At 63.6% G+C, this 451,882-nt stretch carries 420 protein-coding genes, 2 tRNA genes, 5 pseudogenes and 1 riboswitch (2 of these 428 cut by a window edge); of the genes and pseudogenes, 217 read left to right on the top strand and 210 right to left on the bottom strand.

Annotation, left to right across the window (positions count from 1 at the left end; all coding sequences use genetic code 11):
- From ACO07C_RS16660 to ACO07C_RS16640, 5 genes are all read right to left on the bottom strand, one after another.
- Positions 1–1,567, bottom strand: partial view of an ABC transporter substrate-binding protein gene (locus ACO07C_RS16660; RefSeq protein ID WP_421917550.1) — the 5' portion only. It extends 29 nt beyond the left edge of the window; only the first 1,567 of its 1,596 coding nucleotides appear in the window; its start codon is at positions 1,565–1,567; its stop codon lies off the left edge, out of view.
- 98 nt (positions 1,568–1,665) lie between these two features.
- A complete protein-coding gene (locus ACO07C_RS16655; protein WP_421915248.1) occupies positions 1,666–2,586 on the bottom strand; it encodes an ABC transporter permease in 921 nt (306 codons plus the stop codon).
- On the bottom strand, positions 2,583–3,491 hold the full coding sequence (locus ACO07C_RS16650) for an ABC transporter permease (protein WP_421915247.1): 909 nt from the start codon (positions 3,489–3,491) through the stop codon (positions 2,583–2,585). Before ACO07C_RS16650 ends, ACO07C_RS16655 begins: the two co-directional genes overlap by 4 nt.
- Positions 3,469–4,068, bottom strand: a complete 600-nt coding sequence (locus ACO07C_RS16645) for an ANTAR domain-containing response regulator (protein ID WP_421915246.1) — start codon at positions 4,066–4,068, stop codon at positions 3,469–3,471. Before ACO07C_RS16645 ends, ACO07C_RS16650 begins: the two co-directional genes overlap by 23 nt.
- Positions 4,065–5,159, bottom strand: coding sequence for a transporter substrate-binding protein (locus tag ACO07C_RS16640; RefSeq protein WP_421915245.1), 1,095 nt, complete (start codon positions 5,157–5,159; stop codon positions 4,065–4,067). The genes ACO07C_RS16645 and ACO07C_RS16640 overlap by 4 nt, the downstream gene beginning before the upstream one ends.
- A gap of 361 nt (positions 5,160–5,520) precedes the next feature.
- Between ACO07C_RS16640 and ACO07C_RS16635 the strand changes: the two genes are divergently transcribed.
- The 3 genes from ACO07C_RS16635 (at position 5,521) to ACO07C_RS16625 (ending at position 8,202) form a co-directional block, all read left to right on the top strand.
- On the top strand, positions 5,521–6,375 hold the full coding sequence (locus ACO07C_RS16635) for a MetQ/NlpA family lipoprotein (RefSeq protein WP_421915244.1): 855 nt from the start codon (positions 5,521–5,523) through the stop codon (positions 6,373–6,375).
- Between the two features lie 92 nt (positions 6,376–6,467).
- A complete protein-coding gene (locus tag ACO07C_RS16630; RefSeq protein WP_421915243.1) occupies positions 6,468–7,565 on the top strand; it encodes a methionine ABC transporter ATP-binding protein in 1,098 nt (365 codons plus the stop codon).
- Positions 7,546–8,202, top strand: coding sequence for a methionine ABC transporter permease (locus ACO07C_RS16625; RefSeq protein WP_421915242.1), 657 nt, complete (start codon positions 7,546–7,548; stop codon positions 8,200–8,202). The genes ACO07C_RS16630 and ACO07C_RS16625 overlap by 20 nt, the downstream gene beginning before the upstream one ends.
- A gap of 277 nt (positions 8,203–8,479) precedes the next feature.
- Here the strand turns inward: ACO07C_RS16625 and ACO07C_RS16620 are convergent, their stop codons facing one another.
- From ACO07C_RS16620 to ACO07C_RS16610, 3 genes are all read right to left on the bottom strand, one after another.
- A complete protein-coding gene (locus tag ACO07C_RS16620) occupies positions 8,480–9,595 on the bottom strand; it encodes an aminomethyltransferase family protein (RefSeq protein ID WP_421915241.1) in 1,116 nt (371 codons plus the stop codon).
- 103 nt (positions 9,596–9,698) lie between these two features.
- Positions 9,699–11,399: a hydantoinase B/oxoprolinase family protein gene (locus tag ACO07C_RS16615; protein WP_421915240.1), complete on the bottom strand. Its 1,701-nt coding sequence runs from the start codon at positions 11,397–11,399 to the stop codon at positions 9,699–9,701.
- A gap of 2 nt (positions 11,400–11,401) precedes the next feature.
- Positions 11,402–13,486 (bottom strand): hydantoinase/oxoprolinase family protein, encoded by a 2,085-nt coding sequence (locus ACO07C_RS16610; protein WP_421915239.1) that lies wholly within the window; start codon positions 13,484–13,486, stop codon positions 11,402–11,404.
- Positions 13,487–13,707: 221 nt separating this feature from the next.
- On the opposite strand from ACO07C_RS16610, the gene ACO07C_RS16605 reads away from it, so the two are divergent.
- The 7 genes from ACO07C_RS16605 to ACO07C_RS16575 all read left to right on the top strand — a co-directional run bounded on the left by ACO07C_RS16605 (position 13,708) and on the right by ACO07C_RS16575 (position 21,471).
- The gene (locus ACO07C_RS16605; protein WP_421915237.1) at positions 13,708–14,535 is read left to right on the top strand and encodes a ferredoxin--NADP reductase; all 828 of its coding nucleotides are present in this window, start codon (positions 13,708–13,710) and stop codon (positions 14,533–14,535) included.
- Between the two features lie 213 nt (positions 14,536–14,748).
- Positions 14,749–15,804: a deoxyribose-phosphate aldolase gene (gene deoC, locus ACO07C_RS16600; RefSeq protein ID WP_421915236.1), complete on the top strand. Its 1,056-nt coding sequence runs from the start codon at positions 14,749–14,751 to the stop codon at positions 15,802–15,804.
- A 68-nt stretch (positions 15,805–15,872) separates the two neighbouring features.
- Positions 15,873–18,245, top strand: coding sequence for an aldehyde dehydrogenase family protein (locus ACO07C_RS16595; RefSeq protein WP_421915235.1), 2,373 nt, complete (start codon positions 15,873–15,875; stop codon positions 18,243–18,245).
- Between the two features lie 184 nt (positions 18,246–18,429).
- Positions 18,430–19,164 carry an SDR family oxidoreductase gene (locus ACO07C_RS16590; RefSeq protein ID WP_421915234.1) on the top strand — a complete coding sequence of 245 codons (735 nt, stop codon included), beginning with the start codon at positions 18,430–18,432 and terminating at the stop codon, positions 19,162–19,164.
- 128 nt (positions 19,165–19,292) lie between these two features.
- Positions 19,293–20,138, top strand: a complete 846-nt coding sequence (locus ACO07C_RS16585) for a fumarylacetoacetate hydrolase family protein (protein ID WP_421915233.1) — start codon at positions 19,293–19,295, stop codon at positions 20,136–20,138.
- Between the two features lie 170 nt (positions 20,139–20,308).
- Positions 20,309–20,794 carry a MarR family winged helix-turn-helix transcriptional regulator gene (locus ACO07C_RS16580; protein ID WP_421917549.1) on the top strand — a complete coding sequence of 162 codons (486 nt, stop codon included), beginning with the start codon at positions 20,309–20,311 and terminating at the stop codon, positions 20,792–20,794.
- Positions 20,791–21,471, top strand: a complete 681-nt coding sequence (locus ACO07C_RS16575; RefSeq protein ID WP_421915232.1) for a GNAT family N-acetyltransferase — start codon at positions 20,791–20,793, stop codon at positions 21,469–21,471. Before ACO07C_RS16580 ends, ACO07C_RS16575 begins: the two co-directional genes overlap by 4 nt.
- 20 nt (positions 21,472–21,491) lie before the next feature.
- On the opposite strand, the gene ACO07C_RS16570 is transcribed toward ACO07C_RS16575, so the two are convergent.
- Positions 21,492–21,716: a hypothetical protein gene (locus ACO07C_RS16570; protein WP_354461636.1), complete on the bottom strand. Its 225-nt coding sequence runs from the start codon at positions 21,714–21,716 to the stop codon at positions 21,492–21,494.
- A gap of 131 nt (positions 21,717–21,847) precedes the next feature.
- Positions 21,848–23,839, bottom strand: a complete 1,992-nt coding sequence (locus tag ACO07C_RS16565) for a PhoX family protein (RefSeq protein WP_421915231.1) — start codon at positions 23,837–23,839, stop codon at positions 21,848–21,850.
- A 239-nt stretch (positions 23,840–24,078) separates the two neighbouring features.
- On the opposite strand from ACO07C_RS16565, the gene ACO07C_RS16560 reads away from it, so the two are divergent.
- Together ACO07C_RS16560 and ACO07C_RS16555 are read left to right on the top strand one after the other, a co-directional pair.
- A complete protein-coding gene (locus ACO07C_RS16560; RefSeq protein ID WP_421915230.1) occupies positions 24,079–24,420 on the top strand; it encodes a hypothetical protein in 342 nt (113 codons plus the stop codon).
- 13 nt (positions 24,421–24,433) lie between these two features.
- Complete coding sequence (locus ACO07C_RS16555) at positions 24,434–25,135, top strand: phosphatase PAP2 family protein (protein ID WP_421915229.1); 702 nt, start codon at positions 24,434–24,436, stop codon at positions 25,133–25,135.
- Positions 25,136–25,174: 39 nt separating this feature from the next.
- Here the strand turns inward: ACO07C_RS16555 and ACO07C_RS16550 are convergent, their stop codons facing one another.
- From ACO07C_RS16550 to ACO07C_RS16540, 3 genes are all read right to left on the bottom strand, one after another.
- The gene (locus ACO07C_RS16550) at positions 25,175–25,543 is read right to left on the bottom strand and encodes a hypothetical protein (RefSeq protein WP_421915228.1); all 369 of its coding nucleotides are present in this window, start codon (positions 25,541–25,543) and stop codon (positions 25,175–25,177) included.
- Between the two features lie 70 nt (positions 25,544–25,613).
- On the bottom strand, positions 25,614–26,132 hold the full coding sequence (locus ACO07C_RS16545; protein WP_421915227.1) for a hypothetical protein: 519 nt from the start codon (positions 26,130–26,132) through the stop codon (positions 25,614–25,616).
- Complete coding sequence (locus tag ACO07C_RS16540) at positions 26,125–26,472, bottom strand: hypothetical protein (RefSeq protein ID WP_421915226.1); 348 nt, start codon at positions 26,470–26,472, stop codon at positions 26,125–26,127. The genes ACO07C_RS16545 and ACO07C_RS16540 overlap by 8 nt, the downstream gene beginning before the upstream one ends.
- 219 nt (positions 26,473–26,691) lie before the next feature.
- Between ACO07C_RS16540 and ACO07C_RS16535 the strand changes: the two genes are divergently transcribed.
- Entirely contained in the window at positions 26,692–27,693 is a 1,002-nt protein-coding gene (locus tag ACO07C_RS16535) for an AraC family transcriptional regulator (protein WP_421915225.1), read from the top strand.
- On the opposite strand, the gene ACO07C_RS16530 is transcribed toward ACO07C_RS16535, so the two are convergent.
- Entirely contained in the window at positions 27,615–28,367 is a 753-nt protein-coding gene (locus ACO07C_RS16530) for a DUF6622 family protein (protein WP_421915224.1), read from the bottom strand. The two genes, ACO07C_RS16535 and ACO07C_RS16530, sit on opposite strands and share 79 nt — an antisense overlap.
- A gap of 126 nt (positions 28,368–28,493) precedes the next feature.
- On the opposite strand from ACO07C_RS16530, the gene ACO07C_RS16525 reads away from it, so the two are divergent.
- Positions 28,494–29,354: a LytTR family DNA-binding domain-containing protein gene (locus tag ACO07C_RS16525; RefSeq protein WP_421915223.1), complete on the top strand. Its 861-nt coding sequence runs from the start codon at positions 28,494–28,496 to the stop codon at positions 29,352–29,354.
- Between the two features lie 63 nt (positions 29,355–29,417).
- Here the strand turns inward: ACO07C_RS16525 and ACO07C_RS16520 are convergent, their stop codons facing one another.
- Together ACO07C_RS16520 and ACO07C_RS16515 are read right to left on the bottom strand one after the other, a co-directional pair.
- Entirely contained in the window at positions 29,418–30,362 is a 945-nt protein-coding gene (locus ACO07C_RS16520; protein WP_421915222.1) for a CHAD domain-containing protein, read from the bottom strand.
- Positions 30,359–30,832: a CYTH domain-containing protein gene (locus tag ACO07C_RS16515; protein ID WP_421915221.1), complete on the bottom strand. Its 474-nt coding sequence runs from the start codon at positions 30,830–30,832 to the stop codon at positions 30,359–30,361. The genes ACO07C_RS16520 and ACO07C_RS16515 overlap by 4 nt, the downstream gene beginning before the upstream one ends.
- A 93-nt stretch (positions 30,833–30,925) precedes the next feature.
- On the opposite strand from ACO07C_RS16515, the gene ACO07C_RS16510 reads away from it, so the two are divergent.
- From ACO07C_RS16510 to ACO07C_RS16495, 4 genes are read left to right on the top strand one after another with little or no spacing between them, the layout of a single operon-like run.
- A complete protein-coding gene (locus ACO07C_RS16510; protein ID WP_421915220.1) occupies positions 30,926–31,615 on the top strand; it encodes a CerR family C-terminal domain-containing protein in 690 nt (229 codons plus the stop codon).
- Positions 31,616–31,618: 3 nt separating this feature from the next.
- On the top strand, positions 31,619–32,569 hold the full coding sequence (locus ACO07C_RS16505; RefSeq protein WP_421915218.1) for an HlyD family secretion protein: 951 nt from the start codon (positions 31,619–31,621) through the stop codon (positions 32,567–32,569).
- On the top strand, positions 32,566–33,501 hold the full coding sequence (locus tag ACO07C_RS16500) for an ABC transporter ATP-binding protein (protein ID WP_421915217.1): 936 nt from the start codon (positions 32,566–32,568) through the stop codon (positions 33,499–33,501). Before ACO07C_RS16505 ends, ACO07C_RS16500 begins: the two co-directional genes overlap by 4 nt.
- Positions 33,498–34,634 (top strand): ABC transporter permease, encoded by a 1,137-nt coding sequence (locus ACO07C_RS16495; RefSeq protein ID WP_421915216.1) that lies wholly within the window; start codon positions 33,498–33,500, stop codon positions 34,632–34,634. The genes ACO07C_RS16500 and ACO07C_RS16495 overlap by 4 nt, the downstream gene beginning before the upstream one ends.
- Positions 34,635–34,642: 8 nt before the next feature.
- Here ACO07C_RS16495 and ACO07C_RS16490 read toward each other — a convergent pair whose 3' ends face one another.
- Complete coding sequence (locus ACO07C_RS16490; protein WP_421915215.1) at positions 34,643–35,620, bottom strand: threonine/serine dehydratase; 978 nt, start codon at positions 35,618–35,620, stop codon at positions 34,643–34,645.
- Between the two features lie 256 nt (positions 35,621–35,876).
- Entirely contained in the window at positions 35,877–36,200 is a 324-nt protein-coding gene (locus ACO07C_RS16485) for a hypothetical protein (RefSeq protein WP_421915214.1), read from the bottom strand.
- Between the two features lie 175 nt (positions 36,201–36,375).
- On the opposite strand from ACO07C_RS16485, the gene mbfA reads away from it, so the two are divergent.
- Entirely contained in the window at positions 36,376–37,359 is a 984-nt protein-coding gene (mbfA, locus tag ACO07C_RS16480; protein WP_421915213.1) for an iron exporter MbfA, read from the top strand.
- A 73-nt stretch (positions 37,360–37,432) separates the two neighbouring features.
- Here mbfA and ACO07C_RS16475 read toward each other — a convergent pair whose 3' ends face one another.
- From ACO07C_RS16475 to ACO07C_RS16465, 3 genes are all read right to left on the bottom strand, one after another.
- Positions 37,433–37,777 carry an antibiotic biosynthesis monooxygenase family protein gene (locus ACO07C_RS16475; RefSeq protein WP_421915212.1) on the bottom strand — a complete coding sequence of 115 codons (345 nt, stop codon included), beginning with the start codon at positions 37,775–37,777 and terminating at the stop codon, positions 37,433–37,435.
- Complete coding sequence (locus tag ACO07C_RS16470) at positions 37,774–38,106, bottom strand: NIPSNAP family protein (protein WP_421915211.1); 333 nt, start codon at positions 38,104–38,106, stop codon at positions 37,774–37,776. The genes ACO07C_RS16475 and ACO07C_RS16470 overlap by 4 nt, the downstream gene beginning before the upstream one ends.
- 88 nt (positions 38,107–38,194) lie before the next feature.
- Positions 38,195–38,404 carry a DUF1127 domain-containing protein gene (locus ACO07C_RS16465; RefSeq protein WP_421915210.1) on the bottom strand — a complete coding sequence of 70 codons (210 nt, stop codon included), beginning with the start codon at positions 38,402–38,404 and terminating at the stop codon, positions 38,195–38,197.
- Positions 38,405–38,472: 68 nt separating this feature from the next.
- Here ACO07C_RS16465 and ACO07C_RS16460 point away from each other — a divergent pair, with 68 nt between their 5' ends.
- Positions 38,473–39,147 (top strand): ArsR/SmtB family transcription factor, encoded by a 675-nt coding sequence (locus tag ACO07C_RS16460; protein ID WP_421915209.1) that lies wholly within the window; start codon positions 38,473–38,475, stop codon positions 39,145–39,147.
- Between the two features lie 69 nt (positions 39,148–39,216).
- Here the strand turns inward: ACO07C_RS16460 and ligD are convergent, their stop codons facing one another.
- Both ligD and ACO07C_RS16450 read right to left on the bottom strand, forming a co-directional pair.
- A complete protein-coding gene (gene ligD, locus ACO07C_RS16455) occupies positions 39,217–41,739 on the bottom strand; it encodes a DNA ligase D (protein WP_421915208.1) in 2,523 nt (840 codons plus the stop codon).
- A 12-nt stretch (positions 41,740–41,751) separates the two neighbouring features.
- Positions 41,752–42,624 carry a Ku protein gene (locus tag ACO07C_RS16450; protein ID WP_421915207.1) on the bottom strand — a complete coding sequence of 291 codons (873 nt, stop codon included), beginning with the start codon at positions 42,622–42,624 and terminating at the stop codon, positions 41,752–41,754.
- 107 nt (positions 42,625–42,731) lie between these two features.
- Here ACO07C_RS16450 and ACO07C_RS16445 point away from each other — a divergent pair, with 107 nt between their 5' ends.
- The 4 genes from ACO07C_RS16445 (at position 42,732) to ACO07C_RS16430 (ending at position 45,572) form a co-directional block, all read left to right on the top strand.
- Positions 42,732–43,127 carry a hypothetical protein gene (locus ACO07C_RS16445; RefSeq protein WP_421917625.1) on the top strand — a complete coding sequence of 132 codons (396 nt, stop codon included), beginning with the start codon at positions 42,732–42,734 and terminating at the stop codon, positions 43,125–43,127.
- A gap of 179 nt (positions 43,128–43,306) precedes the next feature.
- Entirely contained in the window at positions 43,307–43,756 is a 450-nt protein-coding gene (locus ACO07C_RS16440) for a thiol-disulfide oxidoreductase DCC family protein (protein ID WP_421915206.1), read from the top strand.
- 197 nt (positions 43,757–43,953) lie between these two features.
- Complete coding sequence (locus ACO07C_RS16435; protein WP_421915205.1) at positions 43,954–44,328, top strand: YciI family protein; 375 nt, start codon at positions 43,954–43,956, stop codon at positions 44,326–44,328.
- Positions 44,325–45,572 carry an RNA polymerase sigma factor gene (locus tag ACO07C_RS16430; RefSeq protein ID WP_421915204.1) on the top strand — a complete coding sequence of 416 codons (1,248 nt, stop codon included), beginning with the start codon at positions 44,325–44,327 and terminating at the stop codon, positions 45,570–45,572. The genes ACO07C_RS16435 and ACO07C_RS16430 overlap by 4 nt, the downstream gene beginning before the upstream one ends.
- A 20-nt stretch (positions 45,573–45,592) precedes the next feature.
- Here the strand turns inward: ACO07C_RS16430 and ACO07C_RS16425 are convergent, their stop codons facing one another.
- From ACO07C_RS16425 to hrcA, 6 genes and pseudogenes are all read right to left on the bottom strand, one after another.
- Complete coding sequence (locus ACO07C_RS16425; protein WP_421915203.1) at positions 45,593–46,219, bottom strand: glutathione S-transferase family protein; 627 nt, start codon at positions 46,217–46,219, stop codon at positions 45,593–45,595.
- A gap of 138 nt (positions 46,220–46,357) precedes the next feature.
- Positions 46,358–47,338, bottom strand: a complete 981-nt coding sequence (gene cysK, locus ACO07C_RS16420; RefSeq protein WP_421915202.1) for a cysteine synthase A — start codon at positions 47,336–47,338, stop codon at positions 46,358–46,360.
- Between the two features lie 179 nt (positions 47,339–47,517).
- A pseudogene (locus ACO07C_RS16415) lies at positions 47,518–47,820 on the bottom strand (LysE family translocator); the annotation flags it as partial.
- Positions 47,821–47,854: 34 nt separating this feature from the next.
- A complete protein-coding gene (locus tag ACO07C_RS16410) occupies positions 47,855–49,204 on the bottom strand; it encodes a PQQ-dependent sugar dehydrogenase (protein ID WP_421915201.1) in 1,350 nt (449 codons plus the stop codon).
- Between the two features lie 88 nt (positions 49,205–49,292).
- On the bottom strand, positions 49,293–49,490 hold the full coding sequence (locus ACO07C_RS16405) for a hypothetical protein (protein WP_421915200.1): 198 nt from the start codon (positions 49,488–49,490) through the stop codon (positions 49,293–49,295).
- A gap of 36 nt (positions 49,491–49,526) precedes the next feature.
- Positions 49,527–50,612: a heat-inducible transcriptional repressor HrcA gene (gene hrcA, locus ACO07C_RS16400; RefSeq protein ID WP_421915199.1), complete on the bottom strand. Its 1,086-nt coding sequence runs from the start codon at positions 50,610–50,612 to the stop codon at positions 49,527–49,529.
- A gap of 178 nt (positions 50,613–50,790) precedes the next feature.
- Here hrcA and rph point away from each other — a divergent pair, with 178 nt between their 5' ends.
- Genes rph through ACO07C_RS16375 form a run of 5 tightly spaced genes read left to right on the top strand, consistent with a single transcriptional unit; the run spans position 50,791 to position 54,082 of the window.
- Entirely contained in the window at positions 50,791–51,507 is a 717-nt protein-coding gene (gene rph, locus ACO07C_RS16395) for a ribonuclease PH (RefSeq protein ID WP_421915198.1), read from the top strand.
- Between the two features lie 15 nt (positions 51,508–51,522).
- Positions 51,523–51,933 carry a VOC family protein gene (locus ACO07C_RS16390; RefSeq protein ID WP_421915197.1) on the top strand — a complete coding sequence of 137 codons (411 nt, stop codon included), beginning with the start codon at positions 51,523–51,525 and terminating at the stop codon, positions 51,931–51,933.
- Positions 51,933–52,595, top strand: coding sequence for an RdgB/HAM1 family non-canonical purine NTP pyrophosphatase (gene rdgB / locus ACO07C_RS16385; protein WP_421915196.1), 663 nt, complete (start codon positions 51,933–51,935; stop codon positions 52,593–52,595). Before ACO07C_RS16390 ends, rdgB begins: the two co-directional genes overlap by 1 nt.
- Entirely contained in the window at positions 52,592–53,755 is a 1,164-nt protein-coding gene (gene hemW / locus ACO07C_RS16380) for a radical SAM family heme chaperone HemW (protein ID WP_421915195.1), read from the top strand. Before rdgB ends, hemW begins: the two co-directional genes overlap by 4 nt.
- A gap of 3 nt (positions 53,756–53,758) precedes the next feature.
- Entirely contained in the window at positions 53,759–54,082 is a 324-nt protein-coding gene (locus ACO07C_RS16375) for a low molecular weight protein tyrosine phosphatase family protein (protein WP_421915193.1), read from the top strand.
- A 59-nt stretch (positions 54,083–54,141) separates the two neighbouring features.
- Here the strand turns inward: ACO07C_RS16375 and ACO07C_RS16370 are convergent, their stop codons facing one another.
- On the bottom strand, positions 54,142–54,330 hold the full coding sequence (locus ACO07C_RS16370; protein WP_421915192.1) for a hypothetical protein: 189 nt from the start codon (positions 54,328–54,330) through the stop codon (positions 54,142–54,144).
- A 7-nt stretch (positions 54,331–54,337) separates the two neighbouring features.
- Complete coding sequence (locus ACO07C_RS16365) at positions 54,338–54,517, bottom strand: hypothetical protein (protein ID WP_421915191.1); 180 nt, start codon at positions 54,515–54,517, stop codon at positions 54,338–54,340.
- 147 nt (positions 54,518–54,664) lie between these two features.
- Between ACO07C_RS16365 and rsmI the strand changes: the two genes are divergently transcribed.
- Both rsmI and ACO07C_RS16355 read left to right on the top strand, forming a co-directional pair.
- The gene (gene rsmI, locus ACO07C_RS16360) at positions 54,665–55,588 is read left to right on the top strand and encodes a 16S rRNA (cytidine(1402)-2'-O)-methyltransferase (RefSeq protein ID WP_421915190.1); all 924 of its coding nucleotides are present in this window, start codon (positions 54,665–54,667) and stop codon (positions 55,586–55,588) included.
- On the top strand, positions 55,566–55,943 hold the full coding sequence (locus ACO07C_RS16355; RefSeq protein ID WP_421915189.1) for a YraN family protein: 378 nt from the start codon (positions 55,566–55,568) through the stop codon (positions 55,941–55,943). The genes rsmI and ACO07C_RS16355 overlap by 23 nt, the downstream gene beginning before the upstream one ends.
- Positions 55,944–55,966: 23 nt before the next feature.
- Here ACO07C_RS16355 and ACO07C_RS16350 read toward each other — a convergent pair whose 3' ends face one another.
- Positions 55,967–57,262, bottom strand: coding sequence for a nucleotide sugar dehydrogenase (locus tag ACO07C_RS16350; protein ID WP_421915188.1), 1,296 nt, complete (start codon positions 57,260–57,262; stop codon positions 55,967–55,969).
- A gap of 486 nt (positions 57,263–57,748) precedes the next feature.
- Between ACO07C_RS16350 and ACO07C_RS16345 the strand changes: the two genes are divergently transcribed.
- The 4 genes from ACO07C_RS16345 to ACO07C_RS16330 all read left to right on the top strand — a co-directional run bounded on the left by ACO07C_RS16345 (position 57,749) and on the right by ACO07C_RS16330 (position 64,538).
- Entirely contained in the window at positions 57,749–58,840 is a 1,092-nt protein-coding gene (locus tag ACO07C_RS16345) for an NAD-dependent epimerase/dehydratase family protein (RefSeq protein ID WP_421917548.1), read from the top strand.
- The gene (locus ACO07C_RS16340; protein ID WP_421915187.1) at positions 58,837–60,117 is read left to right on the top strand and encodes a glycosyltransferase; all 1,281 of its coding nucleotides are present in this window, start codon (positions 58,837–58,839) and stop codon (positions 60,115–60,117) included. The genes ACO07C_RS16345 and ACO07C_RS16340 overlap by 4 nt, the downstream gene beginning before the upstream one ends.
- Positions 60,114–62,918 (top strand): DUF3131 domain-containing protein, encoded by a 2,805-nt coding sequence (locus tag ACO07C_RS16335; protein WP_421915186.1) that lies wholly within the window; start codon positions 60,114–60,116, stop codon positions 62,916–62,918. The genes ACO07C_RS16340 and ACO07C_RS16335 overlap by 4 nt, the downstream gene beginning before the upstream one ends.
- Before the next feature lie 216 nt (positions 62,919–63,134).
- Positions 63,135–64,538, top strand: a complete 1,404-nt coding sequence (locus tag ACO07C_RS16330) for an MATE family efflux transporter (protein WP_421915185.1) — start codon at positions 63,135–63,137, stop codon at positions 64,536–64,538.
- A gap of 17 nt (positions 64,539–64,555) precedes the next feature.
- Here the strand turns inward: ACO07C_RS16330 and ACO07C_RS16325 are convergent, their stop codons facing one another.
- The 5 genes from ACO07C_RS16325 to speB form a co-directional block, all read right to left on the bottom strand.
- Entirely contained in the window at positions 64,556–65,416 is an 861-nt protein-coding gene (locus tag ACO07C_RS16325; RefSeq protein WP_421915184.1) for a dienelactone hydrolase family protein, read from the bottom strand.
- A 163-nt stretch (positions 65,417–65,579) separates the two neighbouring features.
- Positions 65,580–66,227, bottom strand: a complete 648-nt coding sequence (locus ACO07C_RS16320) for an amino acid ABC transporter permease (RefSeq protein ID WP_421915183.1) — start codon at positions 66,225–66,227, stop codon at positions 65,580–65,582.
- Entirely contained in the window at positions 66,224–66,853 is a 630-nt protein-coding gene (locus ACO07C_RS16315) for an amino acid ABC transporter permease (RefSeq protein WP_421917547.1), read from the bottom strand. The genes ACO07C_RS16320 and ACO07C_RS16315 overlap by 4 nt, the downstream gene beginning before the upstream one ends.
- A gap of 33 nt (positions 66,854–66,886) precedes the next feature.
- Positions 66,887–67,693 carry a transporter substrate-binding domain-containing protein gene (locus ACO07C_RS16310; protein ID WP_421915182.1) on the bottom strand — a complete coding sequence of 269 codons (807 nt, stop codon included), beginning with the start codon at positions 67,691–67,693 and terminating at the stop codon, positions 66,887–66,889.
- 81 nt (positions 67,694–67,774) lie between these two features.
- Positions 67,775–68,836, bottom strand: a complete 1,062-nt coding sequence (gene speB / locus ACO07C_RS16305) for an agmatinase (RefSeq protein WP_421915181.1) — start codon at positions 68,834–68,836, stop codon at positions 67,775–67,777.
- 202 nt (positions 68,837–69,038) lie between these two features.
- Between speB and gcvA the strand changes: the two genes are divergently transcribed.
- The 8 genes from gcvA to ACO07C_RS16265 all read left to right on the top strand — a co-directional run bounded on the left by gcvA (position 69,039) and on the right by ACO07C_RS16265 (position 77,718).
- Positions 69,039–70,013: a transcriptional regulator GcvA gene (gene gcvA / locus ACO07C_RS16300; RefSeq protein WP_421915180.1), complete on the top strand. Its 975-nt coding sequence runs from the start codon at positions 69,039–69,041 to the stop codon at positions 70,011–70,013.
- 169 nt (positions 70,014–70,182) lie between these two features.
- Positions 70,183–71,487 (top strand): nicotinate phosphoribosyltransferase, encoded by a 1,305-nt coding sequence (gene pncB, locus ACO07C_RS16295; RefSeq protein WP_421915179.1) that lies wholly within the window; start codon positions 70,183–70,185, stop codon positions 71,485–71,487.
- 43 nt (positions 71,488–71,530) lie between these two features.
- A complete protein-coding gene (locus ACO07C_RS16290) occupies positions 71,531–72,946 on the top strand; it encodes a hypothetical protein (protein WP_421917546.1) in 1,416 nt (471 codons plus the stop codon).
- Positions 72,947–73,097: 151 nt separating this feature from the next.
- The gene (locus ACO07C_RS16285) at positions 73,098–74,402 is read left to right on the top strand and encodes an ABC transporter substrate-binding protein (RefSeq protein ID WP_421915178.1); all 1,305 of its coding nucleotides are present in this window, start codon (positions 73,098–73,100) and stop codon (positions 74,400–74,402) included.
- 19 nt (positions 74,403–74,421) lie between these two features.
- On the top strand, positions 74,422–75,303 hold the full coding sequence (locus ACO07C_RS16280; protein ID WP_421915177.1) for a branched-chain amino acid ABC transporter permease: 882 nt from the start codon (positions 74,422–74,424) through the stop codon (positions 75,301–75,303).
- A complete protein-coding gene (locus tag ACO07C_RS16275) occupies positions 75,300–76,262 on the top strand; it encodes a branched-chain amino acid ABC transporter permease (protein WP_421915176.1) in 963 nt (320 codons plus the stop codon). Before ACO07C_RS16280 ends, ACO07C_RS16275 begins: the two co-directional genes overlap by 4 nt.
- Positions 76,259–76,984 carry an ABC transporter ATP-binding protein gene (locus ACO07C_RS16270; RefSeq protein WP_421915175.1) on the top strand — a complete coding sequence of 242 codons (726 nt, stop codon included), beginning with the start codon at positions 76,259–76,261 and terminating at the stop codon, positions 76,982–76,984. Before ACO07C_RS16275 ends, ACO07C_RS16270 begins: the two co-directional genes overlap by 4 nt.
- Positions 76,981–77,718: an ABC transporter ATP-binding protein gene (locus tag ACO07C_RS16265; RefSeq protein ID WP_421915174.1), complete on the top strand. Its 738-nt coding sequence runs from the start codon at positions 76,981–76,983 to the stop codon at positions 77,716–77,718. The genes ACO07C_RS16270 and ACO07C_RS16265 overlap by 4 nt, the downstream gene beginning before the upstream one ends.
- On the opposite strand, the gene ACO07C_RS16260 is transcribed toward ACO07C_RS16265, so the two are convergent.
- Together ACO07C_RS16260 and pncA are read right to left on the bottom strand one after the other, a co-directional pair.
- Positions 77,719–79,128 (bottom strand): sodium:proton antiporter, encoded by a 1,410-nt coding sequence (locus ACO07C_RS16260; protein ID WP_421915173.1) that lies wholly within the window; start codon positions 79,126–79,128, stop codon positions 77,719–77,721.
- A gap of 49 nt (positions 79,129–79,177) precedes the next feature.
- Positions 79,178–79,792, bottom strand: a complete 615-nt coding sequence (gene pncA, locus ACO07C_RS16255; RefSeq protein ID WP_421915171.1) for a bifunctional nicotinamidase/pyrazinamidase — start codon at positions 79,790–79,792, stop codon at positions 79,178–79,180.
- A 268-nt stretch (positions 79,793–80,060) separates the two neighbouring features.
- Here pncA and ACO07C_RS16250 point away from each other — a divergent pair, with 268 nt between their 5' ends.
- Genes ACO07C_RS16250 through ACO07C_RS16225 form a run of 6 tightly spaced genes read left to right on the top strand, consistent with a single transcriptional unit; the run spans position 80,061 to position 87,224 of the window.
- The gene (locus ACO07C_RS16250) at positions 80,061–80,924 is read left to right on the top strand and encodes an FAD binding domain-containing protein (RefSeq protein ID WP_421915170.1); all 864 of its coding nucleotides are present in this window, start codon (positions 80,061–80,063) and stop codon (positions 80,922–80,924) included.
- A 38-nt stretch (positions 80,925–80,962) separates the two neighbouring features.
- On the top strand, positions 80,963–83,767 hold the full coding sequence (locus tag ACO07C_RS16245) for a molybdopterin-dependent oxidoreductase (RefSeq protein ID WP_421917545.1): 2,805 nt from the start codon (positions 80,963–80,965) through the stop codon (positions 83,765–83,767).
- On the top strand, positions 83,764–85,305 hold the full coding sequence (locus ACO07C_RS16240) for a 6-hydroxynicotinate reductase (RefSeq protein ID WP_421915169.1): 1,542 nt from the start codon (positions 83,764–83,766) through the stop codon (positions 85,303–85,305). The genes ACO07C_RS16245 and ACO07C_RS16240 overlap by 4 nt, the downstream gene beginning before the upstream one ends.
- Positions 85,305–86,189: a UPF0280 family protein gene (locus tag ACO07C_RS16235; RefSeq protein WP_421915168.1), complete on the top strand. Its 885-nt coding sequence runs from the start codon at positions 85,305–85,307 to the stop codon at positions 86,187–86,189. Before ACO07C_RS16240 ends, ACO07C_RS16235 begins: the two co-directional genes overlap by 1 nt.
- The gene (locus tag ACO07C_RS16230) at positions 86,182–86,766 is read left to right on the top strand and encodes an amino acid synthesis family protein (protein ID WP_421915167.1); all 585 of its coding nucleotides are present in this window, start codon (positions 86,182–86,184) and stop codon (positions 86,764–86,766) included. The genes ACO07C_RS16235 and ACO07C_RS16230 overlap by 8 nt, the downstream gene beginning before the upstream one ends.
- Entirely contained in the window at positions 86,763–87,224 is a 462-nt protein-coding gene (locus ACO07C_RS16225) for a MarR family winged helix-turn-helix transcriptional regulator (protein WP_421915166.1), read from the top strand. Before ACO07C_RS16230 ends, ACO07C_RS16225 begins: the two co-directional genes overlap by 4 nt.
- 236 nt (positions 87,225–87,460) lie before the next feature.
- Here ACO07C_RS16225 and ACO07C_RS16220 read toward each other — a convergent pair whose 3' ends face one another.
- From ACO07C_RS16220 to ACO07C_RS16210, 3 genes are read right to left on the bottom strand one after another with little or no spacing between them, the layout of a single operon-like run.
- Positions 87,461–88,429, bottom strand: a complete 969-nt coding sequence (locus ACO07C_RS16220; protein ID WP_421915165.1) for a substrate-binding domain-containing protein — start codon at positions 88,427–88,429, stop codon at positions 87,461–87,463.
- The gene (locus tag ACO07C_RS16215; protein WP_421915164.1) at positions 88,416–89,753 is read right to left on the bottom strand and encodes an ABC transporter permease; all 1,338 of its coding nucleotides are present in this window, start codon (positions 89,751–89,753) and stop codon (positions 88,416–88,418) included. The genes ACO07C_RS16220 and ACO07C_RS16215 overlap by 14 nt, the downstream gene beginning before the upstream one ends.
- Complete coding sequence (locus ACO07C_RS16210; protein WP_421915163.1) at positions 89,750–91,339, bottom strand: sugar ABC transporter ATP-binding protein; 1,590 nt, start codon at positions 91,337–91,339, stop codon at positions 89,750–89,752. The genes ACO07C_RS16215 and ACO07C_RS16210 overlap by 4 nt, the downstream gene beginning before the upstream one ends.
- A gap of 220 nt (positions 91,340–91,559) precedes the next feature.
- Between ACO07C_RS16210 and ACO07C_RS16205 the strand changes: the two genes are divergently transcribed.
- Positions 91,560–92,579, top strand: a complete 1,020-nt coding sequence (locus ACO07C_RS16205; RefSeq protein ID WP_421915162.1) for a LacI family DNA-binding transcriptional regulator — start codon at positions 91,560–91,562, stop codon at positions 92,577–92,579.
- Positions 92,580–92,638: 59 nt separating this feature from the next.
- Here ACO07C_RS16205 and ACO07C_RS16200 read toward each other — a convergent pair whose 3' ends face one another.
- The 4 genes from ACO07C_RS16200 to ACO07C_RS16185 form a co-directional block, all read right to left on the bottom strand.
- Entirely contained in the window at positions 92,639–93,418 is a 780-nt protein-coding gene (locus ACO07C_RS16200; protein WP_421915161.1) for an inositol monophosphatase family protein, read from the bottom strand.
- 154 nt (positions 93,419–93,572) lie between these two features.
- Positions 93,573–94,574 carry an LLM class flavin-dependent oxidoreductase gene (locus ACO07C_RS16195; protein WP_421915160.1) on the bottom strand — a complete coding sequence of 334 codons (1,002 nt, stop codon included), beginning with the start codon at positions 94,572–94,574 and terminating at the stop codon, positions 93,573–93,575.
- Positions 94,575–94,702: 128 nt separating this feature from the next.
- Entirely contained in the window at positions 94,703–95,872 is a 1,170-nt protein-coding gene (locus ACO07C_RS16190) for an AI-2E family transporter (RefSeq protein ID WP_421915159.1), read from the bottom strand.
- A 150-nt stretch (positions 95,873–96,022) separates the two neighbouring features.
- Positions 96,023–97,084, bottom strand: coding sequence for an LLM class flavin-dependent oxidoreductase (locus tag ACO07C_RS16185; RefSeq protein ID WP_421915158.1), 1,062 nt, complete (start codon positions 97,082–97,084; stop codon positions 96,023–96,025).
- Positions 97,085–97,372: 288 nt separating this feature from the next.
- On the opposite strand from ACO07C_RS16185, the gene ACO07C_RS16180 reads away from it, so the two are divergent.
- Entirely contained in the window at positions 97,373–97,801 is a 429-nt protein-coding gene (locus ACO07C_RS16180) for a DUF6481 family protein (protein WP_421915157.1), read from the top strand.
- A gap of 297 nt (positions 97,802–98,098) precedes the next feature.
- Here the strand turns inward: ACO07C_RS16180 and sugE are convergent, their stop codons facing one another.
- Together sugE and ACO07C_RS16170 are read right to left on the bottom strand one after the other, a co-directional pair.
- Positions 98,099–98,413, bottom strand: a complete 315-nt coding sequence (gene sugE / locus ACO07C_RS16175; RefSeq protein WP_421915156.1) for a quaternary ammonium compound efflux SMR transporter SugE — start codon at positions 98,411–98,413, stop codon at positions 98,099–98,101.
- A gap of 226 nt (positions 98,414–98,639) precedes the next feature.
- Positions 98,640–98,765 (bottom strand): hypothetical protein, encoded by a 126-nt coding sequence (locus ACO07C_RS16170; protein WP_013528464.1) that lies wholly within the window; start codon positions 98,763–98,765, stop codon positions 98,640–98,642.
- 213 nt (positions 98,766–98,978) lie between these two features.
- Between ACO07C_RS16170 and ACO07C_RS16165 the strand changes: the two genes are divergently transcribed.
- The 3 genes from ACO07C_RS16165 (at position 98,979) to ACO07C_RS16155 (ending at position 101,369) form a co-directional block, all read left to right on the top strand.
- A complete protein-coding gene (locus ACO07C_RS16165) occupies positions 98,979–99,788 on the top strand; it encodes a transglutaminase-like domain-containing protein (RefSeq protein ID WP_421915155.1) in 810 nt (269 codons plus the stop codon).
- Between the two features lie 140 nt (positions 99,789–99,928).
- Complete coding sequence (locus ACO07C_RS16160; protein ID WP_421915154.1) at positions 99,929–100,894, top strand: cation diffusion facilitator family transporter; 966 nt, start codon at positions 99,929–99,931, stop codon at positions 100,892–100,894.
- Positions 100,895–100,964: 70 nt separating this feature from the next.
- Positions 100,965–101,369 carry a GFA family protein gene (locus ACO07C_RS16155; protein ID WP_421915153.1) on the top strand — a complete coding sequence of 135 codons (405 nt, stop codon included), beginning with the start codon at positions 100,965–100,967 and terminating at the stop codon, positions 101,367–101,369.
- Positions 101,370–101,394: 25 nt separating this feature from the next.
- On the opposite strand, the gene ACO07C_RS16150 is transcribed toward ACO07C_RS16155, so the two are convergent.
- Positions 101,395–102,669: a DNA recombination protein RmuC gene (locus tag ACO07C_RS16150; RefSeq protein ID WP_421915152.1), complete on the bottom strand. Its 1,275-nt coding sequence runs from the start codon at positions 102,667–102,669 to the stop codon at positions 101,395–101,397.
- A gap of 103 nt (positions 102,670–102,772) precedes the next feature.
- On the opposite strand from ACO07C_RS16150, the gene def reads away from it, so the two are divergent.
- The 4 genes from def to truA all read left to right on the top strand — a co-directional run bounded on the left by def (position 102,773) and on the right by truA (position 105,646).
- Positions 102,773–103,303 carry a peptide deformylase gene (gene def, locus ACO07C_RS16145; RefSeq protein WP_421915151.1) on the top strand — a complete coding sequence of 177 codons (531 nt, stop codon included), beginning with the start codon at positions 102,773–102,775 and terminating at the stop codon, positions 103,301–103,303.
- Between the two features lie 4 nt (positions 103,304–103,307).
- Positions 103,308–104,261, top strand: a complete 954-nt coding sequence (fmt, locus tag ACO07C_RS16140; RefSeq protein WP_421915150.1) for a methionyl-tRNA formyltransferase — start codon at positions 103,308–103,310, stop codon at positions 104,259–104,261.
- Positions 104,258–104,764, top strand: coding sequence for a GNAT family N-acetyltransferase (locus ACO07C_RS16135; protein ID WP_421915149.1), 507 nt, complete (start codon positions 104,258–104,260; stop codon positions 104,762–104,764). Before fmt ends, ACO07C_RS16135 begins: the two co-directional genes overlap by 4 nt.
- Before the next feature lie 99 nt (positions 104,765–104,863).
- Complete coding sequence (gene truA, locus ACO07C_RS16130; RefSeq protein ID WP_421915148.1) at positions 104,864–105,646, top strand: tRNA pseudouridine(38-40) synthase TruA; 783 nt, start codon at positions 104,864–104,866, stop codon at positions 105,644–105,646.
- Here the strand turns inward: truA and ACO07C_RS16125 are convergent.
- The gene (locus ACO07C_RS16125) at positions 105,631–106,236 is read right to left on the bottom strand and encodes a transporter (protein WP_421915147.1); all 606 of its coding nucleotides are present in this window, start codon (positions 106,234–106,236) and stop codon (positions 105,631–105,633) included. The two genes, truA and ACO07C_RS16125, sit on opposite strands and share 16 nt — an antisense overlap.
- Positions 106,237–106,243: 7 nt before the next feature.
- Positions 106,244–107,431 carry a succinyl-diaminopimelate desuccinylase gene (gene dapE, locus ACO07C_RS16120; RefSeq protein WP_421915146.1) on the bottom strand — a complete coding sequence of 396 codons (1,188 nt, stop codon included), beginning with the start codon at positions 107,429–107,431 and terminating at the stop codon, positions 106,244–106,246.
- A gap of 116 nt (positions 107,432–107,547) precedes the next feature.
- Between dapE and ACO07C_RS16115 the strand changes: the two genes are divergently transcribed.
- The gene (locus ACO07C_RS16115) at positions 107,548–108,585 is read left to right on the top strand and encodes a 2-dehydropantoate 2-reductase (protein WP_421915144.1); all 1,038 of its coding nucleotides are present in this window, start codon (positions 107,548–107,550) and stop codon (positions 108,583–108,585) included.
- Here ACO07C_RS16115 and ACO07C_RS16110 read toward each other — a convergent pair.
- The 3 genes from ACO07C_RS16110 to dapD all read right to left on the bottom strand — a co-directional run bounded on the left by ACO07C_RS16110 (position 108,557) and on the right by dapD (position 110,665).
- A complete protein-coding gene (locus ACO07C_RS16110; protein ID WP_421915143.1) occupies positions 108,557–109,261 on the bottom strand; it encodes a hypothetical protein in 705 nt (234 codons plus the stop codon). The two genes, ACO07C_RS16115 and ACO07C_RS16110, sit on opposite strands and share 29 nt — an antisense overlap.
- A 20-nt stretch (positions 109,262–109,281) precedes the next feature.
- Positions 109,282–109,659, bottom strand: a complete 378-nt coding sequence (locus ACO07C_RS16105) for a DUF805 domain-containing protein (protein ID WP_421915142.1) — start codon at positions 109,657–109,659, stop codon at positions 109,282–109,284.
- A gap of 151 nt (positions 109,660–109,810) precedes the next feature.
- The gene (gene dapD, locus ACO07C_RS16100) at positions 109,811–110,665 is read right to left on the bottom strand and encodes a 2,3,4,5-tetrahydropyridine-2,6-dicarboxylate N-succinyltransferase (protein WP_421915141.1); all 855 of its coding nucleotides are present in this window, start codon (positions 110,663–110,665) and stop codon (positions 109,811–109,813) included.
- 235 nt (positions 110,666–110,900) lie between these two features.
- Between dapD and ACO07C_RS16095 the strand changes: the two genes are divergently transcribed.
- Positions 110,901–111,746 carry an LOG family protein gene (locus ACO07C_RS16095; protein WP_421915140.1) on the top strand — a complete coding sequence of 282 codons (846 nt, stop codon included), beginning with the start codon at positions 110,901–110,903 and terminating at the stop codon, positions 111,744–111,746.
- A 57-nt stretch (positions 111,747–111,803) separates the two neighbouring features.
- Here the strand turns inward: ACO07C_RS16095 and ACO07C_RS16090 are convergent, their stop codons facing one another.
- A complete protein-coding gene (locus tag ACO07C_RS16090; RefSeq protein ID WP_421915139.1) occupies positions 111,804–112,508 on the bottom strand; it encodes a pyrimidine 5'-nucleotidase in 705 nt (234 codons plus the stop codon).
- A 161-nt stretch (positions 112,509–112,669) separates the two neighbouring features.
- Between ACO07C_RS16090 and ACO07C_RS16085 the strand changes: the two genes are divergently transcribed.
- The 3 genes from ACO07C_RS16085 (at position 112,670) to ACO07C_RS16075 (ending at position 115,243) form a co-directional block, all read left to right on the top strand.
- Positions 112,670–113,431 carry a GGDEF domain-containing protein gene (locus tag ACO07C_RS16085; protein ID WP_421915138.1) on the top strand — a complete coding sequence of 254 codons (762 nt, stop codon included), beginning with the start codon at positions 112,670–112,672 and terminating at the stop codon, positions 113,429–113,431.
- A 223-nt stretch (positions 113,432–113,654) separates the two neighbouring features.
- Positions 113,655–113,807, top strand: a complete 153-nt coding sequence (locus tag ACO07C_RS16080) for a hypothetical protein (RefSeq protein ID WP_421915137.1) — start codon at positions 113,655–113,657, stop codon at positions 113,805–113,807.
- Positions 113,804–115,243 (top strand): GMC oxidoreductase, encoded by a 1,440-nt coding sequence (locus tag ACO07C_RS16075; protein WP_421915136.1) that lies wholly within the window; start codon positions 113,804–113,806, stop codon positions 115,241–115,243. The genes ACO07C_RS16080 and ACO07C_RS16075 overlap by 4 nt, the downstream gene beginning before the upstream one ends.
- Positions 115,244–115,307: 64 nt before the next feature.
- Here the strand turns inward: ACO07C_RS16075 and ACO07C_RS16070 are convergent, their stop codons facing one another.
- Both ACO07C_RS16070 and ACO07C_RS16065 read right to left on the bottom strand, forming a co-directional pair.
- Positions 115,308–116,525: an FAD-dependent oxidoreductase gene (locus ACO07C_RS16070; RefSeq protein WP_421915135.1), complete on the bottom strand. Its 1,218-nt coding sequence runs from the start codon at positions 116,523–116,525 to the stop codon at positions 115,308–115,310.
- Between the two features lie 2 nt (positions 116,526–116,527).
- Positions 116,528–116,695 (bottom strand): hypothetical protein, encoded by a 168-nt coding sequence (locus ACO07C_RS16065; RefSeq protein WP_421915134.1) that lies wholly within the window; start codon positions 116,693–116,695, stop codon positions 116,528–116,530.
- Positions 116,696–116,789: 94 nt separating this feature from the next.
- Here ACO07C_RS16065 and ACO07C_RS16060 point away from each other — a divergent pair, with 94 nt between their 5' ends.
- Both ACO07C_RS16060 and ACO07C_RS16055 read left to right on the top strand, forming a co-directional pair.
- Positions 116,790–117,281: a MarR family winged helix-turn-helix transcriptional regulator gene (locus tag ACO07C_RS16060; protein ID WP_421915133.1), complete on the top strand. Its 492-nt coding sequence runs from the start codon at positions 116,790–116,792 to the stop codon at positions 117,279–117,281.
- A 146-nt stretch (positions 117,282–117,427) separates the two neighbouring features.
- A pseudogene (locus ACO07C_RS16055) lies at positions 117,428–117,985 on the top strand (B12-binding domain-containing radical SAM protein); the annotation flags it as partial.
- 83 nt (positions 117,986–118,068) lie between these two features.
- On the opposite strand, the gene argB reads toward ACO07C_RS16055, so the two are convergent.
- Together argB and ACO07C_RS16045 are read right to left on the bottom strand one after the other, a co-directional pair.
- Positions 118,069–118,962 (bottom strand): acetylglutamate kinase, encoded by an 894-nt coding sequence (gene argB, locus ACO07C_RS16050; RefSeq protein WP_421915132.1) that lies wholly within the window; start codon positions 118,960–118,962, stop codon positions 118,069–118,071.
- Positions 118,963–119,104: 142 nt separating this feature from the next.
- On the bottom strand, positions 119,105–120,601 hold the full coding sequence (locus tag ACO07C_RS16045) for an amidase (protein ID WP_421915131.1): 1,497 nt from the start codon (positions 120,599–120,601) through the stop codon (positions 119,105–119,107).
- A gap of 146 nt (positions 120,602–120,747) precedes the next feature.
- Here ACO07C_RS16045 and ACO07C_RS16040 point away from each other — a divergent pair, with 146 nt between their 5' ends.
- From ACO07C_RS16040 to msrB, 4 genes are all read left to right on the top strand, one after another.
- Complete coding sequence (locus ACO07C_RS16040) at positions 120,748–121,287, top strand: sigma-70 family RNA polymerase sigma factor (protein WP_421914302.1); 540 nt, start codon at positions 120,748–120,750, stop codon at positions 121,285–121,287.
- Complete coding sequence (locus ACO07C_RS16035; protein ID WP_421917544.1) at positions 121,284–122,006, top strand: anti-sigma factor; 723 nt, start codon at positions 121,284–121,286, stop codon at positions 122,004–122,006. Before ACO07C_RS16040 ends, ACO07C_RS16035 begins: the two co-directional genes overlap by 4 nt.
- A gap of 222 nt (positions 122,007–122,228) precedes the next feature.
- Positions 122,229–122,786, top strand: coding sequence for a fasciclin domain-containing protein (locus tag ACO07C_RS16030; RefSeq protein WP_227343984.1), 558 nt, complete (start codon positions 122,229–122,231; stop codon positions 122,784–122,786).
- 209 nt (positions 122,787–122,995) lie between these two features.
- The gene (gene msrB, locus ACO07C_RS16025) at positions 122,996–123,499 is read left to right on the top strand and encodes a peptide-methionine (R)-S-oxide reductase MsrB (protein ID WP_421915130.1); all 504 of its coding nucleotides are present in this window, start codon (positions 122,996–122,998) and stop codon (positions 123,497–123,499) included.
- Positions 123,500–123,672: 173 nt separating this feature from the next.
- Here the strand turns inward: msrB and ACO07C_RS16020 are convergent, their stop codons facing one another.
- Together ACO07C_RS16020 and ACO07C_RS16015 are read right to left on the bottom strand one after the other, a co-directional pair.
- Positions 123,673–125,226 carry a DHA2 family efflux MFS transporter permease subunit gene (locus tag ACO07C_RS16020; RefSeq protein ID WP_421917543.1) on the bottom strand — a complete coding sequence of 518 codons (1,554 nt, stop codon included), beginning with the start codon at positions 125,224–125,226 and terminating at the stop codon, positions 123,673–123,675.
- A 66-nt stretch (positions 125,227–125,292) separates the two neighbouring features.
- Positions 125,293–126,474, bottom strand: coding sequence for an HlyD family secretion protein (locus tag ACO07C_RS16015; RefSeq protein ID WP_421915128.1), 1,182 nt, complete (start codon positions 126,472–126,474; stop codon positions 125,293–125,295).
- 124 nt (positions 126,475–126,598) lie between these two features.
- Between ACO07C_RS16015 and ACO07C_RS16010 the strand changes: the two genes are divergently transcribed.
- Positions 126,599–127,315, top strand: a complete 717-nt coding sequence (locus ACO07C_RS16010) for a TetR/AcrR family transcriptional regulator (RefSeq protein WP_421915127.1) — start codon at positions 126,599–126,601, stop codon at positions 127,313–127,315.
- 19 nt (positions 127,316–127,334) lie between these two features.
- On the opposite strand, the gene yihA is transcribed toward ACO07C_RS16010, so the two are convergent.
- Together yihA and ACO07C_RS16000 are read right to left on the bottom strand one after the other, a co-directional pair.
- Positions 127,335–127,994: a ribosome biogenesis GTP-binding protein YihA/YsxC gene (gene yihA, locus ACO07C_RS16005; RefSeq protein WP_421915126.1), complete on the bottom strand. Its 660-nt coding sequence runs from the start codon at positions 127,992–127,994 to the stop codon at positions 127,335–127,337.
- Positions 127,995–128,174: 180 nt separating this feature from the next.
- A complete protein-coding gene (locus tag ACO07C_RS16000; RefSeq protein ID WP_421915125.1) occupies positions 128,175–128,489 on the bottom strand; it encodes a hypothetical protein in 315 nt (104 codons plus the stop codon).
- 175 nt (positions 128,490–128,664) lie between these two features.
- Here ACO07C_RS16000 and ACO07C_RS15995 point away from each other — a divergent pair, with 175 nt between their 5' ends.
- Genes ACO07C_RS15995 through ACO07C_RS15985 form a run of 3 tightly spaced genes read left to right on the top strand, consistent with a single transcriptional unit; the run spans position 128,665 to position 131,988 of the window.
- The gene (locus ACO07C_RS15995) at positions 128,665–129,129 is read left to right on the top strand and encodes a MarR family winged helix-turn-helix transcriptional regulator (RefSeq protein WP_421915124.1); all 465 of its coding nucleotides are present in this window, start codon (positions 128,665–128,667) and stop codon (positions 129,127–129,129) included.
- Entirely contained in the window at positions 129,122–130,447 is a 1,326-nt protein-coding gene (locus tag ACO07C_RS15990) for an HlyD family secretion protein (protein WP_421915123.1), read from the top strand. The genes ACO07C_RS15995 and ACO07C_RS15990 overlap by 8 nt, the downstream gene beginning before the upstream one ends.
- Positions 130,444–131,988, top strand: a complete 1,545-nt coding sequence (locus ACO07C_RS15985) for a DHA2 family efflux MFS transporter permease subunit (RefSeq protein WP_421915122.1) — start codon at positions 130,444–130,446, stop codon at positions 131,986–131,988. The genes ACO07C_RS15990 and ACO07C_RS15985 overlap by 4 nt, the downstream gene beginning before the upstream one ends.
- 135 nt (positions 131,989–132,123) lie before the next feature.
- Here ACO07C_RS15985 and ACO07C_RS15980 read toward each other — a convergent pair whose 3' ends face one another.
- The 4 genes from ACO07C_RS15980 to rpmH all read right to left on the bottom strand — a co-directional run bounded on the left by ACO07C_RS15980 (position 132,124) and on the right by rpmH (position 135,194).
- Positions 132,124–132,684 carry a fasciclin domain-containing protein gene (locus tag ACO07C_RS15980; RefSeq protein WP_421915121.1) on the bottom strand — a complete coding sequence of 187 codons (561 nt, stop codon included), beginning with the start codon at positions 132,682–132,684 and terminating at the stop codon, positions 132,124–132,126.
- Positions 132,685–132,862: 178 nt separating this feature from the next.
- Positions 132,863–134,674 (bottom strand): membrane protein insertase YidC, encoded by a 1,812-nt coding sequence (gene yidC / locus ACO07C_RS15975; protein WP_421915120.1) that lies wholly within the window; start codon positions 134,672–134,674, stop codon positions 132,863–132,865.
- A gap of 14 nt (positions 134,675–134,688) precedes the next feature.
- On the bottom strand, positions 134,689–135,042 hold the full coding sequence (gene rnpA / locus ACO07C_RS15970; protein WP_421915119.1) for a ribonuclease P protein component: 354 nt from the start codon (positions 135,040–135,042) through the stop codon (positions 134,689–134,691).
- Positions 135,043–135,059: 17 nt separating this feature from the next.
- Entirely contained in the window at positions 135,060–135,194 is a 135-nt protein-coding gene (gene rpmH / locus ACO07C_RS15965; RefSeq protein WP_008833937.1) for a 50S ribosomal protein L34, read from the bottom strand.
- Between the two features lie 323 nt (positions 135,195–135,517).
- Here rpmH and ACO07C_RS15960 point away from each other — a divergent pair, with 323 nt between their 5' ends.
- Both ACO07C_RS15960 and ACO07C_RS15955 read left to right on the top strand, forming a co-directional pair.
- On the top strand, positions 135,518–137,005 hold the full coding sequence (locus tag ACO07C_RS15960) for an ATP-binding protein (protein ID WP_421915118.1): 1,488 nt from the start codon (positions 135,518–135,520) through the stop codon (positions 137,003–137,005).
- A gap of 193 nt (positions 137,006–137,198) precedes the next feature.
- A tRNA-Arg gene (locus ACO07C_RS15955) sits at positions 137,199–137,275 on the top strand.
- A gap of 137 nt (positions 137,276–137,412) precedes the next feature.
- Here the strand turns inward: ACO07C_RS15955 and ACO07C_RS15950 are convergent.
- The 3 genes from ACO07C_RS15950 to ACO07C_RS15940 all read right to left on the bottom strand — a co-directional run bounded on the left by ACO07C_RS15950 (position 137,413) and on the right by ACO07C_RS15940 (position 140,399).
- Positions 137,413–138,204: a hypothetical protein gene (locus ACO07C_RS15950; RefSeq protein WP_421915117.1), complete on the bottom strand. Its 792-nt coding sequence runs from the start codon at positions 138,202–138,204 to the stop codon at positions 137,413–137,415.
- A 222-nt stretch (positions 138,205–138,426) separates the two neighbouring features.
- Entirely contained in the window at positions 138,427–139,674 is a 1,248-nt protein-coding gene (locus ACO07C_RS15945; RefSeq protein WP_421915116.1) for an ATP-binding protein, read from the bottom strand.
- The gene (locus ACO07C_RS15940; RefSeq protein WP_421915115.1) at positions 139,671–140,399 is read right to left on the bottom strand and encodes a response regulator; all 729 of its coding nucleotides are present in this window, start codon (positions 140,397–140,399) and stop codon (positions 139,671–139,673) included. Before ACO07C_RS15940 ends, ACO07C_RS15945 begins: the two co-directional genes overlap by 4 nt.
- A 214-nt stretch (positions 140,400–140,613) precedes the next feature.
- Between ACO07C_RS15940 and ACO07C_RS15935 the strand changes: the two genes are divergently transcribed.
- The 5 genes from ACO07C_RS15935 to ACO07C_RS15915 all read left to right on the top strand — a co-directional run bounded on the left by ACO07C_RS15935 (position 140,614) and on the right by ACO07C_RS15915 (position 147,921).
- On the top strand, positions 140,614–141,339 hold the full coding sequence (locus tag ACO07C_RS15935) for a hypothetical protein (protein WP_421915114.1): 726 nt from the start codon (positions 140,614–140,616) through the stop codon (positions 141,337–141,339).
- Between the two features lie 122 nt (positions 141,340–141,461).
- Entirely contained in the window at positions 141,462–141,662 is a 201-nt protein-coding gene (locus ACO07C_RS15930; protein WP_421915113.1) for a hypothetical protein, read from the top strand.
- 299 nt (positions 141,663–141,961) lie between these two features.
- On the top strand, positions 141,962–143,233 hold the full coding sequence (locus tag ACO07C_RS15925; protein ID WP_421915112.1) for an efflux RND transporter periplasmic adaptor subunit: 1,272 nt from the start codon (positions 141,962–141,964) through the stop codon (positions 143,231–143,233).
- 4 nt (positions 143,234–143,237) lie between these two features.
- On the top strand, positions 143,238–146,414 hold the full coding sequence (locus ACO07C_RS15920; RefSeq protein WP_421915111.1) for an efflux RND transporter permease subunit: 3,177 nt from the start codon (positions 143,238–143,240) through the stop codon (positions 146,412–146,414).
- A gap of 13 nt (positions 146,415–146,427) precedes the next feature.
- A complete protein-coding gene (locus ACO07C_RS15915; protein WP_421915110.1) occupies positions 146,428–147,921 on the top strand; it encodes an efflux transporter outer membrane subunit in 1,494 nt (497 codons plus the stop codon).
- A 37-nt stretch (positions 147,922–147,958) separates the two neighbouring features.
- Here ACO07C_RS15915 and ACO07C_RS15910 read toward each other — a convergent pair whose 3' ends face one another.
- The 5 genes from ACO07C_RS15910 to ACO07C_RS15890 all read right to left on the bottom strand — a co-directional run bounded on the left by ACO07C_RS15910 (position 147,959) and on the right by ACO07C_RS15890 (position 155,294).
- Positions 147,959–148,582: a 4'-phosphopantetheinyl transferase family protein gene (locus ACO07C_RS15910; protein ID WP_421915109.1), complete on the bottom strand. Its 624-nt coding sequence runs from the start codon at positions 148,580–148,582 to the stop codon at positions 147,959–147,961.
- A gap of 32 nt (positions 148,583–148,614) precedes the next feature.
- Positions 148,615–149,064 carry a GNAT family N-acetyltransferase gene (locus ACO07C_RS15905; protein WP_421915108.1) on the bottom strand — a complete coding sequence of 150 codons (450 nt, stop codon included), beginning with the start codon at positions 149,062–149,064 and terminating at the stop codon, positions 148,615–148,617.
- Positions 149,061–153,179 carry a Pls/PosA family non-ribosomal peptide synthetase gene (locus ACO07C_RS15900; RefSeq protein ID WP_421915107.1) on the bottom strand — a complete coding sequence of 1,373 codons (4,119 nt, stop codon included), beginning with the start codon at positions 153,177–153,179 and terminating at the stop codon, positions 149,061–149,063. Before ACO07C_RS15900 ends, ACO07C_RS15905 begins: the two co-directional genes overlap by 4 nt.
- 478 nt (positions 153,180–153,657) lie before the next feature.
- Positions 153,658–154,461 carry an inositol monophosphatase family protein gene (locus ACO07C_RS15895; protein WP_421915106.1) on the bottom strand — a complete coding sequence of 268 codons (804 nt, stop codon included), beginning with the start codon at positions 154,459–154,461 and terminating at the stop codon, positions 153,658–153,660.
- 26 nt (positions 154,462–154,487) lie between these two features.
- Complete coding sequence (locus tag ACO07C_RS15890) at positions 154,488–155,294, bottom strand: IclR family transcriptional regulator (protein WP_421915105.1); 807 nt, start codon at positions 155,292–155,294, stop codon at positions 154,488–154,490.
- Between the two features lie 244 nt (positions 155,295–155,538).
- Here ACO07C_RS15890 and ACO07C_RS15885 point away from each other — a divergent pair, with 244 nt between their 5' ends.
- The 3 genes from ACO07C_RS15885 to ACO07C_RS15875 all read left to right on the top strand — a co-directional run bounded on the left by ACO07C_RS15885 (position 155,539) and on the right by ACO07C_RS15875 (position 158,321).
- Complete coding sequence (locus tag ACO07C_RS15885; RefSeq protein ID WP_421915104.1) at positions 155,539–156,384, top strand: ABC transporter permease; 846 nt, start codon at positions 155,539–155,541, stop codon at positions 156,382–156,384.
- Complete coding sequence (locus ACO07C_RS15880) at positions 156,381–157,202, top strand: ABC transporter permease (RefSeq protein WP_421915103.1); 822 nt, start codon at positions 156,381–156,383, stop codon at positions 157,200–157,202. Before ACO07C_RS15885 ends, ACO07C_RS15880 begins: the two co-directional genes overlap by 4 nt.
- Before the next feature lie 81 nt (positions 157,203–157,283).
- Positions 157,284–158,321, top strand: a complete 1,038-nt coding sequence (locus ACO07C_RS15875) for an extracellular solute-binding protein (RefSeq protein WP_421915102.1) — start codon at positions 157,284–157,286, stop codon at positions 158,319–158,321.
- Positions 158,322–158,404: 83 nt separating this feature from the next.
- Here ACO07C_RS15875 and ACO07C_RS15870 read toward each other — a convergent pair whose 3' ends face one another.
- On the bottom strand, positions 158,405–159,322 hold the full coding sequence (locus ACO07C_RS15870) for a LysR family transcriptional regulator (protein WP_421915101.1): 918 nt from the start codon (positions 159,320–159,322) through the stop codon (positions 158,405–158,407).
- A gap of 98 nt (positions 159,323–159,420) precedes the next feature.
- On the opposite strand from ACO07C_RS15870, the gene hglS reads away from it, so the two are divergent.
- The 4 genes from hglS (at position 159,421) to fghA (ending at position 164,812) form a co-directional block, all read left to right on the top strand.
- A complete protein-coding gene (hglS, locus tag ACO07C_RS15865) occupies positions 159,421–160,821 on the top strand; it encodes a 2-oxoadipate dioxygenase/decarboxylase HglS (RefSeq protein WP_421915100.1) in 1,401 nt (466 codons plus the stop codon).
- A 2-nt stretch (positions 160,822–160,823) separates the two neighbouring features.
- Positions 160,824–162,269, top strand: coding sequence for an FAD-binding oxidoreductase (locus ACO07C_RS15860; protein ID WP_421915099.1), 1,446 nt, complete (start codon positions 160,824–160,826; stop codon positions 162,267–162,269).
- Complete coding sequence (locus ACO07C_RS15855) at positions 162,266–163,780, top strand: aldehyde dehydrogenase family protein (protein WP_421915098.1); 1,515 nt, start codon at positions 162,266–162,268, stop codon at positions 163,778–163,780. Before ACO07C_RS15860 ends, ACO07C_RS15855 begins: the two co-directional genes overlap by 4 nt.
- Before the next feature lie 195 nt (positions 163,781–163,975).
- Complete coding sequence (gene fghA, locus ACO07C_RS15850; RefSeq protein ID WP_421915097.1) at positions 163,976–164,812, top strand: S-formylglutathione hydrolase; 837 nt, start codon at positions 163,976–163,978, stop codon at positions 164,810–164,812.
- A 36-nt stretch (positions 164,813–164,848) separates the two neighbouring features.
- On the opposite strand, the gene ACO07C_RS15845 is transcribed toward fghA, so the two are convergent.
- Complete coding sequence (locus tag ACO07C_RS15845; protein ID WP_421915096.1) at positions 164,849–166,675, bottom strand: dipeptide ABC transporter ATP-binding protein; 1,827 nt, start codon at positions 166,673–166,675, stop codon at positions 164,849–164,851.
- A 192-nt stretch (positions 166,676–166,867) separates the two neighbouring features.
- On the opposite strand from ACO07C_RS15845, the gene ACO07C_RS15840 reads away from it, so the two are divergent.
- The 5 genes from ACO07C_RS15840 to ACO07C_RS15820 are packed head-to-tail and all read left to right on the top strand — an operon-like array spanning position 166,868 to position 172,555.
- Positions 166,868–168,226, top strand: coding sequence for an LLM class flavin-dependent oxidoreductase (locus tag ACO07C_RS15840; protein WP_421915095.1), 1,359 nt, complete (start codon positions 166,868–166,870; stop codon positions 168,224–168,226).
- Between the two features lie 11 nt (positions 168,227–168,237).
- Complete coding sequence (locus ACO07C_RS15835) at positions 168,238–169,011, top strand: DUF427 domain-containing protein (protein WP_421915094.1); 774 nt, start codon at positions 168,238–168,240, stop codon at positions 169,009–169,011.
- Positions 169,012–169,053: 42 nt separating this feature from the next.
- The gene (locus tag ACO07C_RS15830) at positions 169,054–170,703 is read left to right on the top strand and encodes an ABC transporter substrate-binding protein (protein ID WP_421915093.1); all 1,650 of its coding nucleotides are present in this window, start codon (positions 169,054–169,056) and stop codon (positions 170,701–170,703) included.
- A gap of 8 nt (positions 170,704–170,711) precedes the next feature.
- Positions 170,712–171,671 (top strand): ABC transporter permease, encoded by a 960-nt coding sequence (locus ACO07C_RS15825; RefSeq protein ID WP_421917542.1) that lies wholly within the window; start codon positions 170,712–170,714, stop codon positions 171,669–171,671.
- Positions 171,668–172,555 (top strand): ABC transporter permease, encoded by an 888-nt coding sequence (locus tag ACO07C_RS15820; RefSeq protein WP_421915092.1) that lies wholly within the window; start codon positions 171,668–171,670, stop codon positions 172,553–172,555. The genes ACO07C_RS15825 and ACO07C_RS15820 overlap by 4 nt, the downstream gene beginning before the upstream one ends.
- A gap of 43 nt (positions 172,556–172,598) precedes the next feature.
- On the opposite strand, the gene ACO07C_RS15815 is transcribed toward ACO07C_RS15820, so the two are convergent.
- The gene (locus ACO07C_RS15815; RefSeq protein ID WP_421917541.1) at positions 172,599–173,657 is read right to left on the bottom strand and encodes a LacI family DNA-binding transcriptional regulator; all 1,059 of its coding nucleotides are present in this window, start codon (positions 173,655–173,657) and stop codon (positions 172,599–172,601) included.
- 668 nt (positions 173,658–174,325) lie between these two features.
- Between ACO07C_RS15815 and ACO07C_RS15810 the strand changes: the two genes are divergently transcribed.
- The 6 genes from ACO07C_RS15810 (at position 174,326) to ACO07C_RS15785 (ending at position 180,328) form a co-directional block, all read left to right on the top strand.
- Positions 174,326–175,288 carry a sugar-binding protein gene (locus ACO07C_RS15810; RefSeq protein WP_421915091.1) on the top strand — a complete coding sequence of 321 codons (963 nt, stop codon included), beginning with the start codon at positions 174,326–174,328 and terminating at the stop codon, positions 175,286–175,288.
- 115 nt (positions 175,289–175,403) lie between these two features.
- A complete protein-coding gene (locus tag ACO07C_RS15805) occupies positions 175,404–176,942 on the top strand; it encodes a sugar ABC transporter ATP-binding protein (protein WP_421917540.1) in 1,539 nt (512 codons plus the stop codon).
- 50 nt (positions 176,943–176,992) lie between these two features.
- On the top strand, positions 176,993–177,988 hold the full coding sequence (locus ACO07C_RS15800) for an ABC transporter permease (protein ID WP_421915090.1): 996 nt from the start codon (positions 176,993–176,995) through the stop codon (positions 177,986–177,988).
- Between the two features lie 84 nt (positions 177,989–178,072).
- Entirely contained in the window at positions 178,073–178,852 is a 780-nt protein-coding gene (locus ACO07C_RS15795) for an SDR family NAD(P)-dependent oxidoreductase (RefSeq protein ID WP_421915089.1), read from the top strand.
- Positions 178,849–179,445, top strand: coding sequence for an SDR family NAD(P)-dependent oxidoreductase (locus tag ACO07C_RS15790; protein WP_421915088.1), 597 nt, complete (start codon positions 178,849–178,851; stop codon positions 179,443–179,445). The genes ACO07C_RS15795 and ACO07C_RS15790 overlap by 4 nt, the downstream gene beginning before the upstream one ends.
- Positions 179,429–180,328 carry an aldose 1-epimerase gene (locus tag ACO07C_RS15785; protein WP_421915087.1) on the top strand — a complete coding sequence of 300 codons (900 nt, stop codon included), beginning with the start codon at positions 179,429–179,431 and terminating at the stop codon, positions 180,326–180,328. The genes ACO07C_RS15790 and ACO07C_RS15785 overlap by 17 nt, the downstream gene beginning before the upstream one ends.
- Here ACO07C_RS15785 and ACO07C_RS15780 read toward each other — a convergent pair.
- From ACO07C_RS15780 to ACO07C_RS15765, 4 genes are all read right to left on the bottom strand, one after another.
- Positions 180,325–181,083: an SDR family NAD(P)-dependent oxidoreductase gene (locus ACO07C_RS15780; RefSeq protein WP_421915086.1), complete on the bottom strand. Its 759-nt coding sequence runs from the start codon at positions 181,081–181,083 to the stop codon at positions 180,325–180,327. The genes ACO07C_RS15785 and ACO07C_RS15780 overlap by 4 nt on opposite strands.
- Positions 181,083–182,645 (bottom strand): sugar ABC transporter ATP-binding protein, encoded by a 1,563-nt coding sequence (locus ACO07C_RS15775; protein WP_421915085.1) that lies wholly within the window; start codon positions 182,643–182,645, stop codon positions 181,083–181,085. The genes ACO07C_RS15780 and ACO07C_RS15775 overlap by 1 nt, the downstream gene beginning before the upstream one ends.
- Before the next feature lie 54 nt (positions 182,646–182,699).
- On the bottom strand, positions 182,700–183,674 hold the full coding sequence (locus ACO07C_RS15770; RefSeq protein ID WP_421915084.1) for a sugar ABC transporter substrate-binding protein: 975 nt from the start codon (positions 183,672–183,674) through the stop codon (positions 182,700–182,702).
- Between the two features lie 86 nt (positions 183,675–183,760).
- Positions 183,761–184,771 (bottom strand): ABC transporter permease, encoded by a 1,011-nt coding sequence (locus tag ACO07C_RS15765; protein ID WP_421915083.1) that lies wholly within the window; start codon positions 184,769–184,771, stop codon positions 183,761–183,763.
- Between the two features lie 246 nt (positions 184,772–185,017).
- Between ACO07C_RS15765 and ACO07C_RS15760 the strand changes: the two genes are divergently transcribed.
- The gene (locus ACO07C_RS15760; protein WP_421915082.1) at positions 185,018–186,058 is read left to right on the top strand and encodes a LacI family DNA-binding transcriptional regulator; all 1,041 of its coding nucleotides are present in this window, start codon (positions 185,018–185,020) and stop codon (positions 186,056–186,058) included.
- Here the strand turns inward: ACO07C_RS15760 and ACO07C_RS15755 are convergent, their stop codons facing one another.
- Genes ACO07C_RS15755 through ACO07C_RS15740 form a run of 4 tightly spaced genes read right to left on the bottom strand, consistent with a single transcriptional unit; the run spans position 186,059 to position 189,873 of the window.
- Entirely contained in the window at positions 186,059–187,231 is a 1,173-nt protein-coding gene (locus ACO07C_RS15755) for a mandelate racemase/muconate lactonizing enzyme family protein (protein WP_421915081.1), read from the bottom strand.
- A gap of 8 nt (positions 187,232–187,239) precedes the next feature.
- Positions 187,240–188,229 carry a transketolase family protein gene (locus tag ACO07C_RS15750; RefSeq protein WP_421915080.1) on the bottom strand — a complete coding sequence of 330 codons (990 nt, stop codon included), beginning with the start codon at positions 188,227–188,229 and terminating at the stop codon, positions 187,240–187,242.
- On the bottom strand, positions 188,226–189,074 hold the full coding sequence (locus ACO07C_RS15745; protein ID WP_421915079.1) for a transketolase: 849 nt from the start codon (positions 189,072–189,074) through the stop codon (positions 188,226–188,228). Before ACO07C_RS15745 ends, ACO07C_RS15750 begins: the two co-directional genes overlap by 4 nt.
- Before the next feature lie 4 nt (positions 189,075–189,078).
- On the bottom strand, positions 189,079–189,873 hold the full coding sequence (locus ACO07C_RS15740) for an SDR family NAD(P)-dependent oxidoreductase (RefSeq protein WP_421915078.1): 795 nt from the start codon (positions 189,871–189,873) through the stop codon (positions 189,079–189,081).
- A 117-nt stretch (positions 189,874–189,990) separates the two neighbouring features.
- Between ACO07C_RS15740 and ACO07C_RS15735 the strand changes: the two genes are divergently transcribed.
- The 8 genes and pseudogenes from ACO07C_RS15735 to ACO07C_RS15700 all read left to right on the top strand — a co-directional run.
- The gene (locus tag ACO07C_RS15735) at positions 189,991–191,211 is read left to right on the top strand and encodes a mandelate racemase/muconate lactonizing enzyme family protein (protein WP_421915077.1); all 1,221 of its coding nucleotides are present in this window, start codon (positions 189,991–189,993) and stop codon (positions 191,209–191,211) included.
- 130 nt (positions 191,212–191,341) lie between these two features.
- Positions 191,342–193,738 (top strand): thiamine pyrophosphate-dependent enzyme, encoded by a 2,397-nt coding sequence (locus tag ACO07C_RS15730; RefSeq protein WP_421915076.1) that lies wholly within the window; start codon positions 191,342–191,344, stop codon positions 193,736–193,738.
- A gap of 32 nt (positions 193,739–193,770) precedes the next feature.
- Positions 193,771–194,781, top strand: a complete 1,011-nt coding sequence (locus tag ACO07C_RS15725) for a C-terminal binding protein (RefSeq protein WP_421915075.1) — start codon at positions 193,771–193,773, stop codon at positions 194,779–194,781.
- Complete coding sequence (locus tag ACO07C_RS15720) at positions 194,778–195,497, top strand: E3 binding domain-containing protein (RefSeq protein WP_421915074.1); 720 nt, start codon at positions 194,778–194,780, stop codon at positions 195,495–195,497. The genes ACO07C_RS15725 and ACO07C_RS15720 overlap by 4 nt, the downstream gene beginning before the upstream one ends.
- Before the next feature lie 82 nt (positions 195,498–195,579).
- Entirely contained in the window at positions 195,580–196,350 is a 771-nt protein-coding gene (locus tag ACO07C_RS15715; RefSeq protein WP_421915073.1) for a GntR family transcriptional regulator, read from the top strand.
- Positions 196,351–196,616: 266 nt separating this feature from the next.
- Entirely contained in the window at positions 196,617–197,681 is a 1,065-nt protein-coding gene (locus tag ACO07C_RS15710; protein WP_421915072.1) for a substrate-binding domain-containing protein, read from the top strand.
- A 64-nt stretch (positions 197,682–197,745) separates the two neighbouring features.
- On the top strand, positions 197,746–198,810 hold the full coding sequence (locus ACO07C_RS15705; protein WP_421915071.1) for a substrate-binding domain-containing protein: 1,065 nt from the start codon (positions 197,746–197,748) through the stop codon (positions 198,808–198,810).
- 37 nt (positions 198,811–198,847) lie between these two features.
- Positions 198,848–200,140: pseudogene (locus ACO07C_RS15700) on the top strand (sugar ABC transporter ATP-binding protein); the annotation flags it as partial.
- Here ACO07C_RS15700 and ACO07C_RS15695 read toward each other — a convergent pair.
- Positions 200,066–200,236: pseudogene (locus ACO07C_RS15695) on the bottom strand (hypothetical protein); the annotation flags it as partial. The pseudogenes ACO07C_RS15700 and ACO07C_RS15695 overlap by 75 nt on opposite strands.
- Positions 200,237–200,437: 201 nt before the next feature.
- Here ACO07C_RS15695 and ACO07C_RS15690 point away from each other — a divergent pair.
- The 3 genes from ACO07C_RS15690 to ACO07C_RS15680 are packed head-to-tail and all read left to right on the top strand — an operon-like array spanning position 200,438 to position 203,264.
- Positions 200,438–201,415 (top strand): ABC transporter permease, encoded by a 978-nt coding sequence (locus tag ACO07C_RS15690; RefSeq protein ID WP_421915070.1) that lies wholly within the window; start codon positions 200,438–200,440, stop codon positions 201,413–201,415.
- Positions 201,412–202,380: an ABC transporter permease gene (locus ACO07C_RS15685; RefSeq protein ID WP_421915069.1), complete on the top strand. Its 969-nt coding sequence runs from the start codon at positions 201,412–201,414 to the stop codon at positions 202,378–202,380. Before ACO07C_RS15690 ends, ACO07C_RS15685 begins: the two co-directional genes overlap by 4 nt.
- A gap of 2 nt (positions 202,381–202,382) precedes the next feature.
- Entirely contained in the window at positions 202,383–203,264 is an 882-nt protein-coding gene (locus ACO07C_RS15680) for an SMP-30/gluconolactonase/LRE family protein (RefSeq protein WP_421915068.1), read from the top strand.
- A 19-nt stretch (positions 203,265–203,283) separates the two neighbouring features.
- Here the strand turns inward: ACO07C_RS15680 and phnN are convergent, their stop codons facing one another.
- From phnN to ACO07C_RS15635, 9 genes are all read right to left on the bottom strand, one after another.
- Positions 203,284–203,913, bottom strand: coding sequence for a phosphonate metabolism protein/1,5-bisphosphokinase (PRPP-forming) PhnN (gene phnN, locus ACO07C_RS15675; protein ID WP_421915067.1), 630 nt, complete (start codon positions 203,911–203,913; stop codon positions 203,284–203,286).
- A complete protein-coding gene (locus tag ACO07C_RS15670; RefSeq protein ID WP_421915066.1) occupies positions 203,910–205,049 on the bottom strand; it encodes an alpha-D-ribose 1-methylphosphonate 5-triphosphate diphosphatase in 1,140 nt (379 codons plus the stop codon). The genes phnN and ACO07C_RS15670 overlap by 4 nt, the downstream gene beginning before the upstream one ends.
- Positions 205,050–205,084: 35 nt before the next feature.
- On the bottom strand, positions 205,085–205,792 hold the full coding sequence (locus ACO07C_RS15665; protein ID WP_421915065.1) for a DUF1045 domain-containing protein: 708 nt from the start codon (positions 205,790–205,792) through the stop codon (positions 205,085–205,087).
- Positions 205,793–205,944: 152 nt separating this feature from the next.
- On the bottom strand, positions 205,945–206,757 hold the full coding sequence (iolB, locus tag ACO07C_RS15660) for a 5-deoxy-glucuronate isomerase (RefSeq protein WP_421915064.1): 813 nt from the start codon (positions 206,755–206,757) through the stop codon (positions 205,945–205,947).
- A 5-nt stretch (positions 206,758–206,762) separates the two neighbouring features.
- Positions 206,763–206,981: a DUF3329 domain-containing protein gene (locus ACO07C_RS15655; protein WP_421915063.1), complete on the bottom strand. Its 219-nt coding sequence runs from the start codon at positions 206,979–206,981 to the stop codon at positions 206,763–206,765.
- Between the two features lie 44 nt (positions 206,982–207,025).
- Positions 207,026–207,943: a myo-inosose-2 dehydratase gene (gene iolE / locus ACO07C_RS15650; RefSeq protein WP_421915062.1), complete on the bottom strand. Its 918-nt coding sequence runs from the start codon at positions 207,941–207,943 to the stop codon at positions 207,026–207,028.
- A gap of 165 nt (positions 207,944–208,108) precedes the next feature.
- Positions 208,109–209,959: a 3D-(3,5/4)-trihydroxycyclohexane-1,2-dione acylhydrolase (decyclizing) gene (iolD, locus tag ACO07C_RS15645; protein WP_421915061.1), complete on the bottom strand. Its 1,851-nt coding sequence runs from the start codon at positions 209,957–209,959 to the stop codon at positions 208,109–208,111.
- 34 nt (positions 209,960–209,993) lie between these two features.
- Positions 209,994–211,928 carry a bifunctional 5-dehydro-2-deoxygluconokinase/5-dehydro-2-deoxyphosphogluconate aldolase gene (locus ACO07C_RS15640; protein ID WP_421915060.1) on the bottom strand — a complete coding sequence of 645 codons (1,935 nt, stop codon included), beginning with the start codon at positions 211,926–211,928 and terminating at the stop codon, positions 209,994–209,996.
- Positions 211,929–212,070: 142 nt separating this feature from the next.
- A complete protein-coding gene (locus ACO07C_RS15635; RefSeq protein ID WP_227349614.1) occupies positions 212,071–212,916 on the bottom strand; it encodes a MurR/RpiR family transcriptional regulator in 846 nt (281 codons plus the stop codon).
- Positions 212,917–213,070: 154 nt separating this feature from the next.
- On the opposite strand from ACO07C_RS15635, the gene ACO07C_RS15630 reads away from it, so the two are divergent.
- On the top strand, positions 213,071–214,180 hold the full coding sequence (locus tag ACO07C_RS15630) for a Gfo/Idh/MocA family protein (RefSeq protein ID WP_421915059.1): 1,110 nt from the start codon (positions 213,071–213,073) through the stop codon (positions 214,178–214,180).
- Between the two features lie 177 nt (positions 214,181–214,357).
- Here the strand turns inward: ACO07C_RS15630 and ACO07C_RS15625 are convergent, their stop codons facing one another.
- Positions 214,358–215,449 (bottom strand): 3-deoxy-7-phosphoheptulonate synthase, encoded by a 1,092-nt coding sequence (locus ACO07C_RS15625; RefSeq protein WP_421915058.1) that lies wholly within the window; start codon positions 215,447–215,449, stop codon positions 214,358–214,360.
- Positions 215,450–215,701: 252 nt separating this feature from the next.
- Between ACO07C_RS15625 and ACO07C_RS15620 the strand changes: the two genes are divergently transcribed.
- Together ACO07C_RS15620 and ACO07C_RS15615 are read left to right on the top strand one after the other, a co-directional pair.
- Entirely contained in the window at positions 215,702–215,947 is a 246-nt protein-coding gene (locus ACO07C_RS15620; RefSeq protein ID WP_421915057.1) for a type II toxin-antitoxin system VapB family antitoxin, read from the top strand.
- Positions 215,948–215,949: 2 nt separating this feature from the next.
- The gene (locus tag ACO07C_RS15615) at positions 215,950–216,369 is read left to right on the top strand and encodes a type II toxin-antitoxin system VapC family toxin (protein WP_421915056.1); all 420 of its coding nucleotides are present in this window, start codon (positions 215,950–215,952) and stop codon (positions 216,367–216,369) included.
- Positions 216,370–216,403: 34 nt separating this feature from the next.
- Here the strand turns inward: ACO07C_RS15615 and ACO07C_RS15610 are convergent, their stop codons facing one another.
- The 6 genes from ACO07C_RS15610 to ACO07C_RS15585 form a co-directional block, all read right to left on the bottom strand.
- Complete coding sequence (locus ACO07C_RS15610; protein WP_421915055.1) at positions 216,404–217,198, bottom strand: SDR family oxidoreductase; 795 nt, start codon at positions 217,196–217,198, stop codon at positions 216,404–216,406.
- Between the two features lie 23 nt (positions 217,199–217,221).
- Positions 217,222–218,217 (bottom strand): inositol 2-dehydrogenase, encoded by a 996-nt coding sequence (iolG, locus tag ACO07C_RS15605; RefSeq protein ID WP_421915054.1) that lies wholly within the window; start codon positions 218,215–218,217, stop codon positions 217,222–217,224.
- A gap of 122 nt (positions 218,218–218,339) precedes the next feature.
- A complete protein-coding gene (locus ACO07C_RS15600) occupies positions 218,340–219,107 on the bottom strand; it encodes an ATP-binding cassette domain-containing protein (protein ID WP_421915053.1) in 768 nt (255 codons plus the stop codon).
- Positions 219,108–219,109: 2 nt separating this feature from the next.
- The gene (locus tag ACO07C_RS15595) at positions 219,110–220,186 is read right to left on the bottom strand and encodes an ABC transporter permease (RefSeq protein WP_421915052.1); all 1,077 of its coding nucleotides are present in this window, start codon (positions 220,184–220,186) and stop codon (positions 219,110–219,112) included.
- Between the two features lie 112 nt (positions 220,187–220,298).
- Positions 220,299–221,240 (bottom strand): sugar ABC transporter substrate-binding protein, encoded by a 942-nt coding sequence (locus tag ACO07C_RS15590; protein WP_421915051.1) that lies wholly within the window; start codon positions 221,238–221,240, stop codon positions 220,299–220,301.
- 296 nt (positions 221,241–221,536) lie between these two features.
- Complete coding sequence (locus ACO07C_RS15585) at positions 221,537–222,568, bottom strand: LacI family DNA-binding transcriptional regulator (RefSeq protein ID WP_421915050.1); 1,032 nt, start codon at positions 222,566–222,568, stop codon at positions 221,537–221,539.
- 184 nt (positions 222,569–222,752) lie between these two features.
- Here ACO07C_RS15585 and ACO07C_RS15580 point away from each other — a divergent pair, with 184 nt between their 5' ends.
- The 4 genes from ACO07C_RS15580 (at position 222,753) to ACO07C_RS15565 (ending at position 226,327) form a co-directional block, all read left to right on the top strand.
- Complete coding sequence (locus ACO07C_RS15580) at positions 222,753–223,856, top strand: fatty acid desaturase family protein (protein ID WP_421915049.1); 1,104 nt, start codon at positions 222,753–222,755, stop codon at positions 223,854–223,856.
- Positions 223,857–223,896: 40 nt separating this feature from the next.
- Positions 223,897–224,211, top strand: a complete 315-nt coding sequence (locus ACO07C_RS15575) for a MocE family 2Fe-2S type ferredoxin (protein WP_421915048.1) — start codon at positions 223,897–223,899, stop codon at positions 224,209–224,211.
- A gap of 16 nt (positions 224,212–224,227) precedes the next feature.
- Positions 224,228–225,445 carry an NAD(P)/FAD-dependent oxidoreductase gene (locus ACO07C_RS15570; RefSeq protein ID WP_421917539.1) on the top strand — a complete coding sequence of 406 codons (1,218 nt, stop codon included), beginning with the start codon at positions 224,228–224,230 and terminating at the stop codon, positions 225,443–225,445.
- Between the two features lie 75 nt (positions 225,446–225,520).
- Positions 225,521–226,327, top strand: a complete 807-nt coding sequence (locus ACO07C_RS15565; RefSeq protein WP_421915047.1) for a 3-methyl-2-oxobutanoate hydroxymethyltransferase — start codon at positions 225,521–225,523, stop codon at positions 226,325–226,327.
- A 15-nt stretch (positions 226,328–226,342) separates the two neighbouring features.
- On the opposite strand, the gene ACO07C_RS15560 is transcribed toward ACO07C_RS15565, so the two are convergent.
- From ACO07C_RS15560 to hslV, 5 genes are all read right to left on the bottom strand, one after another.
- Entirely contained in the window at positions 226,343–227,302 is a 960-nt protein-coding gene (locus tag ACO07C_RS15560) for a DUF1402 family protein (protein ID WP_421915046.1), read from the bottom strand.
- A gap of 159 nt (positions 227,303–227,461) precedes the next feature.
- Positions 227,462–228,772, bottom strand: coding sequence for an ATP-dependent protease ATPase subunit HslU (gene hslU, locus ACO07C_RS15555; protein WP_421915045.1), 1,311 nt, complete (start codon positions 228,770–228,772; stop codon positions 227,462–227,464).
- A 4-nt stretch (positions 228,773–228,776) separates the two neighbouring features.
- Entirely contained in the window at positions 228,777–229,376 is a 600-nt protein-coding gene (locus ACO07C_RS15550; protein ID WP_421915044.1) for a DUF2585 domain-containing protein, read from the bottom strand.
- A gap of 5 nt (positions 229,377–229,381) precedes the next feature.
- On the bottom strand, positions 229,382–229,900 hold the full coding sequence (locus ACO07C_RS15545) for a GNAT family N-acetyltransferase (RefSeq protein ID WP_421915043.1): 519 nt from the start codon (positions 229,898–229,900) through the stop codon (positions 229,382–229,384).
- A gap of 50 nt (positions 229,901–229,950) precedes the next feature.
- Positions 229,951–230,502 (bottom strand): ATP-dependent protease subunit HslV, encoded by a 552-nt coding sequence (gene hslV, locus ACO07C_RS15540; RefSeq protein ID WP_421915042.1) that lies wholly within the window; start codon positions 230,500–230,502, stop codon positions 229,951–229,953.
- A 223-nt stretch (positions 230,503–230,725) separates the two neighbouring features.
- Between hslV and hisB the strand changes: the two genes are divergently transcribed.
- From hisB to ACO07C_RS15470, 14 genes are all read left to right on the top strand, one after another.
- The gene (gene hisB, locus ACO07C_RS15535; protein WP_421915040.1) at positions 230,726–231,325 is read left to right on the top strand and encodes an imidazoleglycerol-phosphate dehydratase HisB; all 600 of its coding nucleotides are present in this window, start codon (positions 230,726–230,728) and stop codon (positions 231,323–231,325) included.
- Between the two features lie 4 nt (positions 231,326–231,329).
- On the top strand, positions 231,330–231,806 hold the full coding sequence (locus tag ACO07C_RS15530) for a DUF2628 domain-containing protein (RefSeq protein ID WP_421915039.1): 477 nt from the start codon (positions 231,330–231,332) through the stop codon (positions 231,804–231,806).
- A gap of 1 nt (position 231,807) precedes the next feature.
- Entirely contained in the window at positions 231,808–232,458 is a 651-nt protein-coding gene (hisH, locus tag ACO07C_RS15525; RefSeq protein WP_421915038.1) for an imidazole glycerol phosphate synthase subunit HisH, read from the top strand.
- Positions 232,459–232,648: 190 nt separating this feature from the next.
- On the top strand, positions 232,649–232,939 hold the full coding sequence (locus ACO07C_RS15520) for a DUF1330 domain-containing protein (protein ID WP_421915037.1): 291 nt from the start codon (positions 232,649–232,651) through the stop codon (positions 232,937–232,939).
- 4 nt (positions 232,940–232,943) lie between these two features.
- Positions 232,944–233,693, top strand: coding sequence for a 1-(5-phosphoribosyl)-5-[(5-phosphoribosylamino)methylideneamino]imidazole-4-carboxamide isomerase (hisA, locus tag ACO07C_RS15515; protein WP_421915036.1), 750 nt, complete (start codon positions 232,944–232,946; stop codon positions 233,691–233,693).
- Positions 233,690–234,526: an arginase family protein gene (locus tag ACO07C_RS15510; protein ID WP_421915035.1), complete on the top strand. Its 837-nt coding sequence runs from the start codon at positions 233,690–233,692 to the stop codon at positions 234,524–234,526. Before hisA ends, ACO07C_RS15510 begins: the two co-directional genes overlap by 4 nt.
- The gene (gene hisF, locus ACO07C_RS15505; RefSeq protein ID WP_421915034.1) at positions 234,523–235,317 is read left to right on the top strand and encodes an imidazole glycerol phosphate synthase subunit HisF; all 795 of its coding nucleotides are present in this window, start codon (positions 234,523–234,525) and stop codon (positions 235,315–235,317) included. The genes ACO07C_RS15510 and hisF overlap by 4 nt, the downstream gene beginning before the upstream one ends.
- 69 nt (positions 235,318–235,386) lie before the next feature.
- Complete coding sequence (locus tag ACO07C_RS15500) at positions 235,387–235,710, top strand: phosphoribosyl-ATP diphosphatase (RefSeq protein WP_421915033.1); 324 nt, start codon at positions 235,387–235,389, stop codon at positions 235,708–235,710.
- A 21-nt stretch (positions 235,711–235,731) separates the two neighbouring features.
- Complete coding sequence (coaA, locus tag ACO07C_RS15495) at positions 235,732–236,691, top strand: type I pantothenate kinase (protein ID WP_421915032.1); 960 nt, start codon at positions 235,732–235,734, stop codon at positions 236,689–236,691.
- 74 nt (positions 236,692–236,765) lie between these two features.
- Complete coding sequence (locus tag ACO07C_RS15490) at positions 236,766–237,803, top strand: glycosyltransferase family 2 protein (RefSeq protein WP_421915031.1); 1,038 nt, start codon at positions 236,766–236,768, stop codon at positions 237,801–237,803.
- The gene (locus ACO07C_RS15485; RefSeq protein ID WP_421915030.1) at positions 237,803–238,492 is read left to right on the top strand and encodes a class I SAM-dependent methyltransferase; all 690 of its coding nucleotides are present in this window, start codon (positions 237,803–237,805) and stop codon (positions 238,490–238,492) included. Before ACO07C_RS15490 ends, ACO07C_RS15485 begins: the two co-directional genes overlap by 1 nt.
- Before the next feature lie 150 nt (positions 238,493–238,642).
- Positions 238,643–240,253, top strand: coding sequence for a hypothetical protein (locus ACO07C_RS15480; protein WP_421915029.1), 1,611 nt, complete (start codon positions 238,643–238,645; stop codon positions 240,251–240,253).
- On the top strand, positions 240,253–241,803 hold the full coding sequence (locus ACO07C_RS15475; RefSeq protein WP_421915028.1) for a hypothetical protein: 1,551 nt from the start codon (positions 240,253–240,255) through the stop codon (positions 241,801–241,803). Before ACO07C_RS15480 ends, ACO07C_RS15475 begins: the two co-directional genes overlap by 1 nt.
- Before the next feature lie 332 nt (positions 241,804–242,135).
- On the top strand, positions 242,136–243,710 hold the full coding sequence (locus ACO07C_RS15470) for a hypothetical protein (protein WP_421915027.1): 1,575 nt from the start codon (positions 242,136–242,138) through the stop codon (positions 243,708–243,710).
- Here the strand turns inward: ACO07C_RS15470 and ACO07C_RS15465 are convergent.
- The 3 genes from ACO07C_RS15465 to ACO07C_RS15455 all read right to left on the bottom strand — a co-directional run bounded on the left by ACO07C_RS15465 (position 243,707) and on the right by ACO07C_RS15455 (position 246,550).
- On the bottom strand, positions 243,707–244,330 hold the full coding sequence (locus ACO07C_RS15465) for an alpha-ketoglutarate-dependent dioxygenase AlkB family protein (RefSeq protein WP_421915026.1): 624 nt from the start codon (positions 244,328–244,330) through the stop codon (positions 243,707–243,709). The genes ACO07C_RS15470 and ACO07C_RS15465 overlap by 4 nt on opposite strands.
- Before the next feature lie 86 nt (positions 244,331–244,416).
- Positions 244,417–244,854, bottom strand: coding sequence for an alternative ribosome rescue aminoacyl-tRNA hydrolase ArfB (gene arfB / locus ACO07C_RS15460; RefSeq protein WP_421915025.1), 438 nt, complete (start codon positions 244,852–244,854; stop codon positions 244,417–244,419).
- A gap of 85 nt (positions 244,855–244,939) precedes the next feature.
- Positions 244,940–246,550 (bottom strand): phosphoenolpyruvate carboxykinase, encoded by a 1,611-nt coding sequence (locus tag ACO07C_RS15455; protein ID WP_421915024.1) that lies wholly within the window; start codon positions 246,548–246,550, stop codon positions 244,940–244,942.
- Positions 246,551–246,891: 341 nt separating this feature from the next.
- Between ACO07C_RS15455 and ACO07C_RS15450 the strand changes: the two genes are divergently transcribed.
- The 13 genes from ACO07C_RS15450 (at position 246,892) to ACO07C_RS15390 (ending at position 264,916) form a co-directional block, all read left to right on the top strand.
- Positions 246,892–247,593: a response regulator transcription factor gene (locus ACO07C_RS15450; protein ID WP_010912942.1), complete on the top strand. Its 702-nt coding sequence runs from the start codon at positions 246,892–246,894 to the stop codon at positions 247,591–247,593.
- Between the two features lie 59 nt (positions 247,594–247,652).
- Positions 247,653–249,437 (top strand): stimulus-sensing domain-containing protein, encoded by a 1,785-nt coding sequence (locus tag ACO07C_RS15445; RefSeq protein WP_421915023.1) that lies wholly within the window; start codon positions 247,653–247,655, stop codon positions 249,435–249,437.
- Positions 249,438–249,524: 87 nt separating this feature from the next.
- Positions 249,525–249,986 (top strand): HPr kinase/phosphorylase, encoded by a 462-nt coding sequence (locus tag ACO07C_RS15440; protein WP_421915022.1) that lies wholly within the window; start codon positions 249,525–249,527, stop codon positions 249,984–249,986.
- A gap of 164 nt (positions 249,987–250,150) precedes the next feature.
- The gene (locus ACO07C_RS15435) at positions 250,151–250,552 is read left to right on the top strand and encodes a PTS sugar transporter subunit IIA (RefSeq protein WP_421915021.1); all 402 of its coding nucleotides are present in this window, start codon (positions 250,151–250,153) and stop codon (positions 250,550–250,552) included.
- Positions 250,549–250,845 carry an HPr family phosphocarrier protein gene (locus tag ACO07C_RS15430; protein ID WP_227343832.1) on the top strand — a complete coding sequence of 99 codons (297 nt, stop codon included), beginning with the start codon at positions 250,549–250,551 and terminating at the stop codon, positions 250,843–250,845. Before ACO07C_RS15435 ends, ACO07C_RS15430 begins: the two co-directional genes overlap by 4 nt.
- 167 nt (positions 250,846–251,012) lie before the next feature.
- Positions 251,013–252,413 (top strand): adenosylhomocysteinase, encoded by a 1,401-nt coding sequence (gene ahcY, locus ACO07C_RS15425; RefSeq protein WP_421915020.1) that lies wholly within the window; start codon positions 251,013–251,015, stop codon positions 252,411–252,413.
- Positions 252,414–252,612: 199 nt separating this feature from the next.
- A complete protein-coding gene (locus ACO07C_RS15420; protein ID WP_421915019.1) occupies positions 252,613–255,168 on the top strand; it encodes an ATP-binding protein in 2,556 nt (851 codons plus the stop codon).
- An 8-nt stretch (positions 255,169–255,176) separates the two neighbouring features.
- Positions 255,177–256,676 carry a tRNA (adenosine(37)-N6)-threonylcarbamoyltransferase complex ATPase subunit type 1 TsaE gene (gene tsaE, locus ACO07C_RS15415; RefSeq protein ID WP_421915018.1) on the top strand — a complete coding sequence of 500 codons (1,500 nt, stop codon included), beginning with the start codon at positions 255,177–255,179 and terminating at the stop codon, positions 256,674–256,676.
- Complete coding sequence (locus tag ACO07C_RS15410) at positions 256,673–257,401, top strand: nucleotidyltransferase family protein (RefSeq protein WP_421915017.1); 729 nt, start codon at positions 256,673–256,675, stop codon at positions 257,399–257,401. The genes tsaE and ACO07C_RS15410 overlap by 4 nt, the downstream gene beginning before the upstream one ends.
- The gene (addB, locus tag ACO07C_RS15405; RefSeq protein ID WP_421915016.1) at positions 257,398–260,520 is read left to right on the top strand and encodes a double-strand break repair protein AddB; all 3,123 of its coding nucleotides are present in this window, start codon (positions 257,398–257,400) and stop codon (positions 260,518–260,520) included. Before ACO07C_RS15410 ends, addB begins: the two co-directional genes overlap by 4 nt.
- Complete coding sequence (addA, locus tag ACO07C_RS15400; RefSeq protein WP_421915015.1) at positions 260,517–264,035, top strand: double-strand break repair helicase AddA; 3,519 nt, start codon at positions 260,517–260,519, stop codon at positions 264,033–264,035. The genes addB and addA overlap by 4 nt, the downstream gene beginning before the upstream one ends.
- Positions 264,036–264,109: 74 nt before the next feature.
- Positions 264,110–264,430 (top strand): thioredoxin, encoded by a 321-nt coding sequence (trxA, locus tag ACO07C_RS15395; protein WP_421915014.1) that lies wholly within the window; start codon positions 264,110–264,112, stop codon positions 264,428–264,430.
- Between the two features lie 204 nt (positions 264,431–264,634).
- Positions 264,635–264,916 (top strand): cupin domain-containing protein, encoded by a 282-nt coding sequence (locus ACO07C_RS15390; protein ID WP_227343825.1) that lies wholly within the window; start codon positions 264,635–264,637, stop codon positions 264,914–264,916.
- Positions 264,917–264,932: 16 nt separating this feature from the next.
- On the opposite strand, the gene ACO07C_RS15385 is transcribed toward ACO07C_RS15390, so the two are convergent.
- The 5 genes from ACO07C_RS15385 to ACO07C_RS15365 all read right to left on the bottom strand — a co-directional run bounded on the left by ACO07C_RS15385 (position 264,933) and on the right by ACO07C_RS15365 (position 270,202).
- Positions 264,933–266,258 carry a bifunctional folylpolyglutamate synthase/dihydrofolate synthase gene (locus ACO07C_RS15385; RefSeq protein WP_421915013.1) on the bottom strand — a complete coding sequence of 442 codons (1,326 nt, stop codon included), beginning with the start codon at positions 266,256–266,258 and terminating at the stop codon, positions 264,933–264,935.
- Positions 266,259–266,374: 116 nt separating this feature from the next.
- The gene (accD, locus tag ACO07C_RS15380; RefSeq protein ID WP_421915012.1) at positions 266,375–267,301 is read right to left on the bottom strand and encodes an acetyl-CoA carboxylase, carboxyltransferase subunit beta; all 927 of its coding nucleotides are present in this window, start codon (positions 267,299–267,301) and stop codon (positions 266,375–266,377) included.
- 93 nt (positions 267,302–267,394) lie between these two features.
- On the bottom strand, positions 267,395–268,234 hold the full coding sequence (gene trpA, locus ACO07C_RS15375; RefSeq protein WP_421915011.1) for a tryptophan synthase subunit alpha: 840 nt from the start codon (positions 268,232–268,234) through the stop codon (positions 267,395–267,397).
- Position 268,235: 1 nt separating this feature from the next.
- On the bottom strand, positions 268,236–269,456 hold the full coding sequence (trpB, locus tag ACO07C_RS15370) for a tryptophan synthase subunit beta (protein WP_421915010.1): 1,221 nt from the start codon (positions 269,454–269,456) through the stop codon (positions 268,236–268,238).
- Between the two features lie 86 nt (positions 269,457–269,542).
- Complete coding sequence (locus tag ACO07C_RS15365; protein ID WP_421917538.1) at positions 269,543–270,202, bottom strand: phosphoribosylanthranilate isomerase; 660 nt, start codon at positions 270,200–270,202, stop codon at positions 269,543–269,545.
- A gap of 114 nt (positions 270,203–270,316) precedes the next feature.
- Between ACO07C_RS15365 and ACO07C_RS15360 the strand changes: the two genes are divergently transcribed.
- Positions 270,317–270,535, top strand: a complete 219-nt coding sequence (locus tag ACO07C_RS15360; RefSeq protein ID WP_421915009.1) for a hypothetical protein — start codon at positions 270,317–270,319, stop codon at positions 270,533–270,535.
- Between the two features lie 30 nt (positions 270,536–270,565).
- Here the strand turns inward: ACO07C_RS15360 and ACO07C_RS15355 are convergent, their stop codons facing one another.
- The 4 genes from ACO07C_RS15355 to ACO07C_RS15340 form a co-directional block, all read right to left on the bottom strand.
- Positions 270,566–271,324, bottom strand: a complete 759-nt coding sequence (locus ACO07C_RS15355; RefSeq protein WP_421915008.1) for a M48 family metallopeptidase — start codon at positions 271,322–271,324, stop codon at positions 270,566–270,568.
- Between the two features lie 98 nt (positions 271,325–271,422).
- Positions 271,423–271,896, bottom strand: coding sequence for a DUF2852 domain-containing protein (locus tag ACO07C_RS15350; RefSeq protein ID WP_421915007.1), 474 nt, complete (start codon positions 271,894–271,896; stop codon positions 271,423–271,425).
- A 115-nt stretch (positions 271,897–272,011) separates the two neighbouring features.
- On the bottom strand, positions 272,012–273,154 hold the full coding sequence (locus ACO07C_RS15345) for a benzoate/H(+) symporter BenE family transporter (protein ID WP_421915006.1): 1,143 nt from the start codon (positions 273,152–273,154) through the stop codon (positions 272,012–272,014).
- Between the two features lie 4 nt (positions 273,155–273,158).
- Positions 273,159–273,938: an alpha/beta hydrolase gene (locus tag ACO07C_RS15340; protein WP_421915004.1), complete on the bottom strand. Its 780-nt coding sequence runs from the start codon at positions 273,936–273,938 to the stop codon at positions 273,159–273,161.
- Positions 273,939–274,142: 204 nt separating this feature from the next.
- Between ACO07C_RS15340 and infC the strand changes: the two genes are divergently transcribed.
- From infC to ACO07C_RS15300, 8 genes are all read left to right on the top strand, one after another.
- On the top strand, positions 274,143–274,679 hold the full coding sequence (gene infC / locus ACO07C_RS15335; protein ID WP_140491142.1) for a translation initiation factor IF-3: 537 nt from the start codon (positions 274,143–274,145) through the stop codon (positions 274,677–274,679).
- A 106-nt stretch (positions 274,680–274,785) separates the two neighbouring features.
- Complete coding sequence (locus ACO07C_RS15330; RefSeq protein WP_421915003.1) at positions 274,786–275,415, top strand: methyltransferase family protein; 630 nt, start codon at positions 274,786–274,788, stop codon at positions 275,413–275,415.
- A gap of 288 nt (positions 275,416–275,703) precedes the next feature.
- Positions 275,704–275,907: a 50S ribosomal protein L35 gene (rpmI, locus tag ACO07C_RS15325; protein WP_006201248.1), complete on the top strand. Its 204-nt coding sequence runs from the start codon at positions 275,704–275,706 to the stop codon at positions 275,905–275,907.
- Positions 275,908–275,945: 38 nt separating this feature from the next.
- Entirely contained in the window at positions 275,946–276,347 is a 402-nt protein-coding gene (rplT, locus tag ACO07C_RS15320) for a 50S ribosomal protein L20 (protein ID WP_006201247.1), read from the top strand.
- Positions 276,348–276,542: 195 nt separating this feature from the next.
- A complete protein-coding gene (pheS, locus tag ACO07C_RS15315; protein ID WP_421917537.1) occupies positions 276,543–277,595 on the top strand; it encodes a phenylalanine--tRNA ligase subunit alpha in 1,053 nt (350 codons plus the stop codon).
- Positions 277,592–278,014: a GFA family protein gene (locus ACO07C_RS15310; protein ID WP_421915002.1), complete on the top strand. Its 423-nt coding sequence runs from the start codon at positions 277,592–277,594 to the stop codon at positions 278,012–278,014. Before pheS ends, ACO07C_RS15310 begins: the two co-directional genes overlap by 4 nt.
- On the top strand, positions 278,011–280,419 hold the full coding sequence (pheT, locus tag ACO07C_RS15305; protein ID WP_421915001.1) for a phenylalanine--tRNA ligase subunit beta: 2,409 nt from the start codon (positions 278,011–278,013) through the stop codon (positions 280,417–280,419). Before ACO07C_RS15310 ends, pheT begins: the two co-directional genes overlap by 4 nt.
- A 93-nt stretch (positions 280,420–280,512) precedes the next feature.
- Entirely contained in the window at positions 280,513–281,115 is a 603-nt protein-coding gene (locus ACO07C_RS15300; RefSeq protein WP_421915000.1) for a nucleotidyltransferase family protein, read from the top strand.
- Between the two features lie 63 nt (positions 281,116–281,178).
- Here the strand turns inward: ACO07C_RS15300 and ACO07C_RS15295 are convergent, their stop codons facing one another.
- Positions 281,179–282,174 carry an aldo/keto reductase gene (locus ACO07C_RS15295; RefSeq protein ID WP_421914999.1) on the bottom strand — a complete coding sequence of 332 codons (996 nt, stop codon included), beginning with the start codon at positions 282,172–282,174 and terminating at the stop codon, positions 281,179–281,181.
- Positions 282,175–282,270: 96 nt separating this feature from the next.
- On the opposite strand from ACO07C_RS15295, the gene ACO07C_RS15290 reads away from it, so the two are divergent.
- From ACO07C_RS15290 to dapA, 9 genes are all read left to right on the top strand, one after another.
- Positions 282,271–283,161, top strand: a complete 891-nt coding sequence (locus ACO07C_RS15290) for a LysR family transcriptional regulator (protein ID WP_421914998.1) — start codon at positions 282,271–282,273, stop codon at positions 283,159–283,161.
- A 36-nt stretch (positions 283,162–283,197) separates the two neighbouring features.
- Positions 283,198–283,785 carry a cytochrome b gene (locus tag ACO07C_RS15285; RefSeq protein WP_421914997.1) on the top strand — a complete coding sequence of 196 codons (588 nt, stop codon included), beginning with the start codon at positions 283,198–283,200 and terminating at the stop codon, positions 283,783–283,785.
- A 69-nt stretch (positions 283,786–283,854) separates the two neighbouring features.
- A complete protein-coding gene (locus ACO07C_RS15280; RefSeq protein ID WP_421914996.1) occupies positions 283,855–284,430 on the top strand; it encodes a YceI family protein in 576 nt (191 codons plus the stop codon).
- A 116-nt stretch (positions 284,431–284,546) separates the two neighbouring features.
- Entirely contained in the window at positions 284,547–285,533 is a 987-nt protein-coding gene (locus tag ACO07C_RS15275; RefSeq protein WP_421914995.1) for a Gfo/Idh/MocA family protein, read from the top strand.
- Positions 285,534–285,563: 30 nt separating this feature from the next.
- Entirely contained in the window at positions 285,564–287,222 is a 1,659-nt protein-coding gene (locus ACO07C_RS15270) for an FAD-binding dehydrogenase (RefSeq protein ID WP_421914994.1), read from the top strand.
- Between the two features lie 198 nt (positions 287,223–287,420).
- Positions 287,421–287,615 carry a hypothetical protein gene (locus tag ACO07C_RS15265; protein WP_421914993.1) on the top strand — a complete coding sequence of 65 codons (195 nt, stop codon included), beginning with the start codon at positions 287,421–287,423 and terminating at the stop codon, positions 287,613–287,615.
- 20 nt (positions 287,616–287,635) lie between these two features.
- The gene (locus tag ACO07C_RS15260) at positions 287,636–287,857 is read left to right on the top strand and encodes a hypothetical protein (RefSeq protein ID WP_421914992.1); all 222 of its coding nucleotides are present in this window, start codon (positions 287,636–287,638) and stop codon (positions 287,855–287,857) included.
- Between the two features lie 42 nt (positions 287,858–287,899).
- A complete protein-coding gene (locus tag ACO07C_RS15255; RefSeq protein ID WP_421914991.1) occupies positions 287,900–288,355 on the top strand; it encodes a hypothetical protein in 456 nt (151 codons plus the stop codon).
- A 5-nt stretch (positions 288,356–288,360) separates the two neighbouring features.
- A complete protein-coding gene (gene dapA / locus ACO07C_RS15250) occupies positions 288,361–289,311 on the top strand; it encodes a 4-hydroxy-tetrahydrodipicolinate synthase (RefSeq protein ID WP_421914990.1) in 951 nt (316 codons plus the stop codon).
- On the opposite strand, the gene ACO07C_RS15245 is transcribed toward dapA, so the two are convergent.
- From ACO07C_RS15245 to ACO07C_RS15210, 8 genes are all read right to left on the bottom strand, one after another.
- The gene (locus ACO07C_RS15245) at positions 289,285–289,599 is read right to left on the bottom strand and encodes a hypothetical protein (RefSeq protein ID WP_421914989.1); all 315 of its coding nucleotides are present in this window, start codon (positions 289,597–289,599) and stop codon (positions 289,285–289,287) included. The two genes, dapA and ACO07C_RS15245, sit on opposite strands and share 27 nt — an antisense overlap.
- A 1,003-nt stretch (positions 289,600–290,602) precedes the next feature.
- A complete protein-coding gene (locus ACO07C_RS15240) occupies positions 290,603–291,547 on the bottom strand; it encodes an alpha/beta hydrolase (RefSeq protein ID WP_421914988.1) in 945 nt (314 codons plus the stop codon).
- 16 nt (positions 291,548–291,563) lie between these two features.
- Positions 291,564–292,346: a carnitinyl-CoA dehydratase gene (locus ACO07C_RS15235; protein WP_421914987.1), complete on the bottom strand. Its 783-nt coding sequence runs from the start codon at positions 292,344–292,346 to the stop codon at positions 291,564–291,566.
- Positions 292,339–294,417 carry an acetate--CoA ligase family protein gene (locus ACO07C_RS15230; protein WP_421914986.1) on the bottom strand — a complete coding sequence of 693 codons (2,079 nt, stop codon included), beginning with the start codon at positions 294,415–294,417 and terminating at the stop codon, positions 292,339–292,341. The genes ACO07C_RS15235 and ACO07C_RS15230 overlap by 8 nt, the downstream gene beginning before the upstream one ends.
- A 64-nt stretch (positions 294,418–294,481) precedes the next feature.
- Positions 294,482–295,645, bottom strand: coding sequence for an acyl-CoA dehydrogenase family protein (locus tag ACO07C_RS15225; RefSeq protein ID WP_421914985.1), 1,164 nt, complete (start codon positions 295,643–295,645; stop codon positions 294,482–294,484).
- Positions 295,646–295,649: 4 nt separating this feature from the next.
- Positions 295,650–296,750, bottom strand: a complete 1,101-nt coding sequence (locus tag ACO07C_RS15220; protein WP_421914983.1) for a carnitine 3-dehydrogenase — start codon at positions 296,748–296,750, stop codon at positions 295,650–295,652.
- Positions 296,747–297,376, bottom strand: a complete 630-nt coding sequence (locus ACO07C_RS15215) for an HD domain-containing protein (protein ID WP_421914982.1) — start codon at positions 297,374–297,376, stop codon at positions 296,747–296,749. Before ACO07C_RS15215 ends, ACO07C_RS15220 begins: the two co-directional genes overlap by 4 nt.
- A 24-nt stretch (positions 297,377–297,400) precedes the next feature.
- Positions 297,401–298,318, bottom strand: a complete 918-nt coding sequence (locus ACO07C_RS15210) for a 3-keto-5-aminohexanoate cleavage protein (RefSeq protein ID WP_421914981.1) — start codon at positions 298,316–298,318, stop codon at positions 297,401–297,403.
- 134 nt (positions 298,319–298,452) lie between these two features.
- Between ACO07C_RS15210 and ACO07C_RS15205 the strand changes: the two genes are divergently transcribed.
- Positions 298,453–299,433 (top strand): GlxA family transcriptional regulator, encoded by a 981-nt coding sequence (locus tag ACO07C_RS15205; protein WP_421914980.1) that lies wholly within the window; start codon positions 298,453–298,455, stop codon positions 299,431–299,433.
- A 61-nt stretch (positions 299,434–299,494) separates the two neighbouring features.
- Here ACO07C_RS15205 and ACO07C_RS15200 read toward each other — a convergent pair whose 3' ends face one another.
- The 3 genes from ACO07C_RS15200 to xylA all read right to left on the bottom strand — a co-directional run bounded on the left by ACO07C_RS15200 (position 299,495) and on the right by xylA (position 301,784).
- Positions 299,495–299,704 carry a hypothetical protein gene (locus ACO07C_RS15200; protein ID WP_421914979.1) on the bottom strand — a complete coding sequence of 70 codons (210 nt, stop codon included), beginning with the start codon at positions 299,702–299,704 and terminating at the stop codon, positions 299,495–299,497.
- A 159-nt stretch (positions 299,705–299,863) separates the two neighbouring features.
- Positions 299,864–300,355, bottom strand: coding sequence for a GNAT family N-acetyltransferase (locus ACO07C_RS15195; protein WP_421914978.1), 492 nt, complete (start codon positions 300,353–300,355; stop codon positions 299,864–299,866).
- Positions 300,356–300,458: 103 nt separating this feature from the next.
- The gene (gene xylA / locus ACO07C_RS15190; RefSeq protein WP_421914977.1) at positions 300,459–301,784 is read right to left on the bottom strand and encodes a xylose isomerase; all 1,326 of its coding nucleotides are present in this window, start codon (positions 301,782–301,784) and stop codon (positions 300,459–300,461) included.
- Positions 301,785–301,895: 111 nt separating this feature from the next.
- Here xylA and ACO07C_RS15185 point away from each other — a divergent pair, with 111 nt between their 5' ends.
- Complete coding sequence (locus tag ACO07C_RS15185) at positions 301,896–302,258, top strand: nuclear transport factor 2 family protein (RefSeq protein WP_421914976.1); 363 nt, start codon at positions 301,896–301,898, stop codon at positions 302,256–302,258.
- A 257-nt stretch (positions 302,259–302,515) separates the two neighbouring features.
- On the opposite strand, the gene xylB is transcribed toward ACO07C_RS15185, so the two are convergent.
- Complete coding sequence (gene xylB, locus ACO07C_RS15180; RefSeq protein ID WP_421914975.1) at positions 302,516–303,970, bottom strand: xylulokinase; 1,455 nt, start codon at positions 303,968–303,970, stop codon at positions 302,516–302,518.
- An 81-nt stretch (positions 303,971–304,051) separates the two neighbouring features.
- A complete protein-coding gene (locus tag ACO07C_RS15175; RefSeq protein WP_421914974.1) occupies positions 304,052–305,377 on the bottom strand; it encodes a tetratricopeptide repeat protein in 1,326 nt (441 codons plus the stop codon).
- 226 nt (positions 305,378–305,603) lie between these two features.
- On the opposite strand from ACO07C_RS15175, the gene ACO07C_RS15170 reads away from it, so the two are divergent.
- Positions 305,604–308,447, top strand: a complete 2,844-nt coding sequence (locus ACO07C_RS15170; protein WP_421914973.1) for an autotransporter outer membrane beta-barrel domain-containing protein — start codon at positions 305,604–305,606, stop codon at positions 308,445–308,447.
- 266 nt (positions 308,448–308,713) lie between these two features.
- On the opposite strand, the gene ACO07C_RS15165 is transcribed toward ACO07C_RS15170, so the two are convergent.
- A complete protein-coding gene (locus ACO07C_RS15165) occupies positions 308,714–309,337 on the bottom strand; it encodes a LysE family translocator (RefSeq protein WP_421914972.1) in 624 nt (207 codons plus the stop codon).
- A 456-nt stretch (positions 309,338–309,793) separates the two neighbouring features.
- Here ACO07C_RS15165 and ACO07C_RS15160 point away from each other — a divergent pair, with 456 nt between their 5' ends.
- The 6 genes from ACO07C_RS15160 to ACO07C_RS15135 all read left to right on the top strand — a co-directional run bounded on the left by ACO07C_RS15160 (position 309,794) and on the right by ACO07C_RS15135 (position 316,081).
- Entirely contained in the window at positions 309,794–310,567 is a 774-nt protein-coding gene (locus ACO07C_RS15160; protein WP_421914971.1) for a L,D-transpeptidase, read from the top strand.
- A gap of 165 nt (positions 310,568–310,732) precedes the next feature.
- The gene (locus ACO07C_RS15155) at positions 310,733–311,899 is read left to right on the top strand and encodes a diphosphate--fructose-6-phosphate 1-phosphotransferase (RefSeq protein ID WP_421914970.1); all 1,167 of its coding nucleotides are present in this window, start codon (positions 310,733–310,735) and stop codon (positions 311,897–311,899) included.
- Positions 311,899–312,621: an MBL fold metallo-hydrolase gene (locus ACO07C_RS15150; RefSeq protein ID WP_421914969.1), complete on the top strand. Its 723-nt coding sequence runs from the start codon at positions 311,899–311,901 to the stop codon at positions 312,619–312,621. The genes ACO07C_RS15155 and ACO07C_RS15150 overlap by 1 nt, the downstream gene beginning before the upstream one ends.
- Positions 312,622–313,043: 422 nt before the next feature.
- Positions 313,044–314,576 (top strand): DegQ family serine endoprotease, encoded by a 1,533-nt coding sequence (locus tag ACO07C_RS15145; RefSeq protein WP_421914968.1) that lies wholly within the window; start codon positions 313,044–313,046, stop codon positions 314,574–314,576.
- A gap of 153 nt (positions 314,577–314,729) precedes the next feature.
- On the top strand, positions 314,730–315,338 hold the full coding sequence (locus ACO07C_RS15140; RefSeq protein WP_421914967.1) for a molybdopterin-dependent oxidoreductase: 609 nt from the start codon (positions 314,730–314,732) through the stop codon (positions 315,336–315,338).
- Positions 315,335–316,081, top strand: coding sequence for an FAD-binding oxidoreductase (locus ACO07C_RS15135; RefSeq protein ID WP_421914966.1), 747 nt, complete (start codon positions 315,335–315,337; stop codon positions 316,079–316,081). Before ACO07C_RS15140 ends, ACO07C_RS15135 begins: the two co-directional genes overlap by 4 nt.
- A gap of 52 nt (positions 316,082–316,133) precedes the next feature.
- On the opposite strand, the gene ACO07C_RS15130 is transcribed toward ACO07C_RS15135, so the two are convergent.
- From ACO07C_RS15130 to ACO07C_RS15095, 8 genes are all read right to left on the bottom strand, one after another.
- Positions 316,134–317,609 carry a nucleotidyltransferase family protein gene (locus ACO07C_RS15130; RefSeq protein WP_421914965.1) on the bottom strand — a complete coding sequence of 492 codons (1,476 nt, stop codon included), beginning with the start codon at positions 317,607–317,609 and terminating at the stop codon, positions 316,134–316,136.
- Positions 317,606–318,283: a glycosyltransferase family 2 protein gene (locus ACO07C_RS15125; protein WP_421914964.1), complete on the bottom strand. Its 678-nt coding sequence runs from the start codon at positions 318,281–318,283 to the stop codon at positions 317,606–317,608. The genes ACO07C_RS15130 and ACO07C_RS15125 overlap by 4 nt, the downstream gene beginning before the upstream one ends.
- 1 nt (position 318,284) lies before the next feature.
- Positions 318,285–319,037 (bottom strand): glycosyltransferase family 2 protein, encoded by a 753-nt coding sequence (locus ACO07C_RS15120; RefSeq protein ID WP_421914963.1) that lies wholly within the window; start codon positions 319,035–319,037, stop codon positions 318,285–318,287.
- Between the two features lie 86 nt (positions 319,038–319,123).
- Positions 319,124–319,876 (bottom strand): glycosyltransferase family 2 protein, encoded by a 753-nt coding sequence (locus ACO07C_RS15115; RefSeq protein ID WP_421914962.1) that lies wholly within the window; start codon positions 319,874–319,876, stop codon positions 319,124–319,126.
- Positions 319,861–320,766 carry a serine kinase gene (locus tag ACO07C_RS15110; RefSeq protein ID WP_421914960.1) on the bottom strand — a complete coding sequence of 302 codons (906 nt, stop codon included), beginning with the start codon at positions 320,764–320,766 and terminating at the stop codon, positions 319,861–319,863. Before ACO07C_RS15110 ends, ACO07C_RS15115 begins: the two co-directional genes overlap by 16 nt.
- Before the next feature lie 210 nt (positions 320,767–320,976).
- The gene (locus ACO07C_RS15105) at positions 320,977–321,408 is read right to left on the bottom strand and encodes a PqqD family protein (protein WP_421914959.1); all 432 of its coding nucleotides are present in this window, start codon (positions 321,406–321,408) and stop codon (positions 320,977–320,979) included.
- Between the two features lie 161 nt (positions 321,409–321,569).
- Entirely contained in the window at positions 321,570–322,670 is a 1,101-nt protein-coding gene (locus ACO07C_RS15100; RefSeq protein WP_421917536.1) for a 2Fe-2S iron-sulfur cluster-binding protein, read from the bottom strand.
- Between the two features lie 78 nt (positions 322,671–322,748).
- Positions 322,749–323,996: an aromatic ring-hydroxylating oxygenase subunit alpha gene (locus tag ACO07C_RS15095; RefSeq protein WP_421914958.1), complete on the bottom strand. Its 1,248-nt coding sequence runs from the start codon at positions 323,994–323,996 to the stop codon at positions 322,749–322,751.
- A gap of 195 nt (positions 323,997–324,191) precedes the next feature.
- A riboswitch (cobalamin riboswitch) is annotated at positions 324,192–324,393 on the bottom strand.
- A gap of 515 nt (positions 324,394–324,908) precedes the next feature.
- Here ACO07C_RS15095 and ACO07C_RS15090 point away from each other — a divergent pair.
- Both ACO07C_RS15090 and ACO07C_RS15085 read left to right on the top strand, forming a co-directional pair.
- Positions 324,909–325,118, top strand: a complete 210-nt coding sequence (locus ACO07C_RS15090) for a DUF680 domain-containing protein (RefSeq protein ID WP_421914957.1) — start codon at positions 324,909–324,911, stop codon at positions 325,116–325,118.
- Positions 325,119–325,185: 67 nt separating this feature from the next.
- Positions 325,186–325,422, top strand: a complete 237-nt coding sequence (locus tag ACO07C_RS15085) for a DUF680 domain-containing protein (RefSeq protein WP_421914956.1) — start codon at positions 325,186–325,188, stop codon at positions 325,420–325,422.
- 85 nt (positions 325,423–325,507) lie between these two features.
- Here the strand turns inward: ACO07C_RS15085 and ACO07C_RS15080 are convergent, their stop codons facing one another.
- The 5 genes from ACO07C_RS15080 to ACO07C_RS15060 form a co-directional block, all read right to left on the bottom strand.
- Complete coding sequence (locus ACO07C_RS15080; RefSeq protein WP_421914955.1) at positions 325,508–326,620, bottom strand: ABC transporter ATP-binding protein; 1,113 nt, start codon at positions 326,618–326,620, stop codon at positions 325,508–325,510.
- A 30-nt stretch (positions 326,621–326,650) separates the two neighbouring features.
- Positions 326,651–328,315, bottom strand: a complete 1,665-nt coding sequence (locus ACO07C_RS15075; protein ID WP_421914954.1) for an alpha-glucosidase family protein — start codon at positions 328,313–328,315, stop codon at positions 326,651–326,653.
- Between the two features lie 4 nt (positions 328,316–328,319).
- Complete coding sequence (locus ACO07C_RS15070) at positions 328,320–329,474, bottom strand: carbohydrate ABC transporter permease (RefSeq protein WP_421914953.1); 1,155 nt, start codon at positions 329,472–329,474, stop codon at positions 328,320–328,322.
- Between the two features lies 1 nt (position 329,475).
- Positions 329,476–330,489 carry a carbohydrate ABC transporter permease gene (locus ACO07C_RS15065; protein ID WP_421914952.1) on the bottom strand — a complete coding sequence of 338 codons (1,014 nt, stop codon included), beginning with the start codon at positions 330,487–330,489 and terminating at the stop codon, positions 329,476–329,478.
- A gap of 227 nt (positions 330,490–330,716) precedes the next feature.
- The gene (locus ACO07C_RS15060) at positions 330,717–332,072 is read right to left on the bottom strand and encodes an ABC transporter substrate-binding protein (RefSeq protein ID WP_421914951.1); all 1,356 of its coding nucleotides are present in this window, start codon (positions 332,070–332,072) and stop codon (positions 330,717–330,719) included.
- A gap of 363 nt (positions 332,073–332,435) precedes the next feature.
- On the opposite strand from ACO07C_RS15060, the gene ACO07C_RS15055 reads away from it, so the two are divergent.
- A complete protein-coding gene (locus ACO07C_RS15055; protein ID WP_421914950.1) occupies positions 332,436–333,458 on the top strand; it encodes a substrate-binding domain-containing protein in 1,023 nt (340 codons plus the stop codon).
- A gap of 27 nt (positions 333,459–333,485) precedes the next feature.
- Here ACO07C_RS15055 and ACO07C_RS15050 read toward each other — a convergent pair whose 3' ends face one another.
- The 14 genes from ACO07C_RS15050 to puuE all read right to left on the bottom strand — a co-directional run bounded on the left by ACO07C_RS15050 (position 333,486) and on the right by puuE (position 350,004).
- Entirely contained in the window at positions 333,486–334,955 is a 1,470-nt protein-coding gene (locus ACO07C_RS15050; protein WP_421914949.1) for a S8 family serine peptidase, read from the bottom strand.
- On the bottom strand, positions 334,945–335,613 hold the full coding sequence (locus tag ACO07C_RS15045) for an anti-sigma factor (RefSeq protein WP_421914948.1): 669 nt from the start codon (positions 335,611–335,613) through the stop codon (positions 334,945–334,947). The genes ACO07C_RS15050 and ACO07C_RS15045 overlap by 11 nt, the downstream gene beginning before the upstream one ends.
- Complete coding sequence (locus ACO07C_RS15040) at positions 335,610–336,176, bottom strand: sigma-70 family RNA polymerase sigma factor (protein ID WP_421914947.1); 567 nt, start codon at positions 336,174–336,176, stop codon at positions 335,610–335,612. Before ACO07C_RS15040 ends, ACO07C_RS15045 begins: the two co-directional genes overlap by 4 nt.
- Positions 336,177–336,512: 336 nt before the next feature.
- Positions 336,513–337,352 carry an alkaline phosphatase family protein gene (locus ACO07C_RS15035; RefSeq protein ID WP_421914946.1) on the bottom strand — a complete coding sequence of 280 codons (840 nt, stop codon included), beginning with the start codon at positions 337,350–337,352 and terminating at the stop codon, positions 336,513–336,515.
- 123 nt (positions 337,353–337,475) lie between these two features.
- Positions 337,476–339,062 carry an ABC transporter substrate-binding protein gene (locus ACO07C_RS15030; protein WP_421914945.1) on the bottom strand — a complete coding sequence of 529 codons (1,587 nt, stop codon included), beginning with the start codon at positions 339,060–339,062 and terminating at the stop codon, positions 337,476–337,478.
- A gap of 139 nt (positions 339,063–339,201) precedes the next feature.
- On the bottom strand, positions 339,202–340,872 hold the full coding sequence (locus ACO07C_RS15025; RefSeq protein WP_421914944.1) for an ABC transporter ATP-binding protein: 1,671 nt from the start codon (positions 340,870–340,872) through the stop codon (positions 339,202–339,204).
- Positions 340,872–341,696, bottom strand: coding sequence for an ABC transporter permease (locus ACO07C_RS15020; protein WP_421914943.1), 825 nt, complete (start codon positions 341,694–341,696; stop codon positions 340,872–340,874). The genes ACO07C_RS15025 and ACO07C_RS15020 overlap by 1 nt, the downstream gene beginning before the upstream one ends.
- Before the next feature lie 9 nt (positions 341,697–341,705).
- On the bottom strand, positions 341,706–342,665 hold the full coding sequence (locus ACO07C_RS15015; protein WP_421914942.1) for an ABC transporter permease: 960 nt from the start codon (positions 342,663–342,665) through the stop codon (positions 341,706–341,708).
- Positions 342,666–342,681: 16 nt separating this feature from the next.
- The gene (locus tag ACO07C_RS15010; RefSeq protein ID WP_421914941.1) at positions 342,682–344,268 is read right to left on the bottom strand and encodes an ABC transporter substrate-binding protein; all 1,587 of its coding nucleotides are present in this window, start codon (positions 344,266–344,268) and stop codon (positions 342,682–342,684) included.
- Positions 344,269–344,422: 154 nt separating this feature from the next.
- Entirely contained in the window at positions 344,423–346,408 is a 1,986-nt protein-coding gene (locus tag ACO07C_RS15005) for a CocE/NonD family hydrolase (RefSeq protein WP_421914940.1), read from the bottom strand.
- Between the two features lie 95 nt (positions 346,409–346,503).
- A complete protein-coding gene (locus tag ACO07C_RS15000; protein WP_421914939.1) occupies positions 346,504–347,097 on the bottom strand; it encodes a nucleoside deaminase in 594 nt (197 codons plus the stop codon).
- Between the two features lie 67 nt (positions 347,098–347,164).
- On the bottom strand, positions 347,165–347,656 hold the full coding sequence (locus ACO07C_RS14995) for an ureidoglycolate lyase (protein WP_421914938.1): 492 nt from the start codon (positions 347,654–347,656) through the stop codon (positions 347,165–347,167).
- Positions 347,653–348,516 carry a bifunctional allantoicase/(S)-ureidoglycine aminohydrolase gene (locus tag ACO07C_RS14990; RefSeq protein ID WP_421914937.1) on the bottom strand — a complete coding sequence of 288 codons (864 nt, stop codon included), beginning with the start codon at positions 348,514–348,516 and terminating at the stop codon, positions 347,653–347,655. The genes ACO07C_RS14995 and ACO07C_RS14990 overlap by 4 nt, the downstream gene beginning before the upstream one ends.
- A gap of 69 nt (positions 348,517–348,585) precedes the next feature.
- Entirely contained in the window at positions 348,586–350,004 is a 1,419-nt protein-coding gene (gene puuE / locus ACO07C_RS14985) for an allantoinase PuuE (protein WP_421914936.1), read from the bottom strand.
- Positions 350,005–350,207: 203 nt separating this feature from the next.
- Between puuE and uraH the strand changes: the two genes are divergently transcribed.
- The 5 genes from uraH to ACO07C_RS14960 all read left to right on the top strand — a co-directional run bounded on the left by uraH (position 350,208) and on the right by ACO07C_RS14960 (position 356,439).
- On the top strand, positions 350,208–350,582 hold the full coding sequence (uraH, locus tag ACO07C_RS14980; RefSeq protein ID WP_421914935.1) for a hydroxyisourate hydrolase: 375 nt from the start codon (positions 350,208–350,210) through the stop codon (positions 350,580–350,582).
- A gap of 3 nt (positions 350,583–350,585) precedes the next feature.
- Positions 350,586–352,067 carry a xanthine dehydrogenase small subunit gene (gene xdhA / locus ACO07C_RS14975; RefSeq protein ID WP_421914934.1) on the top strand — a complete coding sequence of 494 codons (1,482 nt, stop codon included), beginning with the start codon at positions 350,586–350,588 and terminating at the stop codon, positions 352,065–352,067.
- Entirely contained in the window at positions 352,067–354,430 is a 2,364-nt protein-coding gene (xdhB, locus tag ACO07C_RS14970) for a xanthine dehydrogenase molybdopterin binding subunit (RefSeq protein WP_421914933.1), read from the top strand. The genes xdhA and xdhB overlap by 1 nt, the downstream gene beginning before the upstream one ends.
- A 61-nt stretch (positions 354,431–354,491) precedes the next feature.
- Positions 354,492–355,502: a xanthine dehydrogenase accessory protein XdhC gene (xdhC, locus tag ACO07C_RS14965; RefSeq protein WP_421914932.1), complete on the top strand. Its 1,011-nt coding sequence runs from the start codon at positions 354,492–354,494 to the stop codon at positions 355,500–355,502.
- Between the two features lie 100 nt (positions 355,503–355,602).
- The gene (locus ACO07C_RS14960) at positions 355,603–356,439 is read left to right on the top strand and encodes a PhzF family phenazine biosynthesis protein (protein WP_421914931.1); all 837 of its coding nucleotides are present in this window, start codon (positions 355,603–355,605) and stop codon (positions 356,437–356,439) included.
- Between the two features lie 13 nt (positions 356,440–356,452).
- Here the strand turns inward: ACO07C_RS14960 and ACO07C_RS14955 are convergent, their stop codons facing one another.
- The 3 genes from ACO07C_RS14955 to ACO07C_RS14945 form a co-directional block, all read right to left on the bottom strand.
- Positions 356,453–357,712 (bottom strand): LLM class flavin-dependent oxidoreductase, encoded by a 1,260-nt coding sequence (locus ACO07C_RS14955; RefSeq protein ID WP_421914930.1) that lies wholly within the window; start codon positions 357,710–357,712, stop codon positions 356,453–356,455.
- On the bottom strand, positions 357,709–358,713 hold the full coding sequence (locus ACO07C_RS14950; RefSeq protein WP_421914929.1) for an LLM class flavin-dependent oxidoreductase: 1,005 nt from the start codon (positions 358,711–358,713) through the stop codon (positions 357,709–357,711). The genes ACO07C_RS14955 and ACO07C_RS14950 overlap by 4 nt, the downstream gene beginning before the upstream one ends.
- Before the next feature lie 104 nt (positions 358,714–358,817).
- Positions 358,818–359,738: a LysR family transcriptional regulator gene (locus tag ACO07C_RS14945; protein WP_421914928.1), complete on the bottom strand. Its 921-nt coding sequence runs from the start codon at positions 359,736–359,738 to the stop codon at positions 358,818–358,820.
- Between the two features lie 240 nt (positions 359,739–359,978).
- On the opposite strand from ACO07C_RS14945, the gene ACO07C_RS14940 reads away from it, so the two are divergent.
- From ACO07C_RS14940 to ACO07C_RS14915, 6 genes are all read left to right on the top strand, one after another.
- On the top strand, positions 359,979–361,196 hold the full coding sequence (locus tag ACO07C_RS14940; RefSeq protein ID WP_421914927.1) for a urate hydroxylase PuuD: 1,218 nt from the start codon (positions 359,979–359,981) through the stop codon (positions 361,194–361,196).
- A gap of 58 nt (positions 361,197–361,254) precedes the next feature.
- Entirely contained in the window at positions 361,255–362,568 is a 1,314-nt protein-coding gene (gene guaD, locus ACO07C_RS14935; protein WP_421914926.1) for a guanine deaminase, read from the top strand.
- An 83-nt stretch (positions 362,569–362,651) separates the two neighbouring features.
- The gene (locus tag ACO07C_RS14930) at positions 362,652–363,155 is read left to right on the top strand and encodes a heme-degrading domain-containing protein (RefSeq protein ID WP_421914925.1); all 504 of its coding nucleotides are present in this window, start codon (positions 362,652–362,654) and stop codon (positions 363,153–363,155) included.
- Complete coding sequence (locus ACO07C_RS14925) at positions 363,152–364,432, top strand: glycerate kinase type-2 family protein (RefSeq protein WP_421914924.1); 1,281 nt, start codon at positions 363,152–363,154, stop codon at positions 364,430–364,432. Before ACO07C_RS14930 ends, ACO07C_RS14925 begins: the two co-directional genes overlap by 4 nt.
- A 168-nt stretch (positions 364,433–364,600) precedes the next feature.
- A complete protein-coding gene (locus ACO07C_RS14920) occupies positions 364,601–365,215 on the top strand; it encodes a hypothetical protein (protein ID WP_421914923.1) in 615 nt (204 codons plus the stop codon).
- Positions 365,212–365,838 (top strand): hypothetical protein, encoded by a 627-nt coding sequence (locus ACO07C_RS14915; RefSeq protein WP_421914922.1) that lies wholly within the window; start codon positions 365,212–365,214, stop codon positions 365,836–365,838. The genes ACO07C_RS14920 and ACO07C_RS14915 overlap by 4 nt, the downstream gene beginning before the upstream one ends.
- A 21-nt stretch (positions 365,839–365,859) precedes the next feature.
- Here ACO07C_RS14915 and ACO07C_RS14910 read toward each other — a convergent pair whose 3' ends face one another.
- From ACO07C_RS14910 to ACO07C_RS14885, 6 genes are all read right to left on the bottom strand, one after another.
- Entirely contained in the window at positions 365,860–367,323 is a 1,464-nt protein-coding gene (locus ACO07C_RS14910) for a UdgX family uracil-DNA binding protein (protein ID WP_421914921.1), read from the bottom strand.
- Positions 367,324–367,325: 2 nt separating this feature from the next.
- Positions 367,326–368,561, bottom strand: coding sequence for a putative DNA modification/repair radical SAM protein (locus ACO07C_RS14905; RefSeq protein ID WP_421914920.1), 1,236 nt, complete (start codon positions 368,559–368,561; stop codon positions 367,326–367,328).
- Between the two features lie 89 nt (positions 368,562–368,650).
- On the bottom strand, positions 368,651–370,036 hold the full coding sequence (locus tag ACO07C_RS14900) for a glutamine synthetase family protein (RefSeq protein WP_421914919.1): 1,386 nt from the start codon (positions 370,034–370,036) through the stop codon (positions 368,651–368,653).
- 32 nt (positions 370,037–370,068) lie between these two features.
- Positions 370,069–371,451, bottom strand: coding sequence for an aspartate aminotransferase family protein (locus ACO07C_RS14895; protein ID WP_421914918.1), 1,383 nt, complete (start codon positions 371,449–371,451; stop codon positions 370,069–370,071).
- A 195-nt stretch (positions 371,452–371,646) separates the two neighbouring features.
- Positions 371,647–372,621 carry a WD40 repeat domain-containing protein gene (locus tag ACO07C_RS14890; protein WP_421914917.1) on the bottom strand — a complete coding sequence of 325 codons (975 nt, stop codon included), beginning with the start codon at positions 372,619–372,621 and terminating at the stop codon, positions 371,647–371,649.
- A 121-nt stretch (positions 372,622–372,742) separates the two neighbouring features.
- Positions 372,743–373,810, bottom strand: a complete 1,068-nt coding sequence (locus ACO07C_RS14885; protein WP_421914916.1) for a CobW family GTP-binding protein — start codon at positions 373,808–373,810, stop codon at positions 372,743–372,745.
- A gap of 410 nt (positions 373,811–374,220) precedes the next feature.
- Here ACO07C_RS14885 and ACO07C_RS14880 point away from each other — a divergent pair, with 410 nt between their 5' ends.
- Positions 374,221–374,691, top strand: a complete 471-nt coding sequence (locus ACO07C_RS14880; RefSeq protein ID WP_227349607.1) for a MarR family winged helix-turn-helix transcriptional regulator — start codon at positions 374,221–374,223, stop codon at positions 374,689–374,691.
- Between the two features lie 23 nt (positions 374,692–374,714).
- On the opposite strand, the gene ACO07C_RS14875 is transcribed toward ACO07C_RS14880, so the two are convergent.
- Positions 374,715–375,587 carry an AraC family transcriptional regulator gene (locus ACO07C_RS14875; RefSeq protein WP_421914915.1) on the bottom strand — a complete coding sequence of 291 codons (873 nt, stop codon included), beginning with the start codon at positions 375,585–375,587 and terminating at the stop codon, positions 374,715–374,717.
- Between the two features lie 49 nt (positions 375,588–375,636).
- Here ACO07C_RS14875 and ACO07C_RS14870 point away from each other — a divergent pair, with 49 nt between their 5' ends.
- The 6 genes from ACO07C_RS14870 to ACO07C_RS14845 all read left to right on the top strand — a co-directional run bounded on the left by ACO07C_RS14870 (position 375,637) and on the right by ACO07C_RS14845 (position 380,562).
- Positions 375,637–376,044: a DUF2000 family protein gene (locus tag ACO07C_RS14870; protein WP_421914914.1), complete on the top strand. Its 408-nt coding sequence runs from the start codon at positions 375,637–375,639 to the stop codon at positions 376,042–376,044.
- A 193-nt stretch (positions 376,045–376,237) separates the two neighbouring features.
- Positions 376,238–377,122 (top strand): DMT family transporter, encoded by an 885-nt coding sequence (locus tag ACO07C_RS14865; protein ID WP_421914913.1) that lies wholly within the window; start codon positions 376,238–376,240, stop codon positions 377,120–377,122.
- A gap of 65 nt (positions 377,123–377,187) precedes the next feature.
- A complete protein-coding gene (locus ACO07C_RS14860) occupies positions 377,188–378,210 on the top strand; it encodes a LacI family DNA-binding transcriptional regulator (RefSeq protein WP_421917535.1) in 1,023 nt (340 codons plus the stop codon).
- A complete protein-coding gene (locus ACO07C_RS14855) occupies positions 378,207–379,190 on the top strand; it encodes a 2-hydroxyacid dehydrogenase (RefSeq protein WP_421914912.1) in 984 nt (327 codons plus the stop codon). Before ACO07C_RS14860 ends, ACO07C_RS14855 begins: the two co-directional genes overlap by 4 nt.
- 119 nt (positions 379,191–379,309) lie before the next feature.
- Positions 379,310–379,981 carry an outer membrane protein gene (locus ACO07C_RS14850; RefSeq protein WP_421914911.1) on the top strand — a complete coding sequence of 224 codons (672 nt, stop codon included), beginning with the start codon at positions 379,310–379,312 and terminating at the stop codon, positions 379,979–379,981.
- A 182-nt stretch (positions 379,982–380,163) separates the two neighbouring features.
- Positions 380,164–380,562 (top strand): hypothetical protein, encoded by a 399-nt coding sequence (locus tag ACO07C_RS14845; RefSeq protein ID WP_421914910.1) that lies wholly within the window; start codon positions 380,164–380,166, stop codon positions 380,560–380,562.
- Positions 380,563–380,571: 9 nt separating this feature from the next.
- Here the strand turns inward: ACO07C_RS14845 and ACO07C_RS14840 are convergent, their stop codons facing one another.
- Positions 380,572–381,345 (bottom strand): gamma-glutamyl-gamma-aminobutyrate hydrolase family protein, encoded by a 774-nt coding sequence (locus ACO07C_RS14840; RefSeq protein WP_421914909.1) that lies wholly within the window; start codon positions 381,343–381,345, stop codon positions 380,572–380,574.
- Between the two features lie 344 nt (positions 381,346–381,689).
- Between ACO07C_RS14840 and ACO07C_RS14835 the strand changes: the two genes are divergently transcribed.
- Entirely contained in the window at positions 381,690–382,799 is a 1,110-nt protein-coding gene (locus tag ACO07C_RS14835; protein WP_421914908.1) for a TRAP transporter substrate-binding protein, read from the top strand.
- A 348-nt stretch (positions 382,800–383,147) separates the two neighbouring features.
- On the opposite strand, the gene ACO07C_RS14830 is transcribed toward ACO07C_RS14835, so the two are convergent.
- The 4 genes from ACO07C_RS14830 to ACO07C_RS14815 form a co-directional block, all read right to left on the bottom strand.
- On the bottom strand, positions 383,148–384,176 hold the full coding sequence (locus tag ACO07C_RS14830) for a zinc-dependent alcohol dehydrogenase family protein (RefSeq protein ID WP_421914907.1): 1,029 nt from the start codon (positions 384,174–384,176) through the stop codon (positions 383,148–383,150).
- Positions 384,177–384,260: 84 nt separating this feature from the next.
- Entirely contained in the window at positions 384,261–386,054 is a 1,794-nt protein-coding gene (locus ACO07C_RS14825) for a TRAP transporter large permease subunit (protein ID WP_421914906.1), read from the bottom strand.
- On the bottom strand, positions 386,051–386,635 hold the full coding sequence (locus ACO07C_RS14820; RefSeq protein ID WP_421914905.1) for a TRAP transporter small permease subunit: 585 nt from the start codon (positions 386,633–386,635) through the stop codon (positions 386,051–386,053). Before ACO07C_RS14820 ends, ACO07C_RS14825 begins: the two co-directional genes overlap by 4 nt.
- Positions 386,636–386,813: 178 nt before the next feature.
- Entirely contained in the window at positions 386,814–387,719 is a 906-nt protein-coding gene (locus ACO07C_RS14815) for a branched-chain amino acid ABC transporter permease (RefSeq protein WP_421914904.1), read from the bottom strand.
- 146 nt (positions 387,720–387,865) lie between these two features.
- Between ACO07C_RS14815 and ACO07C_RS14810 the strand changes: the two genes are divergently transcribed.
- The 6 genes from ACO07C_RS14810 to ACO07C_RS14785 all read left to right on the top strand — a co-directional run bounded on the left by ACO07C_RS14810 (position 387,866) and on the right by ACO07C_RS14785 (position 396,427).
- Positions 387,866–388,477 carry a CGNR zinc finger domain-containing protein gene (locus tag ACO07C_RS14810; protein ID WP_421914903.1) on the top strand — a complete coding sequence of 204 codons (612 nt, stop codon included), beginning with the start codon at positions 387,866–387,868 and terminating at the stop codon, positions 388,475–388,477.
- Complete coding sequence (locus ACO07C_RS14805) at positions 388,470–389,009, top strand: hypothetical protein (protein WP_421914902.1); 540 nt, start codon at positions 388,470–388,472, stop codon at positions 389,007–389,009. The genes ACO07C_RS14810 and ACO07C_RS14805 overlap by 8 nt, the downstream gene beginning before the upstream one ends.
- 274 nt (positions 389,010–389,283) lie before the next feature.
- On the top strand, positions 389,284–392,760 hold the full coding sequence (locus ACO07C_RS14800) for an indolepyruvate ferredoxin oxidoreductase family protein (protein ID WP_421914901.1): 3,477 nt from the start codon (positions 389,284–389,286) through the stop codon (positions 392,758–392,760).
- Positions 392,761–392,871: 111 nt separating this feature from the next.
- On the top strand, positions 392,872–395,214 hold the full coding sequence (locus tag ACO07C_RS14795; RefSeq protein ID WP_421914900.1) for a putative bifunctional diguanylate cyclase/phosphodiesterase: 2,343 nt from the start codon (positions 392,872–392,874) through the stop codon (positions 395,212–395,214).
- Positions 395,215–395,364: 150 nt separating this feature from the next.
- Positions 395,365–396,135 (top strand): N-acyl amino acid synthase FeeM domain-containing protein, encoded by a 771-nt coding sequence (locus ACO07C_RS14790; protein ID WP_421914899.1) that lies wholly within the window; start codon positions 395,365–395,367, stop codon positions 396,133–396,135.
- A 142-nt stretch (positions 396,136–396,277) separates the two neighbouring features.
- The gene (locus ACO07C_RS14785; RefSeq protein ID WP_421914898.1) at positions 396,278–396,427 is read left to right on the top strand and encodes a DUF3096 domain-containing protein; all 150 of its coding nucleotides are present in this window, start codon (positions 396,278–396,280) and stop codon (positions 396,425–396,427) included.
- Positions 396,428–396,526: 99 nt separating this feature from the next.
- Here the strand turns inward: ACO07C_RS14785 and ACO07C_RS14780 are convergent, their stop codons facing one another.
- The 3 genes from ACO07C_RS14780 to ACO07C_RS14770 are packed head-to-tail and all read right to left on the bottom strand — an operon-like array spanning position 396,527 to position 398,001.
- Positions 396,527–397,153 (bottom strand): dihydrofolate reductase family protein, encoded by a 627-nt coding sequence (locus tag ACO07C_RS14780; RefSeq protein ID WP_421914897.1) that lies wholly within the window; start codon positions 397,151–397,153, stop codon positions 396,527–396,529.
- On the bottom strand, positions 397,153–397,659 hold the full coding sequence (locus ACO07C_RS14775; protein ID WP_421914896.1) for an SRPBCC family protein: 507 nt from the start codon (positions 397,657–397,659) through the stop codon (positions 397,153–397,155). Before ACO07C_RS14775 ends, ACO07C_RS14780 begins: the two co-directional genes overlap by 1 nt.
- Before the next feature lie 3 nt (positions 397,660–397,662).
- Positions 397,663–398,001, bottom strand: a complete 339-nt coding sequence (locus tag ACO07C_RS14770; RefSeq protein ID WP_421914895.1) for an ArsR/SmtB family transcription factor — start codon at positions 397,999–398,001, stop codon at positions 397,663–397,665.
- 329 nt (positions 398,002–398,330) lie between these two features.
- Between ACO07C_RS14770 and ACO07C_RS14765 the strand changes: the two genes are divergently transcribed.
- The 4 genes from ACO07C_RS14765 (at position 398,331) to ACO07C_RS14750 (ending at position 401,757) form a co-directional block, all read left to right on the top strand.
- On the top strand, positions 398,331–398,555 hold the full coding sequence (locus tag ACO07C_RS14765; protein ID WP_421914894.1) for an aa3-type cytochrome c oxidase subunit IV: 225 nt from the start codon (positions 398,331–398,333) through the stop codon (positions 398,553–398,555).
- An 85-nt stretch (positions 398,556–398,640) separates the two neighbouring features.
- On the top strand, positions 398,641–399,936 hold the full coding sequence (locus tag ACO07C_RS14760) for a Re/Si-specific NAD(P)(+) transhydrogenase subunit alpha (RefSeq protein WP_421914893.1): 1,296 nt from the start codon (positions 398,641–398,643) through the stop codon (positions 399,934–399,936).
- Positions 399,936–400,358 (top strand): proton-translocating transhydrogenase family protein, encoded by a 423-nt coding sequence (locus ACO07C_RS14755; protein WP_421914892.1) that lies wholly within the window; start codon positions 399,936–399,938, stop codon positions 400,356–400,358. The genes ACO07C_RS14760 and ACO07C_RS14755 overlap by 1 nt, the downstream gene beginning before the upstream one ends.
- A gap of 1 nt (position 400,359) precedes the next feature.
- Complete coding sequence (locus ACO07C_RS14750; protein WP_421914891.1) at positions 400,360–401,757, top strand: NAD(P)(+) transhydrogenase (Re/Si-specific) subunit beta; 1,398 nt, start codon at positions 400,360–400,362, stop codon at positions 401,755–401,757.
- A gap of 81 nt (positions 401,758–401,838) precedes the next feature.
- Here the strand turns inward: ACO07C_RS14750 and ACO07C_RS14745 are convergent, their stop codons facing one another.
- Positions 401,839–402,756 (bottom strand): hypothetical protein, encoded by a 918-nt coding sequence (locus tag ACO07C_RS14745; protein WP_421914890.1) that lies wholly within the window; start codon positions 402,754–402,756, stop codon positions 401,839–401,841.
- 342 nt (positions 402,757–403,098) lie between these two features.
- Between ACO07C_RS14745 and ACO07C_RS14740 the strand changes: the two genes are divergently transcribed.
- Positions 403,099–404,244 carry an alpha/beta hydrolase family protein gene (locus ACO07C_RS14740; protein ID WP_421914889.1) on the top strand — a complete coding sequence of 382 codons (1,146 nt, stop codon included), beginning with the start codon at positions 403,099–403,101 and terminating at the stop codon, positions 404,242–404,244.
- Here ACO07C_RS14740 and gyrB read toward each other — a convergent pair.
- Entirely contained in the window at positions 404,228–406,699 is a 2,472-nt protein-coding gene (gyrB, locus tag ACO07C_RS14735) for a DNA topoisomerase (ATP-hydrolyzing) subunit B (protein WP_421914888.1), read from the bottom strand. The genes ACO07C_RS14740 and gyrB overlap by 17 nt on opposite strands.
- Positions 406,700–406,947: 248 nt before the next feature.
- Entirely contained in the window at positions 406,948–407,517 is a 570-nt protein-coding gene (locus ACO07C_RS14730) for an NADPH-dependent FMN reductase (protein ID WP_421914887.1), read from the bottom strand.
- Positions 407,518–407,767: 250 nt separating this feature from the next.
- On the opposite strand from ACO07C_RS14730, the gene ACO07C_RS14725 reads away from it, so the two are divergent.
- On the top strand, positions 407,768–409,135 hold the full coding sequence (locus ACO07C_RS14725) for a cytochrome P450 (RefSeq protein WP_421914886.1): 1,368 nt from the start codon (positions 407,768–407,770) through the stop codon (positions 409,133–409,135).
- A gap of 148 nt (positions 409,136–409,283) precedes the next feature.
- Here ACO07C_RS14725 and ACO07C_RS14720 read toward each other — a convergent pair whose 3' ends face one another.
- The 7 genes from ACO07C_RS14720 to ACO07C_RS14690 form a co-directional block, all read right to left on the bottom strand.
- Positions 409,284–410,261, bottom strand: a complete 978-nt coding sequence (locus tag ACO07C_RS14720; RefSeq protein WP_421914885.1) for a complex I NDUFA9 subunit family protein — start codon at positions 410,259–410,261, stop codon at positions 409,284–409,286.
- A 225-nt stretch (positions 410,262–410,486) separates the two neighbouring features.
- A complete protein-coding gene (locus tag ACO07C_RS14715; protein WP_421914884.1) occupies positions 410,487–410,939 on the bottom strand; it encodes a DoxX family protein in 453 nt (150 codons plus the stop codon).
- Between the two features lie 346 nt (positions 410,940–411,285).
- Entirely contained in the window at positions 411,286–412,287 is a 1,002-nt protein-coding gene (locus ACO07C_RS14710) for an Ldh family oxidoreductase (RefSeq protein ID WP_421914883.1), read from the bottom strand.
- A gap of 132 nt (positions 412,288–412,419) precedes the next feature.
- The gene (locus tag ACO07C_RS14705; protein ID WP_421914882.1) at positions 412,420–413,229 is read right to left on the bottom strand and encodes an ABC transporter permease; all 810 of its coding nucleotides are present in this window, start codon (positions 413,227–413,229) and stop codon (positions 412,420–412,422) included.
- The gene (locus ACO07C_RS14700) at positions 413,229–413,942 is read right to left on the bottom strand and encodes an ABC transporter permease (protein ID WP_421917534.1); all 714 of its coding nucleotides are present in this window, start codon (positions 413,940–413,942) and stop codon (positions 413,229–413,231) included. Before ACO07C_RS14700 ends, ACO07C_RS14705 begins: the two co-directional genes overlap by 1 nt.
- 160 nt (positions 413,943–414,102) lie before the next feature.
- Positions 414,103–414,897 (bottom strand): transporter substrate-binding domain-containing protein, encoded by a 795-nt coding sequence (locus ACO07C_RS14695; protein ID WP_421914881.1) that lies wholly within the window; start codon positions 414,895–414,897, stop codon positions 414,103–414,105.
- 65 nt (positions 414,898–414,962) lie between these two features.
- Positions 414,963–415,775, bottom strand: coding sequence for an ABC transporter ATP-binding protein (locus tag ACO07C_RS14690; protein ID WP_421914880.1), 813 nt, complete (start codon positions 415,773–415,775; stop codon positions 414,963–414,965).
- 220 nt (positions 415,776–415,995) lie between these two features.
- On the opposite strand from ACO07C_RS14690, the gene ACO07C_RS14685 reads away from it, so the two are divergent.
- From ACO07C_RS14685 to ACO07C_RS14670, 4 genes are all read left to right on the top strand, one after another.
- Complete coding sequence (locus tag ACO07C_RS14685; protein ID WP_421917533.1) at positions 415,996–416,844, top strand: dimethylarginine dimethylaminohydrolase family protein; 849 nt, start codon at positions 415,996–415,998, stop codon at positions 416,842–416,844.
- On the top strand, positions 416,841–418,418 hold the full coding sequence (locus ACO07C_RS14680; RefSeq protein WP_421914879.1) for a 5-guanidino-2-oxopentanoate decarboxylase: 1,578 nt from the start codon (positions 416,841–416,843) through the stop codon (positions 418,416–418,418). The genes ACO07C_RS14685 and ACO07C_RS14680 overlap by 4 nt, the downstream gene beginning before the upstream one ends.
- Positions 418,419–418,492: 74 nt before the next feature.
- The gene (locus ACO07C_RS14675) at positions 418,493–419,374 is read left to right on the top strand and encodes a capsular polysaccharide synthesis protein (RefSeq protein ID WP_421914878.1); all 882 of its coding nucleotides are present in this window, start codon (positions 418,493–418,495) and stop codon (positions 419,372–419,374) included.
- Positions 419,375–419,501: 127 nt separating this feature from the next.
- Complete coding sequence (locus tag ACO07C_RS14670) at positions 419,502–420,209, top strand: SDR family NAD(P)-dependent oxidoreductase (protein ID WP_421914877.1); 708 nt, start codon at positions 419,502–419,504, stop codon at positions 420,207–420,209.
- A gap of 113 nt (positions 420,210–420,322) precedes the next feature.
- Here ACO07C_RS14670 and rpsA read toward each other — a convergent pair whose 3' ends face one another.
- Positions 420,323–422,020, bottom strand: a complete 1,698-nt coding sequence (rpsA, locus tag ACO07C_RS14665) for a 30S ribosomal protein S1 (RefSeq protein WP_421914876.1) — start codon at positions 422,018–422,020, stop codon at positions 420,323–420,325.
- 437 nt (positions 422,021–422,457) lie between these two features.
- On the opposite strand from rpsA, the gene ACO07C_RS14660 reads away from it, so the two are divergent.
- A complete protein-coding gene (locus ACO07C_RS14660; RefSeq protein ID WP_421914875.1) occupies positions 422,458–423,348 on the top strand; it encodes a bile acid:sodium symporter family protein in 891 nt (296 codons plus the stop codon).
- Between the two features lie 15 nt (positions 423,349–423,363).
- Here the strand turns inward: ACO07C_RS14660 and cmk are convergent, their stop codons facing one another.
- The 3 genes and pseudogenes from cmk to aroA form a co-directional block, all read right to left on the bottom strand.
- Positions 423,364–424,014, bottom strand: a complete 651-nt coding sequence (gene cmk / locus ACO07C_RS14655) for a (d)CMP kinase (RefSeq protein ID WP_421917532.1) — start codon at positions 424,012–424,014, stop codon at positions 423,364–423,366.
- 30 nt (positions 424,015–424,044) lie between these two features.
- Positions 424,045–424,323 (bottom strand): annotated as a pseudogene (locus ACO07C_RS14650) (DUF6881 domain-containing protein); the annotation flags it as partial.
- Positions 424,320–425,678 (bottom strand): 3-phosphoshikimate 1-carboxyvinyltransferase, encoded by a 1,359-nt coding sequence (aroA, locus tag ACO07C_RS14645; RefSeq protein ID WP_421914874.1) that lies wholly within the window; start codon positions 425,676–425,678, stop codon positions 424,320–424,322. The gene aroA and the pseudogene ACO07C_RS14650, both read right to left, overlap by 4 nt.
- Positions 425,679–425,872: 194 nt before the next feature.
- Between aroA and ACO07C_RS14640 the strand changes: the two genes are divergently transcribed.
- Positions 425,873–426,259 (top strand): TIGR02300 family protein, encoded by a 387-nt coding sequence (locus ACO07C_RS14640; protein WP_202356579.1) that lies wholly within the window; start codon positions 425,873–425,875, stop codon positions 426,257–426,259.
- A gap of 182 nt (positions 426,260–426,441) precedes the next feature.
- Positions 426,442–426,517, top strand: a tRNA-Ala gene (locus tag ACO07C_RS14635).
- Between the two features lie 286 nt (positions 426,518–426,803).
- Here ACO07C_RS14635 and ACO07C_RS14630 read toward each other — a convergent pair.
- The 6 genes from ACO07C_RS14630 to ACO07C_RS14605 form a co-directional block, all read right to left on the bottom strand.
- Positions 426,804–427,292: a hypothetical protein gene (locus ACO07C_RS14630; RefSeq protein ID WP_421914873.1), complete on the bottom strand. Its 489-nt coding sequence runs from the start codon at positions 427,290–427,292 to the stop codon at positions 426,804–426,806.
- A gap of 113 nt (positions 427,293–427,405) precedes the next feature.
- On the bottom strand, positions 427,406–428,260 hold the full coding sequence (locus ACO07C_RS14625) for a sugar phosphate isomerase/epimerase family protein (protein ID WP_421914872.1): 855 nt from the start codon (positions 428,258–428,260) through the stop codon (positions 427,406–427,408).
- A gap of 1 nt (position 428,261) precedes the next feature.
- Positions 428,262–429,038, bottom strand: a complete 777-nt coding sequence (locus ACO07C_RS14620; RefSeq protein WP_421914871.1) for an ATP-binding cassette domain-containing protein — start codon at positions 429,036–429,038, stop codon at positions 428,262–428,264.
- Positions 429,035–430,006, bottom strand: coding sequence for an ABC transporter permease (locus tag ACO07C_RS14615; protein ID WP_421914870.1), 972 nt, complete (start codon positions 430,004–430,006; stop codon positions 429,035–429,037). The genes ACO07C_RS14620 and ACO07C_RS14615 overlap by 4 nt, the downstream gene beginning before the upstream one ends.
- Before the next feature lie 113 nt (positions 430,007–430,119).
- Positions 430,120–431,109, bottom strand: coding sequence for a substrate-binding domain-containing protein (locus ACO07C_RS14610; RefSeq protein WP_421914869.1), 990 nt, complete (start codon positions 431,107–431,109; stop codon positions 430,120–430,122).
- Between the two features lie 80 nt (positions 431,110–431,189).
- Complete coding sequence (locus tag ACO07C_RS14605; RefSeq protein ID WP_421914868.1) at positions 431,190–432,263, bottom strand: LacI family DNA-binding transcriptional regulator; 1,074 nt, start codon at positions 432,261–432,263, stop codon at positions 431,190–431,192.
- 146 nt (positions 432,264–432,409) lie between these two features.
- On the opposite strand from ACO07C_RS14605, the gene ACO07C_RS14600 reads away from it, so the two are divergent.
- Entirely contained in the window at positions 432,410–433,441 is a 1,032-nt protein-coding gene (locus ACO07C_RS14600; RefSeq protein ID WP_421914867.1) for a hydroxyacid dehydrogenase, read from the top strand.
- A 10-nt stretch (positions 433,442–433,451) separates the two neighbouring features.
- On the opposite strand, the gene ACO07C_RS14595 is transcribed toward ACO07C_RS14600, so the two are convergent.
- The 8 genes from ACO07C_RS14595 to ACO07C_RS14560 all read right to left on the bottom strand — a co-directional run bounded on the left by ACO07C_RS14595 (position 433,452) and on the right by ACO07C_RS14560 (position 441,564).
- Complete coding sequence (locus tag ACO07C_RS14595) at positions 433,452–434,147, bottom strand: YoaK family protein (protein WP_421914866.1); 696 nt, start codon at positions 434,145–434,147, stop codon at positions 433,452–433,454.
- Positions 434,148–434,542: 395 nt separating this feature from the next.
- A complete protein-coding gene (locus ACO07C_RS14590) occupies positions 434,543–435,478 on the bottom strand; it encodes a sugar ABC transporter substrate-binding protein (protein ID WP_421914865.1) in 936 nt (311 codons plus the stop codon).
- A 25-nt stretch (positions 435,479–435,503) separates the two neighbouring features.
- Positions 435,504–436,466: an ABC transporter permease gene (locus ACO07C_RS14585; protein WP_421914864.1), complete on the bottom strand. Its 963-nt coding sequence runs from the start codon at positions 436,464–436,466 to the stop codon at positions 435,504–435,506.
- A complete protein-coding gene (locus tag ACO07C_RS14580; RefSeq protein ID WP_421914863.1) occupies positions 436,466–437,464 on the bottom strand; it encodes an ABC transporter permease in 999 nt (332 codons plus the stop codon). The genes ACO07C_RS14585 and ACO07C_RS14580 overlap by 1 nt, the downstream gene beginning before the upstream one ends.
- On the bottom strand, positions 437,461–438,933 hold the full coding sequence (locus tag ACO07C_RS14575) for a sugar ABC transporter ATP-binding protein (RefSeq protein ID WP_421914862.1): 1,473 nt from the start codon (positions 438,931–438,933) through the stop codon (positions 437,461–437,463). The genes ACO07C_RS14580 and ACO07C_RS14575 overlap by 4 nt, the downstream gene beginning before the upstream one ends.
- Before the next feature lie 150 nt (positions 438,934–439,083).
- On the bottom strand, positions 439,084–439,932 hold the full coding sequence (locus ACO07C_RS14570; protein ID WP_421914861.1) for an amidohydrolase family protein: 849 nt from the start codon (positions 439,930–439,932) through the stop codon (positions 439,084–439,086).
- 20 nt (positions 439,933–439,952) lie between these two features.
- Complete coding sequence (locus ACO07C_RS14565; RefSeq protein WP_421914859.1) at positions 439,953–440,798, bottom strand: fumarylacetoacetate hydrolase family protein; 846 nt, start codon at positions 440,796–440,798, stop codon at positions 439,953–439,955.
- Positions 440,799–440,814: 16 nt separating this feature from the next.
- Complete coding sequence (locus ACO07C_RS14560) at positions 440,815–441,564, bottom strand: SDR family NAD(P)-dependent oxidoreductase (RefSeq protein WP_421914858.1); 750 nt, start codon at positions 441,562–441,564, stop codon at positions 440,815–440,817.
- Positions 441,565–441,821: 257 nt separating this feature from the next.
- On the opposite strand from ACO07C_RS14560, the gene ACO07C_RS14555 reads away from it, so the two are divergent.
- Positions 441,822–442,580 (top strand): GntR family transcriptional regulator, encoded by a 759-nt coding sequence (locus ACO07C_RS14555; protein WP_421914857.1) that lies wholly within the window; start codon positions 441,822–441,824, stop codon positions 442,578–442,580.
- A gap of 16 nt (positions 442,581–442,596) precedes the next feature.
- Here the strand turns inward: ACO07C_RS14555 and ACO07C_RS14550 are convergent, their stop codons facing one another.
- The gene (locus tag ACO07C_RS14550; RefSeq protein WP_421914856.1) at positions 442,597–444,108 is read right to left on the bottom strand and encodes a UxaA family hydrolase; all 1,512 of its coding nucleotides are present in this window, start codon (positions 444,106–444,108) and stop codon (positions 442,597–442,599) included.
- A gap of 154 nt (positions 444,109–444,262) precedes the next feature.
- On the opposite strand from ACO07C_RS14550, the gene ACO07C_RS14545 reads away from it, so the two are divergent.
- The 3 genes from ACO07C_RS14545 to ACO07C_RS14535 all read left to right on the top strand — a co-directional run bounded on the left by ACO07C_RS14545 (position 444,263) and on the right by ACO07C_RS14535 (position 451,513).
- Positions 444,263–444,592, top strand: coding sequence for an L-rhamnose mutarotase (locus tag ACO07C_RS14545; RefSeq protein WP_421914855.1), 330 nt, complete (start codon positions 444,263–444,265; stop codon positions 444,590–444,592).
- Positions 444,593–445,392: 800 nt separating this feature from the next.
- Positions 445,393–447,165 carry an adenylate/guanylate cyclase domain-containing protein gene (locus tag ACO07C_RS14540; RefSeq protein ID WP_421917531.1) on the top strand — a complete coding sequence of 591 codons (1,773 nt, stop codon included), beginning with the start codon at positions 445,393–445,395 and terminating at the stop codon, positions 447,163–447,165.
- Between the two features lie 118 nt (positions 447,166–447,283).
- Entirely contained in the window at positions 447,284–451,513 is a 4,230-nt protein-coding gene (locus ACO07C_RS14535; RefSeq protein WP_421914854.1) for a cytochrome P450, read from the top strand.
- 30 nt (positions 451,514–451,543) lie between these two features.
- Here the strand turns inward: ACO07C_RS14535 and ACO07C_RS14530 are convergent, their stop codons facing one another.
- On the bottom strand, positions 451,544–451,882 hold the final stretch of the coding sequence (locus ACO07C_RS14530) for a Crp/Fnr family transcriptional regulator (RefSeq protein ID WP_421914853.1). The gene runs 342 nt beyond the window's last position; 339 of the gene's 681 nt are visible here — the last part of the coding sequence; its start codon lies off the right edge, out of view; the stop codon is at positions 451,544–451,546.

Here is a 451,882-nt window from a genome sequence, read left to right as displayed (position 1 = left end):
CATAGTTGATCGGGATATGGACCGGGTCGACATAGAGGTTGTCGGCACCGCCCATGCGCGCCGATTTCATGGTGAAGCGCTGTTCGTTGAACACCGGCGCCCACGGCGCGTCTTCCATCACCTTGCCGTAGATGGCGCTCCACATCTCGTCGCGCTCGCCGGCCTTGGCGGGGTCGACCATGGCGTCGGCTTCGGCCGCCTTGGCGTCGAGATCCTTGTTGCAATACCAGGACCAGTTCCAGCCGCCTGCAACAGCACCCGCGCAGCCGAGGATCGGGCCGTAGAAGTTGGACGGATCCGGGAAGTCGGCGATCCAGGCCATGCCGCCCGACCAGATCATCGGCGCGCCGGCCTTGTCGCCACCGGCGGCGATGACATTGGCCTGCGCCAGCGACTGGATGCTGGCCTTGATGCCGATCGCCGCCAGATCCTGCTGGATCGCCTGGGCAATGCGCGGATTGGGATCGGTGTTCATGACGAACAATTGCGTCTCGAAGCCATCGGCGTGGCCGGCCTCGGCCAGCAGCGCCTTGGCCTTGGCGACATCATAGGGGTAGCCCTTGAACGCCTTGTCGTAGCCCGGCATCGACGGCGGTAGTGGCTGGTTGGCCGGCACGGCCCGATTGTTGATGATCTGGACAATGCGCGCCTTGTTGATCGCCATGTTGACGGCCTGGCGCACCTTCACATTGTCGAAGGGGGCCATGGTGGTGTTCATGGTGACGTAGCCGGTGTGCAACTGGCCGCCTTCGACGACGCGCGCCTTCTGCTCGGGATCGGCCATGACTTCCTGGAACTTGGCCGGCGGAATGCCGTCGCCGGGCACGTCGATCTCGCCCTTCTGCAGGCGCAGCAGCGCCACGATCGGCTCCTGGCCGATCTCGAAGGTGATCTTGTCGAGATGCGGCAGGCCCTTGTGCCAATAATCAGCGTTGCGCTCGAACACGATGCGCTGTCCCAGCGTCCATTCGGCGAGTTTGAACGCGCCGGTGCCGACCGGATGCTTGCCGAAATCGGCGCCGTATTTCTCGACCTCTTCCTTTGGCACGACATGCGAGAAGTTGATGGCCATGACATGCAGGAAGGTGGCGTCGGGACGGGTCAGTTCGAACTTGACCGTGTAGGGGTCGACGACGGTGACGCCCGAGAGGCTTGTCGCCTTGCCGGCGGCGACATCGTCATACCCCTTGATCGAGCCGAAGAAGCCGGCGCCGGGGCTCTGCGTCTTCGGATTGGTGACGCGGTCGAGCGAATACTTCACGTCGTCGGCCGTCATCTCGCGGCCATTGTGGAATTTCACGCCGTGCCGCAGCTTGAAGGTGAAGGTCTTGCCGTCCGGCGAGATGTCGTAGCTTTCTGCAAGGTCGGGCTTTAGGTTCGTCGTGCCCGGCTCGTAGTCCATCAGCCCGTCGAACAGGCTCTTGATCATCGACCAGTTCTGCCAGTCGTAGCCAATCGCCGGATCGAGGGTCGCGACATCGTCCTTGTAAGTGATGGTGATGGCGCCGCCCTGCTTGGCGTTGGGATCGATCGTGTCCTCGGCGCGAACGCTGGTCATGCCGAGCATCAGCGCCAGCGCCGATGCCGCCACGGTGGAGGCCAGAAACTTCTTCATTTTATGTTCCCTTTCATTGGCTGTTTCTTGGTTTCATCCGAGCTTGATGCTCATCTCAGTTTGATACGGGGGTCGATGAAGGGCGCGATGATGTCGGCAAGCAGGTTGCCGAGCACGATGGCGCAAGCGGAGACCAGCGTGACGCCCATGATGATTGGAATGTCGACGCGCTGGATGGCCTGCCAGGCGAGCTGGCCGATGCCGGGCCAGCCAAACACGCTTTCGACCACCACGATGCCGCCCATGAAGATGCCGATGTCGATGCCGATCATGGCGATGACCGGCAGGATGGCGTTGGGCAGAGCGTGGCGGAAGAGGATGGCGCGGCGCGCCAGGCCCTTGGCGCGCGCGGTACGCACATAATCCTGCCGCAGCACGTCGATCATCGACGAGCGCATCATGCGCGCGTACCAGCCGGCGCCGAGGATGCCCATGGTCAGCGACGGCAGCACCAGGTGGCGCCAAGTGCCGTAACCGCCGATCGGAAACCAGCCGAGCCGCACGGCGAACACGTAGAGCAGCAGCAGGCCGACGACGAATTGCGGCGCCGAGACGCCGACGAAGGAGGCGACCATCAGCGACTGGTCGGTGGCGGTGCCGCGCTTGACGGCGGCGATCAGGCCCATGGTCAGGCCGATCGCCAGTTCGCACAGGATGGCGCCGACCATCAAAAGCAGGCTCGCCGGCAGCCGCGAGACGATCAGCTCGGTGACCTGCGAGCGCTGGATGTAGGATCGGCCGAGGTCGCCGCTGAGCAGGCTGGTCAGGTAGTGCCAGTACTGGACGATGAAAGGCTGGTCGAGGCCGAGCTGGCGCCGGATGTTTTCGACCGTCTCGGGCGTGGCGCTGCGTCCGGCGATCTGCCGCACGGGATCGGCCGGCAGCAGATAGAGCAGCGCGAAGGTGATCAGCGAGACGCCGAGCAGGATCAGCGCCGACTGGATGATGCGGCGGCCAAGATAGGCGATCATGCCCGGCCTCGTTGCGTTGGGTCGAGGATGTCGCGCAGCGCATCGCCGATCAGATTGAAGGCCAGTGCCAGCGCCAGGATCGCCGCGCCCGGGAAGAACACCAGCCATGGCGCTGCCTGGAAATAGGTCTGGTTCTCGAAGATGATGTTGCCCCAGGACGCGGTCGGCGGCTGCACGCCGATGCCGAGGAAGGAGAGCGTTGCTTCCAGAAGCACCGTGGTCGAGATGCCCAGCGTTCCCCAGACGATGATGGTCGGCAGCAGGTGTGGCAGGATGTGACGGAACAGGATGCGCGGCGCGCCGGCGCCGATGGTGCGTTCGGCATCGATGAATTCGCGCTCGGACAATGAGCTGGTCTCGGTGTAGATGACGCGGGCCGTCTGCACCCAGTTCACCAGTGCGATGACCATGGCGACGATCCACAGGCTGGGCTGGAACACCGCCGCCAGGCAGATCGCCAGCAGCAGCGCCGGGAAGGCCATCATCAGGTCGGTGAAGCGCATCAGCACGCTGCCGATCCAGCCGCGGAAATAGCCGGCGGTGACGCCGACAAGCGTGCCGATCAGCAGCGCAACGCCATTGGCGACGACGCCGATGATCAGCGACGTGCGCGCGCCGTAGAGGATGCGGGTCAGGAGGTCGCGGCCGAGCAGATCCGTGCCCAGCCAGAAATGGGCGCTCGGCGGCAGCGGCGAACCCTCGATGGTCAGGCCGTCGAACATCTGCTCGTTGGGATCATAGCCGGTCAGCCATGGCGCCAGGATCGCGCCGGCGACCACGATGGCGACGATCACCAGGCCGATCAGCGCCAGCGGACGCTTGAAGAGCCGGCGCCAGACGCCGGCACGCGGCTTGGCCGGCAAGCGCGCGGTTGCCGCAAGATCAGGCGCGATGGGATTGGTCATCGTTGCCCTCCTCTTCCGTCATGGCCACAATGCGGCGCGCGGCCTCCTCGATGCTGATCTGCCAGCTCATCGCCAGCGATCGCAGTTGCGCGTAGGCGCGGCCGTCTTCGGCGCCCTTCGACAGGGCCTCGACCGCGCGCACGATGGTCTGCCGCTCGGCGACACGTTGGCGAAGCGAGGCAATCTCGCTGGCCAGGTGCTTTCGTGCTTCGAAGCTTTGGCGCGCGATCAAAAGCGCGCTGTAGACCCCGGCATTGCCCACGGGCTTCAGCAACTGGGCATCCGCCTTGTGCGACAGCGCCCATTCGATGCGGCCCGGCGCTTCCGAGCCGATCAGCGCCACCAGCGGCATCGGCGCCTCGCCCGGCTTCCAGGGAAACTGTTCGTCGAAGCCGAGATCGGCGTCAAGGAAGACGAAGTCGGCGGCCAGCGACTCGGCAGGCAGTTCCGGCCAACAATCCACTGTAACCAAGCCAATCGCCGACAATTGCCGGGTGATCGCCTGCACCGTCGGATGCGGGCGATGCAGGACGAACGCTTTGGCGCCGCCCAGATTGGGAATGCGTGTCCTGGTCACGACACCACCCTCAGGCGCGGGCGGCCGAACGTCCTGGCGGGGTCGTAGCGCGACAGATAGGGGTCCGGCGCGACCTCGTCTTCGCGGCTGACGACCTCGAAGAAGCCGTCGGCGATCCGGCCGATGATCACCGGCAGCGTCGCGTGCTGGGTGTGGGCGTCGATGGCGATCGGCCCGAGCCGGGTGGTAAAGCGTCGTTCCGCGAAAGCTTTTGAAAACTCCGCCGGACCCGCTGCCGGATCACGCGCGAGCACATCGGCCATCACCTGCACGGAGGCATAGGCGGACGCCTCGAAGGACGAGGCGAAGGCGGCCGGCCTTGGCGCGAAATAGGGTCCGACCGACAGATGCCCCTTGCCGGATTCGCCGATCGCCGGCAGTTCACCCTCGGTGAGGTTGCAGGAGACGACCGGGCAGCTTTCCGGTCTGAAAGCCGCATCCTCACGGCCCAGTTCCTGATAGGCGGCCAGGAAGGCGTAGGACGAGGTGCCGATCAGGTTGTTGAGGATGAAGTTCGGCCGCGAGGCCCGGATTTCCTCGATCAGGCGCGACACGTCGGTCTCGCCGATGCGCAAATAGCGCTCGCCGAGAACCCTGCCGCCGGCATCCGCGATCAGGTCGCGCGCCACGCGGTTCATCTCCCAGCCCCAGATATAATTGGAGCCGAGCAGGAAGCCGTTGGCGCCGAAGCGCGGCGCGACATGCGCCATCAGCGGCACCAGGTGCTGGTTGGGGCAGGCGTGCATGTAGACGACGTGCTCGTTGGCCTCGAACCCTTCATAGGGGCAGGCGTACCAGAGCATGCCGCCCGCCTTCTCCAGCACGGGGATCGTTTCCTTGCGGCTCCAGGAGGTGACACAGCCGACGACGTGACGCGCGCTGCTGGTCTTGAAGATGTCCTCGCACAGCGTCGCGTAGCGGTCGGCGTTGCTTTGCGGGTCACGCTCGACCGGCACCAACTCGACGCCCGATCTCCGGTCGGCATTGATGTCGGCGATGGCGCGCATGGCGCCCATACGGCACGCGTCCGACACGAGCTGATAGCTGCCCGATCGGGAATAGAGGATGCCGATCTCGATACGCCGTTTCAAGCGAAACCCCAAAAAATGAAAATGCCCCGCAGCCGTCGCCGGTTGGCGAGGCATACGAGGCATTCTTGCCGCCCGGCGATCAGAGCCGGTATTTTCGAACAAAGCGCGAGGCGCTTCGAAAACTTTATTCCATTAGCCTATTCGGAACAGCCGCTCAGTCAAGCGGTAAAGTGCCGCGCCTGGGCGCCGGCCCAGGAATGCCGCTGTGCTCTCAGCCCGGGAATCTTTGAGAGAATATTCCCGGCCGTGTGATCGTTTGGGGAACCGTATTCTTTGATAAAGTCGATAGAGTTTGTGATTTTGTTATCAAGCTTGGGCAATCCGCCTGGCTGCCACGACTTGACAACCACAGAGATCAATCATGTCCGACTTCAGAAACACTGTACCTGCTCTCCTTGCGTCAACCTTCAACCGGCGCGTAGGTCTCGCGGTTCTTTTCGCATCGGCCGTTGCCATCACCGGCCTGGTGGCGCCCAAGGAATCGTTCGCGGAGGACAAGAAGAGCATCAAGGTCGGCATCATCAGCGGCGAGGATGAAGATGTGTGGCGCGTCGTCACCGCCCAGGCTGCTGAAAAAGGCCTGAAGATCGAGACCGTGGTGTTCAACGACTACACCCAGCCGAACGAAGCGCTGGAGCGTGGCGAGATCGACGCCAACGCCTTCCAGCACCAGCCCTATCTCGACAACCAGATCAAGACGCAAGGTTATCACATCGTGCGTGTCGGCTATACCGGCGTCTGGCCGATCGGTCTCTATTCCAAGAAATACACCAAGGTCGCGGACCTGCCCGAGGGCGCCGTCATCGGCGTGCCCAACGATCCTTCCAATGAAGGCCGGGCGCTGCGCGTGCTGCAGAACGAAGGCGTGATCAAGCTGAAGGACGGCACCGGCATTCTCGCCACCACCGCCGACATCGCCGAGAACGCGAAGAAGGTCGTGATCAAGGAGCTCGACGCCGGCATCGTCGGCCGCTCGGTCGAGGATCTCGACGCCGCCGTGGTCAACACCGACTGGGCGCTGAAAAGCGGCCTGACGCCGGAAAACCGCATCGCCCAGGAGCCGATCGCCGACAATCCGTACCGCAACTTCATCGCGGTGAAGGCCGGCAGCGAAAACGAGCCCTGGGTAAAGACGCTCGTGGCTTCGTACCAGAACGACAAGGTCAAGGCCGAGTTCGACAAGGTCTACAAGGGCACCGGCCTCAGCGCCTATTGAGACCCGGACGCCCCGGCTCGGAAGCAATAGCGGTCCGCGCTCAGGCGCGGGCCGCGTTTGTGTTTTCGGAGGGCGAAGGACAGGGAACACGCATGAACCAGCACATCACGGCATCCGTGGATACCACCGATGCGGCCGAAGCCGGGTCCGACAAGCCTCGTGACGTCGTGCGCCTTGTCGACCTGAAGCGGCGCTTCGGCGTCACGGCGGCGCTCGACGGCGTCTCGCTGACGGTACGCAAGGGCGAAATCCTCGGCATTATCGGCCGCAGCGGCGCCGGCAAATCGACGCTGATCCGCTGCCTGAACGGTCTGGAACGACCCGTTTCCGGTGAGGTGTTCATCGAGGGCCGCGAGATCAGCCGGCTCGGCGAACGCGACCTGCAGCCGTTGCGGCGGCGCATCGGCATGATCTTCCAGCACTTCAACCTGCTGTCGGCCAAGACCGTCGAGGACAATGTGGCGCTACCTCTGAAGATCGAGGGCCGTCCGAAGGCGGAGCGGCTGGCACGTGCGGCCGAACTGCTCGATCTCGTCGGCCTGTCGGAGAAGGCAAAAGCCTATCCGTCCTCGCTGTCAGGCGGCCAGAAGCAACGTGTCGGCATTGCTCGTGCGCTGGCGGCGCGGCCGGCCCTGCTGCTGTCGGACGAAGCCACATCGGCGCTCGACCCGGAAACGACGCGCTCCATTCTCGCCTTGCTCAAGGACATCAACCGGCAGCTTGGCCTGACCATCCTGCTGATCACCCACGAGATGGAGGTGATCCGCTCGATCGCCGACCGGGTGGCGGTGATCGATGCCGGGCGCATCGTCGAGGAAGGACCCGTTTGGTCGGTGTTCGCCGATCCTCGCTCTGGCATCACAAAAAGCCTGCTCGGCGCCATCCGGCCGCAACTGCCGCCCGAACTGGCGGCCCGTCTGGTGCCGTCGGCCGGTGCGGAAACCATCCTGCGTGTCGACGTGGCTGGCGAGCCCGCGCGAGGTCCATTGCTCTCGGATCTGGCAGCCATCGTCCCTGGTCAGTTCCGCCTCGTCCATGGCGGCATCGACCATATCCAGCAGCAGCCCGTCGGCACGCTGTTTCTCTCTGTCCCTGGCCATGATGCAAGGCATCTCGCCGAAGTGATCACATTCCTGAAGTCCCGCCAGGCGCGGGTGGAGGTGCTTGGCCATGTCGCCGGTTCTGTTTGAACTCCTGCTGCGGTCGATCTGGGAGACCGTTCTGATGACGGCCGCGTCCGGCCTCATCTCGCTGGTGTTCGGCCTGCCGCTGGGGCTGGCATTGATCGCCACCGAACGCGGCGGCATCGCCGAAAACCTGTGGGTGAACCGCGCACTGGGCGCCGTCATCAACGGCTTCCGATCGGTGCCCTTCATCATCCTTCTCGTGGCGCTCATCCCGGTGACGCGGCTGATCGTCGGCACCTCGATCGGCACGTGGGCGGCCATCGTGCCGCTGTCGATCGCCGCCACGCCCTATTATGCGCGCATCGCCGAAGTCTCGCTGCGCGAGGTCGACCACGGCTTGATCGAGGCGGCGCGCGCCATGGGCGGCAACCGCTGGACGATCATCCGCGAGGTGCTGGTGCCCGAAGCCCTGCCCGGCATCGTCGCCGGCTTCACGGTGACCCTGGTGACGCTGATCGGCGCCTCGGCCATGGCAGGTGCCATCGGTGCCGGTGGTCTCGGCGACCTCGCCATCCGCTATGGCTACCAGCGTTTCGAGACCTCGGTGATGATCGCCGTGGTCATCGTCCTGATCATCCTGGTCTGCGGCATCCAGTGGGTGGGGGATAGGCTGGTGGCGAGGCTGGATCGGCGGGTGTGAGCCGGTAGGCTCGCGAGGAATGGGCCGAGGCTCTCGACTTCGTCATCCTAGGGCGTAGCAGTCGCGAAGCGACGTCGCGGAGACCCTAGGATCCATGCCGCGACCGGAGCCGAAGCACGCGACGGAACAGAGTTCTGCACCGTGGTAACGCGTTGGAGTCCCGGCATGGATCCCCGGGTCTGCGCCGCGTCGCTTCGCTCCTTGCTCCGCCCGTGGATGACGAAGCGATCGGCGGTCCAGCTAATCGCCGACGCAACGATCCTCGATACAAGCCGGACTAAGCCCGCAACCTCGACCCTTCCGGATCGAAGAACGGCATCGGCGCCACCACCGCGCGCGTCGGCACGCCGTCGATGACGATGCTGAGCTCGGTGCCGACAGCCGTAAAGGGCAGCCGCAGATGCGCGGTCGCCAGCACCTTGCCCAGCGAATAACCGTGGTCGCTGTAGGTGACGACACCGACGTCCTCGCCATCGGCCAGCACCCTGGCATCCGTCGCGGCCGGCTTGTTGCCGTCGAGGATCAGTCCGGTCCAACGCTCATCGAGGCCCTTGTCGCGGACCTTGAGCAGCGCTTCGCGGCCGATGAAATCGCCCTTGTCGAACTTGATCCAGCGATCGAGGCCGACATGGAAGGGCGTGCGGGTCTCGTCCATGTCGATGCCGTGCGCCGGATAGGCCTTTTCCAGCCCAAGCGTGAACATCGCCAGCACGCCATAGGGCTTCAATCCGAAATCCTGCCCGGCATGCATCAGACTTTTCCAGACGGACGCCGCTTCATCGGCCGGCACGAACAATTCGAACCCGAGTTCGCCGGTGACACCAGTGCGCGAGATCAGCAGCTTCGTGTCGCCGATGCGCCCCGATGTGAATGCCCAGCGCTTCAGCCCGTCCAGATCGGCATCCGACACCAGCGCCTTGAGCAGCTCGCGTGAGCGCGGCCCCTGGATCGTCGGAAAGGCGACGGCCGCGGTGATGTCCGTGACATAGGCCTTGCGGCCTTGTGCGTGATGCAAAAGCCAGGGCAGCATCTTCAGGCGGTTGACCGATCCGGTCACCAGCATGAAATGCTCCGGCGCCAGACGGAACACGGTAAGGTCGTCCATGATGCCGCCATCCTCGCGGCAGATCGTGGAGTAGCGCACCTGGCCAGGCTTCATCGCTGCGGCATCGTTGACGATGACGTGGTTCACCAAAGCCTCGGCATCCGGCCCCTTGATGTCCATCTTGCCCATGGTGCTGAGATCCTGCACACCGACATTCCTGCGCGTGTTCAGATGCTCGTCTTCAATGCCGGAATAGTACTTGGCTGAGATGAAATCGCCGCCGACCCGACCCATGGTCGCGCCCAGCCCGACAATGCTGCTGTAGAAAGGGGAACGCCGCTCGGCCAAGAAAGTCTCCATCGCTCAACGGATGGAAAAATACGAGCTTTCGCATCGCCGGCAGAGACGGAAACGACATCCCCTGCATCGATCACGGCGCATCGCCGTGGGTTCATTCGACGCCGAACATGTCTCGTGCCTGCTCGGCCGTATAGTAGCCAAGCCTGACGTCCCGGGCGACCAGTTCCGGGTCGCGCTCGCGTGGATCGCCATAGCCGCCGCCGCCCGGCGTGCCGACGCGCACGCGGTCGCCTGCCTTCAGCGCGATATCCTGCTCCTTGGAAAGGTGCGGCGGGACATGTTCCTCGCCATTGCGGAAGACTGTCACCGTGTTGACCGCGCCATCCCCGCCGCCGAGCGCGCCTTGCGGACCGAAACGGCCGTGGTCCATGACGAAGGAGGCGCGGGCGTCGCCGCGCAGGATTTCGACCTCATAGGCGAGGCCGAAACCCCCGCGATGCTTGCCGGCGCCGCCCGAGCCCTCGCGCAAGGCGTAGTGTCGATAGAGCACCGGAAAGGCCTGCTCCATGATCTCGACCGGCGGCGATTTTGAGATGCCGATGGTCGAACAACCATTGGTCAGGCCGTCATGGCCGGAATTGCCGCCATAGCCGCCGCCGGAAATCTGGTACATGACGTAGTCGCGGCCGCGTGCCGGATCGTTGCCGCCGAGCGCGAAATTGCCGCTGGAGCCCGCAGGAGCCGCCGTTACCTTGTCCGGCAGCGCCTGCACCATGGCCGCGAACACAGCCTCGGCGATGCGCTGCGAGACCTCGGCGGCGCAGCCGGAAACAGGACGTGGGTATTTGGCATCGAGGAACGTGCCTTCCGGCCGCTTGACGATCAGCGGCTCGAACGCGCCGGCGCTGATAGGCACATCCGGGAAAATGTGGCGCATCGCGAGATAGACCGAGGAGAGCGTCGTCGCCAGCACGCTGTTCATCGGCCCGGCGCAGGGCTTTGACGAGCCGGCGAAATCGAATGTCAGCGTGTCGCCCCGCTTCTCGACGGCGAGCGCGATGGTCAGCGGTTCGTTGACCACGCCATCGGAATCGACAAACGCCTTGGAATGGTAGGTGCCGTCGGGAATGGCCGAGATGTTGGCACGCATCTGCTCGGCGGCGCGGCGGCGCAGTTCGGCGATGGCTTCGACGACGGTTTCGTCACCGTAACGATCCAGGATTCCATTGAGCCGGTCCTGGCCGATCAGCAACGCCGCGGCCTGGGCACGGATGTCGCCTATGCGCTGGTCGGCGACACGAATGTTGGAGCAGATGATGGCGTAGATCTCGCGGTCGAGCACGCCCTTCTTGAACAGTTTCACCGGCGGCAGCCGCAGCCCTTCCTGCTCGACCGCCGTCGCCGAGGCCGAGAAGCCGCCGGGCACCGAGCCGCCAATGTCGGGCCAGTGGCCGGTGTTCGACAGCCAGCAGAAGATCTTGCCGTCCCGATAGACCGGCATGGCGAAGCGCACATCCATCAGATGCGTGCCGCCAAGATAGGGATCGTTGACGATGTAGATGTCGCCGGGCTCCGGGGCCAGGCAGCGTCCATCGGCGATCATCTCGATCACCGTCCTGGTCGAATACTGCATCACGCCGACGAACACCGGCAGGCCCTGGCTGCCTTGCGCGATCAGCGAGCCGTCGATAGCCGAATAGATGCCGTCGGAACGGTCATTGGCCTCGGCGATCACCGGCGAGAAGGCGGCGCGCGAAAACGTCAGGTCCATCTCGTCGCAGACCTGCTGCAAGGCCGCCTGGAGAACCGAAAGCGTGATGGCGTCGAGTTTTGCCCCTTTGGAAGCTGGCATTGTCAGGCCTCGCCAATGTCGATGATGATGTTGCCGTCGGCGTCGCAGCGTGCGCGGTCGCCGGGTTCGAGAACCGTCGTCGCATCCATCTGTTCGAGGATCGCCGGGCCCTCGATGACGGCGTCGAGCGGCAGCTTTTCGCGTGCGTAGACCGGCGTGTCATGCCAGTGGCCGGCATACCAGACCGGCCGTACCTCGCGCCGCGCCTCGTCCAGCGTTTGGGCGCGCCCCGCCGGGTCGATCAATCGCGACAGGTCGATCGCCGGACGCACGCCGGTAACCGAGGTGTTGAGGTTGACCAGATTGGCGCGGATCTCCGGCAGTTCGACCTTGAAGCGGGCGAAATAGGCTTTTTCGAACAGCGCCTGCAGCGTCGCACGCGTCACTGAAGACGACGGCAGCGGCACGTTGATGATGTGGGTCTGGCCGACGAACTGCATGTCGGCGGAGTGGGTGACACGGATCGTCTCCGGTTTCACCGCTTCCTTGCCGATCAGCTCCTCGCCTTCGTTACGGTGCCGTTCCAACACAGTGTGAAGCTGGGTTTCATCGAGCATCGCCACCGGCTGGTTGACCGTGTTGACGAAATCGTGGCGCAGGTCGGCGACGACGCAGCCGAGCGCGTTGGTGATGCCGGGCCGCGCCGGCACCAGCACCCTGGGCAGTCCGAGCTCGCGGGCCAGCGCGGTCGCATGCAGCGGCCCGGCGCCGCCAAAGGCGAAGAGGGCGAAGTCGCGAGGGTCATGGCCGCGCGACACCGAGACCATGCGGATGGCGCCGGCCATCTTCATGTTGCCGAGACGCAGCACAGCACCCGCGGCCTCGACGCCAGACAGGCCGGTCGCCTTGCCGATCCTGTCCTCGAAAATGCCGGTGACACGTTCCACCGTGACCGGGTTTTCGACCGCCAGCAGCTTCTTCGGCGCCAGCCGTCCCAGCACCAGATTGGCGTCGGTGATGGTCGGCTCCAGGCCGCCGCGCCCGTAGCAGATCGGGCCGGGATTGGCGCCCGCACTTTCCGGGCCGATCTGGATCAGGCCGGCGGCATCGACTCGCGCGATCGAGCCGCCGCCGGCGCCGACCGTGTGCACCGCCACCATCGGCACGTGGATTGGCATCGCGTATTCGATCTCGATCTCGTTGGAGACCGCGGGCTCGGCGTTGCGGATCAGCGCCACATCGGTCGAGGTGCCGCCCATGTCGTAGGTGACGAGGTTTTCGAAACCGGCGCGCTTGCCGGTATAGGCGGCGGCGATGACGCCCGAGGCCGGGCCGGACATCACGGTCTTGGCCGATTCACGCGTGACGAAGCGGGCCGAGATCATGCCGCCATTGCCATTCATGATCAGGAAGTCGCGGGCATAGCCCTTCGCAGCCAATTCCTTGCGCAGCCGCTCGACATAGCGCTCGAGGATCGGCTGCACCGAGGCGTTGACCGAAGCCGTCACCCCGCGTTCGAACTCGCGGGCTTCCGACAGCAGCGCGTGGCCTGCCGTGATGTAGCCGTTAGGCCAAAGCTCGGCGGCGATCTCGGCCGCGCGCCGCTCATGCGCCGGGTTGGCATAGGAATGCAGGAAGTGGATGACGAGGGATTCGCAGCCGGCCGCGATCAGCGTCTTCAGGGCTTCGCGCATTTCAGCCTCGTCGAGCGGCGTGCGTATCGTTCCGGACGCCTCGACGCGCTCCGACACTTCGAGCCGCAGGTTGCGCGGGATGATCGGCACGAAGCTGCCGGTCATGCCATAGGCCTGCGGCCGTGTACGCCGGCCGAGCTCGATCACATCGCGAAAACCGCGCGTGGTGATCATGCCGGTTTTCGCCAGCCGGCGCTCCAGGACCGCGTTGGTGGTGGTGGTCGTGCCATGCACGATGAGGTCGATGCCGTCGATCGGAAATCCGGTGGCGCCGAGCGCCGAAACGACGCCGAACGCCTGGTTATCGACGGTGGTAGGCGTCTTGGCGATATGCACCCGGCCACCGTCTCGGCCGTCGATCAAAAGCAGGTCGGTGAAGGTTCCGCCGACATCGATACCAGCGACGACATTGCCCAGGGAATCCTGCGGCTGCACCGAAAAATTCTCTTTCATTGTCGAAACCCGAAATTTACGGACTACGGATATGCGGCAGTTTGGAAAGGCGTTTCGCGGCGGTATCTTGACGCAAATATCGTTTGTATACTAATAAATTCCGGGCACAAGAGCTTACCGCTTCGGAGTGTGCGAGCAGCACGCCGGGACCTGAACGGTCCGGGCGTGCATGAAAAGGTTTGGCGCCAACGCCCGAAGGTGGCGCCGGAAGGTTGGATTTGATGAACACCACACCCGCGTTCAGCACCCCCGACGCCCGGCCGCCGCGGTTCCCGATTCCGGCCAATGTCCATGCGCAGACCGTCGTGTCGGTGAAGCACTACACCGACCGGCTTTTTTCGTTCCGAATCACCCGTCCGCAGTCGCTGCGCTTCCGTTCCGGCGAGTTCGTCATGATCGGCCTGCCCAATGCGGAGAAGCCGGTGTTCCGCGCCTATTCGGTGGCGAGCCCCGCCTGGGACGAAGAGCTCGAATTCTTCTCGATCAAGGTGCCGGATGGCCCGCTGACTTCGGAATTGCAGAAGATCCAGGTCGGCGACACCGTCATCATGCGCCAGAAGTCCACGGGCACCCTGGTGGTCGATGCGCTCACGCCCGCGAAGCGGCTGTTCATGATCTCGACCGGCACCGGCATCGCGCCCTTCGCCAGCCTGCTGCGCGACCCCGACACCTATGAGAAGTTCGATCAGCTCATCCTCACCCACACCTGCCGCGACATCGCGGAACTGACCTATGGCCAGGAGTTGGTGGCGGCGCTCGAAAACGATCCTCTGATCGGCGAGCTGACCGGCGGCCGCGTCACCCTCTACAATTCGACGACGCGCGAAGAATCGCCGCGCATGGGCCGCATCACCGCGCTGATCGGCTCCGGCAAGTTCTACGCGGATCTGGGCATCGAGAAGCTCAATCCTGAAACCGACCGCATCATGATCTGCGGTTCGATGCACATGCTGAAGGACGTCAAGGAACTGGCCGAAAGCCTCGGTTTCCATGAAGGCTCGCTCAGCCATCCGGCAAGCTTCGTCGTCGAGCGCGCCTTCGTCGGCTGAGGCCTTCGAGACGCCGCTCGCAACCAGGTTTTGACCTTCCGGTCAAAAATCTGCTGCCGTCGCGGTCTTTTTCAGCTATCACTCACCCGAGGACTCGTGAAGCGTGGCTTCGCGGGCTATCTTCGTGCGTGTCGCCCAAGAGCCGTCGAGCGGTTTTGGGAGATGACACGCGCCGGGATATCAAGCGCAAGCCGCTGAACGAAAGGGCAGGAGATGAGCACCACGATCCGCGAAGCCGATCTCGGCGCCAGTGCCTCCAAGGTGACCTCGCTGCCGGCGCGCGCCGCGGCCAATATTCCCGTCCAGCTCGGCCACGGCATTGCCCGCAATCCCGGCATGAAACTCGATCTCGGCTTCATGGAATCGATGCGCAGCGTCAACCGCTCGGCGCTGGAACGCCGCGTCGCCAGCCTGACCAAGCGGCGCTCTATCAAGGCCGACAACCAGGCGGCCTGGCTGCTGCGCGCCATAGCCTGCATGGATCTGACCACGCTGAATTCCAACGACACGGAAGAGCGCGTGCGCCGGCTCTGTGCCAAGGCCACCAATCCCCTGCGCCGCGATATCGTGGAGGGTCTCGGCATAGAAGGTGAGGTCATTCGTCCGGCCGCCGTCTGCGTCTATCACCCGTTCGTCGCCACCGCTGTCGATGCCGTGCGCGGCACCGGCATCCATGTCGCGGCAGTTTCCACCGCGTTTCCGCATGGCCTTACGCCGCTATCGACCCGCCTGCAGGAGATCGAGGCCTCGGTGAAGGACGGCGCCGACGAGATCGACGTCGTCATTCCGCGCGGCCTGGTGTTTGGCGCGAAATGGCGCGAGCTTTACAACGAGATCGTCTCGATGCGCGCCGCTTGCGGTGACGCGCATCTGAAGGTCATCCTGGGCACCGGCGACCTCGCCACGCTGCGCAATGTCATGCTGGCGTCCATGGTGGCGATGATGGCGGGCGCGGACTTCATCAAGACCTCCACCGGCAAGGAGAGCGTCAACGCCACGCTGCCCGTCGGCCTCGCCATGGTGCGCGCCATCCGCGCCTATTTCGAGGAGACCGGCTATCTCATAGGCTTCAAGCCTGCCGGCGGCATTTCCACGGCAAAAGCCTCGCTCGACTGGCTGGTCCTGATGAAGGAAGAGCTTGGCCGTCCATGGCTGGAGCCGACGCTGTTCCGCTTCGGTGCATCGAGCCTTCTGACCGATATCGAGCGGCAGCTCGAGCACCATTTGACAGGTCATTATTCAGCCAATCATCGCCACGCGATGGCGTGAGGATCGGATCAGGAATTTTGACCTGAGTTCCAAGGAATGCCGTCCGAGACAATTATCTGGAGCGCCCCATGAACATTCTCGAACGCTATCACGCCATGGAATACGGCCCGGCGCCGGAAGCCCGCAATGAGGCCGATGCCTGGCTTGCCGCGCGCGATTTTGGCAAGGCGCTGTTCATCGGCGGCGACTGGAAAGCCGCTGCCGGCGCAAAGACCTTCGAAACCAGCGATCCGTCTTCCGGCAAGCTTTTGGCAAAAGTGTCGGACGCGGGCGCCGCTGATATCGATGCCGCGGTCGCGGCCGCCACCAGGGCGCTGCCGAAGTGGAGCGCCAGCACCGGCTACCAGCGCGCCAAGGTGCTCTACGCCATCGGCCGCGCCATGCAGCGCCACCAGCGCCTGTTCGCGGTGCTGGAAACGATCGACAATGGCAAGCCGATCCGCGAAAGCCGTGACATCGATGTGCCGCTGGCCATCCGCCATTTCATCCATCATGCCGGCTGGGCGCAGGCGCTGGACCAGGATTTTCCGGGACACAAGGGTGTCGGCGTCGTCGGCCAGATCATCCCGTGGAATTTTCCGCTGCTGATGCTGGCCTGGAAGATCGCGCCGGCGCTCGCCGCAGGCTGCACGGTCGTGCTGAAGCCGGCTGAATTCACGCCGCTCACCGCCATTCTGTTCGCCGAGATCTGCGAGCGCGCCGGCGTGCCCAAGGGCGTCGTCAACATCGTCCAGGGCGGCCCGGAGGCGGGCGTGGCGATCGTCAATCATCCCGCCATCCAGAAGATCGCCTTCACCGGCTCTTCGGAGGTCGGCAAGATCATCCGCAAGGCGACCGCGGGCTCGGGGAAAAAACTGTCTCTGGAGCTTGGCGGCAAGTCGGCCTTCATCGTCTTCGAGGATGCCGATCTCGACAGCGCCGTCGAAGGCCTGGTCGACGGCATCTGGTTCAATCAGGGCCAGGTCTGCTGCGCCGGCTCCCGCCTTCTGGTGCAGGAAGGCATAGCTGACGCCTTCCTTGCCAAGGTCAAGGCGCGGATGAGCCGGCTGCGCGTTGGCGCTCCGCTGGACAAGAACACCGATATCGGCCCGTTGGTCGACCTGACCCAGCTCGACCGCGTCAAGGGCCTTGTCGCCGAAGGCGCCAGGCAGGGCGCCGTCTGCTGGCAGCCGGACGTCGCTTTGCCGTCCTCCGGCTATTACCATCTGCCGACTCTCGCCACAGGCGTTTCGCCGGCTAATATTCTCGCCCAGGAAGAGGTGTTCGGCCCGGTGCTGGCCACCATGACCTTCCGCAATACCGAGGAAGCGATCGAGCTCGCCAACAACACGCGCTATGGGCTGGCGGCCTCGGTGTGGAGCGAGAACGTCAATCTTGCCCTGCATGTGGCGCCGCGGCTGAAAGCCGGCGTCGTCTGGGTCAACGGCACCAACATGTTCGATGCCGCCTGCGGTTTCGGCGGCTACCGCGAAAGCGGCTTTGGCCGCGAGGGTGGGCGCGAGGGCATGTTCGAATATCTCACGGCGAAGCTGCCGCTCGGTCCGGTCATCAAGCCGGCGACAGCCTCGGCGCAACCGGTCGAGCAAGCCGAAGGCGGTGGCATCGACCGCACGGCAAAACTGTTCATCGGCGGCAAGCAGGTGCGCCCCGACGGCAATTATTCGCTGGCGGTTGTCACCGCCAAGGGCAAGCTGGCCGGCGAAGTCGGGCTGGGCAGCCGCAAGGATATCCGCGACGCCGTCTCGGCAGCGCGAGCCTGTAAGGGTTGGCCTGAGGCGACTGCCTATAACCGTGCCCAGGTGCTCTACTATGTGGCCGAGAACCTTTCCGGCCGTGCCGATGAATTCGCCGCCCGCCTTGTCCAGCTCACCGGCGTTGCCGCCAGGGCGGCGGGCGAAGAGGTCGACCAGTCGATCGAACGCCTGTTCCTCTATGCCGGCCTTGCCGACAAGTTCGAGGGCAGGGTGCATCAGCCGCCAGCCCGCGCCGTGACGCTGGCTCTGCACGAGCCGGTCGGTGTCGTCGGCATTGTCGCGCCCGACAATGCGCCGTTGCTTGGGCTGATCTCGTTGGTCGCACCGGCGCTCGCCATGGGCAACACGGTCGTTGCCGTGCCTTCGGAAAAATATCCGTTGCTGGCCACCGATCTCTATCAGGTCATCGAATATTCCGACGTACCCGCCGGCGCCATCAACATCGTCACCGGCCGCACGGCCGAACTTACCGGCGTGCTGGCCAAGCACGACGATGTCGACGGGCTATGGCTATTCGCCGATGCCGACACATGCGCCAAGGCGGAAGCTGACTCGATCGGCAACCTCAAGCGCGTCTGGAGCGGCAATGGCCGGACCCTCGACTGGGCTTCCGACGAGGCCGCCGGCGACACCTTCCTGCGCCGCGCCGTCGAGGTCAAGAACGTCTGGGTGCCCTACGGCGATTGAGCTCCGGCCGCCACGCAAGTGATCGTGTTCGGGCTTGACGCCCGGATGCGTGTTCTTTAACGAGAAAAAACATCTTTATCTGTGAGTACAGTGGCGCAGGCCGCACAACGGTGTCTGACTGGTACATGACGCCTTGGCCGGCTGCCGATAAACCCGGACGATCACACGCGGCGAGGAGAAGAACATGGCGGATCTGGCAGGCAAGGTCGTTGTCATCACGGCAGCGGCGCAAGGCATCGGCAAGGCGAGCGCGCTGGCCTTCGCCAAGGCCGGAGCCACCGTCCACGCCACCGACATCAACGAGGCGCTATTGGCGGAACTCGCCAAGACGGTGCCTGGTATCAAGACCCGAAAGCTCGATGTGCTCGACGACAGCGCCGTCAACGCCGCCTTTGCCGACATCGGCCGCGTCGATGTGCTGTTCAACTGCGCCGGTTTTGTCCATTCGGGCTCGATCCTGGAAATGAAGGACGGCGATCTCGATTTCGCGCTGAACCTCAATGTCCGCGCCATGGTTCGCACCATCCGCGCCGTGCTGCCCGGCATGCTGGAGCGCGGTGACGGATCGATCATCAACATGGCCTCGCTGGCGAGCTCGGCCAAGGGCGTGCCGAACCGCTTCGTCTATGGCCTGAGCAAGGCTGCGGTAATCGGCCTGACCAAGGCCGTCGCCGCCGACTATGTCGGCAAGGGCATACGCTGCAACGCCATCTGCCCGGGCACGGTCGAGAGCCCGTCGCTGCAGGATCGCATGCATGCGCAGGGCGATTATGAAGCGGCGCGCGCGGCGTTCATCGCGCGCCAGCCCATGGGCCGTCTTGGCACGCCGGAGGAAATCGCCGATCTCGCCGTCTATCTGGCGGGCGCCACCTATACGTCCGGGCAGGCCTACAATATCGATGGCGGCTGGTCGATCTAGAGCAATTGCGGGAAAACCGCGTATCGGTTTTCCGTCCGGAACTGCGTTAAAACACAGAGATGGAGCGGTTCTGTGTTTCCGTGAAACGGTGAACAGCTCTGAACCGATCTGACTGAGGAGAGGCTACCATGAAACTGCTGCGCTATGGCGAAGTCGGGAGTGAACGTCCCGGCCTTCTCGATGCCGATGGGACGATCCGCGATCTCTCGGCCCATGTCGCCGACATTGCAGGCACCGTACTTCATCCGGCGTCGCTGGAGATGCTGTCGAAGCTCGATCCTAAGTCGCTGCCGGTGGTTTCCGGCAAGCCTCGGCTCGGCGCCTGCGTTGCCGGAACCGGCAAGTTCATCTGCATCGGCCTGAATTATTCCGACCACGCCGCCGAAACCGGCGCCACCGTGCCGCCGGAGCCGATCATCTTCATGAAGGCCAGCTCGGCCATTGTCGGTCCGGACGATGACGTGCTGATCCCGCGCGGATCCGTGAAGACCGACTGGGAAGTCGAACTTGCGGTGGTCATCGGCAAGACGGCCAAATATGTCAGCGAGGCCGATGCTCTTGATTATGTAGCCGGCTACTGTGTTGCGCATGACGTCTCCGAACGCGCCTTCCAGGCGGAGCGCCAAGGCCAGTGGACCAAGGGCAAGAGCTGCGACACATTCGGCCCGACCGGCCCGTGGCTGGTGACCAAGAACGAGGTGGCGGATCCGCAGAACCTCAAGATGTGGCTGACGGTCAACGGCAAGACCATGCAGAACGGCTCGACCAAGACGATGGTCTATGGCGTCGCCTATCTCGTGTCCTATCTCAGCCAGTTCATGTCGCTGCACCCCGGCGATATCATCTCCACCGGCACGCCGCCCGGCGTCGGCCTCGGCATGAAGCCGCCGGTGTTCCTCAAGGCCGGCGACGTCGTCGAACTTGGCATCGAAGGTCTCGGCCAGCAGAAGCAGACCTTCAAGGCGGACGTGTAGCGCCTGAAGGTGACCTTGGTCAGGCCGCCGGAAAACGGCGGCCTCTATCATCTCAATCTATCCTGCCGTGCCGGCTTCGTCGGAGCAAAGCGGTCCGGCGTGCCTGCTTTTGACTAATTTATTACCGTGTTATATAACATGTTATGATTACGGTCCGAAACGGTGTGATGATGGAAGATGTCCTTCGAGCCCTTGGCTTCCTGTGTCTTGGCAGCAGGCTGAAGCGTCTGGGCGAGCAATTGCAGGCGGATACGCAGCGCCTGCTCGATGGCCTGGACGTTCGGGTTCAGTCGAGCCAGTACCCTTTGCTGGCCGCGCTCGACAGATTGGGCCCGCTGCCAGTCGGTGAACTGGCGCAATCGCTCGGGGTCACGCAGCCCGGTGTGACGCGAAGCGTTTCGCTTCTGGCCGATCTCGCGCTGGTCGATGTCACCCAGTCCCAGGATGACCAGCGACGCAGAATGGTCTCGCTGACAACGAGCGGCCAGCGCCTCGTCGATGTTGCAAAGCGGGATGTGTGGCCGCAAGTCGAGAACGCCGTCGCCGATTTGTGCCGGGACCTCTCAGGGCCGCTTCTCGATCAACTCGCCGCTATCGAAGATGGCCTGGCCGCGACTCCTCTCTACCGGCGTGTGGAAAAAGGCGCAGCGCAATGAAGCACGTTCTCGACCGGCCCGTCTGGAGCGCGTTGGAAACGCGGCATCGGTACTTCGCGCAAGGGGGCAGGCTCGCCAGGCGCTATTCACCGTCAATCGCCCTCTTCGCCGCGACCGCAGCCGACGATGCCGAAAGTCTGCGGGCGTTGGGTGAGCTTGTTGGCCCGGGCGAAAGCATGATCATGGCGCAGGCCGACGCTATTGCCCTTCCGGCCGGTCTCTCCGCAACCTCTTCCGCCTCCGCCATGCAGATGGTCGGCGAGCAGCCCTTGCAGGCCGTCAGGGATGAGCGCGTGCAGCGGCTGACGCAGCACGATATCCCCGAGATGCTGGCCCTGGCCTCGCTCACCAAGCCCGGCCCGTTCACGTCAGGGGCGCTCAGCCTCGGCGATTTCTGGGGCGTGAAGGTCGAGGGCAGGCTCGTCGCGATGGCGGGCGAACGCATGAAGCAGCCCGGCTATACCGAACTCAGCGGCGTCTGCTCGCATCCCGAGTTTCGCGGCGCTGGCCTGGGCAGGCTGATGTCCCTGTTCGTGGCAAACCAGATTTTCGCACGCGGCGAAGTACCGTACCTCCACGCTTATGCCACCAACGCCGCCGCGATAAGACTGTACGAGTCCATCGGCTTCCGCTTGAGAAGCGCGATCAATGTGGCTGTCGTTCAACGCGCTGGATGAGAGCTGCTTGCCTCTGGAATTCAGGCTGATTTTGGCTCGAGCCGCCGGAAGCCGACGGCCTCCATCAGCATGTCCTCGTCGACCATGCCGGCATTGTGCAGCGCAAGCAGTGTCAGCGCGATTTCGCGGGCCTCGGGCGATTCCGGCTGTGCCTCGCGGCGCCGGCACGCTTCGTCGAACACGCGTTGCAGCCTGGCGATGTCGGCAGGCTTGAGCAGGCCACGGTCATAAACGGACTTCGGCATGGCGGTCTCCCTGACAGAGGAGCTAGGGCACCATTCCTATATTTCCAGCCTTTCCCGAGGCTTGAGTATAACGGAGCGGCTTCGGCCTGGCCGAAGCCGCTCCACAGTCCCGAAATATGGGTGGATCGTGCCTAGACCGCGATTTTGCCGCCACCCTGCCTTGTGATGGCAACGACCGCCGGACGCACCGGCATGTCCTGCTTGAAGTCAGGCCAGCGGGTCGATGGGTCTTCGTAGTAGGACGGGCGCCCGAACGCTTCCCAGTCCTCGCCGCCATCGCCGGGGTGTTGGACTGCGACGAAGGCGGTCTGGTCGTCCGGCGCGAACAGCGGGCCGCACATTTCGGCGCCGATCGGCACGCGGAAGAACAGCTTTGACGTCGCCCGTGCCGCGCCCTCGGTGTCCACCGCCCACAGGCCGTCCGTGCGGCCGGTGGCCTTCGGGCCCTGGCCGTCGGTGGCGACCCAAAGGCGTCCCGCCGAATCGACGGCGCAATTGTCGGGCATGCCGAACCAGCCATTGACCGTGGTTGCCGTCGAGAATGTGGCGCCGACATCGGCCACCGCCGGATCGCCGCATTTCAGCAGCACTTCCCACTTGCCCTTGGCGGCAGCGAAATCACCACCGTCCTCGGCGATCTCGATGATATGGCCGAAGGCGTTCCCCGCGCGCGGGTTGGCGGCATCGACCTGGTCGGCCTTGCGCTTCGAATTGTTGGTCAGCATGACATAGACCTTGCCGTTGACGGCATTCGGCTGGATGTCCTCGGGGCGGTCCATCTTGGTGGCGCCGAGCAGGTCGGCGGCGCGGCGCGTCTCGATCAACACGTCGGCCTGGCTGGCGAAACCATTCTCGGCGGTCAGCGGTCCATGGCCGAAGACGATCGGCAGCCATTCCACCGTGCCATCCTCGGCGAATTTGGCGACATGCAGCGTGCCGTCGTCGAGCAGGTCCTTGTTGGCCGCGCGATCGTTGGCGTTGAAAGTGCCCTTGGTGACGAATTTGTAGACATAGTCGAAGCGCTCGTCATCGCCGAGATAGAAGACGACGCGGCCATCCCTGGCGACGATCGACTCCGCGCCCTCATGCTTGAAGCGGCCCATGGCGGTGCGCTTCTTCGGCGTCGAGGTCGGATCGTCGACATCGACCTCGACGATCCAGCCAAAGCGATTGGGCTCGTTGGGTTCCTTGGCGAGGTTGAAGCGGTCGTAATGTGCCGCCCATTCATAGGCGCCTTCGGGAATGCCCAGGCGCTTGTAGTTGGCGGCTTCCCCGTGGCCCTCGGGAAGGTCACCGGAGAAGTAGCCGTGGATGTTCTCCTCGGCCATCACATAGGTGCCCCACGGCGTCACGCCGCCAGCGCAGTTGTTGACGGTGCCGAATACCTTGGTGCCGGACGGGTCGGCGTTGGTCTTGACGCGGTCATGGCCGGCGACCGGGCCCGACAGCGCCATTTCGGTGTTGGAGGTGATGCGGCGGTTGAGCTTGCCGTCGCGCACCACCTGCCATTTGCCAGACACCTTGCGGATCTCGACGATGGTGCCGCCATGCGCGGCCATCTCGACATCGACCTGCTCCTTGCTGAGTGGTGCTTGCTTCACCTTGCCGTCGGCGATTGTGACAAGGCCGGGGAACATCAGATGCGGGTTGGTGTATTCGTGGTTGACCACCAGCAGGCCATGTTCGGCCGAGCCGTCGATCGGGATGTAGCCGACATAATCGTTGTTGTAGCCGAACTGTTTCGCCTGGGCCTCGGCCGACTGCCTCGTCGGCTCGAATTCCGGCGAATCGGCAAACAGCGGATCGCCCCAGCGCAACAGCACGTCGGCGTCATAGCCCGGCGCGACATGGTGCCTGTCGTCGATGCCGGCTTCGAGCTCGTCGAAGTTGAAGGCCGAGCCTTCCGCCGCGCGCGCATCGTCGGCTGCGACAAGCGCCAGTGGGCTGACGGTGGCGGCAATGGCCGCGACGGCAAGCGAACCCCTCAGGAAACCCCGTCGCGAGAACCTGGCGGCGATGATCTCGCCCATGGTGCGGTTGTCGGTGGGGTTGGTGCCAGCGCCGTCGTTTTCCTCGAGCAGGCTGGTGCGGAATCTTGTGTCGGCGGAGCGATCGTCGGTCATAGGCGTGCCTCTGGCTTTGGAGTGGCTGGAGCGGGGGGTGCCTGTTCAACCCCTTATAATCGCCCGATCACATTTTCGTGACAAAGCCGCGGTCATTTGACCTTAACCGGCGTCGGCGCGACGTGCGGCACCGGGCGGCATTCTCTCCGTCGCCGCGATCCTGGCCCGATGGACCTTGCTTGACGTGCCCGCGCGGTTCGGAAACAAGGGCTGCCAAAAGGATCATCGAGGGGCAAAAGGTGAGTTTTTCCGGATTACTTCAGCTCGGTGTTTCAACCGTCATCTTCCTGCTGGCCGCGACGGCGGCAAAGCAATGGGGGCTGGCGCCAAGCCTGGGCAAGATCGTGCTGACACTGGCGCTCTATTCGCTGGGCAATCTGATCATGCTGAGGCTGATCCGCGAATTCGGCATGTCCGTTTCGTTCAGCCTGTCGGCGGTCATTCAGCTTGTTTCGGTGAACGTCGTGGCGCTGGTCTTCTTCGGCGAGCGTGTCAACGCGCTTCAGGCGACCGGCATCGTGCTGGCGATCGCGGCGGTGGCGCTGATCACGCTCGGGCCCTATCTTCAGGGTCGATTGTAGGACCACCAGCCCTGTGAAAACCACTGCACGCACGCTGATCAACTGGATCGAGTTCCCGGTTCTGCTGGCCGGATCGATCATCGCTGGCGCTTTGTGGGGCTTCGAGGAACTGATGGAAGTGGCGCGCGCCACCACGCCGCACGCCTTTGACACGGAAATCCTGCTTGCCTTCCGCGAGCCGGGCCAGCCGAACAACCCTATCGGTCCACCCTGGCTGGAAGGCGCCGTGCGCGACATCACCAGCCTCGGCAGCGCCAGCGTCCTGGTGCTGATCACGGCGGCGGTGATCATTTATCTCTTGCTGGTGCGCCGGTGGGGAACGGCGCTCTTCATGTTCGTGGCGGTGGCGGGCGGACAGGTGCTGTCGAGCCTGTTGAAGTTCGGGATCGACCGGCCCCGACCCGAGCTCGTCTCGCATCTTGTCAACGAGACGTCGCTGTCCTTCCCGAGCGGGCATGCCATGCTGTCGGCGGTGACCTATCTGACGCTGGGTTCGCTCGCGGCCCGCTTCCTGCATGGGCGAACGACGAAGATCTATGTGCTGGCTCTCGCCGTGTTGACCACTTTGCTGGTCGGCGTCAGCCGCATCTATCTCGGTGTCCACTGGCCATCCGACGTGCTGGCCGGCTGGTGCGCCGGCTTCGCCTGGGCGATGCTGTGCTGGCTGGTTGCGAGAGCCTTGCAGCGGCGAAAGGTGGTCGACGACGGCGAGTGAGCCGGATGGTGATGATGCCTGCCTATGACGGCCGCATGATCATCCGCCGGGGCTGCCTGCGATTCCGCACGGTTCTATCTCGCTGACCTTGCCGCGCACCACCCCGGCCGTGCCGACTGCCACCGCCTTCGCCGCAGCCTTGCCGCCGGAACCTGCCAGGCCGCCGGCAATGCCAACGGCTCCACGGACGGCCCCCGTCGCTTTGATTTGCCGGACAACATACTCATTCCCTGCCTGACAGTCGTGCATCTGCCTGACTGCCTGGGCGGCGACCAAAGCTTCCTTCAGACCTTCCGGCGCATTCGGCCCCGCCGCCAGCGTGGCAAGCTTGGCATGCTGGCCGGTTGAAATCGGCGGATCGGCGGTTGTCGCCTGGCTGCAACCGGAGGCCATCAGGCTTGCCAGCACTGCCCGCGAGTGCCTTGGCCTCAATCGCCCGTGCGCCCTTCCTGTCTCCCATTTTCCGTGGAACGACACGTTACTTCTGTCCGATCGTTTGGTCGAGGATCAGGCTGCGGATCTTGGGCGTCAGGGGTCTCACTATATCCACGAAGGGACGGCCCTCGGCACGCAACACCATCAGGCTGTCGATCTGCTCGTCGATGGCGGAGATCGTTTCACCCTTCTGCGTGCCGCTTAGCTCCTCCATGTCGGAAACCGCCTTCTTCATCCTGCCGAAGATCGGATCGAGTTCCGCGATGGGGATGGTGGCCAGGAATCCGCGCACGGTTTCGCCCAGCGCGACCTCCCAGCTTTCGGCGGTAAAGCCGGCGGCGGCGATCAGCCCCTTGTCGGCCGCGTCGCGTTCGTACCAGTCGGCGGCGATCTCCTCGTCATAGGCGAACTGACCGTATTCAGGCTGGAGAGCCGCGATCAGGCCAACGACGGCGGAAGCGTCGCGCGAGGTCAGCGCCATGGCCCGGGAGGTTGGAAATATGATGCAGAGAACCAGTATGAGCGCGCCGACCCGGCATAGTGTCGCCAGGGAATCAGCCATAGCAATCCTCCACCAAGCCGGCCCGGGCATTGCTCGCCGCCTGCGACTGCAGCACCGAGCCACCGATCGAGGCGGCCTGACCGGCAATGACCCCACCATTGCCAGCCAGACCGCCAAGGCCCCCTGCCGCCGACAGGACGCCGCCAAGCAGAGCCGCATTGGTCTGCGCCCGCGCCGCCTTCTGGGCGGCCTCGGCGCAAGCCGCTTCCTTCTTCGTCGCCTTGTGCTGGATCTTCTTGCTGTTGCCCGCGCTTGAGACCGGCGCTGTGTCAGCCTCGATCTGGCCGGTCTGGCATCCGGCCAAGGCGATGGTCAGCGCCAGCAAAATTCTCTTCGTCATGTCGGCCCCTCATTCAGACAGTGCGCGGCGGCTTCAGATCGTGATGCGCGCCGCTGTCTTGCCCCCGCGCGGTTCCGGTTTCGGAAGCGCGCCGCAAACTAGGTTCGACAAAACAGGGTGGCTTGGACAAAACGGCCCTAAACACGGCCAAAACGGCATTGGATTGACGTTTCAGGCACCTCGGCGCATATCAGCGCCCTCCTGGGCATGGGGGTGCCGATGACTGCGACGATGGGGCCGTCCGCTTCGTTCCGACTGACCACGGACATGTTTCCGGAGCGGGATCGTGTCGAGCTGACGCGTGAGGTCTATGGCCGTACGGTCCTCAAGGTCGACCTCGATCCACTCGCGCCGACCCATGTCGACATGCGCGTGCGGATGTTGCCCGGGCTTGGCCTCGCCACCGGCAAATCCTCCGAGTTCCGGGTACATCGGCCGGCGTCGATGATCGACAGCGACGACCTCGTTCTCCTGGCGGCTCTCGACGGTTCCAGCATGATGAAGCATCGAGGCCGCGAGGAAGCGGTCGGTGCCGGCAATGCGCTGATGATGAGCAGCGAGGAGGTTGGCCTCAACGTGATCGCTCCTGGCGGTTTTCGCTTCGTCAATCTGAGTTTCTCGCTGAAGCGGATTTCGCCGCTTGTCGGCGATCCGGCCGCGGTGCTGATGCGGCCTTTGCCGACCCAAGGCGGAGCGATGCGGTTGCTGATAGACTACGTCCAGTCGATCCAGGAACTCGGCGACGGATTGCCTGCGGAGGCCCTGAATCTCGCCTCGACGCATATCTACGATCTCGCCGCACTTGCCCTGGGCGCGACGAGGGATGCGGCCGAGATCGCGCGAGGCCGGGGCGTTCGCGTCGCCCGGTTGCGGGCAATCAAGGCCGACATCGTCGCCCATGGCGGGCATGTCGCGCTGTCGGCCGAGGACGTCGCCGCCCGCCATCGCCTGTCGCCGCGTTATGTGCGCAAGCTGTTCGAAAGCGATGGCACCTCGCTGTCGGATTTCATGCTGCGCCAGCGGTTGGTCCGCGCCCACCGCATGCTCGGCGATATCAGCCATGCCGGCCGCAGCATCACGGACATTGCATACGAGGCCGGCTTCAACGACCTCTCCTACTTCAACCGGGCGTTCCGAAGGTGCTATGGCGCGACGCCTTCGGATGTGCGCGCCGGGCTGGCCAGATCGCTGCGCGCGGCGACGGACGAGGAAAAGCCGTAACCTGTGTCCGGCCGGACAATCCACAGGGAGTTGGCGGCTTGATCCGACCTCGCTCCATTGTGAAAGAATCCCGGCGGAAGGACGCCGATCGTGCGGGCGATCATCATTGCGGCGAACAAGCCCGACAGGAAGGAACTTGCCAGCACGAAACCGGGCACCTGCGCCAGCGCGGGGTCCACACCCAGGGCGACACCTTTGGCAAAGCGGATGACGATGATGGCAGCGATGAGGGCCAGCGGCACCCAATCCCCTTGCAGCACCAGCCGCCCGTCGGCGAGCATCGTGGCGGGACGGCGGCGCGCCACGGCAAGACCCGCCAGCGCGCCGGCCACGGCGCCGCAGGCGAAACCGAGCAGCCCGCTCGCCGAAATGCCCGACGAAGCCAGATTGTAGAGTGCAAGGCCGGTGATGAGAGCCGGCATCACGAAAAGCCGCCGCGGCGCCACGACGCGAGCCTGGGTGCGCTTCCAGCCGATGAGCAGGCCGTAGAGGATCAGCGGCCACACCCACACCGGCGTGTGGGACAGTATGCTGGCCGCGCTGGGGACATCCGTGCCGGCGGCAAGGGTCCCGCCGCTGGAGGCCAGGACGAAGCCCGTGGCAAGAACGGGAAGGCCAGGCTTGCCTGCCGGGATCGAGATCTTCCGGTAGTGGCGGGCGAGATGAAGGGACATTGTGGGTCTCCGTCTGATGTTGAAGGCTGGCCGCCGGCGCGGTATCAGCTTGGCCGGTTCGCCCGGCACCATGGCGGCGCGAAGCCGGTGCATCAAACGCGTCTTCGGCAAGGGACGAACGGCTACGTGAAAGACACGCTGGTGCATTCCACGCTTCGCGAAATGCAGGCCTTGCTGCTCTCGCCGCGCTTCTGGGGAGCGCTTGTGGCCGTATCGGCCATCCTTGGCCTCACCGGGCCTTTCGGCACCTATCAGGAGCTTCAGCTCCTGCCGCGCTGCGCCTACTGGCTGGCGCTGGCCTTGGTGACTTTCGTCGCCGGCTATCTGGCCATGCGGCTGACGCTCGGTATTCTATTCGGCAATGCCGGCGCGCAGCCGGTCCGCACCGTGGTGGCCGGCATCGCGGCCGGGGTCCCGGTGACGCTGGTTGTGCTGCTGTTCAACCATGCGCTGTTCGGCGGCCCTGTGCCGTCGGCGGCCGAGGTCTTGAAACTCTTCGTCAACTGCAGCCTGATCGCGGCGGCGATTTCCTTTCTTTCCACCCTGGCCGGCAGAGGCGCGCGGGGCGTTGTGGTCAATGGCGCCGTGCCGACCGCGGAACGCGCCGGCAGTGATGCCAAGGACGGCCTGCAGGAACGTTCCCCGCCGTCAGTCTCGCCTGCGCCGCAATCCACGCGTCCGTCGCTGAACGACCGGCTGCCGCATGCCATACGCGGAAAGATCACCTATCTGTCGATGCAGGATCACTACGTCGAGGTGCACACCGACAAGGGCACGGCGCTTGTCCTGATGCGGCTTGCCGATGCCATCCGCGAGGCCGGGGATACTCCCGGCCTGCGGATCCACCGCTCGCATTGGGTGGCGCTGGATGCCGTCACCGGCAGCCGGCGCAAGGAAGGCAAGCTGTTCCTGAAGCTGGGAGAGAGCGTGATGCTGCCAGTCAGCCGGTCCTATGCCGATGCCGTGCGCAAGGCCGGGCTGGTCTGAACCCCTGCGCGGCTGCGTCTTGCCGGGTACGAGAGTTCGTGCCGCTCCGGTCTTCGACAGCGATCAGGCCGCGGCAGGCGCATCCTCTTCATGCGTTGCCGCTCCAGCCAGATCGTCCCGCGCCTTGCGGGCAAGTTTCCTTGTCGACCGCTTGGGACTATCCCCGAACAGCTCGGCCGCTTCCTTGAGGCATGCCTTCTTCAAGTGCTTTTCCGAGCGCTTCAAGAGCTTGGCCAGAAGCCGCGTCTCCCTTGGCGGCCCGAGCGGCCGATCATCGGCATCGAGAAGGGCGCGCATGACCAGCACATCGTGCAGTTCGCCCAGTCTCTCGCCGAGCTCGTCCACCGCCTTGCGCCTGGCCTTGATCGGCGTCGGCCAAAGCCGTCCCAGCAGCGACAGATGCATGCCGTGGGTCTTGGCGGCTTTGCGCAGGTCGTGGAAATCATCGGCGTCGCCACGCGACCCCGCCGTGTCCAGCGCCTTTCTGGCGCGACGCAGGGTGAGGCGCGCGCCCTCCGCCAGCACATCGGCGGCCTGTTCGGGCATATCGGGCAGGGAGAGCGTGCCGATGCGGCTCCTTCCGGCCTCGCAAGCGGCGATCGCGGCCTCGATCGTCGCGGCAAGATCGGCGCCGGCATGCAGCGCCTCCTGGTTCTTGACCAGCCTCTCGCGCACCGTGTTCAGCCCGCCACCGGCGCATTCTTGCGGGAATTCGGCCGCCAGCCGATCGATGGTCTCGATCAGCGCCGTCGCTTCGCGCGCCCCGGCAAGAAGTCCCGCGACCTCGCGGTAGCACTGGTTCTCGGCCGCGCAGAATGTTTCGTTGCCGGAATGAACGAGGCGCAGCAAGGCGCGCACGCTCTTCAGCCGTTTGCGGCATTTGTGCAGCGCCTGCTCCGGCTGACTGGGCGCGGCGTCCAGATGGACAAGCGCCTTGTCGATTTCCTCGGCGAGGATGCGCCTGACCTCGCCGGTCAGCGGCAGGCGCGGATCAATGCGGAAACTCATGCGGCGATCTCCGGAATCCCCCCAAGGGCGAGCGACGCGTTGTAATATCCCGGCTCGCCGGTGACTTCGCGGCCGAGCCATTCTGGCAGCATTTCGTCCGGAACGTCGTCCGGCGTCTCAAGTTCGGCGACCACAAGCCCTGCAAGTGCGCCGCCGAAAACATCGACTTCGTAGAGGTAGCCGCCATGCCTAACATGGTGCCGTGTCTTCTCGATGACACGTCCGATGGCGAAGGCGAGCATTTCCTCGGCTTCGGCCAGGGGTATCACATATTCGTATTCGTCGCGCTCGCGGCCCCTGCTGCCGAATTTCAGCGTCAGCTTGGCCGAGGTGCCATCGCTGATGCGCACGCGTACCGAACGGCCGGTCGCCGCGGCGAGGTAGAACTGGCGGATGCGTATATCCGACTCGACCAAGTCTCGCCACGCGGTGCCGGAGACCAGGAACTTGCGCTCGATTTCCTTGACCATGGGGCGGCAATAAAGCGCGCACTGCCGCGGAAGGCAAGCCGGAGATGGTCGCATCGACTTGACTTTAATCATTCGATTGATTAAAAATTCTATATGAGCAAGACTGAAAGTGCAGCGGTTCCGGCGCGGGGAACGACGCAATCTCCCGCCGAAACAACGCGCGCGGCCCTTGTGCAAGCGGCGCTGAAGCTGTTCGGACGGCAAGGGTTTGACGGCACGTCGACACGTCAGATCGCTGCCGAGGCCAAGGCCAATATCGGGTCGATCGCCTATCATTTCGGTGGCAAGGAAGGGCTTCGCATCGCCGCCGCCGATTACATCGTCGAGACCATCCAGGCGATTGCCGGGCAAACGATCGGCGGCCTGCCGCCAGTTGCCGGAGCATCTGCTCCAGAGGCGGCGCGGGCGCAGCTATTCATGGCCCTGGAGCGCATGGTCGGCTTCATTGTCGCAAGCCCGCGGGCGGGTGAGATCGTGCAGTTCGTGTTGCGCGAACTCTCTCACCCGACGGCGGCGCTCGACCGCATCTACGAGGGCGTGTTCGAACCGACGCACCGTCGCATCTGCCTCATCTGGGAACAGGCGACGGGCGAGCCGGCAGAGAGCGAGTCCACCCGGCTCACCGTCTTCACGCTGATCGGCCAGGTCATCTATTTCCGCATTGGCCGCGAAGCGGTGATGCGCCGCATGGGCTGGCAGTCAATCGGCGATGCCGAGGCAGGCAGGATCGCAGCGGTGATATCTGACAATCTCGGCGCCATCCTGGCCGCCAGGAAGGGATGAACCATGAGTTTCCTCTGTTCTCTCCCGCTCGCCGCCCAGCTTTTCAGCAGCTGTGCGCAGGTGCCGCTCGCCGTCGGCTATGTCGAGGGCGACTACGTGCTGCTCGCGCCGATCGAGGTGGCGCAGGTCGAGACCGTGTCGGTGAAGCGCGGCGACCGCGTCATGCCGGGCACGCCCGTGGTGACGCTGGAAAGCGATGACGCCAAGATTGCCGTGGCCCAGGCCGATGCCGCCCTTGCGCAGGCCCAGGCGCAACTCGCCGACCTGCAGGTGGGCAAGCGGCCGGAAGAGATCGCCGCACTCAAGGCGGCGGTCGACATGGCCAAGGCGCAAGCGGCCGACGCCAAGCGCAAATACGACCGTGCCAGCGATCTGTTCAAGCGCGGCGCCGGAACGCAGGCCGATTTCGACACGGCCGCCGCCACACAGGAGACGGCCGACGCGCAGGTCGGCCAGGCCGAAGCCAATCTAGCCGTAGGCGGCCTGCCGGCGCGTCCGGAGACGATCAAGGCCGCGGACAACCAGGTCAAGCAGGCCCAGTCGGCACTGGAGCAGGCGCGGTGGCGGCTGTCGAAGCGCTCGCTCGCCGCACCGTCGCCGGGACGTGTCAACGATGTCATCCGCAACCCCGGCGACACCGCGGGGCCGACCGCGCCGGTGATCTCCATGCTGCCGGACGGCGCGGTGAAGCTCAGCGTCTACATACCGGAAAGCGCGTTCTCGTCGGTGAAGATCGGCACGATGCTCAGCGTCCGGTGCGACGGCTGCGGAGACGATCTTTTGGCTCGCGTCAGCTATGTCTCGCCGGATCCGGAGTTCACTCCGCCCGTCATCTACTCGCTCGAGAACCGGCAGAAGCTGGTCTATCTGGTCGAGGCGCGGCCGGAGGGCGACAAAGGTGCCCTGCAACCCGGGCAGATTGTCGATGTCGATCTCGCGGACCTTGGAAAATGAACGCCATCGACGTGCACGGCCTGGTCAAGCGCTTCGGCGACAAGACCGTCGTCGATCATGTGACGATGTCGGTGGCTGAAGGCGAGATCGTCGGCTTCCTCGGCCCGAACGGCTCGGGAAAGACCACCACCATCCGCATCATGTGCGGTCTGCTGACGCCCGACGAGGGCGAAGGCACGGTGCTCGGTTTCAACATCCGCACCGACAGCCTGAAGATCAAGCTGCAGGTCGGCTACATGACGCAGAAGTTCTCGTTCTACGAGGACCTGACGATCGGCGAGAATCTCGAATTCGTGGCGCGGCTCTATCAGTTGAAGCCCGTTGCCGAGTATGTCGACAAGACCTTGGAAGAGCTTGGCCTGACCTCACGCCGCAACCAGTTGGCCGGCACGCTCTCCGGCGGCTGGAAACAGCGGCTGGCGCTCGCCGCCTGCATCATGCACAAGCCGAAGCTGCTGCTGCTCGACGAGCCGACGGCGGGCGTCGACCCCAAGGCCCGGCGTGAATTCTGGGATGAGATCCATCGGCTGGCCAGGGGCGGGCTGACGGTTCTGGTCTCCACCCACTACATGGACGAGGCCGAACGCTGCCACCGCATCAGCTACATTTCCTATGGCAAGATGCTGGCCAGCGGCACGGTGGACGAGGTGGTGAGGAATGCCGGCCTGACGACCTATGTCGTGCAGGGGCCGCGCCTCGACCTTGTCTCGGCGGCATTGGAAGGCCGCGCCGGCGTCGACCAGGTGGCGCCGTTCGGCGCGACACTGCATGTCGTCGGCTCCGACAAGGCGGCGCTTGAAGCAGCGCTCGCCGATGTCGAGAAAGAGCACAAGGGCGTGACCGTGACGCCTGGCGAAACCAGCCTGGAGGATGTCTTCATCCAGTTCATGGCCGGCTCCAAGGACAACATGGCCAAGGATAGTTCGGGATGAACGCCATCTTCTCCTTCGCCAGGCTGGGCGCGCTGCTGATCAAGGAATTCATCCAGATGCGGCGCGACCGCATCACCTTCGCCATGATGCTGGGCGTGCCGCTGATGCAACTGGTGCTGTTCGGCTTTGCCATCAACAGCGATCCCAAGAGCCTGCCGGCGGCGCTCGTGGCCATGAGCAACGACCAGTATACACGCGCCATGGTCTCCGCCCTGCAGGTCACCGGCTATTACCGGTTCGACTATGTCGCCCACAGCGCCGAAGAGGCCGAAGCCCTGATGGCCAAGGGCGCCGTCTCCTTTGTCGTCACGATCCCCGCCGATTTCGCCAGGCGGGTGGAGCGCGGCGACAGCCCGCAGATCCTGATCGAGGCCGACGCCACCGATCCTTCGGCGGCGAGCGGCGCCGTCTCGACGCTGAGCACCGTCGCCAGCCAGGCGCTGCTGCGCGCGCAAGGCATGCAGGAAACGGCCGCCGAAAACGCCAGGGGGCAGCTGCAGGTGGTGGTCCACCAGCGCTACAATCCCGAAGGCATCTCGCAATACAACATCGTGCCTGGCCTGCTCGGCGTCATCCTGCAGATGACCATGGTGATGATGACGGCCATGGCGCTCACGCGCGAGACCGAGCGCGGCACGATGGAAAACCTGCTGGCGATGCCGGCGAGCCCCGCCGAGATCATGCTGGGCAAGGTGCTGCCCTTCCTGGTGGTCGGCGCGGTGCAGGTGGCGGTGGTGCTGGTGGCGGCCAAGCTGCTGTTCGCCATCCCCTTCGTCGGCTCGCTGACGCTTCTTCTGTCGGCGGTGCTCGTCTTCGTGCTCTCGCTGGTGCTGCTCGGCTACACGATCTCGACCATGGCGCGCACGCAGATGCAGGCGATGCAGCTGACCTTCTTCTTCTTCCTGCCGTCGCTGCTCCTGTCCGGCTTCATGTTTCCCTATCGCGGCATGCCGGGCTGGGCGCAGGTTCTGGGCGAGATCTTCCCGCTGACGCACTTCCTGCGCATCACCCGCGCGGTCATGCTGAAGGGCGCCGACTTCAGTGCGATCGGCGGCGAGATCGCCTGGCTGGTGCTGTTCGTGGCGGTCTTCGCCGGTACCGCGCTGCTGCGGTTCAGGCGGACGCTGGATTAGCCTGTCGGCTACGCCGCCGCCATGATCTGTGCGTAGGTGCTGTAGTCGACATTGCCGCCCGACAGCACCACCACGACGCATTTGCCGGATAGCTCGATCTCGCCCGACGAAAGCGCGGCCAGCCCCACGCACCCGCCGGGCTCGACCACCAGCTTCAGATAGGCCATGGCGTCGCGCACCGCCTGTTCGGTCGCCTTGTCGGAGACGGCAATGGCGCCGGCGAGGTTCCTGCGGTTGATCTCGAAGGTGATCACGCCCGGCTCGGCGGTCAGGATCGCGTCACAGATCGAATTGTGGCCCGGTTCGTTCGAAACCCGGGCACCCTTGGCCAGCGACCGGCGGGTGTCGTCGAAATGCTCGGGCTCCACCGCCCAGACCGCGGTGTCGGGCGAGGCGTCCTTCACCGCCACGGAGATGCCACTGGTCAGGCCGCCGCCTCCACATGGGACGATGACCGCGTCGACGTCCACTCCAAATGTCTTTGCCTGGCGCATCAGCTCGAGGCCGATCGTGCCCTGGCCGGCGATGATCGCGGGATCGTCAAAGGGCGGCACCAGGATCATGCCCTTCTCCATGTAAGGGCGAACCACCGTCATGCGGTCATCGCGAAAGCGGTCGAACGGCACCACTTCCGCGCCCATCTTCCGCACGTTGCCGATCTTCATCGCCGGCGCGTCGGCGGGCATGGCGATGACGGCCTTGACGCCGAACATCGCCGCCGAGGCGGCCACGCCTTGCGCGTGATTGCCGGACGAAAAGGCGACGACGCCATGGCTGCGTTCCTCTTCGCTCAGTGACGATAGCTTGTTGTAGGCGCCGCGAAACTTGAACGAGCCGGTGCGCTGCAGCGTCTCCGGCTTGAACAGGATGCGGGCGCCGAAACGCTTGTTCAGTTCCGGCGATTCGATGAGCGGTGTTTCGACGATCAGACCGGAAAGCCGGGCTTCTGCGTGGCGGATATCGGCAATGCCGGGAAGCGTGGTCATGGCGGGTCCTGCGGAAATGTGGTCCGCTCATGGTGCACGGAAAGGGCCGCGCGACGCCAATGAAAAAATGTGACGGTTACAAAGTCTGGGAGACACCGTGACTTGCGAGATCACGACGGCCTCGGCTGTCCGCCGACATCTCGTGCCGCCACGCCAGGCGTCCCAGCCGGGCGCCAGCTGCCTGCGGCAGCTCCCCGGTTCGTGCCCTTTGAAAGGTCCGCCGGACCTTTCAATTCGCCTTCGGCGAACCGGGCCCTCACCCCAATAGCGCCCGCTGCCTTTTGGTCCCGCCCAGCTTGCGCCAGTTGTTGAAGCGGTGCGTGGCGGCGGCAAACGAGATCTTCATCTGCTGGGCGACCGTGTAGCGGGTCTTGCCTTCGTCGAACAGTCGGTAGCAGCACTCGACGCCCTCTTCCGTCAGCTTGCCGTCGGGAGCCTTGTTGTGTGGATTGGCGGGATCGAATTTCTCGACCTGCTGTTCGACCAGGCCTTTCAGGCGCTGAAGGTCCGCCTCGATGCTGGCGATGAGATCGATAACGGGCTTCGGGTCAAAAGCTTGTACATGCGGTTTTGCCGGCATCCGCGAACTCCTTCTTGTTGGGTTGTGCATCTAATATAGGTGAACATTCACCGATAATGAAGGGTGCCCGCCGCACTCCGTCTTCAACTATTCTTGACGCTGGTCCCGCCACGCGGTTGACCGGGGGCGTGTCAAACTCTAGTTTAGAACTATTCTAAACTAGGGTGAACTCCTCATGCTTTCTCGTGTTTTCGGCTTTGGCCGCCGTCCCTTCGAATCGCTCTCGGAACAGGAGATCCTGGCACTGGCCATTTCTTCCGAGGAAGATGACGGGCGCATCTACCGTGCGTATGCCGACGGGCTGGCGGAAAGCTTTCCGCAATCGGCAAAAGTGTTCGAGGAGATGGCCGAGGAGGAAGATGGCCACCGCGATGTGCTGATCGAGCTCTTCCGCAAGCGTTTCGGCGAGCGCATCCCGCTGATCCGGCGCGAGCATGTGAAGGGTTATTTCGAACGCAAGCCAGACTGGCTGGTCAAGCCGCTCGGCATCGAGCATGTGCGCAGACAGGCCGAGGCGATGGAGCGGCGCGCCTATCTGTTCTATGTCGAGGCGGCAAAGCGCACCACCGATGCCTCGACGCGAAAACTGCTCGATGATCTGGCCATCGCCGAGCAGGGACATGAGACGCTGGCGCAGCGGTTGGAACAGAAGCACGTCACTGGCGAAGTCAAGGACGAAGAGGCCGCCGCCGAGCAGCGCCAGTTCATCCTCACCTATGTGCAGCCGGGGCTGGCCGGGCTGATGGATGGTTCCGTATCGACGCTGGCGCCGATCTTTGCCGCCGCCTTTGCCACGCATGACACCTGGCAGACGCTGCTGGTCGGCCTCGCTGCTTCCATCGGCGCCGGCATCTCGATGGGCTTCACGGAAGTCGCTTCCGACGACGGCAAGCTGTCGGGCCGTGGCTCGCCGATCAAGCGCGGCCTGACAGTCGGCATCATGACCACGCTCGGCGGCCTTGGCCACGCGCTGCCCTACCTCATCCCGCACTTCTGGACGGCAACCGCCGTGGCGGCTGTCGTGGTGTTCTTCGAACTCTGGGCCATCGCCTTCGTCCAGAACCGCTACATGCAGACACCTTTCCTGCGAGCCGCCTTCCAGGTGGTGCTGGGTGGCGCACTGGTGTTCGCGGCGGGTGTGCTGATCGGGAATGCTTAGGCAAAACGGTACATGTCGGCGCCGCCCCTCACCCTACCGGCGATGGGCGGCGCCGACCCCCAGCCGCTAATCTTCACCCATTCACCGCCCGACTGTCGTCTGGCGCCTCGGCTCTTTCAGTCAGCCCATAGTCGCGCACGACATCGGCGATGCGCAGCCGATAGCCGGCAAAGATGCCGCCTCGGCCGGCCAGTTGCGCCTGCCTGTGTTCCTCGGTGTTGCGCCACGCCTTGACCGCCTCCTCGTCGCGCCAGAACGACAGCGACAGGATGCGGTTGGGGTCGACCAGGCTCTGGAAGCGCTCGATGGAGAGAAAACCGTCGATGCCATCGAGCAGCGGTCGAAGACTGGCGGCAATGCCCAGATAGGCGTCACGCTTGCCTTCAGCCGGCTCGACCTCGAAGATGACGGCAATCACGGTAGCACCAGTTTTGCGTGAGGACCCGAGGCCAGTTTCAGGAACATGCGGTCCTCCTTGAGGATGAATCTCTCACGCTTGGCGAACTCGTAGTTGGCCTTGCCGGCGGGATCGGCCGCTAGCCGCGCACGATAGGCTTCGTAGGCGGCCAGGCTTTCGATGTTGTAGGCGGCGTAGGCTGTGGTGGCCGATCCCTCATGCGGCGCGAAATAGCCGATCAGGTCGGCGCCGCAGCGCGGAATGGCCTGGCCCCAGTTGCGGGCGTACTCCTCGAACGCCGCCTTGCCGAACGGGTCGATCTCGTAGCGGATGAAGCAGGTGATGGTCATGGTCGTCTCCTTGAGGTGTCTTGCGTCGACATTTCGAGCGGCGTCGAAGCATCCCGTCGATGGATCTGCTAGGCAATTCCCTGGCTGGTCATGTCCGCCAGAAGGACTTCGCGCATTCACGGCGCACGTCCTGCGGCGTCAGGCCAAGGTCGCGCAGCAGATGGTCGTCGACCTCCGAGAGGTCGCGACGCTGCAGGTGGCGGTCATACCAGCGGGCCGGCAGCCGTGATCGCAACCAGATGACGAACGAGGACGACTGGCGGCTTCCGAGTGGCAGCGAGGTGGAAGCGTTTGTCATCGTCGTCTCCTTGATCTGGTTGGAGAATAGTGATTGTCTGACAAGAATGCTTCGATGAGGACCGAACTATGCGTGAAGGACCTGACATTGCCCGCATCGCCAGCCTGGTCGGCGACCCCGCGCGGGCAAACATGCTGACCGCGCTGATGGGCGGCACGGCGCTGACCGCCAGCGAACTGGCGCTTGAGGCCGGCGTGTCGCTGCCGACGGCCAGTTCGCATCTGTCCAAGCTGATGGAGGGCGGCCTGCTGACGCTAGCCAGCCAGGGGCGGCACCGCTATTACGGTCTCGCCGGTCCGCAAGTGGCTGGCATGATCGAGTCCATCATCGGCGTCGCGGAAGCCGTCGGCCCAAAGCGCGTACGGCCGGGCCCGCGCGACACCGCCATGCGCGTGGCCCGTGTCTGCTATGATCACCTCGCCGGCGAGCAGGCCGTGGCCATGCTCGACCGCCTTGTCGCCAAAAACATTCTGGTCCGCGACGACAACGAGATCAGCCTGGCGCCGTCGGCCGCCTCGCATTTCGCCGCCATCGGCATCGATGTCGATGCGAGGCCCCGCCGGCCGGTCTGTCGTGCCTGCCTGGACTGGAGCGTCCGGCGCTCCCACCTCGCCGGCACGCTGGGCGCCGCCATCCTCGACAAGATCCTCGCCGAGAAATGGGCGCGCCGCGAAAAGGACAGCCGCGCTGTCGTTTTCTCCCCGCCGGGCAAGCAGGCATTTGAGAGGGTGTTTCTGGCTTGAGGTGCCGGGGCTTACCCACACCTTCGTCATCCTAGGGTCTGCGCCGCGTCGCTTCGCTTCTTGCTTCGCCTAGGATGGCGAAATCCGCTTCAGCACCTTCCCCTGCTTGAAAAAGTCCACCCACGGATCGGCTTGCGCCAACCGCTTCAACGTCGTCTTGTCTCCGATCGGGAAAGCGTTCGGCGCCAGCCCATCCTCGATCTCGGCCCAGGTCACCGGCATCGACACGGTGGCGCCCTTCTTGGCCCGCGACGAATAGGGCGCGACCGTGGTCGAGCCCCTTCCATTGCGCAGATAGTCGACGAAGATCTTTCCCGTGCGCGCCTTTTTCGACAGCGTCGCCGTGTAACGGTCGGGGGCTCCCTGCTCCAATGCCTTGGCGAAATCATGGGCGAAGGTCTTTACCTCCTCCCAATCCGCCGACGGTTTCAGCGGCACCAGGACATGATAGCCCTTGCCGCCCGATGTCTTGACGAAATTCGGCAGCGAGAGCTCGTCGAGCTTGCCCCTGATGTCGAGCGCCGCCTCGCGCACGGCTTTCACATCGACGCCTTCATCGGGGTCCAGATCGAAGATGATCTGGTCGGGCTTTTCCAGTTCGTCCGTCGTGCAACCCCATATGTGGATTTCGACCACGCCATACTGGACCAGAGCGGCGATACCGTCGAAATCCCTGATGAACAGGATCTCCTCGCCATCCGTCGGGTCCTTCATCCGGGCGATCTTGTCGCTCATTCCGGCCGAGGCGTGCTTCTGGAAGAAACGCGGGCCGCCGACGCCGTCAGGCGCCCGGACCAGGCTGAGCGGGCGGTTCACGACGAACTGCTCCATGCGCGGCCACACTTGCGCATAGTGGTCGAGCAGGCCCTGCTTGGAAATCTTTTCCTCGGGCCACAGCAACTTGTCGGGATGGGAAAGTTTGACCGTCGTCGTCATCGCGCCGACAGGTTTGGCTTTGCCCGATACCGGCTTGGCCTTGGCCGGGCTTTTGGCCGCCGTCGCTGCCTTGGGCTTTTCCTGCACGACTTCCTCCGCCGGCTTGTCCTCGCGCAACCCCTGGAACGAGGCATGGCGTATTATACGGTCCGAGGTCCAGCTGCGAAACTCCACCTCGCCGACAAGCTCCGGCTTCACCCAGACCAGGCCCTTGCCCTTCGGCACGGCGGCATCGAAGGGCGACGACTCTGCCTTCAGCTTGTCGAGTTTTGTCTTCAGGTCGGCGGCGCCCTTGGCCGAGAAGCCGGTGCCGACACGGCCGGCATAATGCAGCTTGCCGTTCTCATGATAGCCGACCAGCAGCGAGCGTAGCCCGCGTCCGGTCTTCTCCGACGGCAGGTAGCCGCCGATGACGAACTCCTGCCGCGCCGTGCATTTCGACTTCACCCATGACGGGCCGCGCCCGCTGCGATAGGGCGCGTCGGCGCGCTTGGAGACGACGCCTTCGAGCCCCATGCGGCAGGCATGCTCCAGCATGACCTTGCCGGGTTCGGAAAAATGGTCGGAGAAACGGACCGCCGAATTCTCCGGCTGCTTGCCGAGCAATTCCAGCAAGGCCTGCTTGCGTTCGACCAGCGGCTCGCCGCGCAGATCCTTTCCGTCGAGCCGCATCAGGTCGAAGACATAGTAGATGAAGCGGCTGGTTCGATTGGCCGAAAGATCCTGTTGCAGCAGCGAGAACGAGGACACACCGCTGTCAGCCAGCACGACGATCTCGCCATCGATGATGGCATCGCTGCATTTCAACGCCGCGAGTTCCGTGACAATCTCGCCGCCGAATTTCTCCGTCCAGTCGAGGCCGGTGCGCGTCAGCAGCCGCACATCCGTGCCGGCGATCTGCGCCTGCATGCGATAGCCGTCGAACTTCACCTCGTGCAGCCAGTCCTTGCCGGGCGGTGCCTCCCGCTCCAGCGAGGCCAGCTGCGGCTCGATGAATTCGAGTTTCCCGCCGCCGGTCTTCGTCTTGCCTGCCGCGGGCTTGTTGGAGTGCCAGACCTTTGGCTTCTGGCCCTTGGCGCTCTTGCCCTCGCCGACCTCCTCGACCGTCAGGCCGGACTTCACCGATTCCGGCGCCTCCTTGAGGATATCCTCGCCCGGCCGCGCCGCCGCATCGTCCGACTTGATCAGCAGCCAGTTTTCGCGCTTTTCGCCGGCGCGGGGTGTCAGCCGTACCAGGTGCCACAGACCATGAAGCTTGTAGCCGTGCAGCTCGAAGCTGATATGCCCCTTCTTCATCGCCTTGGCCGGATCGATCTCGGGAACCCATGTTCCCTCGTCCCATACGATGACCGACCCGCCGCCATATTCGCCCTTGGGAATGGTGCCCTCGAATGGCGCATAGTCGATCGGATGGTCCTCGACATGCACGGCCAACCGCTTCTCATGGGGGTCGAGGCTCGGGCCGCGCGTGACAGCCCAGCTCCACAGCACGCCGCCATGCTCGAGGCGAAGGTCGTAATGAAGCCTTGTCGCCGCGTGCTTGTGGATGACGAAGATGCCACCGGCCTTGGCGTTCTTGCCGCGCGCGACCTTGCCGGCAGGCTCGGCTGTCTTCTTGAAATCGCGCTTGGCGTGGTACTGTTCGAGACTGGCCATCGCTTTGTGTCCTCAGGCCGATTTGCGCTTCGGTGCGCCGGCTTTCGTCTTGGGGCGCTTGGCAGCAGGTTTGGCTTTCGACGACGATGAAGCCTTTGCCGTGCCGGCATCCGCCGACAGGCTCTTCTTCAGCGCATCGAACAGATTGACGACATTGGACGGCTTGGGCGTCGCCTTGGCCTTGGGCGCCTTGCGTCCCGCCTTCTTGGCGCGGATCAGCTCCAGCAGGGCGTCCTCGTATTTGTCGTCGAACTTCGAGGGGTCGAACTTCGCTTTCTTCTTGTCGATGATGAGTTCGGCGAGCTCGGTCATTTCCTGGTCGGTCTTCACCGCCTTGATGTCGCCGAAGACGGTGTCGGGCTGACGCACCGTGTTGTCGTAGCGCAAGGTCGTCAGCACCATGCCCTTGCCCAGCGGTTCGATCACCACCGGGCGTTCGCGGCTGTACAGCACGATGCGAGCCAGTCCGGCCATCTTCTTGCCCGCCATGGCATCGCGGATCACCGCGAATGCCTCCTCCGACACCTTGTCGGCCGGCGCGACATAGTAGGGTGTATCGAGATAGATCTGCTGGATCGAGGCTTTGTCGACAAAACCGTCGAGTGCCATCGTGTGCGACGACTCGATCTGCACAGCCTCGATTTCGTCTTCGTCGATATGGACGAAATCTCCGTCGTCGAGCTCATAGCCCTTGATCTCGTCGCCATCGCCGAGCGGCTTGCCGGTTTCCGAATCGACATAGATGCGCTTCACCGTATTGCCGGTCTTGCGGTTCAGCACCCGGAACGAGACCTTCTCGGTGTGGGTGACAACATTGGTCAGTTCGACCGCGCATGTAACCAGCGACAGCTTCAGATAGCCTTTCCAGGCAGGACGCGGCGCCATGACAGATTCCCTCCATGAGTTGCGAGAACGGGCAAATTCCCATCCAGTTCCAGCCAGCAGCGGCGGCAAGGCCCGCGGAGTGAAGCGCGGGGTGCGAAATTTTCGCGATGGCCGGAAAAATGGAAACAAAACCGCGCGCAGGCGACATTAAAACGAAACAGATGTGGTGCAAAAGTCACATCGGCTGGAATGCAGCCGAACTGCATGGAAAGACCCCGAAACAGCCGCATTCCGGCCACGATGCAAGGCATTTTTGGGCAAAGATTAACATCGCGTTCACCGACTATTCACGCCTAGAGGCTATGATGTCCGCAATTCGGAAAGAGATCCGAAAATCGGGACAGGGACTTGGTACTATGAACTTCCTCACGCACCTCATCGGCTATGCCGCCGCCATCCGCGAGTTCGTCGCGCCGACCTATCGGCCCGAGCGCTACTACATGCGCGGCCCCGGCCCGGCCTGCGCCCGTCGCGGCAATTCGCTCGGCGTCAGTGCGCACTGACCATGACGTTCGAGAGCCGCCATAACAGCCGGATCTGCAGGCCGGCCGCCGATTCCCGCGCAACCACTTATCGCGCCGAGCGCCTGGCCTTCGTCGCCCGGCAGCGTGCGACATCGCCACGGCTTTAATGCCGCTGTCGGCTGGCTTAGTGTCTGAGGGCACAAGCAGCCGAGGCCCACGTGGTCGACCTCACCAAGCCCAACCCCTCTCCTGAACCACCATCCCTGGATGCACGCCATCCGCTGATCGTCTTCGACGGCGCCTGCGTGCTGTGTTCAGGCTTTGCGCGCATGGTGGTCAGCCTCGACCGGCAAGACCGCTTCCGTTTCGCCACCGCCCAGTCGTCGTTCGGCGAGGCGCTGTTTCGTCAGCATGGGCTGCGGACGGACAGCTACGAGACCAATCTCGTCATCATCGACGGCGTCGCCTTCATGCGCCTGGAAAGTCTCGTCGCGGTCATGTCCGAACTTGGCTGGCCATGGCGGACGGCAAGGCTGTTGCTTCTCCTGCCGCGCCCGCTTCGCAACTGGCTGTACGGGCGCGTGGCCCGCAATCGCTACGCCCTGTTCGGCAGGAAGGAGAGTTGCGAGATACCCACCGCCGAACTGAAGGGGCGTCTGGTCGGCTAGAGCACGATCCCGGAGGACGGGAAGAGGCCTTCGGCAAGGCTGAAGCCGATAGAGCGAGCCCGACCTCGATACGGGTGCGTCTTGCGCAACGCGTGGCCAGCGGCGAAGATTTTCCGGTGCTTGTCGAAATCGGGCACGCCCGCGCGACATACGTTCGGCCCGCAACGACGCGGTCCCTGAAAACACGGGAGATGACCATGCAGTACCTGCTTCTTATCTACAACAGCGAGGCCGGGATGGCAGCCGCGCCCAGGGAGGCGGCGATCCAGATGAGCGCCGCCTATGGCGCCTATACCGAGGCGATGAAGAAGGCCGGCGTGTTCGTCGGCGGCGAACGGTTGAGGTTCACGTCCACGGCAACGTCGGTGCGGGTGGCCGGCGGCAAGACCAATGTGATCGACGGCCCCTATGCCGACACCAAGGAACAGCTCGGCGGCTATTACATGATCGACGTGCCGGATATGGACGAGGCGATTTCCTGGGCGGCGCGCTGCCCCGGCGCCAGCACGGGCACGATGGAGGTGCGACCGGTCTGGCCGATGGCGGAATACATGACAGAATATACTTCGTGACAGCGATAGGGTCGGACATCGCGCGGGCGGCGGCGGAGGCGGCCGCCCGGCAGAGCTACGGCAAGCTGATCGCCTATCTCGCCGCACGGTCCCGCGATGTGGCCGGCGCCGAGGACGCGCTGGCCGATGCCTTTGCCGCGGCGCTCGAACAATGGCCGCGATCCGGTGTGCCCGACAGACCGGACGCCTGGCTGTTGGCGGTGGCGCGCCGGCGCGGCGTCGATGCCGTTCGGCGGCGGCTGACCAGGGAGGCCAGCCGCGACCATCTGAAATTGATCGCCGAGGAGATGGAGGCGCGTATGGTAGACGAAGACCTGCCGGACGAACGTCTGCGGCTGATGTTTGCCTGCGCCCACCCTGCGATCGAGCCGAGCATACGCGCGCCTTTGATCCTGCAGACCATCCTGGGCTTCGACGCGGCGACGATCGCCTCCGCCTTCCTGGTTTCGCCGGCGGCGATGAGCCAGCGCCTGGTGCGCGCCAAGGCCCGCATCCACGAGATCGGCATTCCATTCCGCGTGCCCGATCGGGCCGAACTCGGCGAGCGGCTGGACACGGTGCTGGAGGCGATCTACGCGGCTTTCGCCGAAGGCTGGTCCGATCCGGCGGGCACCGAAACACAGCGCCGCAGTCTCGCCACCGAAGGCATCTGGCTCGGCCGTCTCGTGGCCTCGCTGATGCCCGATGAACCGGAAGCGCTCGGCCTGCTGGCCTTGATGCTGTTGGCCGAGGCGCGGCGGCCGGCGCGGCGCAATGCGGCGGGAGACTACGTGCCGCTGGCCGACCAGGATCTTGCACTGTGGGACGGCGCCCTGATCGACGAGGCGGAGGCCTTGCTCAGGCACGCGGCGACGATGGAGCTTATCGGCCGTTATCAACTCGAGGCGGCGGTTCAGTCCGCCCATGCGGCACGGCGGCTTACCGGTCGCACGGACTGGGCGGCGATCCGCGCGCTCTATGACGCGCTGCTTTTGATCGCGGGATCGCCAGTGGTGGCGATCAACCGCGCGGTGGCGATCGCAGAGGCCGAGGGCGCTGTGGCGGGACTGGCGGCGCTTTACGTGCTGGGCGACGACAAGCGGCTCAATGAGTATCAGCCCTACTGGGCGGCGCGGGCCGGCCTGCTGGCCAGGCTTGGCAATGTGGCCGAGGCGATCGACGCTTATGACCGCGCGATCGGCCTTGAACGCGACCCGGCGGTGCGCCGGTTCCTGCAAGGAAAACGGGGGGCTCTCGGAAATTGAGATGTCGCGGCTCCGCCCGATCAGGCCGGCCACATTTCGTGCGACGTGTTGAGCTTCCTCAGCAGCGGATGTCGGCGCAGCTCAGACCACAAGCGCTCGATATTCGGCAATGCGGATCGCGCCTTGTCGACATCGGGATGCCAGGCCACCAGCATGACGAGATAGATGTCGGCCAGCGACAGCTGGTCGCCGGCCAGCCAGTCGCGGCCGCGCAAGGCGGCATCGACGACGGCGAAGCCGCGATCCATCTCGGCGACGGCGGCCTGCTTGACCGCTTTCGCGCCGTCGGCGTCGGCCGTGTAGCGCGGGGCATAGTAGAAACGCAGGATTGCCGGGTAGAGCACCGACGACATGAACGCCATCCAGCGCAGGAAGTCTGCGCGGGCAGGGATGTCGGCGGCCGGAGCCAGGTTCGCTTGCGGATGGCGCTCGGCGAGCAGGATGCAGATCGCCGCGGATTCGGTCATCGAGCGGCCGTCCGGCAAGGTCAGCACCGGGACCTGGTTCAGCGGGCTGATGGCCAGGAAGGCCTCGTCGGGCTTGTCCGTCTTGGGAACATCGATCTGGTCGAACGATGCACCCGCCAAAGCGAGCGCCGCCTCGACGACGAAGCCACCGCTGCCGGGACGTGTATAGAGCTTGTACATGAAATCCTCCACCAGACCGCGCAAGGCAGGCTGGCGGAGGATATGGACTGGAAGTGGCGGTCGACTCAAGCTGGCGGCGGCTGCCACAAGCGGTATTTTCGGCGGTCCAGCCCGCCCGAGGCGGGCTGGTAGCGCAGGCTAGGCGCCGAGCCCTTCGAACAGGATCGTCGACAGATAGCGCTCGGCGAAGGACGGGATGATCACGACAAGGTTCTTGCCCTTATTCTCCGGCCGCGAGCCGACAACGATTGCCGCCTGCAGGGCCGCGCCAGAGGAGATGCCGACCGGCACGCCCTCGAGGCGGGCGACGAGCCGCGCATTGGCGATCGAATCCTCGTTCGAGACCTTGACGATCTCGTCATAGATCGTCGTGTCGAGGATCTTCGGCGCGAAGCCGGCGCCGATGCCCTGGATCTTGTGCGGGCCGGGCTGGCCGCCCGACAGGACCGGCGAGGCCTCGGGCTCGACGGCGACGACATGCACCGAAGGCTTGCGCTTCTTCAGCACCTGGCCGACGCCGGTGATGGTGCCGCCGGTGCCGATGCCGGCAACGAAGATGTCGACATCGCCGTGCGTATCGTTCCAGATCTCCTCGGCAGTCGTGGTGCGGTGGATCTCGGGATTGGCCGGGTTCTCGAACTGCTGCGGGATGATGGCATTGGGGATCGTGGCGGCCAGTTCGTCGGCCTTGGCGATGGCGCCCTTCATGCCCTTGGGGCCTTCGGTCAGCACCAGCTCGGCGCCGAGCAGCGCCAGCATCTTGCGGCGCTCGATCGACATCGTCTCCGGCATGGTCAGGATGAGCTTGTAGCCCTTGGCGGCGGCGGCGAAGGCGAGCGCGATGCCGGTGTTTCCCGACGTCGGCTCGACGAGCGTCGTCTTGCCGGGAGAAATCTTGCCGGCCGCCTCCAGCGCCTCGATCATCGCCACGCCGATACGATCCTTGACCGAAGCGATCGGGTTGAAGAATTCGAGCTTCGCCATCAGATTGGCGACGATGCCCTTTTCCTTGGCGAATTTATCGAGCCGCACCAGCGGGGTGTCGCCGATCGTCTCGGTGATCGAATTGTAGACGCGGCCGCGGCCGGGCACGCGTGCGGAGGTGACGGGCTTGTTCATCGGTTTCGCTCCCAGGATTTCAGGCGTAAAATTCAAGCCTCGCAAGATAGGGCTTTCAGCCGCGCAAGATAAGCTGTCGGCCGAAAATATCCGAGTGTGGCATGTGCTTAAAACACGCCTTCCTCGGAAAAGCATTTCCTGAGGCGGGCCCTATCCGGAATGATTTGGCAGAAAGCCCGCTATTGGCGCGAGGCGATCGCCGCCGCCGCGCCAACCATGAAAACCGCGGCGGTGCGGTTGAGCGCCCGCAAGGCGCGCGGCGATTTCAGGAACCAGCGCGCCTTGGCCGCCAGCGCCAGGTAAGGAAGAAGCACGACCAGCAGCACGACGATTGTGATCGCGACGAGAATTCCGTAGTCGGCCAGCGTGATCGTCTTCAGGTCGACGATGGTCGGCGTGATGGCAAGGTAGAAGATCATCGTCTTGGGATTGCCGAGGGTGACGGTCAGCCCCGCGATGAAGCTCGACACCAGCCCGCCCCGTTCGGCAGCGCGCCAAGACAAATGGCCAGGTCGATCAGGACGGGCCGTTGCCGTGCGTAACGCGCCAGATGGTACCGTTGCCGTCCTCGGTGACAATAAGCGCTCCATCCTTGGCGACGGCGACGCCAACAGGCCGGCCCCAGACGTCGCCGCCGGAGGTGACGAGGCCGGTCATGAAGTCCTCATACTCACCGGTCGGCTTGCCGTCCTTGAACAGCAGCCTGACGACCTTGTAGCCGGTTCTGTTGCCACGGTTCCAGGACCCGTGCAGGGTGACGAACGCGTCACCCTGATATTCGGCTGGAAAATTCTTGCCCGTGTAGAAGGCGATGTTGAGGGGCGCGGAATGCGCCTGCATCAGCACGTCCGGAATGGTTGCCTTGCCGGCAAGGTCAGGGCGCTCGCCCTTGTGGCGGGGGTCCTCGTTATCGCCGATATAGTACCAGGGCCAGCCATAGAACGCGCCTTGCCGGACTGTCGTTGCATATTCGAACGGCACATTGTCGCCCAGTGCGTCGCGCTCATTGACGACGCACCAGAGCGTGCCCGTGGCCGGCTGGACAGCCATGCCCGAACAATTGCGAAGGCCCGTGGCGACGATCCGTCCATTCTTGCCGTCAGGGTCGAAAGCCATCACATCGGCCCTGCCATATTCGGAACCCCAGGTGGCGCCGAGAGGCTTCGACTTGATCCACGCGTCGAGCCCGCCCTCCGGTTTCCTGGCCATGCCTTCGGCGACGTTCGATCCCGAACCGACCGACAGATAGAGTGTCTTGCCGTCGGGCGAGAAGGCGATGTCGCGCGTCCAGTGATGGTTCGACGGGATGTTGTCGACAAGCACTTCCGGCGCGCCAGAGGCCGTCATGTCACCGTCGTGGTATGGAAAACGCACGATGCTGTCGCTGTTGGCGACATAGACCCACTGCGGGTTGTCCGCGGGGTAGAAGGCAATGCCGTATGGCTGCGTCAGACCGTCCGCGAAGACCGTGTCGACCGGCTTCGCGCCGCCCTCCGCGAGACGGTAGACCCGTATCTGGTTGGCCTCGCTGTCGGCCACGAACAGGTCGCCATTCGGCGCGACGCGGACGACGCGCGGATTGTCGATGCCCGACGCGATCAGCTGGGCCGAGAATCCAGGCGGCAGTTGCGGCATGGCGCCCTTCGGCATGTCGACCAGACCGGCGCCGTTCGAGGCGGATTTCGTGGCATAAGGCTTGGGCAGATCCTCAGGATTGATCAGCCGGCGCACACCCGGCCTGTCGGCGCGCCAGTCGCCAAAAGCCGTAGCACCCTTCAGCACCGGATGATCCGCCTGTTGGGCCAGTGCCGTCGTTGCGAGAAACAAGGCCGCCGAGATTGCTGCCGGGCCGACAAACCGGGTCATCCTGTCCTCCGGGATTGGTCACGGAACAGGAAACGGACCTGGCCTAAAGTCGTTCCGTCTCGCAGCGGGAGTTGAACGTGCGTCCGGATCAGGTCCCGGCTGCGTAGAAATCGTCGTCGAGGCGCTTCTCCAGTTCCACCAGGTCGGCCGGCAGCGGCATGCCCATCGCGCGCATTTCCCTCAGCCTCTCGCGCAGCTGCTCCTGCACTTCGTGCTGATCCTCGGGCTGGTTGACCATTTCCTCCAGCAACAGGCTGATTTGGGCCTTGATCTCTTCGAGAGCCATGCTTTTCTCCTGTCGTCTCGCTGGGTGTACCCCGGCTCAACGCAGCATACGCGAAATAAGTTGCGCCGTATAATCGACCATCGGAACGATGCGCGCGTAGTTCAGCCGGGTCGGGCCGATGACGCCGAGCGCACCGACGACGCGGGCGTCCTTGTCGCGATACGGGGCAACGACCAGCGACGAGCCCGACAGCGAAAACAGCTTGTTCTCCGAGCCGATGAAGATGCGCACGCCCGATCCCTCCTCGGCCAGATCGAGCAGCTGGATCAGTCCGTCCTGCGTCTCCATGTCCTCGAACAGATGCCGCAGCAATTCGATGTCGGCCTGGGCCGTGACGTTTTCCAGAAGATTGGCGCGGCCACGCACGATGAGACGCGCCGGCAGGCCGCTTTCGGCGCCCGCCCACACAGCCAGTCCCTTCTCGACGAGATCCTGCGAGAGCGTATCGAGGGCGGCCTTGGTCTCTTCCTTGATACGGGCGATCTCGACCCGTGCCTCGGCCAGCGTGCGTCCACGGATATGCGCATTGAGGAAATTCGAGGCCTCGTGCAACTGCGAAATGGTGATGCCGGCGGGCAGGTCGACAACCCGGTTCTCGACATCGCCATTTTGCGACACCAGCACCGCCAGCGCCTTGGTCGGCTCGAGCTGGATGAACTCGATATGCTTCAGCGCCACCTCGTTCTTGGCCGCGAGCACAAGGCCGGCGCCGCGCGACATGCCCGACAGCATCTGGCTGGCTTCGGTCAGCATGTGCTCCAGCGTGGCGCCTGAACCGGACGCGCGCACCTGCGCCTCGATGGCGCGGCGTTCCTCATCCGACAGGTCGCCGAGTTCCATGAAGGCATCGACGAAGAAGCGCAGGCCAGCCTGGGTCGGCAGCCGGCCGGCCGAGATGTGCGGCGCATAGATGAGGCCGAGATGCTCCAGGTCGCTCATCACATTGCGGATGGTGGCCGGCGACAGCGAGGACGGCAGGATGCGCGACAGGCTGCGCGAACCCACGGGCTCGCCGTCCTTGAGATAGGAATCGACGATGCGCCGGAAGATGTCGCGCGAACGCATATCCAGCGATTGAAGAGCGGGCGATTGCAAAATGGGATCGGCGACTGCTTTGGTCATGCGTGCCAGGAACCTCCTTGCCAAGGATATAGACTTCGGCCATGCCCGCGCAACCCGGCGTCTGCATGAGATCGCCCGCTCTATGAGTCAGCTCGCCCGGCCATTTTCCTTTGCGCCGTGGGCCTGCTGCGGCTACAAGCCGGCCACGATTCCGAAAAGTGACAAGAAAGAAGCCTGAATGCGCCCCTCCAAACGCCAATTCGACGAAATGCGCGCCATCTCCTTCGAGCGCGGCGTCTCCAAGCACGCCGAGGGCTCATGCCTGGTGAAGTTCGGTGACACGCATGTTCTGTGCACGGCGAGCCTCGAGGAGAAGGTGCCGGGCTGGATGCGCAATTCGGGCAAGGGCTGGGTGACGGCCGAATACGGCATGCTGCCGCGTTCGACAGGCGAGCGCATGCGCCGCGAGGCTTCCGCCGGCAAGCAGGGCGGCCGCACGCTGGAAATCCAGCGGCTGATCGGCCGTTCGCTGCGTGCGGTCGTCGACCTGCAGGCGCTGGGCGAACAGCAGATCACCGTCGACTGCGACGTCATCCAGGCCGATGGCGGCACCCGCACGGCATCGATCACCGGCGGCTGGGTGGCGCTGTATGACTGCCTGCGCTGGATGGAAGCGCGGCAGATGGCCAGCGTCTCTAAGGTGCTGAAGGATCATGTGGCGGCGATTTCCTGCGGCATCCATGACGGCCAGCCGGTCATCGATCTCGATTACGTGGAGGATTCCTCGGCCGGCACCGACGCCAATTTCGTCATGACCGGCAAAGGCGGCATCGTCGAGATCCAGGGCACGGCCGAAGGCGAGCCCTTCTCCGAAGAGCAGTTCGCGGCCCTGATGGGCTTGGCCAAGAAAGGCATCCAGCGCCTGGTCAGCCTGCAGCAGATGGCGGTGGCTTAAGCCATTGGTTTGCCGGTGAACCCTTCCGCGATCCTTGAATCGGCCCTTTACGTCACCGATCTGGCGGCGGCGGAAGAATTCTACGCCGGTGTTCTCGGGCTGAAGCTGCTTGGGAAAGTCGATGGCCGGCATCTGTTCTTCCGCTGCGGCCCCGGCGTGCTGCTCATCTTCAATGCCGAAGCGACGAAAGTGCCGCCGGCGCCAGACGCGAGACTGAAAGTGCCCGCGCATGGCGCGGTCGGCGATGGCCATCTCTGCTTTGCCGCCAGCGCCGTGGAAATCGCGGACTGGAAGGCGCATCTTGAGGCGAAGAAGATTGCCATTGAAAGTGAATTCGAGTGGCCGCGGGGCGGTCGTTCGATCTATATACGCGACCCCTCGGGCAATTCGATCGAATTCGCCGAGCCACGAATCTGGGGCCTTTGATGCATACGCTTGACGGAAAAAAGATTGTCGTCGCCAGCCATAATGCCGGCAAGCTGCGCGAATTCGCCGACCTGATGGGACCGTTCGGTTTCGAGGCCAAGTCGGCGAAGGATTATGGCTTGCCCGAGCCCGACGAGACCGGCACCACCTTCGAGGAGAATGCCTATATCAAAGCGCTGGCCGCGGCCAAGGCGACTGGCCTGCCGGCATTGTCGGACGATTCCGGCCTGTGCGTCGACGCGCTCGATGGCGCGCCCGGCGTCTACACCGCCAACTGGGCCGAGACCCCGGATGGGTCGCGTGACTTCGCCATGGCCATGCAGCGCACCGAAGTGGCGCTTCACGAGGTCGGCGCTGACTTGCCGGCACAGCGCAAGGGGCGCTTTGTCGCCGTTATCTGTCTGGCATTCCCCGACGGAGAGGCCGAATATTATCGCGGCGAGGCCGAAGGCACGCTGGTCTGGCCGCCACGCGGAGAACTCGGCTTCGGCTATGACCCGATGTTCCAGCCGGATGGATTCGACAAGACCTTTGGCGAGATGTCGGCGCAGGAGAAACATGGCTGGAAGCCCGGCCAACCGACAGCCCTGTCGCATCGCGCCCGCGCCTTCCAGAAATTCGCGCAGGCACGCTTGGATCTGGCGCGATTGGGCTCGACATGAGCATGCTGCTCGACCGTAGCCCCGGCTTCGGCGTCTACATCCACTGGCCGTTCTGCGCGGCCAAGTGCCCCTATTGCGACTTCAACAGCCATGTCCGTCACCAGCCGGTCGATCAGGAGCGCTTTGCCGCGGCCTTCGAGGCCGAGCTGGCAACAATGCGACAGCGCACCGGATCGCGTGAGGTCACCAGCATATTTCTCGGCGGTGGCACGCCGTCGCTGATGAAGCCGGAAACGGTAGCCAGGGTTTTGGACGCCGTGGCGAAGAACTGGACGGTGCCTGATGGCATCGAGGTGACGCTGGAAGCCAATCCGTCATCGGTGGAGGCCGAGCGCTTTCGCGGCTACCGGGCAGCCGGCGTCAACCGCGTCTCGCTGGGCGTGCAGGCGCTGAACGACAAGGATTTGCGTTTCCTTGGTCGGCTACACAATGTGTCGGAAGCACTCCATGCGATCGGTCTGGCGCGCGAAATCTTTCCGCGGCTGTCCTTCGATCTCATTTACGCGCGGCCCAGCCAGACGCCGGAAGACTGGCAGGCCGAACTCGAACAGGCGATCGGACATGCCGCCGACCATCTGTCGCTCTACCAGCTGACCATCGAGGAAGGCACGCCCTTCCATGCGCTGCATGCCGCGAAGAAATTCATCATTCCCGACAATGACCATGCCGCCGACCTCTATGCGCTGACGCAGGAGATCACATCGGCGCACGGCCTGCCGGCCTATGAGATTTCCAACCACGCCAGGCCGGGCGCCGAGAGCCGGCACAATCTGACCTATTGGCGCTATGGCGAATATGTCGGCGTCGGTCCCGGCGCGCACGGCCGCTTCGTCGAGAGCGGGCGCCGCACGGTCACGATCGCGGAGCGGATGCCGGAAACCTGGGCCAATCTGGTCGAGGCCAAAGGCCATGGCGTCACCGGCGGAGAGATCCTGACTCGCTCGGAAGAGGCCGACGAGTTCCTTTTGATGGGGCTGCGGCTGGCGGAGGGCATCGACCTTTCCCGCTACGAGGCGTTTGCCGGGCGGGAACTTTCGACGACACGGCTGTCGACACTTCAGGATGAAGGGTTGGTGGCGCCGATCGGCAACGCGCGCCTGCGCGCCACACCCGCCGGCATGATCGTGCTCGATGCCGTCGTGGCGGATCTGGCGCGCTGAACTTTGAAGAACGTTCTTTTCGTCTGCAGCCAGAACCGCTTGCGCAGCCCGACCGCCGAGCAGGTGTTTTCCAAACGCGGGGATATCGAGGTCGCATCGGCGGGGACCAACCACGATGCCGATACGCCGCTGACGAGCGAACTGGTCGCGTGGGCCGATATCATCTTCGTCATGGAGAAGGCGCACAGCGCCAAGCTGCGGAAGAAATTCAAGGCGAGCCTGAAGAAGGCCAGGATCATCTGCCTCGATATTCCGGATGATTACGAATTCATGGACCCGGTTCTTGTTCGACTGCTGGAAGCGCGTGTTCCAAGATATCTGGGCTGAACACGAGCGTGGCCCTTATCTTCATCCGAGACGCTGACGACAGGAGAGCCCGCCGAACGTCACGCGTCGTGCTTGTGGCGGTGCTTGGCGCGGTCTTTGTCTGAAAGGACCTCGCCGGCGCGAACCGGCTTGGCGTCGCCCTTGTCGCGGCGGGCACGGTTCTGGCCGCTTATCGGATGTGGCGGAGCGCCATTGCGGGCGTTCTGCGTTTCAAGGCGGGTGATGAAAATATCGAATCTATTGGGCATCGTCCGGTCAGTGCTCCGTCGTGCTGTCGGTTTCGGTGGAAAGCCTGATTTCGGATGGCAAACGGCTCGTTGGCGATTTGCTGGCTTGGCTTTCATGGGCGGGACGGGCTTTGTCCGCTGATGCCGCAAAGCGCCGACGGCCCACATAGTAAGGCTCGAAAGCGTCCTGTATCTTCAGGCTGTCCATCCTGTCCTCCTTGGAAATCAGGGGCTAAATCTGCCAATCCCGGTTTCGTTCCCTACTGTGGCAAAGGAATGGCGAGCGCTTCAATCGACATCGGCTTTTGCAAGAGGCGACAAGCCATGCCAAACAGGGCCGAACGGAGAATGCCTGGTGACCAGCGAGATCGTAAAACGCAGCTACGTGGTCGGCCAGGCCGAGATACCAGCCCGCCCGCTCGATCCCGCGCTCTATCTGGTGGCGACGCCGATCGGCAATCTCGGCGACATCACGCTTCGTGCGCTGGAGACGCTGGCCGCCGCCGACATCGTGGCGTGCGAGGACACGCGTGTTTCGCGCGTACTGCTTGATCGCTACGGCATTCGCCGCCGCACCACGGCCTATCACGAGCACAATGCCGGCGAGGCCGGGCCGAAGCTGATCGCGGCGCTTCAGGCCGGGCAGAGCGTGGCGCTGATTTCGGATGCCGGCACGCCGCTGGTTTCCGATCCCGGCTACCGGCTGGTCGGCGAGGCCCTGGACAGCGGCATTCGCGTCGTGCCGATCCCCGGGCCTTCGGCCCCGCTCGCGGCGCTCACGGCGTCTGGCCTGCCATCCGACGCTTTCATGTTCGCCGGCTTCCTGCCGGTGAAGACCGGGCAGCGGCAGACAAGGCTGGAAGCCCTGAAAGCCGTGCCGGCGACGTTGATCTTCTTCGAATCGCCACGCCGACTTGCCGAGACCCTCGTCGGCATGGTCGAAGCGCTGGGCGGCGACCGCAAGGCAGCGATCGGCCGCGAACTGACCAAGACCTTCGAGGAAATGCGCACGGGTACGCTGCAAACGCTGGCCGATCACTATGCAGCGGTCGATACGCCGAAGGGCGAGATCGTCATCTGCGTCGCGCCGGCGGAGGCCAGGGCCGACCAGCCGGCGGATATCGACCGGCTTCTGCTTTCGCTCGCAGCCGAGATGCCCGCCTCTAAGGCCGCGGCCGAAGCCGCGAAGATGACCGGCGGACAGAAACAGGCGCTTTATCGGCGGCTGCTCGAGCTCAAGGATGCGGAAGACGGTGGTGACGCAACGTCCGAACGCTAGCCGCCAGAAGGCCTACCGGCGTGGCCATCGCGGCGAATGGCTGGCGGCTGTGGCGTTGATGCTGAAGGGCTACCGGATCCTGGCTCGCCGCCACCGCACCAGGCTCGGCGAGATCGATCTTATCGCCCGGCGCGGCGACCTGGTTGTCTTTGTCGAGGTCAAGGCGCGCCGCACGCTGATGGAAGCCATGGAAGCGATCGGCCATCAGGCCGAGCGTCGTATCGAGGGCGCCGCCGACCTCTGGCTGTCGCGCCAGTCCGACTATGGAAAACTGTCGATGCGCTTCGACATGGTGGCGGTGTTGCCATGGCGCTGGCCTGTCCATGTCGAGAACGCATTCCACGGGCGAAACTGACCTTCCGGCTCGATACTGTCGATCTATGCCTTGACGACGCGGTCACAGACAATGCCGTTGCGTTGCATGGCGTTGCGCGTGTCGATGATCAGTCGCGAATGATTGGCCAGCAGTCCGTAGTCGATCCCGTCATGGTCGGTGACGATGACGACCGCGTCATAGGCGCCGATCGAATCCCGGCTGAGACGGATGCAGTCCTTGCCGGCAAGCGTCGGGTGCTTGCGCGTCTTCGGTATGCGCGCCACATGGGGGTCGTGGTAGGCGATGTCGGCCGCGCGTGTCTCCAGCAGCTCGATCAACTTCAGCGCCGGGCTTTCGCGCACGTCGGAGACATTCTTTTTGTAGGCGACGCCCACGATCAGGACGGACGCCTGGCTGAGGGGAATGCCAAGACGCGTGTCCAGCGCTTCCGACAGCTTCGACATCACATAGTGCGGCATGGAAACGTTGATTTCGCCGGCAAGCTCGATGAATTTCGTCGAAACCTCGAACTCACGCGACTTCCACGTCAGGTAGAATGGATCGATCGGGATGCAGTGGCCGCCAAGTCCGGGCCCCGGGTAAAACGGCATATAGCCGAAAGGCTTGGTCTTGGCCGCCTCGATCACCTCCCAGATATCGATGCCCATGGCGCCGTAGATGACCTTGAGTTCGTTCACCAGCGCGATGTTCACGGCGCGGAATATGTTCTCGGTCAGCTTCACGACTTCCGCCACCTTGATGCTGGATACGGGCACGACCGTGTCGACGATCGCTCCGTAGAAAAGCGCGACCAGCCTGGCGGCGACCGGACCATCACCGGCGACGACCTTTGGAATGGTGGCGGTTTCGAAGCCGGCGCTTCCAGGGTCCTCCCGCTCGGGCGAATAGCCGAGGAAAAAGTCCCGCCCGGACCTGTATCCACGCGCTTCGAGAATGGGCTTCATCACTTCGTCGGTCGTGCCCGGATAGGTGGTGGACTCCAGGATGATCAGCTGGTCCTTTCTCAGATAGGTGGCGATGGCGCGCGTCGTGTTCTCGACGAAGGAGAGATCGGGCTCGCGCTGTTTGGTCAGTGGCGTCGGCACGCAGATCGAGATGACATCGCATTCGGCAAAGACCGAAAAGTCCGACGTTGCCCGCAACGATCCGTCAGCCATGACCGACTGAAGGGCTTCGTCGCTGACGGCACCTATGTAGGATCGGCCGCCGCGCAACTTTTCAACCTTGCTGTTGTCGACATCGAAGCCGATCACCTTGAAGCCGGCACGTGCCGCCGCTGCCGCCAGCGGCAGTCCGACATAACCAAGCCCAACCACGCCGACCGTGGCCGTACGCATATCCAGTTTCGAAAGAAGTATCGCCCCTCGTGCCTGATCCGCCAGAATGTTCAATTGGGCCTCCACTGATGCAGCAGGCCGTTTGCGGCTGCTGTCACGCGATGTCCGCGAGCCGCGGTGGCGGGATTTGAACAGCCTCCCGGCAATACGGCTCGCGGTTTTCGATGAGAACAGCGCAACCTTCGTGCCACTCGTCCCGGACGCGAGGGCGCGGGTTCAGGAAAGGCTCGGCAGGTAGGGTTGTGGCGTTTTCGGCTGCGTCGGACGGCGGGCGGTGTCAAGTGCGATGCCTGTGCCATTTTAGAACGTACTTGTTGCAAGATAGCTCATATAACGGTGACTGGCCAAAAAAGACTAGCAATTACAATATGGTAATTAACCACTGTTGTTTAGCATGTTGTTAACTATCAGTTGCGCTGCCTGTGGAAATACCCTTTCCATGCACAAAAGCGCACGCTGAGGGGGTGCGGCTTTCCTTCTAATTCAATGCAGGATTGTCGCCATATGAGTACGTGTAAGACCGAAGAAATCAGGTGCCTTGTCGCTGGTGGCGCGGGGTGCCTTGGAACCAACCTGACGCTCCGTCTGCTCGATCAGGGCGCCATTGTGGATGTCGTCGATAATCTCTCGACCGGGCGCAAAGCCAATGTCGAGGAGTTGTCGCGGTATCCAAATTTCAGGTTCATCGAGATGGACATCACGGATGCGGCGCTCTGCAAACGATTCCAGCGGCGGCGCTACAGTCACGTTTACAACCTGGCGTGCCCGACCGGCGTCCCCAACATCGCCCTGCTGGGTGAGGAAATGCTCATGGCCTCGTCCGTGGGAACACTCAACCTTCTGAAGGTCGCCTGTCGGTCGAAGGCAAAATACCTGTTTGCCAGCACGGCGGAGGCCTACGGCGACCCGGAAGTCTTTCCCCAGCCGGAAACCTATGTCGGAAGGGTCGATCCGGTAGGTCCCCGCAGCCCCTACGAAGAGGGCAAGCGATTCGGCGAAGCGCTGACCCGCTTCTGGGGCCGCAAGCACAAGGTCGATGTCCGCATCGTCCGCATTTTCAACACCTACGGCCCGGGAATGTCGCCAGCCGACCAGCGCGTCATTCCGCAGATACTCTCGCATCTCATCGCGGGGCAACCCGTCCCACTCTTCGGCGACGGCTCGCAGACCCGCACATTCCTGCATGTCGACGACCTCGTCGATGGCCTGCTGATGGTCATGGAGAAAGGCGAATGCGCCGAGGTCTATAACATTGGAGGCGGCACCCAGCTCTCCATCCGCGCGTTGTTCGACCTGATCAAGGAAGCAACCGGCCTTTCCGGCAGCGCCGTTTTCAAAAAGCACTTCATCGCCGATCATCGTGGCCGTTGGCCCGATACCAGCAAGATCGAGGCGTTGGGCTGGCGCCAGAAAGTCTCGCTCACCAAGGGCATTCGCCAGAGCTACCAGGACCTGCTGGGTTCGATCCAGCAGGCAAAGCGCGCCAAGGCAGGGACCGCATCGTCCCGACGCGGATTCGCCGGCTATCAGGAACGCCCTGGCGGTGGTCTGGGGCAGGCGGAAACGATGATCCCATGACCGGGATCGCCGCCACCAACGTCACGATGATGGTTCTCAGCGCATCGCTGGGCATCAACATCGCGTTCTGGTGCGTCGTCGGCATCATCCGCTTCGTCAGCGAGATCGGTTCGAATGCCAAGGCGGGGCACGGTCCGGACGCGATCGGAATATCCGATGTTGCCGTGGTCATTCCCGCCCACAATGAAGCCATCGCGCTGCCGAAATGCATCGGCGCGCTGAAGGCCATCATCCCGGCAAGGCAGATCTATGTCGCCAGTGACGGATCGCGCGACGCCACCGTGGCCATCGCGCGCGCCGCCGGATGCAGGGCGCTCGACATCCAGCCCAACCGGGGAAAGGCCCGGGCGATCGACAAGGCGATCCGCAAATATCGCCTGTGCGACCGCTACAAGGCAGTGCTGATCCAGGATGCGGATTCGGAGATCGACCCCGGCTATTTCAAGCACGCACTGCCGCTGTTCAACGACCCCAAGGTGGCGGCCGTCGCGGGTCATGTGTTGTCGCGCTGGCGCGACCAGCGCTGGCCCACCCTCGACATGCTCTTCGCCGCGTACAGGACACGCCTCTACCGGATCCTGCAGACCGCCTTCCAGTACGGCCAATCCTGGAAATGGACGAGTGTGAGCTACATCGCGCCTGGCTTCGCCAGCATCTATCGCACAAGCGCGCTACGCCAGATCGACATCACCGCGCCCGGCCTCGTCATCGAGGATTTCAACATGACATTCGAGGTCCAGCACAAACATCTGGGTCGTGTGGCCTATTCGCCCAGGGCCCGGTGCTCGTCGGAAGATCCCTTCACGCTTGGCGACTACCGCAAGCAGGTTCAACGCTGGTATCTCGGCTTCTGGCAGACCGTGCGGCGCCATGGCTTCTGGCCCAGCCGGTTCTGGTTTTCCCTTGGCGGGCTGCTGGCCGAACTTCTGGTAATATCCGTCTTCGCCTTGAGCCTGCCCCTTGCCGTGGTCGTCTATCTCGTCGCCGGCATAGCGGTCCCGGCGATGTCGCTGGGGGATTTAGCGGTGAGGTCGGTCTCGCCACTTGAGCTTTTGGCTCTGTTCCTGGCGGTGGACTACGCGCTCACCGTCATTGTCGTGGTCATAGAACGCAGGCCCATCCTGCTCGTCTATGGCCTCGCGTTCCCCGCGATCAGGCTCCTCGATTCCGCGCTTTTCCTGCGCGCTTTGGTCAAATCGTTTTCAGCGAAGTCGGACGGCCGCTGGATCAGTCCGCAACGTTATGCCGTTTCCGTTCCCAATGGGAGGCAAGCATGAACATAACCCGACGCTCCGTTCTTCTCGGTGGCCTGACTGTACCCCTGCTGGCATCGGCCGGCAAAGGTGTCTCATGGGCAGCCGTCAATCAGAAATTACCCAACCCGCTGATCGTGACGATCAGCGGCGCCGACATACGCACGACACCGGCCAGGCTTTCCGCTGTCACCGACGCGTTCCTGACGCGCAAGGTGCCGATCACCGTAACCGTCGCGCCCATCGATGCCGACGGCAAAATGCTGGATTACAATTCCGATCTGGCTCTCTGGCTTCGGCGGGTGGTCCGGCTCAATCCGGACGGTATCGAATTCGGCGCCCATGCCGACTTGATCCAGTCGGACGTTCCCTATCTGCAGGCGCGCCAGGCAAGCGAAATCCAGGCGGCGTTTTCTTTCCTCATCAACGAGTACCAGAGGTACCAGTCGAAAGCCGTGCTCACGGCCTTGACCTTGACCACCAATTCGCCGTTGCGTGCGTCCCAGGATGCCGCGTCGATGCGTATGGCGGGATTTCGGTCGGTCATTCGTCTTCGGGCAGGGGTAGAGGATCCGGTGGCCCTGCAGCCCGACAGCGGCGGCTATTGGTCGACCGATACAGGACTCGTGAACATTTTCGCGTCCCCTCTCAGTTCAACGGGGTTGCAGACCTCAGGTGGTCGGGCTCTCGGTGCGTCTGCGCTGGCCGCCAACATCGCCAAACTGAGCGCCGGCGGCGATCCGATCATTGTCGACCTTCCGTTCGCGGCGCTGGCGGGAATGAGCGACGGCGATGCGGCCAGCTATGCGGCCGAGATCGCCCAGACCGTGCTTGCCGCATCCGCCGGTGGCGGAGTCCGAGGCATTCTTCCCCAACCGCTCTACAAGCAAAGCCAGGATGTAAGCCGGCTCATTGTCGTTCGCGTCGACGATCTCAGGGTGGATCCCGATACAGATCCAAGCCACATGGCGTTTGTGCGCCACCTTATCGCGGCCGGCTACCCTGTTACGGATGCGATCATCCCCGCGCCACTGTCTTTCCTGCTTTCGACGGACAAGCCAGCCAAGGCCTACCTGCAAGCCATGTCGGCCGACAAGCGCTTCGATATCGCCGCCCATGGCTGGAACCACACGCCCTCCGAACTCCTCGGCAATTCGCCCCGCAAGGACCTGGACCTCATCCGGGGCGGCATCAGCGAAATCTATCGCTCGAGCGGCAGGATCCCCTCTTCCTACATCCCGCCCAATGACGCATTCGACGGCAATACACTCGATGCCTTGGCGGCCACCGGGACGCCTGTCTTCAGCGCCGAGAAAGGCGATCTGCGCTGGTTCAATGGTTTGGACGGCCGCGGCATACTCCACGTCTCCAACACGATGAAGTTCGAGAAGGCCTGGACCGAAGACATCCCCTACTTCTCCAAGGATGAGGTCCTCGGCTATTTCGGGACCGACAACGATGCTGTTTTCTGCATCCATCCCGATACCGCAAACTCGCCCGGGAAGAAGGCGGTCATACTCGAGACGCTCGCCGAACTGTCCGCCCAGCGTGGCACCAGGCTCGTCAACTTCGACGAGTATTACCGCGCGGTCACGCCTGCCATGCCGGACGTCGAACGTATTCAGGGCGCGCGCGCCGACGTGGCGGTGCGCGATTGGAGGAAGCCCGATCAGCTGGACGACGGCATGCTCAAGGCCGACGCCGAACTGGCATGGAGCTATTTCGATTGGGGTGCCAGGAACTTCAACGGCATCGTGCCGGCGACCTCGTGGATGGAATTCGGCAAGCAGGCGGGCTATCCGTTCACGACGATGTGGGACGTGGGAACTCACGTTCTTGCCACCCTGTCCGCCCAGCAGCTGGGCATCATCGATCAACGCGAGTTCGAGACGACCATCAGTCGCATCCTTGAATTCCTGGGCCAGACAAGCTTCCAGTACGCTGGTGGAAACCTGCCGCATACCGAGCGCGCACTGACCGACAAGGGCGGTGAGCGCGAGGGTTTCGACAGCGCCGACACCGGACGTCTTTTGATCGCGCTCAAGATCCTCGATCAGCATACGGCCGGCGCCTTCCCCGTCTTCAAGCTCGTTTCCAGCTGGTCGTTCGGGCCTGTCCTCAAGGACGGCGAAATGCATGTCGTAAGCGAGAACGGCAAGATCTCGTCGGTGCATGCAAACAGCTACGCCGGCTATGCCGGTCGCGGCTACAGCCTGTGGGGCCAGTGGATCAAGCCGGTCTTTGACGCCGGCGATCCCGATCGCAGCATGGATGCCGCGATCGCCGCCCTGGCGGAAATTCAGCGCAGAGGGCGCATTGCCACCGAACCGCATGTGACCGAGGAAATCGAACTGGGAGGGTCACCGCACGGCCGCCTCATGGCGGACATTCTCTATGCGGCCCAGATGAAGCGGTATCGTGAAACGGGCATTCTCACCTGCGTTTCGGAGTCCGCGATGGCTGGTCCTCCCTACTTCACCTATCAGGGCTACCAGCTGACGGACGACGGTGGCGACTTCGCGGTCGACACGATGAAGACCTCCGCCGCGGACGAGACGGGAAAGCAGGCGGATTCGCTTCGGCTGGTCAGCGCCAAGGGTGCCTATCTCTGGTACGCCGCGCGGCCGGGCGACTATTCGCAAAAGCTTGTCGCCTTTGTCAGGGATCGGGCCAAGATGCCTGGAATGGGCTTTTCGTCCGGCGTCTCCGAACGGACCGGCAAGCTCATACAGGTGACCGACGTGAACACGAATGGCATCATCCTCGAGTCCATCGCGTACATATTGGGCGGCCGTAAACCGCTTCTGCCGACGGAAGAGGCCTAGCCTCTGCTCTTCTGGTCTCGGTGCGCTCGGCAGGACGGAACCAATGCCTGTCCTGCCGCCCCGCCTGTGGCTCAATCGCTCGTTGCAGCTCCTCTCTTGCCTTCATGTCGCGTTTCGTCCAAAAGCTGGCGCAAACGCCGCGAAACCGAAGGTTTTGCCGTTTGAAATGCGGCTTCCGGCTCGATGCCGACGTGCCGCACTCGGAAAGAGCGGAAAATGTCTGCGATCGAAGCCGGCGCGCGCGCGCCGGAAAACCTTTGGCGTCAGGAAATCAAGGCGACGCTGGCGCTCGCCTGGCCGATGGTGCTGACCAATCTCGGCCAGACAGCGATGACCGCGACCGATGTCATGATGATGGGGCGTCTCGGAGCCGATACGCTGGCCAGCGGCGCGCTCGGCGCCAACCTCTATTTCATGCCGCTGATCTTCGGGCTCGGCCTGATGCTGGCGACCTCGCCGATGATCGCCACTGAACTCGGCCGCAACCGGCATTCGGTGCGCGACCTGCGCCGCACCGTGCGCCAGGGCCTGTGGCTGGCGATCCTCATCAGCATCCCGATCTGGATCGTGCTCTGGCACGGCGAGGAAATCCTGCTGGCGATGGGCCAGGAGCCGGCGCTCGCGCATAGCGCCGGCATCTATCTGCGCTGGCTGGAATGGGCGGTGCTGCCATTCTACGGCTACATCATCCTGCGCTCCTTCATATCGGCCCTGGAGCGCCCAGGCTGGGCGCTGATCATCGTTTTCGTCGCCGTTGCCTGCAACGTCCTGTTCAACTGGGTGTTCATGTTCGGCAATCTCGGTGTCCCGGCAATGGGCATTGCCGGCTCCGGTCTCGCCACCTCGTTGTCCAGTGCGCTGATGTTTTTCGGCATGATCGCCGTGGTGATGCTGGAACCGAAGTTCCGCCGCTATCATCTCTTCGGCCGCTTCTGGCGCTCCGACTGGCCACGCTTCAAGGGCCTGCTGCGCCTTGGCTTGCCGATCGCCGGCATTCTCGCCTTCGAAGTGACGATCTTCAACGCGGCGGCGCTCCTGATGGGGCTGATCGACGCCGACTCGCTTGCCGCCCACGCGATCGCCATCCAGATCGCCTCGGTCACCTTCATGGTGCCGCTCGGCCTCAACCAGGCGGTGACGGTGCGCGTCGGGCTTGCCCATGGCGCCGGCAATCCTGCAGGCGTCTCGCGCGCCGGCTGGACCGCCTATGTCATCGGCGTTTCTTTCATGGCGTTGATGGGGCTGGGGATGATCCTGTGGCCGCATCCATTGATCGGTGCCTTCATCGACCTCGGCGATCCGGCCAATGCAAGGGTGGTGGGGCTTGCTGTCTCGTTCCTTGCCTTTGCCGCGCTGTTCCAGATCTTCGATGGCGCGCAGGCGGTCGCCGCCGGCATGCTCAGGGGCCTGCACGACACCAAGGTGCCGATGATCTACGCGGCCATCGGCTATTGGGGCGTCGGCCTGCCGCTTGGCGTCGTGCTGGCCTTCCATTTCGGCCTGCACGGAGTCGGCATCTGGATGGGCCTGTCGCTGGGGCTGGCGGTGGTGGCCGCGTTGCTCCTGGCGCGTTGGCTGCGGCGCGACAGGATCGCGCCGCCGCTCGCTTTTGGTCGCTGAACCCTGGCGATCGCCGCCTATTGCTTCAGCACGGCCAGGAAATCGGGCACGTCCTTGAGCGCCGCTGCGCGGGCGGCTGGATTCAATCCCGCATGGGCGACACCGTCCTTGTTGGCCGTGAAGGCCAGCCCATACAGTTCGTGAAGCTTCTGTGCCTCGTTATCGAAATCATGATAGGCGCCGGGATAGAGGATAAGCTTCACGCTGTCGGGGTTGGCGACCGCCAGCGTTTTGCATGGCGTGGCCGGGGTCCAGTCGTCGGCGTCTCCCATCACGATCAGCAGCGGCACCCGTGTCGCCCAATCACCCTTTTGCGCCGGAGCCGTGCAACCAGGGTAGAAGGCGACCGCCGCGCGGAAGTCCGGTGTTTCCGCCTGCGGTCTGTCCTTCGGCCGGACCGTGTAGAGGACGCTCGAACCTCCGTTCGACCAGCCGAGCAAGGCGATAGCCCCTGAATTCACATAGGGCAGTGTCTGCAGATAGCGGCGGGCGGCGTTCGCATCCTCCACCCGCTCGCGATAGGGTTCGACCTGCCGGTCGCCATTCTTGCACTGGGGGCCAAGTCCGCGCGAGCCATAGCTGTCCGGAAAGATCACGACGTAACCGAGCGCGGCCAGGCGCTGGCCCCAATCGGCATGGCGCGGGCTGAGCTCCGTCGCTTTCTTGCTGCTCCACAGGCCGCTGCAGCCGTGCATGGCCACGATTGCCGGAAATGGCCCTTGCCCTTGTGGCTTGAACAACATCGCGTCCAGCGTCGCGGGCTCGTTCTTGCCACCGGCGGGAATGCTGAAGCTATCGGGCGTCTGGTCGGCCGCGACCGGCCGTGCCATCCAGAAGGCGAAGACGCCCGCAAGGACGACAAGATGTTTCGCCTGCATCGTCAAACCGCTCTATTCCCCTAAAGGCCGTGCCGCTGACAGTGAGACCCACACCAGCCGACCACAAATCACAGTGGCGTGGCGAATGATCCGCGCCTCGAAAGCAATTCCAGGAAAAGTTTTAGACGGTTTTCCGTACGGAATTGCGTGAAAATAAAGTGCTCTATCGGACTGCAGCGCGTTGTTCCAGCTTGCGTGCGTATTGCGTCAGTGGAAAGCATATGACGAAGAAAATCAGCGCCACCAGCCCGTAGACCTTGAACGGCTCGAACGTCGCGTTGTTGATGGCGTTGGAGGTCCGCACCAGTTCCTCGAAGCCGATGATCGAGGTCAGCGCCGTCGACTTGATCAGCTGAACCAGGAAACCGACGGTCGGCGCCCTTGTGATCGAAAATGCCTGCGGCAGGATGATCAGCCTGAGTTCCTGCAGATAGTGCAGGCCGAGGCTGGCGCCGGCGTCCCATTGGCCGAGCGGCAGCGCGTCCACGCCCGAGCGCCAGATCTCGGCCAGATAGGCGCTGGCGAAGAAGGTGAGGCCGAGCACCGCCGCCGTCCACGGCTCGATGCGCAGGCCCAGCATCGGCAGGCCGAAGAACATCAGGAAAAGCTGCATCAGCAGCGGCGTTCCCTGGAAGAGCGCGATATAGCCGGAGGCAAGGCGCCGGCTCCATTTATTCTTGGCGATCCTGAAGAACAGCACGGCCATGCCAACCGCCGCGCCGCCGATGAAGGCGGCGAGCGACAGCAGCACCGTCCAGCGGGCGGCGAGCAGGAGGTTGCGCACGATGTCCCAGAAGGTGAACTCGATCATGACACGCCAGCCCCCAGTACGCGCCGTCCGCCGGTGACCAGCAGCCGCCGCAATGCCATCGACAGGATGAGATAGACAATCGTCACGACCAGATAGGTCTCGAAGGAGCGGAAGGTGCGGGCCTGCAGCATGTCAGCCTCGTAGGTCAGTTCACGCACCGCGATCTGCGAAACGACGGCGGACTCCAGCATCATGATGACGATCTGGCTGGTCAGTGCCGGATAGATCACCTTGAGCGCCTGCGGCAGCACGATCTTGATGAAGACCTGACGGGGCCTGAGACCCAAGGCCAGGGCGGCTTCCGTCTGTCCGAGCGGTACGGCGTCAAGCCCGGCGCCGACGATCTCGATCGTGTAGGCCGCCATGTTGAGCGTCATCGCCAGCATGGCGGCCAGGATCGGGTCGAGCCGGATGCCGAGGCTGGGCAGCCCGAAGAAGATGAAGAACAGCTGCACCAGGAACGGCGTGTTGCGCATCACCTCGACATAGACGGCGATCGCCCGTTTCAACAACACCGGGCCGTTGCGACGTCCCGCTGCACCCAGGATGCTGAGAAGCGTTCCCGCGAGCGTGGTCACGGCGATCAACAGGACCGTCGTGGCCGCGCCGCGCGCGATGTCGCCCATGGCACCCGGAAGCCAGGCGAAGGCCACGGGAACTCAATCCTTCAGATTGTCGGGGTTGAGCGGCGTCTTTAGCCAGGCTTTCGAGCTCTCGTCCAGCTTGCCATCGGCCAGCATCTTGGCGATCGCATCGTTGACCGCCTTCTTGAGGCTGTCTTCATTCTTGTTGAGGCCGATATGCGACGGCGAAGTCAGGAGCTGGAATTTCTGCTCCGGCTTCAGAGCATCCTGCTTGGCAAGCACCTGGGCGCCGACATCGTTGCCGACCACCATCAGTTGGGTCTGCCCGGAGATGAAGGCCTGGATCACGGCATTGTAATTGTCGAAGCGCTTGATGTCGGCCGATGCGGGTGCGGCCTCGGTGAGCGAGGTATCCTCCAGCGTGCCGCGATTGACGGCGATCGACTTGTCGGCGAGGTCTTCCTTGCCTTTGACCGTCATCGCCGCGGGGCCGATCACCGCGATGTAATAGGGCGCGTAGGCGGCGGCGAAGTCGATCACCTGCTCACGCTCCTTGGAGTAGCCGACGCTCATCAGGATGTCGACGCGGTGGTCGTTCAGATAGGGAATCCGGTTCTGGCCGGTCACGGCGACCGGGTTGAGCTTCACCTTAAGCGTGTCGGCGATGTATTGCGCCACGTCCATGTCATAGCCCTTGAGGCTCATGTCGGCGCTGGCCGAGGAGAAGGGTGGGAAGTCGGCGAAGACGCCGACATTGATGGTGCCGGCCTTGGTGATGTCAGCCAGAGCGTCGGCGTTGGCCGCCTGGGTGGCGAGGCCGAGACCGGCGGCGCTCATCAGGACGGCGGCGATGGATGATTTGAGTGTCGTGTGTATCGTCATTTTTATTCCCCTGTCTGGAAGCTTTGTTCGTTTGGGGCGGACGCCGGCTCCAGTGCGGCGCCCGCCTTTCTGTTCTGGACCTCAGGCTCCCTTGCCGGTGATGGCCGGGCTGAAAACCATGAGGCTCAGGATTTCGAACAGCACCTGGGCGCCGGCATGCGCGGTGTTGGTGGTCGAGTCATATTGCGGCGCGACCTCGACGACGTCGCCGCCGACAATGTTGAGGCCCTTCAGGCCGCGCAGCAACTCAAGAACTTCCCGCGTCGTCAGCCCGCCGACTTCCGGCGTGCCCGTCCCCGGCGCGAAGGCCGGATCGACGCTGTCGATATCGAAGGACACATAGGTCGGGCCGTCGCCGACGATCTTGCGCGCCTTCTCGATGATGGCGGGAATGCCGAGCCCCGTCACCTCCTCGGCATGGACCACGGTCATGCCGGACTCATAGGTGAACTCCCACAGATATTCGGCCGAACCGCGGATGCCGATCTGGATGGTGCGCGACGGGTCGAGCACGCCGTCCAGCACCGCGTTGCGGAACGGTCCGCCGTGGTGGAACTTGGTCATGTCGAAGAGGCCGCTGGTGTCGCAGTGGGCGTCGATGTGGATCAGGCCGACCGGAGCCTTCTTGCCGACGCCCTTCAGGATCGGATGGCTGATCGAATGGTCGCCGCCGACGGACAATGGGATGACGCCGGCGTCGACGATCTGGTTGGCGCGGCGCTCGATGTCCTCATGGCTCGTCTCCAGCCTGTAGCGGCTGCGGAACGGCACGTCGCCGATGTCGGCAACGCGAAGCTCATGCGTCGGCGCGCATTCCAGCACGTGGTTGTAGGGCCCGATGCGCTCGATGGCGCGCAGCGCACGCGGCCCGAAGCGCGAGCCCGGCCGGTTGGTCACTCCGAGATCCATCGGTACGCCGATGATGGCCACCTGCAGGTCGCCGAAATCCGGATTGTCGGCGGCAATCTCGCGATAGGGCGCGGCCAGGAAGGTCGGAATGCCCGAATAGGGCGCCAGCCGTGTGCCGCTCTTGGAAAAGATCTTGTCCGCCACGCGCTGGAACTTCGGGTCGAACATTTCGCCGCCATGGCTTTCGCCATATTTGCGACGCAACGCTTCGAGTTTGCCGCGATCGTAACCCATGTCTGTCCTCCTGCATGGCTTGATGCAGTAGCCCGTGGCGACGCTTGGGATGTCGGCCGTCGTTCGGCCTGGTCGTTTTTCCGCCGGCTGCCTGCAGATTTCATACTATTCCCGGGCAAAGTGTCGGGTAGGCGCATTGAAAAATCAATTGATATTGTTAGGCTGCCGCTTGTGAGAAAAACTCACAAACTTCTGAAAGCCGATGGCCAAGCGTCTGCCTCCCCTCAATCCGCTGCGCGCCTTCGAGGCGACGGCGCGGCATGCCTCGCTGACCAAGGCGGCAAGTGAGCTGAGCGTCACCCATGGCGCGATCAGCCATCAGATCAAGGCGCTGGAACAATCGCTCGGCGTCAAGCTGTTCGAGCGCGCCGGCCAGCGGCTAAAACTCACGCCGCACGGCGCCGAACTGCTGCCGGCCGTGTCGACGGCCTTCGATGGCATCGCCGCCGCCACCCAGCGCATGACGAGGCCGGCCAGCACAGGCGCGCTGTCGGTGTCCTGTGTCCCGGCGCTGCTGTCGCTGTGGATGATCCCGCGACTGGGCAGTTTCACGGCTCAATATCCCGATGTCCGGCTGACGCTCATTCCGTCCAACGATGCCAGGGACATCCGCGCTGCGCACATCGATGTCTGCCTGCATTACGGCGACGGGGGCTGGCCTGACTGCTGGATGCGCAAATGGTCGGGCCTCGACCTGTTTCCCGTGGTGAGCCCGACATTGATCAACAACCGCCCGATCCGGACCGTCCGCGATCTTGCCGATCATGTCTTCCTGCATGGCGACGATGGCCGCGAATGGCGCACCTGGCTGGCGGCCGCCGACGGCCTGAATCTGGAACGTGGCCGACGCCACTATCTCGGCGACGCACGCATGGCGACGGAGGCTGCGGTCCATGGCCACGGCGTGGCGCTTGGCGATACGGTGACGGCGAGCGCCCTGCTTGCCAGGGGATTGCTGATCGCGCCGTTCAGCCTGTCGGTGCCGGCTGTCGACGATTTCTATGTCGTCTGCCGCAATGAGATGAAATCGACACCGATCGTACAGGTCTTCATCGACTGGCTGTTTGCCGAGAAAGCCTTGGATGACGGCCGCGTCGGCGCGCCGGCTGCGGGCCGGATCGGCATCCGCAGGAAGCGGCCGGCGCTCAGGGTTGTCGGCGCCAAATCCTCCTCCTGAAACCAAGTTCTGTTTCTGAAAGAAGCCCTCGTCCTGAACGAGAGGCAAGCTCGCGAATGCCGCAGGGTTCCCTTTTTGTCGGGCCAGCCCGCAAAGCGGGCAGCGCTTTCAAAAATTCAATGCTAAGAGGCATTTACAGGGAGCGAGCAGCGAAGGCGGTGTATCTGAGATGGCAAGGACCGATATAGCGCGGCGCGTCTACAATCATACCTGGAAGCTCGACCCGATCGTCCGCAGCCTTCTCGACACCGATTTCTACAAGCTTCTGATGCTGCAGATGATCTGGGGCATGTATCCCAAGGTCGACGCCACCTTCTCGCTGATCAATCGAACCACTTCGGTACGCCTAGCCGACGAGATCGACGAAGGCGAACTGCGCGAACAACTGGATCACGCCCGTACCCTGCGCCTGAGCAAGAAGGAAATGATCTGGCTCGGCGGCAACAATTTCTACGGCCGCAAGCAGATCTTCGAACCAGAATTCCTCGCCTGGCTGGAGAATTTTCAGCTGCCCGAATACGAGCTTTCCAGACGCGATGGCCAGTATGAACTGACTTTCGGCGGACCGTGGATGTACTCCACGCTGTGGGAAATTCCCGCGCTCGCCATCATCAACGAACTCCGGTCCCGCGCGGCCATGCGTGCTTTCGGCCCCTTCGCGCTCGACGTGCTCTATGCCCGCGCCAAGGCCAAGATGTGGGCCAAGACCGAGCGGTTGAAGGCGCTGCCCGGCATCCGCATTTCAGACTTCGGCACCCGCCGTCGACATTCCTTCCTGTGGCAGCGCTGGTGCGTCGAGGCGCTGAAGGAGGGCATCGGCGAGGCCTTTACCGGAACCTCCAACGTGCTCTTGGCCATGGACAACGACCTGGAAGCCCTTGGCACCAATGCGCATGAACTGCCGATGGTGTTCGCCGCACTCGCCAATTCGGAAAAGGAATTGAAGCAGTCGCCCTACAAGGTGCTGCAGGACTGGCAGCGCTACTATGGCGGCAATCTGCTGATCGTGCTGCCCGACGCCTTCGGCACCGCTTCCTTCCTGCGCGACGCGCCGGACTGGGTCGCCGACTGGACAGGCTTTCGCCCCGACAGCGCCCCGCCGATCGAGGGGGGCGAAAAGATCATCGCCTGGTGGCGCGAAAAGGGCAGGGATCCCCAGCAGAAGCTGCTGATTTTTTCCGACGGGCTCGAGGTGGAAACCATCGAGGAAACCTATCGACACTTCAAGGGCAAGGTGCGAATGTCCTTTGGCTGGGGCACCAACCTCACCAATGATTTCGAGGGCTGCGCGCCGATCGAAACCAACAGGCTGGATGCCATATCGCTGGTCTGCAAGGTCACCGAGGCCAATGGAAGGCCGGCGGTCAAGCTCTCCGACAATCCGGCGAAAGCCACCGGCGACGAAAAGGAGATCGAGCGTTATCTGCGGATCTTCGGGGAAAAGGATCGCGTGGAGCAATTGGTCAAGGTGTAAAAATGAGGGGACCTTGGGCAGTACAGAGGGAAATGCCGTAAAAATCAGTCGTTCGTCAGTTCAGTTTTTTTACCGTCTCATTCTGGTCGCACTGATTGCCTGGCCGGCTCCGGCCTTGGCTCACGCTTCCGACCGTGGCCACGTCCTGCTTCTGCCCACCGGCTACTATGTGGCAGCCGGAGCCTTTGCCGTCGCCGTCAGCTTCCTTATGCTTTCGGCGCTGTCCCCGGCCGCTCTCGACCGTTTCGGGCGGCGGCGCCTGTTGCTCTTCGCATTCGGTGACGGAGCCCGGGCCGCCGTCAGCACCATATCCTTTGCCGGCTTCGCAATGCTTGTCGCCGCCGGGATCGTCGGCAGCCGGGATCCGCTTTCCAATCCACTGCCGCTGACCATCTGGACGCTGCTGTGGGTCGGACTGGCGTTGGTGCAGGGCCTTCTCGGCGACCTCTGGTCATGGCTCAATCCCTGGTATGGGCCATGCCGCATCGTCTCACGCCTGATCGGCAAGGCAGGCGGAAAGCAACGGCGTCTGCCCGAGTGGGTCGGCTGCTGGCCGGCCTTCGTGCTCTTCTTCGCCTTCGCCTGGTTCGAGCTCATCGACCCGGCCCCCGACGATCCCTGGCGGCTGGCGGTTGTCGCCGGGCTGTATTGGCTCTTCAGCTTCCTTTGCATGCTGGTGTTCGGCCATGATGACTGGAGCCGGCGCGGCGAATTCCTGAGCGTATTCTTCTCCATGGTGGCACGCTTCGCCGTCGTGGAGCGAAACGAGAGCGGCCGTATCAGGCTGTGCTTGCCGGGCGCGAAACTTCTCGACGCCGGGCCGCTGCCGCCCAGCGGTGTTGCCTTCCTGCTGCTCGCCCTGTCGTCTGTATCCTTCGACGGCTTGTCGAAGACCTTCTTCTGGCTGGGCCTGTTCGACATCAATCCGCTTGAGTTTCCGGGTCGCACGGCGGTAATGGGCATAGGCAGCCTGGGCCTGGTCTTGACCTTCATTCTGCTGGCATCCGTGTTCATGCTCGCCGTCTTGGCCGGGCAGCGGCTTGCCGCAAGCCCCGATGCTCTTGGCGAGGCCGCCGGGCTGCTGGTCTGGTCGATCGTGCCGATCGCGCTCGCCTATCATTTCGCGCACTATCTGACGGCACTGCTGGTCGACGGGCAATATGCGCTTGCGGCACTGTCCGACCCGTTCGCGCTGGGCTGGAACCTGTTTGGAACCGCCGACATGCAGATCGAGGCCGGCGTCGTCGCCGGCGCCGCCTCCGCCTGGTGGCTGTGGAATTTCCAGGCCGGCGCCATCATTCTTGGCCACATGCTCGCCGTGCTGCTCGCCCACGGCTTCGCCTGGCGGTTGCATCCGGGGCCGGCGAGTGCCGCGATCAGCCAGTTTCCGCTCACCCTGCTGATGATCGCCTACACGGTTTTTGGCCTCTGGTTGCTTGCCACGCCAACGGCCGGGTGAGACAAGCTCTGGCCTGCATTGCCTTTGGGTAAGCTCGCTTGCCAGGCTTCGGCTTTGGTGATTTAGTTTGTACACATGCGATCTTGCCATCATGTCGAGGGTGGCGCGGCCTGCCGCCGCCATTGGTCAAAACTCAACGAGGGGAACTGCCGTGACTGACAAGAATGGGTTCTTCGATCTCTCGAAAACCGGCGTCACCCGCCGCACGGCGCTGAAGGGACTGGCCGCTGGCGCCGGCCTCGCCGTCGCCCCCGGCTTCGTCCGCTATTCCCAGGCGCAGAGCTCCGCGCCGGTCAAGATCGGCTTCCAGTCGCACCGCACCGGCATCGGCGCTGCCTATGGCCGCTGGTACGAAAAGACAACCGCGGCGGCCATCAAGTCGATCAATGCCGCCGGCGGCATCAATGGCCGCCCGGTCGAAGTGATCATCGAGGATGACGGCACCGATCCCGGCCGTGGTGCCGAAGTGGTCGCCAAGTTCGCCACCCAGCACAAGACCGACATCGTCTTCGGCACGCTGTTCTCGCATGTCGTGATCGGCTCCGCGCCGGCGGCCGGCGAGGCCAAGATCCCCTATTTCGTCGTCAGCGAAGGCCATCATGTCGCGTCGACCAAGCTGAACCGCTATGTCTTCCAGCCGGGCATCACCGACGTGAAGAGCCAGATCCAGTCGATGGCGCCTTGGATCTCCGCCAATGTCGGCAAGAAGGTGACCATGATCTACCCGGATTTCGCTTTCGGCTACGATCACCGCAATTACCTGCCGCCGGCGCTGAAGGCACAGGGCGCCGATGTCATCGCCCAGATCGCCATCCCGCCGACGGAATCCTCCTTCACCAAATACTTTCCACAGATCCCCGCCGAGACCGAGGTGATCTACCACGTCATGGTTGGGCCGGCGGTGCTCACCTTCGTCAAGGAACTCGGCGAGTTCTACGGTTCCAACCGGCCGCAACTGTTCGGCTTCATCGATTCGCTCGAAGCCACCGACATCAACAGCCCCGGCCTTGAATTCCTCGACGGCAGCCATTTCTGGGAAGGCTCGCCGCGCTACGCCCAGCCCGACGATACCGCCGCGCAGAAGGCCTATCGAGCCGCCGTCGGCATCGACGACAATGGCGCCGCCGTCGGCGACCCCAAGGACGTCTCCACGGCGGCGCACATGTTCGGCTGCTGGGAAACGCTCTACGTCGTCAAGAAGGCGATGGAAGATGCCGGCTACAAGGGACCGGAGGATCGCGCCAAGCTGGTCGAGGCGACCGAAGCCCTGACCGCTTTCGCCGAAGGTCCGGAGCATCCGCAGGGCGCAAAGACCTTCAACGGCAAGATCCACCAGTGCTTTGGCATCCAGAACATCTCCAAGGTCGAGGATGGTAAAATGAAGGTCGTCCACAAGACCAAGATCGAGGACGGGCTTTACGAGGCTGAAGGGGATTATACGACGCAGGCGCTGTGAGCTTGGCTCGTTAAGCGCAGTGCACTTCGGACCTCACCTCCTCCTTGCCGCGCTCGAAGGTCTCGTCACGTCCGCCGTGCTGGCGCTGACGGCGCTCGGCCTGTCGCTGGTGTTCGGCGTCATGCGCGTGGTCAATGTCGCCCATGGCGAGTTCTTCATGCTCGGCGCCGTGCTCGCCTGGGCGATCAGCACGGCGATCGGTGGCCACCCGGCGCTCGGCTTCCTGGCCGCGCTGGTGATTGCGCCGCTGATCGTCGGCGCCATTGCGGTGGTCGCCGAGCGGCTGGTGCTGCGCCGGCTCAATTACAATCCGGAAGCCACGATCGTCGCGACCATCGGCATGCTGTACATCATCCAGCAACTGACGCTGACCTTCTACGGGCCGGAAGCCAGACCCGTGCAGCCGCCTTTCACGTATCGCATCCTGCTGCCGTGGTTCGGTTACTCCGGCTACAAGCTGTCTGTTATCGCCGCTTCGGCGTTGCTGCTGATCGCGACATGGCTTGTGCTGACCTGCACGAAGATCGGCCTCATCATGCGCGCCACCCAATATGACAGCGAAACGGCACAGGCATTTGGCATTCCTGTACGCCGCGTCTATGGCGGCGTTTTCGCGCTCGGCGCCATGCTGGCGGCCATCGCGGGCGTGCTGATCGTGCCGATCAGCCAGGCGCATTATCTGATGGGACAGGATCCGCTGCTTCTGTCCTTCATCGTCGTCATCATCGGCGGCCTCGGCTCGCTGCGCGGCACGGTCGTCGCCGCCGTGCTGATCGGCATGTCCGACGGCATCATCTCGATGTTCTTCTCGCCGACATTGGCCAAGATCATCGCCACGCTGCTGGTCGCCATGGTGTTGGTGTTTCGGCCGCAAGGCCTGTTCGGGACGGCATCGCGATGAGTGAAGCTTCGCCGGCAAAGGCCTACGGTCTGCATCTCGGCGTCATCGCGCTGCTCTTCCTGCTGAGCTTCCTTTTGCCGGGATATTATCACGGCCTGCTCGCCCGCATCATGGTGCTGGCGGTCTTCGCCATGGGCTACAACATGTTGTTCGGCTATGTCGGCCTGCTCAGCCTCGGCCACGCCATGTTCTTCGCCGCCGGGCTCTATGGTGCCGGCCTTGCCGTCATTCAACTCGGCTGGAACGTGCCATTTGCCTTTATCGGCGGGATTGCCTGTGGCGCCGTCCTGGCTGTTGTCATCGGCCTGCTGGCACTGCGCACCACGGGTGTCGCCTTCATGATCGTCACCATGATGTTCGCCCAGGTCTTTTACCTGGTCATCCTCTATTTTTCCGCCTGGACCGGTGGCGACCAGGGCATGGTCGTGCCGCAGCCGGCGCGTGTCCTCACTTTCGGTACGACCTCACTCGATCTCACCAATCCGACGGTGCGCTACATGAGTGCGCTGTCGCTGTTCTCGCTCGTGCTGCTCGTCACCCTCGCCATCGTTCGTTCCAGATATGGGCGCGTGCTGGTTGCCATCCGCGAGAACGAGGAGCGCACTAGGATGCTGGGCTACGACACCTTCTCCAACAAGCTCGCCGCCGTCATTGTCTCCGGCACCTTCTGCGCGGCGTCCGGCGCCGCCTATGCGCTGCTGTTTGGCTATGTCGGCTCGAACTTCGCTTCGGTGCAGTATTCGATCCTGCCGCTGCTGTGGGTGCTGCTCGGCGGCGCCGCCACGACGCTTGGGCCGCTGCTGGGCACGCTGTTCATGTACTATGTCATCGACATCACCAGCGGCTACACCTCCGCCTATCTGCTGATCGTCGGCGTGGCGCTGATCCTGCTGGTGCTGTTCTTTCCCAAGGGCATTCTGGGCACCATCCGCCAGCGCTGGCTCGGATGGCTGCCATGATGCCGCTTTTGACCACCAAGGGCCTGTCGCGCAATTTCGGCGGGCTGCGCGCCGTCGACAATGTCGACTTCACCTTGATGCCCGGAGAGATCCGCGCCGTTATCGGACCCAACGGGGCGGGGAAGACCACTTTCGTCAGCATGGTCAGCGGCCGCATCCAGCCCTCTTCGGGAGCGATCGTCTTCGATGGCGCCGACATCACCAATCTGCCGGCCTATGTCAGGGTGCGCCAGGGCATCGCCTACACGTTCCAGATCACCAGCATCTATGCCAACCTGTCCGTTTACGCCAACGTCGCGCTGCCGGTGCAACTGACGCTTCGCCATGGCCCTTCCAAGAGCGCGATACAGGCCGCCGTCATGGCGGCGCTCGAACGCACCGGGCTGGCCGATCGCGCCCACATGCCGGCCGGGCAATTGTCCTATGGCCACCAACGCCTGCTCGAGGTGGCGATGGGCCTGGCGCTGAAGCCACGCCTTCTGATCCTCGACGAGCCGACGCAAGGGCTGGCCGACAGCGAGATCGACAATTTCATCGTTCTGGTGCGCGAGATCGCCAGGGACGCCACTGTGCTGCTGATCGAACACAACATGCCTGTCGTCATGCAACTGGCCGACCGCATCACCGTCTTCAACGCCGGCAGGATCCTGGCGGAAGGCACGCCGGAAGCTATCCGCGAGAATGCGGCGGTGCAGGAAGCCTATCTGGGGACCGCCCCATGATTGAAGCGAACAAGGCGGACAAGAGCAAGACGGAAGCCCTGGTGATCGCGGGACTGGACTGCTTCCATGGCAAGGTCCAGGTGCTCTATCGCCTCGATCTCGTGCTGAACCAGGGCGAGGTCCTGTGCCTGTTCGGCCGCAACGGCGCCGGCAAGACGACGACGCTGAAAGCCATCATGGGTCTTGTCCCGGCGCTTGCCGGCTCGATCAAACTTGCCGGCCAGGAATTGACCGGACTGCCCGCGCATGAGGTGCCGAAGGCCGGCGTTGCCTATGTGCCGCAAGGCAGGCGGCTGTTCGCCGAAATGACGGTGGCCGAAAATATCGAGATCGGGCTGATGGCGCGCGGCAAGGGCAAGGCCGTGCGGGAAAACGTCCTCAACCTTTTTCCATTGCTGCGGCAGCGGCTGAGGCAACGCTCCGGCACCTTGTCCGGCGGCGAACAGCAGATGCTGGCGATGGCGCGCGCGCTTTGCCTGGAGCCACAGGTGTTGCTGCTCGACGAGCCGACCGAAGGGCTGATGCCGTCGATGATCGCCAAGATACGCGAGACGGTGACGAAGTTGCGCGAGATGGGTGTCTCGACCATCCTCGTAGAACAGCGTGTCGATGCCGTGCTGTCGGTTGCCGACCGGGTGTGCTTCATCGAGAATGGCCGCAACCGCGAGACGGTCGATGTCGAGGAACTGCGTGCCGATCCTTCGGCGGTCAGGCGCTATGTGGGCGTGGGCTGATCAGCGGAAGAACAGAAGGCCCGCGACCAGGAATGTCGGGATCAACACCAGCCCCGACCAAACCATGTAGCCGAAGAAGCCGGGCATGCTGACGCCGCGTTGGCGGGCGATGGCGTAGACCATGAAGTTGGGTGCGTTGCCGATATAGGTGTTGGCGCCCATGAACACGGCGCCCGCGGAGATCGCGGCAAGCGTCGAAGCAAGCTCGGTCATCAGGTGCCGCGCATCGCCGCCGGCGAGTTCGAAGAACACCAGATAGGTCGGCGCGTTGTCGAGGAAGGACGACAGCGCGCCGGTCAGCCAGAAATAGGCGAGGTCGTTGGGCGTGCCCTGCGTGGAAGTGACGAGCGCGACCAGCGGCGCCAGCGCGCCCTCATGACCAGCCCTCAGGATGGCGACGACCGGCACGATGCAGATGAAGATGCCGGCAAACAGTTTCGCCACCTCCGCGATCGGTCCCCAGTTGAAGCCGTTCGCCTCGCGATACTCCTTGCGCGAGACGGCCAGCGAGATGAAGGCCAGCGCCAGGATGATGACGTCGCGCGCCAGGTTCTGCGGTTCGAGACTCACACCCGCGATGGAAACGCTCACGCCAGGTTTCCACGTGGCCGAAAGCAATATGGCGGCGATGACGCCGGCAAGCAGCGGGATGTTGGGCAGGCCACGGATACGCACCTTCGAATCCGGCGTCGGGTCCTTGATCTTCGGCGCCCCACCCTCGCGTCGATGCAGGGTGATGTCGAGTGCCAGGAACACCGCCAGCACGACGCCGCCGACGAACAGCGTCTCCCGAAACAGGTTGGTGGTGGTCCAGAAGAAGTCGACTCCGCGCAGGAAGCCGACGAACAGCGGCGGGTCGCCGAGCGGCGTCAGCGAGCCGCCGATGTTGGAGACCAGGAAGATGAAGAAGACGACGACATGGGCATTGAACGGCCGGTTGTCGTTGGCGCGGATGAGCGGTCGGATCAGGATCATAGAGGCGCCTGTCGTGCCGATCACCGAGGCGAGCAGCGCCCCGACCAGCAGCAGCCCGGCATTGACCAGCGGCGTGCCGTGGATGTTGCCGGCGACAAGAATGCCGCCCGAAATGGTAAACAGCGCGAACAGCAGGATGATGAACGACAGGTACTCGGTGAGCAGCGCATGCAGCACAGCCTCGCTCGCCGCGGGGACGCCGAAAGCCAGCGCCATGGGCAGGACCACCAGCGCCGCCCACAACGCCGCGATCTTGCCGTAATGCTGCTCCCAGACCTGATGGAACAGCAGGGGGCCGGTGGCGATCGACAGCAGCAGGCCGGCAAAGGGCAGTGCCCACCACAGCGACATCGATCCGCCGGGCAGGCTGTGTTCCTCTGCCGCGAAAGCCAGCGTTGGAAACAGGGCCGAGACTGCGATTGCAGCGACCGCCATCATCCGTGCCGCGACTGGCGAAAATGGCCTCGAATGCCCCACGGTCCGTTCAGTCCGACAGATGATCTTCGAGCGTCACACCGGCGTCGCGCATGCGGTGCAGCATCGTCTCGAGCGAACCGTTGAGATCGATGGCGCGGCAGGCATCGAGCCGTACGGTGGTCTTGAAACCCTGGCTGACTGCGTCGAGCGCCGAAAAGGCGACGCAGAAATCGGTCGCCAGGCCGACCAGGGTGAGCGTGTCGATGCCGCGCTCGCGCAGATAGCCGGCAAGGCCGGTCGGCGTCGTCCGGTCGTTCTCGAAGAAAGCCGAATAGCTGTCGATGGCCGGCCGAAAGCCCTTGCGGATGACGAGCTCCGCCTTTGTCCAGGCAAGGCCTGAATGGAAATCCGAACCCAGGCTGCCCTGGATACAGTGGTCCGGCCACAGCGTCTGCTGGCCGTAGGGCATGTCGATCATCGTGAAGGGCTGCGAACCCGGATGGCTGGAGGCAAAGCTCGAATGGCCGGCGGGGTGCCAGTCCTGCGTGAGCACGACATGCCCGGTGCGCCGGATCAGATCGTTGACCAGCGGTACGATCTCATCGCCCCCGGCAACCGCCAGCGCGCCGCCCGGGCAGAAGTCGTTTTGCAAGTCGATGACAACAAGCGCTTCGTCGGCCATGGGCTTCCCTCTTCTGTACGTCGTGTCCCAGTGGAAAATGCCGCGAAAGCGACCGGAGGCAGAAACTTGACCAGATGGCCGGCTGCGTCAACCTCCGATGGCCAACAAATGCTTGCCAGCGCCACTGGCGGCGGCAGCGTGCAAAACTCCGGCTTTGACAATTCCTGCCGTCTTGATATCATTTGCATACGAATGACTTTGACCGGCTCGTAAACCGGAAAGTTCGCTCGGCGCATTTTGCGAAGGCCTCATTTCTGGAAGGCAAAGCGTGATCCGTTACGCGAAACCCACCATGGTCGACGAAGCACTCGCTTTGCTTGGCGATGGGGCGTGGCGCATCCTTGCCGGCGGCACTGATTTCTACCCCGCTCAGGGCACCAGGCCCTTCCGCGATGATATTCTAGACATCAACGGTCTCGCCGAACTGCGCGGTGTCGCGGAGACCGACAGCCACTTTGTCATCGGCGCGCGCACGACCTGGACCGACATCATCCGCCATCCCTTGCCGGCATCTTTCGATGCGCTGAAGCAGGCGGCGCGGGAAGTCGGTTCGGTGCAGATTCAGAACGTCGCTTCGATCGCCGGCAATCTGTGCAACGCCTCTCCGGCAGCCGACGGCGTGCCGGGCCTGCTCGTGCTCGATGCGGATATCGAGCTGCGGTCAGCGAAGACGACGCGGCATATACCGCTTCAGGAGTTCATTCTGGGCAATCGCCGCACCGCCCGGCAGCCCGGTGAAATGGTCACGGCCATACGCGTGCCGAAGCCCGCCGCAACCGGCACATCGGCTTTCGTCAAGCTCGGGGCTCGGCGCTACCTGGTCATTTCCATCGCCATGGTGGCGGCGCGTCTCGTGATCGACCACGGCACGGTTACGGCGGCGGCCGTCGCCGTTGGCTCCTGTTCAGCGGTCGCCAGGCGCCTTGTCGCCGTGGAGGCCGCCTTGCGAGGGTTGCCGGCCGACCACCGGCTCGCAAATGCGGTCCACTCCGCGCCGATGCAGGAGCTGTCGCCGATCGCCGACGTGCGCGGAAGCGCCGAATACAGGCTCGATGCGGTGCGCGAGATTGTTGCCCGCGCCGTCCTGCAAGCATCCGGACAGATGAGCGACCACGGGATGGTGGCGGCATGAGCCAGGTTCGACCGGAACTGAATGAAGCGCTGACCGATATGGGTGGAGTTCAGCTTGGCCTTGAACGGGCCGACATCGCCTTCGAGGTCAATGGATCTGCCGTCTCGGTCAACGTGCCGCCGCTGCGCCGGCTGTCCCTGGTCTTGCGTGACGAACTCAGGCTGACAGGCACCAAGGTCGGCTGCGATGCCGGCGACTGCGGCGCCTGCACGGTGCTGGTTGATGGCGCTCCCGTCTGCGCCTGCCTGATGTCCGCGGCGTCCGCTGCCGGCACGGCGGTGACCACGATCGAGGGGCTCGCCAATGGCAGGCTGTCGGCGCTCCAGTCCTCCTTCCTCGCCCATGGCGCGGCGCAGTGCGGCATCTGCACGCCGGCGTTGCTGGTCGCGGCGACAGCATTGCTCGACAAGAGTCCGAGCCCGACCGAAAGCGAAGTGCAGGACGCGCTGGGCGGCATTCTCTGCCGCTGCACCGGCTACCGGAAGATCATCGCCGCAGTCATGGATGCCGGGCGGTTCGAACCATCGACCGCCAGCGCCGCCCCTCATCCGTCGGATCGCAACCTCGACCGTAGAATGCCAAGTTCAGGCCACGCCGTAGGCTCATCCCCCGTCCGGCTCGATGGCATCCCCAAAGTCACCGGCGACGAGAAGTTCGGCGGCGATTCCTTCCCCGCCGATGCGCTTTCCGTGCTGGTTGTCCGCTCGCCGCACTACCACGCCAGTTTTGTCTTCGGCGACCTCGAAGGCTGGGCAAAAGCCCATCCCGGCATCGCCGGCGTCTTCACCGCCGCCGATATTCCGGGAAAAAACTGTTTCGGCGTCATCGGTCCATTCGCCGACCAGCCGGGGCTGGCTGAAGGGTTTGCGAGGCTGCGCGGCGAGGCGGTGGCGCTGGTGGCCGGCGAGCGCGAGGCGATCCTCGATCTCGACCTGTCGGATTTTCCGGTCCGTTGGACCGAACTGCCGCATCTCCTGCAGCCCGGTGAAGCGCAGGCCAACGGCGCGGCGCTGATCCATCAGAACCGCCCCGCCAACCTGTTGACCAAGGGCTTTGTCGAGCGCGGCGACCCGGAGGCCGCTCTTGCCAGTGCCGCCGTCACCGTGACGGGCGCGATCGACACATCCTATGTCGAACATGCCTATATCGAACCCGAAGCTGGCTATGCATATCTGGACGGCGACACGCTGGTCGTCGTTGCCTGCACGCAGGCGCCTTATATGGACCGGGAAGAGACGGCGAAAGTGCTAGGCCTTGCCGTCGACAAGGTGCGCATCGTGCCGACCGCGACCGGCGGCGGCTTCGGCTCGAAACTCGACGTGTCGCTGCAGCCGCTGATCGGCCTTGTGGCGCTGAAGACCGGACGTCCGGCGGCGCTCGCCTACACGCGCAACGAATCGATGATGTCGACCACCAAGCGCCATCCCGCCGAGATGAAGGCGACGATCGGCGCCGATGCCGATGGTCACATCACCGGCATGATCTTTACCGGCGACTTCAACACGGGCGCCTATGCAAGCTGGGGGCCGACGGTGGCCAATCGCGTGCCGGTCCACGCCTCCGGCCCCTATTGGACGCCCAACTACCGCGCCGAGGGCCGCGCCATCCACACGCACGGCCCGATCTCCGGCGCGTTCCGTGGCTTCGGCGTGCCGCAGGCCACGATCATGCAGGAGACGCTGTATGACGAGCTGGCCGGCAAGCTGGGCATGGACCGTCTCGACTTCCGCCTCAAGAATTGCCTCCGCAACGGCTCCGAAACGGTGACCGGCCAGAGGCTCGACTCCGGTGTTGGCATTGCCGAATGCCTGGAGTCGCTGCGGTCGCACTGGGCGCGTGCGCTCGCCGATGCGTACGCATTTAATTCTGCCAATGCGAACAAGAAGCGCGGCGTCGGCGTGGCGTCCTGCTGGTATGGCTGCGGCAACACCTCTCTGCCAAACCCGTCGACCATCCGGGTAGGCATTTCTGCTTCGGGCGATATCATTCTGCACCAGGGCGCCGTCGACATCGGCCAGGGCTCGAACACCGTCATCACCCAGATCTGCGCCGACGCGCTTGGCCTGCCGCTGGAAAGATTCCGGCTGAAGAGCGCCGATACGGCGATCACCCCGGATGCCGGCAAGACCTCGGCCTCGCGCCAGACCTTCGTCACCGGCAAGGCGGCCGAGAAGGCCGGGCGCGCCTTGCGCGAAAGGATCCTGCGCTTTGCCAATGTCTCCGAAAACGCGTCCCTGCAACTGGACGGCTCGGCGATCGTCATCCGCGAGGGGGAAGCCGCTCGCCGCATCGATCTCGCTTCTCTTGAGGTGGATGCCGACGGTTTCGTCTTCCGTGCCGAGGAGACCTACGATCCGCCCACGCTGCCGCTCGATGCCAAGGGCCAGGGCAAGCCTTATGCCGTCTATGGATACGGCGCGCAGCTCGCCGAGCTCGAGGTCGATCTCAAGCTGGGCACGGTGAAGCTGATCAAGATCACCGCCGCCCACGATGTCGGCAAGGCCATCAACCCGTTGCTGGTCGAGGGCCAGATCGAAGGCGGCATCGCCCAGGGCATCGGCATGGCGCTGATGGAGGAATACATCCCCGGCCGTACCGAGAATTTGCACGACTACCTCATCCCGACCATTGGTGACGTGCCGCCGATCGAGACTATATTGATCGAGGTTCCCGATCCGGAAGGGCCATTCGGCGCCAAGGGGCTGGGCGAGCATGTGCTGATCCCGACAGCGCCGGCGATACTCAATGCCATCCGCCACGCCACCGGCGTGCTGGTCACCAAGGTTCCGGCGACGCCGACGCGTATCCGCGCCGCCATCCGCGAAAAGGAGGCGCGCACATGAGCGAGCTTGCCGAGCGCTTCGAAACCCACGACCCCGGCGAGAAGCTGGTGGCGGAAAAGATCCGCTGCGATGCCTGCCCGGTCATGTGCTACATCGCCGATGGCCGCACCGGCGCCTGCGACCGCTACGGCAATGTCGGCGGCCGGATCGTGCGGATGGACCCGCTGACCATCCTCGACCATGCGGCCGAGACCGGCGCCGCCATGGTTCCCTTCGTCGCCGAGGGCGAGGCCTGGGGCGGCGAACTCATCAACACCGGCCGCCGCTTCGTTACCGCGATTGGGGCGGGCACGACCTATCCCGATTACAAGCCGGCCCCTTTCATTGTCAGCCAGGAAGTCGAGGGCGTCGATCTCGTCACCGTGGTCACGGAAGGAATCTTCTCCTACTGCGGCGTCAAGGTGAAGATCGACACCGACCGTCACATCGGCGATGAGACAGCCATCGTACGGTCGCAGGGCGAGGCGATCGGTCATGTCACGACGGGCGAGTATGGTTCGCAGATGTTGTCGCTGGGCGGCGTGCATCACCTGACCGGCGGCTCCAAGGCCGAGGGACGGGCGACCTGTGAGGCGCTGCTCAACCTGTGCAACCGCAAACCGGTGGAACTGGCCATCGACGGCGGCGCCACAATCATCGTCGAAGCCGGCAAACCACCGGTCATCGACGGCAAGGTCGAGCACCGCATGCGTGTGGGCTGCGGCTCGGCGACCATCGGCATGTTCGCCACCCAATGGCGCGGGCTTGTGGATGAAGTGGTGGTGGTCGACGACCACATCACCGGCGTCGTGTCCGAGCACCAGGCAGGCAAGGTGCTGGGCTGGCAGGACACTGGCATAAAGATCATTGGCCGCCGTTCGACGCCGGGCCGCTATTTCAAGGTCTCCGAGCCCGGCCTCGGCTGGGGCGGCACCAGCATTTCCGATCCGCTGTCTATCCTTGGCGAATGGAACGCGAAAAAAGGCGCACGCCCTGGCCTGTCGCTGCTGATGGTGTCGACCACTGGCGAGCAGTTCGCCTACTACGAGCTCGATGACGAGTTGAAGCCGGTGCAGAAACCGTTTCCCGAGCGGCTGCAAAAATCCGTGGGCCTGATCGAGGACAATTGCGAGCCGGCTTTGTGCACGGTGCTGTTCATTGGCGGTGCCGGCGGCTCGCTGCGCGCCGGCGTCACCGAAAACCCGGTCAATCTCACCCGCTCCGTGCAAGGCCTGAAAACCTATGTCACGGTCGGCGGCGCGCCGGTCTATGTCTGGCCGGGCGGCGGTATCACGCTGATGGTAGATGTGACCCGTGTGCCGGAGGGCGCCTTCGGCTATGTGCCGACCCCGGCACTGGTCGCGCCGATCGAATTCACTTTGCGCCGCGACGATTACATCAGGCTCGGCGGCTACGAGGCCGAGATACGCAGCGTCGAGGACATCGTCGCCAGGGGCGGCGAGTATCTCAATTCCAGACAGGGCACCGGTGCGCCCGCCGGAAATCCGTGGCCGCCGCTGGCGCAGTTGCGTCGCGCGGCACCGAACGGGGCGGGATGATGGACGGCCCGCAAGCGCATTGGCTGCAGGACGGCAAGCGGTTGCATATCAACCATGGGCCTATCGACCTGATCGTCGAGGCCTTTGGCGACGCACGGGAATGCCGCCTCGCCTATGAGCAGGCCATCGCGCGCTTCCAGACGATCCTGATCGAACTGGTCAAGGAGCTTCCCGAGTTACGGCTCCCGGCATTTTTCCTGGCGCCGCGCGCCTTTGACGGCCCGACGGCGCGCCGCATGGAAGCGGCCGTCATCCCCTTGGCGGAATGTTTCATAACGCCGATGGCGGCCGTCGCGGGATCGGTGGCCGATGAAATGCTTGCCGCGCTGGTTGCCGGCCGCAAGCTCGATCGCGCCTATGTCAACAATGGCGGCGATTGCGCTCTCCATATCGGCAGGGGCCAGTCGTTGGGTTTGGCGGTCGCCGGCACCGGCAACGGCATGGCAGACCGGATCACGATCCGCGCGGAAGATGGCGTTCGCGGCGTCGCGACCAGCGGCTGGCGCGGCCGCTCCTTCTCGCTTGGCATCGCGGACGCCGTTACAGTGCTCGCGCGGACTGGCGCCGAAGCTGATGCCGCGGCGACGCTGATTGCCAACGCGGTCGATCTGCCCGGCAATTTCGCCATCAAGCGCATTCCTGCAAGCCAATTGTCCCCCGACAGCGATCTCGGCGCCCGGCTGGTGACGCAAGGCGTCGGCGCGCTTTCGCTCGGCGAGGTGGAGCGGGCGCTGGACAATGGCCTTGCCGTCGCCGAGGATTTTCGCCGGCGCGGCCTGATTGCCGCATCGGCGCTGTTTCTTGGCGGCGAGGTCCGCATCAGTGGTTCCATGGCGCTTGCCGCGCCCAACAAAAGTCCAGGGAAGGAAGTTGCCCATGCCTGAGTTTCCGATCCGCAAGATCGCGGTTCTGACCGAAGAGATCTTTCACGAGGGAGGGCCGGTGGCAAAGGTGCCGCGCCGCCGCGCCGCCGCCATGGCGCTGGTGAAGAACCCCTTCGCCGGACGCTATGTCGAGGACTTGCAGAGCGCCATGGACGATCTGAAGCCGCTAGGGCTGCTGCTGGCCGACCGGCTGATCGCGGCATTGGGCGGCGACGTCAAACAGATCGACGGCTACGGCAAGGGCGCCATCGTCGGCACCGCTGGCGAACTGGAGCACGGCGCGCTCTGGCACGTGCCGGGCGGGTACGCCATGCGCGAACGCCTGGGCGACGCCAAGGCGATCGTGCCGTCGGCGAAGAAGGTCGGCGCTTTCGGCTCGCGGCTGGACGTGCCGCTCGGCCACATCAATGCCGCCTATGTGCGCAGCCATTTCGACGCCATGGAAGTCGGCATCAGCGATGGTCCGCGCCCCGAGGAGATTCTTTTCTGTCTCGCCATGACCTGCGGCCCGCGCGTGCATGACCGCATGGGCGGCCTTGCAGCCGGGGACATCAAGGCCTGGGACGGGCTGCGGTGAGCGGCGAGGACAATCTGCTGAAACTGGTCGAGGCCGAGGAGCCCGACGATCACGATTACCGCCTGCAGGATCAGGTCGGCTTCATCCTGCGCAAGGCGCACCAGCGCCATGTCTCGATCTTCGCCGCGCACATCGCCGACCTGACGCCGCCACAGTTCGCGGCGCTGGCCAAGCTGCGCGATGTCGGTGAGACGTCGCAGAACCAGCTCGGCACGCTGATCGCCATGGATGCGGCGACGGTGAAGGGCGTCATCGACCGGCTGAAGGCGCGCGGCCTTGTCGATCTTACAAAGCATGAGGTCGACAAGCGGCGGCTGCTGGTCAATCTGACCGCCGAGGGCCGCGACGCGGTTGAGCGCCTGATCCCCTTGGCGCGTGAAATTACCCAGGAAACACTGGCGCCGCTCTCGCCCAAGGAGATCACTGTTTTCATGAAGCTGCTGGCCAAACTGGCGTGAGTTGCGGCCTTTTGCGGCTGCTTTCTCATGTTGGCGCCGCCCCTAATTGTCCTGCCGGACATTTCTCCCCGTATAGCGACGGGGAGAAAGACGCTATCATCGACGGTTTCGCCAAACGTCCCCGTTGCAAAATGGGTGCCGGCGTTGCGACAGCTCCCTTCTCCCCGTCACTATACGGGGAGAAGGTGCCGGCAGCCGGATGAGGGGCAGCGCCAACCTACGTCCAAGGTCCAACCTCAGAGCCCGTTGTCCTTCAGCACCTGCGCGGCATTGTCCTTGGTGATCTTCTGCGTCGGCAAGGTGATGGTCTTCTCGACCTTCTCGCCGTTCAGGAACTTGATCGCCTGCCGCAGCCCTTCGGCGCCCGGGGTCACATAGGTAAAGGTCGCCGTCAGTTCGCCCTTGTTGACCAACTGCACGCCTTCATTGGGCAGCCCATCGATGCCGATGAACTTGATGTCCTTCTCGCGGCCGACATCCTTGGCGGCGAGATAGGCGCCATAGGCCATCGGATCGTTATGGCCGTAGACGAGATCGATCTTCTCGTTGTTGCGCAACGCGGTGGCCATGATGTTGTAGGCCTGGTCCTGCTTCCAGTCGCCGGACTGCTGGTCGAGCAGATACTTGATCCCCGGCTCCTTGTCGGTGAATTCATGGAAGCCGTCATGGCGGTCATGCGCCGGCTCGGTGCCCATGCCGCCCCAGATCTCGACGACATTGCCGGCTGCCTTGCCCTTGCCGCCGAGCAGTTCGACGGCGTATTCGCCGGCCGCGCGGCCGATCAGCTTGTTGTCGCCGCCGACGAACTGGGTGAAGTCCTTGGTGTCGACATTGCGGTCGAGCACGAAGACCGGGATCTTGGCGTCGATCGCCTGCTGCACGACACCGGTCAGGCCGGCAGATTCCTTCGGCGAAATCAGCAGCGCGTCGACTTCCTGGCGGATCAGGTTCTCGACATCGGCGACCTGCTTTTCGGTCTTGTCCTCGCCGTCGGTGACGATCAGCTCGACATTCGGATGCTTGGCGGCTTCGGCCAGTATGTCCTTGTTGAACTGGGCGCGCCACGGTTCGATGGTGGTCACCTGCGAAAAGCCGATCTTCCACTTCTTGTCCTGCGCATAGGCGCTTCCGGTGGAGAGCAGCGCGGTCGTGGTCAGCAGTGCCGCGCCAAGGGCGGCAAGCTTCAGCATGTCACGTCGTTTCATTGTTTCCTCCAAGATTGAGAGACGGGGTCTCTTGTGACGGCCGCTTTGCCGCGGTCGTTTCCTTGTGCGCTGCTTGCCCGCCCCTGACAGGCGCAAGCACCAGGCGCAGATAGGCCAGGAGATCACCGGCATTGCGTTCCTGCACGAGCACGGTGCCGATGATGATCATCCCCTTCAGCACCAGCTGAAGGTTCGAATTGATGTTGTGAAGCTGCAGGATGTTGGAGAGCAGGCCGAAGATCAGCACGCCGCAGAACGTACCGGTGAGGCTGCCGCGTCCGCCCATGAGGCTGGTGCCGCCGATGACCACGGCGGCGATGGCATCAAGCTCCAGCCCGGCGCCGGCGTCCGGCTTGCCCTGCCTGTACTGGGCCACATAGAGTACGGCGGCGATGCCGGCGAGCAATCCGGACACGGCGTAGGTGACGATTTTCACCCGTCCTGCGGCAATGCCTGAAAGCCGCGCCGCCTCCTCATTGCCGCCAATGGCGTAGACATAGCGGCCGAAAGGCGTGAAGCGCAGCACCGCGCCGTAGATCAGGATCGCGCCGAGGAAGAACAGGCCGGGCATCGGGATGACGCCGAACACCAGCGAGCGCAGCATCTCGAAATCGGCGGTGGCGTTCGAGCCGGTGTAGACCGGCAGCACCGCATTGTTCTGGCCGGCGGTCAGCCGGGCGATGCCCAGCGCCGTCACCATCATCGCCAGCGTGACGATAAAAGGCTGCAGCCGCCCGGCGACGATGATGAAGCCGTTGATCGCGCCGAACAGCAGGCCGACGCAGGGCGCCACAAGCAGCACGCCGAGCACGCCGAATTTCGGCTCGATCTGCGGCAGCAGGAACCAAAGGGACAGGCAGCACAGGCCCACGCCGACGATGCCGGGCGTGACCAGTCCACGAATGCCGTCCAGCCGGATGTCGCGCTGACCATCCGCACCAGCTCGGGACTTCGCGATATTGAGGTAGATGAAGCGGGTGACGACGAAACCCAGGCAAAGCGCCACCACGGCCACGGTCGGCACACCCAGCACGACGCCGGGCGTCACGCCCGGAACCGTCAGCAGCATGGCGCAGACCACCGAACAAACAGCCATCAGCGAGCCGACTGAAAGGTCGATGCCGCCGGTGATGATCACCGCCGTCATGCCGGTTGCGATCAGGCCGGTTGTCGACACCTGGCGCAGCACGTCGAGCAGGTTGCCGTAGGACAGGAAGATGTTGTTGCCCTTGGAACTGATCGGCGATCCCAGCACGCCGATCAGGAAGATGGCGATCAGGCCCCAATAGAGTTTGGTCCTCGACAGGAGCTTCAGGGCATTCATGCGGCGGGTCTCGAAATGGTCCGGCGGGGTGCCGCAAGGCGCATGATCGCCTCTTCGCTGGCCGCCTCGCGGGAAAGAATGCCTGTCTGGCGGCCGTCGGCCATCACCAAGATGCGGTCGGAAAGATGCAACAATTCGGGCAGTTCGGAACTGATGACGGCGATGGCCAATCCGTCGCGCGCCAGCTTGAAGATGAGGTCGTAGATTTCGCGCTTGGCGCCGACATCGATGCCGCGCGTCGGCTCGTCCAGCAGCAGGACCCTCGGCCTCGTCGCCAGCCACTTGCCGATGACGACCTTCTGCTGGTTGCCGCCGGACAGCGTGCCGGCCGGTTGGTCGATGGTCCCGCAGCGTATGCCGAGCGTTTTCACAGCGTGCCGCGCCACGCTTTGTTCGCCGGCTAACGATCGGATGCCGAACCGCGCCAGCGCGCCGACCAGCGGCAGCGCGACATTGTCTGTGATCGACGCCTGGAGATGCAGCCCTTGCGTCTTGCGGTCCTCGGTCACCAGGGCGATGCCCAGCCGCCTTGCGTCGCGGGGCGAGCGGATAGTGACGGGCGCACCGTCGAGCCGGATTTCGCCGCCGGCGCGACCGCCGCTGGAGCCGAAGATCGTTTCCAGGATCTCGGTGCGCCCCGAGCCGAGCAGCCCGCCTATGCCGAGAATCTCGCCTTCGGCAAGATCGAAGGTGACACCGTCGATCACCGGTCGCCAGCCCTGGTGGTCGCGTTTCGACAGCGACAGGTTGCTGACCGAAAGCACGGTCCCGCCGCCGGGACGCCGCTCGTCTTGGGAGGATGCGAGCAGGTCTCGTCCGACCATTGCCGAAATGATCGCGTCGTCATCGAGCTTCGCCATGGGTTGAGTCAGCACGTGGCGCCCGTCACGAAAGACGGTGACTCGGCCGGCCAGTTGCATGACCTCGTCGATGCGGTGCGAGATGTACACGATGGCGACGCCGCTTTCGGCAAGCTGGCCGATAACTCGGAACAGCCGCTGGCATTCGGCCGGCGACAGCGCCGAGGTCGGTTCGTCCATGATCAGGATGCGCGCCGACATCGACAGCGCCTTGGCGATCTCGACCAGTTGCTGCTCGCCGACGCGCAGCGAACCGACGCGCGCCTCCGGGTCGAGCTCGATGCCCAGCCTCTGCAAAAGCCTGGCGGCCGCACGGCTGCTCGCCTTTCGGTCGACGATCAGTCCGGCGATGAGCTTCTCGCGGCCGAGAAAGATGTTGTCGGCAACGCTGAGTTCTGGAACCAGGTTGAGTTCCTGGTGGATGATGGCGATGCCGGCTTCCTCGGCGTCGCGCACGCCGGTGAAGTTGACCGGGCGGCCATCGACGCGGACCGTGCCGTCATAGCCGGTATAGACGCCGGAAAGAATTTTCATCAGCGTCGATTTGCCGGCGCCGTTCTCGCCCATCAAGGCGTGGACTTCGCCGCGGCGCAGCTCGAAGCGAACGTCGGTAAGCGCCGCAATGCCGCCGAAGCTCTTGGAAACATGGTCCGCGCTCAGGATCGTGTCCGAACGGTCCGGCGCTGCCGCATTGTGCTCCGGGGAAAGGGAACTGCTGTGTTCCATGACAATGGCGGCCTCCCTTCCGTCGTCGTCAAATCTCGTCAAACGCTAATCTAAACGTTTCGATCGTGTCAAGCGGATATCTGATAGCTCAGGATTGACCAATTCAATTCTTGCGAAAAATCGCGGGATTCCTTAGGTATGGCATACGAATGGGTGGCGAAACGTTTCGAAAATGGCAGAACCAAAACGGACAAGGCAGCGAAAATCCACCGCGCCTACGATGCTTCACGTGGCCGAGGCGGCGCGTGTCTCTGTCGCCACCGTGTCGGCGCTGATCAACGGCACGGCGACCGTCAGTCCGGAGCTTAGCCAGCGCATCGAACAGGCGATCCGCGACATCGGCTACAAGCGCAACGCCATCGCCCGCAGCCTGAAGATGGGCACGACGCGCACCATCGGCCTGACCGTGCCGCACATCACCAACCCGTTCTTCACCGATGTCGTCTCGGTCATCCAGCAGGCCTTCGACCGGGCCGGCTATGCCGTCATGCTGTGCTGCACGGACGAGGATCTGAACACGCAGGACGACCAGATCAGGCTGCTGCTCGACCGCATGGTGGACGGGCTGATCGTGGCCCGCGTCGGCGACGGCGCGATCCTCAAGGGGGTCGTCGATGACGCCAATGTACCGGTGGTACTGCTCGACCGTATCTGTGATGGCGTCGACACCGATACGGTGGTCCTCGACAACCAGCGCGCGGTGTTCGACGCCATCACCTACCTGATCGACCTTGGCCATCGGCGCATCGGATACATCACCGGAACATCCGACATTTCGCCCATGCATGACCGCATGGCGGGATATCGCGAGGCGCTTCACGCCGCCGGCCTGCCGGTGGCCGAGGAGCTGATTCGCTCGGGCAATTTCCATGAGATCGATGGCTACAACGCCACCATGCAGCTGCTGTCCTCGCACGATCGGCCAAGCGCGATCTTCTCGGCCAACAACCCGATGGTGATCGGCACCATGAAGGCGATCCGTGACATCGGCCTGTCCTGCCCGGAGGACATTTCTGTTGCCTGTTTCGACGATTTTCCGTGGTCGGACGTATTCCAGCCCCAGCTCACCACGGTGGCGCAGCCGGTGCAGGCGATCGGCGAGCAGGCGGCCAATCTCCTGCTCGATCGTCTGGCCGGCAACAGGGACGCGCCGCCGCGCAAGCTTGTGCTCAAGGGCCGCCTGATGATCCGCAACTCATGCCGGCCGCTGGGAGCGATGGTGCAGAATATGAGTGCGTAGTTCCTCTTCGCGTTCGTCATCCTCGGGTCTCCGCGACGTCGCTTCGCGACTGCCACGCCCTAGGATGACGAAGTCGCGAACACCCCTGAACAAAGCTCCCGCAGTTTCGGAAAGATGTCCTTTCCACCGGCGATCACCAGGGTCCCGTCCTGCAGCAACGTCTTCGCGTCCGGCGTCACGATAACGCCGCCGGCTTCCTCGACCAGCAGCAGGCCGGCCACGCAATCCCACGCATTCATGTGCTCTTCGACATAGCCTAGCAGCCTGCCGGCGGCCACGTAGGCCAGCATCAGCGCACCCGACGCATTGCGGAAGAAGACGCCGCCTTCGGCCAGGATGAGGCGGATCAGCACGCCGATGTTGTCGGCCTCGGCCCTGTTGGAAAACCCGGTCCCCACCGAGCCTTCCTCGAGGCTGGTGGCGGTGCTGGCCTTGATCGGCCTGCCGTTGACGAAGGCGCCGCCGCCACGGTGACAATGGAATGTTTCGCCGGTCGAAGGCTCATGGATGACGCCGACGACGGTTTCCCCATCCTTGACGCAAGCAATCACCACGCACCAGGCCGGAATGCCCCGCACGAAATTGGCGGTGCCGTCGATCGGGTCGATCACCCATACATATCCCGTCGAACCGTCGACATTGGCGTGCTCCTCGCCGACGATGCCGTCTTGCGGATATGCGGCGGCGATCGCGGCGCGCACGAACAGCTCCACCTCGCGGTCGCCATCCGAGACAAGGTCCTGGTGTCCCTTGCTCTCGATGACCAGGCTGTCGAGGTCGCGGAAATATTTCAGTGCGAGTTCGCCCGCGCGCCGCGCCAGCTCGATGGCGAATTGCATTCGCGCGTCATGGTCATTTTTCACGGGGCGGACTCAAATCCTGGAGGGAGATGTCCCGCCCTTAGCAAAAGGATGCCGTTGGCAAAAGTGTCCTGAAAGCAAATCCGGGAAAAGTGCAGCCGGTTTTCGCCCGGAACTGCAGGAAAACAATTGGTTAGGCGGCTTGCGCCAGCGATTTGTGGGCGTCGGCCAGGATCTCGAAGGACCGGACGCGCGCCGCATGGTCGAAGATCTGCGCGGTGACCATCAGCTCGTCGGCGCCGGTGCGGCGCACGAAGGCGTCGATGCCTTGCCTCACTGTTTCCGCGGAGCCCACGACGGCGCAGGACAGTGCCTGACCGAGCATGATTCTGGCCACCGGGTCGAGGTCGCGTTCATAGCCTTCGACGGGTGGCGGCAGCTTGCCGGGGCGCCCGGTGCGCAGATTGACGAAAGCCTGCTGCAGTGAGGTGAACAACAGCCGCGCCTCGGCGTCGGTGGCGGCGGCGAAGACGTTGAGGCCAAGCATCGCATAGGGCTTGTCGAGCTGTTCCGATGGCTGGAAACGCGACCGGTAGATGTCGAGCGCCTGGTCGAGTTCGGCCGGGGCGAAATGCGACGCAAAGGCGTAGGGCAGGCCAAGCATGGCGGCGAGCTGCGCGCCATAGAGGCTGGAGCCCAGTATCCAGACCGGCACGTTCTGGCCCTCGCCGGGCACGGCGCGCAGGCGCTGGCCTTCCTCGGCCGGCTGGAAGTAGCCCATCAGCTCGATGACATCCTGCGGGAAATTGTCGACCCCCGCTTCAAGGTTGCGGCGCAGCGCGCGTGCCGTTCCCATGTCGGTGCCCGGCGCGCGGCCGATGCCGAGATCGATGCGGCCGGGATAAAGCGCCGCCAGCGTGCCGAATTGCTCGGCGATCACCAGCGGCGAATGGTTGGGCAGCATGATGCCACCGGCGCCGACGCGGATGGTCCTGGTGCCGCCCGCGACATGGCCGATGACAACCGCCGTCGCGGCACTGGCGATGCCCGGCATGTTGTGGTGCTCGGCCAGCCAGTAGCGCTTGTAACCCAGCCTCTCGGCATGACGGGCAAGGTCAAGCGAATTGGCCAGCGACCGCGACGCATCGCTGCCTTCGACGATTGGTGACAGGTCGAGAACGGAAAGAGCGGCCATGAGAGACATCCTTTGAGAGAACCGGATGTAGGAAGCGGCGGCCCGGGTCGCAAATTCAAATTATTGAACGTGGCTTTCGGCCAGGCCAGTCCAAGCCTGGCCAAAGCCTGGCCCAAGCCTGGAATGACTCACGCCTTGCTGTTTGCAGCGGCCGCGCTTTCATCGTCCTCGGGGCCCGTGGTCTGTTGCGCCGCCAGGAAATTGCCGACATGGGTCAATCCGTCGAAATGGTCGCAGAACACCTTGATGACGACGAGCAGCGGCACCGCCATCAGCGCCCCGACGAAGCCCCACAGCCATGACCAGAAGGCGATGGCGATGAAGATCGCCACGGCGTTGATCTCGAGTCGCCGGCCGACCACCATGGGCGTCACGAACTGGCCTTCGACGATATCGCACAACAGCACGAAGGCCGGCGCCAGCAGCGCATAGGAGATCGTGTCGAAACTGATCAGGGCGATGACCGCGACAAGCACGAGGGTCATCAGCGCCCCGACATAGGGAAGGAAGTTGAGCAGGGCCGCCGCGGCACCCCAAACCAGCGGATTGGGCATGCCAAGCGCCCACAGGCCAAGGCCGATGACCGTGCCAAGACCGGCATTGATGATGGTGACGGTGAGCAAATAGTGCGAGATTTCGCGCTCGACGTCGAAGACGACGCGCAGCGCCCGCTTCTTCTCGCTCAGGCTGGCGAAAGACTGGATGATCTTTTCATAGAACATCGTGCCCGAGGCGAGCAGGAACAGCGACAGCACGAAGATGATGGTAAAGCTCGTTCCCGCCGACAGGACATTGCTGGCCGCCGAAGACAGGATGCCGGACTGCGCCACGGCGACCCGCTGGATGCCGGGTTCCTGGGTTGTCTCGGTCAGTCCTTCCAGCTGGTGCGAAATCTGCATGATCTTCTCGAACGGACGGCGCAACTGCGCAAGGCGCTCGGTCAACTGCTGGCCGATCTGGGAAGTGTTGTTGATGAGATCGATGACAGGGCCGCTCAACAGATAGCCGGCGCTGACGACGATGAAGAGCGACAGAACCACGAGGAGCGTTGCAGACAGCGCCTCGGGAATGCCGCGCTTTCGCAGGAAGCGGACGATCGGCGTCAGCGTCAGCGCCAGCAGGAACGCCAGTATGACGGGCATGAAGAACGCCTTGGCGAAATAGAGCGCGTAGATGGCCATGAAAATGAATATGCCGATGAGCAGCGACCGCATCAGACGCGTATCCGCGCGCGCTCCAACCCGGATATCATCGGAAATGTCGGTGCCGGCCCCGGAGGCCGCTGGCTCAACTTTCATGGTCCCCTCGGGGCCCGTCAGTGTCGACGCGTGACGGGCTTGCGTCAAAAACGCGACATTCCCTGCAAGGTTCCATGAGCCGGCTTGGGACGGGGTCCTGGCTCACGTCCCTCCGGGAGTGCCCGGCATACCCGGCGCGCCGTGTTGAAATCAGGCGACCGGGGCAGGCACGGCGGGAGTGGCCTTTGCCGTTTCCCTGCGCACGATCGGCGCCACCCTGGTGCCGTAAAGTTCGATCGCCTTCATGATCTTGGCGTGCGGCATGGTGCCGATCGCCATCTGCAGCAGAAAGCGGTCGTTGCCGAAGATCCTGTGCTGGGCGACGATCTTTTCGGCCACCTGTTCAGGATTGCCCACGAACAGCGCGCCCTTCGGGCCGCGCGACTGGTCAAAATGGGCCCGCGATGTCGGTCCCCAGCCACGCTCGCGGCCGATGCGGTTCATCACTTCGGCCTGCGGACCGTAGAAATCATCGGCCGCCTTGTCCGTGGTCTCGGCGATGAAGCCGTGCACGTTGATGCTGGTGGCGAGCCCGGCCGGGTCGCTGCCGGCCCGCTTGGCGGCTTCCCGGTAGATGTCGAACAGCGGCGCGAAGCGCGCCGGCTCGCCGCCAATGATGGCAAGGGCCAGCGGCAGGCCAAGCGCGCCGGCTCGCGCGGCCGACTGCGGCGTGCCGCCAATGGCGATCCACACCGGCAGTCTGGCCTGGAAGGGACGCGGATAGACGCCGCGATCATTGATCGGTGCACGCAGATTGCCGGACCACGTGACCTTGACGCTGTCGCGGATGGCGAGGAGAAGATCGAGCTTCTCGGCGAACAGTTCGTCATAGTCCTCGAGGTTGTAGCCAAACAGCGGGAAGGACTCGATGAACGAGCCCCGCCCGGCCATGATCTCGGCCCGTCCGCCCGACAGAAGATCGAGCGTCGAGAACTGCTGGAAGACGCGAACCGGATCGTCGGATGACAACACGGTGACCGCGCTGGTCAGCTTGATCCACTTGCTGCGCTCGGCCGCCGCGGCCAGGGCCACGGCTGGCGACGACGCGGCATAGTCGGGCCGGTGATGCTCACCCAGGCCGAAGACATCGAGCCCGACCTGGTCGGCCAGTTCGACCTCCTCGATCAGGTTGCGCAGCCGTTGATAGGGGCCGATCGCGTCGGGCCCCGGCTCCGGGCTGACGTCGGCAAAAGTGTAGAGACCGAGTTCCATGGCAGATCATCCTGTTGGGCGAATCCCATAATTCGCACAGTGTGAAGCAGGTGCGACGAAGAATGCTCGCTTCGACACACCAGTGTCTTGTTTGTCGCGCTAGAGGTAGCGAGCCGCTCACGGCGCCGCCAGAGGGGCGGCGGTGAACAGTGCATGTCGGTTTCGGTCGAAAAGGCGTCTCTTGGCTGCAACAGACCAGAATTTCATGGCTGGCATGCCGTTTTGTCGCTTGAACTCTCGGTTTTCGGGCGTATGTAAGCCTCGCGAATTGACTTCAGGGAAGTGGACTTGGCTATCTACAGGGAAAAAGACGTTTTCGAGCGGCGCAATGCCGCGAACGAGGCAAAGAAGGCGCTTCTGGAGCGCTTCAAGGCAAAGCCGGCGGCAGATGATCCTGCGGTGCTGGCGCGCCAGGCCGAACGCAAGGCGATCCTCGAGGCTCGTGCAATACGTGAGGCCGAGAAGGCCAAGCTGAAGCAGGAAAAGCTGGCGCGCGAGGCGATCGAGAAAGCCGAACGCGAAGCAGCGGCCGAAGCAGCACGCATTGCCGCCGAAGAGGCCGCGCAGGCGGAAGCCAAGCTTAAGGAAGCTGAAGAGAACGAGCGCATTGCCCGTTTGCTTGCCGACGAGGCCGAACGCAAGGCCAAGCGCGACGCACGCTATGCGGCGCGCAAGCAGCGCACCGGCAGGACGCCCCCGGGCTTCTCAGCCCGCTAGCGTTTCCAGGCATTAGAGTATCAGGGTCGCCTTGCAGCGGCCCTGAAGGCGTTTGTGTTCAAACTGAAGACGACCCCAACATTGCAGAACAGGTCACGGTCAACCCGGTTGACTTTGACCTGTTCGAAATGGCCTTCGGTGCGCCTTCGTGGGCTGATCCCGAGGATGGGAGAGGCCCCAGAGCATGATCCCGAAAGGTGGAATCCGGCTTTCTCGGACAAACGGTTCCCGTTTGTCGAGAGATCATGCTAAAACGAACAGGTAGAGCCCCAGCGATTGTATCGGGATGAAAAGGCTCTAGGCCACGAGCTTCAACCCCACGATGCCACAAACAATCAGCGCGATGCAGCCAAGGCGGACGGCGGTCGCGGGCTCGCCGAGCAGCCAGATGCCGAGCAGCGCCGTGCCGACAGTGCCGATGCCGGTCCACACCGCATAGGCCGTGCCGACAGGCAGCGTCTTGAGGGCCAGGCCGAGCAAGGCCAGGCTGACCACCATCGAGGCAACCGTCAAAACGGTCGGCAGCGGTTTTGAAAATCCATCAGTGTATTTGAGGCCGATCGCCCAGCCGATTTCGAACAGGCCGGCGATAAAAAGAAAAATCCAGGACATTGAACGCTCCGTTGTATCAGCGGGTCGTCCCGGCCGGTTTTTCGAGCAAAGTGCGAGGCCGTCCTCGCCGCATCGGTATAGGGGTTCCAGCGCGCTCCATCAAGACGTCCGGCGGCGGCATGACACCGCTCGTCCGAGCGCCGCACAAGCCTTGGAAAAATCAGATTCCGATTTTCCGGCCCATGCGCCGCCTCAGGTTGCCGCAACCGAAAGAAATGGCCGAGGCTTACTTGTCCTTGAGCTTCATCGCCTTGACCGGCGGCGCCTTCAGGGCCGGAGCCGGGGCGGGCTTCTTCGCATCCTTCTTCGGCTTGCGGGCTTCCTTGCCCGCTTTCATCGCGCCTTTAGCCATGATTCGTTCCTCCGTTGACGATGGCGAAGTGAAACAAGAGATTGGCCGCGCCGCAAGAGCCTGCAGCGCTCCATTGGCCGCGCTCGGTCGCCGTCAACGACTTTTCTATTCCGCTCGCAAATGACGCGGGTCCATGGCATGGTCTTGCTTCGCACTGCAGCATCAATCCGTGCCTTCGCCGGACGATGAAAGGGCAGTCCGGTCAGGAGCAAGATGCGAATCCATATCGGCTGCGAGATGAGCTTCGACTTTCCGCAGGAAACACCGCTGATCGCGATGCTCAACGTCCACTACTCCCGCGCATCCGATCTTGAGCGGCCCGACTTTCTGATCTCCAATCCGCCGGTGCCGATTCAAAGTTATCGCGACAGTTTCGGCAACTGGTGCAACCGGCTCGTCGCGCCGGCCGGCCGGTTCACCTTCGGCACGGACGCGGTGATCCGCGATCCCGGCACCTTCGAGATGGGCGACCTGATGGCCTGGCAGCACGAAGTGCGCGACCTGCCGGCCGAGACGCTGCTGTTCCTGTTGCCCAGCCGCTTTTGCGAAAGCGACCTGCTGGCGAGCGAGGCGTGGCGGCTGTTCGGCCACACACCGCTCGGCATACCGCGCGTGCAGGCGGTCTGCGATTTCGTCCACAATCATATCGTCTTCAACTACGGCAATGCGCGGCCGACGCGCACCGCCGCGGAAACCTATCGCGAGCAGAGCGGCGTATGCCGCGACTTCGCCCATCTCGCGGTGACCTTCTGCCGCGCGCTCAACATTCCGACGCGCTACTGCACCGGCTACATCAGCGACATCGGCATGCCGAAGCCGTGGTCGAGCATGGATTTCGCCGCCTGGATGGAGGTGTATCTCGGCGGTCGCTGGCACGTCTTCGATCCGCGTAACAATTCGCCGCGCATCGGCCGGATCCTGATCGCCTCCGGCCGCGACGCCGCCGATGTGCCGTTGACCCATATCTTTGGACCAGGCACGCTTGCCGGCTTCAAGGTGTGGACGGACGAAGTCGTCGAGTAGCCGGCGTCTGCGCGCGCGCCTTGATGCCGACGTGAACGTCCCGACGGTTCGCGCGTTGTGATGCCTGTGGAGCAAAGGCGGCAGGGACGCTAGACTTTGTTTTGGAATTGCTCTGGGCGCCTCGAAGGGGACAACACGGCATGGCGGGTCATGGCGGCTCGAAAAAGGTCATTTATGCGGCGCTCGCCGGCAATCTCGCCATCGCGCTGACCAAGTTCGCCGCCGCCTTCTTCACCGGCAGTTCGGCGATGCTGTCGGAAGGCGTGCACTCGCTGGTCGACACCGGCAATGGCGGCCTGCTGCTCTACGGCATGCATCGCGCGGCCCGGCCGGCCGACCGGACGCATCCGCTCGGCCATGGCCGCGAACTTTACTTCTGGAGCTTCATCGTCGCGCTGCTGGTCTTTGCGCTCGGCGCTGGCGTGTCCCTGTACGAAGGCGTGGTGCACGTCATGGCGCCCGAGCCGATCGCCAACGCCAAGGTCAACTACATCGTCCTTGGCCTGTCGTTCCTGTTCGAGGGCAGTTCATGGCTGATCGCGTTGAAGGAGTTTCGAAAGGAGAAGGGCAGGCTTGGCTGGTTCAAGGCGGTGCGACTGAGCAAGGACCCCAGCGTCTACACCGTGCTGTTCGAGGACAGTGCGGCGCTTCTGGGCCTCGTCGTTGCCTTCGCCGGCATCTTGGGCGCGCAACTGCTGTCGATTCCCGAGCTCGACGGCGTCGCCTCGATCGGAATTGCATTTATCCTTGGCATGACCGCGATCTTCCTGGCGCGCGAAAGCAAGGGCCTGCTCATAGGCGAACCGGCCTCGCCCGAGGTGCAGAAACGCGTGCTGGCTATCGTCCAGGCGGATCCGGCGGTCCAGCAGGCCAATGGGGTGCTGACTGTTCACATGGGACCGGAAGAAATCGTCGCCGGCCTGAGCATCGAATTCGAGGATCACCTGACTGCGCCGGAGATAGAGGCCTGTGTCGAGCGCCTCGAAGCGCGGCTGAAGAAGGAGATGCCCGAGATCACCAGGCTGTTCGTCAAGCCGCAGACGACAGGCACCTGGGAGAAGCGGCGCAAGGTCATCGAAGCAGCTTCCGGCGAAGAACTGGCTTGAACAGCGCGGAAATTGCCTCGCGCGGTCAGCGGCCGCTATCATCGCCGGGACGACAGCAGGGAGAACAGACATGAAGATCGACGGCGGCTGCCATTGCGGCGCTATCACCTATGAAGCGGAGGTCGATCCGGACAAGACCTCGATCTGCCACTGCACGGACTGCCAGCAACTGACCGGAACCGCCTTTCGCGTAACTGTGCGGGTGTCGGAGGAGAACTACCGGATCACCAGGGGCACGCCGAAGATCTATGTCAAGGTAGGCGACAGCGGTGCCAGGCGCGCCCAGGCGTTTTGTGGCGAATGCGGCTCGCATCTCTATGCGACGTCGGTTGGCGATGGGCCGAAGGTCTATGGCATCAGGGTCGGAACGGCCCGGCAACGCGACCATCTGGTCCCAAGGCGACAGTTCTGGCACCGTTCGGCATTGCACTGGCTGCCGGAATTTGAAGGCGTGACGGTTGTGGACGAGCAGTAATAGGTGCCGGACTAGGCCCCGCGTTTCAGTCGTCGCCTTCGACAACCCTGAGCCTCAGCTGCCCAGTCTTGGAATCGGCTGCACGCGGGGCCGTTTCCACCTTGGCTGTGGGAGCACGTGAAATCTCGCCCGCGCCCGCGTCGCCCTCGGTTGGTTGCGCGCCGAACTCCAGCGCCTCGATCTTCTGGCCGCGCTTGGTTACCTTGGACGTCGAGACGAGGATGTCGTCGATATCCCTGGCGGATTGGCCGAAATGCACCTGCAGCTTGCGCACGCGCTCGTCAAGGCGCCCGACATCCTCCATCAGCCGGATGACTTCGTCCTGGATCAGATGCGCCTGCTCGCGCATGCGGGCGTCCTTCAGGATCGCCTGGATGACCTGGATCGACAGCATCAGCAGGGACGGCGAGACGATGACGATGCGGGCGCGGTGCGCCTTGTGGACGATCGCCTCGAAATTCTCGTGGATCTCGGCGAACACCGATTCCGACGGCACGAACATGAAGGCGGTATCCTGGGTCTCGCCCTGGATCAGATATTTCGCCGCGATATCGCGCACATGCACCTCGATGTCGCGACGAAACGCCTGGGCGGCGATCTTTTGCAATTCGGCGCCATCGGCGGCGCGGATGGCGTTCCAGGCTTCCAGCGGAAACTTTGCGTCGATGGCGAGGGAAGGCGCGCCGTTCGGCATTTTCACAAGGCAATCGGGCCGGCTGCCATTCGACAGCGTCGCCTGGAACTCATAGGCGCCATGCGGCAGTCCGTCGGCGACAATCGCCTCCATGCGCGACTGGCCAAAAGCGCCACGTGTCTGCTTGTTGGAGAGGATCGCCTGCAACTGCACGACCTGGCCGGCAAGTGACTGGATGTTGCCTTGTGCCGTATCGATGACGGCCAGCCGCTCCTGTAACTTTGCCAGGCTTTCATGTGTCGATTTGGTCTGCTCGGTCATGGTCTGGCCGATACGACCGGTCATGGCGTCGAGCCGCTGCCCGATCGATTGCGTGAGCTCCGCTTGCCGGGCCCCGAACACTTCGGCGATGGCGCCCATGCGGCCTTGCATTTCGGCCTGACTTTTCAGGATGCCGGCCATTCGGGCCTCGGCATCGCGGGCGTGGTCGGCCGCTTCCGCCGCCGCGATGGTCCGCGCCTGGGCCGACCGCCACAGGGCTATGACGAGCATCGCGAACAGGCCAAGAAACAGGACAATGCCGAAGACCAGCGCATGGCCAAGCGTGACCGTGGTGGCACCAAGCCGTACGACAGGCTCCGAAAGGATTGATGTCGGGTCATTCATGTGGATAGCATAGATGATTCGGTATGTCGGGACAGATCAAAACGTGAACGTTGGCCCGGCCCCCCGGTTGACGCTTTTCGCGGGAGGTCTTACGTGGAACGCCATGTCGATCAAGCCGCTCATCATCCTCCCCGATCCAGTCCTGCGCCAGCTTTCCAAGCCGGTGGAACGCGTCGACGACGCGTTGCGCAAGCTCGCCGATGACATGCTGGAGACCATGTACGACGCGCCCGGCATCGGACTGGCGGCGGTCCAGATCGGCGAGCCGCTGCGCATGCTGGTGATCGACCTTGCCAAGGAAGACGAGACGCCGGCGCCGCATGTCTTCATCAATCCGGAAGTCCTCGAAAGCGCCGACCAGCGCTCGGTCTACGAGGAAGGCTGCCTGTCGATCCCCGATTACTATGCCGAGGTCGAACGCCCGGCCGCCGTCCGGGTGAAATATCTCGATCGCGACGGCAAGCTCGCCGAGATCGAGGCCGAGGGCCTGATGGCGACCTGCCTGCAGCACGAGATCGACCATCTCAACGGCGTGCTCTTCATCGACCACATCTCGAAGCTCAAGCGCGACATGGTGGTGAAGAAATTCAAGAAGCTTGCCAGGGACAAGGTGCCGGGCAAGCTGGTGGGATAGGGGAATGCCCCTACGCGTCATCTTCATGGGCACGCCGGAATTTTCGGTGCCGACGTTGCGCGCGATCACTGAAGCCGGGCATGTGGTGCCAGCCGTCTACACGCAGCCGCCGCGCGCCGCCGGCCGTCGGGGTCTGGAACTGACGCCGTCGCCGATCCAGCGCGAGGCGGAGCGGCTGGGCATCGAGGTGCGCACGCCTGTGTCGCTCAAGGGCGAGGCAGAACAGGCCGCGTTCCGCGCCGTCGAGGCCGATGTCGCCATCGTCGTTGCCTATGGCCTGCTTCTGCCCAAACCCGTTCTCGGTGCTCCCAGGCTCGGTTGCCTGAACGGCCATGCCTCACTCCTGCCGCGCTGGCGGGGTGCGGCTCCCATCCAGCGCGCGATCATGGCCGGCGACAGCGAAACCGGCATGATGGTGATGCGGATGGAGGAAGGTCTGGACACCGGTCCTGTGGCAATGGTTGAAAAACTGGTCATCGGACCCGATATGACAGCCGGCGATCTGCACGATCGGCTTATGGAAACCGGCGCCGCGCTGATTGTGGAAGCGCTCGCGCGGCTGGAAAATGATGCCCTGACATTTACCACGCAGGCAATGTCGGGGGTGACCTATGCCAGAAAGATCGATAAATCCGAGACGCGCGTGGACTGGACACGGCCTGCCGCCGAAGTCCACAATCATATTCGCGGCCTGTCGCCCTTTCCCGGCGCCTGGTCTGAGACTGAAATTGGCGGCCGCATGGAGCGGCTGAAACTGCTTCGCTCGACGCTCTCCGAAGGCCTGCCACTTTCGGAAGATTTGGGCGAGTCGGGAGGAATTCTCGATGACCGGCTGACGGTCGCCTGCGGGGTAGGCGCGATCAGACTGGTCGAAGTTCAACGGGCGGGCGGAAAGCCCGCCGCCGCGCGGGAGTTTCTGCGCGGGGCCAAGATCGAAAAAGGAATGAAGTTCAAATGAGCATGATGTCGATACGCGCGGCGACGCCGCGGGACCGCGAGGCTATTCGCCTCGTCGAGGAGCATGCATTCGGCCAGCAGGCGGAGGCCGGGCTGGTCGATGCGCTGGTTACCGGCGGCGATGCCGTCGTCGAGCTGGTGGCGGAAGAAGACGGACAGGTGGTCGGCCATATCCTGTTTTCGCGGCTTTACGTGGGCGACGGCGCCAAGACCTTCGCGGCCGTGGCGCTGGCGCCCCTGGCCGTGGAGCCGTCGTTCCATGGCACGGGCATTGGTGGGGCGCTGATCCGCGAGGCGCATATTCGCCTCAAGGAGGCCGGCGAGACACTGGCCGTGGTGCTTGGCGACCCGACTTACTACGGCCGTTTCGGCTACAGCCATGAACGCGCGGAGAAATTCGAGAGCGAGTATCAGGGCGAAGCCTTGCAGGCGCTTGCCTGGGGTGAAGCGCCAGAGACCGGCAAGCTGGTCTACGCCTCCGCTTTCACCGCGCTCGCCGCCTAGAGCATGACGAAATCATGCGCAATTTGCTTGATTTAGAGCCGGACGATTTCAGGTCGATCAGCCCTGAAATCGTCCGGCTCTAGGCGAGCCCCATCGCCTATGCCGCGTTTTCGCCTCGACATCGAATATGACGGCAGCCTGTATGCCGGCTGGCAGCACCAGGCCGATCAGCCTTCGGTGCAGCAGGCCATCGAGCAGGCGATCGAGAAATTCTGCGGCGAGCAGGTGAGACTGCGCGCCGCGGGCCGCACCGATGCCGGCGTCCATGCGACCGGCCAGGTTGCGCATGTCGACCTCACCAAGGCATGGCCCGGCGACAAGGTGCGCGACGCCATCAACGCGCACCTGCGGATTGCCGGCCACCGCGTCGCCATCGTCGGGGCCGCCGCGGTATCCGAGGAGTTCGATGCGCGCTTCTCGGCGACCGGGCGCCACTATCTCTACCGCATCGTCAACCGCCGCGCGCCCGCCGCCCTCGACAAGGGCAAGGTGTGGTGGGTGCCGAAGCGGCTCGACGCCGTTGCCATGCACGAGGCGGCCAAGCTGTTGCTGGGCCGGCACGATTTCACCACCTTCCGCTCGACCCAGTGCCAGGCCAACAGCCCGGTGCGCACGCTCGAGCGCCTCGATGTCAGCCGCGTGGGCGATGCGATCGAGGTGAGAGCCTCGGCGCGGTCATTCCTGCACAATCAGGTGCGCTCGATGGTCGGCTCGCTGAAACGCGTCGGCGAAGGCGGATGGACCGCCGCCGATCTCAGGGCAGCGCTGGACGCGCATGACCGGGCCGCTTGCGGCCAGGTGGCGCCGCCGGACGGGCTCTTCCTGGTTGGCGTCGATTATCCGGATACCGGGAGTGGTCGATCGGATCAGGCGCTCGAATAATCGGGCACGTCGATGCCCAGCATAAACTGCAGGCCGAACAGCACCAGAAGCGACGCGATGAACATGCCGACGAAAACGGCGGTTCCGACAGCCGTCCCCTTGCCGATCGACGCATTGGTCATGCGCCAGGTCAGCACCATCGACAGGGCGAACAGAAACAGTGAAACAAGGCCTGAAAACGCGTTGGACGGTGGCAGGAAAAGCCTGATCAGCGCCGACGGCAGCATCAGCCACGCCGTAATGGCCGAGGCCCAGTTGCTCGCCACGACATAGTGGACGAAGCGGCCGCCCACTCCAAGGCGCGGCGCGACCAGGGCGAGGCCGACAAGCGGCAGGACCCAGGAGCCGATATCCACCGTCGCCAGACGGATCAGCATGCTGAAACGTCCAACGAAAGCATCGGGATCGCCGATCTCGTTGGCAACGCCGACCCAGCCGACGATCAGTGCCGGCGCCGCCACGACGATCGCGAAAAAGGAATTCCAGAACCCATCCGCCGACAGGTCGAGCAGGCGCAATCCGTCCGTCTTGCCCAGCATCAATCGCCAGGCGCCGATCAGCGAAGCATGTGTCTCGTCCGCCGAAAGCATGCTGTCCCTATCCGAACCAGTCTTCGATGAAGCGAAGGTAGATTTGGGTCAGCGTCTCCAGATCCGCAACTGCGACACGTTCGTCGACCATGTGCATGGTCTTGCCGACCAGCCCGAATTCGACGACCGGGCAGTGATCCTTGATGAAGCGTGCGTCGGACGTGCCGCCCGAGGTGGAGAGCGCCGGTTGCCTGCCGACCACGGTGCTGACCGAACCGCTGAGCGTCTCGATCAGCTTCTCGTCGCGGGTGAGAAAGACATGGCTCGGCCTGTCGCGCCAAATGATGTCGTAGTCGACCGGCGTCTTCTTGCCCGCTCGGTATTTCTTGCGCTTGGCCGCCTGGTCGAGGCGATTGTGGATCTCCGCCTGGATGGTCTCGGCTGTCCAGCTGTCGTTGAAGCGGATGTTGAAGGTCGCGGTCGCCTTGGCGGGAATCACATTGGTGGCGGGATTGCCGACGTCGAATGTGGTCACCTCCAGATTGGTCGGCTGGAAGTCCTTGGTTCCCTTGTCGAAGACCGGGTGCAGCAGGGCGTCGACCAGGGTCATCAGCCCGCGCACCGGATTGTCGGCGAGATGCGGGTAGGCGACGTGCCCCTGGCGTCCATTGACGGTTATGCTGCCCGACAGGGAACCGCGCCGGCCGATCTTGATCATGTCGCCCAGCGCGTCCGGGTTGGTCGGCTCGCCGACGATCGCGGCATCCCACGTCTCGCCCTTGGCAACGGCCCAATCCAGGAGCTTGACCGTTCCGTTGATCGCCGGCCCTTCCTCGTCGCCGGTGATCAGCAGCGACACCGAGCCTTTCGGGCCGCCCTTCTGCTCGACATGGCGCGCCACGGCGGCGATGAAGCAGGCGATGCCGCCCTTCATGTCGACGGCGCCGCGGCCATACATCTCGCCCTTGGCGATCTCGGCCGCGAAAGGCGGGTGCGTCCATGCCGCTTCATCGCCAACCGGCACCACGTCGGTATGGCCAGCGAACATCAGGTGCGGACCGTTGCCGGAGCGCCGCGCATAGAGGTTCTCGATGTCCGGCGTGCCGTCCTCGGAGAATACCGGACGTTCGACCGAGAAGCCGAGTGGTTTGAGCATGGTTTCCAGCGCTGTCAGCGCGCCGCCTTCGGCGGGCGTCACGGAAGCGCAACGAATGAGGGCGGCGAGGTTTTCGGCGGGATCGGTCGGCAGAGTCATGGCAAAAGCGATAGTCGAAAGCGCCGGGCCTGTCACGGCCAGACATGAGGGCCAGTGACGGCGCCGACAATATGGTTTTCATGTCGTATAGTCGCGAGATCGGGTGGAATCACGGAATGATCAGCGCAAGGAGCACGATCGCCATTGCCGGCGCCGGCAGCATCGGCTGCTATGTCGGCGGCTGCCTGGGGCTCGCCGGGCGGCAGGTGATGCTGCTGGCGCGGCCGCGCATCGAGACGGCGTTGCGTACAGGCGGATTGCATGTCACCGACCTCGACGGCCTCGACCGTTCGCTAGGGCCTGGAGAGCTTCCAGCCACGGATGATCCGTCGGTTGCGCTGGGCGGAGCCGATGTGATCCTGGTGACGGTCAAGAGCGGCGCGACCGGGGAGATGGCCGGAATTATCGCGGCACATGCTCGCCCGGACGCTGTCGTGGTCAGCTTCCAGAACGGCGTCGACAACGCAGAGACCCTGCGGGCCGTGCTTGGCCAGCGGCGTGTTCTGGCAGGCATGGTGCCGTTCAATGTGGTCCAGTCGCCCGATGGTGACGTGCCGTTTCGAGTCCATCGCGCCAGCGACGGCAAGGCGCTGGTCGAAGATGGGGTACCCAGCCTCGTTGCACTTCTCGATGTCGCGGGGTTCAGCGTCGAAACCCATCCCGACATGAAGGCGGTCCAGTGGGGCAAATTGTTGATGAATCTCAACAACGCGCTGGTGGCGCTTTCCGGCCTGCCGCTGGCCAAGGAACTGGCCGACCGGCGCTGGCGGTTGATCCTGGCCGGCCAGATCGACGAGGCGCTCGCGGCGATGAAAGCCTGCGGCATAGAGCCGGCCGCGATCGCCGGCCTGCGGCCCTCGCTGTTGCCGAAGGTGCTGAGTTTGCCGGACTGGCTGTTCAGGCTGCTGGCGCGCCGGATGCTGACGATCGATCCCCGGGCGCGCTCCTCGATGTGGGACGATCTTCAGCGCGGCCGGCCAACGGAGATTGACGAGTTGCAGGGCACGATCCTGCGCCTGGCGCGAAAGGCAGGCACGCCCGCGCCGCTGATCGCGGCGGTCGCGGCTATGGTTCGTCAGGCGGAAGCGCGCTACGATGGCCCGCCACGCCTGGCGCCCGAACAAGTCAGCGCGGCGGCGCGTCGATCAGCGTGATCTTCTGCCAGATTTTTCGCGACAGGTTGGAGCTCAGGTTCTCGATGTCGTTGACGCCGTCGATGACCACGTCATCATTCACCGATTGCGCGAAAAGCGCCGCGATCTTGCCGGTGATCGACAGCATTTCGGAGCAATAGTCGAGATAGCGCGCCAGGTCGGCGGCATTGGTGATGCGTGCGGGCGAACTCGCGGTCGGCTTGAAATTGGCCGACAGTGTTGCCGGATCCTTGGTCAACTGGTGCATGTCGATGACATGGATCAGCGAACGCAGCCCGTGCAGCTCGCGAAAGACGCGCTTGCGCTTGATGCGCTCCTCGGTGCGGATCAGGGCCAGCAAGCCGAGCACCGCCAGGATGATGGTGTTGAGCGAGGCTTCGATGCCTTGCACCGACTGGACGGCGTCGTCGGCTCCGGAAATCCGATCGAGCGGCAGGATGGTGCCGACGAACAGGAACATCAGGACGCCGGCGAAGAAGGCGGCGATGATGACGCCGCGCAGCCACCAGATCGGCGCTTCAAGTGCCTTCGCCGCCTTGGCCAGGTCGCGCGAAAGGGACACGAGCTCCGCCGCGACGCCCCTTAGGCCCGCTTCGGGAAAACGATCGGCGATCCGCCCTTCCAGGCGCTCCGCCGTCTCGATGATCAGTTGCGGATCAAGCGTGCGGTAGCGCATGGCGCACGTCGGGTCGCTCCCTATGTTTCGGCTGGCGCGTTGGTGCGTCTGCCGTAGCGGTTCGGCCCTGGCTGTCCCGGAAACAGGCAGAGCACCAGGAAGGCGATGATCGAGACGACCGGCACGAAGAGGATCAGCGACGCGATGCCCGGCTTGTCGAGGTCATGCAGCCGCTTCACCGCCAGAACGATGTTCGACCAGAGCGAGGCGATGAAGGCGATGAAGAAGATGAACGACCACATGTTGCTCTCGGGCGAGCCTTCCGGCACCAGCGTGAAGCGATAGAGTGGAAAGGCCTGTATGATAGCGACGAGCAATCCGCCGAGAAAATAGGCCGCGCGGCTGACGCGGCCCGATGTCTTGAAGAATAGCCAGGTAAGATCAGATTTATCGGGCAAGCGGTCCGGTCCATGTTGATTGGAAGGCACTGCGCCCTCGAGGATGCCGAGACATATCGGAATGCATCTCAGTCCATGCCACCCCTTCGATAGACATCGCGGCGCGACCCATGGCCGCGCCGGCTGAAAGTGCACTCGCCTTGCGTAAAGATCAATCGCGCAGCAATTCGTTGATCGAGGTCTTGGAACGGGTCTTGGCATCGACGCGCTTGACGATGACGGCGCAGTAGAGGCTTGGGCCCGGTTCACCGTTCGGGAAGGGCTTGCCCGGCATCGAGCCTGCGACGACGACCGAATTGGGAGGCACTTCGCCGTAGAAGACTTCACCGGTGGCGCGGTCGACGATCTTGGTCGACTGGCCGATGAAGACACCCATGCCGAGAACCGATCCTTCGCGCACGATGCAGCCCTCGACCACCTCCGAGCGCGCGCCGATGAAGCAGTTGTCCTCGATGATGGTCGGGCCGGCCTGCATCGGCTCCAGCACGCCGCCGATGCCGACGCCGCCCGACAGATGCACGTTCTTGCCGATCTGCGCGCAGGAGCCCACCGAAGCCCAGGTGTCGACCATGGTGCCGGTGTCGACATAGGCGCCGACATTGACGAAGGACGGCATCAGCACGGCGCCCGGCGCGACATAGGCGGAGCGACGTACGATCGACGACGGCACGGCGCGGAAGCCCGCCTTCTCGAAATCGACCGCGCCCCAGCCGTCGAACTTCGACGGCACCTTGTCCCACCAAACGGCCTCGCCCGGACCACCCTTGATGATCTCCATCGGGTTGAGGCGGAAGGACAGCAGCACCGCCTTCTTCAGCCATTGGTTGACATGCCACTTGCCGTCGGACTGCCGCTCGGCGACGCGGGCTTCGCCGCGGTCCAGCAGGTCCAGCGCGGTCTGGATGGCGTCCCGCGTTTCGCCGCGCGTCGCGGTCGAAATCGTGTCTCGCTCCTCGAAGGCCTTTTCGATGGTCTTTTCGAGGCTCGCCAGATCGGGCTTCGACATGAATTTGCTCCATTACCAAGCTGTTAAGGGGCCACGCCTTAACCTGTTTCCAAAGTCGCGCGGACCTGAACAGACTTCGCTCGCTTCGTCTGTTTGAGTCTTTGCCGTAGCAGGTTCTTGTCGCAAAACCGCAGGACACTTTTGCGGAACCTGCTTATGTGAAGCCTTGGTAGGGGTCAATCGCGGGTGCGTCATGGGACGGCGCAAGTGAAAGAATTGGACGGGGTAAAAGCATATGACACCCATGGAGAAGGCGGGCTGGACGCCGCTGCCGCATTCTGACGAGGATCTGGAGCGGTCGAAGAGCGTGCCGGACACGCCACAGACGCGCGCCGAAACGTACCGGCTGGCATGGAACGACCCGGATTTCATGACCCGGCGCGAATTGCGCGCCGTGCGGCTGCAACTCGAACTGCTGAAGCCGGAGATGATCCTGGCCGAGCGCGGCATCCGCTCGACGGTGATCCTCTTCGGCGGCGCCCGCCTGCCGGAGCCTGGAGGCGAGGCCTGGGCCGCCAAGAACGAGACGCAGAAGAAGAATCTCGAGGAAAACAGCAAATATTACGAGGAGGCCCGCAAATTCGCGCGGCTGTGCTCGCAACAATCCGCCGCTTCCTACTACCGCGAATATGTCGTGGTGACCGGTGGCGGACCTGGCGTCATGGAGGCGGGAAACCGTGGCGCCGACGATGTCGGCGCGCCGTCGATCGGCCTCAACATCGTGTTGCCGCACGAGCAGGCGCCCAACATCTACGTGACGCCCGAACTCTGTTTCAACTTCCACTATTTCGCCATCCGCAAGATGCACTTCGTCATGCGCGCCAAGGCCGTGGCGGTGTTTCCCGGCGGCTTCGGCACGATGGATGAATTCTTCGAGACGCTGACCCTGATCCAGACCGGCCGCATGGAGCGCGTGCCGGTGATCCTGTTTGGCAAGTCGTTCTGGAAAAGGGCGATCGACCTCGACTTCCTCGCCGAGCAGGGCACGATCAGCCCCGGCGACCAGGACATCATCGATTTCGTCGACACCGCCGACGAGGCCTGGGGAATCATCAGCCGATTCTACAAGCTAGGGGAATAGGCAGTAGGGAAAGTTATCTGCAAGGCGGAGACGGCAAGCGCCTTATTGTTCTACCGCCTATTCCCTTCCGACGATCGTCGTCAGGAAGCCGGCGAGGTCGTCGGTGACGAAATCCACATCGTCTTCCTCGGCCGCGTCGCGTTCCCAGATTTCCGAGAAGGTCGGTTCGAAATTGCGGGGCACGATCAGCACCGTGGTCATGCCCAGCGCCTTTGGCACGGACAGGTTGCGGGCGAGATCCTCGAACATCACCGCATTGTGACCGGTGACGGCGTGGAGCTCGGCGAATTTCTCGTAGGTCTGGCGCGCCGGCTTCGGGTTGAGCCCGGCGGCGACGATATCGAAGATGTCATCGAAATGATCGAGGATACCGAGCTGGCGCGCGGTGCGCTCGGCGTGCCGCCTGTCGCCATTGGTGAAGATGAACTTGCGGCCCGGAAGCTGCCGGATGGCTGTACCCAGAACCGGGTCCGGCACCAGCCAGGAATAGTCGATGTCGTGGACCTTTTCGAGAAAATCGTCGGGATCGATGCCGTGCCGGGTCATCAGCCCGTTCAGCGTCGTGCCATACTCGCGATAGAGCTCCTTCTGCAACTTGCGCGCATCGTCGCGCGGCAACGACAGAAGCTCCCCGACATAGGCCGTCATCTTCACGTCGATCTGCGAAAACAGATTCGAATGGTGCGGGTAAAGCGTGTTGTCGAGGTCGAACACCCAATCGGTGACATGGGCGAAGCGAGCGGGATCAGGGAGCGTGGTCATGTGATCCTTATGGCATGAATTGCCGGTTCCGCCAGGGGCTTTATCCACAACTTGCGCGCGCTGATAGTGGCAAAAACGCCCTGACGATTCAAATTTTAAGCATCCCGGAAAGGCTGCCTTCAGCCCTTGCTGGCACTTAGGCAGTCCAGTGGGAGCAAGCGATGAATCGCATATTTCTGAAGTCCGCCGCCATTGCTTTTGCTTCCGTCGCGGCCTCGCTTTTGTTGACGCTGATCATCATTCCCGCCATGGGTTTTTCGGTCAATCGCACGATCTGGTTGACCTCAACGGTGTGTCCGCTCGTGCTTGCCTGGATCGCCGGCGCCTATACGTTCTGGCAGAGCGACAAGCTTAAGAATGCGCATCGTGACCTCGCCCGCACACACGCCCAGCTTGCAGCAGCGCATCGCCGCCTGGCCGAGAAGGCGAGCCGCGACGACATGACCGGCATGCTCAATCGCGAGAGCTTCTTTGCCGCGCTTGACGGCTCCCGGCGCAAATCCGATCGCGGCGCGCTGCTGATCATCGATGCCGACCACTTCAAGGCCATCAACGACAGCTATGGCCACCTGACCGGCGATGAAGCGCTGCTGCTGATCGCCAACGCCATCGAGCGCGGCGTGCGCAGCGGCGACGTTCTGGGGCGTATCGGCGGCGAGGAATTCGGAGCGTTCCTGATCGGCGCCACCGAACAGGAAGCCAAGCGCGTCGCCGAGCGCATCCGCCGCGAGGTCGAGCTGATCCGCTTCCGGCCCGTTGACGAGCGCACGGTTCCGCTCACGGTCAGCATCGGCGGTACGGTCTGCAGCGACGACAGCAACGTCTCGGACCTGATGCGCGCCGCCGACCGGCGCCTCTACCAGGCCAAGCATCGGGGCCGAAACCAGACGATCCTCGACAAGGATATTTGCGAAGCCGCGTGAGTTTCGGATCAACGCCCAGACACCAGCGGCATCGAGGAGTTCGAGGTTTCGCCATGCCGGTCGACGTTAACGAAGTCCTAACCCTGTTTGCATTCGGCAGTGCCGTTTTCGCGGTTTGGAACGGGTGCACGGCGAGGCTTGGCATGAAATTGGCTTCTCCTTCGGCGCGTGTGTCGTTCAGGGAATGCCATGCGTGGATCGAAGCCCCATCGAGAGACGAAACATGAGTTTCTTCAAGAAAATGTCGCGCCGCGCCGTCGTGCAGGCGCTTGTCGCGCTGCCGGCCCTGTCCCTGTTTCGCAAGCTTCCCGATGCCCCCGCCGATGAGATCGTCGAGGTCAATGGCTGGATCCTGAAGCGGAGCGACCTCGCATGATCTTCGACAGCTACGAGGCCTTTCGCACGGCGAACTTCAAACCCAGGGTCTGCATCCTGGGATCAGGCCCCGCCGGCACCACCATCGCCAGGAAGCTCGGCGCCGCCGGCATCCCGGTTGTGGTGCTGGAGGCCGGCTCACGCGAGTTCAGCGACGATTCGCAGGACTTCTACCGCGGCACCACGGTCGGCGATCCCTATTTCGATCTCGACATCACCCGGCTGCGGTTCATGGGCGGCAGTTCCAACCATTGGGCCGGCTGGTGCCGCGTCCTCGACAAGCAGGATTTCGAGCCCAAGGCCTGGGCGCCTGATACGGGCTGGCCGATCAGCCGCGCAGACATCGAACCCTTTCTGCCCGAGGTGCACGACATTCTCGAACTTCCTGATTTCCGGCCGGATGTGCCGATCTCCGATGACATTCGATGGGTGCAACTGATCAAGAGCCCGGCGGTGCGCTTCGGCGAGAAATTCGCCGACGAACTGGACAAGAGCCGCAACGTCGCGGTCGTTCTCAACACCTATGCCACCGAGCTTGCCGGCGACGGCAAGCGCGTGACCGGCGCCAGGCTGTGGTCGAACGGACAGGACGCCGGCTCCTTCACCGCCGATTATTTCATCGTTTGCACCGGGGGGCTGGAGAATTCACGCCTGCTGCTGTGGTCGAACCGGCGCTCGAATGGCGGCGTCGTGCCGAATGCATCAGCCCTTGGCCGCTACTGGATGGAGCACCCGACCTTCGAGGGCGGCAATGCCATCCTGGCTGATTACGGCGAATTCGAAGTCGATGCCGTCAACGAGGCGTTCTTTTCCCCGACGCTTGCCGCGATGGAGCGGCTCCGGATCATGAATTTCGGCATCAGGCTGATCGAGACGCCCTATGCCGGGGTCAAGCATGTCATCGCCGACCTTGCCTGCACGGCGCCCGATATGGCCGAATGGGTCGCCAACAAGCTCAGCCTCAACCTGCGCTGCGCTGCCCAGCTCTATGTCGCCTGGGAGCAGGCGCCGCTGGCCTCGAACCAGATCGAATTGTCGAAGACCGATGTCGATCATGCCGGCGTGCCCCGCATCGAACTGCACTGGAAGAAATCGGAGCTCGAACGCCGCACCATCCTGGAAGGCCTGAGGCTGTTCGGCGCCACCCTCATCGACAAGAACCTCGGCCGCGTCCGCCTCATGGACTGGCTTGCCAATGGCGAGGACTATCCGACGAATGAGGAAACCGCGGGTCACCATCACATGGGCGGCACGCGCATGGGCACGGACGTCACCAAGAGCGTCGTCGACAGCAACTGCAAGGTCCACGGCATGGACAATCTCTATGTCGGCGGCTCGTCGGTGTTCTGCACGTCCGGTCAAGCCAACCCGACCACGACGATAACCGCCTTGGCCTGCCGGCTGGGCGATCATCTGGGCAAGGTGCTCGCCGTCTGAGCGGATCCATGTCGTCCGACACCGTACGGCGGCTCTTGACGATAACATTCAGGGGACGATGACCTCACCGGGGCGGCCGTCCGAGTGGCGTGAGGTCGGCGCGATAACGCGTTATCGCCCGTGTCGTGCGCGAGCCCAACCGGATGAACAAGGGCAGCACCAGATCACGAATGAACAGTGCGATGGGTCCACTCGCCTGCTTCCGCGACCCGATGCGGCGGCTGATCCTGACGATATGCTCGACCCGTTGCTGTCGCAGCGCCTGAAAGGCCGCGAAAGCCTGTCCCGGCTGCGGTGTCGCGGCGCGACAGGCAGCCAGCACCACGGCGTCCTCGATCGCCATCGATGCGCCTTGCCCGGCATGTGGTGAAACGGCGTGCGCGGCATCGCCCAGCAGAACCGTGCGGCCATCATGCCATTGGGGCAGATGCCGCATGTCGAACACCGGATAGCCGCGTGGGACATGCGCAATGGTCTCGACGATCTGGCGGACGAATTTTGGATCGTCCGCATGCAGCCGACGAACGGTCGCCGCGAGATGGACGGGGTCAGGCCTTGCCATTGCCGCGTCCTCGTCGAGCGGGAAGGAATCGAACCAGAACACCGGCCCGTCATCGGTCTTGATGTAGCCGAAGAACGCCTTTGTGCCGAACACCATGTGCATCAAGCCGTCCGTTGGGGCCACGAAGGGCAGGTCGGCGACGCCGCCGACGCCGGTCAGGCCGGTATAGACCGGGTCTGGCGAGGCCGGAAAACAGAGACGGCGGACACGCGACCAGACGCCATCGCAGCCGGCCAGCCAGGCCGCATCGACCATGGCGCCATTGCTGAAGCCAAGGCGCACACCCTCCGGCTGGTCTTCAATGTTGGCGAGCGCGTGACCGAAGCGGATGTCGGCGCCGAGCGCCAGCGCTTCATCCAGCAGCACGCCGAGCAGGTCCGAGCGCCGCAGCGTGACGCTCTCGGCGCCTGCCTCGCGCATCGACTTCCGTTCGTCGAGATGGATAAGGCGGCGCCCGGCGGCGTTCATGATCTCGAAGCCCAGTGTGGGAATGCCAAGGGCCGTTATACGCTCGGCCAGCCCGAGCGCCCGCAAGGCGTTGACGCCATTGGGCGCCAGGGTGAGGAAGGCGCCTTCGTTCAGGGCCTCGCGCGACCGTGCCTCGAAAAGGCTGACATCAAGCCTCTGCCGCCGCAGCATGACGGCAAGTGCCAGCCCGGCAATGCCGGCGCCAATGATGGCGACCGGCAACTCTTGGGCATTTGCCTCGGAGAGCGCCATGGTTACAGCCCATGGATGGCGATGCGCACCAGCACAGCGGCGGCCGCCAACGACACCAGCAAGATGCCGAGGCCGATGGGCGACCCCCAGCCATACCATTCCATCGCCAGCTTGGCGTATTTGAACTCTTCCTCATGGGAGAGGGGTGCACCCTGTTGTATCAAGTTCATTTTTCAACTCCTCGTCGGCGGCCGCCCTTGCCTTGTTCTAGCCACGGCCGCATATTGCTGTAATAGTCTAAATGTTACACGGATTGATAGTTAGATGATCGAAGTAAATTCGTCAAGCGAAAATCGCGACGACATGACAAGCGCCATCGGCCTCGCCATCATGCGGTGGCAGGACGCGACGCAGGCCTATGACGAAGCTGTCGGGGCAAGGCTTGGGCTGAACATGGCCGAACGCCATTGCATCGGACTACTTTACGGCGGCCCGCAATCGGCCGGTGCGATCGCGACAGCGACTGGATTGACGCCGGCCGCGGTGACCGCTCTGATCGACCGGCTGGAGGCGCGCGGCCTGTTGACGCGCACGCGCAGTCTCGAGGACAGGCGCAAGGTGGTGATAGAGGCAACCGAGGCCACGCGGGAACTCTCGGCGCGCTACTACGGCGCTATCGCCAGCGAAGGTGAAAAGGTCCTCGCCACCTTCAGTGAGGCCGAGCTTTTCACCATATCGCGCTTCGTCAACGCCGCGCTCGACCTGCAAAGAGAACAGTTAGCACGGCTGAAGGCCGAGGTCCCCGAAAGACCCTAGGGCAACCCCGCCTAGAACAAGGTCTGGGCGTGACATTGGCTGGCCCTTGCGCATTCCCGCGGAAAAGCTGCACGCTAACTGCTGAAACGGGCCAAGCGCGCGTCCACGTCGCCGGCCAGCATGCGCGGACCAACCGGAGGCCCGCCATGAAAATCGTTCTGATCAATCCGCCGCACACCGCCATAGGCAGCCACGTTCCCGACGATCACCTGCCGCCGCTCGGCCTCCTGGCGCTGGGCGGCCCGCTGATCGATGCCGGTCATGAGGTACGGCTCGTCGACGCCGAATTCGGGCCGATGCGCTTGCCCGAAGTCGTTGAGACGGCCTTGAGCGATCAGCCAAATTTTGTCTTGATCGGCCATTCCGGCTCGACTATCCGACGGCCTTGCTTCTGGCAGGGATGATCAATGAGCGAGGACCGGCCACCATCATCATCTATGGCGGCGTGTTCCCGACCTATCACTAGCGCGACATCCTGGCTGCGACGGACGTCTTCGATTTCATCGTGCGCGGCGAGGGCGAGGCGACCGTCGTCGCACTGGTCGAGTCGTTGGAGATGCATCAACCGCCGGCGAGCGTGGCCGGCATCGCCTTTCGCTACGATCTGCGCCGTCCCTTCGCCGCGCAACCGGCCATGACCATTTCGGAGCTCGATGCCTACCGCGTGGGTTTGGGAGCTGATCGACCACAGCCGCTACAGCTATTGCGTGGTGGTTGCGCCGCGGGTTCCAAAACCCGCCGATGTCGCCATCAGGATTTCACTCAGCGCCTGAGATGGTCTTCCCGCTCAGGGAACGATCAGCGTGCCGGCGCCGTGTTCGGTGAAGAGTTCCAGCAGCACCGCATGCGGCGTCTTGCCGTTGAGGATGACGACGCCTTCGACGCCGCGCTCGATCGCCTCGATGCAGGTCTCGACCTTGGGGATCATGCCGCCCGACACCGTGCCGTCCTTGATCAGCGCCCTGGCCTCGGCCACGGTCAGCTCGTCGATCAGCTTCTTGTTCTTGTCGAGCACGCCGGGCACGTCGGTCAGGAACAAAAGGCGCGTTGCCTTGCAGGCGCCGGCGATGGCGCCGGCGAAAGTGTCGGCATTGATGTTGTAGGTGTGGCCGTCGCGGCCGGGCGCCACCGGCGCGAGCACCGGGATCATTTCAGAGCGCGCCAGAAGATCGAGCAGCGTGCGGTCGACCTCGACCGGCTCGCCGACGAAGCCGAGATCGAGCACGCGCTCGATGTTGGAGTCCGGATCGATCATGGTCTTGCGGGCCTTTTCGGCGAAAACCATGTTGCCGTCCTTGCCGCACAGGCCGATCGCCCATTCGCCCTCGGCGTTGATCAGCGCGACGATCTCCTTGTTGATCGAGCCGGCCAGAACCATCTCGACGATCTCGACCGTTTTCTGGTCGGTGACGCGCAGGCCGCCCTCGAATTTCGATTCGATGCCCATCTTGGCCAGCATCGCGCCGATCTGCGGGCCGCCGCCATGCACCACGATCGGGTTGACGCCGGATTGCTTGAGCAGCGCGATGTCGCGCGCGAACGCCTTGCCGAGTTCGAGGTCGCCCATGGCGTGGCCGCCATACTTTACCACGATCGTCTTGTGCTCGTAGCGCTGCATGTAGGGCAGGGCTCGCGAAAGCAGGTCGGCCTGCATTTCGGCGGTGGCGGTGATCTCCGTCATCGGCATGGTTCCCGGCTTGGTTCATGCATCTCCCCAAACCGTCGGGCATATGCATCAGGAAAGGACGGCGGCGTCTTAGCGGGAAACGCGACAGGCCGCAAATGGCATTACTGTCATATTCTCTCGCCTCACGACGACGTCATCATCCTGGCACCATCAACGGCGCCCTGCGGTCGAGCCAGCCCGAGATCTTCTCCATCTGCGCGGCAAGCGACAAAAGCGTTTCCTCGTCGCCGGGCCGCCCGGCGGCCTGGATGCCAAGCGGCAGGCCGGCATCGGTGACATGGACAGGCAAGGCGATCGACGGCTGGCCGGAAACATTCTGGATCGACGGCCAGGGAGTGAACCAAAGGCTCTTGTCCATCAGCTGCCCGAACAATGGCTTGATCTTCAGCAAGGGCGTGAGATGCAGTTTATCGAGCACGTTCTCGATGAACTCGTCGGCGCCCTTCGGGTCCATGGCGCCGCAGGCGAGCGGCGGGTGGGCGATGATCGGCATCAGCACCGCATCATATTGCGCGGTCTCGGAGATCAGGCGGCGCGAGGTAGCATGCAGCCGCTGCAGGCCGGCATAGACCTCCCCGGCCGACAGCATTTCGCCCAGACGGCCAAGCACGCGCGTGGCGCGCTCGATATCGCCGGAGATGGATCGGCCGACGCGCTCGGCCTCGCCCCGCAGCGAACCCGCGACCGCGGAGGCGACCGTCCTGGCGAAATCGGCGATGAAGTCACGGTCGATATAGGGCAGGTCGATCTCTTCCACGTTGTGGCGGCCCTCGCGAGCCAACGCCATGGCAGTGTCCAGCGCCGTCATTGTGTCGTTGGAGATGGGCAGGCCGAGTGGTGACTTGCGGTAAACGGCCAGCTTGAGCTTGCCCGGATCGCGCGCCGCCGCGGCGGCGAATGTTCCCCTGGGCGGCACTGCGGCGTAGGGCGACAGCGGATCGGGGCCATGAGTCAGGTCGAGCAGCAGCGCGCAATCGCGCACCGATCGGGTGACCGCGTGATCGACGACCATGCCATACCAGCTCTCGGTGACCAGGGGTGTCAGCGGCACGCGGCCGCGCGAAGTCTTCAGTCCGACCAGTCCCGTGCATGCGGATGGAACGCGGATCGAGCCGCCACCATCCGAGGCATGCGCCACGGGCACCACCCCGGCGGCGACCAGCGCCGCTGCCCCGCCGGACGAGCCGCCGCTGGTATGGGCGGTGTTCCACGGGTTGCGGGTGATGCCGAAAGCGGCGGATTCCGTCATCAGCCGCAGTCCGTGTTCGGGCGAGGTGCTGGTGGCGATCGGGATGAGCCCGGCCGCGAGATGGCGCTCCGTCATCACCGAGTTGAAATCGCCCGTGAAAGCCGGAATTCGGCTGCCGCCATGCACCGGCACGCCCTTCATGACGATGCCGAGGTCCTTGATCGCGAAAGGAATGCCGGCAAGCGGCAGCTCGCGGTCGACGGTTTTCGCGCGGGACCGCGCCGCGTCGTATAGCGGCTCCGCGATGGCGTTGATTTCAGGCCGGGTGGCCTCGGCGCGTGTGATCGCCGCCTCGATCAGCTCCGCCGGTGAAATCTCACCCTTGTGGACCATCTCGGCAAGGCCGGTTGCATCTTGTTCCCAGAGGATACGTTCAACCGACATGCTAGCCTCCCGCTATAGACACGCTAGCCGGTGGAGATTTCCTTGGCAATCGAAGCAGATATTCGTGCGCCCGAAGCCTGGAACTTTACGTGCACAAGGATGTTTCCGCCGTTGCAAATACATCGCAATACCCTAATTTGCCTGACATGACTCCGCAGGACATCACCAAGCTGATCGTCCGGACCTCGATGAAGGACCGGGCCGCGTTCGATCTGCTGTACCGGCAGACCAGCGCGAAACTTTTCGGGGTCTGCCTGCGTGTCTTGAATGACCGGGGAGATGCGGAAGAGGCGCTTCAAGAGGTCTTCGTCAAGATCTGGACGAAGGCCGACCGTTTTGCTGTTTCCGATCTCAGCCCGATTTCCTGGCTGGTGGCGATCGCCCGCAATCACGCGATCGATCGCATCAGGGCGCGGCGCAAGCCTGCCGCCGACATCGATGCCGCGCTTGACGTGGCCGATCCGGCGCCTGGACCGGAAGCAATGGTGGTCGCAGGCGGTGAATCGGAACGCATCTATCATTGCCTGGACGAACTGGAAAAGGACCGCGCGGCGGCCGTCAGGGGCGCCTACCTGCAGGGCGAGAGCTATGCCGAACTGGCGGAGCGCCATGGCGTGCCGCTGAACACGATGCGGACCTGGCTGCGCCGCAGCCTGCTTAAACTGAGAGAATGTCTGGAAAGATGACGCTGGAACAGGACAACGGACCGGAACATGGAGGCGACGACCTGCTCGCCGCCGAGTATGTTCTTGGCGTCCTGCCGGCCGATGAGCGCCAGGTCGCGTCCCGCCGCATCGACACCGAACCGGGTTTCGCGCGCATGGTCGACGGCTGGGAGGCGCACCTCGCGCCGATGGCCTCGGCCTATCCTGAGATCGAGCCGCCGGCCTCGGTGAAGCCGGCGATCGATCGCCGGCTGTTCACGTCGGCGGCAGCCGCGCCGGCGCGGTCATCCTTGGGCATCTGGTCGAGCCTTGCCTTCTGGCGCGGCCTTGCCGCCGTGGCGGTCGCGGCCCTGGCGATCTATGTCGCGGTGCCTTACATCAACCCGCCGGCGGCGCTGCCGCAGGCACGCCTGGTCGCCTCGCTCGCCGCCGACGGCAGCGACGTCAAATATCTCGCCGTTTACGATCCCGCCCATCATGAAGTCGGGCTCTCGCACGTCTCGGGTGAGCGTGCTTCCGGCAAGGACTTCGAACTGTGGATGATCGAGGGCAAGAACCCACCGGTTTCGATGGGCGTCATTCCCGTCGGTTCAACCGCGCATATCGTCGTTTCGCCCGCCGCCCAGCAGAAGCTCGCACAAGGCGCCGTGCTGGCGGTCAGCCTCGAGCCCGCCGGCGGTTCGCCGACAGGCAAGCCAACCGGGCCGGTGGTCGCCGCGGGCGATTTGAAGAGCATCTGACCGTTTGTCACACCAATAAATTCACCAGAGAAGACTTGAAGTTTATTTGCCGGCGCGATGCACGTTCAATAACGTGAGTCGGCAAATCGCTGTGAAATAAAATGTTGCCCTCGGCGCGGATAAAATAAAAAAATCCTGATATTCTGAAACTCACGCATTTGTGTTCCGTATCTCCTCACGTTCCCAAGAATGGGAAGAGAAAACCCCGAGGAGTTCGACATCATGCGTAAATTCGCCACCCTTCTGCTTGCCGGTACGATCGCCGTTTCCGCACTCGCCACCGCAGCCTATGCCGAAAATCCGATGGTAGGCGGCGCCGCCATGTATGCCAACAAGAACATCGTCGAGAATGCCGTCAATTCGAAGGACCACACCACGCTCGTCGCGGCCGTCAAGGCTGCCGGCCTGGTCGACACGCTCCAGGGCGCTGGCCCTTTCACCGTCTTCGCGCCAACCAATGAAGCCTTCGCGGCGCTTCCGGCCGGCACGGTCGACACCCTGCTGAAGCCGGAAAACAAGGACAAGCTGGTCAAGATCCTCACCTGCCATGTGGTCGCCGCCAAGGCGATGTCGGCTGACGTGATGAAGATGGTCAAGGACGACGGCGGCGCCCACAAGGTGAAAACCGTCGGCGGCTGCGAACTGACGCTCAAGGACACCGGCGGCAAGGTGACCGTGACCGATGAGAACGGCAATGTCGCCAATGTGACGATCGCCGATGTCGAGCAGTCGAATGGCGTCATCCACGTCATCGACAAGGTTCTCCTGCCGAAGATGTAACAAAAGGCTGGCTGCCGGCGAAGATGTCGGTAACGGCTCCCTGTTGATCGCACGGCTCTTGCTCCCGTGACCGTGCGATCGCCCCGCACTCCGCGCCGTCCATGATAGACATGGGACCGGCGCGGAGTGTCATTTCAGGGGCCTGTCACCGGCTTTTGATTTCCGCGTGACGGCAGAATTTGGCAAAGGACAACAGAAGGAATTGTGTCATGAACCGTCGCGACTTTCTTTTGAGCGGTGCCGCGACTGCCGCATTGCTGGTCAGCACCGCGGCGCTTCTGCGCATGGGTGGACCGCAGGATGCCCGCGCCGCGGAAACCTTCGAGGTCACCAAGACCGACGCCGAATGGAAAGCCATCCTCTCTCCGGCCGCCTTTGACGTGCTGCGCAAGGAAGGCACAGAATATCCCGGCACCAGCCCGCTGCTCAACGAGCACCGCAAGGGCGTTTTCGCTTGCGCCGGCTGTGACCTGCCCGTCTATCCGTCCGAGACCAAGTTCGATTCCGGCACCGGCTGGCCGAGCTTCTGGCAGGAGATTCCCAACGGCATAGGCAAGACCGAAGACCGGTCGCTCGGCATGACCCGCACAGAGGTGCATTGCCGGCGTTGCGGTGGTCACCTTGGCCATGTCTTCGACGACGGCCCGGCCCCGACCGGCCTGCGCCACTGCATCAACGGCGTGGCATTGACCTTCAAGCCCGCCACGGCCTGACAGACCTCAACCGCGATACAAAAACTCCGGGCTTGCGGCCCGGAGTTTTTGCGTGGTCAGAGCTTTACGGGCCTGGACTGGAGGAGCATGCCGAAAGCCGCTGCGCACAATTGGGTATTTCCATGTGACGCAATTCCGGACGAAAAACCGCCGCACACTTTTCCTGGAATTGCTTAGTGCCCGCCGCCACCTCCACCGACCGCCGCCGGCTTCTTGATCAGCATGGTGAACAGGCCAAGCGTCGCGAACAGAACAGTCAGCAGATAGAACACGTCCATGAAGGACAGCAGCGCCGCCTGTTGCTGGACCATGCCGGACAGTTTTGAGATCGCTGCGCTGGTCGCGTCCAGGCCGGTGGTCTGCTCGAAATTGAGCGTCATGTTCTGCAGCTTGGTCTGCGCGGCCGCACTTCCCCACTGCACGTGCTCGGAGAGCCGGGCGTAATGGAAGGCATTGCGGTCGATCAGCACCGTGTTGATGAGAGCCAGGCCAACCGCGCCGCCGAGATTGCGGGTGAGGTTGAACAGGCCGGACGCGTTCTTCAACCGCTCGGGCGGCAAGGTGCCGAGCGCGATGTTGTTGATCGGCACCATGCACAGCATCATCGAACAGCCGCGCAGGATCTGCGGGATCAGCAGCTCGTAGAAATCCCAGTCCGCGGTGAGATGCGTCATCCACCACGTGCCCGTCGCGAAACCGAAGAAACCGACCATCATCATCACGCGCAGGTCCATCTTGCTCGACAAGAACCCGGAGATCGGCGCGGTGAAGAACATGGCCAGGCCGCTGACGAACAGCGCTTCGCCGATCATCATCGAATCGTAGCCGCGGATGCGCCCGAGGAACACCGGGTAGAGATAGGTCAGGCCGTAGAGGCCAATGCCGATGACGAAGGAGAACACGGACCCGAAAGCGAAGTTGATGTTGGTGAAGGCTTTCAGGTCGACGATCGGTTCCTCGGCGGTAAAAGCGCGCCAGAAGAACAGCACCGCGCCGATGGTCATGACGATGGCGCAGATGAACACACCCTGGTCCTGCAGCCAGTCATTGTTCGGTCCTTCCTCGAGCACATACTCCATGCATCCCAGGAAGGCCGCCATGCCGGCGAGGCCCCACCAGTCGAACTTGCTGAACAGCTTGAGGTTGGGCTTGTCGAAATCGATCAGCGACCATGCCGCCGTCGTCACCAGGATGCCCGGCACGACATTGACCAGGAACAACCAGTGCCACGAAAATGCATGGCTGATATAGCCGCCGACGGTCGGGCCGATGGTCGGCGCCAGCGTCGCCACCAGGCCGATCATCGGCGAGACGATGGCGCGCCGCGAGGGTGGGAAAATGGTGAATGCGGCCGCGAAGACGCTCGGGATCATGCCGCCGCCGATAAAACCCTGGACGGCGCGGTAGACGATCATCTGGTCGATGTTGGTCGCTGTCGCGGCCAGCGCGCTCGCCGCGGTGAAGCCGGCCGCGGCGGCGGTGAACAGCACGCGGGTCGACAGCATGCGGCTGAGGAAGCCCGACAGCGGGATCATGACCACTTCGGCGATCAGATAGGCTGTCTGCACCCACGGGATTTCGTCCGAGCTGGCGCTCAGGCCGGCCTGGATCTCGGCCAGCGAGGCTGACACGATCTGGATGTCCAGGATCGCCATGAACATCCCGAACACCATCGCCAGGAAGGCGATGATGCGTCGCGTCGAGATGGTGTCCGGCACGGCCGGCATCGCCGGCGGAGGCGCCGATCCTGCTGTAAGGGTTGCCGTTGCCATGGCCTTGCTCCGGAGGATCGCTCAGTTCGAGGCGGCGGGTGCTGTGCGGCTGTCGACGGCGACGATGACGCTGAGGCCAGCGCGCAGCTTGCCTGACTTCAGCACGTCGGCGGGCACGTCGATGCGGACCGGCACGCGCTGCACCACCTTGGTGAAATTGCCGGTGGCGTTTTCCGGCGGTAGCAGCGAAAACACCGCGCCCGAGGCTGGAGCCAGGGACGACACGGTTCCCTCGAACGACGGGCCGTCAATGGCATCGACCGAGACCTTGACCTTCTCGCCGGGTACGATCTTGGCAAGCTGGGTCTCCTTGAAGTTGCCGACGATATAGAGCTTGTCCATCGGCACGATCACGGCGAGCTTCTGGCCGGGGCTGACGAGGTCGCCCTGCTCGACCGAACGGTTGCCGACGACGCCGTCATACGGCGCCTTGAGAACGGTGAAGGAAAGGTCGCGCGCGGCCTTGTCCTTGCTGAGCTGCAGCGATGCCAGCGTGCTTGCCGATTCCGCGCGCTGCGCCTGCAGCACGCCGATGTTGGCCTGCGCGGTTGCGATCTGTGCGTCGGCGCCGACAAGAGCGGCATTGGCCTGGTCCAGCGCGGTCTGTGCGTCGTCCAGTTGCGCCTGCGTGCCGACATGGGTCTTGAGCAACTGGGCGGCGCGCTGCTGGGCGCGGGCGGCGTTGTCGGCAGCCGCCTGGTCGGCGACCTTCTGCGCCTGGGCCTGCTTGAGCGATGCGCGTGCCGCTTCGGTCTGGGCGTCGATGCGGTCGAGCGTCTTGCTCAGCGTGGCGATCTGCGCCTCGGCCTGGGCAACCGCGATCTTGTAATCGCCGTCATCGACGACGAGCAGCGGATCGCCAGCCTTGACCTGCTGGTTGTCGCTCACCTTGACTTGGTCGACATAGCCGGAAATCTTCGGCGAGATAAATGCCATGTCGGCCTGGACATAAGCATCATCCGTTGAAATCATGAAGCGTCCGTCGACCCAGTAATTGTAGCCGTACCAGGCGCCGCCACCAAGCAGCCCAAGCGCGATGATGGGCAGCAGGAAGGAGCGCACCGAGCGCTTCTTCTTGGCGGGCGCCTCGGCCGGGGGTGCGGTGACGGGCTCGATTGGGGTGCTCGGTGCTTCGACCGCGGGGGCGACCTTGGCATTGGGGAATGGGCGAACCTCTGCGGTGGCGGGTGTGTTCGAAGACATCGGGGCATCTCTCTGTAGCGGACTGAACCGTTCGGTTCGAATTGGACATTGACTTAGCGCGGAAAGAGGCCCATATCAAGAGGCAATCGAACCGGTTGGTTCGAAATATTTTCGAGGTGACCCTATGGCCGAGATATTACCCAAGGCTGAGAGTGATCAGTGCGATCTGCTGGAAAGCCTTCGCCGTGGACGTCCGGCGGCCGGTCAGGATCCGGTCAAGCGCGGTCAGATCATCGAGGGCGCCCGCCGTGTTTTCATAGACAAGGGCTTCGAGGCGGCGTCGATGAACGACATCACCCGGGAAGCCGGCGTATCGAAGGGCACGATCTATGTCTACTTCGCCAACAAGGAAGAGCTGTTCGAGGCGCTGATCGAGGAAGAGCGCAGCACGATCTTCAAGAACATGTACGATGTTCTCGACCAGATCGGCGATCTCAGGGCAACGCTGGTGAAGTTCGGCAAGGTGCTGTCGGCCAAGATCACCTCGGCCAAGGTCATCCAGGCCCAGCGCACCGTGGTCGGCGCGGCGGACCGAATTCCCGAGCTTGGCACGCGCTTCTACGAGCGCGGCCCCAAGCGCGGGCATGACAAGGTCGTGATCTTTCTCAACGCCGCCATCGAGCGCGGCCTGTTGAACATACCCGATGTCGACCTTGCCGCGTACCAGTTCACGGAGCTGTGCCTGGCTGGTCTCTTCCGCCAGTGCATCTTTGCCTATCGCACCAAGGCGCCAAGTGCCGCCGAGATCGAGCATATCGTCAGTTCGGGCGTCGATATGTTCCTGAAGTTCTACGGTACTGATCTGCTCGCGGCGGAAGAAAGCGCCGTGAAGCCGGGCTGACTGATGGATTTTGGCGGACCTATCCGCCGTTGGCGGCGAGCACGATAGCAGCCTGCAATTCCTCGAGGCCCTCGCCCTTTTCCGACGAGGTGGCAAGGACGAACGGAAACGCCGCCGGCCGCCTCTTGATCTTCAGAAGTGTCTCCTCGATCAGCCTCGGCACGCCGGCGGCCTTGATCTTGTCTGTCTTGGTCAGCACGATCTGATAGGACACCGCAGCCTTGTCGAGCAGCGACAGCACCTCGTCATCCTTGGCCTTGATGCCATGGCGGGCATCGATCAGCACGTAGACGCGCTTGAGCGTGACGCGGCCCTTGAGATAGTCGAAGACCAGCTTCGTCCATTCGTCGACCTTTTCCTTGGGCGCGGTCGCATAGCCGTAGCCGGGCATGTCGACGAGCGCCAGCGGCGGCAGGTCCGCGCCTTCGCCCGAAAATCCGTCCGGCACGAAATAGTTGAGCTCCTGCGTGCGCCCCGGCGTGTTGGAGGTGCGCGCCAATCCCTTCTGGTTGACCAGCGCGTTGATCAGCGATGACTTGCCGACGTTCGAGCGGCCGGCGAACGCGATTTCCGGCGGCCCTTCCGGCGGCAGGAATTTCATGGCGGGTACGCCGCGGATGAAGATCCACGCCTTGGTGAAAAGCTCGGTGCTGATCGTGGTTCCGTTCAAAGCGTTCAAACCGCTGCCTCCAGAAGAGAGATGTTGGCGCCACGAATGGCATCGAGGTTACGGCTGATTGTATCCATCGACCAGTCCCGCCATGCTGATGCGGCAGAGCCGAACGCATGCATTCAAAATAAAGTGATCCGCCCTATAGCACCAATCGGCTGACGTGCGAGCCATGCGCGGCATCGATGCTTAGTTTGCATCCCTGCAGATCACGATCGGATCGGACAGCGCGCTGTCGAAGCCGCTGCCCTGGTAGATTGTGACGTTCGCGGCGCCGGGCGGCAGCATGAAGGTGCCTTCGACGATCTTCTGGTCCCCAGCTGTTGTGTGCAGGGCCCAACTGTAGGTGCAGAACTGGTTTGGCGCCTTGGGATCGACATGGCTGCAGTTCAATTGCGCCCCACCCAGCATGGCGGCGCCGCCGCAGCTGGCCGCGCTCTTCGCCATCGCGAAGCCCGGGTATCCCGCCAGTATCGCGATGGTCGCGATCTTGAGCAAATTCATCATCATGTCCTCGCCGGAAATCAGACATTACCGGAACTTTGTGGCGCCGCGGCACGTGCGACATTTTTTACCAAACGGCTTAATCCGTCTTGTGCGCTGCGTCCAGCGGGATTATAAGCATAGGTGATAATAAGCATGCCTACTAAAAGTCGCGCCAACAACCCCGACACCTCTCATGGCATCCTCACCCAACATCAGCTTCGTGCTGCACGATGTCGCGCGTCTGCTCAGAAAGCGGTTTGAGCAGCGTTCCCGGACATTGGGGCTGACCAGAACCCAATGGCAGGTCCTGGCCTACCTGTCCCGGAACGAAGGCATCCACCAGACCAAGCTGGCCGATCTTGTCGAGACGATGCCGATCACGCTCGCCCGGCTGATCGACAAGATGGAAGCCAAGGGTCTCATCGAGCGGCGACCCAATCCCGCCGATCGCAGGGCATGGCTGCTGTACCTCACCCCCAAGGCGCATCCGCTGCTCGAGATCATGCGCGACAACGGCCAGAAAACGCGAGACGAGGCCTTTGCCGGCCTTTCCGATGACGAGCAGCAACACTTGCTGCAAACCCTTTGCCTGATGAAATCCAATCTGCTCGAGGCTTGCGTCCAGCCAGTCGTCGACCGGGAGAAAGTACATGACTGATTCAATCTCACCCAAGAAATATGAAGAGGAACCGGTCGAGGGGGCCTCATCCTCGGGCCGCGGCGGCGATCAGGTGATCCGGCTGGATAGCGAGCGCGGGCAGAGGAAGGCCAATCCCGTCATCGTTGACGACGAGCTGGAAACACCCGTTGCACTGGAGCCGGCGGCACTGGAGGCCCCGTCCACGCAACCTCCGCCCACGCAGCCCCAGCAAGTTCCGGTCGCCGTTGCACCGCCTCCGGCACCGGCGCCGGTCAAGCCGAAGCGCAGCCTGAGGCGTCCGGTCCTTTTCGCGCTGCTCCCTGTCGCGCTTGTCGTCGGCGGCTATTATTATGTGACCGGCGGTCAGGTCATGACGACCGACAACGCCTATATCCAGGCCCAGTCGCTTGGCGTGTCCACCGATGTCTCCGGCACGGTTTCCGAAATCAACGTGCACGACAACCAGGCGGTGAAGAAGGGCGACGTGCTTTTCCGGTTAAGGCCCGCTTCCTTCGAGACGGCTCTTGCCGCGGCCCAGGCCCAGCTTGGGACGGTGCGCAACCAGGTGCTGACCTTGCAGGCGAGCTACCAGCAGGCGCAGGCACAGATAGATCAGGCGCAGGCCGATATTCCCTATTACGAAGCCGCTTTTGCCCGCCAGCAGGATCTTCTCAAGACATCCACGGCCTCCAAGGCGACCTTCGACAGCGCCCAGCACGACCTCGTCGCCGCCCGGCAGAAGGTGTCCGTCGCCAAGGCGCAGGCCCAGGCCATGCTTGCCCAGCTTGGTGGTGACGCAAGCCAGCCCATCGAGAAGAACCCCTTCTACCTCCAGGCCCAGTCGGCCGTCGACGACGCCCAGCGCAATCTCAACGATTCCATCGTCAAGGCGCCGTTCGACGGCGTCGTCACCAATGTCGACGCGCTTCAGGTCGGCAAGTACCTGCCGGCGTCGCAGCCCGCGTTCAGCCTGGTGTCGTCGACCGATATGTGGATATCGGCTGAGCCGAAGGAAACCGAACTCACCTATGTCCGTCCCGGACAGACGGCGACCATCAGCGTCGACACCTATCCGGGCACCGTCTGGCATGGCACGGTCGCCAGCATCAGCCCGGCCTCGTCGTCGAGCTTCTCGCTGCTTCCGGCGCAGAATACCACCGGCAACTGGGTCAAGGTCGTGCAGCGCATCCCCATGCGCGTCACCGTCGACGACCCGCAGGGCAAGCCGCCGCTGCGCGGCGGAATGAGCGTCGTCGTCGGCATCGACACCGGCCACGCGCGCGGCCTGCCGGACTTCGTAACCGATCTGATGAAGAGGTTCGGAGCGTCGTCATGAGCGCGTCCGCGACGGGTGCCGCAATGGTGGTCGCCAATCGCGGCGCCATCACCGCCTGCGTGATCCTGGCCGTCATCATGCAGGCGCTGGACACCACCATCGCCAACGTCGCGCTGCCCTACATCCAGGGCAGCGTGTCCGCGAGCGCCGACCAGATCAACTGGGTCCTGACATCCTACATCGTCGCGGCCGCCGTCATGACGCCGCCTTCGGGCTACCTTGCCAACCGTTTCGGCCGCAAGCGCATCCTGCTCATATCCATCACCGGTTTCGTGTTCGCTTCGGTGCTGTGCGGCTTCGCGCAGTCGCTGCCTCAGATCGTCGGCTTCCGTCTGCTGCAGGGCCTGTTCGGCGCCGCCCTCGTGCCGCTGTCGCAAAGCATCCTGCTGGACATCTACAGCCTTGAGGAACGCGGATCGGCGATGGCCCTGTTCGGCGTGTCCGTCATGGTAGGGCCGGTGCTCGGGCCGGTCATAGGCGGCTGGCTGACCGAAAATGTCAGCTGGCGCTGGGTCTTCTACATCAACGTGCCGATCGGTGCCTTGGCTTTCGCCGGCGTGTGGATGTTCGTCCAGGAGACGAAGGTGGATATCAGGGCGAGGCTCGACTGGCTGGGCTTCAGCATGCTCAGCATCACCATCGCGGCCCTGCAGATGTTCCTCGATCGCGGCGAGCAGCTCAACTGGTTCTCGTCCTCCGAGATCATCATCGAGGCGCTGGTCTGCGCCTCGGCCTTCTACATCTTCCTCGTCCACACCTTCACCGCCCGCAACACCTTCGTCAATCCGAGGCTTTTCCTCGACCGGAATTTTTCGGTCGGCATGATCTTCATTTTCATCATCGGCATCACCTATCTGGCCTCGCTGGCCCTGATGACGCCCTATCTGCAGACGCTGATGGGCTATCCCGTGGTGACCGCCGGCATCGTCATGGGCCCTCGCGGACTCGGCACCATGGCCTGCATGTTCCTCGTCGGCAGGCTGATCGGCAAGGTGGACACGCGCTGGCTGCTCCTGACCGGCCTTTTGGTCACCGCCTGGGCCATGTACGACATGACCGGCTGGACGCCCGACGTCTCGCAATGGACGATCATCAGCACCGGCTTCATCCAGGGTGCGGGGCTCGGCTTCCTGTTCGTTCCCCTCACCACCATCACCTTCGCCACGCTGGCTCCGGAGCGGCGCGCCGAGGGAACCGGACTTTACAACCTGTCGCGAAACATCGGCTCCAGCGTCGGCATATCGGTGGTCACGGCGCTGCTGACGCAGAACGTGCAGATCAATCACGCCAACATCGCGACCTACGTGACGCCCTATAACCAGGCGTTCGCCAATCCCGCGATCTTCCAGGCGATGAATCCGTATAGCGCGGCCGGCCGCGCGGCCCTCGACGGCGTGGTCACGCTGCAGGCGACGATCATCAGCTACATGAACGATTTCAAGCTGATGATGATCCTCTCGCTGGCCGCGATCCCGCTCGTTCTGCTGCTGCGCAAGCCGGCGACGCCGGCCAAGGTCGATCATAGCGCCGTGATGGAATGAAGGCACAAAAAAATCGGGGTTCCGCAAGGGACCGCGGAACCCCGATCGTGCCGAGACGGCTCCCCCAAACTTGGCCTCTCACGAGGCGGGAAGGCATGCCCAGGAGGCCGGGGGCGCCTTCCCTTGCCGGAACCGTTACTTCGGCAACAGCACCTTGTTGACGACATGGATGACGCCGTTCGACTGGTTGACGTCGGCGATCGTCACGCGGGCTGACCCGCCGGAATCATCCACGATGTAGAGCTTGCCGCTCTTGACTTCGGCCGTCAGCGTATCGCCGCTGACGGTCTTCATCTCGTACTTGCCGCCCATCGCCTTGGCCTTCTTCATCATCTCGGCGCCCGAGATCTTGCCGGGAACGACATGCGCGGTCAGGATCTTGGTGAGTTTGCCCTTGTTCTCAGGCTTCAGAAGCGTATCGACCGTACCCTTGGGCAATGCGGCAAACGCCTCGTTGGTGGGCGCGAACACGGTGAACGGGCCGGCACCCTGCAGCGTGTCGACAAGGCCGGCGGCCTTGACCGCGGCGACCAGCGTCGTGTGGTCTTTCGAATTGACGGCGTTCTGGATGATGTTCTTGTTGGCATACATCGCCGCGCCACCGACCATCGGGTCCTTGGCATAGGCGGGGGCGAGCATTGTCGCGCTGGCGATGAATGCCGAAAACGCGATGGTTCTGAACGACTGGATACGCATGACTTCCTCCTTGCAACGGCGCGCCGAAATTGACGGCCCTGGATTTTTGCTACGGAACAAGTCACGGCATGGGCGACAGCAAAGTTTCACGGCCTTCCAGAAACATCTGGCGGCCACCAAAACAAAAGCCCCGGACGGACCGGGGCTTTTGCTGAAACGCAGGTGGCTTCGGGCGTCTCTATTCCGCCGGTGACGGTTTCTTTCGGAACAGCGCGACCAGATTGTCCCACAATTCGATCTTGGCGCCCTGGCGCTTCATGATCACGCCCTGCTGCAGGATCGACAGCGTGTTGTTCCAGGCCCAGTAGATGACGAGGCCCGCCGGGAACCCGGCCATCATGAACGTGAAGATCACCGGCATCCAGGTGAAGATCGCGGCCTGCGTCGGATCCGGCGGCGTCGGGTTCATGCGCATCTGCAGGAACATGGTGACACCCATGATCAGCGGCCAGACGCCGATCATCAGCATGTGCGGAAGCGTGATCGGAATCAGGCCGAACAGGTTGAAGATCGACGTCGGATCGGGGGCCGCCAGATCCTGGATCCAGCCGAAGAACGGCGCATGCCGCATCTCGATGGTGATGTAGAGCACCTTGTAGAGCGAGAAGAAGACCGGGATCTGCAGCGCCACCGGCCAGCAGCCGGCGAGCGGATTGATCTTCTCGGTCTTGTACAGCTCCATCATCGCCTGTTGCTGCTTCATCTTGTCGTCCGCGTATTTCTCGCGGATCTCCAGCATCTTGGGCTGCACCTTCTTCATGTTCGCCATCGACGCGTAGGACTTGTTGGCGAGCGGGAAGAAGATGGCCTTGACGATGACGGTCGTGGCGAGGATCGCCAGGCCGAAATTGCCCAGGAATTTGTAGAGCGTGTCGATCAGCCAGAACATCGGCTTGGTGATGAAGTGGAACCAGCCCCAGTCGATAAGCAGGTCGAACCGCTTGATGTGGCGATCTTCGGCATAGGCATTGATCTTGGCGACTTCCTTGGCGCCGGCGAAGACTTCGGTCTCGACGGTCGCGGACTGCCCGGCATCGACGTTGATCGGATCCGTCAGGAAGTCGGACTGGTAGCGATGGCGGCCGTCCTCGAAATAGGCGTAGCGCGGCTGGAACGGCTGCTTCTCGCTCGGCACCAGCGTCACCGCCCAATATTTGTCGGTGATGCCCAGCCAGCCATCGGTCGACTTGCCCGGCGTGGCCAGCTTGTCCTTCTCGATGGATGCGTATTTGTGTTCCTGCAGGCCTTCCGTGCCGGTAAAGCCGATCAGTCCTTCATGCAGCACGTAGGTGCTGGCCACGGCCGGCTTGTCATAGCGGGTGACGCGGCCATAGTTGAACAGCGAAACCGCGCTGCTCCCGGAATTCTGCACCGTATCCGAGACGGTGAACATGTAGTTGCTGTCGACGGAGAAGGTGCGCTTGAAAGTCAGGCCCTTGTCATTTGTGTAGGTGAGCGTCACCGGCGTCGACGGCGTCAGCGTCGGATTGCCATCCACGCTCCAGACCGTGTCCGAGCCCGGCACCGCACCGGTCTTGTCGTTGCCGACGAAGCCGATCTCGGCGAAATAGCCGGTGGACAGCGCTTGCGGGTTCAGCAGCGCGATCTCGGGCGAATTCTTGTCGACGGTTTCCGTGTAGTGCTTGAGCTTGAGGTCATCGAGGCGCGCCCCGGTAAGGTTGATCGAACCCTCCAGGCTCGGCGTGTCGATCTTGACGCGCTTCGAAGCCGTCAGCGCCTGGTCGCGGTTGGCCGCGGTAACGGCTTCGCCACCGGCCGCGTTCGGAATGGCACCCTGCGGCGTCGGCGTCCCTGCGGCGTCCGGGCTGGCGCCGCCCGCCGCCTTCTTCTGCTCCTCCACGCGCTGCTGCTCGACCTTGGCGGCCTCGCGCTGAGCCTCCACGCGCGGGTTCATGTAGAACACCTGCCACAGAGTGAGGATCAGCACCGACAGAGCGATGGTGATGAAGAAGTTACGGTTGTTTTCCATCGAGAGCCCTTGGCCTATCGTGTTCCGCGAATTCGGCGGGAGAGTTCGGCCTTCAATTGGCCGAAGGGGGCGGAGAGCGCATCATCGCGCCCGACGATGACATAGTCATTGCCGGGCACCATGTCATCCGCGGCATGGACGCGTACGGCTTCCCGGAGCCGCCGCCGGACGCGGTTGCGCACGACTGCGTTGCCCACCTTCTTGGTGACGGTGTACCCGACGCGCGGCGCCTCGCGGTCGCCGCGGTCGAGTACCTCGACGAGGAAAAGCCGCCCGCGTCGCTTTTCACCACGACGGACGGCCAGGAATTCCGCGCGCTTCAGAAGCCGCTTGGGATTTGGTCCCGTTGGCTTGCCGGTTGCGGACAACGATTTCGTCTTCCGCTTTAGGCGCTGAGCCGCTTGCGGCCGCGGTTGCGGCGAGCTGCGACGACGCCACGACCACCCTTGGTGGCCATGCGGGCACGGAAACCGTGCCGGCGTTTGCGGACGAGTTTGGACGGTTGGTAGGTACGCTTCATTTCTTTTAATACCGCGGGGTGCGGCCCTTCTTGTGTCTGTCACTCTGTAACAGGAGCTTTGCCGGGCCGGTTTTGGCGCGATCGAAACCGCGCCGGGACGAATGGCCCGAGCGTGTGCGGGCTTATAGAAAGAAGGGTTTTGGAAGTCAATCCGGCGTTGACAGGGTCAATCGCTGGCGGTGACAGGGTCGATCGCCGGCGTCGACTGGGCGATGACACCATTCGCCCTGCCCTACGTTTGTGCTTCGACGAAGGATGAAATTGGCAAAAAAGCCGTAATCGCCTAGTCTTGGCTGATCAAGTGATCGTGAAGATAGATTCGGATGAGTGAAACGCTTCCCGCGCAGGACAGCACCGGACCGGCGAAAACCGCTGCCCGCCGGGTGCCTTTGTCGCGCGGACTGTCGACAAAGCTGCTGCTGCTCACCATCGTCTTCGTGCTGCTGGCGGAAGTTCTCATCTTCCTGCCGTGGATCGCCAGCTACAGGCTGAACTGGCTGAAGGAGAGGCTCAGCACCGCCGCCGCCGTCTCGATTGTCCTGGTGCAGGGTGAATCCCCATCCCTGTCGCGGGCGGCCCAGAACGACGTCTTGATGGCGATCGGCGCCAAGGCCATCGCGGTGCGCGATGGCGGCGTCTCGCGGCTGCTGGTGGTGGCCGAAATGCCGCCGCAGGTGGACGAGCATATCGATCTCGCCAGCATCGGCATGATCAAGGGAATGACCGGGGCGCTCGATACGCTGTTCTTTGGCGGCGACCGGATGCTGCGTGTGTTCGGGCCGGTCGGCGAAAGCGACAAGGAGTTCGAGCTGATCATGCCGGACTACAGGTTGCGCAACGCCATGCTCGTCTATTCGCGCAACGTCGCCTTTGTCTCACTGCTGATATCGCTTTTCACCGCTATGCTGGTCTATGCCGCGATCGACCTGATCATGATCGGGCCGATCAGGACGATGACGCGCTCCATGCTGTCCTTCTCCGAGGCTCCCGACGACCCCTCACGCATCATCCATCCGGCCGATCGTGCCGACGAGATCGGTGTCGCCGAACGCGAACTGTCGCAGATGCAGGAGCGGCTGCAGAAGATGCTGTCCGAGCAGAAGCATCTGGCCGATCTCGGCCTTGCCGTGTCGAAGATCAATCACGACATGCGCAACATCCTGGCCTCGGCGCAGCTGATGTCGGACCGTTTGCGCCAGGTGAAGGATCCCACCGTGCAGTCCTTCGCGCCGAAGCTTCTGCGCGCGCTCGACCGCGCCGTCTCCTATTCGGAAGGCGTGCTGGCCTATGGCCGCACGCAGGAGCCCGCGCCTTCGCGTCGCAGGGTGCGGCTGCGCCAGTTGGTCGAGGACGTGCACGGCCTGCTCGACATTGGCGATGGCATCGAGTTCATCAACAGCGTCGAGCCGGCCTTCGAAGTGGATGCCGATTCCGACCAGCTCTTCCGCGTGCTCACCAATCTGTGCCGCAATTCCGTCCAGGCCATGGCGGCGGACAGCGAAAACGCGCTGGTCCGGCGGCTGGCCGTGTCCAGTGAACGCCTCGGCAGCGTCAGCCGCATCGTCGTCACCGACACCGGCCCGGGCTTGCCGCCGAAGGCGCGAGACAACCTGTTCGCGGCGTTCCGCGGCTCGGCCCGCAGCGGCGGCACCGGCCTCGGGCTGGCGATTGCCCATGAACTGATCCGTGCCCATGGCGGAACCGTGGAGCTTGTGGAAAGCATTGGCGGTCGCACGACATTCGCGGTCACCATCCCCGACCAGCCGGTCCGGCTCGATCAAGCCCGCAACGGGCTGCGCCGTCCGGCCTGATCAATCACTAAGGGCAATGTCACCCTGAGCCTTGATGTTGATGCCGGCTTCGTCGGCGGCGCCATCTGATAGAGTTGGCAAAACTTTTGCACAGCGGCTTGCTTTTCCGAAAATCAGTCGCTAGTGAACGCTTCATGTTCGTGGCCGGTCGTCAGGACCGGTTCGCGAGGCCATGTAAAGTATGGCCTGATGCGCGCCCGTAGCTCAGCTGGATAGAGCACCAGACTACGAATCTGGGGGTCAGGAGTTCGAATCTCTTCGGGCGCGCCATTCTTCCCCTTCAGGAAAACGACAGCTCATGGCTGACTTCGGTCCCCTGTCGATACTCAAGTCATCGTCGACCGGCCGGCGGTCGTGAACGCAGGAAATGCCGACCACGCTTTCCATGTAGCGAGACAAACGATGGCCTAGCGGCTCATGTCCGCCAATGCATCGCGCATCGACGAACTGGTGATGCCGAATATGCCTCCGTAGAGGACGTTCAAATCGATGATGACGAACATCACGCTGGCGACGGCCACGACCGAGATCGCAAGGACGATCGCGCTCACCATCCGCCGCGGAACCTGCAGCCCGAAGCTGAAGAACACCAGCACCAGCCAGAAGCTGACTATGCCGCTGTAGGAATTGCTGGCGGCACGCTCCGAATCCTCGATGACCGACCAGCGGCTCTCTTCAACCATGGTGAAATTCACTCGGCACCTGGCCGCCATGTTTATATGCGCGGTATCAACCGGCGCCATGGAGTCGATCGATGCGCCGATTTCGTTCATAACGGCCTTGAGGGATGCATCTTCACCACTGACGGCCATGTGACGGACATCCGGCATGCCTTCGACGACGGGCGCGGCCTCGTATGGCCACGTGCTCGCTATCACGGCGGCGGTATACTGGCGAAGACGTTGTCGTGTCGGATCCATCTCGGGACCGATGTTTCGAAGACACTCGTCCAGACGTGCCAGTTTGGCGGCATAGAGGGAGCGGTCGCGATTGGCGGCATCGAAAGCCGATTTCGCCGACGATAGTTGCAGGCTGAGGACCAGGGCGGTGAAGGTGACGAGCAGGCCCGTGCCCAGGCTGACCGCTTCCATGTTATCCTTGGAAAAGTGATCTTCGGGCAGCCATGCGCGCAGCATCATGCCACTGATCGCGCTTACGGCGAACAGCACCAGAAACCCGAGCCCGTAGAGTATTTCCATCACATGGACTGGCCGGTAGCTCGGCGATCGCGCCGCTTGATGTCCTGGCTTTGAAAAGTATCGCCCCCCGCCGATCTATTCAAGCACTGGCCTGGCACTGCCCTGACCCATAGGCCTGCGGACCCAGAGCAATGGCTGTTGCTGGCTTGTTCGGTGTGTCGGGCATGAATGCCCCGGAACCTTCTGGCGTGCCTTGCAGCGGCTGGGGGCCGCGCTGTCCATTCAACCGGAAACAGCGGCGAAAACGACTTTCTGGGACAGGCCGCCGCCGGGGCGGTTTTCCAGCACGATGGTTCCACCATACCGCTCGATGATTTCCTTGGCGATGGCAAGGCCGAGGCCCGCGCCCGGAACGGATTGCCGTCGGCCGGGATCGACGCGGAAAAACGGCTCGAACGCCTTGTTCAGCAGTTCCGCCGGGATACCGGGCCCGCTGTCGGCGATGGTGAGCACGGCCTGCCCGTCCGCTGCGCACAGAGAGAGCTCGCAGCCCTTGCCATGCGTGGCGGCGTTGACGATCAGGTTGCGCAGGGCCCGGCGCAGGCCAAGAGCGCCCGCCCGCACGAAGACCTGATCGAGATGCCGCATCGACACGGCATGGCCAAGCGAGGTCATCTCGGTTTCGAGATCGCGAACCACTCTTTCCAGATCCACAGGCTCGACCGCGTCCTGGTCCACCTCCTCGCGCACCAGCCGGATCGCGCTGTCGGCGATGCGGTCGAGTTCGTCGAGGTCATGAAGCCATTTGTCGCGCTCCTCCTCGAGGAATTCGGCGCGCAGGCGCATGCGCGTCATCGGCGTGCGCAAATCATGGCCGGCGGCCGCGACCAGGCGCATGCGGCTCTCCATGGCGGTCCGCAGCCTGGATGACAGCTGGTTCAGCGCATGCGCGGTCGCTTTTACTTCGGCCGAACCCACTTCCGGCACCGCCGCAAGCACGCCATCCGATCCGATCTTCGAGACGGCGGCCTCGAGCATTTCGAGAGGCCGGATGAGCACTGCGGTGAAATAGACCGAGACGGCAGTCGCGCCGGCGACGATCAGCGAGATCCAGCCGGCGAGAACCAGCCACTCACGCCCTGGCGGATTGATGTGGGGAACTTCCAGGATCGCCCAGCGATTGTCGGGCAGGCGCACCGATGCAAGCTGCCCGGGTTCATCCTCCTTGTCGGTGATAAAAGCCTGAAGGTCGAGACCCCGGCGGCGCAGTATGTCGTTGAGCATTCCCGTTTTCGGGCGGTCCACCTTGCCGCTTGCGGGATGGTCGCTCAGTTGTACCCGCAGAACGTCCGGGATCTGGTCGGGCGCGAGCCGCACCACGAGCTCCATCTGCTGGGCAACCCAGGGAACGGTCAATTCCGGCGGCGGTCCGCCCCCCCGGACGCTCAGCACAGCGACCGTCGCCAGGCCGACCACGCCGACGATCGAGGCGACCAGCAACAGGATGAGGCGCCGGCGCAGCGAATTCACGCCTGCGCCTCCACGGCTTCGACGCGCGCCGTAAGCTGGTAGCCGCCATTGCGCACGGTCTTGAAAAGCGGCCCGTCGCCGGCGTCCGAGAATTTGCGACGCAGCCGGCTCATCAGCACGTCGACCGAGCGTTCGAGCGGGTCGCGCTCGCGGCCTTGCGTCAGGTCGAGCAACTGGTCGCGCGACAACAGCCTGCCGGGCCGGTCGAGGAACACCTGCAGCAGATCGAACTCGGCGCCGGTGAGATCGACAAGCGCGCCTTGCGCATCCATCACCTTGCGGGTGTCGGGTTCCAGCCTGTAGCTGGCGAAGCGATAGATTCGCACGCGTGGTGGCGCGGGCGCGTCCTCCGGCGCCGAGCGCCGCAGTACCGCGCGTATGCGGGCGATGAGCTCGCGCGGATTGAAAGGCTTGCCGAGATAGTCGTCGGCTCCCAGCTCCAGGCCGATGATGCGGTCGACGTCCTCCTTCAGCGCGGTCAGCAGGATGACGGGGATATGCGGTTTGCGGTCACGCAGGCCGCGGCAGATGTCGAGCCCGGAACCGTCCGGAAGCATGACGTCGAGCACGATCAGGTCGAACTGGCTGGAGCCAAGCTTCTGCTCGCATTCGCGCCGGTCCGCCGCCACCGAGACGCGAAAGCCCTGGCCGTCGAGATAGCGTCCGAGAAGCGTCCTGATCTCGCGGTCGTCGTCGACGACGAGGATATGGGGTTGTGACTGCATCGCCCTGCTGTTCCGCCTTGCCTATGCTTGATTATAGGGAGAGCAGCGCCCGAGCGGCATGGAAATTTGCAACGCAATGTTTCCGGCCGGGCACGGGAAACATTCGGAAACAAATTGCCCTTTTGCGGAAACCTTCGGCAACACGCCGACGCGAAGCGGAAAAACTCCCTTCCTATTCTCCTGCCGTCCGAAGCATGGAGAAAGGAACAACATCATGCGAAGCAGACTTCTTGCGCTCGGCCTGTTTTCCGTCGCCGCCGTCCATCCGGTGCTGGCGGCACAGCCCGATCCCGGCGCGGGGCCGGGCGAGCCGCCATGCGCCATGGCGATACAGCATGGACCGGATCAGGGTCCGACGGGCTGGTTTGGCCAGAATGGGCCCGGCCCGCATGGGCCGATGCGGCACGGTCCGCAAGGTTTCGGACCTCAAGGCCCTGGGCCCCGCCGCATGGGACCGCCACCGGAGTTCATGCTCGCTGCCCGGCTGTCGGCGATGGAGACCCGCATCGGCATTCGCACCGAGCAACTGGATGCCTGGCGCGATTATACCAGCGCGCTGCAGGCGGTGCTTGCGCCGCCCCGGCCCGATCATGGTCCTGGCGGCCCCGGCGGCCCCGGCGGCCCCGGCGGCCCGAAGGACAAGGCCCCCGATGCGCCAGGCCCGGAAGCCAGGCGTGACCCCTTCGCCTTCCAGGAAAGGCTGGCTGACGACGTCACCGCCCGCGCGGTTTCGGCCGGCAAGCTGAAGGACGCGATCGCGGTGCTGCGCACCAAACTGACACCCGAACAGCTCGAAATCCTTGCTTCGGCGGATCGGCCCCATGGACCACCCCCCGGTCTGTTGGGCAACCCGCCGGATGACGCAGCCGGTCCCGAAGGTTTGCCAGATCATGGCAGCCAGCTCCCGCCTCCCCCACCCCGGGAAGGCGAGCAGCCCTGACCGGCTGCGCCGGCCGGCCCGTAGATCCCAACCATTCTCGGGCCGGCCGGCTCTTTTCGCGATGGCGGCCCGCCATCGACCGTTCAAACCACGCATGGAGCACGACATTGTGGGAAGCCATGATGATGCTGCGGCTTATCGCTTCGATCAGCCCAAGGTGGACGCTCGGCCATGCCGGATTGCCGCTGGCCGGACGCGGCCTGCCGCCGGCGCTGCCGGCCGGCACGCTGAAGGGCGCGATACGCCTGGACTTCGCAGCGTGGCGCCTGTCGCTGCCGCTTTCGCAGCCGCCCCGCGGACATCATGTCCGCAAGATCGCGTAAGGCTTGGCATGTCGCCGCGGATCGGGATATTGATGTCGCTGGGCATCGCGCCGGGAACTCGATCCTCGAGTACGCTCCGGTCGCGAAGAGGGAGCGCGACATGAGCCGCTTCGAAGCATTGCTCGGTGCCGCCCGCGGACGGGCGCGGGCTGTCGTAGCGACATCCGCCGCCGTGACCGGCGGGCTCATCACCTCGACCATGTTAAGCCTCGCGTCTGTTGGCCGGCACCCGGCTCCACTCCCGAAGCGGCCCGGTGCCGACAGCCACGCGACCGCAACTCCAGGGAAAGATCCAGCACATGCCCATCCATAGCCAGTCTCCGTTGTCGGCTAGACCATTCCGGCATGCGCCATGGGTCGCAATTCTGGGGGCCGCCCTTCTGCTGGCCGCCTGCTCGCAGGAGCAGAGCAAGACTCCCGCCGGGATGGGCGGTGTCGGCAAGCCCGAGGTCGGCGTCGTGACCTTGCATCCGCAATCGGTGGCGATCACTGCTGAATTGCCGGGGCGCACGACTGCTTCGCTGACCGCGGATGTGCGCCCGCAGGTCAACGGCATCATCCAGGCGCGCCTGTTCAAGGAAGGCAGCGAGGTGGTGGCTGGGCAGCCGCTCTATCTCATCAACCCCGCGAGCTACCAGGCGGCCTATGACAGCGCGGTGGCCTCCCAGCAGAAGGCGGAAGCCGCGGTACCCACCGCGCAGGCCAAGTTCGACCGCTATGCCGGTTTGCTGAAGCAGAACGTCGTCTCGAAACAGGATTATGACGATGCCGCCGCGACGCTCGCCCAGGCCAACGCGGATGTGGCGTCCGCCAAGGCCAGTGTCGAGACCGCGCGCATCAACCTGGACTACACCAAGATCACGGCGCCGATCGCCGGCCGCATCGACAAGTCCTCGCTGACGCCCGGGGCCCTCGTCACCGCCAACCAGGATACCTTGCTCACCACCATCCGCGCGCTCGACCCGATCAACGTCGATGTCACGCAATCAAGCACCAACCTGCTCAATCTGCGCCAGGCCATCACGGCGGGCCGGCTCAAGTTCAGCGGTCCCAATGTCAGCGTCAAGCTGAAGCTCGAGAACGGCACCATCTATTCGCAGACCGGCAAGCTGGAATTCGCCGGCGCCAATGTCGACCAGACCACCGGCACCTTCGCGCTGAGGGCGGAGTTTCCCAACCCGGATCGCCTGCTCCTGCCGGGCATGTATGTGCGTGCGCTGGTCGAGGAAGGCGTCGCCCAGAACAGCTTCCTGGTGCCGCAACGCGCCGTCAGCCGCAACACCAAGGGTGAGGCGACGGCCATGGTCCTAAACGCCCAGGGCAAGGTCGAAACCCGTGTCCTGACCGTGCGCAACACCGTCGGCAACAACTGGCTGGTGGATGCAGGCGTCGGCGACGGCGACCGCGTCATCGTCGAGGGCATGCAGCTGGTGCGCCCCGGCGGCGATGCGACGGGCGTCGAAGTGACGATCGACGAGACGACGGGCGAGGTCAAGGATCGCGCGCAGGGAACCTCGTCCGCATCCTCGCCCCCCAAGATGGCCAGCAACAGCCAGTCGACCGGGAACTGAGCCGATGTCAGCATTCTTCATCAACCGGCCGATCTTCGCCTGGGTGATCGCCATCGTGATCATGCTGGGCGGGCTCCTGGCGCTCACCACGCTGCCGATCTCGCAATACCCGCAGATCGCGCCCACCACGGTCAGCATCAACGCCACCTATCCGGGCGCCGACGCCCAGACCGTCGAGAATTCTGTGACCAAGGTCATCGAGCAAGGCATGACCGGCATCGACAATCTCGACTACATGACGGCGACGTCCACCTCGACCGGGGCGGCCTCGATCACCTTGACCTTCACCAGTGCCGCCGACCCCGACACCGCCCAGGTGCAGACGCAGAACAAGCTGCAGCTGGTGCAGTCGCAGCTGCCGCAGGTGGTGCAGAGCAACGGCATCACCGTCTCCAAATCCTCGACCGGCTTCCTGATGGTCATCGGCTTCGTCTCGAGCGACGGCAAGATGAACTCGACGGATCTCGCCGACTATATCGACTCCACCGTCAACGACACGCTGAAGCGGGTCGAGGGTGTCGGCTCGACGCAGCTTTTCGGTTCGGGCTATGCCATGCGCATCTGGCTCGACCCCGACAAGCTCGCCAAATACGCGCTCATGCCGAGCGACGTCGCCACCGCGATCCAGGCGCAGAACACGCAGGTCTCGGCCGGCCAGCTTGGCGGCCTCCCGGCACGCAAGGGCCAGCAGCTCAACGCAACGGTGACGGCCAAGAGCCGGTTGCAGACCGCCGAGCAGTTCCGCAACATCATCCTGAAAAGCACCACGGATGGCTCGCTCGTTCGCCTCAACGACGTCGCCACCGTAGAGCTCGGCGCCGAAAGTTATACGACGCAGGCCCACTACAACGGCAAGCCGGCGGCGGGCGTCGCCATCAACCTGGCGACGGGCGCCAACGCCATCAGCACCGCCGAGGCGGTGCGCTCGACCATCAACCGCCTGAGCTCGACCTTCCCGCAAGGTGTCGAGGTCGTCTATCCCTACGACACCTCGCCCTTCGTGCGCCTGTCGATCGAGGAGGTCGTCAAGACACTGGCCGAGGCGATCGTGCTGGTGTTCCTGGTGATGTTCATTTTCCTGCAGAACCTGCGGGCGACGATCATCCCGACCATCGCGGTGCCGGTGGTGCTGCTCGGCACCTTCGGCGTGCTGTCCCTGTTCGGCTATTCGGTCAACACGCTGACCATGTTCGCCATGGTGCTCGCCATCGGCCTGCTCGTCGATGACGCCATCGTCGTGGTCGAGAACGTCGAACGCGTGATGCAGGAGGAAGATCTGTCGCCGAAGGAGGCGACGCGGAAATCGATGAATGAGATCACCGGCGCGCTGATCGGTATCGCCACCGTGCTGTCGGCCGTCTTCGTGCCGATGGCGTTCTTCGGCGGCTCCACGGGCATCATCTACCGGCAGTTCTCCGTGACCATCGTCTCGGCGATGGTGCTGTCCGTGCTGGTCGCGCTGGTGCTGACGCCGGCACTCTGCGCCACGATCCTGCGGCGGCCCAAGGATCATGCGACCCAGACCGGTCCGTTCGGCTGGTTCAACCGGGTCTTCGATCGCGGAACCACTGCCTATCGCGACGGCTCGCACGGCATCATCAACCGGTCCTGGCGCTTCCTCGTCGTCTTCCTCGCCATCGTCGTCGCCATGGGCTGGATGTTTGCCCGGCTGCCAAGCTCGTTCCTGCCCGAAGAAGATCAGGGCATTCTGATCACCAGCGTGCAGCTGCCGGTCGGTGCGACGCAGGACCGTACCGAGCGCGTGCTGGCCGAGGTCACGGATCACTATCTGAACGAAGAAAAGGACGCGGTCGATGGTGTGTTCACCGCCTCCGGCTTCGGCTTCGGCGGCGCCGGGCAGAATGTCGGCATCGGTTTCGTGCGGCTGAAGGATTTCAGCCTGCGCACATCGCCGGCTTCCGCCGCACGAGCGATCGCCGGCCGCGCGATGGGCGCCTTCTCCAAGATCAGGGATGCGCAGGTCTTCGCGCTTGCTCCTCCCGCCATCCAGGGCTTCGGCAACACCAACGGCTTCGATTTCTACCTGCAAGACGTCAACGGCGCCGGCCATGACGCATTGATTCAGACAAGAAACCAGCTTCTGGGTCTTGCCGCGCAGAGCAAGCTGCTTGCCAACACCCGACCCAACGGCCAGGAGGACCAGCCGCAATTCTCGGTCGACATCGACCAGGAAAAAGCCAGCGCGCTGGGCGTCAGCCTCTCCGACATCAACAACACGCTCTCGACCGCATGGGGCAGCAACTACGTCAACGACTTCATCGATCGCGGTCGGGTCAAGCCCGTCTACCTGCAATCGGATGCCGACTTCCGCATGCAACCGGAAGACCTCGACAAATGGCAGGTCCGCAACGCCAGCGGCACCATGGTGCCGTTCTCGGCCTTCGCCTCCAGCCACTGGACATTCGGCTCGCCCAGGCTTGAACGCTACAATGGGTCGGCGGCGGTCGAAATCCAGGGCGCGGCGGCGGCCGGCGTGAGCTCCGGTGCCGCTATGGACGAGATCGACAAGCTCGTCGCGCAACTGCCGGCCGGATATTCCCACGAATGGACGGGGCTATCGCACCAGGAGCGGCTGTCCGGCAATCAGGCAACGTCGCTGTACGCGATTTCGGCCCTTGTCGTGTTCCTGTGCCTGGCCGCGCTCTATGAGAGCTGGTCGATCCCGTTCGCGGTCATGCTGTCGGTGCCGATCGGCATCTTCGGCGCGCTGGCGGCGGCAACACTGTTCGGCCAGACCAACGACGTCTATTTCAAGGTCGGCCTGCTGACCACGATCGGTCTGGCGGCCAAGAACGCCATCCTCATCGTCGAGTTCGCCATCGAGCGGCAGGCGGCCGGGATGGGGCTCGTCGAAGCGACGCTGGAAGCGGCGCGGCAGCGATTGCGGCCGATCCTCATGACGTCCCTGGCCTTCATCCTCGGCGTGACACCTCTGGCGATCGCCAGCGGCGCCGGCTCCGGTGCGCAGAACTCCGTCGGCATCGGCGTCATGGGCGGCATGATCGCGGCGACGGTGATCGGCGTGTTCCTGGTGCCGCTGCTGTTCGTCACGGTGCGCCGCATCTTCAAGGGCAGGGCGGTCAAGCTGGATACAGGGCCCGAGACCGGGCCAGGGACCGGCCAGGACACGGGCGAGACGGCGGCACCAGCCAACCAGTAACAAGGGTTTTCACATGACAGGTCTAGAACGTGGCTCGGTGGCCGCGAGGCGGCTCCTTGCGCCCATGCTCACCGCTGTTCTTCTCGCGGGATGCGTCGTCGGTCCGGATTACCGGACGCCGATCCTGCCGATGCCGGCAAACTGGAGCGGCCAGAAGCCGACGAAAACCGTACGCCCGGCGCAACTGGCGCAGTGGTGGCAGCGGCTGCGCGATCCCGAGCTGAACACGCTCGTAGAGGAAGCCGTTGCCGGCAATCTTGACGTCGCCACCGCCAAGGCCAAGATCCGCGAGGCGCGCGCCAGCTATCGCCAGAGCGTCGGCACATTGCTGCCCTCGGTGGACGGCTCGGGATCGGTTACCCGCAACAAATCGGCCACGACGACGTCCGGCAGCAATGCCATCTACAGCGAATACCAGGCCGGCTTCGACGCCAGCTGGGAGCTCGATCTGTTCGGCGCCAACCGCAGGGGCGTCGAAGCCGCCCGCTATGGACTGGATGCCTCCGAGGAGGAACTGCGCTCGACCTTGCTGACGATGGTTGGCGACGTGGCATCCTACTATACCCAGGCGCGCGGCTACCAGGCGCGCATCGCGCTCGCCCGGCGCTCGGCCGCGTCGCAGCGGCAGACCGCCGAACTGACCCGGCAGATGGCGTTGGCGGGCACGGCAACCGCCGCCGATGTCGCCAAGGCGATGGGGCAGGCCAGCAGCACCGAAGCCACGGTTCCGACGCTGGAAGCAAGCTATGCCGAGGCCGTGCATAGGTTGTCGGTGCTGACCGGCCGGCCGCCGGCCGCACTCAGCGAGCGGCTGAAGCGTGGCGCGCCGATCCCGGCGCCACGTCTGCCGATGCCGACGGGAATTCCCGCCGACATCCTGCTTTCGCGTCCCGACGTGCGCCTGGCGGAGCGCCAGTACGCGCAATATACGGCCAAGGTCGGCCAGGCCGATGCGGCCCGCTATCCCTCGGTCAGCCTGACGGGAAACATCAGCACGGCGGCGCTGAATCTTGGCGACCTCGGCAAGAACTCATCGATCGGCTGGTCCTTCGGGCCGACGCTCAGCGTGCCGGTGTTCAATGCAGGTCAGTTGCAGGCGGCCGTCGATGTCGCCAAGGCGCAACGCGATCAATACTTCATCGCATACCGGTCTTCGGTGCTGACGGCGCTCGAGGATGTTGAGAACGCTCTCGTTTCGCTGTCGCAGGAGCGCATCAGGGTCGGCAAGCTTGCCTCCTCCGCGAAATCCTATGGCGAGGCGGCTCGCCTTGAAACCACGCTGTTCAAGGCCGGCGAGGCAAGCCTTCTTGATGTGCTCGACGCCCAGCGGTCGCTCTACACGGCCGAGGACAACTTGCTGCAAAGCCGCGTCCTGGTCGCAACGCAATACATCGCACTCAACAAGGCGCTGGGCGGCGGCTGGGACGGCACCGTCGATAGCGCGAAGCCAGAGATCGTCGACGTCAAGACCGGTCCGCGACTGGCCTCCAACGTGCCGGCGCCGTGAACGGCTGGCACTGGCAAGGCGGCCCTTTCCCTCCGGCCTAACCCGCCTGGACAAATGCCATGACGACCACGCGCGGGGCAACGCAGTAGGCAAGCTTCGTCCTGCGTCCCGTCGTCGTCGTGGCGAACCCCGCGTTCAGGTCGACGCCGATATTCTCATAGCCCAGGATCTGGCGATCGAGCGGATAGACAGCCTTGTAGACCGCTTCCTTGGCTGAAAACAGGATGCGGCCGGCAAGATGCCGGTCTGCCGCGCCAGTCACATCGGCATGGGTAGCGACGAGCGCAAGAATGTCATCCGGGAGGGGCTGCGCGGGCTCGACGTCGATGCCGAGGGAACTGGTATCGGAAACAGACGCGAGCGCCGCCACCGCCATTTCATCGTCATGCGCGAGCGAACCCGTCATCCCGTCTGGCCAGGCCGGTGCGCCGGATGGCAAGCGCGCGATCGCGACATCGTGCAAGCCAAGATCCGCCAGCAGTCCGTGGGCGATCCATCTTGCGGCGCCGCTGGCGCGGCGCATGGCCGGTTGCCGCGCCGGCATGGAACGCGCCTCCTCCGGCAGCAGATGGGCTTCATCCCCTTCGCGGATCAGCCGGCATCCGACCCGCACGCCGCTTGGCGCGATCGCGGTCATCGCCCGCAGCAGGGCCGTTTCCACGGGCGAACCTGCAGCGGAGGCGGGCAGCAAGGTCAACGGCCGGCCACCGGCAGCATGGCGATCATTTCGCCATCTTCGTCGAGCCCCTGCTCCACGAAGCCGGCGGAGCGATAGAGATGTCGTGCAGCCTCATTCTCGGGCTCATAGCAGATCGATATCCCAGTGACATGGCCGAGGTCCCTGATCTCGTCGAGCGACGCGCGCAACGCTGCCTTGCCATAACCTTTGCCCTGGTGCGCGCGGTCGATCATGAAGCGGTAGATCCGCGCCTCGTCCTCCGACGCGTCATACATCAGGAATCCGACGACCTGGCCGTCAGCCATCACGACGCGTGGTCGCGCGTCCTTGTCGGCCTTGGCCTCTTGCAGCGAGTCGGCGTTGCTGGCGACGAAATTCTTCTGCTCCGGAGCAAGCTCCAGAGCCGTGACCAGGGCACTGTTGGCCTTGGTCACGGAAACGAGACTGACTTCAGCCGGTTTCAAGCCGGGGTTCCGGAACCGCCATTCGTGACCGGCGTGACGAACCGGTGCAGCTTGGCCGGGTTGCCGCGCCATATGGAATAGGGCTCCAGCTCCTCGCCCTTCATGACGAATGAATCGGTATCGGCCACCGAGCCTTCGCCCATCACGACACCATAGTGGATGAAGGCGGATGGTCCGAGCGTGCAGCGATCGCCGATGCGGATGAAGTCGGACTTGAACGCGCCCTCTTCGAGCGAATGGGCCTGGATGACGCATCCTTCGTTGAGCGTGACGTCATCGCCGATCTCGACCAGGGACCGTTCCGTCAGGTTGCTGCCGCCGTCATAGACCCTCTTGCCCACCTTGACGCCCAGCAGGCGCATGATGATCGGGCGGAACGGCGTGCCGCCGAACAGCCGTGTGATCGGCGAATCCGAAAGCTTCCAGTGACGTTCGTGGCGCCAGAATTTGACGTCATAGATCGTCGTCATCTGCGGTTTCAGCTTGCCAAAACCAAGGCTGGCCCGTTCGATCAGGATGTAGAAGGGAATGCTGATAGCCGAGGTCAGCAACACGGCGACGAACAGCGCCACCTCCGCCCAGTCGGTATAATAGTTGAGCGCACGATCCCAGATCACCAGCGTGGCGAACAGCGTGATCCACTGAACCGCCACGAAGAGAAGCACCGTCACGGCGTTGTAGAGGTTCTTGCGGACGATGCGCCGACGCCGCTCCTCCTCGCTTATGCCTGCGATCAGCTCCTTGTCGCGGTTGACCATGCGCGGGATTTCAAAGGAGGGCGACCCCAGCAGGCCGACATTCTCGCGCACCGGCCCGTCGATCGGCACCATCACCTTGGTGCCGAGCAGGCAGTTGTCGCCGGTGCGGCCGTCCGGGGGATAGTAGATGTTGTTGCCGAGATAGTTGCGCTCGCCGATCCGGGTCCGCTCCAGCCGGAACGCGGTCGCGGACTTGTGCATGTTGATCATGAAAAGACCGTCCGACACCATGGTCTGGCTGCCGATGTCGCACAGCAGCGGATTTTCATGCTGCTGGTTGCTGCCGAAATTGGAGCCGGTCTGCACCACCTCGTTCAGGTTCCAGCCGATCGCGCGCATGTAATGCACGATCGCCGAGCTGTCGCCGAACAGGAGGTTGAGGACGCGCGAATTGCTGGAGAATTCCGCGACGGTCTGCAGCCAGTAGCGGAAGCCGTAGAGCGTATAGGTCCGGCCCGGCTTCAGAAGCAGGCTCACCAGCCTCGGTACCAGCGTCGCCGCGAGGAAGGCGAGCGCGATATAGCCGAAGAGCGTGACCACGGTGCCGATCGCGACGATGCCGATCGTTTCTTGGTAATCGTCGCTGACATTCTGCCAATAGCTGTGGAACAGCAGCGGCAGCGGAGTGACGAGGGTAAACAACACCACCAGTTGCGCTGTCTCGTAGAGCACGCGCCGCACATGGGACGGATTGACGTTGCGGATCTTGCAGTAGTCGGCCGTGGTCGGCACCGGCGGCGATCCATGCCAATGCTCGCCGTCCGGAATGCTTTGCCCGCGCTGCAGCGAGGATGAATGGCCGAGCTGCGCGTTGTCGCCGATCCTGGTGTCGATATCGATCGTGCAGCCCACGCCCACGAAGGCGCCGCGGCCGATGGCGATCGGCCCGGTATGGATATAGCCGGACTGGGCGCGGTAGCCGAGGATCATTGATTCCTTGCGCAGGATCGTGTTGTCGCCAATCGAAATCAAATCCGTGCAGACCGGCACGGAGCGGGATTCGATGACGGCGTTGCGCCCGAGCCTGGTGCCCAGAAGCTGCAGGTAGATGCTGTAGAGCGGGCTGCCGCGAAACAGGACGACGGGCGCCGTGCGGATCAGTGTCTTGACCACCCAGAAGCGATAGTAGCGCAGGCCCCAGATGGGAAAGGTTTCCGCCTTCCAGCGGCCCACGAGCACCCATTTGGCAAGGACGGCAAAGCCCGTCATGCCGAAGAACACGCCAGCCGAGAGCAGCACGCAGCGCAGGTAGAGTTTCAGCGGCTCGTCGAGCGCGTCATAGACCCAGTTGAGGCCGTAGTTCAGCGACCACAATCCAAGGTAGCTGTAGAGCCCGTAGAACGCCAGCTGCGCCATTCCGCAGGTCCAGTAGACGAGGTTCGATGTCTGGTGGGTCAGGACCGGTTCATTGGTGGCCGTCGTCATCTCTTCCGGCACGCATAGATGCTTCGCCAGGCGCGCCACCGTCGGATAGAGGTAGATGTCGCGCATCGACGTCGTCGCCCATTCCTTCCTGGTGCGCACGCGCGCGCAGAAATGGGCCATGAGCAGCGAATTGGCGCCAAGATCGTCGAAGAAATTGTCCTCGACGGACACTTCGTCGAACTTCAGCACGTCGGCCAGCGCCTCGGCCAGGAAGCGTTCGTCGTCATTGCCGGGCGGCACCATCGTGCGGTCGCCCGAAAGCCGCAGGCTTGTCGGCTTCGGCAATTGGCGAAGGTCCACCTTGTTGGATACCGTCATCGGGATTGCCGGCAGTTCCTCCAGATAGGAGGGCACCATGTAGTCCGGCAGGCGCCGCTTCATCGTCTGGGCGATGTCGGAGCGCGAGATCGCCGGCACACCCGCCTTGGGTGCATAGTAGGCGACCAGTTCGACGCGGCCGGGCTCGATCTCCCAGGTGGTGACGGCGGCCTGCGCGATGTCGGGCTGGTCAAGCAGCACCGCCTCGATCTCGCCGAGTTCGATGCGGTAGCCGCGGATCTTCACCTGCGTGTCGATGCGCCCGTTATATTCGATCTCGCCATTGTCGTTGATGCGGCCAAGGTCGCCCGTCCGGTAGATGCGCTTCGAGGGATTGTTCGGGAGGTCGAGGAAATCGACAATGAACTTCTGTTCGGTCAGGTCCGGCCGGTTGAGATAGCCCACGGCAAGCCCGATGCCGGCAATGCCGATCTCGCCCAGTTCACCTGGCGCGGCCAGTTCCGACACCGAGGTGTCGAGAATGACGATCGAGTAGGTCGGCAACGGAGCGCCGATCGTGACGGCGCTGTCGGGCGTCAGTACGCCCATCGTCGCCGTGACAGTGGCCTCGGTCGGGCCATAGGTGTTGAGGATCTGCCGGCCAGGCTTCGACCAGCGCACGACCAGATTGTGCGGGCAGGCTTCGCCGCCCACCAGCAAGGTGCGCAGGCTGGGCACGTCGCTCGTCATCGACGACAGAAGCGTCGGGCTGCAGGCCATGCAGGTGATGTCATGGTGACGCAGGAAATCGGCGAGTTCTTCGCCCACCAGAGGCAGCTGGCCAGGCGCCGGCACGACGGTCGCGCCGGCGACGAAGGGCACCCAGATCTCCTCGGCCGAAAAGTCGAAGGCGATGGTCATGCCCTGATAGACGCGATCGCCCGGCCGGTAGCCATAGGAGGCGGCGGCAACCCGCACGAAATTGACGAAGCTCTGGTGCTTGATGACGACGCCCTTGGGCCGGCCGGTCGTCCCCGACGTGTAGAGGATGTAGCAGGTGTCGTCGCCGGGCAGCTTGTGTGGCTTCAGCGGCGCGTCGGACTGCGCGCTGATCTCGGAAGCGGCGCTGTCGATCAGCACATGGGGTACGGGCAGTTGATCGGCTCGCGACGCATAAGCTGCGATGGTGATGATCAATCCCACGCTGGCGTCTTCAATGATCAGCGTCATGCGCTCTTGCGGGAAGGCGGTGGCGAGCGGAACGAAAGCCGCGCCCGCCTTCATCACCGCAAGCACCGCGATATAGGTTTCGGCCGACCGGTCGAGAATGAGCCCGACACGGTGGCCCGGCCGCACGCCGCGCTTGATCAGCAGGCGGGCGAACTGGTTTGCACGCCTGTTCATCTCCTGATAGGTCCAGACACGCCCGTCGGAGATCACCGCCGGCAATGAAGCAAAGGTCGTGGCCAGTTGCTCGAAGACCTTGTCGAGCCGCTCATCGGGCTTTCCTTCGCCGGCAAAGTCGGCGCCGGTCAGAATCTGGGGGTGTGCGGACATGCCGGGAGCAGCGATGATCCCTGCCGTGGCATCCGAGCCGGTTTTTGCATCGGGCTGGCCGCCTGAAATTGACGCCGTGCCCCGGCCGAGTTCGACCCCATCAACATTATGGTCCATTTTCATACTTTCCAGTCATAAGCCGAATATCGTCCGGCATATGTTTCACGCGGAGCGTTGTGCCGCTTGTCCCAGCAAGCATTGTCTATCGGCTGACTTTGCCCAGCTGCATTTGATCTCTCCTTCATGGCGCCCCGCCTGGAAGAAGAGTTCGCAATTCTAAGCGGCAACTGTCGGTACACCCCCGACTCTCGCCCATCTTAGGGGGCCGATATCACATAAAACGATGATCGGGAACGCGATGGCCTGTCCGAAAACAGTATTCTATGGCCGATTCTTGACCAACTGAGACATTTCTGGCGCGTCCTCGCCGCTGGCGGGTGGCGCGAAGGCTCTCAAGACGCGGAATGGGCCGGGCTGGGTTGGCCGGGCGTGGGAAGGAGCGAGCCGGGCGAAAGGTGAACCGCTGCCTTGCGCCGGTCAATGTTTCAGGCGTCGTGTCGGCCCCACATCCGCATCGCCGGCATTTTCCGCCTGCCTAGGGCAGTATGTTTTCCTGACCATCGACGATCATGCGAAGCGGCGTCGCGATGCCCGGCGTGCAGGCGAAAACGGCCAGGGCGTGTTGTCCGTCGCCGACAAGCGGAAAACCGGTCGTGCCGCCGCCGGCCTCTTCCACCAGCAGCAACCCCGCCAGCACATCCCAGGCGAACAGATGGGCTTCGACATAGGCGTCGACACGCCCCGAGGCGACCTGCGCGAGACCTCGCGCGGCCGATCCGAACTGCATGAATTCGCAGCCAGCATCCAGGAGCCGATCGAGCAGGGCCAGATAATCCGCCAGCGGTGCCTTGCGCGAATAGCCGGCTTCCACGGCCGCGCGCCGGATGTCCTGAGTCGCGCTGACATGCATCGGCATGCCATTGCAGAAGGCGCCGTGGCCGCGCCGTGCCGTGAACATCTCATCCGCCACCGGATCGTACACGATGCCGATCTCGGTGGTGCCGCCAACGCTGAAGGCGATCGAAATCGCGAAGCTTGCAATGCCGCGCGCGAAATTTCCGGTGCCGTCGATAGGGTCGACCACCCAGGTAGCTTGCGCGATTATCCCTCCCGATTCCTCCGTGAGGATGCCGTCATCGGGGTAATGCTCCCCGATCGAATGGCGGATCAGGGCATCGACCTCATGGTCGGCAATGGTGACAACGTCCTGCGGGCCTTTCTCGATCGTCCGCAAATCCCCACCCTTGCGAAAATGGTGCATGGCGACAGCGCCCGCCTGCCTGGCCAACGCAACAGCGAAGTCGAAACGCTGCGCAAGGTCGATCTTATTCGAGGGCATTAGGTGCTGTTCTCCGCTTGGTTCAATCAGGCCTTGGCCGGCCATGTGGCCGCTGCCGGCAAGCCGCCAAGCGCCACCGAGATTCGGTCCGCGTGCTCTATCAGCACGCGGGTCAGCGGCGGCAAGGCGTGGTCCGGCAGCAATTGCTTGAGCGTGGTGACGCTGATCGCGCCGATGGCCGCGCCGTCATGGCCGAAGATCGCCGCGGCGACGCAGACGACGCCCGCATGGTCTTCCTCGTCATCGAGCGCATAGTGGCGGGAGACCACCATATCGAGGGCTGATGTCAGCGCTGGTATCGTGCTGAGCGTCTTGGGCGTTCGGGCCGGATAGCCTGTGCGCTCAAGGATGTCGATCGCCTGCTGGCGAGGCATTGCCGCGAGAAAGATCTTGCCGACCGCCGAACAATGCGGCCGCTCGCGCCGCCCAAGCGCGGCATCGAAGCGAATGGCGTCGGGCGCATCGGCCCGGCCGACGACGACGGCCGCGTCCTCGTCCCATATCGCCACGCGCGAGGTGATGCCGGTCGCCTGGGTCAACTGGCGCAGGACCGGCATCGCGACTTCGGCGACACCTGTGCCGGCTGCGGCAAGATCGCCAAGCCGAACCAGTGCAAGACCGAGTCGGTAGCGCTTGCCCATGCCTTCGCCGGTGTCGGAGACAACGCCCGCCGCCTTCAGGCTGAGCAGGATCGCGTAGGCGGCCGCCTTGGTGATTCCGGCCGCCAGGGCCAGGTCGGTCAAGCGGGCGCCGTCTTTTCCGGAGCTTGCGATCTTCTCGATGATGTCGAGCGCGCGGCCGACACTTTGCACCCGGTATCGGTCTCCACTCATCGAACAATCCTGTCGGGCGTCATCAAACAGACATGCGTCTCATGCATTAATAGTAAACAGTATTTAGTATTACTAAACAATAGCGCAATCCATCATTTTTGACCGGCGCCCTGCCGGACCTGAAAACCACGGAACAGATCATGCAATTGACAATCCTGGCATCGCGGATGGGCTATTGCGCTGCCGATCAAAGCCATTTCGATGATCGCTATGACGGCAACGGCACCGCCCGTGCGGTTGCATGATGCCACGCCGCCTGAATCGTCATTGGTTTGCCTGGCTCGGCCTGGCGCCGTTCCTGGCTTTTGTGATTGCTTTCGAGATCCTGCCGGTCCTGGCCCTGCTGCGATCCAGCCTGACCGGGGAGGGCGGCCCGACGCTGGACAATTTTGGCCGTGCGCTGACGCCAACGACGCTGGCGGCTTTCGCCAACAGCCTGAAACTGGCCGTCGCAACGGCATTGGGCGGCACCCTCCTTGGTTCGGTGGTGGCCTACGCCATCGTCACCTCCCGCAGCCCGGCGATGCGCCATGCCATGACGGCGCTCGCCAATGTCGCCGCCAATTTCGGCGGCGCACCGCTCGCCTTCGCTTTCGTCATCACGCTGGGCTCGACCGGTTTCGTCACGCTCCTGCTGGGTTATCTCGGAGTCCAGCTCTATCCGGATTTCCGCATCTACTCGATCACTGGGCTTGGCATCGCCTACCTCTACTTCCAGACCCCGCTCGCCATCCTGCTGGTGATGCCGGCGCTGCTCGGCCTGCGGCCGGAATGGCGGGAGGCCGCCGAAATCCTAGGTGCAACGACATCGCAATATTGGATGCGCATCGCCCTGCCGATCCTGGCGCCGGCGATATCGGCAAGCTTCTTCCTGCTGTTTGCCAATGCTTTTGGCGCCTACGCGACCGCGTGGACGCTGACCGGGTCCGACGTCAACCTCATACCCGTGCAGATCGCCGCCCTGGTGCGCGGAGAGGTCGTGCTTGATCCGGCGCTCGCGGATGCGCTCGCCATTCTCTCTTTGCTGGTGATGGCCGCCTGCCTGCTCGCCTACCAGTATTTCGCGCGCCGCGTGAGGCGCACGGCATGACCGCTGGATCCCTCACATGGCGCGCGCCGGTCATCGGCGTCTTCGTCGCCTTCATGACCGTTCCGGTGACTGCCACCGCGTTGTTTTCCGTGGCGACGCGCTGGGACCGAACCCTGTGGCCGGAGGGCCTGACGCTGAACTGGTGGGTCAAGGTCGCATCGCGGTCCGCCTTCACCGACACGCTGCTGAACTCGTTCTGGGTCGCCATCATTTCAGTGCTGGTTTCGCTGATCATCGTGGTGCCGGCGGCCTATCTGGCACACACAAGGCTACCGCGCGCCAAGCCGTGGCTCGAATTTCTGTCGATCGTTCCGTTTTCGCTGCCGGGGGTCGTGCTGGCGCTCGGCCTGATCCGGCTCTATTCGAAACTGCCGTTGCCGCTCATCAACACGCCCAACATCCTGATCGCGGCCTATGTGATCGTCACATTGCCGTTCATGTACCGCGCCGTCATCAACACGCTGGAGAGCGTGGACACGCGCCTCCTTGTCGAGGCCGCGCAAAGCCTTGGCGCTAATCCCCTGCAGGTCCTCGCCTGGGTCATCGTGCCCAACATCGCCTCCGGTATCGTCAATGGCAGCCTTTTGGTGCTGTCGGCGGTGTTTTCGGAGTTCGTCCTGGCCAATCTGCTGATCGGCACGCGGCTGAAGACCTTTCCGATCTATCTCGTCGAATTCACGCGTTCCGATGCCCGGCAGGCCAGCGCGTTGGCGCTGATGAGCTTCGTGATCGCCTGGATCATTTCGCTCGCCATCCTGTGGACGGCCGGGCGGCCAGCCAAGCGGCGACAAGCCGATAGCCCAGTCCGAGGACGTTAGCGCGGAACCTGCATCCCAGACATGCCGTCGCGAGCGGGCGTGAAGGCAGATCGAGATCGACCCGCATTTGGAGAAACGAAAATGAACAAGAGACTGTTAGCCGTGCTTCTTGGCGCCAGCGCCTTTGCGTTTCAGGCGTTGCCGGCAATGGCCCAGGACACGCTCGCGGCAGCCAAGGCCGAGGGCCAATATGTCAGCTACGGCATGTCGGATGACTGGGTCAATCTCGGCGCCATCTTCGGCGAGATCGAGAGCAAGTTCGGCCTCAAGCATGTCGACACCGACATGACATCGGCCGAACAGATCACCCATCTCGTGGCGGAAAAGGACGCGCCGGTGATGGACATCGCCGATATCGGCTATGATTTCACCGGGCGTCTGCTCGAGAACGGTCTTGCCGCCAGCTACAAGAATGCGTCCTGGGACAGCATCAAGCCGCAGTACAAGGATGCCGACGGCCGCTGGGCCTCGTCCTACTGGGGCGCCATTGCTTTCCTCGTCAACACCGACAAGGTCAAGGTCGCGCCGCGGACCTGGAACGACCTGCTGAAGCCCGACTACAAGGACATGGTCTGCAGCCGCGATCCGCGCATCTCCAGCTACGCCACCGCGTCGGTGCTGGCCGCGGCCTACGCGAATGGCGGCGGCGAGGACAATGTGCAGCCGGGCCTCGACTGGTTCAAGCAATTGCGCGATAGCGGCAATCTGCGTAACGGCGTGGTGCTGAACGTGGCTTCGGTCCAGAAGGGCGAATGCCCGATCTCGCTGGTCTACGATTTCGATGGCTTCGCCAAGCGCGACGCCACCGGCCTGCCGCTTCAGGTGATCATCCCGGCCGACGGCACCGTCGGCATGCTGTTTGCCCAGTATATCAGCACCGCGGCGCCGCACCCCAATGCAGCCAAGGTCGCCATCGACTTCCTGTTCTCGGACGAGGGGCAGCAACTGCTGGCCGAGGGCTATGCGCATCCGACCCGCGATGTCGCATTGCCCGACGCGGTGAAGGCCAAGATCTTGCCGGCAAGCGCCTATGAGAAGGTTCGCTTCCCCACCAACCTCGCCAGCTTCTCCGGCGCGATCAAGAACATCGCCGAAGGCTGGGACAAGGTCGTCAAGTAAGCATTGCTGGTCGATGCCGTCACCCGTGCGCCTTGACTGCACGGGTGCCGGCACCCGAACGCCGGAGGGTGGTAATTTGCCGGCTATGCAGCCGAGGGCGGCTCGGTCGGCGTCGAGACCTTGCTGGCAATCCAGTCATAGAACCGGTTGGCGAGCGGATGTTCGAGCTTGCCCTCGGGCATCACGAAATAATAGCTGTTCTCGGTCGTCATCGGCAGGTCGAAAACCACCTGCAACTGGCCCTCGTCGAGTTCCGTCTCGATCAGATAGCGCGGCAGAAGCGCGAAGCCCAGTCCTGCCGCGGCAGCCTCGATGACCATGGTGAACTGGTCGAAGCGGTGACCGTGATAGGCGCCGCCGCCATCCATGCCGGTCGACTGGAACCAGTTGACCCAGGCCTTTGGCCGCGTTGCAAGATGCAACAGGGGACCAGCCGCGAGGTCGGCCGGGCTCTCGACCGAACGGCCGGCCAGGAAGCCGGGACTTGCCACCGGCAGGATAATCTCCCGGCAGATGTATCGGCAGCGCGCATTGGCCCAGACGGGCTTGCCGTAGTGGATGGCGGCATCGAAGGCCTGTTCTTCGAGGTCGAACGGCGCCGAGCGTGACGCCATGTTGACGAGCACGCCCGGGTTATCAGCGAGGAAGTCCGGCAGTCGCGGCACCAGCCAGCGGCTGCCGAAGGTCGGCAAGGTCGCAAGGCTGAGCGACGTCGCCTGCGACCCGGTCATGGCGCGCAGCATGGTCTCCTCCGTGTCGGTCAGCAGCCTGCGCACCTCCGGCAGGAATCGCTGCCCGGCACCAGACAGCACCACACGCTGGCGCACGCGCTCGAACAGAAGCACGCCGAGCTGCGCCTCCAACTCCTTGATCTGGCGGCTCACGGCGCTCTGCGTCAGGCTGAGCTCGCCGGCTGCCTGCGTGAAACTGCCGTGGCGCGCCGCGCATTCGAAGGCTTGCAGCTTCTCGATGTCGGGGATCAGTCGTCTGTTGGAGATCATTCCATTCTCGCATCAACCCAGTCTAATTTATCGCAATAGGGTGGATAAGAAAATCGCTATGATCACCCCGTGGAATGATCATAGCGAGAGATGCGCCCATGACCGCAGCCCAGTTCATGTCGTCGGACGATATCCGCGCCGCCTTCTCGGCGGCCATGTCGGCCATGTACCGCGCCGAGGTGCCGGCCTATGGCACGCTGCTGTCGCTGGTGGCCGAGGTCAATGCCCGTACGCTGGCGAAAAACCCATCGCTGCGCGCCAGCCTTGCGGCGACCGGCACGCTCGACCGCGTCTCGGAGGAGCGCCATGGCGCCATCCGTCTTGGCACTGACGCAGAGCTTGCGATGATGCGCAGGGTTTTTGCCGTGATGGGCATGGTTCCCGTCGGTTACTATGACCTGAGCGAGGCCGGCGTTCCCGTCCATTCGACCGCTTTTCGTCCTGTAGGCGACGCGGCATTGCGGCAAAACCCCTTCCGCGTGTTCACCTCGCTGCTGCGGCTCGACCTGATCGAGGACGCAGCGCTGCGCGAGGAGGCACGAGAGACACTGGCAACGCGGCGCATCTTTTCGGATGCGGTCATCGCGCTGGTGGAAAAGGCGGAAGCCGAGGGCGGCCTGGATGCTGACGATGCCACGCGCTTCATCGCTGAAGTGCTGGACACATTCCGCTGGCACGAGCAGGCAAGCGTCGAGCGGGGCCTCTACGCCCGGTTCCACGATGCGCATAGGCTTGTCGCCGACGTCGTGTCCTTCAAGGGACCGCATATCAATCACCTGACGCCGCGCACGCTCGACATCGATGCCGTGCAGGGGATGATGCCCGGCCACGGCATCGCGCCCAAGGCGGTGATCGAAGGCCCGCCGGCGCGCAACTGCCCGATCCTGCTGCGCCAGACCTCCTTCAAGGCGCTCGAGGAAAGCGTCTCCTTTCCCGATGCCGATGGCTCCTTCCATGTCGGCTCGCACACCGCCCGCTTCGGCGAGATCGAGCAGCGCGGCATTGCGCTGACGCCGAAGGGCCGCTCGCTCTACGACAGCTTGCTCAACGAAGCGCGGGCCCATGTGCGCCCAGCTCCCGATGGCTCCAACGCGGACGAATATCGTGCCGCGCTGGAAGATGCATTCAAGGGTTTCCCGGACGACTGGGACGAGATCCGGCGGCGCGGCCTCGGTTATTTCGCCTACAGCCTGGCTTATAATGACGGTCGCCTTGTTCCCGCCGAGGGCGGCGATCTTGAGGCTATGCTAGTGGCAGGGATCGTCCGCTTCGATCCCATCGTCTACGAGGATTTCCTCCCGGTCAGCGCCGCCGGCATTTTCCAGTCCAACCTTGGCGACGGCGCCGGACAGGATTTCGTCGCCAGCCCCAACCAGAAGCGCTTCGAGCAGGCCCTCGGCGCCACGGTGCTCAACGAGTTCGACCACTATGCCAGCATCGAGAAGGCGTCGATCGCGCGGTGCATGGCGAGGCTGGAAACAGCCGGCAGCCTGGGCTGACCATGGTTCTCGACGCCCACTTCGCCGAACTGCGGACCCTGCTCGGCGCGGGCGGCTTGCTGACGCGGCCGCAGGATATGGCGGGCTATCAGACCGGCGCCCGTCATGACCATGGGCTTGCCGCCTTCGTGGCGCGGCCGGCGACGACGGAAGAAGTGTCCGCGTTGCTGGCCTATTGCTATCGCCACGCAATCGCGCTCATCCCGCAATCCGGCAACACCGGGCTCGTTTCCGGCTCGACGCCGGACAGGAGCGGCCTGCAGGGTGTCTTGAGCCTGGACCGCCTGCGCGGCGTCTTCGATCTCGATCTCGACAATCGTTCGGTGCGTGTCGGCGCCGGGCTCAGGCTGTCGGAGATCAACAGCCGGCTTGAGCCGCAGTCGCTGTTCTTCCCCATCGATCTCGGTGCCGATCCCTGTGCCGGCGGCATGGTCGCCACCAACACCGGCGGCGCCCGCTTCCTGCGTTTTGGCGATGTGCGCCGCAATACGCTCGGCCTCAAAGTCGTTCTCGCCGACGAACAGGGCACGGTGCTCGATCTCGGCGATGGGCTGCGCAAGAACAACACCGGCGTCGACTGGAAGCAGTGTTTCATAGGCACGTCCGGCGCCTTCGGCGTCATCACCGAATGCGTCTTCAACCTCGAGCGCCTGCCGCGGCAGACCGCCATCGCTTTCCTGGTTCCGAAAAGCGATGATCATGTCATGGGCATTCTCGGCATGATGGAAGACCAGCTTGGCGCTTACCTCTCAGCCTTCGAGGGCATGTCGAAGGCCGCCATCGGTTGCGCGCTGGAACATGTGCCGTCGCTGCGCAATCCGTTCCCGGGTGGCGCCATACCGGACCATGTGATCCTGGTGGAAATCTCCCGCTCCTGGGCTCCACGCGAGGGCGAGCAGTCGCTCGACGCCGTGCTCGAAGCGGTGTTGGGCGAGATCTGGTCGCGGCCGGATGAGCCGCTGACCGACGCTTTCGTTGGTCGCCCGCACGAGATGTGGGCAATGCGACACGCCCTTTCCGAAGGCGTCAAGGCGGCCGGTCATCTCGTTGCCTTCGACCTGTCCTTCCGGCGCGGCGACGTCATGCGCTTTCGCGAGCACATGCGCGCCGAGCTCGAATCGTCCTGGCCCGCCGTGCGGGTCTGCGATTTCGGCCATGTCGGTGACGGCGGCCTGCACTTCAATCTTCTCGTTGGTCCGCGCGGAGCGGAGGCGCCAACCGCGGCGACGGTTTCGGCGTTGCGCGACCGGGTCATTCGTGTCGCCGTCGAGACGTTTGGCGGCAGCTTCAGTGCCGAACACGCGATCGGCCGGACCAACCAGCCTTTCTACGACCGCTACACCAGCGACAAGCTGAAGGCCATGGCGTCGGCGTTCAAGCAGCAGACATCGCCAGGCCCCATCGGCGCGGCGCGATTTGGATTTCAGGAAAAGGAAGAAAGAACATGACGATAGCGAAGGAAACGGCCGGGCTTCTCGGCAAGCTGGGTGTTGCCGGTGACGTGCTTGCGGGTGGCGACCTGATCGTGCGCAGCCCGGTGACGGGCGAACAGATCGCGGCGCTGAAGACGATCTCGCCCGCCGATGCCAGCAAGGCGATCGATGGCGCCCACAAGGCGTTCCAGGCCTGGCGGCTGGTGCCCGGCCCCAGGCGCGGCGAACTGGTGCGGTTGCTGGGCGAGGAACTGCGCGCCCACAAGGCCGAGCTTGGCCGCCTGGTGTCGATCGAGGTCGGCAAGATCCCGTCCGAGGGACTGGGCGAAGTCCAGGAGATGATCGACATCTGCGATTTCGCCGTCGGTCTCTCTCGCCAGTTGTATGGCCTGACCATCGCCACCGAACGTCCGGGCCATCGCATGATGGAAACCTGGCATCCGCTTGGCGTCGTCGGCGTCATCTCGGCCTTCAATTTTCCGGTCGCCGTCTGGTCGTGGAATGCGGCGCTGGCCCTGGTCTGCGGCGATGCCGTGGTGTGGAAGCCGTCGGAGAAGACGCCGCTGACGGCGCTCGCCTGCGCGGCGATCTTTGCACGCGCGGTCAAGCGTTTCGGCACTGACGCGCCCGAAGGCCTGGTCTCGGTGCTGATCGGTGATCGCGCGGTCGGCGAGATCCTGGTCGATCATCCCAAGGTGCCGCTGGTGTCGGCCACCGGTTCGACGCGCATGGGCCGGGATGTCGGCCCGCGCCTGGCCAGGCGCTTCGCGCGCGCGGTGCTGGAACTTGGCGGCAACAATGCCGGCATTGTCTGCCCGACCGCCGATCTCGACATGGCCTTGCGCGCCATTGCCTTCGGCGCCATGGGCACGGCGGGCCAGCGCTGCACGACGCTGCGCCGCCTGTTCGTCCATGACAGCGTCTACGACCAGCTCGTGCCGCGCCTGAAGAAGGCCTATCAGAGCGTATCGGTCGGCAATCCGCTGGAGACCGCGTCGCTGGTCGGCCCGCTGATCGACAAGGCGGCGTACGACGCCATGCGGAAGGCGATCACCGAAGCCACCGCCCATGGCGGCAAGGTGACCGGCGGCACGCGGGTCGAGAATGGCCATCCCGATGCCTATTATGTCCATCCGGCGCTGGTCGAGATGCCCAAACAGGTGTCGCCGGTGACGGAAGAGACCTTCGCGCCGATCCTCTATGTGATGAAGTATTCCGACTTCGACGCGGTGCTGGACGAGCACAATGCGGTGGGGGCGGGCCTGTCCTCGTCGATCTTCACGCGCGACCTGCAGGAATCCGAGCGTTTCCTCGGCGTCGACGGATCGGACTGCGGCATCGCCAATGTCAACATCGGTACGTCCGGCGCGGAGATCGGCGGCGCGTTCGGTGGCGAGAAGGAGACCGGCGGCGGTCGTGAATCCGGTTCCGATGCCTGGAAGGCCTATATGCGCCGCGCCACCAACACGGTGAACTACTCCAAGGCACTGCCGCTCGCCCAGGGCGTGTCCTTCGACATCGAGTGAGACAGCAGAGCCTGATCTCGCAGCCGTGATGGGTTGATGTTGGCTTCGCGCCAGCCAGCCCATCACGATCCTCTCGACTGTAACGTTGACCGGCGGCGTGAACGATGGTTCTAAGGCACCGTCTTCGCGCCGCCGGTCTTTGTTTCACGGCTGGCCCGCAGCCGTCGGTTAGATCGCAATAGAGGAAACAGCGGCATGAAAACCATCTCCCAGGCGAAGTCGCATGGCGGCGTGCAGGGCGTCTATTCCCATGCGTCGGATGTCTGCGCCTGCGACATGACCTTCTCGGTCTTCGTGCCGCCGCAGGCAGCACAAGGTCCGCTGCCGGTCGTCTGGTATCTCTCCGGTCTTACTTGCACCCATGCCAATGTCATGGACAAGGGCGAGTACCGCCGCGTGGCCGCCGAACTCGGCCTGATCATCGTCTGTCCCGACACCAGTCCGCGCGGCGCCGACCTTCCCGACGAGAAGGACAATTGGCAGTTCGGCAGCGGCGCCGGCTTCTATGTCGATGCCACGCAAGAGCCCTACGCCAGGAATTATCGCATGTACTCCTATGTCACCGAGGAACTGCCGGCGCTGATCGCGCGGGAGTTTCCCGCGGACATGACGCGCCAGGCGATCTTCGGTCACTCGATGGGCGGTCACGGTGCGTTGACGATCGCGTTCAAAAATCCCGAGCGGTTCAAAAGCTGTTCCGCCTTCGCGCCGATCGTCCAGCCCAGCACCGCGGGCTGGTCGAAGCCGGCTTTCGAAAAATATCTCGGCGTGGATGAAGCCTCATGGCGGCTCTACGACACCACCTCGCTCATCGAGGATGGGCGCCGCTTCCCGGAGCTCCTCGTCGACCAGGGCACCGCCGATGGCTTCCTCAAGGACGGGCTGCGGCCCTGGCTGCTGGAAGAGGCCTGCACAAAGGCCGGCATACCGCTGACCTTGCGCATGCAGGATGGATACGACCACTCGTATTTCTTCATCTCGACCTTCATGGACGACCATCTCAGATGGCACGCGCAAAGGCTCTCCGCCTAGGCGCCTGCTGCCGGGGCGCTGAAGATGCGCGTCTCGTTACAGATCCTCGGCCTGCCTCCAGCACGCGATCACGTGACCTCGACCCGCCTGTCGGATCGGCGGCTGCGCCGTTCTGCAATCGGCGACAGCCAGCGGGCATCGGTCGGCGAAGGAGCATCCGCCATGCGGGACATCGGCTGCCTGGAACTCGGCCTGGACCGACACGTTCTGCGCGGCTTCATTCGAGGACGCTGCCAGCAGCAGTTTGGTGTAGGGATGGTTCGGTCCTCGAAAAACCTGCTCGGATGAACCGACCTCCACCAGCCGGCCGCGATAGAGCACGCCGATCCTGTCGGCCATGTAGCGGATGACCCGAAGATCGTGGCTGATGAACACATAGGTCGTATTCTTGTCCCGCTGCAGGTCGTTGAGCAGGTTGAGGACCGTTGCCTGGACGGAGACATCGAGCGCCGAGGTGGGCTCGTCCAGCACGACCACCTTCGGCGCGCCGGCAAAGGCGCGCGCGATGGCCGCCCTCTGCCGCTGGCCGCCTGACAGCGACCGCGGCTTCTGCTCGGCGATGGTGCCCGTGAGGCGAACCGATGCCAGCAAGTCACCGACGCGCTGTCGCACCGCGCCCCGCCGCAGGCCGGACAGGCGCCGCAACGGGCGGCCGAGGATGCGGCCAATCCGGTGCCGAGGATTGAGCGTGCGATCCGGCGATTGGAACACCATCTGCACGTCGCGCCGTTCATCCGAGTTTCTTTTTTCGACGCGCGAAGCGACAGGTTTGCCGAACAGCTCGACCGATCCGGTGCTCGGGGTCTGCAGGCCGGTGATGATTCGTGCCAGCGTCGACTTGCCCGAACCGGACTCGCCGATCAGCCCGAAGGTTTCGCCCTGGGCGATCTCCAGGTCGATGCCATGCAGCACGGCCTGGCTGCCGAAAGAATGCGTGATCCCTCGGCAGGTGATTGCTACGTCGCGTTCATTTGCCGGCAAACTATCAAGCCGAGGCTCGCAAGCCTGAGGGTCCGAGGGCAGGCCATCCTCTTTGATGGTCCCCTCCGCCAGTCGTCCGTCTCGTTTCGTGAAGCTAAGCGCGGGAATGGATGCGATGAGAGCTCTCGTATAGGCGTGGCGCGGGTGGTCGAAAACCTCGTTTGCCGAGCCGCTTTCAACCACCGCTCCCGATTGCATGACCGCCACCCGGTCACAGGAGCGGCGGATCATGTTGATGTCATGACTGATCAAGAGGATGCTGGTCCTGTGATCCCGGCGCAGATCGTCGAGGATGGCGATGATCTCGGACTGGACGCTGGCGTCGAGCGCCGTCGTTGGCTCGTCCAGCACCAGCAGCGACGGATCCAGCGAAATCGCCATGGCGATGTTGGCGCGCTGCTGCATGCCGCCGGAAAGTTCGTGAGGATAAAGCTCCAGGACCCGGCCGGGATTGCTCACCCTCACACGTCCCAGCAGTTCGGCGGCCCGTCCATGCGCTTCTTCGTGACGAACCTTGCGATGCCGCATGATCGTCTCGGTTATCTGCCGGCCTATCGTCATGCTCGGGTTGAGCGCCGCTCCCGGATGCTGGTAGACGGCGGCGATATGGTCGCCCCGCAACCGTCGCAGTTGCTCGGTCGACAGATCGCGGATCTCGCGGCCTTGAAAGGTGAGCGCCGAAGCCTCGATCCGGGCGCCCTTTGGCAAATAGCGCAATATCGCCATGGCCACGGAACTCTTGCCCGATCCCGACTCGCCGACAAGCCCGAGCGCTTCGCCCTCGCTTATGTGAAGCGACACGTCCGTGACGGCCGGATGCGATCCCTCGTGACCGCGATAGGAGACGGAGAGCTGCTCTACGTTCAGAATTGAGGAGGACATTGTTGGCTTGAAACCACTTTCTTCCGGCGTCGCCATTCAGGGCAATCGCTTCCGCTTTCGCACAATACAATCTCTATAAAATTACTCGAATTAAGATGGAAGGCAATCTAGCTTTTGCCGATGAGGAGATTTGTCTGGTCGCCGCCGGTATCGGTGCCCGAGGTCTCCAGCCACGATTGGAAGGAAGCCGGCATGGCTCGAGACCACATGATCCTGAGCGCGTTCTTCTTCAACCCGCAGGGCGATCATCGCATGTCATGGCGCCATCCGCGCGCGCCGGGGCGGGAAGTGCTCGACTTCGACTACTATCGTGAACTGGTGCAGGCGGCGGAGCGGGCGCGGATCGACACCATCTTCGTCGCCGACCACGTCGCCATCTGGGATTCGGTGAAGAGCGGCGTCGCGCATTACGCCAATGCTCGCCTCGAACCGCTGACGCTGCTGTCGGCGCTGGCCGGCGTTACCAGGCATATCGGCCTGATCACCACGGCGTCGAGTTCCTATAGCGAGCCTTACAATGTCGCGCGCATGTTCGCGTCGCTCGACCATATCAGCAAGGGCAGGGCGTCGTGGAATGTCGTCACCTCGGCGATGGACGAGGAAGCCCGCAATTTCGGCCGCGACGGCAACATCGAACACGCCTTCCGCTACGAGCGCGCCGGCGAATTCCTCGATATCGTCAAGGCGCTATGGGACAGCTGGGAGGACGAGGCGCTCCTCATCGACAAGGCGACCGGCTATTTCGCAGATCCCGACAAGGTCCATCCGATCGACCACAAGGGCAAGCACTTCAAGGTGCGCGGGCCGCTCAATGTCTCGCGCCCGCCGCAGGGTCATCCGCTGATCGTCCAGGCCGGATCGTCCGAGGATGGCAAGAATTTCGCGACCGCCCAGGCCGATGTGCATTTCGCCATCTTCAGCACCAGGGAAGACGGCATCAAGTATCGGCAGGACATCAACGATCGGCTGGCTCGTCACGGTCGCCGACCGGAAAGCTTCAAGATCCTGCCCGGCATCCTGCCGATCGTCGCTGCCTCCGAAGCCGAGGGCCGCGAACGCCAGGAATACCTGCAGACCTTGCTTCCCGACCAGGTCGGCATCGATCTTCTGTCGAGCTGGAGCGGTCTGGATCTCTCCGTCTACCCGCCGGACGGACCGCTGCCGCCTCTGCCTGACGAGAGCACCTTCAATGGCGGGCGCACATCGCTCAACCGGGTCAGGCAATGGTCGAAGCAGAACCTTAGCCTGCGCGAAATCGCCCGCAAGCTGGCCAACAGCGGCTCGGTCCCGACCGTTGCCGGCACGCCCGTGCAGATCGCCGACCAGTTGGAAGACTGGTTCGTCTCGGGCGCGGCCGACGGCTTCAACCTGATGTTCCCGCTGCTGCCCGAGGACTGGGTGAACTTTGCCGAGCAAGTGGTGCCGGAGCTGCAGCGGCGCGGCGTATTCCCGACCGAGTACGGGCCTGGCACCTTGCGCGACCGCTTCGGCCTCGCCCGCCCCGCCAATCGTTTTGCCGAGCAGCGCGCCAATGCGCGCGCCGTGTCCTGAGGAGGAAAGTCATGACCGCCGCGCCAAATCTCCAGCCACGCGAAGCCACCGCTCCGCGCCTCGTCAACGTCCTGCACAGCCCCAAGCGCGTGCGCGTCAAATTTGGCGGTCGCACCATAGCCGACAGCCGCAATGTGCTGGTGCTGCGCTCCAACCACTTCCTGCCGGTCTATTTTTTCCCGCCTTCCTCCGTCGATGCCTCGGTGATGAAGCCCTCGACGCATCGCGAGCCACACCCGGTCGGTGGACATACCGCTTATTGGGACATCGACACCGGCGACATCAGAGCCGCCAACGCGGCGTGGTCATTCGTCTCGCCGCCGGATGAAAACCTTTCGCCGCTCGCCGGCCGCATCGCCTTTACCTGGAAGTCGGTCGACCAGTGGTTCGAGGAGGAGGAAGAGGTCTTCGTCCACGCCCGCGATCCCTATGCGCGCATCGATGTGCTGCAAAGTTCCAGCCACGTGCAGGTCTGGTTCGAGGGTGACATCATAGCCGACAGCCACCGCCCGGTGCTGCTCTTCGAAACCCATTTGCCAACGCGCTTCTACCTGCCTGCGGAAGATATCAGGCTTGAGCGGCTGACGGCGTCGAACTCGACGACGCGATGTCCCTACAAGGGCATCGCCTCCTACTGGTCGGGTCTTCTGAAAGACGGTTCGGTTCGCCCCGACATCGCCTGGAGCTACCGCGACCCGATCGACGAAGTGGCCAAGATCAAGGGCCTGATCGCCTTCTATCCGCAGGCAGTCGATCGCATCCATCTCGATGGCCAGCCGGCCTGACAGCGGCCTTTTTCCCCTTTTCCAATTCATGAGAGACAGACAATGACGAAACGTTCCGACACCGATTTCCTGCGCAATCAATCCGGGCGCAGCCAGTCTCGCGACATCTGGAATGTCGCGGTCGACGAATACGCGCAGGGCTTCCTGAAGCGCCGCGATCTCCTGAAATACGCAACGCTTCTCGGCCTCACCGGCTTTGCCGCCTCGCGGGGGCTCTTCACATCGGGCGCACGCGCGGCGACCACTGGCGGCACGGTCCGCGTCGGGCTCGGCCAGCCAACCAAGGCGATCGATCCCGTCTCCGTCACCGACCCGGCCAGCATCGGCGTGATCAGCCAGGTCGGCGAATATCTCATCCTCGACGACCCCAAGGATGGGCTGCAGCCGAAGCTCGCTCTGTCCTGGGAAGCCGACGAGACGGCCAAGCGCTGGACCTTCAAGCTCAGGCCCGGCGTGAAATTCCACGACGGCCGCACTGTTACCGCAAGGGATGTGGCGGCGAGTTTCGAGCGGCTTGTCGACCCGGCCAGCGGCTCGTCGGCGCTGTCAGCCTACAAGGGCATTCTGTCCAAGGGCGGCGCCAAGGTCGTCGACGACGAAACCGTCGCCTTCGATCTCGATGGTCCAAACAGCAACTTTCCCTTCTATGTCTCCTCCGATGTCTACAATGCCGTCATCCTTCCGGCCGACTATGCCGGCGATTTCGAGAAGAACTTCAACGGCACCGGCCCGTTCAAGCTCGACTCCTTCCGTCCCAAACAGGGCGCCAGCTTCGTGCGCAACACGGATTACTGGGGTGACAAGGCGCTGCCCGACCGGGTCGAGATCAAGTTCTTCGATGACGAGCAGGCGCAGGTGCTGGCGTTGCAGGCCGGCCAGCTCGACGTTATCCCCAGCACGCCGCGCCTGGAATTGTCGATCGACGGCAACCCCAATTTCAAGCTGCTCAGCGTGCAGGCGAGCTCGCATGACCAGGTGCATCTGCGAACCGACCAGGCGCCGTTCACCGACAAGCGCATTCGCCGTGCGTTGGCACTCACCATCGACCGCGAGGCGGTGGTCAAGGGTCTGCTGAAGGGCCGGGCCGTCGTCGGCAATGACACGCCGTTCGCGCCGATCTTCCCATCCGCCGATCCGTCGGTGCCGCAGCGCAAGCAGGACATCGCGGAAGCCAAGCGCCTGCTTGGCGAGGCGGGTGTTCCCAACGGCTTCCCGGTGACGCTGACCACGGAGCGCGCGTATGACATTCCCGATTACGCGGTGCTGATCCAGAACTTCGCCAAGAAGGCCGGCATCGACATCAAGCTCAACGTGCTGCCGCAGGATGCCTATTACGGCTCGGCGACGTTCGGTAGTTCGCCCTGGCTGGATTCCAATCTCGGCATCACCGACTTCGGGCATCGCGGCACGCCCGATATCTTCCTCAATGCAACGTTGAAGAGTTCAGGAGCCTGGAACGCGGCGCATTTCAACGACCCGGCCTATGATGCGCTGCTCAGTGACTATGGCAAGGCGCGCGACCTGCAGGCACAACGCCTCGCGGCCGGCAAGATTCAGAATCTGCTGCTCGACGAGACGCCGCTGATCATCAGCTACTTCTCGCAATACAGCCGCATCGTCTCGTCCAAGGTCGAGGGCGTGCGCTTCACCGCCATTTCGCACCTGCTGCTCGACAGGGTATCGTTCGTGTGAGTGGATCGATGGTGATCAGCCGCGCTCTGGCGGCGCGTCTCGGCTCGCTGCTGCTCACGCTGTGGCTGGTCAGCATTCTCGTGTTCTGGGCAGGGCAGGTCCTGCCCGGCGATGTCGGCCGCGTCATGCTCGGCCCTTTCGCTGATGCACAGGCCGTTGCCGAGCTGAACAAGCGGCTGGGCGCGGACCAGCCGGTTCTCGTCCAGTACTGGCACTGGTTCAGCAAGGCGATTACCGGTGATTTCGGCGACAGCCTGGCGATGCGCGCGCCTGTCGCGCCATTCGTCCTGGAAAGTATCCGGAAGTCCGCTGCTCTTGCCGGCGTCATCCTGGTCTTTCTTGTTCCGCTGGGCGTCGGCGCGGGCGTGGTTGCCGGTCTCAATGCCGGCCGCCTCGTCGATCGGCTGATCGTGTTTGCCGGTGTTTCCCTGGCCATCGTCCCGGACTTCGTGTCCGGTCTGCTGCTTCTGATCGTTTTCGGCCTGTGGCTGAGCTGGTTCCCGATCAATGGCGTTGCTCCCGATGGCGCCGGTTTCTGGACCAACGGCTATTACCTGATATTGCCCGCACTGCCCCTGGTGCTGAACCTTGCCGGCTACATAGCGCGCATGACGCGCGCCGGCGTAATTGACGCGATGGCGGCCGACTACACGCGCACGGCCGTCCTGAAAGGGCTCGACCGGCGCGAGGTCGTTGTCAGGCACGTGCTGCGCAATGCGCTGACGCCGACGATCGCGGTGCTGGCGACACAGAGCGGATATCTGCTTGGCGGGCTCGTGGTGATCGAGGCGCTGTTCGGCATCCAGGGTCTCGGCAATCTTGTGCTGAATGCCGCCAGGGCGCGCGATTTCCCCATGCTGGAAGCGGGCGTGCTGGTGATGGCGGCGATTTTCGTGCTGTCGGCCGCCCTGGGTGATGTCCTGCAGGCCCTGCTTGATCCGCGGCAGCGTCGACGGGTGTCGCAATGATCGAGCTGGTGGGATTTCCCGTGCCGCAAGGCGTCACGTTTCGGGGGCAGGCCGTCGCCAGGGTCCGCGATGCCCTTGGCAGGCTGTCGCCATCCATCGTGATCGGATCCCTGCTGCTGCTGTTCTGGGTAGCATGCGCCTTGTTCGGCAATCTCTTGGTTCCCTTTGATCCGTATGCGGAAGACTTCCTCGCCATGCTGACGCCGCCCGACGCGGTGCATTGGTTCGGAACCGATCAACTCGGCCGGGATGTCTTGTCCAGGATCGTCGTTGGCTCCCGCGACATCCTGATAGTCGCACCGCTTGCGACGCTGACCGGCGTCGCGGCGGGCAGCCTGATCGGGCTTGTGCTCGGTTATTCCGGCGGTTTCGTTGACGCCGTAGGGGCGAGGCTTCTCGACTCCGTCATGGCGCTCCCTTTCATCGTCCTGGTCACCATGACACTTGTCGCGTTGGGACCATCCAACGCCACGGTCATCCTGGTTATCGGAATCGCCTATGCGCCGCTCGTCGCAAGAACCGTCCGCGCCGCGGTGCGCGAGCAGCGGGAGCGCGAATATGTCAGCGCCGCCCGGCTCGCCGGCGAAGGGCCGTTGGGCATCATGTTTCTCGAAATCCTGCCGAATGTGAGGGAAACGATCCTCATCGAGTTCGTCACGCGGCTCGGATATGCATTCTTCTCGATCGCCACATTGAGCTTTCTCGGTCTCGGCATCCAGCCGCCGTCAGCCGATTGGGGGCTGGCCATCGCAGAGGGCTACGGTTTCCTCACCGGCGGAAAATGGTGGATCGTCGTCTTCAATTCCGGCGCGATCATCTCGCTGGTCATGGCAACGAACCTCGTCGCCCAGGGCGTCGGTGCTTTTGAAAGCACCGACGGATGAACTGACGGCGGTTTCATTATCAGGCGGGCAGCCCGGCCGGATGTCAAATGTGTGAGCTGGCGGACGTGCCGGCGACGGTACTCACCGACTCCCGCTCCACCAGCGGACATTCGAGCTTGGTGATCGGATAGCGGCCACGCCCGGGAGGGGTCGGCACTTCGAGCTGCTCGATCGCCCATTGCCCCATTGCCATATGCGGCAGGATCGACGTCGTCAGGGGCGGGAACAGATGGCGGGCGATTTCCTCGTCATCGTAGCCGATGACGGAAATGTCCTGCGGAATGTGAAGGCCCGCCTCCTTCAGCGCTTCATAACAGCCGACCGCAGTGCGGTCGTTCTGGCAGAAGATCGCGGTCGGCCGGTCCTTCAGCGCCAGCAGCTTGACGGTCGCGGCATAGCCGGCGCTCGCCGACCAGTCGCCTTCGACCACAAGGTCCGGGTCGAACGGAATGTCGGCTGTCGCCAGCGCGCGGCGATAGCCCTTCAACCTGTCCTGCGCCGCCTGCATCCAGGGCTCGCCGGTGATGGTGGCGATGCGGCGGTGGCCGTGGTTGATCAGGTACCGTGTGGAGCTCTGGCCGCCGGCGATTTCGCTGGGCACCACGGCGGGGAAGGCATAGTCGGCGGTGTAGCAATTGAGCAGGATGACCGGGATGTCGAGGCCGTACAGGTAGTCCGGCGCCGATATCTCGCGGGTGAAGATGGTCATGTAGATCAGCGCCGATATGCCTCGCTTGGTCAGCGCCTGTATGGCGCGGGGCTCCATCACGGCGTCGCCCATGGTCTGCGCCACCAGAAGCACGTTGCCGGCATTCCAGGAGGCCTGGCGCGCGCCTTCGATCGCCACCACTGCTTCCGGGCTGGTGGCGAGCTGGTCGACGGCAAAGCCGATCACCCCATCGAGTCCATCGAAGGCAGGCCCCTCCAAGGCGGCAACGGGCTTGTGCAATGCGGAGAAGGCCGGCGCGCTGTAGCCCAGCGCCCGTGCCGCCTCGATCACGCGTTCGCGGGTCTGCTGCGACAGGCGGATCCCGGGCGAATTGTTGAGCACGAAAGACACGGTCGCCTGCGAGCAGCCGGCGGCCCTGGCGATGTCGGTCATCGTGACCCGCCCCTTGGGTTTCGCCGGCGCCTTGCGGCGCTTCGCGGTCTCGATGGTCGGCCCCGTCATGTCGCTCATTGCATTGGTGTCCCCAATCCCCAGCCCTGTCTACCGGCGGCTTGCCGCGTCGACAAGATGGCGCGGCGGCGCGTGTTTATAGGAAATGCCGGTTCATTTATATCCATTAGCAAGCTCGTGGTCCATTGCTCATGCGGCTCGGAACATCATGCAATTCAACGAGTATCGGGCCAAATGCATCGTGCGGCGAAGGCCGCGGGGCGTCGGCGCATCAGCCGCGAGGCTGCTGTGCCGTGTCCGGACGCAAGTTCAAGCTAATACTGTTTACTAATACAAAAATGCGCTGTAACGTCAATCCGTCGCGCTTGGACCCGCCGGGTCCCTGGGCGGCAAGAAAGCGAACGTTGGTGGCCCGATGGCGAGCGGATATTGCCTCCGCAAAACCCTGTCTCGGACATGTGATATGTCAGACAAATCGGACTATTTACGAACGATGGATGAGTCTCTAAAGTCCGTGGCCGTGGCTGGAACGACGTCATTCTTTCAGTGCCGGGAACCCCTGAGGAGGAGGGGCGTCCAAGCCGCAAACGGCAAATTCAGGTGAGCAAGACCGGTCAGCCGAACGGCTGGACCAAAACGGGAGGTTGAACATGAAATCCTTGATACGCAATGCATCCGTGGCCGCCGCGGCCCTGGCTGTCGGCCTGACGGCGACGGCTATCGCGCGCGCCGACGACAAGCCGACGCTGGCCTTCGTCGTCAACGGCGCTTCCGATTTCTGGAAAGCGGCCGAAGCCGGCGTCAAGAAGGCGCAGGGCGAACTGCCTGGCTACACTCTGGAACTCAAATATCCCGAGCAGTCCTCGGTCGCCATCCAGCAGCGGCTGATGGACGATCTGGTGACGGCGGGCGTCAAGGGCATCATGGTCTCGGCCGTCGACCCCAAGACCTCCACCGACGGCCTCAACAAGATCGCCTCGGAAACGGCGCTGTTCACCACCGACAGCGACGCCCCGCAGACCAAGCGTGTCGCCTATATCGGCTCGTCCAATGTCGATGCCGGCAAGCAGGCCGCGGATATCGCCAAGAAGGCGATGCCCAATGGCGGCAAGTGCCTCGGCTTCGTCGGCCTGCTCGGCGCCGACAATGCCAAGGAGCGCATCCAGGGATTCAAGGACGGCCTTGCCGGCACCAAGATCACGCTGGACGACGTGCGTGGCGACGATATCGACCAGGCGCGCGCCAAGAAGAATGTCGAGGACGCGCTGGTCGCGAGCCCCGACGTCACCTGCATGGTCGGCTTCTACTCCTACAACACGCCGCGCATCTATGAAGCGCTGCGTGACGCCGGCAAGCTCGGCCAGATCACTGTCGTCGGCTTCGATGACGATCCGATCACGCTGGGCGGCGTCAAGGAAGGCACCATTGCGGCGACCGTCGTGCAGCAGCCCTTCGAATGGGCCTATCAGGGCATGAAGCTGATGGCTGCCTATCTCAAGGGCGACAAGTCGGGCATCCCGGCCAATAACCTGATCATCATCCCGACCAAGATCATCGGCAAGGATGACGTCGACGCCTATGCCGCCAATCTGAAGGCGATGGCTGGAAACTGAGACCACAAGCAGTTCAGCCGGCTCAACGTCGCTTGAGCCGGCTGCTCGCATTGACGAAGACCGCCGGGATCGTCAGTCTACCGAGACGTCGGCTCGCCAATCGCTGTCAGGCATGATGAATTATTCCGACACAACCATCGCCGCCACCACCGCGTTCCTCAGCCTCGAGAACGTGCGGAAGACCTATCCGGGCGTCGTCGCGCTCGATGGGTTCTCGATGGAAGTCAGGCCTGGCGAGGTCATAGGCCTCGTCGGCGAGAACGGCGCCGGCAAGTCGACGCTGATGAAAATCCTCGGCGGCGTCACCACGCCGGACGCCGGCACCATCACGGTCGACGGTGCCGCCCACAAGGGCCTGACTGTCGAAGGCAGCCTGGGGTCCGGCATTGCCTTCGTCCATCAGGAACTCAACCTGTTCGACAACCTCGACGTCGCCGCCAACATTTTCTTCGGCCGCGAACCGTTGCGCGCCGGCCCGCTCAAGCTCGTCGACCGCGCCCGGTTGCGCGCCATGGTGGCGCCACTGTTGAAGCGCGTCGGCGCCAATTTCTCCGCCGATACCCAGGTCGCCGATCTGTCGCTCGCCCAGCAGCAGATGGTCGAGATCGCCAAGGCGCTGTCGATCAAGGCGCGGCTGGTCATCCTCGACGAGCCGACATCGAGCCTGCCGATCGCCGAGACCGACAAGTTGCTCGATGTCATTAACGCGCTGAAGGCCGACGGCATCAGCGTCATCTTCATTTCGCACCGCTTGCACGAGGTCGAGCGCGTCGCCGACCGCGTCGTCGTGCTGCGCGACGGCATGCTGGCCGGCACGCTGCAGAAGCGCGACATCAATCACGACCAGATGGTCAAGCTGATGATCGGCCGCATGCTGAAGGAGCGCGAGAAGGCCTCCGAGGCCTCGCGGGCACCAGGCGCGGTCGCCCTCTCCGCCAAGGCCATCCGCACTCCCGCCTATCCAAGCCGCCCTGTCGATCTCCAGGTCCGGCGCGGCGAGATTCTTGGCCTCGCCGGTCTTGTCGGATCCGGCCGCACCGAACTGGCGCGCGTGTTCTTCGGCATAGACGCGAGCCTGGGCGGCACGCTCGAGCTCGACGGCAAGCCGCTGGTCCTTGGCTCGGCGGCCGACGCCGTCGCGCATGGCATCTTTCTGGTGCCCGAAGACCGCAAGCTGACCGGCATCCTGCTCGACCTGTCGATCGCCCAGAACATTTCGCTGCCCAATCTGCCGGCGCATGCCCGCCGTTCATTGGTCTCCGCGAGTTCCGAGGCGGCGACCGCCGAGAAGCAGAAGACAAATCTCGGCATCAAGGCGCCCTCGGTGCAAACGCGAACCGGCACGCTGTCGGGCGGCAACCAGCAGAAGGTCGTGCTCGGCAAATGGTTGGCGATGAACCCGAAGGTGATGATCCTCGATGAGCCGACGCGCGGCATCGACATCGGCGCCAAGGCGGAAATCTATGGGCTGATGCGGGCGCTCGCCGATGCCGGCGTCGCCGTGCTGATGATCTCCAGCGACATGGAAGAGGTGATCGGCGTGTCCGACCGCATCGCCGTCATGCATGAGGGCCAGATTTCCGGCATTCTCGACAAGGACCGGTTCAGCCAGGAAAACGTGCTCCTGCTGGCGGTGGGCAAGCAGCCGAAATAGTTTTGCAGGTCTGGCGCTAGCGCGCCCGGGCAGGCATTGGGGAGAAAACGATGACCAAGAAAGATCTCGGCCTGCTGATCCTGATCCTGGTGGTCGGCGCCATCGTGGCGATCATCAATCCGCGCTTCCTCCTGCCGATCAATCTCGCCAACACCTCGAACCTCATCGGCCTGTTCGGCATCCTGTCGATCGGCCAGGCCTTCGTCATCATCACCGGCGGTATCGAGCTATCGGTCGGCTCGGTTGTCGCGCTGCTGGGAACGCTGTTCATCGACTTCATCGCCACGCGGGGCATGGGATGGCCGGTCGCCTTCGTGCTCATCCTGGTGCTCGGCGCCATCATCGGCCTTGCGCATGGCTGGCTGATAACGCGACTGAAATTGCAGCCCTTCGTCGTCACGCTGTGCGGTCTTCTGATCTATCGCGGCGTGGCCCGCTTCTACACCGCCGATGGCACCGCCGGCTTCGCTTTCGGCCAGAATTTCCCGGAGCTGGAATTCCTCACCGCCGGCCGCTCCTATGGCGTGCCCAACAGCTTCATCGCGCTCATCGTCATCGCCATCGTCATGTGGGTGGTGCTGCACCGCTCGGTATTCGGCCGCTATCTCTACGCCATCGGCAAGAATGAGGAGGCGGCCAAATATTCGGGCATCCGCACCGGCCGCATCGTCATGGCCGCCTATGTCATCTGCGGCGTGCTGACCGCGCTTTCGGCGATCTATTTCGCCATGTACACGCGCTCTATCTCGCCAGCCAGCCACGGCCAGTTCTACGAGCTCTACGCGATCGCGGCGGCCGTGCTCGGCGGTTTCTCGCTGCGCGGTGGCGAGGGCTCCCTGATCGGCGTCGTGCTGGGCACCGTGCTGCTGCAGGAACTGCAGAACCTGGTCAATCTGCTCGGCATTCCGTCATCCCTCAATTTCGCGGTGATGGGCGGCGTCATCCTCATCGGCGTGCTGGTCGACCAGCAATGGGGCGCGTTCCGGGCACGGCGACTGATGGTCGACGCCGCCCGCAAGAACCTGGCCGGCGCGGCGGCGGAATAACCGGCCGGTCGTTGCTCAACTGCTTGTCCATGGCGTGAGATTATTATAATAGCATAACCCGATTGGGTCGGGGGCTGGCGACATATGCGCTGCGATTTGCGAGGCAAGGTGGCGCTGGTCACGGGAGCCGCCGGTGCAATCGGCAGCTCGATCGGCAAGCGCCTGTCCGACAATGGCGCCGCGGTGGTTGTCGCCGATATCGACAGCGAGGGCGCGGCGAGGGTAGCGGCCGGTTTGGGCAATGCGATGGCCTGCACCACCGACATCCGCAGTGCGGCATCGGTGGACAGCGCGATCACCGCGATCATGGAGCGCTACGGCCGCCTCGACATCCTCGTCAACAATGCCGGCGTCAACACGCTGGCACACCGGGTCACCATCGATGAATTCCCGGCCGAGGAATGGGATCGCATCACCGGAATCGACCTCGACGGCCTCTACATCATGAGCCGTGCGGCACTCGCCCCGATGCTGGCCGCCGGCAAGGGCGGACGCATCGTCAACATCGCCTCGGTCGTCGGCCTTGCCGCGATGCGGCTGCAAAGCCCGTTCGTCGCCGCCAAGGCCGGCATCATTCATCTCACACGGTCGATGGCGATTGAATTGGGGAGCAAGGGCATCCTGACCAACGCGATAGCACCGGGCTCGGTGATGACGGCGCTCACCGCCAAGCTGTTTTATGGCGAGGACGGGAAGTTCGCCGGGAGAACGCAGGAATTCCTCGCCCACGTGCCGCTCGCCCGGCCGGCCCAGCCCGAGGAGATCGCCGAGGCGGTGCTGTTCCTTGCCTCTCCGGCAGCCAGCTACGTCAACGGCCAGGTGCTGGCCGTCGATGGCGGCTGGACGGCGGGATACATGATGTGAGCGCGGCCATGGAAATCGATCTCAATGGCGCGACAATAGCCCTGGAAGGCGCGGGCAATCCCGTCGTCGAGGCAGCGCTCGCCGCCTTGCGCTCCAATGATGGCCGCCTTGTCGAAGGGACGCAGGCGCAGCGTGCCGACATCCTTTTGATATCTTGCCCGTTGCGCCCGGGAGTGACGGCCGAAAATCCCGGCGCCTTGTATGCGGTCGCACGCAAGATGGCCGTGGCCATGACCGAGCACGGCAGCGGCCGTATCGTCTTCCTGCTGTCGGCGACCGCCGGCATGCCTATGCGTCGTCATCCCCGCTTTTCCATGGACAACGCCTCGATCCTTGCCGGCATGCGCACGTTGGCCATGGAGTTCGGCCCGAAGGTGCGGGTCAATGCCGTCGGCGTCGGCGCCATCGAGGATGAAACCATGGTCTCCGGCGACAAGGCGATGCTCAGCCATACGCCGGTCGGGCGCGCCGGCAGCATCGAGGAAGCGGTTGCGGCCGTACTGTTCTTCTGCGATCCACTCAACACCTACACGACCGGCCAGATGCTGGGTGTCGATGGTGGATGGACGGCGGGCTATGGGCGTAATTTCTGAACCGTTGACGCTGAAGGCTGGCGAACTCGAAGTCGGGCTGGCGCCGCGCATCGGCGGCAGCGTGAGTTCGCTGCGCTGGCGTGGCATCGATCTGATGCGCCGGCTTTCGAAAGAGGATCGCGACGCCGGCAATGTGCTTGGCGTCGCCATGTTTCCGATGACGCCCTACGCCAACCGCATCGCCGGAAATGCCTTCGAATTTGCGGGGAGAGTCTGGCGAGTCCTGCCCAACAATCCACCCGAGACATTCAACGTGCATGGCAGCGGCTGGCAACATGCCTGGACGATAACCCAGGTCGGATCGGCCAATGCAACGCTGTCGCTGGACATCGCAGCCCGACCCGAGCCCTATTCCTACCGCGCGACGCAGGCTTTCGCGGTCTCCGAAGAGGGCCTTGGCGTGACCATGACCCTGACCAACACCGGGCGGGTTTCCATGCCCTTCGGTTTCGGCCTGCATCCGTGGTTCGACCGCGACCCCGACGTAACGTTGCAATTCCAGGCCAGCCGCTTCTATCTCGAAGAGCCCGCTGGCGTTTCGGGCGATCCGGTCACCCTTCCGCCAGAACTCGACTTCGTCGGGGCCCGGTCCTTGCCGGGCGGTTGGCGCAACAACGATTATGGCGGTTGGGGCGGTGAGGCCACGATCCGCTTTCCAACACGCCGTGCCGGACTGCGCATCAAGGCGGATTCGATCTTCAGGCACCTGATGCTCTACGCCGACCCCACAAAACCGTACTTCTGCGTCGAGCCGCAAACCAACGCCTCCTGCGCGTTCAACCGGGGCAAGTGGGATGACGCGGAAGAGGGCGTGATTGTGCTCGCCCCGGGCGAAAGCGCTGCTGGCACGGTCTTGTTTACGCCCTTTGCGCTTGAAATCTAAAGCAGCCGGGCCAGCAGGCCGCCGTCCACTTGCATGGCGCTACCGGTGACGAAGGATGCGGCATCGGAGATCAGGAAGCCAATGGCCGAGGCGATCTCGGAGGGGTTGGCGATGCGGGCGATCCGGTTGGGTTCGAACGACAGGCCCAGCGCTTCGGCGCCGCCGGCCGCTTCCAGCCCGTCCAGCGTCATGCGGGTGGCGACCGAGCCCACCAGCACCGCGTTGACGCGGATGCGGTCGACGGCATAGTCCAGCGCCATCTGCCGCGACAGGCCGACAACCGCGGCCTTGGTCGCGGCGTAGGCCGGCACGCCGGGTACCGTCGCGTCCGCGTGCACCGAGGCGATGTTGACGACGGAGCCGCCGCCGGCCTCGCGCAGCAGCGGCAGTGTGGCGCGGCAAACGCGGAAGATCGCCGTCAGGTTGACAGCGATGGTTCTGTCCCAGTCGCCATCGGACACCTCTTCGAGCCGCTTTCCGGTGGGATAGACACCGGCGCAGTTGACGACCGCGTCAAGCCCGCCAAAGGCTTCTTTCGCCGCCGCCACGGCTTCCTGGACCTCGGTTTCACGGGTGAGATCGGTATCGCGGAAGATGAGTTGGGTTCCAGAATATCGCCCAGCGAGGGCCAAGCCCTCCTGGCCGTCCAGCCCGGCGCCGAAGACATGTGCTCCCTCGGCGACAAGATACTCGGCCGTCGCCCGGCCGATGCCCGTCGCCGCGCCGGTGACGAAAACGCGTTTGCCGGCAAACATCATGACGACACCTGTGAAGCCAGCGCATTGCGTTGCGCCTGCGCTGACGTCACTGAGCGCAGTACCCGATCCTCGCCGCCTTCGCCACGGCCGAACTCGTCGACGATGCGGCCATCGGCGACGACGAGGCAGCGGTCGCAAAGGCCGATCAGTTCCTCCAGTTCGGAAGCGACGATCAGCAAGGCCACTCCCTTTCCGGCCAGCTCGACCACCAGCCGGTAGATCTCGTGCCGCGTCGCCGCGTCGACGCCCTTGGTCGGCTCATCGAGCAGCAATACTTTCGGCGACCGCATCAGCACGCGGGCGAACAGCAGTTTCTGCTGGTTGCCGCCCGACAGATGGGTGACCGCTGCCTGCGGCGAGGACGCCTTGACGTTGAGCGCGCGCATCGCGCTCAGGATGGAACCGCGTTCGAGCCCACCGCTGATCACGCCGTGTCGCGACAAGGGGGCGAGATTGCCGATGGTGATGTTGGCGCCGACGGGGAGGTTGAAGAGCAGCCCGTCGCGCTTGCGGTCCTCGGTCAGCAGCGCGATGCCGGCGGCGCGGGCGTCGCTGGGCGATTTGATCGGTACGGCTTCGCCCATGACGCGGATCTCCCCCGCGGCCGGTACGCGGCCATAGATCCCGTGCAGGATCTCGCTGCGACCGGAACCAAGCAGCCCCGCCAGCCCGACGATCTCGCCCGCCGCCACCGAGATGTTGATATCCTTCGCGCCATGAACCGCGCCGCTGTGACCGGCGACGGTGAGACGGCGGACCTCCAGCGCGATCTGCGTGCCAACGGGTGCGGCATGTTCGGGAAACAGCCGCTGCAGCCTTTGGCCCGACATCGAGAAGATGAAGGTTTCGGCGTTGAAGTCCTCGCGCGCGATCCGCACCGCCACCTGCCCGTCGCGCAGCACCGTGGCGCGGTCGCAGATGGCGAGCACCTCGGGAAGGCGGTGGGTGATGTAGACCATCGCCACGCCTTGCGCCTTGAGGCGGCGCAGCACGCTGAACAGCGCATCGACTTCGGTGCCGGACAGCGAGGCCGTCGGCTCGTCAAGCATCAGCACGCGGGGCTTCAGGACGATGGCGCGGGCGATCATCACCAGATGGCGCTGCGCCGAGGTTAGCGACGCGACATAGGCCCGGGGATTGATATCGATGCCGAGCTCGGCGAAGATTTCGCCCGCCCGCTGTTGCAGCTTGCGCTGGTGGACCAGCACACCCTCGCCGAGGCCGGTGCGGCCGGCAAAGACGTTCTCGGCCACCGAAAGCTGTTCGAGCACTTCGATTTCCTGCGGAACATAGCCGACGCCGTTCGACCGGGCATCGGCGGGCGAGGCAAAACTGACGGTCCGGCCCTCGAGCCTGATGGTGCCGGTGTAGGATCCGGCCGGATGCACGCCGTTGAGGATCTTGACCAGCGTGGATTTGCCGGCGCCGTTCTGGCCGAGCAGGGCATGGATTTCGCCAGGTGTCACATCGAAATCGACGCCGCGCAGCGCCTGAACGCCGCCGAAATTCTTCACGATGCCGCTGGCCGAAAAAAGCGGTTCTTGCGTGGCGTTGGGCACGATGATCCTCTCGCAAGGGGTCGGATCCGCAAGGCGCGGATCCGGCGGCAGGCTTTACTGGCCGGCGCTGTCCAGCATCTTGTAGTAAGGGGCGAGGTCGGCGGCGGTGATGACCTTGGCCGGCAACGGGTTGCTGTAGGGAACGGTCTTGCCCTGTGCGAGGTCACCCAGCAGTTCGGCAACCTTGGCGCTCTCTTCATAGAGCGGCTGCGCGACGATGCCGTAGGCGGCGCCCGATTTCACCAGGTCGAGATTCTGCCGGATATAATCCATGCCGATGATGACCACGTCGCGCCCGGCCTTGCGCGACGCGCCAGCCCAGGTCTGGATGCTGTTGCCGGTGGTTCCGAACGCGGCGGTCACGTCGGGGTTGCCCTGCAGGATCGCCACCGCCTTGGCCTCGGCCGCGGACGGCTCGAAGCCTTCCATCTGGGTGTCGAGCACCTTGATGCCCGGATATTTCGCCGCGACGGTCTTGCGGAAGGCGTCCGACATGGCGTTTTCGGTATCGTTGGACGCGCCTTGCGTCAGCGCCACGGTGCCCTTGCCGCCAAGCTTGTCGCCGATGGCGATAGCCGCATTGGCCCCGACCTCGGCGATGTCCTCGCCGGTCGCTGCCTTCAGGCCGTTGACCGTTCCTTCCGGCGGCAGCACGTGCCAGGTGACGATCGGGAACCCCTCCTTGGCCAGCTTGGTGATGTAGGAATAGATCGCCGGATCCACCCCATAGACACCGATGGCGTCGTATTTGGTGCGGGCGAGTGCGGCTTCGGCAAGCGGCAGCGTCGCCGGGATGTCCCAGTTGGTGGCGCTCGGGTCGCCGACGACTTCGCATGTGTAGCCAAGTTCCTTGCACTTGTTGAGGAACCCCGCCTGCATCAGCCGGTGCACCGGATGGTCCTTCATCGCCTGCACCCAGAGCAGGTGAACGTCGGCGGCCCGGGCAAGGCCTGCCGAGCCGAGCGACGTCGCAACGATCGCTGCCGCGAACGCGGCACGGACCAGTCCCTTCTTCAGATTGATTCTCATGTCCTACCTCCCTTGGTTCTCCGGCTTTTTGCCGGCGTATGATGTGTTATGGCGGCGGCCTGAACGCCTTGCTTCCTCCGGCCCGTTCAGGCGCCGGCGATGAAGTAGCGGCGCCGAAGGATGTCGAGTCCGACGGCCAGCACCATGATCACGCCGACCGCGATCTGCTGCCAGTTGGAGTTGACGCCGATGACGACGAGGCCGCTCTGCACCACCTTCAGCATCAGGATGCCGACGACACCGCCGGCAACCGTGCCGGCGCCGCCGAACAGGCTGACGCCACCGACCACGACACCAGCGATGACAGTCAGTTCCCAGCCGCTGCCGATCGAGGTGCCCCCGCTTCCGAGATCGGCCATGACGAACATGCCCGCGATCGCCGACAGCGCGCCGACGACGATGAAGGCGCCGATCTTGTAGGCGTTGGTGTTGATGCCGACGAGGTCGGCCACTTCCTTGTTGCCGCCGGTGGCATACATGTTGCGCCCGAGCACGGTGCGCCGCAGCACGAAGTCGGCGACGACGGCGGCGATGATGAAGAAGGCAAAGCTCCAGCCGAGGCCGAAGGCCAGATCGGTGCCGCCAATCGTGTTGATCGCCTCCGGAAGCGGATAAACCGGATAGCCGCCGGTCACCACCTGGATCAGGCCCTGGCCGATGAACAGCATGCCGAGCGTCTGGATGAAGGCGGGGATACCAAGCCTGACGACAACCAGGCCGTTGACCAGGCCGATCAGGGCGCCGACACCGACGCCGCCCAGAATGGCGATCGAGATCGGCAAGGCGGCCGCCGTCATCAGCTTGGCGGCGACCACCGCCGACAGCCCGGCCACCGAGCCGACCGAAAGGTCGAACTCCCCGGCCACCAGCAAAATAGTCTGGCCAATGGCGATGATGCCGACGAAAGACACGACGTTGAGAATGGCGCGAATGTTCCGCTCCGACAGGAACGCCGGTTCGAGAAGCCAGAAGAAGGCGATCAGCAGCGCCATGGCCGCCAGCACGCCTACTTCGCCCACGGCAATCAAGCCGATCAGTCGCCGCCGGAGCGATTGCGCATCCCGGGGTGGCGAGCTCACGTCAGCCGCGCTGTTCATCCTGACCTCCCTGCGGCGCCTGTCGCCGGTTCTTGCGCCCGGCTCCATTCACCCGCGCCGATCCTGGCGCGCTCCTCATCACCATTAAGATTATAATATTATAACTTGTCAACGCCGAAAATTCCAGGCCGTGCAATCGCCATGCGTGTCGCTGGAAAGCGCCCCCCGCAACCGCTATGAATAGGTGTGTTTCGCGACCCGGAACGGACATAGCGTTCGCGGATCGCGTAGTGGTGGAGCACGGTGATGACCGACGGGTCCGGGGACGGCGCAGACGAGAAGAAACCTCCGGCGCGCCTGGGCGTCCGCGAGATCGCCAAGCGAGTCGGCGTGGCGCCGATGACGGTGTCGCGCGTGCTGTCCAATCCGGACATGGTCTCGCCGGAGACGCGCGCCAAGGTCCTGCAGGCCATCGAGCAGGCCGGCTTCGTGCCCAACCGGCTGGCATCGAGCATGCGCGGCAATGGCCGCATGATAGGCACGGTGGTGCCGCCGCTGATCAATTCGGGCATCGCCGAGCAGGTGCAGGGCATGTCCGACGAATGCCACGAGAGCGGCTATTCGATGCTTCTGGTGCAGGGCGAATTCACGCAGGAGGCCGAGGAAAAGGCGATCCGCACACTGCTCGGCTGGCGCCCGGTCGGCATGATCCTGCAAAGCTTCGTGCAAAGCGATACGGCGCGCGCCTTGCTCACGAGCAGTGGTGCGCCGGTGGTCGAGATTTCCGAAATCAAGGGCCGAAGCCCGATTGACATGGTGGTCGGCGTCTCCAACTTCGAGACCGCCTATGCGATGACCATGCATCTTGCGGCCAAGGGCTACAAACGCATCGGTTTCGTCTCGACGCCCATTCATGGCAATGACCGGCTGCAGCAGCGCCGCACCGGCTACAACGCAGCGCTGGCCGAGCTCGGTTTCAAGAACCGTGGTGATATGGAAGTCGAGGTGCCGATCACGGCGCAAGGCGGCGCCCAGGCGCTGGTGACATTGACCTCCCGCCACAAGGACATCGACGCCATCTTCTTTTCCAGCGACACGCTGGCCGTCGGCGCCGTGCAGGAGTGCCACCGGCGCGGCTGGGCGGTGCCCGGCAGGATCGCCATCGCCGGCTATGGGGACATCGATCTCGCCGCGCAACTCTATCCGCCGCTGACCACGGTGAAGGTCAATCGCTACGAGATGGGACGGCGCGCCGTGCGGCAATTGCTGGCGCGGCTCGGCGGCGACACCAAGGTGCCGACCATCACCAGCCTCGGCTTCGAGATCGTCGACCGCGAGAGCGCCTGATCAGGGCTTGGAGTCCTCCCGCCGCCCAAGGCGTTTCTCCCATCCCTCGGCATGGACGTTGAGATAGGCGTTGGGATCGTAGGGATGATCCTTGATGGCATCGATGTTGAGATCGATGCCGAGTCCTGGCGCGTCCGGCAGAGACAGATGGCCAGTGGCGGGATTGACCTCCGGGTGCCATGTCACGAGATCGCGCGTCCATGGGTCATTGAAGGCGTCGAAATGTTCCTGGATAAGGAAATTCGGCACCGCAGCGGCAAGCTGCAGGCACACAGCCGTCGCCACCGGCCCGCCGCTCTGGTGCGGCGCGATATGGCTGCCATGGGCGAGCGCGAGGTTGGCCACCTGCATCGATGGCGCGATGCCGCCCAGAGACATCGGCTCGGGCTGGAAGATGTTGACGCCGCCGCCGGCCGCCAGCGTATAGAACTGCCCGACCGTGTCGTACATCTCGCCGGTCGCCACGGGGATCGGCGAGCGATGCGCCACCTCATGCACGGTTTCCTGCCGGTCGCGCGAGGTCGGCTCCTCCCACCAGTAGATGTCGAGATCGGCGAACCTTTCGGCCGCCTGCAGGGCCGCGATCTCTGTGAAACGCGCATGCACGTCGATCAGGATGAGGGTGTCCCCAGGCAGCTTGTCACGCAATGTCCGGCAGATGGCGTAGGACAGCTCCAGCTCTTCGCGCGAGATAAAACCTTGCGCGGTGCCGAACGGATCGAGCTTGAAGGCCTTGAAGCCCTTGGCCAACACCGCGTTGGAGGCTTCGAGGAAGGCTTCCGGCGTGCGCTCGGTGCGATACCAGCCATTGGCGTAGCCGAGCACGCTGTCGCGCACCTGGCCGCCGAGCAGTTGGTGGATCGGCACGCCCAGGCTCTTGCCCAATATGTCCCAGCAGGCGACCTCGATCGCCGCGATCACTGTGCGGTGGATATGGCCGCCGTCGAGCGAAACACTGTCCAGCATGCGCTTGGCCAGCGCGTTGATGCGGCGCGGATCCTGGCCGATGGCGAGATGCTTGAGTTCATGCACGCCGGCTTCTGTGGTCTTGATGAAGCCGTTCAGCGTGCCTTCGCCGATGCCGTGGATGCCGCTGTCGGTATGGACCTTGACGAACAGCCAGTTCTTCCAGCCGGCGCCGACGGCGAAGGTCTCGATCTCGGTGATCTTCATGCACAATCCTAATCCAGAGCGGCAATCCTGGCGATGATGGCCTCGGTCGTCATACCGTACTTCGCCTGCAAGGTTGGCACCGCGCCACATTCGATATAGCGGTCAGGCAGGCCGATGCGCGTCACCCTTTTCGCAATGCCGGCGTCGAACAAGGTCTCGACCACAAGGCTTGCCAGCCCGCCGACGACGACATGGTTTTCAGCCGTGACGATATGGCTGGATTCGGCGGCGAACCTGGCCACCGCCTCGGTATCGAACGGTTTTATGGTTGGTACGTGCAACACCCCGGTGGAGATGCCTTGCTTGCGCAACGCGTCCGCCGCATCCAATGCCCGCTCGGTCATGAAGCCGGTCGAGATGATGCCGACATCCGAGCCTTCGCGCAGACGCCGCGCCTTGCCGATCTCGAATGTGTAACCCGGCTCGAACACCACGGGCACGCTGCCGCGCAGCAGCCGCATGTACACCGGCCCCTGATGCTCGGCTATCGCCTCGGTCGCCGCCTCGATCTCCGTTGCGTCGCAGGGATCGATGATGGTCAGGCCGGGGATCATGCGCATCAGCGCCAGATCCTCGATCGCCTGATGCGTGCCGCCATAGCCGGTCGTGAGACCCGGCAGGCCGGCGATGATCTTGACGTTGAGGTTGGAGTGGGCGAGCGCGATGGCGACGAAATCATAGGCGCGCCGTGTCGCGAACACGCCGTAAGTGGTGGCGAACGGCACCTTGCCGGTGCGCGCCAGCCCCGCGGCGACGGCGACGAGGTTCTGTTCGGCCATGCCGACATTGAAGAAGCGATCGGGAAAAGCGTCGCGGAAGGGGAGAATATCGGTGTATTTGCCGAGGTCGGCGGTCAGCCCGACAATGTCGGGTCGGCTCTGGCCAAGCCTGGCCAGCGCCCGGCCGAACGGCGCCTCGACGCTCTGCCGGCCGCCGCCTACCGCCTCGTCCTGCCCCATGGCCAGCGTGCGGCCGGCCTCCATCGCCGCTCCGTTCATTGCACCACTCCCGTGCTCTTCTCGAACTCGGCGATGATGCCATCCCACTGCGCCACGTCGATGCGGAAGAAATGCGATTTCTCGCTGCTCTCGATGCGCGGCACGCCCTTGCCGGGCAGCGTGCGCAGCACGATCGCCTTCGGCTTGCCATTGCGCTGGCGTGCGCCGGCCAGCGCGCCGACCACGGCCGCAATGTCATTGCCGTCGATCTCCGATGTCTCCCAACCAAAGGCGCGCCATTTGCCGGCTACAGGTTCCATGTCGAGCACGACGGGCCCGTCGGCCTGGATACCGTTGCAATCGATCAGCGCCACCAACCCGTCGAGCCTGAAATGGCTGGCCGACATCGCCGCTTCCCAGGTCGAGCCTTCCTGCATCTCGCCGTCCGAAAGCTCGACGAAAACGCGCGCGTCGGAGCGGTCGACACGCAAGCCGAGCGCCTGGCCGACGCCTTGCCCAAGGCCATGGCCGAGCGAGCCGCCAATCATCTCGACGCCGGGCGTGGTGTCGAGCGTCGACATTTCCAGCCGGCTGTTGTCGGCGCCATAGCTGACCAGTTCCTCGACCGGGATGATGCCGGCCTCGGCCAGTGCCGCCCACAGCGCGATGGAATAATGGCCGGTCGACAGCAGGAAGCGGTCGCGCTCGGCCCATGCCAGATTATCGGGGTCGTAGCGCAGTTCGTGGAAATAGAGTGCGGCCAGCGCATCGGCGATGCCGAGCCCCTGGCCGATATAGCCCTGGCCCTGGCCGCGCGCCATGGTCAGCATGTGGCGGCGCAATTGTATCGCCTTGCGTTCGAGCGCTGATATGTCGGCGTTGCCGGGAGGCGAGTTTCGCAGCATCGGATCAGTCCTTGTCGAGCCCGCCCGACATGTTGAGCCGCTCGGCGGTCATGTATTTCGGTGCGTCGAGGCAGAGCCAGACGACGGCTTCGGCGACTTCAGCTATCTCAGCCCGTCGGCCGAGCGGGATGCGGCGCGTGCGCTCATCGAGAAAGGCCTGCAGATCATCGCGGCTGTTGGCCCGGGCAAGGTCGACCTCGGTCGAGCGTTGCATCTCCGTGTCCATCATGCCCGGTGCCAGGCTGTTGACCAGCACGCCGTAGGGCGCCAGCGCCACGGCCGCGGCACGGGTGATGGAATCGACGCCGGCCTTGCTTGCCGTGTAAGCGGTGTAATCCGGCAGCGCCATGCGCGAACCCGGCGAGGTGATGTTGATGATGCGGCCCGAACGCTGGTCGCGCATCACCCGGCCCGCCGCCTTGCAGGCCATGGCAAGTGCCGTGACATTGAGCGCCAGCGTGCGTGTCCAGGATTTGTAGGTGGCGTCGAGGAACGGCTCGATGACGCCGTAGCCGGCATTGTTGACGAGGATGTCGATGCCGCCCCAGCGCGCGACTACCTTTTCCACGGCCGCTTCCGGCGTGCCTTCCAGGGTGAAATCGCCGATAATGACCTCGGTTTTCGCGCCTATCTCGCCGATTTGCCGGGCCGTCTCGGCCGCTCCCTCGCCATTGATGTCGGTAACGGCAACCGCGCAACCGCGCCGGGCCAACTGGATCGCCACCTCGCGGCCCAGGCCGCCCGCGGCGCCGGTGACAAGCGCTCTCCTCGTCGTGGTATCATGAATTTCGGCAGGCAAGCGAGCACCCTCCCGGTGGGCATCTTGACGTGTTTGATACCGGTACCATAAATGCCTGTCAACGGAGATGTGCTATTGTTCGCTGGGCCACACGTTCCATTGGTATAGGGAGGAAGAATGAAGGTCGTCGCGCTCGAAACGCTACAACTAGCGGAGTTTCCGTTCCTGTTCTGGTTGCGCGTCCACACCGATGCCGGCCTCATCGGCACCGGTGAGACTTTCTGGGCGCCGGGCCCCGTCGCCTCCTACATCCACGACAATGTCGCCGCCTATCTTCTGGGCAAGGATCCGCGTGACATCGAGCTGCACGACCGCACGCTGGGCAGCGTCTATGTCGGGGCACGCGATTCCGGGGCCGAGGTGCGCGGCAATTCCGCTGTCAACATCGCGCTCTGGGACATTTATGGCCAGGCGCTGGGCGAGCCGGTCTGGCGGCTGCTCGGTGGCCGCACGCACAAGAGCGTGCCGATCTACAACACCTGCGCCGGCTACAAGCATGTCCGCGCCACGAAGAAGAATGCCCTGTTCGAGCGCGGCGAGGACTGGTCGCTGAAGGCTGGCGATTCGAACGAGGGCCCGTATGAGGATCTGCTCGCCTGGCGCTACAATGCCGGCGACCTTGCCAAAAGCCTGAAATCCGAAGGCATCGGTGCGATGAAGATATGGCCCTTCGACATCGCCGCCGAGGCCTCGAACGGCACCCGCATCTCGCTTGCCGACCTCGACAAGGCGCTGGAGCCGTTCCAGAAAATTCGCGACGCCGTCGGGCGCGACATGGAAATCATGGTCGAGTTGCACGGCTTATGGACACTTCCGCCGGTGCTGCGCATCGCCGAGGCGTTGAAGCCCTACGACGTCGCCTGGCTGGAGGAGCCGATCCGCTACAATGAGCTCGACGCCATGGCCGAGCTTGCCCGCCACACATCCATTCCGATCGCCGCCAGCGAGCGGCTGGCCTCGCGGCAGATGTTCAAGCAGTTGATCGACAAGCGCGCCGCTTCGGTGATCATGATCGACCTTGCCTGGTGCGGGGGTCTGAGCGAAGCCCGGAAGATCGCCAATATGGCCGAGGCCAGCGAGCTGCCTGTGACCTTGCATGATTGCACCGGACCGATTGTCTATGCCGCCAGCTGCGCATTGTCGGCGACCTTGCCGAACGTCAATTACCAGGAAGCCGTGCGCGCCTATTTCACCGGCTGGTACACCGAGATTGTCGCCGACATTCCTCCGGTCAAGGATGGCCATGTCGTTCCGCTCGAAGGGCCGGGGCTTGGTCTGAGCCTGCGCCCGGAGCTGTTCCAGCGGCCGGACGCCACCGTCAGGATCACGAAGATCTAGTCTCGGTGGACTTCATCCAGAGCTAGTAGACATTATGCTATTATAATCTATTATCCACCGAAGCGGGCGGCCAACAAGCTCGCCGCCGGTGCTGTCCGCTCCGGTGCGAATACGGACCAGGGAGGCCTCGGTGGTAATTTCAGCAGCGCGGGCGCGCGACGATTTCAAGGGCGCTTCAAACCTGCCCGACCGGCAGGTTCTGCTCGACCTGTTCGAGCGCATGGTGCTGTTGCGTCGCTTCGAAAGCATCGCCCAGATCGCTTGCCGCAAGGGCGAGACGCCTGGCTTCCTGCATCTCTATATCGGCGAGGAGGCGACCGGTGTCGGCGTCTGCGCGCATCTCAGACCAACCGATTGGGTGACATCGACGCATCGCGGCCACGGCCACGCACTGGCCAAGGGCGCCAACCCCGGCCGCGTCATGGCCGAGCTTTTCGGCAAGGCCGACGGCATTTGCGGCGGCCGTGGCGGCACCATGCACCTCTACGACCGTTCGGTCGGCCTGTTCGGCACCAACGGTATCGTCGCGGCGGGCATCGGCCATGCGGTCGGCATCGGCATGAGCGCGCGCCAGCAGGGGCGCGACGATATCGGCGTCGCCTTCTTCGGCGACGGCGCCGCCAACCATGGCGGCTTCCACGAGGCGCTCAACTTCGCCGCCGTGCAGCGGGCGCCCGCTGTCTTCATCTGCGAGAACAACCTCTACGCCACCGCGACACCGCTGAAATCGATCACGCTCAACCCCGAAATCGCCACCAAGGCCGCCTCCTATGGCATGCCCGGCGTTGCCGTCGACGGCAACGATGTCTTCGCGGTCTGGCTGGCGATGAAGGAAGCCACCGAGCGCGCCCGTTCCGGCAAGGGCCCGACATTGATCGAGGCCAAGACCTATCGCACCGTTGGCCACCATGAAGGCGATCCGGTCATCGGCACCTACCGGACCCAAGAGGAGCTTGACGCCTGGATCAAGCGCGACCCGATCGACATGTTCCGCAAGAAGCTCGTCGATGATTACGGCATCGCCGACGCGGAGGCACTCGCCGCCATCGAGGCGCGGATCGAGAAAGTGGTCGAGCAGGCGCTGACCTTCGCCCGCAATTCGCCCGAGCCCGATCCGGCGACGGTGCGCCTGCATGTCTTTGCCGATCCGATCAATCCGCCGGCCGCCCTGCAGCCGCGCGTCGTCGGCGAGACACGCACGCAAGGCTGGCTTGAGGCGGTGCGCGACGGCATCGCCGAGGAAATGCGCGCCAATCCGGCGATTCTCTATTTCGGCGAGGGCACCGGCGAGCGCGGCGGCAGCTTCGCCCACACCAAGAACCTCTGGCAGGAGTTCGGGCATGAGCGCATGGTCGACACGCCGATCTCCGAACAGGGTTTTACCGCCGCCGCCGTCGGCGCCTCGGCCACCGGCGCGCGCACCGTCTCGGACCTGATGTTCGCCGACTTCGCTTTCGAGACCGCCGGGCAGATCTTCCTGCAGGCGGCGAAGCTCCGCTACATGACCAGCGGCCTGATGAGCGCGCCGATGGTGGTGCGCGTCGGCGCTGGCGCGCTGCGCAGTTCAGGCCCGCACCACAGCGGCATCTACCACCCGGTCTTCGCCCATATGCCGGGCCTCATCGTCTGCGTGCCCTCGACCCCGGCGGATGCCAAGGGGCTGATGAAGACGGCGCTGCGGGCCGGCGATCCCGTCATCATGCTCGAACCCAAGGCGCTGTTCGCCTCCAAGGGCGAGGTGCCCGTCGACGAGCATTTTGTCCCGTTCGGCGTCGCGCGCATCGCGCGGGGCGGCACCGACATCACCATCGTCGCCGCCGGCCAGATGGTGCAGCGCGCGCTGGAGGCCGCCGAGACCCTCGCGGCCGAAGGCATCGAGGCGGAAGTGATCGACCCCCGCACCATCATGCCGCTCGACATCGACACCATCGTCGCCAGCGTGCGGAAAACCCATCGCCTGCTTATCGTCGACGAGGCCTGGGCGATGTGCGGCCTTGGCGGCGAGATCGCGCAGGCCATCAACGAACTCGCCTTCGACGAACTCGATGCACCGCCCGGCAGGCTGCACACCGCGCCGACTTCACATCCTTTCGCGCCGGTGCTCGAACGCGCCATGTTGGTCGATACCGCCCGCATCGCTCAGGGCGTGCGCGACGTCATCGCGGGGCGCCCGCCGGTGCCGGATCACTGGTACACGGTTGGCCTGAAAAGTGCCGCGCCGGCTAATCCAGCGCCTGCTCCAGCCAAACCGCAGCCCATCGCGCCAGCGGTTGCCGCTCCAGCCGCCGGCGACGATGAGCCGATAACAATGCCGTTCGGCGATCTAACGGTCAGCGAAGGTACCGTCATCAAATGGCTGAAAGCTGTGGGCGATGCGGTGAAGGAGGGCGAGCTTATCGCCGAGATCGAGACCGACAAGGCCGTTGTCGAGATCGAGGCGCCGATCAGCGGCACGCTCGGCGTCATCGACCAGCCGGTCGGCGCTGTCGTTCCGATGGGCGGCCGCATCGGCGGCATCAAGAAATAACCCACCTCTCTACGTGAATCCGAAGGCCAAACATGAAGATCCTGTGCGCCAACTGGCAAGCCGCCGACGAGGCTGAACTCGAACGCGAGCACTATCCCGATATCGAATTCATCCTTGCCCGCTCGACCAACGACAAGGCGGCTGAGCTGGATCCGGCAATCTGCGAGGCGGTCGATGCAGTCATCAACTATTCGCCCACCCACAATGTCGCGGCCGCGCCCGCAGCCTTTCCCAAGGCCAGGATCGCCGTGCGTTCCGGCGTCGGCTTCGACAATATCGACACGGCGGGCTGGGGGGCGCGCAGGATCCCGGCCTGCAATGTCCCGGACTACGGCACCACCGAAGTCGCCGACCATGCCATCGGCCTGATGCTGGCGATGACGCGGGGCACCTCGGCCTATGGACCCGAGCTTTCCGGCAATGGCGCCGAAGGCTGGCATTTCTCCAAGGCGCCGTTGGTGCGCCGGCACAAGGGCGCCACCTTCGGCATTGTCGGCCTCGGCCGCATCGGGCTGGCCACCGCCCGCCGCGCCGCCGCCTTCGACATGAAGGTGGTGTTTTACGATCCGCATCTTCTGTCAGGCGTCGATCTGTCGACGGGCTACGAACGCGTTCATTCGCTGGCCGAACTGATGGGGCGCTCGGATGTCGTCAGCATCCACACGCCGTTGAGCGATGAAACCCGCAAGCTGCTGGGCGCTGCCGCGTTCGCGGCGGCCAAGCCCGGCCTTGTCCTCATCAACACCGCGCGCGGTCCGATCGTCGACCTCGATGCGCTGGAAGCCGCCATGCGCCAGGGCGCCGTCGCCGGTGCCGGACTTGACGTGCTGCCGCACGAACCCTGCGATCTCGACCATCCGCTCCTGGCCGCGTGGCGCGCCCGCGAGCCCTGGATAGCCAACCGGCTGATCGTCACCCCGCATGCCGCCTTCTACAGCCCTGCATCGATGCGCGACCTCCGGCTGAAATCGATCGAAGTCGTGCACGCCTATCTCGCCGAGGGACGGCTCACCAACTGCGTCAACGCCGAGTATCTGAAATGAACGTGGCGGTGGCGCACACGCGGAGGCTGGCCGTTTCGCCCTATGCGCGCCGCCTTGCGCGTGAGCGCGCCCTTCCGCTTGAAACCCTTCATGGCAGCGGTCCGGGCGGCCGCATCCTGGCCGTCGATGTGCTTGGCTTCATCCCGGTAGCAGAACCCGTCGGATCGCCGACTGTCGTCGCTAACGCGGCCGCGCCTCCCGTTGCCGCTCCGCGCATCGCCGCCTTTGCCGCATCGATCGCGCTCGGCGCTCTGAAAGACCTGCTGGCTGCTCTGGAGGTTTCAGGGAATGCGTTCGACATCGACGACGTCCTGCTGCGCGCCGCGGGCCGTGCCTTCGCTGAAATCCCTGATATCGCCAAGGGGGAAGCACCTGTGGCGCTGGAACTGGCGGGCCGACAAATGGTGGCAAGCCCGGAGACGCCGCTGACGTCGATGCGGGAAGCGCGGCTTGCAGCCTTGGCCGACGACCGTAACGACGCGGGTAAGCCAGCGGCGTTGTCCCTGTGTCTGTTGCCGACAAGCGACATCCGGCCAGTGATGATGCCGCTCCTGATGGGCCGCGTCATGCGCCTGACAGTCTCGGTCAGCGACGCAGGCGATCATGCCCAGTGCCTGCTGACGGTCGATACGGCAAGTGTTGAAGAGGGGACAGCTTCCACGTGGCTTTCGGTCCTTAAATCGGCGATGGAAAACCCGCTTCGCCTCTTCGTCTGAGAGGGTTGACGGCCTTCAGCGTTGCCTAGCCTCGGGCGAAGGAAGCTATTATAAAAGCTCCGACACAGGCGCGACGAGGCTCATGGATCACTCCGTTTCCACCATCGACAGTCTTCCCAGGCGCACGCTCGGCCGCGCCAACGGCCCGCTTTACCGCCAGCTCGCCGACATCCTGCGCGAGCCGATCGGCAATGGCACTTTCCCCGTCGGTGGCGAGCTGCCGAAGGAAGCCACCATTGCCGAGCATTTCGGCGTCAGCCTGATCACCGTGCGCCAGGCCCTGCGCGATCTCGAGGCCGATGGCCTGATCAGGAAGCGCTCGGCCAAGCCGGCGGTGGTCGCGGCGCGCAGCCCGTCGGTCAATCTGAGCTGGAAGTTCAAGAACTTCGCCGACATGGCCGCCTTCACCAAGGACGCTGAACTGACGGTGAAATCCTACCGCAAGGAGGTTTCTCCCGTGCTCCAGCGCCATTTCGGCATGGGCAAGGACGAAGCCGGTTATTGCCTGCGCAGCGTTCTGTCGATCGGAGAGCAGCGAAAAGCACAGATCACCACCTATTTCCCGCCGGATGTCGGCGCCCGGTTGAAGCGCGAGGACTTTTCCGACGTGCTGATCTTCCGCTCGGTGCAGAAACATCTCGGCCTCAGGCTCGATGTGGCGCATGTCACGGTGCGCGCCGAAATCGCCGATGAGGCCGTTGCCGCGGACCTCGGCGTCACGCTCGGCAGTCCGGTGCTGACGGTGGAGATGCTCTACCAGTCGGCGGATCAGCGCAGCATCGAATTCTCTGTCGCACGCCATCCCGCCGATATTTTCAGCATCGCCTACGACGCGCCGAACGACCTGTCCTGAGCGCGCCCCCGGGACGGTATTTTCTGACCTTGTTCGGATAGACAGGCCTATAAAATTATAATAGCATGATAGCTAGGCTGAGGTGTCGGCCGAGAGAGGAATTTCAAGGGGAGGAAATCCGGCGAATTCCGCGCGCGAACGCAGCTTTGGGAGAAACTCGGTCAAATTGACATCCGCATTTGGTACCGGTATCAATTTGGAGTCTTCATCCGATCAAGATGGCGCAGTCCATCGCCGGTTGAGCAGGAAACACTAGGGAGGAGACCATGAAATTGAGGAGCTTGTGCGCCGGCTTCGCGGCGCTTGCCGGGTTCGCAGTCTCTGTCGGCGCGACGCCTGGCCACACCGAAGACAAGAAGCCTTACCTTATCTATCTCTCCAACAATTTCGTCGGCAACGACTGGCGCCAGCAGATGGAGCGTGTCGCCAATGTCGCCGTCAACAAGGGGCCGCTGAAGGGCCGTGTCGACCTCAAGGTCGAGAATGCCGAGAACACGGTTCAGGCGCAGATCAATTCGCTGAACAACATCATCCGCCAGAAGCCCGCCGCCATCCTCATCGATGCGTCGTCGGCGGAGGCGCTCAATCCGACCATCAAGAAGGCCTGTGACGCCGGGATCATCGTCGTCAGCTTCGACCAGACCGTGTCGGCCGAATGTGCCTACAAGCTGCACTCCGATTTCGATATCATGGCCAACAACCAGGCCGAATGGATGGCATCCATCCTCGGCGGCAAGGGCAAGGTCTTCATGGATCGCGGTCTCGCGGGCGCACCGATTTCCGAGCAGTTCGAGAAGAATTTCGGTGCGGTGCTGAAGAGATATCCCGGCATCGAGATCGTCGGCTATTTCAACGGCAACTATGCCGCCGGCCCCGAGCAGGAAGGCGTGGCCAGCCTGCTCGCCGCCCACCCCGAAGTCGACGGCATCTTCTCGCAGGGCTACGGCACCGGCGCCATCAAGGCGCTGCAGAATGCCGATCGTCCCCTGGTGCCGATCGTGGCCGCCGCCTTCAATGGCACGGGCGTGGTCTGTGCCCAGACAAAGGGGGCAAAGTGCTGGCTGGGTGCCAATCCGCCGTCGCTTTCCGCCGAGGCGATCAAGCTGGCCGTCGACATACTCGACACCGGCAAGAAGCCGGCAGACACGACCGTGCTGTTCAACTCACCGGGCCTGACCACCGACATGGTCGATGCCAAATACGCTCCAAATTCCTCGGCCGTGAAGATTGAACTCGGCAAGACCGTGTTTGCCGATCTGGCGCCGGGCCTCTCGCTGCCGGTCACGCCCAGCTGGGTCGAAATCACCCCCAAGGAGGCGTCGGGCAACTGAGTGGGCCAAAGCGGCGCGCCGAGAGTCGGCGCCGATATTCGAAACGAAAATGGGAGGAAAAAACATGAAATCACTGAGCCGTAGCATCGGTCTCGCAGCTCTTGCCACCGCCATGATGGCGATAGGCATGCATGCCGGCCACACCGAGGACAAGAAACCCTACACCATCTATCTCTCCAACAATTTCGTCGGCAACGACTGGCGCCAGCAGATGGAGCGCGTCGCCACCGTCTCGGTGAACAAAGGGCCGCTGAAAGGCCGTGTCGATCTCAAGATCGAGAATGTCGAGAACACCGTCCAGGCGCAGATCAACTCGCTGAACAACATCATCCGCCAGAAACCCGACGCCATCCTCGTCGATGCCGGCTCGGACTCGGCGCTGAACCCGACCCTCAAGAAGGCCTGCGACGCCGGCATTGTCGTCATCAGCTTCGACCAGGTGGTGACCGAGCCTTGCGCATTCGCCGTCGCCTCCGACTGGGATCGCATTCCCTCGGTAATGGCCGAATGGATGGCCACGCAGCTCGGCGGCAAGGGCAACATCATCCTCGACCGCGGTCTTGCGGGCGCGCCGATCTCCGCGCAACTGCAGCAAGGCTATGAGAAGGTGCTGGCGAAATATCCCGACATCAAGGTCGTCGGCTATTACAACGGCAACTATGCGCTCGGGCCCGAACAGTCAGGTGTCGCGGCCCTGCTTGCCGCCAACCCGAAGGTCGACGGTATCATGACGCAAGGCTATGGCTCGGGTGCCATCCAGGCGCTGAAGGATGCGGGACGGCCGATCGTCCCGGTCGTCGGCTTCTCCTACAATGTCGCCGCCGTCACCTGCGCTCAGACGCAGGGCGCCAAGTGCATCCTCGGCTCGAACCCGGCCTATCTGTCCTCGGAAGCGATCAAGCTGGCGGTCGATATTCTCGACACCGGCAAGAAGCCGGCAGAGCGCTCGGTCTCGGTCAAGGGCGACTTCGTCACCACCGATCCCTTCGAGTCCAAGCTTTACCCGGGCACCAAGATGATCAAGATCGCGGTCGGCGAAAACGCCTTCCCTGACCAGGCGCCTGGACTGACGCTGCCGATCACGCCCGACTGGGTCCAGATCACCGCCGCCGAGGCCGCCGGCAAGTAACATCTGCCACCACGACCCTGTCTCCCGGCATCGCAAGATGTCGGGAGAGCTTTTCGAAGGCGCATCCATGGATCTCGTCACCGTTACAGGCCTGTCCAAACGCTATGGCGGCATCGTCGCGCTGAGCGAAGCGACATTCAGCGCCCGCGCCGGCGAGGTGCATGCGCTGCTTGGCGAGAATGGCGCGGGCAAGAGCACCTTCATCCAGATCCTGTCCGGCGCGGTAAGGCATGATGGCGGCTCGATCCTGGTCGATGGCCGGGACTATCGCCCCGCCAATCCGGATGCGGCCCAGGCGCGCGGCATCGCGGCCGTGTTCCAGGAGCTGTCGTTGATTCCCGACCTCAGCGTCGAGCAGAACATATGGTTCCGCCACGAGCCAAGGACGTTTCTGCGCACCGTCAACCGCACGGAGATGCGCCGCAAGACGCTGGCGCTGCTCGAGAAATACAATTTTCCCGCACTGCGTCCCGACCAGGAATTGCGGCGGCTGACATTGGCGGAGCGGCAGATCGTCGAGATCGCCAAGGGTTTGGCCAAGGACCCGCGCATCCTCATTCTTGACGAGGCGACATCCGCGCTGCCCGCGCGCGAAGCCGAATGGCTGCTCAACCTGACCCGGCAACTCGCTGCCGAGGGCAGGCTTGTCATCTTCATCTCGCACCGCATGGCCGAGGTGCGCGCCATCGCCGACCGGCTGACCATCTTTCGCAACGGCAGCACCATCGCCGTGCATGAGGCCAATGCCGTCTCCGACAACGAGATCGTCACCCAGATGATCGGCCGGCATCTCGACAGGCTCTATCCCGAGCGGGTTGCCACCGCGACCGAGCGCATCGCGCTGAGGGTCAGGGGGTTTTCCAGCGGCAGCCGCCTCTCCGGGGTCGATTTCGCGCTGCGCGAGGGCGAAGTCCTCGGCGTCGGCGGTCTGCAAGGCCACGGCCAGCGCGAACTGTTCCAGGCCCTGTTCGGTGCAACCAGGGCGACCGGCACCATTGAGCTCTGGGGCAAGGCGGTTTCAATCAACAATCCGCGCCAGGCGCTGACCGGCAAGGATGGCATTGCGCTGGTGCCGGAGGACCGGCGCGGGCAGGGCCTGCTTCTGACCAAGAGCGTGCGCGAGAACCTGACCCTGTCGGTCATCAAGCGCTTCACGGAGAATGGCTTGCTGAGCCGGCAAAAGGAAGCGGCGCTCGTCAAGGAAATGGTCGATTTCCTGCGGATCAAGGCCGGCACGTCCGAACAGCTTGCCGGCACGCTGTCGGGCGGCAACCAGCAGAAGGTGATCTTCGGCAAGATGCTGCTGACGCAGGCTCGCGTGCTCCTGCTCTACGACCCGACGCGCGGCGTCGATGTCGGCACCAAGGGCGAGATCTTCCAGCTGATGCGCGACCTCGCCGCCAAGGGCTATGCAATCCTGTTCCATTCCAGCGACATGCCCGAACTCGTCCATGTCGCGGACCGGGTCATGGTCATGCGCAACGGCCAGGTGGCCGCGACGCTGGAAGGCGACCGCATCTCGGAGGCGGGGATTTTGCGCGCCGCGATGCTTGAAAGCGAGGCTGCTTGAGGCATGGTGATGTCCGTTGCTGAGAGACCTGTGGACATGGCGCAAAGGCCTGCCGAAATGAAATCAGCCAGGCCGGACCTCGACTGGCGTGGCCGCGTGCTCGACCGGGCGCCGTTCCTGGTCGCATGCCTGATGCTGGCCTTGATCGTCGCCATCTACGGCAGCCTGCAATCCGGCGTCTTTTCGCTGGACGAGCTCAACCTCGACACGGCGGCGGCGATGACACTGATGCTGGCGGCGACGGGGCAGACCATCGTGCTGGTGCGCGGCGGCATCGACCTTTCGATCGGCGGCATGATCAGCCTCGGCACGGTCATCGCGGCAACGCGCTTCACCGACGACCCGTCGACCACCGCACTCTGGGTGCTGATCATCCTTGCGCTCGGCTTCCTGATCGGCGCGCTCAACGGCCTGCTGATCTCGCTGCTCAAGCTGCAGCCCTTCCTCGTCACGCTCGCCACCTGGTCTATCCTCAACGGCATCGCCATGATCATCCTGCCGACCGATGGCGGCAGCATTCCCTCCTGGTGGGTCGGTTTCGCCTCAGCGCAACTCTTCGGCCTCACCAGCCCGGTATGGATGCTGGCGGGCCTGCTGTTGTTCTGGCTATGGTTTCGGGCGACGCAGGTGGGTGTCACCATTCAGGCAACGGGATCGAATGAAAAGTCAGCCTTCCTGTCGGGCGTCTCGATCACCCGCGTCAACCTCATCACCTATGGCCTTTCGGGACTGTTCGCGGCGGGCGCGGCGCTGTTCCTGGTGACGCAGACCGGCGCCGGATCGCCGACGATCGGCAAGGATTACATCCTGCCGTCGGTGGCCGCCGCCGTCATCGGCGGTGTTAGCCTGTTCGGCGGCCGGGGGCATCTCGCGGGCACGCTGATCGGCGCCTTCGTGCTGACCCTTATCGGCAACCTCGTCTTCGTCCTGCATGTGTCGAGCTATTGGCAGCCGGTTGCGTCCGGCGTCATCCTGCTGCTCTCGGTTCTGGCTAGTTCCGTCGCAGAAAAGGCCGCAAGGAGCCGCGTCCAATGAGCGCCTTCCTCGCCCGCAACCGCCTCATCGTCCTCGCTTATGCCGGCATGGTGGTGTTGCTCCTTGTCACGGCGCTGTTTTCGCCCGGCTTCCTGTCGGTCTCCAACATGCGCTCCACCGTCGTGCTGGCCGCCTTCGTCGGCATCGTCGCGCTCGGCCAGACCTTCGTCATCATCGGCGGCGGCATCGACCTGTCGGTGCCCTGGGTGCTGAATTCGGCGGCCATCGTCATGGCGCTGTTGTGCGGCGGCCAGGACCTGCCGCTGGCCTGGGTCATGCCGCTGCTGCTTGCCGGCGGCGCCTTCATCGGGTTGATCAACGGCGTCGGGGTTGCCCGGTTCGGCGTTCCGCCCATCATCATGACGCTGGCCACCAATGTCATCCTGCAAGGCTTGATCCTGGTGCTCACCGGCGGCTCGCCGACGCCTTCGGCGCCAGCCTTGATCCAGTTCCTGTCGGTCGGTCGGCTCGGGGGCTTCCCGGTCATCGCGCTGGTCTGGCTTGTCCTGACTCTGCTCGCGACGCTGCTGCTCTCCAGGGCCGCGTTCGGCCGCCATCTTTACGCGCTGGGCACCAGCGCCATGGTTGCGGAATTCTCGGGCGTGCCCACGACGCGGACCACCATCCTCACCTATGTCATCTCCGGCCTCACCGCCGCCTTCGCCGGCATGCTTTTGACCGGCTATTCCGGCCAGGCCTATCTCGGCATGGGCGACGCCTATCTGTTCACCTCGATCGCCGCGGTCGCCATCGGCGGCGCCTCGATTCTCGGCGGCAGCGGGCACTATCTCGGCACCGTCGCCGGCGCCATGGTGCTGACCATCCTCACCGGCCTTTTGCCGGCGCTGAACCTTTCGAGCGGAGCGTTGCTCATCGTCTATGGCGCGGTGATCCTGCTCACCGTGTCGATCGGCAGCGAAACCTTCGCCGGTCTCGGCGGCAAGCTGCGCGGAAAAGAGGGCTGACCATGGTCGAAATCACCTGCGTCGTCGATGCGAAGGCCGAGCTCGGCGAAGGCACGCTCTGGGATCCGAAGGCCGGCGTGCTCTGGTGGATCGACATCTGGAAGAGGCTGATCCATCGCTACGATCCCGCGACCGGCAAGGACGAGGTCTTCGAGACGCCCGAATATCTAGGCTGCCTTGGCCTGCGCGAGAAGGGCGGCTTGGTGCTGACCATGACCGACGGCTTCCATTTCTTCGATCCGGCGACCGGCAGATTCGAGGCGATCGTCGACCCGGAAGCGCATATGCCGAGAACCCGCTTCAATGACGGCAAGCCCGACCGCCAGGGCCGCTTCTGGTCCGGCTCGATGTTCGAGGTGCCCGGCCAGCCAATTGAATTTATCGGCGCGCTCTACCGGCTCGATCCCGACCTTTCGGTGCACAAGATGATCGACGGCATCGGTTGCTCCAACGGGCTCGCCTGGAGCCCGGATTCAAAAACCATGTATTTCTCCGACAGCCACGCCGGCGCGGTCTGGGCCTATGATTTCGACCCCGCCACCGGCGACATCGAGAACCGTCGTACCTTCATCGACATGACGGTGACCGGCGGCGTCGCCGACGGCGCCACCGTCGACGCCGAAGGCTGCTACTGGGTGACCATTCCTGTGACCAGCAAGGTCTGTCGCTACGATCCTGATGGCGAGCTTATGCAGACGGTGGTTCTGCCGACCGACCTGCCGACCTGCTGCGAATTCGGCGGCGCGGATCTCGACATCCTCTATGTCACCTCGGCCGTGCTCAAGCGCCCGGCCAGCCACTTCGTCGGGCAGAAGAACCCAGGCGGGCTGTTCGCGCTCGATGTCGGCGTCAAGGGACTGACATTGCCCGCCTTCAAAGGGTAGCGCCGAGATACGCTGCCTATCAGATCAGGCCGGACATGTCCGAGAAGGCCATGGCCTTGCGCAGCACCTCGACAAAACGTTCGCCCGCCAGTTCGCGCGGGCCGCCATTGTCGATCGAGGTGACGCCAGGACCGGAGAGGGTCACGCTGGCGCTGCGCGCCAGCCGCGCCAGCACTTCGCCCCGCGATTCGCGGCCGCGCATCGCCAGCCGCTCGGCAAGGATCTCTGGCGACGCGGTGATCTCCACGACAGCCAGATTGGCATAGCGCTTACGCAGCACCGGGACGATCGCGCGCGACACATTGGCCACCGCGACGCGGCCATTGGCGACCGACCAGTCGACATCGGCCGGGATGCCGTAGCGCAGGCCATGTGCCTCCCACGACACGGCGAAGGCGCCGTCGGCTTCCGCCTCGATGAAGGCCGCCTCGGCCAGCGTGTCATGATCCTCGCTGCCCGCGTCACTCGGCCTCGTGATCACCCGGCGCACGAACTCGAGCCTGCTTTCGTCGGCAAAGCGGCTGCGCGCATAGTCGATGATCGTATCCTTGCCGGCGCCGCTCGGTCCGACGACGGCGATGAAGACGCCGTCGCGGATCGGAAAGGTGGCGGAGGACAATTCACGCTCGATCAAGGCCGACACCATCATGCAACCCGGCGCCCCTGGCGCCAGACGGTGCGCACGACCGGAACGTGGTCGTCGACGCGCACCCGAACCAGGTCGGCCCGGCGGCCCTGTTCGATGACGCCGCGATCGGTAAGGCCGATCGCATCGGCGGGGTTCTTCGAGACCATGGCGACCGCCTGCGGCAGGGAGATGCCGTCGACCATGTCGCCGAGGAAGAAGGCCGACTGGATCAGGCTGAACGGGATGTAGTCCGACGACAATATGTCGAGCAGGCCGTCGCTGGCCAGCGTCCGGGCCGAGACATTGCCGGAATGCGAGGCGCCGCGCATGACGTTGGGCGCACCCATCAGCACGCCGAGCCCGGCTTCCTTCGAAGCCCTCGCCGCGGCTTCCGTCGTCGGGAATTCGGCAACGCGCACGCCCTGTTCGATCGCCTCGTCGACATGGCCGACGGTGGCGTCGTCATGGCTCGCCAGCACGATGCCGCGCTCATGGCAGGCGGCGGCGATGACCGCGCGGTTCGGCCCCGAATTCGCCGCCGATTCCGCCATCCGCTTTTCGCAGAACAGCTTGAAGTCGCGGTCGGTCAGTTTCAGCTTGCGCTGGTAGTAGTAGGCGTAGGTCTCAAGGTTGACGAACTGGCGCTGGCCGGGAGCATGGTCCATCAGCGACGCCAGCCTGACCCTGTCATCCCCGTCGAAATTGGCGAAGGCCTGGAGGCAGTCCGGAGCCGAGACCTCGCAGCGCAGATGCAGGAAGTGATCGGCGCGAAGGCGGTCCTGTTGCACACTGTCCTCGATCGCGTCGGCCAGCTTGCGGATATCGGTCAATGTCAGGTCGGCGTCCTCATCCATGCCGACCCGCAAGGCGTCGAGCACGGTGGTGATGCCGGCCGTCGCCACCTGCGCGTCATGGGCAAGCACGGCCGCGATCGGATTCCAGCGCACCTTTGGCCGTGGCGCGTAGTGGCCTTCCAGATGATCGGTGTGCAATTCGACCAGCCCTGGAATGATGTAGTCGCCGCCCATGTCGTCGCCGATCCGGCTCGTGCCGGCTTCGATCCCGGCGATGAAGCCGTCACGCAGCACCAGCGAACCCTCGACGATCTCGTCGGCAAGCACGATGCGGGCGTTGTGGAGAACGGTTTCGACGGTCATTTCGGGTAGTCCTTGATTATTCAGGCAGGGATTGTTCAGGCGGTTTTTCTGGCCGGGCGGCGGCCGAGCGCGTGATGCGAAAGCACCATGAACGGCGCGCCTGGTTCGGTTTCGACGAACAGCGTCAGCGCATCCACCAGCACAGGCTTTTGCAGCACCTCCGCGAACAGGCTGTCGATCGCCGCACGAAGGCGAGTGGCTTCCTGTGGTCCGGCGCGGCCCGACAGCGTCATGTGGAAGCGGAAGGTCTCGAAGACATAGGGGTAGCCCCATTGGCAGAGGTTGCGGAACTCGCTCGGCTTCAGGGAATCGGGGCTGCGCCGCTCGATTTCCGCCTCGGTCAGCGGCGCGCGGAAACGGTCGAAATCGCGCACCACGTCATTGGCGAAGCTGTTGAGCGCCGGCACCGGTCCTTCCGGCACGAGCGCGAAGAAGCCGTCGATCTGGCTGACGATCAGGCGCGGGATCGTCACCACCGGCGTAGCCTCGGCGAAATTGTCCAGCGCGGCGCGCAATGAAGCCTCGGTTTCGGTCGCCGCCAGCCGGAAAGGCGCTTTCAGCGTGGCGTGAAAACCGTAGCGCCGTGCCGAAGCGGTATGGAAGGCCACCTCCGCCGCCGACAGGTCCGCCACGGCCTCGACCGGCCTTGTGGCGGCGCCAAACGGGTCGCGGCCCAGCCAGTTCGCGGCTATCCGCGCCAGCGGTTCATCCTGCCGGGGAGTGAAATAAACGGCATAACGCATGGGAAGTCCTCGTCAGACCTGCTGCCATAGGTGATTTCCATGACGGATTGACGAAGCCTTGCGGCGTTTCCGAGAACAAAAGAGCCGTTCAGGTCCTTAGCCGACGATTTTTTCGTGCTGGACCAGTCGCTTCAGGCGCAAGGACCAATCGATCACGCTTTCATCAGCCATTCGTGCTCGGGCGCATTGTGGAATTTCCACGTCCGCTTCGGCCCCGCCATGACATTCAGGTAGTATAGATCATAGCCATGGCACGCGGCGCAGGGATGGTATCCCCTGGGCACCAGCACCACATCGCCATCCTCGATCGCCATCGCTTCGTCGAGCGCGCGATGGCCGTTCCCGTCGGCGTCGGTATAGACGCGCTGGAAGGCGAAGCCTTGTGGCGGGTTGACGCGATGGTAGTAGGTTTCCTCGAGATAGGATTCAGCAGGCAGATTGTCCTGGTCGTGCTTGTGCGGTGGATAGCTCGACGTATGCCCGCCAGGCGTGATGACCTCGACCACCAGAAGCGAGTCCGCCGGCTTGCCCTCCGGCAATATGTTCGTGACATAGCGCGTGTTGGTGCCCTTGCCGCGCACCTCCTGGCCGAGATCGTCGGGCCCGATGACCCGCACCGGCAGGCCGCCGCCGAGACCGGGCGCCGAGCAGACCGCGAGTTCCAGTTCGGTATCAGCGGTCACCGACCAGCCCGACCCTTCGGGTACATAAACCGACCATGGCTTGCCCTCGAACGGCGACATGCGTTCGCCGAGCAGGCCAAGGTTCTTGCCGCCGGCCGAGGCCTTGCCTTTGCCCGTGACGAACACCAGGCATACCTCGCGGTATCCGGTCTCCCCGGACGCTGTCTCGCCGGGCTTCAGCCGGTGCAGATCGAAGCCGACATAGGTCCATCCTGCGGTTTTCGGCGTCACATGGGCGACGCGGCCATGACCCTTGTTGGCCTTCACGAGCAGCTTCGACATGCGGGCTATTCCTTCGGTTCGGGCTCAGTCGCGGCCTTGGCCTCATCGGCCGGCTTGTAGAGGTAGAAGAACTGCCAGACCGCGTACCCGGCGAAGCCGAGCGCGATCACGCCCCAGAACGGCGTGCCCGTCGCGAATTCGATGACGGACCAGACAAGACAGACCGCGACGACGGCAACGCGGCGCCATAGTGGGCGGAAGAATGGGTGCTCGTAATCTTTCATCCGGCCAACCTACAGCAACCCGGCGTCACCGAGAACCACCGCGCTCAGGCATTCGGAAAGCCCTGCGTCTCCACCGTGTAACCGGCCGCCGTCATGACGCGCATCAGTTCCTTGTAGCCGACCTCAGCCATCCTGAGCGGCGGGTTCTTCTTCGGGTCCTGCTCGGCCTCGACCACGAACCAGCCTTCGTAGCCATAGTCAGCGAACTTCTTCACGATGGCGCCGAAATCCAGCGAACCATCGCCCGGCACCGTGAAGGCGCCCAGCGCCACGGCGTCGAGGAAGGATTGCTTGGTGCGGTCGAGCTTGTCGATGACGCCGATGCGCACATCCTTCACATGCACATGGCTGATGCGCTTGTGGTGATTGTCGATGGCGCGCAGCACGTCGCCGCCGGCAAAGACCAGATGCCCGGCATCGAGCAGCAATGGAATGCCCTCTCCCGAATAGCGCATGAAGGCATCGAGTTCCGGCTCGGTCTCGACCACCGCGGCCATATGGTGGTGATAGGACAGCGGCATGCCCTGTTCGGCGCACCATTCGCCGAATTCGGTCAGGCGCCTGGCGTAAGTCTTCATCTCGTCGTCCGAGAGCTTCGGCTTGGTGGCAAGCGGCTTCGACCGATCACCCTGGATCGAGCGGCCGACTTCGCCATAGACGATGCAAGGCGCATCCACCGCCTTGAACAGGTCGATCATCGGTTGGATACGATCCTTGTTCTTGCCCATGTCCTCGTTGACAAGCGTGCCGGAAAACCAGCCGCCGCACAGCGTCACATCAGCCTTTTTCAGGATCGGCAGCATGACCTTGGGGTCATTGGGAAAGCGCCGGCCCATTTCCATGCCGGTGAACCCCGCCGAACGCGACTGGCGCAAACATTCTTCCAGCGACACGTCATCGCTGAGTTCCGCAAGGTCGTCATTCCACCACGCGATGGGGGACATGCCCAGTCTGGCTTTCACGTCGTCACTCCAGTTTCAAAAAGTTCAATTTCCGTTCGTTGGCGCGGCCCCTCATCCCCCTGCCGGCGTTTGTCGTTCGAAAGGCCAAGCAGTTGGCTTTTCGTCCGCTGCGCCGACCACTCCTTACCTCCCCGTCCTTACGGGGAGTGAGGGGCGGCGCCGACATCAGTCACCGACACTCTGCATCTGCCGCTTTTCGTCATAGGCCTTGCGTGCCGCGTTCACCTGCGGTCGCGCCGACACCTCGGGCACCGCCACATCCCACCATGTTCCGCCGGCATCGGTGGAAACCAGCGGGTCGGTGTCGATGACCAAAACCGTCGTGCGCGTGTTCGACTTGGCCTGTTTCAGCGCCGTTTCCAGCTCGGCGATGGACGCAACTTTTTCGGCAATGGCGCCGAGGCTTGCCGCATGCGCGGCGAAGTCGATATCGGGCAGGACCTCGTGGCGCGAGTCCTTCAGCAGATTGTTGAAGTTGGCGCCGCCGGTCGCCATCTGCAGCCGGTTGATGCAGCCATAGCCACGGTTGTCGAGCAGCACGATGATCAGTTTCAGGCCCAGCATCACCGAGGTGGCGATCTCGGAATTGAGCATCAGGTAGGAGCCGTCGCCGATCATGACGACGACCTCCTCGTTAGGCTTCGCCATCTTGGTGCCGAGCCCGCCGGCAATCTCGTAGCCCATGGTCGAGAAGCCGTATTCGGCGTGGTAGGAACCGGGCGCGCCCGCTTGCCACAGCTTGTGCAATTCGCCCGGCAGGCCGCCGGCGGCATGCAGTAGCGTCACGCTCGAACCCATGGCGCGCTGCACCGCGCCAATCACCTGTGCATCCGACGGGTGGGGGACATTTGTCGATGCCGTCACCTTGGCCGCGTCGGCCTGCCATTCCTTCTTGCCCTTCGCGGAATTCTCGGTCCAGTCGGCCGGCGCCTTCCAGCCTTTCAGGGCCGCGCCAAGCTCGGCTAGCCCTTCGGCCGCGTCCGCAACCAGCGGCAGCGCGCGGTGCTTGCCGGCGTCGAAAGGCTGTACGTTCAGCCCGACAATCGTCTTGCCGGAGTTCTTGAACAGCGACCAGGAACCGGTGGTGAAGTCCTGCAGCCGAGTGCCGACGGCCAGAACGACATCGGCTTCTTCCGCCAGCCGGTTGGCGGCCGAAGTGCCGGTGACGCCGACCGCGGCCATGTTGAGCGGATGATCGTCCGGCAGCGAGGACTTTCCGCCTTGCGTCTCGCAGACCGGAATGCCGGCGCCATCAGCAAGCTTTGCAAGCTCCTCGGAAGCCTGGGAATACAGCACGCCGCCGCCGGCGATGATCAGCGGCTTCTTCGCGCCCTTGAGTGCTGCGACGGCGGCCGCCAGTTCCCGGCGATCGGGGCGTATCCTGCGCTGCGTCCACACCCGTTCGGCAAAAAAGCTCTCGGGATAGTCATAGGCCTCCGCCTGCACATCCTGGCAGAGCGACAGCGTCACCGGCCCGCATTCGGCTGGATCGGTCAGCACCTGCATGGTCCGCGCCAGCGCCGGGATGATCTGTTCGGGGCGCGTGATGCGGTCGAAGTAGCGCGACACGGGCTTGAAGCAGTCATTGACCGTCGCAGTGCCGTCGGAAAAATCCTCGGCCTGCTGCAGAACCGGATCGGGGATGCGGTTGGCGAAGACGTCGCCGGGCAGAAGCAGGACAGGCAAGCGGTTGACGTGGGCGAGGGCCGCGGCCGTCACCATGTTGACCGCGCCGGGGCCGATCGACGAGGTCGCGGCCATGAAGCGGCGGCGGAAATTGGCCTTGCCGTAGGCGATCGCGGCATGCGCCATCGCCTGTTCATTGTGGGCGCGGAATGTCGGCAGGGCATCGCGCGCCTGGTAGAGCGCCTCGCCGATGCCAGCGACATTGCCATGACCGAAGATCGCCCAGACGCCGCCGAAGATCGGCATCGTCTTGCCGTCGATCTCGGTCTTCTGCTGGCTGAGAAAGCGGGTCAGCGCCTGCGCCATCGTCAGGCGGATTGTCTTGCTCATGTCGTTTCCTCCGCAGTCCCTATGCCGCGTCTTCTTATGCTGCTTTACGGCCACGCGCGGCAAGCCACGCCTCGGTCAGCTGTTCGAAGCGCGATGCCATGTCGGCAACCGCTTCGTCATCGGACATCTTGCCAGCCAGCCATTGTTCGGCCGCGTGGACGAAGATGGTGCGGCCAACGGCAAAGCCCTTGACGATGGGCGCCTTGGCGGTGGCGGCGAACGCCGCTTCCAGCTCGTCCTGCGGCGCCTCCAGGCCCAGCAGCACGATGCCACGGCACCACGGATCGTGCTTCAGGATCACCGCTTCGATCTTGGCCCAGGCGCCGGCCGAAGCCTGCGGCTCCAGCTTCCACCAGTCGGGCTTGATGCCGAGCGCATAGAGCTCCTCCAGCGCGCGCGGGATCGTCGTGTCGTCGACCTTGCCATGCTTGCCGGCGATGATCTCGATCAGAAGTTCCCGGCCAACCTTGCGCGCGGCCTCGAACAGCGAGCGCAGCTTCTGCTGCTGTTCTTCCTTGAGCGCGGCCGGATCGTCTGGGTGATAGAAGCAAAGGCACTTGATGCAATGCTCGACCGGCCATTCGGTGAGCTGCGAACCGATATCCTGCGAAAACTCGAACCGAAGCGGACGCGAGCCCGGCAGTTCCACCGGCCTTCCAAGCCAGCTGAATGGATGATGCGCGAATTCGAACATCGCCTTGCGGCCATGTTTCTCGTCGATCAGCATGCCGTAACCGTCGCGGCCGGCAGCGACTTGCGCCGCGGCCTTCACGGCCAGCACCTTGAAGGCAGGGATGCGCGACACGTCGGCGCCCGCCTTTGCCGCGATATCCTCCAACTGGACACGGTGGTCGCAGGCCAATGCCATCAGCGAGGGAATGTCATGCCGGCGCGTGGTTGCCCAGTGAATGTGGTTGATCGCCTCGTCCTTGCGCAGGGCAAGGTGCTTGCTGCCGTTCTTGAGGAAGAATTGCAGCTCCTCGAAGGTCGGATATTCAGGCGCGCAGAGCAGGCGCGACACGGCGAAGGCGCCGCAGGCATTGGCCCAGGTTGCCGATGTCGCCAGGCTCTCGCCGCCAAGCCAGCCGCGCAGGAAGCCCGACATGAACGCGTCCCCGGCGCCCAGAACATTGTAGATCTCGATTGGAAAGCCTTTGCCGACGATGCCGTCCTCGAGATCGTCGCTGATCGGCCCGTCATAGACGATGCAGCCCATGGCGCCGCGCTTGAGCACGATGGTCGCCGATGACAGCGAGCGGATCGTTTTCAGCGCGCTCAGGCAATCGTCAGCGCCCGAGGCAATCATGATCTCTTCCTCGGTGCCGACGATGAGGTCGCAATCGGGCAACACCGTCTTCAACTGGGCGGAGACCCGGTCGGATTTCACGTAGCGTTCGAAACCCTCGGCGTGGCCGGCGAGCCCCCACAGGTTCGGCCGGTAGTCGATGTCGAACACCACCTTGCCGCCACTGGCCTTGATGGCGCGGATCGCCTTGCGTTGCGCGGCATCGCTGTTGGGTCGCGAAAAATGCGTCCCGGTGACGACGATGGAGCGGGAAGAAGCAATGAATGTCTCGTCGATATCCTCCTCCGACAGCGCCATGTCGGCGCAGTCCGTGCGGTAGAAGATCATTGGCGAAACGCCTTCGTCCTCAACGGAAAGCAGAACCAGCGCGGTCAGCCGGTCCGGGTCGGTCTTCAACCCGTCGACGCGGACGCCCTCCCGCGTCAGCTGCTCGCGGATGAAACGGCCCATCTGCTCATTGCCGACACGTGTGAGCAGCGCCGCGCGCAGGCCGAGCCTTGCGGTGCCGACCGAAATGTTGGCGGGGCAACCGCCGACCGACTTGGCGAAGGAAGTGATGTCCTCCAGCCGCGAGCCGATCTGCTGGCCATACAGATCGACGGAAGCACGACCGATGGTGATGACGTCGAGCGGCGCATGTTTTGCGTCCACGGCTTCGCTCATTGGAACCTCCCGTCGGCTTTGTTGTCTTGGGGTACACGCGCGAGCGGCAGCGTGGCGCCACCGTTATGAAATAATAATTCCAATCCATAGTCAATATGGAATGAGTGTTCCCTGACTTAAATCTGGTATTTGGCGCGCCGGGTCAGGCCTTGCGCTTGCGACCTGTGTCGCGCCGCTTCTCGCCGACGCCGACGGTCAGCGCCATGGCCAGCGCCATGGTCGCGGCCAGCGAGCGGAAGCCGGCAAAGTCGGCCTCAGCAACCTCGAACCAGACGCTGGCGAACTGGGCCAGCGGCGAGAACGAACTGTCGGTGATCGCCACGATCGGCACGCCCTGCTCCGAAATGGTGCGGGCTTCCTCGATGGTGGCCGGAGCATAGGGCGAAAAACTGATGGCGATGACGGCGTCGCGCGGCGATGCGAAGCCTATCATTTCGGCGTTGAGGCCGGCTGCCGATTCGATCAGCTGGTTGCGGATATTCAGCTTGCCCAGCGCATAGGCGATGTAGGACGCCACGGGATAGGACCGCCGCTTGGCAAGCACATAGATGGTCTCGGCCTTGGCCAGCAGCGCGATCGCATCTTCGAGATGCGCCTCGTCCAGCGTGCGCGAAATGTCGTTGAGCGAAGTGCTGGCGGCGGCGACGAAGCCGTCGAAAATCGCCCGATGGCCAGCACCCTCCTCGGCCTTGGCGCGCAACGCCAGCAGCCTTTCGTCATAGGACGAGTTGCGTTCTCGCAGACGTTCGCGAAACACCGATTGCAGGCTGGTGAAACCGTCGAAGCCAAGCTGCTGGGCAAAGCGGATCAGGGTTGAAGGTTGAACGCCGGCCGAAGCGGCGATGCTGGCGGCGGTGCCAAAGGCGATGTCATCGGGATTGTCGAGCGCGTAGGCGGCGATCTGGGCAATGCGCTTCGGCAGGCTTTCGCGTCGATCCAGGATCGTGGCGCGCAGCGTCTCGAAATCGCGAGGTACCCGTTCGTCCATCGTCGCTCTGTCCAGGCTCATCTTTGGATGTCCTCTCTGCCCCATCATAGCGAGACTGCGCAAGAACGCCATAATAAATGAGGCAGACATTCCATTTGCGATAAAAATGGACTAATTCATCCATTCAAGACTTCAAGCAGCGGAGAAATGGAAGATGGTCGGCGTAGGTCTTATCGGCACGGGCTTCATGGGCAAGTGTCACGCCATTGCCTGGAACGCGGTGAGCACCGTCTTTCCGGACGTGGACAGGCCCAGGCTTATCCATCTAGGCGAGGTCGATGCGGACCTTGCCAAACGCCGCGCCTCCGAATTCGGCTTCGCCCGGGGTTCGGGCGACTGGCGCGCCGTCGTCAACGATCCCGAGGTCGACATCGTCTCGCTGACCACGCCGAACCAGTTCCATCCGGAAATGGCCATCGCCATTCTCGAGGCCGGCAAGCATCTGTGGTGCGAAAAGCCGATGGCGCCGGCCTTTGCCGAGGCCGAGGCCATGGCCGCGGCTGCCAGGAAATCCGGCAAGGTGGCGGCACTCGGTTACAACTACATCCAGAACCCGGCGATCCGGCACATCGGCGCATTGCTCGACGAGAAGATCATCGGCGAGGTCAACCATCTGCGCATCGAGATGGATGAGGACTTCATGGCCGATCCGGAGGCGCTGTTCTACTGGAAGCATGAGGCGACATCGGGCTACGGCGCGCTCGACGATTTCGCGGTTCACCCGCTGTCGCTGGTCTCGGTGCTGTTCGGCCGCGTCGCCCGCGTCATGTGCGACATGTCGAGGCCCTATGCCGATCGCCAGCTTGCCTCGGGCGGCCGCCGCGCCGTCGAGACCTACGACATCGCCAGCGTCCTGATGCATCTGGAAAGCGGCGTTGCCGGAACGCTGCTGGTCAACCGATCGGCCTGGGGCCGAAAGGGTCGCATCGCGATCCAGATTTTCGGCTCGAAGGGCTCGATCCTCTACGACCAGGAGCGGATGAACGAATTCCAGCTCTACCTCACATCGGACCGCCCGACCGAACAGGGCTATCGCACCATCCTGGTGGCGCCGCATCACAGGCCTTACGACGCCTTCGTGCCGGCGCCGGGCCATGGGCTGGGTTTCAATGATCTCAAGATCATCGAATGCCGGGAATTGCTGACGCGGCTGGCTGGCAAGCCGGCGCGGATCATCGATTTCGCCGAAGGGCTGGAGATCGAGCGCACCGTGCACGCGATGGCGCGCTCGTTCGAGGAACAGCGCTGGGTGGATGTGAGATAAGGGCCGTATCTCAACCGATCCGAGCCCCACGCAGTTCCAGGACCACGCATATGACGATACCACGACCAACTTCGATGTTGGCGAGGCCAGTTATCGAAGTCGGCGCCGCCCCTCATCTGCCTGCCGTCCGGCAGGACAATGAGGGGCAGCGCAGTCCTTTCAAACCTGGCTGCAGCCTCAGGCTGCTCCCTGACGGCTGTCCATCATGGCGCGGCGCGCGGACCGGCGCCACTCGACGGCGCCGGCGAGGCCGTGCAGCACGGTCTCGGTGGTCGCCCAGTCGATGCAGCCGTCGGTTATGCTCTGGCCATAGGTGAGCGGCTTGCCGGGTATGACGTCCTGCCGGCCAGCGACGAGGTTGCTCTCGATCATGACGCCGATGATGCGCTCGTCACCCGCCGCCACCTGGCCGGCGACGTCGGTCGCCACCTTCGGCTGGTTCTCGGGCTTCTTGCTGGAGTTGGCATGGCTGACATCGATCATCAGCCGTGGTGCGATGCCGACGCGTGCGAGTTCGACGGAGGCGGCCTCGACGCTCGGCGCGTCATAATTGGGCGCGACGCCGCCGCGCAGGATGACATGGCAGTCCTCATTGCCGGTCGTCGCCGCGATGCCGCTGCGTCCGCCCTTGGTCACCGCCAGGAAATGATGCGGCTGGGCGGCCGACTTCACCGCCTCGGCGGCGATCCGGAGATTGCCGTCGGTGCCATTCTTGAAGCCGACCGGGCAGGAAAGACCCGACGCCAGTTCGCGATGGATCTGGCTCTCGGTCGTGCGCGCGCCGATGGCGCCCCAGGCAACGAGGTCGGCAATGTATTGCGGGGTCGTCATGTCGAGGAATTCGGTCGCCGCCGGCAGGCCGAGATTGTTGACGGCCGACAGCACGTTGCGCGCCATCCTCAGCCCCTTGTCGATGTTGAAGCTGCCGTCGAGGTCGGGATCGTTGATCAGGCCCTTCCAGCCGACGGTCGTGCGCGGCTTCTCGAAATACACCCGCATCACGATCTCCAGCCGGTCCGACAGGCTTTCGCGCAGCGCCGCCAGACGGCTGGCATAGTCGACTGCCGCGACCGGATCGTGGATCGAACACGGACCGACGACGACGATCAGCCTGTCATCGGTACCGTTCAAGATGGCGTGGATCGCGTTGCGTGACGACGCAACCGTGCGTGTCGCCGTCAGCGTGCGCGGAATCTCCCGCATCACCTGGTCCGGCGTACTCAATTCTCGGATTTCCTTGACCCGAAGATCATCTGTGGTGGTCAACACGGCTTTCTGCTCCTGATTGGGAGACCTGCCGGCTGATACAAAAAAGCCGCCAGATCTGGCGGCTGTTCGGATGTTTGTTGCTGCAATCTTCAGATCGAGCGCAATCCTCCCGCCGCCAGCGAGCTGCTAAAGTACCAATAGGTGGCGGTCAGGTGGATCATGCGCCTCATATAGTCGATGCCGAAGCCTTTGTCACCTGCTTGATGACGGTCTGTGGGAATATGTAAAACTACATATGTAGGATATGCTCAAATGCCGCTTTACGTGAAAGACCGGGAAGTCGACCGGTTGGTGCTTGAGGTACAGCGTCTTACAAAAGCGCCAAGCAAGGCCGAAGCGGTTCGCCGCGCGCTGACGCATGAAATTGAACGTGCGCGCGGTAAACAGTCTGTGTCGGAACGACTGGTGGAAGCTGTGAGGATGGCTGGTGAAATCGGAGCCGATCATCCCAATTTCGATATGAAAGCTTATTCGGACGAGCTTTCAGGCGGGCTATGAGCTTGTTCCTCGACGCATCGGCGATCGTCGCTCTGTTGCGCCCGGAACCCGTGGCAGGAGAACGCGCCGCGCGCATGGAAGCCCATGATGGGCCTTTCTTCATTTCGGCCGTCGTTCGTTTCGAGGCTGCAATGGCCTTGGCGCGTTCGAAGACCCCTTTGCCGAAACCGGTGGAACCGGCGGCAATCGCAAAAGCGCACGCAGCCATCGACCGCCTCCTACGGGATATGGCGGTTGGTGAGGTCCTTATATCGGATGAGGTCGGCCGGCTCGCCATTGAATCAGCATGCAATTACGGCAAGGTCGTCACCTCGCCGGCGCAACTCGATATCGGCGATTGTTTTTCCTACGCCTGTTGCAAGGTTTATCGACTTGCTCTGCTCTACGCCGGTCAGGATTTTATAGAGACAGACATCGGATAGATCCAGGTCGTGCCCAGCAGACCGGTTGGGCAAATTACTCCGGTGACGACCCCGCAATGCTCTGGTCATAATCGACCAATGATCCGGTCATGACGCCCGATTGCGGGCTGACCATGTAGCTGATCAGCCGCGCCAATTGGTCCGGCTTCACAAGTTGGCCCATCGGCTGCGCGGCCTCGGCCTTTGCCAGCCAGTCGTCAGGCGCGTCGTGCCACTTTTTCTGCACGAGGTCTTCGCCCTCGGTGTCCATCCAGCCGGGCAGCACCGCGTTGCTGCGGATGCGATTGCCGCGATGGGCATTGGCGACATTCTTGGTCAGGGTCATCAGTGCGCCCTTGCTGGTCGAATAGGCCGTCAGGAACGACTGGCCGCAATGCGCCGACATCGACAGCACGTTGACGATCGAACCTGCCGCCTTTTTCTCCAGGAGATGCGCCACCACGCCCTGCATCAGGAAGAACGGACCGCGCACATTGGTGGCGAAAATCGTGTCGAACAGCTCTTCGCTCGTCTCGACCAGCGAGCCGCGCGCCGAAGTGGCCGCGGCGTTGACCAGCGCGTTGATGGTGCCGAAATGCGAGATCGCGGTAGCGACCGCGCGCTTGCAGTCCGCTACCTTTGCGACGTCGGCGCTGATGAAGATCGCGTCGACGCCCTTCTTCTTGAAATGAGCGACGGCCTTGTCGCCCTTCTCCTGCGAACGTCCGACCAGCGCCAGCGCCCGGCAGCCCTCGTCGACCAGCGCCTCGGCGACGGCGAAGCCGATGCCCTGCGCGCCGCCGGTGACGATGGCGCGTGTTTGTGAATTGCGATCTGCTGATGCGCTCATCGCTCTGCTCCTGTGCCTGGGATTTACTTGTCGAGACGGACGGTCTTGCCTGACGTCGCCGATTTCAGCGCCGCATCGGCCAGCTTCAGGGCCACAAGGCCGTCGGCGCCGCTCGGCGCGGCCTTCTTGCCCGACGTTGCGGCCGCGATGAAGGCGGCGATCTCGTTGGCATAGGCATCGAGATAACGGGTCATGAAGAAGTCGTGCAGCGGCGGGCGCGTATAGCCCTTCTCGTTGGCCACTTCGATCGACACCGGCCGCTGGTTCTCAGCCGCCACCATGCCCTTCGAGCCATGCACCTCGATGCGCTGGTCGTAGCCATAGGTGGCGCGGCGCGAGTTGGAGATGATGGCCTGCTTGCCCGACGCGGTTTCCAGGATGACGCTGACCGAGTCGAAATCGCCGGCCGCGCCGATCTTCTTGTCGACCAGCACCGAGGCATGCGCGCTGACCGCCACCGGCTCCTCGCCGAGCAGGAAGCGGGCCATGTCGAAATCATGGATGGTCATGTCTCGGAAGATGCCGCCCGAGCGGGCGATATAGTCGAGCGGCGGCGGGCCGGGATCGCGCGAGGTGATGGTGACCATTTCGACGGTGCCGATGGCCCCGTCGTCGATGGCCTTGCGCACGGCGGCGAAGTGCGGATCGAAGCGGCGGTTGAACCCGACCATCAGCGTTGCCTTGGCCTTCTCGACCACGGCCAGGCACTTTTCCACGCGCTTCACGCTCAGGTCGATCGGCTTCTCGCAGAAAATCGCCTTGCCGGCCTTGGCGAAACGCTCGATCAGGTCGGCATGGGTGTCCGTCGGCGTGCAGATGACGACGGCGTCGATGTCCTTGGCTTTCTCGATGGCTTCGATGCTGCGCACTTCGGCGCCATAGGCCGAGGCCAGCTCTGTTGCCGCCTTCTCGAAGGCATCGGCCACGGCCACCAGTTTGGCTTGCGGGTTGGAACCCACGGCGCGGGCATGCACCTTGCCGATACGGCCGGCGCCGAGGAGAGCGAAGCGGAGAGTCATTGGATATTTCCTCTAAGGGATGGTTCGAGAGAGTTGTGTCCGCACCTTCCTGCCAGGGAAAGGTGACAGGGTTGTTTCGTGGCGCGGCGGATCGTCCCGGGATGGATGAGCCACCGCCCGGCCTAGGCCGCGAGTTCCGCCTCGCCGGTCTTGGCGCCGGTGATGTAGGAGACGATATCGTTTCCGTCCGTATCCTGCTTGCGCAGATTGGCGACGATGCGGCCGCGCCGGAAGACGACCACGCGGTCGCAAAGGTCGAACACCTGGCGCATGTTGTGGCTGATCAGGATCAGCGGTTCGCCATTCTCCTTCAGCGTGCGCACGATGTTTTCGACCTGCGCCGTCTCCTGCACGCCAAGGGCTGCCGTCGGCTCGTCCATGATGATCAGCTTGGAAGCAAAAGTCGCGGTCCTCGCGATCGCCACGCACTGGCGCTGGCCGCCCGACATGTGGCGGATGGTGTTCGACAGATTGGGGATCTTCACCGCCGTGCGCACCAGTGCCGCTTCGGTCGCCTTGCGCATGTATTTGCGGTCCAGGATCGAGAATGGCCCGAGATTGAACAGCACTTTTTCGCGGCCGAGGAACAGGTTCGACGGAACGTCGAGATCGTCCGCCAGCGCCAGGTTCTGGAACACGGTCTCGATGCCCGCCGTGCGCGCCTCGATCGGGCCGGCGAAACTCACTTCCTTGCCGTCGAACCACATCTTGCCGCTGGTGCGTTGCTCGACACCGGTGATCTGGCGCACGAAAGTCGACTTGCCGGCGCCGTTGTCGCCCATGATGGCGACATGCTCGCCCTTGCGCAGCTCGAAGTTCGCCCCCACCAGCGCCTGCACGCCGCCATAATGCTTGGTCAGGTTTTCGGTCTTCAGAACGATGTCTGACATGGTCATGCCCTCAATGCCCGCAGGCGTTGGCGCCACTGGTCGAGAACGACGGCTCCGACGATGATCACGCCCTTGACCATCTCCTGGTAGTAGGCGTCGAGGCGCAGGAAGGTGAAGCCGGAGATGATGACGCCGAAGATCAGCGAGCCGATCACCGTGCCGATGATCGAGCCGCGGCCGCCCGACAGCGAGACGCCGCCGATGACCGCCATGGCGATCGCGTCGAGTTCGTACATCACGCCCATGCCGGACTGGGCGGTCAGGTTCTTGGAGGAGAGCACCACGGCGGCGAGCGAGGCGAGTATGCCGGCGATGACGTAGACGAGGATCTTGTGGTTGGCGATCTTGATGCCGGACATGCGCGCGGCGTCCTCGTTGGAGCCGATGGCGTAACAGTGTTTCCCGTACCGTGTGTAGGTCATGATCAGCTGGAACAGCACCGCCAGCGACAGGAAGATGATGACGGGCATCAGGCCCTTGCCGATGGCGGCGAAACTGTCGGTGGGGAACGAGATCGGCTGGCCCTTGGACCACCATTTGGCGATGCCGCGCGCGGTCACCATCATGCCGAGCGTGGCTATGAACGGCGGGATGCGCGTGTAGGCGATCAATGCGCCGTTGATGAAGCCGGCCAGCAGGCCGCAAGCGATGGCAACCAGCAACGGCACGATGACCGGCAGGTCGGTCCAGCCTTGCGCGAGGAACATCGCCTTAGGGTTCGGGTTGCCATTGACTGTCGCAACCTGGGCGAAACTCATGGCGATCATCGCGGTCGCGCCGACAATCGAGCCGGAGGACAGGTCGATGCCGCCGCAGATGATCACCTGCGTCACGCCGATGGCGATGATGCCGACGATCGACACCTGCAGGATGATGATCTGGAGGCGCGCCTCGTTGAAGATGCCGCCGACGTCGCTGCGCGTGTTGAACAGGAAGCTGTCGCCAAGAAAGAACCTGCCGATAACTTCGAAAATGACGACCAGGATGACCAGCGCCAGGAAGACGTTGAACTCGGCAGGCCATGAGCGTTTCTTCGCGTCATAGGTAAGCCCTCCGACGCCATGGGATGACTGTGCCACGTTCCATCTCCTCCAAAATTCGCGCTCGTCCTGCTAAGCCGCCTGGGCGAGCAGGGAGAGGTGGAGCGGCGCCCTGTTGGTGGCGCCGCCTCGTATCGAATGGCTCGCGGCCTCAGTTCTTCTTGAGGAACTTGTCGATATTGGCCTTGGTCACCAGCTGGAAGGGAACGTAGACCTTGCGGTCGACCTTCTCGCCCTTGGCCAGCTTCAGCGCCGCGTCGAGCGCGCCCGCGCCCTGTCCGGCCGCATCCTGGAACACGGTCACGGCAAGGTCGCCCGCCTGCATCGCCACCAGCGCGTCCTGGGTGGCGTCGACGCCGCCGACGACCACGGTCTTCATGTCAATGTTGGCGGCCTTCATGGCCTGGATGGCGCCGATGGCGCTTTCGTCATTGTTGGCGATGACGCCGTCGAATTTCTTGCCGGTCGACAGCCAGTTGGTCATCAGGTTCTGGGCCTCGTCACGGTTCCAGTTCGAGGTCTGCTTGTCGATGATCTTGATGAAGCTGCAGTCCGGCGTGGCGATCACATCGTCAATGTCCTTGGTGCGCTGCACCGCGGCCTGGTTCGACAGTTCGCCCATGATCACATAGACATTGGCTTCCTTCTTGCCGGCTTCCTTGAACAGGCGGCAGACTTCCTTGGTCTCGAGCGTGCCCGAGTCCGCTTCGTTCGACGCGACGAAGGCCTGGTTGGCGGGTAGCGTGTCGACATTGACCGGCTGGCGATTGACGTAGACCAGCGGAATCTTTGCGGCTGCCGCGGCGTCGGACATCGCCTGCGTGGCGGATGTGTCGACCGGGTTGACGATGATCGCGTCGACGCCCGAGGCGGCGAAGTTCTTGATCTGGTCGAGCTGCTTGGCCACGTCGTTCTGCGCGTCTTCGACCTGAAGCTCCACGCCGCTCATGCCCTTGGCCTGAGCGATCATGCCGTTGCGCAGCACGGTGAGAAAATTGTCATCGAACTTGGCCATCGATACGCCGATCTTGGCGGCCATGGCGGACGAACTCATCAGCGCCGCGAAGGCGACGCCCAAAAGCAGTTTCTTCATTATGTTTCTCCTCCACATTTGGTGTCCGGTTGCACCGATCTAGCCGGAATCCCCGGTCGCCCGGGGAATCTCTCCCGATTTCGCTTTGCTCCGGACGGCGTCTTTCACGTTGGCTGGAACGCCAAACCTTCTGCTTGAAACAATTGTTCCGGAACGAAAGAACCAAAATACCTAGTTGGTGAAATATTTATTCCATTTCTCGGCAAGGCGTCAAGGGCGATTCCGAAATCGCGTGTCGGATTCTCAAGGCGCGCTTGGCAGGTTGCGCTTTGCGGGCGGCGCTGGGGTGACTGGCGTCAGATGTTCTCTGGCAGGTAGATGTCGAAGGGCAGGAAAGTCTGTCCAGGCGCGTTGGCGGCGCCCGCTTCGATGGCGTGGCCCATCAACGCGACGAGTTCGCGGCACAGTGCGGCCAGTGGCGTCGAGATCACCATGGTCAGGATATCGTCGGCCAGCGCCGCGCGTGATTCCACGGTGATTTCGTTGCAGATGACAGCCGGCATCTCGGGCGGCTTTGCCTGCCTGAGCGCCGAGACCGCGCCCTCCATGCCGCCGCCGGCGACGTAGAGCCCTACCAGGTCGGGATGCTCAGCCAGAAGCTCGATGATGGCGTCATGCGTGATCTGGTTGGCTTCCAGATTGACCAGCGTTTCCAGCAAGGTGAATTCCGGCGCCTGCTCGCGAAAGAACGAGCGAAAGCCGATCTCGCGCAGTTCGTGGCCGTGGAAGCGGTGGCTGCCGACGAACAGTGCAACCTTGCCAGGGCGCTTCGCGGCCTTGGAGATCATCCAGGCCGCGGTGCGCCCCACCTTGCGGTTGTCGAGGCCGACATAGCCCTCGCGAATTCCTGACGCGAAGTCGGAGAGCAGTGAAAACACCGGCATTCCCTTCGCCTTCAGCGCCTCGACGGCGACTGTGAGCGTCGGATGGTCCGGCCCCACCAGTGCCACTGCCCTGGATTTTGCCGCCAGCTTGCGCATTCGCTCGACGATCTCGTCGGGCGCCAGCGAATCGGCGAAGTCGATGGTGGCCACGCCACGAAAGCGCTGGGCCTGGGACACCGCCAGATCGAGTTCCCTTGCGAATTCGCTGTAGAAGACGTCTTCCCGCCGCAGCAGCAGGAAGCCCAGCCGGTATTCCGGCAGTTCGTGCCGCATGCGCTGCTTGATCAGCCCTGCGGCATGGTAGCCGATTTCGGTTGCGGTCTCGTAGACGCGGCGCGCTGTGTCCTCGCGGACCGGCAGGCGATTGTTGAGAACCCGGTCGACAGTGGCGACGCTCACGCCCGAGATGCGCGCCAGATCGGTGATGGTGGGCCGTTTCGCCATGATTTCCTGCTCAGGTTCCTGGCATGGTTCTACATCATTCTGATGGGAAATGATAGAAACTATCTTTCTGATATTGAGCCTATCATCGCTTGGCGGTATTTTACGGTGATCAAGCACCTGTGATGCCGGCACGGTCCTGAAGGATGTCGTTCGGACCGAGGCAGCCACGATGGAAGCAACCACGATGGAAGCAACAGTATCCGAAGCCGCAATGCCGTCCCGGCGCGATTACAGCCTGATCGGCCGTGACGCGAAGCTTGCCGTCGAAAACGGCCTGTCGGCCGCCGAATGGTACCATACCGACATTCCGCGCAAGCAGATGAAGGAGCTGATGCAACGCTCCGACGGGCCCGCGATCCGCGACACCCTCATCTGGCTGGCCGCTCTGGTCCTGAGCGCCGGCGGCGGCGTCTGGTTCTGGGGTACATGGTGGTGCGTGCCGTTCTTCTTCGTCTATGGCGTGCTCTACGGCTCCTCGACGGATTCCCGCTGGCATGAGTGCGGCCATGGCACCGCCTTCAGGACGCAGTGGATGAATGATGTGATCTATCAGATCGCCTGCTTCATGATCATGCGCAACCCGGTGACATGGCGCTGGAGCCATACGCGCCACCACACCGACACCATCATTGTCGGCCGCGATCCCGAGATTTCCGTCATGCGGCCGCCGGATTTGCTGCGCGTCATCCTCGGCTTCGTCGGCGTGCTGGACGCCTGGCGCGCCATGAGCGACATGCTGCGCAACGCGGCCGGCATCATCAGCCCGGCGGAAAAGACCTTCATTCCGGAACAGGAGCAGCCAAAGGCGATCCGCGTTGCCCGCATCTGGACGGCGATCTATGCCGCGACCATTGTTCTGGCTGTGTATCTGGGCTCGTTCCTGCCGCTGATGCTGGTTGGGTTGCCCAGGCTCTATGGCGCCTGGCACCATGTGATGGTCGGCCTGCTGCAGCATGGCGGCCTGGCCGAGAACGTCACCGACCATCGGCTCAACAGCCGCACCGTCTACATGAACCCGATCAGCCGCTTCATCTACTGGAACATGAACTACCACGTCGAGCATCACATGTTCCCGATGGTGCCCTATCATGCGCTGCCGAAGCTGCATGCGCTGATCAAGCATGATCTGCCGGCGCCGACGCCGTCTATCCTCGCCGGCTATCGCGAAATGATCCCTGCCTTCCTGCGCCAGTTGCGCAATGAAGACTATTTCATCAAACGCGAACTGCCGCCGACCGCCAAACCCTATCGCGAGGATCTTCACAGCACCGCGATTGCCGCGGAATGACATCAGCCCGGAGGGGCGCGGAATTCCATTGGGAGGGTTTATGAGCGACTGGGTCGAGGCGTGTAACGCCACGGATATCGACGAAGAAGACGTGATGCGGTTCGACCATGGCGGCCGCACATTCGCGATCTACCGTTCGCCGGACGACGAGTTTTTCGCCACCGATGGCTTGTGCACGCATGAGAAGGTGCACCTCGCGGACGGGCTGGTGATGGACGACATCATCGAATGCCCCAAACACAATGGCCGCTTCAATTACAAGACGGGCGCGGCGCGGGGAGCGCCGGTCTGCGTCAACCTCAAGACCTATCCGGTCAAGGTCGACGCCGGCAAAGTCCTTGTCCAGATCGGGTGACGGCATGACGAAGGGCATGATCGTCGTCGGCGCCGGTGAGTGCGGCGGACGCGCAGCCCTTGCCCTGCGTGATCTCGGCTATGACGGACCTGTGACGCTCGTTGGCGAGGAGCCGCATCTGCCCTATGAGCGGCCACCGCTGTCCAAGGACGCGATGGTCGGCGATGCGCCTTCTATCAAGGCGATCGCCAGCGACGAGGTGCTGGCGGAGCGCTCGATCAGGCATATCCGTTCCGTAAAGGCCGTGGCGATCGACCGCGCAGCGCATATGGTGCGCCTGTCGGACGGCTCGGTTCTCGCCTACGACAAGCTGCTGCTGGCGACCGGCTCGACGCCGCGAAAACTGCCGATGCCGGGCCTCGGCTCGCGCTGCGTCTATCTCAGGACCTTCGCCGACGCGTTGGCCATCCGCGCCCATCTGAATGCGGGTAACCGCATCGCGATCGTCGGCGGCGGCTTCATCGGCCTGGAACTGGCGGCGGCCGCGCGCAAGCTGGGCACGGACGTCACCGTCATCGAAGCGCAGCCGCGCATCCTGATGCGGGGCGTGCCGGCCGAGATCGCCGAAATCATCCATCAGGCGCATGTCGCCGAAGGGGTGGACATTCTGTGCGGCGAAGGCATCGCTGCGCTCGCCGATGACGGTGCGCGGGTTCGCGTCGCACTTGCCGGCGGCCGGGAGATCGTCGCCGACCTCGCCGTGATCGGCATTGGCGCTGTCCCCGTGACCGGGCTGGCCGCCGAGGCTGGCCTGGCGATCGAAAACGGCATCGCCGTCGATGCCGAACTGCGCACCGTCGATCCCGGCATCTTCGCCGCCGGCGACTGCTGCTCTTTTCCGCTGGCCGTGTATGGCGGTCGGCGCGTGCGGCTGGAGGCGTGGCGCAACGCTCAGGAACAGGGCGCGCTCGCGGCCAGGAATATGCTTGGCGCGGGCGAAGCTCATGCGGCCGTCCCGTGGTTCTGGTCGGATCAATATGGGCTGACCTTGCAGATCGCCGGTCTTTCGGACGAGGGCAGCAAGGTTGTCCGCCGCGATCTCGGCGACGGCGCCTTCATCCTTTTCCATCTGGCTGATGACGGCAGGCTGGTCGCGGCAAGCGGCATTGGCGCGGCCAACGCGGTCGCCCGCGAAATCAGGCTGGCCGAGATGCTGATCGGCAAGCGTGCGAGGCCGGCGCCCGAGGCGCTCGGCTCGCGGGAGGTCAAACTGAAATCGCTGCTGGCGGCGTGAGCCGCCAGACCATGATCGGAAGAGCGGAAGCCGGTTTTCGGATCATGGTCGAACAAAAATGATGGGGATCTGAAAATGTCACGCAACAGGCCAACGGTCGCCGACCTGCAATCGCTCAAGGGCAAACGCCAGCTTTCCAAGCTGCGGGTATTCTCTTTGAAGGAGGCCGAGGCCGCCGAAAGGGCTGGCATCGACATTATCTCCGTCACCTATGATCTGATCTTCGATCCGCGCCTTCGCGACGCGGCGCCAACCTGTTTTGTCATTCCCGGCGACGAGCAGGCCAGGATGGGCGCGACCACCGACGAGATCCTGCGCACGGCGGTGAAGCTGCGCGCCGCCAGCGCCGACGCCATGTATTGCTCGGCCAGCCTGCAAACCATCCGCCGGCTGCGCGACGAGCATATTCCGGTCTGCGGACATGTCGGCCTGATTCCGGCCCACGCAACCTGGACCGGCGGCTTCAAGGCGGTCGGCAAGACAGCCGAAAGCGCCGCCTTCATCTGGCAGCAGGTCAAGGACCTTGAAGCGGCTGGCGCTTTCGCGGCCGAGATCGAAGTGGTTCCGGCGGAGGTCGCGAGCGCGATCTCGCGGCGCACGCCGCTGATCATGATCTCGATGGGCGCGGGCGCCGGCTGCGACGCCCAGTATCTGTTCTCGGAGGATGTGCTCGGCACCAATCGCGGCCGCTACCCGCGCCACGCCAAGCGCTACCGCGACCTCGCGGCCGAATATGACCGCCTCCAGAACGAGCGCGTCGCGGCTTTCCGCGAATATGCTGACGATATCCAGTCCGGCGCCTATCCGGCGCCGCGGCATATCGTTGGAGCCGACGCCGAGGAATTGCGCAAATTCGAAGCGTTCCTCGAGGCTCAGCCTTGAAGACGTATCCTCGGGCTAGAACAGCGCCTTGAGTTCCGGCAGCTTGTCGTTGACCAGCCAGCCATAGTAGTTTTCCTCCGGCAGCTTGTCGGGTTGGCCGGCGGCGCGGCGTTTGTCGTTCTCGGCCTTCAGCGCATAGGCGCGCTGTTCGGGGTTGCCGACATTGTAGAGCGTCGCGGTGAGGCCGGGATTGCCCGATATGTCATAGCCGGCAATGCTCTTGTAGGCGTCGATGGACTTCCGGATCGTCGCGGCGACGTAGGGCAGGGTCAGATCCGGATCCATGATGGTCTTGTAGACGGCATTGGGATCGCTGACGTCGAGCTTGGGCAGGCCGGAAATCCGGTGCACGAGATCGCTCATCTGCAGGGCGGTCAAGGGATTGAGCTGACCGAGGCCAAAGGTCTGGCCGGCGTAATAGGGCTGGAAGAAGGTGGCGCCGAACCGGTCGTCGGGAAAATTTGTCCCGCCGACGCTCTTGCCGCGGAAGGAACGGTTCCACACCTGCTCGCGGCATTCCCACAGATCATAGCTGTCCGACATCCCGGCGCATGTCTTGAACTGGGGTCTCTGCACGAAATCCGTGATGTCCTCGCCATTGTAGGCGAAGGACAGCTTGCTGGTCAGGTAGGAAATTGCCTTGACGTAGTAGGTCTGCAGCCGGTCGTAGGCATCGACATTGTAGGTATGCTCGCCAACGATGGCGCCGACGATATGCATGGGGTCGATCCCGTAGGCGGCGGCCGCCTTCCTGATCTTGGCTCGCAGATCGGCGTCGTTCTGCAGCAATGCGTAGACCTTGCGGTACTTCGCCTGGAAGGTTGTGTTCGTCGCCTGCGTTCGCCGGCTGGAGGCGCCGGGTATGTCCGGCTGCTCTGCGTTGCGGTTTCCGGGTGGAACCAATGTTGCCGCCTGGGCGGCGAACAGCGTCGCGGCAAGCGTCAAGCCGAGGATGACGAGGATCAGTTTCTTCATGTGCCGCCGCCTGTCAGTCTAGCGGGCAAACTAGGAAAAGCCGCCAGGGGAGTCGAGGGCCGCGTGGCCGGCCAAGGCAAAAGCCGGCCAGTTGCTTCCATTTGGCCACACATCTGTCGGCGACGCCGGAGCAGGCCCGGCGCCGGCATCCGCCATCCCTTAAAGGATGAAACGTGACAGGTCGGTGTTTCTCGACAGGTCGCCGACATGCTTTTCGACATAGGCGGCGTCGATGGTGACCGAGGTGCCGTTGCGGTCTGGCGCGTCGTAGGAGATCTCGTCCAGCACCCGCTCCATCACCGTCTGCAGCCGCCGGGCGCCAATATTCTCGACGCTGGCGTTGAGGTCGACGGCAATGCCCGCGAGCGAATCGATGGCGTCGTCGGTAAAGGTCAGGTCCACGCCCTCGGTCTTCATCAACGCGATATACTGCTTGATCAGGCTGGCCTCGGTCTCGGTGAGGATGCGGACGAAATCGTCCTTCTCCAACGCCCTCAGTTCGACGCGGATCGGCAGGCGGCCCTGCAACTCCGGCAACAGGTCGGAGGGCTTCGAGACGTGAAACGCACCCGAAGCGATGAACAGGATATGGTCCGTCTTCACCGGCCCGTATTTGGTTGCCACAGTGGTGCCTTCGACCAGCGGCAGCAAATCGCGCTGCACGCCCTCGCGCGAAGGACCGCCCGAAATGTCCGACCGCGCCGCGATCTTGTCGATCTCGTCGAGGAAGACGATGCCGTCATTCTCCGTCGCGTCGAGCGCGCGGCGCACCACCTCGTCCTGGTCGAGCAGCTTGTCGGACTCGTCGCCGACCAGCAGATCGTAGGATTCCTTTACCGTCGTCTTGCGCAGCTTGGTCTTCTTGCCGCCCATCGCCTTCGACAGCATGTCGTTGATGTTGAGCACGCCGATATTGGCGCCAGGCATGCCGGGGATCTCGAAGCCGGGCATGCCGCCATTTCCGGTGTCTGCCACCTCGACCTCGATCTCCTTGTCGTCGAGCTCGCCGTCACGCAGCTTCTTGCGGAAGCTATCGCGCGTGGCCGGGCTTGCCGTCTTGCCCACAAGGGCTTCGAGAACGCGTTCCTCGGCGTTGACATGGGCGCGCGCCTTGACGTCCTCGCGCATTTTCTCACGCACGAGGCCGATTGCGATCTCGACGAGGTCGCGGATGATCTGCTCGACATCGCGGCCCACATAGCCGACCTCGGTGAACTTGGTCGCCTCGACCTTGACGAAAGGCGCACCCGCAAGGCGCGCCAGGCGGCGCGAGATTTCGGTCTTGCCGACGCCCGTCGGGCCGATCATCAGGATGTTCTTCGGCATCACCTCTTCGCGCATCTGGCCTTCCAGCTGCTGGCGGCGCCAACGGTTGCGCAGCGCAATGGCCACGGCGCGCTTGGCGTCCTTCTGGCCGATGATGAAGCGGTCGAGTTCCGAAACAATTTCGCGGGGGGAGAACGTGCTCATATCACTAAATTCCACTTTGCCACTGCTTGATGGCCTCGAACGGATGCAGCAGCATGATCACGTTGAGTGTCAGATTGTCCCGGATCAGATAACCGGTACCCAGTTCGAAGAGGATGGCGAGGCTGACGACCACCCATATAGGTAGCCTTCGCGCCATCACAAATCCCAGCATCATGGCCAGTGTGTCGGACACCGAATTGATGATGCTGTCGCCGTAATAGTCGAGCGAGATGGTGCCTGCACGGTAACGCTCGATGATGAACGGGCTGTTCTCCAGCAGTTCCCAGCCGCCTTCTATCGCGACCGCGAATGCCAGCCTGAGGCCGATCGGCGAGTTCGGGAATAGGTACCTGGCCAGCGCATAGAACAGGAAGCCGTGAATGATGTGCGAGAAGGTGTACCAGTCCGTGATGTGCTGGGAATTCTCGGAACTGTTCACCACGCCATGCCAGAGCTTGATGTAGCCGCAGGTGCAGATCGGAGGATGACCCATCAGGTAGAGCGCCACGGCCTGGAAAAGGATCAGGCCGGCAACGATCAGCAGTCCCATGCGCCAGCTGTTCTCGTAGGCCGATAGCTCCGTGTCATCGATGGATGCATTCATTTCCGTCATTCCCCCTCTTGCGCGTCATCGGCATCCATCGCCATCAGCACGACATCACCGAAGACAGTTTGCCTGCGATCAATGGACCGGAAACCAGCCTTTTCATAGGCGCGGATGGCTCGGCCATTGGCGGGGTTCGGATCGACGATGACCCGCAGCGCGCCTTCCTCGAACAGGTCCGCGACGAATTGCCTGACAATCGCCGTCCCGTGCCCGAGTCCGATCAGTTCCGGTCGGCCGATCGACAGATCGATTCCCAGCGTACCGAAGGGCTGGTCGGCATAGGGATGGCCGTCCTCCATGTGCGGGTCATAGCTCTGCAGATAGGCGATCGGCTTGCCGTCGAGCTCGACGATCAGCGGCTCGACCGAGATGCTGTCGATATGCTCGCGGATTTGAGCGATCTCTTTTTCCGGGTCGTCCCACCATTGGGCTACATGCGGTTCGGCGAGCCAAGCCGCGATCATCGGCAGGTCCTTCCTGGTCACCGGCCGAAAATCATAGTCATGGTCTGGCTGGGCCATGGTCTCTTCCGAAAACCGGCTTCCACTTTTCGGGACCATGGCCGACCGCTTCAGGCGGCATCGATCGTTTCGACGACGAAGTTGTTGTTGGTGTAGACGCAGATGTCGGAGGCGATCTGCATCGCCTTGCGGGCGATCTCCTCGGCGTCCTTGTCGGTGTCCATCAGCGCGCGCGCGGCGGCCAGCGCGTAGTTGCCGCCCGAGCCGATGGCCATCACGCCATGTTCCGGCTCCAGCACGTCGCCATTGCCGGTGAGCGCCAGCGAAACCGACTTGTCGGCGACCAGCATCATGGCCTCCAGCCGGCGAAGATAGCGGTCGGTGCGCCAGTCCTTGGCGAGCTCGACGCAGGCGCGCGTCAACTGGTCGGGATATTGTTCGAGCTTGGCTTCGAGCCGCTCCAGAAGGGTGAAGGCGTCCGCGGTGGCGCCGGCGAAACCGGCGATGACGTTGCCGCCCTTGCCGATGCGGCGCACTTTCCTCGCATTGCCTTTCATGATGGTCTGGCCAAGGCTCACCTGGCCGTCGCCGGCAATCACCACCTTGCCGCCCTTGCGCACCGTCACGATGGTCGTGGCGTGCATGGTCAGTTCATTAGACATCTACTGCTCCGATTCGCGCCATCCCTGATAGGCAATTGGCGCGTTACGAGTGACTTTGATCGGCCATATGTATGCATGGGGCCAGCGATTGCAAACGGCGATGCCGAGGCTCGATACCGGCCGGCATGGCAACTGGCAATCGCCGGATCATGCTGCTAGAAGGCTCTCGTTTTCAAGCGCGTGGACGCCTGAAGCCGTGAAACTCTGGGACAAGGACAAGGCCATGTCGCCCCGTTCCGCCGAAGTCAGCCGCAAGACCAGGGAAACCGACATCTCCGTGTCGGTCCATATCGATGGTTCCGGCAAATCCGACATGGCGACAGGCGTCGGTTTCTTCGACCATATGCTTGACCAGCTGTCGCGTCATTCGTTGATCGACATGACGGTCAAGGCCAAGGGCGACCTTCACATCGACGATCACCACACGGTCGAGGATACCGGCATCGTGCTCGGCCAGGCGCTGGCCAAGGCGCTGGGCGAGCGGCGCGGCATCATGCGCTATGCCTCGATCGACCTTGCCATGGACGAGACGCTGACACGGGCGGCGGTCGACGTTTCCGGCCGTCCGTTCCTGGTCTGGAATGTGCCGTTCTCGTCGCCGAAGATCGGCACCTTCGACACCGAACTGGTGCGCGAGTTCTTCCAGGCGTTGTCGCAGCATGCCGGCATCACCTTGCATGTCACCAACCACTATGGCGCCAACAATCATCATATCGCCGAGACATGCTTCAAGGCGGTCGCGCGGGCGCTGCGCACCGCACTAGAGCGCGATCCGCGCCAGCCGGACGCGGTGCCCTCGACCAAGGGCTCTTTGAAAGGGTAGCCTGATGGCCAGCTATGTCGTGATGGAGCCGCCGGGCCGCAGCGAGAAGGTCGATACGACGACCTTCGTTCGCGATGGTTTCTCCTGGCCCGGTTTCCTGGTGCCGCCAATCTGGCTCGCCTGGCATCGGCTGTGGGTCGAGGCAGGGCTGACTTTTGTCGTCATGGGCCTTCTTTCCATGCTCGGCGAGCGGCTTGGCCTTGGGCTGGCCGGCTCGCTGCTGTCGCTGCTTGTGTCGTTCTATGTCGGCCTTGAGGGGCAGGGCCTGCGGATCGCCTCGCTTCGCCGCCGCGGCTGGCATGAATGGGGCGTGGTCGCCGCCGACAGGCTCGACGATGCCGACACGCGCTATGCGCTTGAAGCCGACGCCCAGTCGGAAGAGCACGGCCCGGCGCCCAGGATCGTTCCGGACGCTGCCCTGGCGCGGCCCGCGCAGATGGGCATGGCCCTGGGGCTGACCCATACACCGGGAAAACACTGAGATGCGGGTTGCCATCATCGATTATGGCTCGGGCAATCTTCGCTCGGCCACGAAAGCCTTCGAGCGCGCGGCGAGCGAAGCCGGCATCGCCGCCACGATAGACCTGACCGCCGATGCCGAACGCGTCAGGACCGCCGACCGCATCGTCCTGCCCGGCGTCGGCGCCTATGCCGACTGCGCGGCCGGCCTGCGCGCGGTCGATGGCATGTGGGATGCGGTCGAGGAGGTCGCGATCACGAAGGGGCGGCCGTTCCTCGGCATCTGCGTTGGCATGCAGCTGATGTCGCAGCGTGGGCTCGAGAAGACCATCACCAACGGCCTTGGCTGGATCACCGGCGACGTCAAGGAAATCACGCCGGCCGATCCGGCGCTGAAGATTCCCCAGATTGGCTGGAATACGATCGAGCTCAACCGCAAACATCCGCTTTTCTCCGGCATTGCGACTGGAGCAAGCGGATTGCACGCCTATTTTGTCCATTCCTACCATCTCGATGCGCTGAAGCCCGAGGAGGTGCTGGCGGTGGCCGACTATGGCGGGCCGGTGACGGCCGCGGTCGCCCGCGACAACCTTGTCGGCACGCAGTTCCATCCCGAGAAGAGCCAGGCGCTGGGTCTGGCGCTGATCACCAATTTCCTGCGCTGGAGGCCCTAGATCATGATCCCGAAAAGTGGAGGCCGGTTTTCGGAAAAGATCATGCTCAAACAAACAGATAGAGCCCCATCCCGATTCTATCGGGATGGAACAGGCTCTAAAGCATGATCCCGAAAAGTGGAGGCCGGTTTTCTCGGACAAATGGTTTTCCCGTTTGTCCGGAGATCATGCTCGAACCAGGGGATTTACCATGAGCAAGAAGGGCTATTGGATGGCGATGGTCGATGTCCGCGATCCCGAAATCTACAAGCAGTACATCGAGGCGAATGCCGTCGCATTTGCGAAATACGGCGCGAAATTCGCCGTGCGGGCCGGTCGCCATGAAAGCCCGGAGGGGCAGACGGGCAATCGCCATGTGCTGGTCGAGTTCGAATCCTACGACAAGGCGGTCGAATGCTACCGTTCGCCCGAATACCAGCAGGCCTCGAGGTTCCGGCTCGCCGCCTCGACCGGCCATTTCGTTATCGTCGAGGGTGCCTGAACGGATGATCCTTTTCCCCGCCATAGATCTCAAGGACGGCCAATGCGTGCGGCTGAAGCACGGCGACATGGCCACGGCGACCATCTACAATGACGATCCCGCCGCCCAGGCCAGGGCCTTTGAGGAACAGGGCTTCGAGTGGCTGCATGTCGTCGACCTCAACGGCGCGTTCAAGGGCCAGAGCGTCAACAGCGCGGCGGTCGGCGCCATCCTCAAGGCGACGAAGAATCCTGTGCAGCTTGGCGGCGGCATCCGTACCTTGCCGCAGATCGAGGACTGGCTCGATCGCGGCCTTGCCCGCGTCATCCTCGGCACCGTCGCCGTGCGCGATCCCGATCTGGTCAAGCAGGCCTGCAAGGCATTTCCCGGCAAGATCGCCGTCGGCATCGACGCCAAGGGCGGCAAGGTCGCCGTCGAGGGCTGGGCCGAAGCGTCGAGCCTCGGCGTCATCGAACTGGCGAAAAAATTCGAGGGTGCCGGCGTCGCCGCCATCATCTACACCGACATCGACCGCGACGGCGTGCTGAGCGGTATCAACTGGGAAGCCACCATCGGTCTCGCCGAGGCGGTGTCGATTCCCGTCATCGCTTCCGGCGGACTCGCCTCGATCGCCGATATCGTGCGCATGACCATGCCCGATGCGCAACGGCTGGAGGGCGCGATCTCCGGCCGAGCGCTCTATGACGGGCGCATCGATCCGGAGGAAGCGCTGGCGATTCTGCGCGGTGGGTCCGTGCCGGAGGCGAGGCCATGAAAATCTCCATCATCCTCGCGTCCTATGACAGCGGTCACTATCACGGCGGCTGCGGCCAGGGGCCGGATGCGCTCATCGCTGGCGGCCTGGTCGAAGCCTTGACGCTTGCCGGCCACGAGGTTGTCGTCGAGGACATCGGCAGGTTGGGCGATGGGCAGGAGCGCGAAATCGCCACCGGCTTCGCGGTCTGCAATGCCGTGTCGGGCGAGGTCCGCATTGCCCGCGACAGGGGCCGGTTTCCTATCGTTCTCGCCGGAAATTGCCTGACATCAGCCGGTGCGGTCGCGGGCGAAGGCGCGGACGGGATCATCTGGGCCGACCAGCATGGCGACCTCAACACGCCGGAGACCTCCACGACCGGCTTTCTCGACGGCATGGCGTTGGCGACCGTTCTGGGGCTATGCTGGCGCCCGATGGCCAAGGCTATTCCGGGCTTCCAGCCGATTGATCCCTCCCGCTGCGTGCTGGTCAACGCGCGCGACCTCGACCCGGCGGAAACGCAGTTGCTGGCGAGCTTGCCGGTCATACGCACGGAGTGCCCCAATGCGGCAAGCTCAGCTGAAAGGCTGACTGCCGCGGGCGCGAAGCGGGTGCACCTGCATATCGACCTCGATGTCCATGACCCCGAAAAGCTCCAGGCCAACCGTTACGCCGATCCCGGCGGCCCGGCCCCGGACCAGTTGCGCCAGGCGGTCTGCGGCATGGCGCTTTCAGCACCGCTGGTTGGCATCACCATTTCCGCCTATGACCCGGCATTCGACGCACAGGCCGACGTTCCGCCGCTGGTCGGTGAGTTGCTGAACGATCTGCTCACGACAATAGAGGCTCGGTGATGTTGAAGGCACGCGTCATCCCCTGTCTCGACGTCAAGAACGGCCGCGTCGTCAAGGGGGTCAATTTCGTCGATCTGATCGATGCCGGGGATCCGGTCGAGGCGGCCAGCGCCTACGACGCCGCCGGTGCCGACGAACTCTGCTTTCTCGACATCACCGCCTCGTCCGACAACCGCGAAACCATTTTCGATGTCGTCGCCCGCACGGCGGAGCAGTGCTTCATGCCGTTGACCGTCGGCGGCGGCGTGCGCCAGGTCGCCGACATCAGGAAGCTGCTCTTGGCCGGAGCCGACAAGGTGTCGATCAACACGGCGGCGGTGAAGAACCCGGATTTCGTGGCGGAGGCCGCCGACAAGTTCGGCAACCAGTGCATCGTCGTCGCCATCGACGCCAAGAAAGTGTCCGGCCCCAGTGAGGTTGACCGCTGGGAGATCTTCACCCATGGCGGGCGCGAGAAGACCGGCATCGATGCGGTCGAATTCGCGCACCGGATGGTCGAACGCGGCGCCGGCGAAATCCTTTTGACGTCCATGGACCGGGACGGCACCAAGGCCGGCTACGACATCGCTCTCACCCGCGCGGTCGCCGATGCCGTGCGGGCGCCCGTCATCGCATCCGGCGGAGTCGGTACGCTCGACCACCTAGTCGAAGGCATTCGTGACGGCCATGCCGGCGCGGTTCTGGCAGCCTCCATCTTCCATTTCGGCACCTACACCATCGCGCAGGCCAAGATGCATATGGCCGATGCCGGGTTGCCGATGCGGCTGGACTCGCTGGGTAATCGGTCTTAAGCATTATCCCGAGGAGCGGGAACCGATTTTCGGAAAAGATCATGCTTAAACAAGCAGATAGATGAGGCCATGACCGAGTTTTCACTGTCCGATCTGGAAAAAATCGTTGGCGAACGCGCGCATTCCGGAGATCCGGATTCATGGACGGCAAAGCTATTCGCGCGTGGCATCGACAAGGCGGCGCAGAAGCTTGGCGAAGAGGCGGTCGAAACGGTGATTGCCGCCGTCAAGGGCGACAGGCAGGGCCTCGTTTCGGAAAGTGCCGATCTCATATATCATTGGCTCGTCGTCCTCGGCATAGCCGGCATTCCCTTGAGCGATGTGCTCAGGGAGCTCGAAGGCCGTACCGCGCGTTCGGGCATCGCCGAGAAGGCGTCCCGGCCGCGGGGCTGATCGCGGGGAGGTAGGAACTCGATGGACCAGCTCGCTCCAACCGAGAAATATTCGCCCTTCCGTTTCTTCTCGGCCGAGCAGTGGTCGCACTTCCGTGCCGATACGCCGCTGACCCTGAGCGAGGACGAGTTCCGCCGCTTGCGGTCGCTCAACGACCCGGTCGACCTCGAGGAGGTCAAGCGCATCTATCTCTCGCTGTCGCGGCTCCTGTCCGCCCATGTCGAGGCAAGCCAGCTTCTGTTTCGGCAGCGCCAGGCCTTTTTCAACGCCGTCGATATCGTCAAGACGCCGTTCATCATCGGCATCGCCGGTTCGGTGGCGGTCGGCAAGTCGACCACGGCCCGCGTGCTTAAGGAGCTTCTGGCGCGATGGCCGTCGAGCCCCAAGGTCGATCTCATCACCACCGACGGCTTCCTGCTGCCCAACGAGGTGCTGCGCCGCGAAAACCTCATGGAGCGCAAGGGCTTTCCCGACAGCTATGATGTCGGCGCGCTGCTGCGTTTCCTCTCGGGCATCAAATCGGCGCAGAGCAGCGTCCGTGCTCCCGTCTATTCGCATCTGACCTATGACGTCATTCCCGGCGAGTTCGTCACCATCGACCGGCCGGATATCCTGATTTTCGAAGGCATCAATGTCCTGCAGCCGGGCAAGCTGCCGCATGACGGCAAGATCGTGCCCTTCCTGTCCGACTTCTTCGATTTCGCGATCTATATCGATGCCGACGAGAAGCTGATCCATAACTGGTATATTTCCCGCTTCATGCGACTGCGCGAAACCGCCTTCCGCGACCCGGACTCCTTCTTCCACCGCTATTCGCAGCTGTCGGAGGATTCGGCGCGCGCCATCGCCGAGAGCCTTTGGACCAACATCAACCTGAAGAATTTGCGCGAGAACATCCTGCCGACGCGGGCCCGCGCCGACCTCATCTTGCGCAAGGGCGCCGACCATCTGGTCGAGGAAGTGGCACTCAGGAAGTTGTAACAACGCGGTTAACGGCACCTTAGGCAATCCCGGCTAGTCTCCGATGCAATTTTAGCGGGTGTCGGGAGCAGCCTGTGTTCAATGCGAACAATGCCGCAAGTCGCGAACGCGCGGTCTATTCTCTGGTTATTCCGATCTTCAACGAGGAAGCAGTCCTCCCGCTGCTCATCCGGCGCATCACGATGCTGCTCGACACGCTGGACGCGGACGCCGAGGCCATCTTTGTCGACGACGGCAGCAGCGACACCAGCGTCATCTACCTGCGGGGGATGGTAGCCCAGGAACCACGCTTCAAACTGATCGAACTGTCGCGCAATTTCGGCCACCAGATCGCGATCTCGGCTGGCATGGATGCCGCCGCCGGCGAAGCCGTGATCGTCATGGACGCCGACCTGCAGGACCCGCCCGAAGTCGTGCTCGAGCTGATCGCCAAGTGGAAGGAAGGCTACGAGATCGTTTATGCCCGCAGGATCAAGCGGGAAGGCGAGACGCTTTTCAAGCGCGCGACAGCGAGCCTGTTCTACCGGTTCATGGAAAAGATGACATCGGTCGCCATCCCGCGCGATGTCGGCGATTTTCGTCTTGTCGGCCGCAAGGCCCTGGAGACGTTCAAACGCATGCCGGAACGCGACCGCTTCGTGCGCGGCATGTTCGGCTGGATGGGCTTCAAGCAGACAGCAGTTCCATTCGAGCGCCCGGCGCGCGCGGCCGGCGAGACCAAGTACCCGTTCTGGAAGATGCTGCGGCTCGCCGTTCACGGCATCGTCAGCTTCTCCGAAAAGCCGCTGCGCATCGCACTTTGGGGCGGCCTGGCGATTTCCGGCATGGCCGCCTGCCTTGGGATTTTCGCCGTATTCGCCTGGCTCTTCGATGCCGGCGTCGTTCACGGCTGGGCGTCGACGGTGGTCATCGTGTCCTTCTTCTCGGGCATCAATCTGTTCATGACCGGAGTGATCGGCCTCTATGTCGGCGGCATTCATGCCGAAGTGAAGCGGCGGCCGCTATACGTCATCGACCGGCTGACGGGCTTCGAAGAAACGATAGCCGCCCATGCCGGACGCCTCAGCGAAGAAGCTGCAAGGGCCGTCAATGAACAGAGAAAGTTCGGTTGATGGCAAACCTATTCGATTCCTACCGGTCGACATACAATGACGCGGTGCAGGATTCGATCAGCTTTTCCGGGCTGAAACATGATTTCTTCCTGAAAGCCAAGGCGGACCTTCTGGCAAGGCTGGTCGGCGAGCGCGGGCTTTGCGGGAAGGAGCCCATCCGTGCTCTCGATGTTGGCTGCGGCGTGGGTGCCCTTCATCCCTTTCTGAAGCCGTTTCTTCCAGAACTGAGTGGCTGCGACGTTTCGAGTGAATCCATCGCGCGGGCACGCGAAGACAATTCCTGGGTTGATTACTCCGCCTATGAAGGGCCGCAACTTCCCTACACGGATGCCAGCTTCGATCTCGCATTCGCCATCTGCGTGGTCCATCACGTGCCGCCCGCCGATTGGCCGGCTTTCTTCTCCGAGATGAAGCGGATCCTGCGGCCAGGCGGTGTCGCCTGCATAATCGAGCACAACCCGTTCAATCCGATGACGCGGCTTGCCGTGCTGCGCTGTCCGTTCGACGCCGACGCCGTGCTGATCAGGCCTGGTTCGGCCGAGAGCCTTTTCCAGGCTCAGGGGTTTTCGGAAATCGCCAGGGAGCATTTCCTGCTGTTTCCCTTCGAGCATTCCGCGTTGCGCACGGTTGAAAGGCATCTTTCGAAACTGCCGTTCGGGGCCCAATATGCCTGCAGCGCGCGCGCCTGATACGGCTGCCTGGCGAGCGGAGCCCGGTTTCGGCCGGAGTGTCCATCCGTACCTGTGTAACCACTTCGTTCGCCGACGAAACCGTCGTTGGCCACCAGGCTTCCCGTGATGCCTGGCTCACAATCCATCGCCATGTCATCGAGCCGCATCTTGAACTCTGGCAGGCTGAATCCCGGGCCGTTGCTGCTCGCCTGCATGGTCCTGGCTTACACCGCCTGGTTCTCGATCGTCGCGATACCGACCAATGTCGATGTGTCGTGGCTTCTAAGCGTTTGTGACCGGCTGCTGGAAGGGGAGCAGATCAACACGGACATGTTCGAGGTCAATCCGCCCTTCTCGATCTGGCTCTACATGCCCTTCATGCTGCTTGAGAGGTTCACAGGCATCGGCGCCGAGTTTTGGCTGACGCTGGGAGTTGCCTGTCTCGGCGTTGCCAGCCTGATCCTTGCCGGCAGGATCATGGCGGGTGTCGACGCGGTCTACCGGCGCTCCAGCGCTCTGTGGATGGCGGCGGCCGCACTGTTTTTGATCCTGTGTTTTCTGCCCGATCAATTCGGCCAGCGCGAACATTTCGCGCTGATCGCCCTCCTGCCCTGGCTGGCGCTGCAATGCGCGCGGCAACGCACGCCGGTTTTCGTGGCGGGATCGCGTGTCGAGCGCATCTTGGCGGGGCTGGGTGCGGGCATCGTGGTCATGGTGAAGCCGCCATATTTTGCGCTGGCGCTGATCCTGCCTTCGCTTTTCCTGGCGCTTCATCGACGCTCGCTGAAGCCGCTGTTCGTCCTGGAAAATCTGCTCGGCGCCTTGATCACCGTGGCCTACATAGCCTCGATCGCAATCTTTGATCGCTCCTACTTCAGCGAGACTCTCCCCTTGGTCAGGGACGTCTATCTGCCCATGCACGCCCCATTGCTCGACAATCTTGCGAACTGGCCGAAGATCGTCCTCTTGTTGGCCGTCACGATCGTTCTCGTGGCAGGCGGACCGCGGGCCATGCATTGGGATACGAGAATTTTGCTGGCGAGCGCGCTCGGCTTTGTCCCGGCCTTCCTGATCATGGGCAAGGGCTGGCCAAATCACGCGTTGCCCATGCTCGTCGTTGCGATGTTTGCTTTTGGCGTCGAGGTGTTGCGGTTTGGCAAGGTGCACGACGCGAGTATCGTTCGCAAAGCCGCACTGGTCTTTGGCAGCGTGCTGGTGATGCAAATGACAATCAGGGCGCAATATACAGCGTTGACGACCGACAATGGGCCAATCACGAGGTCCGTCGCGGCGATCCGCGATGTGGTTGAGAACCCCACGATCGTATCGATCGCAGGCCAGATGCAGGTTGCCTATCCCCTCACCAGACTGGTCGGCGGCAGGTACATATCGCGTTACCCCGGCGCCTGGGCGGTTGTGAATGCGCAGATGCTTGTCCGCGGCGCCAGCGACACGGAGCGAAGGCGGAGACTGGAGGATATTCGCGATGGGATCATCGGTGAACAGGCCCTCGAGATAAAGACCGAGAAGCCCGATATCGTGCTGTCTGGATTGGAGAACAATCCCTCCTGGAATGCGCTGATGCTGAAGGACGAGAGGGTCGCCGCCTCATTGAAAGACTATCGCGTACTGTATAGGGAACCGTTGATAACGGTCTATGTGCGCAACGATGTCGTGCCGGTTTCCAGCCTTGCCGGAACGCAGGTGGCGAGGCCGAAGCTCAGGGAATCCTTGGCAACGCCGCATGGCGGCGGTAGCCAAAATGGCAATGCCGCGTAATGGCTGTGTTGAATGAACCCGCGCCGGCGCGCGGCGGATTTGTAGCGGCGGATCGTGGCCGGGTGCGGCTGGTTCTGTTCGTCTGTCTGGCCACCCTGGCCGTCGCGCCGTTTTGGCAGGCACGGTGGGGCGTCATTCCGGACACGAGCTGGATCATCACGGTGTGCGAGCGCGTGCTGGCCGGGGATCGCCTGTACGCCGACTTGATCGAGACCAACCCGCCTTTCTCCGTGTGGCTGTATCTGCCGGCTGTTTACCTCGCCAAACAGCTTGGCGTCGCTCCTGAATATATAGTGCACGCCTATGCCTATGCCGTGTGTCTTTTCGGCCTTGGATTTGCTGTTTTTGTCGCGCGCCGCGCCCGGCTGCAAGAGAACCCTGCCCTGCTTATCCTCATGCCTGCGTTTTTGGCCCTGCTGGTGTTGTTCCCAGGAAACAGTTTCAGTGAACGGGAGCATCTGGGCGTCGCCCTGCTTTTGCCGCTTCTGGTGTTGACGGCTTGGCGCGCCTCGCATGGTGGCTCGTCGAAGCCGGAGTGGTGGCTGGCCGCTTTGGTTGGTTTGTCCGGCAGCGTGATGCTTCTGGTGAAACCCTATTATGCGCTCACCATCCTGGCACCGGCCCTTTGGATCGCCTGGCGCCAACGCAGCATAAAGCCGCTGTTCGCCATCGAGTACTGGGTCATTGGCGGTGTCTGTCTGGGGTACCTGGCGGCGATACTGTTAGCTTATCCGGAATTCTTGCGCGACGTCTATCCGAGGCTCGCGGATACGTACATGAGATACAAGGTGTATTCCCCCATCTTCATCATTTATGGTGGGATATTCACATTGTTGTTCGGATCCGCCCTCCTGTTGCGCGGCGGGCGCGCACTGTCTCCCATGGAGACGGTTCTGATGATCGCATCGGCAGCGAGCGTTCTCCCATTGATCTACCAGGGAAAAGGTTGGGCATACCACGCATATCCGGCGGTAGCCCTCGTCGTGGCGGCGGTGCTTTGCCTCGCCACCGAGCGAGCGACCGCGCCCGATGCGCCACGACTGAACATCGCGCACAAGGTCCTGCTGCCCGTTGTGATCTTGATATCCTGGCTACCTTTCTTGATTGGCGCCAGGTCTGGACCAGACTTCGTTGCAAGCATACATGCCGCCGTCGACCATCCAACCGTCGGCCAGATCGGCCCCGGTATCGAAATAGGCCATCCACTTACCCGCATGATCGGGGGGCGATGGATATCCGCCTATTGCAGCGATTGGCTTGGCAACTTCGCAGCCATTTTCGCGCGACAGGAACGTGCACAAGGCAATATGGACCGCGCGGCGCATTACGACGCTTTGGAGCGCGACTTTCTCACCGCCAAGATTCAGGAGTTCGTGACAGGGAAGCCCGACCTGATCTTCGTCCAGAAATCCGCCCCCTTCTGGGTTGATCGGGTGATGAAGCGGGATGACTTCGCCAAGTTTATGGATGATTATCGGACATTGGCCGAAGACCAGAATGTTCGCGTCTACCTCCGCAACGGTTCCGGTAAGGTTGTCCTCAACAATTGAGATTCGTCTGCGTGGCATCAGATTGATTCTCCTGCCATTTCAGAACAAAACCGTAGTCGATGGATAGGCGGAATGTTCTACCAGGGCGTCCCGCTATCGGCCGGACCATCCGTTGCGCATTAAACTTCGGATTTCATGGATGGCGTTTCACCGAGGACGGGAGAATTACGTAAGATGCTTCTCAGGATCGATTTAAGGAACATTTTACACATGAATTATAGGTATCTGCGTGATACCACGGAGTAAAAGACTGTCACGTGGACCGTGAGGACGCCTCGGGATGGCATTCTCGGCAACACGCGGCAATAAGGGCCCGGCGGCAGGGGAGCATGGTGAGCCTCGCCAATGATCTTGGAGCACAGGGCCGCCAGACCGATCAGAGGTTGGCGGCATCGCTGCTGGCCAACCGAAATCTTGTTACGCTGATCGCAATCACGGTCATTTCCATCTTCTTTCAACTGCGATGGGGCACGATTCCAGACACGAGTTGGCTGATTACGGTCTGTGAGCGGATGCTTTCGGGCGAGCGGCTCTATGGCCAGCTACATGAGCCCAATCCCCCTTTCAGCGTATGGCTCTATTTGCCCCCGGTGGCCACTGCCAGGATGCTCGGCATTGCCCCTGAAATCCTTGTCCAGGCCTGGGTCTACCTGACGGCGTTGATCGCTGTCTGGTTCTCCGGGGCAATCGTCAAACGCGCGGGTTTCCCCGAAACGGCTTCGCTGCTTGCCTTGGGTCCGGCCTTCTATGCGATGCTGGTGATCTTTCCGGGCAACGTCTTCAGCGAGCGTGAGCACTTCGGTGTTGCGCTGTTCATGCCGCTGCTGGCGCTGCATGCGTGGCGAGCGCGCCAGGACGCTCAAACGCAACCGAGCTTTGGTTTGGCCGCACTTGCCGGTCTGTCGGGAAGCATGTTGGTGCTGGTCAAGCCCTACTATGCGGTTATGGTGCTGGCGTCCGCGGTGCTTGTCGCAATGCATCGGCGCAGCCTGAAACCAATCTTCGCTGTTGAGCACTGGGTGATCGGCACCGTTTGCGTCGCCTATCTGGGAGCGGTCATCCAGCTCCATCCGGAATATCTGCGCGATATCTATCCGCTGCTGGTGGAACTCTATGCGCAAGGCACCGCTCCGGCGTCAGTCATGGCATACTATGCTTCTGCCTGGCTTTTCCTTGTGTTCCTGGCGTGGTGGTCCTGGCCTGTCGGGCGTTTCCCGGAATTGGCCGCAGTCGCGCTGGCGGCGTCGTTTGCCGGCTTGTTTCCCCTGTTCTACCAGGCCAAGGGCTGGGCTTATCACGCCTATCCCATGCTTTTCTACGCCGTTGCGGCCAATCTCTGCCTGCTCTCCTTGCCGCGAAGCGGCCGCCAATCGGCCGGGCTGCTCTCGCGCCTGGCCGCACCTCCGCGAGCTCTGATCGCGCTGGCCGTCATGATTGCCTTCGTCATGAACTGGGGTACTCAGAAGCCGGACGCTGCACTCGTCGCCGCCATACGCGCCACGACCGACCGGCCCAGCGTTGCCGCGATCAGCCCGGATCTGGACACGGGACATCCCCTGAGCCGGATGATCGGCGGGCAGTTCGTTTCGGCCGATGTCTGCGATTGGGTTGGAGGGTTCGCGATGGATCTGTACCTGCGGGCCCTGCGTTCGGGCGATGTCGCCAAGGCCGCCCACTACAGGACGATCATGGCGCGGTACGCCGAGAACAAGCGCCAGGAATTTGAGCGGCTTCGTCCCGATATCATTCTCTTGAAGAAGGATGATGGCCCCTGGACAAGCCAGTTGATGGAGCAATTTGGCTTCGGCGCCATGCTGGCCCGCTACCGTTTGCTTGCCGAGGATGGCTACCGGCGCGTCTATCTTCGCAAGGACTATGTTCGTCCTGGCCTGCAGCCGACCGGCTAAGCCAATGGCGGCAGTGTTACCCGCCGCAATGTCAGATTGATCCGGCCGCCATTCCTGAGCAGAGCCGAGGTGGATGGGTAGATGCGGTCGACGCCGTGGAAACACAGGCGGCCCTCGCCGCCGAGCACGACGACGTCTCCGCTCTTCAGCCTGAACGATTTTGTTCTGCCCTCGCGCGTCGTCTGGCCGACCCGGAAAAGGCAGTCGTCGCCCAGCGAAACCGAGACCACGGGCGCGGAGAGGTCGGTCTCGTCGCGGTCCTGATGCAGGCTCATCCTGGCGTCCTCGGTATAGAAATTGACCAGGCAGGCTTCCGGCGGATGCGGATAGGCCGACACTTGCCGCCATAATTCCAGCAGAGCTTCCGGGATCGGCGGCCAGGGCATTCCCGTCAGCGGGTGCGTCGGCTGGTAGCGATAGCCACGTTCCTTGTCCGTAACCCAGCCCAGCGAACCGCAATTGGTCATGCGCACGCTCATCTCCTTGCCCGTGCGCGGCATCGCCGGCACGAACAGCGGGGCGTCCTGAACGACACGTCTTACGTCCTCGACCAGCGCGTCCTGCGCGGCACGCCGCAAGTAGCCTGGCATGTGGCGGACCCCTTTGGGCAGGACGAGCATGGGTTGGTCAGTGTTTCCGATTGGCAGGACGAGCATAATGCCACGATGTCATGTGCCGTACGACCCGAAACGGCATCCGCCCCGCCTCAGTCGTCGCCGATCCTGCCGCGCAGCTTTTTCACAGTGGAACGCCCAGCTTTCGTCTTGAGCCGGCGTTCGACGGCGCCTTTCGACGGCCTGGTCTTCTTGCGCGGCGGTGGTGGTGGTTCGGCGGCCTTGGCGACCAGCGCGGTAAGCCGCGCCCGTGCATCGGCCCGGTTCTGTTCCTGCGTGCGGAAGCGCCCGGCCTCGATGACGATGACGCCGTCCTTGGTGGCGCGCTGGCCGGCCAGCTTTATGGTCCGCTCGCGCACGCGATCCGACAGGCCCGGCGCATTGGCCGCGTCGAAGCGCAACTGCACCGCGGTCGCCACCTTGTTTACATTTTGGCCGCCCGGCCCGGAGGAACGAATGAAGTCCTCATGCAGGTCATTCGGGTGGATGACCGCGTCATTGGCAATGGTGATTATGTCGTCGGCACTCATGGCGCAGTCATGGCGCGGCGGCGGCAAAAAGAAAAGGCCCGATCGAAACCGGGCCTCACTGTGAACCGCTGGCTGCCGGGGACGATTATTCGGCGGCTTCCCGCATGACCGGCGCGGCGCCCAGCACGGCGGCGTCGACGTGGCTTTCGAACTTTTCGAAGTTGCTGGCGAACATGCCGACCAGCTTGGCTGCCTGCCGGTCGTAGGCTGCCTTGTCGGCCCAGGTCGACCTGGGGTCGAGGATGGCGCCATCGACGCCGGGGACCTCCGTCGGCACCTCGAATCCGAAATTGGCGTCGGTACGGAATTCCGCGGTCTTCAGCGAGCCGTCGAGCGCCGCGGCAAGCAGCGCCCGCGTCGCCTTGATCGGCATGCGCTTTCCGGTGCCATAGGCGCCGCCGGTCCAGCCGGTGTTGACCAGCCAGCAATCGGCGCCATGGAGGGCAATGAGCTCGCGCAGCAGATTGCCGTATTCCGAGGGATGGCGCGGCATGAACGGCGCGCCGAAGCAGGTCGAGAACGTCGCTTCGGGTTCGGTCACGCCCTTTTCGGTTCCGGCCACCTTGGCCGTGTAGCCGGACAGGAAATGGTACATGGCCTGCGCCGGGGTCAGCCGTGCGATCGGCGGCATCACGCCGAACGCGTCGGCGGTGAGCATGATGATGTTCTTCGGATGATTGGCTCGGCCCGTCTTGCTGGCATTGGGGATGAAATCCAGCGGATAGGCGCAGCGCGTGTTTTCCGTCAGCCGGCCATCGTTGAAATCCGGCACGCGGTTGTCGTCAAGGATCACGTTTTCCAGCACCGTGCCGAAACGCTGCGTGGTGGCGAAGATTTCCGGTTCGGCTTCCGCCGAAAGCTTGATCGTCTTGGCGTAGCAGCCGCCTTCGAAGTTGAAGATGCCGTGCGGACCCCAGCCATGCTCGTCGTCACCGACCAGCGTTCGCGACGGATCGGCCGACAGCGTCGTCTTGCCGGTTCCCGAAAGGCCGAAGAAGATGGCCGCGTCGCCCTTGTCGCCTTCATTGGCCGAGCAATGCATCGGCATCACGCCCTTGGCCGGCAACAGATAGTTCAGCATGGTGAACACCGACTTCTTCATCTCGCCGGCATAGGAGGTGCCGCCGATCAGCACGATCTTGCGCGAAAGATCGACGGCAATGATCGTTTCGGCACGGCTGCCGTGGCGGGCTGGATCGGCCCGGAACGACGGCAGGTCGATGATCGTCATCTCCGGCACGAAATGCTCGAGCTCGCCGGCCTCAGGGCGGATCAGCAGGTTGCGGATGAACAGGGAGTGCCAGGCGAGCTCGGTGATCACCCGTGTCGTCAGCTTCAGCTCCTCGTCGGCGCCGCCGACCAGATCCTGCACGTAAAGGTCCTTGTCGGCCGCATGGGCGCGGAAATCGGCGAGCAGCGTTTCGAACTGGGCCGGCGTGATGGATTTGTTGTTGTCCCACCACACATGCGGGCCGGTGGCCTCGTCGCGGACGACGAACTTGTCCTTCGGAGAGCGGCCGGTGTGCTGGCCGGTTTCGGCGATCAGCGCGCCCTGGGCGGTCAGCCGGGCCTCGTCGCGCCGGATCGCTTCCTCGTAAAGCGCGGCCGCGCCGAAATTGTAGCGCACGACGCCCGTGGTCTTCAGGCCGATCTTGTCGATCCCACAGGCGGAATTGCGTTTGCCGGCTTCCGACATCAAGTGTTCCTTCTTCGATTTGCCGCATCTTGCCGGCGAATTCCCGGCGGCCCACCGAGGGGCTGGAAGGGTCAGAACCAGAAAAGACGAATGATATCAAATCATTAATCGATTTAAAAAATTTGAAAGTTGTTTAAATCGTTTATATGTGCGAAAAGTCCGGTGGTTGCCCAAAGGATTGGCAGCGTTTATTCGTCCGATCCATGTAGAGGTGCGTTTGTGGCCGCCGCCATGCCGCTCGTGACAGCGGTAGACGCCTATGCCACATTTTGTACCTAATTTGTCCTGCAAAAGCCCCTTCTCGACGAAAGAAGGGACAGCTCATGAGGGAGCCGCTTGAAATGGCAACGATCGCGCTTGTCGATGACGACCGCAACATTCTGACGTCGGTGTCGATTGCTCTTGAATCGGAGGGCTATCGCGTCGAAACATACACGGATGGTGCGTCTGCGCTGGAAGGCCTGGCGGCGCGTCCACCGAATCTCGCCATCCTCGACATCAAGATGCCACGCATGGACGGCATGGAACTGCTGCGCCGGATGCGCCAGAAGTCCGACCTTCCGGTGATCTTCCTGACCTCGAAGGATGATGAGATCGACGAGCTTTTCGGCCTCAAGATGGGCGCCGACGACTTCATCCGCAAACCATTCTCGCAGCGGCTCCTGGTCGAGCGCGTCCGCGCCGTGCTGCGCCGTGCCAGCGCTCGCGAGGCCGCGGCCAAGGCGCCCAGCCAGCAGGCGCGTTCGCTCGAGCGTGGCCAGCTTGTCATGGACCAGGAACGTCATACCTGTACCTGGAAGGGCGAGCCGGTGACGCTCACCGTCACCGAGTTCCTGATCCTGCATTCGCTGGCGCAGCGTCCCGGTGTCGTAAAAAGCCGTGATGCGCTGATGGATTCGGCCTATGATGAGCAGGTCTATGTCGACGACCGCACCATCGACAGCCACATCAAGCGGCTGCGCAAGAAGTTCAAGGCCGTCGACGATGACTTTGAAATGATCGAAACCCTCTACGGAGTCGGATACCGGTTCCGCGAAGCATGACGCGATACGTGTCGCACGACGATATCCAGCGTTAGAGATTAGGCAGGGCCTGCTATTCGATGGCAGTGGAGGCACAGCGAACAAGACCGGCGGGCGCCGCCAGGCGGCCGTCGCGCATCATGCCGTCGTTCGTGTCGAAATTCACGGTACCGATGCGCCGCTTTCTCGGCCATCACATCTTTTCGAGCCTGACGCGGCGCATCCTCTTCCTCAACCTCGCCGGTCTCGCCGTCCTCGTCATCGGCATTCTCTACCTCAACACCTTCCGCGACGGGCTGATCGATGCCCGCGTCGAAAGCCTGATGACGCAGGGCGAAATCATTGCAGGCGCCATCGCCGCGTCGGCGACGGTCGAGACGGATTCGATCAGCATCGACCCCGAAAAACTGCTTGAACTGCAGGCTGGCGAGAGCCTTGGTCCTGGCTCGGACCAGCTCGACAACCTGGATTTCCCGATCAATCCGGAACGGGTGGCGCCAGTGCTGCGAAGGCTGATCTCGCCGACGCGCACGCGCGCCCGCATCTACGACCGTGATGCCAACCTGCTGCTCGATTCCCGCCACCTCTATTCGCGCGGCCAGATCCTTCGCTACGACCTGCCGCCGGTGGACGAGGAGCAGCCCGATCTCGTCGAGCGCATCCAGAAATTCATCTTCGATTTCTTCCGCAACACCGAACTGCCCGTCTATCACGAGCAGCCGGGCGGCAACGGCGCTGCCTTCCCCGAAGTGATCAAGGCGCTGACCGGCAGCCCGTCGACCATCGTGCGCGTCAGCGAGCAGGGCGAGCAGATCGTCTCGGTGGCCGTACCGATCCAGCGTTTCCGCGCCGTCCTCGGCGTGCTGATGCTGTCGACCGAAGGCGGCGACATCGACAAGATCGTCGCCGCCGAGCGCAAGGCGATCCTGCGCGTCTTCGGCATCGCCGCTCTTGTCACCGCCATCCTCTCGATGCTGCTGGCATCCACCATCGCCAACCCGCTGCGCCGCCTGTCGGCGGCGGCGGTCCGCGTGCGGCGCGGCGTCAAGAGCCGCGAGGAAATCCCGGATTTCTCCGACCGCCAGGACGAGATCGGCAATCTGTCGATCGCGGTGCGCGACATGACCAATGCGCTGTATGCCCGCATCGAGGCGATCGAAAGCTTCGCGGCCGACGTCTCGCATGAGCTGAAAAACCCGCTGACGTCGCTGCGCAGCGCGGTTGAAACCTTGCCGCTGGCCAAGAACGACAATTCGCGCAGCCGGCTGATGGAGATCATCCAGCACGATGTCAGGCGGCTCGACCGTCTCATCACCGACATCTCCGATGCCTCCCGCCTCGACGCCGAACTCGCGCGCGAAGATGCCGGCACGGTCGACCTGAAGAAGTTCATCACCGATCTCGTCGCCGTTTCACGCGAGGCGACGCGTAACAAGAAGGCCGTCGAGATCGAGCTCAAGGTGGCCAAGCTGCCGCAGGGCGTCAAGGGCTACTTCGTCGTCGGCCATGACCTGCGCATCGGCCAGGTGATCACCAACCTTATAGAGAACGCCCGCTCCTTCGTTCCCGATGAGCGCGGCCATATCAGCCTGTCGCTGGCGCGTGCCGGCAAGTTCAACATCGTCACCGTCGACGACAATGGACCCGGTATCCGCGCCGACAACATCGATCGTATCTTCGAGCGCTTCTATACGGATCGGCCTGCCGGCGAGGCCTTCGGCCAGAACTCGGGCCTGGGCCTGTCGATCAGCCGGCAGATCGTCGAAGCCCATGGCGGCACGCTGACCGCCGAGAACATACCGGGCACCAAACCCGGTGAAATCAAGGGCGCGCGTTTCGTCGTCACCTTGCCGGCGGAAGCATGAGCCTGAACCGGAGGCGCCGTTGGCAAAGCGGCCTCACCGGGCGTGCAAGGCTCAAGACTGTGCATGATCGTGATGGCATGAACGCAAATGCCTGAACCGGCCGTTCAGCCCGACTATATTCATGCAACGGCGCTGCTTGCCGGCGATCGCGGCATCCTCATCACCGGCCCCTCCGGCTCCGGCAAGACAACATTGGCGCTGGCCCTCATCTCCCATCTTGGCCAGCGCGGTCTGTTCTCGCGCCTCATCGGCGACGACCAACTCATTGTCGACGGTCGTGCCGGGCGTCTGGTCTGCCGGGCACCCCTGGCCATAGCTGGCCTCGCCGAAGTGGCGGGCATCGGCCCCAGGCCTCTTCCATACGAATCGGCTGCGGTCATCGACCTTCACGTGCGGCTGGTGGAAGAAGGAGAAATGGACAGGTTTCAGGAGGACGCCTGCGACCTCATCGCCGGCTGTCCAGTGTCGCGGATCGATCTTGTCCGGCGCGGCGTCTCGGCCGCCTTGCAGGCGGTGACGGCACGACTGTCGATCGTGCCATTTTTATGATCCGCTTCCGATTTCTTGCTGCAATGCGTCAAAATGGCCAGCGCCTTCGCAATTTTGGGCTTGTCAACGCGCCTCGCGTCGACAAGATAGCGCTCCCGCCGCCTGGAATGGCTGGCGAGCATAAAATGCGCCTGTGAAGCGGCGATGACGGGAGCCACCAAAGAATGATCGGACTCGTGCTTGTGACGCACGGTCAACTGGCCACCGAGTTCCGACATGCCGTCGAACATGTCGTCGGGCCACAAGACAATTTCGAGACCGTGGCGATCGGCGCCGACGACGATATGGAGCAGCGTCGCCGCGACATCATCGACGCCGTCGCCCGGGTCGACACCGGAGCGGGTGTCATCGTGCTGACCGACATGTTTGGCGGTACGCCTTCCAATCTTGCCATTTCGGTGATGGAATCCGGCCGCACCGAGGTCATCGCCGGCATGAACCTGCCGATGCTTATCAAGCTGTCCTCGATCCGCAAGGGCGACAACATGATGGCCGCGCTTGACGAAGCGCAGGCGGCGGGCCGTAAATACATCAACGTGGCAAGCCAGCTTTTGAGCAGCAAATGAACGCGCTATCCCCGGAAAAAGATCAGATCGTCCGGGATTTTCCGATCGTCAACCAACGCGGCCTGCATGCTCGCGCTTCGGCAAAGTTCGTTCAGCTTGCCAGCGGCTTCAACGCCTCGGTCCATGTCGAGAAGGACGGCGTCAAGGTTGGCGGCACCTCGATCATGGGGCTGATGATGCTGGCGGCGAGCCCCGGCTACTCCATCCGCGTCACGGCGAGCGGACCGGAAGCCCTGCAGGTCATCGACGCGCTGGAGCAGTTGGTTGCCTCCCGCTTCGGCGAGGAATGCTGATCCTCTCCACCGCCAGAGCATGCCCGAGACACATGCAGGGATAAAGATTTCTTTATATCCCATTGTCGCCAGAGCCCCGATCTGCTAGTCAAGCCGGCAATTAGCGCCCTTCAACACGCCCTATGGGCTGGGCGCGCCCGCAACCAATTTGCAATCGGAGCACTGCCATGACGGGTAGCAAGGACTATGTGGTCGCCGACATTTCGCTTGCCGGCTGGGGCCGCAAGGAAATCGAGATCGCCGAAACCGAAATGCCGGGCCTGATGGCCTGCCGCGAAGAGTTCGGCGACAAGAAGCCGCTCAAGGGCGCGCGCATCACCGGCTCGCTGCACATGACCATCCAGACGGCGGTGCTGATCGAGACGCTGAAGGCGCTTGGCGCCGACATCCGCTGGGCCTCGTGCAACATCTTCTCGACCCAGGACCACGCGGCGGCGGCGATTGCCGAGGCCGGTATCCCGGTATTCGCCATCAAGGGCGAGACGCTGGAGGACTACTGGGTCTACACCGACCGCATCTTTCAGTGGGCCGATGGCGGCACCTCCAACATGATCCTCGACGATGGCGGCGATGCCACCATGTACATCCTGATCGGCGCCCGCGCCGAGGCCGGCGAGGATGTGCTGTCCAATCCGGGCAGCGAGGAAGAGGAAATCCTGTTCGCGCAGATCAAGAAGCGCATGAAGGCTTCGCCCGGCTTCTTCACCAAGCAGAAGGAGGCCATCCGCGGAGTCACCGAAGAGACCACGACCGGCGTCAACCGGCTTTACCAGCTGCAGAAGAAGGGCCTGCTGCCCTTCCCCGCGATCAACGTCAACGACTCCGTCACCAAGTCGAAGTTCGACAACAAGTATGGCTGCAAGGAATCGCTGGTTGACGGCATCCGCCGCGGCACCGACACGATGATGGCCGGCAAGGTCGCGGTCGTCTGCGGCTACGGCGACGTCGGCAAGGGCTCGTCTGCCTCGCTCAAGGGCGCCGGCGCCCGCGTCAAGGTCACCGAAGTCGACCCGATCTGCGCCTTGCAGGCGGCGATGGACGGTTTCGAAGTCGTCACGCTGGAAGACGCCGCTCCGACAGCCGACATCGTCATCACCACCACCGGCAACAAGGACGTCATCACCCTCGATCACATGCGCCAGATGAAGGACATGGTGATCGTCGGCAATATCGGCCACTTCGACAATGAGATCCAGGTCGCCGCGCTGCGCAACCTGAAGTGGACCAACGTCAAGCCGCAGGTCGACATGATCACCTTCCCGGACGGCAAGCGCATGATTCTGCTGTCGGAAGGTCGTCTGCTCAATCTCGGCAACGCCACCGGCCATCCGAGCTTCGTCATGTCGGCATCCTTCACCAACCAGGTGCTGGCCCAGATCGAGCTGTTCACCAAGCCCGGTCAGTACCAGAACCAGGTCTACGTGCTGCCCAAGCATCTCGACGAAAAGGTCGCTCGTCTGCATCTCGACAAGCTCGGCGCGCGCCTGACCGAACTCTCCACGGAACAGGCCGCCTATATCGGCGTCACCCAGCAGGGCCCGTTCAAGCCGGAACACTACCGCTATTAACCAAACCTGAATTTGCTACCAGATATTGAAGCCGGGCGATTGACATTTCGCCCGGCTTTATTTTTGCGCGCTATGCGCCTTCACGGCGATTCGGCGAGGGGTTATTGTCAGGTGATTCGCGACGCCTCCAACCTCACGAGGGCACGGAGAGGCGCGCTTCAGGGCGGTCTTGCATTCAGGCGGCGGAGAGGACCAAGACATGCCGGGGCAACACCCGCACAAGGCGGGACGGGCCGTTTCCGGCGGCCATGACGATTCGGGGACCATCGGCTCCGCCTTGACCGGCGGGAAGCTTTCATGGCGCGCCCGCGCGGGTACGTTTCTTGCCACGTCCGCGCTCGCCAGCCCGCTTCTTGGCGCGGTTGCGTATGCGCAGGCCGCCGGTGCCAAGCAGGCCGGGCCCGCCTTCAGCACCGTCGAGGTGATGCAGCTTGCCGTGTTCGTCGGCGTGATGGGGGCAGCGCTCCTTTCGGCCGTCGTCCTCATCCGCGAAAGGGCGCGCACCTCGGCCGAGAACCTCGACCTCAGGACCCGCATCGCCGATGTCAACGCCGCCCTGCGGCGCTCGGAAGCGCTGCTCAACATGCGCGACCAGCGCGTGGTGGTCTGGGCTTCGGAGAACAAGAAGCCGGAGCTTGTCGGCACTTTACCGGTCGAGAGCGGCGCGCCGGAAGATCGCGGCGCCTTCCTCGCTTTCGGTCGTTGGCTGATGCCGCGCTCGGCGGCGGCGCTCGAGCACGCCGTCGCGGCGTTGCGGGAGAAGGGAAAGTCCTTCGATCTCGTCATCGAATCGCAGGCGGGCGCACCGCTCGAAGTGCATGGGCGCAAGAGCGCCGCGCATGTGCTGGTGCGTTTCGTCTCGCTCTCCGAAACGCAGCGCAGCCAGGCCAGGTTGAAAATCGAAAACCAGCGCCTTGCCGCCGACTATGAGACCATGATCGGCCTGCTTGACGCGTTGAAGATGCCGACATGGCTGCGCGGCACGGATGGGCGGTTGAAATGGGTCAACCGCGCCTATGCCGACGCGGTCGAGGCGGAAAACCCGGAGGCCGCCGTTCGCGACGCCAAGGAGTTCCTGGGCGGCCAGGCGCGCGATGCCATCGTCGCGCAACACAACTCACGTTCGGTCTTCGAACAGACGCTGTCCACCGTCATCGGCGGCGACCGTCGCATGTTCGCCGTCACGGATGTCGCCGGTGCCGACGGTTCGGCGGGCCTCGCCTACGACACCAGCGCCATCGAGACCATTCGCGGCGAATATGAGCGCACGGTGCGAAGCCATGCGGATACGCTCGACCAGCTCAACACCGCCGTCGCGATCTTCGATACCGACGAGAAGTTGCGCTTCTTCAACCAGGCGTTCCAGAAGCTCTGGGGCCTCGACAGCGGCTTCCTCCACAGCGCACCCGACAACGCCTTGCTGCTCGACCGGTTGCGCAGCGAAGGCAAGCTCGCCGAGCAACCCGAATGGCGCCGGTGGAAGGAAGGCCTGCTCAGCGCCTACCGCGCCGTCGAATCGCAGGAACATTGGTGGCACCTGCCGGATGGAAAGACCATCCGCGTGGTCGCCAACCCGCAACCCAAGGGCGGCGTGACCTGGGTGTTCGAGAACCTGACCGAGAAGATGGATCTCGAAAGCCGCTACCAGACAGCCGTGCGCGTCCAGGGCGAAACGCTCGATAACCTTGCCGAGGGCGTGGCCGTCTTCGGTCCGGACGGGAGGCTGAGATTGTCGAACCCGGCTTTCGCGGCGCTCTGGGGTTTGAGCGACGACGTTGCCAAGCCGAATGTCCACGTCTCCACCATCCGCGATCTCTGCAGCCAGCGCGCGGCCGACAACCCCTGGGGCAGCTTCGTTGCCGCGATCACCGGCTTCGACGATGAACGCCGCGACCGCCACGGCCAGACCGAACTCAACAACGGCAATGTGCTGAGCTACGCCATGATCCCGCTGCCCAACGGGCAGGTGATGATGACCTTTGTCGATGTCACCGACAGCGTCCATGTCGAGAGGGCGTTGAAGGACAGGAACGAGGCGCTGGAAAAATCCGACCAGCTCAAGAATGAGTTCGTGCAGCACGTTTCCTACGAACTGCGCTCGCCGCTCACCAACATCATCGGCTTCACCGAGCTTCTCGCGCTGCCGTCGACCGGGCCGCTGAACCAGAAGCAGCGTGAATATGTCGGACATGTCGGCTCATCGTCGGCGGTCCTGCTCACCATCGTCAACGACATACTGGACCTTGCCACGGTCGATGCCGGCATCATGCAGCTCGACATTTCCGAAGTGCATGTCGACCGGACCATCAGTGCCGCCGCCGACCTCGTCGCCGACCGGCTGGAAGAGCATTCGATCAAGCTCGAGGTCGATGCGGCCGCCGCGCCGAAGACGTTCCATGGCGACGAGACCCGCGTGCGCCAGATCCTCTACAATCTGCTGAGCAACGCCGTGAACTACGCGCCGGAAGCGAGCACCATCATCCTATCCTGCCGTCAACTCGCCCAGGGCGTTGAGTTCTCTGTTCACGATGACGGACCCGGCATGCCGCCAGACGTGCTCGATTCGGTGTTCCGCCGGTTCGAGCCGCGAACCAATGGCGGCCGCCGTCGCGGTGCCGGCCTCGGCCTGTCGATCGTCAAGAGTTTCGTCGAACTGCATGGCGGCAGCGTCCGCATCGAGACCGGCAGGGACAAGGGTACGACCGTCATCTGTACCTTCCCCGACACGCCGGGCATCCGCGCCGCGGCTGAGTAGCGGTGCCGATGCTGGAGCGTTTGCTGGCCGACGAATCGGAGACGGCGCGGCTGGGCGAGGATCTTGCCATAGCCCTGCGCCCCGGTGACGTGCTTGCCCTCAAGGGCGATCTCGGCGCCGGCAAGTCGACCCTGGCGCGTGCCCTGATCAGGGCACTGGCCGATGATGCCGGCCTTGACGTGCCGAGCCCGACCTTCACCCTGGTCCAGGGCTATGACACCCGTATTCCCGTCCATCATTTCGACCTCTATCGCCTTTCCTCGGCCGCCGAGCTTGACGAGTTGGGCTTTGACGATGCGCTGTCGCAAGGTGCCGTCCTGGTCGAATGGCCGGAACGGGCGGAGGCCTATTTGCCCGGGACGACAATCCTGATCGAACTCGACCATGATGGCGCCGGCCGTCTCGCGCGGCTCTCGGGGTCTGGCCCGGCCTTCGAACGCATCGCGCGGTCCCTCGCCATGCGTGACTTTCTCGTTCGGGCGGGTTGGGGCGGGGCGCAACGACGCCACTTCGTCGGCGACGCTTCGGCCCGCTCCTATGAAGTCGTTTCACTGGGCGATTTCGCGCCGCGCGTGCTGATGAATTCGCCAAGGCTGGTGCTTGGGCCGCCCGTTCGGGACGGCAAGCCCTATGCTGAGATCGCACACACCGCGCAGTCCGTCTCGGCCTTCGTCGCCATCGACCGGGCTCTGGAAGCGGGCGGCGTCAGCGTGCCCCGGATCTATGCCGAGGATCAGGATCAGGGATTTCTCCTGCTCGATCATCTCGGTTCCGAGGGATTTCTGGGCGAGCAGGGCCAGCCAGTGGCCGAGCGCTACGCCGCCGCGGCCGAACTTCTGGCCATGATGCATGGGAAGCAATGGCCGGAACGGATGACAGCAGGGCAGGGCACGTTCCATTACGTCCCGCCCTTCGACCGCGCCGCGATGATGATCGAAGCCGATCTCCTGGTGGACTGGTATGTGCCGGCAATATCGGGCAGTCCGGCCGGCGATGCCCTTCGCGCCGGCTACCAACGTGAATGGAATATAGTCCTCGATCGCCTGACTGGCAGCGAATACACGCTGATGCTGCGCGATTTCCACTCGCCCAACATCATCTGGCGCGGGGACCGTTGCGGCCATGACCGGCTGGGCATCGTCGATTTTCAGGACGCGCTGATCGGCCCGTCGGCCTATGACCTCGCCTCGCTCGCCATGGATGCCCGTGTGACGATCTCCGCCGACATCGAGAAGGGCACCGTCGACGCCTATGTCGCCGCGCGCCACGCGGCCGGTGCTTTTGAGGAAGCAGGCTTCCTGGAGGCCTACGCGATCATGGCGGCGCAGCGCAATTCCAAGATCCTCGGCATTTTCGTCCGTCTCGAAAAGCGCGACGGCAAACCCTATTATCTGAAACACCTGCCGCGCATCCGCGACTATCTGCGGCGGGCGCTGGCGCATCCGGCTCTGGCTGGGCTGCGGGATTTCTACAGCGAGCACGGTCTGCTGGAGGAGCGAGCGCTGTGACTGCAGGACCAGACACCGCGATTGTGCTCGCCGCCGGACTGGGCAAGCGCATGCGGCCGATCACCGACACCATTCCGAAGCCCCTGGTCAGGATAGCCGGCAAGACCTTGCTCGACTGGGGTCTCGACAGCCTGGCCGCGGCCGGCATTGGCAAGGCGGTGGTCAACGTCCATTATTTCCCCGAGCAGATCGTTGCCCATGTCGCGGCGCGCCGAGTGCCGAAGATCATCATTTCCGACGAGAGCGAGCGGCTTCTCGATTCCGCCGGCGGTATCGTCAAGGCATTGCCGGAGCTGGGCGAGAAGCCCTTCTATATCCTCAATGCCGACACGTTCTGGATCGACCAGGGACCGCTCAACCTCCAGCGGCTCGCCCTTGCGTGGGACGCGGCGAAAATGGATATTCTGCTGATGCTGGCGGATCTCCATCAGGCAACCGGACACTGCGGCAGCACCGATTTCCTGGTGGCGCCGGATGGCGCCTTGCGGCGTTCGAAGGGGGATCCGGCGGGGCTGATTTATGCCGGGGCGGCGATCGTCCATCCGCGCATGTTCAAGCACGCACCCGTCGGCCCACATTCGCTGAACGCGTATTTCGACACCGCCATCGCCGCCGGCCGCCTGTTCGGCATGCCGATGCAGGGCCACTGGATCACCGTCGGCACGCCCGATGCCATTCCGCTCGCGGAAGCGGCGGTCGCCGGCGCCCTAGACGAGTCACGATGAGCGGCTCAAGCCGCGTTTTCTCGATCCCGCCCGGAGCGCCGTTTCTGCCGACGCTTGCCGAGGCGCTGCTTGGCGGCCGCCTTGTTCCCGGCTTTAGCTTCGACGGCGACCCGCTCGCTCTGGCCGACGTCACCATCTATGTGCCGACGCGCCGTGCCGCACGCGCGCTGCGTGGCGTTTTCGTCGACCTTCTTGGCGGCCGCTCGGCCATCCTGCCGGTCATTCGCCCCCTCGGCGAGTTCGATGAGGACGAGGCTGCCTTCGAGGCCGAGGCGTCCGCGGCGATCGACATCGCCCCGCCGATCGCCTCCCTCGAACGGCTGTTGCTGCTCGCGCCGCTGGTCCGCGCCTGGAAGCGCCGTCTGCCGGCGCATGTCGCTGCCCTGTTCAACGAGGAAGTCGTCGTGCCAGCCTCCTCCGCCGACGCGATCTGGCTGGCGCGCGACCTCGCCGGTTTGATGGACGAGATCGAAACGGAAGGCGCGGATTGGACCAAACTCGGCGATCTGGCGACCGGCAATCTTGCAGGATGGTGGCAGGTGACGCTCGATTTCCTGAGCATCGTCACCGACGCCTGGCCGAAGTTCCTGGCCGAGAGCGATCGTTCCAACCCGGCTGCCCACCGCAGCGCCTTGATCGAGCACGAATCGGCGCGGCTGAAACGCAATCCGCCCGCCGGTCCCGTCATTGCCGCGGGCTCCACCGGCTCGATCCCCGCCACCGCGGAACTGCTTTCCGTCATCGCCCGCCTGCCCAGCGGAGCCATCGTGTTGCCTGGCCTCGACCGCAAGCTGGATGAGCCGTCCTACCAAGCTATTGCCGCGCCCGGCGCGCGCCCGGCACTGCTTGGCCACCCGCAATACGGCCTGGCCAGACTGATCGGCAAGATCGGCGTGCTGCGCGACGACGTCGACGAGATAGGTGTCGTGCCAAGGCAGCTGGTAGTGCGCGCCGAAGTGGTCGGCGAGGCCTTGCGGCCGGCCGAGACCACTGAGTTATGGGCCGACACGCGCGCCGGCTTCGAAGCCGGTGACATTGCCGAGGCGTTCACCGACGTGACGCTGCTGGAGGCCGCCTCCGAGCGCGATGAAGCCGTGGCGATTGCAATTGCGCTCAGACGCGCGGTCGAACAGCCCGGCCAGAGTGCCGCGCTGGTTACCGGCGACCGTGCGCTGGCGCGGCGGGTCTCGTCCGAGCTCCTGCGCTTTGGCGTGGTCGCCGATGATTCGGGCGGCGCGCCGCTCGCCAACACGCCCGCCGCCAGCCTGCTCAGGCTGGCGCTTCAGGCGGTGTTCCGGCCCGGCGATCCCGTCGGCCTGCTGTCGCTGCTGAAACACCCCCTGCTTGGTCTCGGGCTTGAACGAACGACAGTCCGCCAGGCCGCCGGGATCATCGAACTGGTGGCGTTGCGCGGCGGTACCGGTCGTCCCGACATCGCATCGCTGCCGGACCTGTTCGAGGCCCGGCTCACGGGTCTTGCCGGCGAAACCCGGCAACCATTCTGGTTCTCCCGGCTGACGGTTGGGGGCATCGAGCAGGCGCGCGACCTGCACAATCGCCTTGCCGAGGCACTGGCGCCGCTGGCCGCCTTGCGCGGCCTGCCGGATGCCGATCTTGCCACTTTGGTCCGCACCAGCGTCACGGCGCTCGAAAGCCTGGGCCGGGTGGCGGACGGCAGCCTGAGCGAGCTCTATGCGGGTGACGCCGGCGAAAAGCTGGCCGACCTGCTGCGGGGGCTGATCGCGGTGTCGACACCGTTTTCCTTCGCGGCCGACGAATGGCCGGATGTGATGGATGCCTTGATCGCGCCGGAAACGGTCAAGCCGGCGCAAGGCACCGACCGCAACATCGCCATCTGGGGTGCGCTTGAAGCCCGTCTGCAGAATGTCGACACGCTGATCATCGGAGGCCTCAACGAAGGTGTCTGGCCGCGCAAGCCGGAAGGCGATCGCTTCATGTCGCGGCTGATGAAAACCGGCATCGATCTTGAGCCGCCGGAACGGCGCATCGGCCTTGCCGCGCACGATTTCCAGATGGCCATGGGAGCGAAGAAGGTCGTTCTGTCGCGCTCGGCCCGTTCGGGCGACGCACCGGCGGTGCCGTCGCGCTGGCTGCAGCGCATCCTCACCTTCATAGGCAGGGATCACGCGGCGGTGCTGCGTCGGCGCGGCGACGAATTGCTGGCCTGGGCGCGCACGCTCGATGGCGGCGAGAAGCAGGATTTCGCGCCGCGCCCACAGCCGAAGCCGCCGCTGGCGGTGCGGCCACGGCATTTCTCGGTCACCGAGATTGAGACGCTGCGCCGCGACCCGTACGCTGTCTATGCGCGCCGGATACTGCGCCTGATGCCGCTCGATCCGGTTATCGGTGATCCCGGCGCCGCCGAGCGCGGCACGCTGTTTCATGCTATTTTGCACCTGTTCTCGGCGAGAGTGGCCGACCCGCGTGCGTCCGACGCGCTGGACGGACTCCTCGCCGCCGGCCGTGCCTGCTTTGCCGAGGCGGCACTTCCCGCCGATGTCGAAGCCGTGTGGTGGCCGCGTTTCGAGAAACTCGCCGACAGCATCATCGAATGGGAGCGTACCCGTGCCGTAGCGGTGATACGACGGCATGCCGAGGAGCGTGCCGAGAAGACCGGTGTCGGCCGGTCCGGCGTGACACTGTCCGGCTATGCCGATCGTGTCGACCTCCTGGCAGGCGGCATGGCTGATATTCTCGACTACAAGACCGGCTCCTCGCCGTCCAAGGCGCAGGCGCATACGCTGCTGGCGCCGCAACTGGCGCTTGAAGGCGCGCTGCTGAGGCGTGGCGCCTTCAAGGGGCTCGGCGCGCGCGAGCCATCGGAACTGGCTTTCGTCCGGCTCAAGCCGAATGGCGAGGTCTTCGAGGAATCGATCCTCGACTACAACCGCAAGCCGCGCACCGCCGCCGATCTCGCCGAAGATGCCTGGGCGCGGCTGGAACAGCTGTTGATCCACTATCGGGATCCGGAAACCGGCTATCTGTCGCGAGCGCTGCCGTTCCGCGAAGGCGAGACCGATGGCGATTACGACCATCTCGCCCGCGTGCTGGAATGGTCGGCGGGCGGCGATGCCGGTGACGAGGGAGGGGAGGCGTGAAGAAGGCCTACCCCATTCCAACCGACACGGTGGCCAGCCAGGCGAGCGCGGCCGATCCCGACAATTCCGCCTGGGTGTCGGCCAATGCCGGTTCCGGCAAGACGCACGTTCTGGCGCAACGCGTCATCCGGCTTTTGCTGCGCGGCACCGATCCGTCGAAGATCCTCTGCCTCACCTACACCCGCGCCGCCGCCGCCAACATGTCGAATCGCGTCTTCTCGACCCTGTCGGAATGGACGACGCTTGGCGATAACGAGCTTGCGACGAAGGTTGAGGCACTCGAAGGGCGGCGGCCCGATCGCGATACCATGCGCCGCGCGCGCCGCCTGTTCGCCGAGGCGCTGGAAACGCCGGGCGGGCTGAAGATCCAGACCATCCACGCCTTTTGCGAATCGGTGCTGCACCAGTTCCCGCTCGAGGCCAACATCGCCGCGCATTTCGAAATGCTCGACAGCCAGATGGAGGCGTCGCTCTTCGCGGCCGCCCGCCGCGAGATGATCTCGGGCACCACGGCTGGCGATGTGGCGCTCGCCGAGGCCTTCGCCACGGTCCTGGAGCGTGGCGGCGAAGCCGGGCTCGACGCATTGCTGGCGGAGATCGTGCGCAAGCGCGATGGCTTGCGCGGCTTCATCGACATGGCAGGGCACGGCGGCAACGACTTTCAGGCCCTGTTCGACGAGTTCGATTTCCGCGCCGGCGTGACCGCACCGGACATAGCCGCTTCGATCTGGCCGCTGCCCGGCTTCCCGCGGGATTATTTTGCCGGCTTCGCCCAGGCGGCGGAAGCAGCCGATGCACGCATCGTGCTGAACAACATCTTGCCCTATGCGCGGCTGGCTTTCGCCGAAAGCGATCCGGTGCGCCGCCTGCACTTGCTGTCCAGGGCGTTCCTCAAGGCCGATGGCGATGCCTACGATCCGGCAAAGGCCTTCAAGAAGGCCCTCGTGGACCGACTTCCGGACCTGCCGGAACGCTATCTTTCGGCAACCACGGCAATCGTGGAAACAGTCGATCGGCTGGCACTGTTCCGGATGCTGGAAGGCACGCGCGCCGCGCTGACCATCGCCGACTGGCTGATCGCCCGCTACGAGCAACTGAAGCGCGGGCGCGGCTTTCTCGACTTCAACGATCTCATCACCCGCACGGTCAACCTGCTGGCGCGGCCGGACGCTGGCCCTTGGGTGCAATACAAGCTTGACCAGGGCATCGACCACATCCTGCTCGACGAGGCGCAGGACACCAGTCCCGACCAGTGGGAAGTTGTGAAGCGGCTGGCCGAAGAGTTCTTCGCCGGCCAGGGCGCACGCGATCATGTTCACCGCACGGTCTTTGCCGTCGGCGACGAAAAGCAGTCGATCTATTCCTTCCAGGGCGCGGCGCCCGATTCCTTTGCCGACAGCAGGCTTCTGTTTGCCGGACGCGTGCGCGAAGCCAATGCCTCCTTTGCCGATCTCAAGCTGACCTGGTCGTTTCGCTCGACCTATGATGTCCTGGCCGCGGTCGACCGCGTTTTCGCCGAGCCGGGGGTGCGGCGCGGCATCAGTCATGATCCCGATCCGCTCGACCACAAGGCGATCCGCAACGATGCGCCGGGCTATGTCGAGGTCTGGCCGTCGGTCGGCGCCGATGTCGTCGACGAGCCCGATGACTGGACGCAGGCTATCGACCATGCCCATGCACCGGCGGTTCGTGTTGCCGAACACGTCGCCGCGACCATTGCCGGCTGGATCGGCTCCGGTGAGGTCATCGAGGGCCGTGGCAAGACGCTTCGCCCCGGCGATGTGCTGGTGCTGGTGCGCAAGCGCGACCGCTTCGTCCACGCGCTGACGCGGGCGCTGAAGCGCCGCGATATCCCCGTGGCCGGCGCCGATCGGTTGAGCCTGCCCGGCCATATCGCCGTGAAGGATCTGATCGCCCTCGGCCATTTCCTGATCCAGCCGCAGGACGACCTGTCGCTCGCGGCCGTGCTGCGCAGCCCGATCTTCGATGTTTCCGAAGAAGTGCTGTTCAGGCTTGCCGGCGAGCGGTCGCCGGGTCTTTCGCTCATCGCCTCGTTGCGTGCGCATGTGGATGCGGACGAGCATCTGGCCAAGGTCGTAAGCCAGCTCGACACCTGGATTGGCGAGGCCGCCTTCAAGCCGGTGTTCGAATTCTATGCCGGCACGCTTGCCCGCGACGGGCTTCGCAAGAAGATGATCGCGCGGCTGGGGCCGGAAGCGGGCGATATCCTGGACGAATTCCTGAGCTTCTGTCTGGCCGAGGAACGAACCGGCCTGCCCGGACTGGAATCTTTCCTGGCCACGCTGGAGAATGCCGGCCCCGAGATCAAGCGCGAGATGGACCAGACCCGCGACGAGGTCAGGGTGATGACCGTGCATGCCGCCAAGGGCCTGGAGGCACCGGTGGTGTTTCTGGTCGATGGCGGTTCAGCCCCGTTCAGTGACCAGCATCTGCCGCGGCTGATGCCCTTCGAAGTCTCCGGGGGATACTGGAGCGGCAAGGGCTATCTCTGGCGTTCGGCCAGCGACGTCGCCAATGGTTTCTCGAAGGCCGCCGCCGCTCGTGCCCGCGAACTGGCCGATGATGAGTATCGCCGGCTGCTCTATGTGGGCATGACCCGCGCCGAGGACCGATTGATCGTCTGCGGCTATCACGGCAAGCGCGCGCCGAACGCCGGCACCTGGCATTCGATCGTCAGCCGCGCGCTGGTCGGCGCCCCTGAAAGCGAACAGCGGGGTCATCCCGCCAATGGCGAACCCGTGCACCGGTTTCGTGTGACGAAATTGCCGCCGGTTGCGCTGGCATCCGGCGGGGAAACCCGGCAAGCCGATGATTTCGCACCATTGCCGGCATCGCTGTTTCGGCCTTTGCCGCCCTACGAAGACCTGCCGAGACCGCTGTCGCCGTCCGGCGCGTCGGCCCTCATCGAGGAGGAGAAACAGGGCGAAATCGATACCAGCTCCCCGGTGCTGGACATCGAGGCTGAGCCAGGCTTTGCCGTGATGAGGGGGCTGGCGCTCCACAAATTGCTGCAGATGCTGCCCGGAATAGCTGAGAGCGAACGCCGGGGCGCCGCGGAACGCTATCTTGCCCGCGCCGGCGCGCAGTGGACGGATATTCAGCGGGAAAAGGCTTTGGCCTCGGTGGAGGCGATCCTCACCGACAGCCGCTTCCTGCAGCTGTTCGCGCCAGCGTCGCGCGCCGAAGTGTCCATCATGGGCAGCCTCGAGGTGAAGGGCAGGAAACGGTCGATATCCGGCAAGATCGACCGGCTGGCTGTGACGCCGGACAAGGTTTCGATCGTCGACTACAAGACCAACCGGCCAGCGCCGGTCACATTGGACGAAGTCCCTCCGGCTTATGTCCTCCAGTTGGCGCTCTATCGGGCATTGCTCCAGCCACTTTACCCGGGTCGGGAGGTCTCGGCGGCGTTGCTGTTCACCGAAGCACCACGGCTGATCGAATTGCCCACGGCTGCAATGGACGATGCCCTTGCTCGACTCACAGGAGCGTGACACAACACCTGCTTGAAGAAGGGCTGGATCACCACCACATTTGGTGGGACAAAAACTCTCGAAAGGATTTCCGTATGGCCACCGTCAAGGTCGACAAGAGCAATTTCCAGGCCGATGTGCTTAACGCCAGCGTACCGGTCGTGGTTGACTTCTGGGCGGAATGGTGCGGTCCTTGCAAGCAGATCGCCCCTTCTCTGGAAGAGATCGCCAACGAACTCGGCAGCAAGGTGAAGATCGCCAAGCTGAACATCGACGAGAATCCCGAACTCGCGGCCGAATTCGGCGTGCGCTCGATTCCGACGCTGATGATCTTCAAGGGTGGCGAAAGGGCCGATATCAAGGTCGGCGCGGCGCCGAAGACAGCGCTGTCGCACTGGATCAACGGCAACCTCTGATCGCCTGAAAATTCGGATTGAAAAAGCTCGGCCTCGCGCCGAGCTTTTTGTTGGCGTCACCTACAGCGCCGCTGTAGCAATTGGATTTGGCGCATGAGCCTTCAGAAAATCGATCCGTTTTCTGGGTCATGCGCTGGGCCGCTCTGGCCCTCACGTCAGGCCACTCCATGTCATCTGTTGGCAGCAGAAGCAGGGAGAAACGATATGACCGGATCCGCCAAGGCCACCGTCTTCATCGACAATGAGCGCGTCATCGTCACCGAATACCGCTTCGCTCCGGGCGACAACACCGGCTGGCACCGCCATGGCCACGACTATGTCGTCGTGCCGCTGATGGACGGCAAGGTGAAGCTGTTGACCAAGGACGGCGAGTCCTTCGCCGAGATGAAGAAGGGCGCGCCCTATTTCCGCAAGGAAGGCGTCGAACATGACGTCATTAGCGCCAATGAGGGCGAATATGCGTTTATCGAGATCGAGCTGAAGTAGCGCTGCTCAGACGATCTCAAGTCGGTGGCGTGCCGTTCTCGGCCAGGACCGCGCCGACGAAATAGAGCGATCCGCCGATCAGGATACGCGGCGGTGGCCCATCCCAGGTGTCGCGCAGCAGCATCAATGCGTTGGCGACTGAACTGACTGGCTCGGCCGTCAGCCCGGCCTCCGTGGCGCGGATAGCCAATTCGTCATTCGGCACACCGGCCTCGCTCATGCTCACCGGCACCGTATAGACATGACGTGCCAGGCCCTTGAAGGCACGGAAATACCCAGTCTGGTCCTTGGTGTTGATCATCCCAGAGATGAGGAATAGCGGACGCGGGTTCTTTTCTTCCTGCTCGGCCAGCGCCTCGGCGATCACCACTCCGGCGCCCGGATTGTGGCCGCCGTCGAGCCAGATGTCTGCGCCCTTCGGCGCCAGTTCGACCAGCCGGCCTTGCACCAGTTTCTGCATCCGGCCGGGCCATGCGACATTGGTCATCGCCTTTTCGGCCGCGCGATGACTGATCTCAAACCCTGCCGCTTTGACCGCCGCGATAGCCGCCGCCGCGTTGGCGAACTGGTGGCGCCCCGGCAGGCGTGGTGGGGGAAGATCCATCAATCCGTCCTCGTCCTGATAGACCATGCGGCCGTTCTCTTCATAGGCGAGGAAATCCTGGCCGTAGACGAAGCTGGGGCATTCCAGACGCTCGGCGGTTTCGATAATCGCCTGCAGCGCCGGTTCGCTTTCCTGCGCGCCGATGACCACCGGACAGCCGCGCTTGATGATCCCAGCCTTTTCGACAGCGATCAGTTCGACACGGTCGCCGAGATAGGCCTCGTGATCGAGCGACACCGGCATGATCACCGAAACAGCCGGCTCCTTGATGACATTGGTGGCGTCGAGGCGGCCGCCGAGGCCGACCTCGATGATGGCAGCATCGGCCTGGTGCTCGGAAAACAGCAGGAAAGTGACAGCGGTGAGAATCTCAAAGACGGTGATCTTCTCACCTTCATTGGCCCTGGCGACACGGGCTATGGCATCGGCGAAAACCCTGTCCTCTACCAGCCTGCCGCCACCATCGGCGGCCAGACGGTAACGCTCGTGCCAGTGGACCAGATGCGGCGACGTGTGGACGTGGACGCGGTAGCCGGCGGATTCCAGCAATGCGCGCGAAAAGGCGGCGCAGGAGCCCTTGCCGTTGGTTCCCGCGATATGGATCACCGGCGGCAGCCGGTCCTGCGGATTGCCGAGCCGCTCCAGCAGCCGCGTGATGCGGTCAAGCGAAAGATCGAAGCCTTTCGGGTGAAGCGCCATCAGGGCTTCGATTTCGCGGTCCGCGGCGAGCGTCGTCATGACATAATCCTTGCAAGGCCCGGAAACCAGAATCGGCTTCGCAAAAGACCAAGGCAACCAAAAGCTACAGCGCCACGGCTCCGGTGCAATCTCGGTTCGCGGCGTTTCGTGTCGCGTCAGGCTTGCGGGCGTGCCTCGGCCGGGATCACCGAAGGCGGCAGTATTTCCGGCTCCGGCGCCTTTTGCGCTTCGGGCATCTTGAGCAGCATCTTCAGCAGCCGCGCGATCGTGGCGCGCATCTCCAGCCGTGACACGACCATGTCGACCATGCCGTGCTCCATCAGGTACTCGGAGCGCTGGAAGCCGTCCGGCAGTTTTTCGCGGATGGTCTGTTCGATCACACGGGGGCCGGCAAAGCCGATGAGCGCGCCGGGTTCGGCGATGTGCACGTCGCCCAGCATCGCGTAGGAAGCGGTGACGCCGCCCGTGGTCGGATTGGTCAGCACCACAATGTAGGGAAGGCCGGCTTCCTTCAGCCGGTCGACGCCGACCGTGGTTCTCGGCAACTGCATGAGGGAGAGAATGCCTTCCTGCATGCGCGCGCCACCCGAGGCCGCGAACAGGATCATCGGCCGCTTGCGCTGCAAGGCCACTTCGAAACCATGGACGATGGCGTCACCGGCGGCCATGCCGAGCGAGCCGCCCATGAACGCGAAATCCTGCACCGTCACCACCACCGGCAGGCCCTCGATTGTGCCCAGCGCATTGATGATCGCGTCTTCCAGGCCAGTCTTGGCCTTGGCGTCCTTCAGGCGGTCGACATAGCGTTTCTCGTCGCGGAACTTCAGCGGATCCTGCATGACCTTGGGGTTTTCCAGGGTCTCGTACTTGCCGTCATCGAAGAAGAATCTCAGCCGCTCCTTGGCCGAGATCTTCATGTGATGGCCGGAGGACGGGATGACGAACTGGTTCGACTCCAGATCCTTGTGGAAGACCATCTCGCCGGTCTCCGGATCCTTGATCCAGAGATTCTCGGGCATGTCGGTACGCCGGCCGAGCATCGAATTGATCCTCGGGCGAACGTAGTTGGTGATCCAGTTCATCGCTTCGGCTCCTGTCCTGACGAAGAGTTAGTGCGTGTCGCCCGGAAATAAGAACCGGTTTTGGGCGACATGCACCGACTTGATCTAGGAAGATTATTCGGCGGCAGCAAGGCGGGCCGAGCGCACGCCTTGCGCAAGCCCGCTGACCAGCGTCGCCACGGCCTCGGCCGGATCGGCCGTCTTCTCGCCATTGGGGCCCAGCACATTGGCGACCGCATTGATGATCGCCGTGCCGACGACCACTCCGTCCGCGTTGGCGCCGATGGTGCGCGCCTGCTCGGCGGTCTTCACGCCGAAGCCGACGCAGACCGGCAGGTCGGTGTGGCCCTTGATGCGCCTGACCGCTGTCGCCACCTTGCCGGTATCGGCCAGCGCCGACCCGGTGATGCCTGTCATCGACACATAGTAGACGAAGCCCGACGTGTTCTGCAGCACTTTGGGCAAGCGCTCGTCATCGGTCGTCGGCGTTGCCAGGCGGATGAAGTTGATGCCTGCCTTGAGGGCGGGAATACACAGTTCCTCGTCCATTTCCGGCGGCAGGTCGACGACGATCAGGCCATCGACGCCGCTGGCCAGCGCGTCCTTCAGGAAACGCTCGACGCCATAGACATAGATCGGGTTGTAGTAGCCCATCAGCACGATCGGCGTTTCATTGTCGCCGGTCCGGAATTCCGAGGCCATTTTCAGCGTCTTGGCCAGCGTCTGGCCGGCCTTCAGCGCCCGCAACCCAGCCGCCTGGATCGCCGGTCCGTCGGCCATCGGGTCGGAGAAGGGCATACCGAGTTCGATGACGTCGCTTCCGGCGCGCGGCAACGCCTTCATGATCGACAGCGAGGTGTCGTAGTCGGGATCGCCGCCCATGAAGTAGGTGACGAGCGCTGGCCGGCCCTCTGCCTTGAGTTTCGCCATGCGGCGGTCGATGCGGGTGGTCATCCTAAAGCTCCATGCCCAGAATCTTGCCCACCGTGAAGATGTCCTTGTCGCCGCGGCCACACAAATTCATCACGATGATCTGGTCCTTGCCCATCTTCGGCGCGCGCTTGATCACCTCGGCCAGCGCGTGCGCCGGCTCCAGCGCCGGAATGATGCCTTCCAGCCGGGTCAGGAGTTGGAAAGCCTCGAGAGCCTCCGAATCCATGATCGGCACATATTCGACCCGGTTTGCCTCCTTGAGCCAGGAATGCTCGGGACCGATGCCGGGATAGTCGAGACCCGCGGAGATGGAATGGCCTTCCATGATCTGGCCGTCCGTGGTCTGCAGCAGGTAGGTGCGGTTGCCGTGCAGCACGCCCGGCGAGCCGGCGGTCAGCGACGCGCAATGCTCCTCGCCGTCGAGGCCCTTGCCGCCGGCCTCGACGCCGACGATCTTGACGTCCTTGTCGTCCAGGAAAGGATGGAAAAGGCCGATGGCATTCGAGCCGCCGCCCACCGCCGCGACCAGCAGGTCGGGCAGCCGGCCTTCGGCTTCCAGCATCTGTTCCTTGGTTTCGCGGCCGATGACGGACTGCAGGTCCCGCACGATCTCGGGATAGGGATGCGGGCCGGCGGCGGTGCCGATCATGTAGTAGGTGTCGTCGACATTCGTCACCCAGTCGCGCAGCGCCTCGTTCATGGCGTCCTTCAGCGTGCCGTGCCCCGAGGTCACCGGCACCACTTCAGCGCCGAGCAGCTTCATGCGGAATACGTTGGGCGCCTGGCGCTGGACGTCGGTCGCGCCCATGTAGACGACGCAGGGCAGGCCGAAGCGCGCGGCGACCGTGGCCGACGCGACGCCATGCTGCCCCGCGCCCGTCTCGGCGATGATGCGCGTCTTGCCCATGCGCTTGGCCAGCAGGATCTGCCCCAGGCAATTGTTGATCTTGTGCGAGCCGGTATGGTTGAGCTCGTCTCGCTTGAAATAGATCTTGGCCCCGCCAAGGTGCTCGGTCAGCCTCTCGGCGAAATAGAGCGGGCTCGGACGGCCCGTATAATGTTTGTTGAGATGCTCGACCTCGGCCTTGAACGCCGGGTCGGTCTTGGCGAACGTCCAGTGTTTTTCCAGGTCGAGGATCAGCGGCATCAGCGTCTCGGCGACGAAACGGCCGCCGAACATGCCGAACATGCCCTGCTCGTCGGGCCCGGTGCGGAAGGAATTTGGTGTCGCCGGCTTGTTCATCGCCGATCTCCTACGTCCTGATGTGCAACATGCCCTTGTCGGAAGCACGGTTCCCGGTCTGCCGGGACATGTTCTGGTTCGATCCGTCAGGCAGCGCGATTGTCGGTCGCAGCCCTGACGGCCCGGAAGAATTGTTCGATCAGCGCCGGATCCTTGACGCCCGGCGCACTCTCCACGCCCGAGGAAACGTCAATTCCGGGCGGGTTTGCTAGCCGAAGGGCATCGCCGATATTGGCGGCGTTGAGCCCACCGGAAAGCATGTAATCGACGCCAGCGTCAAGGGCGGTGAGAAGACGCCAGTCGAAAGAGACGCCGTTGCCGCCGGGCAGTTCGGAGCCTTTCGGCGGCTTGGCATCGAAGAGGAAGCTGTCGGCGATGCCGGCAAAGGGCCTTATCCGCTCCAGATCGGCGGCTTCGCTGACCGACAGCGCCTTGATCACCGGCAGGCCGTAGCGCGTCTTCACTTCGGCCACCCGTGCCGGGCTTTCCGAGCCGTGAAGCTGCAGCATGTCGGGTTGCATCTTTTCGACGATCCCGTCCAGGAACGCATCGCCGGCGTCCACCGTGACGGCGACCGCCCTGGTCCGTCCGCTCGCCGCCTTGCGCAGGCGCCCGGCGTCCGATGGTTCGATGAAACGCGGGCTCTTGGCGAAGAAAATAAACCCGACATGGCTGGCCCCGCCTGCCAGTGCCGCGGCCATTGCCGTGTCGGTCTTCAACCCGCAAATCTTGATGTCGAGCGCCATGGCGCGGGAATTGGCACGAAACGGCAAAAGAGTCGAGAAAAAGCGCATGTTTGCCGCAACGGCACAAAGCGCTACCTTCCCAACAGAAGAGGACAAGACGGGAGCACGAGAACCATGGCCGATACAACCGCCGTCGAACTCAGGCAGAAGATCGCGCAGGCGCACGAGGTCATCGCCCATCTGATGGAAAAGGCCGCGTTCAACGGCGCCGAGGCGCATCGCGCGCTCGACTATTTCGGCGGCGATGCCTTCGACAGCAATTTCCTGCCCTGGCCGCACCATCCCGACGAGGGCTTGCGTCCTGAGGACTTGAACGCGGCGAATGATGACTGATTGGATGCCGCCTTGCGCGGGCCCGCGGGATCACTCGAACACGATTGCCTGCAGCGCGGCGCCATTGCGTTTCAGCCACGCCTTGCAGCGCTCGGTGTCAGGGCAAAGCTCTTCGCAAAGAGCCCAGAAGTCCGGACCGTGATTCATCTCCTTGAGATGCGCCACCTCATGCGCGACGAGGTAGTTTATCACCGGCGCCGGCGCCATCATGATGCGCCAGGAAAACGACAGGCTGCCGTCGGAGGTGCAAGAGCCCCAGCGGCTTGACGTGTCCTTGAAGCGGACCGCCTTGGCCCGCTTGCCCAGCGTCCCGGTGTGTTTCAGCACCAGCGCCTCGATCTCGCGCTTGGCTTCGCGCTTGAGAAAATCGGCGATGCGGCGCGGCAGATGGATGCGGTCGCCATGCACGACCAGCGTCGGCCCAGCGCCGCCGTTCTCGACCGAGACCGTGCCGCGCTTGCCCGGTTCATGGACGATGAGATGCGGCACGCCGCGCAGGGGTATCTTGATGCCGGGCCGAACCTGCGGTCGGTCTGGCACCTTGGCCAGCCGTTGTTCCAGCCAGCCCTGATGCCGATGCAGGAATTTTTCCACCTCGCCCCGGCGCAGGCCGGGCGGAACGGTGATGCGCAGGCCCCGGCCGCCGGAATCGATGCGCAGGGTGAGCCGCCGCGCGCGGTCGTTTTCGACGATCTTGAGCGGCAGCGAGCGGCCCGCGACGACATGCTCGCGCTCCTCGACCGGCGCGGGCTTGGGCTTGGTCAGATTGCGGAAGAAGCCGAAGGACATTGGCGCAACGTTACGCGATTCGAGGAAACGAGTAGAACAAAAAAGAAACGGCGCCGCTTTCGCGACGCCGCCATTTGTACGGTGGCCGGTCGCTGGTCTCAGTCGTCGAGCAGGCCCGAGCCCTTGCCGCCACGCTTGTTAGTCGTCGTGTCCGTCGTCGTGGGAGCCGTCGACTTGTTGCGGGCCGCCATGAAGCGGTCGAACTCGTCCTGGTCCTTGGCGCGGCGCAATTCGCGAGCGTAGTCATCGAACTGGGTCAGCATATCGTCGAGCTTGCGGCGCTCTTCGTTGAGCCGTTCGAGTTCCTTTTCGCGCCAGTCATCGAACGCGACGTTGCCGGTGCGAGCGGCACCATGACCCCAGCGCGCGGCCTTGTCGGACCCGCGGCGGCAGCCGGCAAAGATGCCGTCCGTTGCCCGGTTGACGTCGCGCTTGAAGCCATCGAGCCGGTCGCCCCAGATAATATAGGCAAGCATGGCGAAGCCGAGCGGCCAGAACACCATGAAGCCGATGACCATCAACGCGATGGTCGCCGGCGTCCAGGCCGGACGGATCAGTGCGGATGTGTTCATTTTCTCCGATTCCTTCGGTTGGAGACAGCCATCTGGCTGCGTGGAATCGAAATGGGATCGGAAAAACGGCGATTCAAGACAGGTCCGGCCAAAACCGGACAAGGCTCTGAAATGATTATCGCTTTTTGAGTATATCGAGGAAAAGCAATGCCAATCCGGCAACCAGGCCCCAGAATGCGGCGCCGACGCCGAACAGTGTCAGCCCCGATGCGGTGACGACAAAGGTGACGGTGGCGGCCATGCGTTCGCCCTCGTCCTTCAGCGCGATCGACAGCGCGTTGGCGAGCGACGCCATCAGTGCCAGGCCGGCCACCAGCACGATCAGGCTCTGCGGCAGGACGGCGAAGATCGCCACCAGGGAAGCGCCGAAAATAGCGAAGATGAGATAGGCGAGCGCGTAGAAAGGGCCGGTCTTCCAGCGTTCACCAAGGTCGGGATGGACATCCGGCCCGGTGCAGATCGCCGCCGAAATCGCCGCCAGATTTGTCGTCGCGGCGCCGAAAGGCGCCGAGAGCAGCGAAAACAGCCCGGTAATGCCGATCAGCGGGCCGGGTTCGGGGTCGTAGCCGGCGGCACGCAGCACCGCGAGGCCCGACAGGTTCTGCGACGCCATGGTGACGAGATAGAGCGGCACCGCCAGGCCGATGACCGCCTTGACGGTGAAGTCGGGCGCGATCAGCGTCAATGTCGAAAGCTCTGGCGTCGGCAGGCCGCCGACACGGCCGGTCAGGAAGGCGGCAAGCCCGCCGCCCACCAGAACCGCCAGCACCGACAGTGCTGGATTGAACAGGCGGATGATGAAGAAAGCCGCGATCAGCGGCAGGATCAGCCACGGGTCGACGGGAACGGTCTTCACCGCGTTGATGGCGAAGGTGACGACGATGCCGGCCAGCATCCCCGAGGCCACGGAGGGCGGTATTCTGGAGATCAGCTGCGTCAGCGGCCGAAACAGCCCGGTGGCGATCAGCAGGATGGCGGTGACGATGAAGGCGCCGACGGCTTCGCCCATCGAAAAGCCGCTCGACGCCGCGATCAGCGCCAGGCCCGGCGTCGACCAGGCTGTGATAACAGGCATTTTTGTCCGCCATGACAGCCACAGGCTCTCGATCGCCATCGCCAGGCAGATGGCGGTCACCCAGCTCGCTGTTTCGATCTGCGTCGCGCCGACCGCCTTGGCGGCGGCAATGACAATGGCCAGCGTGCCGCCAAAGCCGACGATCGCGGCGACGAAGGCGGATACGGGGATCGAAACGCGCATGTGCTTACCCCGCCTGCTCGGTCTTTGCGCTGCCGGCCATGGCGCCCACCGCGCGAACCAGCATGTCGAGATCCTGCGGCCGCGACAGCCGGTGGTCGCCATCGGGAATGAGCGACAGCGTCACGTCATCCGCGGGCAGCAGGCTGACCAGCTTCAAGGCATGGCTTGCCGGCACGTCGGGATCGGCCAGCCCCTGGAGGATGTGGACGGGGCAATGCGTGTCGATCGGCCCGGTCATTACCCGGTTGTCGCGGCCATCCTCGATCAGCGCACGCGTATAGATATAAGGCTCGGTCGAATATTCAGACGGTTCGCCAAAGAAGCCCTTTTCCGCAAGATCGCGCTTCTGCGCCTCGGTCAGCACCGGTTCGATCAGCTCGGCGGTGAAATCCGGCGCCGGGGCCAGCAGCACAATGCCGGCGACACGGTCGTCGCCTGCCTTGCGCAGTTCCTGCACCATGCGCAACGCGATCCAGGCCCCCATCGAGGAGCCGACGAGGATCTGTTTGCCAGTGGTGAAACGGCGGAAGACCGCGAGGCTTTGCGAAAGCCAGGCCGAGATCGTGCCCTCGGCAAAGGCGCCGCCCGATTCGCCATGGCCGGAATAATCGTGACGCAGGAAGGCGCGGCCCTGCTCCTCGGCCCATTTCGACAGCGTCTCGGCCTTGGTGCCCAGCATGTCCGATTTGTAGCCGCCAAGCCATACGATGCCCGGTTGCGTGCCCGCAGCATGGCGCACGGCGATGCGTGATCCGTCAACGTCGAGAAAAGTCGGGGGTGTCATGGCAAGTTCCTCACGCGGGTCTTTTGGCACAGGCTTGCCCCGGGCGAAAAGCAGCCTTCTTCTTTCTTTGCTTGGTACAGGCTCGCGATCAGGTGATTTCCTGTGAACGCTGTGCTATTGACTCCCCCCGCGCGCTTACCACATTGGCGCGTCAACGCATTTAACCGACGAACCCTGAACGAAACGGCCAAGGAGACCACGACCATTCGCAGACCTTTCAAAGCAGCGGCGCCTACCAAGGATGGCCCGCGCTCCAACCGTGACATCCGGGTCCCCCGGGTCCAGCTTATCGACGCCGAAGGCCAGAACCGCGGCGATGTTTCCATCAACGACGCTTTGCTGCTCGCCGAAGAGGCCGGGCTCGATCTGGTCGAGATATCGCCGAACGCACAGCCGCCGGTCGTCAAGATTCTTGATCTCGGCAAGTTGAAGTACGCCAACCAGAAGAAGGCGGCCGAAGCGCGCAAGAATCAGAAGGTCATCGAGATCAAGGAGATCAAGATGCGCCCGAACATCGACAGCCACGATTACGAGACCAAGATGAAGGCCGTTCGGCGCTTCTTCGAGGAAGGCGACAAGGTCAAGCTGACATTGCGTTTCCGTGGTCGCGAGATGGCGCATATGGAACTTGGCATGCAGCTTCTGAACAAGGTTCGCGAAGAGGTTGCGACAATCGCCAAGGTCGAGGCGGAACCGAAGCTCGAAGGCCGCCAGATGATGATGGTATTGGCGCCGCGCTAAAATCCGCCTGAATCATGCCGCAAGGGCGTCCCGACGATCGGCGGGGCGCCTATTTTCTGGGCCATCGCTGCGATCGACGCAATATTCCTCGACCATCGGAATCGACATGAGCGACAACGAAATCAAGTACGCGCTGGGCAACTACCAGCGGACGCGCAGGATCATGATCGCGGTGCTTGTTGTGGTCCTGTTCGTGGGACTGCTTGTCGGCCAGTCGTATTTTGAGCCCGACACGCCGGTCCATGAGCTGATCGAGACGCTCGGTGTCGTGCTGATCTTCCTCGGTATCATCGGCCGGCTGTGGGCGACACTCTATATTGGCGGGCGCAAATCCGCCGAGGTGGTGTCCGGCGGTCCCTATTCGATCACCCGCAATCCGCTCTATGTGTTTTCGAGCGTTGCCGCATGTGGTGTCGGCGCCCAGATAGGCTCGATCACCGCGACGATCGGCTTTGGCGCGATTTGCGCCGCGGCGTTCCATATCGTCATCCTGCGCGAGGAGAAATTCCTCAAGGAGGCGCTGGGCGCGCCATACCTGGCCTACATGGCGCGGGTGCCGCGCTTCTTCCCCAAGCTCTCGCTCTATGATGAAGGCGACACCGGCAGCTTCAAACCGCGCGTGCTCTTGATCACGCTGATGGACGGCCTTGTCTTCCTCGTGGCGCTACCGGCCTTCGAACTGGTGGACACCGCGCAGCAGGCAGGCATATTGCCGGTGCTGTTCCGCTTCCCCTGACACCCGACTCCGGCGCAGGACCGAATGCCGCGCTCCCGGGAAGTGGCGCGGTGGGTGTTGCGCGCCGGCTCACTTTGACGTATAGGACCGCCGTCTCGCGCGTCCGCCTGAAACACGGTATGTTTTGGCGATCACGATGCGGGGGGCTCAAGACATTAGAGCGACGCAAGGCGTTCTAAGAAAAACCGCCCGGCAGGGCATGCCGTGGCGGTTTGATTTGCTTTTCGGGCTTTGGTCGGCCTGAAGCGAACAAAAGCGCGATAGTGCGCACATGAACGGAGTAGCAAAATGCCCAAGATGAAGACCAAGTCCGCCGCCAAAAAGCGGTTCAAGATCACAGGTACGGGTAAAGTTTTGTCGGCTGCGGCCGGCAAGCGTCACGGCATGATCAAGCGTTCCAACAAGTTCATTCGAAATGCCCGCGGCACGATGGTTCTGGCTGAACCGGATGGCAAGAAGGTCATCAAGAATTTTCTGCCGAACGGCCTTTGAGCATTCGGTCGGAACAGCGTTTTTAAGGAGATCATGACATGGCACGCGTAAAGAGAGGCGTCACCTCGCACGCCAAGCACAAGAAGGTCCTGAAAGCCGCTAAGGGCTTCTACGGCCGCCGCAAGAATACCATCCGCATCGCCAAGCAGGCGGTGGAAAAGTCGCTGCAGTACGCGTATCGCGACCGCAAGAACCGCAAGCGCTCGTTCCGCGCCCTGTGGATCCAGCGCATCAACGCCGCGACGCACGAGCATGGCCTGACCTATGGCCGCTTCATCGATGGCCTCAACAAGGCTGGCATCGAGATCGATCGCAAGATCCTGTCGGACATGGCCATCCACGAGCCGCAGGCTTTCGCTGCCCTGGTCGCCAAGGCCAAGGTCGCGCTCGAATATCTGAAGAACACCACGCCGAACGCTTTTGAAAGCGCTGTCGCCTAAGACCAGCGCTTCCCAAGCATTCGAAATTCTGATTTGGGGAACCCGCGCTGGCACGGCTGGCGCGGGTTTTTCTTTTGCCTCTGATTCCCGAACTTTCAACTTTAAAGTGACTTTCACTTTAGGCTGACTTCCAACGTAGCGAGCTTGACCGTGAACGACGCAACCACTGGCTTGGAAACTCTCGAAAACGCCCTGATGGCCGACATCGCGTCAGCCGCCAACGAACAGGCGATCGAGGCCTTGCGCGTCGCTGCGCTTGGCAAGAAGGGATCGATCTCCGAACTGCTGAAAACATTGGGCGCGATGAGCGCCGAGGAACGGCAGGTGAAGGGCCCCGCCATCAACGGCCTCAAGAACCGCGTCACCGAGGCGCTGACGGCCCGAAAGGCCGAGCTGAAGGACGTCGCTATCGCCGCCCGTCTGGCTGCCGAGAAGGTCGACGTCACCTTGCCCGTTCGCCAGTCGCCGGCCGAGCGCGGCCGCATCCATCCGATCAGCCAGGTCATCGACGAGATCGCCGCGATCTTCGGCGACCTCGGCTTCGCCATCGCCGAAGGTCCCGATATCGAGACCGACTATTACAATTTCACCGCGCTGAACTTCCCCGAGGGACACCCGGCGCGCGAGATGCACGACACCTTCTTCTTCCAGCCGGACGAGAAGGGCGGGCGCAAGCTTTTGCGCACGCACACCTCGCCGGTGCAGATCCGCACCATGGAGACGCAGAAGCCGCCGATCCGAATCGTCATCCCCGGCAAGACCTACCGGCAGGATTCCGATGCCACCCACTCGCCGATGTTCCATCAGGTCGAGGGACTGGTGATCGACAAGACGGCCAATGTCGCCAACATGAAGTGGGTGCTGGAGGAGTTCTGCAAGGCCTTCTTCGAAGTGCCGTCGGTCAAGATGCGCTTCCGCCCGTCCTTCTTCCCGTTCACCGAGCCGAGCCTCGAGGTCGACATCCAGTGCGACCGCTCCAGGCCCGGCGAAGTGCGCTTCGGCGAAGGCTCCGACTGGATGGAGATCCTCGGCTGCGGCATGGTGCATCCCAACGTGCTGAGGGCCGGCGGTCTCGATCCCGACGAATACCAGGGCTTTGCCTGGGGCATGGGCATCGACCGCATCGCCATGCTGAAATACGGCATGCCGGACCTGCGCGCCTTCTTCGACGCCGATGTGCGCTGGCTGTCGCATTACGGCTTCCGGCCGCTCGACATGCCGACGCTGTTCGGGGGCCTGAGCGCATGACAGGCGCCCACGCCGGGGGCTGCCGCTGCGGCGCCGTGCGGTTCGAAGCCTCGGCCGAGCCGCACCACGTCAGCTATTGCCATTGCGGCGATTGCCGGCGGGCCAGCGGCGCGCCGGTATCGGCCTTTGTCGGCTTCCTGATGGATCAGGTGGCTTTTACGGGCAAGGCGCTGAAGATGCATGAGAACGGGCCGGTGACGCGCTCGTTCTGCGGCGTTTGCGGCTCGCCCATCGCCTATGTCGACGAGCGGCTGGAGGACGACATCTACTTCATGCTCGGCGCCATGGACACGCCCCGCGATTTCAAGCCGACGCAGCATGCCTATGTGAGCGAGCAGCTTCCCTTCCTGCATATCTCCGACGACTTGCCGAGATATCTGAAAACAAGCGTCAAAAGACCAGACGGAACACAGTCATGAAATTCACCCTCTCCTGGCTCAAGGACCACCTCGAGACCGACGCCTCGCTCAACGAGATCGTCGAGCGGCTGACGTCGATCGGCCTCGAGGTCGAGCATGTCGACGACAAGTCGAGCCTGAAGCCCTTCGTGATCGCCAGGGTGCTGACGGCCGTGCAGCACCCTGACGCGGATCGCTTGCGCGTGCTGACGGTGGACACCGGCAACGGCAAGCCACCCGTGCAGGTCGTCTGCGGCGCGCCGAATGCCCGTGCCGGGCTGATCGGCGCCTTTGCCGCGCCCGGCGCCTATGTTCCCGGCATCGATGTGACGCTGGCCGTCGGCAAGATTCGTGGCGTCGAAAGCCATGGCATGATGTGTTCGGAGCGCGAGCTCGAACTGTCCGACGAGCACAATGGCATCATCGACCTGCCTGACGATGCGCCCGTCGGCACCAGCTTCGCCGCCTATGCCCATCTCGACGATCCGATGATCGAGATCAACCTGACGCCGAACCGTCCGGATGCGACGAGCGTGTACGGCATCGCCCGCGATCTGGCGGCGAGCGGGCTTGGCACGCTGAAAACCTCGGCGGTGGAAGCGATCCCCGGCCAGGGCGAGACGCCGGTGAAGGTGACCATCGAAGCGCCGGAACTCTGCCCCGGCTTTGCCCTGCGGCTCGTGCGCGGCGTCAAGAACGGCCCGTCGCCGAAATGGCTGCAGCAGCGGCTGATCGCCATTGGGCTCAGGCCGATCAGCGCGCTGGTCGATATCACCAACTACGTGACCTTCGACCGTGGCCGTCCATTGCACGTGTTCGACGCGAAGAAGGTCGCCGGCAATCTGGCCGTGCGCCGCGCGCGCGACGGCGAGAAGGTGCTGGCGCTCGACGGCCGCGAATACACGCTGACGCCGGACATGTGCGTCATCGCCGATGACAACGGCGTCGAGTCGATCGCCGGCATCATGGGCGGCGAGCATTCGGGCTGCGACGAGAACACCACCGACGTGCTGATCGAATCCGCGCTTTGGGACCCGATCACCACCGCGCGCACCGGCCGCACGCTCGGCATCATCACCGATGCGCGCTACCGCTTCGAACGCGGCGTCGACCCGGAATTCATGGTTCCGGGCGTCGAACTGGCGACGAAACTGGTGCTTGATCTCTGCGGCGGCACGCCGGCCGAGACCGAAGTCGTCGGCTATGCCGGTCACAAGCCCAAGGCCGTTTCCTTCCCATTGTCGGATATCAGGCGCCTGACCGGGATCGAGGTCCCGAAGGCTGAGAGCCTGGGCATTCTTTCGCGCCTCGGTTTCACGCCGGATGGATCGGGTGACGTCGTCAACGTCACCGTGCCCTCCTGGCGGCCGGATGTCGACGGCAAGGCCGATCTGGTCGAGGAAGTCATGCGCATCCATGGCGTGGACAACATCGCGCCGCAGCCGCTCGGCGCCCATGACGCGGTCAACGGCAAGATCCTGACGACGCTGCAGATCCGAACACGGGCGGCCAAGCGCGCGCTAGCGGTGCGCGGCATGATGGAAGCCGTCACCTGGTCGTTCATTCCGGCAAAGCATGCCGAACTGTTCGGCGGTGGCCAGGCGGCGCTGAAGCTCGCAAACCCGATCGCCGCCGACATGTCCGATATGCGGCCGTCGCTGCTTCCCGGCCTGATGGCCGCCGCCCAGCGCAACGCCGACAAGGGCATTGGCGATGTGGCGCTGTTCGAAGTGTCGGGCACCTATGAGGGCGACGGCCCCGACCAGCAGCGGCGCGTTGCCGCCGGCGTTCGCCGCGGCACCGCGAAGCTCGACGGCTCCGGCCGCAATTGGGCCGGCAATTCAGGCCCGGTCGGCGTGTTCGACGCCAAGGCCGATGCGATCGCCGCGCTCGAAGCCTGCGGCGCGCCGGTCGACCGGCTGCAGATCGAGGCAGGCGGCCCGGCCTGGTACCATCCCGGCCGTTCGGGCACGATCAAGCTCGGGCCGAAAACCGTGCTCGGCACATTCGGCGAATTCCATCCCAGGACGCTTGAGGGCCTCGACGTCTCGGGCCCGCTTTGTGGCTTCGAGGTCTTTGTCGACGCCGTGCCTGAGTCGAAGGCCAAGCCGACGAAAACCAAGCCGAAGCTCGAACTGTCAGCCTTCCAGGCGGTGAAGCGCGATTTCGCCTTCGTCGTCGACAAGACGGTCGAAGCCGGCACGTTGGTCCGAGCCGCCCTAGCCGCCGACAAGAAACTGGTCACCGGCGTCGCGGTCTTCGATATCTTCGAAGGCGCTTCGCTCGGCGAAGGCAAGAAGTCGATCGCCATCGAAGTCTCGATCCAGCCGGTCGACAAGACGTTGACCGACGAGGATTTCGAGGCATTGGCCAAGCGCGTCGTCGAGAATGTCGGCAAGCAGACGGGTGGTGTCCTGCGAGGCTGAAGCAATTCCAGGAAAAGTGCGTAGCGGTTTTCCGTCCGGAATTGCGCGGAACCAAGGCTTGCGAGCAGGTGGCGAATCGCCCTCCAAGGGGTGATGGACCATCTGCGTTACTCCGGCCTCCCTTTCGAAGCTCAGCGCGCGGCGTTCCTGAAGATCGTCGCGGCCGATCCCCTGATCGCCGAGACGCTGTCACGGGTGCGGGCACTTGACCTGCCTCACTGGCTGATCGTCTCCGGCGCGCTCTACAACAGCATCTGGAACCACCTGACCGGAAAGCCATCCGGCTACGGCATCAAGGATGTCGATTTGTTCTATTTCGATGAAAGCGACCTGTCCTACGAGGCCGAGGATGCAGTGATCCGAACTGCGGCGAAGCATTTCGAGGGACTGCCCCTGCCGGTCGAAGTCCGCAATCAGGCGCGCGTGCATCTCTGGTACGAGGCGCGCTTTGGCGATGCCTATCCCCTGTTGTCTTCGTCGGCAGAAGCGCTGTCCTTCTTCGCGTCGAAAACCCATGCGGTCGGCGTCCGCTTCGACGAGGCCGGGCAACTCGATCTGGTCGCGCCGTTTGGCCTGGACGACATCTTCTCGTTTCGTATCACACCGAATCGGGCCCTGGACAACCGCAAGACACATGAGGCGAAGGGTGCCCGGGCACGAGAAAACTGGCCGGAGATTTCCGTCCTGCCCTGGTGAACCCGACACCGACGAAAAAGGGGCACCGAAGCGCCCCTTTCGTTTCGTTCATCAGGCTGCCGATCACCGATTCACCAACGCCAGCGCCTCCTCGGTGTAGCGTTTGCCGGAGACCTTTTCCGGCGACAGCGCGTTGCCGATTTCAGCCACTTCGGCATCGCTCAATTCGATCTTCGCGGCCGCCGCGTTCTGCTCCAGATGGCGTATTTTTCGCGCGCCGGGGATCGGCACGATGAAGTCGCCCTGATGCAGAACCCAGGCCAGCGCCAGTTGCGCCGAGGTCACGCCCTTGTCGGCCGCCATCTTTTCCAGCGTGGCGATGACAGCCGCGTTGGCGGCCATTGCAGCGGCCTGGAATCGCGGCAGGGTGAGCCGCCAATCGTTGGCGCCGAGCGCCTCTGGCTTGTTGATCGTTCCGGTCAGCAGGCCCCGGCCGAGCGGGCTGTAGGGGACAAAGCCGATGCCGAGTTCACGGCAGACGGCGAACACCTCGTCTTCCGGGTCGCGGCTCCACAGCGAATACTCGCTCTGCACGGCTGAGATCGGATGCACCGCATGGGCCCGGCGGATCGTTGCCGCACTGGCCTCGGACAAGCCAAGCGTCCGCACCTTGCCTTCGCGCACCAGTTCGGCCATGGCGCCGACCGTATCCTCGATCGGCACGCTGGGGTCGACGCGGTGCTGGTAGTAGAGGTCGATGACGTCGGTGCCCAGGCGCTTCAGCGAAGCTTCGGCGACCGCCCTGACATGCTCCGGGCGGCTGTCGACGCCGGCCATGCGCTCGGTGCCGGTGCCTTCCTCCAGAATCTTGAAGCCAAACTTGGTCGCGATCGTAACGCGATCGCGTACCGGTTTCAGCGCCTTGCCGAGCAGGATCTCGTTCTCGTAGGGGCCGTAGACTTCAGCCGTGTCGAAGAAGTTGACGCCGATATCCACGGCGCGGTGTAACGTGGCGATCGCGTCGGCCTCCGCCTGGCCGCCATAGGCGAAGCTCATGCCCATGCAGCCAAGGCCGATGGGATAGACATTCAATTCATTTCCAAGCTTGCGGGTTTGCATCACCGATCTCCTTGTTGTGATGCAAGGCAGATAGCGCGTGGCTTTGCGTTCGATAATCGGCTTCCGCAAGCACGGGCTGTTCTATAAAACAGATCAATGAATCGAGCACATCTTTCACAACTTGCCGTTCTGGCAACCGTCGCGCAATGCGGCAGTTTTCGCGGAGCGGCCAGGGAACTGGCCATAGCGCCGTCGGCCGTCAGCCATGCTGTGTCCAGCCTCGAGGCGCGGCTTGGCGTCCGCCTCCTGTCGCGCAGCACACGCAGCGTCGCGCCGACTGAAGAAGGCGCACAGTTGCTGGAGCGTCTGCGGCCTGCCCTGTCGGAGATTGACCTTGCGCTGGAGACGGCGATCGAGGCGCGCGACCGGCCGGCCGGTAATCTCCGGCTCACCGTACCGCGCACCGCCGCGCAACTGACGCTGGCGCCACGGCTCGGGGCGTTTGCGCGGGCCTTTCCCGATATCGTGCTTGAAATCGTCGTCGAGGACCGCTTCACCGACGTGGTCGAAGGCGGTTTCGATGCCGGCGTGCGGCTTGGCGAAAGTCTGCAGCGAGACATGATCGCGGTGCGGATCGGTCCGGCGATCCGTGGCGCCGTCGTCGCGGCGCCTTCCTATTTCGAGACGATGCCGCGCCCGCTCCACCCGCGCGATCTGGCATCGCATCGCTGCGTCCGCTTTCGCTTTTCCAGCGGCGTGCTTTACCGCTGGGAATTCGAAAAGGACGGCGAGGAACTGGAGATCAACGTCGAAGGCCCGCTGATTGTCGGCGAGGATCGCCTCAATGTCGAAGCGGCGATCGACGGCGCCGGGATTGCGTTTGTGTTCGAAGGCTATGTCGGTGACGCCATCGCCGACGGCAGGCTGGTGCGCGTGCTGGAGGACTGGTGCCCGCCATTTGACGGGTTCTTCGTCTACTATCCAAGCCGCCGCCAGATGCGGCCGGCGCTGCGCGCCTTCGTCGATTTCTTCAAGGTGAATGGCTGACCGGACGAAAGCCGGCCCCGCATTCGTTCACCTCCCATGCAGGCATCGGTCACAAACAGCACGAGCCGCTATGGCTGGGGCACGATCCTCCTCCACTGGCTGATCGCGCTGATCTTCATCGGCCAGTTCGGGCTCGGCTTCATCATGGTGAGGCTGACCAGCCAGCGCGCCGCCTTCGAACTGATCCAGTTGCATAAATCCTTCGGCTTTCTACTGCTTGGCCTCGTGATCCTGCGCATCGCCTGGCGCCTCGGCAATTCCGCGCCGGCGCTGCCGGCTTCGGTCGGTGGGCTGGAGCGCCGGACGGCGCCGCTCGCTCACCTCGCTCTCTACGCGTTTCAAATCGCCTTGCCTCTGTCAGGCTGGGCGCTGGTCTCGGTGTCGACGCTGGATATCCCCAGCATGCCGTTCGACCTGTTCGTCATGCCGAATCTGCCGATCGGCGAATCGGACGCGGCTGAAAGCTTCTGGACCTCGGCGCATTGGTACCTTGCCTATGCCGGTATCGGTTTGGTGGTGCTGCATGTCGCTGCGGCGCTGCGCCATCATTTCCAGCTTGGGGATTCCGTGCTGACGCGCATGATCACGCCTTCGTCAGATCGTGACAGGGAATACAGGGAATAGAGCGGACGGTTCATTCGTTCATGGGACGAGGGCGCGGGAAATGCGCTGCCTCCAACAAGGAACAACCCCATGTATGCGCGCATCCTCGGATTTGCGGCGATCGCCGCTTGCCTTGCCATGCCTGTTTCAGCGGCCGTCGCGCTTGGCGACGCCGCCGGCAGCTACACGATCAGCCCGTCCAGCTCCAGCATCCGTTTCACCATCGGCAAGGCCGGCGGCGGCGGCTTCAGCGGCGCCTTTGCCCGCTTCAACGGCTCGATCCGCATAGACAACAGCGATGTCGGGCGCTCGCAGGTCAATTTCACCATCTACCCTGAAAGCGTCGGTACCGGACAGGGCCGGATCGATGCCTTCCTGCGCTCCGATGCCGTGTTCGACGCCGCCAACAGCCCGGAGATCCAGTTCCGTTCGACCAGCGTGCAGCGCACCAGCGACACCTCGGCGCTTGTAACCGGTCGGCTGACGGCGCGCGGCAAGACGTTTCCGGAAAAATTCACGGCGGAACTCGGCGGCCTCAAGGGCGGCACGATCAAATTCCATGTCACCGGCAAGGTGCTGAGGTCGCGCTACGGCATGGATGTAGGCACGCCGCTCTATTCCAACATTGTCGATTTCGACATGACGCTGACGGGGAAGAGGGGCTAGCCATTGTAGAACCTGGGTTCCTTCCCCGCTTCGTGAGGCGAGGAACGGCACCCGCATTGGCTTTTCTCCCGATTTCGGGCAAACCTCGTCGCCTGTAATCGACATGGAGAAGCGTGATGTTCCGATGGGGTGTGTTGTCGACGGCCAAGATCGGCCGCGAGCATTTGTTGCCGGCAATGGTCGAGGCCGAGAATGGCGTGCTGTCGGCGATCGCCAGCCGCGACCTGTCGAAAGCCAAGGCTCTGGCCGAACGGTTCGGCGCCCGCCATGCCTTCGGCTCCTATGAGGAACTGCTGGCGTCCAGCGAAGTCGACGGCGTCTACATCCCCTTGCCGACATCGCAGCATGTTGAATGGACGGCGAAGGCCATCGAAGCGGGAAAACACGTGCTGGTCGAAAAGCCGCTGGCGCTCGACGCCAAGGACATCCTGCCGCTGATCAAGCTGCGCGACCAGAAGAAGGTGCTGGTCTGCGAAGCCTTCATGGTCATCTACCACCCGCAATGGATCAAGGTGCGCGACCTCATCGCCAGCGGCGCCATCGGTCGGCTGCGCCATGTGCAGGGCGCCTTCTCCTACTACAATGTCGACCCCAACAACATGCGCAACCAGCTTGATCTCGGCGGCGGCGCGTTGCCCGACATTGGGGTCTACCCGACCGTGTCGACGCGGTTCTCCACCGGCAAGGAGCCGCTGCGCGTCCAGGCGACGATCGAGCGCGACAAGACCTTCGGCACCGACATCTATTCATCGATCCGCGCCGATTTCGGCGACTTCGAACTGTCTTTCTACCTGTCGACGCAGATGGCGGCGCGGCAGGTGATGGTGTTCCACGGCGAGAAGGGCTTCATCGAGGTCTTTTCCCCGTTCAACGCCGGGCTCTACGACCATCACCGCGTCGAATTGCACAATCAGAACCACACCGAGGCGCAGGTGTTCCGGTTCCCGGGCACGCAGCAATACCGGCTGGAGGTCGAGACTTTTGCCAGGGCCGCACAGGGCGGCAAGGAGCGTGTCTTCACGCTGGAAGAATCCGTGCTCAACCAGAAGGTCATCGACGCCATCTTCCGTGCCGGCGGCAAGGACGGCTGGGAGGAAATCTAGTAGTTAGCCGGATAATCGGGCGGAGAAAAAATGGCTGACGTTGCGGATGCGATCATTGTCGGCGCCGGCCTCGCCGGGCTGGTCGCCGCCGCCGAGCTGGCCGAGGCTGGCAAGAAGGTCATCATCGTCGACCAGGAGCCGGAGCAGTCGCTCGGCGGCCAGGCGTTCTGGTCGTTCGGCGGTCTCTTCCTCGTCGATTCGCCCGAGCAGCGGCGCATGCGCATCCGCGATTCGCATGATCTGGCGCTCGAGGACTGGATGGGCACCGCGGCCTTCGACCGCCCGGAGGACTTCTGGCCGCGCAAATGGGCCGAGGCCTATGTCGGCTTTGCCGCCGGTGAAAAGCGCTCCTGGCTGACGCAACGCGGCATGAAGTTCTTTCCCGTGGTCGGCTGGGCCGAGCGCGGCGGCGGCAATGCCGTTGGGCGCGGCAATTCGGTGCCGCGCTTCCACGTCACCTGGGGCACCGGCCCCGGTGTGCTCGAACCTTTTGTCCTGCGCGTGCGCGAGGCGCAAAAGCGTGGATTGATAGACTTCAGGTTCCGTCACCGGGTCAATGAACTGACGCGGAGTGGCGCTGTTGTAACCGGCGTGCGCGGCGACATCCTGCAGCCGAGCGCCGTTGAGAGTGGCCGCAAGAGTTCGCGCGAGATTGCCGGCGATTTCGAGCTTCATGCGCAAGCGGTCATCGTCGCGTCCGGCGGCATCGGCGCCAACCACGAGCTTGTCCGGCAGAACTGGCCGCAACGGCTGGGAGCCGCGCCAAGACGGATGATCACCGGCGTTCCCGACCATGTCGACGGACACATGCTGGCAATCACGGAGCAGGCGGGTGGTTCGATCATCAACCGCGACCGCATGTGGCACTATGTCGAGGGGATAAAGAACTGGGCGCCGATATGGAGCGGCCACGGCATCCGTATCCTGCCTGGCCCTTCATCGCTGTGGATCGACGCGCGCGGCAAACGGCTGCCGGTACCGCTCTATCCCGGCTTCGACACGCTGGGCACGCTCAGCCATATCATGAGCACAGGCTTCGACTATTCCTGGTTCATCCTGACAAGGAAGATCATCCAGAAGGAGTTCGCCCTGTCGGGCTCCGAGCAGAATCCCGACCTCACCGGCAAGAGCTGGCGGCAGGTAATCGGCCGCGCCACCTCGGGCATTCCCGGCCCGGTGAAGGCGTTCATGGAGAAGGGCGAGGATTTCATCATCGAAGCCCAACTGCCGGCGCTGGTCGCCCGCATGAACGCGCTCGCCGGCGGCGAACCTTTGCTCGATCCCAGGCAGGTCGAGCGTGAAATCCGGGCGCGCGACAGACAGCTCGACAACCCGTTCTCGAAGGATATGCAGATCACCGCGCTGCGCGGCGCCCGCGCCTATCTCGGCGACCGGCTGATCCGCACGGCCAAGCCGCACAAGATGCTCGATCCGGCAAATGGCCCGCTGATCGCGGTCCGCCTCAACATCCTGACCCGCAAGACGCTGGGCGGCCTTTGGACCGATCTCGACAGCCGCGTACTGGGTGCCGACGGCCAGCCGGTCGAAGGTCTCTATGCCGTCGGTGAGGTCGCCGGCTTCGGCGGCGGCGGCATGCATGGCTACGCGGCGCTCGAAGGCACGTTTCTCGGTGGCTGCATCTTTTCCGGCCGTATTGCTGGCCGCGCGGCGGCACGTTCGGTGGCCTGAGACGAGGCACCAACGGCGCATTTCAGCCTGGGCTACCTATGCGACCGGGCGATAAACATATGACTTTTTTATATTTTTCAGTTTTGAGCCGCCTCGAATACAAATGCGGATGCTTTTATCTTTCGAAACGTAGCCGCCCTTGGCCGCTGCAGGAAGTCGCCACCTCGTGGCGGCAACCAGGAAAGAAGGAAGACTCCGATGTTTCTCTCCGACGGGCTCTATCTGCCCACCCATCGTCCGCTGCCGGTATCGCAGGTCGAGCAGGCCCGGCTGCTGGCGGCCAACAACAATCGCCGGCCGGCCAGCTCGATCGGCCCGTTTACAACCACATGGTGGCTGCTGGTCGCCGGCGCTTTGTTGGCCGCCGCGGCACTCGCCGCCCTTGTTTCCTGATCGCAAGGCAGGAGATTACGATGCCAAGCTCCCATATTTCGGTCGACGCAAACGCCCTTCACCGGTTCGTGGTTGGACGCGACGGTGAGGGTCACTGGATCGCCCGCGACGAAGAAGGCGTGACTGGCGGCGTTTTTGCCGACAGGAGTTCCGCCGTGCGTTTCGCCTCGATGGAAAGCGGCCACCGGGCGGGCGCGATTAGCTTCGCGCCGGCAAGCGTCCGGCTCTCATTGTTCAACTGACCGGTTCACGCCCGTTTCAGCGTTCTTCGGAACGGCCTGACCATGGACATTCCCAACGCTCCTGATCTGCCTAACGCTCCTGATCTGCCCGCTTCTGATCTGGAAGTGCTGCTCGACCGCGTGACCCATGTCGGCAAGCTGGCCGGGCACCTGCTGTGGCAGGCGGCGCGCGATCTGGCGCTCGACAAATCGTCTCGACCGGGCCGGCGGTTTGCCGGTCTGGTCGAGGCGGGTGCGATGCTCGACGCCACGCTCTTGCTGGTCATGCAGTCAGAACCGAAGCGATCGGTGACGGACATCCATTTGGCCGGCAATGCCTGGGCATGCAGCATCCAGGTCACTGGGGCGTGTACGTTGGCCAAGACCAGGAAGTTCAAGGCGGAACATGTGGATCTGCCCGCAGCGATGCTGGCGGCGCTGCTGACTTCGCACCTGGAAAGGCCACGCGAAGCGCAGCCCAGCAGATCCATTTCACAAGAAATACCAAGGAGAATTTGAACCTCATGACACCTGATCAATTACGCGCGCGCCTGAACGGTGCGATGACCGCGCTGGTGACGCCGTTCATCGATGGCGAAGTCGATCTGAAGCAACTGGCCACGCTTTTGCGTTGGCAGATCGAACAGGGGATCAACGGGCTGGTTCCGTGCGGCACCACGGGCGAGGCGCCAACCTTGTCCTGGGAGGAGCGCCTCGACATCATCGCGCTCTGCGTCAAGATTGCCGCCGGCAGGGTTCCGATCATCGTCGGCACCGGCACGAACAACACCGAGACGACCATCGCCTTTTCGACGGCCGCCGAAGCCTTTGGCGCCGACGCCGCCCTTATCGTGACGCCCTATTACAACAAGCCCAGCCAGGAAGGCATTTTTCGCCACTTCGAGGCTGTTGCCCGCAAGGTCAGGATCCCGATCATCGTCTACAATGTGCCGGCGCGAACCGGCGTCGATCTGTCGCCGGAGACAATCGAGCGCCTTGCACAGATTCCGACCATAGTCGGCATCAAGGATGCCACCGGCGATCTGGACCGCCTGTCCTCGCTTCCCGCCTTTCTCAGGCGACGCCTGATCTGCTTGTCCGGTCACGACGCGACATCGTTCGGCTTCAACACGATGGGCGGGCGCGGGACCATTTCGGTGGTTTCCAACGTTGCACCGCGGCTTTGCGTCGAGATGCATGATGCCTGCAGGCAGGGCGACCATCACACTGCCAGGGCGATTCACCATCGCCTGCGGCCGCTGGTTGCCGCGCTTGAACTGGAGAGCAATCCCGTCCCCGTAAAATACGCGCTACATCTTGCGATGGGATTGAGTCCCCACGTCCGTCTGCCTTTGACGTCCGTCCGCCCCGAAACAGCTGCCGCGATCCGGGAGGCGATGCTGGCGCTAAACGACGAGGGCGCATCCGGCTTTGCGGAAGCTGGCCGGTCAGCGGCCCCGAATCAGACGTGGTGATTTTGAGCGAGGGCTCCGCGCTTTCTCTTCGAGCGCGTACACCAGTCCAGGCTGGACGATCCATTCGCCGGTGCGGAGCGCCTCGACATCGAAGCGTCCGCTGGGGTCGCGCGGCGCGACGCCGACAAAATGGTATCGCAGTCCGCTCGCATCGACGACCGTATCAGCGATCGGGTGGTCGGCGAGCCGTCCGATGACCGCTCCCCGTTCCCTGAGGTTTGCCAAGACGAAATACTCTGTCGGCACCCTGTGGCGGACTCCGGTCAGCCAGACTGAATGTGATTTCATGCTCGTTTGAAGCCAGTTGTTGGTCCGGCCGCCAATCAAGCTGCGGCCCGCAACCAATTAGTCGCGGGCCGCATAGGAATTCGAGAGGAGCTTTTGGCCTGATTTATAAAGGCCGCATATGTCTGGCGAAGCCTTCCGTCAGGGCTCCTGCCGACGTGGACGGCGCGGCTCGACGCAGTCGGGCGAAGGCGTCGTCGCCGAGCCTCCAAGGCAGTCCGGTCCGCCTGGTTGAATGTCCGGTCGGGGCGCACAGTCAACAGCTGGCCCTCTCACGCAATCGGGGCGCCCTGGGCGCTCTGGCCGGTCCGGTCTATTGGGTCTGTCGGGGCGATCGGGCCTCTCCGGCCGCTCCGGCCTGTCAGGGCGCCATGGCCCGTCCGGCCGCCAGGGTCGATCGGGCCTGTGGTCACGGTCCCGCCAATGATGGTCGCGCCAGGGCCGGTCGCGATAATCGTCCGTGTCGACGCATGCGCTGAGCGTTGCCGCGCAAAGGATCAGCGCCAACGCGCTTGCGAGCCTTTTCATGTCTGTAGTGTCCTTGCTGTCAATCCCCGCGGGTCCGTCTGCCCGGCCGGCATTGCGCCTGCATTACGCCTCGTGCGAATGAATCGCGGAATCCGCCAACTGAGGACGGCCAGCGCAACAGCGTCGCCTTCTTAATGTTCCGGCAATCATGGGATTGAGATGTCCGGCAGAAGGTGCGGGAGATCGTCAGGAGGCACGGCGGCAATGTCTCGGTAGCCGATGTCCGCGGCAGCCGTGCTTGCTGCGGCATTGCCCTCTTCAAGGATGCCTCGGGCAAGCCCGGCAATTCGGTTTCACTGCCGAAGCGTTGGACAAGAGCCGCGCTTTAACTACGGCACCGCGCTCGGTTTCATTGCCTGGAATACTCGCGAGAGGCGCGGCCCTGCTACCTTGGCATCCGTATCCGAGGCGGATGAGGCTCTCGGCGATCCGGCACCTCGGTTACGCCTTCGCGGTCATCTCAAAATGGGAGAAGCGCTCACCAGAGCCAGGAGCCTTTTCCAAGCGCGGCAACCGCATCGACGATCCGGGTAAAGCTCGCGCGGGCGCGGCCGACGGTATGCCGGGCGCGAAGATAGCCGTGCACCAATCCCGGTTCCTCGAACCAGCTGGCTTGCCCGCCCGCAGCAATGATACGGTCGCGATAGGTCTCGCCGTCGGAGGACAGCGGATCGCACTGAGCGGTGATCAGCACGGTTGGCGGCAGGTCGGAAAAGTCGGTGTCGACAAGCGGCGCCAGTGTCGCATCGCCGCTGCGTTCCCGCCCACCGGACCGGATGTGCTTGTAGAACTCGAGGTCGCGCACGGTCAGCATCGGCGCCTCGGCATGGGTCACGTAAGACCCCTTCGATCGGTCGCCGCCAAGCCCTGGATAGATCAGCACCTGGCCAATCGGCTTGCGCGGATGGCCGCGTGTCGCGTGGCTGACGGCGGCAGCCAGATTGCCGCCGGCGCTGTCGCCGCAAAGCAGGATGGGCAATTGGCTCTTGGATGCCGCCCATTCAAAGGCGCTCATCACATCGTCGAAGGCGGCCGGATGCAGGTGCTCCGGCGCCAGCCGGTAGTCGACTGAGACCACCCCATATCCGGTGCGGGCACAAAGCTCGGCGCAAACATCGTCATGGCTCTCCAGCCCGCCGACGATGAAGCCGCCGCCATGGAAATACAGCACCATGGCCGCCGCTTTATCGGATGCTGGCGTGCGATAGCTGCGGATCGGGATGTCGTGCGTGGGCGTGGCAATAGCCAAGGTCTCGACCTCCACGCCCTCTGGGTAGCCGGCAAAGAATTCCCGGCACATGCGGTCGTAGATGGCGCGCTGCTGCGCCACGGTGTAGTCGATCGTATCGGGCGGATAATAGGAATTGGTCCGCTCTATGAAGGCCCAGGTCTCGGCGTCGATCAGCTTTTTGTAGTCGGTCATGGGAGCCGGGCCGCGCTCATTTCCCCTTCCACACCGGGTCGCGCTTCTCCGCGAAAGCGCGAAAGCCTTCCATATTGTCCTCGGAGCCGTACAGAGCATCGACCGTCGGCAACTTGCGGCGCGTTACCTTGTTCATGGCATCCTGGAAGGTCAGGGATTCGGCCACCCGTGCCGTTTCCTTGATGGCAGCGAAGACGAGCGGCGGGCCGCCGGCCAGCAGCCGGGCGATCTCCCAGACGCGGTCTTCCAGTTTCTCTTTCGGCAGCACCTCGTTGACCAGTCCCCATCGATGAGCCTCGGCGACATCCATCCAGCGACCGGTCAGCAGCAGGTCCATGGCGACATGGTAGGGAATGCGCTTCGGCAGCTTGATCGTCGCCGCGTCGGCCAGCGTCCCGGCGCGGATTTCGGGCAGCGCGAAGGAGGAATGGTCCGAGGCGTAGATGAGGTCGCAGGACAGCGCCAGCTCGAAGCCGCCGCCGACAGCCATGCCGTTGACGCAGGCGATGACCGGCTTGTTGAGGTCGCGCAGTTCCTGCAGCCCGGCAAAGCCACCGACGCCGTAGTCGCCGTCGACAGCATCGCCGCCGGCAGCCGCCTTCAGGTCCCAGCCAGCGCAGAAGAACTTGTCGCCGGCGGTCTTGACGATAGCGACGCGCAAGCTTGGATCGTCGCGGAAGGCCTTGAAGGTTTCGCCCATCAGCCGAGAGGTCTTGAGGTCGATGGCATTGGCCTTGGGCCTGTCGAGCGTGACCTCGAGGATGGTGCCCTCGCGGCGGGTCGAAATGACGTCAGACATTCTTGTTTTCTCCAAGCACGAGCAAGGCGTCGGCGATCCAGGCGCCCTTGCCCTCCCTGCAGACGATCAGCGGGTTGATGTCGAGCTCCTCGATCTCGCCGGCATTCTTCTGCACGAAGGCGGCAATGCCGGCGATTGCGTCGATGGCGGCCGCGACATCGGCCTTCGGCCGGCCACGATAGCCGTCGAGCAGCGGGAACAGCTTCAGCCCGCGCAATGCGGCCTCGATGTCGTCGCGGCTCGCCGGCAACATCAGCGTGACGCTGTCGCGCAGCAATTCGACGAGCACACCGCCGGTGCCCAGCGTCATCACCGCGCCGAACATCGGATCTCGGGTGAAGCCGACGAGCAGTTCGGCGACCCCGTCGCGCACCATTCGCTCGACATAGAGGCCGGTGCCGAGCGGCAGCAGGTCATGGGCGGCGGTGCTGACGGATTCAGCATCCTTGAGATTGAGCCTGACAGCGCCGACCTCGGATTTGTGGGTGACACCCAGGGCTTTCAGCGCGACGGGAAAGCCGAGTGCCATCGACGAGATAACCGCCTCGACCGCATTGCCGGCACGCTCGCCCTTCGGCACCGGAAGCCCCGCCTTGATCAGCCGTGACTTGGCTTCGGCCTCGTCAGGCGTGACGTGGTCGCCGACAGCGGCACCGGAGGCGGAGGTGTCGACCGGCTGTGCCTGCGGTTCAGCCCAAGCCCAGCCGATGAAGGCCGCCGCCTGGGCGGCATCCATGGCCTCGGAAATGCCGAACAGCGGCACCATGCCGCGCGCCATCAACTCGGCGGTGTATTCCTCCGGCAGGTTCTCCGGCAGCGAGGATACGATCGCGCCATGCGCCTTGTTGGTCTTCAGCGCCGATTCGAAGGCGCGCAACGTCGCCCACCAGTCGGTGACCGAGCAACGGTCGGGACGGGGAAAGTCGAGCACCAGCATGTTGAGGTCGAAACCGCCCGACACCATGGCGGTGAAGGTGGCGGTCATCGCCGGCTCGTTGTTCCAGATGAAGGTGTGGTAGTCGAGCGGGTTGGCCACCGCGACCAGCGGCCCCAGCGTCGATTTGACATGCGCGCGATGCGTTTCGGTCAGCACCGGGAAATTGACCCAGCGCCCTTCGGCGCTGTCGGCCATGACAGAGGCTTCGCCGCCCGAACAGCTCATCGACGACAGCTTGTAGCCGGGCAGCGGACCGGTGACATGCAGAAGCTTCAGCGCCTCGATGAAGGCCGGAATGGAATCGACGCGGGCAATGCCGAGCCGCTTCAGGAAAGCGCCGGACGCGGCGTCGGAGCCGGCGAGCGAGGCGGTGTGCGAGACGGTCGCCTGCCTGGCCTGTTCGGAACGGCCGACCTTCATGGCGATGATCGGCTTCTTCAGTTCCCGCGCCCGCGCCGCCAGTCTTTCGAAGCCGGCTACCGAATCGAAGGCTTCGATGTGAAGGCCGAGCGATGTCACCCGCTCGTCCTCGATCAGGCCGAGTGCCATTTCGGACAGGCCGGTCTGCGCCTGGTTGCCGGCGGTCATCAGGAAAGCGATCGGCAGGCCGCGCTTCTGCATCGTCATGTTGATGGCGATGTTGGACGACTGGGTGATGATGGCGACGCCCTTGCCGCCCTCGTCCAGCCGGATGCCGCCATGCTGGTCGGGCCACAAAAGCGCGCCGTCGGCATAATTGATCAGGCCATAGCAGTTCGGCCCGATGATCGGCATCTGACCGGCCGCGGCGACCAGTTCCGCCTGGAGGCGCTCGCCGTCATCGTCATAGGCCTCGGTCTCCAGGAAGCCGGCGGCAAAGCAGACGGCGCCGCCCGCACCCCGCTCGGCCAGCGCCTTGATCACCTCGATGGTCAGGTGCCGGTTGACGCCGACAAAGGCGGCATCGGGCGCGCCGGGCAGGTCGGCGACAGAGCGATAGGCCTTGCGGCCGGCGACCTCGTCCTTGGTCGGATGCACCGGCCAGATCTCGCCGGCAAAGCCCATCTTGATCGACTGCGCAACGACGGCCGCGGCCTGCACGCCGCCGAAAACGGCGATCGATTTCGGCCGCAGAAGACGCTCTAATTTATGCATTGTCATTCTTCTCTTTTGAGCATGATCTTGTCCGAAAACCGGATCCACTTTTCGGGATCATGCTCTAGGCTCCAAACGGACGCAGCAGCGACCGCGAAATGATGTGGCGCTGGATTTCCGACGTGCCTTCCCAGATACGCTCGACGCGGGCATCGCGCCAGATGCGCTCCAGCGGCAGGTCGTCCATCAAGCCCATGCCGCCATGGATCTGGATCGCTTCGTCGGCGACGAAGGCGAGCATCTCGGTGGCCTTCAGCTTGGCCATGGCCATGTCCTGGTCGGTGACGGTGCCCTGATCGTACTTCCAGCCGGCCTCGAACACCATCAGGTCGGCGGCCTTGAGTTCCGTCGCCATGTCGGCAAGCTTGAACGACACGCCCTGGAACTTGCCGATCTGCTGGCCGAACTGCTGCCGCTGAGCGGCATATTCGATCGCATGGCCCAGCGCCCGCTCGGCGCGGCCCAGACAGGTGGCTCCGACTTGCAGGCGGGTGGCGCCGAGCCACGAATTGGCGACCTCGAAGCCTTTGTGGACTTCGCCGAGAACCTGGCTTGCCGGCAGGCGGCAATCGTCGAATTCGAGGATGGCGTTGGTGTAGCCGCGATGCGAGACGTTGCGATAGCCCTCGCGCACGTTGAAGCCTTTGGTGCCTTTGTCGACGAAGAAGGCGGTGATCTTCTTGCGTTTGCCGCGTGGCGAATCCTCTTCGCCCGAGGCCATGAAGACGATGGCGAAGTCGGCGAGATCGGCATGGCTGATGAAATGCTTGGTGCCGTTGAGCACCCAGTCGTCACCGTCCTGCACGGCGGTCGCCTTCATGCCGCGCAGATCGGAGCCGGCGCCCGGCTCCGTCATCGCCAGGCAGTCCCACTTCTCGCCACGTATGCAGGGGAACAGGTATTTTTCACGCTGTTCGGGCGTGCCGGCCAGAAGGATGTTGGAGGGGCGCGCCACGCAGGTCCAGTGCAGCGCGTAATTGGCGCGGCCGAGTTCCTTCTCGTAGAGCAGCCAGGTCACCGTATCGAGCCCCGCGCCGCCGACATCGGTCGGCATGTTGGCGGCATAGAGCCCGGCTTCGATCGCCTTGGCCTTGATCTCCTCGATCAGGTCTCGGCGCAGCACGCCGGTCCGCTCCACCTCGCGCTCATGCGGGTAGAGCTCGTTCTCGACGAACGCACGCGTCGTCTCGACGATGAGCTTCTGCTCCTCCGAAAGACCGAAATCCATGGTCTCAGCCTTTCTTCTTGCTGCTCTTCTTCGGCTTTTCGGCCTTTTTCACAGGCTTGCTCGCCTTGGCCTTCTCGGCCGCCTTGGAAGCCGCTGGCTTCTTCGCCGCCAGCTTGGCGAGCTGCTTCGTATAGTCCTTGTGCAGGGCGCCCGCGCCCCAGCCCTTGCCCTTGTTCTGCTTCGACAGCGCATCCATGATCGCGACCAGATTGTCGTCGCGGATCTTTTCCAGCTCGCGGATAGACAGGCCATGCGCCTGATCGTCCGACTGGGTGGCGATCAGGTCAACCAGTTCGTCGTTGAATTCCGGCACGTCCATCAGCTTGGTCCATGGCCATTTCAGGCACGGCCCGAACTGCGCCATGAAGTGGCGCATGCCGGCTTCGCCGCCGGCGACGCGATAGACCTGGAACATGCCCATCTGCGCCCAGCGCAGGCCGAAGCCGTAGCGCATGATGTCGTCGAGTTCCTCGACCGTGCAGATGCCGTCCTTGATCAGCCACAGCGCCTCGCGCCACGCCGCCTCCAGCAGGCGGTCGCCGACGAAGGCTTCGATCTCCTTGCGGATGACGACAGGCTTCATGCCGATCGAGGCATAGATTTCCTTGGCGACCTCGATCGCCTCGGGGAAGGTCTGCTCGCCGCCGACGATCTCGACCAGCGGCAGGAGATAGACCGGGTTGAAGGGATGGCCGACGACAAGCCGCTCCGGATGGTTCTTCATTGCCACCTGCATGTCGGTCGGCTTGATGCCGGAGGTCGACGACCCGACGATGGCGTTGGCCGGCGCATGGGCGTCGATCTCGGCCAGCACCTTGTGCTTCAGGTCGAGCCGTTCCGGCACGCTCTCCTGGATGAAATCGGCGTCGGCCACCGCCTCGGCGATGGTCTTGGCGAAGGTCAGCTTGCCTTCCGTGGGCAGACCGCCGGGCACCATCTGCTTGTAGGCGCGGCGCGCGCCCTTCATGACTTCGCCGACCTTGCGCGACGCTTCGGGATCGGGATCGAAGATCGACACGTCGATGCCATTGAGCAGCAGGCGCGCCACCCAGCCGGCGCCGATGACACCGCCACCGATGGCGGCTGCCTTGTTGATGATGCTCATGCTGAGGCTCCGGTTCTTGTCTTGGCTGTTTGGGGGTTGGTGAGGGATACACGCTCGCCGGCGCGGATCACGGCGGGGTCGTAGGCCTTGCGGGCAAAGACTTCGAGCACGAAGGGCCGGAAGAACTCGATCGGCAGCGTCTCATAGTCGGGATCGAAGCTCGACTGGTCCCAGCGTTCGCAGAACTGGTCGCAATCGTCGAAATAGGCGTGCCCGGCGAAGCGGTCGCGGGCATGGCGGTTGCCGCCGAGATGATGGGCATAATAGAGCCGCTGGAAGTCGCCGTGCTTCTCCACCACCCAGGTGCATTGCTCACGCACGAAGGGCTTCAGGATCGAAGCGGCGTATTCGTCGTGATTATAGGGCGCGTAGATGTCGCCGATGTCGTGCAGCAGCGCGCAGGCGATCCAGTCGGTGTCGGCGCCGTCGCGCCACGCGCGTGTCGCCGCCTGCAGCGAATGGCCGAGCCGGGTGATCTTGTAGCCGGACAGGCCCTCGTCGAGTTGGACCAGCGCGTCGAGCAGCCGCTCGCCGGTCTTGGCCGCATAGTCGATCTCATGCGCGGTCAGGAACTCGTAATCGTCCCTGTCGCCATCCTTCATCGCGGTGAATTTGACGGTGGTCATGCCGATCTCCTCCCGGCGATCGAATTATGCAGCTATCGGCGCCCGCTTGGTAAGGTTCAGCTTCTTCCGTACCTCCTCCGGCCCGATGACCCTGGCGCCGAGATTGGTGACGATATTCGCGGCCCGCTCTACCAGCTGTGCGTTGGTCGCCAGCACGCCCTTGTCGAGCCAGAGATTGTCCTCGAGGCCGACGCGGACATTGCCGCCGGCCAGAACAGCGGCGGCGGCATAAGCCATCTGGTTGCGGCCGATGGCGAAGGCCGACCAGTTCCATGTCGACGGCACATTGTTGACCATGGCCATGAAGGTGTTGAGGTCGTCGGGCGCGCCCCACGGCACGCCCATGCAGAGCTGCACCAGTGCGTCGGCGTTCAGCACCTTTTCTTCGACCAGTTGCTTGGCGAACCACAGATGCCCGGTATCGAAGGCCTCTATCTCGGGCTTGACGCCAAGCGCCGTCATCATGCCGCCCATGGCGCGCAGCATGCCCGGCGTGTTGGTCATGACATAGTCGGCCTCGGCGAAATTCATGGTGCCGCAGTCGAGCGTGCAGATCTCCGGCAGGCACTGGCGCACATGTTCCATGCGGTTGCTGGCGCCGCCCATGTCCGTGCCTTTTTCGTTGAGCGGCAGCGGCGCTTCCGGCGAACCGAACACCATGTCGCCGCCCATGCCGGCGGTCAGGTTGAGGATGACGTCGACTTCTGCCGCGCGAATGCGCTCCGTCACTTCGCGGTAGAGATGCACATCGCGCCTGGGCTTGCCGGTTTCGGGGTCGCGCACATGGCAATGGACGATCGCCGCACCGGCCTTGGCCGCGTCGATCGCCGAGTCGGCGATCTGCTTGGGCGAGCGCGGCACATGCGGGCTGCGATCCTGCGTACCGCCGGACCCGGTCACGGCACAGGTAATGAAAACCTCACGGTTCATCGCAAGCGGCATGGAATTCTCCTCCCAATCGAAACAGCCATGCATGTCGCCCAACGTGGGGACCAATTTTGGAATGACGACATGCATAAGGACCCGCCGACAATGCCTGACTTGCCGGAAACTGTTTTGCGTTTTACGAAGACGGTATGATCAAAAGCGAAAAGCCGACAATCTTTCGCGCCGAGCAGTCGCCGCTCAAGGTGACGCTGCTGGTGTTTTCCGGGGCGTCCATCATGTGCGTGGCATGTGCCGTCGATCCGTTGCGAGCCGCCAACCGGATCGCCGGCGAAACCCTCTTCGATTTCAGGCTGGTCTCGGTGACGGGCGACGCGCCGGTCACGACCTGCGGCCTGCCCGTGGCGGTCAGTGGCCGGTTCGACGCCGCGGAACCAACCGACGTGCTTGTCGTGGTCGCCGGCTTCGGGACACAGAACTATGCCACGTCGGCCCTGCTGGCCGGGCTGCGCCGCGCGGCGCGCTCGGCGCGGGCCTGCGGCGGCGTCGAGGCAGGCACATGGCTGGTGGCGCGCGCCGGCCTGCTGGAAGGGCGCAGCGCCACCACCCATTGGGAGGACATGGAGGACTTCTCGTCGGCCTTTCCCGGCGTCGACGTGCGCCCCGACCGCTACATCATCGACGGGCCGGTGTTCACCACCGGCGGCGCCTCGCCGACCCTGGACCTGATGCTACACCTGATTCGCACCCGGCTCGGCATGGCCGTGGCGCTGGATGTGGCAAGCGCGTTCATCTACGATCAGGCGCGCGCCGCGACCGACGCGCAGCCGCTGGTCTCGCTTGGCCGGCTCGATGGCTACGATCCGCGGCTGGCGCAGGCCATCCGGCTTATGGAAGCGCATGTAGACCAGCCGCTGACCATCGAAGCCATCGCAAAGCGTGCCGGGGTAACGGCAAGAACGCTGGAAGGCATCTTTCGCAAATCGATCGGCGAGACGCCCGGCGCCTATTATCTCAGGCTTCGGCTGGGCGCGGCGCGCCGGCTGGTGGTCGACACCAGGGTGGCGATGGCCGATATCGCCGGGCGAACGGGATTTTCGTCCGCCGCGGCATTTTCAAGGGCATTTTCACGCGCCTTCGGCGAAGCGCCAGTCAGATTGCGCCGGGGTTAATGCATGTCGCCCAAAACTGTGAAACGGTTTTGGGATAACGACACGCATGAACAAAGATGAATCAGGCCGCGCTCCGCCGATCGTTGTTGCCGTCGATCTGAGAGCGCATCTGTTTGACCAGACGCACTTCGAAGCGGCTGCTGACGGCGCGATCCCACTCGTTCGAGATCCTGGCGTCGTCGGTTTTCCTTGGCATTGCCATAAGCCGATCGATGACCGATCCGGTCTCGCCAGGTGAGAGCAGGGCGTCGATTTCACGTTCGTACTGCATATCGTTTCGCCTCCTTCTACCTCTCCGCCACGCAACACATATACGAGATACGTGACGGCTGTTTGAAGGCAAGAGCGAGGTCATTGAAGGGCGGCCGGGGGCAAGATCGTGTCGTCGCGATCGTCGCTTCGCGCAAAGGATTCCAAACGTCGAAGTCGGTTAGCCCCTGGATCGGCCCAACCGCTTCTCGAACAGCACGGTGGTGAAGCCGCTGTCCCATTCATCGTCGGGATAGCGCTCCTTCTCGATATAGCCGATAGCCTTGTAGAGGCCCTGGGCGCGTTCATTGAACGTGTCGGTTTCGAGCCGTGCCTGCGGGAATCCGGCGGCGCCGATGGCCTGTTCGGCGTGGGACAACAATGCGCGGCCCACGCCCTTGCCCTGATGGTTGGCCCTGACATGCACGGCCTCGATGAAATCGCCGCGCCAGTGGATCAGGCCGGCGATGTCGCCGTCAAGTTCGGCAACGGTGAATTCCGGCCAGCTCTCATCGACATAACGCCCGCCAAGATCGGTCTCGACATAGCGCTGCGCCGAAGCCTCGGTGAGGTGCGGCAGCCAGGTGCCTTCGAACGTTTCCCGAAGGACCATCTTCAAGGCCGGGATATCGCTTGCCTGTGCCGCGCGCACGCTGATCCGGCCGTCTGCCATTTCCATCTCCACCTGGTTGGTGTGCTGACTAGCAGAAGGTGTCGAAGATGGCTTTCAGCCACCCTCGACAGGCATGGGTCCAGACGCCGGACGACCCGTGGGATCAGACGTATCTGTTGACGATGTTCTCGAGCAGTTCCTGGCGGCCGGATCTGGGCTCCGGCTCGATCTTCTTCTTCACGACGCGCTCGGCGATCTCCTCCAGCGTACGCTTGCCCGACAGCATCGCCTTGCCCTCGGCCGTGTTCCAGCCGGCGTAGCGCTCGGCCAGCGGCGCCGACAGCGCCTTGTCCTCGACCATGCGGGCGGCGGCCTTCAGGCCACGCGCGCAGCAATCCATGCCGCCGATATGGCCGATCAGCAGATCCTGCGGGTCGAGCGACTGGCGGCGCAGCTTGGCGTCGAAATTGGTGCCGCCGGTCTTGAAGCCGCCGGCCTGCAGGACTTGGTAGTAGGCCAGCGCCATCTCCGGCACATTGTTGGGGAACTGGTCGGTGTCCCAGCCCGACTGGTAGTCGTTACGGTTCATGTCGATGGAACCAAAGATGCCCAGCGCATTGGCCAGGGCCAGTTCGTGCTCGAAGGAATGGCCGGCCAGGATCGCGTGGCCCTGCTCGATGTTGACCTTGACTTCCTTCTCCAGGCCAAACCGCTTGAGGAAGCCGTAGACGGTCGCGACATCATAGTCGTACTGGTGCTTGGTCGGCTCCTGCGGCTTGGGCTCGATCAGGATCGTACCCTTGAAGCCGATCTTGTGCTTGTAGTCGACCACGAGGTTGAGGAAGCGGCCGGCCTGCTCTTGCTCGCGGGCAAGGTCGGTGTTGAGCAGCGTCTCATAGCCCTCGCGCCCGCCCCACAGAACGTAGTTCTCGCCTTTCAGCCGTTTGGTCACGTCGATGCAGTGTTTCACCGTCGCCGCCGCATAGGCGAAAACATCGGGATCGGGATTGGTGGCGGCACCCGACATGAAGCGGCGATTGGAGAACAGGTTGGCCGTCCCCCACAGCAGCTTGACGCCGGTCTGCTTCATCTTGGCCGAAAAATAGTCGGCGATCTCGTCGAGCCGGGCGGCACTCTCAGAGAAATCCTTGCCTTCGGGCCGCACATCGGCGTCGTGGAAGCAGAAATAGGGCGCGCCGAGCAGGGAGAACATCTCGAAGGCGACATCGGCCTTGAGCTTTGCCAACTCCATCGTGTCGATGCCGCCGGCCTTGGGGAACCACGGCCGGTCGAAAGTCTGGCCGCCGAAGGGATCGCCGCCCGGCCAGGCGAAGGAGTGCCAGTAGGCGACGGCAAAGCGCAGGTGATCCTCCAGCCGCTTGCCCGCCACCACCTCATCGGGATTGTAGAAACGATAGGCCAGCGGATTGGTCGAATCCGGCCCCTCATACTTGATCTTCTGGATGTCGCCGAAAAATCCGCTGCTCATGATTTCTGTCCTCTCGAATAGTCCGCCTGATTACCTCGGGCGTAATTGGTTTCGTTCTTCCGCTGGCTGAAAAAGGTCATGTCAAAACCACTCAACTGAAGGAGACAGACCATGACCGACCTCAAAAAAATCGCCGAAGGCTACATCACCGCCTGGAATGAAAGCGATGCGGACCGCCGGGCTTCCTTGCTCAAGGCTGTTTTCACCGAGGACGTCAGCTACCGCGATCCGCTCATGCAGGGCGATGGCCATGACGGCATCGCGGCGCTCATCGACGGGGTGCAGCAGCAATTTGCCGGCTTCCGGTTCTCGCTGAAGGGCACGCCGGATGGTTTTGCCGACAAGATTCGCTTCTCGTGGAATCTCGGGCCGGAAGGCACTGACGCCATCATCGAAGGCACGGATATCGGCGTCATCGAAAACGGCCGCCTGAAGAGCGTCACGGGGTTCCTCGACAAGGTGCCGGCGCAGTGAGGATACAAGGTGCGGTTGAGACCAACAATCGCCAAGGTCGGCGCCGCCCCTCATCGCCCTGCCGGGCCCTTCTCCCCGTATGGTGACGGGGAGAAGGGGGCCGGCCGCAACGGCAGCGCCCTTCTTGCAGGGATGGCGATTGGCGAAGTCGCCGATGCGAGCACCCCTCTCCCCGTCCCTATACGGGGAGAGGATGCCGGCAGGCAGGTGAGGGGCAGCGCCTGCGCCTGGAAAAGAGTAATGGGGTAAGCTCCGGCTCACGCCGTGGCGCCCTTGATTGCCGGATACAGCGCCCGGTAGCGGTGATAGGCACCCGCATAGGCGCCGCCCAGGGAGGCATCCGGGTCGATCGTCGCGTCCGTCGCCGGCGCGGTGCAGACGCCGAGCGGATCCGCACCCGTCGCCGCGATCAGGCCAAGCCTGGCCGCGCCGAAGGCGGCGCCGAAATCGCCATCGGCGGGAATGTCGACGGGTATCTGCAGGGCGGTGGCGATCGCCTTCAGCCAGTAGCGCGAGCGCGAGCCGCCGCCGATCGCCGTCACCCGCGTCAAAGTGGTCCCGGCCTTGGCCAGGGCTTCGAGACTGTCGCGGAAGGCGAAGGCCACGCCCTCGAGCACGGCCTGTGTCAGCACCGCGCGGCCGGATTCATGCCCAAGCCCGGTGAACGAGCCGCGAATGGCCGAGTCGTTGTAGGGCGTACGTTCGCCAGACAGATAGGGCAGGAAGGAGACGCCGGTGGGCGCATTCAGCGTGTCGCCGAGTTCGGCGGTGAGTTCGCCCGCGCCCTTGCCCGTGATCTCCGAGAGCCAGTTGAGCGAATCGGTGGCCGACAGGATGACGCCCATCTGGTGCCAGGTATGGGGCAGTGCGTGGCAGAAGGTGTGAACAGCGCTTGCCGGGTTGGGCAGGTAGGAGGCGTTGGCGGCAAACAGCACGCCGGATGTCCCCAGCGACACAAAGGCATGGCCGGCGCCCACAGTGCCCATGCCGCAGGCCGAGGCGGCATTGTCGCCGGCGCCGCCGGCGATCGGAATGCCTGCCTGCATGCCCCATTTCGAAGCCAGTTCGGCGCGCAGCGCGCCCGCCTTGTCGGTGCCTTCGACAAGTGACGGCATGTGCTCTTCATCGAGCGATGTCGCGGCAAGCAGATCGGCGGACCAGCGCCGCTTGCCGACGTCAAGCCAGGACGTGCCCGCCGAATCCGACATTTCCGAAATATGTTCGCCGGACAGCCACAGCCGCAGGAAATCCTTCGGCAGCAGCACCTTGGCCAACTTGGCGAAAATGGCGGGCTCGTTGTTCTTCACCCAGGCCAGTTTCGGCGCGGTGAAGCCGGGAAAGACGATGTTGCCGGTGAGTTGGCGAAAACGCGGGTCGGCGTCGAGCGCGGCGGCCTCGGCGTGGCTGCGCGTGTCGTTCCAAAGGATGCACGGGCGCAGCACCTTGTCGCCGGCATCGAGCAGCGTCGCGCCATGCATCTGGCCGGACAGGCCAATGCCCTTGACCGCCGCGAGTTCCCTGGCATGGGATGCGCTGAGTTCGGCGATCGCCTCTTCGCAGGCGCGGATCCAGTGGTCGGGATTCTGTTCCGACCAGCCGGGATGCGGCCGCGAAACGTCCAGCGAACCGTGGCCGGAACCGATGACAGTCTGGCTGGCATCGATCAGCAGCGCCTTGACGCCGGACGTGCCCAGATCGAGGCCGAGATACATGTTTTTCCTCCCATCGCCCAATTTTTTCGGATCTCGAAAAAATCTGGCTTGGCCAGTTTTTAAGACAAGATCCCTCGCAGGTCAATTCTCAGACAAATTGGCAGAGCGTCTCGAAAACAAAGCCGATAGCGGGCTGTCCGGCCGCGCCAACGCGCGTTCCGCGGCGAGCGCTGTTGCCAGGGCCGCGTCGCCCGACCGCAACGCCGCCTCTATCAGCGTCAGGTCGATGACGTCGCGTTGCGCATGGCTGCCGCCGAAGCGGTGGGCGATTGCGCGTATCGGTCGGATCCGCCGCACTGTCTCCTGGTAGTCGCCGTTTCCAAATGCCTTGATGGCCAGCGTCAGGGGATGGCCGACATCCCTGGTGAACGCGGCATTGTCGCCGTCGCCATGCATGGCTTCGCGCTGCGCTTGGAGAAGCGTTCGGGCCAGCGCCTCGTGGCCGGCGCCGACAAACGCCATCATCGCGTGCGCGTCGTTGAAGGCGTAGTTGCCGGCGCCAGCCTTGGGCGCCCAATTGGCGGCAAGCGCGGCCCAGCGGTCGCCGACATCGATGCCGCCGAGATGGAGCCGCCACAGGATTGCCGAGGCATCGACCATGTTGAGCGCCAGAGTAGAGCGCTTGCCGTAGATAGGGCCGTCATAGAGGGCCAGCACCTCGTCGATCTCGCCAAGGTCGTAGTGGAAAAGCGCCAGGTGCCACCAATTGTGTACCTGGAGGAAGCTCTCCTTCGTCCAGGCGTCCGGATTGGCGCGCATCCAGGCGATGCCATCCCTTTGCCGGCTTTGCATCTCCATGACATGGGCCACGGCGTGCTGCGCCCAGCCGTCGCGGGGCTCGATCTCGATCGCCGTGCGGCCGAATTTCTCCGCCCGCCCATAGTCGCCCATTTCCTCCAGCCCGAAGGCCTGCATGCCGAGGATGGCGTGGTAGCCGGGCATTCCGCTGTCCCACGATGGCAGCGCACGGCCGATGCGGTCGCGCAGCATGCGGGCATTGCCGGTGAAGAAGTCGATCTGGTGGCCCACCTGCAGCGCCAGCGCATCAAGCGGGTATGCGATGGAAATGTCTTCCAGAATGCGCGACGCATCGTGCCAACGCCCGTCGGCGAGATGGCCGAGCGCGGCGACATGGGCCTGCTCATGCGTCGTGGCGGCCAGGGGCAGCGCTGCTGTGTGGCACGCCGCGGTCACGGTCATCGCCTCGCGCTCCGTGGCGAGCCCGAACATATACCCCTTCAGCACATGCGCCATGACGAAGCCTGGGGCATCGGCGATGGCACGGTCGACGGAGCCGACGGGGTCGCCGATGAAACACCGCAGTTCATGCGCAGCCCTGCCGTAGAACGAGAGCCCGGCCTCCTTAGCTCCCGAAAAAATCAGGCCTGACGGGTCTTTGATCGCCATTCCATACCCTTGGATCACTGCAAAAAATTCCAGTCCGAAGAGGATCGTAGAACATTGGCGACCACCGCGCCAACACGGACGTTGCCCAGCCATTTGTCGGGTACATCCGACCTATTTTGCAGTTCATCAACCATGAGACGCGGATTAGGCTTTGTAAAACCTGTTGAATTATGGCTTCATTGCGTCAGAGGGTGGGGAGCTGGTAATCGCGACTGCGAGGAGCGCGATGCGGCAATCGAAAAATCGGCCTCCAAACGGCGGTTTGGGAGGAGTTTCTAATATAGTAATCTTGAGGCGACGACAGAAACGGGGATTTAAACCTTGGGTGATCAGCCTCCTTGCCTCCACGACGCTGGTTTTGCTGCCCAATTCCGTCGCTCTAGCCGCTTGCGTGCTGACCCCGACCCCCGGCAACGACACCTTCACTTGCGACAGCGGCAGTTCGGGCGGCGGCCTCACCGATACGAGCGGTGACAATACACTGACCTTCCCGGCCGGTGGCAGCGGAACGCTCAGCGGCAACGTGACTTTCGGAAGCGGCTCCGACCGCATCGACATGCAGTCGGGCACCGTTACCGGCGCCGTTGACCAAGGCGGTGGCAACGACTTCTTTGTCATCGGGGCAGGCACTGTCGCCGGCAATGTCCAGCAGGGTGCCGGCATCGACGATTTCAGGATGACTGGCGGCCAGATCGGCTCGCTCAACCAGGGCGATGCGCTAGATACCTTCTTCATGTCGGGCGGCCGCATCGTCGATTTCTTTGACGATGGCGACTATGCGGTGATGACCGGCGGTCGCATCGGCCGGGTCAACATGAAGCTCGACAAGAATTACTTCAACATGTCGGGCGGCACGATCGACCGCAATCTCGTCACCGGCTTCGACGACGACACCATTATCCTCTCTGGCGGCACGATCGGCGGCAATATCAGCGTCAGCGGCGGCAACGACAGCGTCACGGTAACCGGTGGAGCGGTCGGCGGCGATGTGCTGATGAGTTTCGGCGCCGACACATTCGTCTGGAATGGTGGCGGCATCATCTACGGCACTGTCGATCTCGGCCCCGACAATGACATAGCCAGGCTGAGCAACCTGACCAACGCCAATCTGGGGGCGACAACTGCGATAACCGGCGGTCTCGGCACCGACACGCTGACCTTTGACAATGTCAAGCTGGACGGGATCAGCCGGGTCCAGAACTGGGAAAGCATCAACGCCACCAATGACACCGAACTGACGCTGGACGGCAATCTGGTGCTCGGCGACAGCGGCACGGGCACAGGCGCGCTCAAGGTCGATGCCTCGAGCACGCTTTATGGTGGCGGCTTCAATGCGTCGATCCAAGCCTTTACATCTGGCCAACTGGCGACGGTCACCAATGCCGGACGAATCGATCTGACCAATGGCGGCACCGGCGCCACGGACCGGCTGACGATATCCGGCAACTATGTCGGGATGGGCGGCCTGCTTCTCGTCCAGACCGTACTCGGCGATGATTCCTCGGCTTCGGACAGGCTGGTGCTGTCGGGCGGGACAGCATCCGGCTCGACCGGCATCTCCGTCGTCAATATCGGCGGCGCCGGCGCGTCGACAACGCAGGACGGCATCATGGTCGTCCAGGCCATCAACGGCGCCACATCCGGCGCCACGACATTCGCGCTCGATGCACCGGTCGCCGCCGGCGCTTTTGAATATTACCTTTTCAAGGGCGGTGTCAGCGCCGGCAGTGGCGAGAACTGGTATCTGCGCTCGACGCTGACGACGCCGGCCCCGCCGGCTCCGGCGCCGCCGCCGCTCGAGCCGACAGCGCCTTTGCCGCCCGTGCCGCCGGAAACGGCGCCACCGCCACCAGCATCGACATTGCCGACGACGCCACTTCCGACCGACGGCGACATCAACAATCCGCCGGTCGACCCAACGCCGCCGGTACAAGCCGGCGACCCGGTTCCGCAAGGGCCGCCACCGCCTCCGCCCGCACCACCGGCCGATCCGCCACCGCCCCCGCCGACGCCGCCGACGGCTGGCCCTGATCTTCCGGTCCCCACGCTGCCCGGCCCGCCACCCGTCCAGCCGGCGCCGCCGACACCCGGCGCGACCGCCGTGGTGGCAGCCGAAATCCCGCTCTACCGGGTCGAGGTGCCCGCCTATTCGGCGGCGCCGCCGGTGGCCGAGCATCTTGCGATGACGACGCTCGGCACCTTCCACGAACGGCGTGGCGAGCAGGGCCTGTTGTCTAATACCGAACTGTCACCGGTCTGGGGCCGCGTTTTCGGGCAGGACGCCAAGATGAGCTCGTCAGGCACGGTCTCGCCGTCCTTTGACGGCACGCTGTTCGGCTTCCAGACAGGTTTCGACGCATTCGGCAGGGAGACCGCGTCGGGTGTGGTCGACCGGGCCGGCCTGTTCGTCGCCTATGGCAGCATCAATGGGGACGTGCGCGGCCAGGCCCTGGGATGGAACAACCTGTCGGTGGGAAGCATGGACCTCAGCGGCACCAGCGTCGGCGGCTACTGGACCCGCATCGGCCCGACCGGCTGGTACCTGGACGGTGTGTTGATGGGTACATTCTTCAGCGGCACCGCAAGCTCGTCGCGCGACATCGGCATCGATGTCAGCGGGACGGGCATCACGGCATCGCTGGAAGGCGGCCATCCGCTTGCGTTGGGACAGGGCTGGACGCTCGAACCGCAGGCGCAACTGGTCTGGCAGCATGTGTCGCTCAACGATACCAATGATCGTTTCTCGTCGGTTTCCTTCAATCTCGACGACAGCGTGACGGGCAGGCTGGGGCTAAGGGTTCAAGGCGAGGCGGCCATGAATGGCGTCGCCCTGCAGCCTTACCTCAAGGCCAATATCTGGCACGATTTCGGCGGCACGGACCGCGTCACCTTCGACACGACCGATATCGCGACCGAGGGCAGGTCAACCTCGTTCGAGTTTGGCGGCGGCGTGATCGCCAAGGTCTCCGACCAGGTCAGTATCTTTGCCACCGGCGGCTACACCACCAATCTCGGCGGCGACAGCCGACGCATCCTCGAAGGCAATCTTGGCTTCAGCGTCAAATGGTGAGGCGAGGTTTTGATACCGGGAGCATGCCGGTTTACACTGACCGTTTTCGTATTGACCGCCAACGTGAGTGCCGCCCCTCATCGCCCTGCCGGGCACTTCTCCCCGTATAGTGACGGGGAGAAGTGGTTGGCCGTAATCTCGGCGCGATTTCTGTAACGTCGGTGACTGGCGAAATCATAGATGACAGCGCCACTCTCCCCGTCACTATACGGGGAGAGGATGCCGGTAGGCAGGTGGGGGGCGGCGCCCACGTTTCAAACCCGTGCTCAATTCCCCGAGCGCATCGCCACCGTGGCGATGCCGGCGCCGACCAGCAGCGATCCGCCGGTGCGGTTGAAGATGCGGATCGCCTTGGGGTTGCGCACCACATTGCGGGCGCGCGCCGCGACAAGCGCGTAGCCGAAGGCATTGGCGAAGGCGAGCGCCAGGAAGGTCGTCTCGAAGATCGCCATCTGCGTCCAGAAATTGGCGTGCCGGTCGAGGAACTGCGGCAGGAAGGCGACGAAGAAGGTGATGCTCTTGGGATTGAGCGCGGTCACCAGCCAGGCATGCGCCATCATCTTAGCGGAGGATACAGCGTCGGTGCGCGGTTCGGCCTTGAGTGTGCCGCCGGCACGGAACAGTTTTATGCCGAGATAGATCAGATAGCCCGCGCCTATCAGCTTCAGGACCGTGAATACGGTGGCCGACGCGGCCAGCAGGGCGCCGATCCCCAGCATCGATAGGGTCATGGCGGTGAAGTCGCCAAGCGCCACGCCAACAGCCATCGGCAGTGCGGTGCGCCAGCCCTGGCCCAGCGCATAGGATACCACCAGCAGGATGGTCGGGCCTGGAATGACGAGAAGGATCGTCGACGCGGCGGCGAAAGCGGCCCAGTTTTCGAAGGACATGTCTGTCTCCCTAGGGTTAAAGAAAAGGATAAATCCTCGGGCCCGGGAGAATGTAAAGAGGCGAAAGTACTAATTCCGCCAAGGCGAGGTCGGCGTCAATTCACGCTGCTGATCGCGCCCACCATATCGGCCAGGCTGACATTGGCACCGAGAACCACGGCGGCGGCGATGATTGCAGCCGCAAAAAGCTTGATGTCTGTCATTAACGTCTTGCACATGATTTCCCCTCGATCGCGGGCCGAGGGGTAGGGCCTGCCCGCGCCGGGATTATGGCCTGACGAAGGTCATTTTGTGCGGGATGGGTCGTTCGGACGGGCGGATCGCGCAGCCGCGGCCCATCCCCATCCGCGCGAATGCAGGAAACGCGGGGCTTTCACCCTTTATCAACCATGATTGTTGAAAATGCCCGATATCCGGCCGGACCGTGCTTCCCGCCGATAGCGTAGGGTTTGGTATATGCGTGAGTTGCCGCAAGGTCTGACGCCGCCGCGAAACGGCGACGCAATCGAAACCGAAAATCGTCTTTCCCGCCGCGCGGTCCTGTCCGGGGCCGGTGCATTCGCCCTGCTCGGCGTCGCCGGCTGCTCGACTTCGGGCGGAGGCGGTGGTCTGTCGGCGCTGCAGCTCGACGACACCGTCACCGGTTCCGTGCGGCCCATGCGCCCGAGCATCAGCGTCGACAAGCACGTCACCAGCCCCGACCTCATGTATGCGGGCTTGACCGACGGCGGCTTTAACGTGCCGGAAGTGCCGTATCTCAAGGTCAAGCCGGAGTTCCGCCGCCAGATCGTCGTCGACCCGACCGGCGAACAGCCCGGCACAATCGTCGTCCATCTGCAGGAGCGTATGCTCTATCTGGTGCAGCCGGGCGGCGACGCGATCCGCTACGGCGTCGGCATCGGCAAGGATGGCTTCCGCTGGTCCGGCCGCGCCAACATCCAGTACGGCCGGGAATGGCCGACCTGGACGCCGCCGCCCGAGATGATCGCCCGCAAGCCGGAACTGGTGAAGTGGCAGGGTGGACAGCCCGGCGGCCTGACAAATCCGCTCGGCGCGCGTGCGCTCTACATCTACCAGAACGGCAAGGACACCGGCTATCGCATCCACGGCTCGCCCGAATGGTGGAGCATCGGCCAGGCCATGTCGTCGGGCTGCGTACGCCTGATCAACCAGGACATCATCGACCTCTACAGCCGCGTCTCCAAGAAGAACCCGGTCGTCGTCATGTGACCCGCCGGCCGCCGCGCGCGGCCGTCTTGTCTTTTCGTCAGAGCATGGATTTCTTCCCGAAAACCGGTTCCGGGTTTTCGCGATCATGCTCTCGTTTCTCCCGTTGCGCGATGGCCCAAGACAGGCGAATGTGCCGGGAAACGCACCGCCCGGGAGGCCTGAACAATGTCCGGAACTTTTGTCATCGCGCAAGGCGGCGGCCCGACCGCCGTCATCAACCAGACCGTGGTGGGGGCGGCACTGGAAGTGCGCAAGCGGCATCCCGGTGCCAAGGTGCTGGGATCCCTGCACGGCGTGCGCGGCATTCGGGACGGCAACTATGTCGACCTGTCGGCCGTCCCCGAGGATCGCCTGCGTTTGATCGCCGGGACACCGAGCGCAGCACTCGGCTCGACGCGAGACAAGCCGGATGCCGCCTATTGCGAGGTCATCCTCGATGGCTTGAAGAAGGTCGGCGCCGATGCCTTCATCTACATTGGCGGAAACGACACGTCGGGCACGCAGCAGATCCTGACCGATGCGGCTGGCGGCAAGATCGCCTTCGTCCATGCGCCCAAGACCATCGACAACGATCTCGAGGAAAATGACCATACGCCGGGCTTCATGTCGGCGGCCGAATTCGTCGCCGGCGCCTTCCTGTCCGTCGACCTCGATTTCCGTGCCTTGCCGGGCATCTATGTCGGCATCGTCATGGGCCGCCACGCCGGCTTCCTGACGGCGGCTTCCGCCGCGTGGCAGCTCGACCGCGACAGCGGCCCGCATTTGATCTACGTGCCGGAGCGTCCGTTCTCCCCCGTCGGCTTCATCGACGATGTCCGCGCCACGATGGACCGTCACAAGCGTTGCATCGTCGCCGTCTCGGAGGGCGTCAGCACCGCCGACGGCAAGGCACTTGTGGAGAGCCTTGTACCGCCGGAGAAACTGGAGCGCGACCAGCACGGCAATCTGAAACTGTCGGGCAGCGACCTCCCGGCGGCACTCGAACGCGCCTTGGCCGAGGGCCTGCCGGGCAAGCGCGCGCGCGTCGACGCGCTCGGCTACATGCCGCGCGGCAATGTCGGCGCCATCAGCGCCGTGGACGCGCGGGAAGCCTTCGACGCCGGCGCCTTTGCAGTCGCCGTCGCCGAACAGGGCGGCGGCTCGGTGGCGCTGCAGTACGACGGCACGAAAACGGTGCTGAAGAAAGTCCCGCTGGAGAATGTAGCCGGCAAAACACGTCATATGCCCGATGATTTCATGAAGCCGGACGTCCATCAGCTGTCCGATACAGGCATGGCCTACTTCAAGCGGCTGGTGCCTGAAAAATACAAGGTCGGGAAGCCGTTCGTCTGATGGGCTGGTTCAGCAAGAGCATCGTCGACGACAAGACGACGATGCTGACCGAGCCTTTCGTGCATGACTACATGCGCGCCAACATCTGGCATCTGCGCGGCCGCGACATCGACCTGCTTGTCGACACCGGCATGGGCATTCGTCCGCTCGCACCGGAGATCGAGACGCCGGCGGGCAAGCCGCTGCTGGTCGTCGCCACCCATATCCATCTCGACCATGTCGGCTCGCTGCATGAATTCCCGCTGCGCGCCGGCCCACGGCAAAGCGCCCAGCAATTCGACAGCATGGATGATGCCGTGACCTACGCCTACATGTTCCATGATCTCGAAGGTGCCGTTTCGAAATTGCCGGCGCCGGGCTGGAAGGCAGCCGACTACGTCATTCCGCCGGCGCCGCTGACGCGCATCCTCGCCGAGGGCGATGTGATCGATCTCGGCGACCGGCAATTCCGCGTGCTGCATCTGCCCGGTCATTCCCCGGATTCGATCGCTCTGTTCGACGAGGCCGATGGCCTGTTCTTCAGCGGTGACGCTATCTACGATGATCGGTTGATCGATGACTTGCCGGATTCCGACCGGGCCGCGTATCGCCGCACGATGCACCGGCTGCTCGATCTGCCGGTCCGCATCGGCCATGGCGGACACGGCCCAAGCTTCGACGGCAGACGAATGCGCGAGATTGCCACCGGCTATCTGCGCAGGAACGGCGGGGTCGACGCCTAGCCCCCCGGTTCGCTCTATCAGCGATTGCGTTTTACTGGCTTGGCGGATCGCAAAGTTGTTACTGCTGACCAGCTGGTATAATTATTGGATCTATCGAATTCATCTGATGCCATGTGAGGAATGACTGTAGTTCTGGTGAGATTTTTTGTCGTATCTCTCAAGCGCTGGAGAGTTGAAGCTGAACTTCAGCTTGCCATGGTGGATGGCGCGCACAGCACACGCCGGCAGAAAAGAATTAAATCTTTGTAACATGGCCTGAAGGCCTAATTCTCGCCCTTCCGCGCACTAGATTCAAATTCGTCGACCCGATCGGTTGCTGCGAAAAGCGAGACCGGCAACCCCGAAGGCCGACAGCCGAATGGGCGATTCCGGAAACGGAGCACGCCACGGCGCCCAACCCGTTTCTCGCTCGGACAACGACCATGTCATCTCTTTATATTCTACGCAGACATCGCGTCGCCGCATTGCTGGGCGCCGCGCTGATCGTAAGCCCCCTGGCTGTCTCGGCTCTCAGGGCCACCAGCTATGCCCAGGCCGCGACCATGACGCCTGTCGCCGGCGTGACGGCTCCCAACGGCTCGTTCGCGCCGATCGTGGCGACCGACAAGCCGGCTGTCGTGACGGTCACCACCATCATGAAGGCTCAGCCGGCCGACACAAGCGACGAAACTCCGTCCAACGGCAACTCTCCGTTTGACGAATATTTCCACCAGTTCTTTGGCGATCAAGGGCGCCGTGCGCCCAAGACGCCGCCCCAGGAGCAGGCGCAGCGCACCGAGGCCCTCGGTTCAGGCTTCATTGTGGCCTCCGATGGAACCATCGTCACCAACAATCACGTCGTCGACGGCGCCGTCTCGATCAAGGTCACACTGGACGACGGCACCGAACTTCCGGCGAAGCTGGTCGGCCGTGATGCCAAGAATGACCTCGCTGTTCTCAAGATCCAGGCCGACAAGCCCCTTCCGACCGTCAAATGGGGTGATTCCGACAAGCTCATGACGGGCGACCAGGTGCTCGCAATCGGCAATCCATTCGGTATCGGAACCACCGTCACGGCAGGCATTGTTTCGGCGCGTGGCCGCGATCTGCACAGCGGCCCGTTTGACGACTTCATCCAGATCGACGCGCCGATCAATCACGGCAATTCCGGCGGTCCGCTGGTTGATGTGAACGGCAATGTCGTCGGCATCAACACGGCCATCTATTCGCCGAATGGCGGCAGTGTCGGTGTCGGCTTCGCCATTCCGTCCGACCAGGCCCAGAAGGTGGTCGCCAAGCTGATGAAGGACGGCTCGATCCAGTATGGCTACCTGGGGGTCCAGATCCAGCCCGTGACGCCGGACGTGGCCAACGCGATCGGGCTCGATCATTCCACCGGCGCCCTGGTTTCCCAGGTCAATGACGGTTCGCCCGCCGCCAAGGCCGGCGTCGAGACGGGTGACGTCATCACCAGTTTTGCCGGTCAGGAGATAAAGGACCCCAAGGACCTTTCGCGCGCGGTCGCCGACGTGTCGCCGGGAGCCAAGGAAACGCTAGACGTATGGCGCAATGGCAAGGACATGGCGATTTCCGTTGCTATCGGCAGCAACGGAGATGACGTCAAGACCGCCTCGCTTGACGATTCCGGCACACCATCAGCCGAGCAGGGGCTTCGCTCTCCTGCGATAGGCCTCGGCCTGATGGACATCACCCCTGACATCCGCCAGGCGATGAAGCTCCCGGCCAATCAACACGGCGCCATCGTCGCGAGCGTCAATCCGGACAAGACCGCGTCGGCCTCCGGCATCCAGACCGGCGACATCATCCTCGCCGTCAATCAGGCCCCGGTGAAGACGGCCCGGCAGGTGACCCAGGCGATCGCGCAAGCCGGCAAGTCCGGCAAGAAGTCCGTGCTTCTGCTGGTGGAGCGCGACGGCGCACAATTGTTCGTCGCGGTGCCTTTCGCGGCCGGCTGAAGCCAGGCGCGGACGCGGCTCCCAAGCGGCAAGCTTGCCAATCCATCGGCAAGCTTGCCGACTGTCCGCGCCGACGAATTCTGTTGCCTGCCGTCGCATCTTCGAGAACACTGGCGAAGGCCGCAGGACGGCCGAAGCAATCGGAGTGTCTCGATGGTCACCCGCGGCTTTTCCGGACGGCGGCCTCCCACCAGCAATGATGGGCGCATCCCGCCCGGACAGTATCTCGAACAGGGCTTTCCGGTCCTGTCGGCGGGGCCCACGCCACGCGTGCGCACCGAGGATTGGTCGTTCACGCTGAAGCACGGGCCCCGTCCGGTCAAGAAATGGAACTGGGCCGAATTCAATGCCTTGCCGTTGAGCAAGATGACGCTCGACATCCATTGCGTCACCGCGTGGACCAAGTTCGACACGCCGTGGCAGGGCGTCCTGGTCGATGACATTCTCGCCGATGCCGGGATCGAGCCGCCAACCGCCTTCACGCTGGCACTTTCCTTCGATGGCTATTCCACCAATGTGCCGACAAAGGATCTCGTGGCCGGCAAGGCGATGGTGGCGATGGTTTATGAGGGCAAGCCGCTCACGCCGGACCATGGCGGGCCCGCACGGCTGCTTGTTCCACATCTCTATTTCTGGAAATCGGCCAAATGGGTGAACGGGCTGCAGTTCACACAGCGCGACGAACCTGGCTTCTGGGAATTGCGCGGGTATCACATCTACGGGGATCCCTGGCGCGAGCAGCGCTATACGAGCGACCCATGAGCGGCGAAGCGGCCGCGCAATCCCCCTGGCAGACGGCTGTTATCACCGGCATCCGCAAGCGCACGCCACGCGTGACCAGCTTCTTCCTCCAGCCGTCGCGTCCCTTCCTCTACCGTGCCGGACAACATGTCGATGTCCGGCTGACGGCGCCGGACGGCTATCAGGCACGCCGTTCCTATTCGATTGCATCCGCGCCGGAAGCCGGCAAAACCATCGAACTTGCCATTGAAAGACTGGACGATGGCGAGGTCTCGCCCTTCTTTCATGATGTCGCGGCGGTGGGCGACGAGATCGAATTGCGGGGTCCGCTTGGCGGACATTTCGTCTGGTACGACAGCGACGGCGGTCCGCTCCTGCTGGTTGGCGGCGGCTCCGGAGTTGTGCCGTTGGCGGCGATGGTTCGACATCGCGCCGCGCGTAAGTCGACGGTGCCCGTCGCCCTGATGTTCTCCGCCCGTGTCTGGGAGGAGGTCATCTTTCGCGATGAGCTGATCGGTCTCGATAACCGCAAGAACGGTTTTGAACTGGTGCTGACACTGACGCGAGAGGCTGCCCGGCGCCCGTCGGACTATTCGCGAAGGATCGACGCCGCAATGGCGGTGCATTCCATGGCGCGGCTCCCCGCGCCGCCCAAACTTGCCTTCGTCTGCGGCTCGAACTCGTTTGTCTCGGCCGCCGCGCAGGCGCTGATCGACGCCGATGTTGCGGCGGAAATCATCCGCACCGAGCGCTATGGGGTCTGACGGGAAACGTGGGCCGATCATCCAATCGGACCTTTCAGGAAACGCCGCTTGCCTATCCGGCAGGCGAGAACTTCGCCGACAACAGCTGAAAAGGCAGCGCGCCATAGGCGGCGACGGTTGCCTCGTCGTTCCATTCGCGAAACTGGCGGGCTGGCCTGGCTTCGAGCACCAACGCCTGGCGCGCGCCGTCCAGCGTGACCTTGCCGCGGAAGTGCAGCACCCTTTCCTTGCCGGAGCGGCTGATGGCCATCGATCGCAGGCGGGCGACATGGCCGCTGTCGGCATTGATCTCCATTTCGATGCGTCGCCGTACCGGAGGAACGCCGATCCTGACGACGAGGTCCAGCATGACGTCCCCGGTCGTCTCCGGGTGAGGGATGGTCTGCGAAAATACGAATGGCATCGGCGCTGTCGGCGCCGTACGCCTGACCGACCGGCCGCGCCAGACGATCTCGGGCGTGGATTGCCTCAGCCGTCCCTTCCTTCGCTTCAGGCGCAATTGCTTGGCAAGTCCGCGTGACAGCCAGACGAGGCCACCGAAATCGGTACGTGGCTTGGCTTGCAGGATCGAGGACCAGCGCGACAGGCCGGCCCGGTCAGCCATTTCGACCACGCTTGCAAGCGCGGGTTGGGATACGGGAATCCCGATCTCCAGGGAGAGATAGGACAGCGCCACCGCGGCCGGAACGGCAATACTGCGTCTGGCGACGATATCGCGGAAGATCTCCCAGTCGACATCGCGGCCATGGATCGCGACAGCGCAATCGACCAGCCAGTCGCTGTGCGTATGGGCATCCAGGCCGCCATGCGCGATCGCGAGCGCCATGCGGTCGGCCGGCGACGGCACGAAGACGCTCACCCCGGTGAACTCGGCCCGCAACCCGCGCTCCCAGATAGCCGCGTCATCTTCCACGCTGGTCTGTGACCCGTCGTAACCCAACTGGTGCAGGTCTATGTCGCCGAAGCTGCCCTTGAAGAAATTCATCGACCGGATGGAATCCAGCCTCGTCCTCAGATACTGCGGGCTGACGCCGCTGGCGATCTGCCAGTCGCTGTCGCGCAGCACATCGAAGGCGACCCTCATATGCCGCGGGCGCACCAATATGTCGATGTCGTGCGCCACCCTGCCGCGCTGTGCCGAGGCATCCACCGCAATGCGGCTGGCGCCCTTGATCAGCATGACATCGGCGCCTGCGTCGACCATTGCCGCCAATGCCGGCTCTGCTTCGCGCATCGCCATTCGCGACTTGGTCCACAGCATCTTTTGCAGCCCGACAAGGCGCGGATAGGCTGCGTGACCCGAGAGCTTCCTGCCGAACCTGTCGGAAATGGCGGTGAGCAGGCGATGCTCGCGGAAGGAGACGAGATCGATGTCGTTCTCGTCCAGCCAGCGTGCCGCGTATTGGCACGCCGCATCATCGTCGGGAAGAAGCGCGGCCTTGAGCAACTGGTCGAGCTTGCCGGTGGGCCAGGACCAGCCGTAGTCGGGGAACCGGCGGCCGATGCGGCGTATCGATCCGGCCGTCAAATGGAGCCCACCTTGTTTCGAGCCCGACGTTGCATGGCGAGCCGGGCGACCGCGATGTAGCCTCGATCGCGCTGGGCATCGCGCCCGTAGGACAGGCTGCCCGGTCGGATGCGGCGCAACGCCAATGCCTCGCCCAGCATGTCGAGAACAAAGCCTGCTTCGCGCACACGCGCGATCCAGTCGATCATTTCACCGCGACCGCCGGGCGGGTCGACGATCGGCCCGACGGCGTCGACGACCTCGCGGCGCATCATCATCGTCGAGCGTGACCAGCCCGGGGTGACGGCGATCTCCGCGGCATCGGGCCGGTCGTCGCGGAAATTGCGTATATGGGTAAAGACGCCGGCTGTAGCGGGAGATCGTCTCAAATGCGCAAGCTGTTCCTCGATCTTGGTCGGCAACCATAGATCATCGGCGTCCAACGTCGCGATCAGCGGCGCCGACAGCGCGGCAATGCCTCTGTTCGTGGCGCTTCCAGGCCCGGCGTTTTCCTGGCGCAGCACGCGTACCGGCAGGCTCATCGCGTTGATCACGGCCACCGTGTCGTCGGTTGAACCATCATCGACGACGATGATCGTGTCGGGCTTGACCGACTGGGCCACGACCGATCGCAGGGTCTCGGCAATGGTGGCGGCCGCGTTGAAGGCAGGGATGACGACGCTGTAATTCGACATTTCACATAAAACGCCAGCCGGCGAGGTCCTTGAAATCGAAGATGCCCTCTATTCTTTTCAGTGAGGGGTTAGCCTTGCGCCGGGTCATTGATTTGTAAATGGCGCGCATGAATTCGCGAGCTGGAATGTCAGCCTCCTTGGTCATATTGCCGGGATGGCGCCTGTAGTACAACGCCACCGTGTCAGGCATGACATATTTCGGCCCGCTCTCGAAGACGCGCAGAAGATAGTCTGTATCTTCGGCCTGCTGGAAGGCCTCGTCGAAGCCGCCGGTTCGGTCCACGAGGCTTCTCGCGAATATCCCGGCTGACAACTGAATTCCGCGAACTGTCATGCAATTGGCGTCCTCGGCCGGCGCCAGCGTCTTTTCGTCGATGTTGTCGACCAGCGTCATCAGGGAATAAGTCAGTTCAAGCCCGGAATCCTCCCCGAAACAGGCAAGATCCGCCTTGAAGCGACCGGCCGGCGATATGTCGTCGGAGTCGAGGAATGATACAAATTCGGTCTGCGGCAGCAATTGTCGCAGGCCGCTGTTGCGGGCCCTGGTCACGCCGGCATTGGCCTGGCTGAACAGGCGGATGCACGATGTCTCGTCCATCAGCGCGCGCACGACCTCGGCTGACCCATCCGTCGAGCCATCGTCGACGACGATGATATCGAGGTCGGCTGCATCGCGCTGCCTCAGCAATGAGCGCAGCGCCGACCCGACATATCGTTCCCGATTGTAGACCGGCATGATCACGCTCAGCTTCATCAGCCTTCCCGCGTCAGGAGCTTTGCCGTGGTTGCTTCATCTGCCCGGGCCCTATTCCCTGCACGGCGGCTCCATCATCGACCATGTCACATGAAACGCCAACCGGCGGAGTCCCTGAGGTCGAAGATACCCTCGACCATGCGCAGCGACGGGTTCGCCTTGCGCCGGCTCATCGATTTGTGGATGGCGCGCAAATACTCGCGAAGCGGAACGTCCCGCGCCTTGGTCATGTTGCCGGGGTGGCGCCTGTAGTAGGTCGCCACTGTATCCGGCATGACGAACCTCGCGCCGCTTTCGAAGATGCGCAGCAGGTAGTCGGTGTCTTCGGCCTGGCTGAACGCCTCGTCGAAGCCACCCGTTCGATCGACCAGCTTTCGGGTGAATATCCCAGCGCTCAAGGAGAGCCCCCGCACGGTCAGGGACCGGGTGTCGGCAGCCGGCTCCAGCGTCTCATCATCGATGGTGTCGACCAGCTTGATCAGGGAATAGGTCAGGTCGAGACCTGGATCGGCTTCGAATCGGGCAAGGTCTGCCTTGAAACGACCCGCCGGCGAAATATCATCCGAGTCGAGGAACGACACGAACTCGGTCCGCGGCAGCAATTGCCTCAGCCCATGGTTGCGCGCCTTGGCGACCCCCTTGTTGGTCTGCTGGAAAAGGCGGATGCACGGTGCCTCGCTCATCATCGCGCGGACCGCTCTGGCCGATCCGTCGGTCGAACCGTCGTCGATGACGATGATGTCGAGGTCGGCTGCGTCGCGTTGCCTGAGCAGGGATCGCAAAGCAGGGACGACATACTTTTCGCGATTGTAGACCGGCATGATCACGCTGAGTTGCATCGATTGCCCCGCGCCAGAAATTCCGAAATCGTGCCGGCGATCTCCTCGGACCGCGTCCCGAGAGACAGCCGGTAGCATGGCAGAAGGCGTGTCAACTCGCTGAAAAAACGGAAGCCGCTTTCCCGTTCGCCGGGCATCTGAGAAATGCCGGACGGCGCCAAGGCAATCATGGCATCCTTGCGCGATACAGGCATTATCGAGCTTGCCCCACCCCCGCCGATAATTGGCACCAGCAATGCAATAATGTCTAGACGTGCGGGCGTTGTTTGCACCGCGATATTTTCGAGGAGAAACTGGTGCTTCCCCTGCCAGTTCAGCGGCCCCTGGGATTTCAACCGGTGCTGCAGTCCCAACCGCCTGAAACCTTTTGGATCCTGCTTGAGGGTAGCGAACAAAGGATAGGCGCTCACTCCGCCGGCTATGTCCATCAGCACATAGTCGTCGCCGACACTGTTGAGCCCGTTGAGCAATCCGGCGACAACCGTACCTGATTTGCCGGATCCGCCAGCGCCGGCGAGCAGAATGCCCTTGCCATCGATGCCGAGGGTTCCGGCGTGCGCCAGCCGCATGCCGCGCGCCGCATACTCCCAATGCAGGAAGGCTCGCAGCGGAGCCCCTGGTTCCCAGGGCGGAAAGCTGTCGGCGGATCTCATCAGCTGGGCGCCGACGCGACGGTGCGGATCGTAGAATTGCCAGAAATCCAGGTCATGGAAATAGCTGCCGCGCAGCCCCGCATCGGCCAGTCTGGTGGCGAAGGCCTGCGGTGTGAAATGGGCTTGGCCCCACGTCGCGGGATCGGGAATGGTTCCGATGCCCGGATGGGCGACAAAAATGCGGCAGTCGGCGTGCGCGTCGGCGCTGTCCTCAGCCCGAACAAAGGCATGCTTCATAGCATCCGACAGCAGGCCTTGGCCCAGATGCGCCGTCAGCTTCAGTCCCGGCAGTTGGATGGTCTCGGTGACCGGATAGTCACCGGCATTGCGTTCAGTCACCTCGAGTACATGGCGGGCATAATCCGTCAGGTTTTCGAGAGTGACGCGCCGCATGGCCCGGCTATCCCCGCGCCGGCCAGCGAAACGAAGGTGCACGGAGCATGGTGCTCACGACTTCTGCTTGACGGCTGGCCAGCCCAGAGGCTCGTCGACCTCGTGGATCGGGTCTACCACAATGAGATCGGCAAGATCGTCATGCACCTCGACCTTGATGGGTTCGCCGGTTTGGGCGAGAGCGGCGAGAAGCTCGCCGGAGAGGGGCTGCGCCGGCGTGTCGGGCAGGGGTACAATCAACTTGAATTCGAGCAGCTGTGAAAGGAAGCCTTCGAGTTCGGCCACGCCTATCGTTGTGCCGCCGGCCGATTGCCCAACGATGGCTTGGGCTGCAACACCTGACGACAGTGCCTGCCATATCCTGCTGCCTGAATCGGAGAAACCGAAATACTTGCCTGTCGAGAGATCGAGGACGACGGCCTCGCCGTCGAAAGTCTCAAAGACGACATCCTTGCTCGCAACCGCGTAAACGTCGGATTGACGCATTGACACTGAACCCGCTCCGCAGTCTCCGCCTGTCGCTGCCGACAGATGCGATTGCTCTACCCCCTCGACAAGGCCTGTAAACAGTCGGTTCCGCCTTGGCAAGCCGGGGATATCGGCGCGCCGCTGACCATTTTTGGGGATCAGTTCGGTTCTGGCCGGGATCACGCCTCTATTTCAAGTGCCGATAGCGGCTTGGAGCAACAGGCCAATATGAAGCCATCATCGATCTCGTGGTCGAGGATGCCGCCATTATGGCTCATTTCGACGTCGCCCGTGACCTTCTTCACCTTGCAGGTTCCGCACAGGCCGAATTCGCAGGCGGCGGGAATCCTGACCCCGGAGGCGCGAGCGGTCTGCAATACGGTCTGGCCGGCAACACACTCGGCATCGACGTCCGAAAGGGCGAATCGGACCGGTAGCGTGACTTCGACGGGAGACCGGGCCCCACCCTCGTCGGGCGATTCGAAGGGAGCTGGTATTTCCTCGACCGCGGGTGCGGCAAAGCTCTCCTGGTGGTAGTGGTCCATGTCGAAGCCAGAGGCGTCCAGCATACCGCGCACGGCGCGCATGAACGGGTCAGGACCGCAGCAGAAGATCTCACGCTCGCGAAAGTCTGGTGCCAGCAGAGGCAGGCGTATCGCATCGATCCGGCCCATATGCCCGTACCAGCCCTCGCGGCTCGACCGTTCCTCGATCATGAAGCCGAGCGACAGGCCCGGCATATGGCCGCCAAGCAATTCGAGCTCCTTGCGAAAGATGATCTCTTCCGGGCGCCGCGCGCAGTTGACGAAGCCGACATCTGTCCATGGCGCGCAGTCGTTCAGCCAGCGCAGCATCGACATCATCGGCGTCACGCCGGATCCGGCCGAAATGAACAGGTACTTCGCGGCCGGATGGCTGTGCAGCGAGAAATCGCCCGTCGGTCCATAGGCCTTGACATGCGTGCCAGGCTTCAGATGGTCGAACATCCAGCGCGTGCCGATGCTGCCCGCCTGCGCCTTCACCGTCACCGCGATCGAGAATGGCCGGGATGGCGAGGACGACAGCGTGTAGGTGCGCATCAGCGGGCCGTCGACGGTCGGCAATTCCAGCGTCACGAACTGCCCTGGCTTGTAGCGGAACCAGGTCTGGTTGTCGGAGCGGAAAGTGAAGGTCTTCACGTCCGGCGCCTCGTCGCTGACGCCGATCACTTCCAGCACCTGGAGCCTGTCGTTCCAGGGTGTCATCTGGTCGAGATGACGATAGAGGCCAAGGTCAGTCATCGCGTTCATCCCTCAAGTCCTTCTTGCACTGCTCATGTCGTGATCACGGAACCGCTGAGCACTTTTGGGCCACATCAGCTAGGCGACACTGCGCAGCGCCGGACGGCCGCCTTCCGCGAGGCGTGGGCCGATAAAGCGCGCATACCAGTCGACGAACTGGATCACGCCCCCCTCATGCAACTCGGAGTAAGGGCCTGGTTCATAGGCCGGCGACAGGATGCCGAACGCGTTCTCCTCGACGATGCGGCGGTCCTGATCGTTGGTCTCCGTCCACACATGGGTGAGCTCGTCGAGATTGTAATCGACGCCCTCGACCGCATCCTTGTGTACCAGCCACTTCGTCGTCACCGCCGTTTCCGTGGCGCTGATCGGCAGCACGCGGAAGGTAACGGCGTGATCAATGAGGATATGGTTCCAGGTCGTCGGATAGTGGTAGTGCATCAATGTGCCGATGCGGTCGGCCGCGACGCTGTCGGAGAGGTTCTTCTTCACCGCCCGCTTGCCGTTCATCGTGTAGCTGACGGCATCCCGCAGCAGCGGCGCGCGGGTGGCGCGGTACTGCCCTGCCGGATCGATGCGGAACTTGCTCGGCAGGCCCGCCGCTTCGCATTTCGTCCAGTGCGCCAGCATTTCCGGATCGCTGTCGGCGCCCTGCACGCCGGTTACGGTCGGTGCTTCCGGGAAGGTCTTGCACAGTTCCGGATGGTTGCCGGCGCAGTGGTAGCATTCGCGGTTGTTTTCCCAGACCAGCTTCCAGTTGCCCTTCTCGATGATCGTGCTTTCGAAGGCGACCTTCGCTTCGCTCAACCGGTGCGGCAGGAGATAGGGCTCGATCATCGCCCGCATCGGCGCGAAATCGGCGGGTTCCCCGGCCAGGCAGATGAAGATGTAGCCACCGACGCTTTCGCAGGCGACCGGCTTCAGCCCGTACTGGCTCTTGTCGAAACCGTCCGCCATCTGCCGCGCGAAAAGCAATCGGCCATCGAGCTCGTAAGTCCATTGGTGGTAGGGGCAGACAAGCTTTGCCGCCGTGCCTTTCTCGGTGTTGCACACGCGGCTGCCGCGATGGCGGCAGGAATTATGGAAGGCGTTGATCTTGCCCTTCTGGTCGCGGACCAGCACAACCGGATAGTCGCCGATCTGCACGGTGATATAGCTGCCGGGCTTCGGCAGTTCGCAATCGTGACCTATGAACAGCCAGTCGCGATACCAGATCAGCTCCATGTCGAGCTTGAAATAATCCGGGTCGGTATAAAAGGGCTGCTCGAGCGAGAAGCCGTCCCTGCGATTTTGCAGCAGCCTCAGCATGTCGTTGCGCGCGTCCATGTCCTGTCCTCATACTTCGCATCGGCCCGAAATCGGAAAACGCGACGCAATCCAAATCCCGGAGCGTACTTGCGCGACCAACAGGGCGCATGTCGCTCAAAGACTGAACCGGGGGGGAGGAGAGGAGTGACAGGACGCCGGCCGGCAATGCGCCGGTCAACCACCATCCACCTCTTGACCGCCCACCGCGATCAGTCGAGTTCTATATCTCGGGCTGGTTTCCGGGCTCTGGAGTGTCCAACTGGACGGTCGCGACACCTTCCCAGGCCTTGGCCCAGTGGTCTCCCGTTGCGACTTGAACTCCACCACCGTTGCGGGGGCAGCGCCGGGTTTCGACCGGCTTCCCAATTCTCCGCTTCGTTCGTCTCGAAGCGGCACCTGAGATGACATGATCTAATCACGACAGCGTTTGCGACATCGGCATGAAAGCGACATCGCATCCATGTGGCGCGACACGCATCCAAACATTCTCGACCCGCAATCGCAAAGGGATCGCGATGGACAAGTGGTACCCGGATGCGGCCATAGCGGCGGATCAGGCGCTTCGGACCGAGGTTCAACATGGTTAAAAAGCGCTAACAGTATCGAAAAGTGACTATTAGCACTTTCTAAAATCGAACCGAACGGTTCGTTTCTGTTGACACTGCGTGCAAGACGGTGTGAACGCCGGCTCACGAATCCAGTTGGCGACGGGTTCGACGGAACAACCTAAATAGCTGATAATAATGCATAAAATTGGCGGAGTAGAGACGCCTGGTACAATTTCAAGGTGTGGATTCATGGTCCACGCGGAACAACTTCGTGATTGGAAACGGACGGGTGGCTCACCCACATCGGGGCTGTCCGAACGACGCGAATTCCTTCCAAGACACGCCGCTAGACGGACGGAAAAAATATACTGGAGTACCAAAAATGAAAAAGATCATCCTTACTGCCGCCGCCCTTCTGGCGATTTCCGGCAGCGCTTTTGCCGGTAGTGATAACTACGGCTCGAACGGCGCCAACCAGCAGGCAAACACTGTCGACAGCTCGTACACCGCTTCTATCAAGAAGTCGGAACCGGGCGCCAAGCAGCAGCCTGCCACTCAGGGCGCCAACCGCGACCTCTTCGGCAACAACTAAAACTGCCGATCGCGGAGATGGAGCCATGCGCCCCTCCGCTGAACTTTGAAATTCAGGAGTACGAAAAATGAAGAAGATCATTCTCGCCGCCGCCCTTGTCGCGATTTCCGGCAGCGCATTCGCCGCTAGCGACAACTTCCGCGCCAACGGCCCCAACCAGCCGGCGAACGTCAATGTCGACAATGCGCCGACGGCGTCGATCGCAAACAGCAGCTCACCGGTCTACAAGTTGCTGAATTCGGCAAATGACGGGCAGAAGTCGGCCCCTCAGGGCGCCAACCGGGACCTCTTCGGCAACCACTAACAGCCGAAGCTGACAACCAAGAAAGAGCGGCGGGCCCAGCCCGCCGCTCTTTTTCGTGGAAGGTTCCGGCATGCGGTTGCCTGTTTCAGGCCGCCTTCGCTTCCGCCTGGTGAAGGGCGAATGAACGCCCGTCGGGGTCGAAGATATGAAGGTCTTCGGCATTGGCGGTAAGCCGCAGTACAGTACCGCGCTTGACCTCGACATTGCCCGGCAGCTTGGTCACCAGCGGCAGGTCCGGGCGGCCGATATCCACATAGACCAGCTGCACCTCGCCGAGCTGCTCGACATAGTCGACCTTGCCCTCGAAAAGATAATCCGTGCCGGTGGCGATCATGAGATCCTCCGGTCGCACGCCGAAGCCAACCGATGCGCCTTTGGCGGATGCAGGCGTCGTGATCGGCACGGTCGCCTTGCGCCCGCCGACATGGCTGACGACGGTGGGGTTTCCTGTCTGGTCGATCGTGGCCGGCAGGATGTTCATAGCCGGCGAGCCGATGAACTGGGCGACAAACAGATTGCCGGGTCTCTTGTAAAGATCCATTGGCGTGCCGACCTGTTCGATGTGGCCGTCCTTCAGCACCACGATACGATCGGCCAAGGTCATTGCCTCGACCTGGTCGTGGGTGACGTAGATCATCGTCGTGTTCGGCATCGATTCCTTGAGCTTGGCGATCTCGATGCGCGTGGCGACGCGCAATGCCGCGTCGAGGTTGGACAGCGGCTCATCGAACAGGAACACCTTGGGATTGCGCACGATGGCGCGGCCGATGGCGACGCGCTGGCGCTGGCCGCCCGACATCGCCTTGGGCAGGCGGTCGAGATATTTGGTCAGTTGCAGGATCTCGGCTGCCTGGCGCACGCGCCGGTCGATCTCAGCCTTGTTCTCTTTACCGATCTTCATCGAGAACGCCATGTTGTCGTAGACGGTCATGTGCGGATAGAGCGCGTAGGACTGGAACACCATGGCAATGCCCCGCTTCGAGGGCGGCACGTCGTTGACCACTTCGCCGGCTATCTTGAGCTCACCGGAGGTGATTTCCTCAAGCCCTGCGATCGACCGCAGCAAGGTCGACTTGCCGCATCCCGAAGGGCCGACAAAGACGATGAACTCTCCCGACTTTATGTCGAGGTCGATGCCGTGGAGAATATTGAGATTGCCGTATGATTTCTTCACTTGCCTTAGCGTGACATCGGCCATGATTTCCTCCCAGTGAATTCTTCTCGCAAGTCAGTCGATACGCCCGAACCAGGCGCCGTAAGCCCCGAGGCGGATGGAACCGGTCCCCGACTGCCCCGAAAATCCGTGTCCCGGCAAGGGCTGCAGCGAACCGCCGCCAAGATCGACCTCGGCCGGCTTGGCCCCAAGATTGAAAACGCAGGCGATCCGCTCGTTGCCTTCGCGGCGCGTGAACGCAACTGTGTCGCCCTCGCTATCGATGAAATCGATATCGCCCTTGGCGAGCGCCGGGTGCGCGCGGCGGAAGGCAAGGAAGCGCCGGTAATGCTCAAGCAGCGAGCCGTCGTCGCCCTGCTGCACATTGACCGCCTGCGACAGGTGCTTGCCGGGTACGGGCAGCCAGGGCTTTGCCGTCGAGAAGCCGCCGTTTCTGGCTGCGGCGTCCCACACCATCGGTGTGCGGCAACCGTCACGCCCCTTGAATTCCGGCCAGAAGCGGATGCCGTAGGGGTCCTGCAGGTCTTCGAACCGGAGATCGGCCTCGCCGAGCCCCAGTTCCTCGCCCTGATAGATGCAGACCGAGCCGCGCAGGGACATCAGCAGCGCCGATATCACCTTGAGATAGGCGGTCGGATCGGCTTCGCAAGCCGCCCAGCGCGTCGCCGGCCGCATGACGTCATGGTTGGAAAAGGCCCAGCACGACCAGCCGTCGCTGGCAACCTTGCCGAAGGCTTCCAGAACCGAGCGCACCTTGGTGGCGCTGATCTTCTCCGGCGCCAGGAAGTCGAACGAATAGCACATATGCACGCGCTTGCCGCCGGCGGTGTACGCGGCGACCACCTCCAGCCCGCGTTGCGAATCGCCCACCTCGCCGACAGCGGCGGTTGCCGGGTATTCATCAAGAAGGGCGCGGAACCGCTCGAGGAAGCCGAGATTCTCCGGGCGGCTCTTGTCGTAGAGATGGTCCTGATAGTTGTAGGGATTGACCGCCGGCGCGGTCTGGTCGTTGCGCTCTTCCGGCGGCAGCGGCGGGTTGTTTTCAAGGCCCTGGCTATGGAAGTAGAAATTGATGGTGTCGAGGCGGAAGCCGTCGACGCCGCGCTCCAGCCAGAAGCGCGTGACGTCGAGCAACGCGTCCTGGACCTCGCGGTTGTGGAAATTGAGGTCGGGCTGCTCGGCCAGGAAATTGTGCAGGTAATATTGCTGGCGGCTGGTATCCCACTGCCAGGCCGAGCCGCCGAAGATCGACAGCCAGTTGTTGGGCGGCGTGCCGTCCGGCCTTGCATCCGCCCAGACATACCAGTCGGCCTTCGGGTTGTCGCGGCTGGCGCGGCTTTCCTTGAACCACGGGTGGTTGTCGGCGGTGTGTGAAAGCACCTCGTCGATCATCACCTTCAACCCCAGCCGGTGCGCTTCCGCGGTCAGCGCATCGAAGTCGGCCAGCGTGCCGAACATCGGATCGACGTCGCAATAGTCGGTCACGTCGTAGCCGAAATCCTTCATCGGCGACTTGAAGAAAGGCGAGATCCATATCGCGTCCGCGCCCAGCGCCGCGATGTAGGGCAGCCGGGTGATGATGCCCTTCAGGTCGCCGATGCCGTCGCCGTTCGAGTCCTGGTAGCTGCGCGGATAGATCTGGTAGATCACCGCGCCACGCCACCAGTCTCGATCGACCGCGGCGTCGGGCTTCACGGTAACCTTCAAAGCGGATTGCATTGTCTCAACCTCCTTTCACGGAGCCGGCAAGCAGCCCGCGAACAAAATAGCGCTGCAGCGAGAAGAACACGATCAGCGGCACGATGATGGTGATGAACGCCGATGTCGTCAGGATTTCCCAATTGCCGCCGCGCGAACCGAGCAGCGCATTGAGCTTGGCGGTCAGAACGATCTGATCGCCCTCGGTACCGAGGAAAACCATTGCGACCAGCAGATCGTTCCATACCCAAAGGAATTGGAAGATCGCGAAGGAGGCCAGCACGGGGAACGACAGCGGCAGGACGATCTTGACGAAGATCTCGAAATCGCTGGCGCCGTCGATGCGCGCCGATTCCATGATTTCGCGCGGCAGGCCGGCAATGTAGCTGCGCAGCAGGTAGATGGCGAAGGGCAGGCCGAAGCCCGTATGCGCCAGCCAAATGCCGAGATAGGTTTTCGAGGGAACCCCGAAGAAAGTACCGACGCCGTTGTAGAGCTTCAGCAGCGGGATCAACGACATCTGCAGGGGCACGACCAGCAGGCCGATGATAACCGCGATCAGCAGGGCCCGGCCGGGAAAACGCATCCAGGCCAGCGCATAGGCGGCGAAGGCGGCGATCAGGATCGGGATGACGGTCGCCGGAATGGTCACGGTCAGCGAATTCATGAAGGAGCGGCCGATGCCTTCCGAAAAGAGTACCGTCTTGTAATTGTCGGTGGTGAATTTCGGCGGCGCCGACGAGGCGTAATAGACGCGCTGGCCACGGTCGCCTTCGAAGGCCTTGGGCGATTGCATGACGAAACTGCCGTCGGAATTGAGCTGCAAGGTTACGCCATCGCCAACGTCGGCGGTGCTGCCGGCGGGATATTGCGTCGGTGCGGCTGACTTGGTGCCGAAGGCGCTGATGTTGCGCCTGGCGCCGTCGCCGAAGATGTTGCCTTGCAGGACGAACTTGCCGTCCTTCTGGACTTGCGTCGAGGCGGCGGGCAGGCGGCCTGCTTCGGTCTGGCTGGAACTGGAAAACGAGTTCCACCAGCCGGAGGCGATGATCTGGTCCTTGTCGCGCAGCGACGAGACAAGGATGCCGAGTGTCGGGATGGTCCAGATCACCACGAAGACCAGCACGGCAAGGTGGACGCCGATGCGGCTGGCAAAGGAGTTTCCGGTTGCGACGGCCATTTCAGTGCCCTCCCGTCTCTTTGTTCGCCTGGCGGATGTTCCAGATCATGATCGGAATGACCGCGATCATGATGATGATGGCGATGGTCGCGCCACGGCCGAAATCGCCGCCGCCGCGGAACATCCAGTCGAACATCAGATTGGCCAGGACCTGGCTGTTCCATTGCCCATTGGTCATGGTCAGCACGATGTCGAACACCTTGAGCACCAGGATGGTGATGGTGGTCCAGACGACGGCGATGGTCCCCCATATCTGCGGCACCATGATCTTCCAGAAAATCTGGAACGGATTGGCGCCGTCGATGACAGCCGCCTCCAGCGTTTCCTCGGGAATGCCGCGCAGGGCGGACGACAGGATGACCATGGCAAAGCCGGTCTGGATCCAGATCAGGATGATCATCAGGAAGAAATTGTTCCAGAACGGCAGCGATATCCAGACCTGCGGCTGGCCCCCGAAATGCTGGATGATGGCGTTGAGGATGCCGATCTGCACCTGGCCCTCGCCGCGATACTCATAGATGAATTTCCAGATCACGCTGGCGCCGACGAAGGAAATCGCCAGCGGCAGGAAGATGAGGCTCTTGGCGATCGTGCCCCACCAGATCTTGTCGGTGAGCACCGCGATGATCAGGCCGAGGAAGGTGCAGGCCGCGGGCACCACGGCCAGCCAAAGCACATTGTTGAGGATCGAGTTGCGGAAGTCGCGGTCGCCGAACGCCCATTGATAGTTGGCGAGACCGACGAAATTGACGCCGCCGCGATCGAGGAAGGACAATCGCAGCGTCTCGATCACCGGATAGATGAGATAGATGGTCAGGATGATCATCGCCGGGCCGACGAACAACCACGGCCGCACCAGTCCCTGTCGGCGCAGATTGTCGATCGCGGCGGCACCCTCGACGCCCCGCGACGGGAATATGAGGTCGACCAGTCTGTTAGCGCCCCAGAAATAGGCGACGCAGCCGCCGACGCCGATGATGATGACGAATATGGCTGAGAAAATCTGACCCGCCATGGTATCCCTCCCCATGCGCGTGATCAGCCAGGAACAACGACCTTGGCGATGGGATCAGGCGCAGATTCAGTTTTTCGAGAGCGCTGTGGAGGCAATCGGGTTCCCCTTCTTGCGGACAGCGCTTCATGCCGGAAATGGTCTATGCGCTCATCAGGATTGCGAGCGGTGATGCTCGTCGGATCCGGGCCGACGGGTCCGGATCCAGGGCAAAGGGCCGGATGGCCCGCTTACTTGATTGCGTCCCAGGCTTTCTGGATGTCGGCCGCGACATCCTGGGCGGACTTGCCACCGACCAGGTCGACCATGCCGGTCCAGAAGGCGCCTGCGCCGATCTTGCCCGGCATCAGGTCCGAGCCGTCGAAGCGGAAGGTCGTCGCATTCGCCAGGATCTCACCCTGCCGCTTGAGCGCGTCGCTGGCATAGGCATCCTTGTTGACCGCCTTGAAGGGCGTCACGAAGCTGCCCTGGGCCATCCAGAGTTCATGCGCCAACGGCATCTTGAGGAATTCTATGAAGGCGCGCGCCGCCTTTGAATCCTTGGTGATCATGACCAGGGTGCCGGCGCCTTCCACCGGCGTGCCGAGTTCAGGCTTGGAGGCATAGGGCGGGTACAGGAAGAAATCGGCGTCCTGGCCAAGCTTGGTGCCCTCGGGGAAGAAGCTTGGGATGAACGATGCCTGGTGATGCATGTAGCACTTCGGCGGCACCGTGAAGAGCCCCTTCGGACTGTCGCGGAAATCGGTTGCCGCAACCGCCTTGGCGCCGCCGTCGACCATCTTGTCGTCGGTTGCGATCTTGGCGAAGATGTCGATGGCGTTGACGACTGCGGGATCGGTGAACGGGATCTGGTTCGTCACCCACTTGTCATAGACCTCCGGCGCCTGCGTGCGCAGCATGATGTCTTCGACCCAGTCGGTCGCCGGCCAGCCGGTGGCGCCGCCCGAACCGAGGCCGATGCACCATGGCTTGCCGCCGTCGGCGATGATCTTCTGCTCCAGCGTGGCCAACTCTTCCTGGGACTTCGGCACCGTGTAGCCGGCTTCCTTGAAATTGTCCGGCGAGTACCAGATGAGGCCCTTCACGTCGGCCTTGTAGGGCAACGCATAGAAGTCGGACTTTCCATCCTTGCCCTTGTATGTGCCGAGCGCGGCCCAGGACTGGCCGGCGCCATAGTTCTCGGCGACCCATTTTCCCGTCGCGTCGCCGAGCGGCGTCAGCAAGCCCTTGGAGGCCAGGTCCTGGATCAGGCCGGGCTGTGGCAGGACAGCGATGTTGGGCGGGCTGCCGGCCTGCGTATCGATGACGATCTGCTGCTCGTAATTTTCCGACGAGGAGTATTTGATCTCAACGCCGGTGGCTTCCTGGAAATATTCAAGGACGTTGCGCACCAGCGTCTCGTCCTCGCCGCGCCACGGCCCGAAGATCGACAGGGTTTCGCCCTTGAGGTCGACCTTCTTGAGATCGTCATAGTTCGCCCAGTGAAAGCGGGGATCCTCGCCCGGCTTGAATTTCAGTTCGGCCTGCGCCGGAACGCTCAGGGCGAGCGCTGCCACAGCGACGCCAAGCAGAAGCACTTTCTTCATCGGTATTCCTCCCAGTGGTCATCAACACCGGACGGAACCTCCATTCCGCCCGCCGACGTCGCAGGAATGTGACTCAGTCAGAAAGGAACCGCAACCTTTTTGAAGAGAGTCTTCCAAAGCGCTTTGGCTTCTGCGATCTCGCCATTGAATCATGCGAAAGTCAAGAGGAGGGAGGACTAATCGATTTAATTCTGGTTGGAAAGGCACCAAAAAGTGCGATGCAGCATAGTTTTATGGCGGTGCAGCAGCAAATTTTGTTTCAAACCCGCCCAAAGCACGCCTATGGTTGTAGCAGTGTCCCCACGCGGTCACAGCGTGCGGCCTCTCTCGAATTGAAAGCGCTTTGAGGTTTGGAGGCCTCCAGTGAACCTTAAGCAGCTCTCTCATATGTTGGCGCTTTCACAGACCACGGTCAGCCGTGCGCTGAACGGCTATCCCGAGGTCAATGAGGAAACGCGCCGGCGGGTGATGGACGCCGCCAAGCGTCATGGCTATCGCCCCAATCCAAGCGCGCGGCGGCTGGCCACCGGCAAGACCGGCATGATCGGCTATGTGCTGCCGACGGGCGCTTCGGTCGACATCGACCCGCATTTCGTCGAGTTCCTGTCCGGGCTCGGCGACTATGCCCGCTCGCATGAGCTTGACCTCGTGCTATCGCCCGCCGATGCCGACGACCAGGAGACGACCTACCGGCGCATCGTCGCCAACAAGCAGGTCGATGCCGTCTACATCTCATCGCCGCGGCCCGCCGACCGCCGTGTCGCGCTGGTCAACGCGCTCGGCATTCCCTTTATCGTGCATGGCCGCAGCGAAGGCTTCGATTTCGACTATCCCTTTACCGACATCGACAATGAGGGCGCCTTTCATGAGGCGGCCAGGCTTCTCATCCAGCTCGGCCACCGGCGGCTGGCGCTGATCAACGGCGATGACCGGGAGACCTTCGCCATCCATCGCGAGCGCGGCGTGCGCCGGGCCCTGGCGGCGAGCGGATTGGAATTGGGCGAGCGCCACGTCTGCTCTGTCTCGATGACCGAGGAGAACGGCTATCGCGCCACAAGGCGGCTGCTCGAACAGCCGGACGCGCCGACGGCGATCGCCTGCTCCAGCCTGATCATGGCGCTGGGCGTCGTGCGCGCGGTGCGCGACCTCGGCCTCACCATTCCAGGTGACGTGTCACTGATCGCCCATGACGACGTGTTTCCCTGGCTGAAGCCGGAGAACTTCACGGTGCCGCTGTCGACCACGCGCTCATCGATCCGGCTGGCCGGCGCCCGCATTGCCGAAAGGCTGGCGGCGCGGATTTCCGGGCTGGAAGAAGGCGCGCGCGGCGAGGTCTGGCCTGTCGATCTGGTGGTGAGGGGATCGGTTGCCGGCGCGCCCGTGTGATACGCCTACCCGGCCAAGGGCCAACACCTATTCCTTCACGGCCTCGGCCGCTTTAGTGTCGAGCAGGCCGTAGCCGAAATCATTGTCGCGGCCATGCCCGCCGAGATCCCTGGCGGTCGTCGCCAGTGCCTTCTGCACCCAGTCGGCGGTGCGGTCGGGCGCGGTGTGAAGGAGGTTGGCGATGGCGCCGGTCACGATGGCCGCGGCAAACGAGGTGCCGGTGACCACATCCGAGCCCGCGCCGCTCGGCGCCACCATCTCGACGCCGGGCGCGGAGATGAACACATAGGGGCCGCGATTTGCCTGCGGCATCAGCTGGTCCTTGGCATCGGTGGCGGTCACCGCGATGACGCTGTCGAAAGCAGCCGGATAGCCATAGGGCGCCTTCGGCCCGTTGTTGCCGGCTGCCGCGACCAGCACGATGCCCAGCGCCCGGGCGTTCTGGCACGCGGTGCCAAGCAAGTCGTTCTTCGGACCGACGAAGCTCATATTGATGATGCGGACATTCTGGCCCGCCGCCCAGTCCATAGCCGCCAGGATGACGTCCATGGTCGACTTGCCGCCTTCGAAGGCGCGGGCGTGGTAGATCCTGGCGCCCGGCGCCATGCCTTCGAGCGCACCCACGCCGGCGATCAGTCCGTCGACGGACGTGCCATGGTCGCGCGCCTTGATCGGCACATCGGGCATGGCGTCGAACTGCCCGGCAATGACGCCGGACAGTGCCGGATTGGTGTCGTCGATGCCGGTGTCGATGACAGCAATACGCACATTCTCGCCGCTCGCCTGCTTTGGATCGAGCACGATGTGGTCGAAGGCATAGTTGACGATGGTGGCCGCCTGCTGCAGCGAATAGATGTGGTTGGGCTCGCGCCGCTGGGCGCGGCCATCGGCGGCAAGCTGCGCCAGCACGACACCGACCGGACGACCGTCGGGAATGCCGAAGCGCACCAGCGTCGCACCAAGCAACCTCGACTGGCGCTGCGAACGCACCTGGAGACCGAACGTGGTGGCAATCTGCTGCACGGCGGCCGCGTCGCCGGCGACCGTCACCAACACCTCGTCAGGCACGAACGCGCCGGAGACGGCGCGCGACGGCTCGGTCAGGACGGCATCCGTAAGCGGGCCGACAGGCCCGCTCGGCGCAGCGGCCTGCGCGGCAACGGGCTGAGGCGATGGTGCCGCGCCGTTTGCCGGCTCGCTGGGTGGTGTTGCAGCCGCCGGATTCGGGAACAGGTCGACGATCAGGCTCGGAAGAAACACAGCGCCGGGGCGCACCGCGCCGGCGCCAGGCGTGGTACCTGCGTTGTCTTTTCCGCCGGAGCCGCCCTTTGTGTCACCGCCACCCTTGTTGCAGTCGGCGCCCGCCGCGTTCGTGCGGCCGAGACAGTCGATCTGCGTCTGGGTCAGGTTCGGATCGTTGGTTTGCGCGAAGACCGGGCCGGCGGCGATCGACATCGCCGCTGCCACCGAAAATCGAATGACCGCCTTAGCCGCCACTGGCCGGTTTCCTTCCCTTCATCACAGCTTCCGCGAAAGGCTGGGCAGCAATAAGGCCGAGCGCTTTTTCATAGTCGGCCGCTGTCGTGGCCGGGATGCCCAGGCGGAAGACGCCGTCCGCGGTCGGCCCATCCAGGATCTTCAAGCCATTCTGGCCCAGAAAGGCAGTGATGTCGGACATCCTTGCATCCGGCTTGAACCTGGCCAGCGCGAACGGCATTTTCGCCAGGTCGGTTTCCGTGCCGGCGACCTCGAAATCGCCGCCTTTGACACCGGGATGCACAAGCGATTGCACCATGATGACAGCAAGCAGCACCGCGGCGGCGGCCCAGGCGACGCCGACGGGAACCGACATGAAGCGGTTCCAGGCCTGCGCCAGCCAGGACAGGTTTGCCGGCGCGCGCACCGGACCGGCCTCGGCGTCAAGCGCCCGGGCGAAGCGGCTGAGCGCGTCGGCCGGCGGCCGGATCGCTTCATTGGCGGCGGCTGTGCCGGAAAATTCGGCCTCGGCCTCGCCAAGTGCCGCCATCGCGGCGGGGTCGCTGGCCAGCCATTCCTCGACAGCCTCCAGATCCGAGCCTTCCAGCGAGCCGTTCAGATAGAACGGCAGCAGCGTTTCCATCTCGTCGCGGCGCGACATCTTTTCAGCGGCGCTCATGGCCACCCCCTGTCGTAACCGGCGGCCTTCAAGGCTTCGCCGAGTTTCTTGCGGGCGTAGAACATCCTGGTCTTGACCGTGGCAACGGGTATGTGGAGCACCTCGCCGATCTCGCTCACCGATTGCCCGTGATAGTAGGCGAGGTCGATCACCGCACGGTGTTCCTCCGGCAGGGCGTCGACGAAGCGCCGCAAGGCGGCCGCCTTGTCTTCCTTCATGGTGACGACTTCCGGCGTATCCGCGCTGTCGGGCACGGCGGCGGCGGCTTCGTCGTCGATCCAGTCTTCCTTCCGTTTGCGCAGCAGCGACAGCGCCTTGAAACGGGCGATGCCGAGCAGCCATGTCGAGACCTCGGATCGACCCTCGAAACCCGGCGCCTGCCGCCACAGTTCCAGGAACACCTCGTTCGCGATATCGTCAGCCATCATTTCCGATCCCGTCTGGCGCGCCACGAAGCGGTAGACCCGCGCGTGGTGACGCATGAACAGGAGCCGCACGGCGGCCCGGTCGCCCTTCGCGACCCGGTCGACAAGCTCGCGATCGGTTTCCGTCGCGGCGGTCATCGCCGGTCGAGCCGCCTGGCTCCTGCCTGCTCTGTCGCTGATCGGCCCAAAAAGGTTCATCCTCCGCCAAGGAATTCGCGGAGGCTAACCGAAGTATGGGGATGTTGCCAGAGGGTGAGGAGCGTCCCGCCGGAGGCGGGTCAATCGACAACGATTTGTCGATTGAAGTGACGAACGCCCGAAGCCATGGCGCAGGGCCGGGCAGCGCCGCGTTTCTTCCAGAACCGTCATCGGCGCCGCGCGCTGATCCTCGTTCACCCGGCCCTTCGCAAGCTCAGGGCGTTCGAAGCTCGAAAAGCCAAGCAATTGGCTTTCGTCCGCCACGCGGACCGCTTCTCACCCCAAAAACGGCCTCGCCTTCATCGTCGAAGGTATCGCCACTCCGAGCCGGCTCAGCACGGTCGGCGCAAGCTGCAACTGGTCGAGCAGCGCATCCCCCTCCGGTCCCTTGCCGGAGCCGAAATAATACAGCGCGAAATCCTGCATCTCGTCGTCATGGCCGCCATGATGGCCGCGATCGGTCTGGCCGTGGTCGGCGGTCACCATCACTTCATAGCCGGCTTCGATCCAGCCCGGCAGGAAGGCGGCGAGCATGCCGTCCATGGCGTAAACGGCATGGTCCATCTCGTGGCAATCATGGCCGAAACGGTGGCCCATCGAGTCCAGCGTGCAGGTGTGCAGGATGCCGTAGTCGATGCGGTGGCGCCTGGTCAGCATGGTCAACGTCGCGAACAGGTCGACGTCGCTCGGCGTCATCTGGTTGCGGGCGTTGTAGCCGGTCATGGTGTGGAACCGGCCATGCGTGATCGGCCCGCTTGGTTCGTCATATTCCATGTCCTCGACCAGGTCGAACGGGTAGGACCGGAAGAACTCCGACCAGTAGGAATGGGTGACCGCGCCCGTCTTGCCGCCGGCCTTGCTGACTTCCGAGAAGATGTCCGGCTGGCTGACGCGAAAGCGGTTCTCGTTGGAAAGGATGCCGTGCACCTGCGGCGAGACTCCGGTGTGGATAGACGCATAGCAGCAGGCCGAGGTTGACGGCAGCACGGATCGCATCTTCCAGACGCGTGCCTCGCCCGATTGCACCCAGCCTTCGAGATTGCCCATCAGCCGCCGCCAGTTCCTGTAGGGGACGCCGTCGAGGATGATGAGCAGGAGTTTTGATTTGAGCGCCATGGGCTGCTCCATGCGGTTTGTTGAATCAGAACGTCGGCACTCGTCGAGGGCCGACGTCACGGGAGGGCCAAGCAGGGCAATGACCGGTGCCGCGTGGCGGAACCGGTCAAGACGCATGTCGTATCAGGCGTTGAGCCAGCACTCCGAAAGCGCGTAGCCGTCCATCATTTCGCCGATCGGGCTCTTGGAGAAGCCGCCGATCTTGTTGGTCGCTGCCGCATCGATGAACTGGTTGAAGAAGGGCACGATCAGCCCGCCCTCGTCGCGCATCATCACCGCCATGTCGTGATAGATCGCCTTGCGCTTCTCCTGGTCGAGTTCGCCTCGGGCCGCAAACAGCATCTTGTCGAACGCCGGCGACTTGAAGCGCGTGTCGTTCCAATCGGCGCTCGAAACGTAGCCTGTCGAATACATCTGGTCCTGCGTCGCGCGCCCACCCCAGTAGGACAGAGAGAAGGGCTGCTTGTTCCAGACTTCCGACCAGTAGCCGTCGCCCGGCTCGCGCTTGATCTCGATCTTGATGCCGGCCTTGGCCGCGCTCTGCTGATAGAGCTGTGCGGCATCGACGGCGCCGGGGAAGGCGACGTCCGAGGTGCGCAGAACGATCGACCCGCTATGGCCAGACTTCTTGTAGTGGGCGGCGGCCTTGTCCGGATCGAACTTGCGCTGTTCGATGGCCGTGAACAGCGGGTAGGCTTCGTTGATCGGGAAGTCGTTGCCGACCGAGCCGTAGCCGCGAAGGATCTTCTCCAGCAATTCGTCGCGGTCCATGGCCAGCTTCAACGCCATGCGCAGGTCATTGCTGTCGAAGGGCGCCGTATCGCAGAACATGTTGAACGGGTAATAGCCCTTGCCCGAGGCGTTCTCGATGCTGACGCCGGGAATGCGCTTGACCAGATCCACGACCTTCGGCTCGACGCGGTTGATCATGTGAACCTGGCCGCCCTGCAAGGCTGCGAGGCGTGCCGTTGCGTCGTTGATGACCACGATCTCCACCTGGTCGGCATGGCCGGCCTTGTCGCCAAGCCAGTAATTGGCGAAGCGCTCGCCGCCATGGCGCACGCCCGGCTGGTTGACGGTGACCTTGTAGGGGCCGGCGCTGATGCCGGCATTGGGGTTGTCCTTGCCGCCATTGGGCTGGATGACCAGGTGGTAGTCGGCCATCAGATAGGGGAAGTCGGCGTCCGCGTCGCCCAGGGTGATGATGACTTCCTTGCCGCTCGCCTTGACGCCCTTGATGTTCTTGAGGATGCCCAGCGCGCCCGATTTCGACTTCTCGTCTGCGTGGCGTTCGATGGTGGCGGCCACGTCTTCCGCGCCGACCGTCTTGCCATTGTGGAATTCGATGCCGTCACGCACCTTGATGGTCCAGGTCTTGGCGTCCTTGGATGCGCCGATGTCCTCGGCGATCAGGTTGACCAGCTTGTTGTCCGGCGTGAGGCGGACGAGATACTCGCCCCAAAGCTTGTCGAAGCTGAAAGTGACCTGGCTGAGGTTCAGCGCCGGATCGAGGCTGTTGGTCGATTCACCGCCCTGCAGGCCCGCCTTGAGCAGGCCGCCCTTGACCGGCGTCTGCGCGAAGGCCCTTCCGGCCAGTGTCGTCGCCAATGCGGCCGACACGCCGAGAGCGGCGGTGCGGCCGAGAAAGTCGCGGCGTGAAATCCGGCCCTTGCCGGCAAGCTCAGCGAGATAATCGAGTTCGGTCTTCATATCCAAGTCCCCCTTTTACGAACCTAAAAATGCACGGGCGGCGCCCGTTGTCGTCAATCCTGTTTGTCCTGCATTGCAACCGGATGACGGTCGCAGCACTTTGTTACATCCCGGCAGTGAATGGATGATTTCGGTCGGCCTAATTCCCTGCGCTGGCCATGCGGCGTCCCTTGATTGCCTTCTCCAGCCAACCGATCTCCATCTCCGGAACCGAAGACAGCAGCAGGTCGGTATAGGCGTCGAAGGGCGGCGTCAGCACCTTGCTCTTGGAGCCGTAGCGAACCACTTCGCCGCGATACATCACCGCGATCGAATCGGCGATCGACTTCACCGTGGCGAGGTCGTGGGTGATGAACAGGTAGGCGACATTTTCCTCCTGCTGCAGGTCGAGCAGTAGCTTCAATATGCCATGCGCCACCAGCGGATCGAGCGCCGACGTCACCTCGTCGCAGATGATCAGCTTCGGCTTGGCGGCGAGTGAGCGGGCAATGCAGACACGCTGCTTCTGCCCGCCGGAAAGCTCCGCCGGGTAACGATCGATGAAACCCTTGCCCATCTCGATCTTGTCGAGCAGTTCGGCGACGCGGGCATCTCTCTGCCTGCCGCGCATGCCGAAATAGAACTCCAGCGGCCGGCCGATGATGGTGCCGACCGTCTGGCGCGGATTCATCGCCACATCCGCCATCTGGTAGATCATCTGCAACTGGCGCAGATCCTCCTTGGGGCGGTCCGCCAGCCGGTTGGCAAGCGGCCGTCCGTCGAAAGTGACGGTGCCCTGCTCGGGCGGCAACAGTCCGGTGATGGCGCGTGCCAGCGTTGACTTGCCCGAGCCGGATTCGCCCACCACGGCCAGCGTCTGTCCGGGATAGATGTCGACCGAAACGTCCTTCAGCACCTTGATGTGGCTGCGGCCATAGGCTGCCGTGATGTTCTTCACCGACAGGAACGGCGTTGTCCCGGGCCGTTGCTCGGAATGCTCGATCTCATGAACGGAGACCAGGGCATTGGTATATTCCTGGCGCGGTTCCTTGATGATCTGCCTTGTGCCGCCCCATTCGACCAGGCGGCCATGGCGCAGCACCATGATCTCGTCGGCAACCTGGGCGACAACGGCGAGATCGTGGGTGATGTAAAGCGCCGCCACATGCGTATCGCGGATGGCGTCCTTGATCGCCGCCAGCACGTCGATCTGCGTGGTCACGTCGAGGGCGGTGGTCGGTTCGTCGAAGACGATCAGGTCGGGCTCCGAACACAGCGCCATCGCCGTCATCACGCGCTGCAACTGGCCGCCCGAGACCTGGTGCGGAAAGCGCTCGCCGATGGTTTCGGGGTTCGGTAGGCTGAGCTTCTTGAACAGCGCGACCGCGCGTTTCTCGGCTTCGGCCCGTGTCGCCCTGCCATGCAGCAGCGTGGCTTCGACCACCTGGTCCATCAGCCGATGCGCCGGGTTGAAGGCGGCGGCGGCCGATTGCGCGACATAACAGACCTCGTGGCCGCGCAGCTTGCGGAAGCCTTCCTTGCCGCCCTTCAAGATATCGCGGCCGTTCAGGATGACCTCGCCGCCGGTGATGCGCACGCCACCACGGCCGTAGCCCATCGAGGACAGGCCGATCGTCGACTTGCCGGCGCCGGATTCGCCGATCAGGCCGAGCACCTTGCCCTTCTGCAGCGTCAGCGAGACGTCATGGACGAGCACGATGTTCTTCGGCGACTCGCCGGGCGGAAATACGGTCGCCTCGATGCGCAGGTTGCGGATGTCGAGGAGCACGTCGGACTTCGGTTGCCCGGGCTTCGATTGCTTGTCAGCCATCACCCGCGTCCCCCCTTCAGGCTTGTCGTGCGGTTAAGCACCCAGTCGGCGACGAGATTCACCGAAATCGCCAGCAGCGCGATTGCCGCGGCCGGGATCAGCGCCGCGGCGATGCCGAAGACGATGCCATCCTTGTTCTCCTTGACCATGCCGCCCCAGTCCGCGTCCGGCGGCTGGACGCCGAGCCCGAGGAAGGACAGTGTCGACAGGAACAGCACCGCGTAGATGAAGCGCAGGCCGAGCTCCGAGACCAGCGGCGACAGCGCATTGGGAAGAATCTCGCGGAAGATGATCCAGCCGCTGCCTTCGCCGCGCAGCTTGGCCGCCTCGACATAGTCCATGACGTTGATGTCGACGGCGACCGCCCGCGACAGGCGATAGACGCGCGTTGAATCCAGGATACCCATGACCAGGATCAGCGTCACCAGGTTTGTCGGCAGGACGGAGAGCACGACAAGGCCCATGATCAGCGTCGGGATCGACATCAGCAGGTCGACGAGGCGCGACAGGATCGTGTCGAACCAGCCGCCGAACACCGCCGCGGAGAAGCCAAGGATGGCGCCGAGCGAGAAGGACAGCGCGGTGGCCAGCACCGCGATGAACAGGGTGATGCGGGCGCCGTAGATCATGCGTGACAGGAGATCGCGGCCCAGATTGTCGGTGCCCAGCAGATGGGCGGCCGACATCGGCTCCCAGACGTCGCCGACGATCTCGCCATTGCCATGCGGCGCGATCCATGGCGCAAACACCGCCGCGATGACGAACAGCGCCGTCAGCACGATGCCGACGAGCGCGGGAATGGGGATGCGTTTGATATCGAGCATACCCGCCCCCTATTTCGGATGTCTGAGGCGCGGATTGGCGATGATCGCCGCTATGTCCGCGATGATGTTGAGCGAAATGTAGACGGCGGCGAAGATCAGGCCGACGGCCTGCACCACCGGCACGTCGCGCTTGGTGACGTGGTCGACGAGATACTGTCCCATGCCCGGATAGACGAAGATCACCTCGACGACGACGACGCCGACGATCAGATAGGCAAGGTTGAGCATGACGACGTTGATGATCGGCGCGATGGCGTTGGGGAAGGCGTGCTTGCGGATGACGGCGAAGGCCGAAAGCCCCTTGAGTTCCGCCGTTTCGACATAGGCCGACTGCATGACGTTGAGGATGGCGGCGCGCGTCATGCGCATCATGTGGGCGAGCACGACCAAGGTCAGCGCCGTTGCCGGCAATGCGATCGCCTGCATGCGCTCGCCGAACGGCATGCCGTCATAGACGGTCGAGATGCCAGGGAAGATCTGCCATTTCACCGCGAAGAAATAGACGAGCACATAGCCGATGAAGAATTCGGGGAAGGAGGTCGAGGCAAGCGCCAGGCCCGAGATCAGCTTGTCGACCCACCCATTGCGATAGCGCACGGCGATCAGGCCGAGGATGATCGCCAGCGGCACGGCCACGATGGCCGCCCAGAAGGCCAGGAACAGCGTGTTCCACAAGCGTCCCTTGATCGAGGTGGCGATATCCTGGCCGCTCGACATGGCCGTTCCGAGATCGCCGGTGAGCACGCCGCCCAGCCAGTGGAAATAGCGGATGTAGGCCGGTTCGTTGAGTCCGAGCTGCTCGCGCAGATTGGCGAGCGACTCCGGCGTCGCCGATTGTCCGAGGATGGCTTGCGCGACGTCGCCGGGCAGGATCTGTGTTCCGGCGAAGATCAGGACCGATATGGCCAGCAAAAGGAGGATGCCCAGCGCGATGCGCTGGGCAATGAGTTTCAGGATGGGTGACGACATATTTGCAAAGCCGGACTCAGGCCTGCAGCCAGCACTTCGCCAAAGCGTAGCCGTTCATCAGTTCCTGATGCGGATCGTCGACCCAGCCGTCGACCTTGGAGCCGGTAGCGTCGATGAACTGGTTGAACATCGGCAGGATGAGACCACCATCGTCGCGCACCATGACGGCCATGTCATGGTACATCTGCTTGCGCTTGGCTTCGTCGAGCTCGGCGCGCGCCGCCAGCACCATCTTGTCGAAATCGGGACGGATGAAACGCGTGTCGTTCCAGTCGGCCGTCGACAGATAGGCGGTCGAGTACATCTGGTCCTGGGTCGAGCGGCCGCCCCAGTAGGAGGCGCAGAAGGGCTGCTTGTTCCAGACTTCGTTCCAGTAGCCGTCACCGGGCTCGCGCTTGAGCTCGATCTTGATGCCGGCCTTGGCCGCGCTCTGCTGGAAGAGCTGGGAGGCGTCGACGGCGCCCGGGAAAGCGACGTCCGAGGTCCTGAGCAGCACGGTGCCGTCGTGACCCGACTTCTTGTAGTGGAACTTGGCCTTGTCCGGATCGTACTTGCGCTGCTCGATTTCGGTGAACAGCGGATAGGACGCGTTGATCGGGAAGTCGTTGCCGAGCGAGCCGTAGCCGCGCAGCACCTTGGTCAGCATCTCCTCGCGGTCGATCGCCAGCTTCAGTGCCATTCGCAGATCGTTGTTGTCGAACGGCGCCGTGTTGCAATGCATGATGAACACGTAGTGGCCGGGACCGGCGTGATTGCGGATGGTCACGCCCGGCACGCGCTTGATCAGGTCGACGATCTTCGGCTCGACGCGGTTGATCATGTTGACCTGACCGCCCTGCAGGGCCGCCGTACGCGCCGTGGCGTCGTTGATGACGATGACTTCGATCTGGTCGGCATGGCCCATCTTGTCGCCCTGCCAGTAGTTGGCGAAGCGCTCGCCGCCATGGCGCACGCCGGGCTCGTTGGTCTTGACCACATAGGGACCGGCCGAGATGCCGGCATCGGGCTTGTCCTTGCCGCCATTCGGCTGGACGATCAGGTGATAGTCGCTGAGAAGGTAGGGCAGGTCGGCATTGGCCTCCTTCAGCGTCAGCACCACTTCCTTGCCGCTGGCCTTGATGGTCTCGATGCCCTTCATGTAGCCGAGCGCGCCGGATTTCGACTTCTCGTCCGAATGGCGCTCCAGCGTCGCGGCCACGTCATCGGCCGTCACGGTCTTGCCGTTGTGGAATTCGACGCCGTCGCGGATCTTCAGTGTCCAGACCTTGGCGTCCTTGGACGAGCCGATCTCCTCGGCGATGCGGTTCTCCAGCTTGCCGTCCGGCGACAGCTCGACGATCATTTCGCCCCAGCACTTGCCGAAGGCGAAGGGCACCTGCGTCATCATCAGCGCCGGGTCGAGGCTGTTGGTGGATTCACCGCCGACCAGGCCGGCCTTAAGCGTGCCGCCCTTGACCGGGCCGGCCGCGCGCGCCGCACTTGAAAGCAGCGAGTTGGCGAAGGGGGCGGCGATGCCGAGAGCTGCCGCCCGGCCGAGAAAGTCACGACGGCTCAGCTTGCCCATTGCAACGCGCCGGCTAAGGAATTCCAGTTCGTTTGACATTTTGAGTTCCTCACTCTGTTGGTTCGACTCTGCGGTCGATTTTCTTGTTTCTTATGAGGGGAATAATGACCGCAAGGGAAAGCGGCAGGCAAGACCGAATGCGACATGCCGTGGCGTAAATCGCACGTCGCATTTGGACCAATGTTCTGATTGGTCAGACAAGAGCTCGCGGGATTCTCTCTTCGAAATTACGCGCGAAAACCAGTCTTTCGCCCTCGTAGGCCTCGATTCTGGCGCTGACGATAAAGTTTTGCGCGTCGGATCGCATTTCCGCATGGGTTTCCGTGCGCACCGACCATCCATTTCGCGACAGTGTCTGTGTCCAGTGCGTCTTTCCCAATGCTGACAGAGGATCGTCAGGATGGATCGACCACGTCTCGCGGGCGATGCTGCCATTGGCGAGGTCGTGTTCGAGATCGCGGACTTCGCCGAAGTCGTCGGCGATGGAAAGTGTTACGATTCCGGTCTTTTCGTCGCGCTCGACATGGCGCTCGGAATTGGCGGCGCGGATCGTTTCGGTCGCCCAGGGCGTCGCCGCCTCGGGCGCGGGGAATGTGACCTCGTGGCCTTCTGCCAGCGCGCGCAACGGCAACGTCAGGGTTGCGCCAGACAGTTCAAGCTGGACCGGTTCGGGCGACGGCCAGATCATCGGCCAGTAGGCGTTGGAAACGGCGACGCGCAGATGATGGCCGGCCGGCACACGATAGGCGCATTGGTCGAGCACCACGCGCGCCGACACGGTGTGGCCCGGCACAAGCGCTTCAGGGAATTCATGCGAGTTGCGATGCGTGAGGTTGAGCACGCCATAGGAGATCAGTTCCGAGGCGCCGTCGGGATGCACGTCGCACAGCCGGACCGCGATGTTGGCCTGTGGGCGGTCGGATGACACCTGGATCAGGAGCTCCGGCGCGCCGACAATGTCGATCGCCTGGGCAAGCTCAGGCTGGTCGAAACACACCGACAGCGCATCGTCGGGCCGCTGGTCGCCCGGCAGCTCAGGACCAAAGGTGAATGGAAAATACTCGCCGCCGGCCAGGCCGCAGCTTTGCGGCGAGGCGACGATGGCGGGTTTGCCGCTCTTGGGCATCAGCTCGATCGCTTCCGCCCTGATGTTCGGCGAAGGCCATTGCTGTTCGGCCACCCAACGACCCGGCCGTTCCGGGTGCCAGCGCGCGGGGCGCACACTGTCCATCACGTAGGCACGGTAGGCGGGGTCCGCTTCCACGCCGGTCTCCGTGCCCTTCAGCCAGCGGTCCCACCAGCGCAGGGCCTCCTGCAGGAAGCCGATGGCCGGCTGCGGGCCTGCATAATGCGGGTATTTATGAATCCATGGGCCGACGATGCCCTTCACCGGCGCTTCGATGTTGGTGACGAGATTGGAAATCGTGTTGCGATAGCCGTCATGCCAGCCGCCGATCGACAGCACGGCAGCCTTGACGGCCGAGAAATCCTCACGGATCGAGCCGCGCTTCCAGTAGGCGTCGCGGTGCTGATGCTTCAGCCACAGCGGCGCGAGAAAGGACTGGTTCTCCAGCCGCGTCAGCCACAGGTCGCGCCACCGGTTGTCGCCGGCAATCAGCGGGTCCGGCGGCCGGGATGAATAGGACAGCATGGTCGAGGCCCAGCCGAAATTCTCGATAAGCAGGCAGCCGCCCTTGTAGTGGATGTCGTCGGCGTAGCGGTCGACGGTCGAACACAGGCTGATCACCGCCTTCAGCGCCGGCGGCTGCTTGGCCGCCGTCTGCAGGCAGTTGAAGCCGCCCCAGGAAATGCCCATCATGCCGACATTGCCGTTGCACCAGGGTTGCGACGCCGCCCAGGCGATGACGTCACAGGCATCCTGCAATTCCTGCTCGGAATACTCGTCGTCCATCAGCCCTTCGGAATCGCCGTTGCCGCGCATGTCGACGCGGATCGAGGCATAGCCGTGGCCGGCGAAATAGGGATGGGTCAGCTGATCGCGGAAGATCGTGCCGTCACGTTTGCGATAGGGCAGATGCTCAAGGATCACGGGTACCGGGTCGTCGCTGGCATCCTCGGGCATCCACACCCGCGCCGACAGCCGGCAGCCATCGGGCATGACGATGCCCATGTCAGGAAACTCGACGACCTTGCGGGGAAATTGGGTGACGGTTTTCATGGTGGGCATAACGCCCCGCGGCGCGCCAACTTTCAATCGCCATTCGCGACTGGCGCAGCGAAATATGCGACCTGCGCCGGTACCGCTTCACGCCATCAGTTCAGCGGAATGTCGTTTTCGTCCTTGCTCGCCTGATAGGCTTCGGACAGCTCGTCATAGAGTTCGGAAATCCTGCCGATCCGTGCTTCCAGCCGCTTGCGCTCGGCCTCGGGAAGCGCCCGCGCCAGCTTTCGTATGGAGAAACTCTTCCAGTAGGCATTCTCCGCATTGTAGCCGCCGGGGTCGAGGGTGAAGACCTCCTTCAAGATCTTCAGGTCGTGCGGAATGGCGAAGCTGTCGCGCGAATCCTCGTGGCTGAACAGGTAATAGAAATTGTCGAAGCCGGTCCAGGTGATCGCCGACAGGCACAGCGAACAGGGTTCGTGCGTGGCGAGGAATATGGCGTCCCTGGTGTCGACGCGCTCTGCCCTGGGCATTTCGTAGAAACGCTTCAAGCAGTGCACCTCGCCATGCCAGAGCGGATTCTCCATCTCGTTGTTGGTCTCGGCCAGCACCAGCGAATGGTCGTCCTTGCGCAGGATGGCCGCGCCGAACAGCTTGTTGCCGCGTGCGACGCCGTCGGCCGTCTTCGGCACGATGTCGTGCTCGATGACGTCGAGCAGGCGGTCGATCAGCGAAATGTCGGTCATTGTCGGGTCTCCTGCGGCGTGTCGCTCGAAAGTGCCCCCGGTTTTGGGACCGCGACATGCACAAAAATCAAGGTACGTGGATCTCGTAGGCGTGCGAGAAGTGGAATTCTTCGAGGTTGGAGCCATCGCCGCCGCGGTCGACGATCAGGAAATCCTGGGCCTCGCCGAGCGGCGTCAGTACGCCATGCCAGAGATTGCGGGAATAGTTGATGCCCTGTCCGGGCGCGGTGATGAAGGCATGCGGCTCGCCCGGACCCTCCTTCCCGTCGTGGCAGACAACGACCAGGAACGGGCGCGGCGACAGCGGGATGAAGGCCTGGCTGCCCAGGGGATGGCGCTCGACCATGGTCAGCTTCAGCGGCAATTCGTAGGGGGTGCCGCGCACCATCGAGATCAGCACGCGCGCGTTCGGGCCTGCTGCTTCGGCGGTGGCGAGATCGTGGTAGCGCTCGGCCTTGCCGCCATTGATCGGGTAATGATTGTCGCCGCCCATGTCGATCACATCGCCGAATTCGGCGAAGTTTTCGCGGGACAGCGGCCGCGCGATGATGCGGGTCATGGCGCGCGCTTCGCGATGCCCGCGCCACCGAGCTTGGCGTGCCGGTTGACGTCCTTGTAGAGCAAATAGCGGAAATCGCCGGGACCACCGGCATAGCAGGCCTGCGGGCAAAAGGCGCGCAGCCACATGAAGTCGCCCGCCTCGACCTCTACCCAGTCCTGGTTGAGCCTGTAGACGGCCTTGCCTTCGAGCACGTAGAGGCCGTGCTCCATGACATGGGTCTCGGCAAAGGGGATAACCGCGCCGGGCTTCAGCGTCACGATGGTGACGTGCATGTCGTGGCGCATGTCCGCCGGGTCGACGAAGCGTGTCGTTGCCCAGCGCCCCTCGGTGCCGGGCATCGCGCTCGGCTCGATCTGCTGCTCGTTGGTGAAGAACGCTTCCGGCGTGTCGAGGCCGTCCACCGCTTCGTAGGCCTTGCGCACCCAATGGAAGCGGACCGCGTCGCTGCCTTCGTTGCGCACAGTCCAGCCGCTTGCCGGCGGCAGGAAACCAAATCCGCCGGGACGAAGCACATGCTTCTTGCCGGCCAGCGAAACGGCAAGCTCACCCTCGACGACGAAGAGCACGCCTTCGGCGCCGGCATCAGGCTCCGGCCGGTCGCTGCCTCCGCCAGGCAGGACTTCGACGATATACTGCGAAAACGTCTCGGCGAATCCCGACAGCGGCCGCGCGATGATCCAGGCCCTGGTCTTGTCCCAGAAGGGCAGGGGACTGGTAACGATGTCCTGCATCACGCCCTTGGGAATGACGGCGTAGGCCTCGGTGAAGACGGCACGGCCGGTCAGCAACTCGCTTTGGCCTGGATGGCCGCCCTGCGGTGCATAGTAGGTGCGCTCTGTAGTCTTGATCATATCCATGGTCCTGGCCCTCGGAGCAATTCCAGGAAAAGCACGGCTTTCCGTCCGAAACTGCGTGAAAACAAATATCTAGATTGGCAGCATGTCTCTCAGCCGAAGCAGCGCGATGCGCTCGACCTGTCTGCAGGCGGTCGCGAATTCGACGCCGCGGCTGTTGCCGATGCGGGTTTCGAATTCCGCCAGGATCTGCTCCTTGGTCTTGCCCTTGACCGCGATGATGAAGGGGAAGCCGAAGGTGGTGACGTAGGCGGCGTTGAGCTTGGCGAACAGCTCGCGCTCCTTGTCGGTCAGCGCGTCGAGGCCTGCCGAAGCCTGTTCCCGGGTCGATTCCGCCGTCAGGCGCTTGGCCTTTGCCAGCTTGCCGGCCAGGTCGGGATGGGCGTTGAGCACGCCGAGCCGTTCCGCTTCGCTGGCGGCACGGAAGACACGGCAGAGCGCGTTGTGCAGGCCGCCGGCTGTATCATGCGCGGGACCCAGCTCCAGCTCGTAGGCCCGCTCGGCGATCCATGGCGAATGCTCGAACACGCCGCCGAAAGTGTGAACGAAGGTCTCGAATTCCATTTTCGAGGGGCGCAGCGCCGCCGGCTTGTAGGGATGGTTCTCTTGCCAGTGTCTGGCGATATCGATGCGCCGCGCCAGCCAGACCCTGTCGTGCGATTTCACATAGTCGACGAAGCGCTTCAGCGCAGCCACCCGGCCGGGGCGTCCGACGAGGCGGCAATGCAGGCCGATACTCATCATGCGTGGCCGCCCGGCCTTGCCCTCGGCATAGAGCGTGTCGAAACTGTCCTTCAGGTAGGCGAAGAACTGGTCGCCGGAATTGAACCCCTGCGGCGTGGCGAAACGCATGTCGTTGGCGTCGAGCGTATAGGGGATGATAAGCTGGGCGCCGCCCTCATGCTCGAACCAGTATGGCAGCTCGTCGTCGTAGGTGTCCGACACATAGGCGAAGCCGCCTTCCTGCGCCGCAAGCCGCACCGTGTTGACCGATGTGCGGCCAGTATACCAGCCGGTCGGGCGCTCGCCCGTTACTTCATAGTGCAGCTTGATGGCGTCTTCCAGGTCGCGGCGCTCGTCCTCCGCGGCATGGTCGCGGTAGTCGATCCATTTCAGCCCGTGCGACGCGATCTCCCAGCCGGCGTCCTGCATCGCCGTCACCTGGTCGGGCGAACGCGCCAGCGCGGTGGCGACGCCGTAGCAGGTTATCGGTACTTCGGCCTCGGTGAACAGGCGATAGAGTCGCCAGAAGCCGGCGCGGGCGCCATATTCGTAGATCGATTCCATGTTCCAGTGGCGCTGGCCAAGCCAGGGCGCGGCGCCGACGATCTCGGACAGGAAGGCTTCCGATGCCTTGTCGCCATGCAGGACGCAGTTCTCGCCGCCTTCCTCGTAATTGACGACGAACTGCACCGCGACATGCGCTCCGTCGGGCCATTTCGGATCCGGTGGATTGGCTCCGTAGCCGCGCATGTCTCGTTCGTAACGCATGGTCCCTCCTGCCGGACGCTGCCGGGAGTGTGTTCAAGATAGTCGAAAGGGTAGCGTGCGCATTCCCCCGAAATTTTTGAAAGTGTTTTTGCCGCGCTCCGCTCGACCGGGACTTATGCATCGCCTTTAATTGGCGCACAATTCATCAGTAATGTTCGACTGTATCGAGCCAGTTCGTTGGTGCTGGAAATAGGAGGCTGCCAATGGCAGAAACGTCGAAAGCCGATGGCGGGCGCCTGACGACGCATGTCCTCGACACCGCGACCGGCAAGCCGGCGGCGGGGCTGTCGATCGAGCTCTATCGCGTCGAAGGCATCGCGCGCACCCATTTGAAGACTGTTATCACCAACGCCGATGGCCGCTGCGATGCCCCATTGCTGGCCGGCGCGGACTTCCGCACCGGCGAATACGAACTGGTTTTCGCGGCCGGCGACTATTTGCGCCGTCAGGGAACAAAACTGCCTGAACCGGCCTTCCTTGATATCGTACCGATCCGTTTCGGCATGGCCGAGCCCGTGCATTACCATGTGCCGCTGCTCGTCTCGCCCTACGGCTATTCGACCTACAGGGGGAGCTGAGGCATGGCGACGGTCGCGACACGCAACGAGATACGCTTCATCCTCAACGGGCAGGACGTGGTCCTCGCCGACGTTGCACCCGATGCCACCCTGCTCGACTGGCTGCGGCTCAGCCGCACCTTGCGCGGCACCAAGGAGGGCTGCGCCGAGGGCGATTGCGGCGCCTGCACCGTGCTGGTCGGCAAGCTGTCGGCCGGCGGACTGGTCTATGAGAGCGTCAATGCCTGCATCCGCTTCCTCGGCTCGCTCGACGGCACCCATGTGGTGACGGTCGAACATCTGCACGGCGAGCCGGGCAAGCTGCATCCGGTCCAGCAGGCGATGGTCGATTTCCACGGCTCACAATGCGGCTTCTGCACGCCGGGCTTCGTCATGTCGCTCTACGGCCTGTGGATGAAGTCGCCGGAACCGTCGGATGCGGCAATAGAGAAGGCGCTGCAGGGCAATCTCTGCCGCTGCACCGGCTATGAGGCGATCATGCGGGCGGCGCGCGCCATCTCCAGCTACGGCAAGGTTGCCAGGGATCCTCTGGCGGCTGAACGCAAGGCGATCACGGCTCGGCTCGAAGCGATGAACGACGGCCTGCGCGTCGAGGTTGGCACCGACAAGGCGCGGCTGATCGTGCCGGCCGATGTCGATGATTTCGCTGACATCCTCGACCAGGAGCCGGGCGCCACCATCGTTGCCGGCTCTACCGATGTCGGCCTGTGGGTGACCAAGCATATGCGCGACATCTCTCCGGCGGTGTTCATCGGCAATCTCGACGGCCTGTGCCAGATGTCCGAGGACGACGGTGTCATTACCATCGGCGCCGGCGTCACCTACACCGAGGCATTCTCGACGCTCGCCAAACGCATCCCGGCGCTCGGCGCGCTGGTCGATCGCATCGGCGGCGAACAGGTGCGCAACATGGGCACCATCGGCGGCAACATCGCCAACGGCTCGCCGATCGGCGACACGCCACCGCCCTTGATCGCGCTCGGCGCGCGGCTCACCCTGCGCAAGGGCAAGGAGCGGCGCACGATCTTGCTGCAGGACTTCTTCATCGCTTACGGGAAGCAGGACCGACAGGCCGGCGAGTTCGTCGAGGCGGTGCACGTGCCGGTTCCCGCCAAGGGCGCGAAATTCGCCGTCTACAAGGTCACAAAGCGTCGCGACGAGGACATCACGGCCACGCTCGGCGCCTTCCTGCTGACATTGGCGGGGGATGGCACGGTGGCGGATATTCGCATCGCCTATGGCGGCATGGCGGCGACGCCGAAGCGGGCATCGGCTGTCGAGAATGCGTTGCGCGGCAAGCCCTGGACGGAGGACACGGTCGAGGCGGCGATGGCTGAATACGCCGATGATTTTACCCCATTGACCGACATGCGCGCCTCCGCCGAATACCGGGCGCTGGCCGCGCGCAATCTTCTGCTGCGGTTCTTTGCCGAGACCACCGGCACCAAGGAGCCTGTCCAGGTCTCGCGGTATGAGGCTGCATGATGAACAAGCACGCCACGCAAAACCTCAAGGCGATGAAGATCGTCGGCGGCGTCGCCACCGACCAGCGCCATGATTCCGCTCACAAGCATGTCGGCGGCACGGCTGTCTACATCGACGACATGCCAGAACCGGCCGGCACGCTGCATGTCGGCCTCGGCCTGTCGAAGGTCGCGCATGGCACCTTGAAGAGCGTCGACCTTTCAGCCGTGCGTGCGGCTCCCGGCGTGATCGATGTGCTCACTTATGCCGACGTGCCCGGCGAAAACGACGTGTCGCCGAGCAACATGCATGACGATCCGGTGCTGGCGGAAGGCAAGGTGCAGTTCTTCGGCCAGCCGGTCTTCGCTGTCGTCGCCACCACCCGCGAGCACGCGCGACGCGCCGCGCGGCTGGCCAGGATCGAATATGACGAGCTTCCCGCCATCCTCGGCATCTGGGAGCTGGACCCGATCCAGGACAAGCTTGTCACCACGCCGCTGATCTTGCGGCGCGGCGACGCGGCGGCTGCCATCGCCGCGGCGCCGCGTCGGGTGAAAAGCCGGATGAAGCTAGGCGGACAGGACCACTTCTACCTAGAGGGCCAGGTGTCGTTGGCCGTGCCGGGCGAGGACGACGAGGTGACGGTCTATTGCTCGACCCAGGGGCCGAGCGAGACCCAGCACCTCGTTTCCCACGTGCTCGGCGTTCCCAGCCATGCGGTGACCGTGGAAGTCCGCCGCATGGGCGGCGGCTTCGGCGGCAAGGAAACTCAGGCCAACCAGTGCGCGGCCATCGCCGCGATAGCGGCCAAGAAGCACAAACGCGCCGTCAAGGTCAGGCTCGACCGTGACGAGGATATGACCGCCACCGGCAAGCGGCACGACTTCGCCATCGACTATGAGGTCGGCTTCGACGATGAGGGGAATATCCTCGGCGTCGACTACGTGTTCGCCCTCAATGCCGGCTTCTCGGCCGACCTGTCCGGTCCGGTCGGCGACCGCGCGCTGTTCCATTGCGACAACGCCTATTTCTATCCGAATGTCCACGCCAGGTCGGCGCCGCTTTACACCAACACCGTTTCCAACACGGCTTTCCGGGGCTTCGGCGGCCCGCAAGGCATGGTTGGCGCCGAGCGCGTCATCGACGAGGTTGCCTTCGCCGTCGGCAAGGACCCGCTCGAAATCCGCAAGCTGAACTTCTACGACCCGATGGAGGCGATCGGCACGCGCAACGTCACGCCCTATCACCAGAAGGTCGAGGACAACATCATCCAGCGCATCGTCGCCGAGTTGGAGGAAAGCGCCGACTATGCGCGGCGACGCCGCGAGATAGCGGCCTTCAACGCCAACAGCCGCTTCATCAAGCGCGGCCTGGCGCTGACGCCGGTCAAGTTCGGCATCTCCTTCACCAAGACCGAGTCCAACCAGGCCGGCGCGCTGGTGCATGTCTATGCCGACGGCTCCGTGCACATGAACCATGGCGGCACGGAAATGGGCCAGGGCCTGCACCTGAAGGTGGCGCAGGTCGTGGCCGAGGAATTCCAGATCGATCTCGACCGGGTGAAGATTACCGCCACCACCACCGCCAAGGTCCCGAACACGGCGCCGACGGCGGCGTCTTCGGGCGCCGACCTCAACGGTATGGCGGCGCAGAATGCGGCGCGGCAGATCCGCGAGCGGCTCACCGATTTCGCCGCCGAGAAGTATCAGACACCGGTCGATCAGGTGGTGTTCCTGCCCAATCGGGTTCGCGTCGGCAACCAGGAAATCAGCTTCAACGACCTGGTCCGGCAGGCCTTCATCGCGCGCATCCAGCTTTCGGCCGCCGGCTTCTACAAGACGCCGAAAATCCACTGGGACCGCAGCAAGGGCCAGGGCCATGCCTTCTACTATTACGCCTATGGCGCGGCCTGCTCGGAAGTGTCGGTGGATACGCTCACCGGCGAATATGTCGTCGAACGCGCCGACATCCTGCACGATTGCGGGCGCTCGCTGAACCGGGCGATCGACATCGGCCAGGTCGAGGGCGGCTTCATCCAGGGCATGGGCTGGCTGACGACGGAAGAACTCTGGTGGGACGACAAGGGCCGGCTGCGCACGCACGCGCCGTCGACCTACAAGATTCCGCTCGCATCCGACCGTCCGAAGATTTTCAACGTGGCGCTGACAGACTGGTCGCAAGCCTATGAGCCGACCATCCATCGCTCCAAGGCGGTCGGAGAGCCGCCCTTGCCGCACGGCATGTCGGTGCTGCATGCGCTGTCCGATGCGGTAGCCAGTGTTGCCGACAACAAGATCTGCCCGCGCCTCGATGCACCGGCAACGCCCGAACGTGTGCTGATGGCAATCGAGCGACTGAAGAAAGAGGCAAAGGCGGGCGCCTGAAGCAGCAAAACGTGCAATTCGGGCCGGAAAAGCCTATATTTCCCGATTGGGAATGCGAGATATGAACTCGAAGGTGCAAAGTCTGAAAGCCTTTCTCGGCAGCGCTGGCCGGGTCGCCCTGGTCGAGGTGGCCGGCACCAAGGGCTCGACGCCGCGCGAGAAGGGCGCCTTCATGCTCGTCTCGCCAACGGCGATCCTTGGCACGATCGGCGGCGGTCAGCTTGAATACATGGCCATCGACAAGGCACGGCAGATGCTTTTCTCCCCCCTTGAGGGGGAGATGGCCGCGAGGCGGCCAGAGGGGGTCCTCACAGGAGGCACCACAAGGGCGTCGAGCACTGCCGCAACGACCCCACCCGGCGGCTTCGCCGCCACCCGCCCCTCAAGGGGGAGGGGTGCTCGCATCGAAGTCGACGAAGTCTGCGCCACGCTCGACGTGCCGCTCGGGCCTGAGATCGGCCAATGCTGCGGCGGGCGCGTCGAGGTTCTGATCCGACTGGTCGATGCCGCGCTCGAGGCCGAAATGATTCGCACGGCGGAAGCAGAGGAAGCCCATCTGCCGCATGTCTACATCTTCGGTGGCGGCCATGTCGGCCAGGCGCTGGCGTCGACGATCGCGCTGCTTCCCGTGCACGGCGTCGTCATCGAGACGCGCGCCGAGGCGCTGGAAGGCATGCCCGAAACCGTCGAGACGCGGCTGACGGCGATGCCCGAGGCGGAGATCCGAATCGCACCGGCCGGAACCGCCTTTGCTATCCTAACGCACGACCACGCGCTGGATTTCCTGATCGTCGCCGAGGCGTTGAAACGCGACGACGCTGCCTATGTCGGCATGATCGGCTCGAAGACCAAGAAAGCCACGTTCAGGAACTGGTTCCTGAAGTCAGCTGAAGGCAGCGAGGCGGAGTTTGCCCGCCTTGTTTCGCCGATCGGCGGCGATGCCGTCAAGGACAAGCGCCCGCAGGTCATCGCCGCGCTGGCCGCCGCCGAGATCATGACGGCTCTGGTTAGTCACGACACGGCATCAAGCGCCGCGCGACATGACACGCATGAAAAGGCCGTGGCCGGCTGACCTCATCGGATATGTCACAGCTGCTCGTCGATTTCTTCAATTCCCAATTGCTCGGAAAACGCGTTTGCTGTCCAGGCGTTGCAGCGCGAGGCGAAGGCACATGGACGTTTTGAAAATTGCAGCCTTTTCGGATGGGGATGCCGGGGGCAATCCTGCTGGAGTGCTGATCGGCAATGCCCTGCCGGACACAGCCGAAATGCAGGCCATCGCGCAGGAGGTCGGGTTCTCGGAGACCGCCTTTGCCGCACCGGATGGCGACAATTGGCGGGTTCGTTACTTCTCGCCGGAATCCGAAGTTCCATTCTGCGGTCATGCCACGATCGCCCTGGGCGCGGCGCTGGTCCGGCGGTTTGGCGACGGCATTTTCCCGCTGACCCTCAACCAGGCGAGCATCACCGTCGAAGGATTCCGCGATGGCGCGAACGTCGCCGCCGCCCTGCAGTCGCCGCCGACGCGCAGCAAGCCGGCTCCGCCGTCGCTGGTCGCCGAGGCGCTGGCACTGTTCGGCTATGCACCCGGCGATCTCGATCCGGCCATTCCGCCAGCCTTGATCCATGGTGGCGCGGACCACCTTGTGCTGGCCCTCAACACGCGCGAGGCGCTGGCCGCCATGCGCTACGATCTGAAGGCCGGCCAGGCACTGATGCGGCGAGAGGGGCTGGTGACGATCCTGCTCGCCTATGCCGAAACGCCGCGATTGTTCCACACGCGCAATCCATTTGCCTCCGGCGGCGTCTATGAGGATCCGGCCACGGGAGCCTCCACGGCGGCCTTCGCGGGCTATCTGCGCGATATTGGCTGGCCGCATGGCGGCGCCGTCGATATCGTGCAGGGTGAGGACATGGGCATGCGCTCGCGCCTGCATGCCGATATTTCGCAGGAGCCCGGCAGTTCGATCAGGGTCTCGGGCACTGCCCGGATGATGGACGAGGCGTAGGCATCGTCGAATCTCAGGCAGGCCGTTTCAAGCCGAGATGGTCGCGCAACGTGCGGCCTTCATAATCCCTGCGGAACAGGCCACGCCGCTGAAGTTCCGGCACGACCAGCGTGGCGAAGGCATCGAGTTCGCCGGGGAAGTCAGACGGCATGACGTTGAAGCCGTCGGCGGCGCCACCCTCGAACCGCGCCTGCAACTCGTCGGCGACTTGCGCCGCCGTTCCGACGATGCGCCAATGGCCACGCGCCCCGGCGAAGTGGCGGGCAAGCTGGCGGATGGAGAGGCCGTCGCGACGCGATTGCTCGACGACCAGGGCCTGCCGGCTCTTCATCCCTTCGCTCTCCGGCAGTTCGGGCAGTGGCCCATCGATCGGATAGCGTCCGAGATCGGAGATGCTGAGATAGCTGGACAGGAGTGCTACGCCAACATCGTCGGGGATCAGTTCCTGCAACTCGTCATGTTTCTCGCGGGCTTCGGCCTCGGTCTCCGCGACGACCGCTGAGACACCGGGCATGATCTTGATGTCGTCGGGCTCGCGTCCATAGGCAGCCAGTCGACCCTTCAGATCGTCGTAAAAGGCCTTCGCTTCCTCGAATGTCTGCGCCGCGGTGAACACGACATCGGCGCTGCGGGCGGCAAGGTCGCGGCCGACATCCGAGGCACCGGCCTGGACCATCACTGGCGCGCCCTGGGGCGAACGCGGCAGGTCGAGCGGGTCGCGAACCGAAAAGCTCAGGCCGTCATGCCCGGAAGCGAGCGTGCCATGCCAAAGTCCGGTGACCACCTCGGCGAACTCACGCGCCCTCTCATAGCGGTCGGCATGAGGCTTGAGGCCTGTCGAGCCGAAATTGGCGGCTTCGATGGGACTGGCCGAGGTTACCAGGTTCCAGCCGGCCCGGCCGCCGCTAAGATGGTCGAGCGATAGGAAGGTCCGCGCGAGGCCATAGGGCTCGTTGTAGCTCGTCGATGCGGTGGAGACGAGGCCGATACGGCTCGTCTGGACGGCGAGCGCCGACAGCAGGCTGATCGGCTCGAAGCCGATCGAGCGCGACGTCTGGCTGGCTATGTCGACATTGGCTTCGCGCAGGCCGGCGGCATCCTCGCAGAAGATCATGTCGAACTTGGCCGCCTCCGCCATGCGCGCCAGCTGGATGTAGTGGTCGATGTCGATGCCGGCCGTCACATGGGACTTGGGATGGCGCCAGGCGGCGATGTGGTGGCCGGTCGCCCACAGGAAGGCGCCGAGCTTCATCTGGCGGGACGCAGCGGTCATTGGTCACCTCCGCCGTGAAGTCCGAGATGCGAGCGCAGCGTTGTCCCCCGATAGCGCTCCCGAAACAGGCCATGCCGCCGAAGCTCCGGCAGAACCAGATCGACGAACGCGTCGAGTGCCGAAGGCTGCTCTGGCATCAGTATGTTGAAGCCGTCGCAATGTTTGGTCTGGAACCGTTCTGCCAGCCTTTCGGCGATGGCGGCGGGCTTGTCGTCGGCGGCGAGCGCGACGTTCATAAGCACCTTCACGGCATCCAGGTCGCGCCCGCGGGCAACGACGCGACGCTTCAGGTCCTTCGTTGTCTCGACCGGTCCGTAATCCAGCAGGATCACATCGGCGGTGCGGGCGGCGACATCCATGTCGGGCTCCGACAGGCCGGACAGAACCAGCACCGGCGTGTCCTGCGGCGATCGTGCGATGTTCAGCGGTCCCCGCACCGAAAAGAACTCGCCCTTGTGATCGAGCAGGTGCATCCTTTCAGGCATGTGGAAGCGGCCGCCTTTCTTGTCGAACAGCAGGGCGTCCGCATCCCAGCCCTGCCACAGGCCCTGGACGATGCCGATATATTCCTCGGCGCGGCGGCGAAAATCGTCGCCGGAAAATCCGTCCGGCCGGCTGAAATTGGCCGCTTCGCGAGGCGCCTGCTTCATGGTCGCGTTCCAGCCGGAGCGACCATGGCTGATGATGTCGAGCGAGGCGAAACGGCGCGCCAGATTGTAGGGTTGATGAGCAACCGTGGACGCGGCGGCGACAAGGCCGATCCGGCTCGTCACCGTCGCCAGCGCGGCAAGCAAGGTCGTCGCTTCGAAGGGCACCTGCCTCGCAGCTTCTCCGTCGGAAGCTGGCGCAGCATCGGCGATAACAACCATGTCCAGCCCGGCGGCCTCGGCGTTTTGCACAAGCCGCGCCAGGCGATCGAATTCCGGCTCAGCCTCGGGCGATGCATCGGCGGCCCCGGGGAACAGCGAAACGGCAAGATGCATTGTGGCGCCGTTGTCCATCGATGATCCCTGCAAGACGAAATGGAACCGGGACTATGTTCGCCGGTTGCGGGGATGGCAACCGCTGGCGCTGGGCCAACCGCCGGTCACTTGCCGGCCAGCCATTATCGGCCAGCCAGAATGTCGTTGATCAGCCGCTGGCACCGTTCGGCCATGAAGTCGAGGAGCAGCCGCACCTTGGGGTCCTGCAGTTTCTTGTGCGGGTACACGGCGGCGAACTGTACTGGTGTTGGTGGCGTCTTGGTGAGGATGACCTGCAGCCGGTGGTCGCGGATGAACGGTTCGACCTCGAAGCGCGGCTTGTTGATGATGCCGCGCCCCGACAGCGCCCAGCCGGTCAGCACGTCGCCGTCATCGGTGTCATAGGGCCCATGCACTTCGAATTTCTGCGGACCGGTGGGCGTCTGCAGCGTCCAGACATATTCGCGCGCGCCGGAATAGCGCAGCATCAGGCAGTCGTGTTTCCTTCCGATCAGTTCCTGCGGCTCCGTCGGTTCGCCGCGAGCCTCCAGATATTTCGGCGCCGCCACCAGCACGCGTTCGCATTCCATGATGCCGCGCATCCTTAGGCTGGAGTCCTCGATGATGCCGAGCCGGAAGGCAACGTCGATGCCTTCCTTCATGATGTCGACATTGTGGTCGGAGAGCCTCAGCCGCACCTCGATGTCGGGGTACCTGTCGTGGAAATCGGGAATGCCGGAGGCCACCAGCCGGCGGCCGAGGCCAAGCGGCGCCGTCACCTTGATGGTGCCTCGCGGCTGGCCGGAAAGGGCCGAGACGGCGGCTTCCGCCTCGGTGATCGCGTCCAGCACCTGCTTGGCGCCCGAATAGAACACGGTGCCGTGTTCCGTCGGCATCAATTGCCGTGTGGTGCGGTTGAACAGCCGCACGCCAAGGTGCTTCTCCAGTTCCTTGATGCGATTGGAGGCGACGGCCGGCGAAATGCGCATGTCGCGGCCCGCCGCCGACAGATTGCCGAGTTCGACCACACGTACGAAAACGGCGATGTTGTCGAGATAGGCCATGCGGGTTCCGTGGCTTTCAAGCTGCGTCTTGTTGACTCTAGTTCATGCCTCCGAACTTCGGAATCGATTTTCGGAAAGGATCACGAACCAGCCAGAATATTCTCGAACGTCCTTCGCGCGTCCAGGCGGATACGCGGCGCTTTAGTATTTTCCATTTTTTTTTGAAAGTCATCGTACACTTCGCCTCTTTCCGTTTGCGTTCAAGCCCGTAAAGTCATTGGACTGGCAGGGACGACCACAATGATGGATTTCGCGATTTTCTGGGAATGGCTGAGCTTTGCCGTGCGCTGGCTGCACGTCATCACCGGCATCGCCTGGATCGGCTCATCCTTCTATTTCGTCGCGCTTGATCTCGGCCTGCGCCAGCGCCCGGGCATGCCTGTCGGCGCCTTCGGCGAGGAATGGCAGGTGCATGGCGGCGGCTTCTACCACATCCAGAAATACCTGGTGGCACCGGCCGAGATGCCCGAACACCTGACCTGGTTCAAATGGGAATCCTACGCCACATGGCTGTCCGGCTTCGCCATGTTGTGCGTGGTCTACTATGCCGGCGCGGACCTGTTCCTGATCGATCCCAACGTGCTGCCAATGTCGGTGCCGGTGGGCATCCTGCTGTCCATGGCAACGATCGGCGTCGGCTGGGTGGTCTACGATCTCCTGTGCCGCTCGCCGCTTGGCAAAAGCGATACCGGGCTGATGCTGGTGCTCTACTGCGTGCTGGTGTTCATCGCCTGGGGGCTCACGCACCTGTTCACCGGTCGCGCCGCCTTCCTGCATCTGGGCGCCATCACCGCCACGATCATGTCGGCCAATGTCTTCATGGTCATCATTCCCAACCAGAAGATCGTCGTCGCCGACCTGATCGCCGGCCGCAAGCCCGACCCGAAATACGGCAAGATCGCCAAGCAGCGTTCGCTACACAACAACTACCTGACGCTGCCGGTGCTGTTCCTGATGCTGTCGAACCACTATCCGCTGGCCTTCGGCACCCAGTTCAACTGGGTCATCGCCTCGCTGGTGTTCATCATCGGCGTGCTGATCCGGCATTATTTCAACACAGTGCACAAGCGCGCCGGCAACCCGCATTGGACGTGGCTGGGCGCGCTTGTCCTGTTCATCATCATCATCTGGCTGTCGACCGTGCCGAAGGTGCTGACCGGCGAGCCGAAAGCGTCCGCCTCGGCGGAAGTCTATATCGCCTCGGCGCATTTCCCCGCCGTACGCGATACCGTGCTCGGCCGTTGCTCGATGTGCCACGCCCAGGAGCCGGTCTATGAAGGCATCTACCACGCGCCGAAGGGCGTGATGCTCGACACCGACGCCAACATCGCCAATCATGCCCGCGAGATCTATCTGCAGGCTGGCCGCAGCCACGCCATGCCGCCCGCCAACGTCAGCCAGATTACCGACAAGGAGCGGGCGTTGCTGGTGGCATGGTTCGAGGGCGCGGGCAAATAGCCGGGCGGGCGCCTCTTCGCGGGCGAGGCATTTCAAGACAATTGATACGGCGGATTTCATGACCACCACACTCCTGCGCGGCCGCACCCTGTCCTTCCTGCGCTGGCCCGAAACCATCGATGACCATTCGGCCTGGCGCTACGAGGAGGATGGCGGTCTGCTGATCCGCGACGGCCGGATCGTCGCTGCCGGTGCCTATGCCGATGTCGAGAGACACGCGGGCGAGGGCGCGAGAAAGATCGACCACCGGCCGCATCTGCTGCTCCCCGGTTTCATCGATGCCCATGTCCATTTTCCGCAGATGCAGATCATCGCCTCCTATGGCGCCGAACTGCTGGACTGGCTGAACACCTACACCTTCCCGGAAGAAACGAAGTTCGCCAACGCCCAGCATGGCCGCCGCATCTCAAGGCTTTTCCTCGACGAGATCGTGCGCCACGGCACCACGACGGTGGCGGCCTACTGCTCGGTGCACAAGGCCTCCGCCGAAGCCTTCTTCGCGGAATCGCACGACCGTAACATGCTCAACATCGCCGGCAAGGTGATGATGGACCGCAACGCGCCCGATGGCGTGATCGACACGCCGCAATCGGGCTATGACGACACCAAGGCGCTGATCGAGCAATGGCATGGCAAGGGGCGGCAGCACTATGCCATCACGCCGCGCTTCGCCATCACCTCGTCGCCGGAACAGATGGAGATGGCCGGCGCGCTGTGCCGCGAACATCCCGATCTGCACATGCAGACGCATCTGTCGGAAAACCACGCCGAGATCGCTTTCACCCAGCAGCTCTATCCATGGTCGCGCGATTACACCGACGTTTACGAGCACTATGGGCTGCTGGGGAGGAAGAGCCTGTTTGGCCATTGCATCCATCTCTCGGAACGGGAGGCCGATGCGATCTCGCAGAGCGGCTCGGTCGCGGTGTTCTGCCCGACCTCCAACCTGTTCCTTGGTTCCGGCCTGTTCGATTATCAGCGGTTTCGCCGCCGCGAAAAACCGCTCAGGATCGCTGCCGCCACGGATGTCGGCGGCGGCACCAACTATTCGATGCTGCGCACGATGGACGAGGGCTACAAGGTGATCGCGCTGAATGGCGAGAAGCTGAACCCGTTCCAGTCCTTCTGGCAGATGACGCGCGGCAATGCCGAGGCCCTGTCGGTGGCGAACAAGGTCGGCACGCTGGACGAGGGGACCGACGCCGACATCGTCGTGCTCGACGCCCGCGCCACGCCGGCGATGCGTTTGCGCATGGAGACGGTGGGCACGCTGGCGGAGGAACTGTTCCTGCTGCAGACGCTGGGTGACGATCGCGCCGTGCGCGAGGTCTATGTTGCTGGACGGGCAGCCAAGACGGATATGGCGGTCTAGCTTGCCACGGCTCGATTCGTTCATCGCTTGACCCGGCGGCAGCCATCGGCCAAAGCGTGCGGCGAAGCTGACAGGGGAACGACATGGCTGTTGCCGACGACATCGCTCTGATCAAGAAACAGGAAGAGGTTCTTGTCTTCCCGACCTTCGATGAGGCCGTGGCCTTCAGCATCGGTTCGGCCATACGCGACCGCGCCTTGGCCGAGAAACTGCCTGTCATCGTCGACATAAGAACTTTCGACCGGCCGCTGTTCTATGCCGCCATGCCAGGATCGAACGCCTCCAATCCCGACTGGGCGCGGCGCAAGATCAATGTGGTCCGGCGTTTTCTCAGAAGCACCTATCGCCTGGTGCTGGAACAGCAGCGCGCCGACCGCACCTTCAAGGTGGGTGAGGGCCTCGACATATCGGATTATGTCCTGGCCGGCGGCGGCTTTCCGGTCACCGTGAAAGGCGCCGGTGTCATCGGCGTGATCGCGGTGTCAGGCCTGCCGGAGCGCGAGGATCACGGCGTCGTGGTCGATGTGCTCTGCGATCACCTCGGAATCGACAAGCGCGGTCTGGCGCTGGCTCCGGAAGAAAAATGACCGTGCTCGACCCCAAGCTCTTTCTCACCTCCATCTTCAACGCTGCCGTTGCCGCCGCTGATCCGGAGCGCACGATCCGCGATCATTTGCCGGCGAAGCCCAAGGGCCGCACCATCGTCATCGGCGCTGGAAAGGGTTCGGCGCAGATGGCCGCGGCGTTCGAGAAGGTTTGGGACGGCCCGATCGATGGGCTGGTCGTCACCCGCTACGGCTATGGCGCGAAATGCGAGCGCATCGAGATCATCGAGGCCGCGCATCCGGTGCCGGATGCCGCCGGGCTTGAGGCGTCGCGCCGCCTGCTCGCAAAGGTGCAGGGCCTGACGGCGGACGATTTGGTCGTGGCGCTGATTTCCGGCGGCGGCTCGGCACTGCTGCCGTCTCCGGCCGGAAACTTGACCTTGGCCGACGAGGTCGCCGTCAACGAGGCGCTTCTCGCCTCCGGCGCGCCGATCGCGGCGATGAACACCATCCGCAAGCATGTTTCCACCATCAAGGGCGGCCGGCTGGCCGCCGCCGCCTGGCCGGCCAGGGTGGTGTCGCTGGTCGTCTCCGACATTCCCGGCGACAACCCGGCACTGGTCGCTTCCGGGCCGACTGTTCCTGATTCGGGCAGCCGCGAGGATGCGCTGGCTTCGATCGCGGCTTATGGCATGAAGTTGCCGGCGGCGGTGATGGCGCACATCAATTCGCCGGCCGCCGATGCGCCAAGTCCCGATGATCGGCGCTTTTCGCGCAACGAAGTGCATCTGATCGCCTCGGCTGGCGTTTCGCTCGAGGCAGCGGCGGCGGAAGCGAAACGGCAAGGCATCGAGGCCGTCATCCTTTCCGATTCGATCGAGGGCGAAGCGCGCGAGGTCGGCGGCGTCCATGCCGCGATCGCGCGCGAGGTCGTGGCGCGCAACCGGCCATTCTCGAAGCCTGTGCTGATCCTGTCTGGCGGCGAAACAACCGTCACCTTGCGCGCCAAGGGCAAGGGCGGCCGCAACTCGGAATTCCTGCTTGCCTTCGCCATCGGCGTCAACGGCACGCCGGGCATCCACGCACTGGCCGCCGACACCGACGGCATCGACGGTTCCGAAGACAATGCCGGTGCCTTCGCCGATGGCTCGACCGTGTCGCGCATGCGCGCCGCCGGCGTCGATGCCAAGGTGATGCTGGCCGGCAACAATGCCTGGACGGCGTTCAACGCCATCGACGATCTTTTCGTGCCCGGCCCGACCGGCACGAACGTCAACGACCTCAGGGCAATCCTGATCGGCATTTCTGGTTCACACTGACCCGAGATGTTCGTGGAAACGAGCCCAGCCTGAGAGAAATCATTCAATCCGCGAAAACTGGATGGCCTCGGCGGGGACCGCGATGGCAACCTCTTGAATTACGTGGGTCCCTGAGGCAAAGTTCAAAGGCTTGGGTGAGTGTCTCACCCCGCCAACGGACCTCGACGCATGGTTCCCTTCATAAATGAAAGACGTGACGCCACCAATGTGAAAGAGGTGGTTTGTATCGCGATTATAAGTGTTCCGGTCTTTCTTCTCGTTAGAAGATTGGCGGATACCTATGTGTACTCGAAATATTTTACCGGAGATTATGCCATAATAACACAGACCATAGATCCGATTGGTTATTTTGCGGTCTTTGGCCTGATATATTTCATTTACAGCTCCTACGTTTGGCGCATTTTTTCTCACTTCAACATTTTCGATCTTCCGATCATTGATGGCAAATGGGAAGGCACCATAACCGCGGAGCAGCTGCCGCAGCCGATCCCCATGACGATGAACATCCGCCAGACGCTCAACAAGGTCGACATGGAATCGGTATCCAGCGGCAACTTCACCAGCAACGCGGTTTTGATGGCGTATGACCAGGACAGCGCCGGCAAGAGCCGGATCAAATACCTCTACCGTTGCATGAAAGACGGTAAGAACGATCACTATGGAACGGCGGTGCTGACCTTCCTGAATCGCGGCCGCGCCGAAGGGTGGTACTATACGGACGCGAACTCGAAACAGGGTGCGGGTTATTCGTCGAAGGGGACGATTCTGTTGACCCGCAAATGATGTCCTCGGTGCTGGAAGCCGGTATCGTTGCCCGTAACATAGAAATCTCGTTCCTGTTTCCCGAGCCGGCGACGGCCTCGATACATGCGTTTCTCCAGCGGCGTCTCTCGGGCTACCAGTATCGGCGATACGAGATTGCCGACGCCTACGTGGAAATGCCTCGGGAAGAGGCGGGGACGATCCTCATGCGCAGACGCGTCGAGATAGTCGGTCAAGTCCGAACGGCGGTCGGTATCGCGCCTTGCGGCGTGAATAGATATCTCATCATTCCGGACTCGCCAGACCTGGTGGCGGCGGCACGAAAGCCGGTGCTCGACGTCGGAAAGGAACGAGACGATTGGACGTACAGGTGGGGCGCTCGCCTCGACGCGCGTCATTTCGGCTCCTTTATGCGTGCATCCCTCGATATTGGCGAAACCATTGCACTGCCGCCAGGCAAGCCTCGACAGACGTTTCCAGGGTGCAACGTGATCGAGTTCGAATACGCAGGCATGGGAAGACGCGACAGCGGATCCCTCGTCGAAGCATTCCTCGCGTTCTGCAAGGCGTCGTCGATCGAAATCATCGTGCGAACGCGCGGAGTTGCCCACCGACTGGCTATTTTGAACGCCAGCAGCGGCTAGCCGATAAAAGGCGTTAAGGTTTCAGGCGGCCATCAGCCGCTTCACCTCTTTCATATCCCTTAGAAACCGCTCACGCTCCGCGTCCTTCTCCGCAGGCTCCTGAATGCGCAGGATAAAAGACGGATGGATGGTGATGAAAACCCTCAATCCATCCTCACGCTCGATCACCTGGCCGCGCATCTTCGTCACCGGGATCGTCTTGCCCAGCAGGGACAGGGCCGCCGTCGCGCCCAGCGCCACTGCAAGCTCCGGCTTGATCAGAGCGAACTCCCTGTCGATCCACCAGCGGCAGGCCTGAACCTCGCCCGCATTCGGCTTGGAGTGGATGCGGCGCTTGCCGCGTGGCTCGAATTTGAAATGCTTGACCGCGTTGGTGACGTAGACTTTCTGGCGATCGACGCCAGCATCGTCCAGTATGGCATCGAACACCTTGCCTGCCGGGCCGACGAAAGGTTTGCCGGCGAGATCTTCCTGGTCGCCGGGCTGTTCGCCGACGAAGATTACCTTGGCGTTGTCAGGTCCTTCGCCGAACACGGTCTGCGTCGCATCGCGCCACAGCGGGCAGCGGTGGCAACCCTTGGATGCCTCACGCAATTCCGTGATCGTGCTTGCGCCATCGTCGTCCGTCGCCTCGGTCGGCTCATGCTTCGGCCAATGCTTTGCCTGCACCTTGGCGTGGTGCGGCGCTGGCGCCGTCGGCATCCTGGCAATCATGTCCTTGGCGGCCTTGTCCGCTCCTGCGATCAGCTCTGGAATGAGTGAGGCCTCCGGAAGGTTCCGCCAGTATTTCTTCGGCATCTCTTTCTGCATGGCCTTCACCTTGAGCCGCGCCGGATTGAAGATGTTCTCGAAATAGGTGCGCCACAAGGCTTCGGTATCGTCCTGCGCCGGCGCGTCGCCCTTGGCCGCGCCCGGTCCGATCGCGAGCCGCTCGCCGTCCCAGTCGGCGGAGGCATAGGGTGTCAGGATGGTCCAGCGCATGCCGGTGAAGCGCCTGACGAAGAAATCCGCATTGCGCTCGACGATGAAATGATCTGGCTCGAACCAGGCGACATAACGCTCCTCGTCTCCGTCGCCGATCTTCCGGAAGCGCACGAACGCGTGCATCTTGTGGCTGTCGCGGCGCACCGCCTTTTCCATGGTTTCGAGGCGCCTGGTGTCGGGATCCGATGCGATTGCCAGCAACTTGGGTTCGCTTCGCAACCGCCACAGCAGCCGATAGAGAAAAGCGAAACGACCAGGGTCGGAATGGCAGAACGCCGTCTCGGCGCGATCGATGAATTCGCGTGGCACCGCGAGCTGCGCGCCGACAGGTACGGACGGCAGATCAGCTTGATCGGAGCCCGGCGCGACATGCCAGCCGATGTCCTCGGGTCTCACATCGTTCAGCGCCAGCCGCCGCGCGGCATCGCGCCAACCGCTAAAGTCGGTCTCGCTGTCGAGCCGCACTCTGTATCGGGCAAGATTGAGCTCAGCCGGTTGCATGGTCAAAACAGCGACAGTTGTTCGCAAGAGGCCACGATCTTGCCGCGCAGGCCGGCCTTGTCGGTGAGCGCGCCGGGCGACCATCCCTCGGCGATGATGAAGGGCCGAAGCTTGGCGACGGACTGGCAGATCCGCCCGACATCCTCAAGCCGCATCCGCCGGTGGCGGCGGGTCTCCAGGATCTTCGCCACCACCTTGGTGCCGAGCCCGGGCACGCGCAGCAGCGCTTCGCGGTCGGCGCGGTTGATGTCGACGGGAAATTGCCCCCGGTTGCGCAACGCCCAGGCCAGCTTAGGGTCTATGGCGAGATCGAGCATGCCGTCGCTGCTGCCGGCCAGGATCTCCGGCTGCGAAAACCCGTAAAAGCGCATCAGCCAGTCGGCCTGATAAAGCCGATGCTCGCGCATCAGCGGCGGCTTCTGCAAGGGCAGCGACGACGACGAATCCGGGATCGGGCTGAAGGCTGAATAATAGACGCGCCGCAGATGATAGCTGCCATAGAGCCGCGCGCTGGTGTGCAGGATGCCGTCATCGGAGGTCTTGTCGGCACCGACGATCATCTGTGTCGACTGCCCGCCCGGCGCGAAACGTTCACGCTTTTTGGTCCGCAGTGTCGGCTCTGCCTTCTCCTCCATCTTCTGGCGAAGCCTGGCCATCGAAAGGCGGATGGTCTCCGGCTTCTTCTCGGGCGCCAGCTTCTTCACGCCTTCGTCGGTCGGCAGTTCGACATTGATCGACAGCCGATCGGCATAAAGGCCGGCCTTCTCGACCAGCTCAGCCGAACTTTCCGGAATGGTCTTGAGATGGATATAGCCGGAAAATTTCTCTTCCAACCGCAGCCGTCGCGCGACTTCAACCATTTCGCTCATGGTTTCATCGGGCGAGCGGATGACGCCCGAGGACAGGAACAGGCCTTCGATATAATTGCGTCGGTAGAAATCCATGGTCAGCGTCACCACCTCGTCGACGCTGAAGCGGGCGCGGCGCACATTCGATGAAGAGCGGTTGATGCAATAGCTGCAATCGTAGATGCAGAAATTGGTGAGCAGGATTTTCAGCAGCGAAATGCAGCGCCCGTCCGGCGCATAGGAATGGCAGATGCCCATGCCTTCGGTCGAGCCGATGCCCCCCGATTTCAGCGAGTCCTTCTTCGCCGAGCCGGATGAGGCGCAGGAGGCGTCGTATTTGGCCGCGTCGGACAGGATAGCAAGCTTTTCACGGATGGTGAGAACACTCATCCGTTCATGATATGTTCTTAGAACGCTGCGCGCTACCTCATTTGAGGGAAGCGGCGAAAAAAGTGATCGCCGCCTCAAGTCTCCAGACCTCAGACCTCGTGCAGGTAGAGGTGGTAATCCAGTTCGCTGACCGTGCGCGCCACGCGCAGGTACTCGGACTGCTTGATCGCCACGAAGGTGCGATGCAGATCTTCGCCAAGCGCCCCTTTCAGGAAGCTGGACGCCCTCGCGGCCTCGATCGCGGCGCGCCAGTCGACCGGCATGGTCGTGCGCGTGACCGCTGCCTCGTAGCCGTTGCCCGTCGTTTCCGGGCCGGGGTCGAGACCTTCGTCGAGACCTTTGATGATGCCCGCGAGCACGGTGGCCGCGATCAGATAGGGATTGGCGTCGACGCCCGAGGGCCGGTGTTCGATGCGCCGGTTCCTGGCATCGCCCGCCGGCACGCGCAGCGCCACCGAGCGGTTGTTGACGCCCCAGGTGGGCGCCACCGGCGCATAGGATTGCGAGACGAAGCGCCGCCACGAATTGGCGTGCGGCGCGAACACCAGCATCGATTCGGCCATGGTCTGGATGAGCCCGCCGAGCCCCTGGAGCAGCGGCAGCGACCAGCTCTCGCCGCCGGCTTCGGCGAAGACGTTTCGCCCGGCCTTGTCCTGAAGCGAGACGTGGAAATGCATGCCGGAGCCGGCATATTTCTCGATCGGCTTGGCCATGAAGCAGGCGGTGACGCCATGGCGGCGCGCCTGCGCCCGCACCAGCCGCTTCAGCATGACCAGGTCGTCGGCGGCCCGCATCACATCCTTGCGGTAGTTGAGCGTCAGCTCGTACTGGCCCGGCGCATATTCGGAAATCACGGTCTCGGCCGGAATGCCCTGCGCCTTGGCGGCCGCGTAGATGTCGGAGAATAGCGGCTCCATGCCGTGCAGGTGGTCGACGGAATAGACTTCCGTCTTGCCGGAAACGCGGCCGTCGAGCACGGCGCGCGCCGGCTGCACCTTGCCGTCGGCATCGCGCTCGTTGGCGAGGAGAAAGAATTCGAGCTCGAAGGCGCCGGCCGGATAGAGGCCCTTGGCCGCAAGGATTTCGACCTGTCGCGCCAGCGCCAGGCGCGGGTCCGAGGACATCGGCCGGCCATCGAGCATATACATCGCCATCAGCACCTGGCCGCGCGGCGGATTTGTGCCATGGAGCGGCACCAGCGTGCCGGGGATCGGCCAGGCCCTGAGATCGCCGTCGCCGGTCGTCCAGATCAGCCCGGTTTCATGCACATCCTCGCCGGTGATGTCGAGGCCGAGGATCGAGATCGGCATGTGCCGGCCGCCCTGGAAGATGCTCATCAATTCGTGCCGCCGAACGATCTTGCCGCGGCCGACGCCATTGGCGTCGGTCAGCACGATGTCGAAGGCTTCGATCTCCGGATGAGCGTCGAGAAAGGCTTGCGCCTCGGTGGGCGAAGAGCCCGAAGGTGAGGTCATGATGGCACTCTGGTTTTGCTCGCGCGCTTGTCTCATGCCGCAAGCTTTGCCGCAACCGCGCCGAAGGCGGCGATCAGCCGGTCCACCTGGGCGGCTGATGTCGCCGGCGAGATCAGCATCATGTTGTGGAAAGGCGCGATCAGCACGCCGCGATTGACCAGCGCGACATGGATGGCGGCTTCGAGTTCCGGCGCGTGCGCCGTTTCCGCCTCTGCACCATTGCGCAGTGGGCCGGGCGCGCAGATGAACTCGACGCGGGCGCCGACGCGGGCGACATGCCAGGGCAGGCGGTTTCGCTCTATGGCAGCTGAGAGACCGGCATCGAGCCGTTGCGCCAGCTTGTCCATCCGCTCATAGTTTTCTTCAGTCATCACCTCTTCGAGCGTGGCGCGCATCGTCGCGAACTGCAGCGGGTTGGCCGACAATGTGGTTCCCATGCCGGAATAGCCGGGCTCCTTTGTTCGGTTGTAGTCGGCGTAGCGGGTGGCGACGTCGTCGCTCATGCCCCAGACACTGGCGGGCACGCCACCGGCGATCGGCTTGCCCAGCACGAACAGGTCGGGCTCCAGCCCGTATTTGCGTGTGTAGCCGCCCGGGCCGGTCGAGATCGTGTGCGTCTCGTCGATCAGCAGCAAGGTCCCCGCCGCCCGCGTCAGGCGCCGCAAAGCGTCGTGATAACCGCCATCGGCCAGCACCATGCAGGAGTTGGTCAGCACCGGTTCGGCGATGACGCAGGCGACATCCCGATCCTTGAGCGCGGCCTCAAGGGCGGAGACGTCATTGAACTCGATGACTTTCGCCGTACGTGTCAGGTCGCGGAATTCGCCAGCCAGCCCCGGCCTGTTGACCGGCTTGCCATCGACAAGCCGCACCATCGTCTCGTCGACCGAGCCGTGATAGCAGCCGTTGAAGACCAGGATCTTTTCGCGGCCGGTGACGGCGCGGGCCACGCGCAGCGCAAAGCGGTTGGCATCGGTCGCCGTCGTCGCGATCTGCCAGAAGGGCAGTCCGAATTTCTGCTGCAGCAGCGGTCCGATGGCGAGCGCGTCTTCCGAGGGGAGCATATAGGTCAGGCCACGCCCGGCCTGGCGGCGGATGGCCCGCGCCACCGGCGGCGGCGAATGGCCGAACATCGAGCCGGTGTCGCCCAGGCAGAAATCGTCGAGCCGGTTGCCGTCGACATCGGTTATGCTGGCGCCCTTGGCGCTGTCGACCAGGATCGGAAACGGCGTCGGCCAGTCCTTCATCCAATGCATGGGTACCCCGCCGAAGAAACCAGGCAGGCCGTTGCCGACCCTGGCTGCCGATTTCGGCCGCGCCTTGCGGAAGGCAGTCCCTTCGGTTTCGCGCAGGTCGGCGATACGGGCCGCGCTGATGCCGCCGATGGAAACCTTCGAATTGTCGATGCTATGCATGGATACCCCTCTCGTTGGCTCCTTCTAGCCAATAGGCAGCACGAACCGCAATTGGCCGCGCGGCGGCTCTGCGTTGGCTCAGGGCGTCGCTGTTGGAAAGGTCGTCGGAGTCGCCGCCGCCCCTCATCACCGCTGTTGAGGGGATAATCGCGGGCGACAAAATTCCCGCAGCGCCGAGCCTAGCAAAAATCCAGCTCAGGCGGCGATGTCGATGACGCCGCAGTCGCCGGTCGCGCTGCCGAAGGCTATGCGGCGCTCTTCCTTGTCCCACATCATCGAGGTGATCGCGCCCTTGCCCGGCCGGCGCAACAACACTTCCTTGGCATCAGTGAAACGCACCGCCATCACCATGCCGTCGTCGTAGCCGACCGCGACGACGTCCTGGCTCGGATGGCAGGCGACGCAGGTCACCATCGCATTGCCGCGTGTGCCGAGTTCCAGCGGCGCCTTGCCCATCGGGCCGTCCTTGCCCGAGAACGGCCAGACGATCGCCGCCGGCGCGCCGGAGCTGGCCAGCCACTTCCCCTTGACGCTCCACGACAAGCTTTTGACCTTGCCGGGATAGCCGGTCATGCGCATGTGCTTGCCGTCAGCCAGCTTCCAGCCATGCAGCGCGTTTTCCTGCATGGTGGTGACGAGGAAGGCGCCGTCCGGCGAGAAGGTGATGCCGGTATGGGCGCCCGCCCATTCAAGCTCGACAGGCTTGCCCTCTGCGGCAGGGAAATGCAGCGTCGCGCCATTGTAGCGGGCGACACCGAAGCGCATGCCCTTGGGCGAGAAGGCCAATCCTTCGACCGAACGCGGATGAATGAATTCCCGGGTCTTGCCATCAGCAAAACGCACGAAGGCGGTCTTACCCGTGGCATAGGCGATGGCACCCTGCGGTCCGGCGGCGACGCTGGTGATCCATTTCTTGGCCGAGCTTGCCAATTCCGTGGCATCGCCGTCCGCTTTCACGGCAAACACCTTGCCGTCCTCGCCGCCGGTGATCAGCCGGTCATTGGCCGCGTCGTGGAAGGCGGCAAGCAGCCCGTCATTGGCCTGCACGGTCTTGTGGCCATGGTCGAGCCTATGCACCGCGCCGTCAGCCAGCGCGAAATGCGGCACGTCGCCAAGGAAGACGGCGGCGATGCAGTGGCCTTCGAGGTCAAGCGGGGCGACGGTTGGCATGAGAGGCTATTCCATTTGAAGTTGGCGCTGCCCCTCACCCTTACCCTCTCCCCGCAAGGACGGGGAGAGGTGCCGGCAGGCGGATGAGGGGCAGCGCTAATGCTATGAGTTGATTTTGAAATCAAGCCGCCTGGCAGGCCTCGAAGCTCTTCTTCAGGCGCTCCGCATCAAGGTCGCGGCCGATGAAAACCAGCCGGCTCTCGTGCTTCTCGCCATCCTTCCAGGCGCGCTGGTGGTCGCCCTCGATGATCATGTGCACGCCCTGGATGACATAGCGTTCATCATCGCCCTTGAGCGCGATGATGCCCTTGAGCCGCAGGATGTTCGGGCCTTCCATCTGCGTGATCTTCTCGATCCAGGGGAAGAACTTCTTTGAATCCATCTCGCCGCCGCGCAGCGACACCGACTGCACCGTCACGTCATGGATGGCCGAGGGGCGCGCGTGATGATGGTGATCGTGGCCGTCATGATCATGGTGATGATGGTCGTGGCCGCAATCCGGGCCGCATTCGTGATCATGGTCATGATCGTCATGCGCCTCGAGGAAATGCGGGTCATTTTCCAGCGCCCGGGAAAGATCGAAGGCGCCGCGGTCGAGCACTTCCGACAACGCCACGCCGGCGCGCGTGGTGCGATGGATTCTTGCCGCCGGGTTGATGGCGCGGATCGTCGCCTCGACCTTGGCCAGCTCTTCGGGCGTAACCAGATCGGTCTTGTTGAGCACGACGACATCGGCAAAGGCGATCTGGTCCTCGGCTTCCTTGGAATCCTTGAGCCGCAGCGGCAGATGCTTGGCATCGACCAGCGCAACCACGGCGTCGAGCTTGGTCTTTGAGCGCACGTCGTCGTCCATGAAGAAGGTCTGCGCCACCGGCACCGGATCGGCCAGGCCGGTGGTCTCGACGATGATGGCGTCGAAGCGGCCCGGGCGGCGCATCAGCCCTTCGACGACGCGGATCAGGTCGCCACGCACCGTGCAGCAGACGCAGCCATTGTTCATTTCGTAGATTTCCTCGTCGGATTCCACGATCAGGTCGTTGTCGATGCCGATCTCGCCGAATTCGTTGACGATGACCGCATAACGCTTGCCGTGATTCTCCGACAGGATGCGGTTCAGCAGCGTCGTCTTGCCGGCGCCGAGATAGCCGGTAAGAACGGTTACGGGGATCTGCGTCTGTGCGTCGCTCATGGCTTGCCTCGAAAAGATATCGGCCCGGAAACCAGGCCTCGAAACGGGATTGTCGGCTCCATATAGGATGCCGCCGCCCGTTTTGCACGAGTCAAACCGATGGGCCAATCCGCATGGCTTGCGGCTGGAATTGCCGTGGTGGCATTGCCGCAGCATAACAGTGCTGGCCTGAGCTCATGCGGTGGTGGGGCGCCGGCGTGAACGCCGTCGGATGGTCTCGCTCGACCGTCTCCGGGACGGGAAGTCGTTTGTCATCTAACTGAAATAAATATCTGGCATTAGCCACGGCGGACACTCCAATGCTTGCCGGCAAAGCTGTTTTGCGGCGTCGGAATCTTTTTGATCGTCGATTGCCAACCGGCTGGCCGCGGCTATGCTGCTCTGACCGGTGTGGCCGAAGAGGGATGACCATGGCCAAGGCGGACAAGACTGCGACAATGAGCCGGCTGCATTCGGCGGCGCGGCTGGCGCGTACCGCGCTGGCGGCGCGACTGCTGGCGCACGGCTTCTATGCCGGCCAGGACCAGATCATGCTGGCCCTCGACCGCGAGGACGGCCAGACGCCCGGCAATCTCGCCGGCCGGCTCGGCGTGCGTCCGCCGACGATCACCAAGACCATCAACCGGCTTCAGGCCCAGGGTTTCCTGGACAAGCGCGCCTCGGAAGCCGATGCCCGCCAGGCGCATATCTTTCTCACGGACTCCGGCCGCGAGACCATCCGCGCCATCGAGAAGTCGGTCAAGAAGACTGAAAAGCAGGCCCTGAAGGGTCTCGATAAGAAAGAGCAGAAGGCCTTGCTGAAGCTGCTCGCCCGGATCGAGGCCAACTTGCTGAACGAGGAAATGGTGCTCGTCGACGACGACGCCGAGTCCGACGAGTAGGCCTGCTTTTAAAAAGCCGTGCTCTAGGCTGCGATCGCCGCCTGACCATGCACGAGTGACGCCCAGCGCCCCGGCGTGACGCCGAACGCTTTCTTGAATTGCCGGTTGAAATGGCTCTGGTCGCTGAACCCGGCCGCTATCGCGATCTGCGCCAGGGGCTCGCCGATCTCGATCATTCGGCGCGCTTGCTGAAGCCGGCGCATTACCAGGAACCGGTGCGGGCTGGTCGAGAATGCGGCGCGGAAATGCCGCGACAACGCATAGCGGTCGAGCCCGGTGATTGCTTCCAGTTCCTCGGAGCGCACGCTTCGCGCGATATTGTCTTCCAGATAGTCGCGCGCCAGCCGTGCGGCCCGCCATGCCGGTTTCAACAACGGCCTGGCCGGCTGGACGGCATGCCGGGCCAGGCCTTGCATCAGCTGCCCAATGAAATCGGCGACGAACAACTCATCCAGTTCCTTGTCGATGGGACCCAGCGCCGACAGAAGCGTCGAGCAGAAACCTCGATCGGTCACCACGGCGGCGCGCACGAACGGGAGCGATCCGCCGTCGAGGCACTCCAGCATCAGCGAGGGCTCCAGGTAGAGAATCCGGTAATGCAGGCCGTCTTCGGTACCGGCGCCGCCGTCATGCAACTCGTCGGGATGGAGCACGATAACCTGGCCAGGGAGGCTGTGATGTGTCGTGCCGCGATAGCGGAAGCTCTGCACGCCACGCAGCGTCACGCCGATAGCATAGGTGTCGTGGCGGTGCAGATCGAAGGCATTGCCATGGAACCGCGCTTCGATGCGCTCCATGCCGGCAGCGCCTGGAGCTGTGATGATGCGATTTTCCCCGGGCGCCTCGCACAAACGTCCAAGACCCTGGAATGCTTCTTTGTCTATTTCGAGCGACATCGCTTCCTAGCCTCGGAATGGGGCGCAACCTCGAAATGGCAAATGTCTCATGTTCGATACGAAATTTGCAATCGTGCTGCACGACGATCTTCCGGTCTGGCAAAAACTCAATGTCACCGCGTTCCTGACCAGCGGCATCGTAGCACAGTTCCCGGACATCATCGGTGAGCCCTATCGTGATCGCTCCGGCAATCTCTACAATCCGCTGTCGATCCAGCCGGTCATCGTGCTGTCCGCCGATCGCCAGACGCTGAGGACAATCCACCGGCGTGTGCTGGAGCGCGGCGTCACAAGCTCGCTCTATGTCGAGGAGATGTTCTCGACCGGACACGATCTGGCGAACCGCGCCGTCTTCGAGCAATTCGCGCCCGATGACGCCAAGGTCGTCGGCATCGCGCTCCGCGCCGAGAAGAAGCTGGTCGACAAGATCACCAAGGGCGCCCGCATGGATCCCTGACAATATTGTGGGAGCGAGGACACAGGGACAGGCCAGTCGAGGCAGCTTCCTGTGCACCAGCCGCTTTGGGCTTGCCGGCAACCGACAATTCCCGCAAAGGTGGGATATCCCGCCTTGCTCCCGATCCGGCCCGCAGTTGAGTGCTCCCCAAAGACAAGTTGAAAGCGCAACGCCCCCGGTGGCGATCCTTTGCATGCTTGCCACCTATGTCTTCTTCACATTCCTCGACACCTCAAGCAAATACCTGGTCCTTGCCGGCGTTTCCGCGCTGATCGTCGCCTGGGTTCGCTTCGCCGTGCATGTCGTGCTGGTCGGCACGCTGCTGCGCGGCTGGCGCAATCCCCGGCGCTTTCGCCCCGCCAACCTGCCGGCGCATGTCCTGCGCGGTCTGTTCCTGTTCGGCTCGACGATGTTCAACATTCTGGCGCTGCGCACCCTGCAACTGGCCGAGACCACGTCGATCTACTTCTTCGGCCCCATGGTGATCACGGCACTTGCCGGTCCGCTGCTCGGCGAGTGGGCGGGCTGGCGGCGCTGGCTGGCGATCCTGGCGGGTTTTGCCGGTGTCCTCATCATCACGCGGCCGGGCATCGGTGTCTTCGGCATCGGCCATCTCTTTGCCCTGGGCTCGATGATGTCGAACTGCTTCTACGTCATCATGACGCGCCGCATGTCGGCGACCGAGACGTCGGAAAGCCTGATCCTGTTCTCGGCGCTGGCGCCCGCCGTCCTGCTGCTGCCGATGCTGCCGTTCTCGTTTTCGCTGCCGCATGATGGCTGGCACTGGTTCATTCTGCTCATGCTCGGCGTCTTCGGCGGCATCGGTCACTGGTTGCTCGTGCAGGCCTACCGGCGCGCCACGACCACCGCTCTCGCGCCCTATCCCTATTCGCAGATGGTGTGGATGATCATCTCCGGCTGGCTCATCTTCAACCAGTTCCCCGACCGCTGGACGCTGATCGGCGCCGCCGTCATCGTCGCCAGCGGCCTCTATATCGTCCATCGCGAGCATCGGCTGCGCCTGCGCAACCTCGCGGCCTCGGATGTCGAAGCCGAAGCGCTGGCAAAAAAACTTTGATTTGCCCGGGAACGATGGCATAAGGCCGGCTTTAAACTGTTTAAATCGATTGGGAGTCGAAGCCGCTGGCACAGAAGATCAAGCTTTCGACGATCGCGGATGCGCTTGGCGTGTCGACGGCCACGGTTTCGCTGGCACTGCGCGACAGCCCGCTGGTCGCCGGCGCCACGCGCGACCGCATCAAGGAGCATGCCCGCGCCATCGGCTATATCTACAATCGCCGCGCCGCCAGCCTGCGCACCTCGCGCTCGGGCATTGTCGGTGTCGTCGTGCACGACATCATGAACCCGTTCTTCGCCGAAATCCTGCGCTCGATCGAAAGCGAACTCGACCGCAGCCGCCAGACCTTCATCCTGTCCAACCACTACGACCAGCTGGAAAAACAGCGCACCTTCATCGATACTTTGCTGCAGCTTGGCGCCGATGGCGTCATCATGTCGCCGGCCATCGGCACGCCGGCTTCCGATATCGTGATGGCCGAGGAGAACGGCCTGCCGGCGGTGCTGATCGCGCGCACCGTCGAGGGCGCGGACGTACCCGTGTTTCGCGGCGACGATTCCTACGGCACCGGGCTTGCCACCAACCACCTGATCTCGCTCGGCCACAAGCGCATCGCCATGATCGGCGGCACCGACCAGACGTCGACCGGCCGCGACCGCTACCAGGGCTATGTCAACGCCATGGAAGCCGCCGGGCTGGAGGTCAGGCCGTCCTGGCGCATTGCCGGCCCGCGCACCAAGCAGGCGGGCTTCGAGGCCGCCGGCCAGTTCCTGGCGCTGAAGGACAGGCCGACCGCGGCCTGCTGCTGGAATGATCTCGTCGCCATCGGCCTGATGAACGGCATTGCCCGCGCGGGGCTGGTGCCTGGCATCGACATTTCGGTCACCGGCTATGACGATCTCGAGGAAGCCGCCATCGCCACCCCGGCCTTGACCACCGTGTGGAACGGCCAGCGTGAGGTCGGCCGCCGCGCCGCCAGCGCCTTGCTCGACAAGCTCAATGGGCAGACGGTGCGCCCGTCGCAGGAACTCATCAAGCCGGAACTGCATGTCCGCCAGTCGACCGGCAAGCCGGTGGAGCGTGCATGAGCGAGCCTGGACAGAAGCTTCCCGTCACCATTCTGGTGCCCAATAACTTCCACGACCATGCGGTCGACCGCATCGAGCGGACATTCAGCCTCGTCAGGATCGAGCGGGCCGACCCGGCGCTGGTGACCGACGATATGCGAAGCAAGGTGCGCGGCATTGCTTCATTCGCCGGCATCAGCGCTGCCTTCATGGATGCGCTGCCCAATCTCGAGATCATCGCCAGCTTCGGCGTCGGCTATGGTTCAATCGATGCCCGCCATGCGGCGGAGCATGGCATCATGGTCACCAACACGCCCGATGTTTTGACCGAGGAGGTCGCCGACACCGCGATCGGTCTTTTGATCAATACGATCCGAGACCTGCCGCGCGCCGAAACCTGGCTGCGCGATGGCAATTGGGCTCGCAATGGCGATTATCCGTTGAGCCGGCTGACCCTGCGTGGTCGCAAGGCCGGTATTTTCGGCATGGGCCGCATCGGCCTGGCCATCGCCCGGCGGCTGGAGGCCTTTGGCCTGACAATCGCCTATCACAACCGGCGCCGCGTTGAAGGTCTGTCCTACGAATACCATGAGACCTTGAAAGGCCTCGCCGAAGCGGTCGACACATTGATCTCGGTGGCGCCGGGTGGCGCGTCCACGGCAAAGGCTGTCAACGTGGAGATCCTATCTGCGCTCGGGCCGGACGGTGTGTTCGTCAACATCGGTCGCGGCAGCACCGTGGATGAAGAAGCCCTTGCGGCCGCTCTCGCCAACGGCACCATCGCCGCCGCGGGGCTCGATGTCTTCGCCAATGAACCGAACGTACCCAAGGCGCTGCTGGCTGCGCCGAACGCCACGCTGCTGCCGCATGTCGGCTCGGCCTCGGAGCATACCCGCCGCGCCATGGCGGATCTGTGTGTTGACAATCTTGTCTCCTGGTTTGCAGAGCATAAGCCGCTTACGCCGGTGCCCGAGACTGTGGATGTGAAGGTCACGGCCTGACTGCACAGACGTGACCAATATGCAACGTCAGTTTGGAAAATCGATCGCCGCCATACCGTCACCTTGATTTGCAACCGAAGCAAGATACTCTGCCGGCATTCAACTGGCAGGGGTGCTGCGTGAAATCAATTCTTCTTGCATCGACAATGCTTGTCGCCGCTTCTGGCGGTGCTTTCGCTGCTGACGCGGTCGTAGCGGCTCCCGCGGCCTACGAATGGAGCGGCTTCTACGTCGGCGCGCAGCTTGGATATGGCTGGGGCGACGTCGATAGTCACGATGCCCAGATAGGCAGCGGCGATTCCGATTGGGCCGATTCTTGGAAATCCAACGGAGTGCTGGGTGGTATTCACCTCGGCTACAATCACGCCATCGATTCGTTTGTTCTCGGCGTCGAAGGCGATATCGAGGCCTCTGGGGCGAGCGGTTCTGTGGATTCGGAGTATGCCGGCAACATCAAAACCAAGATAGACGTTCAGGGCTCGCTGAGGGCGCGCCTTGGCTATGTGATGGGGCCGACCCTTCTCTACGCCACGGGCGGTCTGGCCGTCGCTCACTTCCGCACCAACTATGACGGTGATGGGGTAACAGACAGTTCGTCCAACACGAAGGCTGGTTGGACGGTGGGCGCCGGTGTCGAATATGCCTTCACTCAGAACTGGACGACCCGCATCGAATACCGCTACAGCGATTTCGGCACGTTTACCGACAATCCGGCGACCGACAGTCAGTATCTGTATCCGACCGACGTGAAGACTCAGACTGTCCGCGTCGGCGTTAGCTACAAGTTTTGATAGGCAATCGCGGCAGCCGGTCTAAGGGGTAGGGTCGCGACCAGCCATCTCCTCTGGTGTTTGCGGCAGTCTTCGAAGTCGGAAGGCGAGGGCTGCTTGCCATATTTATTAACGCCGGCTTAACGCTTTGAAATCATTCTGTATCCCTCGCTTGCGTATGTCACGCGCACGGAGAAGCCAGGATGAGGATACTTCCTGCATTGATTGCCCTGGCGAGCCTGTTCGCCGGCTTCCAGTTGTTTCGCGGCGTTGGCGATCAAAACTCTAAGGTTTCGGACGGTAATGCTCCGTCATCCGGCAATTACCGGCTGGCCGCCAATGGCGAAGAGGCGACATGCGCGGTCAAACGCGGCGCCGAGGTTGCGAGTGGCCTGTCGCTGCTGACGGTCGCTTCGGACTGCCGGCTGGTTTTTCCAGGAATAGAGCGTGCGAAATTCTGGCGCGACCAGGACGACGGTACCGTTGCCTTTAGCGCCAACGGTGTCGATCCGATCGTCACCTTCGGCGTGGCCGATGGTGACGGTTACGAATCCTACGTACCGACGGCGCCGCTGCTGTCGCTGGCCGCAATCGACGAATAGTCTGACCGATTACTCCGCCGCGGCGCGCGCGCCGGATTTCGCGGCGGCGTGCAGGCGGACCGCATCGCCGAAGGCGCGAAAAATCTTGGCCGAGACGTTGTCCGACTTGACCCAGTATTCGGGATGCCACTGGACGCCGACGGCGAAGGCGCGCGCATCCTTGACGGACACCGCCTCGACGGTTCCGTCGGTGGCGACAGCCTCCAGCTGCAGCTTCGGGCCAAGCCTGTCGACGGCCTGGCGGTGCACCGAATTGACCATGATTTCGCCTTCGCCGAAGACGCCGGCGAGGCAGCTCCCGGGCTTGATCGTGACCTTCTGGCGAATGCCGAAGCGCTCGTCCTGGCTGTCGCTGACCGGCGCGCGGTGATCGAGCGAGCCTTCGCGCTCCTGGATCTCGGTGGCCAGCGTGCCGCCCAGCGCCACGTTCATCTCCTGGATGCCACGGCAGATGGCGAGCAACGGCACGCCGCGCTCCACGGCCTTGCGGATCAGCGGCAGCGTTGTCGAGTCGCGCGCCGGATCATAGGGGCCGTTGGCCTCGCTGGCGTCGCCGCCATAGAGTGATGGATGCACATTGGATTTCGAACCGGTGACCATGACGCCGTCGACGGACGACAACAGCTCGTCGAAATCGAGCCTGTCGCCGAAGGATGGCACCAGAAGCGGAAAGACGCCAGCGCCGGCGATCGCGGCTTCCAGATATTGCTGAGGGGCGGCATGCCAGGTGTAATTGTCGAACTGACGGACGTCGGTCGATATGGCGACGAGCGGCTGGTGCATTTTGGATACGGTTTCCATTCAGTGGCGAAGGCTTATTCGCTATAAAATAGGCGATCCCAAGGCGCTTTTCCATGACAAGTTTTGGGATGACGGATGGGCCAGCGGGTCGTTGTCCGGGCAGTCTGCATCGCAGCATCCCCGACCGGTCGAAAGGTTTTCTCCCCGCGTTAGACTATGGTTGCATGCCTGGCGTCCACGCATTGCAATTCCGCGAACCACGGTCGGCAAATAACGCCGCTGTACTGGACTCGACTTATTGCCTGTGTATTGTTTCCGCCAAGCCGATACGGGGGTATCGAGGATTTCCCGAACGTCGGTCTGTTGATCCAAAAGGGAGGAACTTCATGGATCGTCGTTCATTCATGCGCAAGGCCGGGGCAACCGGTGCGGGAGCCGCGGCCCTTGCCGCAACACTCGCCGCGCCCGCCATCGCCCAGTCCAATCCCAAGGTGACGTGGCGCCTTGCGTCATCCTTTCCGAAATCGCTGGACACGATCTATGGCGGCGCCGAGGTCTTTTCAAAAATGCTTTCGGAAGCGACCGACGGCAATTTCCAGGTCCAGGTCTTCGCGGCCGGTGAACTGGTGCCCGGCCTGCAGGCCGCCGATGCAACGACCGCCGGCACGGTCGAGGCCTCCCATACCGTGGCATATTACTACTGGGGCAAGGACCCGACCTGGGCACTGGGTGCGGCGGTGCCATTTTCACTGAACGCGCGCGGCATGAATGCCTGGCACTACCACGGCGGCGGCATCGACCTGTTCAATGAATTTTTGGCCACGCAGGGCCTTTTCGGCCTGCCTGGCGGCAATACCGGCGTACAGATGGGCGGCTGGTTCCGCAAGGAGATCAACACGGTCGCCGACCTATCAGGCCTCAAGATGCGCATCGGAGGATTTGCCGGCAAGGTAATTGAACGGCTCGGTGTCGTGCCGCAGCAGATCGCCGGCGGCGATATCTACCCGGCCTTGGAGAAAGGCACGATCGACGCCGCCGAATGGGTCGGCCCCTATGACGACGAGAAGCTCGGCTTCTACAAGGTCGCGCCCTACTATTACTATCCCGGCTGGTGGGAGGGCGGGCCGACGGTTCATCTGCTGTTCAACAAGGCCAAATACGAAGCGCTCTCGCCGGCCTACAAGTCGCTGGTTCGCACGGCGGCCCAGGCGGCCGACGCCGGCATGCTGCAGAAGTACGACTATGTGAACCCGCCGGCGGTGAAGCGGCTGGTGGCCGGCGGCGCGAAATTGCGGCCGTTCAGCCAGGACATCATGGCCGCCTGCTTCGAAAAGGCCAACGAGGTCTATGCCGAGATGGAAGCGTCCAACGCGCCCTTCAAGAAGATCTGGGAATCGATCAAGGGCTTCCGCAAGGAGCACTATCTGTGGGCGCAGGTGGCCGAATACAATTACGACACCTTCATGATGGTGCAGCAGCGCAAGGGCAAGCTTTAGGGCAATTCCAAGAAAAGTGCGAAGCGGTTTTCCGTCCGGAATTGCGTTAAATTAAAGAGATAGAGTGTTTTGCCGTTTCCGTGAAACGGTGAAACGCTCTAGACTTGTCTGAAGACACCTCGTGCTTGCGTCGGCTAATGGTTGAAGTCCGCGCCGCCCCTCAACCGCCTGCCGGCACCTTCTGCCCGTATAGTGACGGCGAGAAGGGAGCCGCCCCACCCTTGGCGCGTCTTCCTACAAACGTTCGTAATTGGCGAAACCGGCAATGAGGGCGTCCTTCTCCCCGTCACTCCGGGGAGAAGTGTCCGGCAGGGCGATGAGGGGCAACGCGAACGCCTGAAAAATGGTTCAGCCTCGGTTGGGCACCACCAGCACCTTGACTTCACCGGGCGCCGGCGGATTGGCGATCACCGCCGGCGCTTCCTCGAGCGTCACCTGCCTGGAAATCAGCCGGTCGATCTCGATGGCGCCGGACGCGATGAGCTCGGCGGCCCGCCGGTGGGTGAAGGGATTGAGGAAGGACCCGAGTATCTTCAGCTCGCGGAAGAGCAGGTCGAACGGTTCGATCTCCACTTTCATGCCCTGCGGCATCACGCCGACGATCACCACCGTGCCGCCGGGTCGTGCCAGCCGCAATGACTGCTCGACGGTTTCCTTCACGCCGGCGCATTCGAGCACCACGTCGACGCCACCCGGCGCCAGTCCGGATGGCCCGGTCATCTCATCGAAAAAGTCGGCGGCGTTGGGATCGACCGTCGCTGTCGCGCCGAGTTCCTCGGCCAGCGCGCGCCGCGAAGCCTGGCGTGTCGACAGGATGATGGTTTTGGCCCCCGCAAGTCTAGCCAGTTGCACCGTGAGCAGCCCGATCACGCCGCCGCCGAGCACGACGACCGAGGAGCCGGGCCTGATGCCGGCTAGGTCGACGCCATGCAGGCAGCAGCCGAGCGGCTCGCAGAAGGCGCCATGCGTTGGCTTCAGGTCAGCTGGCAGCAGGAAGGCCTGTTTCTGCGGCAGCACGACATATTCGGCAAAGCCACCGTCGCGATGAATGCCGATGGCTTGCAGGTTGCCGCACAGATTGGCCCTTCCGGCATGACAATGCGGGCAACGGCCGCAGGCGATGTTGGGATCGCCGGTGACGCGGTCGCCGATTGCAAAGCCGGAGACCGCGGGTCCGATGGCCTCGACGATGCCGGAGAATTCATGGCCGAGGGTGACCGGCGGCCTGCATGGAAATTCACCGTGGAAGAGATGCCGGTCGGTGCCACAGACCCCGCAGGCTTCGATCCGGACCAGGAGATCCTCCGGCCCGGCAAGCGGCTTGCCGACGTTGCGCGTGGCGATGCTGCCCACCACCTCAAGGCGTACCGCTTTCATGGCTGTCGCTCCTCGGCGCGTGGCCCCTGAATCAAATGCTACAGCGTGCGTTGCGCCTCTGGAAGAACGCTCGGTATTACCGCGTTAGTTGAAACTTGGTGGCTGGGACAGATCGGTTGACGGCGCCTCCGGTTTGGCCGGTGGTGTCTCGCCGAAACTAGGCGGCTGCGACAAGTCCGGCGCTGCCGGTGTGGCTCCGTCATTGGCGGGCGCCGGGCTGCCATTGGCCGGCGGCGCCCCAGCCGGTGACAGGCCAAGTCCCGGCACTTCGGGGACCTGATAGTCGATCCCGCCTGGGTCGACCGTGGTACCCTTGTAGTGCATCACCATCCCCGGGAAGGCGATGGTCAGCCCGATCATGATCACCTGGATGCCCACGAAGGGCACCGCGCCCCAATAGATCTGGCCGGTGGTGATCGGCTGGATGGTCTTGCCGGTGAGGCGATCGAGATAGGGTACGCGGGCGGCGACCGAGCGCAGGTAGAACAGCGCGAAGCCGAAGGGCGGATGCATGAAACTGGTCTGCATGTTGACGCCCAGGAGAACGCCGAACCAGATCAGGTCGATGCCGAGCTTTTCGGCCGCGGGCGCCAGCAGCGGCACGATGATGAACGCCAACTCGAAGAAATCGAGGAAGAAGGCCAGGAAGAAGATGAGGATGTTGACACCGATCAGGAAGCCGATTTCGCCGCCAGGCAGCGAGGTGAGCAGGTGCTCGACCCATATCTGTCCGTTGACGCCGTAGAATGTCAGCGAGAAGACCCGGGCGCCGATCAGGATGAACAGCACGAAGGACGAAAGCCGTGTCGTCGAGGCCAGCGCCTGCTTGACCACATCGAGCGACAACCGGCCCTTCATCGCCGCCATCACCATCGCTCCAACCGCGCCCATGGCGCCGCCTTCGGTCGGTGTGGCGATGCCGAGGAAGATGGTGCCGAGCACCAGGAAGATCAGCGCCAGCGGCGGGATCAGCACGATGACGACCTGCTGCGCCAGCCGCGACATCAGGTTGAGGTTCAGGCGCCTGTCGGCGATCGCGAGAAAATAGATGAGAATCACGCCGACGGTTCCACCTAGGATATCGGCGCTGTCGCCATGCGCCGGCGCCAGATAGCGATAGGCGGCGTAGGAAACGATGATGGCCGCCGCCAGCGCCACCAGCAGCGACAGTACGCCATGTCCCAGCGTACGCGCTTCCAGCGGCAACGCCGGCATCGATTTTGGCCGGATGATCGACATGATCAGGATGTAAAGCGCGTAGAGGCCGGTCAGCACCAGGCCCGGTATCAGCGCACCCGCGTACATGTCGCCGACGGAGCGGCCGAGCTGGTCGGCCAGCACGATCAGCACCAGCGATGGCGGGATGATCTGGGCCAGCGTGCCAGAGGCGGCGATGACGCCGGACGCCAGCCTGCGGTCATAGCCATAGCGCAGCATGATCGGCAGCGAGATCAGCCCCATGGCGATGACCGAAGCGGCCACCACGCCGGTGGTCGCCGCGAGCAGCGCGCCGACGAAGATCACCGCATAGGCGAGGCCGCCGCGAATGGGGCCGAACAGCTGGCCGATCGTATCGAGCAGGTCCTCCGCCATGCCGGACCGTTCGAGCACGATGCCCATGAAGGTGAAGAAAGGGATGGCCAGCAGCGTGTCGTTGGACATCACCCGGCTGCCGTAGAAATTGTCCGGGAGCGCGTAGAGCAGCGGCCAGTCGAGATTGATCGCCCCGCCTGAATACGGCGTCAGCAGAACGCCGATGAAGAAGAACATCAGGCCATTGGCGGCAAGCGAGAAGGCGACGGGGTAGCCGATCAGCATGAACAGGATCAGCGAGATGAACATGATCGGCGCCATGTTCTGCGCGATGAATTCCATCATGGGCGGGCCTCTTCGGCGAGCGCCTTGGCTTCGAGTTCGGCCTGCTCATGCGCGGAAATGAACGGATTGGGATCGTCCATCAGACCGCGCATGATGGCGATCTTCTTGATGATCTCGGAGATGCCCTGGAGTGCCAGCAGGAAGAACCCGACCAGCAGGATCGCCTTGGCCGGCCAGACGATCAATCCACCGGCGTTTGTCGACATCTCGCCGCTGCGCAACGACAGGGACACGTAGGGGACGAAATAGAACACCATCAGCGTCACGAACGGCATCAGGAAGAAGAGGTGGCCGAGAAGGTCGATCCAGTGCTGCACGCGCCTGGGAAACATGCCGTGGACGATGTCGATTCGGATATGCTCGTTCTGCTTGAGCGTGTAGGCGGCGGCGAGCATGAAGGCGGCGCCGAACAGGTACCATTGCAACTCCAGCCACGCATTCGACGACATGTCGAACACCTTGCGGATGATGGCATTGCCGGCGCTGACCAGGATCGCCAGCAGGATCAGCCAGGAAACGCATTTGCCGATGAATTCGTTCAAACGGTCAATGGCCCTGGATAGAGCGAGCAGCCCTGCCATGCGTTTCTCCCCCTATGGCAAGGCGCGCCGATCCTCTCCTCCGAAGCGCCTTGGTGGCCCAACGGTATGCCGTGCGTGGTCAGGCGGGTCAACACGCGACGCGACACCGTCATGCCGGGATGTGACGGCAAGCCGCACGGGATCCGAAAAACGCAATCGTCTTTGGGGTAAGGGATGCTCAGGCCACCTTGCCCTGGTCGCGGCCGGCGCCGATCAGCACCAGCATGGCGACGAGGAACAGGTACATCCAGGCATCGCGCCATTCGAGCGGGAAATAGCCGGCCCAGAGCGATTCGGCCATGCCGAAGGCGGCCGCGCCCAATGCCGCCCGCGAGGGCGACATGTATCCGCCGACCGCCGTCACGAACAGGATCTTCAGCCCGTAGACCAGGCCGGAACCGAAGCTGACATTGCCATAGTAGAGGCCGGCCAATATGCCGGCCAGCGCAGCGCAGAATCCGCTGTAGAGAACCGCGCTTCGGAAGGTCGCGCGCACGTCGACGCCGCACATGGCCGCGCCCCAGGGGTCGTCGGATACGGCGCGCCAGCGTCGGCCGAAGCTTGACCGGGCGAACGCCCATGTGGCGAGGACGATGGCTGCCAGCACCACGGCGCAGTCGAGCAACTGGATGAGCGTCAGCGTCGCTTTGAAGCCAGCGCCTTCGGCGAACACGACGGGTTCGGCCAGCATCGGCGGCAGCCAGAGATCATGGGTGTCGGCGGCGATGCGGCTTGCCTCCGACAGGACCAGCAATATGCCCAGCGTCGTGACCACGATGGCGTTGGGCGTCCGGTCGGCGAGCGTCTCGAACACGTTGCGCGACAGCACGTGACTGATCAGCGCGGAATAGAGGAATGCGGTGACAATGCCGAGCACGATCGAGGCCAGCAGAGTCAGCCATAGCACCTGATAGCCGAAGGCAACGGCAAGGATCATGGTCTGGCCGCAGAAGGCAAAGAGCGCCCCATAGGCAAGGTTCGTGCGATGCAGGAGGCCGTTGGTCAGCACGTAACCGAAGGCGAGCAGCGCATAAAGCGCGCCGGAATGCAGCCCGTTCAGAACCTGCTGGAAAAAATACAGCATGCACAATCCTGGGAGCAGGGCGCCGCAAGGTACGCAGCGATTTGGGGCGACATGCTCAGACGAAGGCAGCGAGGGCTGCGCTCAAAGGAAGATTTGCATTGTCGAATCTAACTTGTCAAATGCGATTTATCGGTTAGATTTTACCCATGACGGTATCCTGGACCCCGCACCGCTTCACAGGTGGCCTGCTGGCGCTCGACACGGCCAACACGGTCGTGCTGCGAGGCGATCCGCAAAAGACCTTCGATCGTTTCGACGATCCGCGGGAGATCGCCCGTTTCGCCGATGCCGCGAGCGGCTTTCGCGCGGCCGAACTTGGTGGCAGGCGGCTTGAAGCGCCGTCGCCGCAAGCGATCGCGCCGGTCGTGGTCTCGATCCGTGAAACGACCGACCGGTTGTTTCGCGGCGCGGTTTCGAAGGGTGCGGTCGCCACCGGTGACCTGCCCGGATTCCTGCGAGCCTGCGCCGAGGGCTTGGCTGGCAGCCAGACCGAAATCGGCGCGCCCGGGAGGCCGTTTGGCGATCCGGCGAAGCCGATCGCCTTCGAGGCGGCGCTGGCTGTTTCCGCCCTGTCGCTTCTGCGTGACGACACCATCGCGAGGCTGAGGATCTGTCCCAACTGCACCTGGCTGTTCGTCGACAGGAGCCGCAACTCCAGCCGCCTGTGGTGTGACATGGCGGTGTGCGGCAACCGCCAGAAAGCCAGCCGTCACTATCGCCGCCGCCGCACGGCTGCCAACGAGGTCAGCGATGGCTAGACGTCTTTCGAGCTCGATTCTCGCCGGTATCGCGGTGGCCGCCGCCCTCGCCCTCGGCGCATGTCGCGATACGGGCAAGGAGGGTGAAGGCAAGCTTTTCGAGATTTCCGGAAAGATATTCGTTTTCAACTACCGTCTTGCGCGGGCAACCTATGTTGTAACCCTCAGGCCCCTGCAGCCGATGGGCGAGGGGCAAGTGGTCGTTGCCAGCTTCCAGAACCCGGCTGGCGGCGCGCCGCTCGTGGTCGAGCAGAAGGTCTGGCCAAAGCTCAACAAGGTGTCGCTGGAAAGCCCCGCGCTGACCTGCGTCGTCAAGGACAAGCCCTATGCGATCGCGCTTAGCATCAGAGGCCCCGATGGCGCTGTTCTCCAGACGATCGACACAACGCTGATGTCGACGGAGGACCAGTCGGTCCTGCCGGATCGGCCGCTGGTCATCGACCAGCTCTACACCGCCAATCCTGAGCTTGCCGGCCATCCCGACGGCAAGCTGCCGGGCGAACCCAAGCCCGATTGCTCGCAGGGCATGTAGTGCGGCCCCAAAAGTGCGCGGAGGTTTTGGACAACGACCTGCATAAACAGAGGCGCTGTCCCCTCCACCCACACCGCACAGAAATTTTCGTTCGTCACGATGACATCGATTGAACGATCTCGTACCTAGGCAAACGCGCTTTCGGTCTGTTCATTGCGCGTTATCTGGCACCTGCGATTTTGTTTGACCTGCCCGGCAAGGGGATAAACACTGCGCCATTCGACCCCGACGTTGGCTGCCTGACCCAGTGCGGCCTCCGCAGAGGAAATACCTGATGACGCTGCACGACGTCGCGCTCGACGACAAGTTCGACCTGGGGAAGGAGCGCATCTTCCTTTCCGGAGCGCAGGCGGTCATCCGCATGCTCTTGATGCAGCGCGAGCGTGACCGCCGGGCCGGCCTGAACACGGCGGGCTTCGTCTCCGGCTATCGCGGCTCGCCGCTCGGTGGCCTCGACCTGCAGCTCTGGAAAGCCAAGAAGCAGCTTGCCCAGGCCGATATCGTCTTCCAGCCCGGCCTCAACGAGGAACTCGCGGCCACGGCCTGCTGGGGTTCGCAGCAGGCCGAACTGATGGGCGAAGGCACGCATGACGGTGTCTTCTCGGTCTGGTACGGCAAGGGGCCGGGCGTCGACCGCTCCGGCGACGTGTTCCGTCACGCCAACCTTGCCGGCTCGTCGAAACATGGCGGTGTGCTGGCCCTGATGGGCGACGACCACATGGCCGAATCCTCGACCAATGCGCATGCCACGGAATTCCTGTTCGTCGACACGATGGTGCCGATCCTCAACCCGGCGGGAGTCCAGGAGATCATCGACTACGGGCTCTACGGCTTTGCCATGTCGCGCTTCGCCGGCACCTGGGCGGCGATCAAATGCGTCAAGGACAACATCGAATCGACGGCCTCGGTCGACGCCTCCCTGGAGAGGCTGAACATTGTCGTTCCCGAGTTCGACATGCCGCCCGGCGGGCTCAACATCCGCAACGAGATCGACATGCTCGGCCAGGAAGAGCGGTTGCATGAATACAAGCGCGCCGCCGCTTCAGCCTTCATCCATGCCAACGGCCTGAACAGAACCGTCTATTCGGGCGGCCGCGACCCGAAGCTTGGCATCATCACCATCGGCAAGAGCTATCTCGACGTCCGCCAGGCGCTGGACGATATCGGCGTCGATGAGGCGGCGGCCAACCGCATCGGGATCCGGCTGTTCAAGGTCGGCTGCCCGTGGCCGCTCGACCTGCAGCATATCGCCGACTTCGCGCGCGGCCTCGACACCATCGTCGTGGTCGAGGAGAAGCGCTCGCTGATCGAGGTGCAGTTGCGCGAAAGCCTCTACGGCACCGCGACGCAGCCGGTCATCGTCGGCAAGAAGGACGAACGCGGCGACTGGCTGTTTCCGGCCAAGGGCGCGCTTGACCCCAACGAGATCGCCATAGCGCTTGGCGACAGGATCGTGCGTACCATCGGTCCGTCGGAAGAGATTTCGGCGCGGGTGGCAAAGCTGCGCCAGTTCCAGGCGATGCTTGCCGACACCGCCGACATCGGCTCGCGCACACCGTTCTTCTGTTCCGGCTGCCCGCACAATTCCTCGACCAAGGTGCCGGACGGCTCGATCGCCGCCGCCGGCATAGGCTGCCACTTCATGGCGCTGTGGATGGACCGCAACACCGTCGGCTTCACCGCCATGGGTGGTGAGGGCGCGCAATGGGTGGGGCAGGCGCCGTTTTCGAAGCGCGAGCACATCTTCCAGAACCTGGGCGACGGCACCTACAACCACTCCGGCACGCTGGCGATCCGTTTCGCGCTGTCGACCGACGCCAACATCACCTACAAGATCCTCTACAACGATGCCGTCGCCATGACCGGTGGCCAGCCGCACGAGGGCGGCCTGACCGTCGACATGATCGCGAGACAGGTGCGCGCCGAGGGCGTCGACCGCATCGCCATCGTCACCGATGAGCCGGATAAATATTCAGGCAAGGCGGAATTCCCCGCCGGCGCCACCATCCATCACCGCGATGACCTCGACCTCGTCCAGCGCGAGCTGCGTGACGTGAAGGGCGTTTCGGTGCTGCTCTACGACCAGACCTGCGCCGCTGAAAAACGCCGCCGCCGCAAGCGCGGCACCTTTCCCGATCCCGACAAGCGGGTCTTCATCAACGAGCTGGTCTGCGAAGGCTGTGGCGATTGCGGCGTGCAGTCGAACTGCGTCTCGATCCAGCCGGTCGAGACCGAGTTCGGCCGCAAGCGCAAGATCGACCAGTCGAGCTGCAACAAGGACTTTTCCTGCGTCAATGGCTTCTGCCCGTCCTTCGTCACGGTCCACGGAGCCAAGATCAGGAAGGCCGAAGGCATAGCCGGCAAGGCTGATCCGCTCGACGGCGTGCCGACGCCCGCTGAATTTCCGCTTGGCGAACAGGGTTGGGCGGCGATCATCGACGGTGTTGGCGGCACCGGTGTCGTCACCGTGGGCGCGGTGCTGGGCATGGCTGCCCATCTCGAGGACAAGGGTTGCGGCATGATCGACATGGCCGGCCTTGCCCAGAAGGGCGGTTCGGTGTTCACCCATGTGCGCATCGCCCGCACGCCCGACGATATCAACGCCATCCGCGTTTCGGCCGGCAAGGCCGATCTCGTGCTTGGCTGCGACCTTGTGGTCTCCGGCGCCAAGAAGGTGCTGGGCGCGGTCCGCGAGGGCCACACCATCTTCCTCGCCAACACCGCCGAGATCATGCCCGGCGAATTCGCCCGTTCCGCCGACTTCTCGCTGCCCATCGAACGCCTGAAGAAGGCGATCCGCACTGCTGCCGGCGAGGACAAGGCGCATTTCTTCGATGCCACCCGCACCGCGGCCGCGCTGTTTGGCAATTCGCTCGGCGCCAACATGTTCATGCTCGGCTTTGCTTTCCAGCATGGCGGCTTGCCGCTGTCGGCCGAGGCGGTCGAGAAGGCGATCGAGCTCAATGGCGAGGCGGTTGCCATGAACATCGCGGCCTTCCGCTGGGGCCGTCGCGCCGCCCACCAGCCGGATTTTGTGCGCGGCCTCATCGCCCAGCCGGGTACGGCCGGGCAAAAGGCCATCGCCGAAACACTGGACGAGATCATCGCCCGCCGCGTCGCCTTCCTGACCGCCTATCAGAACGCCGCCTATGCCAGGCGTTATGCCGATCGCCTGGCTGCGCTGCGCGCCGCCGAAGCCAAGGCCGTGCCGGGCTCGACCGCGGTCACGGAAGCCGCGGCGAGGAACCTCTTCAAGCTGATGGCGATCAAGGACGAATACGAGGTGGCAAGGCTCTATACGGACGGCTCCTTCACCGCCGAGTTGGGAAAGCAGTTCCAGAGCTACGACAAGCTCGAATTCCACCTCGCGCCGCCGATCATGGGCAGGCGCGGCAATGACGGCAAACCCAGGAAATCCAGCTTCGGTCCGTGGATGATGAAGGGTTTTCGCGTGCTGGCGGCGATGAAGAGCCTGCGCGGGACGGCCTTCGACCTGTTCGGCTACAGCGCCGAGCGCCGCATGGAGCGCGGGCTTCTCGCGCAATACGAGGCGGATCTCGATCTGGTCGGCGGCGCACTCGCGCCGGGCAAGATCGAGGCGGCCGCGGCGCTGGCCTCCGTGCCCGCGCTTGTTCGCGGTTATGGCCATGTCAGGCGGGCCAGCGTAGAAAAGGCCGCGGGCGAGCGTGCAAGACTGCTCGAGCGGCTGGCCCATGCGGGTGCGCGGCCGGAACTGCAGGCCGCCGAATGATCGATACGTCTTGTTTACCTGATTTGCGGGTTCAGGCAGGGAAACTCGCCTTGCGGACTTGACGGCCGGCCGCCAAGCGGCCCTCTAAATCTTTCTTAAGGCGGATATGTCATGACTGCGGTTCGAGCGGCACCGCAGGCAATGCAGGCAAACAAAAGCGAAGAAATAGCCGGGGACGTCTATGTAGGCTTCGTGCGGTCGTTGTTTAACGACCCCGGAATCCTGCTGATAGGCGCTTTTTGCCATGGCTTGATCGGGTTGCTGGTCTACTTTTCCTCCAAGGAACCGATCTACCTGGCGCTCTCGGTCATCATGCTGGGCGCTGGTCTTTACCGCTATTACGGCATCCGCAAGGGTCAGCGGGCCAGCAATTTCGACGACTACGACACCGCCAAGAAGTGGGAACGCTACTACCTGATCGGCGGGACGATACAGGCTTTCTTCATGGGCCTGTTCTGCTTCACCAGCATCTACCTCAAGCCAGACATGTTTGGCGAAAGCGCCGCCATCGCGGTCATCATGGGGTCGACGGTCACCATCGTCGGCCGCAATTATGGCTCGAAAGCCATGGTCACCGTCCAGGCCTTCACGGTCGTGCTGCCGATTGCTGTCGGCCTGATGCTGAAGGGCGATACGAACAATTTCATCCTCGGCCTCTACATCGTCCCGTTCATCTTCATCATCACCCGGATGGCCAACCACGTCCGGACCGTGCTGTTCAACGCCATCTCGCAACGCAAGACGGCGGCCAGGCTCGCCGAGCGCTTCAACCGGGCGCTCAACACCATGTCGCATGGCCTTGTCATGCTGGGTCCCGACGGTAGGGTGGTGGTCGGCAATGCCGAGGCCGCGCATCTGATGTCGATGCGGTCGCCGGACGCCCTGCTCGGCCGCTCGATCCATGGCCTGCTCATGCGCGGCGTAGCCGGCGGCATGCTGGCGCCCAAGGATTGCCGCTACATCGAGGCGCAGCTGACGCGCGCCTTGCGCGAAGGCCGCGACCGCAAGGTGCTGGTCTCGCTGGCCAACGGCCAGCACTATGAGTTCTCGGCGCGCGAAGGCAGCCAGGAACTGGGCGTCATCACCTTCGAGGACGTGACGGCCCGCGTCGAGGCGGAGGAAAAGATACGTTTCATGGCGCGCTACGACAGCCTCACCGGCCTGCCGAACCGCGCCTATTTCCATGAACTGGTCGGCGAAAGCATGGCGTCGGGCGACCGTGACCGTCTTTGCGCGCTCGCGGTGCTCGACCTCGACGACTTCAAGAGCGTCAACGATACGCTCGGCCATCCGATCGGCGACGGGCTGATCTACGCGGTCGCCGAGCGACTGGTCGCGTTCGCGGGACAGGGGATCAACGTCAGCCGCTTCGGCGGCGACGAGTTCATGATCTTCTTCGACCGGATCGATGACGAAACCCATATGGCCAGGCAGCTTGAAGACATCTTTGCCGGTCTGCAGGGCGACGTGGATGTCGCCGGCCACGTCCTGCGCATCCAGGCAAGCGCCGGCGCCGTTTTGTCGCGCGTCGAAGGCACCGACGTCGACGAGATGATCGTCAAGGCGGACCTGGCGCTCTACAAGGCCAAGGAACTCGGCAAGAACAACTGGCGGCTCTTCGAGGCGTCGATGGATGCCGCCTTCCGCAACCGGCAGCTGATGAAGGCGGACCTGCGCAGCGCGGTGGAAAGCAAGGGATTGCGGGTCGTCTATCAGCCGATCGTGGCGATGAACACGATGCGCATCGCCAGTTGCGAAGCGCTGTGCCGCTGGGATCATCCCGATCTCGGGCCGATCTCGCCCAGCATTTTCATTCCGTTGGCCGAGGAAATGGGCATCATTTCCGAGATCAGCACCTTCGTCCTGCAAGCGGCATGCACCGAATGCGCCAAATGGCCGGCCCAGACCAGCGTCTCGGTCAATCTCTCAGCCAAGGATTTCCGCAACCGCGACGTCATCCAGAAGGTTCGCGAAGCCCTCGCCAGTTCAGGTCTCGCCGCTAGCCGCCTGGAGATCGAGGTCACCGAGACCGCGCTTCTCGACGACAAGTCGCTGACGCGTCAGTATATCGAGGAATTGAAGCAGCTCGGCGTGCGGATCGCGCTTGACGATTTCGGCACCGGCTATTCAAGCCTGAGCTATCTGCACAAGCTGCCGCTCGACAAGATCAAGATCGATCGTTCCTTCGTCATGGATGTCACCCAGAGCCCGCGTTCGCTCGATCTGTTGAAGGGCATCGTCGACCTGACCAGGACGTTGGGGCTCACCGTCACCATCGAAGGCGTGGAAACCTTCGAGCAACTGAAGATCCTGGTGCACACCGTCAAGCCGGATCTCGTCCAGGGCTTCCTCTTCGGCGCCGCGCTAAGCGCATCGGGCATCGAGACCATGTCCAACGTGACCTGGCCCTTCGCCGCCGAGCTGCGACCCGTCGCAAAACTCGCCGCTACCTGATCAGCCTTCCGAAAAACTGCCCGACCGCCGCCGATCCCCTCGGTTGGCTGTTAAGGTTAACGTTCGGTAAATGGAAAGGCTTGGAGTTTTACCTTTTAGCAAACCTGAACGTCCGGTATTGTCCTTCGTGGCGGGTACGAGGGGAAACGCATGGACACTCATCGGTTAGGCGTGCCTGAAACCCAGGCCGAAGCTAGACAGCAGGCCCCATCGCTGTTCGCGCGCAACGTTCTGGACGTGCTGGAGCGTATCGAGTATCGGCGCTGCGAGAGCGGCGAGGATCTCGAAGCGGTTTACCGCCTTCGCTACAAGGCCTTCCATTCGCATGGCCTGCTCGACCCGATCGTCGAACAGAAGCTGAGCGACCGTCTCGATGAGACCCGCAACTGCTATTGTTTCGGCGTCTTCATGGACAATGAGCTGGTCAGCACGGTCAGGCTGCATCACTTGACCCGTGAAACGCCGGAAGCGCCGATCATGACGGTCTTCGGCGACAGGCTGCTCATGCGGCTGGCCAGGGGCGAGACCTTCATAGATCCAAGCAGGCTCGCGATCGACCCGCAGATGTCCTCGATCAACAGGGCGCTGCCTTATGTCACGCTGCGGTTGGCGGTGATCGCGAACACGTTCTTCGACGCAACCAGCTGCATCTCGATGATCCGAGAAGAGCACACCGCCTTCTATCATCGCATCTTCGGCTCGGTGCAGGTTGGCGAGCCGCGTCTCTACCCGCCGTTCACCATGCCGATCTACTTCTATGAATCGCGCTGCGAGCTCAACATGGCTCCGACCCTGCAAAGGTTTCCGTTCTTCCAGTCGACGGCTCTGGAGAGGCGGATGCTTTTTGCCAAGGCCACAACGGGCGAACTCGCGCCACTGACCATCCTTCCCACCGCCAAGTACTTCAGCGAAGCCGCCTGATCCCGGCGATTTTTTTGGGCGCGCCGTGGAGCTTTCCGGGCGGCTCGGCGTTCTCATGACGGCTGCAGCGTCAAATGACGCGTTCGCATGCCATGAACACGTCGGCCAGGCATCTGGTCTCCGCAATTGGAAGGGTCACGGCATGCACATCACTTCGCTCACGCTCACACCGCTCATCTCGCTGATCGCCGGCGTGCTGATCCTGGTGATGCCCCGCCTGCTGAACTACATCGTCGCGCTCTACCTGATCGTCGTCGGTCTGATTGGCCTGTTTCCACATCTGGCCAGCTGAACGCGGGCGTCATTCAACCATTCAACGCTTGAAAGCGCGGTTCCGACGTGTGGTGGCGCGAGCTGCCGCCACAGGTACTTTGCTTGTCAGAGCTCGAAGTCATCGCGGCCGGACTGCGTATCTCAGGTGGGTAACTCTCTGCGTCGGTTCCGCGCGGACGGGCTCCAGGGCAACGCGGCCGGCGTCCACGCCTTCGAACAGGCGGATTCCCGAGCCGAACAGCACGGGTGAGAGCGCGATCGAGAACTCGTCGATCAGGCCGGCGTTCACATACTCCACGATCGTTGCGCCGCCGCCCGCTATGCGGACGTCGCGGTCTCCGGCGGCCCTGCGAGCCTGGTCGAGCGCGGTCCCGATGCCGTCGTTGATGAAGTGGAAGGTGGTTCCGCCGGGCCGTTCCCAGGGCGCGCGCTTCTCGTGTGTCACCACGAAGACCGGCGTGTGGAACGGCGCCTCTTCCGGCCATGCCTGCTCGCCGAGGTCGAACATGCGTTTGCCCATCACGCTGGCCCCGGTGCGTTCGAACGTCTCCCGCAGGATGTCATTCTCGCGCCCCTCCTGGCCGCCCTCGCCGAGCTTCAGATTCTCCCGGAAAAACCGCTGCGGGAAGATCCATTGCTGCAGTTCCATCCACCGCGCCGTCCAATTCGGCTCACCCATGCGCCCCTCGGGCGCGACGAACCCATCCAGCGACATCGACACGCTGAAGAAAACCTTGCCGACCATCAGTCCTTATCTCCCTTACGCATGATCTCGGTGACGTAGGCAGCCAGTTTGCTCAGGGTCTGCTGGCCACCCTCGATCACGTGATATTTCTCGACCAACTCGTCGCGAAGCGCCTTGGTCGGGAACACCGTGCGCATTTCAACGCGGGTCGATGCGCCGTCGGGCGTGAACGTGATGACCGACTCGAAGGCATTCGGGTCGCCGCGCCGCTCACCATGCAGCAGCGCGATCCGCTCCGGCGGGCTGATCTCGGTCCAGTCTATCCATTCCTGGTAGTCAGTCCCGTCCGGTCCGTGCATCATGAAATCCCATGTGCCTCCGGCTCGGAACTCGAACGCCCGCGTGGTGGTGGTGAACCCCTCCGGTCCCCACCATCGCGACAGGTGCCGGACTTCGGTGAACGCCTCGAATACCAGTTCTCGTGGGGCGCTGATGATCCGCGAGATCACGATCTCGCGGTCGGCCGTCGCTGACTGCGCCGGCGCGTCCCTTCCTGTTGCTGCCATCAGTCACTTCTCCTTGCTTGCCATGAGGTCCTGCACGTACGAGTCCAGCCGGTCGAAGCTCTCGCTCCAGAACCGTTCGAACCCGCCGGCCCACTCGTGGACCGTTCGCAGTTTGCTGGCTTCGAGGCCATACAGGCGCTGCTTGCCTGCCTTGCGGTCCCGCACCAGTCCGACTTCCCGCAGCACACGCAGGTGTTTGGACGTCCCCGGCTGGGTCATCCCCAGCACCTGGGCCAACTCGGTCACCGGCCGCTCGCCCGACCGCAGCAAAACAAGAATATCCCGGCGCTGCGGCTCGGCGATCGCGTTGAAGATGTCGGACGTCGTTGCTGCTCGTGCCATGAACGCTATCATATTCCGATATCGGCATATGTCAAATCGAAGCGATCGGGTGTCTCTTCAGGTCACGATCGCGCCGGCACAGCCGCCTGCAGGCGACCGTGAGCAACTGCCCAACAATTTGCGCGCGGTCTCATCGAGCAACGGACCGCTCGTCTCGCCGGGCGCGTCATCCCCCGTTCCGATCATTGCTCCCGGGCTTTTTCGGGAATGGTTTGCCGGTTTCAACTTTCCCTTGAGGCAGTTCTCCGCAGCAATGCGGCAATAGCGCCATTGCCCTTGGCGCGGGTTTTCGCTATGTGCCTGAAAGATGTCTTCGAAGGGGAATTCCTATGGCTGATCACTCGCCGACCGGTCCTGTCGAACTGGGCGCGAAGATGGACTATGCCGAGCACGACCGCACATATGCGGGCTTCCTCGTGCTGGCAAAATACGGGTCGCTTTTTTGCGCGGCCCTTCTCGTTGCAATGGCTTTCGGCTTCTTTGCGGGCGGCTTCTTTTCGGCGACCATTCTGTTCGTCCTGATCTTGGCTGTCGGCGCCTTCATTCTCCGATAGGTTTTACAGCCTTTCTATCCAAGGCGCCGCCGCAATCCCGGCTGGCGCCTTGCGGCAACAAGGTTCCAGCCGAAAGGATCATGCGGTGGGACAGACGGTCTTCATTCCTCGTGAACTCGATGCGAACGAACCGCGCGTTGCGGCCTCGCCAGATACGGTGAAGCGATTTACCGGCCTGTGCTTTGACGTGATTGTCGAAACCGGCGCCGGGACGAGGTCGCGCATCCCCGATGAGGATTTCGCCAAGGCAGGAGCGGTCATTGGCAAGGCCGCTGATGTTGCCAAGGCCGACGTGGTGCTGAAAGTGCGCCGGCCAACCGATGCCGAGCTCAAGGGCTACAAATCCGGCGCGGCGGTCATCGCCATCATGGATCCCTACGGCAACGATGCTGCTGTCGCGGCCCTTGCCAAGGCCGGCGTCACGGCCTTCTCGATGGAGTTCATGCCGCGCATCACCCGCGCCCAGTCGATGGACGTGCTGTCCAGCCAGGCCAATCTTGCCGGCTACCAGGCGGTGATCGATGGCGCCTCGGAATATGACCGGGCGCTGCCGATGATGATGACGGCGGCGGGCACGGTCCCCGCCGCGAAGGTCTTCATCATGGGTGTCGGCGTCGCCGGCCTGCAGGCGATCGCCACCGCGCGCCGCCTCGGCGCGGTCGTTACCGCCACCGACGTTCGCCCCGCCGCCAAGGAACAGGTCGCCTCGCTCGGCGCCAAATTCCTGGCCGTCGAGGACGAGGAGTTCAAGGCGGCCGAGACGGCCGGTGGCTACGCCAAGGAGATGTCCAAGGAATACCAGGCCAAGCAGGCGGCGCTGACCGCCGAGCACATCGCCAAGCAGGACATCGTCATCACCACCGCGCTGATCCCTGGCCGTCCCGCGCCGAAGCTGGTGTCGGCGGCCATGGTCGCCTCTATGAAGCCGGGCTCGGTGATCGTCGACCTCGCGGTCGAACGCGGCGGCAACGTCGAGGGCGCCATGCCGGGGCAGGTGGTCACGACGGCCAACAACGTCAAGATCGTCGGCCATCTGAACGTGCCCGGCCGCGTCGCGGCCTCCGCCTCGCTGCTCTACGCCAGGAACCTGTTCGCCTTCCTCGAGACGCTGGTCGACAAGACCACCAAGACGCTTGCCATCAATCGCGACGACGATCTGGTCAAGGCAACGATGCTGACCGATGGCGGCAAGGTCGTCCACCCCGCCTTCGCCAAGGCGGCCGAACAGCCGCATGTCGAGCCGGCCGCCATCCCGGCCAAGACGATGGTTGCCGATGCTTCCGCGCCTGCTGCACCGAAGAAAGCCGCGTCGAAGAAGCCTGCCGCGCCCAAATCGGCTGCATCCAAGTCGACCTCGTCCAAGCCCAAGGGGATTGCGTGATGGATCAGACCCTGCAGAAAGCCCTCGACCAGCTCGACCAGGCAAGTGCCGCCGTCCGTCTCGCGGTCCATAACATGGCCAACGCGCCCGGTGCCGAGGCGGCGGGTGATGCCGCGCATGCGCTGTCGGGCGGCGCCATCGATCCCTTCGTCTTCCGCTTTGCCATCTTCGTCCTGGCGATCTTCGTCGGCTACTATGTCGTCTGGTCGGTGACGCCGGCGCTGCACACGCCGCTCATGGCCGTCACCAACGCCATTTCCTCCGTCATCGTCGTTGGCGCGCTCCTCGCCGTCGGCATCTCGGCGTCCGGCATTGCCACCGGCTTCGGCTTCGTCGCGCTGATGCTGGTGTCCGTCAACATCTTCGGCGGCTTCCTCGTCACCCAGCGCATGCTGGCCATGTACAAGAAGAAGGACAAGTGACGTGAACGCCAGCTTCGCTTCCTTCCTCTACCTGATTTCCGGCATCCTGTTCATCCTGGCGCTGCGCGGCCTGTCGCACCCGACCACCAGCCGCCAGGGCAACATGTACGGCATGATCGGCATGGCCATCGCCATTGCCACGACGCTGGCGCTGGCCACCCCTTCGGTCGGCGGCCTCGGCCTGATCGTGCTTGGCCTGGCGATCGGCGGCTCTGTCGGCGCGGTCACCGCGCGGCGCATCGCAATGACCTCGATGCCGCAGCTGGTCGCGGCCTTCCATTCGCTCGTCGGCCTTGCCGCCGTCATGGTCGCGGCTGCCGCCATCTACGCGCCGACAAGCTTCGGCATCGGCGAGGTCGGCGCCATCCATGCGCAGGCGCTGGTCGAGATGAGCCTCGGCGTCGCCATCGGCGCCATCACCTTCACCGGCTCGGTCATCGCCTTCCTCAAGCTCGACGGCCGCATGTCCGGCAAGCCGATCATGATCGGCGGCCGCCATTTCATCAACGCTGCCCTTGGCATCGCGCTGGCGGTGCTGATCGTGCTGCTCGTCACCACGCAGAGCTATGCGGTGTTCTGGCTGATCGTCATCGCCTCGCTGGTCCTTGGCGTGCTGCTGATCATCCCGATCGGCGGCGCCGACATGCCGGTCGTCGTGTCGATGCTCAACTCCTATTCGGGTTGGGCCGCGGCCGCGCTCGGCTTCACGCTCGGCAATCTGGCGCTGATCATCACCGGCGCGCTGGTCGGCTCGTCCGGCGCGATCCTGTCCTACATCATGTGCAAGGGCATGAACCGCTCCTTCATCTCGGTCATTCTCGGCGGCTTCGGCGGCGAAACGACCGCCGCCGCCGATGACGGCATCGAGCGCACCGTCAAGCAGGGCTCGGCTGACGACGCCGCCTACCTGATGATGAACGCGCAGAAGGTCATCATAGTGCCCGGTTATGGCATGGCGGTCGCCCAGGCACAGCACGCGCTGCGCGAACTGGCCGACAAGCTCAAGGCCAACGGCGTCGACGTGAAATACGCCATCCACCCCGTCGCGGGCCGCATGCCCGGCCACATGAACGTGCTGCTCGCCGAAGCCAACGTGCCCTATGACGAGGTGTTCGAGCTGGAGGACATCAACTCCGAGTTCGCGCAGGCCGATGTCGCCTATGTCATCGGCGCCAACGACGTCACCAACCCTTCGGCCCGCGACGACAAGTCGTCGCCGATCTACGGCATGCCGATCCTCGACGTCGACAAGGCCCGCACCTGCCTGTTCGTCAAGCGTTCGCTAGGCTCCGGCTATGCCGGAATCGACAACACGCTGTTCTACAAGGACGGCACCATGATGCTGCTCGGCGACGCCAAGAAGATGACGGAAGAAATCGTCAAGGCCATGGATCACTGATCCGGTCTCAATCCAGACATTGGAATAAATGCGAAAAGCCCGGCCTTGCGACCGGGCTTTCTTTTGAACCGTGGAGTTGGCTCAGCGGCTGGTGATAAACAGCGCTTCATCGTCGTCGCGCTGCCTGCCGCCAAGTGCCGCCGCCGCACTGGCGATGAAGGCGCCGATGACCAGCGACAGCGCGCCGAGCAGGGCAAAGGTCGCACTGCCCTTCCTGGCGGTGTCGGCGGCCTGCTTGGCCTTCACCTTGGCGTCCTGAACCTTTGCCAGGATCGCATCGACCCGGGTCTTGGCGTCGGCTTCCGAAAGACCGGTGCGCGCGGCGACCAGCTGCGACAGGTAGGTCTTGTCATCGGCCGAAACCTCGCCAGCCGCCGCACCCGCGATCAGGATGCGTGAGGCTTGCGATGCAGCCGCGGCGTCATTCTGCGGATTGGCGGCAGCGAGCCTGCTGGCATCCGCCGGGCGGAACAGCGAATCCACCAGATAGGATGTCGCATTGTCGGCTGAAGCACCGCTGACATTCGAAGACGCTCCCGCTGATGCACCCATCGCGGCTCCCGACGCAACCGTCGAGACGGCCTGTACACCTGAGCCCAGCACCGATGACAGTGCCGAACCGAGCACGCCGACGACGAGCAGTGTTGCCAGCGCCCAGGCCAGGAAGCCATGCGCCGTGTCACGGAAGTAGACTTCATCCGTATGCACGCCGACCCACTTGGTGCGCAGGCGCCCGGCGAGATAGCCGCCGACACCGGACGACAACCACTGCACGATAACGAGCCAGATCGCAGTCGACACCGCGAATGTGGTGACGGAGGCGCCGGACCCCGACCATGGCGAAACCATGCTCAGCCCGAGCCCGGACCCGAGCAGCATCAGGATGAACGTCAGTGTCGAGGCAGCGAAGGCGCCGGCAATGATGGGTCCCCAGCTGACGGCTGTTGAAGAGGACTCGGTTGTGGGAGAAATGTCGACAGCCGATACGGTGGACTGCATAGAATCCCCCTACCGTACGAAAAGCATGATGAGAATGATGATTGGAATCGGAATCCCGAGCAACCAGAGCAAAATACCGCGTCCCATGAAGGCCTCCTGTGAGAAATTATATTCGACGGTGTCACAATGTCTTCGATGACCTTCTGTTCCGGCTGGTCCCCAAATGATTTTCATGGGGCATTGGCAAGCTGGGGGTTCGTCATGCCAGGTTCTTGGACCTTGTCGCGGCTTCTGGCATGGCATCGAGGCGACGCGATCGATATGGTAAAGCCGCAATTGGCGGGACAAGCCCGGCCACTTCTCGTTCGAAGCGCCACTATTCCTTGCCGAAAAGGAAGACAAATGACTCTGAAGAAATTCGTGGAGGAGCGAAAAGCAAGAGCCCGCCGGATTTGGGCTCCTGTCGGCGGCCAGCGTTTCGCGGCCTTTATCGCCCTGGTCTTGCTCCCAGGTCTGTTGGCTTGGAGCGAGGCGCCGGCCGCTACAGCTGATGCGCCGGTTGCCGCGACCTCGGCAGGCTCAGTTGCCGAAGATGCCGCGCATCCTTCCCCCGTTGGCTTTGAGGTCGTGCGCGTTCCCAATGGCAGCGAACCCCCGCTCGCAGCCGGCATCTGGTATCCTACAACCGCCGAGCCGCATGACGTGCCGCTGGACAAATTCACCCAGCGTGTAGCGCCTTCCGGTCCAGTAAAGGGCCATGCGCTGCCGCTCATCGTGATCTCGCATGGCGGCGGCGGATCCTACGCTGGTCACTATGATACGGCGATCGCGCTGGCGAGAGCAGGGTTCGTCGTTGCGGCGGTCAGTCACGCCGGTGATACTTACGATGATCAGAGCAAGGTGCTGATGCCATGGCGCCGGCCCGTCCAATTAAGCCGGCTGATCGATTTCATGCTGAAGGACTGGCGAGAACACGCCGAGATCAACCCGCGGCGCATCGGTGCCTTCGGATTCTCGAATGGCGGTTTCACCGTACTCGTCGAAGCGGGGGGAATACCCAAGCTCGACAGGATTGACCCGTACTGCGCGGCAAATCCTCAACACGATCTTTGCACGGCGCTGGCGAGTGCGGGGATCCATTCCGTTGCTGAAGCGGTCCAACCGCCGCCAGAAGCCTGGAAGCCCGATCCGCGGATTCGCGCGATAGCAGTCGCCGCTCCGGCGTTCGGCTTCACCTTCGACCGCGCCGGCCTCGCTTCTGTTCAAATCCCGGTGCTCATATGGCGCGCGGCCAACGACCAGCATCAACCCAACCCCTGGTATGAAGAACAGGTCCGTTCGGCGCTGCCTCGATCACCGGAATATCATGTCGAACCCCTGGCGGGCCACTATGCGTTCTTGCCCCCGTGCAGCACCCGACTGCGGGCCGCCGCTCCCACGGTCTGCACCGACGCGCCCGGCTTCGACCGAGCCGCGTTCCACGAGCGCCTGAACGCCGCCCTGGCAAGCTTCTTCGAGACATCGCTGCAGTCTAAATATCCAGGTTAGCGACCGAGAGGGCGTTTTCCTGGATGAATTCGCGCCTCGGCTCGACTTCGTCGCCCATCAGCCGCGAGAACAGCGAGTCCGCGTCGGTGGCGTCGTTGACCTTGACCTGCAGCAGCGAGCGCACATTCGGGTCGAGCGTGGTTTCCCACAGCTGCTCGGCGTTCATCTCGCCAAGGCCCTTGTAGCGCTGCATGGTCAGGCCCTTGCGACCGGTCGCGAAGACCGCGTTGAGCAGCGCCAGAGGTCCCGAGATCGTTTCGGACACTTCCTTGCGGCGCAGCACCGGCGGCACGTCATAGACCTCGCTGAGGCGCGGCGCGTAGCGGTCGAGCTGGCGCGCGTCGGCCGAATTGATCAGACCGAGATCCAGATGCGCGTATTCCTTGACGCTGCGCACGGTGCGCTCGAACACATAGCCGCCGATCCCCTCGTTGGAGGTGGACATCCGGCCGATCCAGCCGCGTTCGGTGTCCTCGGCGATGATGTCCAGCCGCTTGGCGACGCGCTCGGCCATGGCGTTGGCGCGGCCGAGATCGGAGAAGACATCGGGATTGAGGCCGCCGGCAATGGCCGCCTGCTCGACCACGCCCCTGTTATAGCGTGTGTGGAGGCCGTTGATGAGCTGGCGAACCGCCAGTGCATCGTCGATGGCGCTGCGCAGGTCCTGGCCGATCCTGACCTCGCCCGAGCCAAGCGTGAGCGAGGCTTCTTCCAGTCCCGAAGCAATCAGGAATTCCTCGAAGGCGCTTTCATCCTTGATGTATTGCGAGCTCTTGCCGCGCGTCACCTTATAGAGCGGCGGCTGAGCGATATAGAGATGGCCGCGCTCGATCAGCTCCGGCATCTGCCGGAAGAAGAAGGTCAGCAGCAAGGTCCGGATGTGGGCGCCGTCGACGTCGGCGTCGGTCATCAGGATGATCTTGTGGTAGCGAAGCTTGTCGGCGTTGAACTCGTCCTTGCCGATCGAGGTGCCTAGCGCCGTGATCAGCGTGCCGATCATGTCTGAGCCGAGCATGCGGTCGAAGCGGGCGCGCTCGACATTGAGGATCTTGCCGCGCAGCGGCAGGATCGCCTGGTTCTGGCGCGAACGCCCACCCTTGGCCGAGCCGCCGGCGGAATCACCCTCGACGATGAAGATTTCGGATTTCGCCGGGTCGCGCTCCTGGCAGTCCGCAAGCTTGCCCGGCAACGACGTGACGCCAAGCGAGCTCTTGCGGGTGATGTCGCGCGCCTTGCGCGCGGCTTCGCGCGCGGCGGCGGCCTGTATCACCTTGTCGATGACCACCTTGCCCTCGCTCGGATGTTCTTCCAGCCAGGTGCCGAGCGCCTCGTTGACCAGTCCTTCCACCACCGGGCGCACTTCCGACGAGACCAGCTTGTCCTTGGTCTGCGAGGAGAACTTCGGGTCGGGAACCTTGACCGAAAGCACTGCCGTCAGCCCCTCGCGGCAATCGTCGCCGATCAGCCCGACCTTTTCCTTCTTGGTCAGGCCCGAGGATTCGCCATAGCCGGTGATCTGGCGCGTCAGCGCGCCGCGGAAACCGGCCAGATGCGTGCCGCCGTCGCGTTGTGGGATGTTGTTGGTGAAGGCCAGCACGTTCTCGTGGTAGCTGTCGTTCCACCACATCGCCACTTCGACGGTGATGCCGTCGCGCTCGGCCTTGATGGCGATCGGTTTGTCGATCAGCGGTTTCTTGACGCGGTCGAGATATTTGACGAACTCCTCGAGCCCTCCGTCATAATGCAGCTCATGGCGCACGATGTCGGCATGGCGGGCGTCGGTCAGCACGATGCGCACGCCCGAGTTCAGGAAGGCCAGTTCGCGCAGCCGGTGCTCCAGCGTGCCGAAATCGAACTCCACCATGGTGAAGGTTTCGGCGGACGGGAAAAAGGTGATCTCGCTGCCGCTGCGGCCGTCATAGGTGCCTGGCTGCTTGTTCTGCTCATAGCTGCCCGTCGCCTTCAGCGGCGCGTCGGCATTGCCATGGGTGAAGCTCATCTCGAAGATCTGGCCGTTGCGGCGGATTTTCAGTTTCAGCCAAGCGGACAGCGCGTTGACCACCGACACGCCCACACCATGCAGGCCACCGGACACCTTGTAGGAGTTCTGGTCGAACTTGCCGCCGGCATGCAGCTGGGTCATGATCACTTCGGCGGCCGAAATGCCTTCGCCGGTGTGGATATCGGTCGGAATTCCCCGCCCATTGTCGATGACCGTCACCGAGCCGTCAGGATTGAGCGTTACGGTGACGAGGTCCGCATGGCCCGCCAGCGCCTCGTCGATGGCGTTGTCGACCACCTCGTAGACCATGTGGTGCAGGCCCGAACCATCGTCGGTATCGCCGATATACATGCCGGGCCGCTTGCGCACGGCATCCAACCCCTTCAAAACCTTGATGGAATCGGCGCCGTACTCGGCCTGCGCGCCGTTGGCGCTGTCTGTCTGGTCGCTCATGAAAACCTGTTATCTTGATGCCGCTCTTGCAGCGCGAAAAATCGGCCCCGAATCGCGCGTCTCATACCCGCTAGATATAGGCGTTAAAGGCGGTTTTTCCAAGGTTTGCAGGCATTTCCCGAGGGATGGACGACCTGTGGTCGGCTACATGAGGCTGGCCCTGTTCGTGGCCAGCTTTTCACGGAGCATGGGCGCCAATCCGCGCTGGCACCCGGCAAGCGAACGTGAATCGAATCGGCTGGGTTCGCTCAGGCCGAGCGCAGCGGCTTCAGCGCCTCGCTCCAGCGCAGCAACTCGTCCAGCATGGTGGCGGCGCTGCCTCGCACCTGTTCACTGGCCTCGAATGCGCCGTTCTCGTCCAGAAGTTTCTGATACATCGGCAGCACGACGCCTTCGGGTATAGGCATCACCTTCACCGCGGTCAGCAGTGGCTTGATCGATTGCGCGGCGCGCAAACCGCCGGAAACACCGCCATAGCTGAGGATCGCGGCCGGCTTGTACTGCCACTCCCGTGACAGATAGTCGACCGCGTTGACGATGGCTGGCGCCACGAAATAATTGTACTCCGGCGCCACGAAAACGAAGGCGTCGGCGGCGTCTATGGCCTTGGACCACGCCTTCGTGTGCGCCTGCTGGTAGTTGCCGAGCCTGGGATGATGCGGCTCGTCCAGCACCGGCAGGTTGAACGTGTGAATGTCGGTCAGCACCGGTTCGAATTTTCCGTGCTCGCGCGCGAACGCTTCCAGCCATTGCGCGAACACGGGCCCGGCGCGGCCGGGGCGCGTGCTGCCGATGATGATGTTCAACTGGTGCTTCAAGGCGCGAACTCCTGCTGATTGACAGTATCTGTTGGTGACCGCCAACTAAGCCATCCGGCCACACCCGACAAGAAGGCACCTTCCTGTAACCGCTCACATTCCGGCGAGTTTTTCTTCGAGGCAATTGCGGTCGGCAGTTCCTGGGCTGGCCGCCTGATCGGGAGAGCGTTGCCGTTCGGTCACATGGACGCCTGCTTTGCCAGTCACTACATTGCCAGTCACCACATTGAATGTGACAGCGGAGCACTTCATGGACACCCAGCCCGCCCCATTCGTTCCGCCAGCCCCGAAGCCGCGCACCACGCCACCTTCGACGCTGGAGATGATACGGATCGTCTACCGCAACCCGCTCGAACTGTGGGGCGAACAGACCTACAACGAGCCCTGGATTTCGGCCAAGGGCGCCGGCGGGCCGCTGGTCATCGCCAACGATCCCGGCCTCATCCGCCATGTGCTGGTCGACAATGCCAGGAACTACAAGATGGCGACGGTGCGCCAGAAAATCCTGCGGCCGATCCTGCGTGACGGCCTGCTCACCGCCGAGGGCGAGGTGTGGAAGCGTTCGCGCAAGGCGATGGCGCCTGTGTTCACGCCGCGCCACATTTTCGGTTTTGCCCAGCCGATGCTCAGGCGCACGCAGGAATTCGTCACCCGTTACGAAGAAGGCGGCACGTCCGACATCGCCCACGACATGACGCTGCTGACCTATGACATCTTGGCCGAGACATTGTTTTCCGGCGAGATCGCCGGCGAGCCCGGCAGCTTCGCCAACGAGATCGACCGCCTGTTCGAGACCATGGGCCGCGTCGATCCGCTCGACCTGTTGCGTGCGCCCGACTGGCTGCCAAGGCTGACACGCATTCGCGGCCGCAAGACCATGGCCTATTTCCGCAAGATCGTGACCGACACGGTCAAGATGCGCGAGGAGAGATTTAGGCGCGATCCCGACGGCGTGCCGCAGGATTTCCTGACGCTGCTGCTCAAGGCGGAAGGTCCGGATGGGCTGACGCGCTCGGAAGTCGAGGACAACATCATCACCTTCATCGGCGCCGGCCATGAGACGACGGCGCGCGCGCTCGGCTGGACGCTTTACTGTCTCGCGGAGTCACCATGGGAGCGCGATCGGGTCGAGCGGGAGATCGACGCCGTGCTGGCGCGCGAATACGATCCGACGAAATGGCTCGACGCCATGCCGTTGACACGCGCCGCCTTCGACGAGGCGCTGAGGCTCTATCCGCCGGCGCCGTCGATCAACCGCGAGCCGATCGTCCCGGAAATGTGGGGGGATCTCTATATCCCCAAGCACGCCGCTGTTCTGGTGATGCCGTGGGTCGTCCATCGACACCGGAAACTGTGGGACAGGCCGGACGCCTTCCTTCCCGAGCGCTTCCATCCGGGAAATCGCGAGAAGATCGATCGGTTTCAGTATCTGCCGTTCGGCGCCGGCCCGCGTGTTTGCATTGGCGCGAGCTTTGCCATGCAGGAGGCGATCATCGCGCTGGCGATCATGCTGTCGCGCTTCCGCTTCGACACCACGGCCGAGACCAAGCCGTGGCCGGTTCAGAAGCTGACCACGCAGCCGCAGGGCGGGCTGCCGATGCGGGTAACGCCGCGCTAGCTGTGCCGATATTCAGGCGATGCCAGCCCGCGAACGACGCGTACCGGTACTCACGTCGCTGAAGTACGCCTCGTCCCGGTTCTCGCGATCCGTCGTTCTCGACCCGGCCTGATCTGAATCTCAACAGCCTTCGGGCAACTACGATGTACTAAGCTGCGGGTTTGCGCTGCTGGAACTGGCCGGCCGGCCGGTAGCGCCAGAGGTAGCTGGGCAGGATCGTGCCGATCGACTGCGGCTGGATGCCGAGGCTGGCGAATGTGCGGTTGGCCTTGACTGCGGCCTCGGAGACGACATTGTGCTCGCGCAGCTGCATCACCTGGTCCCTGGTCAGCAGCGGATTGGGCAGCAGTCCGAGGATGGAGGCCTGGATGTTGGCCACCCACCAGGGGACGGGCACCAGCAGGCGCTTGCGGTCGATCACGGTGAGCAGCTCCTGCATGCACTCCTTGAAGGTAAGCACGCTGGGCCCGCCAAGTTCATAGATTTGGCCGCCCTTGACCTTGCCGTCGACCGAGCGTGCCACGGCTTCGGCGACGTCGCCGACATAGACCGGCTGGAACTTGGTCTGCCCGCCGCCGATCAGCGGCAGGAACGGCGAATAGCGCGCCATGTTGGCGAAGCGGTTGAAGAATTCATCCTCCGGCCCGAAATTGACCGAGGGCCGGAAGATCACGGCATCCTTGATCGTATCCAGCACGGCCTTTTCACCAAGCGCCTTGGTGCGCGCATAGCCCGATTCGGAATTCAGATCGGCACCCAGCGCCGAGACATGGGTGAGGCCAGCGCCGACGGAGCGCGCCGCTTCGGCGACGGCGCGGGAGCCGAATTCATGGACGGAGGTGAATTTCTGTCGGCCGCTCTCATTCAGGATGGCCACCAGGTTGACGACATGGTCGGCGCCCTGCACCGCGCGGTCGACCGACCAGCGCATGCGCACATTGGCCTGCACCGGCTGGATCTGCCCGACATTACCCAGCGGCTGCAGGTGGCCGGCGAGGTCGGGACGGCGGCAAGCAACCCGGATGCGGTAGCCGCGCTTGGCCAGCGCCCGCACGACATGCCTGCCGACAAACCCGGACCCTCCGAACACGACGATGAGCTTGGGGGTCTGCAGGATTTCGGTCATGGCGGGCTCCGGCGCACTTTCCAGATGGCTTGGCTGAAGCCGTTTCATAGTCCGTTTTACGCCAAAGGCAAAGGGTGACGCGTCGTCGCTGTCTTCCTTGTTTCTAAGCAATCCCAGGAAAAGTGCGAAGCGGTTTTCCGTCCGGGATTGCGCCCGGACAGAAGAGCAATCCCAGGAAAAGTGCGAAGCGGTTTTCCGTCAGGGATTGCGCCAGAACAAAGTACTTCAGAACGCCTTGCCGATGCGCGCGTCAACGGACTGGCGATTGCCGCCGCGGATGACGAAGAAGAACAGGATCGCGGCCCACAAAAGCGACTTTTCCGCGCCTGAAAAGCCCTGGCCCATGGTGACCCAGTGGAACCAGACCGTGACCAGGAGCACGAACATGCCAGCGAAAGCCGCCGGGCGGGTCAAAAGGCCGATGGCGATGAAAATGCCGCCGAAGAACTCGGTGCACGCCAGAAGCGGCGACCAGAAGGCGCCGGGGTAGAAGCCCAGGCCCTCGACCATCTCGGCGGCGCCGAAGGGATTGGTGATTTTCTGTGAGCCATGGATGGTGAGGAACGCACCGGCGATAACGCGCGGAACGGTTTCGCTGGCGCCATGCAGCGACGAATACAGGCGGCCGAGGGCGGGAATGATGAGGCTGCCGCGGGAAGCGTCGGTGGGTGCGGACATCGTAGCTCCTGTTTATGTGATCATCCGTTGCAGACACCCGACGGACTCCATCAAGTCAAGTTAACAAAAGTTAACTATCGTAGTCATGTTTTACCGGATTTCGGGCAAATGCAGAAAACCCCGCCGGGGCGGGGTTTTCCGGGTGACGCTCATGTCGAAATCAGGGTCCACGAGACGGCCTGACCTGAGACGGTATCAGCGTGGCGTGAGACGCCCGCCCCGGCCCTGGACGCATCCGGCAGGAGACACCGACCGGGCAAACCCCGACCCGGACAGCTATTGGTCGCCGCGAGGGGTGAAAAGGTTCAACGACGGCACAAAACAGCGTTTCGCGGACAGGGTTTCTTCAGGCGGAGTAGCGGGCGGCGAACTCGGAAATGCGCTGCACCACGGCCTTGGAAGCCGTGATTCCCCGGGCCGCCGCCTTCTCCGCAGCCTCCGCGCGCGAGCGGCCGGGGACATGCACGCCGTAGCGCCGCTTCAGCCGGTTGAGCTGGTCCTTCATCCGTTGTTCGAAATCCGGATCGAGCAGCTTGGGTTCGACCGCAAGCACGAAGAGGCCGGTCCCCGGGCTGTCCGGTCCGCCGGTGAACCATGGCGCATCGAGCGACCAGTTGGCGCCTGACAGTCCGGCGGCCAGCACCTCGACCATCAGCGCGATGTTGGCGCCGCGCTGGCCACCAAAGGCCAGCATGGCGCCCTTCATGGCCGCGGCCGGATCGGTCGTCGGATTGCCGCTGGCGTCGAGCGCCCAGCCTTCGGGGATCGTCTTGCCGTCCTCGGCCGCCTTGCGGATGTTGACGTAGGCGGTGGCGCTCGACGACTGGTCGATGACCAGCGGCGAGCCGTCGGCCGCGGGAGCGGCAAAGGACATGGGATTCGTGCAATAGACCGGCTTGACCGAACCGGAGCCGGCAAGCACGGCCGGCCCGTTGGTGGCGGCGAAGGACACCAGCCTCTTGGCTGCCAGCCGCCCGGTGAAATAGCCGAGCGCGCCGCATGTGTAGGCATTCTTCTGCGAGAATATGGCGACGCCGAACAAACCCGCGGCCTTGGCGAGATCGTCGATGGTGCGGTCGAAGCCCGTATGCGCCAGGCCGCCACGAGCGTCGGACAGATAGACGGCGAGTGCCGGCCTGGTGATGACGGGATCGGCATTGCCATCGATGCGGCCGGCCTCGAGCGCTTCGAGATAGTCGATGAAATGCGACAGGCCGACCGTGGCAAGACCTTCCGCCTCGGCCGCCACGATGGACGCCGCCAGCGATTGGGCTGCCTCCTCGTTGGCGCCGGCGCCAAGCGCCGCCATCCGGCACAATCCGGTTGCCTGGTCGAGACTGAGTTGCATCATGGCCGTCCTGAAATCGCGAGTTTGGGCTTCGGATCCCTGAGTATCAGGACACGGGCTTCCATTGCTGCTGAAAATCGCCCGCCATTAGAAAAAAAGCGGCGAGCGACGCGAGCCACGCAAGGCCGGGACCTAGCCGATCTTGTTGGGTATCCGCGCTTCGATCCGGCTGAAGGCGAAGACCAGGATGCCGGTGACCGTCATGTAGATCAGGGCCAGCAGGAGCAGTGGTTCGTAGGTGAGGTAGGTGTCCTGCCGCACTTTCGACGAGACCGCGAAGATGTCGATGACGCTGATCGTCGCCACCAGCGGCGTCGATTTCAACTGCAGCACGGTTTCGCCCGTCAGCGTCGGTAGCGCCCGGTAGATGGCCTGCGGCAGCCAGATGCGACGGAATATCTTCCAGCGGCTCATGCCGAAGGCCCTTGCCGCCTCCAACTGTCCCTTTGGTACGCCGGCAAAGGCGCCGCGCATCACTTCCCCTTCATAACCGGCGAAGGACAGGGTCAGCGCCAGGACGCCATAGGGCCATGCCTGCCGCAGATACGGCCACATCCAGGACTCGCGAATCCACGGATACTGCGGAAACAGGGAGCCCAGCCCGTAGTACAGCAGCCAAAGCTGGATCAGCAGCGGTGTCCCTCGGATGATCGTGCAGAAGGCCTTGGCAGGCGCGGCGAACCAGAACGAGCCAGTGGCCTGCGCTAGGCCGAGCGGTACGGCGAACAGGAAGCCGAGGATGCAGGTGACGGCCAGGATCCACAGCGTGCGCCACAGGCCCATCAACCCCATCTCGTAATATTGCGGCAGCCAGTCCCAGCGCATGAAGAACACGGCCGAAATGACGAGCCCCGCCGCGACCAGCATCAGCACGATGCGATGCGGCTGCAGCCACAGCGAGGTGCGCGCGGCGACGTTGATGATGGTCGCTTCGCCCGCCATCAGCGCGCCTCCTTGACCGAAGGCATGCCGCGCCGCGACCGGGCCTCGACACGACCGATAAGGAAGTTGGAAACCAGCGACAGCAGCAGATAGAGCGCGCCCGCCGCCATGTAGAAGGTGAAATAGGCTTTGGTGACGCCCGCGGCCTGTCGTGTTGCCAGGGCCAGTTCGTAGAAGCCCACAACCGCGAGCAAGGCTGTGTCCTTGGTGGCGATCAGCCACAGATTGGCGAGGCCGGGGATGGCGAAGGGCAGCATCGCCGGCAGGGTGATGCGCCGCAGCAGAAGGCCGGGCGGCATGCCGAAGGCACGCGCGGCCTCGATCTGGCCCTGCGGTATGGCAAGGATGGCGCCGCGTATGACCTCTGTCGAGTAGGCGCCCTGGACAAAGCCGAGCACGGCGATACCAGCCGCCAGCCCGCTGATGTCGATGCGCTGATAGCCGATCGCCGTGAGCACCTGATTGATCAGGTCGGTTCCGGCATAATAGAGCAGCAGGATCAGCACCAGTTCGGGAACGGCCCGCACGATCGTGGTGTAGACAGCCAGGAGATCGCGCACCACCGGTCCGCCATAGAGCTTGCCATAGGCGCCGCCGGTGCCGATCAAAAGTCCGACGCAAGTGGCGCCGACCGCGATTTCGATCGAGTGGAGCAGCCCGAGCAGCAGGGTTCCGCCCCAGCCCGGCGGCGTGGGCGAGAGAAGTTCGATGATGCCGGCCGCCGAGGCCGAAAGGAATGCGTCGATCAGCGTCGCCCCCGAAATGCTGACGTCGACCGCGGACCGTTCTCGTCAGCGGAAACGTGCGTGGACAGGTTCAGGCGAGACCGCGCGGCGCGCAAGGCGCCGCGCGGTCACAAGCTCGTGCTTGTCGTTAATTCGACTGCGGCGAGTCACCATAGACGTCGAAATTGAAGTATTTCTTGGTGATCTCGGCGTATTTACCGTTTGCGCGGATAGCCTTGATGCCGGCGTTGATCTTGTTCTTCAGGTCTGTGTCTTCCTTGCGCACGCCAGCGCCAACGCCTGGCCCGAGCACCTCGAGATCCGGCGCAACCATGCCTTTCAGGTCGCAGCATGCTTTACCCTGGTCGGATTGCAGGAAGGCATCGAGCGCGATCGAATCGGCCTGCACCGCATCGAGGCGGCCGGCGGCGAGATCGTTATCAGCTTCGTCCTGGGTCTGATATTCCTTGATCTCGGCCGCGCCGGTGAAATGCTTCTTGGCGTACACGGCATGGATGGTCGACACCTGGACGCCGATGACCTTGCCCTTGAGGTCGTCGGGCGTGGCGCCGAACTTCTTGTCCTTGGGCCCGATGATGGCGGTGGGGGTGTTATAATATTTGTCGGAGAAATCGATCGTCTTCTTGCGCTCGTCGGTGATCGACATCGAGCTGGCGATAACGTCGATCTTCTTGGTCGTAAGCGCGGGGATGATGCCGTCCCAGGCGACCGGCGTGATCACGCAGTCGAGCTTCTCTTCGGCGCAGACGGCGTCGATGAAATCGATCTCCCAGCCAACCCATTTGCCTGAAGCGTCCGGCGAGGTGAAAGGCGGATAGGGCTCGGCTGCCACACCGATCTTGATAGGATCGGCCTTGGCCGCGCCCATCGCGGCGACGCCGAGCAACAGCGATGCGGCAAAAATCTTCAGAACAGTCTTCATATTCACGACTCCCAGTTTGTTATGGTTGGTATTCCCCGTTTTTCGTCCGTCCCCGGCTTTGTCCTCTAGCCGATATTGCGGATGAATTGCTTGAGCCTTTCGGATTTGGGCGCGCCGAAGATCTGCTCCGGCGGTCCTTCCTCTTCGACCAGCCCGTTGTAGAGGTAGACGACATGCGTCGCGACCTCGCGGGCAAATTTCATTTCGTGGGTGACAAGCACCATGGTGCGGCCTTCGCGCGCCAGATCGCCGATCACCCTCAGCACTTCGCCGACTAGTTCGGGGTCAAGCGCCGAGGTTGGTTCGTCGAACAGCATGACGCGCGGGTTGATGGCGAGTGCCCGCGCGATCGCCGCGCGCTGCTGCTGGCCGCCCGAGAGGTAGGCGGGATAGACATCTCGCTTCTCGGCCAGTCCGACCCGGGCCAGCAACTTCTCGGCTTCCGCGATCGCCACGTCCCGCTTGATGCCGAGCACGTGCACCGGAACCTCGATGACGTTCTCGATCAGCGTCATGTGGCTCCACAGATTGAAGTTCTGGAACACCATGCCGAGCTTGGAACGGATACGTTCGATCTGCTTGCGGTCGGCGGGAACAGTGTGGCCGTGGCTGTCGGCCTTCAGTTTGATCTCTTCGCCATTGACACGGATGATGCCGCTTGTCGGGTTCTCCAGACAATTGATGCAGCGCAGCAGCGTCGACTTGCCGGAACCGCTGCCGCCGATGATGGCGATGACCTCGCCGTCGCGCGCCGACAGCGAAACGCCCTTCAGAACATGAAGTTCGCCGAATTTCTTGTGCAGGTTCTCGACATGGATGGCTTCGGCGGCGCCATTCGGCGCCGTTGTTTTCATTGCGTGAGCGGCACTTGGCGCCATCACCTTGCCGGCGCTCCGTGACGCGACCGGATTCGTCGTTGCTGGAATGTTTTACCCATTACCCGTCACTGTACAGAGTTCCCGCTCTCAAGATGGACCGTTCTGCTTGCCTCCGTCAACCATGGTTTTTGGACCATTGATCAGGGCTTGCTGTAGTGGTTATTGGCGGGCGGGATGGATCAGGGAGAATTTAGTGGACAAAACATACGGGTCGCAGTCCATGGCCGGGCCGCTGAAGCGCGTGCTGATGCGTTCCGCCGCCAGCGCGATGCGGCGGGCCGAGCCGGCCGAGTGGCATTATGGCGCGGGGTTCGATCCGCAAAAGGCCGCCGCCCAGCATGAGCAACTGACCAGGCTGGTTGCAAGGTCCGGCGCCGAGATCGAATGGCTGACGGACGCCGATGACGGGCTTGCCGATTCCGTTTTCACCCACGATCCGTCGCTGATGACCGATCACGGCGCAGTCATTCTGTCCATGGGAAAGGCGCTGCGCCGGACCGAGCCCGGCCTGCATGAAGCCGCCTACGGAAGAATGGGCGTGCCAATCCTCGGCCGCGTCGAGGCTCCCGGCCAGGTCGAGGGCGGTGATTGCGTGTGGGTCGATGCGAACACGCTGGCCGTCGGCCGTGGCGTGCGCACCAACCAGGACGGCATCCAGCAGCTCTCGAATCTGCTCTCGCCCAAGGGCATCCAGGTCTTTGGCTTCGACCTGCCGCTCTGGCACGGCGAGGAGGCATGCCTGCATCTGATGTCGGTGATCAGCCCACTCGCGGACGATCTGGCGCTGGTCCATGCGCCCCTGCTGCCGGCCGCCTTCTACCAGATGCTGAAGGCGCGCGGCATAAGGCTGGTCGAGGGTGATGCCGATGAGTTCCACGCCTCGAACGGCCTCAGCCTCAACGTGTTGCCGACCGCGCCGCTCGAAGTGATCGCCGTTGCCGGTTTCCCCAAGACGGCCGAGGCCATGCGGGCCGCCGGCTGCACAGTTTCCACCTTCGAGGCCGATGCCCTGTGCATCGCTTGCGAAGGCGGCCCAACCTGCCTCACACGCCCGGTGCTTAGACAATGACGACAATCGGCGAAGCCCTTATCTCCCTGCTGGAAGCCCATGGCGTCGATACCGTCTTCGGCATTCCGGGCGTCCACACGGTCGAGCTTTATCGCGGCTTGGCGCGCTCGAAGATTCGCCATGTCACGCCGCGCCACGAACAAGGCGCCGGTTTCATGGCCGACGGCTATGCCCGCGCCAGCGGCAGGCCGGGCGTCGCCTTCGTCATCACCGGGCCCGGGCTCACCAACACCATCACGGCCATGGGCCAGGCGCGCGCCGATTCCGTGCCGATGCTGGTCATCTCCGGCGTCAATGCGATGCCGACGCTGGGCAAGGGCCTGGGGCATCTGCACGAATTGCCCGACCAGCGCGGCATGATGGAGAAAGTGGCGCTGTCGTCGTACCGCGTGACCGAAGCCGCCGAGTTGCCTGGTGCCTTGGCCCGGGCCTTCGCGCTGTTCTCGTCCTCGCGCCCCGGTCCGGTTCATATCGAAATCCCGACCGACGTCATGGTCAAGCCGGCGGATGGCATCGCGGCCCTGCTGAGCAACACGGCGCCGCCGGCGCCGGATGATCAGGCGATCGCCGAGGCAGCCAGCCTCATCGCGGCCGCCCGCCGTCCGCTTATCCTGGCCGGCGGTGGTGCCAAGCAGGCCGAAGCGCCGTTGAAGCGGCTGGCCGAGCGGCTGGGAGCGCCGGTGGTCCAGACGGCCAATGCGCGCGGCCTCATGCACGGCCATCCGCTTTGCGTTCCGGCCAGCCCGAGCCTGAAGGCGGTGCGGGCGCTGATGGCCGATGCCGATCTGGTGATCGCGGCCGGTACCGAATTCGGTCCGACCGACTACGACGGATATGGCGACGGCGGTTTTGTTTTGCCGGCTAATTTGATCCGGATAGATATCGGCGCCGACCAGCTCGCGCGCCGCCCGGCAACGGTTTCGATCCAGGCCGATTGCGGTGACGCGCTCGAGGCTTTGCTAGCCCGAATAGGCGACGCGCCCGCGGCCAGCGACGGCCATGCGCGCGCCGCGGCGGCACGCAAAGCTGCCTTTGCCGAAATCAGCCCGGCCATGCAGGCCCAAGTGCGCGCGGTCGAGACGATCCGCGACACGTTGCCTGGATCCATCATCGTCGGCGATTCGACCCAGCCGATCTATGCCGCCAACCTCTACTACGATCATGACCGGCCGGGCGGCTGGTTCAACGCCGCCACCGGCTTCGGCGCGCTGGGCTACGGGCCGCCGGCCGCGGTCGGTGCAGCACTTGCCGTTCCCGATGCGCCGGTTGTCTGTCTGACCGGCGATGGCGGCTTCCAGTTCACGCTGCCGGAACTGGGCGCGGCGCTCGATGCGCGGGCCCCGGTGATCTTCGTCGTGTGGAACAACCGCGGCTATCGCGAGATCGAAACCTCGATGCTCGATGTCGGTGTCGAGCCGGTGGGCGTGTCGCCCGCGCCGCCGGATTTCTGCAAGCTGGCCGAAGCCTATGGCATCGCCTCCGAGCGGTTGACCGACACGGGCGGTCTTGCGGATGCGCTCAAGCATGCGCGGGCAGCCGGGGTGCCGCGCGTCATCGAAATCACGGTCGACTAAGCACTGTGCTTGATCGTATTGACGCACGGCCGACGACTTCCTTTTTCAGCGAACCGGCGGCTTTCCGGGATCCGTTGAGAATTTCCTACCTTGCCCCGCTACGCTGGGCTGCCTCGTCGCCGGCCCTGCCTTGGTCATTGCGTAGCGGCGCGGCGAAGGTCTGCCTGCTCCTCGCGGGCAAGAAGCAGCGGCGAGCCCGCCGCGTCGCGGTCGACCATTCCCGCTGGTGTTCCACCAGCACGCCGAGCGGTGGTGTCGGCCCGATCTGGCAATATTGGGGGCAGGGCGTCGACGAAGCCCCGCCCTTGATCAAGGCATGCCTGCGCTCGGTACAGCGGTACAAGGGGGATCGGGAGCTGATCGTGCTCGACGACAGGACGATCGAAAACCATATCGATCTGCCCGATCATCTCTGGGACAAGCGCCGGTTGATGACAAAGCAGCATTTCTCCAATCTCATTCGGTTAAGTCTGCTGCAAAGGCATGGCGGGACCTGGCTGGACGCAACCATCCTGCTGCGGCAGCCCGTTCCCGCCGAGATCGAGCGCGAGGATTTCTACATCCTGCGCGAGACGAACCGCCATCCACGGCTCGTGGAGACCTGGTTCATCCATGCCCGCAAAGGGCATCCGCTGGTCGAAACGGTGCTTCATGGCCTGTCGGACTACTGGAGAAAACACGACAGGCTGCACGAATACTTCATGTTCCCCTACCACATGGAGGCGTCGCTTCTGCTGCACCGGCGGCTGCGGCAGGATTTCCTGCGCATGCCGCAAGTGGGTGCCGATCGGCCGCATGAACTACAGTGGCTGCTCTTCAAGCCTTTTGACGAGGCCGCCCATCGCGCGCTGTTCGACGGCTTCTGGCTGCACAAGCTTTCCCGCCACGGCGAACGGCCGGCAACGAACGAGCGTTTGCTCTACGATGCGATCATCGATGGCTGGCCGATGGCTTGAGCAATGCAAAGAAGCGATGCTGCCATGTCGAGATATCAGTTGAGTGATCGTAAGAAAGGCGCGACGCTCTGCGTCGACGCGGCATAACAAGCGACATAATTATAAAAAATGACAGGAGCGGTCCAGCATGACGGAAACACTTGAAGGCAGGCATATCGTCGTGACCGGCGGAACCGGGGCGCTCGGTGGCGCGGTTGTCGGGAAACTTCTGAGCGAGGGCGCGGTCTGCCATGTGCCCAATGCCCATGCCGCCGCGCCCGCGCATTTTCCCTTCACCACCCATGATCGCGTCAAGCTGGCGCACAATGTAGATCTCTCGGACTCCGCCAAGGTCGAGGCATTCTACAGTCAGGTTCCGGGCCTGTGGGGCTCCATCCATCTTGCCGGTGGTTTTGCCATGGCGCCGGTGGAGAAGATCGAGTCGGCATCCTTTGCCGAGATGATGGACACCAATGCGCGCACCGCCTTCCTGTGCTGCCGCGCCGCGGTGCGTTCGATGCTTGCCTCGGAGACGCCGGGCCGCATCGTCAATGTCGCCGCGCGGGCGGCACTCGAGTTCCGGCGTGGCGCCGGCATGGTCGCCTACGCGGCCAGCAAGGCGGCGGTCGCGGCAATGACCGTTGCCATGGCGGAAGAATTGAAGGGCAAGGGCATCCTGGTCAATGCCGTTGCACCCTCGACGCTCGACACGCCGGCCAATCGCGCCGACATGCCGGATGCAGATTTCACCAGATGGGTCAGCCTCGAAGCGGCGGCCGAGGCCATCGCCTATCTCGCCTCGCCGGCCAATCTGGCCATGAGCGGCACGCTGGTGCCGCTTTACGGCAGGGCCTGAGCCATCGGCGCGGGCTTTCAGTTTTCAGCACGAGCCAAACAAAAACCCCGCCGGATCGCTCCGGCGGGGTTTTTGTTTCTGCCAGCCTCCGAGAGGCCGCGGGCAGCGGATGCTTAGCTGCCCTGCTTCTTCAGCGCGGCACCCAGGATATCGCCCAGCGAAGCGCCGGAGTCGGTCGAGCCATACTGGGCGACCGCTTCCTTCTCTTCGGCGATTTCCAGCGCCTTGATCGAGACCTGCAGCTTGCGGGTCTTCTTGTCGAAGGCGATGACGCGGGCATCGACCTTCTGGCCGACGGTGAAGCGCTCGGGGCGCTGCTCGTCGCGGTCACGGCTCAGGTCCGAGCGCTTGATGAAGGTCTCGATGCCGCTGTCGACCAGCCGCACTTCGAGGCCGCCATCCTTGACGCCGATGACTTCACAGGTGACGACGGCGTTCTTGCGCAGTTCGCCGCTGTTGGCCGCTTCGCCGACCGTATCCTTGGCCAGCTGCTTGATGCCGAGCGAGATGCGCTCCTTCTCGATGTCGACGTCGAGCACCTGCGCCTTGACCATGTCGCCGCGATTGTACTCTTCGATGACCTGCTCGCCCGGACGGGTCCAGTCGAGGTCGGAAAGGTGCACCATGCCGTCCACGTCGCCTTCCAGGCCGATGAACAGGCCGAACTCGGTCTTGTTCTTGACCTCGCCCTCGACCTGGCTGCCGACCGGGTGGGTGCGCGCGAAGGCTTCCCAAGGGTTTTCCAGCGTCTGCTTGAGGCCGAGCGAGATGCGGCGCTTGGCCGGATCGACCTCGAGCACCACGACGTCGACTTCCTGCGTCGTCGACAGGATCTTGCCGGGGTGCACGTTCTTCTTCGTCCACGACATTTCCGAAACGTGGATGAGGCCTTCGATGCCCGGCTCCAGCTCGACGAATGCGCCGTAGTCGGTGATGTTGGTAACGGTGCCCTTGATCTTCTTGCCGATCGGGAACTTGGTGCCGATCTCCGACCACGGATCGCTCTCGAGCTGCTTCATGCCGAGCGAGATACGGTGGGTTTCCTGGTTGATGCGGATGATCTGCACCTTGACCGTCTGACCGATGTTGAGGATTTCGGTCGGATGGTTGACGCGGCGCCATGCCATGTCGGTGACGTGCAGCAGGCCGTCGATGCCGCCGAGGTCGACGAACGCACCGTAATCGGTGATGTTCTTGACGACGCCTTCGACAACCTGGCCCTCTTCGAGGTTCTGCACGATTTCCGAACGCTGTTCGGCACGGCTTTCCTCGAGCACGGTGCGGCGCGACACGACGATGTTGCCGCGGCGGCGATCCATCTTGAGGATCTCGAAGGGCTGCGGGTTGTGCATCAGCGGGGAGACGTCGCGGATCGGGCGGATATCGACCTGGCTGCGCGGCAGGAAGGCCACGGCGCCGTCGAGGTCGACGGTGAAGCCGCCCTTGACCTGGTTGAAGATGACGCCTTCGACGCGCTCACCCTTGGTGAACTTCTCTTCGAGACGGACCCAGCTCTCTTCGCGGCGAGCCTTCTCGCGCGACAGCATGGCTTCGCCAAGCGCGTTTTCGATGCGCTCGACATAGACTTCGACGGTGTCACCGACCTTGAGGGTGGTGTCCTTGCCCTTGACGCCGAATTCCTTCAGCGGCACGCGGCCTTCGACCTTGAGGCCGACGTCGATGATGGCCATGTCCTTTTCGATCGCGGTGATCGTGCCCTTGACGACCTGACCTTCGCCGGAGTGGCCGGTGGTGAATGATTCTTCGAGCAGGCTCGCGAAATCATCGCGAGTGGGATTTGCAGCTGACATTGTTTCTCCTGGAATGTCCCGCATCTTCAGCGGAACGGCGCCGTGGGTTAGCGTTGCGTTGGCCTGCCGGCGTTCCGGGCTAAAAGCCCTCGGCCGCTTTCAGGCGGCAATTCCGGCGCATGAAGAATGCTGGCAGGCTGGTTCGTGCCCGATATGGGTATTCTCTTTGTTTCCGGCAAATCGGAAACGGCGGGAAAGCCCGGATCAGACCTTGGTTTCTCTTGGCCGGCACGTCGTCGATGATCATTCTGACCGCGATAAACGCGGCTTCTATAGCGATTTCACTCCCATCAGGCAAGTGCGCGCGCCGACGCGGTCGAGTGGTTGCTCCCGAATGTTGCGCCGTGACGCAATCCCAAGCGGAAAACCGTTTCACAATCTTCCGGGAATTGCTCTAAGTCGGCTTGGGGAATCTGGCTGATCAATGGGGGATCATCTTGCAGTCAAGCGCCACCTTCAACATCTTCCTGCCGGTGGCCCTGGTCATCATCATGCTGGGGCTTGGCCTGTCGCTCAAGCTTCGGGATTTTTCCGAGGTTATCTCGCGGCCGAAAGCCCTCCTCGTCGCCCTTGTTCTTCAGATATTCGTGCTGCCGATCATTTGCTTTGGCATCGTGTCCGTTTCCGCCCTGCCTCCCGCCATGGCGGTCGGCATGATGCTGCTGGCGGCCAGCCCCGGTGGCCCGTCGGCGGTTCTCTACACGCATCTTGCCAAGGGCGACACGGCGCTCAGCCTGTCGCTGACAGCGATCAACTCGCTGGTGGCGCTGGTATCGGTGCCGCTGATCACCAATTTCTCACTGCTGCATTTCTATGGCGCCGGGCAGGTCATCCCCCTGCAGATTGAAAAATTCCTGCAGTTCTTTGCCCTCGCGCTCGTTCCGGCCTCGATCGGCATCGCCATTCAGCACCGCTACCCGGCTTTGGCCGACCGCATGGAAGGGCCCGTCAAGCTGCTGGCGATGCTTTTCCTGGCGACGGTCGTTCTCTTCGCCATTGTCGGCCAGTGGGATCTCATCATCACCTGGGGGCCGGTCGTCGGCATCGCCGCCCTTGCCTACAATCTGGCGAGTATCGCGGTCGGCTACGCCGTGCCGCTTGTGTTCCGTTTCGAACGGCGGCGCGCAACCGCAATCGCGATGGCGACCGTCATTCACAATGCCGCGTTCGTCATCACCCTGGCGCTCAGCGAATATTTGCTCAACAACGCCGAAATGGCCGTGCCGCCAGCGCTCTACGCACTGATAGCCTATATCACCGCCGGGATATTCGTGTTCGTCCTGAACAGATCAGGCAAGCCACAACCCGTCGCAGCGGCCATACGATAGAGCGGCCGAGGCCGCTCAGGCCTGGTCTCTCCCGGCCATGGCGTGGTCGATGATCGCCATCGCCGCCAGAAACGCCGCTTCGATGGCCATGTCACTGGTGTCAAGCAAATGCGCGTCGGCGGCGGGCTTCAGCGGCGAGTCGGCGCGGCCCATGTCGCGCTCGTCCCGGCGCACGATGTCGGCGAGGATTTCGGTGAAATTGGCGGTGCCGCCAATGCTTTCGATCTCGGCCAGCCGTCGCCTTGCCCGCACCTCCGCGCTCGCCGTCACATAGAGTTTGATGTCGGCGTCGGGACACACGACAGTGCCGATATCGCGGCCGTCGAGCACGGCGCCCGGCGGCGTCTTGGCGAAGTCGCGCTGCTTTTCAACCAGGATGCGCCGTACCGACGGATACACCGCGACCTTCGAGGCGGCTTCGCCGACGGCATGGGCGGACAGGACGGTACGGTCGAGCTTCGCCAGGTCGACCTGACGCGCCGCGGTCTCGGCCGCCGAGACATTGTCGAGCGGCAATGCGTGCTGGATGAGTGCATAGGCCACCGCGCGATAGGTGAGGCCGGTGTCCAGCAGGTTCAGCCGGTAATGGTCGGCGAGCCGCCGGGCCAGCGTGCCCTTGCCCGCGCCTGCGGGGCCGTCGATGGCGATGGTGAAGACAGGGGTCATTCGAACCCTCGATGCAAGTGCTTTACTCCATCTGCGCTCAAAGTCAGTCGCTTCGACTTCCGAGGGCTCGAACTGCCTGTCCGAATTGATCTCTGCGAGATCAGGAAAGCCTTCTGTCGAATTTCTAGTGCCTCCGACCTCAATATCTTCCGACCCGTCAAGGGCGCCGCCGCGAATGGCAAAGCCCACGGAGCCATCGGTATAGAATTCTAAGGTCCGGTTCTGAAAATTGGCGTCGGCGATTTCATAACAGAGGTAGGACTGCTCATCGGATATGTCATGTTTCCAATGAGCGAAAACGTATCTCACTCGATCTCCGCGCCCAGCGCCTTCATCAGTCCCATGAATTCCGGAAAACTCGTCGCGATCATCGCCTGATCGTCGATTGTAACTGGCTTTTCCGTCGCCAGTCCCATGACCAGAAAGCTCATGGCGATGCGGTGGTCGAGATGTGTCTTCACGGTCGTGTCCTGGCCGTTGGGATGACCACCCAGCCCCTTGCCGCCGGGCCTGCCGCGCACGGCGAGCGAAGCCTCGCCCTCGGTGCAGTCGACGCCGTTGAGCTTCAGCCCGTCGGCAACGGCGGACAGGCGATCGGATTCCTTGACGCGCAGCTCTTCCAGCCCCTGCATCAGCGTTTCGCCCTCGGCGAAGCTGGCGGCGACGGCGAGCACCGGGTATTCGTCGATCATCGACGGCGCCCGCTCGGGCGGCACGGTGACGCCCTTGAGTTCGGAGTAGCGTACACGCAGGTCGGCGACATCCTCGCCGCCGGCATTGCGCGGGTTGAGGATGTCGATCTTGGCGCCCATCTCCTGCAGCGTCAGCAGAAGCCCGGTGCGGGTAGGGTTCATCAGCACGTTTTCGATTGTGATGTCGGAACCCGGCACGATGAGTGCCGCAACCAACGGGAAGCCGGCCGAGGACGGGTCGCCGGGCACGGCGATGGTCTGCCCGGTGAGCTTGCCCTGGCCTTCGATGAAGATGTGGCGCACGCCGCGCTCGTCGGTCTCGACCGACAGGTTGGCGCCAAAGCCTTTCAGCATCTTTTCAGTGTGGTCGCGCGTCATCACCGGCTCGATCACGGTGGTGATGCCCGGCGTGTTCAGGCCGGCAAGCAGCACCGCCGATTTCACCTGCGCCGAGGCCATCGGCACACGGTAGGTAATGGGGGCTGCGTGCTTGGGCCCACGCAATGTGATCGGCATGCGGTCGCCCGGCGTCGCCTTCAGTACCTGCACGCCCATCTGGCGCAGCGGTTCCAGCACGCGGCCCATTGGCCGCCCGGACAGCGAGGCGTCGCCGATGAAGGTCGTTTCCATGTCGTAGGTGCCGACGAGGCCCATGGTCAGCCGCGAGCCGGTGCCGGCATTGCCGAAATCGAGCGGGCCTTCCGGCTGCAGCAGCGCGCCATTGCCGGTGCCGCGTATCACCCATTCCGCGCCGTGCTTCTCGATATGCGCGCCCATGGCCTTCATGGCGGCACCGGTGCGCATCACATCCTCGCCTTCGAGCAGGCCGGTGATGCGGGTTTCGCCGGACGCCAGGCCGCCAAACATGAAGGAACGGTGCGATATCGATTTGTCGCCGGGCACGCGGGCGGTGCCGGAAAGGGCTGATGATTTGCGGGCGGTGGCCGACTTCGGGGCGGCGGCGTGAGACATGGAATTTCCCTGGACGGAATGCCGGCGTGCCGGCGCTTTTCAATTGGTGCGGCGGTCTCGTATCACGGCAGGCCGAAATGGTCATCCCCATCAGCGACGCCTTTCGTTGCATGGTTTTGTGACGCCGGCTTTTCGCTTTGACAGCGCCGCAAACTGTGGTTAAGGGGACCACTCTTTTATTCACGAGGCTTGCCGTGGCAAAAACCGAACTTGGCACAAAGCGTGTCGACCCTGAGACGGGCCGAAAATTCTACGACCTGAACAAGGACCCGATCGTCTCGCCTTATACGGGCAAGACCTATCCGCGTTCCTATTTCGAGGAAGGCAAGATCGCCGCTCTCGAGGAGGAAGAGGAAGTGGCCGAGAAGGAAGTGGACGCCGAGGACGAAGAGGGCGTTGAAGTCGTCTCGCTCGAAGAGGCCGACGACGACGTCAAGGGCGACGATCTGCCTGATCTCGGCGATGACGAGGACGTCGACCTCGGCGACGACGAGGATGACACGTTCCTTGCCGACGAAGAGGAAGAAGACGACGATGTCGCCGACATGATCGGTGTTGGCGACGACGACGACGAGGTCTGAGGCCATGCGTTCGCGGGCTTTCCGGGCCTGCGAACAACTTTCTCGGCCTGTGGACAAAAAGCCGGTATTCAAGGCTTGATATTGACGAAGGGCGGGGTTAGAAGCCGCCTGCACTAACGGCGCGGTCACCAACCCGCGCCGGATCTCTTCGCCGGAAACGGCGCCGGTTGACTGCCGGATGTGGGGCCATAGCTCAGTTGGGAGAGCGCTTGAATGGCATTCAAGAGGTCGTCGGTTCGATTCCGATTGGCTCCACCAGTTATTCTCTAGGGTATTAATTCCCCAAGACCTTTCATTTCAGGGCATAGCAAGGCGAAGCGGCTCATATCTATGGTCCATGAGGCAGGATTTTCTTGCCTGAACGGTCGTCTCACCTCCAGCGTCCCGGTCGTGTCCGTTGGCTTCGATTGCGGGTTCCTGATGGCACGCGAAGCGCGAGGCTGATGTCCATGTCGGCGATGACGCCGTTAGATCGTTGCGGTGGATTTTCTGAAACCGGTCGTGGAGTCTGTGTGAAGGCGTGACTCAGAGGGTCGGGCCGCGCTCACCGGAGCATGAAGGACCAGAACAGGCAGGCCAGCGTCGCGGCGGCGAAGATGACGAAGAACAGGCTGCGCAGCAGGACGTTGCGCCGCAGGTCGTTCATGACGATGTGGCAGCCGACAATGGCGGCAACGAACAGGAACCGCCAGTTCAGCAATGACCACAGGACATCGTGCTGGCCAAAGACCCATCTGGCGACCAGGCATCCGATGATGCTGGCGAACAGCACGATGACCGTCCAGAAGAGGGAATCCGCCGCGTTGGTCAGAACGATGCTGGCGGCGCGGATCGGCAGGACCATCATCAGCAGGGCGCTGAAGAAATAGATGGCGGCGAGCGGTATGAAAGTCCCGGCATCGGCGATGCCGTCGAGGCGCTTCACGCCGACCGCACCGAATGGATAGCCATGCCTGGCCACCGCAAGGCTCAGCGCCATGAGCAATGCCGACAGGACAGCAACCAGGGCGAATGAGGTGAGGGCTCTGCTCATGACGTTTCCAAGCGGATCGAACGGGCGAATCGGGCAGGATCGATCCTAGTCCACGGTCGTAAACTGCTCGTAAGCGCCGTCGGTTCGGAGCTCCTCCTCCGCGATCGGTCTGACTATCCCAATGTCAGCCCGGCTTTCCTTGCTTCCTCACGCAGGAACGGCAGCCCGACACCGATGACGTCATCGGGATTATCCGCCACCGGCCGCCACACGGCGAGCCCGCCGGCTATGTCGACGTCGACATGGTTCATGCTTTCCAGCGTGATGGCGCCTGTGTAGCCGATATCGGCGATCGCCGTCATGCAGGCCGCCCAGTTGAGCATGCCGCGCCCGGGCACGCCGCGATTGGCTTCCGAGACGTGGACATAGCCGAGATAGGGTGCTGCCGCCTTGAAGCCGTCGTCGAAACTCTCCTCCTCGATATGCATGTGGTAGGTGTCGAGGTGGATGAAGATGTTGTCGGCGCCGACGCGTTCGATGATGACGGCGGCATCGACCCCGCGATTGATCAGGTGCGTCTCATAGCGGTTGCAGGGCTCGATGCCGAGCTTCAATCCATGCGCTTTCGCTGCTTTCGCCGCCCGACCGAGGAAGCGGCACATGCCGTCGATCTCGGCCTTGGTCGGAGCTCGGCCGGATGTCTTGCCTATGGTGCCGTAGGTAACGCCGCCGAGTGCGGCGCTGCCCACCGCTTCGCAGACGGCGAAGGCCGGCTCGAGGAAGGCCAGCGCCTCATCGGGACGCGCCACCACATCCAGCGAGGCAGGCAGGCCTAGCGATGGGATGACGTCGACGCCCCAGCGTTCGGCGAAGGCGCGCGTGCGTCTTGTGTCGATCTCTTCGGGGCGCAGCAGCGGGATTTCGAGCAGGCCGATGCCGAGTTCCTTCAGCCGTTCCATCCGCGGCTCGATCAGATCGAGATCCCAGACCGGCGCGATGGCGAAAGTGTGCAATCCGAACGTATTCATCTCAGCCTCTCTGCTCGTGCGCCGCCGCGGCGCTGTTGTCGCCGCCGCCGACGATGCGGCCGACGACTTCGTTCATGTTGGTCTTCGCGGTGATCAGATTGGCTTCTGCGCGGCCGTGACGCAGCACGACGATGCGGTCGGTAACCGCCAGCACATCGTTCAGCCTATGCGAGATCAGGATGACGGCGATGCCTTCCGATCTCAGGCGGCGAATGAGGTCGAGCACGCTCTGCACCTCGCGCACGGCAAGAGCTGCCGTGGGCTCATCCATGATGACCAGCCTCGGGTTGAAGGTCAGCGCGCGGGCGATCGCCACGGTCTGCTGCTGGCCGCCGGAGAACGATCCGACCGGGCGGTTGATGGACGGCAGATGCGCGCCCAGCCGCTCGATCATTTTTGCTGCCTGTCGGTCCATCTCGGCCTTGTCGACAAAGCCTGGAAACAGGCCGAACAGTTTCTTCACCGGCTCGCGGCCGAGGAAGATGTTCGCGGCGACGTCCTGCTGCCTGGCCAGCGACAGGTCCTGGTAGATCATCTCGACGCCGAGCCGGCGCCGTTGGCCGGGATCGAGCGGCAGCATGTCCTTGCCGTCGAGCTGGATGGCGCCGGAATCGGCCCGATAGATACCGGTGATGGTCTTCATCAGCGTCGACTTGCCGGCGCCGTTGTCGCCGACAAGGCCGATCACTTCGCCGGCCTCGACCGAGAGGTCGACGCCATGAAGCACATCGACCGCGCCGAAACTCTTGCGGATGCCTTGCAGGGTGAGAAGGGTCATACGCGTGACTCCTTGCGCACCTGATATTGGTCGATGAATACGGCCAGGATCAGCACCGCGCCGATGGCCATCTGCTGGTAGTAGGATTGCACGGCGAGCAGCGTCAGCCCGTTCTGCAGCACGCCCATGATCAGCGCGCCGATCATGGTGCCCAGGATCGAGGCGCGGCCGCCGAACAGATTTGTGCCGCCGATAATCGCCGCCGTGATGGCGGTGAGCTCATAGTTGATGCCGGCGGTCGGGTCGCCGGCATTGACGCGGGCGGTGAACAGGAGGCCGGCTAGACCGGCGAGCGCGCCCGACAGCGTGTAGATGATGCGGCGATGGTGTTCGACGCGGATGCCGGCCGCGCGGGCAGCACCTTCACTGTCCCCCAGAGCCAGCGTGTGGCGCCCAAAGCGCGTGTAGGCGAGCAGGCAATGCGCGACGATGGCCGTCAGCAACAGCAGGATGACCGGCATCGGAATGCCGAAGGGCCGGCCCTGGCCGATATAGACGATTTCGGGCGGCAGGCCGTAGATCGCCCTGCCCTGCGAGATGACCAGCGCCAGCCCGCGCGCCAGGCCGAGCATGCCGAGCGTAACGATGAAGGCCGGGACGAAAGCGCGGGTGACGAGTTGCCCGTTTATGTAGCCGGCTATGCCGCCGGCGACAATGCAGGCGAGAACCGCCAGCGGCGACCACCAGCCGAGATTGACGGCGACGAAGGCGCCGACAACGCCGGACAGGCCCATCACCGAGCCCAAGGACAGATCGAGCCCGCCCGAGCCGATGACGAAGGTGGCGGCGATCGCCAGCACGCCGATCGTCGATGTCGCCAGCAGGATGTTGAGGACATTGCTGAGCGACAGGAAGTAGGGCGACAGCACCGCCATCACGGCGCTGAGCGCCAGCAGCACCACCAGCGATTCCAGCCTGATATGAAGCCGTTCGACGGCCGCGCGCTGCAGCCGGGACCAGAAGGACATTGGGTTGCACCTCTTTGTAAGGCAGTAGGCGGTAGGGATCAGGCAATAGGGAACCAAGAGCGTTTCCGCCCTAGGATCTGATCCCCGCTCACCTACCGCCTACGGCCTATTCCCTACTTCACGTATTCCAGCATCGGTTCCTTGCCGGCGTCGATCACGTCCTTGGTCAGCACCAGGGTCGGCACGGCGATGCTGTCCTCGACCTTGTCGCCGGCCAACGCCTTCTTGACGTTCTCGACCGCCTGCTTGCCGACGAGATAGGGCAGTTGCGCCACGGACGCGTTGAGCCTGCCTTCCTTGATCGACTTCACCGCATCCGAATTGCCGTCGACGCCGATGATGGTCACCTGCGGCCCCTTGCCGGCGGCGTAGACGGCTTCGACGGCGCCCAGCGCCATACCGTCATTGGCACAGAAGATGGCGACCAGATCGGGATGCGCCGTCAGCGTGTCGGTGGCGATCGAGGCCGCCTTGCCGCGGTCCCAGTCACCGGGCAGCGAGGCAACGATCTGAAGCCCCGGCGCCAACTCCTTCAGCTTGTCGGCAAAACCCTTGGCACGCTTCTCGCCAGTGATGTTGCCGGAAAGGCCCTCGATGACCAGCACGGGACCCTTGGCGTCCTTGCCGAGCTTGGAGACGAGATATTCAGCCCCTTGCGCGCCGGCCGCATTGTTATCGGAGCCGATATGGAAGGTGACCTTGATGCCTTCCTTGTCGAGGACCGTCTGATCAAGGTTGTTGTCGAGATCGACGATCTTGATGCCGGCCTCCTGCGCGGTCTTCAGGCATGGCAGCAGGTTGGTCGAATTGATGGCGGCTGTGATCATCGCCGCCGGCTTGCGCTCCAGCATGGTGTTGCAAAGGTTCAGCTGCGGCTCCGCCGCCTGGTCGCTCTCGGCTGCCTGCTGGAAGATCTTGACCCCGGCTTCCTTGGCGCCGGCTTCCACGCCCTGGGCCATCGCGCCCCAGAACGGATTGGCCAGCGTCTTCATAAGCACGCCGTATTCGGCGTCGTCGGCTTTTGCCGCGCTGATCGCCGAGAACGCCATTGCAACGCCCAAAGCCAAAGTAAATCGATTTATCTTCAGAACGAACGGTGTCACCTTGTTTCTCCTCCGGTTGATGTCACGTGCCGCGAGCCGAGGCCAGGTGCGGCGCCTTCAGTCCAGTTCGACAATGGGGGTTATTGTCGGTCTCCTCCCCCGGAATGCGGGACGTTGCCTGGCGAGCCAACGGATTCCCGCATCAAAACCCGGCAAGGTTCGAGCCGCGCGGTCGGCGGCCCGTCCTGGCCTTCAATCCTGGCAAACAGCGCGTCCATCGCGTGGCCCGCGATCTGGCGCACCGGCTGCACCACGGCGGCGATGGCCGGCCATGTCACCTGCATCCATTCGGCATCGTCGAAGCCGACCAGCGAAATATCGTTGGGACAATGCCAGCCGCGCCGGCGGAATTCGGAAAGCGCCACCAGCGTGCCCTTGAGGAACAGCGAATAGACGGCCGTCGGGCGCTCGCCTCGGCCTTCGCCCTTGTCGAAGTAGTCGCGCAACCGCGCCCTCAGCGGCTCGACATCGGTTTCGGCAAGCACGACGTCGATCCGCATATCCGGCGCCAGTTTGAGCGCGGTGGCGCGAAAGCCCTCGAGGCGGGCACGCACCGTCGCCGCCTGCTCGCCGAGGCCAACGACCAGGATATGGCGATGGCCCTTGCCGATCAGTTCGTGCGCCACCTCGGCACTCGCGGCCGCGCTGTCGGCCGATACGGTGTCGAAGGCGTCGTCGGACAACACGCGGTCGATCAGCACGCCTGTCATGCCGTTGGCCTTCATGAACTCGGCCGCCGGGCCGTGCTCGTTGCGCACGGGCGCCAGCACCACACCGGCGACCCGCCAGTCATGCATGCGGGCAAGGATCTGCTTTTCGCGCGCTTCGGATTCGCGGCTCGATGCCGCCACCAGCGTGTAGCCGCGCTGCTCGGCAAGGCTTTCGAGCTGGGTGACCATCTGGCCGAAGAATTCGCTTTCGAACTCCGGCATGATGGCGCCGATGATACGGCGCTTGGCCCGGCGCATGTCGGACGCCAGCGGATCGACGCGGTAGCCGAGTTGCCCGACGGCGTCGAAGACGCGCTGCGCATTCTCGGACTTGACCGTGGTGACGCCTGCCAGCACCTTGGAGACGGTGGCCGCGGACACGCCGGCGCGACTCGCCACGTCGTGAATCGACGGACGCCGCTGTTGGGCTTCGCGATGCGCCATTGATCCTCCTCCCGAGGCGCGGATGTCAGCATTTCCATCCGCTGAGGAAATGAGTAAATCGATTTTTTGCAGTTGTAAATCGTTTCATCGGAGGTAATTTGTCACCTGATAAGGGCGTGATGCCGATCGCGCCGGGAGGAATCGCCATGTCAGACAGGGATTTGCCGCTGGTCATCAGCGCGCCGGAACCGCGCACGCTCGACCTCATCTTCACGCCGGCGCAATTGGCACGCCTCAAGGCGAAATACCGCATTGTCGAGACGACGCCGGACGGCGTGGCGAAACTGCCAGCCGATGTGCTGGCGGGAGCGCGCTACATCGTCGGCCAACCGCCGATCACGCCGGAAACGCTGGCCAGCTTGAAAGCATTGCGCTGCGTCTTCAATGTCGAGACGAATCTCATCAACAACATGCCTTACGAGACGCTGTTTTCGCGCGGCATTCACGTCGTCACCACCGGTCTGGTGTTCGCCGAGCCAGTGGCCGAGCTCGGCCTTGCCATGGCGCTCAACCTCGCCCGCGACATCGTCGACGCCGACCTCGCCTTCCGGCAAGGCAAGGAGTTGTGGGGTGGCGACGGCAACCAGACGGCCCGGCTGTTGTCGGGCGCCAATGTCGGCATCATCGGCTTCGGCGATCTTGGCCGCGCGCTGAACCGGCTGCTGTCGGGTTTCCGCACCCGCACCAAGGTGTTCGATCCCTGGCTGCCGCCGTCGATCCTCATCGACAATGGCGTCGAGCCGGCCTCGCTGGATGATGTGCTGTCGACCAGCGACTTCGTCTTCGTCGTCGCCTCGGTGACATCGGAGAACCAGGGTTTTCTCGGCGCCGATGCCTTCGCCAGCATGCGCAAGGGGGCGGCCTTCATCCTTCTCAGCCGCGCTGGCGTCGTCGACTTCCCCGCGCTGATGGCGGCGGTCAAGAGTGGCCACATCGCCGCCGCAAGTGATGTCTTCCCCGAAGAGCCGCTGGCTCCGGATCATCCAGTCCGTACCATCCCCGGCTTCCTGCGCTCGGCCCACCGCGCCGGTGCGCTCGACATCGCCTTCAAGCGCATGGGCGACATGCTGCTGGAGGACATGGACCTGATCGACCGCGGCCTGCCGCCGCTGCGCTCCAAGCGCGCCGAACGCGAGACGGTATCACGCATGCGCTCGAAGCCGGCTGACAGGAACTGACAAGCAGGGCCTACGTCCGCCGCGCTCGCTTCGCCTCGGGCAAGGCGATGGCGAAGAGCAGGCCGGCACAGATGAGGAGCAGCCATCCGCCGATCGCCAGGTAGACGATGACGCCACCGACACCACCGATGAAGAAGGACAGGATGGTGCTGAGATGCAGGCGAAGGCGGGTTTTGGCGTCGGCCCGCTGCGCCGAGTTGCTCGCCAGCAGCGCAAGTCCAAGGCCAATATCGGTGGCCATTCCCGAGACATGCGTGGTGCGGATGCGGGCATTGGATATGCGCGTCGTGGCAGCGTTCTGCAGGCCCATCACGAAACTGAGACCAAGGACGAGTACCGATCCGCTCTGGGTATTTGGCAAGCACAGGTCGACGACGCCGAGCGCCAGCAGCATCCCAGCCTCCAGGGTGATGCTGTAGGCATAGATCGCCCGCACGCCTCTGTTTCGGCCCGCCTCGATCAGCAGTCCGGAAACGAAGGCGCCGGCGATGAACGCGATCACCAGGGACAAGAACAGCCCGGCAAGGCCGAATTGCGCCAGGCCAAGGTGATCCGACAGCGCCGAGACATTGCCGGTCATGTTGGCGGAGAAGAAGCCGGTGGCCTGAAAGCCCGCAGCGTTGAGGGCGCCGGCCACGGCCGCCAGCAGCGCCGCCAGTCGAACGTCGATATCGATCGTCCGTTGATCACCTTCGCGTATCAGCATTGCACGGCCTCTTCTTCACCTTGCAATGGCAGCAAAGCTATGTCGGATACCCAATCACATGCCGCGTAGCCTCGTCCACATCACTTGAACGTCAGCAAGCATTTCAGTTCCCATAGGGGAACGCCCTATGCACCCGCGCCTCGAGGTCGTCCGCCGCGCGTCGCCATTTGGCAGGAGGGTCCGCTGGGCTGTGCTGGAACTTTTGCAAGGCAGCCGCGTTCTTCTCCCGGATCGTCTCCCATTCGATCCTGAACTCCTCCAATCAATACCCCGCCCGGCTCCCTGCCGGCGGGGTTTTTTGTATCTGGACGCAGACACCGTCGAACTTGGCCGAGAAACGAAAAGGCCCAGCAAATGCCGGGCCTGATCGTGCGTTGTCGAGAAGCGGCTGAAAATCAGAACGCGGGCTTGGTCGTCTCGACATTGTCCTTGGTGACGACCGTCAGCGGGATCGGGATACGGTCCTTGACGTCCTTGCCGTCGAGGATCTCGGCCATGGTGTTGATGGCCAGCTTGCCGTCCTCGTCGGGAGACTGGACGATGGTGGAATACATCTCGCCGGACTTGATCGACTCGAAAGCATCCTTCTGGCCGTTGATGCCCACGATCGGCGGCGTCGGCTTGCCGGGGTTGGCTTCCTTCCAGGCGTCGATGAAACCGCGCGCCATGGTGTCGTCGTTGGCATAGACGCCGTTGATCTTGTCGCCGAAGCGGGTGATCAGGTCGCGGCTGGCGACGAGCGCCTTCTGCTGGTCGAAGTCGGCATTGACGGTATCGAGAATCTCGATCTTGCTGCCCAGTTCCTTCAGGTGGTCGACGAAACCGCCGACGCGGCCGATCGTCGTGCCGTTGCCGGCCTGGCCGGCGATGACGATCACCGAGCCCTCGCCCTTCAGCGCCGTGTTCAGCGAGTCGGCGGCCATCTTGCCTTCCTCGTAGACGTCGGGACCGGTGAACGACTTGATGAAGGGCTTGGCCTGGTCGCTCATCGGCGAGTTGATCAGGATCGCGGGGATGTTGGCCTGCTGCGCGCGCGCCAGCGCCGGGATGTAGGCCTGCGGGTCGAGCGGCCACAGGATGATGCCGTCGGCCTTGCGCGCGATGCAGGTGTTGAGCTGCTCCGTGCCGGTCTGGACGTCGAAATTCTGGCTGAGGCCGAGCACGTCGATGCCAAGTTCCTTGGCGCGGGCCTCCAGCGCCTTGTTTGCCGGCGTCGCATAGGCATGCGAGTCGGCGGCGGTCACGTAGCAGACCGTCTTGGCTTCGGCCAAGCCGGCCGAGGCCAGCAGCGCCATGGCGCTGATAAGCAATGCGGTTTTCCTGTTAGTCATGGTTTCCTCCTTTTGAATGCTGTTTTCAGGCAGATGCGACGGCCCGCGTGTTGGCCCGCGCGGTGGTCCTGACGGTGCGGTCGAGAACGACGAGCAGAATGAGAATGAGGCCGGCGACGACCTGCTGGACGTAGGCGGGGACCGACTGGAACTCCATCGCGGTGGTCAACGAGGCGATGGTCAGGACACCGCCGAGCGTTCCCAGTGCGGAGCCGCGTCCGCCTTCGAGACGCGTGCCGCCGACGACCACGGCGGCGATCACCGAGACGGTCAGCTCCGAACCGAACATCGGCGACCCGGTGTTGGTGGCGAGGCTCTGCAGCACGCCCGCCACGCCCGCCAGCGTGCTGGCGAAGACGAAGCCGAGAAACACCATCCTGCCGGACGAGATGCCGCTGGCCTCTGCGGCGATCGCGTTCGAGCCGACCGCGAAGAGATTGCGGCCGGACACGGTGCGGGTCAGCCAGAAATGCAGGAGCAGGATGGCGGCCAGGAACAGCGCGCTGCGCACGGTGAAGATGTCGAAATAGATCTTGGCCAGCGCCAGCGAGAACATGATGTCGGTGCCCGACACCGGCTGGCTCGCCGTGATCCAGTGCGCGATCGAGCGGAAGATCAGCATGGTGGCGAGCGTCGCGACCAGCGAATTGACCTTGAAGCCGACCGACAGGATGCCGTTCAGCACGCCGGCGGCGGCGCCGGTGAGAACGCCGATGCATGCAGCCGGCCACAGGCCGAGGCTCTGCTGGAGTTCGATCGCGACGATGCCCGATAGGGCGAATACAGCGCCGCCCGACAGGTCGATCTGACCGGCGATCAGAAGAACCGTCAGGCCGATGGCGATGATGCCGATGGTCGAACTGCGGTCGAGACCTAGGCCGAGCGTGGTCAGGCTGAGAAAGCCGGGCACGAGAAGCGAAGCCACCACCAGCGTGAGGCCGAGGATGAGCGCGACCCGGTAGCGGGCGATTTGGGAAAGCAAAGCCATCACGCGACACCCCGCTTGCGAAGGGCGACATCGAGGGCAACGGCGATGGCGATCAGCAGGCCCAAGACGAACCCCTGGACGGGGGTGCGCACGCCCTGCAGCACCATGACATTGGTGAGCAGTTGCACGAAGACCAGCCCGGCGATGGCGCGCGGCACCGAGCCGAAACCGCCCATGATCGAGACACCGCCGACGACCACGGCGGTGATGGCGCTGAACTCGTAGCCCGTGCCGACCAGCGGCCGGGCGCTCTGCAGGGTCAATCCGAGCAGCGCGCCGCTGAGGCCCGAGCACAGTGCGGTGATGATGAAGGCGCCGGCCTTGACCGCGCGCACGGGCACGGCGCTGGCCTCCGCCGCGTTGTAATTGCCGCCGGTCGCGATCGTCCAGCGGCCCCAGAAAGACCGGGACAGGACGAAGTTTCCGACGATGGCGATGGCCAGGAAGATCAGAGCGATGGTCGGGATACCCAGCACGCGACTTTTCACCAGCGCCGCCGAAGCCGGGTCCGTGCCGTAGACGATGACGCCGCCGACAGCCGCCTGGACGATGCCGAGCACGATGGTGCCGACGCCCAGCGTGGCGATGATCGGATTGATGCCGACATAGCCGACCAGCAATCCGTTGACGAGGCCGCAGGCGCCGGCCAGCGCGACGGCCAGGAGGAACGCCGGGACCGGCCCGACCATCGGCTGCAGCGCAAGCGACAGGATCGCCCCACAGGCGACCGTTGCCGGCACCGAAAGGTCGGCAAGGCCGCCGACCACGAGCACGAAGGTCATGCCGACCACGACGATGCCGACGATGGCCATCGAGGTGAGCACGTTGACCAGATTGCCGGTTGTGAAGAAGACCGGGCTGGCGAGCGATCCGTAGAGCGCCACCGCCAGGATGGCGATCAGCAGGCCGGCGCGCGATGCCGTATCGACGAGCCGGCTGCCACGGTTGAAGCGCGGGTTGGTGCGTTCCTGCTGCATGGAGAGGGCAATATCCGTCATGCTGTTTCTTCGCCCGTCGCAAGCGCCATGATGCGCTCTTCCGACAGGTCCTTGCGCTCGATGGCCGGCGAGGCGCGGCCGTCGCGCATGACGACCACGCGGTCGCAGACGCCGAGCACTTCGGGCAGTTCCGAGGAAATCATGACCACCGCCATTCCCTTGGCGACCAGTTCGCCGATGATGCGGTGGATTTCGGCCTTGGCGCCGACATCGACGCCGCGTGTCGGCTCGTCGAGAATGAGCACCGACGGTTTTGCCGACAGCCATTTGGAGATGACGGCCTTCTGCTGGTTTCCGCCCGACAGGAGATTGATGCGTCGCTCCGGATCGGGCGGCACGATCGAGAAGTCCGCGGCGTATTTCGCGGCCAGCTTGCGGTCGGCGCTCATGCTGACGCCGCCGAAACGGGACAGCCGGCGCAGGACCGGCAGGCTGATGTTTTCGCGCACCGTCATCGACGGGATGATGCCGTCGCCCTTGCGGTCTTCCGGGACATAGGCGATGCCCGCCTTCATTGCCTGTGACGGCGAGCGGATGGTGACGGGCTTGCCATGGGTCTCGATGCTGCCGGCGGTCAAGGCGGCGAGGCCGAAGATGGCCTTGGCCACTTCGGTGCGCCCGGCGCCGACGAGGCCAGTCAAGCCAAGTATCTCTCCGGCGCGGACGTCGAAGCTGACATCGGAAAACGTGACGCCGTCGCCGAGGCCCGTGACCTTCAGCACCGGGGCGCCGATCGTCGAGGCGGTCTTCGGGAAGACGTTTGTGACCTCGCGGCCGACCATCAGCTTGATCATCTGCGCGGCGGTGATGCCGTCGGCCGGGCGTGACTCGATCATGCTGCCATCGCGCAGGATCGTCACATCATCGGCGATCTCAAGCACTTCCTTGAGCCGATGGCTGATGTAGACGATGGCGATGCCCTGCGACTTCATCTTCCGCAGGATCTTGAACAGCGCCGCCGTCTCATGCTCGCTGAGGCTCGATGTCGGCTCGTCCAGTACGATGATGCGCGGGTTGGCGGCATAGGCCTTGGCGATCTCCACCAGTTGCTGCTGGCTGATCGATAGGTCGCCGAGCCGTGCCTTCGGGTCGATATCCGCGCCCAGTTCCTTCAGAACGGCGGCCGCATTGCGGACCATCGCGGCCTTGTCGGCCAGCAGCCATTTGCGCGGCATGCGGCCGAGATAGACATTCTCGGCGACGGTCAGGTCGGGGACCAGGTTCAGTTCTTGATGGACCATCCGGATGCCGAGCTTCTGGGCATCGGCCGGCTTGCGCATGCGCACTTCCACGCCGCCGACTTCGGTTGTGCCGGTGGTGGGGAGATAGGTGCCGCTGAGCACCTTCATGAGCGTGGATTTGCCGGCGCCGTTCTCGCCCACGATGGCGTGGACACGGCCGAAATCGACGGAGAAATTGACGTCGGAAAGCGCCTTCACGCCTGGGAAGATCTTGCTGATCCCTTGCATGCGAAGAGCGCTCGTCGCGGCCGACATCCCGTCCTCACCCGTTTCCGATTTCAGATGCGTGGCGGCCGTTCGCAGCCCTCGTTGTTCTATAACACTAATATAACACAAGGCGCAAGGATTGTCCCGCATGGTTTTTTGGGCAGTCCGGCATCAGATCGACAGCTGGTAGAAACGGACGGCGTTCAGGCCATAGACAGCGGCTTGCTGGTCCTTCGAAAGCTGCGGATCGAGGACCGTGCGCAGCGCGTTGAGCGCCTCGGCGTAACTGCCCGCCAGCAGGCAAACCGGCCAGTCGCTGCCGAACATCAGGCGATCGGCGCCAAAAGAAAGCATGGCCTGGTCGACATAGGGCTTCAGGTCGCGCGGCCGCCATTTGTCATGGTCCGCTTCGGTGACCATTCCGGAGAGCTTGCAGAAAACATTGGGAAAGGCGGCGACATGCTGCAGGTCGCTGGCCCAGCCGTTGAAAGCGCCCGATGCAATCGACGGCTTCGAGATATGATCGATTACCGCCCGCAGGCCGGGCGCCCCTTCCATGGCCTTGGCGACGTTCCTGAGATGCCTGGGATAGGTCAGGATATCGAAGGCAACGCCGCGTTCGGCAACAACGCGAAGGCTCGACATGACCGCTGGCCGCAGGATGTAGGCATCGTCAGCCATATCCTGCAGCATGGGCCGCAGGCCGACGAACTTGGGATTGGCGATCAACGCGTCAAGCTTGTTGGCGAAGACCGGGTCTTCCATGTCGAGCCAGCCGACCACGCCGGCGACGAAATCCGCTTCCTCGGCAAGCGCCAGCAGGAACGCGGTTTCGTCCTCCGTCTGCGCGGCCTGGACGACAATCGTCTTGTCGACCCCGGCCCTGCGCAGCAGCGGCGCCAGGTCTTCCGGCAGGTAGTCCCGATAGAGCGGCAAGCCCATCCCGGGCGACATCCAATGATAGTCGCCACGGTCGACCCGCCAGAAATGGTGATGCGCGTCGACGACGGGGCTGGGCATGGCGGACTCCTTTCGCCGGCTCAGCCGTCGGCGCGGACGTGCTGTTTCTGCGATCCGAGCCCGTCAATGCCGAGTTCGACGACGTCGCCGGGCTTCAGCCAGCGCTGCGGCTTCATGCCCATGCCGACGCCGGGCGGCGTGCCGGTGGAGATAATGTCACCGGGATGCAGCGACATGAACTGCGACAGATACGAGACCAGATGGGCGACGCCATAGACCATGGTTTTCGTCGAGCCGTTCTGCATGGTCTCTCCGTTGACGGTCAGCCACATCTTGAGATCCTGCGGATCGGCCACCTCGTCCTTCGTCACCAGCCAGGGGCCGGTCGGGCCGAACGTGTCGCAGCTCTTGCCCTTTGTCCACTGACCCTGGCGTTCAGTCTGGAACGCTCGCTCGGACACGTCATGCGCGACACAATAGCCGGCTACATAATCGAGCGCCTCGGCCTCGGTGAGGTATTTCGCTGTCTTGCCGATGACGATGCCGAGCTCGACCTCCCAGTCGGTCTTCTGCGAGCCGCGCGGGACCAGCACGTCGTCGTTCGGGCCGACGATCGCCGAGGTCGCCTTCATGAAGATGACCGGCTCGGAGGGCACCGCCATGCCTGATTCCGCGGCGTGGTCGGCGTAGTTCAGGCCAATGCAGATGAACTTGCCGGTGCCTGCGACGCAGGGACCCAGCCGCGGATTGCCCTCGACCTTCGGCAGCGATGCCGGATCGATGGCCGCCAGCCGCGCGAGACCCTCGGGCGAGATGGCACTTCCGCCGATATCGGCAATCGTTCCGCTGAGGTCGCGAATGTTGCCGTCGGCATCCAAGAGACCGGGTTTTTCGGCGCCGGAAGGGCCATAGCGAAGCAGTTTCATCTGATCTCTCCGAGGGTCAATAGGTGGCGCGGCCGCCGGACAGGTCGAACACGGCGCCGGTGGTGAAGCTGTTTTCCCTGGAAACCAGCCAGGCCACCATGTTGGCGGCCTCGTCGACCTCGAGGAAACGGGCGCGCGGGATCTTCGACAGCATGTAGTCGATGTGTTCCTGCTTCATCTGGTCGAAAATCGGCGTGCGCGCCGCGGCCGGCGTGATGCAGTTGACGGCGATGTCGAGCCCGGCCAGTTCCTTGCCGAGCGACTTGGTCATGCCGATGACGGCGGCCTTCGACGCCGAATAGGCGGAGGCGTTGGGGTTGCCTTCCTTGCCCGCGATCGAGGCGACGTTGACGATGCGGCCGTAGCCTTTCGCCTTCATCGACGGCACGACGGCGCGATTGACGTGAAAGGTGCCGTGCAGGTTGATGTCGATGACCCGCTTCCAGTCGGCGACCGGATAGGCTTCAAGCGTGTGGTTGGGTCCGGCGATGCCCGCCGAATTGACCAGGATCGACACGGGCCCGAGCGCGGACTCGGTCTGGCCGTGCGCCGCCACGACGGCATCGGGATCGACGATGTCGACCACGACTGTGTCGACCGCGCCGCCGCCCAGTTCCTGCTTGGCTGCCCGCAGGCGATCGCCATTGACGTCCCATAGGCAGACCTTGGCGCCGGAGGCCAGGATGCGCTTCGCGAAGGCAAGGCCCAGGCCCTGCGCACCACCCGTCACGACAGCCACCTGACCGTCGAGATCAATCCTGTTCATCGGCAAGCCTTCCCTTGAATAATCGATGGAGACTGAAGAATGGTCGGGTCCTCGTCGGACCATGTCCTCAAGCGCGGCGGCGTTTCTCGCTCCCGATCATCAGCCGCCAGCATGATTGCTCTTGCACATTACACTAGTATAATGCAAGCCTTGAATCGTGCCTTGGGACGTCAAGCGGATTGAATTGTACCAGCCTGGCGCCCAATGCTATGCGGACGCCGCGCGCAGTGTGACAGAAAGCGGCAAGGGCAAGCTTCATGGCTTCAAGACCATCGGATACGACGGGTAGACCGCAGGCGGCACAGGGAAGCGAAGACAGGCTGACCGAATTCCTGCAAGGCGTGTCGCTCAACCGCGCCATCCCGCTGCGCGACCAGATCTATGTGCTGGTGCGCAAGGCTATCGTCACGGGCAAGCTGGCGCCGGGCGCCCCCATCAACGAGATCGAGATCGCCAACAAGCTTGGCATCTCGCGCACACCGGTGCGCGAGGCGGTCAAGAAGGTGAGCGACGAGGGCCTTATCGAGGTCTTCGCCCAGAACGGCACCTTCGTCGCCGGCATCAGCCGCAAGCAGGTCGAGGAAGCCTACATCATCCGCATCGCGCTGGAGCTCGAGAGCATCAAGCGCGCCGCCGCCGTGATCGAGACACACCATATCCAGGATCTCGAGGATATCATCAACGCCCATGAAACGGCCGTGAAGCGCTCGCGCTTCGATGAAGCGATCACCCGGGATGACGACTTTCATCGCTATATCGCCGAGGTGAATGGGCTGACCATGCTGTGGAAGGTCGTGGACGTCTCGAAGGCGCAGATGGATCGCTGCCGGCTGCTGTCGCTGCCTTCGCCCGGCGCCGGCCAGGAGACGATCGCCCAGCACCGCGCCATCCTCGATGCGCTCGCCAGGCGCGACCAGGCCGGCTCGATGAAGGCGCTGCGGACCCATCTTGAGACGTCGCTGCGCAACACCATCTCGCTGCTCGACGCCGAGCCCGCTTCGCTCCTGATCACCTGAACCGGGTGGTTGGGCGCTACATGGTGGCGCCGACCGACCAGGGCACGAATTCGCTATCGCCGTAGCCTAGGACTTCCGATTTCGTCCGTTCGCCCGAGGCGACAGCCAAGATCTTGCGCAGGATCTCCTCGCCCTTGTCGGCCAGCGTGGCGCCATCCAGGACATCGCCGCAATTGATGTCCATGTCCTCGACCATCTTTTCATAGATCAGCGAGTTGGACGCGAGCTTGATCGACGGCGTCGGCTTGCAGCCGAAGGCGGAGCCACGGCCGGTGGTGAAGCAGAGCATGTTGGCGCCGCCGGCGACCTGGCCCGTCGCCGAGACCGGATCGTAGCCGGGCGTATCCATGAAGACGAGGCCATTGGTCGTGACCGGTTCGGCGTAGTTGAAGACGCCGGTGAGATTGGTGGAGCCGCCCTTGGCGGCGGCGCCCAGGGATTTTTCCAGTATGGTGGTCAGGCCACCGGCCTTGTTGCCGGGCGACGGATTGTTGTTCATCTCCATGTTGTGGCGGGCGGTGTAGTCTTCCCACCAGCGAATGCGTTCGGCCAGCTTCTCGCCGATCGCGGCATTCTCGGCGCGCCGCATCAGCAGATGCTCGGCGCCATAGATCTCCGGTGTCTCGGACAGGATCGCCGTGCCGCCCTCGGCGACCAGCAGGTCGACCGCCACGCCGAGCGCCGGATTGGCGGTGATGCCCGAATAACCGTCGGAACCGCCGCATTGCAGCGCCAGCATCAGTTCCGAGGCCGGCGCCTGCGTGCGCTCGGCCTGGTTGACGACCGCGAGCATGTCATGGATCGCCTTGACGCCTGCTTCGACTGTCTTGCGGGTGCCGCCGACCTCCTGGATCGTCAGCGTGCGGAAGGTCGTGTCCTCGCTGATGCCGTAGGACTGCATCCAGCGCGGGATCTGGAAGGCTTCGCAGCCCAGCCCGACCATCAGCACGCCGCCAATGTTGGGGTTGGTGGCAAAGCCCCATTGCGTACGCTTCAAGAGTTCATAGGCCTCGCCATGCGTGTCGAGGCCGCATCCGGTTCCGTGCACCAGTGAGATGACGCCGTCGATGTTCGGATAATCGGCGAGAATGCCAGAACGGTTGACCTGGTCGGCGATGAACCGCGACGCGGTGGCCGAGCAGTTCACCGAGGTCAGCACCGCTATGTAGTTGCGCGTGCCATATTTGCCGCTGGCGCGCCTGAAGCCCTGGAAGGTGCGGCGCCGTTCCGGTGCGACGAAGCGCGTCGGCCTGGCATCGACGCCGAACTGATAATCGCGGTCGAAGGCATGCAGATAGACATTGTGCTCGTGCACCCACGTACCCGGCGCGATGTCCTCCTTAGCAAAGCCGATGACCTGGCCGTATTTGACGATCGCCGCGTCCTTGGCGATAGGCTGGATGGTCATCTTGTGTCCACGCGGGATGCGCTGCGTTGCGGTGACGGCACTCACCTCATCGCCAGGAGAAAGAGCATCGATCGCCAGGACAATGTTGTCGGCGTCCGTCAGTCGAATAGTGCGCGCCATGGTACCGTCGGGTTGTGAGAGAAGGCGCGACCGGACCTCTTGCCAACGCGCATTATGGAAGAATACTAATATAACAGATAAAGATGGTCAAGGCGAAGGGACAGCGTTTCCTGCCGCCTTGCCCTGACCCGCATTCGATCGAGGAAGCTTGAGAATGACCCGGATGGGACTGTGCATCGGACTGAAGCCCGAGGTGATCGCGCGTTACAAGGAAGTTCACGCGGCGGTCTGGCCGGAAGTGCTTGCGGCGATCACGGCGGCCAACATCGGCAACTATTCGATCTTCCTGCGCGAGCCAGAGAACCTGCTGTTCGCCTATTGGGAATATACCGGCGAGGATTTCGATGCGGACATGGAATTGATGAAGCAGAACCCGTCCATGCGGGAATGGTGGACAATCTGCGATCCCCTGCAGCAGCCACTCGAGACCCGCGCGCCCGGTGAGTGGTGGGCGCGCATGGAGCCGGTGTTCTTCCACGCCTGAGCGGTCCGCCCAGATGCAATCGCGAGCCAGGACATTTGTCCGGCATGCCGCCTGCCACGTAGCCCTGTTCAAACGGTGACCGCGGGTTTCGGGACAGGGCCTGACGCCGGCCTGTGGCGGCGACTGTCCTGATTGCCGCGTCAGTCTTCCTTGTTGCTGCTGGACGCTGCGGCCGGCCTTTTCGTCCCGGGAGGCCCGACGAATGCACGGCTTGTCGAGAATCGCCTTGAGCCCCCTAGGAGCAGCCTGGGAACAATTTCAAGCCAGACATTTGTGCAGGACCTTCCGCGATCACGGAATTACCGGTCTTGAAGGGCATGCTATCTTTCATCCGCGGCGCTTTCATCCCGCCTGGCCGGTGCCAAAGGTAACCCCAAGCCCCCCGCCCCCTTCGGCGCCGGCCGTGGGCGGGCTTCATTGAACGAACGGATCGCCCTTCGCACGGTCGAGCAGGCCGGCCGGAGATTGCATCCCTGGATCGCAAAGCCGCGATCGATCCGCCACACCACCCTGCCAGTTGGAGCGGGATAGCCCGCCGAGCAAACGGCATCCTGTATAGCTTTCAGTAACCAAGAAACGATTTCAGCTTGCGGCTGGACTTGCGCCCAGCACCTCCAAGGGTGCGGATCATGGTGGAGCTTTTGCGAGGACCCTGCTAAACCTCCAAGCCTGACGGGAGGGGCAACGGCGGGCCAATCCCGCAGAGGTGGTGATCTTCCGGTGGAAGTGGCGGACTGCGTTCCGCGGCAGGGGCTTGCTAGCGAATGGACGAGAGCCAGAAGGGGCGACTGGGCTCAGGCATGGCTGAGCGGCACTATACGCGTCAGTTGGCGACGATCATTTCGATCGACGCGGTGGAATTCTCGCGCCTGATGGGCATTGACGATGAATCCGCCGTTGCCGCGTTTGAAGCCCGCCGTGACATCATCGTCGAGCGCTGCAGCGCATTCGGCGGTCGCACTTTCGGCGAAGCCGGCGACAGCATCATGGCCGAGTTCGGCAATCCGATCGAAGCCCTGCGCGCTGCTTTCGATTTCCAGCAGCGGATCGGCCAGCTCAACGCATCCGTCGACAATCATATGCGCATGCCGTTTCGTGCCGGCATCAACACCGGCGACGTCATCGTTCGCGAGGGTAGGCTCTACGGCGACGACGTCAACATCGCGGCCAGGATCCAGGAATTCGCGCCGCATGATGGCCTGGCTGTGTCCGAGACCACCTGGCACCATGTCAAGGACAAGACGGCTGCCGAGTTCACCGATCTTGGCGAACTCACGCTCAAGAACATCGTTTTGCCCGTGCGCGTCCTGATTGCTGGCCGCGGCAGGAGTGGCGCGTCGCCCGCGGCGCCGCCCACGCCCCAAAATCATCAGCGGATGCTCGCGTCCAAGGGCCCGCCGGCGATCGCCGTTCTTCCGTTCCGGGGCGACGGTGGCGAGCGCGACATCGGCTATATGGCCGACGGCATAGCCGAGGACATCATCTACGGCCTTTCCAACACCCGGTGGCTCTCGGTGATCGCCAAGAGTTCCAGCTTCCAGTTTCGAGACGATACGCTGGGCACCCGGGTGATCGGCAACGCGCTGGGCGCGCGTTATGTCGTCAGCGGCACATTGGTGCGCAATGGCAGCCAGATCCGTCTGGACACGTCGCTTGCCGATGCATCCAACGGCCGGCTGGTCTGGTCGCAGCGGTTCGACCGCGATCTGGTCGACATCTTCAAGTTGCGCGACCAGATCGGCAGCGAGATCGTTTCGATCCTCGACAAGGAGGTCGACCGGGCCGAGCAGATGCGGACGTTCCAGGTGCCTTGGGAAAGCCTGGAGAGCTGGCAGCTGGTGCGGCGCGGCCGCTGGCACATGAACAGGCGCACGCGTGGCGATACCGAAATCGCGCTGGAGTTTTTCGAGAAGGCCTATCAGGAGGACCCGAATTCGAGCGCCGTCCTGAATGAACTGGCATGGTGGTATTTCTGGCGGGCGTGGCTGCACTTCGGCGACAGCGACGATCTGGACACGGTCGAGCGATATGCCCGCAAGGCCTTGTTGATGGATAGCCAGGATGCGCGGCCGCACGCCCATCTCGGCGTCATCGAAATCATGAGGGGAAAACCGGGCGCCGCGGTCGACCATCTGGAGGAGGCGATCCACATCAATCCGAGCTTTGCCTTCGCGCGCTCCGCGATGGGCAGCGCGCGGCTGCTGCAGGGTGACGCGGCCGGCGCGATCCCGTTTTTACTGGATGCCGAGCGGCTGAGCCCTTTCGACCTCTACCGGTTCCACAATCTGGGCGAACTGGCCTGCGCCTACAATTTCGTCGAGGACTGGTCCTCCGCGATCGCCACCGCCGACCGCTCGCTCAATCTTTCGCCCGGATATTTCTACGCCAGGTTCGTGAAGATCGGCGCCTTGATGAGAAGCGGCCGGCCAGACGATGCCAAGCGGGAGCTTGCCATCTTCACGGCGCGCCATCCCGACTTCTCCGAGCAAAGGGTCCGCTGGATACCGTTCGCCGACAAGGCGGCAAATGAATTTCTGATCGCCAATGTCGAGCTGGTCAGATCAAGCGCATGATCGAGGGTGGCCAAGGATCCGAACTGTGAGACATTTCACATACGCGGAAACGATGCAAACCTAGGCCTTGCGGAGTCGGCATCACAATGACGTGGACAGCCGGGAGGCTTGAACGCGCATGATCAAGATCAAGTATTTCGATGCCATTCGCGCGGCACAGAAAAGCCAGCGTCCGCTATCGGAAATGCCGCCATTCGACATCGAGAGGCTTCGTTCGAAGGGCCTTGCGGCGCGCATAGCCGGCTTCCTTTTCAACGATCCCCGCTGGCTTCTGGCACTGTTGCGCAGGTTCTGGCCGAACCTCGCCTTTGGCAATTTCCTGCTCGTCACCAGGAATGCCGACGTTCGCGACATATTGGAGCGCGGCGATGAATTCGAGACGCCTTACGGGCCGGAGATGACCGAGCTTGCGCGCGGATCGAACTTCATTCTCGGCATGCAGGATGGCGCCGCCTACCGGCGGATGAAATCATCCGTGCTGAGCGCCTTTCCGCCGGCGGAGGTCGAAGCCGTCGTCAGGCCGATCGCCGAGCGTCATTCGCGGGAGATCATGACCGGCGCCGCGCCCGGTTTCGACGTGGTCGCCGATCTGATGAAGATCGTTCCGGTCCGCATCTGCCGCGACTATTTCGGCCTCGAGATCGACGACGAGACCGAATTCGCGAACTGGTCGCTCGGCCTGAGTGCGTTGTTCTTCTCCGACCCGACGGCGAACCCGACCATCCGTCAGCTGGCCGTGGTTGCCGGGGACAGGCTGATCAAGGTGATAGACCGCTCGATAGCCGCGATCCGGGACAGGGGTGCGAAGGAAGAGAAGCCTCTGCCCCGGCTGGTCGCCTTGCTTGATCAGGGGCGCCTGTCGTTGCCCGATATTCATTCGATCATGCTGGGCATGGTCACCGGCTTCGTCCCGACCAACCTGCTGGCCGGAAGCAACTGCCTCGATGTGATCCTGTCGCGGGCCGACGCGCGTGAAGCCATTGATGCCGCACTCGCCGCCAACGATACCGACATGCTGGACAGGGCCATCAGGGAAGCCATGCGGTTCAAGCCGATCTGGGTTGGACCGTGGCGCTACACTGCCCGCGATACCACCATCGCCAAGGGCACACGCCGAGAGCGCCTTGTGAAGGCGGGAACGGTGGTCATGCCGGCAACCTTGTCGGCAATGTTCGATCCTGATTCCGTACAAAACCCGAATACCTTCGACATCACGCGCCCCGATCGCGATTACATGGTCTTTGGACATGGCATTCACCTGTGCATCGGCGCCGAGATCGCCAGGATCCAGATCGGCGAAAGTCTGCGTGCCCTGTTCCAGAAGCCGAACCTGCGCCGCGCCTCCGGCAAGGCCGGGCGACTGACGAATGTCGGCGCCTATCCGTATAGCCTCGAGGTTGATTTCGATCGGCCCGCTTTTTGCCAGACAGTCGACCAGTCGATGGTGACGGTGGTCTGCCCCATCGCTCGAAGCGCCTCGTTGGACGATGTCAACCGCCGGGTCGGCCGGCTGGGCAACCCGGCCAGCGAAGAAATCCGCGCGGAGCTGGACGCAGCCGGCATCATTCATTTCACCAGTCTGGCCGTGGTCCCTACGGGCGAGGCGGACGATGGCTCGGGCCATCAGGAAGGGGCCATTGTTCTCGAAATATCCGGCGACGGCAGCACCGACGACGTCATCAATGCCGTGACCCAGGCTATCGGACATCGGCTGCGGCCGATCTTGAAGGACGCCTGCGACCTGCGTGACGGTGCGCCGCTGCACGACTTCCTGCGCAAGCACAATGTCGATATCTCTCCTTCGTTCGGCAGCAATGCCGGTCTGGTTTTTTCGGGCACGCCAGGGCATTCGGTCCAGCGCATCCTGGCTGAAGCCAAACTTGCAGAGGCCGTCAGCAAGGTTGTCGAAAAGCCTCGGCCGGCAAGCGTCAGCGCCGCGGCGGTGCTCGACGAGGCGCGGCGGCATGTCAGGTCATCGGGAGAATTCGCCTGGGCGTTCGAGCCTGCCGAGAGCCTGCTTGAAAATCCGCCAGGCAAATGGTGGCAAGCCATAACCACGACCCTGTTCGCACCGCCAATGCTGGCTGCCGTCGTCCTGACCGTGCTCGTCTTTACATGGGCGATCTACGTGCACGTATTCGGCGATCCGGCGGGCGTCACCTTGAGCACCGTCATCATTGCCGGCATTGCGTTGCTGCTGGCGGTGCTGGGACTTCTGGCGCTGATGGCACTGTTTCTCGGCATCTGTTTCCTTGCCCTCAGGCGGCTCGAAAACAGTGACCGTCCTGACAACACCGCGATCGACCTCATCGCATTGAACAAGATTCTCGCCCATGAGGATCGCTTCGCCCAGAACCATCTGACGGCGATCTCGACGATGAAGCCTGGAACATTGCGGTGGCTGGCGCTGAGGTTTTCGTTCTACTTGATCTCCATCTCGGCCCGGAAAGTCTTCAAGCCGGGGTTCCTTGCCAACATCAACACCATCCACTTCGCCCGCTGGGTCCTGGTGCCCGGTTCGAACAAGCTTGTGTTCTTTTCCAACTATGGAGGCAGCTGGGAGAGCTACCTGGAGGATTTCATCGCCAAGGCTGCTGCCGGCCTCACCGGCGTGTGGAGCAACACGCAGGGTTATCCGCGCACTCGCTGGCTGTTTTTGGACGGCGCGCGCGACGCGGATCGCTTCAAGCGCTGGGCGCGGCGGCAGCAGGTGCCGACCCTGTTCTGGTATTCGGCCTATCGCGACCTCAATACGGTCCGTATCCGTATCAATTCCGAGATAAGGCGCGGTATTGCCGATGCGACGGGCAGCGACGCGCGTGACTGGCTGAGCCTGTTTGGATCCTTGCCGCGGCCGCATGCGCAGCAAGCCGGTACCACGATCAGCCTCTTCACCCCTGCCGCGCCAGCCGTGGAGCAACTGGAAACCGGCGAGATCCAGTCCATTTTCTTTGGTCCGTTCGGCTCGCTGAACCATGCCTGCATGCTGGGCATCTCCGTCCCCGACAATCTCTCCAGCGTCAGCCGCAGGACGTGGCTGGAATTCGTCGTCGAGCGCACGAGCTTCGGCGACGGCGCCCCGTCGGCGCGCGCCATGACGGTGGCGTTCGGTCCCGATGGCCTCAAGCGCCTGGGACTGGACGGCGGCGTCGATGCCGATCCACTGGACTCATTTCCCGCTGCGTTTCGCCATGGCATGGGCAACCCTCAGCGCAGCCGTATTCTCAATGATCTCGGCGATAGCGCGCCAGACAAATGGGAATGGGGCTCGCATGGCAACCCGGTGGACCTGGCGGTCGTTTGCTATGCCGAAAGCCAGGATCTGCTGCAGACCGAAATCGCTTCCATCACGCAAAGGGTCGCGCAGTCCGGCATGGCAGTGGTTACGCAACTGCCCTTGATGGTCATCCGCGACGGCAAGAAGTCGCTCGAACATTTTGGCTTTGTCGACGGCGTTTCGCAGCCGGTCGTCATCGGAACCGCGCGCGCCAAGGCCAATACAGCGCCGATGCATCTGGTCGCGCCGGGCGAGTTTCTGTTCGGCTATCGCGATGAACATGGTTTCTACCCGGCGTCGCCCTGGGTCCAGGCGTCGCAGGATCGCGACGGCATTCTCCCGGCGGTGCGCCACAACCGCATCATCCCCGGCCAGCCGCCGTCACCACATGATTTCGGTCGCAATGGCACCTTCATCGTGCTGCGTCAGCTCGAGCAGCATGTCGAAGCCTTCCACGATTACTGCAAGGCGGCGGCCACGCACGTGGCAAGCGAAACAGACAACCCTGCCATCACCCCGCGCTGGGTTGCCGCCAAGATGCTCGGCCGCTGGCCCGATGGCAGCTCGCTGGTGCGCAATCCCGACGGTCGTCCGGGGCGCGGCGCCGACAACGACTACGCCTTTGGCGTCGAGGATCCGCAAGGGCATCGCTGTCCGCTGGGTGCCCATGTGCGCCGGTCCAACCCCCGCGATTCCCTGGGCGAAGACCACGAGACGCAGATCCAGATCGGCAAGCGCCACCGGATCATGCGCGTGGGGCGCAGCTATGAGAAGCGGGACGAGAAGGGCGGCACGGTTGAAAAGGGGCTGCTCTTCATGTGCCTGAACGCCGACATCGAGCGCCAATATGAGTTCATCCAGCAGACCTGGGCGTCGTCGCCGTCGTTCCAGGGCCTTGTCGACGAAAAGGACCCGATCATCGGCAAGCACAATGGCGGCAGTTTCACCATCCCGTCATGGGAAAAGGTCACCGTCCTGAAAGGCATTCCGAAATTCATCACCACCCGGGGCGGCGGATATTTCTTCATGCCGAGCCGGTCGGCGCTGCGCTATCTGATTTCGCGGCTCTGAGGCCGTCTCACGGCGTGAGACGGCCTTTGGTCAATCGTCGTCGCGCGACTCGGCGATATGGCGAAGAGCGCCGGCATCGAGGATGCGCAATCCGCCACGCTTGATGTCGATGACCTGCCTTGTACGCCAGTCGTTCAGTGTCTTGTTGACGGACTCGCGGGTTGCGCCAAGGAATTCGCCGAGTTCCGACTGCGAGATCGGTATCCAGCCTCCGGCATCCGCCATCACGCCGGCAAGGAAGATCAGTCGCTTCGCCAGCCTGGCCTCGATGCCGAAAAAAGCCTGATCGCCGAGTTCGCCGCTGACCCAACGCAGCCTCGTGCACAACAATTCGATCATCGCGCGCGCCAAAGGCGGGTTCTTCTCGAT

The sequence above is a fragment of the Mesorhizobium sp. genome, from assembly GCF_965229135.1.
GTDB lineage: Bacteria > Pseudomonadota > Alphaproteobacteria > Rhizobiales > Rhizobiaceae > Mesorhizobium.
This window is presented reverse-complemented; position numbering and strand designations above follow the sequence as displayed.

Bases quoted from the DNA above. Each gene is read 5' to 3' on its own strand.
- hslV (WP_421915042.1), bottom strand. From the start codon at position 230,502: ATGTCTAATGAACTGACCATGCACGCCACGACCATCGTGACGGTGCGC.
- ACO07C_RS16520 (WP_421915222.1), bottom strand. From the start codon at position 30,362: ATGAGTTTCCGCATTGATCCGCGCCTGCCGCTGACCGGCGAGGTCAGG.
- ACO07C_RS16060 (WP_421915133.1), top strand. From the start codon at position 116,790: ATGATCGAAGTAAATTCGTCAAGCGAAAATCGCGACGACATGACAAGC.
- truA (WP_421915148.1), top strand. From the start codon at position 104,864: ATGCCGCGTTTTCGCCTCGACATCGAATATGACGGCAGCCTGTATGCC.
- ACO07C_RS15085 (WP_421914956.1), top strand. From the start codon at position 325,186: ATGAAGAAGATCATTCTCGCCGCCGCCCTTGTCGCGATTTCCGGCAGC.
- ACO07C_RS16115 (WP_421915144.1), top strand. From the start codon at position 107,548: ATGATCAGCGCAAGGAGCACGATCGCCATTGCCGGCGCCGGCAGCATC.
- ACO07C_RS16170 (WP_013528464.1), bottom strand. From the start codon at position 98,765: ATGGCTAAAGGCGCGATGAAAGCGGGCAAGGAAGCCCGCAAGCCGAAG.
- ACO07C_RS15980 (WP_421915121.1), bottom strand. From the start codon at position 132,684: ATGCGTATCCAGTCGTTCAGAACCATCGCGTTTTCGGCATTCATCGCC.
- ACO07C_RS15560 (WP_421915046.1), bottom strand. From the start codon at position 227,302: ATGAAGAAACTGATCCTCGTCATCCTCGGCTTGACGCTTGCCGCGACG.
- ACO07C_RS14920 (WP_421914923.1), top strand. From the start codon at position 364,601: ATGGTTCCCTTCATAAATGAAAGACGTGACGCCACCAATGTGAAAGAG.
- ACO07C_RS15265 (WP_421914993.1), top strand. From the start codon at position 287,421: ATGTTTCTCTCCGACGGGCTCTATCTGCCCACCCATCGTCCGCTGCCG.
- ACO07C_RS15520 (WP_421915037.1), top strand. From the start codon at position 232,649: ATGAGCAAGAAGGGCTATTGGATGGCGATGGTCGATGTCCGCGATCCC.
- ACO07C_RS14770 (WP_421914895.1), bottom strand. From the start codon at position 398,001: ATGGCACGAGCAGCAACGACGTCCGACATCTTCAACGCGATCGCCGAG.
- ACO07C_RS14555 (WP_421914857.1), top strand. From the start codon at position 441,822: ATGGCTTCAAGACCATCGGATACGACGGGTAGACCGCAGGCGGCACAG.
- xdhA (WP_421914934.1), top strand. From the start codon at position 350,586: ATGGCGACGGTCGCGACACGCAACGAGATACGCTTCATCCTCAACGGG.
- ACO07C_RS15230 (WP_421914986.1), bottom strand. From the start codon at position 294,417: ATGCATAAATTAGAGCGTCTTCTGCGGCCGAAATCGATCGCCGTTTTC.
- ACO07C_RS15855 (WP_421915098.1), top strand. From the start codon at position 162,266: ATGACGATAGCGAAGGAAACGGCCGGGCTTCTCGGCAAGCTGGGTGTT.
- ACO07C_RS16595 (WP_421915235.1), top strand. From the start codon at position 15,873: ATGAACATTCTCGAACGCTATCACGCCATGGAATACGGCCCGGCGCCG.
- ACO07C_RS15815 (WP_421917541.1), bottom strand. From the start codon at position 173,657: ATGACCGACATCGCCAGGGCCGCCGGCTGCTCGCAGGCGACCGTGTCT.
- ACO07C_RS15915 (WP_421915110.1), top strand. From the start codon at position 146,428: ATGACAGGTCTAGAACGTGGCTCGGTGGCCGCGAGGCGGCTCCTTGCG.
- hisH (WP_421915038.1), top strand. From the start codon at position 231,808: ATGCGGGTTGCCATCATCGATTATGGCTCGGGCAATCTTCGCTCGGCC.
- ACO07C_RS14925 (WP_421914924.1), top strand. From the start codon at position 363,152: ATGACCGTGCTCGACCCCAAGCTCTTTCTCACCTCCATCTTCAACGCT.
- hisB (WP_421915040.1), top strand. From the start codon at position 230,726: ATGTCGCCCCGTTCCGCCGAAGTCAGCCGCAAGACCAGGGAAACCGAC.
- ACO07C_RS16240 (WP_421915169.1), top strand. From the start codon at position 83,764: ATGAGCGAGCTTGCCGAGCGCTTCGAAACCCACGACCCCGGCGAGAAG.
- ACO07C_RS16265 (WP_421915174.1), top strand. From the start codon at position 76,981: ATGATTGAAGCGAACAAGGCGGACAAGAGCAAGACGGAAGCCCTGGTG.
- ACO07C_RS15455 (WP_421915024.1), bottom strand. From the start codon at position 246,550: ATGTCGGAAGCCGGCAAACGCAATTCCGCCTGTGGGATCGACAAGATC.
- ACO07C_RS16155 (WP_421915153.1), top strand. From the start codon at position 100,965: ATGAAGATCGACGGCGGCTGCCATTGCGGCGCTATCACCTATGAAGCG.
- ACO07C_RS14685 (WP_421917533.1), top strand. From the start codon at position 415,996: ATGGCCGGGCCGCTGAAGCGCGTGCTGATGCGTTCCGCCGCCAGCGCG.
- ACO07C_RS15585 (WP_421915050.1), bottom strand. From the start codon at position 222,568: ATGGCGAAACGGCCCACCATCACCGATCTGGCGCGCATCTCGGGCGTG.
- ACO07C_RS15440 (WP_421915022.1), top strand. From the start codon at position 249,525: ATGCCTGAACCGGCCGTTCAGCCCGACTATATTCATGCAACGGCGCTG.
- ACO07C_RS16020 (WP_421917543.1), bottom strand. From the start codon at position 125,226: ATGCCGGCCGTGCCGGACACCATCTCGACGCGACGCATCATCGCCTTC.
- ACO07C_RS14605 (WP_421914868.1), bottom strand. From the start codon at position 432,263: ATGGCGCATCGCGAAGCCCAACAGCGGCGTCCGTCGATTCACGACGTG.
- sugE (WP_421915156.1), bottom strand. From the start codon at position 98,413: ATGTCCTGGATTTTTCTTTTTATCGCCGGCCTGTTCGAAATCGGCTGG.
- ACO07C_RS15240 (WP_421914988.1), bottom strand. From the start codon at position 291,547: ATGACCGACTACAAAAAGCTGATCGACGCCGAGACCTGGGCCTTCATA.
- ACO07C_RS14620 (WP_421914871.1), bottom strand. From the start codon at position 429,038: ATGACCCTTCTCACCCTGCAAGGCATCCGCAAGAGTTTCGGCGCGGTC.
- ACO07C_RS15960 (WP_421915118.1), top strand. From the start codon at position 135,518: ATGAGTGAAACGCTTCCCGCGCAGGACAGCACCGGACCGGCGAAAACC.
- gcvA (WP_421915180.1), top strand. From the start codon at position 69,039: ATGGCCAAGCGTCTGCCTCCCCTCAATCCGCTGCGCGCCTTCGAGGCG.
- ACO07C_RS15715 (WP_421915073.1), top strand. From the start codon at position 195,580: ATGGATCACTCCGTTTCCACCATCGACAGTCTTCCCAGGCGCACGCTC.
- ACO07C_RS14825 (WP_421914906.1), bottom strand. From the start codon at position 386,054: ATGATGGAATTCATCGCGCAGAACATGGCGCCGATCATGTTCATCTCG.
- ACO07C_RS14815 (WP_421914904.1), bottom strand. From the start codon at position 387,719: ATGCTGTATTTTTTCCAGCAGGTTCTGAACGGGCTGCATTCCGGCGCG.
- ACO07C_RS14835 (WP_421914908.1), top strand. From the start codon at position 381,690: ATGGATCGTCGTTCATTCATGCGCAAGGCCGGGGCAACCGGTGCGGGA.
- ACO07C_RS14695 (WP_421914881.1), bottom strand. From the start codon at position 414,897: ATGAAGACTGTTCTGAAGATTTTTGCCGCATCGCTGTTGCTCGGCGTC.
- mbfA (WP_421915213.1), top strand. From the start codon at position 36,376: ATGCTTTCTCGTGTTTTCGGCTTTGGCCGCCGTCCCTTCGAATCGCTC.
- ACO07C_RS16075 (WP_421915136.1), top strand. From the start codon at position 113,804: ATGATCTTCGACAGCTACGAGGCCTTTCGCACGGCGAACTTCAAACCC.
- ACO07C_RS14600 (WP_421914867.1), top strand. From the start codon at position 432,410: ATGTCAGACAGGGATTTGCCGCTGGTCATCAGCGCGCCGGAACCGCGC.
- ACO07C_RS15060 (WP_421914951.1), bottom strand. From the start codon at position 332,072: ATGAAGAAAGTGCTTCTGCTTGGCGTCGCTGTGGCAGCGCTCGCCCTG.
- ACO07C_RS16565 (WP_421915231.1), bottom strand. From the start codon at position 23,839: ATGACCGACGATCGCTCCGCCGACACAAGATTCCGCACCAGCCTGCTC.
- ACO07C_RS15065 (WP_421914952.1), bottom strand. From the start codon at position 330,489: ATGGCGGGTCAGATTTTCTCAGCCATATTCGTCATCATCATCGGCGTC.
- ACO07C_RS15245 (WP_421914989.1), bottom strand. From the start codon at position 289,599: ATGAAATCACATTCAGTCTGGCTGACCGGAGTCCGCCACAGGGTGCCG.
- argB (WP_421915132.1), bottom strand. From the start codon at position 118,962: ATGACGGAGATCACCGCCACCGCCGAAATGCAGGCCGACCTGCTTTCG.
- ACO07C_RS15510 (WP_421915035.1), top strand. From the start codon at position 233,690: ATGAAAATCTCCATCATCCTCGCGTCCTATGACAGCGGTCACTATCAC.
- ACO07C_RS15720 (WP_421915074.1), top strand. From the start codon at position 194,778: ATGAACGTGGCGGTGGCGCACACGCGGAGGCTGGCCGTTTCGCCCTAT.
- ACO07C_RS16490 (WP_421915215.1), bottom strand. From the start codon at position 35,620: ATGACCACGCTTCCCGGCATTGCCGATATCCGCCACGCAGAAGCCCGG.
- ACO07C_RS16495 (WP_421915216.1), top strand. From the start codon at position 33,498: ATGAACGCCATCTTCTCCTTCGCCAGGCTGGGCGCGCTGCTGATCAAG.
- guaD (WP_421914926.1), top strand. From the start codon at position 361,255: ATGACCACCACACTCCTGCGCGGCCGCACCCTGTCCTTCCTGCGCTGG.
- ACO07C_RS15995 (WP_421915124.1), top strand. From the start codon at position 128,665: ATGGCATCCTCACCCAACATCAGCTTCGTGCTGCACGATGTCGCGCGT.
- ACO07C_RS15115 (WP_421914962.1), bottom strand. From the start codon at position 319,876: ATGCAACTCAGCGTGATCATGCCGGTCTACAATCGCGAAAAGTATGTC.
- ACO07C_RS16435 (WP_421915205.1), top strand. From the start codon at position 43,954: ATGCAGTACCTGCTTCTTATCTACAACAGCGAGGCCGGGATGGCAGCC.
- ACO07C_RS14855 (WP_421914912.1), top strand. From the start codon at position 378,207: ATGAGCGAGCCTGGACAGAAGCTTCCCGTCACCATTCTGGTGCCCAAT.
- ACO07C_RS14900 (WP_421914919.1), bottom strand. From the start codon at position 370,036: ATGACCTCACCTTCGGGCTCTTCGCCCACCGAGGCGCAAGCCTTTCTC.
- ACO07C_RS15140 (WP_421914967.1), top strand. From the start codon at position 314,730: ATGGTCACCCGCGGCTTTTCCGGACGGCGGCCTCCCACCAGCAATGAT.
- ACO07C_RS15530 (WP_421915039.1), top strand. From the start codon at position 231,330: ATGGCCAGCTATGTCGTGATGGAGCCGCCGGGCCGCAGCGAGAAGGTC.
- rplT (WP_006201247.1), top strand. From the start codon at position 275,946: ATGGCACGCGTAAAGAGAGGCGTCACCTCGCACGCCAAGCACAAGAAG.
- cmk (WP_421917532.1), bottom strand. From the start codon at position 424,014: ATGACCCCTGTCTTCACCATCGCCATCGACGGCCCCGCAGGCGCGGGC.
- ACO07C_RS15795 (WP_421915089.1), top strand. From the start codon at position 178,073: ATGCGCTGCGATTTGCGAGGCAAGGTGGCGCTGGTCACGGGAGCCGCC.
- rpmH (WP_008833937.1), bottom strand. From the start codon at position 135,194: ATGAAGCGTACCTACCAACCGTCCAAACTCGTCCGCAAACGCCGGCAC.
- ACO07C_RS16065 (WP_421915134.1), bottom strand. From the start codon at position 116,695: ATGAACTTGATACAACAGGGTGCACCCCTCTCCCATGAGGAAGAGTTC.
- ACO07C_RS16310 (WP_421915182.1), bottom strand. From the start codon at position 67,693: ATGACGATACACACGACACTCAAATCATCCATCGCCGCCGTCCTGATG.
- ACO07C_RS15950 (WP_421915117.1), bottom strand. From the start codon at position 138,204: ATGGAAATACTCTACGGGCTCGGGTTTCTGGTGCTGTTCGCCGTAAGC.
- ACO07C_RS15365 (WP_421917538.1), bottom strand. From the start codon at position 270,202: ATGGCGCTCGACATCAAGATTTGCGGGTTGAAGACCGACACGGCAATG.
- ACO07C_RS15685 (WP_421915069.1), top strand. From the start codon at position 201,412: ATGAGCGCCTTCCTCGCCCGCAACCGCCTCATCGTCCTCGCTTATGCC.
- ACO07C_RS16470 (WP_421915211.1), bottom strand. From the start codon at position 38,106: ATGACCATCACCTGCTTCATCCGCTACGAGATCGACCCGTTCGGCAAG.
- ACO07C_RS14585 (WP_421914864.1), bottom strand. From the start codon at position 436,466: ATGGCTTTGCTTTCCCAAATCGCCCGCTACCGGGTCGCGCTCATCCTC.
- ACO07C_RS15580 (WP_421915049.1), top strand. From the start codon at position 222,753: ATGGAAGCAACAGTATCCGAAGCCGCAATGCCGTCCCGGCGCGATTAC.
- ACO07C_RS15805 (WP_421917540.1), top strand. From the start codon at position 175,404: ATGAATTATTCCGACACAACCATCGCCGCCACCACCGCGTTCCTCAGC.
- ACO07C_RS15475 (WP_421915028.1), top strand. From the start codon at position 240,253: ATGGCTGTGTTGAATGAACCCGCGCCGGCGCGCGGCGGATTTGTAGCG.
- ACO07C_RS15925 (WP_421915112.1), top strand. From the start codon at position 141,962: ATGCCCATCCATAGCCAGTCTCCGTTGTCGGCTAGACCATTCCGGCAT.
- xylA (WP_421914977.1), bottom strand. From the start codon at position 301,784: ATGAGCAGCGGATTTTTCGGCGACATCCAGAAGATCAAGTATGAGGGG.
- ACO07C_RS14565 (WP_421914859.1), bottom strand. From the start codon at position 440,798: ATGAAACTGCTTCGCTATGGCCCTTCCGGCGCCGAAAAACCCGGTCTC.
- pncA (WP_421915171.1), bottom strand. From the start codon at position 79,792: ATGGCCGACGAAGCGCTTGTTGTCATCGACTTGCAAAACGACTTCTGC.
- ACO07C_RS16570 (WP_354461636.1), bottom strand. From the start codon at position 21,716: ATGCCGAAGTCCGTTTATGACCGTGGCCTGCTCAAGCCTGCCGACATC.
- ACO07C_RS15885 (WP_421915104.1), top strand. From the start codon at position 155,539: ATGCCACGCCGCCTGAATCGTCATTGGTTTGCCTGGCTCGGCCTGGCG.
- ACO07C_RS15820 (WP_421915092.1), top strand. From the start codon at position 171,668: ATGATCGAGCTGGTGGGATTTCCCGTGCCGCAAGGCGTCACGTTTCGG.
- trpA (WP_421915011.1), bottom strand. From the start codon at position 268,234: ATGACCACCCGCATCGACCGCCGCATGGCGAAACTCAAGGCAGAGGGC.
- ACO07C_RS15735 (WP_421915077.1), top strand. From the start codon at position 189,991: ATGAAGGTCGTCGCGCTCGAAACGCTACAACTAGCGGAGTTTCCGTTC.
- ACO07C_RS16625 (WP_421915242.1), top strand. From the start codon at position 7,546: ATGTCGCCGGTTCTGTTTGAACTCCTGCTGCGGTCGATCTGGGAGACC.
- ACO07C_RS16370 (WP_421915192.1), bottom strand. From the start codon at position 54,330: ATGCCCAATAGATTCGATATTTTCATCACCCGCCTTGAAACGCAGAAC.
- ACO07C_RS14575 (WP_421914862.1), bottom strand. From the start codon at position 438,933: ATGCAAGGGATCAGCAAGATCTTCCCAGGCGTGAAGGCGCTTTCCGAC.
- ACO07C_RS15680 (WP_421915068.1), top strand. From the start codon at position 202,383: ATGGTCGAAATCACCTGCGTCGTCGATGCGAAGGCCGAGCTCGGCGAA.
- arfB (WP_421915025.1), bottom strand. From the start codon at position 244,854: ATGAGTGCCGACGACATAATCACCATTGCCAATGACGCGGTCATCCAC.
- ACO07C_RS15845 (WP_421915096.1), bottom strand. From the start codon at position 166,675: ATGTCCTCCTCAATTCTGAACGTAGAGCAGCTCTCCGTCTCCTATCGC.
- ACO07C_RS15770 (WP_421915084.1), bottom strand. From the start codon at position 183,674: ATGAGAATCAATCTGAAGAAGGGACTGGTCCGTGCCGCGTTCGCGGCA.
- ahcY (WP_421915020.1), top strand. From the start codon at position 251,013: ATGACGGGTAGCAAGGACTATGTGGTCGCCGACATTTCGCTTGCCGGC.
- ACO07C_RS16190 (WP_421915159.1), bottom strand. From the start codon at position 95,872: ATGAAAGTTGAGCCAGCGGCCTCCGGGGCCGGCACCGACATTTCCGAT.
- ACO07C_RS15015 (WP_421914942.1), bottom strand. From the start codon at position 342,665: ATGTCGTCACCCATCCTGAAACTCATTGCCCAGCGCATCGCGCTGGGC.
- ACO07C_RS15215 (WP_421914982.1), bottom strand. From the start codon at position 297,376: ATGACCACCGTCAAATTCACCGCGATGAAGGATGGCGACAGGGACGAT.
- ACO07C_RS16185 (WP_421915158.1), bottom strand. From the start codon at position 97,084: ATGGAACTCGGTCTCTACACTTTTGCCGACGTCAGCCCGGAGCCGGGG.
- ACO07C_RS16165 (WP_421915155.1), top strand. From the start codon at position 98,979: ATGCGAATCCATATCGGCTGCGAGATGAGCTTCGACTTTCCGCAGGAA.
- ACO07C_RS16450 (WP_421915207.1), bottom strand. From the start codon at position 42,624: ATGGCGCCGCGTCCTGCCTGGAAAGGCTATCTGAAGCTGTCGCTGGTT.
- ACO07C_RS16460 (WP_421915209.1), top strand. From the start codon at position 38,473: ATGCGTGAAGGACCTGACATTGCCCGCATCGCCAGCCTGGTCGGCGAC.
- ACO07C_RS16040 (WP_421914302.1), top strand. From the start codon at position 120,748: ATGACTCCGCAGGACATCACCAAGCTGATCGTCCGGACCTCGATGAAG.
- ACO07C_RS16245 (WP_421917545.1), top strand. From the start codon at position 80,963: ATGGGTGGAGTTCAGCTTGGCCTTGAACGGGCCGACATCGCCTTCGAG.
- ACO07C_RS16070 (WP_421915135.1), bottom strand. From the start codon at position 116,525: ATGGCGCTCTCCGAGGCAAATGCCCAAGAGTTGCCGGTCGCCATCATT.
- ACO07C_RS16110 (WP_421915143.1), bottom strand. From the start codon at position 109,261: ATGCGCTACCGCACGCTTGATCCGCAACTGATCATCGAGACGGCGGAG.
- ACO07C_RS15565 (WP_421915047.1), top strand. From the start codon at position 225,521: ATGTCACGCAACAGGCCAACGGTCGCCGACCTGCAATCGCTCAAGGGC.
- msrB (WP_421915130.1), top strand. From the start codon at position 122,996: ATGAACCGTCGCGACTTTCTTTTGAGCGGTGCCGCGACTGCCGCATTG.
- ACO07C_RS15355 (WP_421915008.1), bottom strand. From the start codon at position 271,324: ATGTCCTTCGGCTTCTTCCGCAATCTGACCAAGCCCAAGCCCGCGCCG.
- ACO07C_RS15175 (WP_421914974.1), bottom strand. From the start codon at position 305,377: ATGGCGATCAAAGACCCGTCAGGCCTGATTTTTTCGGGAGCTAAGGAG.
- ACO07C_RS14595 (WP_421914866.1), bottom strand. From the start codon at position 434,147: ATGCTGATACGCGAAGGTGATCAACGGACGATCGATATCGACGTTCGA.
- ACO07C_RS15690 (WP_421915070.1), top strand. From the start codon at position 200,438: ATGAAATCAGCCAGGCCGGACCTCGACTGGCGTGGCCGCGTGCTCGAC.
- ACO07C_RS14775 (WP_421914896.1), bottom strand. From the start codon at position 397,659: ATGGCAGCAACAGGAAGGGACGCGCCGGCGCAGTCAGCGACGGCCGAC.
- ACO07C_RS16615 (WP_421915240.1), bottom strand. From the start codon at position 11,399: ATGCCAGCTTCCAAAGGGGCAAAACTCGACGCCATCACGCTTTCGGTT.
- ACO07C_RS15210 (WP_421914981.1), bottom strand. From the start codon at position 298,318: ATGCCGCTTGCGATGAACCGTGAGGTTTTCATTACCTGTGCCGTGACC.
- ACO07C_RS14885 (WP_421914916.1), bottom strand. From the start codon at position 373,810: ATGAGCGACGCACAGACGCAGATCCCCGTAACCGTTCTTACCGGCTAT.
- ACO07C_RS14905 (WP_421914920.1), bottom strand. From the start codon at position 368,561: ATGAGTGTTCTCACCATCCGTGAAAAGCTTGCTATCCTGTCCGACGCG.
- ACO07C_RS15150 (WP_421914969.1), top strand. From the start codon at position 311,899: ATGGGCTGGTTCAGCAAGAGCATCGTCGACGACAAGACGACGATGCTG.
- ACO07C_RS15255 (WP_421914991.1), top strand. From the start codon at position 287,900: ATGGACATTCCCAACGCTCCTGATCTGCCTAACGCTCCTGATCTGCCC.
- ACO07C_RS15780 (WP_421915086.1), bottom strand. From the start codon at position 181,083: ATGTTTGCCGGCAAACGCGTTTTCGTCACCGGCGCGGCGACGGGCATC.
- ACO07C_RS15755 (WP_421915081.1), bottom strand. From the start codon at position 187,231: ATGAAGATCACCGAGATCGAGACCTTCGCCGTCGGCGCCGGCTGGAAG.
- ACO07C_RS16485 (WP_421915214.1), bottom strand. From the start codon at position 36,200: ATGCCGGCAAAACCGCATGTACAAGCTTTTGACCCGAAGCCCGTTATC.
- ACO07C_RS15235 (WP_421914987.1), bottom strand. From the start codon at position 292,346: ATGTCTGACGTCATTTCGACCCGCCGCGAGGGCACCATCCTCGAGGTC.
- ACO07C_RS15205 (WP_421914980.1), top strand. From the start codon at position 298,453: ATGATCAAAAGCGAAAAGCCGACAATCTTTCGCGCCGAGCAGTCGCCG.
- iolB (WP_421915064.1), bottom strand. From the start codon at position 206,757: ATGTCGAAGCTGCTCGTGAAGGCCAACAAGGGTCATGGCCGCGTCGCC.
- ACO07C_RS16575 (WP_421915232.1), top strand. From the start codon at position 20,791: ATGAAGCACGTTCTCGACCGGCCCGTCTGGAGCGCGTTGGAAACGCGG.
- ACO07C_RS14995 (WP_421914938.1), bottom strand. From the start codon at position 347,656: ATGACCCGCATCATCGCGCGGCCGCTGTCCCGCGAAAACTTCGCCGAA.
- ACO07C_RS14720 (WP_421914885.1), bottom strand. From the start codon at position 410,261: ATGACCGAAATCCTGCAGACCCCCAAGCTCATCGTCGTGTTCGGAGGG.
- ACO07C_RS14540 (WP_421917531.1), top strand. From the start codon at position 445,393: ATGGCTGAGCGGCACTATACGCGTCAGTTGGCGACGATCATTTCGATC.
- ACO07C_RS15435 (WP_421915021.1), top strand. From the start codon at position 250,151: ATGATCGGACTCGTGCTTGTGACGCACGGTCAACTGGCCACCGAGTTC.
- ACO07C_RS16465 (WP_421915210.1), bottom strand. From the start codon at position 38,404: ATGACAAACGCTTCCACCTCGCTGCCACTCGGAAGCCGCCAGTCGTCC.
- ACO07C_RS16030 (WP_227343984.1), top strand. From the start codon at position 122,229: ATGCGTAAATTCGCCACCCTTCTGCTTGCCGGTACGATCGCCGTTTCC.
- ACO07C_RS16045 (WP_421915131.1), bottom strand. From the start codon at position 120,601: ATGTCGGTTGAACGTATCCTCTGGGAACAAGATGCAACCGGCCTTGCC.
- ACO07C_RS15785 (WP_421915087.1), top strand. From the start codon at position 179,429: ATGGGCGTAATTTCTGAACCGTTGACGCTGAAGGCTGGCGAACTCGAA.
- ACO07C_RS14705 (WP_421914882.1), bottom strand. From the start codon at position 413,229: ATGGCGGGCGAAGCGACCATCATCAACGTCGCCGCGCGCACCTCGCTG.
- ACO07C_RS15800 (WP_421915090.1), top strand. From the start codon at position 176,993: ATGACCAAGAAAGATCTCGGCCTGCTGATCCTGATCCTGGTGGTCGGC.
- ACO07C_RS16320 (WP_421915183.1), bottom strand. From the start codon at position 66,227: ATGATCGAGTTCACCTTCTGGGACATCGTGCGCAACCTCCTGCTCGCC.
- ACO07C_RS16410 (WP_421915201.1), bottom strand. From the start codon at position 49,204: ATGACCCGGTTTGTCGGCCCGGCAGCAATCTCGGCGGCCTTGTTTCTC.
- ACO07C_RS16630 (WP_421915243.1), top strand. From the start codon at position 6,468: ATGAACCAGCACATCACGGCATCCGTGGATACCACCGATGCGGCCGAA.
- pheS (WP_421917537.1), top strand. From the start codon at position 276,543: ATGGCCGACATCGCGTCAGCCGCCAACGAACAGGCGATCGAGGCCTTG.
- ACO07C_RS16090 (WP_421915139.1), bottom strand. From the start codon at position 112,508: ATGACCACGCTCCCTGATCCCGCTCGCTTCGCCCATGTCACCGATTGG.
- ACO07C_RS15155 (WP_421914970.1), top strand. From the start codon at position 310,733: ATGTCCGGAACTTTTGTCATCGCGCAAGGCGGCGGCCCGACCGCCGTC.
- ACO07C_RS15830 (WP_421915093.1), top strand. From the start codon at position 169,054: ATGACGAAACGTTCCGACACCGATTTCCTGCGCAATCAATCCGGGCGC.
- ACO07C_RS14940 (WP_421914927.1), top strand. From the start codon at position 359,979: ATGATGGATTTCGCGATTTTCTGGGAATGGCTGAGCTTTGCCGTGCGC.
- ACO07C_RS14545 (WP_421914855.1), top strand. From the start codon at position 444,263: ATGACCCGGATGGGACTGTGCATCGGACTGAAGCCCGAGGTGATCGCG.
- ACO07C_RS16500 (WP_421915217.1), top strand. From the start codon at position 32,566: ATGAACGCCATCGACGTGCACGGCCTGGTCAAGCGCTTCGGCGACAAG.
- ACO07C_RS16505 (WP_421915218.1), top strand. From the start codon at position 31,619: ATGAGTTTCCTCTGTTCTCTCCCGCTCGCCGCCCAGCTTTTCAGCAGC.
- ACO07C_RS15765 (WP_421915083.1), bottom strand. From the start codon at position 184,771: ATGAACAGCGCGGCTGACGTGAGCTCGCCACCCCGGGATGCGCAATCG.
- ACO07C_RS15895 (WP_421915106.1), bottom strand. From the start codon at position 154,461: ATGCCCTCGAATAAGATCGACCTTGCGCAGCGTTTCGACTTCGCTGTT.
- ACO07C_RS15590 (WP_421915051.1), bottom strand. From the start codon at position 221,240: ATGAAGAAACTGCTTTTGGGCGTCGCCTTCGCGGCGCTGATGAGTTCG.
- ACO07C_RS15030 (WP_421914945.1), bottom strand. From the start codon at position 339,062: ATGAAGACCGAACTCGATTATCTCGCTGAGCTTGCCGGCAAGGGCCGG.
- ACO07C_RS15025 (WP_421914944.1), bottom strand. From the start codon at position 340,872: ATGGCTGACAAGCAATCGAAGCCCGGGCAACCGAAGTCCGACGTGCTC.
- ACO07C_RS15135 (WP_421914966.1), top strand. From the start codon at position 315,335: ATGAGCGGCGAAGCGGCCGCGCAATCCCCCTGGCAGACGGCTGTTATC.
- ACO07C_RS15670 (WP_421915066.1), bottom strand. From the start codon at position 205,049: ATGACCGTCGAAACCGTTCTCCACAACGCCCGCATCGTGCTTGCCGAC.
- rpsA (WP_421914876.1), bottom strand. From the start codon at position 422,020: ATGTCAGCTGCAAATCCCACTCGCGATGATTTCGCGAGCCTGCTCGAA.
- ACO07C_RS14680 (WP_421914879.1), top strand. From the start codon at position 416,841: ATGACGACAATCGGCGAAGCCCTTATCTCCCTGCTGGAAGCCCATGGC.
- ACO07C_RS14670 (WP_421914877.1), top strand. From the start codon at position 419,502: ATGACGGAAACACTTGAAGGCAGGCATATCGTCGTGACCGGCGGAACC.
- xdhC (WP_421914932.1), top strand. From the start codon at position 354,492: ATGAACTCGAAGGTGCAAAGTCTGAAAGCCTTTCTCGGCAGCGCTGGC.
- ACO07C_RS16610 (WP_421915239.1), bottom strand. From the start codon at position 13,486: ATGAAAGAGAATTTTTCGGTGCAGCCGCAGGATTCCCTGGGCAATGTC.
- ACO07C_RS15105 (WP_421914959.1), bottom strand. From the start codon at position 321,408: ATGCGTCAATCCGACGTTTACGCGGTTGCGAGCAAGGATGTCGTCTTT.
- ACO07C_RS14945 (WP_421914928.1), bottom strand. From the start codon at position 359,738: ATGGCCTATCTCGACAACATCGCCGTTTTCGTACGTGTGGTCGAACTC.
- ACO07C_RS15935 (WP_421915114.1), top strand. From the start codon at position 140,614: ATGCGAAGCAGACTTCTTGCGCTCGGCCTGTTTTCCGTCGCCGCCGTC.
- ACO07C_RS14550 (WP_421914856.1), bottom strand. From the start codon at position 444,108: ATGGCGCGCACTATTCGACTGACGGACGCCGACAACATTGTCCTGGCG.
- ACO07C_RS15655 (WP_421915063.1), bottom strand. From the start codon at position 206,981: ATGAAAGATTACGAGCACCCATTCTTCCGCCCACTATGGCGCCGCGTT.
- trpB (WP_421915010.1), bottom strand. From the start codon at position 269,456: ATGAACAAGCCGGCGACACCAAATTCCTTCCGCACCGGGCCCGACGAG.
- uraH (WP_421914935.1), top strand. From the start codon at position 350,208: ATGGCAGAAACGTCGAAAGCCGATGGCGGGCGCCTGACGACGCATGTC.
- ACO07C_RS15275 (WP_421914995.1), top strand. From the start codon at position 284,547: ATGTTCCGATGGGGTGTGTTGTCGACGGCCAAGATCGGCCGCGAGCAT.
- ACO07C_RS15110 (WP_421914960.1), bottom strand. From the start codon at position 320,766: ATGAAGCATGCCTTTGTTCGGGCTGAGGACAGCGCCGACGCGCACGCC.
- ACO07C_RS16340 (WP_421915187.1), top strand. From the start codon at position 58,837: ATGACCGGGATCGCCGCCACCAACGTCACGATGATGGTTCTCAGCGCA.
- ACO07C_RS14740 (WP_421914889.1), top strand. From the start codon at position 403,099: ATGACTCTGAAGAAATTCGTGGAGGAGCGAAAAGCAAGAGCCCGCCGG.
- ACO07C_RS15160 (WP_421914971.1), top strand. From the start codon at position 309,794: ATGCGTGAGTTGCCGCAAGGTCTGACGCCGCCGCGAAACGGCGACGCA.
- ACO07C_RS16590 (WP_421915234.1), top strand. From the start codon at position 18,430: ATGGCGGATCTGGCAGGCAAGGTCGTTGTCATCACGGCAGCGGCGCAA.
- hslU (WP_421915045.1), bottom strand. From the start codon at position 228,772: ATGAGCACGTTCTCCCCCCGCGAAATTGTTTCGGAACTCGACCGCTTC.
- ACO07C_RS15070 (WP_421914953.1), bottom strand. From the start codon at position 329,474: ATGGCCGTCGCAACCGGAAACTCCTTTGCCAGCCGCATCGGCGTCCAC.
- ligD (WP_421915208.1), bottom strand. From the start codon at position 41,739: ATGGCCAGTCTCGAACAGTACCACGCCAAGCGCGATTTCAAGAAGACA.
- ACO07C_RS15300 (WP_421915000.1), top strand. From the start codon at position 280,513: ATGGACCATCTGCGTTACTCCGGCCTCCCTTTCGAAGCTCAGCGCGCG.
- ACO07C_RS15145 (WP_421914968.1), top strand. From the start codon at position 313,044: ATGTCATCTCTTTATATTCTACGCAGACATCGCGTCGCCGCATTGCTG.
- ACO07C_RS16205 (WP_421915162.1), top strand. From the start codon at position 91,560: ATGCTTCACGTGGCCGAGGCGGCGCGTGTCTCTGTCGCCACCGTGTCG.
- ACO07C_RS15095 (WP_421914958.1), bottom strand. From the start codon at position 323,996: ATGGACGCGCGCAACGACATGCTGAGGCTGCTGCAAAATCGCAGGGAC.
- ACO07C_RS16315 (WP_421917547.1), bottom strand. From the start codon at position 66,853: ATGGGCGACATCGCGCGCGGCGCGGCCACGACGGTCCTGTTGATCGCC.
- ACO07C_RS16080 (WP_421915137.1), top strand. From the start codon at position 113,655: ATGAGTTTCTTCAAGAAAATGTCGCGCCGCGCCGTCGTGCAGGCGCTT.
- ACO07C_RS15880 (WP_421915103.1), top strand. From the start codon at position 156,381: ATGACCGCTGGATCCCTCACATGGCGCGCGCCGGTCATCGGCGTCTTC.
- gyrB (WP_421914888.1), bottom strand. From the start codon at position 406,699: ATGAGCGACCAGACAGACAGCGCCAACGGCGCGCAGGCCGAGTACGGC.
- ACO07C_RS16325 (WP_421915184.1), bottom strand. From the start codon at position 65,416: ATGCAGGCGAAACATCTTGTCGTCCTTGCGGGCGTCTTCGCCTTCTGG.
- pheT (WP_421915001.1), top strand. From the start codon at position 278,011: ATGAAATTCACCCTCTCCTGGCTCAAGGACCACCTCGAGACCGACGCC.
- ACO07C_RS15665 (WP_421915065.1), bottom strand. From the start codon at position 205,792: ATGCGTTATGCCGTTTATTTCACTCCCCGGCAGGATGAACCGCTGGCG.
- ACO07C_RS16135 (WP_421915149.1), top strand. From the start codon at position 104,258: ATGAGCATGATGTCGATACGCGCGGCGACGCCGCGGGACCGCGAGGCT.
- ACO07C_RS16425 (WP_421915203.1), bottom strand. From the start codon at position 46,219: ATGTACAAGCTCTATACACGTCCCGGCAGCGGTGGCTTCGTCGTCGAG.
- ACO07C_RS14710 (WP_421914883.1), bottom strand. From the start codon at position 412,287: ATGCAACTCAGTCTCGACCAGGCAACCGGATTGTGCCGGATGGCGGCG.
- ACO07C_RS16350 (WP_421915188.1), bottom strand. From the start codon at position 57,262: ATGCGTACGGCCACGGTCGGCGTGGTTGGGCTTGGTTATGTCGGACTG.
- ACO07C_RS16405 (WP_421915200.1), bottom strand. From the start codon at position 49,490: ATGGCTCTCGAAGAGATCAAGGCCCAAATCAGCCTGTTGCTGGAGGAA.
- addB (WP_421915016.1), top strand. From the start codon at position 257,398: ATGAGCGGCTCAAGCCGCGTTTTCTCGATCCCGCCCGGAGCGCCGTTT.
- hemW (WP_421915195.1), top strand. From the start codon at position 52,592: ATGAGCATGCTGCTCGACCGTAGCCCCGGCTTCGGCGTCTACATCCAC.
- ACO07C_RS16510 (WP_421915220.1), top strand. From the start codon at position 30,926: ATGAGCAAGACTGAAAGTGCAGCGGTTCCGGCGCGGGGAACGACGCAA.
- ACO07C_RS15390 (WP_227343825.1), top strand. From the start codon at position 264,635: ATGACCGGATCCGCCAAGGCCACCGTCTTCATCGACAATGAGCGCGTC.
- ACO07C_RS16270 (WP_421915175.1), top strand. From the start codon at position 76,259: ATGATGCCGCTTTTGACCACCAAGGGCCTGTCGCGCAATTTCGGCGGG.
- ACO07C_RS14615 (WP_421914870.1), bottom strand. From the start codon at position 430,006: ATGTCCTTCTGGTCCCGGCTGCAGCGCGCGGCCGTCGAACGGCTTCAT.
- ACO07C_RS15575 (WP_421915048.1), top strand. From the start codon at position 223,897: ATGAGCGACTGGGTCGAGGCGTGTAACGCCACGGATATCGACGAAGAA.
- ACO07C_RS15485 (WP_421915030.1), top strand. From the start codon at position 237,803: ATGGCAAACCTATTCGATTCCTACCGGTCGACATACAATGACGCGGTG.
- ACO07C_RS16635 (WP_421915244.1), top strand. From the start codon at position 5,521: ATGTCCGACTTCAGAAACACTGTACCTGCTCTCCTTGCGTCAACCTTC.
- ACO07C_RS16000 (WP_421915125.1), bottom strand. From the start codon at position 128,489: ATGAATTTGCTCAAGATCGCGACCATCGCGATACTGGCGGGATACCCG.
- ACO07C_RS16535 (WP_421915225.1), top strand. From the start codon at position 26,692: ATGACTGCGACGATGGGGCCGTCCGCTTCGTTCCGACTGACCACGGAC.
- ACO07C_RS15430 (WP_227343832.1), top strand. From the start codon at position 250,549: ATGAACGCGCTATCCCCGGAAAAAGATCAGATCGTCCGGGATTTTCCG.
- ACO07C_RS15285 (WP_421914997.1), top strand. From the start codon at position 283,198: ATGCAGGCATCGGTCACAAACAGCACGAGCCGCTATGGCTGGGGCACG.
- ACO07C_RS15835 (WP_421915094.1), top strand. From the start codon at position 168,238: ATGACCGCCGCGCCAAATCTCCAGCCACGCGAAGCCACCGCTCCGCGC.
- ACO07C_RS15225 (WP_421914985.1), bottom strand. From the start codon at position 295,645: ATGGATTTCGGTCTTTCGGAGGAGCAGAAGCTCATCGTCGAGACGACG.
- ACO07C_RS15010 (WP_421914941.1), bottom strand. From the start codon at position 344,268: ATGTCAAACGAACTGGAATTCCTTAGCCGGCGCGTTGCAATGGGCAAG.
- ACO07C_RS15900 (WP_421915107.1), bottom strand. From the start codon at position 153,179: ATGGACCATAATGTTGATGGGGTCGAACTCGGCCGGGGCACGGCGTCA.
- ACO07C_RS16095 (WP_421915140.1), top strand. From the start codon at position 110,901: ATGACACCCATGGAGAAGGCGGGCTGGACGCCGCTGCCGCATTCTGAC.
- ACO07C_RS15090 (WP_421914957.1), top strand. From the start codon at position 324,909: ATGAAAAAGATCATCCTTACTGCCGCCGCCCTTCTGGCGATTTCCGGC.
- ACO07C_RS16580 (WP_421917549.1), top strand. From the start codon at position 20,309: ATGGAAGATGTCCTTCGAGCCCTTGGCTTCCTGTGTCTTGGCAGCAGG.
- cysK (WP_421915202.1), bottom strand. From the start codon at position 47,338: ATGAACAAGCCCGTCACCTCCGCACGCGTGCCCGGCCGCGGCCGCGTC.
- ACO07C_RS14805 (WP_421914902.1), top strand. From the start codon at position 388,470: ATGGCTAGACGTCTTTCGAGCTCGATTCTCGCCGGTATCGCGGTGGCC.
- ACO07C_RS16220 (WP_421915165.1), bottom strand. From the start codon at position 88,429: ATGAAACGACGTGACATGCTGAAGCTTGCCGCCCTTGGCGCGGCACTG.
- ACO07C_RS15220 (WP_421914983.1), bottom strand. From the start codon at position 296,750: ATGAGCATCATCAACAAGGCAGCCGCCATCGGTGGCGGTGTCATCGGC.
- ACO07C_RS14865 (WP_421914913.1), top strand. From the start codon at position 376,238: ATGCTTGCCACCTATGTCTTCTTCACATTCCTCGACACCTCAAGCAAA.
- ACO07C_RS14910 (WP_421914921.1), bottom strand. From the start codon at position 367,323: ATGCAACCGGCTGAGCTCAATCTTGCCCGATACAGAGTGCGGCTCGAC.
- iolD (WP_421915061.1), bottom strand. From the start codon at position 209,959: ATGAGCAAGACAATCCGCCTGACGATGGCGCAGGCGCTGACCCGCTTT.
- deoC (WP_421915236.1), top strand. From the start codon at position 14,749: ATGAGCACCACGATCCGCGAAGCCGATCTCGGCGCCAGTGCCTCCAAG.
- fmt (WP_421915150.1), top strand. From the start codon at position 103,308: ATGCCCCTACGCGTCATCTTCATGGGCACGCCGGAATTTTCGGTGCCG.
- ACO07C_RS16215 (WP_421915164.1), bottom strand. From the start codon at position 89,753: ATGAATGCCCTGAAGCTCCTGTCGAGGACCAAACTCTATTGGGGCCTG.
- ACO07C_RS16010 (WP_421915127.1), top strand. From the start codon at position 126,599: ATGGCCGAGATATTACCCAAGGCTGAGAGTGATCAGTGCGATCTGCTG.
- ACO07C_RS15500 (WP_421915033.1), top strand. From the start codon at position 235,387: ATGACCGAGTTTTCACTGTCCGATCTGGAAAAAATCGTTGGCGAACGC.
- ACO07C_RS15080 (WP_421914955.1), bottom strand. From the start codon at position 326,620: ATGGCCGATGTCACGCTAAGGCAAGTGAAGAAATCATACGGCAATCTC.
- ACO07C_RS16515 (WP_421915221.1), bottom strand. From the start codon at position 30,832: ATGGTCAAGGAAATCGAGCGCAAGTTCCTGGTCTCCGGCACCGCGTGG.
- ACO07C_RS15810 (WP_421915091.1), top strand. From the start codon at position 174,326: ATGAAATCCTTGATACGCAATGCATCCGTGGCCGCCGCGGCCCTGGCT.
- rdgB (WP_421915196.1), top strand. From the start codon at position 51,933: ATGCATACGCTTGACGGAAAAAAGATTGTCGTCGCCAGCCATAATGCC.
- ACO07C_RS16655 (WP_421915248.1), bottom strand. From the start codon at position 2,586: ATGATCGCCTATCTTGGCCGCCGCATCATCCAGTCGGCGCTGATCCTG.
- ACO07C_RS14570 (WP_421914861.1), bottom strand. From the start codon at position 439,932: ATGCCCAGCCCCGTCGTCGACGCGCATCACCATTTCTGGCGGGTCGAC.
- ACO07C_RS16605 (WP_421915237.1), top strand. From the start codon at position 13,708: ATGAACACCACACCCGCGTTCAGCACCCCCGACGCCCGGCCGCCGCGG.
- ACO07C_RS14690 (WP_421914880.1), bottom strand. From the start codon at position 415,775: ATGGCGCCAAGTGCCGCTCACGCAATGAAAACAACGGCGCCGAATGGC.
- ACO07C_RS15990 (WP_421915123.1), top strand. From the start codon at position 129,122: ATGACTGATTCAATCTCACCCAAGAAATATGAAGAGGAACCGGTCGAG.
- ACO07C_RS16365 (WP_421915191.1), bottom strand. From the start codon at position 54,517: ATGGACAGCCTGAAGATACAGGACGCTTTCGAGCCTTACTATGTGGGC.
- ACO07C_RS14800 (WP_421914901.1), top strand. From the start codon at position 389,284: ATGACGCTGCACGACGTCGCGCTCGACGACAAGTTCGACCTGGGGAAG.
- ACO07C_RS15125 (WP_421914964.1), bottom strand. From the start codon at position 318,283: ATGTCGAATTACAGCGTCGTCATCCCTGCCTTCAACGCGGCCGCCACC.
- accD (WP_421915012.1), bottom strand. From the start codon at position 267,301: ATGAACTGGATCACCAACTACGTTCGCCCGAGGATCAATTCGATGCTC.
- ACO07C_RS16335 (WP_421915186.1), top strand. From the start codon at position 60,114: ATGAACATAACCCGACGCTCCGTTCTTCTCGGTGGCCTGACTGTACCC.
- ACO07C_RS15100 (WP_421917536.1), bottom strand. From the start codon at position 322,670: ATGACTGACCTTGGCCTCTATCGTCATCTCGACCAGATGACACCCTGG.
- ACO07C_RS14625 (WP_421914872.1), bottom strand. From the start codon at position 428,260: ATGAATACGTTCGGATTGCACACTTTCGCCATCGCGCCGGTCTGGGAT.
- ACO07C_RS16260 (WP_421915173.1), bottom strand. From the start codon at position 79,128: ATGGCGGTCGCTGCAATCGCAGTCTCGGCCCTGTTTCCAACGCTGGCT.
- ACO07C_RS15705 (WP_421915071.1), top strand. From the start codon at position 197,746: ATGAAATCACTGAGCCGTAGCATCGGTCTCGCAGCTCTTGCCACCGCC.
- speB (WP_421915181.1), bottom strand. From the start codon at position 68,836: ATGGGTTACGATCGCGGCAAACTCGAAGCGTTGCGTCGCAAATATGGC.
- ACO07C_RS15750 (WP_421915080.1), bottom strand. From the start codon at position 188,229: ATGAACGGAGCGGCGATGGAGGCCGGCCGCACGCTGGCCATGGGGCAG.
- ACO07C_RS15635 (WP_227349614.1), bottom strand. From the start codon at position 212,916: ATGGACGAACGGGTACCTCGCGATTTCGAGACGCTGCGCGCCACGATC.
- ACO07C_RS14820 (WP_421914905.1), bottom strand. From the start codon at position 386,635: ATGGCAGGGCTGCTCGCTCTATCCAGGGCCATTGACCGTTTGAACGAA.
- ACO07C_RS15450 (WP_010912942.1), top strand. From the start codon at position 246,892: ATGGCAACGATCGCGCTTGTCGATGACGACCGCAACATTCTGACGTCG.
- ACO07C_RS15630 (WP_421915059.1), top strand. From the start codon at position 213,071: ATGGTCGGCGTAGGTCTTATCGGCACGGGCTTCATGGGCAAGTGTCAC.
- ACO07C_RS16195 (WP_421915160.1), bottom strand. From the start codon at position 94,574: ATGGCCGCTCTTTCCGTTCTCGACCTGTCACCAATCGTCGAAGGCAGC.
- ACO07C_RS16035 (WP_421917544.1), top strand. From the start codon at position 121,284: ATGACGCTGGAACAGGACAACGGACCGGAACATGGAGGCGACGACCTG.
- fghA (WP_421915097.1), top strand. From the start codon at position 163,976: ATGAAAACCATCTCCCAGGCGAAGTCGCATGGCGGCGTGCAGGGCGTC.
- ACO07C_RS16125 (WP_421915147.1), bottom strand. From the start codon at position 106,236: ATGCTTTCGGCGGACGAGACACATGCTTCGCTGATCGGCGCCTGGCGA.
- tsaE (WP_421915018.1), top strand. From the start codon at position 255,177: ATGCTGGAGCGTTTGCTGGCCGACGAATCGGAGACGGCGCGGCTGGGC.
- aroA (WP_421914874.1), bottom strand. From the start codon at position 425,678: ATGTCTCACGCCGCCGCCCCGAAGTCGGCCACCGCCCGCAAATCATCA.
- rpmI (WP_006201248.1), top strand. From the start codon at position 275,704: ATGCCCAAGATGAAGACCAAGTCCGCCGCCAAAAAGCGGTTCAAGATC.
- ACO07C_RS14535 (WP_421914854.1), top strand. From the start codon at position 447,284: ATGATCAAGATCAAGTATTTCGATGCCATTCGCGCGGCACAGAAAAGC.
- ACO07C_RS15290 (WP_421914998.1), top strand. From the start codon at position 282,271: ATGAATCGAGCACATCTTTCACAACTTGCCGTTCTGGCAACCGTCGCG.
- ACO07C_RS16150 (WP_421915152.1), bottom strand. From the start codon at position 102,669: ATGAATGACCCGACATCAATCCTTTCGGAGCCTGTCGTACGGCTTGGT.
- ACO07C_RS15870 (WP_421915101.1), bottom strand. From the start codon at position 159,322: ATGATCTCCAACAGACGACTGATCCCCGACATCGAGAAGCTGCAAGCC.
- pncB (WP_421915179.1), top strand. From the start codon at position 70,183: ATGGCAAGGACCGATATAGCGCGGCGCGTCTACAATCATACCTGGAAG.
- ACO07C_RS14930 (WP_421914925.1), top strand. From the start codon at position 362,652: ATGGCTGTTGCCGACGACATCGCTCTGATCAAGAAACAGGAAGAGGTT.
- hrcA (WP_421915199.1), bottom strand. From the start codon at position 50,612: ATGACCAAAGCAGTCGCCGATCCCATTTTGCAATCGCCCGCTCTTCAA.
- ACO07C_RS15920 (WP_421915111.1), top strand. From the start codon at position 143,238: ATGTCAGCATTCTTCATCAACCGGCCGATCTTCGCCTGGGTGATCGCC.
- ACO07C_RS15330 (WP_421915003.1), top strand. From the start codon at position 274,786: ATGAGCGACAACGAAATCAAGTACGCGCTGGGCAACTACCAGCGGACG.
- ACO07C_RS14915 (WP_421914922.1), top strand. From the start codon at position 365,212: ATGATGTCCTCGGTGCTGGAAGCCGGTATCGTTGCCCGTAACATAGAA.
- ACO07C_RS15725 (WP_421915075.1), top strand. From the start codon at position 193,771: ATGAAGATCCTGTGCGCCAACTGGCAAGCCGCCGACGAGGCTGAACTC.
- ACO07C_RS15420 (WP_421915019.1), top strand. From the start codon at position 252,613: ATGCCGGGGCAACACCCGCACAAGGCGGGACGGGCCGTTTCCGGCGGC.
- ACO07C_RS14785 (WP_421914898.1), top strand. From the start codon at position 396,278: ATGCACATCACTTCGCTCACGCTCACACCGCTCATCTCGCTGATCGCC.
- ACO07C_RS15005 (WP_421914940.1), bottom strand. From the start codon at position 346,408: ATGAAAACCGTCACCCAATTTCCCCGCAAGGTCGTCGAGTTTCCTGAC.
- ACO07C_RS16275 (WP_421915176.1), top strand. From the start codon at position 75,300: ATGAGTGAAGCTTCGCCGGCAAAGGCCTACGGTCTGCATCTCGGCGTC.
- ACO07C_RS15340 (WP_421915004.1), bottom strand. From the start codon at position 273,938: ATGACACCCCCGACTTTTCTCGACGTTGACGGATCACGCATCGCCGTG.
- ACO07C_RS15165 (WP_421914972.1), bottom strand. From the start codon at position 309,337: ATGTCCTTCGAAAACTGGGCCGCTTTCGCCGCCGCGTCGACGATCCTT.
- ACO07C_RS15570 (WP_421917539.1), top strand. From the start codon at position 224,228: ATGATCGTCGTCGGCGCCGGTGAGTGCGGCGGACGCGCAGCCCTTGCC.
- ACO07C_RS15200 (WP_421914979.1), bottom strand. From the start codon at position 299,704: ATGCAGTACGAACGTGAAATCGACGCCCTGCTCTCACCTGGCGAGACC.
- ACO07C_RS15280 (WP_421914996.1), top strand. From the start codon at position 283,855: ATGTATGCGCGCATCCTCGGATTTGCGGCGATCGCCGCTTGCCTTGCC.
- ACO07C_RS15260 (WP_421914992.1), top strand. From the start codon at position 287,636: ATGCCAAGCTCCCATATTTCGGTCGACGCAAACGCCCTTCACCGGTTC.
- ACO07C_RS15020 (WP_421914943.1), bottom strand. From the start codon at position 341,696: ATGCTCGATATCAAACGCATCCCCATTCCCGCGCTCGTCGGCATCGTG.
- hglS (WP_421915100.1), top strand. From the start codon at position 159,421: ATGACCGCAGCCCAGTTCATGTCGTCGGACGATATCCGCGCCGCCTTC.
- ACO07C_RS15075 (WP_421914954.1), bottom strand. From the start codon at position 328,315: ATGCAATCCGCTTTGAAGGTTACCGTGAAGCCCGACGCCGCGGTCGAT.
- ACO07C_RS14780 (WP_421914897.1), bottom strand. From the start codon at position 397,153: ATGGTCGGCAAGGTTTTCTTCAGCGTGTCGATGTCGCTGGATGGGTTC.
- ACO07C_RS16445 (WP_421917625.1), top strand. From the start codon at position 42,732: ATGGCCGGAAAAATGGAAACAAAACCGCGCGCAGGCGACATTAAAACG.
- ACO07C_RS15350 (WP_421915007.1), bottom strand. From the start codon at position 271,896: ATGAACACATCCGCACTGATCCGTCCGGCCTGGACGCCGGCGACCATC.
- hisA (WP_421915036.1), top strand. From the start codon at position 232,944: ATGATCCTTTTCCCCGCCATAGATCTCAAGGACGGCCAATGCGTGCGG.
- ACO07C_RS14870 (WP_421914914.1), top strand. From the start codon at position 375,637: ATGTTCGATACGAAATTTGCAATCGTGCTGCACGACGATCTTCCGGTC.
- ACO07C_RS15550 (WP_421915044.1), bottom strand. From the start codon at position 229,376: ATGAATGCATCCATCGATGACACGGAGCTATCGGCCTACGAGAACAGC.
- ACO07C_RS15185 (WP_421914976.1), top strand. From the start codon at position 301,896: ATGACCGACCTCAAAAAAATCGCCGAAGGCTACATCACCGCCTGGAAT.
- ACO07C_RS16345 (WP_421917548.1), top strand. From the start codon at position 57,749: ATGCAGGATTGTCGCCATATGAGTACGTGTAAGACCGAAGAAATCAGG.
- ACO07C_RS14755 (WP_421914892.1), top strand. From the start codon at position 399,936: ATGGATCAGACCCTGCAGAAAGCCCTCGACCAGCTCGACCAGGCAAGT.
- def (WP_421915151.1), top strand. From the start codon at position 102,773: ATGTCGATCAAGCCGCTCATCATCCTCCCCGATCCAGTCCTGCGCCAG.
- ACO07C_RS14590 (WP_421914865.1), bottom strand. From the start codon at position 435,478: ATGACTAACAGGAAAACCGCATTGCTTATCAGCGCCATGGCGCTGCTG.
- ACO07C_RS14790 (WP_421914899.1), top strand. From the start codon at position 395,365: ATGGACACTCATCGGTTAGGCGTGCCTGAAACCCAGGCCGAAGCTAGA.
- ACO07C_RS14810 (WP_421914903.1), top strand. From the start codon at position 387,866: ATGACGGTATCCTGGACCCCGCACCGCTTCACAGGTGGCCTGCTGGCG.
- ACO07C_RS16015 (WP_421915128.1), bottom strand. From the start codon at position 126,474: ATGTCTTCGAACACACCCGCCACCGCAGAGGTTCGCCCATTCCCCAAT.
- ACO07C_RS16200 (WP_421915161.1), bottom strand. From the start codon at position 93,418: ATGCAATTCGCCATCGAGCTGGCGCGGCGCGCGGGCGAACTCGCACTG.
- ACO07C_RS14845 (WP_421914910.1), top strand. From the start codon at position 380,164: ATGAGGATACTTCCTGCATTGATTGCCCTGGCGAGCCTGTTCGCCGGC.
- ACO07C_RS15040 (WP_421914947.1), bottom strand. From the start codon at position 336,176: ATGACCGCCGCGACGGAAACCGATCGCGAGCTTGTCGACCGGGTCGCG.
- ACO07C_RS15710 (WP_421915072.1), top strand. From the start codon at position 196,617: ATGAAATTGAGGAGCTTGTGCGCCGGCTTCGCGGCGCTTGCCGGGTTC.
- ACO07C_RS14880 (WP_227349607.1), top strand. From the start codon at position 374,221: ATGGCCAAGGCGGACAAGACTGCGACAATGAGCCGGCTGCATTCGGCG.
- ACO07C_RS15600 (WP_421915053.1), bottom strand. From the start codon at position 219,107: ATGTCAGACATCGTTCTGAAGACCGAAAACCTGACCAAGCATTATGGC.
- xdhB (WP_421914933.1), top strand. From the start codon at position 352,067: ATGAACAAGCACGCCACGCAAAACCTCAAGGCGATGAAGATCGTCGGC.
- ACO07C_RS14630 (WP_421914873.1), bottom strand. From the start codon at position 427,292: ATGAGCAGAGCCCTCACCTCATTCGCCCTGGTTGCTGTCCTGTCGGCA.
- ACO07C_RS16585 (WP_421915233.1), top strand. From the start codon at position 19,293: ATGAAACTGCTGCGCTATGGCGAAGTCGGGAGTGAACGTCCCGGCCTT.
- ACO07C_RS16160 (WP_421915154.1), top strand. From the start codon at position 99,929: ATGGCGGGTCATGGCGGCTCGAAAAAGGTCATTTATGCGGCGCTCGCC.
- ACO07C_RS15760 (WP_421915082.1), top strand. From the start codon at position 185,018: ATGACCGACGGGTCCGGGGACGGCGCAGACGAGAAGAAACCTCCGGCG.
- ACO07C_RS14745 (WP_421914890.1), bottom strand. From the start codon at position 402,756: ATGCAGTCCACCGTATCGGCTGTCGACATTTCTCCCACAACCGAGTCC.
- ACO07C_RS14560 (WP_421914858.1), bottom strand. From the start codon at position 441,564: ATGAACAGGATTGATCTCGACGGTCAGGTGGCTGTCGTGACGGGTGGT.
- ACO07C_RS16545 (WP_421915227.1), bottom strand. From the start codon at position 26,132: ATGGCTGATTCCCTGGCGACACTATGCCGGGTCGGCGCGCTCATACTG.
- ACO07C_RS14795 (WP_421914900.1), top strand. From the start codon at position 392,872: ATGACTGCGGTTCGAGCGGCACCGCAGGCAATGCAGGCAAACAAAAGC.
- ACO07C_RS15270 (WP_421914994.1), top strand. From the start codon at position 285,564: ATGGCTGACGTTGCGGATGCGATCATTGTCGGCGCCGGCCTCGCCGGG.
- ACO07C_RS15000 (WP_421914939.1), bottom strand. From the start codon at position 347,097: ATGACCGACATTTCGCTGATCGACCGCCTGCTCGACGTCATCGAGCAC.
- ACO07C_RS15195 (WP_421914978.1), bottom strand. From the start codon at position 300,355: ATGGCAGACGGCCGGATCAGCGTGCGCGCGGCACAGGCAAGCGATATC.
- ACO07C_RS15940 (WP_421915115.1), bottom strand. From the start codon at position 140,399: ATGCAGTCACAACCCCATATCCTCGTCGTCGACGACGACCGCGAGATC.
- phnN (WP_421915067.1), bottom strand. From the start codon at position 203,913: ATGATGGTGTCGGCCTTGATCGAGCGTGAATTGTCCTCCGCCACCTTT.
- yidC (WP_421915120.1), bottom strand. From the start codon at position 134,674: ATGGAAAACAACCGTAACTTCTTCATCACCATCGCTCTGTCGGTGCTG.
- ACO07C_RS15170 (WP_421914973.1), top strand. From the start codon at position 305,604: ATGCGGCAATCGAAAAATCGGCCTCCAAACGGCGGTTTGGGAGGAGTT.
- ACO07C_RS15890 (WP_421915105.1), bottom strand. From the start codon at position 155,294: ATGAGTGGAGACCGATACCGGGTGCAAAGTGTCGGCCGCGCGCTCGAC.
- xylB (WP_421914975.1), bottom strand. From the start codon at position 303,970: ATGTATCTCGGCCTCGATCTGGGCACGTCCGGCGTCAAGGCGCTGCTG.
- ACO07C_RS14960 (WP_421914931.1), top strand. From the start codon at position 355,603: ATGGACGTTTTGAAAATTGCAGCCTTTTCGGATGGGGATGCCGGGGGC.
- ACO07C_RS14955 (WP_421914930.1), bottom strand. From the start codon at position 357,712: ATGACCGCTGCGTCCCGCCAGATGAAGCTCGGCGCCTTCCTGTGGGCG.
- ACO07C_RS14580 (WP_421914863.1), bottom strand. From the start codon at position 437,464: ATGACGGATATTGCCCTCTCCATGCAGCAGGAACGCACCAACCCGCGC.
- ACO07C_RS14895 (WP_421914918.1), bottom strand. From the start codon at position 371,451: ATGCATAGCATCGACAATTCGAAGGTTTCCATCGGCGGCATCAGCGCG.
- ACO07C_RS15035 (WP_421914946.1), bottom strand. From the start codon at position 337,352: ATGGCGCTCAAATCAAAACTCCTGCTCATCATCCTCGACGGCGTCCCC.
- trxA (WP_421915014.1), top strand. From the start codon at position 264,110: ATGGCCACCGTCAAGGTCGACAAGAGCAATTTCCAGGCCGATGTGCTT.
- puuE (WP_421914936.1), bottom strand. From the start codon at position 350,004: ATGCGTTACGAACGAGACATGCGCGGCTACGGAGCCAATCCACCGGAT.
- ACO07C_RS15465 (WP_421915026.1), bottom strand. From the start codon at position 244,330: ATGCTCGTCCTGCCCAAAGGGGTCCGCCACATGCCAGGCTACTTGCGG.
- ACO07C_RS16330 (WP_421915185.1), top strand. From the start codon at position 63,135: ATGTCTGCGATCGAAGCCGGCGCGCGCGCGCCGGAAAACCTTTGGCGT.
- ACO07C_RS16530 (WP_421915224.1), bottom strand. From the start codon at position 28,367: ATGTCCCTTCATCTCGCCCGCCACTACCGGAAGATCTCGATCCCGGCA.
- ACO07C_RS14725 (WP_421914886.1), top strand. From the start codon at position 407,768: ATGGACACCCAGCCCGCCCCATTCGTTCCGCCAGCCCCGAAGCCGCGC.
- ACO07C_RS14950 (WP_421914929.1), bottom strand. From the start codon at position 358,713: ATGGACAACGGCGCCACAATGCATCTTGCCGTTTCGCTGTTCCCCGGG.
- ACO07C_RS16650 (WP_421915247.1), bottom strand. From the start codon at position 3,491: ATGACCAATCCCATCGCGCCTGATCTTGCGGCAACCGCGCGCTTGCCG.
- ACO07C_RS16210 (WP_421915163.1), bottom strand. From the start codon at position 91,339: ATGGAACACAGCAGTTCCCTTTCCCCGGAGCACAATGCGGCAGCGCCG.
- ACO07C_RS15985 (WP_421915122.1), top strand. From the start codon at position 130,444: ATGAGCGCGTCCGCGACGGGTGCCGCAATGGTGGTCGCCAATCGCGGC.
- ACO07C_RS15610 (WP_421915055.1), bottom strand. From the start codon at position 217,198: ATGAGCGCATCAGCAGATCGCAATTCACAAACACGCGCCATCGTCACC.
- iolG (WP_421915054.1), bottom strand. From the start codon at position 218,217: ATGACTCTCCGCTTCGCTCTCCTCGGCGCCGGCCGTATCGGCAAGGTG.
- rph (WP_421915198.1), top strand. From the start codon at position 50,791: ATGCGCCCCTCCAAACGCCAATTCGACGAAATGCGCGCCATCTCCTTC.
- dapD (WP_421915141.1), bottom strand. From the start codon at position 110,665: ATGTCGAAGCCCGATCTGGCGAGCCTCGAAAAGACCATCGAAAAGGCC.
- ACO07C_RS14990 (WP_421914937.1), bottom strand. From the start codon at position 348,516: ATGGATATGATCAAGACTACAGAGCGCACCTACTATGCACCGCAGGGC.
- ACO07C_RS15120 (WP_421914963.1), bottom strand. From the start codon at position 319,037: ATGAAGCTGAGCGTGATCATGCCGGTCTACAATCGGGAACGATATGTC.
- ACO07C_RS14840 (WP_421914909.1), bottom strand. From the start codon at position 381,345: ATGCACCAGCCGCTCGTCGCCATATCGACCGACGTCCGTCAGTTCGAC.
- coaA (WP_421915032.1), top strand. From the start codon at position 235,732: ATGGACCAGCTCGCTCCAACCGAGAAATATTCGCCCTTCCGTTTCTTC.
- ACO07C_RS15295 (WP_421914999.1), bottom strand. From the start codon at position 282,174: ATGCAAACCCGCAAGCTTGGAAATGAATTGAATGTCTATCCCATCGGC.
- dapA (WP_421914990.1), top strand. From the start codon at position 288,361: ATGACACCTGATCAATTACGCGCGCGCCTGAACGGTGCGATGACCGCG.
- ACO07C_RS15345 (WP_421915006.1), bottom strand. From the start codon at position 273,154: ATGCGCGTTTCGATCCCCGTATCCGCCTTCGTCGCCGCGATCGTCGGC.
- ACO07C_RS15840 (WP_421915095.1), top strand. From the start codon at position 166,868: ATGGCTCGAGACCACATGATCCTGAGCGCGTTCTTCTTCAACCCGCAG.
- ACO07C_RS15860 (WP_421915099.1), top strand. From the start codon at position 160,824: ATGGTTCTCGACGCCCACTTCGCCGAACTGCGGACCCTGCTCGGCGCG.
- ACO07C_RS15825 (WP_421917542.1), top strand. From the start codon at position 170,712: ATGGTGATCAGCCGCGCTCTGGCGGCGCGTCTCGGCTCGCTGCTGCTC.
- ACO07C_RS14890 (WP_421914917.1), bottom strand. From the start codon at position 372,621: ATGCCAACCGTCGCCCCGCTTGACCTCGAAGGCCACTGCATCGCCGCC.
- ACO07C_RS15310 (WP_421915002.1), top strand. From the start codon at position 277,592: ATGACAGGCGCCCACGCCGGGGGCTGCCGCTGCGGCGCCGTGCGGTTC.
- ACO07C_RS14830 (WP_421914907.1), bottom strand. From the start codon at position 384,176: ATGAAAGCGGTACGCCTTGAGGTGGTGGGCAGCATCGCCACGCGCAAC.
- ACO07C_RS15745 (WP_421915079.1), bottom strand. From the start codon at position 189,074: ATGCTGCGAAACTCGCCTCCCGGCAACGCCGACATATCAGCGCTCGAA.
- ACO07C_RS15620 (WP_421915057.1), top strand. From the start codon at position 215,702: ATGCCGCTTTACGTGAAAGACCGGGAAGTCGACCGGTTGGTGCTTGAG.
- ACO07C_RS14715 (WP_421914884.1), bottom strand. From the start codon at position 410,939: ATGTCCGCACCCACCGACGCTTCCCGCGGCAGCCTCATCATTCCCGCC.
- ACO07C_RS15445 (WP_421915023.1), top strand. From the start codon at position 247,653: ATGGCAGTGGAGGCACAGCGAACAAGACCGGCGGGCGCCGCCAGGCGG.
- ACO07C_RS16540 (WP_421915226.1), bottom strand. From the start codon at position 26,472: ATGACGAAGAGAATTTTGCTGGCGCTGACCATCGCCTTGGCCGGATGC.
- ACO07C_RS16085 (WP_421915138.1), top strand. From the start codon at position 112,670: ATGAATCGCATATTTCTGAAGTCCGCCGCCATTGCTTTTGCTTCCGTC.
- ACO07C_RS15640 (WP_421915060.1), bottom strand. From the start codon at position 211,928: ATGAGCGAAGCCGTGGACGCAAAACATGCGCCGCTCGACGTCATCACC.
- ACO07C_RS16230 (WP_421915167.1), top strand. From the start codon at position 86,182: ATGCCTGAGTTTCCGATCCGCAAGATCGCGGTTCTGACCGAAGAGATC.
- ACO07C_RS14875 (WP_421914915.1), bottom strand. From the start codon at position 375,587: ATGTCGCTCGAAATAGACAAAGAAGCATTCCAGGGTCTTGGACGTTTG.
- dapE (WP_421915146.1), bottom strand. From the start codon at position 107,431: ATGACTCTGCCGACCGATCCCGCCGAAAACCTCGCCGCCCTCATTCGT.
- ACO07C_RS15545 (WP_421915043.1), bottom strand. From the start codon at position 229,900: ATGGCCCAGCCAGACCATGACTATGATTTTCGGCCGGTGACCAGGAAG.
- ACO07C_RS15360 (WP_421915009.1), top strand. From the start codon at position 270,317: ATGGCCGATACAACCGCCGTCGAACTCAGGCAGAAGATCGCGCAGGCG.
- ACO07C_RS15875 (WP_421915102.1), top strand. From the start codon at position 157,284: ATGAACAAGAGACTGTTAGCCGTGCTTCTTGGCGCCAGCGCCTTTGCG.
- ACO07C_RS16235 (WP_421915168.1), top strand. From the start codon at position 85,305: ATGGACGGCCCGCAAGCGCATTGGCTGCAGGACGGCAAGCGGTTGCAT.
- ACO07C_RS14765 (WP_421914894.1), top strand. From the start codon at position 398,331: ATGGCTGATCACTCGCCGACCGGTCCTGTCGAACTGGGCGCGAAGATG.
- ACO07C_RS15930 (WP_421915113.1), top strand. From the start codon at position 141,462: ATGATGCTGCGGCTTATCGCTTCGATCAGCCCAAGGTGGACGCTCGGC.
- ACO07C_RS15045 (WP_421914948.1), bottom strand. From the start codon at position 335,613: ATGAGCGCCGCTGAAAAGATGTCGCGCCGCGACGAGATGGAAACGCTG.
- ACO07C_RS15385 (WP_421915013.1), bottom strand. From the start codon at position 266,258: ATGACGACGCTCGCCGCGGACCGCGAAATCGAAGCCCTGATGGCGCTT.